Annotated in this window: 299 protein-coding genes, 7 tRNA genes, 2 pseudogenes and 1 riboswitch; of the genes and pseudogenes, 139 read left to right on the top strand and 169 right to left on the bottom strand. The window is 59.8% G+C overall.

What is annotated here, in order from left to right; translation table 11 throughout:
• Window positions 1–196: hypothetical protein (locus QRN48_RS21070; RefSeq protein WP_285352943.1), on the top strand; the 196-nt coding region annotated here is incomplete at its 5' end.
• A 533-nt stretch (window positions 197–729) separates the two neighbouring features.
• On the opposite strand, the gene acs is transcribed toward QRN48_RS21070, so the two are convergent.
• On the bottom strand, window positions 730–2,685 hold the full coding sequence (gene acs, locus QRN48_RS21065; RefSeq protein WP_037013748.1) for an acetate--CoA ligase: 1,956 nt from the start codon (window positions 2,683–2,685) through the stop codon (window positions 730–732).
• 441 nt (window positions 2,686–3,126) lie between these two features.
• On the opposite strand from acs, the gene QRN48_RS21060 reads away from it, so the two are divergent.
• Window positions 3,127–3,393: a DUF2790 domain-containing protein gene (locus QRN48_RS21060; protein WP_037013749.1), complete on the top strand. Its 267-nt coding sequence runs from the start codon at window positions 3,127–3,129 to the stop codon at window positions 3,391–3,393.
• 309 nt (window positions 3,394–3,702) lie between these two features.
• Here QRN48_RS21060 and QRN48_RS21055 read toward each other — a convergent pair whose 3' ends face one another.
• A complete protein-coding gene (locus QRN48_RS21055; RefSeq protein ID WP_285352940.1) occupies window positions 3,703–5,259 on the bottom strand; it encodes a sigma-54-dependent transcriptional regulator in 1,557 nt (518 codons plus the stop codon).
• 271 nt (window positions 5,260–5,530) lie between these two features.
• Between QRN48_RS21055 and phhA the strand changes: the two genes are divergently transcribed.
• The 5 genes from phhA to QRN48_RS21030 all read left to right on the top strand — a co-directional run bounded on the left by phhA (window position 5,531) and on the right by QRN48_RS21030 (window position 9,793).
• On the top strand, window positions 5,531–6,319 hold the full coding sequence (gene phhA, locus QRN48_RS21050) for a phenylalanine 4-monooxygenase (RefSeq protein WP_285352938.1): 789 nt from the start codon (window positions 5,531–5,533) through the stop codon (window positions 6,317–6,319).
• A 44-nt stretch (window positions 6,320–6,363) separates the two neighbouring features.
• Entirely contained in the window at window positions 6,364–6,720 is a 357-nt protein-coding gene (locus tag QRN48_RS21045) for a 4a-hydroxytetrahydrobiopterin dehydratase (protein ID WP_037013752.1), read from the top strand.
• Window positions 6,721–7,917, top strand: a complete 1,197-nt coding sequence (locus QRN48_RS21040) for an amino acid aminotransferase (RefSeq protein WP_285352935.1) — start codon at window positions 6,721–6,723, stop codon at window positions 7,915–7,917.
• A gap of 276 nt (window positions 7,918–8,193) precedes the next feature.
• Complete coding sequence (locus QRN48_RS21035; protein ID WP_162835406.1) at window positions 8,194–8,331, top strand: hypothetical protein; 138 nt, start codon at window positions 8,194–8,196, stop codon at window positions 8,329–8,331.
• 247 nt (window positions 8,332–8,578) lie between these two features.
• On the top strand, window positions 8,579–9,793 hold the full coding sequence (locus QRN48_RS21030; RefSeq protein ID WP_285352933.1) for an MFS transporter: 1,215 nt from the start codon (window positions 8,579–8,581) through the stop codon (window positions 9,791–9,793).
• A 192-nt stretch (window positions 9,794–9,985) separates the two neighbouring features.
• On the opposite strand, the gene arfB is transcribed toward QRN48_RS21030, so the two are convergent.
• Together arfB and QRN48_RS21020 are read right to left on the bottom strand one after the other, a co-directional pair.
• The gene (gene arfB / locus QRN48_RS21025) at window positions 9,986–10,399 is read right to left on the bottom strand and encodes an alternative ribosome rescue aminoacyl-tRNA hydrolase ArfB (protein WP_285352931.1); all 414 of its coding nucleotides are present in this window, start codon (window positions 10,397–10,399) and stop codon (window positions 9,986–9,988) included.
• A gap of 51 nt (window positions 10,400–10,450) precedes the next feature.
• Window positions 10,451–11,875 carry an amino acid permease gene (locus QRN48_RS21020; RefSeq protein ID WP_285352929.1) on the bottom strand — a complete coding sequence of 475 codons (1,425 nt, stop codon included), beginning with the start codon at window positions 11,873–11,875 and terminating at the stop codon, window positions 10,451–10,453.
• A gap of 486 nt (window positions 11,876–12,361) precedes the next feature.
• Between QRN48_RS21020 and QRN48_RS21015 the strand changes: the two genes are divergently transcribed.
• Together QRN48_RS21015 and QRN48_RS21010 are read left to right on the top strand one after the other, a co-directional pair.
• Window positions 12,362–12,499, top strand: coding sequence for a hypothetical protein (locus tag QRN48_RS21015; RefSeq protein WP_037013761.1), 138 nt, complete (start codon window positions 12,362–12,364; stop codon window positions 12,497–12,499).
• Between the two features lie 69 nt (window positions 12,500–12,568).
• Entirely contained in the window at window positions 12,569–13,537 is a 969-nt protein-coding gene (locus QRN48_RS21010; protein WP_285352927.1) for a CgnE/CgnB domain-containing protein, read from the top strand.
• A gap of 83 nt (window positions 13,538–13,620) precedes the next feature.
• Here the strand turns inward: QRN48_RS21010 and rluB are convergent, their stop codons facing one another.
• The 6 genes from rluB to QRN48_RS20980 all read right to left on the bottom strand — a co-directional run bounded on the left by rluB (window position 13,621) and on the right by QRN48_RS20980 (window position 18,577).
• Window positions 13,621–14,868 carry a 23S rRNA pseudouridine(2605) synthase RluB gene (gene rluB, locus QRN48_RS21005; protein ID WP_191944810.1) on the bottom strand — a complete coding sequence of 416 codons (1,248 nt, stop codon included), beginning with the start codon at window positions 14,866–14,868 and terminating at the stop codon, window positions 13,621–13,623.
• A 210-nt stretch (window positions 14,869–15,078) separates the two neighbouring features.
• On the bottom strand, window positions 15,079–15,267 hold the full coding sequence (locus QRN48_RS21000) for a DUF1289 domain-containing protein (RefSeq protein ID WP_037013767.1): 189 nt from the start codon (window positions 15,265–15,267) through the stop codon (window positions 15,079–15,081).
• 154 nt (window positions 15,268–15,421) lie between these two features.
• On the bottom strand, window positions 15,422–16,225 hold the full coding sequence (scpB, locus tag QRN48_RS20995; protein WP_285352924.1) for an SMC-Scp complex subunit ScpB: 804 nt from the start codon (window positions 16,223–16,225) through the stop codon (window positions 15,422–15,424).
• Window positions 16,226–16,243: 18 nt separating this feature from the next.
• Window positions 16,244–17,074, bottom strand: coding sequence for a segregation/condensation protein A (locus QRN48_RS20990; protein WP_497295925.1), 831 nt, complete (start codon window positions 17,072–17,074; stop codon window positions 16,244–16,246).
• Window positions 17,071–17,703 carry an L-threonylcarbamoyladenylate synthase gene (locus QRN48_RS20985; RefSeq protein WP_037013773.1) on the bottom strand — a complete coding sequence of 211 codons (633 nt, stop codon included), beginning with the start codon at window positions 17,701–17,703 and terminating at the stop codon, window positions 17,071–17,073. Before QRN48_RS20985 ends, QRN48_RS20990 begins: the two co-directional genes overlap by 4 nt.
• 13 nt (window positions 17,704–17,716) lie before the next feature.
• A complete protein-coding gene (locus tag QRN48_RS20980) occupies window positions 17,717–18,577 on the bottom strand; it encodes a PHP domain-containing protein (RefSeq protein ID WP_285352921.1) in 861 nt (286 codons plus the stop codon).
• Window positions 18,578–18,642: 65 nt separating this feature from the next.
• On the opposite strand from QRN48_RS20980, the gene QRN48_RS20975 reads away from it, so the two are divergent.
• From QRN48_RS20975 to QRN48_RS20950, 6 genes are all read left to right on the top strand, one after another.
• A complete protein-coding gene (locus QRN48_RS20975; RefSeq protein WP_191944812.1) occupies window positions 18,643–19,251 on the top strand; it encodes a septation protein A in 609 nt (202 codons plus the stop codon).
• A gap of 1 nt (window position 19,252) precedes the next feature.
• On the top strand, window positions 19,253–19,552 hold the full coding sequence (locus QRN48_RS20970) for a YciI family protein (RefSeq protein ID WP_037013777.1): 300 nt from the start codon (window positions 19,253–19,255) through the stop codon (window positions 19,550–19,552).
• A 152-nt stretch (window positions 19,553–19,704) separates the two neighbouring features.
• Window positions 19,705–20,124, top strand: coding sequence for an SH3 domain-containing protein (locus QRN48_RS20965; protein WP_285352918.1), 420 nt, complete (start codon window positions 19,705–19,707; stop codon window positions 20,122–20,124).
• 7 nt (window positions 20,125–20,131) lie between these two features.
• Entirely contained in the window at window positions 20,132–20,809 is a 678-nt protein-coding gene (locus QRN48_RS20960; protein ID WP_191944813.1) for a response regulator transcription factor, read from the top strand.
• A 245-nt stretch (window positions 20,810–21,054) separates the two neighbouring features.
• A complete protein-coding gene (locus QRN48_RS20955; RefSeq protein WP_191944814.1) occupies window positions 21,055–21,498 on the top strand; it encodes a Spy/CpxP family protein refolding chaperone in 444 nt (147 codons plus the stop codon).
• Between the two features lie 93 nt (window positions 21,499–21,591).
• Complete coding sequence (locus QRN48_RS20950) at window positions 21,592–22,932, top strand: sensor histidine kinase (protein WP_285352915.1); 1,341 nt, start codon at window positions 21,592–21,594, stop codon at window positions 22,930–22,932.
• Between the two features lie 148 nt (window positions 22,933–23,080).
• Here QRN48_RS20950 and QRN48_RS20945 read toward each other — a convergent pair whose 3' ends face one another.
• Window positions 23,081–23,641, bottom strand: a complete 561-nt coding sequence (locus QRN48_RS20945; protein WP_285352913.1) for an NAD(P)H nitroreductase — start codon at window positions 23,639–23,641, stop codon at window positions 23,081–23,083.
• Between the two features lie 174 nt (window positions 23,642–23,815).
• Between QRN48_RS20945 and QRN48_RS20940 the strand changes: the two genes are divergently transcribed.
• Both QRN48_RS20940 and QRN48_RS20935 read left to right on the top strand, forming a co-directional pair.
• On the top strand, window positions 23,816–25,270 hold the full coding sequence (locus QRN48_RS20940; RefSeq protein ID WP_285352972.1) for a TrkH family potassium uptake protein: 1,455 nt from the start codon (window positions 23,816–23,818) through the stop codon (window positions 25,268–25,270).
• Between the two features lie 66 nt (window positions 25,271–25,336).
• Entirely contained in the window at window positions 25,337–25,648 is a 312-nt protein-coding gene (locus QRN48_RS20935) for an Mpo1-like protein (protein WP_037013788.1), read from the top strand.
• Between the two features lie 56 nt (window positions 25,649–25,704).
• On the opposite strand, the gene QRN48_RS20930 is transcribed toward QRN48_RS20935, so the two are convergent.
• From QRN48_RS20930 to recQ, 5 genes are all read right to left on the bottom strand, one after another.
• Window positions 25,705–26,523, bottom strand: a complete 819-nt coding sequence (locus QRN48_RS20930) for a UDP-2,3-diacylglucosamine diphosphatase (RefSeq protein ID WP_191944818.1) — start codon at window positions 26,521–26,523, stop codon at window positions 25,705–25,707.
• A 144-nt stretch (window positions 26,524–26,667) separates the two neighbouring features.
• Window positions 26,668–26,964, bottom strand: coding sequence for an Rdx family protein (locus tag QRN48_RS20925; RefSeq protein WP_285352910.1), 297 nt, complete (start codon window positions 26,962–26,964; stop codon window positions 26,668–26,670).
• A gap of 3 nt (window positions 26,965–26,967) precedes the next feature.
• Window positions 26,968–29,364 (bottom strand): FimV/HubP family polar landmark protein, encoded by a 2,397-nt coding sequence (locus QRN48_RS20920; protein ID WP_285352908.1) that lies wholly within the window; start codon window positions 29,362–29,364, stop codon window positions 26,968–26,970.
• Between the two features lie 145 nt (window positions 29,365–29,509).
• Window positions 29,510–29,944, bottom strand: coding sequence for a MarR family transcriptional regulator (locus QRN48_RS20915; protein WP_037013795.1), 435 nt, complete (start codon window positions 29,942–29,944; stop codon window positions 29,510–29,512).
• 160 nt (window positions 29,945–30,104) lie between these two features.
• Window positions 30,105–32,231 carry a DNA helicase RecQ gene (gene recQ / locus QRN48_RS20910; RefSeq protein ID WP_285352905.1) on the bottom strand — a complete coding sequence of 709 codons (2,127 nt, stop codon included), beginning with the start codon at window positions 32,229–32,231 and terminating at the stop codon, window positions 30,105–30,107.
• Window positions 32,232–32,441: 210 nt separating this feature from the next.
• Here recQ and QRN48_RS20905 point away from each other — a divergent pair, with 210 nt between their 5' ends.
• Window positions 32,442–33,029: a UPF0149 family protein gene (locus QRN48_RS20905; RefSeq protein ID WP_037017255.1), complete on the top strand. Its 588-nt coding sequence runs from the start codon at window positions 32,442–32,444 to the stop codon at window positions 33,027–33,029.
• 45 nt (window positions 33,030–33,074) lie between these two features.
• On the opposite strand, the gene pap is transcribed toward QRN48_RS20905, so the two are convergent.
• Window positions 33,075–34,577: a polyphosphate:AMP phosphotransferase gene (gene pap / locus QRN48_RS20900; RefSeq protein ID WP_191944823.1), complete on the bottom strand. Its 1,503-nt coding sequence runs from the start codon at window positions 34,575–34,577 to the stop codon at window positions 33,075–33,077.
• Window positions 34,578–34,742: 165 nt separating this feature from the next.
• Window positions 34,743–39,101, bottom strand: a complete 4,359-nt coding sequence (locus QRN48_RS20895; protein ID WP_191944824.1) for a dermonecrotic toxin domain-containing protein — start codon at window positions 39,099–39,101, stop codon at window positions 34,743–34,745.
• A 137-nt stretch (window positions 39,102–39,238) separates the two neighbouring features.
• Between QRN48_RS20895 and mnmC the strand changes: the two genes are divergently transcribed.
• The 8 genes from mnmC to QRN48_RS20855 all read left to right on the top strand — a co-directional run bounded on the left by mnmC (window position 39,239) and on the right by QRN48_RS20855 (window position 50,925).
• Window positions 39,239–41,242: a bifunctional tRNA (5-methylaminomethyl-2-thiouridine)(34)-methyltransferase MnmC2/FAD-dependent 5-carboxymethylaminomethyl-2-thiouridine(34) oxidoreductase MnmC1 gene (mnmC, locus tag QRN48_RS20890; RefSeq protein WP_285352900.1), complete on the top strand. Its 2,004-nt coding sequence runs from the start codon at window positions 39,239–39,241 to the stop codon at window positions 41,240–41,242.
• A 141-nt stretch (window positions 41,243–41,383) separates the two neighbouring features.
• Window positions 41,384–42,052 carry an ABC transporter ATP-binding protein gene (locus tag QRN48_RS20885; RefSeq protein WP_037013803.1) on the top strand — a complete coding sequence of 223 codons (669 nt, stop codon included), beginning with the start codon at window positions 41,384–41,386 and terminating at the stop codon, window positions 42,050–42,052.
• 1 nt (window position 42,053) lies between these two features.
• Window positions 42,054–44,534: an ABC transporter permease gene (locus tag QRN48_RS20880; RefSeq protein ID WP_285352897.1), complete on the top strand. Its 2,481-nt coding sequence runs from the start codon at window positions 42,054–42,056 to the stop codon at window positions 44,532–44,534.
• Window positions 44,524–45,624: a lipocalin-like domain-containing protein gene (locus tag QRN48_RS20875; RefSeq protein WP_285352895.1), complete on the top strand. Its 1,101-nt coding sequence runs from the start codon at window positions 44,524–44,526 to the stop codon at window positions 45,622–45,624. Before QRN48_RS20880 ends, QRN48_RS20875 begins: the two co-directional genes overlap by 11 nt.
• Window positions 45,625–45,790: 166 nt before the next feature.
• Window positions 45,791–47,563, top strand: coding sequence for an N-acetylglutaminylglutamine amidotransferase (locus QRN48_RS20870; protein WP_285352893.1), 1,773 nt, complete (start codon window positions 45,791–45,793; stop codon window positions 47,561–47,563).
• A 3-nt stretch (window positions 47,564–47,566) separates the two neighbouring features.
• A complete protein-coding gene (gene ngg / locus QRN48_RS20865) occupies window positions 47,567–49,315 on the top strand; it encodes an N-acetylglutaminylglutamine synthetase (RefSeq protein ID WP_285352891.1) in 1,749 nt (582 codons plus the stop codon).
• 120 nt (window positions 49,316–49,435) lie between these two features.
• Window positions 49,436–50,620, top strand: a complete 1,185-nt coding sequence (locus tag QRN48_RS20860; protein ID WP_037013810.1) for an osmoprotectant NAGGN system M42 family peptidase — start codon at window positions 49,436–49,438, stop codon at window positions 50,618–50,620.
• A gap of 74 nt (window positions 50,621–50,694) precedes the next feature.
• Window positions 50,695–50,925, top strand: a complete 231-nt coding sequence (locus tag QRN48_RS20855) for a YheU family protein (protein WP_285352887.1) — start codon at window positions 50,695–50,697, stop codon at window positions 50,923–50,925.
• A 40-nt stretch (window positions 50,926–50,965) separates the two neighbouring features.
• Here the strand turns inward: QRN48_RS20855 and csrA are convergent, their stop codons facing one another.
• From csrA to QRN48_RS20840, 3 genes are all read right to left on the bottom strand, one after another.
• Complete coding sequence (gene csrA, locus QRN48_RS20850; RefSeq protein ID WP_037013814.1) at window positions 50,966–51,163, bottom strand: carbon storage regulator CsrA; 198 nt, start codon at window positions 51,161–51,163, stop codon at window positions 50,966–50,968.
• A gap of 197 nt (window positions 51,164–51,360) precedes the next feature.
• A complete protein-coding gene (locus QRN48_RS20845; RefSeq protein WP_285352885.1) occupies window positions 51,361–51,693 on the bottom strand; it encodes a YnfA family protein in 333 nt (110 codons plus the stop codon).
• Window positions 51,694–51,788: 95 nt separating this feature from the next.
• A complete protein-coding gene (locus tag QRN48_RS20840; protein WP_191944831.1) occupies window positions 51,789–52,601 on the bottom strand; it encodes an SDR family oxidoreductase in 813 nt (270 codons plus the stop codon).
• A gap of 319 nt (window positions 52,602–52,920) precedes the next feature.
• Here QRN48_RS20840 and QRN48_RS20835 point away from each other — a divergent pair, with 319 nt between their 5' ends.
• Window positions 52,921–53,079 (top strand): DUF3309 family protein, encoded by a 159-nt coding sequence (locus QRN48_RS20835; RefSeq protein WP_092410703.1) that lies wholly within the window; start codon window positions 52,921–52,923, stop codon window positions 53,077–53,079.
• A 273-nt stretch (window positions 53,080–53,352) separates the two neighbouring features.
• Here QRN48_RS20835 and QRN48_RS20830 read toward each other — a convergent pair whose 3' ends face one another.
• The 4 genes from QRN48_RS20830 to QRN48_RS20815 all read right to left on the bottom strand — a co-directional run bounded on the left by QRN48_RS20830 (window position 53,353) and on the right by QRN48_RS20815 (window position 56,838).
• Complete coding sequence (locus QRN48_RS20830) at window positions 53,353–53,610, bottom strand: hypothetical protein (protein ID WP_194734045.1); 258 nt, start codon at window positions 53,608–53,610, stop codon at window positions 53,353–53,355.
• A 184-nt stretch (window positions 53,611–53,794) separates the two neighbouring features.
• The gene (locus QRN48_RS20825) at window positions 53,795–55,453 is read right to left on the bottom strand and encodes a cation acetate symporter (RefSeq protein ID WP_037013820.1); all 1,659 of its coding nucleotides are present in this window, start codon (window positions 55,451–55,453) and stop codon (window positions 53,795–53,797) included.
• Window positions 55,450–55,761, bottom strand: coding sequence for a DUF485 domain-containing protein (locus tag QRN48_RS20820; protein ID WP_037013822.1), 312 nt, complete (start codon window positions 55,759–55,761; stop codon window positions 55,450–55,452). Before QRN48_RS20820 ends, QRN48_RS20825 begins: the two co-directional genes overlap by 4 nt.
• Before the next feature lie 219 nt (window positions 55,762–55,980).
• Window positions 55,981–56,838, bottom strand: coding sequence for a glycine betaine ABC transporter substrate-binding protein (locus QRN48_RS20815; RefSeq protein WP_037013824.1), 858 nt, complete (start codon window positions 56,836–56,838; stop codon window positions 55,981–55,983).
• Window positions 56,839–57,199: 361 nt separating this feature from the next.
• On the opposite strand from QRN48_RS20815, the gene QRN48_RS20810 reads away from it, so the two are divergent.
• Entirely contained in the window at window positions 57,200–58,804 is a 1,605-nt protein-coding gene (locus tag QRN48_RS20810; RefSeq protein WP_285352877.1) for a glycoside hydrolase family 17 protein, read from the top strand.
• Between the two features lie 609 nt (window positions 58,805–59,413).
• Here the strand turns inward: QRN48_RS20810 and QRN48_RS20805 are convergent.
• Window positions 59,414–59,779 carry a hypothetical protein gene (locus QRN48_RS20805; protein WP_191944833.1) on the bottom strand — a complete coding sequence of 122 codons (366 nt, stop codon included), beginning with the start codon at window positions 59,777–59,779 and terminating at the stop codon, window positions 59,414–59,416.
• A 221-nt stretch (window positions 59,780–60,000) separates the two neighbouring features.
• Here QRN48_RS20805 and mlaY point away from each other — a divergent pair, with 221 nt between their 5' ends.
• From mlaY to QRN48_RS20790, 3 genes are all read left to right on the top strand, one after another.
• Entirely contained in the window at window positions 60,001–61,299 is a 1,299-nt protein-coding gene (gene mlaY / locus QRN48_RS20800) for a lipid asymmetry maintenance lipase MlaY (protein WP_037013825.1), read from the top strand.
• A 61-nt stretch (window positions 61,300–61,360) separates the two neighbouring features.
• On the top strand, window positions 61,361–62,095 hold the full coding sequence (locus tag QRN48_RS20795; protein ID WP_420806908.1) for an MlaA family lipoprotein: 735 nt from the start codon (window positions 61,361–61,363) through the stop codon (window positions 62,093–62,095).
• Between the two features lie 312 nt (window positions 62,096–62,407).
• Window positions 62,408–63,262 carry a pirin family protein gene (locus QRN48_RS20790; RefSeq protein ID WP_037013827.1) on the top strand — a complete coding sequence of 285 codons (855 nt, stop codon included), beginning with the start codon at window positions 62,408–62,410 and terminating at the stop codon, window positions 63,260–63,262.
• A 104-nt stretch (window positions 63,263–63,366) separates the two neighbouring features.
• Here QRN48_RS20790 and QRN48_RS20785 read toward each other — a convergent pair whose 3' ends face one another.
• Window positions 63,367–64,596 (bottom strand): patatin-like phospholipase family protein, encoded by a 1,230-nt coding sequence (locus QRN48_RS20785; RefSeq protein WP_285352871.1) that lies wholly within the window; start codon window positions 64,594–64,596, stop codon window positions 63,367–63,369.
• Between the two features lie 18 nt (window positions 64,597–64,614).
• Window positions 64,615–65,547, bottom strand: a complete 933-nt coding sequence (locus QRN48_RS20780; RefSeq protein WP_037013829.1) for a lipid A biosynthesis lauroyl acyltransferase — start codon at window positions 65,545–65,547, stop codon at window positions 64,615–64,617.
• Between the two features lie 143 nt (window positions 65,548–65,690).
• Between QRN48_RS20780 and minC the strand changes: the two genes are divergently transcribed.
• The 7 genes from minC to QRN48_RS20745 all read left to right on the top strand — a co-directional run bounded on the left by minC (window position 65,691) and on the right by QRN48_RS20745 (window position 73,369).
• Window positions 65,691–66,437, top strand: a complete 747-nt coding sequence (gene minC / locus QRN48_RS20775; RefSeq protein ID WP_037017265.1) for a septum site-determining protein MinC — start codon at window positions 65,691–65,693, stop codon at window positions 66,435–66,437.
• A gap of 198 nt (window positions 66,438–66,635) precedes the next feature.
• Complete coding sequence (minD, locus tag QRN48_RS20770; RefSeq protein WP_037013830.1) at window positions 66,636–67,448, top strand: septum site-determining protein MinD; 813 nt, start codon at window positions 66,636–66,638, stop codon at window positions 67,446–67,448.
• On the top strand, window positions 67,448–67,702 hold the full coding sequence (minE, locus tag QRN48_RS20765; protein WP_037013831.1) for a cell division topological specificity factor MinE: 255 nt from the start codon (window positions 67,448–67,450) through the stop codon (window positions 67,700–67,702). Before minD ends, minE begins: the two co-directional genes overlap by 1 nt.
• A 155-nt stretch (window positions 67,703–67,857) precedes the next feature.
• Window positions 67,858–68,493: an RluA family pseudouridine synthase gene (locus QRN48_RS20760; RefSeq protein WP_037013834.1), complete on the top strand. Its 636-nt coding sequence runs from the start codon at window positions 67,858–67,860 to the stop codon at window positions 68,491–68,493.
• 422 nt (window positions 68,494–68,915) lie between these two features.
• Window positions 68,916–69,314, top strand: coding sequence for a hypothetical protein (locus QRN48_RS20755; protein ID WP_285352866.1), 399 nt, complete (start codon window positions 68,916–68,918; stop codon window positions 69,312–69,314).
• Window positions 69,315–69,688: 374 nt separating this feature from the next.
• Window positions 69,689–70,978, top strand: a complete 1,290-nt coding sequence (locus QRN48_RS20750) for a M18 family aminopeptidase (protein WP_285352864.1) — start codon at window positions 69,689–69,691, stop codon at window positions 70,976–70,978.
• Window positions 70,979–71,179: 201 nt separating this feature from the next.
• Complete coding sequence (locus QRN48_RS20745; RefSeq protein ID WP_285352862.1) at window positions 71,180–73,369, top strand: mechanosensitive ion channel family protein; 2,190 nt, start codon at window positions 71,180–71,182, stop codon at window positions 73,367–73,369.
• A gap of 3 nt (window positions 73,370–73,372) precedes the next feature.
• On the opposite strand, the gene QRN48_RS20740 is transcribed toward QRN48_RS20745, so the two are convergent.
• Window positions 73,373–74,092 (bottom strand): UTRA domain-containing protein, encoded by a 720-nt coding sequence (locus tag QRN48_RS20740; protein ID WP_191944840.1) that lies wholly within the window; start codon window positions 74,090–74,092, stop codon window positions 73,373–73,375.
• 360 nt (window positions 74,093–74,452) lie between these two features.
• Between QRN48_RS20740 and QRN48_RS20735 the strand changes: the two genes are divergently transcribed.
• The 9 genes from QRN48_RS20735 to QRN48_RS20695 all read left to right on the top strand — a co-directional run bounded on the left by QRN48_RS20735 (window position 74,453) and on the right by QRN48_RS20695 (window position 91,715).
• Window positions 74,453–75,520: an ABC transporter substrate-binding protein gene (locus QRN48_RS20735; protein WP_191944841.1), complete on the top strand. Its 1,068-nt coding sequence runs from the start codon at window positions 74,453–74,455 to the stop codon at window positions 75,518–75,520.
• Between the two features lie 146 nt (window positions 75,521–75,666).
• Entirely contained in the window at window positions 75,667–76,473 is an 807-nt protein-coding gene (locus QRN48_RS20730) for an alkaline phosphatase family protein (protein ID WP_191944842.1), read from the top strand.
• Window positions 76,470–77,312, top strand: a complete 843-nt coding sequence (locus QRN48_RS20725) for an ABC transporter permease (protein ID WP_191944843.1) — start codon at window positions 76,470–76,472, stop codon at window positions 77,310–77,312. Before QRN48_RS20730 ends, QRN48_RS20725 begins: the two co-directional genes overlap by 4 nt.
• Window positions 77,299–78,096, top strand: coding sequence for an ABC transporter permease (locus QRN48_RS20720; protein ID WP_191944844.1), 798 nt, complete (start codon window positions 77,299–77,301; stop codon window positions 78,094–78,096). The genes QRN48_RS20725 and QRN48_RS20720 overlap by 14 nt, the downstream gene beginning before the upstream one ends.
• A gap of 1 nt (window position 78,097) precedes the next feature.
• Window positions 78,098–79,087 carry an ABC transporter ATP-binding protein gene (locus tag QRN48_RS20715; protein WP_285352857.1) on the top strand — a complete coding sequence of 330 codons (990 nt, stop codon included), beginning with the start codon at window positions 78,098–78,100 and terminating at the stop codon, window positions 79,085–79,087.
• Between the two features lie 140 nt (window positions 79,088–79,227).
• Complete coding sequence (locus tag QRN48_RS20710) at window positions 79,228–79,881, top strand: HAD family hydrolase (RefSeq protein WP_285352855.1); 654 nt, start codon at window positions 79,228–79,230, stop codon at window positions 79,879–79,881.
• 174 nt (window positions 79,882–80,055) lie between these two features.
• Window positions 80,056–85,359 carry an RCC1 domain-containing protein gene (locus QRN48_RS20705; RefSeq protein WP_191944847.1) on the top strand — a complete coding sequence of 1,768 codons (5,304 nt, stop codon included), beginning with the start codon at window positions 80,056–80,058 and terminating at the stop codon, window positions 85,357–85,359.
• Between the two features lie 287 nt (window positions 85,360–85,646).
• Window positions 85,647–87,080, top strand: coding sequence for a hypothetical protein (locus tag QRN48_RS20700; RefSeq protein ID WP_285352853.1), 1,434 nt, complete (start codon window positions 85,647–85,649; stop codon window positions 87,078–87,080).
• A gap of 102 nt (window positions 87,081–87,182) precedes the next feature.
• Window positions 87,183–91,715 carry an immunoglobulin-like domain-containing protein gene (locus QRN48_RS20695; RefSeq protein WP_285352851.1) on the top strand — a complete coding sequence of 1,511 codons (4,533 nt, stop codon included), beginning with the start codon at window positions 87,183–87,185 and terminating at the stop codon, window positions 91,713–91,715.
• Window positions 91,716–91,766: 51 nt separating this feature from the next.
• Here the strand turns inward: QRN48_RS20695 and QRN48_RS20690 are convergent, their stop codons facing one another.
• The 4 genes from QRN48_RS20690 to QRN48_RS20675 form a co-directional block, all read right to left on the bottom strand.
• On the bottom strand, window positions 91,767–93,965 hold the full coding sequence (locus QRN48_RS20690; RefSeq protein WP_502944656.1) for an autotransporter outer membrane beta-barrel domain-containing protein: 2,199 nt from the start codon (window positions 93,963–93,965) through the stop codon (window positions 91,767–91,769).
• Between the two features lie 1,297 nt (window positions 93,966–95,262).
• Window positions 95,263–97,089: a hypothetical protein gene (locus QRN48_RS20685; RefSeq protein ID WP_285352847.1), complete on the bottom strand. Its 1,827-nt coding sequence runs from the start codon at window positions 97,087–97,089 to the stop codon at window positions 95,263–95,265.
• 252 nt (window positions 97,090–97,341) lie between these two features.
• A complete protein-coding gene (locus QRN48_RS20680; RefSeq protein ID WP_285352845.1) occupies window positions 97,342–98,607 on the bottom strand; it encodes a hypothetical protein in 1,266 nt (421 codons plus the stop codon).
• Between the two features lie 250 nt (window positions 98,608–98,857).
• Window positions 98,858–99,820 carry an NAD(P)H-quinone oxidoreductase gene (locus tag QRN48_RS20675; protein WP_285352843.1) on the bottom strand — a complete coding sequence of 321 codons (963 nt, stop codon included), beginning with the start codon at window positions 99,818–99,820 and terminating at the stop codon, window positions 98,858–98,860.
• Between the two features lie 145 nt (window positions 99,821–99,965).
• On the opposite strand from QRN48_RS20675, the gene QRN48_RS20670 reads away from it, so the two are divergent.
• The 3 genes from QRN48_RS20670 (at window position 99,966) to QRN48_RS20660 (ending at window position 105,159) form a co-directional block, all read left to right on the top strand.
• On the top strand, window positions 99,966–102,047 hold the full coding sequence (locus tag QRN48_RS20670; protein WP_191944852.1) for a carboxy terminal-processing peptidase: 2,082 nt from the start codon (window positions 99,966–99,968) through the stop codon (window positions 102,045–102,047).
• Between the two features lie 121 nt (window positions 102,048–102,168).
• Window positions 102,169–103,959 carry a bifunctional diguanylate cyclase/phosphodiesterase gene (locus QRN48_RS20665; RefSeq protein WP_191944853.1) on the top strand — a complete coding sequence of 597 codons (1,791 nt, stop codon included), beginning with the start codon at window positions 102,169–102,171 and terminating at the stop codon, window positions 103,957–103,959.
• A 741-nt stretch (window positions 103,960–104,700) separates the two neighbouring features.
• Window positions 104,701–105,159, top strand: a complete 459-nt coding sequence (locus QRN48_RS20660; RefSeq protein WP_285352840.1) for an REP-associated tyrosine transposase — start codon at window positions 104,701–104,703, stop codon at window positions 105,157–105,159.
• A gap of 415 nt (window positions 105,160–105,574) precedes the next feature.
• Here the strand turns inward: QRN48_RS20660 and QRN48_RS20655 are convergent, their stop codons facing one another.
• From QRN48_RS20655 to QRN48_RS20635, 5 genes are all read right to left on the bottom strand, one after another.
• Entirely contained in the window at window positions 105,575–105,949 is a 375-nt protein-coding gene (locus tag QRN48_RS20655) for a hypothetical protein (protein WP_191944855.1), read from the bottom strand.
• Window positions 105,946–106,314 (bottom strand): helix-turn-helix domain-containing protein, encoded by a 369-nt coding sequence (locus tag QRN48_RS20650; protein WP_285352837.1) that lies wholly within the window; start codon window positions 106,312–106,314, stop codon window positions 105,946–105,948. Before QRN48_RS20650 ends, QRN48_RS20655 begins: the two co-directional genes overlap by 4 nt.
• A 141-nt stretch (window positions 106,315–106,455) precedes the next feature.
• Window positions 106,456–106,905, bottom strand: a complete 450-nt coding sequence (locus QRN48_RS20645) for a YkvA family protein (protein ID WP_037013883.1) — start codon at window positions 106,903–106,905, stop codon at window positions 106,456–106,458.
• A 414-nt stretch (window positions 106,906–107,319) separates the two neighbouring features.
• Complete coding sequence (bamJ, locus tag QRN48_RS20640) at window positions 107,320–108,108, bottom strand: BamJ family beta-barrel-assembly machinery protein (protein ID WP_037013885.1); 789 nt, start codon at window positions 108,106–108,108, stop codon at window positions 107,320–107,322.
• A gap of 192 nt (window positions 108,109–108,300) precedes the next feature.
• Entirely contained in the window at window positions 108,301–112,107 is a 3,807-nt protein-coding gene (locus QRN48_RS20635; RefSeq protein WP_285352834.1) for a bifunctional nitrate reductase/sulfite reductase flavoprotein subunit alpha, read from the bottom strand.
• A 609-nt stretch (window positions 112,108–112,716) separates the two neighbouring features.
• On the opposite strand from QRN48_RS20635, the gene nirB reads away from it, so the two are divergent.
• Complete coding sequence (gene nirB, locus QRN48_RS20630; protein ID WP_285352831.1) at window positions 112,717–115,278, top strand: nitrite reductase large subunit NirB; 2,562 nt, start codon at window positions 112,717–112,719, stop codon at window positions 115,276–115,278.
• Window positions 115,275–115,652, top strand: a complete 378-nt coding sequence (nirD, locus tag QRN48_RS20625; RefSeq protein ID WP_285352829.1) for a nitrite reductase small subunit NirD — start codon at window positions 115,275–115,277, stop codon at window positions 115,650–115,652. The genes nirB and nirD overlap by 4 nt, the downstream gene beginning before the upstream one ends.
• Before the next feature lie 362 nt (window positions 115,653–116,014).
• Here nirD and QRN48_RS20620 read toward each other — a convergent pair.
• Both QRN48_RS20620 and QRN48_RS20615 read right to left on the bottom strand, forming a co-directional pair.
• Window positions 116,015–116,091: transfer RNA gene (locus QRN48_RS20620), tRNA-Asp, on the bottom strand.
• A gap of 19 nt (window positions 116,092–116,110) precedes the next feature.
• A tRNA-Val gene (locus tag QRN48_RS20615) sits at window positions 116,111–116,186 on the bottom strand.
• 159 nt (window positions 116,187–116,345) lie between these two features.
• Between QRN48_RS20615 and rdgC the strand changes: the two genes are divergently transcribed.
• Together rdgC and QRN48_RS20605 are read left to right on the top strand one after the other, a co-directional pair.
• Complete coding sequence (rdgC, locus tag QRN48_RS20610) at window positions 116,346–117,266, top strand: recombination-associated protein RdgC (RefSeq protein ID WP_037013889.1); 921 nt, start codon at window positions 116,346–116,348, stop codon at window positions 117,264–117,266.
• 144 nt (window positions 117,267–117,410) lie between these two features.
• Window positions 117,411–118,373 (top strand): bile acid:sodium symporter family protein, encoded by a 963-nt coding sequence (locus tag QRN48_RS20605; protein ID WP_037013892.1) that lies wholly within the window; start codon window positions 117,411–117,413, stop codon window positions 118,371–118,373.
• A gap of 277 nt (window positions 118,374–118,650) precedes the next feature.
• On the opposite strand, the gene QRN48_RS20600 is transcribed toward QRN48_RS20605, so the two are convergent.
• Both QRN48_RS20600 and QRN48_RS20595 read right to left on the bottom strand, forming a co-directional pair.
• Entirely contained in the window at window positions 118,651–120,522 is a 1,872-nt protein-coding gene (locus QRN48_RS20600) for an MFS transporter (RefSeq protein ID WP_285352826.1), read from the bottom strand.
• A 148-nt stretch (window positions 120,523–120,670) separates the two neighbouring features.
• Window positions 120,671–121,816 (bottom strand): TDT family transporter, encoded by a 1,146-nt coding sequence (locus QRN48_RS20595; protein ID WP_285352823.1) that lies wholly within the window; start codon window positions 121,814–121,816, stop codon window positions 120,671–120,673.
• Between the two features lie 238 nt (window positions 121,817–122,054).
• Between QRN48_RS20595 and QRN48_RS20590 the strand changes: the two genes are divergently transcribed.
• Window positions 122,055–125,528, top strand: coding sequence for a hybrid sensor histidine kinase/response regulator (locus tag QRN48_RS20590; RefSeq protein WP_285352821.1), 3,474 nt, complete (start codon window positions 122,055–122,057; stop codon window positions 125,526–125,528).
• 252 nt (window positions 125,529–125,780) lie between these two features.
• Here the strand turns inward: QRN48_RS20590 and QRN48_RS20585 are convergent, their stop codons facing one another.
• The 5 genes from QRN48_RS20585 to cysK form a co-directional block, all read right to left on the bottom strand.
• Window positions 125,781–126,635, bottom strand: coding sequence for a DMT family transporter (locus QRN48_RS20585; RefSeq protein ID WP_285352819.1), 855 nt, complete (start codon window positions 126,633–126,635; stop codon window positions 125,781–125,783).
• Between the two features lie 400 nt (window positions 126,636–127,035).
• Window positions 127,036–128,445, bottom strand: coding sequence for an alginate export family protein (locus QRN48_RS20580; RefSeq protein ID WP_502944652.1), 1,410 nt, complete (start codon window positions 128,443–128,445; stop codon window positions 127,036–127,038).
• Window positions 128,446–128,448: 3 nt separating this feature from the next.
• Entirely contained in the window at window positions 128,449–129,366 is a 918-nt protein-coding gene (locus QRN48_RS20575; RefSeq protein WP_502944651.1) for a glyoxalase, read from the bottom strand.
• Between the two features lie 920 nt (window positions 129,367–130,286).
• Window positions 130,287–131,225: an aspartyl/asparaginyl beta-hydroxylase domain-containing protein gene (locus QRN48_RS20570; protein WP_285352817.1), complete on the bottom strand. Its 939-nt coding sequence runs from the start codon at window positions 131,223–131,225 to the stop codon at window positions 130,287–130,289.
• Window positions 131,226–131,383: 158 nt separating this feature from the next.
• Window positions 131,384–132,358, bottom strand: a complete 975-nt coding sequence (cysK, locus tag QRN48_RS20565; RefSeq protein WP_037013912.1) for a cysteine synthase A — start codon at window positions 132,356–132,358, stop codon at window positions 131,384–131,386.
• 126 nt (window positions 132,359–132,484) lie between these two features.
• Here cysK and QRN48_RS20560 point away from each other — a divergent pair, with 126 nt between their 5' ends.
• Window positions 132,485–133,558 carry an AsmA family protein gene (locus QRN48_RS20560; RefSeq protein WP_285352815.1) on the top strand — a complete coding sequence of 358 codons (1,074 nt, stop codon included), beginning with the start codon at window positions 132,485–132,487 and terminating at the stop codon, window positions 133,556–133,558.
• A 72-nt stretch (window positions 133,559–133,630) separates the two neighbouring features.
• Here QRN48_RS20560 and QRN48_RS20555 read toward each other — a convergent pair whose 3' ends face one another.
• Both QRN48_RS20555 and QRN48_RS20550 read right to left on the bottom strand, forming a co-directional pair.
• Window positions 133,631–134,146, bottom strand: a complete 516-nt coding sequence (locus tag QRN48_RS20555; RefSeq protein WP_285352813.1) for a DUF2442 domain-containing protein — start codon at window positions 134,144–134,146, stop codon at window positions 133,631–133,633.
• Window positions 134,143–134,373 (bottom strand): DUF4160 domain-containing protein, encoded by a 231-nt coding sequence (locus QRN48_RS20550; protein WP_191944868.1) that lies wholly within the window; start codon window positions 134,371–134,373, stop codon window positions 134,143–134,145. Before QRN48_RS20550 ends, QRN48_RS20555 begins: the two co-directional genes overlap by 4 nt.
• 205 nt (window positions 134,374–134,578) lie before the next feature.
• Between QRN48_RS20550 and QRN48_RS20545 the strand changes: the two genes are divergently transcribed.
• Both QRN48_RS20545 and QRN48_RS20540 read left to right on the top strand, forming a co-directional pair.
• Window positions 134,579–135,424 (top strand): AAA family ATPase, encoded by an 846-nt coding sequence (locus tag QRN48_RS20545; protein ID WP_025261175.1) that lies wholly within the window; start codon window positions 134,579–134,581, stop codon window positions 135,422–135,424.
• Between the two features lie 46 nt (window positions 135,425–135,470).
• On the top strand, window positions 135,471–136,649 hold the full coding sequence (locus QRN48_RS20540) for a vWA domain-containing protein (protein ID WP_191944869.1): 1,179 nt from the start codon (window positions 135,471–135,473) through the stop codon (window positions 136,647–136,649).
• A 164-nt stretch (window positions 136,650–136,813) separates the two neighbouring features.
• Here the strand turns inward: QRN48_RS20540 and QRN48_RS20535 are convergent, their stop codons facing one another.
• The 6 genes from QRN48_RS20535 to QRN48_RS20510 all read right to left on the bottom strand — a co-directional run bounded on the left by QRN48_RS20535 (window position 136,814) and on the right by QRN48_RS20510 (window position 141,548).
• Complete coding sequence (locus QRN48_RS20535; protein ID WP_285352808.1) at window positions 136,814–137,734, bottom strand: 5-oxoprolinase subunit C family protein; 921 nt, start codon at window positions 137,732–137,734, stop codon at window positions 136,814–136,816.
• Complete coding sequence (locus QRN48_RS20530; RefSeq protein WP_285352806.1) at window positions 137,731–138,435, bottom strand: 5-oxoprolinase subunit B family protein; 705 nt, start codon at window positions 138,433–138,435, stop codon at window positions 137,731–137,733. The genes QRN48_RS20535 and QRN48_RS20530 overlap by 4 nt, the downstream gene beginning before the upstream one ends.
• Complete coding sequence (locus QRN48_RS20525) at window positions 138,432–139,196, bottom strand: 5-oxoprolinase subunit PxpA (RefSeq protein ID WP_285352803.1); 765 nt, start codon at window positions 139,194–139,196, stop codon at window positions 138,432–138,434. Before QRN48_RS20525 ends, QRN48_RS20530 begins: the two co-directional genes overlap by 4 nt.
• A 484-nt stretch (window positions 139,197–139,680) precedes the next feature.
• Entirely contained in the window at window positions 139,681–140,205 is a 525-nt protein-coding gene (locus tag QRN48_RS20520) for a DUF2937 family protein (protein ID WP_191944873.1), read from the bottom strand.
• A 14-nt stretch (window positions 140,206–140,219) separates the two neighbouring features.
• Window positions 140,220–140,993 carry a class II glutamine amidotransferase gene (locus QRN48_RS20515; protein WP_285352800.1) on the bottom strand — a complete coding sequence of 258 codons (774 nt, stop codon included), beginning with the start codon at window positions 140,991–140,993 and terminating at the stop codon, window positions 140,220–140,222.
• A 51-nt stretch (window positions 140,994–141,044) separates the two neighbouring features.
• Window positions 141,045–141,548, bottom strand: coding sequence for an MFS transporter (locus tag QRN48_RS20510; protein WP_285352798.1), 504 nt, complete (start codon window positions 141,546–141,548; stop codon window positions 141,045–141,047).
• A gap of 152 nt (window positions 141,549–141,700) precedes the next feature.
• On the opposite strand from QRN48_RS20510, the gene QRN48_RS20505 reads away from it, so the two are divergent.
• Together QRN48_RS20505 and QRN48_RS20500 are read left to right on the top strand one after the other, a co-directional pair.
• Entirely contained in the window at window positions 141,701–143,758 is a 2,058-nt protein-coding gene (locus QRN48_RS20505) for a S9 family peptidase (RefSeq protein WP_285352796.1), read from the top strand.
• Between the two features lie 114 nt (window positions 143,759–143,872).
• Window positions 143,873–144,340 (top strand): cyclic nucleotide-binding domain-containing protein, encoded by a 468-nt coding sequence (locus QRN48_RS20500; RefSeq protein ID WP_285352795.1) that lies wholly within the window; start codon window positions 143,873–143,875, stop codon window positions 144,338–144,340.
• 107 nt (window positions 144,341–144,447) lie between these two features.
• Here the strand turns inward: QRN48_RS20500 and QRN48_RS20495 are convergent, their stop codons facing one another.
• Window positions 144,448–144,735: a hypothetical protein gene (locus tag QRN48_RS20495; protein WP_037013946.1), complete on the bottom strand. Its 288-nt coding sequence runs from the start codon at window positions 144,733–144,735 to the stop codon at window positions 144,448–144,450.
• Between the two features lie 113 nt (window positions 144,736–144,848).
• Here QRN48_RS20495 and QRN48_RS20490 point away from each other — a divergent pair, with 113 nt between their 5' ends.
• From QRN48_RS20490 to QRN48_RS20475, 4 genes are all read left to right on the top strand, one after another.
• Window positions 144,849–145,535 (top strand): spermidine synthase, encoded by a 687-nt coding sequence (locus tag QRN48_RS20490; RefSeq protein WP_285352792.1) that lies wholly within the window; start codon window positions 144,849–144,851, stop codon window positions 145,533–145,535.
• Between the two features lie 68 nt (window positions 145,536–145,603).
• A complete protein-coding gene (locus QRN48_RS20485) occupies window positions 145,604–145,975 on the top strand; it encodes a YajD family HNH nuclease (protein ID WP_037013952.1) in 372 nt (123 codons plus the stop codon).
• Window positions 145,976–146,192: 217 nt separating this feature from the next.
• Window positions 146,193–146,681, top strand: coding sequence for an RNA methyltransferase (locus tag QRN48_RS20480; RefSeq protein ID WP_037013955.1), 489 nt, complete (start codon window positions 146,193–146,195; stop codon window positions 146,679–146,681).
• An 86-nt stretch (window positions 146,682–146,767) separates the two neighbouring features.
• Window positions 146,768–147,139, top strand: coding sequence for a YgaP family membrane protein (locus QRN48_RS20475; RefSeq protein ID WP_285352789.1), 372 nt, complete (start codon window positions 146,768–146,770; stop codon window positions 147,137–147,139).
• Between the two features lie 175 nt (window positions 147,140–147,314).
• Here the strand turns inward: QRN48_RS20475 and QRN48_RS20470 are convergent, their stop codons facing one another.
• The gene (locus QRN48_RS20470; RefSeq protein WP_037013961.1) at window positions 147,315–147,764 is read right to left on the bottom strand and encodes a YcgN family cysteine cluster protein; all 450 of its coding nucleotides are present in this window, start codon (window positions 147,762–147,764) and stop codon (window positions 147,315–147,317) included.
• Window positions 147,765–148,063: 299 nt separating this feature from the next.
• On the opposite strand from QRN48_RS20470, the gene QRN48_RS20465 reads away from it, so the two are divergent.
• Entirely contained in the window at window positions 148,064–148,657 is a 594-nt protein-coding gene (locus QRN48_RS20465; RefSeq protein WP_285352785.1) for a nitroreductase family protein, read from the top strand.
• 133 nt (window positions 148,658–148,790) lie between these two features.
• On the opposite strand, the gene QRN48_RS20460 is transcribed toward QRN48_RS20465, so the two are convergent.
• From QRN48_RS20460 to QRN48_RS20430, 7 genes are all read right to left on the bottom strand, one after another.
• Window positions 148,791–149,723, bottom strand: coding sequence for a D-2-hydroxyacid dehydrogenase (locus QRN48_RS20460; RefSeq protein WP_191944880.1), 933 nt, complete (start codon window positions 149,721–149,723; stop codon window positions 148,791–148,793).
• A gap of 129 nt (window positions 149,724–149,852) precedes the next feature.
• Complete coding sequence (locus tag QRN48_RS20455; RefSeq protein WP_285352781.1) at window positions 149,853–150,146, bottom strand: YcgL domain-containing protein; 294 nt, start codon at window positions 150,144–150,146, stop codon at window positions 149,853–149,855.
• Entirely contained in the window at window positions 150,143–151,276 is a 1,134-nt protein-coding gene (gene rnd / locus QRN48_RS20450; protein WP_037013971.1) for a ribonuclease D, read from the bottom strand. Before rnd ends, QRN48_RS20455 begins: the two co-directional genes overlap by 4 nt.
• A 133-nt stretch (window positions 151,277–151,409) precedes the next feature.
• Window positions 151,410–152,069: a class I SAM-dependent methyltransferase gene (locus QRN48_RS20445; protein ID WP_502944649.1), complete on the bottom strand. Its 660-nt coding sequence runs from the start codon at window positions 152,067–152,069 to the stop codon at window positions 151,410–151,412.
• Window positions 152,062–153,711: a phosphoethanolamine transferase gene (locus QRN48_RS20440; protein WP_285352964.1), complete on the bottom strand. Its 1,650-nt coding sequence runs from the start codon at window positions 153,709–153,711 to the stop codon at window positions 152,062–152,064. The genes QRN48_RS20445 and QRN48_RS20440 overlap by 8 nt, the downstream gene beginning before the upstream one ends.
• A 195-nt stretch (window positions 153,712–153,906) precedes the next feature.
• Window positions 153,907–155,544, bottom strand: coding sequence for a GMC family oxidoreductase (locus QRN48_RS20435; RefSeq protein WP_285352778.1), 1,638 nt, complete (start codon window positions 155,542–155,544; stop codon window positions 153,907–153,909).
• A 128-nt stretch (window positions 155,545–155,672) separates the two neighbouring features.
• A complete protein-coding gene (locus QRN48_RS20430; RefSeq protein ID WP_037013985.1) occupies window positions 155,673–157,361 on the bottom strand; it encodes an NAD-dependent malic enzyme in 1,689 nt (562 codons plus the stop codon).
• A 354-nt stretch (window positions 157,362–157,715) separates the two neighbouring features.
• Here QRN48_RS20430 and QRN48_RS20425 point away from each other — a divergent pair, with 354 nt between their 5' ends.
• Window positions 157,716–157,988: a DUF6555 family protein gene (locus QRN48_RS20425; RefSeq protein ID WP_285352775.1), complete on the top strand. Its 273-nt coding sequence runs from the start codon at window positions 157,716–157,718 to the stop codon at window positions 157,986–157,988.
• Window positions 157,989–158,103: 115 nt separating this feature from the next.
• Here the strand turns inward: QRN48_RS20425 and QRN48_RS20420 are convergent.
• The 5 genes from QRN48_RS20420 to dapA all read right to left on the bottom strand — a co-directional run bounded on the left by QRN48_RS20420 (window position 158,104) and on the right by dapA (window position 161,831).
• Window positions 158,104–158,193: transfer RNA gene (locus tag QRN48_RS20420), tRNA-Ser, on the bottom strand.
• Between the two features lie 104 nt (window positions 158,194–158,297).
• Window positions 158,298–159,011: a phosphoribosylaminoimidazolesuccinocarboxamide synthase gene (gene purC, locus QRN48_RS20415; RefSeq protein WP_285352774.1), complete on the bottom strand. Its 714-nt coding sequence runs from the start codon at window positions 159,009–159,011 to the stop codon at window positions 158,298–158,300.
• Between the two features lie 49 nt (window positions 159,012–159,060).
• Window positions 159,061–159,819 carry an MBL fold metallo-hydrolase gene (locus QRN48_RS20410; protein WP_285352772.1) on the bottom strand — a complete coding sequence of 253 codons (759 nt, stop codon included), beginning with the start codon at window positions 159,817–159,819 and terminating at the stop codon, window positions 159,061–159,063.
• Window positions 159,820–160,935, bottom strand: coding sequence for an NlpB/DapX family lipoprotein (bamC, locus tag QRN48_RS20405; protein ID WP_037013999.1), 1,116 nt, complete (start codon window positions 160,933–160,935; stop codon window positions 159,820–159,822).
• 17 nt (window positions 160,936–160,952) lie between these two features.
• The gene (gene dapA, locus QRN48_RS20400) at window positions 160,953–161,831 is read right to left on the bottom strand and encodes a 4-hydroxy-tetrahydrodipicolinate synthase (protein ID WP_191944886.1); all 879 of its coding nucleotides are present in this window, start codon (window positions 161,829–161,831) and stop codon (window positions 160,953–160,955) included.
• A gap of 312 nt (window positions 161,832–162,143) precedes the next feature.
• Here dapA and QRN48_RS20395 point away from each other — a divergent pair, with 312 nt between their 5' ends.
• Together QRN48_RS20395 and QRN48_RS20390 are read left to right on the top strand one after the other, a co-directional pair.
• Window positions 162,144–162,707, top strand: a complete 564-nt coding sequence (locus QRN48_RS20395; protein ID WP_037014004.1) for a glycine cleavage system transcriptional repressor — start codon at window positions 162,144–162,146, stop codon at window positions 162,705–162,707.
• Between the two features lie 10 nt (window positions 162,708–162,717).
• Window positions 162,718–163,191 (top strand): peroxiredoxin, encoded by a 474-nt coding sequence (locus QRN48_RS20390; RefSeq protein WP_037014007.1) that lies wholly within the window; start codon window positions 162,718–162,720, stop codon window positions 163,189–163,191.
• A 113-nt stretch (window positions 163,192–163,304) separates the two neighbouring features.
• Here QRN48_RS20390 and QRN48_RS20385 read toward each other — a convergent pair whose 3' ends face one another.
• Both QRN48_RS20385 and QRN48_RS20380 read right to left on the bottom strand, forming a co-directional pair.
• Window positions 163,305–164,375, bottom strand: coding sequence for an AI-2E family transporter (locus tag QRN48_RS20385; protein WP_285352766.1), 1,071 nt, complete (start codon window positions 164,373–164,375; stop codon window positions 163,305–163,307).
• A 34-nt stretch (window positions 164,376–164,409) separates the two neighbouring features.
• On the bottom strand, window positions 164,410–164,661 hold the full coding sequence (locus QRN48_RS20380; protein WP_191944889.1) for a sulfurtransferase TusA family protein: 252 nt from the start codon (window positions 164,659–164,661) through the stop codon (window positions 164,410–164,412).
• A gap of 146 nt (window positions 164,662–164,807) precedes the next feature.
• On the opposite strand from QRN48_RS20380, the gene QRN48_RS20375 reads away from it, so the two are divergent.
• Complete coding sequence (locus QRN48_RS20375; protein ID WP_037014015.1) at window positions 164,808–166,244, top strand: M48 family metalloprotease; 1,437 nt, start codon at window positions 164,808–164,810, stop codon at window positions 166,242–166,244.
• 178 nt (window positions 166,245–166,422) lie between these two features.
• On the opposite strand, the gene nadA is transcribed toward QRN48_RS20375, so the two are convergent.
• The gene (gene nadA, locus QRN48_RS20370; RefSeq protein ID WP_285352762.1) at window positions 166,423–167,481 is read right to left on the bottom strand and encodes a quinolinate synthase NadA; all 1,059 of its coding nucleotides are present in this window, start codon (window positions 167,479–167,481) and stop codon (window positions 166,423–166,425) included.
• A gap of 39 nt (window positions 167,482–167,520) precedes the next feature.
• On the opposite strand from nadA, the gene QRN48_RS20365 reads away from it, so the two are divergent.
• The 5 genes from QRN48_RS20365 to QRN48_RS20345 all read left to right on the top strand — a co-directional run bounded on the left by QRN48_RS20365 (window position 167,521) and on the right by QRN48_RS20345 (window position 171,789).
• Entirely contained in the window at window positions 167,521–167,688 is a 168-nt protein-coding gene (locus QRN48_RS20365; RefSeq protein ID WP_285352761.1) for a hypothetical protein, read from the top strand.
• Window positions 167,689–167,715: 27 nt separating this feature from the next.
• Window positions 167,716–169,575 carry an ABC transporter ATP-binding protein gene (locus tag QRN48_RS20360; protein ID WP_037014019.1) on the top strand — a complete coding sequence of 620 codons (1,860 nt, stop codon included), beginning with the start codon at window positions 167,716–167,718 and terminating at the stop codon, window positions 169,573–169,575.
• 147 nt (window positions 169,576–169,722) lie between these two features.
• Window positions 169,723–170,325: a TetR/AcrR family transcriptional regulator gene (locus QRN48_RS20355; RefSeq protein ID WP_037014022.1), complete on the top strand. Its 603-nt coding sequence runs from the start codon at window positions 169,723–169,725 to the stop codon at window positions 170,323–170,325.
• 452 nt (window positions 170,326–170,777) lie between these two features.
• Window positions 170,778–171,467, top strand: coding sequence for a type 1 glutamine amidotransferase domain-containing protein (locus QRN48_RS20350; RefSeq protein ID WP_191944892.1), 690 nt, complete (start codon window positions 170,778–170,780; stop codon window positions 171,465–171,467).
• Between the two features lie 76 nt (window positions 171,468–171,543).
• Window positions 171,544–171,789 (top strand): hypothetical protein, encoded by a 246-nt coding sequence (locus tag QRN48_RS20345; protein ID WP_191944893.1) that lies wholly within the window; start codon window positions 171,544–171,546, stop codon window positions 171,787–171,789.
• Between the two features lie 524 nt (window positions 171,790–172,313).
• Here the strand turns inward: QRN48_RS20345 and QRN48_RS20340 are convergent.
• From QRN48_RS20340 to QRN48_RS20320, 5 genes are all read right to left on the bottom strand, one after another.
• Window positions 172,314–173,711 carry an NAD-dependent succinate-semialdehyde dehydrogenase gene (locus QRN48_RS20340; protein WP_285352962.1) on the bottom strand — a complete coding sequence of 466 codons (1,398 nt, stop codon included), beginning with the start codon at window positions 173,709–173,711 and terminating at the stop codon, window positions 172,314–172,316.
• 106 nt (window positions 173,712–173,817) lie between these two features.
• Window positions 173,818–174,627: a helix-turn-helix transcriptional regulator gene (locus QRN48_RS20335; RefSeq protein ID WP_285352756.1), complete on the bottom strand. Its 810-nt coding sequence runs from the start codon at window positions 174,625–174,627 to the stop codon at window positions 173,818–173,820.
• A 53-nt stretch (window positions 174,628–174,680) separates the two neighbouring features.
• Window positions 174,681–176,708, bottom strand: a complete 2,028-nt coding sequence (locus QRN48_RS20330) for an FIST N-terminal domain-containing protein (RefSeq protein WP_285352753.1) — start codon at window positions 176,706–176,708, stop codon at window positions 174,681–174,683.
• Between the two features lie 278 nt (window positions 176,709–176,986).
• Window positions 176,987–177,679 (bottom strand): type 1 glutamine amidotransferase domain-containing protein, encoded by a 693-nt coding sequence (locus QRN48_RS20325; protein WP_037014040.1) that lies wholly within the window; start codon window positions 177,677–177,679, stop codon window positions 176,987–176,989.
• Between the two features lie 176 nt (window positions 177,680–177,855).
• A complete protein-coding gene (locus QRN48_RS20320) occupies window positions 177,856–178,221 on the bottom strand; it encodes a hypothetical protein (RefSeq protein ID WP_191944896.1) in 366 nt (121 codons plus the stop codon).
• 206 nt (window positions 178,222–178,427) lie between these two features.
• On the opposite strand from QRN48_RS20320, the gene QRN48_RS20315 reads away from it, so the two are divergent.
• The 4 genes from QRN48_RS20315 (at window position 178,428) to QRN48_RS20300 (ending at window position 183,299) form a co-directional block, all read left to right on the top strand.
• Window positions 178,428–178,931 (top strand): sigma-70 family RNA polymerase sigma factor, encoded by a 504-nt coding sequence (locus QRN48_RS20315; RefSeq protein ID WP_285352749.1) that lies wholly within the window; start codon window positions 178,428–178,430, stop codon window positions 178,929–178,931.
• Entirely contained in the window at window positions 178,928–179,905 is a 978-nt protein-coding gene (locus QRN48_RS20310) for a FecR domain-containing protein (RefSeq protein ID WP_285352747.1), read from the top strand. The genes QRN48_RS20315 and QRN48_RS20310 overlap by 4 nt, the downstream gene beginning before the upstream one ends.
• Window positions 179,906–180,122: 217 nt before the next feature.
• Entirely contained in the window at window positions 180,123–182,471 is a 2,349-nt protein-coding gene (gene fecA, locus QRN48_RS20305) for a TonB-dependent Fe(3+) dicitrate receptor FecA (protein ID WP_191944899.1), read from the top strand.
• Between the two features lie 201 nt (window positions 182,472–182,672).
• Entirely contained in the window at window positions 182,673–183,299 is a 627-nt protein-coding gene (locus QRN48_RS20300; RefSeq protein ID WP_285352743.1) for a glutathione S-transferase family protein, read from the top strand.
• A 234-nt stretch (window positions 183,300–183,533) separates the two neighbouring features.
• Here the strand turns inward: QRN48_RS20300 and QRN48_RS20295 are convergent.
• From QRN48_RS20295 to QRN48_RS20215, 17 genes are all read right to left on the bottom strand, one after another.
• Window positions 183,534–183,609 (bottom strand) — tRNA-Lys (locus tag QRN48_RS20295).
• Window positions 183,610–183,672: 63 nt separating this feature from the next.
• Window positions 183,673–184,347: a 7-cyano-7-deazaguanine synthase QueC gene (gene queC / locus QRN48_RS20290; protein WP_285352741.1), complete on the bottom strand. Its 675-nt coding sequence runs from the start codon at window positions 184,345–184,347 to the stop codon at window positions 183,673–183,675.
• Between the two features lie 15 nt (window positions 184,348–184,362).
• On the bottom strand, window positions 184,363–185,010 hold the full coding sequence (gene queE, locus QRN48_RS20285; protein WP_037014060.1) for a 7-carboxy-7-deazaguanine synthase QueE: 648 nt from the start codon (window positions 185,008–185,010) through the stop codon (window positions 184,363–184,365).
• A gap of 179 nt (window positions 185,011–185,189) precedes the next feature.
• Window positions 185,190–186,008 (bottom strand): tol-pal system protein YbgF, encoded by an 819-nt coding sequence (ybgF, locus tag QRN48_RS20280; RefSeq protein WP_037014062.1) that lies wholly within the window; start codon window positions 186,006–186,008, stop codon window positions 185,190–185,192.
• Window positions 186,009–186,014: 6 nt separating this feature from the next.
• Window positions 186,015–186,518: a peptidoglycan-associated lipoprotein Pal gene (pal, locus tag QRN48_RS20275; protein WP_037014065.1), complete on the bottom strand. Its 504-nt coding sequence runs from the start codon at window positions 186,516–186,518 to the stop codon at window positions 186,015–186,017.
• Window positions 186,519–186,571: 53 nt separating this feature from the next.
• Window positions 186,572–187,852, bottom strand: coding sequence for a Tol-Pal system beta propeller repeat protein TolB (tolB, locus tag QRN48_RS20270; RefSeq protein WP_191944987.1), 1,281 nt, complete (start codon window positions 187,850–187,852; stop codon window positions 186,572–186,574).
• Between the two features lie 17 nt (window positions 187,853–187,869).
• On the bottom strand, window positions 187,870–188,961 hold the full coding sequence (gene tolA, locus QRN48_RS20265) for a cell envelope integrity protein TolA (RefSeq protein ID WP_191944902.1): 1,092 nt from the start codon (window positions 188,959–188,961) through the stop codon (window positions 187,870–187,872).
• Complete coding sequence (tolR, locus tag QRN48_RS20260) at window positions 188,961–189,425, bottom strand: protein TolR (protein ID WP_037014073.1); 465 nt, start codon at window positions 189,423–189,425, stop codon at window positions 188,961–188,963. Before tolR ends, tolA begins: the two co-directional genes overlap by 1 nt.
• A 14-nt stretch (window positions 189,426–189,439) precedes the next feature.
• Window positions 189,440–190,135, bottom strand: a complete 696-nt coding sequence (tolQ, locus tag QRN48_RS20255; RefSeq protein ID WP_037014076.1) for a protein TolQ — start codon at window positions 190,133–190,135, stop codon at window positions 189,440–189,442.
• Window positions 190,125–190,595 carry a tol-pal system-associated acyl-CoA thioesterase gene (gene ybgC, locus QRN48_RS20250; protein ID WP_037014078.1) on the bottom strand — a complete coding sequence of 157 codons (471 nt, stop codon included), beginning with the start codon at window positions 190,593–190,595 and terminating at the stop codon, window positions 190,125–190,127. The genes tolQ and ybgC overlap by 11 nt, the downstream gene beginning before the upstream one ends.
• Window positions 190,596–190,731: 136 nt before the next feature.
• Window positions 190,732–191,787 (bottom strand): Holliday junction branch migration DNA helicase RuvB, encoded by a 1,056-nt coding sequence (gene ruvB / locus QRN48_RS20245; RefSeq protein ID WP_037014080.1) that lies wholly within the window; start codon window positions 191,785–191,787, stop codon window positions 190,732–190,734.
• Entirely contained in the window at window positions 191,788–192,396 is a 609-nt protein-coding gene (gene ruvA / locus QRN48_RS20240) for a Holliday junction branch migration protein RuvA (RefSeq protein ID WP_037014085.1), read from the bottom strand.
• Between the two features lie 61 nt (window positions 192,397–192,457).
• Window positions 192,458–192,982, bottom strand: a complete 525-nt coding sequence (gene ruvC, locus QRN48_RS20235) for a crossover junction endodeoxyribonuclease RuvC (protein ID WP_191944903.1) — start codon at window positions 192,980–192,982, stop codon at window positions 192,458–192,460.
• 125 nt (window positions 192,983–193,107) lie between these two features.
• Entirely contained in the window at window positions 193,108–193,854 is a 747-nt protein-coding gene (locus QRN48_RS20230) for a YebC/PmpR family DNA-binding transcriptional regulator (RefSeq protein ID WP_037014095.1), read from the bottom strand.
• A gap of 130 nt (window positions 193,855–193,984) precedes the next feature.
• A complete protein-coding gene (gene aspS / locus QRN48_RS20225) occupies window positions 193,985–195,760 on the bottom strand; it encodes an aspartate--tRNA ligase (protein ID WP_037014097.1) in 1,776 nt (591 codons plus the stop codon).
• Between the two features lie 263 nt (window positions 195,761–196,023).
• Complete coding sequence (locus QRN48_RS20220) at window positions 196,024–196,371, bottom strand: ribbon-helix-helix domain-containing protein (RefSeq protein ID WP_285352732.1); 348 nt, start codon at window positions 196,369–196,371, stop codon at window positions 196,024–196,026.
• A 404-nt stretch (window positions 196,372–196,775) separates the two neighbouring features.
• The gene (locus QRN48_RS20215; protein WP_037014103.1) at window positions 196,776–197,249 is read right to left on the bottom strand and encodes a Dps family protein; all 474 of its coding nucleotides are present in this window, start codon (window positions 197,247–197,249) and stop codon (window positions 196,776–196,778) included.
• A gap of 448 nt (window positions 197,250–197,697) precedes the next feature.
• Here QRN48_RS20215 and QRN48_RS25455 point away from each other — a divergent pair.
• Both QRN48_RS25455 and QRN48_RS25450 read left to right on the top strand, forming a co-directional pair.
• Window positions 197,698–198,021: pseudogene (locus QRN48_RS25455) on the top strand (cold shock domain-containing protein membrane protein); the annotation flags it as partial.
• Between the two features lie 60 nt (window positions 198,022–198,081).
• Window positions 198,082–198,303, top strand: coding sequence for a cold shock domain-containing protein (locus tag QRN48_RS25450; RefSeq protein WP_004667445.1), 222 nt, complete (start codon window positions 198,082–198,084; stop codon window positions 198,301–198,303).
• Window positions 198,304–198,363: 60 nt separating this feature from the next.
• Here the strand turns inward: QRN48_RS25450 and QRN48_RS20205 are convergent, their stop codons facing one another.
• Together QRN48_RS20205 and QRN48_RS20200 are read right to left on the bottom strand one after the other, a co-directional pair.
• Window positions 198,364–198,570, bottom strand: coding sequence for a SlyX family protein (locus QRN48_RS20205; protein ID WP_037014110.1), 207 nt, complete (start codon window positions 198,568–198,570; stop codon window positions 198,364–198,366).
• 2 nt (window positions 198,571–198,572) lie between these two features.
• Window positions 198,573–198,998, bottom strand: a complete 426-nt coding sequence (locus tag QRN48_RS20200) for an HIT domain-containing protein (protein ID WP_037014113.1) — start codon at window positions 198,996–198,998, stop codon at window positions 198,573–198,575.
• A 980-nt stretch (window positions 198,999–199,978) separates the two neighbouring features.
• Between QRN48_RS20200 and QRN48_RS20195 the strand changes: the two genes are divergently transcribed.
• The 3 genes from QRN48_RS20195 to QRN48_RS20185 all read left to right on the top strand — a co-directional run bounded on the left by QRN48_RS20195 (window position 199,979) and on the right by QRN48_RS20185 (window position 204,229).
• Window positions 199,979–201,301, top strand: coding sequence for an OprD family porin (locus QRN48_RS20195; RefSeq protein ID WP_285352726.1), 1,323 nt, complete (start codon window positions 199,979–199,981; stop codon window positions 201,299–201,301).
• Window positions 201,302–201,474: 173 nt separating this feature from the next.
• A complete protein-coding gene (locus tag QRN48_RS20190) occupies window positions 201,475–203,190 on the top strand; it encodes a proline--tRNA ligase (protein WP_285352724.1) in 1,716 nt (571 codons plus the stop codon).
• Window positions 203,191–203,272: 82 nt separating this feature from the next.
• Window positions 203,273–204,229, top strand: coding sequence for a hypothetical protein (locus QRN48_RS20185; RefSeq protein WP_285352722.1), 957 nt, complete (start codon window positions 203,273–203,275; stop codon window positions 204,227–204,229).
• A 2-nt stretch (window positions 204,230–204,231) separates the two neighbouring features.
• Here the strand turns inward: QRN48_RS20185 and dinB are convergent, their stop codons facing one another.
• Window positions 204,232–205,290 (bottom strand): DNA polymerase IV, encoded by a 1,059-nt coding sequence (dinB, locus tag QRN48_RS20180; protein WP_285352720.1) that lies wholly within the window; start codon window positions 205,288–205,290, stop codon window positions 204,232–204,234.
• Window positions 205,291–205,536: 246 nt separating this feature from the next.
• Here dinB and QRN48_RS20175 point away from each other — a divergent pair.
• The 4 genes from QRN48_RS20175 to QRN48_RS20160 all read left to right on the top strand — a co-directional run bounded on the left by QRN48_RS20175 (window position 205,537) and on the right by QRN48_RS20160 (window position 210,218).
• Window positions 205,537–205,613 (top strand) — tRNA-Met (locus tag QRN48_RS20175).
• Between the two features lie 263 nt (window positions 205,614–205,876).
• Window positions 205,877–205,953 (top strand) — tRNA-Met (locus QRN48_RS20170).
• Between the two features lie 330 nt (window positions 205,954–206,283).
• On the top strand, window positions 206,284–208,926 hold the full coding sequence (mprF, locus tag QRN48_RS20165) for a bifunctional lysylphosphatidylglycerol flippase/synthetase MprF (protein WP_285352717.1): 2,643 nt from the start codon (window positions 206,284–206,286) through the stop codon (window positions 208,924–208,926).
• A complete protein-coding gene (locus QRN48_RS20160; protein ID WP_191944912.1) occupies window positions 208,926–210,218 on the top strand; it encodes a virulence factor family protein in 1,293 nt (430 codons plus the stop codon). The genes mprF and QRN48_RS20160 overlap by 1 nt, the downstream gene beginning before the upstream one ends.
• Before the next feature lie 308 nt (window positions 210,219–210,526).
• Here QRN48_RS20160 and QRN48_RS20155 read toward each other — a convergent pair whose 3' ends face one another.
• A complete protein-coding gene (locus tag QRN48_RS20155; RefSeq protein WP_191944913.1) occupies window positions 210,527–212,425 on the bottom strand; it encodes a potassium transporter Kup in 1,899 nt (632 codons plus the stop codon).
• A 269-nt stretch (window positions 212,426–212,694) separates the two neighbouring features.
• On the opposite strand from QRN48_RS20155, the gene rimO reads away from it, so the two are divergent.
• Both rimO and QRN48_RS20145 read left to right on the top strand, forming a co-directional pair.
• A complete protein-coding gene (gene rimO, locus QRN48_RS20150) occupies window positions 212,695–214,032 on the top strand; it encodes a 30S ribosomal protein S12 methylthiotransferase RimO (protein ID WP_037014136.1) in 1,338 nt (445 codons plus the stop codon).
• Window positions 214,033–214,150: 118 nt separating this feature from the next.
• Complete coding sequence (locus QRN48_RS20145) at window positions 214,151–214,606, top strand: GNAT family N-acetyltransferase (RefSeq protein ID WP_191944914.1); 456 nt, start codon at window positions 214,151–214,153, stop codon at window positions 214,604–214,606.
• Window positions 214,607–214,750: 144 nt separating this feature from the next.
• Here the strand turns inward: QRN48_RS20145 and QRN48_RS20140 are convergent, their stop codons facing one another.
• Window positions 214,751–215,746, bottom strand: coding sequence for an alpha/beta fold hydrolase (locus QRN48_RS20140; protein WP_285352713.1), 996 nt, complete (start codon window positions 215,744–215,746; stop codon window positions 214,751–214,753).
• Window positions 215,747–215,908: 162 nt separating this feature from the next.
• Here QRN48_RS20140 and QRN48_RS20135 point away from each other — a divergent pair, with 162 nt between their 5' ends.
• From QRN48_RS20135 to tsaA, 3 genes are all read left to right on the top strand, one after another.
• On the top strand, window positions 215,909–216,619 hold the full coding sequence (locus QRN48_RS20135) for an rRNA pseudouridine synthase (protein ID WP_191944916.1): 711 nt from the start codon (window positions 215,909–215,911) through the stop codon (window positions 216,617–216,619).
• 71 nt (window positions 216,620–216,690) lie between these two features.
• Entirely contained in the window at window positions 216,691–217,152 is a 462-nt protein-coding gene (locus QRN48_RS20130) for a YehS family protein (protein ID WP_037014146.1), read from the top strand.
• 17 nt (window positions 217,153–217,169) lie between these two features.
• Window positions 217,170–217,874, top strand: a complete 705-nt coding sequence (gene tsaA / locus QRN48_RS20125; protein WP_285352709.1) for a tRNA (N6-threonylcarbamoyladenosine(37)-N6)-methyltransferase TrmO — start codon at window positions 217,170–217,172, stop codon at window positions 217,872–217,874.
• Window positions 217,875–218,037: 163 nt separating this feature from the next.
• Here tsaA and fpr read toward each other — a convergent pair whose 3' ends face one another.
• Complete coding sequence (gene fpr / locus QRN48_RS20120) at window positions 218,038–218,817, bottom strand: ferredoxin-NADP reductase (protein WP_037014152.1); 780 nt, start codon at window positions 218,815–218,817, stop codon at window positions 218,038–218,040.
• A gap of 122 nt (window positions 218,818–218,939) precedes the next feature.
• On the opposite strand from fpr, the gene QRN48_RS20115 reads away from it, so the two are divergent.
• The gene (locus QRN48_RS20115) at window positions 218,940–219,866 is read left to right on the top strand and encodes a LysR family transcriptional regulator (RefSeq protein ID WP_065989779.1); all 927 of its coding nucleotides are present in this window, start codon (window positions 218,940–218,942) and stop codon (window positions 219,864–219,866) included.
• A gap of 27 nt (window positions 219,867–219,893) precedes the next feature.
• On the opposite strand, the gene QRN48_RS20110 is transcribed toward QRN48_RS20115, so the two are convergent.
• Window positions 219,894–220,262 (bottom strand): diacylglycerol kinase, encoded by a 369-nt coding sequence (locus QRN48_RS20110; protein WP_037014158.1) that lies wholly within the window; start codon window positions 220,260–220,262, stop codon window positions 219,894–219,896.
• 104 nt (window positions 220,263–220,366) lie between these two features.
• The gene (gene erdR / locus QRN48_RS20105) at window positions 220,367–221,014 is read right to left on the bottom strand and encodes a response regulator transcription factor ErdR (protein WP_037014161.1); all 648 of its coding nucleotides are present in this window, start codon (window positions 221,012–221,014) and stop codon (window positions 220,367–220,369) included.
• Between the two features lie 229 nt (window positions 221,015–221,243).
• Between erdR and QRN48_RS20100 the strand changes: the two genes are divergently transcribed.
• Window positions 221,244–222,128: a DMT family transporter gene (locus QRN48_RS20100; RefSeq protein WP_191944918.1), complete on the top strand. Its 885-nt coding sequence runs from the start codon at window positions 221,244–221,246 to the stop codon at window positions 222,126–222,128.
• Between the two features lie 59 nt (window positions 222,129–222,187).
• On the opposite strand, the gene QRN48_RS20095 is transcribed toward QRN48_RS20100, so the two are convergent.
• Complete coding sequence (locus QRN48_RS20095) at window positions 222,188–222,919, bottom strand: tRNA-uridine aminocarboxypropyltransferase (RefSeq protein ID WP_037014166.1); 732 nt, start codon at window positions 222,917–222,919, stop codon at window positions 222,188–222,190.
• A 221-nt stretch (window positions 222,920–223,140) separates the two neighbouring features.
• On the opposite strand from QRN48_RS20095, the gene QRN48_RS20090 reads away from it, so the two are divergent.
• The gene (locus QRN48_RS20090) at window positions 223,141–223,566 is read left to right on the top strand and encodes a quorum-sensing-regulated virulence factor family protein (RefSeq protein WP_191944920.1); all 426 of its coding nucleotides are present in this window, start codon (window positions 223,141–223,143) and stop codon (window positions 223,564–223,566) included.
• Window positions 223,567–223,930: 364 nt separating this feature from the next.
• Window positions 223,931–225,046: an LOG family protein gene (locus QRN48_RS20085; protein ID WP_285352699.1), complete on the top strand. Its 1,116-nt coding sequence runs from the start codon at window positions 223,931–223,933 to the stop codon at window positions 225,044–225,046.
• 60 nt (window positions 225,047–225,106) lie between these two features.
• Here the strand turns inward: QRN48_RS20085 and recX are convergent, their stop codons facing one another.
• The 3 genes from recX to QRN48_RS20070 form a co-directional block, all read right to left on the bottom strand.
• A complete protein-coding gene (gene recX, locus QRN48_RS20080) occupies window positions 225,107–225,574 on the bottom strand; it encodes a recombination regulator RecX (RefSeq protein WP_037014172.1) in 468 nt (155 codons plus the stop codon).
• 8 nt (window positions 225,575–225,582) lie between these two features.
• Window positions 225,583–226,647 (bottom strand): recombinase RecA, encoded by a 1,065-nt coding sequence (gene recA, locus QRN48_RS20075; protein WP_037014175.1) that lies wholly within the window; start codon window positions 226,645–226,647, stop codon window positions 225,583–225,585.
• 85 nt (window positions 226,648–226,732) lie between these two features.
• Window positions 226,733–227,233, bottom strand: a complete 501-nt coding sequence (locus tag QRN48_RS20070) for a CinA family protein (RefSeq protein WP_285352693.1) — start codon at window positions 227,231–227,233, stop codon at window positions 226,733–226,735.
• A 495-nt stretch (window positions 227,234–227,728) separates the two neighbouring features.
• On the opposite strand from QRN48_RS20070, the gene mutS reads away from it, so the two are divergent.
• Together mutS and fdxA are read left to right on the top strand one after the other, a co-directional pair.
• Entirely contained in the window at window positions 227,729–230,296 is a 2,568-nt protein-coding gene (gene mutS, locus QRN48_RS20065) for a DNA mismatch repair protein MutS (protein WP_285352957.1), read from the top strand.
• Window positions 230,297–230,532: 236 nt separating this feature from the next.
• Window positions 230,533–230,856, top strand: coding sequence for a ferredoxin FdxA (gene fdxA, locus QRN48_RS20060; protein WP_037014184.1), 324 nt, complete (start codon window positions 230,533–230,535; stop codon window positions 230,854–230,856).
• A 555-nt stretch (window positions 230,857–231,411) separates the two neighbouring features.
• On the opposite strand, the gene rpoS is transcribed toward fdxA, so the two are convergent.
• The 8 genes from rpoS to QRN48_RS20020 all read right to left on the bottom strand — a co-directional run bounded on the left by rpoS (window position 231,412) and on the right by QRN48_RS20020 (window position 238,692).
• Window positions 231,412–232,416, bottom strand: coding sequence for an RNA polymerase sigma factor RpoS (gene rpoS / locus QRN48_RS20055; RefSeq protein ID WP_037014187.1), 1,005 nt, complete (start codon window positions 232,414–232,416; stop codon window positions 231,412–231,414).
• Window positions 232,417–232,519: 103 nt separating this feature from the next.
• A complete protein-coding gene (locus QRN48_RS20050; RefSeq protein WP_191944924.1) occupies window positions 232,520–233,413 on the bottom strand; it encodes a peptidoglycan DD-metalloendopeptidase family protein in 894 nt (297 codons plus the stop codon).
• 178 nt (window positions 233,414–233,591) lie between these two features.
• Window positions 233,592–234,227: a protein-L-isoaspartate(D-aspartate) O-methyltransferase gene (locus tag QRN48_RS20045; RefSeq protein ID WP_191944989.1), complete on the bottom strand. Its 636-nt coding sequence runs from the start codon at window positions 234,225–234,227 to the stop codon at window positions 233,592–233,594.
• A 41-nt stretch (window positions 234,228–234,268) separates the two neighbouring features.
• Window positions 234,269–235,018, bottom strand: coding sequence for a 5'/3'-nucleotidase SurE (gene surE, locus QRN48_RS20040; protein ID WP_285352686.1), 750 nt, complete (start codon window positions 235,016–235,018; stop codon window positions 234,269–234,271).
• Window positions 235,006–236,064 carry a tRNA pseudouridine(13) synthase TruD gene (gene truD / locus QRN48_RS20035; protein WP_285352683.1) on the bottom strand — a complete coding sequence of 353 codons (1,059 nt, stop codon included), beginning with the start codon at window positions 236,062–236,064 and terminating at the stop codon, window positions 235,006–235,008. Before truD ends, surE begins: the two co-directional genes overlap by 13 nt.
• Window positions 236,061–236,534, bottom strand: a complete 474-nt coding sequence (gene ispF / locus QRN48_RS20030; protein ID WP_191944927.1) for a 2-C-methyl-D-erythritol 2,4-cyclodiphosphate synthase — start codon at window positions 236,532–236,534, stop codon at window positions 236,061–236,063. The genes truD and ispF overlap by 4 nt, the downstream gene beginning before the upstream one ends.
• Before the next feature lie 104 nt (window positions 236,535–236,638).
• A complete protein-coding gene (fghA, locus tag QRN48_RS20025) occupies window positions 236,639–237,484 on the bottom strand; it encodes an S-formylglutathione hydrolase (RefSeq protein WP_191944928.1) in 846 nt (281 codons plus the stop codon).
• Window positions 237,485–237,579: 95 nt separating this feature from the next.
• Window positions 237,580–238,692, bottom strand: a complete 1,113-nt coding sequence (locus tag QRN48_RS20020) for an S-(hydroxymethyl)glutathione dehydrogenase/class III alcohol dehydrogenase (protein WP_191944929.1) — start codon at window positions 238,690–238,692, stop codon at window positions 237,580–237,582.
• A 103-nt stretch (window positions 238,693–238,795) separates the two neighbouring features.
• Between QRN48_RS20020 and QRN48_RS20015 the strand changes: the two genes are divergently transcribed.
• Window positions 238,796–239,707 carry a LysR substrate-binding domain-containing protein gene (locus QRN48_RS20015; protein WP_037014209.1) on the top strand — a complete coding sequence of 304 codons (912 nt, stop codon included), beginning with the start codon at window positions 238,796–238,798 and terminating at the stop codon, window positions 239,705–239,707.
• A gap of 124 nt (window positions 239,708–239,831) precedes the next feature.
• Here the strand turns inward: QRN48_RS20015 and ispD are convergent, their stop codons facing one another.
• The 23 genes from ispD to rpsB all read right to left on the bottom strand — a co-directional run bounded on the left by ispD (window position 239,832) and on the right by rpsB (window position 266,016).
• A complete protein-coding gene (gene ispD, locus QRN48_RS20010; protein WP_285352676.1) occupies window positions 239,832–240,542 on the bottom strand; it encodes a 2-C-methyl-D-erythritol 4-phosphate cytidylyltransferase in 711 nt (236 codons plus the stop codon).
• A 10-nt stretch (window positions 240,543–240,552) separates the two neighbouring features.
• A complete protein-coding gene (ftsB, locus tag QRN48_RS20005) occupies window positions 240,553–240,831 on the bottom strand; it encodes a cell division protein FtsB (RefSeq protein WP_037014212.1) in 279 nt (92 codons plus the stop codon).
• Window positions 240,832–240,989: 158 nt separating this feature from the next.
• Window positions 240,990–242,276 (bottom strand): phosphopyruvate hydratase, encoded by a 1,287-nt coding sequence (gene eno, locus QRN48_RS20000; RefSeq protein WP_191944931.1) that lies wholly within the window; start codon window positions 242,274–242,276, stop codon window positions 240,990–240,992.
• 171 nt (window positions 242,277–242,447) lie between these two features.
• On the bottom strand, window positions 242,448–243,293 hold the full coding sequence (gene kdsA / locus QRN48_RS19995; protein WP_285352667.1) for a 3-deoxy-8-phosphooctulonate synthase: 846 nt from the start codon (window positions 243,291–243,293) through the stop codon (window positions 242,448–242,450).
• Between the two features lie 15 nt (window positions 243,294–243,308).
• Complete coding sequence (pyrG, locus tag QRN48_RS19990) at window positions 243,309–244,940, bottom strand: CTP synthase (protein WP_037014220.1); 1,632 nt, start codon at window positions 244,938–244,940, stop codon at window positions 243,309–243,311.
• Window positions 244,941–245,211: 271 nt separating this feature from the next.
• Window positions 245,212–246,549, bottom strand: coding sequence for a tRNA lysidine(34) synthetase TilS (gene tilS / locus QRN48_RS19985; protein ID WP_285352663.1), 1,338 nt, complete (start codon window positions 246,547–246,549; stop codon window positions 245,212–245,214).
• Window positions 246,550–246,629: 80 nt separating this feature from the next.
• Window positions 246,630–247,577: an acetyl-CoA carboxylase carboxyl transferase subunit alpha gene (gene accA, locus QRN48_RS19980; RefSeq protein WP_037014224.1), complete on the bottom strand. Its 948-nt coding sequence runs from the start codon at window positions 247,575–247,577 to the stop codon at window positions 246,630–246,632.
• A 127-nt stretch (window positions 247,578–247,704) separates the two neighbouring features.
• A complete protein-coding gene (dnaE, locus tag QRN48_RS19975) occupies window positions 247,705–251,226 on the bottom strand; it encodes a DNA polymerase III subunit alpha (RefSeq protein WP_285352659.1) in 3,522 nt (1,173 codons plus the stop codon).
• 71 nt (window positions 251,227–251,297) lie between these two features.
• Complete coding sequence (gene rnhB, locus QRN48_RS19970) at window positions 251,298–251,939, bottom strand: ribonuclease HII (protein ID WP_037014227.1); 642 nt, start codon at window positions 251,937–251,939, stop codon at window positions 251,298–251,300.
• An 11-nt stretch (window positions 251,940–251,950) separates the two neighbouring features.
• On the bottom strand, window positions 251,951–253,087 hold the full coding sequence (lpxB, locus tag QRN48_RS19965) for a lipid-A-disaccharide synthase (RefSeq protein ID WP_502944645.1): 1,137 nt from the start codon (window positions 253,085–253,087) through the stop codon (window positions 251,951–251,953).
• 2 nt (window positions 253,088–253,089) lie between these two features.
• On the bottom strand, window positions 253,090–253,866 hold the full coding sequence (gene lpxA / locus QRN48_RS19960) for an acyl-ACP--UDP-N-acetylglucosamine O-acyltransferase (RefSeq protein WP_191944935.1): 777 nt from the start codon (window positions 253,864–253,866) through the stop codon (window positions 253,090–253,092).
• A complete protein-coding gene (gene fabZ / locus QRN48_RS19955) occupies window positions 253,863–254,303 on the bottom strand; it encodes a 3-hydroxyacyl-ACP dehydratase FabZ (RefSeq protein ID WP_037014232.1) in 441 nt (146 codons plus the stop codon). The genes lpxA and fabZ overlap by 4 nt, the downstream gene beginning before the upstream one ends.
• A 112-nt stretch (window positions 254,304–254,415) precedes the next feature.
• Entirely contained in the window at window positions 254,416–255,471 is a 1,056-nt protein-coding gene (lpxD, locus tag QRN48_RS19950; protein WP_037014233.1) for a UDP-3-O-(3-hydroxymyristoyl)glucosamine N-acyltransferase, read from the bottom strand.
• 4 nt (window positions 255,472–255,475) lie between these two features.
• Window positions 255,476–255,979 (bottom strand): OmpH/Skp family outer membrane protein, encoded by a 504-nt coding sequence (locus QRN48_RS19945; RefSeq protein ID WP_037014235.1) that lies wholly within the window; start codon window positions 255,977–255,979, stop codon window positions 255,476–255,478.
• Window positions 255,980–256,025: 46 nt separating this feature from the next.
• Window positions 256,026–258,413 (bottom strand): outer membrane protein assembly factor BamA, encoded by a 2,388-nt coding sequence (gene bamA / locus QRN48_RS19940; protein WP_285352653.1) that lies wholly within the window; start codon window positions 258,411–258,413, stop codon window positions 256,026–256,028.
• 75 nt (window positions 258,414–258,488) lie between these two features.
• The gene (gene rseP / locus QRN48_RS19935) at window positions 258,489–259,841 is read right to left on the bottom strand and encodes an RIP metalloprotease RseP (RefSeq protein WP_285352651.1); all 1,353 of its coding nucleotides are present in this window, start codon (window positions 259,839–259,841) and stop codon (window positions 258,489–258,491) included.
• An 87-nt stretch (window positions 259,842–259,928) separates the two neighbouring features.
• Window positions 259,929–261,119 (bottom strand): 1-deoxy-D-xylulose-5-phosphate reductoisomerase, encoded by a 1,191-nt coding sequence (gene ispC / locus QRN48_RS19930; protein ID WP_037014243.1) that lies wholly within the window; start codon window positions 261,117–261,119, stop codon window positions 259,929–259,931.
• Entirely contained in the window at window positions 261,116–261,934 is an 819-nt protein-coding gene (locus tag QRN48_RS19925; protein ID WP_037014246.1) for a phosphatidate cytidylyltransferase, read from the bottom strand. The genes ispC and QRN48_RS19925 overlap by 4 nt, the downstream gene beginning before the upstream one ends.
• Window positions 261,934–262,689 carry a polyprenyl diphosphate synthase gene (uppS, locus tag QRN48_RS19920; protein ID WP_037014249.1) on the bottom strand — a complete coding sequence of 252 codons (756 nt, stop codon included), beginning with the start codon at window positions 262,687–262,689 and terminating at the stop codon, window positions 261,934–261,936. Before uppS ends, QRN48_RS19925 begins: the two co-directional genes overlap by 1 nt.
• A 16-nt stretch (window positions 262,690–262,705) precedes the next feature.
• Entirely contained in the window at window positions 262,706–263,263 is a 558-nt protein-coding gene (gene frr / locus QRN48_RS19915; protein WP_037014252.1) for a ribosome recycling factor, read from the bottom strand.
• Window positions 263,260–264,003, bottom strand: a complete 744-nt coding sequence (gene pyrH / locus QRN48_RS19910; RefSeq protein ID WP_037014256.1) for a UMP kinase — start codon at window positions 264,001–264,003, stop codon at window positions 263,260–263,262. Before pyrH ends, frr begins: the two co-directional genes overlap by 4 nt.
• Window positions 264,004–264,224: 221 nt before the next feature.
• Entirely contained in the window at window positions 264,225–265,088 is an 864-nt protein-coding gene (gene tsf / locus QRN48_RS19905) for a translation elongation factor Ts (RefSeq protein WP_037014259.1), read from the bottom strand.
• 187 nt (window positions 265,089–265,275) lie between these two features.
• A complete protein-coding gene (gene rpsB / locus QRN48_RS19900) occupies window positions 265,276–266,016 on the bottom strand; it encodes a 30S ribosomal protein S2 (RefSeq protein ID WP_037014262.1) in 741 nt (246 codons plus the stop codon).
• Between the two features lie 339 nt (window positions 266,017–266,355).
• On the opposite strand from rpsB, the gene map reads away from it, so the two are divergent.
• The 3 genes from map (at window position 266,356) to dapC (ending at window position 271,208) form a co-directional block, all read left to right on the top strand.
• Complete coding sequence (gene map, locus QRN48_RS19895) at window positions 266,356–267,138, top strand: type I methionyl aminopeptidase (RefSeq protein ID WP_037014265.1); 783 nt, start codon at window positions 266,356–266,358, stop codon at window positions 267,136–267,138.
• A 77-nt stretch (window positions 267,139–267,215) separates the two neighbouring features.
• Window positions 267,216–269,915: a [protein-PII] uridylyltransferase gene (locus QRN48_RS19890; protein WP_191944940.1), complete on the top strand. Its 2,700-nt coding sequence runs from the start codon at window positions 267,216–267,218 to the stop codon at window positions 269,913–269,915.
• A 96-nt stretch (window positions 269,916–270,011) separates the two neighbouring features.
• Window positions 270,012–271,208, top strand: coding sequence for a succinyldiaminopimelate transaminase (dapC, locus tag QRN48_RS19885; protein WP_285352641.1), 1,197 nt, complete (start codon window positions 270,012–270,014; stop codon window positions 271,206–271,208).
• A gap of 47 nt (window positions 271,209–271,255) precedes the next feature.
• On the opposite strand, the gene QRN48_RS19880 is transcribed toward dapC, so the two are convergent.
• Window positions 271,256–272,902, bottom strand: coding sequence for a Na+/H+ antiporter (locus tag QRN48_RS19880; protein WP_285352639.1), 1,647 nt, complete (start codon window positions 272,900–272,902; stop codon window positions 271,256–271,258).
• A gap of 250 nt (window positions 272,903–273,152) precedes the next feature.
• On the opposite strand from QRN48_RS19880, the gene QRN48_RS19875 reads away from it, so the two are divergent.
• The 6 genes from QRN48_RS19875 (at window position 273,153) to QRN48_RS19850 (ending at window position 278,296) form a co-directional block, all read left to right on the top strand.
• Entirely contained in the window at window positions 273,153–273,515 is a 363-nt protein-coding gene (locus QRN48_RS19875) for an ArsC family reductase (RefSeq protein WP_037014277.1), read from the top strand.
• A 31-nt stretch (window positions 273,516–273,546) separates the two neighbouring features.
• The gene (gene dapD / locus QRN48_RS19870; protein ID WP_191943065.1) at window positions 273,547–274,581 is read left to right on the top strand and encodes a 2,3,4,5-tetrahydropyridine-2,6-dicarboxylate N-succinyltransferase; all 1,035 of its coding nucleotides are present in this window, start codon (window positions 273,547–273,549) and stop codon (window positions 274,579–274,581) included.
• A gap of 63 nt (window positions 274,582–274,644) precedes the next feature.
• Window positions 274,645–275,850: an aminotransferase class V-fold PLP-dependent enzyme gene (locus QRN48_RS19865; RefSeq protein WP_285352636.1), complete on the top strand. Its 1,206-nt coding sequence runs from the start codon at window positions 274,645–274,647 to the stop codon at window positions 275,848–275,850.
• Complete coding sequence (locus tag QRN48_RS19860) at window positions 275,847–276,251, top strand: SufE family protein (RefSeq protein ID WP_285352634.1); 405 nt, start codon at window positions 275,847–275,849, stop codon at window positions 276,249–276,251. Before QRN48_RS19865 ends, QRN48_RS19860 begins: the two co-directional genes overlap by 4 nt.
• A gap of 169 nt (window positions 276,252–276,420) precedes the next feature.
• Entirely contained in the window at window positions 276,421–277,563 is a 1,143-nt protein-coding gene (locus tag QRN48_RS19855; RefSeq protein ID WP_285352632.1) for an OpgC domain-containing protein, read from the top strand.
• Window positions 277,564–277,675: 112 nt separating this feature from the next.
• On the top strand, window positions 277,676–278,296 hold the full coding sequence (locus QRN48_RS19850) for a hypothetical protein (RefSeq protein WP_285352630.1): 621 nt from the start codon (window positions 277,676–277,678) through the stop codon (window positions 278,294–278,296).
• 48 nt (window positions 278,297–278,344) lie between these two features.
• Here QRN48_RS19850 and QRN48_RS19845 read toward each other — a convergent pair whose 3' ends face one another.
• Window positions 278,345–278,884: a hypothetical protein gene (locus QRN48_RS19845; protein ID WP_285352628.1), complete on the bottom strand. Its 540-nt coding sequence runs from the start codon at window positions 278,882–278,884 to the stop codon at window positions 278,345–278,347.
• Window positions 278,787–279,281, bottom strand: a complete 495-nt coding sequence (locus QRN48_RS19840) for a hypothetical protein (RefSeq protein ID WP_285352626.1) — start codon at window positions 279,279–279,281, stop codon at window positions 278,787–278,789. The genes QRN48_RS19845 and QRN48_RS19840 overlap by 98 nt, the downstream gene beginning before the upstream one ends.
• A gap of 347 nt (window positions 279,282–279,628) precedes the next feature.
• Between QRN48_RS19840 and QRN48_RS19835 the strand changes: the two genes are divergently transcribed.
• The 3 genes from QRN48_RS19835 (at window position 279,629) to QRN48_RS19825 (ending at window position 284,231) form a co-directional block, all read left to right on the top strand.
• Window positions 279,629–282,751, top strand: coding sequence for a transglycosylase domain-containing protein (locus QRN48_RS19835; RefSeq protein WP_285352624.1), 3,123 nt, complete (start codon window positions 279,629–279,631; stop codon window positions 282,749–282,751).
• Window positions 282,752–282,861: 110 nt separating this feature from the next.
• Window positions 282,862–283,464: a PadR family transcriptional regulator gene (locus QRN48_RS19830; RefSeq protein WP_191943060.1), complete on the top strand. Its 603-nt coding sequence runs from the start codon at window positions 282,862–282,864 to the stop codon at window positions 283,462–283,464.
• Complete coding sequence (locus QRN48_RS19825; protein ID WP_191943059.1) at window positions 283,461–284,231, top strand: siderophore-interacting protein; 771 nt, start codon at window positions 283,461–283,463, stop codon at window positions 284,229–284,231. The genes QRN48_RS19830 and QRN48_RS19825 overlap by 4 nt, the downstream gene beginning before the upstream one ends.
• 341 nt (window positions 284,232–284,572) lie before the next feature.
• Here the strand turns inward: QRN48_RS19825 and QRN48_RS19820 are convergent, their stop codons facing one another.
• Window positions 284,573–285,235 (bottom strand): Pr6Pr family membrane protein, encoded by a 663-nt coding sequence (locus tag QRN48_RS19820; RefSeq protein ID WP_285352619.1) that lies wholly within the window; start codon window positions 285,233–285,235, stop codon window positions 284,573–284,575.
• Window positions 285,236–285,268: 33 nt separating this feature from the next.
• Entirely contained in the window at window positions 285,269–285,496 is a 228-nt protein-coding gene (locus tag QRN48_RS19815) for a VF530 family protein (protein ID WP_037014308.1), read from the bottom strand.
• A 181-nt stretch (window positions 285,497–285,677) separates the two neighbouring features.
• Between QRN48_RS19815 and QRN48_RS19810 the strand changes: the two genes are divergently transcribed.
• The 3 genes from QRN48_RS19810 (at window position 285,678) to QRN48_RS19800 (ending at window position 292,135) form a co-directional block, all read left to right on the top strand.
• Window positions 285,678–287,708 (top strand): TonB-dependent receptor, encoded by a 2,031-nt coding sequence (locus tag QRN48_RS19810; protein ID WP_285352617.1) that lies wholly within the window; start codon window positions 285,678–285,680, stop codon window positions 287,706–287,708.
• A 470-nt stretch (window positions 287,709–288,178) separates the two neighbouring features.
• Window positions 288,179–289,549, top strand: a complete 1,371-nt coding sequence (locus QRN48_RS19805) for a carbohydrate porin (RefSeq protein ID WP_502944643.1) — start codon at window positions 288,179–288,181, stop codon at window positions 289,547–289,549.
• Window positions 289,550–289,708: 159 nt separating this feature from the next.
• Window positions 289,709–292,135 carry a glucose/quinate/shikimate family membrane-bound PQQ-dependent dehydrogenase gene (locus QRN48_RS19800; RefSeq protein WP_285352615.1) on the top strand — a complete coding sequence of 809 codons (2,427 nt, stop codon included), beginning with the start codon at window positions 289,709–289,711 and terminating at the stop codon, window positions 292,133–292,135.
• Window positions 292,136–292,229: 94 nt separating this feature from the next.
• On the opposite strand, the gene QRN48_RS19795 is transcribed toward QRN48_RS19800, so the two are convergent.
• From QRN48_RS19795 to QRN48_RS19780, 4 genes are read right to left on the bottom strand one after another with little or no spacing between them, the layout of a single operon-like run.
• Entirely contained in the window at window positions 292,230–292,661 is a 432-nt protein-coding gene (locus QRN48_RS19795; RefSeq protein ID WP_285352612.1) for a group I truncated hemoglobin, read from the bottom strand.
• Entirely contained in the window at window positions 292,661–293,566 is a 906-nt protein-coding gene (locus QRN48_RS19790; RefSeq protein WP_191943053.1) for a DUF3034 family protein, read from the bottom strand. The genes QRN48_RS19795 and QRN48_RS19790 overlap by 1 nt, the downstream gene beginning before the upstream one ends.
• Before the next feature lie 16 nt (window positions 293,567–293,582).
• Window positions 293,583–295,934 carry a bifunctional diguanylate cyclase/phosphodiesterase gene (locus QRN48_RS19785; protein ID WP_285352609.1) on the bottom strand — a complete coding sequence of 784 codons (2,352 nt, stop codon included), beginning with the start codon at window positions 295,932–295,934 and terminating at the stop codon, window positions 293,583–293,585.
• Window positions 295,931–296,602 carry a methylamine utilization protein gene (locus tag QRN48_RS19780; protein ID WP_191943051.1) on the bottom strand — a complete coding sequence of 224 codons (672 nt, stop codon included), beginning with the start codon at window positions 296,600–296,602 and terminating at the stop codon, window positions 295,931–295,933. Before QRN48_RS19780 ends, QRN48_RS19785 begins: the two co-directional genes overlap by 4 nt.
• A 258-nt stretch (window positions 296,603–296,860) precedes the next feature.
• Here QRN48_RS19780 and lon point away from each other — a divergent pair, with 258 nt between their 5' ends.
• The 4 genes from lon to cmoB all read left to right on the top strand — a co-directional run bounded on the left by lon (window position 296,861) and on the right by cmoB (window position 301,761).
• A complete protein-coding gene (gene lon, locus QRN48_RS19775) occupies window positions 296,861–299,278 on the top strand; it encodes an endopeptidase La (RefSeq protein WP_037014328.1) in 2,418 nt (805 codons plus the stop codon).
• Window positions 299,279–299,574: 296 nt separating this feature from the next.
• Complete coding sequence (locus QRN48_RS19770) at window positions 299,575–299,967, top strand: protease inhibitor I42 family protein (RefSeq protein ID WP_037014330.1); 393 nt, start codon at window positions 299,575–299,577, stop codon at window positions 299,965–299,967.
• A gap of 91 nt (window positions 299,968–300,058) precedes the next feature.
• Window positions 300,059–300,802, top strand: a complete 744-nt coding sequence (gene cmoA / locus QRN48_RS19765) for a carboxy-S-adenosyl-L-methionine synthase CmoA (RefSeq protein WP_285352605.1) — start codon at window positions 300,059–300,061, stop codon at window positions 300,800–300,802.
• The gene (gene cmoB / locus QRN48_RS19760; protein WP_285352603.1) at window positions 300,799–301,761 is read left to right on the top strand and encodes a tRNA 5-methoxyuridine(34)/uridine 5-oxyacetic acid(34) synthase CmoB; all 963 of its coding nucleotides are present in this window, start codon (window positions 300,799–300,801) and stop codon (window positions 301,759–301,761) included. The genes cmoA and cmoB overlap by 4 nt, the downstream gene beginning before the upstream one ends.
• Window positions 301,762–301,883: 122 nt before the next feature.
• Here the strand turns inward: cmoB and pdxJ are convergent, their stop codons facing one another.
• The 11 genes from pdxJ to rpoE form a co-directional block, all read right to left on the bottom strand.
• Complete coding sequence (pdxJ, locus tag QRN48_RS19755) at window positions 301,884–302,630, bottom strand: pyridoxine 5'-phosphate synthase (protein ID WP_285352601.1); 747 nt, start codon at window positions 302,628–302,630, stop codon at window positions 301,884–301,886.
• 104 nt (window positions 302,631–302,734) lie between these two features.
• Window positions 302,735–303,424, bottom strand: a complete 690-nt coding sequence (recO, locus tag QRN48_RS19750; protein WP_037014341.1) for a DNA repair protein RecO — start codon at window positions 303,422–303,424, stop codon at window positions 302,735–302,737.
• A gap of 212 nt (window positions 303,425–303,636) precedes the next feature.
• Entirely contained in the window at window positions 303,637–304,539 is a 903-nt protein-coding gene (gene era / locus QRN48_RS19745; protein WP_037014344.1) for a GTPase Era, read from the bottom strand.
• Window positions 304,532–305,221, bottom strand: coding sequence for a ribonuclease III (rnc, locus tag QRN48_RS19740; protein WP_037014347.1), 690 nt, complete (start codon window positions 305,219–305,221; stop codon window positions 304,532–304,534). The genes era and rnc overlap by 8 nt, the downstream gene beginning before the upstream one ends.
• Window positions 305,218–305,595, bottom strand: coding sequence for a DUF4845 domain-containing protein (locus tag QRN48_RS19735; RefSeq protein ID WP_191943046.1), 378 nt, complete (start codon window positions 305,593–305,595; stop codon window positions 305,218–305,220). The genes rnc and QRN48_RS19735 overlap by 4 nt, the downstream gene beginning before the upstream one ends.
• 100 nt (window positions 305,596–305,695) lie before the next feature.
• On the bottom strand, window positions 305,696–306,550 hold the full coding sequence (lepB, locus tag QRN48_RS19730; RefSeq protein ID WP_037014354.1) for a signal peptidase I: 855 nt from the start codon (window positions 306,548–306,550) through the stop codon (window positions 305,696–305,698).
• Window positions 306,551–306,559: 9 nt separating this feature from the next.
• Window positions 306,560–308,356 carry a translation elongation factor 4 gene (lepA, locus tag QRN48_RS19725; RefSeq protein WP_037014357.1) on the bottom strand — a complete coding sequence of 599 codons (1,797 nt, stop codon included), beginning with the start codon at window positions 308,354–308,356 and terminating at the stop codon, window positions 306,560–306,562.
• A gap of 170 nt (window positions 308,357–308,526) precedes the next feature.
• On the bottom strand, window positions 308,527–309,963 hold the full coding sequence (locus QRN48_RS19720; protein WP_502944641.1) for a DegQ family serine endoprotease: 1,437 nt from the start codon (window positions 309,961–309,963) through the stop codon (window positions 308,527–308,529).
• A gap of 292 nt (window positions 309,964–310,255) precedes the next feature.
• Entirely contained in the window at window positions 310,256–311,218 is a 963-nt protein-coding gene (locus QRN48_RS19715; RefSeq protein WP_285352597.1) for a MucB/RseB C-terminal domain-containing protein, read from the bottom strand.
• An 8-nt stretch (window positions 311,219–311,226) separates the two neighbouring features.
• Window positions 311,227–311,817: a sigma-E factor negative regulatory protein gene (locus tag QRN48_RS19710; RefSeq protein WP_037014366.1), complete on the bottom strand. Its 591-nt coding sequence runs from the start codon at window positions 311,815–311,817 to the stop codon at window positions 311,227–311,229.
• A 33-nt stretch (window positions 311,818–311,850) separates the two neighbouring features.
• Window positions 311,851–312,432 (bottom strand): RNA polymerase sigma factor RpoE/AlgU, encoded by a 582-nt coding sequence (rpoE, locus tag QRN48_RS19705; protein WP_037014368.1) that lies wholly within the window; start codon window positions 312,430–312,432, stop codon window positions 311,851–311,853.
• 492 nt (window positions 312,433–312,924) lie between these two features.
• Between rpoE and nadB the strand changes: the two genes are divergently transcribed.
• Window positions 312,925–314,538, top strand: coding sequence for an L-aspartate oxidase (gene nadB / locus QRN48_RS19700; RefSeq protein ID WP_285352593.1), 1,614 nt, complete (start codon window positions 312,925–312,927; stop codon window positions 314,536–314,538).
• Here the strand turns inward: nadB and QRN48_RS19695 are convergent.
• Both QRN48_RS19695 and QRN48_RS19690 read right to left on the bottom strand, forming a co-directional pair.
• A complete protein-coding gene (locus tag QRN48_RS19695) occupies window positions 314,465–314,974 on the bottom strand; it encodes a protein YgfX (RefSeq protein WP_285352592.1) in 510 nt (169 codons plus the stop codon). The genes nadB and QRN48_RS19695 overlap by 74 nt on opposite strands.
• Complete coding sequence (locus tag QRN48_RS19690) at window positions 314,958–315,212, bottom strand: FAD assembly factor SdhE (RefSeq protein WP_037014374.1); 255 nt, start codon at window positions 315,210–315,212, stop codon at window positions 314,958–314,960. Before QRN48_RS19690 ends, QRN48_RS19695 begins: the two co-directional genes overlap by 17 nt.
• Window positions 315,213–315,355: 143 nt before the next feature.
• On the opposite strand from QRN48_RS19690, the gene ygfZ reads away from it, so the two are divergent.
• Window positions 315,356–316,297: a CAF17-like 4Fe-4S cluster assembly/insertion protein YgfZ gene (gene ygfZ, locus QRN48_RS19685; protein ID WP_285352589.1), complete on the top strand. Its 942-nt coding sequence runs from the start codon at window positions 315,356–315,358 to the stop codon at window positions 316,295–316,297.
• A 95-nt stretch (window positions 316,298–316,392) separates the two neighbouring features.
• Window positions 316,393–317,214, top strand: a complete 822-nt coding sequence (locus QRN48_RS19680) for an HDOD domain-containing protein (protein ID WP_037014379.1) — start codon at window positions 316,393–316,395, stop codon at window positions 317,212–317,214.
• A gap of 34 nt (window positions 317,215–317,248) precedes the next feature.
• On the opposite strand, the pseudogene QRN48_RS19675 reads toward QRN48_RS19680, so the two are convergent.
• The 3 genes and pseudogenes from QRN48_RS19675 to QRN48_RS19665 all read right to left on the bottom strand — a co-directional run.
• Window positions 317,249–318,643: pseudogene (locus tag QRN48_RS19675) on the bottom strand (sensor histidine kinase); the annotation flags it as partial.
• A complete protein-coding gene (gene tctD, locus QRN48_RS19670; protein ID WP_037014380.1) occupies window positions 318,636–319,307 on the bottom strand; it encodes a two-component system response regulator TctD in 672 nt (223 codons plus the stop codon). The pseudogene QRN48_RS19675 and the gene tctD, both read right to left, overlap by 8 nt.
• A complete protein-coding gene (locus tag QRN48_RS19665) occupies window positions 319,267–319,677 on the bottom strand; it encodes a hypothetical protein (protein WP_285352585.1) in 411 nt (136 codons plus the stop codon). Before QRN48_RS19665 ends, tctD begins: the two co-directional genes overlap by 41 nt.
• 98 nt (window positions 319,678–319,775) lie before the next feature.
• Here QRN48_RS19665 and QRN48_RS19660 point away from each other — a divergent pair, with 98 nt between their 5' ends.
• From QRN48_RS19660 to QRN48_RS19645, 4 genes are all read left to right on the top strand, one after another.
• Window positions 319,776–320,756, top strand: coding sequence for a Bug family tripartite tricarboxylate transporter substrate binding protein (locus tag QRN48_RS19660; protein ID WP_037014384.1), 981 nt, complete (start codon window positions 319,776–319,778; stop codon window positions 320,754–320,756).
• 75 nt (window positions 320,757–320,831) lie between these two features.
• Window positions 320,832–321,290: a tripartite tricarboxylate transporter TctB family protein gene (locus QRN48_RS19655; protein WP_191943040.1), complete on the top strand. Its 459-nt coding sequence runs from the start codon at window positions 320,832–320,834 to the stop codon at window positions 321,288–321,290.
• A gap of 1 nt (window position 321,291) precedes the next feature.
• Window positions 321,292–322,806, top strand: coding sequence for a tripartite tricarboxylate transporter permease (locus QRN48_RS19650; protein WP_191943039.1), 1,515 nt, complete (start codon window positions 321,292–321,294; stop codon window positions 322,804–322,806).
• The gene (locus QRN48_RS19645) at window positions 322,799–323,830 is read left to right on the top strand and encodes an AbrB family transcriptional regulator (RefSeq protein ID WP_191943038.1); all 1,032 of its coding nucleotides are present in this window, start codon (window positions 322,799–322,801) and stop codon (window positions 323,828–323,830) included. Before QRN48_RS19650 ends, QRN48_RS19645 begins: the two co-directional genes overlap by 8 nt.
• Window positions 323,831–323,957: 127 nt before the next feature.
• Here QRN48_RS19645 and ung read toward each other — a convergent pair whose 3' ends face one another.
• On the bottom strand, window positions 323,958–324,653 hold the full coding sequence (gene ung / locus QRN48_RS19640) for a uracil-DNA glycosylase (RefSeq protein WP_191943037.1): 696 nt from the start codon (window positions 324,651–324,653) through the stop codon (window positions 323,958–323,960).
• 171 nt (window positions 324,654–324,824) lie between these two features.
• Here ung and dspII point away from each other — a divergent pair, with 171 nt between their 5' ends.
• Entirely contained in the window at window positions 324,825–325,937 is a 1,113-nt protein-coding gene (gene dspII, locus QRN48_RS19635; RefSeq protein WP_285352579.1) for an enoyl-CoA hydratase/isomerase DspII, read from the top strand.
• A gap of 821 nt (window positions 325,938–326,758) precedes the next feature.
• On the opposite strand, the gene QRN48_RS19630 is transcribed toward dspII, so the two are convergent.
• Together QRN48_RS19630 and QRN48_RS19625 are read right to left on the bottom strand one after the other, a co-directional pair.
• Window positions 326,759–327,346, bottom strand: coding sequence for a hypothetical protein (locus QRN48_RS19630; RefSeq protein WP_285352578.1), 588 nt, complete (start codon window positions 327,344–327,346; stop codon window positions 326,759–326,761).
• A 189-nt stretch (window positions 327,347–327,535) separates the two neighbouring features.
• Complete coding sequence (locus tag QRN48_RS19625) at window positions 327,536–327,976, bottom strand: DUF3757 domain-containing protein (protein WP_285352576.1); 441 nt, start codon at window positions 327,974–327,976, stop codon at window positions 327,536–327,538.
• Window positions 327,977–328,330: 354 nt separating this feature from the next.
• A riboswitch (guanidine-I (ykkC/yxkD leader) is annotated at window positions 328,331–328,431 on the top strand.
• A gap of 57 nt (window positions 328,432–328,488) precedes the next feature.
• On the opposite strand from QRN48_RS19625, the gene QRN48_RS19620 reads away from it, so the two are divergent.
• The 11 genes from QRN48_RS19620 to QRN48_RS19570 all read left to right on the top strand — a co-directional run bounded on the left by QRN48_RS19620 (window position 328,489) and on the right by QRN48_RS19570 (window position 342,151).
• On the top strand, window positions 328,489–329,556 hold the full coding sequence (locus QRN48_RS19620) for a putative urea ABC transporter substrate-binding protein (RefSeq protein WP_191943034.1): 1,068 nt from the start codon (window positions 328,489–328,491) through the stop codon (window positions 329,554–329,556).
• A gap of 17 nt (window positions 329,557–329,573) precedes the next feature.
• Window positions 329,574–330,389, top strand: a complete 816-nt coding sequence (locus QRN48_RS19615) for an ABC transporter permease (RefSeq protein ID WP_037014401.1) — start codon at window positions 329,574–329,576, stop codon at window positions 330,387–330,389.
• Window positions 330,386–331,150, top strand: coding sequence for an ABC transporter ATP-binding protein (locus QRN48_RS19610; protein WP_285352572.1), 765 nt, complete (start codon window positions 330,386–330,388; stop codon window positions 331,148–331,150). Before QRN48_RS19615 ends, QRN48_RS19610 begins: the two co-directional genes overlap by 4 nt.
• Before the next feature lie 12 nt (window positions 331,151–331,162).
• A complete protein-coding gene (locus tag QRN48_RS19605; protein WP_191943032.1) occupies window positions 331,163–331,888 on the top strand; it encodes an urea amidolyase associated protein UAAP1 in 726 nt (241 codons plus the stop codon).
• Window positions 331,889–331,898: 10 nt separating this feature from the next.
• On the top strand, window positions 331,899–332,522 hold the full coding sequence (locus tag QRN48_RS19600) for an urea amidolyase associated protein UAAP2 (RefSeq protein WP_285352570.1): 624 nt from the start codon (window positions 331,899–331,901) through the stop codon (window positions 332,520–332,522).
• Window positions 332,523–332,639: 117 nt separating this feature from the next.
• On the top strand, window positions 332,640–336,266 hold the full coding sequence (gene uca, locus QRN48_RS19595; RefSeq protein ID WP_285352568.1) for an urea carboxylase: 3,627 nt from the start codon (window positions 332,640–332,642) through the stop codon (window positions 336,264–336,266).
• Between the two features lie 119 nt (window positions 336,267–336,385).
• A complete protein-coding gene (locus QRN48_RS19590) occupies window positions 336,386–339,721 on the top strand; it encodes a dermonecrotic toxin domain-containing protein (protein WP_285352566.1) in 3,336 nt (1,111 codons plus the stop codon).
• Window positions 339,722–339,875: 154 nt separating this feature from the next.
• Entirely contained in the window at window positions 339,876–340,094 is a 219-nt protein-coding gene (locus QRN48_RS19585) for a cysteine-rich CWC family protein (protein WP_191943111.1), read from the top strand.
• A complete protein-coding gene (locus QRN48_RS19580; RefSeq protein WP_191943028.1) occupies window positions 340,084–340,776 on the top strand; it encodes a pseudouridine synthase in 693 nt (230 codons plus the stop codon). The genes QRN48_RS19585 and QRN48_RS19580 overlap by 11 nt, the downstream gene beginning before the upstream one ends.
• A gap of 266 nt (window positions 340,777–341,042) precedes the next feature.
• Window positions 341,043–341,116, top strand: a tRNA-Gly gene (locus QRN48_RS19575).
• A 225-nt stretch (window positions 341,117–341,341) separates the two neighbouring features.
• Window positions 341,342–342,151, top strand: a complete 810-nt coding sequence (locus QRN48_RS19570) for an EAL domain-containing protein (protein ID WP_285352560.1) — start codon at window positions 341,342–341,344, stop codon at window positions 342,149–342,151.
• A gap of 108 nt (window positions 342,152–342,259) precedes the next feature.
• On the opposite strand, the gene QRN48_RS19565 is transcribed toward QRN48_RS19570, so the two are convergent.
• Together QRN48_RS19565 and QRN48_RS19560 are read right to left on the bottom strand one after the other, a co-directional pair.
• Window positions 342,260–342,736, bottom strand: coding sequence for a PA2171 family ribosome-binding persister protein (locus QRN48_RS19565; protein ID WP_191943026.1), 477 nt, complete (start codon window positions 342,734–342,736; stop codon window positions 342,260–342,262).
• A gap of 266 nt (window positions 342,737–343,002) precedes the next feature.
• Window positions 343,003–343,200 (bottom strand): SPOR domain-containing protein, encoded by a 198-nt coding sequence (locus QRN48_RS19560; RefSeq protein WP_285352558.1) that lies wholly within the window; start codon window positions 343,198–343,200, stop codon window positions 343,003–343,005.
• Window positions 343,201–343,415: 215 nt separating this feature from the next.
• Between QRN48_RS19560 and QRN48_RS19555 the strand changes: the two genes are divergently transcribed.
• Window positions 343,416–344,444, top strand: a complete 1,029-nt coding sequence (locus QRN48_RS19555) for a DUF4917 family protein (protein ID WP_285352945.1) — start codon at window positions 343,416–343,418, stop codon at window positions 344,442–344,444.
• A gap of 76 nt (window positions 344,445–344,520) precedes the next feature.
• On the opposite strand, the gene QRN48_RS19550 is transcribed toward QRN48_RS19555, so the two are convergent.
• Window positions 344,521–344,748 (bottom strand): hypothetical protein, encoded by a 228-nt coding sequence (locus QRN48_RS19550; protein WP_285352556.1) that lies wholly within the window; start codon window positions 344,746–344,748, stop codon window positions 344,521–344,523.
• Between the two features lie 348 nt (window positions 344,749–345,096).
• Here QRN48_RS19550 and QRN48_RS19545 point away from each other — a divergent pair, with 348 nt between their 5' ends.
• Window positions 345,097–345,996 (top strand): DMT family transporter, encoded by a 900-nt coding sequence (locus QRN48_RS19545; protein WP_037014432.1) that lies wholly within the window; start codon window positions 345,097–345,099, stop codon window positions 345,994–345,996.
• Here QRN48_RS19545 and QRN48_RS19540 read toward each other — a convergent pair.
• A complete protein-coding gene (locus QRN48_RS19540; protein WP_285352553.1) occupies window positions 345,993–347,210 on the bottom strand; it encodes a class I SAM-dependent methyltransferase in 1,218 nt (405 codons plus the stop codon). The genes QRN48_RS19545 and QRN48_RS19540 overlap by 4 nt on opposite strands.
• Window positions 347,211–347,666 lie beyond the last annotated feature (456 nt).

Here is a 347,666-nt window from a genome sequence, read left to right as displayed (position 1 = left end):
ATGCCGCTCGGCCCACTGCGCGAAACCTGCGTTCAGCCTGCACCCAAGTCGCGATGTGTGTTGTTTGAGCTTTTTGCGTAGGGAAATCAAGAGCAGATCAAGAGCAGATCAAGAGCAGATCAACGGCAGATCAACGGCGGATCGATGGCAGATCAAGGATGAACCGGCATGGGCAGATCAAGGACTTTCCGACTGAAGTCGGTGCCTGCGCTATTCAAACTGGATGAACGCAGCCCCCCTGTAGGAGCCGGCTTGCTGGCGAACGCGGTGGGTCTGGTATGTAGATGGCGGCTGGATAAATGCTTTCGCCAGCAAGCCGGCTCCTACAGAAGCTTGCATTCAGCCAGCAAGACCAACGCAGCAGTGGGACCGGCTTTAGCCAGAGGGAACCAGCACAGCAGTGGGACCGGCTTTAGCCGGGAAGCTGTTGCTGTTGCTGTTGATCTTCTACGCGATAGTCCAGACACCGCCAAACGCGACTTGGGTGCAGGCTGAATGGAGGTCTCGTGGAGTGGGCCGAGCGGCATGGATGCCGCGAGAGCCGCCCCCCGCCATGGATGGCGGATGGCGGCGGGCCCACGGGCGGGACCAGAGTGAAGGAACCCCGACGAAGGAGGGGCCAAACCAGGAGCACAAGCCCTTGGTTACTTGGGGCTTTATCAAGTAACTCGCCGAAGGCGAAATAGTCGGCCGTTAGGCCGACGCTGTTGATCTAACGAGGCATAACCGTCAGGCGACGTTCATGGTCTTGTGGGTCTCCACCAGATGCGCAACCACACCCGGATCGGCCAGCGTGGAAATATCGCCTAGCGCGTCGTACTCCCCGGTCGCAATCTTGCGCAGAATCCGGCGCATGATTTTGCCGGAACGCGTCTTCGGCAAACCCGGCGCCCATTGAATGACATCCGGCGAAGCAATCGGACCGATTTCCTTGCGCACCCAGTTGCGCAGCTCGATACGCAGCGCCTCGTCCGGCACTTCCCCGCCATTGAGCGTGACGTAGACGTAGATGCCCTGCCCTTTCAAGTCGTGCGGCACGCCCACTACCGCCGCTTCGGCAACTTTAGGGTGAGCAACCATGGCACTTTCGATCTCGGCGGTGCCCATGCGGTGACCGGACACGTTAAGCACGTCGTCGACGCGACCGGTGATCCAGTAATAGCCGTCTTCATCGCGACGGGCGCCGTCACCGGTGAAGTACATGCCACGGAACGTCTTGAAGTAAGTGTCGACGAAACGGTCGTGATCGCCGTACAGACTGCGCGACTGACCCGGCCAGGAGTCAAGAATCACCAGATTGCCTTCGGCCGCGCCTTCGATCAGATTGCCGAGGTTATCCACCAGCGCCGGAATCACGCCAAAGAACGGACGCGTAGCCGAGCCCGGCTTGAGGGCAATGGCCCCCGGCAACGGGCTGATAAGGATGCCGCCGGTTTCGGTTTGCCACCAGGTGTCGACGATCGGGCAATTCTTGTTGCCAACGGTGTTGTAGTACCAGTTCCAGGCTTCCGGGTTGATCGGCTCGCCCACCGAACCCAGCAGGCGCAGGCTCGAGCCGTCTGCGCCATCCACAGCCTTGGTGCCTTCGGCCATCATTGCGCGGATGGCGGTTGGCGCGGTGTAGAGAATATTGACCTTGTGCTTGTCGACTATTTTCGACACGCGGGTGATGTCCGGGTAGTTCGGAACGCCCTCGAACAGCAGCGTGGTCGCGCCATTGGCCAGCGGCCCGTAGACGATGTAGCTGTGGCCGGTGACCCAGCCGACGTCAGCGGTGCACCAGTAAACTTCACCCGGGCGGTAGTCGAACACGCGCTCATGGGTCAGGGCGGCATACAACAGATAGCCTGCAGTGGTGTGCAACACGCCCTTGGGCTTGCCGGTGGAGCCGGAGGTGTAAAGGATGAACAGCGACTCTTCAGCGCCCATTTCCTTCGGCGCGCAAGTGCTGGAGGCCACGTCCAGCAGCGAGTGGTACCAGATGTCGCGGTGACGGTTCCATTCGATATCGCCACCGGTGCGCTTGCACACGATGACCTTCTGCACGCTGGCAGTTTCCGGGTTGGTCAGCGCCCGGTCGACGTTGGCCTTCATCGCGGTTTTCTTGCCGCCACGCAGGCCTTCGTCAGCGGTGATCACCACTTTCGATTTGCAGTCGATGATGCGACCGGCCAGTGCTTCAGGCGAGAAGCCGCCGAACACCACCGAATGAATCGCACCGATGCGCGCGCAGGCCAGCATGGCGACCACGGCTTCGGGGATCATTGGCATATAGATGGTCACCACGTCGCCGCGATGGACATCCTGGCCGCGCAATGCGTTGGCGAATTTGCAGACTTCTTCATGCAGTTCGCGGTAGGTAATGTTGCGGCTCTCGGAAGGGTCGTCGCCTTCCCAGATGATGGCGATCGAATCACCGCGCTCGGCCAGATGGCGGTCGAGACAGTTGTAGGAAACGTTCAAAGTGCCGTCGGCGAACCATTTGATATCGACGCGGTGGTCGTCGAAGGAGGTCTGTTTGACGGTAGTAAAAGGCTTGATCCAGTCAAGGCGTTGGGCTTGCTCGCGCCAGAAGCCATCGGGATTGACCACCGACTGCTGGTACATCGCCTTGTAGGTCGCCTCGTCAGTCAGCGTCGTGGCTGCCACTTCAGGGCGGACGGGGTACAGGGAAGCCGCACTCATCTTTCTTACCTCGGTGGAAATGTTGTTGTTTTATGGCCCTGTTGTATCTGCCGATGGCCTGAATGGCCATTCGACGATGGTCTTACCGACCCCGAGCATAGCCCCGAACGCACCCCAAGTGCCCGCTTTCAGACAAAGCTTCATGCCGGGCAGGTCCTGAAGCGTAGCGCAGCCTGTGCTGATGAGCCGGAATGATGATTATTGCCGATTTGCTCAACAGTCTTTATCAGAATGGTTTCTATATGAATCCCCGACAGGGGCATAGAATTCGTTCCGCCAACACGGCAAACGATTGATTGGCAACAGTTCCCCCCACTGGGCTGTCAATCAAACCACCCGATTATTATTCGCTTCACTCAGAGCCTTATAAAGGATCTGTGCGCCCTGCCGACCGCACTTTCTGCGCCGCTGGGCAACGAAGCAACTTAGAGGAATAAAGTAATGAAAGCTGCACTGGTTGTAATGGCTCTTTGTGGTTTCAGCGCCATGGCAATGGCAGAAGAATCTGGCGCAAAAGTAGCCGCTCAACAACAGCGCGTCGAGGAATACAAATACGGCACCAAACTTGATATTGCCAAAGTCATATCGGTGGACGAAGTACCCAACGTCTGCAGGGTGGTGCCGCAGCATATGACTTACGACGACTCGCACGGCAAACGCCATGTGCTTGAGTATCAGGTCATGGGCAATGGTTGCAGCAACGGCTGATCAGCAGGTGGTCACGCACGGCTGAGCGCCGCCTACTTATAGGCGCGCTTGCCCGCGAAAAGAGGTGTGCCAGCTTGAATATGCAATGCCAGACAATCGATTCGCGGGCAAACGCGCTCCTACAGGTGTTTATCGATAAATCACTGGCAATGGCCTATTCCGTACTGCGTCGATGATTAGCCAAGTAGACAGCGCGCCATCTAGGTGTAGGAGCGCGCTTGCCCGCGAAAAGAGTTAGCCCGTTTAAACATGCAATGCCAGACAATCGATTCGCGGGCAAGCGCGCTCCTGCAGGTGTTTATCAATGAGTCACTGTCGCTGGCCAATTCCGTACTGCTTTAACTTGTTGGCGACCGTTGTATGGGAAACACCCAATCGCTTCCCCAATAGGCGACTGCTTGGGTGCGCTGCATATAACTGTTCGAGCACCGCCTTCTCGAACCGTCCCACCATATCGTCCAATCCGCCTTCAAGTGAGAAATCTCCCAGGGGCTGCCTAACGCCGTAATCGGGCAGACGAATATGCTCAGGCTTTACCCACTTACCGTCACACAATGAAACAGCCTGGAACAATACGTTTTCCAGTTGCCGCACATTGCCAGGCCAGTGGTATTGGCTAAGGCGCGCCATTGCATCCGGCGCCAGTCTGGGTAACGCGCACCCGATCTGCCGGCTGGCCTGATCAACGAAGTGTTCCACCAGCGGCGCGAGGCCATCCAGGCATTCCCTCAAAGGCGGAATGTGCAGCGAGAGGACGTTCAACCGGTGGTAAAGGTCCTGACGAAACTCGCCTCGGGCGCAGAGTTCCGACAGGTCCACTTGGGTCGCGCAGATGATCCGCACGTCCAGGTACACCTCTTCATCGCTGCCTACACGCCGAAAGCAACCCTCCTGCAAATAGCGCAGCAATTTTGCCTGCAATCGCGCGCTCATTTCCGCTACGCCGTCGAGAAACAAGGTCCCGCCCGACGTCAGTTCCAGCAAACCCAGCTTGCCTTCCGCGCGCGCCCCTTCGAATGCGCCGGGGCCGTAGCCAAACAGCTCTGTCTCGGCCATGGACTCGGAAAAACCGGCGCAATTGAGCGCCATCATGGGCGACTGACCGCGCGGGCTCGCCAAGTGGCAGGCCCGCGCAAGCAGCTCCTTCCCTGTACCGGTTTCGCCCTCGATCAACAATGGCGCGTCCAGCGGTGCCATGCGACGCGCTTCCCTGACCACCGCCGCCATCACCCTGGAGCTCTGAAAGATGCTGTCGAAGCCCCGCAGTTCCTGCTTGCGGACGTTATAGATGTGCTCGCCAACGCGGTCTGCACGGTGCAGCGTCAGCACCGCGCCGGCCATGGCTTCGCTGTCCTCATGCTCTGATTGCAAAGGGGCGATGTCCGCGAGAAAGATGTCGCCTTTCACCTTCACGCGCAGACCGTTAATGCGCGAGCGATTGGCGCGCACCAACTGCGGCAGATCAAAATCTTCGGCGTAACGTGAAAGCGGAATGCCTGGAACCTCATCGACCCGCACGCCGAGCAACTGAGCGGCGGCGCGGTTCGCGGCCACGATCGAGCCGCCCATGTCGATGGACAACACAGGGAATTCCAACGCTCCCAGCAAGGCATTCAGCTCCATGTGCCGACGCTCGCTGGGCATCAATCCCACGCGCTTGACGCCGAACACGCCGGCAACGGTCTCGAATTTGGGCACTAGCGCCTGAAACTGCAGATTGATCAGATTCGGGCAGCGCAGATAAATGGCATCGCCATGCTCGCCTCCTACTTCACCGCCGGAGACGTTCACGCCGTAGGCCACCAGCAGTTCAAGAATGTCCCGCAGGATGCCAACTCGGTTCTGGCAATGGACTTTGATACGCATAAGTTCTCGTCGACGTGGCAGCGATTACGGATGCAGAAGAGTTTACCGTCAAGAATACGTGACAGCACAAGCCGTATGGGACGCGATAATCCCCGCCATTCCTCCACAAACGCTCTAGCTGTCACGATTTCTTTACGTTTTGGCAAACCATCTAAAGCCCTTTCATCTAAGCCCTGCGACATCCAACCCGGAGAATCGGCTATCTATAGAGCGCTGCGTCAACGCGCGACCGCTTTGCTCCATATAAGAACAAGCCATTCAGGAGAGCCGCATGAGTACGCATTACGTCGCCCGCGAGCCGGACGCCACCGGGTTTATTAACTACCCCGAGGCCGAGCACCAGGTCTGGAACACGCTGATCACGCGGCAACTGAAGGTTGTCGAAGGGCGCGCCTGCCAGGAGTATCTGGATGGAATCGATCAGCTCGCGTTGCCCCATGACCGGATCCCACAACTGGGCGAGATCAATCGTGTTCTCGGTGCCACTACGGGCTGGCAAGTCGAGCGCGTACCCGCGTTGATCCCCTTTCAGACATTCTTCGAACTGCTGGCGAGCAAGCGATTTCCCGTCGCGACCTTCATTCGTAGCCAGGAAGAGCTCGACTACCTGCAAGAGCCCGACATCTTTCATGAGGTTTTCGGACACTGCCCGTTGCTGACCAACCCCTGGTTTGCAGAATTTACCCACACTTACGGCAAGCTCGGTCTGGCAGCCAGCAAAGAGCAGCGGGTGTATCTTGCCCGCCTCTACTGGATGACCATCGAGTTTGGACTGGTCGACACACCGCAGGGGCGCAAAATCTATGGTGGTGGCATCCTTTCCTCGCCCAAGGAAACGGTGTACAGCGTGTCATCAACCCCCGAGCATCAGCCGTTCGACCCCATTGAAGCCATGCGTACGCCTTACCGAATCGACATTTTGCAGCCGCTTTATTTTGTGCTGCCTGACCTCAAGCGTCTCTTCGACCTCGCGCAGGAAGACATCATGGGCATGACCCGTACGGCCTGCGAAAAAGGCCTGCACGCACCGAAGTTTCCCGCCAAGACAAAAGCCGCCTGAACCCCGGGCCGCCTGAACCCGATCCCCGATAAAGGAACCTCTCCATGACCGCTCTCAACCAATCCCAGTGCGAAGCCTGCCGCGCCGATGCCCCTCAAGTCAGCGAGGCCGAGCTGCCCGACCTGCTAAGACAGATCCCAGACTGGAACATCGAGGTGCGTGACGGCGTCATGCAGCTGGAAAAAGTCTTTCTGTTCAAGAATTTCAAATTTGCGCTGGCGTTTACCAACGCGGTCGGCGAAATTGCCGAGGCCGAAGGTCACCACCCAGGTCTGCTGACCGAATGGGGCAAGGTGACCGTGACCTGGTGGAGCCACTCGATCAAGGGGCTGCACCGCAATGACTTCATCATGGCCTCCCGCACAGACGAGGTGGCCAAAGGCGCCGAGGGCCGTAAGTAAATGCATTTCTCACAGATTCAGCGCGTACCGGACGATCCCATCCTGGGCCTGATCCAGGCTTATGCCAGAGACCCGAACCCGAACAAGTTCGATCTGGGCGTTGGGGTCTATAAAGACGCGCAGGGCCTGACGACCATTCCGCGCGCAGTGAAACTCGCCGAGCAGCGCCTGGTGGACTCGCAGCCCACCAAAAGTTACATCGGCGGGCATGGCGAACCGCGTTTCGGCACGCTGATCTGTGAGCTGGTCATGGGAGGCGATTCGCTCCTGATAGCGAGCAAACGTGTCGGCGCCACGCAAACACCCGGCGGTACCGGCGCGCTGCGATTGAGCGCAGATTTCATTGCCAATTGCCTCCCCGGCAAAGGCGTCTGGCTGAGCGATCCCACCTGGCCGATCCACGAAACCATCTATGCCGCTGCCGGCCTGAAGGTCAGTCACTATCCTTACGTAGGCAGCGACAACACACTCAACGTGCCAGCCATGCTGGAGACGCTGAACACCATCCCCGAAGGCGACGTCGTGCTGCTGCATGCGTGTTGCCACAACCCTACGGGTTTTGACCTCTCCCAGGATGACTGGCATGCGGTGCTTGAGATCGTCAAACAACGCAACCTGCTGCCGTTGATTGACTTCGCGTACCAGGGCTTTGGCGATGGTCTGGAGGAAGACGCATGGGCGGTGAGGCTGTTTGCCGAGGCGCTGCCCGAGCTGCTGATCACCAGCTCGTGCTCGAAGAATTTCGGCCTTTATCGTGAGCGCACGGGCGCGTTGCTGGTCTGCGCCGACACCCCGGAAAAGCTGCTTGATGTACGCAGCCAACTGTCAGCCACGGCCCGTAATCTGTGGTCCAACCCGCCGGATCATGGCGCTGCGGTGGTCGCCGAAATCCTGGGTGATCCCGAGTTGAAAGCGCTGTGGGCCGAAGAGGTCGAAGCCATGCGCAGCCGTATAGCACAGCTGCGCGTGGGCCTTGTCGACGCGCTGACCCCGCTGGGCCTGGGCGAACGCTTCGCTCACATTGCCGTGCAACGCGGAATGTTTTCCTACACCGGCATGAACGACCACCAAGTGGATCGCCTGCGCAACGAGCATAGCGTGTACATGGTGGCGGCCGGGCGAGCCAACATTGCAGGCATCGACGCAAAGCGGCTGGACGAACTGGCGGCGGCGTTTGCTGCGGTGTGTCAGGACTGAGACGGCAGCGTGCCGCGCACACTGGCCTACGATCAACCAGAATCTGTGTGCGCAACGGCATGCGGGGCCAGGCATCCAGGACCAAGCGTTCGCGGGCCCGCGGGCTCTTCACTGCTCCGTCCGCATCCGGAAGACGTGTTGTAGCTGCGCGTCTTCACTACATGACCGGCGGCCCGCATTTAAAAGTCTGATTGTCATTTGTACTGCTGTATCCTCCCTGAGCGTTTTAGGACGCGCTGTTCAATTCAGCGGCAACAACTTGTGAGGAGCGACGATATGCATGAAATCCCCAACTTCCCCTTCCCAAGCCAGACCCAGCAAAGCGCAGCAGCTCGCCAGGAACTCGGTCAGCCGATCGAAATGAAGGCAGGCAGCAAAAGCAGTGACCGCAACAAAGCCCAAAGCCCGCGCTAAAGGCTGATTTTTCAGCCCCTATGGAAGAGCGTCTTCAAGGCGTATTTCCATAAGGGCTGAATCATTCGCGCCGTGATTCACCCCTGCTCACTTGCGAGTCGTCCCGACTCCAGATCGTCCCGGTTCACTCTGCTAATAGACATCCACCCCTCGCCATTGATGTGCCCTCGCGGGAACTCAAGCGTCTACGCTTCAATCAGATTTAACCCTCGCCTTTCCTTTCAGTCGTAACCGTGGATCTATGCCCATGCCAGACGCTTCGAGCGCTGTCCCTCAACGTCCTATGGCCGTCACGCTGCAGGTTGTTTCCATCGTCCTGTTCACCTTCATCGGGTACCTGAATATCGGCATCCCGCTTGCCGTATTGCCAGGCTATGTCCACACCGACCTCGGCTTCGGCGCGGTGGCCGCCGGACTGGTCATCAGTGTCCAATACCTTGCGACGCTCCTCAGCCGTCCGTATGCCGGTCGCATCATCGACACCCGCGGCCCGAAAAAAGCGGTGATCATCGGCCTGTTCGGCTGCGGCTTGAGTGGTGTGTTCATGCTCCTCGCCGACTGGCTCGACGCATGGCCAATGGTCAGCCTGATCAGCCTGTTCATCGGTCGTCTAGTGCTTGGCAGTGCAGAAAGCCTGGTCGGATCGGGGTCCATCGGTTGGGGCATTGGCAGAGTGGGCGCTGCCAATACCGCAAAAGTGATTTCCTGGAATGGCATCGCCAGCTACGGCGCGCTGGCCATTGGTGCTCCGCTGGGCGTGCTGCTGGTCAACGCGCTGGGGCTGTGGAGCATGGGGGTCAGCATCATGCTGCTGGCCGCGCTGGGCATTTCCCTGGCCTGGAAGAAAACCCCTGCACCGCTAGTCCACGGCGAACGGCTGCCGTTCCTGCATGTGCTCGGCCGTGTGCTGCCCCATGGCACGGGGTTGGCGCTGGGCTCCATCGGTTTTGGCACCATCGCGACGTTCATTACGCTGTATTACGCCAGCCATTCGTGGCCCAACGCGGTGCTGTGCCTAAGTCTGTTCGGTGCCTGCTTTATCGGGGCGCGGTTGCTGTTCGGCAACCTGATCAACCGCATCGGCGGCTTCCGCGTTGCGATTGTCTGCCTATCGGTAGAGACACTGGGCCTGCTGTTGCTGTGGCTGGCGCCCAACCCGAACCTGGCCCTGGCGGGTGCTGCACTGACTGGTTTCGGGTTTTCTCTGGTGTTCCCGGCCCTGGGCGTGGAAGCGGTCAATCTGGTGCCGCCGGCGAGTCGCGGCGCGGCGGTGGGTGCGTATTCGCTGTTTATCGACCTGTCGCTGGGCATCACCGGCCCCGTGGCGGGCGCTGTCGCCGCGGGATTCGGCTTTGCGTCAATCTTCCTGTTTGCGGCCCTCGCTGCGGTGAGTGGACTTGGACTGAGCGTGTATCTGTACAAACAGGCCAATGCGATGCGCGAAAAACCTGCCGCAGTTTGACGCCCCCATTGCTGCTGGAGCCTGGTTGCCAACGACCGCGTGACGCCAGGCCAGCAGGGACGCACTGGCACATTACGGTTCGCCAGCAAGCCGGCTCCTACGACTGCAAAACTGCCCAGGTCGCCGTTTATTCCAGACAGGCTGCAAGATAATGCAGCAGAAGGCGGCGACCGCCTGATACAGCCCCACCGGTCAAAAATCGACCTTGCCTCGCCCTGCCTTGATCGACCCGCGTTTGGTTTTCGACTCCAGCCGGCGCGTCTTCGAGCCCAGGGTGGGCTTGGTCGGTCGGCGCTTCTTCTCGACCTTGCCGGCGCTGATAATGAGCTCGCTCAACCGTTCCAGCGCATCGGCTCGGTTCTGTTCCTGGGTCCGGTGCTGTTGCGCCTTGATGACGACGACGCCCTCGCTGGTGATACGACTGTCACGCAGCGCCAGCAGACGTTCCTTGTAGAACGGCGGCAGCGACGAGGCATTGATGTCGAACCGCAGGTGCACGGCGCTGGAGACTTTGTTGACGTTCTGACCACCCGCACCCTGAGCACGGATGGCGGTCAGCTCGACGTCGCTGTCCGGCAAGTGGATGTTGTTGGAAATGATCAGCATGAAAACCCTGGGTCCTGAAAAACCGCTGCCAGGCGGGCAGCGGCTTTCGCATTATTTGATGATCGAGGTGCGCTGGGCCATCGACTCGCTCCGGGCCAGGCGTTTGTTCTTGACCACGTAAAACGCCCACATCACCGCCACCCATACCGGAATGGCGTAGACCGAGACACGGATGCCCGGAATCAACAGCATGATGACCAAGATCAGTGCCACGAACGCCAGGCAGAGGTAGTTCCCAAAGGGGTACCACAGCGCTTTGAACAGGGGGCGCTGACCGATGCGGGTCAGGTGCTGACGGAATTTGAGGTGGGAATAGCTGATCATTGCCCAATTGATCACCAGGGTGGCGACCACCAGCGACATGAGCAACTCCAGCGCGCCCTGCGGCATCAGGTAGTTGAGCAGGACCGCAATCAGCGTCACAGCCGCCGAGACCAGGATCGCCCGCACCGGAACACCCCGACCGTCAACCCGCGCCAGCGATTGCGGCGCATCGCCCTGCTCGGCCATGCCAAACAGCATGCGAGCATTGCAATAGGTGCCGCTGTTGTACACCGACAGGGCTGCCGTCAAAACCACAAAGTTGAGGATGTGCGCCGCTGTGGTGCTGCCGAGCATCGAGAACACATGCACAAAAGGGCTGCCGCTGTAGGCGTCGCCGGAAGCATTGAGGTCTACAAGCAACGCGTCCCAGGGTGTCAGCGACAGCAGCACTACCAGAGAGCCAATGTAAAAAATCAGGATCCGGTAGATGACCTGATTGATTGCCTTCGGAATGATGGTCCGCGGCTGATCGGCTTCCGCTGCGGTAAAGCCGAGCATTTCCAGGCCGCCGAAGGAGAACATGATAAACGCCAGCGCCATCACCAATCCGCTCACGCCGTGGGGGAAGAAACCGCCCCGGTCCCACAGGTTGCTGACGGAGGCCTGCGGGCCGCCCTCGCCGCTCACCAGCAGATAACTGCCCAGCGCAATCATCCCCAGAATGGCCACCACCTTGATGATCGCGAACCAGAACTCGGCCTCGCCAAACACCTTCACGTTGGCAAGATTAATGACGTTGATCATCACGAAGAAGACCGCAGCCGAAGCCCACGCAGGGATCTCCGGCCACCAGTACTGGACGTATTTGCCCACGGCGGTCAGTTCGGACATGCCGACCAGAATGTAAAGGACCCAGCAATTCCAGCCAGACAGAAACCCGGCAAACCCGCCCCAGTAGGTGTGCGCAAAGTGGCTGAACGACCCCGCCACCGGCTCTTCGACAATCATCTCGCCCAGCTGGCGCATGATCATGAACGCGATGAAGCCGCACACGGCGTAGCCAAGGATCATCGACGGGCCGGCAGATTTCAGGACCCCTGCCGAACCCAGGAACAGGCCCGTACCGATCGCGCCACCGAGGGCGATCAGCTGGATATGGCGGTTTTTCAGACCCCGCTTCAAGTCGCCCGAATGGGACATGTGTTCACTCATTGTCTAGCCACCTTGGCGTTCTGGTCTGTGACGGAATCGAACCCGTCGCGCTCATGACGCGGCGGAGGGAAACGGGGTGGATAACCCCGAGCGGGTGGCGTCCAGACGCCAATGGATCACAGAAAAAACGGGCGCGCATTGTACACCGCTCACATGGCGTTTGGCGGCGAAAGAATTCCCGGCAGGCGGACTGGCTTCAGCCGGGAAGTTGCCGCCACCAATCTGGGCGACACAATTCTGTCGCAAAAATAATTCATCAAAATCGAAAGCTCCCTAACGTTGTTTTCGCTGCAAGTTTCGAAAAATTCGGCGAAATGCCAGTATTTACGACCCATTTTTTACTTTGCAACAGGCTGACTATTGCACTAGTTTTTTCAGTGCTTGCTGGCCACGAAGGTCAGTGTGCTTCCATGGCGAGGACGCGTGACTTCCGCGGTACGGTCCTCGCTGCATTCGGCAAGTACGTCATTCTCAGGAGATTCATCTATGCAAACAGTTGAACTGGCTCTCGAAGAAGAACTGCAATTGGACGATTGGTTTGAAGCACCGACTCATGATGCCGCTGTGGAGATGATGCAAGCCGACGCCGTGGTGGCGTTTGGCACCGCCATGTGGCCGTTCTAAAACAGCCGAAGGGCGAACGCGGCCGACGCGTTCGCCCTCTTGTTTTGAGCATTCGCAGCGGAGCGCACTATGGATAACAGCAGCGCAATCGAACATTTCCTGTATTACCTGCAACACCACCCCGCCGTTACCGGCATGACCACTCCCCAGGTACTTTTGGCCCACACCCCGGAATACCGCCGCATCATCGATGGCATTATTGAAAGCTCGACGGCGCGGGATTGCTTTCGGTTCAACACCCTGCCGCTGGACTCCTCCCCGGTCGGTGAACTGGCAGAGGCCATCACCGATTGCGACCTTTTCGTCCTGTTCTACGACGCCTCAACTCTGCCCAATCCTCGGGCGGAGGGGCCGCTATTCATACGCCAGTTGCAGGAAGTGATGTCGGCCCAGTGGAAGAAATCCTTGCTGTTCAAAGATTACGGCGACTATTTCTACGATGCTTTCAGCATTGAGCCCGAGCGCATCGCGCAGCTGAATGCGGCGCTGATCGACACCATGAACCAAGGCGAGACCCTCAGCTTCAGCGACGATCACGGCTCGTACTTCGAGGCCCCGCTGCGCGAGCTGAAGAAGTGGACCAATATCAACGGCGTTGGCAACTACGACCTGGCACCCGGCGAGATTGCCACCCACAGCGAATCCATCAACGGTCATGTGCGGTTTCTTGGCACGTTTCTCAGCACCATCCCTTTTGCGCGCAAATACGGGATTATCGAATCACCACTGGAATTGTGGATCGAGAACTCCGTTGTGACCCGCATCGCCACCGACGTACCGGGGCTGGAGCACGACTTCAATAAATATCTGGACGCCAATCCCTCGAACCGGCGTATCGAGGAGTTGGGGATCGGCACCAACGAAGGCGTCAGTCAGCTGTACGCGCGCAACGCAGGTTTCGAAGAGCGCCATTGCGGGTTGCATCTGGGCTTGGGCGGCGGCGCCAAGGGCAGTCACCACATGGACCTGATCTTCAACAGCGGATCACTGGCCGTGGACAAGCGCGTGGTGTTCGACGGGACCGCTTACGTCGTCTGAATCATAAGCGCGCATAAAAAAACGCCAGTCTCTCGACTGGCGTTTTTCGCGGCGCAGACCGCTGTCAGTGTTTCACTGCCGCATTACTCAGGCTTGCGGCGGCCGAAGCCCGGGCGTTGGCCGGAGCCACTTGGCGGACCGCGGCGTTTGCCGGACGGGGTCTTGTCATCCACCAGGCCGATGCCGGGACGCGAAGGCTTTGGCTTTGCAGGCCGCTTGTTCATGTCGCTCGGGCGCTCGGCGACCGGCGTGCCACGACCGCTGTCGGAGCGAGGACTCTCGCCTCGGGCATTACCGCCACGAGCATTGTCACCACGACCGCCAATGGCGGGACGCGGCGTACGTGCCGGGCGACCGCTCTCGGCCGGCTTGCGCGCAGGACGCTCGCCGTCGGCCAGACGCGGTTCGCGAGCAGGACGGTCAGCCGACACCGCGTCCTTGGCCGGGCGCAGCTGACGCACGCGCTCGCCTTTGCCCAACGGACGCGACGACTGACGCTGCAGACGCTCCAGCTTGTCTTTGGTCTTGGCCGTCATTTGCGGCATGGCGACAGGCTTCAGGCCCACTTCAGCGCTGAGAATGTCGACTTCCTGTTGGCTCATCTCGCGCCAGCGACCCATCGGCAGGTCGGAGTTCAGGAACACCGGACCGAAACGCACGCGCTTCAAGCGGCTGACCACCAGACCCTGGGATTCCCACAATCGACGCACTTCGCGGTTACGGCCTTCCATGACCACGCAGTGGTACCAATGGTTGAAGCCTTCGCCACCCGGCGCCTGCTGAATGTCGGTGAAGCGCGCCGGACCGTCTTCCAGCACCACGCCGGCCTTCAGGCGCGCCAGCATGTCGTCGTCAACCTCGCCGCGCACGCGCACAGCGTACTCGCGGTCCATTTCGAACGAAGGGTGCATCAGGCGGTTGGCCAGCTCACCGTCAGTGGTGAACATCAGCAAACCGGTGGTGTTGATGTCCAGACGACCGATGTTGATCCAGCGGCCCTCTTTCGGGCGCGGCAGGCGATCAAAAACGGTCGGACGGCCTTCAGGGTCGTCACGGGTGCAGATCTCGCCGTCCGGCTTGTTGTACATGATGACGCGGCGAACGGTTTCGGCGGCTTCTTCGCGCTTGATGACGCGACCGTCGACCGTGATGGCGTCATGCAGGTCAACGCGTTGGCCGAGGGTGGCCTGTACGCCGTTGACCTTGATGCGGCCTTCGCCGATCCAGGCTTCTACGTCGCGGCGCGAGCCAACGCCGATGCGCGCGAGGACCTTCTGCAGTTTTTCGCCTGCTGGGCCGATTTCTTTGTCCTGCTTGTCTTGTTCACTCATCTGGGCACCTCCCGGTGTGTCGAATCAGGCCATGCGCGAGTGGGTAAGGCCTGTTGCCCGGCTCCGTGCAGAGCGCTCCGAGTGAGCGCAAAGCTAAACCCGGATCGGGCTGAAAACTGAATCCCCTGGCGCGTGGAGATCGCCAAAAGGTCGCGAATCATACGCGCATGCCGCGCGTTGCGCATCAGAGACTAGATGAAAAAAACAGCCTCACTTCTTTTTCCGCCGACCGGCACCCTTGAGCTTGATCAGCCGCTGAGCCGATTCGGCCAGTACCGAGCGCTTCTCGTCTTTTTCCATCTTTTTCCACGACTTGATCTCGCGTTTGCTGCGGCCACAGCCGAGGCATATCTCTTCGTCGAACTTGCAGAGGCTGATGCAGGGATTCTTGGTACTCATGGGCTCGCCTGAATGAGGAATCGGAGTGGAACCGGCTTCGACTGGTCGGGTCGTTCAGCTCATGGCCGAGTGCCTGACACACCGGGTTTGCCAACAAGCCGGCGCCTACGCAATGCGCTTCGTCAGGCGCAAAGATGTAGCTGCGCCAGCCTCATCAGCTCGGTTGCTGCCGAGGATCTTCATCGTCCTGCGGCGGTTCTTCCAATTCAGACTCTTTATTGGCCTCATCGAGCAATAAATCGTCGAAGTCGATTTTCAGGCCCTGCTCCATGGAATCGAGCTCAGCCAGCAGGCTGCGGAAACTGGTCTCATCGCGAGGTGCTTCGGGTTCGGCGTCGGGGTCCGTTTCAAGACTCGCGTCCGCCAGCGCTTGCAAATGCGCCGGCACCGGCGCGTCGTCGAATTCGAGCACAGGCTCGGTTTCCATCTCGCGCAGGTCGGCCAGCGGCGGAAGTTCGTCGAGGTTTTTCAGGTTGAAATGGTCAAGAAATGCTTTGGTAGTGGCAAACATCGCCGGTTTGCCCGGCACGTCGCGGTACCCGACGATCCTGATCCATTCGCGCTCCATCAGCGTCTTCACGATATTGCTGTTGACCGCAACGCCGCGCACGTCTTCGATCTCCCCGCGGGTGATCGGCTGGCGATAAGCGATCAGCGCCATGGTTTCGAGCAGTGCCCGGGAGTACCGCTGCGGCCTTTCTTCCCACAAACGCCCCACCCAGGGTGCGTACTTCTCGCGGATCTGCAAGCGGTAGCCGGTGGCAACCTCTTTCAATTCAAAGGCGCGGTTGTCGCAGGACTTGCCCAGCAGCGTCAGGGCCTTTTTGAACACCGCAGGCTCGGGCCGCTCGCCTTCTTCGAACAGCTCGTAGAGACGTTCCAGTGACTGCGGCTTGCCCGAGGCGAGCAGAAATGCTTCGAGCAAGGGTGCCAGATCGCGAGGTTCGTTGAGGTTCATGGGTTCAGTTCTTGCCCTTTATTCGGCTCGCGCCCGCACATGAATGACCGTAAAGGGTTCGTTCTGGACCAGTTCCACCAGCTGCTCCTTGACCAGTTCAAGCACGGCCATGAACGTCACCACTACGCCAAGCCGTCCTTCTTCCGCTGTGAACAGCTCGGCAAACGGCACAAAGCCTGCGCCTTTCAAGCGCTCCAGCACATCACTCATACGCTCGCGCGTCGACAACGCCTCGCGGCTGACCTGATGACTCTCGAACATGTCGCCCCGACGCAGTACATCCGCCATCGACATCAACAGCTCTTCGAGGGCAACGTCCGGCAATAACCTGCGCACACGCGCTTCAGGCGCTTCCAGCCGTGGCACGACTACATCGCGCCCTACTCGGGACAGGTTATCGATGCCCTCGGCGGCGGCCTTGAACCGCTCGTATTCCTGCAGGCGACGAATCAGCTCGGCGCGCGGGTCGCCTTCCTCCTCTTCGGCCATCTCCGAGCGTGGCAGCAGCATGCGCGATTTGATCTCGGCGAGCATGGCGGCCATGACCAGGTACTCGGCGGCGAGCTCCAGGCGCACGGTTTTCATCAGCTCGACATAGCCCATGTATTGGCGGGTGATTTCCGCCACCGGGATGTCGAGGATGTTGATGTTCTGTTTGCGGATCAGATAAAGCAGCAGGTCGAGCGGGCCTTCGAAGGCTTCGAGAAAAACTTCCAGCGCATCGGGCGGAATGTACAGGTCGACCGGCATTTGCGTGACGGCCTGACCGTAAACCAGCGCAAACGGCAGCTCTTGCTGGGCGTGGGCCTGAGGGTCGGTGCGAGCCTCAAGCGTTTGCGCGTCGGTCACTCGGCGTCGACCCCGAACGGCGTCGGATCGCCGCAGCCCACCCGGACCACTTTCGGATCGCCTTCGGTCAGGTTGACGACCGTGGAGGCAGAAATGCCACCCTCGCCGGCATCAATGATCAGATCCACCTGATGCTCAAGGACGCCGCGCATTTCGTGGGGATCGCTCATCGGAATGGTCTCGCCGGGCATGATCAGGCTCACGCTCATCAGCGGCTCGCCCAGTTCCTGCAACAGCGCCTGAGCGATGGGATGACCGGGCACGCGCAGGCCAATGGTGCGGCGCTTGGGATGCAGGACCAGACGAGGTACGTCACGGGTAGCGCCAAGAATGAACGTGTACGGCCCGGGCGTATGCGCCTTGAGCAGGCGGAAGGCCGCCGTGTCGACCTTGGCAAAGGTGCCTAGCTGCGACAGATCGCAGCACATCAGTGTGAAGTTGTGCTTGTCGTCCAGTTGACGAAGACGGCGGATACGGTCAACCGCGGCCTTGTCCTCCATTCGACAACCCAGTGCATAAGACGAATCGGTGGGATAGACCACCAGACCGCCCGCCCGGATGATCTCCACGGCTTGCTTGATCAAACGCGTTTGAGGGTTCTCCGGGTGGACCTGGAAAAATTGACTCACGGTATCTTCCTGTTCAGACGGCAGTAGGCTGGTCATGTTTGAACCGACACCAAAGGGGCGGCAGGTCTTCGGGCAATGGGCGATATACGCCGATTTCGGACCAGGCGCCAGGGGCATGAAAATCACTGCCGGCACTGACCAGCAGACCGAACTCACGGGCCAGGATAGCCAGACTGCCGACCTGATCGGCGGGCTGCAGGCCGTTGACCACTTCTATTGCATGGCCGCCCGCCTGAATGAACTCGGCGACCAGCTTGCGACGCTTGCTGCGGGTGAAATCATAATGCGAAGGGTGCGCCAGACTGACCCAGGCGCCGGCAGAGCGCAGGGTCGCTACTGTCTGCTCAAGAGTCGGCCAGTGTTGTTTGACGTCGCCCAGCTTGCCGGCACCCAGCCATTTGCGGAACGCCTCGGCGCGGTCCTTGACGAAACCCTGGTTCACCAGAAAGTCGGCAAAATGCGGCCGGGCCGGGGCGTTGCCACTGTCACCCAGTGCCTGTTGCACTGCGCGGGCACCTTCCAGCGCGCCGGGCATACCTTTCATCGCCAACTTGCGGCTTATTTCTTCGGCCCGCAGCCAGCGGCCCGTGTGTAATTGCTCGATGGCGTCGCGCAATTGCGGAGCGTTTACATCAAAGGCATAGCCCAGCACATGAATGGTGGCGCCCCCCCAGGTGCAGGACAACTCGATGCCATCGACAAGCTGCATACCGAGCGCAAGCGCCGCAGTCCGGGCCTCGGCGAGCCCTTCAAGGGTATCGTGATCGGTCAGCGCGAGCACTTTTACGCCGTGCTCATGGGCACGCGCGACGAGTACCGCGGGCGCGAGGGCGCCATCGGAAGCGGTGCTGTGGCAGTGCAGGTCGACGTTCATAGGGGCGCTTTCGCAGTCATTGATGTTTGTTATTATGCCGCCACATCCAGCTTCTGGCTCTTACTGTGAAACAATTCATCGACTTCATCCCGCTTATCCTGTTCTTCATCGTCTATAAAATCAGCCCGCAAGCCGTCGATGTCCTTGGCCACAGCTTCATGGTAGGCGGGATTTACAGCGCTACCGCGATGCTGATTGCCAGCTCGCTCGTGGTCTACGGCGTCCTTTATGTCCGTCAGGGCAAACTGGAAAAAAGCCAATGGCTGACACTGATCGCCTGCCTGGTGTTCGGCAGCCTCACTCTGGCTTTCCACAGCGAAACATTCCTGAAGTGGAAGGCGCCGGTGGTCAACTGGGTCTTCGCGCTGATCTTCGCCGGCAGCCATTTTGTCGGCGACCGTCTGTTGATTCAACGCATCATGGGCCACGCCCTGACCCTGCCTCAGGCGGTATGGACCAAGCTGAACATCGCCTGGATCGTGTTCTTCCTGTTTTGTGGCGCGGCCAATCTCTATGTTGCATTTACCTATCAAGAATTCTGGGTCGACTTCAAGGTGTTCGGCAGCCTGGGCATGACCTTGCTGTTCCTTGTCGGCCAGGGCATTTTCCTGGCCCGCCACATCCATGACGCCGACCCGTCCACCCAGCCTTCAAACAAAAAAAGAGAGGACTGACATGCTTTACGCAATCATGGCAACCGACGTCGCCAACTCGCTGGAAAAACGTTTAGGCGCGCGCCCTGCTCACCTTGAGCGCCTCAATGCGATGAAGGCCGAAGGCCGCATCGTCCTCGCAGGCCCCATGCCAGCGGTGGACAGCAATGATCCGGGTACCGCAGGCTTCACCGGTAGCCTGATCGTTGCCGAGTTCGAATCGCTTGCTGCGGCCAAGTCGTGGGCAGACGCCGATCCCTACGTCGCTGCGGGCGTCTACGCCGACGTGGTGGTCAAACCGTTCAAGCAAGTCCTGCCCTGACTCCCTGCAGGTGCGCCCGGCTATCCACCTGCCGGGCTGCCTTCGTTTCCCGCCCGATTGATCGCTCATCATCAGCACTCCCCTGCCGATACGCTGCCTGATACTCATAAAAACGGTGCGCCAGTCCGGTGCCGCGAGAACCAGGAGTTCAGATGCGTCTACGTCCGTGGTGTGTGTTGATGGCCGCATTGGCCGCTTCGGCGATCAGTGTTGCCGCGCAATCCGATGACACCAGCGATCCGGCCAGCCATGCGCTGCCGCTACCCGGTGTGGCCGCTCAGCTGACCGAGCTACGTCAGCGTCTGAGTGAAAGCGAAAAGCAGCGCGATGACTTGAACCGGCAATTGCAGAGCGCCGATAGCGAACGCGAAAGTATCCAGCTCGGACGCCTGCGCCAGGAGAACCAAAGGCTTAGACTGCAGCTCAAAGAAGCACAGTCGGTGACCCCGCCAAGGGTGTTGACCGAACAACAACAATGGTTTGTCGCGGGGGGCGGCGTTGCTATGTCAGCCCTCCTGTGCGGTATCTTTGCCAGCGGCTGGCGTAGACGTCGTCGGCAATGGCTAAATTGAGTGAGTCATGAGCGAGCTGTTACTTATTGATGATGACCAGGAGCTGTGTGAGCTTCTGAGCAGTTGGTTGAGTCAGGAAGGGTTCGTCGTGCGCGCCTGCCACGACGGCCAGAGCGCCCGCAAGGCGCTCGCCGAATCGGCACCTGCTGCGGTGGTGCTGGATGTGATGCTGCCCGATGGCAGTGGTCTGGAACTGCTCAAGCAGCTGCGCACCGATCACCCTGATCTTCCGGTGCTGATGCTCTCCGCTCGCGGCGAACCGCTGGACCGCATTCTGGGTCTGGAGCTGGGTGCCGACGATTATCTGGCCAAACCCTGCGATCCACGTGAACTCACCGCGCGTTTGCGCGCGGTGTTGCGGCGCAGCCATCCGACGGCGGTGTCCACGCAGATCGAGCTGGGCGATTTGTGCTTCAGTCCCGCGCGCGGCGTGGTCACGATCGACGAGCAGGAGTTCACCTTGACCGTCTCTGAAGCGCGCTTGCTTGAGGCCTTGCTCGGCCAGCCTGGCGAACCGCTGGAGAAGCAGGAGCTCGCACAACTGGCACTGGGCCGCAAGCTCACTTTGTACGACCGCAGCCTGGACATGCACGTTAGTAACCTGCGCAAAAAGATCGGCCCGCATGCCGACGGACGCCCACGCATCGTAGCCCTGCGCAGTCGGGGTTATTACTACGCGGTGTGAGGCTTCACCCTTGTAGGAGCGCGCTTGCCCGCGAACGCTATCTGCCTGATTGGTTGATGGCGTCTGACACACCGCAATCGCGGGCAAGCGCGCTCCTACAGCGACCGCGACGCCCATCTTCTGTGTCAGCCATCCATACAAACCTCTTTACCCAAGCTTTACCGACGCCTGACCTCGCTTGACCTTGATCTCCCTAAACTGGCCTCAACCGGCACAGAGCCGAAATCGAGACAAGGAGATTCACCATGCGCAAGACTTTGATGGCTTTGATGTTCGCCGCAGCCCTGCCTACCGTTGCTATGGCCATGCCTCCAGAAGGCGGCCCGATGGGTGGCCCTGGCGGCCCAGGCTTCGACGGTCCCGGCATGCATCACCGCAAAGGCCCAATGGACAAGCTGAACCTGACCCCCGACCAACGTCAGCAAGTCGACAGGCTAATGGGCGCTCAATGGCATGGCCGCAACGAGATCACCCAGAAGTACCTGGCCAAGCTATCGGCCGCTGACCAGAAGGCGATGAAGGATGAACAGGACGCTGCCCGCGCTAAAACCCAGTCCGATGTCCGTGCGTTGCTGACACCTGAGCAACAGAAGACCTTCGATCAGATGCAGAAGGATGAAGCTCAGCGCCGCGCGGACCGCGCCGAGTTCGAAGCCTGGAAAGCGCAGAAAGCGCAAAAAACCCAGTAAGGGCCAGCGGCACGGCATTACACTTCCCCCAACCCGACACGCTCCCCGGCGTGTCGGGTTTTCTGTTTAATGACCCGGGTTCGAGGGCAGCACGTGCGTTCATTGTTTTGGCGAATCCTCGCGAGCTTCTGGCTCGCCATTGCGTTGGTAGCAGGCCTGTCGATTTTGATGGGGCATGTGCTCAATCAGGACGCGTGGATTCTCAGCCGTCATCCCGGGTTGCATAACCTGCCGCAGAAATGGGTTGAACTGTATGAGGGGCAAGGCGAAAAGTCCGCGCAGGACTTTTTGCAAGACCTCAAGCGCAAATACCACATTGACGTTCAGGTGCTGAACGACAGCGGCGAGGCAGTCATCCCCGGCACTTTTCCGCCCCGCGCGGCCGCGTTCGAAGAACGCCAGAACGACGACACACGCCCTCTGCCGTGGCGTCGTCTGACCACCGAATACACCAGCGCCAAGACTGGCGAAACTTACCTGCTGATTTACCGCATCCCGCACCCCGAGTTGGACGCATGGCACCGCGAGAGCCTGCTCTGGCCGCTCAGTGCGCTCGGCATTGCCCTGGTGGTGCTGACCTTGTTCAGTCTGCTGGTGACGCTGTCCATTACGCGCCCGCTGAGTCGCCTGCGCGGCGCCGTGCATGATCTGGGTCAGACCACGTATCAGCAGAACAGCCTCGCGCAACTGGCCAATCGACGTGACGAGTTTGGTGTGCTGGCAAATGACTTCAACCGCATGGGCGCCCGCTTGCAAAGCCAGATCAGCAGTCAGCGTCAATTGCTTCGCGATGTCTCTCATGAACTGCGCTCGCCACTGGCGCGGCTGCGGATTGCTCTCGCGCTGGCCGAACGCGCCGAATCGGTCGAGCGCGACAAACTGTGGCCACGCCTGACCCGTGAGTGCGACCGGCTGGAGGAGTTGATCAGCGAGATTCTGGCGCTGGCGCGGCTGGATGCCGACATGGGCAGTGCGACGCCTGTCGATGTGCCGGGGCTGTTGCTGCATCTGCAGGCGGAAACGGAGATGAGCAGCGCCGAGCAGACGGTCTCTGTGTCGGTGCAGCCCGATGTGCAACTGCTGGGATGGCCGAGTGTGCTGGAGCGGGCGCTGGATAATCTGTTGCGCAACGCGTTGCGGTTCAATCCCGTAGGGCAGCCTATCGAGTTGAGCGCGAGCATTGAAGGGGATGAGTTGCGCCTGAGCGTGCGCGACCATGGCCCCGGCGCTAATCCCGAGCACCTGGCGCAGTTGGGCGAGCCGTTTTATCGCGCGCCGAACCAGACCGCGCCAGGGTATGGGCTAGGGCTGGCGATCGCCAAACGAGCGGCTGAAAAGCATGGGGGCAGTTTGCTCCTTGGCAACCACCCTCAGGGCGGATTTGTAGCCAGCATCGTGGTGCCACGCGAGCTGACCGCTGCGCAGTCCCGCTGAATGGATGCTGTGATTAGTAGGACCGGCTTCAGCCGGGAAGAGGCCGGAACATACATCCCGAGTTTTCGGCGTTACGCATACCGCCTTCCCGGCTGAAGCCAGTCCTACAGTGGCGTCCGTCGTCAACATCGGGATAACGTGGGTTTCCTTACCCTTGCCAGGCGCTGACAAATTCGTTGACGTCCGGCTTTTGCGCTTCACGCGGCGGGTTTTGCGGGGTGCCCAGGTAAAGAAAGCCGACGACTTCTTCGTTGGCCGTCAGCCCCAGGCCTTCTGCGACATGGCGCGAGTAGGACAAGTCGCCAGACCGCCAGACGCCGCCGATGCCCAATGCGTAGGCCGCCAGCAGGATGCCGTGGGCGGCGCAGCCGGCGGTGATGACCTGCTCATTCTTAGGGACTTTGAAATGATCGGTCAGGCTGGCGATGACCACGACCACCAAGGGCGCGCGCAACGGGCCATTGCGGGCCTTGTCCAGCGCCTTGGCATCTGCGTCGCCGCCTTTCTCGATAAGGGCCTGGACCAGGAGCTCCCCCATGCGGTTGCGTGCCTCGCCCTCCACCGTAAGGAAGCGATAAGGCCGGATAACGCCGTGATCAGGTGCACGCAGGGCAGCGCTGAACAGGATCTCACGTTGCTCGGCGTTCGGGCCGGGCTCGATCAAGCGGGGCACGGACACGCGATTAAGCAATACGTCGAGCGCTTCCATTAAGTCGTCTCCAGAAAAAATGACGGGCCATTGTAGTGCCCTCGGTGCAGTCTTGAACTTCAATAACGATTAACCAGGGCAATTACTTACAACACTCACAGAAATGCCTCGGTTTACACAGGCGAGCCGGTGAGTAAAATGGCCGCCCTCTCACTTCCTGATCCGAGCGACTGCATGGCGTTGCCGACTCTCCGCATCATCGGTTTCATTATTGGCATCTTCCTCATCACCCTGGCCATCGCCATGGTCGTGCCCATGATCACTCTGATGATTTTCCACCGCACGGCCGACATGCCGTCGTTCCTCTGGTCGAGCCTGATCACCTTCGTCTCCGGGCTGGCGCTGGTGGGCCAGGGCCGGCCCGAGCATGTGCACCTGCGGCCCCGGGACATGTACCTGCTGACCGTCAGCAGTTGGGTCATCGTCTGCGTGTTCGCCGCGCTGCCGTTCCTGTTGACCCAACACATCAGCTACACCGACTCCTTTTTCGAAAGCATGTCGGGCATCACCGCGACCGGCTCCACGGTTCTGAGCGGGCTGGACACCATGTCGCCCGGCATCCTGATCTGGCGCTCGTTGCTTCACTGGCTGGGCGGTATCGGCTTTATCGGCATGGCCGTGGCGATCCTGCCGCTGTTGCGCATCGGCGGGATGCGCCTGTTTCAGACCGAATCCTCGGACCGTTCCGAGAAGGTCATGCCGCGCTCGCACATGGTGGCCAAATTCATCGTGCTCGTGTACCTCGGCATTACCGTACTTGGCACGTTGGCGTTCTGGTGGGCCGGCATGAACCTGTTCGACGCCATCAACCACGCGATGTCGGCGATATCGACTGGAGGTTTCTCCACTTCGGATCAGTCACTGGCGAAATGGCCGCAACCCGCCGTGCATTGGGTGGCGATTGTGGTGATGATCCTCGGCGCCCTGCCCTTCACCCTGTACGTTGCGACCTTGCGCGGCAACCGCGGGGCACTGCTCAAGGATCAGCAAGTGCAGGGCTTCATCTTGCTGCTGTTGGTGACGTGGCTGGTGATGGGCGCCTGGTACTGGGCGACGACCGATCTGCCGTGGTACGACGCCTTGCGTCATGTCGCACTCAACGTGACCTCGGTCGTGACGACCACCGGCTTCGCGCTGGGGGACTACAGCCTGTGGGGCAATTTCGCGCTGATGCTGTTTTTCTATCTGGGATTCATCGGGGGCTGTTCGGGGTCAACGGCGGGCGGCGTGAAAGTGTTCCGCTTCCAGGTCGCGTACATCCTCCTGCGCGCCAACCTGCACCAGTTGATCCATCCGCGCGCGGTGATCAAGCAGAAGTACAACGGCCACCGCCTTGACGATGAAATCGTGCGTTCCATCCTGACCTTCTCGTTTTTCTTCACCTTCACGATCTGCCTGATCGCGCTGATGCTGTCGCTGCTGGGGCTCGACTGGATGACCGCCTTGACCGGCGCCGCCAGCACCGTGTCCGGCGTGGGCCCGGGGCTGGGGGAAACCATCGGGCCGGCGGGTAACTTCTCGACGCTGCCGGATGCCGCCAAATGGATCCTGTCACTGGGCATGCTGCTGGGACGCCTTGAAATCATTACCGTGCTGGTCCTGTGCATCCCGGCGTTCTGGCGGCACTAAGCGGCCGATGCAGGTCGTGCAACCTGGGCTAAACTCTGCTGATCACTCGTATCAGAGCCTACCCCTATGGAAGCGGTTAAGACGTTTACCCGGTTTTCTGATTTCTATCCGTACTACCTGCAGGAGCATCGCGACAGTACGTGTCGGCGTCTGCATTTCATTGGCACCAGCCTGGTTGTTCTGATCCTGGCGTTCGCCGTGCTGAGCGCCAACTGGCTGTTGCTGTGGGCATTGCCGCTGGCGGGCTATACCTTCGCATGGGTCGGCCACTTCTTCTTCGAGAAAAACCGCCCCGCCACGTTCAAGCATCCGTTTTACAGCCTGCTCGGCGACTTCGTCATGTACAAGGACATGCTCACCGGCAAGGTGTCGTTCTGACAGCCGCTCGGCTCAAGGCGATTTAACCTCAAACCGACTTGAGCTCAGCGCCTGGCTCATACAGCCTCGCCCACCGCCTGCGGCACTTCGGTGCTTTTGGCTTTGAGGTGGGCATCGGCCAGCCTGAACAGCTCAATCGTGCCATCCCAGTGTTCGATCAAGGCGGTGCAAGACTCCACCCAGTCACCACAGTTGAGATATTCCACACCGCCCACCTGACGAATTTCGGCGTGATGGATATGCCCGCACACCACACCGTCCAGACCGCGCTTGACGCATTCATGGGCGATGGCCTCTTCGAAGTCGCTGATGAAACTCACCGCCGTTTTGACCTTGTGCTTCAAGTAGGCCGACAGCGACCAGTAGCCATAGCCGTACTTCGCACGCCAGTGGTTCAGCCAGCGATTGAGGGTCAGGGTGAACTCGTAGGCCGAGTCGCCAAGAAACGCCAGCCAGCGGTGATAGCGGGTGATGACATCGAACTGGTCACCGTGGATGACCAACAGACGACGGCCGTCAGCAGTCAGGTGTACGGCTTCGTCGACCAGCTGGATGTTGCCCAGAATGAGCTTTGAATAGCGCCGCAGGAATTCGTCGTGGTTGCCGGTGACGTAGATGACCTCGGTGCCGCGCTTGCTCATGGTCAGCAGACGGCGAATGACGTTGGTGTGCGCCTGCGGCCAGTACATGCCGCCACGCATCTTCCAGCCGTCGATGATGTCGCCGACCAGATAAACCTTGTCGGCATGGTATTGCTTGAGGAACCCGCTGAGGTGTTCGGCCTGGCAGTCGCGTGTGCCCAGATGCACGTCCGATATCCATAAAGTCCGGACACGTTGCTTTCGGCTGGGTTTCACGCTCTCGGCAATGCTCATGGATCACCTCCACTTGGATTTCTTCAAGCGTGGACGCGGTCGGTGAAATGAACATGACGGCAGTGTTTAGCTTTGATGACACGAAAGATCGGGTAACACGTTTACCGACAGACGCAGAGGTGTAGCGCCGGTTCCGATTCGCTTTCAGGTATCCAGACCAGTGTGACGGTCGTTATGCCCCAGATCGCGGTCGGGATCGATCTGGTCACGCACGCGCTGCTTGAGCACCTTGGCCTCGGGGAAGCCACCATCGGTCTTGCGCTCCCAGATCTGCACGTCATCGCAGGTGATACGGAACACGCCTCCCGTCCCTGGCACCAGCGATACCTTTCCCAGATCGTCGGTAAACGTGCTCAACAACTCTTGCGCCAGCCAGGCGGCGCGCAGTAGCCACTGACACTGCGTGCAATAGGTGATGGTGATCTCAGGTTTGGTGGGCATCGATCAGCCCAACCCGGCGAGCAGGTCACGGGCAGTTTGCTGCGGGCCGTCGTCGGAGCCTTCAATGACTTCCTGCAACAGACGGCGCGCCTCCTCGATATTACCCTCATCGATCAGCACCTGCGCCTCGTTGATCTTGCTCAACGGCTCCTCTTCAAGGCTCAGCAGATCAAAGCCGCCCTCCTCGATCATGAAGCTGTCGAGAAAGGCATCATCCAGCAGGTCGTTGCTGCTCTGTGAAGCCACTTCAGGACCCGGTTCAAACTGCACGTCCATCTCCAAGGGCGACTGCTCCTCGGCAAAATCACTCAAAAATTGCTCATCCGGCATCTCGAAGACTTCGGGCAGCTGCGTCAGATCGGACGAAAAAGAAGTGTCCAGCTCAGGTTCGGCTTGCGGCACAGGCGCGGGCTTGCGCGCGGCAGGTGCACTGTCGAACGGGTCCACAAGGTCCCAGTCGGCGTCCATGGAGAGGTCGTCCAGGTTAAGCTGGAAATCGTCCGACAGGTCTACGGGGTTCAGCGATGCCGCAGCATTTTCGTCCAGCTGCGCAGACTGGACGGGGCTCGTCTCTGCGAGGTCGTGTATTGGTTCGCTGGACAGCGACGGGTCAGATAGAAATTCGCCGACTGACTCGTCCGGCGCTTGCGACACCAGCGTAGCCACACCGACCGCCGCAGCAGGCACGATCGCTGAGGTCGCTGCCTGCGTGGTGAACGTCGCCGGTTGAGCCTGCGGCGCAGGTACGGCAGGCTGGCGAACCAACTTCGGGTAACGGCTGCGGATGTCGTTGAGTTTCTGCGCCTCGACACCCTGGCTCAGCAGAATCTGTTCTTCTTCGTCATACCCTTCGACATCGCCCTGCTCGCCCAACAGCTCGAGGATCCGCAGGCGGACGTCAGTGCGCTCGGGTTGCCGGTCCAGTGCGTCACGCAAGATGGCCAGTGCTTCGGCAAAACGACCGTAGGCGATGTAGATACTTGCGCCATCAAGAGCATCAGTGGCGGCGCCGGCCAGACGCTGGCCGGCCGGGGCCGAAGATGCCGGGCGCGGAGCCGTTACGGCAGGCACTTCAAAAACCGGAGTGACCGTAGCGCCGGCCCGGACGATCGGCTCGGGCGCCACGGGCTCAAGGGCCTGCTGATTCTTGATTTTGTTGCGCCGCACCGACCAGGCCAGCGCCAGGAGCAGCAACAGCACCAGAAGGCCCGCCAGGATCGATGTCCAGGGAAGCTCATCGTCCACGTCGGCGACCGGCGTTGGTGCTGGAGCAGGAACCGGGGTCGCGACCGGGGCCGGAGCCGTCGCAGCAGTGGCGGGCACAGCAGCAGGTGCAGGTGCAGGTGCAGCAGGCGCAGCTGCCACAGAAGGCGCGGGTTGCGCCGACTGGGCCTTGAGCTCGGCCAACTGAGTCTGCAGCTCGATGATCTGCTTGTCCTTGTCGACTTCTTCAACAGAGGCCGTTTGCACTTGCTGCTTGAGGTCATCCAGCGTCTTGTTCAACTGCTCGTTGTCCGACGCTGCGTTTGTTGACGGGTCGTTCTGCGATCCAGGGCCAGGGGTCGGCGTGGTGGACGTCGGCGTGGTAGGTGTCGACGCTGTGCCGGCTGGATTTGAGGCCGCAGCGGCACTCGGCTTCGGCTCGGAAGCGCTGTCAGGCAGCAACAGGCTCTGGCCTACCTTCAACTGGCTGCGTTCGCCATTGGGAAATGTTTGCGGGTTGAGCGCCAGAATGCCTTTGACCAGGTCTGCGGAAGACGTCTTGCTGCCCGGGGCCTGGACTTGGCGAGCGATCCCGGCCAGCGTGTCGCCGGAAACAACCGTGTAATGCTTGCCCTGTCGAGCCTGAGGCGGCGCCACCGGAAGCCGTGACTCATCAGCCTTGGCGCCCGCTGCAGGAGATTGGGCTCGGCTGCGCGTCGCGGCAACCCCCGACGCCGAGGTGGGCGGGTCGAGCAGCACGGTGTACTCATGCAGCTGATCGCCGTTGGGCCGCACCAGCCTGACCAGGAAATTCAGATACGGTTCGGTGACTGCCTTGTGCGACTCAATGTGAATGACGCTGCGGTTGCCGCGGATTACCGGAGTGAAACGCAGGTCATTGAGAAAGAACACGCGTTCTACGCCAGCCTTGGCAAACGCTTCGGGCGGCGCCAGACCGACGACGATCTCCTCGGGACTCATTCCACCCGCCTCGATCAGTTCGATGTCGGCATTGAAAGGTTGCCCAAGGGCAGAATGCAGGCTGATCTCGCCCAGTCCCAGCGCAGCGGCCACGGAGCTGTGCAGCAACGCGACCGAGGCAAGGCCGATGCCGAGCAAACCCGAACGAAGACCCGACTGAACACGAGGGGCTTTACCCGCTTCGCGACGACTACCGGCCTGAAAACTCTTCAGCATGCGAACCCTTTTGAAGACGAGGCAGGCTTCCCTGCACATTCCGTACGTGCCCGGACACGTTTTCCGGGCACTATCAGTATGGGTGCAAATAGAACAGGATGTTTCGCCCGCTTCAATGTATTTGTCGCGGAGCGTCGGGCGGTTTTCAGGATTTTTCGAGGTTGGCGAGGATTTTTGAATGGACGCGCATGCACATCCGCAGTTCTTCCTCGTCAATGCCGGCAAACAACTCGTGGCGCAAGGCAGTGGCAATGGTTTCGATTTGCTCGATCAGAGGTCGGGCGGTGTCGCAGAGGACGATCTTTTTCGCCCTGCGATCTTCCAGCACAGCCTGCCGCAGGACCAGACCCTGATTTTCCAGGCTGTCCAGCAGGCGCGCCAGGGTCGGTCCTTCAACCCCGACACTTTGCGCCAGCTCGCGCTGGGTAGGCGGGGCTTTAAAGCGCGCCAGGTGCAACAGAACCAGCCAGCGCGCCTGGGACAGTCCCAGATCAGCCAGGCGGCGATCCAGCTCTGCACGCCAGCCTCGGGACATATGGGCCAGCTGCATGCCAAAGCGATGTTCTTCGGTTAACGGCATAGGTAACTCGATGGTTAAAGGCGAATCCTAATTAATAGGCAGCTAACCATGGAGCCGGGGATGAGGCAAGCGCCCCGCTGTGGTGATTCGTCGCACAGGCGGCGCGGCGTCAATCCAGCGTGCAGGCCGCTGAAAGCTGCACGTGTCCGCCACCGCGCTGCTAAACCTCGAATTCGGATTGCAGTGCTGCGCGCACGCAATACAGCACGCCCTCAGGGACGCGACCGGTGAACAGCTCGGCAATGGCAGCCACCGGGGGTAGCTCGCCTTCGCCGTCCAGGAACGCATCCTGAACTTCAGTCAGCAGATCTTCGGGGAGGTCCAGCGCCTGATCCAGTGACAGCTGCTGTTTGCCGATGGCTTCGGCGAGCATCGTGTAGACGTTTTTTTCCGAACATTGCAGCTGGCCGGCGATCTGCATCGGCGTCATGCCCGCACGCGCAAGGCTGATGAGCTCATGCCGAACATCGGCCACCACCCGTGGTGCCGGTGCCGCGCCGCCGAGGACTTCAAGGAATGCCTCACCGTACCGCTCCAGCTTGCGCGCGCCAACACCGCTGACCCGGCCCATTTCGGCCATGGTTCCGGGTTGGCTGCGCAGCATTTCGAGCAAGGTCGAGTCAGGGAAAATGACGTACGGTGGCACGCCGTGTTCTTCGGCCAGTTTGCGCCGCAGCGCGCGCAGCGCTTCCCACTGCTCGCGTTCTTCGCCACGCACCAGTTGGCTCGCGGGGCTGCCGGAAGCTTTGGCGGTGGTCTGCGGCTTCAGGTCACGGCGCAGCTGCAAGGTGACTTCGCCACGCAAGAGCGGACGGCAGGTATCGCTCAGGCGCAGGCCACCGTAGCCTTCCAGATCGATGTCGGCCAGGCCGCGCGCCACGAGCTGTCGGAACAATGAACGCCATTCCCCTTCGCTGCGGCTCTTGCCTACACCAAAGACCGCCAACTTCTGATGACCGAAGCTCTGGACCTTGTCGTTCTCCTTGCCGAGCAGTACATCAACCAGGTGCCCAACGCCATAACGCTGGCCGGTGCGATAGATCGCCGACAGCGCCTGTCGTGCAGGTTCGGTGGCGTCCCAAGTCTCTACGCCATCGACGCAGTTGTCGCAGTGCCCGCAGGGGTTGGGCATGATTTCGTCGAAGTAGGCAAGCAGCGACTGACGGCGGCAGCGGGTTTCTTCGCACAGCGCCAGCATCGCGTCGAGCTTGTGCTGCTCGACGCGCTTGTGCCGCTCGTCGCCCTCGGAGTTCTGCAGCATCTGCTTGAGCATCAGCACGTCTTGCAGACCGTATGCCATCCATGCATCTGCCGGCAGACCGTCGCGCCCTGCCCGGCCCGTCTCCTGGTAATAAGCTTCCAGCGACTTGGGTAAATCCATGTGCGCGACGAATCGCACGTTCGGCTTGTCGATGCCCATGCCGAAGGCGATCGTCGCGACCATGATCAGCCCTTCTTCATTCAGGAAGCGGCGCTGGTTGCCGGAACGGGTCTCAATCGGCAAGCCGGCGTGGTAAGGCAACGCCGGATAACCGTTGTCGCTCAGAAAGGCGGCGGTCTCCTCGACCTTCTTGCGCGACAGGCAATAAACGATGCCTGCATCGCTGCGACGCTCGGACAAAAACGCGAGCAGCTGTTTGCGCGGCTGCTCTTTGGGAACGATGCGGTAAAAGATGTTCGGGCGGTCGAAACTGGAGAGGAAGCGCTCGGCGTTTTGCAGGTGCAACCGCTCGACGATCTCTTCGCGAGTCCGCTTGTCCGCCGTTGCGGTCAGCGCGATGCGCGGCACGTCCGGGAACAGCTCCGCCAGTTGCCCCAGTTGCAGGTACTCGGGGCGGAAATCATGCCCCCACTGCGAAACACAGTGGGCTTCGTCGATGGCGAACAGGGCGATTTCGAGATTTTGCAGAAACGACAGCATGCGCGGCTGAACCAGACGCTCCGGCGCCAGATACAGCATCTTGATTTCACCCAGACGGATGCGGTTGGCAAGCTCGCGCTGCTGCTCGGCGCTCAGCGTGGAGTTGAGGGCCGCAGCCGACACACCCAGCTCTTCAAGCGTTGCCACTTGGTCGTCCATCAACGCAATGAGCGGCGAAACCACCACGGCAAGACCATTGCGCAGCAGGCCCGGCACCTGGAAACACAGGGATTTGCCGCCGCCCGTAGGCATGAGCACCAGAGCATCACCGCCACTGGCCACGCGCTCGATAATGGCACCCTGGCGACCGCGGAAGCTGTCGTAGCCGAAGATGTCTTTAAGTACGCGTTGTGCCTGGTCGAGCATAAATACCCCGGATGGTGCCGCAACAGCGGTCGAGAATCGCTGTGGAAATCGCAAAGCGCGGCAGTATACCGGAGCGCCCCGACAGATTGGACAGTGGCGACACCACCGGTCGAAATTAAGCGCAATACCGATTCCAGTGCCCTCGCCGCTGGCGCCGAGCGCCCTCAGGGCCTAGAATTCAGCATCGTTTATTTCCAGGGTAGTCCGTCAATGTCCTTCGCTGAGCAATTACACCGCCTGCAAGCCTTCCTCGATGCCGATGAGCTGCATGACGAAGCGCTGGACTATGTAGCCGCTCATGGCTACCTGACCGCGTTGTCCATCTGTGCCGAAACCGTGCCGGACCGTGAGTGGATCGACGCTCTTTTCGCCGAGCCCCCTCATTACGCCGACGAGGCGCAACACCAGGAAATCGAAGCCACACTGATCCAGCTAAAGGCCCACATCGCTCGCCAGCTGGCATCGGACGAAGAGTTTGAGCTGCCTTGCGACCTGGACTTGGGTGATGACCCGGACGACTCCGAATTGCGTGGCTGGTGCATTGGTTTCATGGAAGGCGTGTTCCTGCGCGAATCTGCCTGGTTCGAGAACGATGAAGAGGAAGTCAGCGAGATGCTGCTGCCGATCATGGTCGGTTCCGGCCTGTTCGACGAACAGCCGGAGTTTGCCGATATCGCCGCCGACGCCAATCTGATGGACGACATGATCGTGCAGATTCCAGAGGCACTGACCGCCCTTTACCTGTTGCTGCAAGCTCCAGACGAAAAGCCGGCGATCCTCAAGCCTCGCCATCACTAAGTCGCAGTTGCGTACGAGTCAAAGCGGCTCGTACGCGTCCCCCTCCTATTTGTGCTTCTTGTCACTCTTCGCGAACGCTGATTCCAGCGCCTCGTTGACCGTGCGCAGCACTTTTACCCTCGCCCATCGCTTGTCGTTGGCCTCAACCAGCGTCCACGGGGCAATTTCGGTGCTGGTGCGATCTACCATGTCTCCCACCGCCTCTCGGTAAAGCGGCCACTTGCTGCGGTTGCGCCAGTCGTCCTCGGTGATCTTGTGGCGTTTGAAGGGCACCTTCTCCCGCGCTTGAAAACGCTCCAGCTGAGTCTTGTCGTCGATCGCCAGCCAGAACTTCACCACAACAACGCCGAAGTCGGTGAGCTGTTCCTCAAAGTCGTTGATCTCGCTATAAGCCCTCAACCAGTCCGCCTCCGAGCAAAATCCTTCGACGCGCTCGACCAGCACCCGCCCATACCATGAACGGTCAAACACAGTAAATTTCCCGCGCGCCGGAATCTGCCGCCAGAAGCGCCACAGATAAGGCTGAGCGAGTTCGTCCTGGCTGGGCGCGGCGATCGGCACGATGTGGTACTGGCGCGGATCAAGGGCGGCGGCGACGCGTTTGATCGCACCACCCTTGCCTGCGGCGTCGTTGCCTTCAAAAACCGTAACAAGCGCATGACGGCGCATGCGTTTGTCACGCATGAGCCCGGACAATCGCGCCTGCTCGGCAATCAGCTGTTCTTCGTAATCATCCTTTTCGAGCGCCAGCGTCATGTCGAGGTTGTCGAGCAGGCTTAGCTCATCGCTGTTGTTCGGCAAAGGCCCCAGGCCCACCAGATTGGTTTGCCCTTCGGGCGTTCTCAAGGCGTTCTGCAGACCTTCAAGCAAAAGCCGGCCCACTGTCAGACTGCGGTAGTTGGGGTCCACGCCTTCAATGACATGCCAGGGTGCGTAGTCACGGCTGGTTCGACGCAGCACACGCTCGCCAAAGCGTACGAACCGGTCGTAGGTCTTCGACTGCTGCCAGTCCAGCGGGCTGATGCGCCAGCTGTGCAAGGGGTCGTCTTTCAATGTCTTGAGGCGCAGCTTCATCTGCCGCTTGGAAAGGTGGAACCAGAATTTGAAAATCACCGCGCCCTCATCGACCAGCATCTTTTCCAGTCGCTCGGCGGCATTGATGGCTTGATCGAGCACCGGATCCTTGAACCGTTTATGGACCCTGCCCTGAATCATCTGGCTGTACCAGTTACCGAAAAACACGCCGATCCGCCCTTTGGGAGGCAACTGGCGCCAGTAGCGCCAGACCGGAGGATGGGCCAGTTCTTCATCGGTTTGCTGATCGAAGGTGCGGACCTCGATGTAGCGCGGATCCATCCATTCGTTGAGCAACTTTACCGTTTCGCCCTTGCCTGCGCCCTCGATGCCGTTGATCAGCACGATGATCGGGCGCTTGCCCTGCTCATGCAGTTCGTACTGGGCCTCCAGCAGCGCTTCTCGCAGAGACGGGACTTCGCTGTCGTAGGTTTCATCGTCGATGGTGTGGCCGATTTCAGCAGATTCGAACATGCAGGGCTCCCTTCAGGATCGCTCAGGACTGGCAGGCACGGCGCAAGGCAGGCCGGGCCGATGCAGGTATGACCGTTAATCAGGGCCATCGGTCAATGCGGCCAACATAATCGGTGTCAGACAACGTCAGTTGACCGCATGCGCTTCCTGCCTTGCCCGGCGCAATTACCAGCCGGCGCGGTAAAGGTCCGTCAGTTGACGGAGCATCAACGCTTCTGCGGCCTCGCGTTCTGCAATCAGTGCCAGGCCTTGCCGATGATAGTCGTCGGGGTCAGCCGGCGGACGTTCTTCCAGCGCGGCCATGCGACGGCGCACTGAAGCGGTGGCTGCGGCCAGCCCTGACTCGTGATCGGCGCGTAGCCGCGCGTTCCACTGCTGATCGCTGACTGCAAATTGCAGGAACGCCGGGCCGCGCTCCGCCTCCAGGACTCGCCGACGGGCGTCCAGCAAGACCCAGCGGTCAACCGCCGCCAGACGCGCCCAGACCATGCGATGAGGTTGGCCGGGCAGGCCGAGGTCATCGGCCAGACCGATTCGGTAAGCCAATCGGACTTCTGCATGATCCACTCCCACCCCCAGGCTCTCGCGCCGGGCGATCTCCGCGTCGGCGAGTGACTGCACTTCATGCAGGCGGAAGAGCTGACGCATGACGCCGAGTAACGCATCCGTGCGCCTGGCTTCGGCCACGCCGCGCAAAGACTCGCGGCTGTATACCGCGACCTGGATGTCGCTGAATATCAACCGCGCACCGTCCTGGCAGGTCTGGTTGGCGCCGAACAAACGGTCGTTGGCCATCACTTCAAGCTGCCCGCGCAACGCAGCATCCTGCGCGGCCGCTTCCAGAACGCTGAGCACGTCGGCGGCAAGCTCGGCATGGAACTGAGAGAAATCCGGGGTCTCTCTCAGTCGCTGCAACAGCACCAGCACATGTGGCGCGTCGCCGTCCGCCGCCACCTGTGCCCACGCTTCCTGCAAGCGCCGGTTCAGCACATCCTCGCCGGGACGTAACCACTGTTGCACCGAGGGGGCGGCAGCGGAGCGACCCGAATGGGCACGGTGGGCGTGAGACGCGCTTTCGTCGTCGGATGTCTCAGACTCGCGGTCGGACTCGCTGTCAGTCAGGGCACCTTCCACGGGGATCTCACGGATGTCGTCGGGGAAATCGAAATCGAGGCGGTAGCGATGCCCATATCCCGTGTCGTTGCGCCAGTAATCCTCCAGCGTCTGGCGCGAAAAAGGATTGTTGTAGCCATAGATGACGGTATGCCGCTCATGATCCCGCGGGTTTTCGACGATCTCGGAGGCGATCTCGGTGATGTGGTTATCACTGATGTCCAGCTCGGCGAGGGCCAGCGAACGAGTCCAGTCCGGCCACTGCGTCAAGCCTGTATTGTTGATCCACAGGGTCGACAGGCGAAAGCGGCTGGTATCGCTGAATTCACCCAGATAGGTCCCCGCCAAACTGAGCGAGTGCAGCGCCGGAATATCCATCAATCTGTCCATCGCCGGCTGACTGATCGGCCACGGCATATTCTCCAGCGTCAGATGCTCAAGAAATTGCAGTTGCAGCAAACCCTGCGGGACCTCGGTGAAACTGCCGCGCACATTGAGGTGAGTCATGTTCGGGAAGTGCGCCACAAAAGCATTCACGGCGGCCGTGTCAGCCTGTACATGATTGAGTTCCACCCGAGTGATATCCGCGTAGAAATGATGCAACGGCGGCAGCTCCGGAAGGGAGGTATGTTCCAGGGTTAGCCAGCGAGAGCCCCGAGGCGCAGCATCGTGGCTGAAGCGCCAGGCCCTGCTCAGCACCTGGGCTACCTGGCGGCGAGCCGCACGTTCACCGTCATTGAGCAAGACGCTCATGTCATCGGCTTCCGCCCACGCGATCAGACTTGCGTGCAGTTGCTCGTAGGCCAAAGCCCGCGCATTTGTGGCTGCCAGGAGTGACGGCAGCGGCCGCCCGCGTTGCGCCATCTCCTCTACCTGCTGCGCCATATCCGTGCTTTCCGGATAGAGGTCCGTCATTGCCTGAAGCAGTTGCTGCCGAACGGCGCCGTCACTCGCCGGCAAGCCCGGTCCGCGGCCGCTGAGCGGATAACCGAGGCGGCCCCCCGGCAAGCGCTGCGGCGGTCTGAACGCCGTCGGCAGGGTCCACTCCCCCAATTGCTCGAACGCCCACTTCGGCTGCGAGTGAACCCAATTGAAAATTCGCCGCTTGAGCGCGCGGACCTCGGCGCCAGTGCCAGAATCGTCTAAACCCATTACCTGCCGAATGTCTTCCGGAAGTGCCTGAAGCAGCGCGGAAAACAGGCTGGTATCGGGTTGCGGCCCTGCAACGCCGTCCAGGTGAAATCCATTGGCTCCTTTGATGAGCGATCGTCGCCTCGCTGCATGCTCTGCCCCGATGCGATCGAGCACCGGTCCGGTGGCGACGCCCTCGCGGATCTCGATGCGCAGGTCGGCAGGCCACCCGGGGAATGTCGCAAGGCTGCGCAGCGTCAGGCGTTGCACATCGTTGCCGGGAGTGTCGCGGGGGGCGAAAAAACCTTCAAGCGCGCGGCTCATCCGGGTCTGACGCAGGTGCAGGCGGACCTTGCCGGCGACCTCCAGCGGGATGCGTCGAGTACTCGACATTGCCAGTCGCTGTTCCGCGCTCGTTTCGGCGACTAACGCCTCGGCCGACGCCAGGGTGAGGGAAGGAAAATCCCGCCTGAGCAGCATGATCATGGGCTCACTGGACTGTTCGCTGGCAGCGTACGCCTCCTCGAAATTCTGGGCAGAAACTGCCGGGTTCCGACGCAAACGAAGCCGCTTTGCCGTGTCGAGCAGTGCCGCCGGCGCGGGCTGTTCGTCAATGTGCAAGGCCGCCAATTGCTCACCGTCCATGCCACTCACCGCCATGACCCGGGCAACGTTTTTGCCTTCAAGCTCTGCCAGGTCCGGGTGCAGGCGCCGTAGCGCAACGGCCGGGTCAGCGAGGCGCAAGCGGCCGACCGGGTCGCGCGCAAGCACGCTACGCTTGATGAAATACGGCGGTTGCAGGATCGCAGCGTCGGCAGTCATGGCGTGTGTCGCGCCGCCCGCCGCCCCCATCGCGCCCATGAGCACCAGATTCTCGGCAACATTCCCCAGATGCTCCAGGGCCTGGTCCATGTCGCCATGGCGCCACGCATCAACGCCCTCGAAGGTCTCGTCGAGCAGTTGCGCGCCTGCCACGAGCAGCATCGTTTCGCCCAGAACCGGCACAAACAGCGCGGCAAGGTTCGCCGCATCAATGCCGAAGCTCAGCCATTCAGCCCGGCGCTGCTCGCGGGTCTTGCGGTCTTCGTCGTCTGTGGGCACAGCCAGAACGCGCGCGTCATCTTTGATCCGCAGTAACGTATCAAGGTAAAACACGCCACCCAACGAGCCGCCCAGGCTGATCGCCTCCAGGTCCAGCTCAGCCTTCTCGTCCACCTCGGCAACGCTGATGAACTGCCGATGGAAGCCTGTGCCACGGGCGACGCTGTGCAGGACATGGGGCGCCAGACGCTCGCGCAATCGTTGAAAAAAAACGGCTTTGCTGCGCTCGGGAATGAACCTGTCGACGTAGTGCTGGTAGGCCTCGTCACGCAGTCTGGTCCGCAACACCTGCGTGAGCTGATCCAGCGACGCGAAAGACTGGACAACGTTATCGGACTCGCCAGGTAAATAGGCGATCCATCGGGCGTCGCCTTTGGGTTTGAACAGCAATGCGTTGCGCAATTTGCAGCCAAGGATGTGCAGGGTAAAAAACTCATCGGTGGGCCTGTTCACATCGATCTTCAGCAGCGCTTGATATTGCGCTTCATCAATCATCCCTTTGAGACGCCCAATGTGACACTCGACCCTCAGCGCCAGCCGCGCGTGCTCGATAATGCGCGCTTTGATGTCCTCGCTGTCCAGACTGCCGGGCACGTCCGGCCGCGCGACAGGGTGCAGCACGTGATGCAGATGCCGTTGATATTGGCCACCGAGATCAAGGCGACGGCACAGCTCGATGAAGCGCGCGGGCTGCACATTCAAGGGATGGACGTCACCGTCCCGCTGCGCCGGCATCGCATTTTCACTTTCACTTTCACTTTCTCTGCCAATGCGGCTGCTGGCGAGAATGGCCGACGTGGTTTCGCGTTCGGCCTCCTGCGCTTCGGGCGCCTCGAAATTCTGTAACGCGGCGGCCAGCAGCGAGCAAGTGCCCGAACCCAGCGGCGAAGCGCGGCCCGTCAGCCAGTGGTGTTTAAACCTGGCGTGCAGGAACACGTCGTGATCGACATCAAAGCCTGGCCCGAACGCGGCGTCCAGTGCCTGCTGCAGCAAAGGCCGGGCAAACGATGGCAGATCCTGGATACGTCGCAAAATGGTGCTGAGATCATCCCGTGCTGCCTGGGCGCGGGTCATGTCCAGGCGCAACGCGTCGCGCATCAGTGTCGGGGCCTGTATGAACCATTGCGGCAGGGTGCTCTGAATGAATGAGGATGTGAGGGCCAGACTGGCGGTGTTCATCGTACGTCCTTGTTTTATAGCTGCTGAAAAAGGTGCATACATAAACAGGGATCGACCCGCAAAGTGGCATACATATGTAGTGCACCGCGCAAGGGGCCCTGGAGTAAACTCGCTGCCTTGCCTGCCCAGAGCCAAACATGACCGCCACCGACCACGCCCAGATCGACTGGGACGAACACGGCAATCCGCATTCCCGTGTATTCGCCGACGTGTATTTCTCGACCGAGTCGGGTCTGGATGAGACCCGTCACGTGTTCCTGACGCAGAACGAACTCGCCGAGCGTTTCGCCGCATTGCCTGCGCAGGGCCGTCTGGTGATCGGGGAAACCGGGTTCGGTACCGGGCTAAATTTTCTTTGCGCCTGGCAGCTGTTCAACGCCAGCGCGGTAGCGGACGCGCGGCTGCATTTTGTCAGCGTCGAGAAGTATCCGCTGAGCCGTGCGGACCTGGAGCGCGCGCTCCGGTTGTGGCCTGAACTGCAGGGCTTTGCAGATCAATTGCTCGGCCAGTATGTGGCCGTCCATCAAGGCTTCCAGCGGTTCGTGTTCGAGGCAGGTCGCGTCACGCTGACCCTGTTGATTGGCGACGCGCTGGAGATGCTGCCGCAGCTGGATGGCGAAATCGATGCATGGTTTCTGGACGGTTTTGCACCTGCGAAAAACCCGGAAATGTGGACGCCCGAACTGTTTGCCGAGCTGGCTCGACTGGCCGCGCCGGGCTCGACCATTGCCACATTTACCAGCACCGGCTGGGTGCGTCGCGCACTCAACGCTGCGGGTTTCAAAATGAAACGGATGCCGGGTATCGGCCATAAATGGGAGGTACTTAAAGGCCACTTCGTTGGCCAGCCCGAGGACGCCCGCCACACCGAAGCCGTTATGACATCCCGGGTAAAACCGTGGTTTGCCCGGCCGCGATTACCCGACGGCCCTCGCACGGCATTGGTCATTGGCGCGGGCCTGGCCGGCTGCGCCACGGCGTCTAGCCTGTCAGCGCGCGGCTGGCAGGTCAGTCTGATGGAGCGTCACGGGGACCTTGCCCAAGAGGCGTCCGGCAACCCGCAGGGCGTGCTGTATCTGAAGCTGTCTGCCCACGGCACGCCGTTGTCGCAACTGATCCTGAGCGGGTTTGGCCACACCCGACGGTTGCTCGAGCGCCTTGAACGAGGTGTGGACTGGGACGACTGCGGGGTGCTGCAGCTGGCATTCGATGAAAAGGAGCGCGAACGACAGGCGCAGTTGGCAGCGGCATTCCCGGACGATCTGCTGCATGTGCTCGACCCCGCCACCGCGCAGAGTCGCGCGGGGGTGGCGTTGGAGAGCGGCGGCCTTTTCTACCCGCAAGGCGGTTGGGTGCATCCGCCCGCGCTGTGCCGCCATCAGGTGAACATGAACAAGGTTCAAGTGCTGGCCCACCGCGAGGTCATTGAACTGCGCCGTGACGAAGGCCAATGGCAGGCATGGGACGGCGAACGCCTGCTCGCCTCTGCTTGTGTTGTCGTGCTGGCGGGAGCGGCTGAAATCAAGCGCTTTCCGGCCAGCGCGGAACTCCCGCTCAAACGCATTCGTGGCCAGATCACACGGTTGGCCGAGACCCCTGCAAGCCAGGCGTTGGCCACCGTGGTCTGCGCAGAAGGCTACGTCGCCCCGGCGCGCGGCGGCGAACACACGCTGGGCGCGAGCTTCGCCTTCAATAGCGACGACCTCACACCCAGCGTTGCCGAGCACCTCGGCAATATTGCGTTGCTGCGGGAAATCTCCGAAGACCTGAGCCAGCGCCTGAAGGTAGACACTCTGCCTCCCGAGAATCTGCAAGGCCGCGCGGCGTTTCGCTGCACCAGCCCCGATTACCTGCCCATCGTCGGCCCGCTAGCGGATCGGGCGGCGTTTCTTGAGGCCTATGCGGTGCTGCGCAAGGATGCGCGTCAGACGCCGGACACCGAATGCCCATGGCTTGAAGGCCTGTATGTCAACAGCGGGCACGGCTCTCGCGGCTTGATCACTGCTCCGCTGTCCGGCGAGTTGATTGCCGCCTGGCTGGACAACGAACCACTGCCCCTGCCGCGAAGCGTCGCCGAAGCCTGTCACCCCAACCGGTTTGTGCTGCGCGGCTTGATTCGAGGCAAACAGGAAACCCGGTAGGGAGGTGTCAAAGGGGCTCGACGGCCTCCAGCCATTATCCGACGCAACTTCTCCCGCCAGCCGACGATCCATTGTCCAGTCCGTTACGCGGGCACCGCTCAACCGTTATCCTCCAGCCATCCCTCCATCAGGTGCGTGTCGATGCTGCAAGTCCAGGGTGTGTTCAAGAGCTACACCACCGCTCAGGGTCCTTTGGCCGTGTTGCGTGGCGCGGATTTGCAGCTGGATCAGGGCGGCAGCCTGGCGCTGATGGGCGAGTCCGGCAGCGGCAAGAGCACCTTGCTGCACCTGGTGGCCGGACTGGATCAGGTGGACAAGGGCAGCATCGAGGTTGCAGGACGGCGACTGGACCAGATGAACGAAGCACAGCTCGCCAACTGGCGGCGTACGGAGATCGGCCTGGTGTTTCAGCAGTTCAACCTGATCGGCAGCCTGAAGGTGGAAGACAACCTTGCCTTTCAGGCGCGGCTGGCGGGTCGCCATAATCCCGAATGGCAGGCCGAACTCACCGAACGGCTGGGCCTGGGTGCATTGCTCAAGCGTTATCCCGAACAGCTGTCCGGCGGGCAGCAGCAACGCGTTGCCATTGGCCGGGCACTTGCTTCACGCCCGGGCCTTTTGCTGGCCGACGAGCCCACAGGCAACCTCGACGAAGCCACCAGCGACGAAGTGCTGCAGTTATTGCTGGACCTGCTTCGCGACAGCACTACCAGCTTGCTGATGGTGACCCACAGTCCGAGGGTGGCGGCACGTCTGCAGCGCCAGGCGGTATTGCATCTGGGTCGTCTGGTCCGCGAAGGCGAGCGCTGAAATGCCCGTCTTCTACTGGACACTCAAAGCCCTGCTTAGCCACTGGCGGCGTCATCCCGTGCAGTTTTTCAGCGTGCTCACCGGCCTCTGGCTGGCGACCAGCCTGCTCACCGGGGTCCAGGCACTCAACAGCCAGGCCCGGGAGAGCTACGCCAAGGCCAGCCAGATGATCGGTGGCGAGCCGCAGCAGATTTTGGTCTCGCCCAACGGCGCCAATTTTTCTCAAGACCTTTTTGTCAGCCTGCGCCGCGCTGGTTGGCCGGTATCGCCGGCGCTGCGCGGCCGGGTCACCCTGAAGGAAGCGCCGGAGCAACGCCTGACCGTACTCGGCATCGAGCCGGTGTCGCTTCCGGTCAACACCGCCCTGGCGGGGCAGTCTCTGGATACCGGGCAGATCGTCGACTTCTTCACTCCGCCCGGCACCACCTGGGTCTCGCCGCAAACCCTCGCCGCCCTTGGCCTCCATGAAGGGCAGGAGGCGCTGACCGATTCCGGCCGATCACTGCCGCCACTGCGCGCCAAGGTCGACATGGCCCCGGGCGTCCTGCTCATGGACATCGGCTTTGCCCAGCAACTGCTCAATCAGCCCAATCAGATCTCACGACTGGTACTGCCCAAAGACTTTGCCGACAACGCTCCTGCCTTGCCTGCGCAACTCGACGGTGAGCTTGTCCTGCGCAAAAGTGGCGAAGACAACGATCTGGGCAGGCTCACCGAGAGCTTCCACCTGAACCTTGATGCACTGGGGTTTCTGTCGTTCGTGGTTGGCCTGTTCATCGTGCACGCGGCCATCGGGCTCGCGCTGGAGCAGCGTCGCGGACTGCTGCGTAACCTGCGCGCCTGCGGCGTCAGCGCACGCGGGTTGATGGTGAGCCTGGTCGTCGAGCTTGGCGCCCTGGCCTTGCTCGGCGGCATCGCGGGCGTTGTCAGCGGCTACTGGCTGGCGAGTGCGTTATTGCCTGACGTGGCCGCGAGCCTGCGCGGGCTGTATGGCGCTGAAGTCGCCGGGCATCTGAACCTGAGCATCTGGTGGTGGCTCAGCGGTCTGGGCGTCAGCCTGCTTGGCGCGTTTCTGGCCGGGGCCAGCAGCCTGTTGCGCGCCGCGCGTTTGCCGTTGCTCGCCCTGGCCAACGCGCAGGCGTGGCAGGAGACCCACGCCAAGTGGCTACGACGGCAGGGCTGGATCGCTGGCATTTCAGCGCTCGTTGCATTACTGGCCGGACTCTTCGGTGACAGCCTGGCGCTGGGCTTCGTGTTGATGGCCAGTCTCTTGCTGGGCGCGGCGCTAGGCTTGCCGGTCTTGCTCAATCTGTTACTCGACGCGCTTCTGGGCAAGAGCCGCTCGGTGTTGGGGCAGTGGTTTCTCGCTGACTGTCGCCAGCAGTTACCGGCACTGAGCCTGGCGCTGATGGCGCTGTTGCTGGCGATGGCAGCGAACATTGGCGCGGGCAGCATGACGTCGGGGTTCCGGCAAACATTCACCCACTGGCTCGAGCAGCGTTTAAGTGCCGAGCTGTACATCAATCCTCAAAATCCTGCACAGGCCGCACCGTTGCAGCAATGGCTGAGCCAGCAACCGCTGACCTCTGCGGTATTGCCCAACTGGCAAGTGTCGCTACAGCTGAACGGCTGGCCCGCCGAGCTGTTTGGCGTGATCGATCATCCACATTACCGGCAGCACTGGCCGCTGCTGGAATCGGCCAGCGGCGACGCATGGCAGCAGCTGGCTCAGGAAGACACCCTGATGCTCAGCGAACAATTGGCGAGGCGACTGGAAGTCAACGTCGGCGATAACGTGACCCTCCCAGCGCCGGACGGCCCCTGGACCGTGCGCATCGTGGGTATCTACGCCGATTACGGCAATCCCAAAGGCCACCTGCTGGTCAACGCCGATCATTTGCTCAGGCATTGGCCACAACTGACGCCCAACCGTTTCAACCTGCGCATCGATCCGCGCGCCATCCCGCAGCTGCTGCGCGTACTGCACAACAAATTCACCATCGACGACAACCGTATCGTCGATCAGATCCAGCTCAAGGCCTGGTCGCAGCAGGTGTTCGAACGCACATTCGCCGCTACTGCGGCACTGAACAGCCTGACGCTGATGGTCGCCGGCGTTGCGCTGTTCATCAGTCTGCTGACCCAAAGCCAAAGCCGGCTCGCGCAGCTTGCGCCGTTGTGGGCACTGGGGGTAACGCGACGACAACTGATGCTGCTCAATCTGGCGCAAACCTGGTTGCTGGCCGTACTCACGCTGATTCTGGCAATTCCTCTGGGGCTGCTGTTGGCGTGGTGCCTGGACGCCGTGATCAACGTTCAGGCATTCGGCTGGCGGTTGCCGCTGCAGGTGTTCCCCATGCAGCTCCTGCGCCTGACGCTGCTGGCAATGCTGGCCACCTTACTGGCCTCGGCCTGGCCGCTTTATCGTCTGTACCGCACCCGCCCCGCTGATCTGCTGAGGACGTTCGCCAATGAAGCCTAAGGTCCCTGCCCTGGCCATCATCGGCCTTCTCGCTGGCCTGCTGCTGACCGGGTGCGACGACAAGCCGACGGAAGAGAAAGGCTTCGCCGGCCTGGCCGACGACGCTGCCGATTATGCCCAGGTAACGCCGGGCAAGCCGTTCGTATTCCCCAACGATCACGGCCCTCACAATGATTTCCGCATCGAGTGGTGGTACGTCACCGCGAACCTGACGGACTCCGAAGGCCAGTCGTTCGGCGTGCAGTGGACGCTGTTTCGCAACGCACTGCCGCGCCCCAAGGGTTTGCAGGCAGATGTCTCGGGGTGGAGCAATCGCAACCTGTGGATGGGCCATGCTGCAGTGACGTCCGAGGATGAACATTTTGCAGCGGAGCGCTACGCCCGTGGCGGTGTTCAGCAGGCAGGCGTGACCCTGGCGCCCTTTGCTGCATGGATCGACAACTGGTCCTTCACCAGTCAGTCCGCGACCGATGACCCGCTGGCAGACATGCAGTTGCAGGCCAGCGGCCCGCAGTTCAACTATCAGCTGCACCTCAAAGCCACCCAGGCGCTGGTGCTGCAGGGTAATCAAGGTTTCAGCCAGAAGTCGGAACAGGGTCAAGCTTCGTATTACTACAGTCAGCCTTTTTTCCAGGCAGACGGCACCATCGACATCGACGGCAAAACCTATCAGGTGTCGGGCCCCGCGTGGCTGGATCGCGAGTGGAGCAGTCAGCCGCTGACGGACAACCAGACGGGGTGGGACTGGTTCTCGCTGCATCTGGCCGATGGCACTGAAGTCATGCTCTATCGCATGCGGCAAAAAACAGGTGAGCCCTACCTCACCGGCACATGGATCAAAAAGGACGGCAGCGTAGAGCCGTTGGCTGCGACGGATATTCAATTGGTACCCGAAGAAACCACAGACGTTGAGGGACGCGACATGCCCACGCGCTGGTCCGTGAAAATCCGCTCGAAGGCGCTGGAAGTAGAGGTCGAAGCGCTCAATCCCAACGCCTGGATGAACCTGCAGATCCCGTACTGGGAGGGTCCGGTCAGCTTGAGCGGCACCCACAAGGGCGTCGGCTATCTGGAAATGACGGGGTACTGATGCCGCACCTTCAAACGGGTCTTGCCGACACCTGAACCGCCAACGCGAGCCCGCGCGCGCCGCTGCTTATAACTGATCGTTCTAAAACTCTGGCATTTTCTGTCGGTCAGTCTTTGGGTAGCCGACTTCCCGGCTGCGCTCCCCAACGGAAAACCGGTAAGGACTTATGTGCGGATTAGCTGGCGAACTACGCTTTGACAACCAACCTGCGGATCTCGCCGCAGTAGAACGTATCACCCATCATCTCGCGGCTCGCGGCCCGGATGCATGGGGGTTTCACAGCCAGGGGCCGATTGCCCTTGGCCACCGTCGATTGAAAATCATGGACCTGTCGGACGGCTCGGCGCAGCCGATGATCGACAGCCACCTGGGCCTGTCAATGGCGTTCAACGGCGCCATTTACAATTTCCCCGAGCTGCGTGCCGAGCTCGAAAGCCTCGGCTATCAGTTTCATTCCGGTGGCGACACAGAGGTTTTGCTCAAGGGCTACCATGCCTGGGGCGCTGACCTGCTGCCCAAGCTTAATGGCATGTTTGCGTTCGCTATCTGGGAGCGCGACAAACGCAGTCTGTTCATCGCCCGAGACCGTCTCGGGGTGAAGCCGCTTTACCTCTCGCGCACAGACAAGCGCCTGCGTTTCGCCTCGGCACTGCCCGCGTTATTGAAAGGCGGCGACATCAGTCCGATGCTCGATCCGGTGGCTCTCAACCATTACCTGAACTTCCATGCCGTGGTGCCTGCGCCGCGTACCTTGCTGGCGGGCATCGAAAAGCTGCCACCTGCGTCGTGGATGCGCGTCAGCGCCGAAGGCAAGGTTGAGCAGCAGGTCTGGTGGACGCTGCCCTACGGCCCGCGTCCTGACGAGATGAATCTGACCCTTGAAGACTGGCGCGACCGGGTTCTCGACAGCACCCGCGAAGCGGTCGCCATTCGGCAGCGCGCGGCGGTGGACGTTGGCGTGCTGCTTTCGGGGGGCGTCGATTCAAGCATGCTGGTCGGGCTCCTGCGCGAAGTCGGCGTAAAAGACCTGTCCACGTTCTCGATCGGGTTTCAGGATGCCGGCGGCGAGCGCGGGGATGAGTTTCAGTATTCGGATCTGATTGCCAGGCACTACGGCACGCAACATCATCAACTGCGTATTCAGGAAAGCGAAATCATCGAGCAACTGCCCGCGGCGTTCCGCGCCATGAGCGAGCCGATGGTGAGCCACGACTGCATCGCGTTCTACCTGCTGTCTCGCGAAGTCGCCAAGCATTGCAAGGTGGTCCAGAGCGGACAAGGTGCGGACGAATTGTTCGCGGGCTATCACTGGTACCCGCAAGTGGACGGCGCCAGCGATCCCTATGGCGCTTACCGGGACGCTTTCTTTGACCGCAGTTACGCTGAATACAAGGACACCGTTGCGCCGCAATGGCTGACCGACAGCGACGCGGCGGGCGACTTCGTTCGCGAGCACTTCGCCATGCCTGGCGCCGATGCTGCAGTGGACAAAGCGCTGCGGCTGGACAGCACGGTGATGCTGGTGGATGACCCGGTCAAACGGGTCGACAACATGACCATGGCCTGGGGCCTTGAAGCACGTACACCGTTTCTTGATTACCGACTGGTCGAGTTATCAGCGCGCGTTCCCGGCCGTTTCAAGTTGCCCGACGGTGGCAAGCAAGTGCTGAAGGAAGCCGCGCGTCTGGTCATCCCGTCAGAAGTGATCGATCGCAAGAAAGGTTACTTCCCGGTACCCGGCCTCAAGCACCTGGAAGGCAACACGTTGAACTGGGTCCGCGACTTGCTGCTCGATCCGAGCCAGGATCGCGGCCTGTTCAACCCGGTCATGCTGGATAAACTGCTGACTGATCCGCAAGGTCAACTGACGCCACTGCGCGGCTCCAAGCTGTGGCAGCTTGCTGCGCTGAATCTGTGGCTCAGCGAACAAGGACTCTGACCGATGAAAGCCAACGCTTCGATCTACAATCAGCGCTTGCTGCGTGGCCAGCCGCCGTCTTACGAGCGCCTGCAGGCGCGGCTTGCAGAAGATGGCAGCCGGCCCGATACGGAGCCTCTGGCGCTGCACTGCGGCTGGGGGCGTCTGCTGATCGGTCACACCTACCCGGACCCTGCAACCCTGGCCAATGATTTGCTGACCGAGAAACAGGGCGAACGCGACATCGCGCTGTACGTCGCGGCCCCGCAGCAAGTGCTGGCACAGTCGCCGCAGCAGCTGTTTCTCGACCCTTCGGACACGCTGCGCCTGTGGTTCAGCGATTATCGTCCGGCGCAGCGTGTCTTCAGGGGCTTCAGGATTCGCCGGGCACAGAACCAGGAGGACTGGACCGCGATCAACAACCTGTATACCGCCCGCGGCATGCTGCCCATAGACCCTGCTTTGCTGACCCCGCGTCACCATGGCGGGCCGGTGTACTGGATCGCCGAAGACGAGACCACCAAGGCTGTCATTGGCAGCGTTATGGGTCTCAATCACCAAAAAGCCTTTAACGATCCCGAGCATGGCAGCAGCCTGTGGTGCCTGGCGGTGGACCCGCAATGCACCCGGCCCGGCGTCGGCGAGGTGCTGGTAAGGCATTTGGTCGAGCATTTCCAGAGCCGTGGTCTCGCGTACCTGGACTTGTCGGTGCTGCATGACAACGAGCAAGCCAAAAGTCTCTACGCCAAGCTGGGCTTTCGTAACCTGCCGACGTTCGCCATCAAGCGCAAAAACGGCATCAACGAGAAGCTCTTTCTGGGTCCGGGCCCGCAGGCGAACTTCAACCCTTACGCTCGCATCATCGTGGAAGAAGCTCATCGTCGTGGCATTGAAGTCCAGGTAGACGACGCTGAAGCTGGTTTATTTACGCTGATTCACGGCAGCCGCCGAGTGCGCTGCCGTGAGTCGCTCAGCGACCTCACCACCGCCGTCAGCATGACGTTGTGCCAGGACAAGCGCATGACCCAGAAGGTGCTGAAAGCAGCGGGTCTGCAAGTACCTGTGCAACGTCTGGCGGGAAATGGCGACGACAATCTGGCCTTCCTTGAAGAACACCAGCGTGTGGTGGTCAAACCGGTCGACGGCGAGCAGGGCCAGGGTGTGGCAGTGGATCTGCGCACTATCGAGGACGTCCAGGCTGCAGTCGAACGTGCCCGCCAGTTCGACAGCCGCGTGCTGCTGGAAAGCTTCCACGAAGGCCTTGATCTGCGCATCGTGGTGATCGGGTTTGACGTCGTGGCGGCGGCGATTCGTCGTCCTGCCGAGGTGATGGGCGATGGCCGCCATACCGTTGGTCAATTGATCGAAGCGCAAAGCCGGCGTCGCTCCGCGGCCACCGGTGGCGAGAGTAAGATCCCCATGGACGACGAAACCCGACGCACCGTGCAAGAGGCGGGCTTCAGCTTCGACAGTGTCCTGCCCGCTGACCAGCGACTGGCCGTGCGCCGTACTGCGAATCTGCACACCGGCGGGTGCCTGGAAGACGTGACTGCCATCCTGCATCCGGTGCTCAAGGACGCTGCAGTACGCGCCGCACGTGCGCTCGACATCCCGGTGGTGGGTCTGGACCTGATGGTGCCGGCCGCCGATCAACCGGACTATGTATTTATCGAAGCTAACGAGCGTTGCGGTCTGGCCAACCATGAACCCCAGCCGACCGCCGAGCGTTTCGTTGATCTATTGTTTCCCCACAGCCAGCCTGCACATGGCTAGGGCGCATCGTCGGCAACAGTAAGGTTCGCCCGGGAGCGGTCGGCATACGATCCGTCGTTATCAGACCGCTCTGCGGGTGACTCCGTTTTCGATGAGTCCGCGCCACACATTGAGGTCCCTATGACGACTGCGAACATCCTTGAACCGGATCTGAATTATCTGCAGAAAGTCCTGCTGGAAATGCTCGCGATTCCGAGCCCAACCGGCTTTACCGATACGATCGTGCGCTACGTGGCCGAGCGTCTTGAAGAACTGGGCATTCCGTTCGAATTGACCCGCCGCGGTACCATTCGCGCCACGTTGAAAGGCAAACAGAACAGCCCCGACCGAGCCGTGTCCGCGCACCTGGACACCATTGGCGCCAGTGTGCGCGAGGTCAAGGACAACGGGCGTCTGGGCCTGGCGGCCGTCGGCTGCTGGTCCAGCCGATTTGCCGAGGGCAGCCGAGTCAGCGTATTCACCGACAACGGCGTTATCAGGGGCAGCGTGTTGCCGCTGATGGCCTCCGGGCATGCGTTTAACACCGCCGTCGACACCATGCCCATCAGTTGGGACCATGTCGAGGTGCGCCTTGACGCGTACTGCGCCACCCGCGCGGACTGCGAATCGGTGGGCATCAACATTGGCGATTTCGTGGCGTTCGATCCACTGCCCGAGTTCACCGACAGCGGCCATATCAGTGCCCGGCACCTGGATGACAAAGCTGGCGTGGCCGCACTGCTGGCAGCGCTCAAGGCCATTGTCGACAGCGGCGTCGAGCCATTGATCGATTGTCACCCGCTGTTCACCATTACCGAAGAGACCGGCAGTGGCGCTGCGGGCAGCCTGCCGTGGGACGTCAGTGAATTCGTCGGCATCGACATTGCGCCTGTCGCCCCGGGTCAGCACTCCAGCGAGCATGCTGTCAGCGTCGCGATGCAGGATTCCGGTGGCCCTTATGACTATCACCTGTCTCGGCATCTGCTGCGCCTGGGCGAGCAGAACGAGTTGAGCGTGCGCCGTGACCTGTTTCGCTATTACTACAGCGACGCGCATTCGGCGATCACTGCCGGCTACGACACGCGGACTGCCCTGCTGGCGTTCGGCTGCGACGCAACCCATGGTTATGAGCGCACGCACATTGACAGCCTGAGCACGCTAAGCCGCCTGCTCACGGCTTACATCATGAGCCCGCCGGTGTTCGCCAGCGACGCGCACCCTTCCAACGCGTCGCTGGAAAACTTCAGCCATCAACTGGAACATGACGCGCAAATGGAAAGCGACACGCGGGTGCCTTCAGTGGATACATTGGTCGGGCAGCGCTGATCCACGGCCATAGCCTGCCAGCGCGGGGCGCGTTAGCATCTGCGCCCCGCGACTTTCTGATTGCCGAGAAACCCATGCTGATCCCCTACGACCAACTCGAAGCCGACACGCTTACCCGTCTGATCGAAGACTTCGTGACCCGCGATGGCACCGACAACGGTGATGAAACGCCCCTCGAAACCCGGGTGCTGCGCGTGCGGCATGCGCTCAGTAAAGGTCAGGCGGTGATTTTTTTCGACATGGACACCCAACAGTGCCAACTGATGCTCAAGCATGACGTGCCTAAAGAGTATTTCGAGGAGTAACCCCGCTTAGCCTGTCTCGTGGCTCTCCAGGGCTCGCGCGTCAGTTCCCCGGTGTTCGGTTGGCTCGCTGCTGTAAGCGTGACGCAATTCTTCGCAACACCTCGGCCCGGTGAATCTTCACCTGAGAGGGGGCTTCAATGCCCAGGCGGACTTCGTTGCCGCTGATGCCCAGAATCTTGATGGTAATGCCCTCGTCGATGGCGAAGGTCTCTCCGACTTCCTGCGTCAATACCAGCATACGTCCTACTCCCTTGGCTGAACCGAGGGGGCAGATTGACGCTCCGCTCATGGCGCAGCAATGCGCCGAAGCGAAATCAGTAACGTCCTTCAACCAGATGGGTACATGACCGACGGACATTTCCTACGCCAGGCCATAAACGATTGGCGGACGGACAACCGCGAGGCAGGCTGAGGTGATTCAACTCTCGCGGGTACTCAACTCGCCGACCAGCGAGGGCCTAGCAGAAGGACGGTAGCACCGATGACGCAAAGGCCGAGGCCAAGCCAGTCCGACCCCAATGGGCGGACGCGCTCGACAATGCCGAGCCAGGCGATGGAGGTAACAACGTAAATACCACCGTAGGCCGCATAGGCGCGCCCCGCGTAGGTGGCCTCGACCCTAGTCAGGAGCACTGCAAAAAGGGTCAGGCTGATTAGCGCAGGGATCGCCCACAACGCGCTCTTGCCCTGTCGTAACCACATCCAGAAGGCATAACACCCGGCGATTTCAAACAGGGCTGCAAGGAAGAACCACAGGTAATTGAGCACGGTGAGCCTCGTTCAGGACAGCCAAAAACAGGGGCAACCCTATCAGAAATCAACCCCCGGAATCGCTCGACCCGCCACCGTTTCAATTGTCTGGCTCATCTGCCTGAGTTGGCTTTAGCGCGCATTTTCTCCGCCATGCTGGCCATCTCGTCATAGAGCAACTGCGGATTCTTCTGCTTGAGTTGCCAGGCCATTCGTCCTTGCTCATGGGGCAGAATCATGAACTCACCGCTGGCCACCTGCAGATAGATGTAGTTGGCGATGTCAGCTGCGCTGATCGGTGAGCTCTCCAATAACTTGCCAACCTGGGCCTTCATCGCTGGCGTCGGGCCGCGAAAAGAATCCAGCAAGTTGGTCTGAAAGAACGAAGGACATACCACATGCACACCGATCTCCTGCTGGCGCAACTCGATCAGCAGGCTTTCAGACAATGCAACCACGCCAGCCTTGGCAACGTTGTAATTGCTCATGGCGGGCCCTTGCATCAACGCCGCCATGGAAGCAATGTTGATGATCTTGCCTTTACTCTGTTCCAGTAGCGGCAAGAACGCTTTGCAGCCTTTGACCACGCCCATCAGGTTGATCGCGATTTGCCAATCCCAATCCTCCAGCGACAACTCGCCGAAGAAGCCGCCGGATGCCACGCCCGCGTTGTTGACGATCACATCGATCCCGCCAAGCTTCTGTTCGCAGGCCTGCGCGAAAGCGGTGAGTTGACTGTAGTCGCGGACGTCACACCGTTGAATGAACCCCTCCCCGCCCGCTTCGCGCACCAGGCGCAGAGTTTCCTGCAACCCCCCGTCGCTGACATCGGACAACGCCAGTTGCCAGCCTTCGCGTGCCCAGCGCAGGGCGATTTCGCGGCCCAGCCCGGACCCTGCGCCGGTGATCATGATGCGGTTATGCATAGCGAACGCCTTGTGGGTGATGAAGAAGTACGCAGAGTGTAAACAGACGGATTGTCTGACAAACCCTTAATCCACTCGCTGAATATGGGAGGCAAACCTGTATTTTGAGGGTGTTTTTCACGCTTTTGGGTGAATTCCGTAAATAAGCGCGTTTAGTGACACGTACGGGCACTTTAAAAATGTTTATTTTTATTTCCGGGCATTAGAACCTTTTGATTAACCGGACAGTCGGATTCATCAAGCAGCACAATGATCAGCCTCATGGGGTGACAGAGTGGACTGCATAGCCATCTTCCAAGAACACTAGAAGGAACTCGTCATGGGCATCGGCACAATTCTGATCATTATCCTGATCCTGCTGTTAATCGGCGGACTTCCAGTATTCCCGCACTCCCGGAGCTGGGGCTATGGCCCGTCGGGCATTATCGGTACGATCCTGGTGATCCTGCTGATTCTGGTATTACTGGGCAGGATATAACGGGTAAACAGTTGTGATAAAAAACCGCGCTTCGGCGCGGTTTTTTTATGGGTAAAAGTTAACTCTTGCGCGGCAGCCGGAGGGTATAAGTACCACTGAGTAACATTGGAGTAGACCTGCACCTTGCCTTCTAAAACCGGACGTACTCACTCGCACCTGTGAAGCTCGAATGGACTGAGCGCAGTGCAACGGGATTCATAACGGGCTGGCGGAGGGATGTAGAAGGCGTTGCGGGGGGAAGCTAGGGCGTGGCGCCCTAGCAGCGTGCAGCTGTCACTTTTTCTTCTTTGCAGGCTTGTCTGCCTTTTCTGCTTTTTCTGCCTTATCCGACTTTTTTGCCTTCTCCGGCTTGCTGTCTGCCTTCTTTGCGGCTTTTTTAGGTTCGGCTTCTTTCTTTTTGTCTTTCTTCTCTGAGGACTTGGAAAGCGCTGAAGCAGCGGCTGATTTCTTCGCCGGTGACGCCTTCTTATCTTTCAGGTCTTTGCTGGCTTTCGAAGCTTCGCTTTTACTTTTCTTTTCGTCTTTAGCCACGTTAACCACCTCTCGGAGAGTGCCGGTATTGGCACAAGGCCTGTGGGAGTATCCACACGCTAATCATTAGGCGAAGCGGCCCGCAACCGGTTCAATCTTTTTCAAGCCTGCGGCTAAAAAGAACAGTTACACGAACGAAAACGCCCCGAAAATCGGGGCGTTTTTGAAGCGAGCCTACGTCAGATCAGTGCGACACCGCACCGCTGGCGCCCAGGCCCGTTTGGGAACGCACGAACTGAGGGAAGAACAACGCACGCTCACCCTCTGCTGCTTTCGACTTGTCAGTGATCGAGAAGAACCAGATCCCGATGAATGCAATCGCAATCGAGAACAGCGCCGGGTACTCGTAAGGGAAGATCGCCTTCTCGTGGTGAAGAATCTGCACCCAGATGGTCGGGCCGAGAATCATCAACACCACCGCACTGATCAAGCCCATCCAGCCGCCGATCATGGCACCGCGGGTGGTCAGGTTTTTCCAGTACATCGAAAGCAACAACACGGGGAAGTTACAGCTTGCTGCAATCGAGAACGCCAGGCCAACCATGAAGGCAATGTTCTGGCTTTCAAACGCGATGCCCAACAGGATCGCCACAACCGCCAACGCAACGGTGGTGTACTTCGACACACGGATTTCATCTTTCTCGTTGGCTTTGCCTGCCTTGATGACGCTGGCGTACAGGTCATGGGACACCGCCGAAGCACCCGCCAGGGTCAGACCCGCTACCACCGCCAGGATGGTCGCGAATGCCACCGCCGAGATAAAGCCCAGGAACAGACTGCCACCGACCGCATCGGCCAGGTGAACGGCTGCCATGTTGTTACCACCCAACAGCGCGCCGGCCGCGTCTTTGAAAGCCGGGTTGGTGCTCACCAGCAAGATCGCGCCGAAGCCGATGATGAAGGTCAGGATGTAGAAGTAGCCGATGAAGCCGGTTGCGTAAAGAACCGATTTACGGGCTTCTTTTGCATCACTCACGGTGAAGAAGCGCATCAGGATGTGAGGCAGACCCGCAGTACCGAACATCAGCGCCAGGCCCAGGGAGAACGCCGAAATCGGATCTTTCACCAGACCGCCCGGGCTCATGATCGCTTCACCTTTGGGGTGAACTTTCACGGCTTCGGAGAACAGCACGTTAAAGTCGAAGTTGACGTGTTTCATCACCATCAGCGCCATGAACGACGCACCGGACAGCAACATCACTGCCTTGATGATCTGCACCCAGGTGGTGGCCAGCATGCCGCCGAACAGCACGTACAGGCACATCAGGATACCGACGAGCACCACCGCCACCGCATAATCCAGACCGAACAGCAGCTGGATCAACTTGCCGGCGCCGACCATCTGCGCGATCAGGTAAAACGCCACCACCACCAGCGAACCGCAGGCGGACAGGGTGCGGATTTCCTTCTGCTTCAACCGATACGACGCTACGTCAGCGAAGGTGTACTTGCCCAGGTTACGCAGGCGCTCGGCGATCAGGAACAGGATGATCGGCCAGCCGACGAGGAAGCCGATGGAGTAGATCAGACCGTCGTAGCCGGAGGTGTACACCAGCGCGGAGATCCCCAGGAAGGACGCCGCCGACATGTAGTCACCGGCGATGGCCAGGCCGTTCTGAAAACCGGTGATCTTGCCGCCTGCCGAGTAGTAGTCCGACGCAGTCTTGTTCTTTTTCGACGCCCAGTAAGTGATGTAGAGCGTGAACCCTACGAAGACCACGAACATGACGATCGCCGACACGTTCAACGGTTGCTTCTGCACCGCACCGGTCAGCGCGTCGGCTGCCCAGAGGGTCGGTGCGAAAGCAGCAAGGCCGAAGGCCGCAAGCAGGCGCCGGATCATTGCTGTGCCTCCTTCAGAATCGCGTTGTTCAAATCATCGAATTCACCGTTGGCCCGGCGAACGTAGATCGCGGTGAGCACAAACGCGGACACGATCAGCCCGACGCCGATCGGCATTCCCCAGGTGATGGTCGAGGTAGCGCTGAGCTTGGCTCCCAGAATATGGGGGCCGTACGCAATCAGAAGGATAAAGGCGGCATAGAGCCCAAGCATGATTGCCGAGAGAATCCAGGCGAATCGTTCCCTTTTCGAGACCAGCTCCTTGAAGCGCGGGCTGTTCTGAATCGAGAGGTAAATGCTGTCGTTCATTGTTTTTGTCCTCGCAGCACAGATGGATGTCACGGTTTGCACTTTAGTCCGCTCTGCGAAGCACTCCAGACGACCTTAGTATTAGAACGACATTAGTTGAAATGCGCGCGATTGCCTGTTTTGTCCACCGCCGGTGCCGGGTCATGGTGGGCTCAATAAAAAACCGCCTGGTGATTGCTCACCAGGCGGTTCGATAACTCGTTAAATCTTGGTGACCGATTACTTACCGGTCCACTCCTTGACCCGGTCCGGGTGCTTGGCGACCCAGGCCTTGGCGGCGGCGTCAGGTTTGGCGCCGTCCTGGATCGCGAGCATGACTTCGCCGATCTCGTCCTTGTCGGTCCACTGGAATTTCTTCAGGAAATCCGCCACGTCCGGGGCCTTCTTGGCCAGTTCCAGGCTGCCGATGTTGTCGACGGTTTCAGCTGCGCCGTAGACGCCCTTCGGGTCTTCGAGGAACTTCAACTTCCATTTCGCGAACATCCAGTGCGGCACCCACCCCGTCACCGCGATGGACTCCTTCTTGTTCTCGGCACGGGTCAACTCGGCGATCATGCCGGCACCAGAACTCGCCTGCAGTTTGTAACCGTCCAGACCGTAATCCTTGATGGCCTGATCGGTCTTGATCATCACGCCAGAACCGGCGTCGATGCCGACGATCTTTTTCTTGAAGGACTCGTCGGTTTTGAGATCCGCTACCGAGTTGGCCTTGACGTATTCGGGCACGATCAGGCCAATTTTCGCGTCTTTGAAGTTCGGGCCGTAGTCAGTGACCTTGTCTTTGTTTTTGGTCCAGTACTCGCCGTGGGTCACGGGCAGCCAGGCAGACAGCATCATGTCCAGTTTGCCGGTGGCGACACCCTGCCACATGATCCCGGCCGCGACGGCCTGCAGCTTCACCGGATAACCCAGCTTTTGCTTGATCACTTCGGCGGCCACGTTAGTGGTAGCGACACTGTCGGACCAGCCATCGACATAGCCGATGCTCAATTCGGGTTTGGCGTCGGCCAAGGCCAGCGTGGAACTGATGGCCAGTGCCAGCGCGGCACCGACGCCCAGGATTTTTCGCATCGTCATATTCACTTCCCCGGTAGTCCAGAACCCGACGGCGGTCGGGCATCGTTAACGTTCTTATAACGTCGCACTCGTGCCCCTGTTCAGGGCGAGTCACGCGTTTCACGCTTCCACCACGTGCCTGCGCAGGCGCAACCGCTGCCAGGCCGATTGATCATCAACCCCCGCACACCTTGCGCCTTTCCTGCCAGCGACGCCCACTCACCCGTTAAACGACATCACCAGGCCATCAACGACAGAGAGGTCGCAAAGAGGCCGACAATTCGTCCGGAACTTGCATGCCTGGCGAAAGTGCTGCCCGGATGAGGTATGCCGGTGCGTCATCTTGCTACTATGCCGGCCTTCGCCTCACTTCGGCCCCATCATGTCCGTTACCTCACGCTCGCCGTTGTTCCTGTATCTGTTTTCCTGTGTGATCGCCTTGTCGGGCCTGTGCGGCTATTGGTACTGGCTGGGCAAGCCGGTGATCCTTCCCGACGCGGCCACACCAACGCACAAGCTGCAATGTGCGTCCTATACCCCTTTCGACAAGGACCAATCGCCGTTCGACCAGCCGTTCACCCTGCGACCGGCGCGCATGGACGCAGACCTCGCCCTGCTGGCGACGCGCTTCGATTGCATCCGCACTTATTCAATGACGGGGCTGGAGGCGATCCCGGACATCGCGCGCAAGTACGGCCTCAAAGTCATGCTTGGCGCGTGGGTCAATGGCAACCCGGTCGACACCGCCAAGGAAGTCAACGCGCTGATCAAGGCGGCGAACGCTCACCCGGATGTGGTGACGGCGGTGATCGTGGGTAACGAAAGCCTGCTGCGCAAGGAAGTGACCGGCGCACAGCTCGCCACGCTGATTCGCCAGGTGAAAGCGCAGGTCAAACAGCCGGTGACCTACGCCGACGTCTGGGAATACTGGCTGCAATACCCGGAAGTTGCGCCCGCCGTGGATTTCCTGACCATTCACCTGCTGCCCTACTGGGAGGATGACCCTACCGGCATCAACAAGGCGCTGGCTCATGTTGCGCAGATCCGCGAAGCCTTCGGCCAGAAATTCGCGCCCAAGGACATTCTCATCGGTGAGACCGGTTGGCCCAGCGAAGGCCGCCAGCGAGAGACCGCACTGCCCAGCCGAGTCAACGAGGCGGTATTCATTCGCAGCTTTGTCGCCATGGCCGAGCAAAACGGCTGGCATTACAACCTGATTGAGGCATTCGATCAGCCATGGAAGCGTCAGTCGGAAGGTGCGGTGGGCGGGTACTGGGGTTTGTTCGATGCTGACCGTCAGGACAAAGGGGTGCTGGCCGGGCCGGTTTCCAATCTACCGTTGTGGCCGTACTGGCTGATCGCGAGTGGGGTCATCGCCCTGCTGACGCTGGCGTGGGCTGGCCGCGTGACGCAGCCACGCAATGCACTGCTGCTTCCATTGCTTGCGGTGTTCGCAGGTTGCTGCATAGGCACGTGGGGTGAGCTGGCTCGGGTGACCAGTCGCTTCGCCGGTGAGTACCTCTGGGCAACGGCGCTGGTGGCGCTGAACCTCGTGGTGCTGGCCCATGCCGCGCTGGCGTTGTCAGCCAGGGCGGGCTGGCGCGAGCGTGCCTTCTTCTGGCTGGACGCGCGCGCCGGAGGGTGGTTGTACGCCAGCGGTTTTGCAGCCGCCGTGATGATGTTGGCAATGGTGTTCGATCCACGGTACCGCAGCTTTCCGACGGCAACGCTGTGGCTGCCCGCCCTGGTCTATCTAATTCGGCCGGTCGCCGCGCCGCGCAGGGAAATCAGCCTGCTGATGTTCATCGTCGCCGCCGGGATCGTGCCTCAGTTGTTCCGCGAAGGGCTGAGCAATCCACAGGCGTGGGCATGGGCGGCTGTCAGTCTGACCATGGCGCTGGCACTCTGGCGCAGCGTGCGGATCAGCACTGCGGTGGCGGTGCAGGCGCCGAGCGAAGCGGTGGGTATAAGCACGGGCGCTGTGTAACCGAGTGTGCGGTGTGGCGGATACATTGTGTTACCGCTGCGCGACGTCAGGGTTGCCAAGCGGGTAACACGGAAACAGAAATCCGTTACATCTGACAACCGCATCATCATTGGATTTCTTAACTTACTGTTTTTAAACACATTTCAAAAGTTGGCACGCAGCCTGCTATATCTCCTGCATAACAAGAACAAAATGTGAAAACCCAATAAAAATAAGATGAATCGGCTCTGACATAACAAGAACAACGGCACAGAGACGCAGCCAACAGATTTTTTTGGAGTAGACATGCTTTACCGAGGCCCAGGCCTCGCAGCCCGACAGAGAATAATAAAACTACCCTCAGGTAGCGGCCAGTACGGGTTGGATGACCTCTCGCAGAAGAGGAATCAAAGCAGATCAGCGCTCAAAAAAATACGTTTGCTCTTGTATCCCGAATGGGGATCACTGAAGACGCTGTAGAGGGACCGGTTGCCAATAACAACAACAGACCGCCCTAGAACAATAAGAAAGAGCACGTGCAACGATTTAAAGGGGAGCCTCGGCTCCCCTTTATGCTGTCTGGCGTTTGGCTCTTGGCTTTTGGTTCTTGAACCCGGGCCCGTTGTGAAGTCAGGGCTGTTGACGACGTACCAGTCGCAACCCGGCAATCACCACTGCAAAGACCGCCAGACTGGCCGTGTACAGCACCAGCGCAAGTATTCCCAGAAGCAGCCCAACGACGGCGAGCGCTCGTCCAACCTGACGCGGAACAAAGAACGCAACCCCTGCCGCCGCCAGGGCGCCCCACCCGAACACACCGAAATGGATCAACAGGCCCAGCCTGGAGCGGACCTGGCACTGCCATTTCGACGCCTCGTCCACGCAGATCCCCACCCACTGCACGTCTTCCATCAGGCCGTAACGCAGGCCGTAGCTGGCGGCGAGCCACAGCAACAGAACGAATAAAAGCACCACCAACGGCAAACGACGCGACACGACAGACTCCAGAAAATAACCGACGGCGCGCAGCATAGCCGCAGCGACCCGGGCAAAACCACAAGGTGGTAAAAAAGCACGAGCAGACAGGCCAGAACTGCCATAACCTGTATCGTCGCGAAGGGTCATGCGAGAGTCACTCGCCGTCACGGCACTTTGGCACTACACCTGTGTCATAGCCTGCGTATTTCAACAGCACTTCTTTCCCAAGGGATTTAGTCATGCTTCGTTTTCTGCGCCTCGCCGCCCTTTCTGGCGGCCTGTTTTTGAGTGCGTCCGTGATGGCGGTCGATATCGATCCGTCCAGCTATGGCTACCCTTTGACCAATCCGTTCGAAGCGACTATCGCCACGACCCCACCGGATTTGCGTGCCAAGGTGCCTGAAGATGCCGACATCGATCAGGACGATTACAGCCTCACCATGCGCCCGGAGCGTGAGTTCACACTGCCGGACAATTTCTGGGCTGTGAAAAAACTGCGTTACCGCCTCGCCAAACAAGACCACCCTGCACCGCTGATCTTCCTGATTGCCGGCACAGGCGCGCCGTACAACAGCACCCTTAATGAATACCTGAAGAAGCTCTACTACGGAGCAGGCTACAACGTCGTTCAGCTGTCATCGCCCACCAGCTATGACTTCATGAGCGCTGCCTCACGTTTTGCCACCCCCGGCGTGACCAAGGAAGACGCCGAAGACCTCTATCGCGTCATGCAGGCGGTGCGTGCTCAGCAGACCAAATTGCAGGTGACCGAGTACTACCTCACCGGTTACAGCCTCGGCGCGCTTGATGCGGCATTCGTCAGCAAACTCGACGAGACCCGCCGCAGTTTCAACTTCAAGAAAGTGCTGTTGATCAACCCGCCAGTGAACCTCTACACGTCGATCACCAACCTCGACAAGATGGTTCAGACCGACGTCAAGGGCATCACCAACAGCACGACCTTTTATGAGCTGGTGCTGCAAAAGCTGACCCGTTACTTCCGTGAGAAGGGTTACATCGACCTCAACGATGCACTGCTCTATGACTTCCAGCAGTCCAAGCAGCACCTCTCCAACGAACAAATGGCCATGTTGATCGGTACATCGTTCCGCTTCTCGGCGGCCGACATTGCGTTCACCTCGGACCTGATCAACCGCCGCGGCCTGATCACTCCACCGAAAACGCCGATCAGTGAAGGCACCAGCCTGACACCGTTCCTCAAGCGCGCGCTGCAGTGCGATTTCGACTGCTACGTCACCGAGCAGGTGATCCCGATGTGGCGAGCTCGCACTGACGGCGGCAGCCTGTTGCAACTGGTCGATCAAGTCAGCCTGTACGCGCTGAAGGATTACCTGGCGAGCAGCAAGAAGATCGCTGTGATGCACAACGCCGACGACGTGATCCTCGGCCCGGGCGACCTCGGTTTCCTGCGCACGACCTTTGGCGATCGCTTGACCGTTTACCCTTACGGCGGTCACTGCGGCAACATGAACTATCGCGTCAACAGCGACGCCATGCTGGAGTTTTTCCGTGGCTAAACGTCTATTGCTTATCGCCGCCTTCCTCTGCGCTGGCGCCGTCCACGCGGCCGACGCGCCGATCGTTTCCCAGGCAGCCCCGGTCCAGCGGATCGATAACCCGGATGGCTTCACCGAGCCGTTGAAGTCGCTGAAATTCAACCCGGGTCTTGATGCTCAAGAGTTCGAGCGCTCGTCGCTCAACGCGCTGAACGTCTACGATCCGCTTGAATCGTGGAACCGTCGGGTCTATCACTTCAACTACCGCTTCGACGAGTGGGTGTTTCTGCCAGTGGTCAACGGTTACAAATACGTGACCCCAAGCTTCGTGCGCACCGGCGTCAGCAACTTTTTCAGCAACCTGGGCGACGTCCCCAACCTGCTGAACAGCCTGCTGCAGTTCAAGGGCAAGCGCTCGATGGAAACCACCGGCCGCCTGATCGTCAACACCACGCTGGGCATTGCCGGGCTGTGGGACCCGGCCACCATGATGGGTTTGAAGAAGCAGAGCGAAGACTTCGGCCAGACCCTGGGCTTCTATGGCGTGCCGGCAGGCCCGTACCTGGTCCTGCCTATCCTGGGCCCGTCGAACCTGCGTGACACCGGTGGTCTGGTGTTCGACTTCACCGCCGAATCGCAGATCAACTTCCTCAACGTGGCGCAGGTCAGCGAAGACCACCCTGAGCTGTACCTGCTGCGCGCCATCGACCGTCGCTACACCACCAGCTTCAGATACGGGCAGATGGATTCGCCGTTCGAGTACGAGAAAGTGCGTTACGTGTACACCGAAGCCCGCAAGCTGCAGGTTTCCGAGTAACTTGATCTGAACGCTGCCGGCGCTGCTGGCAGCAATCCCTGTAGGACTGGCTTCAGCCGGGAAGAGGCCCGTCGGCACGCCATCAAATTCGTGGTGTTAATGCCGGCGTCTTCCCGGCTAAAGCCAGTCCTACACGTGCGGTCCGGCATGTGGAGATATGTCGGATTTTCGGGCCTCTTCGTGAGCAAGCTCACTGTCACACGTCGCTCAAACCCATCACCAAACCCGATCATTCCCCCGCAAAAACCTCACCCATTCATCGCTTCGACTGGCCTACCATAGGTGCCATTCCAATCTGCCGGAGTGAGCCCCATGACTCAATTTCGTAAAGTGCTGTCAATCCAGGCGGGCCAACCGACCTCGGACGGCGCTGGCGTCAAGCTGACCCGCGTCTTCGGCGGGCCGGGCATCGAATCCTTCGATCCGTTCCTGATGCTTGACGAGTTCGGTTCTGAAAACCCCGACGAATACATTGCCGGCTTCCCGCCGCACCCTCACCGCGGTTTCGAGACCGTGACGTACATGCTCGAAGGCCGCATGCGGCACGAGGACCACATGGGCAATGTGGGTCTGCTGCAAGGCGGCGGCGTGCAGTGGATGACGGCGGCGCGTGGGGTCATTCACAGTGAAATGCCCGAACAGGAAGAAGGCGCCATGCGCGGCTTCCAGCTCTGGCTCAACCTGCCGGCTAAATCTAAGATGGGTGACGCCGGCTACGATGACATTCAGCCCGAGCGCATTCCGCGGATCACGACTCGGGACGGCGTTCAGGTGGTGGTCATTGCTGGCCAGTTCGACGACGGCCAGACCTCCCAGCCCGGCGCAGTGCAGCGCCCGGACACCGAGCCGCAGTATTTTGATTTCCATATGCCCGCCGGCAGCCACATCACGCCGCGCATCGCCGACGGTCACCGTGTGCTGTTGTATGTGTACGAAGGTGAGGTAGAAATCGCTGGCCAAACGCAAAAGCTGGGTCAGAGCCGTCTGGCGCGGCTGTCGGAAAGCGGTGAGATTCACCTGAGTGCTGACGCAGCCGCCCGCGTCCTGTTGATCGCAGGCAAACCGCTGGGCGAGCCGATCGTGCAATACGGTCCGTTCGTGATGAACAGCCGCGAAGAAATCGAGCAGGCGCTGCGCGATTTCAGGGACGACAAACTGACGGCCTGATCGCCACAAACTGTGTAGGAGCGCGCTTGCCCACGAACGGGGTATATCTGCAATGGACACGCAGGTAACGCCAGATTCTGCGGCAGATCGTACAGCTCGATCCTTCAATCCAGCCGCAAAAACCGCATCAGTTCATCCTTCTGGGCCAGCGCATCGCGGCGGCCCAGTTCGATCAGTTCGCTGCAATAGCCCGATTCGAACAGCAAATAGCTGAGCACCCCCGCCCCGCTGGTCTTGGTCGCGCCCGGGCCGCGCAGGAACGTGCGCAGTGCTGGCGGTAATTCACGACGGTGGCGGGCGGCAATTTCATCAATCGGCTGGCTGGGGGAAATCACCAGCACCTCAACCGGTGCCAGCGAATGGCCTGACGTTGATGACGTTGGCGGTGCAGGCGCGCCGGGGGCCGGCAACATGCGGCTCACCAGATTCAGACGCTCCAGTAGTTCAATGTCGCTTTCCAGGCTATCAATGAACGTGCTGTTGAGCATGTGACCGCTGATCTGTGCCAGGCTTGGCTGCGTGCCACTGACCGCACGCTGAACAGGCGGATTCGCACCCGGGCCGCGCGGGTTGCCGCTGACACCCACCACCAGCACGCGGTTTGCGCCAAGGTGCAGTGCCGGACTGATGGGCGCTGACTGCCGCACCGCCCCGTCGCCGAAATATTCCTGGCCCAGCTTCACGGGGGCGAACAGCAAGGGTATCGCCGAGCTCGCGAGCAGATGATCAACGGTCAACCGCGTCGGCAAACCAATCCGGCGGTGGCGCAGCCAGGAATCGATTGTGCCCTTGCCCTGATAAAACGTAACGGCCTGCCCCGACTCGTAGCCAAACGCCGTGATCGCCACGGCGCGCAGGTGCCGGGCATTGATGGCTTCCTCGATGCCGTCGAGGTTGAGCCGTGCGGTCAGCAGGTCTTTGAGTGGCGAACTGTTGAGCAGCGCCACCGGCACCTGCTTTCGACCGAGGCCCAACAAGCTCCGAGCAAAGAATCGCGCTGCCTGCCGAATCACACCTGCCCAGTCGCTGCGCAGCACTTGATGGCTGCGAAAGCCTTGCCAGAAGTCGGTCAGTTCGTGGATGGCGGTGCGAAATTCGGCGGCGCCACTGGCGAGCTTTACCGCATTGATTGCTCCGGCGGAGGTGCCGACGATCACCGGAAAAGGATTCTTCGCTCCTACCGGCAGCAAGTCGGCGATGCCGGCCAGCACCCCGACCTGATACGCCGCGCGGGCACCGCCGCCGGACAGAATCAGCCCGGTAACAGGCTCGACGCCAGGGTGTACGGCCGAGGCATTGTGCGTGGCTAGTTGTTCGGTGGCGCTGGTCGTCATGGGTATCGGCTCTTGGTGTCAGCCACGCTTTTTATACAGCTTCGGCTCACCCGGCGGGCGACTCTTGAAGCGCCGGTGTGCCCACAAATACTGCTCGGGGCAGTCGGTGACGGCACGCTCCACCCATTGATTGATGCGAATGCAATCCGCCTCGTCGCTCTCCCCGGGGAAATCGCTGAGCGGCGGATGAATCACCAACTTGTAGCCGCTGCCATCGGCCAGGCGCTCCTGGGTGAACGGTACGACCAGCGCATGTCCGAGCTTGGCAAACTTGCTGGTGGCCGGGACGGTGGCGGCCTGGATGCCGAACAGCGGCACGAAGATGCTTTGCTTGGCGCCGTAATCCTGATCCGGTGCGTACCAGATGGCGCGGCCTTTGCGCAGTTGCTTGATCATCCCGCGCACGTCTTCGCGCTCGACGGCGATGGAATCCAGGTTATGGCGTTCGCGACCGCGCCGCTGAACGTAATCGAACAGCGCGTTTTTGTGCTCCCGGTACATGCCGTCGATGGTGTGCTGTTGACCGAGCAGCGCCGCGCCGATTTCCAGTGTCGTGAAGTGCAGCGCCATGAGAATCACGCCGTGCCCGTCCAGCTGCGCCTGCTTCAGGTGATGCAGGCCTTCGATGTGCGCGAGCCGGGCGAGACGCGGCTGGCTCCACCACCAGCTCATGGCCATTTCAAAAAATGCGATCCCGGTTGAAGCAAAGTTCTCTTTGAGGAGGCGCTTGCGCTCGGCCTTTGAATACTGCGGGAAACACAGCTCAAGGTTGCGCGCGGCGATGATCCGGCGGTCGGTTGCCTGGTAGTACATGACCCAGCCCAACGCTCGCCCGATCACCAGCAACACGCGAAACGGCAATTGCACGATCAGCCAGAGCAAGCCCAGCCCCAGCCAGAGCAGCCAGAAGCGGGGATGAAGAAAATGAGCTCGAAAACGCGGGCGATCCATTACAGCTTCCGTCAAGACAAAGGCGGGCATTCTACATCGGTTCGTACCGATCGTGGCCGCCAACGGTTGCGCCTCCCTTGCGGCTGGCGGGCGTTATCGTTATAAGTCTCGGCACTTTTAGCGACAAGCCGCTGTATGCCGACATGAGCCAAATCGAATTGCAAGACAAGGACCCCGTGTTCCAGTTGAAGGGCAGCATGCTGGCCATCACTGTGCTGGAACTGGCCCGCAACAACCTCGAAGCGCTGGATCGTCAGTTGGCGGCGAAAGTCGCCCAGGCACCGAATTTTTTCAGCAATACACCGCTGGTGCTCGCGCTCGACAAGCTGCCGCCCGACGAAGGCGCGATAGATCTGCCCGCGATGATGCGCATCTGCCGCCAACACGGCCTGCGCACCCTGGCCATTCGCGCCAATCGCATCGAAGACATCGCCGCCGCCATCTCAATCGACCTGCCGGTGCTGCCGCCTTCAGGCGCACGCGAACGACCGCTCGATCCGATCGAGGGTGAGGTCAAAAAGAAGCCGGAAGTCATCGAAAAGCCGCCGGAGCCGCTGATCAAGCCGACCAAGATCATCACCGCGCCCGTGCGCGGTGGTCAGCAGATCTATGCGCAGGGGTCGGACCTTGTGGTGATTTCCTCGGTCAGCCCCGGCGCCGAGCTGCTTGCCGACGGCAACATTCACGTCTACGGCCCGATGCGCGGCCGTGCGCTGGCAGGGATCAAGGGCGACACCAAGGCCCGCATTTTCTGCCAGCAGATGGTTGCCGAACTGATCTCCATTGCCGGCCAGTACAAGGTGTCCGAAGACCTGCGCAGGGATCCGCTGTGGGGCGCCGGTGTGCAAATCAGTCTGGCCGGGGACGTGTTGAACATCACCCGTCTTTAACGGATACTGCGCCATTTTCAAAGCCACTCTGATTCGTCGCGAAAACGACGCGAAGGCACCAGTAGGTTCGGGTCATTTTTTTGTTTTCCCGAACACGAACCTTTCTCGGTTCTTTCACTGCCCTCGCCCGCTTTGGCCGCGTCGTCACGAGGGGCTCTTCAGGGACTCAATGTCCTTTTCCTCTAGGGGTGATACACCTTGGCCAAGATTCTCGTGGTTACATCCGGCAAGGGTGGTGTGGGCAAGACCACCACCAGCGCCGCCATCGGTACCGGTCTCGCACTGCGCGGCCACAAAACAGTTATCGTCGACTTCGACGTCGGCCTGCGTAACCTCGACCTGATCATGGGCTGTGAGCGCCGTGTCGTTTATGACTTCGTCAACGTGGTCAACGGCGAAGCCAACCTGCAGCAGGCGCTGATCAAGGACAAGAAGATCGAAGGTCTTTACGTCCTGGCCGCCAGCCAGACCCGTGACAAGGACGCGCTGACCAAGGAAGGCGTTGAAAAAGTCCTGATGGAACTCAAGGAAACCTTCGAGTACGTCGTGTGCGACTCCCCTGCCGGTATCGAGACGGGCGCGCATCTGGCCATGTATTTCGCCGATGAGGCCATCGTCGTCACCAACCCGGAAGTGTCTTCGGTACGTGACTCGGACCGCATGCTGGGCCTGCTGGCCAGCAAGTCCCGCCGCGCCGAGCGTGGTGAAGACCCGATCAAGGAGCACCTGCTCCTGACCCGTTACAACCCTGAGCGCGTGAGCAAGGGCGAGATGCTGGGCGTTGAAGACGTCAAGGAAATCCTCGCCGTCACCCTGCTGGGCGTGATCCCGGAGTCCCAGGCCGTGCTCAAGGCGTCCAACCAGGGCGTGCCGGTCATCCTCGATGACCAGAGCGACGCCGGCCAGGCGTACAGCGATGCCGTTGACCGTCTGTTGGGCAAGGACCGTGAGCACCGCTTCCTGGACGTACAGAAAAAAGGATTTTTCGAACGCCTGTTCGGGGGTAACTGATGAGCATTTTTGACTTCTTTCGTGCCAACAAAAAGCCCAGCACCGCGTCGGTAGCGAAAGAGCGTCTACAGATCATCGTGGCGCACGAACGCGGCCAACGCAGCACCCCGGATTACCTGCCGGCCTTGCAGAAGGAACTGGTCGAGGTGATCCGCAAGTACGTCAACATCGGCAACGATGACGTGCATGTCGCCCTTGAAAACGACGGCAGCTGCTCGATTCTGGAACTTAACATCACCCTGCCTGATCGTTGATCGAAAAGGCAGTCGCCACGGCGGCTCGGTTGCCTGAATCCCTTTGCGGAATCAGGTGAGCGAGCCGCCGTTGGCGTTTACTGAAGACCCGTTTTTTTTGCACCGCGATCACCGCCGTGACCGTGCTGCAACCGTTTGAGTGATGAGGCTGTTCAATGCCGCTGTCCAACGTTCATATCCTCCATCAGGACGACGCTGTCCTGGTGGTGAACAAGCCTACCCTGCTGCTTTCGGTCCCTGGTCGTGCTGACGACAACAAGGACTGTCTGATTACCCGTCTGCAGGAAAATGGCTACCCCGAGGCGCGAATCGTCCACCGGCTGGATTGGGAAACGTCCGGCATCATTTTGCTGGCTCGTGACGCCGACACCCACCGTGAGCTGTCGCGGCAGTTTCATGACCGTGAGACGGAGAAGGCGTACACGGCGTTGGCTTGGGGTCAGCCAGAACTGGACAGCGGGAGTATTGATTTGCCGCTGCGTTACGATCCGCCGACCAAACCTCGGCATGTGGTGGATCATGAGTTCGGCAAGCACGCGCTGACGTTCTGGAAGGTGCTGGAGCGGTATGACACTCATTGTCGGGTGGAGCTGACGCCGATTACGGGTCGGTCGCATCAGTTGCGGGTGCATATGTTGTCGATCGGGCATCCGTTGCTGGGCGACGGGTTGTATGCGCATCCCGAGGCGCTGGCGGCGTATCCGCGGTTGTGCCTGCATGCGAGCATGTTGGCGTTTACCCATCCGGGGACGGGCGAGCGGGTTCGCTTTGAGTGTCCGGCGCCGTTTTGATCGTAGTTGTCTGCAACAGCGTAAAGATCCAGAGCATCTGCCTAACGGCAGATCATTTCGCCTTCGGCGAGTTGTCTGCAACAGCGCAAAGATCAAGAACATCTGCCTAACGGCAGATCATTTCGCCTTCGGCGAGTTACTTGGAAAAGCACCCCAAGTAACCAAGGGTGCTTGCTCTCGGTTTGGCCCGACTTCGTCGGGTTCCCTCACTCCGACGATGCTCCGTGGGTCCGCGCCGAACGGACATCCATGTCCTGACGGCGCTCTCGCCGCATCCATGCGGCTCAACCCACTGCGCATCGCCTGCGCTCGGCCTGCACCAAAGTCGCGTTTTGCGGTGTCTGGACTTTTTGTGTAGGAAGATCAAAAGCACAGCAACGGCAACGGCAACGGCAACGGCCACGGCCACGGTGGATTTCGATTTGTACACTGAATCTGTAGGAGCCGGCTTGCTGGCGAATGCATTTATCCAGCCGCCATCTACATACCAGACTCACCGCGTTCGCCAGCAAGCCGGCTCCTACAGGGGGACTGCGTTCACCCAATATGACCTGCACCAAAGTCGCGTTTTGCGGCGTTTGGACTTTTTGTGTAGGAAGATCAAAAGCACAGCAACAGCAACGGCAACGGCAACGGTGGATTTCGATTTGGACACTGGATCTGAAGGAGCCGGCTTGCTGGCGAATGCATTTATTCAGCCGCCATCTGCATACCAGACTCACCGCGTTCGCCAGCAAGCCGGCTCCTACAGGGGATTGCATTCATTCAGTAAGGCCAGCGTACGCAACGGCTCCAGCCGGGAAGCTTTTGATCTGCTCTAAATGCGCTTTTGATCTTCATACACAAATGTTCAGCCACCGCCAATCGCGACTTGGGTGCAGGCTGAACGCAGGTTTCGCGCAGTGGGCCGAGCCGCATGGATCCGGCGAGAGCGCCGTCAGGACATGGATGTCCGTTCGGCGCGGGCCCACGGAGCGAGACCGGAGTGAAGGTACTCCGACGAAGGAGGAGCCCAACCAGGAGCACAAGCCCATGGTTACTTGGGGCTTTATCAAGTAACTCGCCGAAGGCGAAACAGTTTGCCGTTAGGCAGACGCTTTTGATCTTAAGGATCTGGATCTGGATCTTGATCTTGATCTCGATCAAACCACCCATTGGCCTGTAAACTCCCGTCCATTGCTGTCTGGAGTAACTTATGCGCGAAGAGCTGAACCAAGGCCTCATCGATTTCCTGAAGGCCTCCCCCACCCCCTTTCATGCCACCGCCAGCCTGGTTCAACGCCTCGAAGGCGCCGGCTATCAGCGCCTCGACGAACGAGAGCCCTGGTACACCGAAACCGGCGGCCGCTATTACGTCACCCGCAATGACTCATCCATCGTCGCATTCAAGCTGGGTCGCCTGTCGCCACTGACCGGCGGCATCCGCCTGGTGGGGGCCCACACCGACAGCCCATGCCTGCGCGTCAAGCCTCAACCCGAACTGCAACGCCAAGGTTTCTGGCAACTGGGCGTCGAAGTCTATGGCGGCGCCCTGCTCGCCCCCTGGTTTGACCGCGACCTCTCTCTCGCCGGCCGCGTCACCTTCCGCCGTGACGGCAAAGTCGAGAGCCAGCTCATCGACTTCAAACTGCCCATCGCGATCATTCCCAACCTCGCGATCCACTTGAACCGCACCGCCAATGAAGGCTGGGCGATCAACGCGCAGAACGAACTGCCGCCGATCCTCGCCCAGGTCGCTGGCGACGAACGCGCTGACTTCCGTGCCCTGCTGACTGATCAACTGGCCCGCGAGCATGGGCTGAACGCCGACGTTGTGCTCGACTACGAGCTCAGCTTCTACGACACCCAAAGCGCTGCGGTCATCGGCCTTAATGGTGACTTCATCGCCGGCGCCCGGCTGGATAACCTGCTGTCTTGCTTCGCCGGCTTGCAGGCGCTGCTCAACGCAGACGGCGACGAAACCTGTCTGTTGATTTGCACCGACCACGAAGAAGTCGGCTCGACTTCCGCCTGCGGCGCTGACGGCCCGATGCTGGAACAAGTGCTGCAACGCCTGCTCCCGGATGGCGACGACTATGTGCGCACGGTTCAGAAATCCCTGCTGATTTCGGCCGACAATGCCCACGGCGTACACCCCAACTACGCCGAGAAACACGACGCCAACCATGGCCCGAAACTCAATGCCGGGCCGGTGATCAAGGTCAACAGCAACCAGCGTTACGCGACCAACAGCGAAACCGCGGGCTTTTTCCGCCACCTGTGCATGGCTGAAGAGGTGCCGGTGCAGAGCTTTGTGGTGCGCAGCGACATGGCCTGTGGTTCAACCATCGGTCCGATCACCGCCGGTCACCTCGGTGTGAGGACGGTCGACATCGGCCTGCCGACCTTTGCCATGCACTCGATCCGTGAGCTGGCTGGCAGTCAGGACCTTGCGCACCTGGTCAAGGTGCTGTCGGCGTTTTACGCCAGCGCCGAATTGCCTTAACCGCAGACCCGGTCTGACGCAGGCCGTGCCGTGTCCTTCACACGTCACGGAAACGGCCTGCACATCGCGCTTGGCCGGACTTCACAATTGCCCCTCGCCACACCCCTCATCCACTCGTAAACTCAACCGGCTCTGCTTGACCCCGTCACGGCCCATTGCCGCGCGTCTTCAAGCGCCTGTCGATTCGAGGTCTGCTCTCCGGTGACTGCTCCCGCCCAACTGTCCTTTTTGCCGCGCCTGCTCCTGCTCTGCCTGTTGGCGCTATTTCCTTTTGCGCTGGCGCAGGCTGCCGGTTTGCCGAGTCTGCTGGGGGGTGGCGACAAGGCTCAGCCCCAAGCGCAAGAACCGTTGGGGCAGTCGCTGGATGAAGTCATCACTTCGCTGGAAAACGAACAACAGCGCAGCAAACTGCTGGACGACCTGAAAAAACTCCGCGACGCCACCAAAAAAGCGCAGCCAACCGTTGAACAGGGCGTGCTTGGGCTAATCGGCAGTTCGTTCGCCGGGCTGGAAAAGCAGTTCACCGGCGCCGACAGCCCGCTCAGTCGCTGGGGGGATGAGGCCGCTCTGGCGCAAGATGAGTTCATGGCGCTGATGCTGCCCGCCAATCAGTGGTGGCCAATCATCTGGGGCTTTGCCGTCGTGCTGGCCATATGGGGCCTGCTGGCGGCGGCATTGATCTGGCTGGGCCACAAGGTGCGTCTGCGTTTCGGCCTGTCTGCGGAGCTGCCGCAACACCCGCGCCCTTCCGACATGCTGCGATTTGCCCTGCGCAAGCTCGGACCCTGGCTGGTGGCGCTGGTGATCACGGTTTACCTCAGCTACTCACTGCCGCCGTCACTTGGCCGCGACCTGGCCATGGTGCTCGCTTACGCGCTGGTCATCGGCACGCTGTTCTCTGCAGTCTGCGTGATTGCGTTTTCGCTGCTGGACGGCCCACACCGGCATCAGGCGCTGTACATTCTGCGTCATCAGGCTTTCCGGCCTTTGTGGTGGATCGGCAGTTTTGCTGCGTTCGGTGAAGCGCTCAGCGATCCGCGTCTGGTGGCCAGCCTCGGGGTGCATCTGGCGCACACCGCAGCAACGCTGGCGAATGTCATGGCGGCGCTGTCGACCGGCTTGTTCATCGTGCGTTTTCGCCGCCCGATTGCCCATTTGATTCGTAACCAGCCACTGGCCCGCCGCCTCAAACGTCGCGCACTGAGCGACAGCATCGAGGTCCTGGGCAGCTTCTGGTACCTGCCGGCACTGGTCCTGGTGGGCGTATCGCTGTTTGCCACGTTCTTTTCTGCCGGCGACACCAGCACGGCATTACGTCAGGCGCTGATCTGTACCGTACTGCTGGTGCTGTGCATGGTGATCAACGGATTAGTGCGGCGGCACTCGCTGCGGCCAAGCCACAGTCACAAGCGGCATGCGCTGTATTCGGATCGCCTGAAAAACTTCTTCTACACCGTCGCGCACCTGTTCATCTGGCTGGTGTTCATCGAGTTGGGCCTGCGTGTGTGGGGGCTTTCGCTGATTCGCTTCGCTGAAGGCGATGGCCACGACATCAGCATCCGGCTCATCGGCCTGGCCGCCACGCTGATGTTTGCCTGGCTGGTCTGGATCCTGGCGGACACGGCCATTCACCATGCCCTGACCCGCTCGCGCAAAGGCCTGGCCAACACCCGCGCACAGACCATGATGCCGCTGATCCGCAACGTCCTGTTCGTCACCATCTTCATCATCGCGCTGATTGTCGCGCTGGCGAACATGGGCATGAACGTGACGCCGCTGCTGGCCGGTGCCGGCGTGATCGGCCTGGCCATCGGTTTCGGCGCGCAATCACTGGTGGCTGACCTGATCACCGGGCTGTTCATCATCATCGAAGACTCCCTGGCCATCGACGACTATGTCGATGTCGGCGGGCACCTGGGGACGGTGGAAGGGTTGACCATCCGCACGGTCCGGCTGCGCGACATCGACGGAATCGTGCACACCATCCCGTTCAGCGAAATCAAAAGCATCCAGAACTACTCTCGCGAGTTCGGCTACGCCATTTTCCGCATTGCGATTCCGTCGAACATGAACATCGACGACGCATTGAAGATGATCCGCGACGTCGGCCAGAAGATGCGCACCGACCCCCTGCAACGACGCAATATCTGGTCGCCGCTGGAGATTCAGGGCGTTGAGAGTTTCGAATCCGGGAATGCCATCCTGCGCGCGCGTTTCAAGACCGCGCCGATCAAGCAATGGGAGGTGTCGCGGGCGTTCAACCTGTCGCTCAAGCGTTACCTGGACGAAGCCGGAATGGATCTGGCGACGCCGCGCCTGAACGTGCAGGTCAGCACCAGCGGCGGCAGCGTGAGCAAGGTGCGCGGAAAGCAGGATGACGCAGCGTTGTAAATGTCAGGTGTCTCCCACCACCGCACTGACATGAATGGCATCGTGGCGCCAGTACTCCAGATCGCAATCAATCAAACGACCACGCTGATCGTGATTGACCCGGGCGATGCGCAGGCCCGGGCTGCCGATGGACACCTTGAGTGCCCCGGCGGCTTCCACCGGTAACGCGGTCGGCACCATCTCGAAACGCACCTGGCCGTAGTGAATCTCGTAGTGGCTGGCATAAAGCTCGGTCAGGGACTGATTCAAATCCAGCTCAAGGATCTGCGGAAAGTAATCCGGGTTGAGGTAGTGCTCGACGTACAGCACCAGCCGCTCATCAATGCGACGGGTTCGGCAGATCTTGATCACGCTGGACAGCGCCGGCAGTTGCAGCAGGCCGCAGATCACTGCCGGGGCGGGCTGCAGTCTTGCCGAAATCACCTGAGTCGCCGGCACACGGCCTTGGGCCTGAACCATCGCGTGAAAGTGGCTGCGGCGCATCAAGTCGTAGGCCAGCCGCGGCGGTGAGATGAACCAGCCACGCCGCTCTTCGCGGTAAATCAGCCCCTGAGCTTCAAGCTGCACCAATGCCTCACGCAAGGTAATCCGCGTGGTATTGAAGACCTCACTCAACTTGCGCTCGGCGGGCAACTTGCTGCCCGGCGGCAGCAGACCGTGTTCGATCTGTTCTTGCAGCGCATTGCAGATGGTCGTCACCGCTCGGGGCATTTCTTCGCGCATTGCGTTACCTATCTGGACTAGACCAGCGCTATTTAGGGGCAGGCTTGCCGGCTGTCTGGCCCGTTTCGGTGCTCCCGAGCCTAGGCAGCGTAGATGACCGTTGCGTGACATTCCAGCCGGTGGAACGCTCTCGCATGGACTGACCCTGCGTCATTTGCCTTTGCAGAACAGAGGGTTGTGCATGGTCTACGCTGTTTGCACAGCAATGACCGGGCCAGTCGCCGGCCCCGGCAAGTGCCGGCCTGGACACGAAAGCGTCATGTAACTCGCCTAACTTGGCTCAGGTATTGCTGACCTAGACCAACCATCCGCAACGAACACTTCTATGAGTCCGTCGAGAAGTGCACAAAGGAGCTTCGAATGAAACACCTTTTGCTGGCATCACTCCTGGGTTCGGCCATCGCGCTGAGCACTTCGGCCATGGCCGCCGACACTGACCTCAAGACGCTCGAAGCCGCCGCCAAAACCGAAGGCGCGGTCAACAGCGTGGGCATGCCCGATGACTGGGCGAACTGGAAAGGCACCTGGACCGACCTGACCGCCAAGTACGGTCTGGTGCACATGGACACCGACATGAGTTCGGCGCAGGAAGTGGCCAAGTTCGATGCGGAAAAAGACAACGCCAGCGCCGACATCGGCGACGTCGGTGCGGCGTTCGGCCCCATTGCGGTGGCCAAAGGCGTGACCCAGCCGTACAAGCCGACCACATGGGATCAGGTGCCGGACTGGGCCAAGGACAAGGAAGGCCACTGGGCACTGGCCTACACCGGGACCATCGCTTTCATCGTCAACAAGAAGCTGCTGCATGGCTCGGACGTGCCGACCAAGTGGGCTGACCTGAAGGACGGTAAATACAAAGTCACCATCGGCGACGTCAGCACCGCAGCCCAGGCTGCCAACGGTGTACTGGCCGCGGCTATTGCCATGAAAGGCGATGAAACCAACGTCGCGCCGGGCCTGCAGCTGTTCACCGAACTGGCCAAACAGAAGCGCCTGGGCATCAACAACCCGTCGATCCAGTCAATGGAAAAAGGCGAAGTGGAAGTGGGCGTGGTCTGGGATTTCAACGGCCTGAGCTACAAAGCCAAGATGACCAATCCTGACGACTACGTGGTGTTGATCCCGTCCGACGGTTCGGTGATCTCGGGCTACACCACCATCATCAACAAATACGCCAAGCACCCGAACGCTGCCAAGCTGGCCCGCGAATACATCTTTAGCGATGCCGGCCAGATCAACCTGGCCAACGGCAACGCGCGTCCGATCCGCGCCGAGCACCTCAAGCTGCCAGCAGAGGTGCAAGCCAAGCTGCTGCCCAACGAGCAGTACAAGAACGTGACGCCGATCAAGGACCCTGCGGCGTGGGAGAAAACCTCGAAGGCTCTGCCGCAACAGTGGAACGAGCAAGTCATCGTCGAGATGCAGTAACCCTTCACTGCTAACGCAGACCCTTGTAGGAGTGAGCTTGCTCGCGATATCGGTGTGTCAGTCAACCTGTCTGTCGCAGGCATACCTCGATCGCGAGCAAGCTCACTCCTACAGTCATGTTCGGCGATCCACCTTGCGGAGATGTCATGAAACACAACGTCATCCTCATCCTGCTGGACGGCCTGAGTTACAGCGTGGCGCACCACGCGATGGGGCATTTGCTGGCCTATCGCAACGCAGGACGTGCGGCGCTGTACAAACTTGAGTGCGAGCTGCCGTCTCTTTCACGTCCACTGTATGAGTGCATTCTCACCGGCGTTGCGCCCATCGACAGCGGCATCGTCCACAATCAGGTTTCCCGGCTTTCGAACCAGCGCAGCGTGTTTCATTACGCCGCCGACGCCGGCCTGGCCACCGCCGCTGCGGCGTACCACTGGGTCAGCGAGCTGTATAACCGCAGCCCGTTCATTGCCGCACGCGACCGCCACACCGACGACGCCGAACTGCCGATCCAGCATGGGCACTTCTACTACGTCGACCATTACCCTGATTCCCACCTGTTCGACGACGCCGAGCATCTTCGCACCGCGTACGCGCCGAACTTTCTGTTCGTCCACCCGATGAACATTGACGACGCCGGCCACAAGCACGGGCTCGACACTGCGCAGTACCGCAACAGCGCGCGGTCCGCCGACATCATCCTCGCCGAGTATCTGCAGCGCTGGCTGGATGCGGGTTATCAGGTGCTGGTAACCGCCGATCACGGCATGAACAACGACCGCTCCCACAACGGCGTGCTTGCGGAAGAGCGGGAGGTGCCGCTGTTCGTCATTGGCGATGCCTTCAGCCTCGACCCGGACGCCCAACCGAAGCAGCTGGAAATTTGCGGCATCGTCTGCGAGTTGCTCGGCGTGCCCCATGACAAGCCCGTGTGCAACGAGGTGCTCAAGTGAATTCACACAGTCGGGGCAAATGGCTGGGGCTTTTGTGCCTGGTGCCATTTGCGGTGTTCTTCATCGCCTTCCAGATCGCGCCGCTGGCGTGGGTGGCGATCAACAGCCTGCAATCAGACGCCGGCTGGGGCATCGACAACTTCATCAAGGCGTTCAATTCGCGCTTTTACCGCCAGGCCATGCAGTACAGCCTGGAGATCAGCTTCTGGTCGAGCCTGATCGGCATCATCATCGCAATTCTCGGCAGTTATTCCCTGCGCAAGGTGCCGTCGCGGCTGAGGGATTTTGTCAGCGCCTTCGCCAACATGACCAGCAACTTTTCCGGGGTGCCGCTCGCGTTCGCCTTCATCATCCTGCTCGGTTTCAACGGCGCGCTGACGCTGATTCTCAAGCAGGCCGGGATCATCGATGACTTCAACCTGTATTCGAAAACCGGCCTGATCATTCTCTACACCTACTTCCAGATCCCCCTTGGCGTGCTGCTGCTCTACCCCGCCTTCGATGCGCTGCGGGAAGACTGGCGCGAGTCGGCGGCGCTGCTGGGTGCCAGCGGCTGGGACTTCTGGCGGCACATCGGGATTCCGGTGCTGACCCCTGCGCTGCTCGGCACCTTCGTGATCCTGCTGGCCAACGCGCTGGGGGCCTACGCCACGGTCTATGCGCTGACCACCGGCAACTTTAACGTGCTGCCGATCCGCATCGCGGCGATGGTGGCGGGTGACATCACGCTGGATCCGAACATGGCCAGCGCCCTGGCAATGATTCTGGTGGGGATGATGACGCTGGTGACGGTGGTGCATCAGTGGCTGTTGAAGAGGAGCTACCATGTCTCGCGCTGAACGCCGCCCGCCGGGGCTCTACCACCGCGTCGTGGTGTACCTGCTGTTTCTGATTCTGCTGGCGCCGCTGCTGGGCACCTTTGTGTATTCGATCGCCACCAGTTGGTCGGCGACGATTCTGCCCGACGGCCTGACTTACAAATGGTACGTCGCGCTGTGGAGCGATCCGCGTTTTCTGCGCGCTTTCGGCCAATCGCTGCTGGTGTGCGTCGGTGCGCTGGTGCTCTCGGTGGTGCTGATTCTGCCGCTGCTGTTCGTGGTGCATTACCACTTCCCCAGGCTCGACGCGCTGATGAACATCCTCATCCTGCTGCCCTTCGCCGTGCCGCCGGTGGTGTCGTCGGTTGGACTGTTGCAGCTGTACGGCTCGGGACCGCTGGCGATGGTGGGCACGCCGTGGATTCTGATCGGCTGCTACTTCACCGTTGCCTTGCCGTTCATGTACCGGGCGATCACCAATAACCTCCAAGCGATCAATCTGGTGGACCTGATGGACGCCGCTCAACTGCTGGGGGCCAACACGTTTCAGGCGGCGTTTCTGGTCGTGCTGCCGAACCTGCGCAAGGGCCTGATGATCGCGCTGCTGTTGTCGTTTTCGTTCCTGTTCGGCGAGTTCGTGTTCGCCAACCTGCTGGTCGGCACCCGCTACGAGACGCTGCAGGTGTACCTCAACAACATGCGCAACAGCAGCGGGCACTTCAACAGCGCGCTGGTGATTTCCTACTTCTTTTTCGTACTGCTGCTGACGTGGGCGGCCAACCGACTGAACAAGGACAAAGACTGATATGAGCTTCGTCAGTGTCGAAAACCTGCAAAAGACGTACGGCAGTACAGCGGTCTTCAGCGACATCAATTGCGCGATCAACAAAGGCGAGTTCGTCACCCTGCTCGGCCCGTCCGGCTGCGGCAAATCCACCTTGCTGCGCTGCATCGCCGGGCTGACCCCAGTGACCAGTGGCAGGATCTTTCTGGACGGCAAGGACCTTGTGCCGGTAGCGCCGCAAAAACGCGGCATCGGCATGGTCTTTCAGAGCTACGCGCTGTTTCCCAACATGAACGTGGAACAGAACGTCGCCTTTGGCCTGCGCATGCAGAAAGTCAGCTCCGATGAAATGAAGCAGCGCGTGGCGGAGGTGCTGAAGCTGGTGGAGCTGAACGAGTTCGCCAGCCGCTATCCGCATCAGCTCTCGGGCGGGCAGTGTCAGCGTGTGGCACTGGCGCGTTCGCTGGTGACCCGCCCTCGCCTGCTGTTGCTCGACGAGCCGTTGTCAGCCCTTGATGCGCGCATCCGCAAGCACCTGCGTGAGCAGATTCGCGCCATCCAGCAAGAGCTGGGGCTGACGACAATTTTCGTGACCCACGATCAGGAAGAAGCACTGACCATGTCGGACCGGATTTTCCTGATGAATCAGGGCCGGATCGTGCAGAGCGGCGACGCCGAAACCCTGTACACCTCGCCGGTCGATGCCTTCGCTGCAGGCTTCATCGGCAACTACAACTTGCTGGAGGCCGACGCCGCCAGCCGCCTGATGCTGCGCCCGATCAACAGCCGCGTGGCGATTCGCCCGGAAGCCATTCAGTTGACCCTGACCGGTTCGCTGGAAGGCGAAGTGCGCAGCCACAGCCTGTTGGGAAATGTGATCCGCTATCGCGTCGAAGCCCGCGGCGTGGAACTGGTCGTCGACGTGCTCAATCGCTCGGCCAGCGACTTGCACCCGAACGGCCAGCGCGTCACCCTGCACATCGAAGACTCGGCGTTGTGCGAAGTCGCATAAAGCCGACGCCACACTGTAGGAGCCGGCTTGCTGGCGAACGCGTCGGATCAGGCGGCATCTAAGGTGCTGACCCACCGCAATCGCGGGCAAGCGCGCTCCTACAAAGGACTGCGCAAGTATCAAGAAAGAGGGCAGCTTCAATGGCTTTAGCAATTTTCGATCTGGACGAAACCCTGATCCACGGTGACTGTTCCAGCCTGTGGAGCGAGCAGATGGGGCGGTTGGGCTGGGTCGATCCCGAGTGGTTCATGAAAAAGGATCACGAACTGATGGAGGCCTACGGCAAGGGCGACTTGGCCATGGAAGATTACATGGCGTTCAGCCTGGACCCGATGATCGGACGCACGCCAGAAGAAGTGGAGTTTTTGGTGGGGCCCTGGGTGGAAGATTACATCGAGCCGATCATTTTCAGCGACGCCACCAAAGCCATCGCCGAGCACCGCGCCGCCGGAGATCGGATTCTGATCATCTCGGCGTCGGGCGTGCATCTGGTCAAGGCCATTGCCGAACGCATCGGCGTGGAGGAAGTGCTGGCGATTGATCTGGAAGTCGCACACGGCGTGTACAGCGGCAAGACCCTTGGGGTGCTGACCTATCGCGAAGGCAAGATCACGCGCTTGATGGAGTGGCTTGATCAGGAAGGCGAAAATCTTGAAGGCGCGAGTTTCTATTCAGATTCCCGCAATGACCTGCCGCTGCTGCAGAAAGTCGATTTCCCCCACGCGGTGAACCCGGACCCGGCATTGCGAGAAGTGGCGGAGACAGCGGGTTGGCCGATTCATGAGTGGAAATAAGGCGTGAGTTCAGGGCTTTGCTGACTTGCAACCTGGTGCCTGACTGAGGCATGGGCATGAGCCCTGCCCGGCATCCGACCAATGGAAGCCAAACCTGTCATTTGTGACAGTAGCCATACACACCACGACAGCGCCAAATGACTCCTGCGCCCAAAATGACAGGAGTCAACCGCCATGGCTAACAAACCTCGCTCGCAATACTTCCCCGTCCCAGCACACCTTTCGCAGACCATAACAGCACTGGCGGCCAACCCGGCCGCTCGCGCCAATGCCCGCGCCGCCAATGCGCTGCTGGTCCCGCCGGAAGTCCCCGCCGCCAACGGGCAGCTGCCAAGCCCTCCAGCATTACCCAACCTTGAAGTCTGGGGCATCAACGAAGGTGCTGCCGTCACCACGCACGAGCAGGGGCTGAAGATTTATATAGAGCAGTGGTTGAACATGAAAATAGGCGACACCGTAAAGCTTTACCTCAACACTTTATTGGTGGCCACAGACACAATCCTGAGCGACGCCCAGCTTTGTGAACGGCTGAGCATGTTTATCGACGACCAGCACCTCACTGCTGGCGCTCACACCGTTTATTACACAATCAAGGCCTTCGGTCAGGAAGCCCAGCCGTCTGCTGTAACGAATATCTACGTCAAACTCAATCCGCCGGGTGGCCCAGACGATGATTCCGGTCAAGGGCATTGCGCACTGATCCTGACCCTGCCGCAGCCAATCATGGACAATGGCGTTGATAAGGACGCCGCCGAAGCAGGAGTCGTGGTCACTATCAAGCCCTATCCCGACATGGCTTTGTGTGACCACATCAAGTTGTCGTGGGGGGGGAAGTTTGTTGATCACTACGTAAAGGAAGATGAGGTAGGCAATCCCATCGAGATTACGGTGGACGAAACAACCATCCTGGCGGCCGGTGATTCAGGGTCTAACAAGCTCGCGGTCGCCTTCATGGTCTATGACGTCGTCCAGAACCCCTCGGCAGACTGGAGCGCCGAAGTCCGCGTTTTGGTCGATACCGGCAATGCCCGACTGGACTCGCCCACCGTCGATCAGGCTTTCAACAGCGAGCTGGATCTGGAGGAGTTAGAAAATGAGGACGCTCTCGTAGAGGTGTATGCGGCGGTGGACAAGGGACTTGTCATAGGCGACACCATCTTGGTCAAGATGGTCGGTACAACAACAGATGGCGACGAGTTGATCTGGACTGCCGACCCCATCATCGTCGACAGACTTCCCCATGTCTATAAAGCCTTCACACCAAACGCCCTCGTCCGCAAACTCGCCAAGACCCAGGCCGTGTTCAGTTACGAAGTAGAACGCGCTGGAGTTTCCAATCTGAAATCCAAAGGCCTGTTCGTCAACATCGTTGGCGAACCTGTACGGCTCGCCGCGCCGATAGCTGTTGACCAGAACGAGGGCGCTCTCAACCCTGACCTGGACGGCGCGCACGTTCAGGTCCCATGGGACGATGCCTTTGAATATGGATCTTATGTCTACCTGCACTGGAGTGGGACTTATCCCGACAAAAGACCTTATGACCCCGCACTTGACCCACACCCTGTCAGCAGAAACGACGTTGCGGAAAAAGAGCCCATTGTCTTTACCGTAGAGGGCAAGCACCTTAAAGAAATTGAAGGCGGAACCCTTGAACTGTTCTACGTCCTGTCCAAGGATATCGGCGGCATTTCGGTGGACCGAGAATCCGCACATGCCAGCATATTGACAGTGGGAGAACCGCGTGGCGAATTGCCCGCCCCTGTCGTTCCGGGGGTTGAGGAGGAGGTTCTACCGCCGGACCACGCAGACACAACGCTTAAGGTGATGCCTTACAACAGGATGCAGATAGGTGACCAGATCTTCATAACGTGGGCTGGCAGCGTAGTAAGCCCCCCCTATACCGATGACCTTCCGGTGAATAAATACAATCTCGGAAAGACCGTCTCCTTCGATATCGACGACGAACTTGTCGCAGGCAACGAAGGCGGCACTGTCGACGCCTCCTACTTGATCGAGCGCGCGGATGGGACTACGAGTTACTCCGATACGCTGCATTTCAGCGTAGGCGAACCGGTGGTACTCGATCCGCCCGTCATCTCCAGCGTCGAAGACTCCAAAGGCACCAACATCCCAGAAGGCGGATCTACATCTGATACAACCGTAACCCTCAAGGGTAAAGCTGCAGCTGATCAAACGCTGCAGATCTTTGATGAAGACAGTGTCGTCGGCGACGCGGTGAAAGTTAGCGACCTGGGCAGTTGGCAGACGACCCTCAGCGACCTGGCGAGTGCAGCGCACGCTATCAAGGCCGTGGGGCAGTACGGCTCCAACCCGGTGTCTGCGGTGTACGACTTCACCGTGACCGAAATCAGCATGCTGGTACCACCTCAAGTCCCGGCCGTCATTGATGCAGAGTTATCGACAGCAGACATCCCGAACGGAGCAATGCTCGTGGTGCCACATTGGGACGGCATGGCTGCAGGCGATCAGGTAGACGTGACCTGGCGGGACGATGAGGGCAACACACTCACTTGGTTTGATGACATCACAAGAACAGAAGTAGATCAAGATAGAGTATTTACGGCGGCCTTGGCGGATGTCAAAAAAAGCCTGGACAGCAACGTCACGCTGACCTACGAGGTGACCTACTTTGCGGATGGGAGTACCCGGGAATCCGAGCCGCTGGAGTTTGCAGTCACCGGTCCCGCAGGCCCCGACTTGCCAGCGCCGGAGATTCTCGAAGCCGAGGGCTATGTTCTTGACCCCAATAACGTCTTTGGCGGGGCTGATGTAAAAATCGGTGCCAACGCTCAACTGAAAAAAGATGACTGGGTACGTCTGGCATGGGAAGGGCAGCGAGGGGCTGGCAGTGCAAAGATCGACAAACAGGTACTGGCGGACGGTGAACTGCTGATCAAGGTTGGATACGACACCGTAAAAGCCAACGACGGCCACAGTATTGAGCTGAGTTACATCGTGACCCGCGCCAGCGACGGTGTGGATAGCCCCTCGCCCTCCGCGATCTATCAGGTAAAAAGTGCGGCTGGAGATGGCACCCTAAAAGTCATGGGTGCGCGCTTCAACCGTGGCAGTTATCGGGCGTCGGCAACCCCGCGGATGATCAGCGCGTTTCACACAGATACACATGCGCCTGTCGCGACGCAGTGGCGCTATGAGGGGGAGACTGAGTGGAGTACTGCGTCATCTCAATGGCGCGATACGCGACCAGAGTTACAGCTACATGCGCGCGCGGCTGGCAATGTGGTCACGCTCAGGCATGTAAATATTGTGGGCAGCGGTGCCGACCAGGTAGTAACGGGCGAAGCGGCACTGGCTGCGCAACGCGATGACGGATCGGTGGTGGCGTGGGGTAATGCTGCTAACGGGGGTGAATCCCCGGCCTCAAATGTGCGTGACATCGTCGAGATGTGTGCGAACAGCGCTGCATACGCGACGTTTCGCCCTGGGGACGGCAGTTTTCAGCAACTCATGTTGACCTGGGGCGATGCCGACGCGGGAGGTGCCTACTGGAGATGGGCGTGGCTGGTCGACCCCAGCACCGAAGTGCTAAGCAATCTGTGCAGCAGCAGCATGGCGTTCGCCGGCATCTCACCGTATAGCCACGGTGTACTTGCCTTCGGGGGAGGCGATGCTGCTGTGGTCCCGCCTGACATCGCCGAGCGCACGGACATCGGTCGTATCATCGGCGCAGGCAACGCTTTCGCCGGGATCACGACGGGCAACAAGGTAATGGCATGGGGCGATGCCGCCGCCGGGGGGCTGGTCCCCCCAACCATCGCCGCATACTCCGACGTGGTCGACGTGATCGGTAACTACTATGCCTTCGCGGCGTTGCGTTCCACTGGCCAAGTAGTGGCTTGGGGCGACGAGAGGGACGGCGGCATGGTGCCTGGCAGTATTGCTGCGTTAACCAACGTCGCGACGCTGGGAGCAAGCACGGCCAGATGCTTCTCGCTCATTACAAAGGAAGGGAGCGTCAAGGCGTGGGGCGACTCGACTTACGGCGGCGATGTACCCCCAGAGATCGCCAGCTTGACTGACATCGTAGAAGTCACTGCCACTTGGCGGGCCTTTGCAGCTCGTCGTGCTGACGGGTCAGTGGTCGCATGGGGCGAAGCTGACAATGGCGGCTCGGTTCCGCAACCTATCAGTCAGCTTAAAGACATTGTTCAAGTGGTGGGTAGTGCGTTTGCGTTCGCCGCACTGCGCCGCACTGGCGAGGTGGTAGCCTGGGGCGACACCACCGTTGGCGCTGACCTCACAAGCGTGGCCGCGCAACTCACCGATGTACGCGCCATTTATGCAAACAGCCAAAGCTTCGCGGCATTGACCGCCGACAGCAGAGTGGTGACCTGGGGTCAACCCTTGGGCGGCGGCGACAGCAGCGCTGTCAGCGATTTGTTGAACGGTTATGTGTCCTACCTCGTCGGTCCGACAACTTCAACCCGAACGTTGAAAGCCCGTCCCTTGGATGATCAGCACAAAGCTGCCCCACTCACTACCAGCTCGACACCGCAACCTTTAGGTGCCTGGGCCACGCCTCTTGTGTCGGGTGCAGAGGAGGGTCTGCTGGAGCCTGGCGAGGACCCAGCCAGGCTCATCCCCATAACCGTGCCTCTTGGCAATCTGAAGTGGAAGGACAGAGTTGATCTGTACATCGGCGACAAGCTGGTTGACGGCACCTATGTCCCCTCGAAACCGCGTCCGGAAGGCATTAGTTTTGAAGTACCTGCCAGCGAATTCCTCACCTACCTGGGTGCGACAGTCGCGGTGTATTACTGCGTCACTCTGGCGGACACCCAGGATCCACAACCATCGGATGAAGTGGTACTGACTATCAGCAGCGGTTTCAAGCAAGACGCGTCGATTGATTTGGGCGCGTTGGGCTACATCATCGCCGAAACCGGGCTGCCCAGTGTTCTGCCCGAGTCGGCGCGCATAACCCGTGAAGCTCATTGGGGTGTTGCACCGTACACCTACAGGAGCAGCAACGAGGCCATTGCAATCGTCGATGACCATGGGACGGTGACCGCATTGCGTAACGGCGAATGCAGGATCACGTCAACGGATGTCAGCACCCAGACCCAGTCGTATGCGCTATCGATTTCGGGCATCAGCGTGGTGCATTTCCTGACCGGTAACGTGGACTGGAGCGGTATGGGGACGGTGTGCGCGGAGGCGGAACTGACACCCATCACGCTCAAGCAGTTCAAGGCCTTGTGGCAGCAATACTCGGACCATCAGCCCGTAGGGACGAATCTTGGCTGGCTCGATTACCCCTTCTGGACGAGCGACCCCATTGGCGCCGGTACCTACGGCACGTATGACCTCAGCGGTGCAGACGTCGAGAGCAATGCAAGCAGTGCCGAGCAGTCGTCGCGGTATCAAGCGGTCGGTGTTTCCTCCAATGCAGCACAGGCGGCGCGATTTGCAAATCGGGCGCCAGCCACGAAGTAAAAGTGTCGTTCTTTGGCCCCCTCTGTCCGTATAGCCCAGGGGGCCTTCAAGGAGCTCCAGCCGTCATGAAGACTTCCACTGCTTTGCTCGTTTTGTTCATAACACTCTGCCTGGGCTGTACAGGGCGCCCCCCGGAAAGTACTGCTTATTTGACGCGAGCATCGGCTCCAAGGGCAGGTGTAATAGGTGGCCCCCAGGCGGCACAGTTGCTTAATGCCCGCTACACCAATACTGCCTCGACTTGCGCCTTGACCAAGCCCGCCTGGCAGTGCAACGGCGTGATTGTCATGTCTGCAGCAAGACCTGTCGGACAGTTGTTCTGGCAGCATTCTGCTGAAGCTGCCACGTTGGGGGCCGAGGGCCTGATTTACCTGCGCAGCGACCTGAGCATTCGCCAATTGCCCCAGCCCAATGGCGCGGTATTCGACGACCACTTCACCGCCGTGGGCAACGGCAAAACGCTCGAGGTTCTCTGCGCCTACCCGCTGGCCGTAACTGTGGAGGCGAGCCGTAGCGGCTACGGCTGCGGCCTGCCCGCGCTGCCGTCTCGCAAGAGCGCCGACGTCAGCTCGTGCACGGGAGCAGGCGTAACGGACGCTGCGACCTGGTTAACGTACTTTCAGCAACAGGGTAGCCAGCCGGCCCGCCAATGCTCGCTCAGCAGCGTGGACCCTTCGCAATTCGCCGCCAGTTTGCAGGCGCATGAAGGGCTGGGTGCTGAACTCAACAGCGCACCCAACCAGGTGCAGGTGAGCAACTGGGATCAAGCCGCTCCCCTCGCCGCTCCGGTGCAAGGCTTGTTTTACGACATCCACCAAACCGGCTCGTTGAGTGCGGCACAAAAAGATCAACGCGACTTTTTCGACGCAACCGGCCAGTGGCTGCCGGTGTTTCGTCTGGACCTGAATGACGCCTCGGGCAAGGTGTTCGGCTTCAATCTTCAGGACCAGCTTTACGTGGGCTATGCCGTGGTCGCGCGGATGAATGCGCGCTACGCCGACACGCGTTCCGAATGCCCCGGGGCACAACCGGCTTACCACTGCAATGGCGTGCTGTTTCGCTCCAACGCCGCGACGACGGCGTTTCACGCCTGGGACCCGAGCCCCCGCTCCCATGCTAACAACGGGGTGTCGTTTTCGTATGCCCGAAGCGACATCAAGATCGACCAGTTGGTGTTTGATCGCGCCTACGGATTCACCTTCAAAGAGTGGGCTGCGCCCACGGCTTACTCCCCTACTCTGCGCTGTGCCTATCCGTACGACGCCGCTACAAGCGCCATGGCCGACACCTGCACCGGACGAGGAGAATGCGAAGCGCTGGGCATCGTCAGTGTTGAATCGTGGGTGGCCCAGTACCTGAGTACCCCGATGCGGGGTTGCGCCTTCGGGCCGGGTGCGGCGCAGTTTCAGCTGCACAGCGCGGTACGCCAGCAAGTGCCGAGCAACACGCTATGGAACGAAATCATGGTCGCCGCATGGACAGACGGTATTCCTGACCAGCTGCCTCTGGAGTCCTTCTATTACCAGACAGAAGCAGCACGCCCGCAGGCCCAGTTCATTCAAAACGACTATTTCACGGGAACGCAACGCTTTCTGCCCATCGTGCGGATGGACCTGACGGCGCCAAACGGCGCGATGTTCAGCTATGCCCCGGCAGATCAGCTCGCTCCGGGAAGCCCCGCAACGCGCTCATTTCGCGGTTTTTATGAGGAATCGCAATGACTAGTCTCGACTTTTAATCCTGCAGACACCCAGCGAAGCACTGACAGCGGCCCAGCAGACAGCTGCCCCCCGTTCAAGGACCATCACAGCAAGGAGCTCGTCATGAAACGCAGATTACGTACTCTGTTCCCGCCACTTGACCGCAGTTACCGGGTTGGTGACCTAAGCCCACTCTTGATTGGCGGAATGATCGAGCCGGTCGCAGGCGGAGATGGCGGCATCAACAGAGATGTATTGTGTCAATCGCTGACTGACCCGGTATGCCAGCCGTCGCGTCTACTAATTGGGATAGATCCTTGGTGGAAGATGCTTGAGGGCGACCATCTTGATGTTTATTGGGACACAGAGCTGATAGCTACCCATGACGTAGTGCCAGAAGACATTAATGAGCGGATTCTGCTCCCGGTGCCTGGCGAGCTCATCAAAGACGGCTGGGCCGAAAAGGTATTTTATCGGCTGACACGCGAGGTGACAGAGGCGGCCGAGGAATCTTCATCAAAACGCATCAAAGTCAAGCGCGAACTGCCCGGGGGATTTGACCACAACCCTGCCTTGCCAGGCCACTCCGAACTGAAAGCACCTGAGCCACCTGCCGACATTATCGAGAATGGCGTCGATCAACAGTGGGCGCGGGACGGCTTCACGCTGACTATCCAGACTTATCCGGGTCGTATGGCCCGCGACACCATCGGACTGGCATGGGGTGACGTCGTCGTCTCGCATGTGGTCAGCGAAGCTGAGGCTGACAGCAACGATCCTATCCAGATCCCCATTGATCAGACCATCATTCTCGCGGCAGGGGACAGCGAAAACCTGGTCGTGGACTACGAGGTGTATGACGAGGTGTATAACTTCGCCAAGCCTCGTTCAATGCAGACAAGCGTCTCGGTAGAAGCCGGAGCCTGGCGGCTGGACGCGCCGATTATTGGCGAAGGCTCCCCTACCATTGACTTGGGGGATCTGGAAAGCCGCAACGTGATCGTACACATACTGGCCCGCGAGGATAACTTCACATGGGATGATGAAGTGGAGATGACCTGGCTCGGCACTGACAAAAACGGGGAACAACTGACGTTCAATGCATCCTTCATCATCGACAGCCTTCCGGAAATATACGACGTCGAAGTGCCCAATGCCGTAGTCCGTGCCACCCTGGGTGGTTCGGGCCAGGCTACGTATGTTCTCAAAAAAGCGAACGGTGACCCTTGGTTGTCTTCGAAACGAGCCACAGTAAGGATTGTCGGCGAAGCACCGCTTCCGGCGCCGAGCATCTTCGAGTTGATAGGCGACACGTTGGCGCCGGACCTGGAGCGGGCTCACGTTGAGATTCCGGATTACGGCATGGAGGCCGGCGACTTCATCGTGCTGAGCTGGCTTGGCACTAAAGCGAACGGTTCGATTTACCTGCACGAAGACACACATAACGTCACCGGCAATGAGGCTGGCGCCCACGAGAGCCTGTATATCCCCGTCATGGGCGAACACATCAGCATCCTCAAGAACGGGACACTTGATGTCAGCTATAACGTGAGCAACGACGCCTGGCTGACGGCCAGTACACGGCGTTCGGAGCATCTGCTGGTCAAGGTCAGTGAACGCTATGCGCAACTTCCCGCCCCTTCAATCGTTGAGGCTCCAGACGCGGTACTGGACCCCGAACTGCACCCTGATAGCGTCACGCTTCGTGTTGGGTACGACGGCACTGAGGCCGGAGACCTATTGACCTGGTACTGGCAAGGCATCTCCGAAGAAGGCAGTGGCACGGATTCGTTCCCCATCACGACAGGCTCAGCGGGCGACACGCTGGACTTCACCATTGCGAGGTCTCTGATCGAGCCCAATATCAATAACGAGGTGCAGGTCTTTTATACCCTCAAGTTGGGCAGCACCGGTGAGTATCAATATTCGGCTGTACTGAACCTGACCATCGGCAAACTGATCGGCGACCTGCCCCCGCCCGCTGTGCAGGACGCCAGCGCCGGCGTGCTCGACCCTATGAAAGTGCCGGATGGCGCCAAGGTGACGGTGAAATACGGCAGCATGGAACAGCAAGACGTCATCACGCTGGTCTGGCTCGGCAGCCCCAACGGAGGCACGCCTCCGGACCAGGAAGCGCACGGCAGCGACAGTGGTGAAATCGTGTTCACCGTACCGCCAGAAGTCATCGGTGCAAACATCGGCCGCGAAGTGTTCGTTTCGTATCGCGTCAAACGCTACACGGCTGAAAAAAACTCGGAGACCCTGCGTCTGTCCGTTCTGTTCGGCGACCCTGACAACGACCTGCCCCACCCTACGATTACCCAGGCCGACAGCCAGGCGATGACGCTGAACCTGGCGACGTTCGCCGGCAATGCGACCGTTACAGTGGCCAAATGGCCTTTCAGCGAGACGGGGCAGCGAGTCTGGCTAAGGCTTGAGGGTGAAAACAGCACCGGGGGCTTCTCCTCGATCCCGCTTCTGGAGGGCGCTGAACTGACCAGCAATCAGGCCCTGATCGGCTTGTCCGAACCGGCGTCACGCAACGAACTCGAAAAGTTGGGCCAGGACACTCGCCTCACGGTGATCTGCAATGTGGCCTTTGATGGCGTCGACAGTGAAAGCGTAGCGGTGGCGTTTCCAGAGGCCGTTTACGATTTCAAGCTGCACTATGACTGGCTGACGCCTGTGATCGTCAATGTCAGAGATCTCGACGGTGAGGTCGAGAATGACGAAACGACCTATTATTCGAAGGTCACGGCCAGCGGGACTTCGACCGTATTGGCTGAGCTCGAGATTCTTGATGGCGCGAGCCCGATGGACACAACGCGCGCCAGCGAGGCCGGAAACTGGACAATAGAGCTTCCCCGTCTGCAGGCGAAATCGTATAGCCTCACGGCTAAAGCGCTGGACGACAGTAGCCTGATTTCGCGGCCACGTACCTTCAAAGTGCTCCCGAACCTCACCCCCATCATCGAGCAGGTTAAAGACTCAAGGGGCCTGGTAAGCAATGGTGGTACCACCGTCGACGTCGCGTTGACCGTCTCCGGACAAGCGAGTCCAGACGAGCAAGTGGAACTGTTCGACAACGACGTATCAAAGGGCAAGCTGCACACTGATGGAGACGGCATGTGGACGGTGACCTTGTCGCCGCTCAGCATTGGATCGCATGAATTCAGGGCCAAGGCGCATTACGGCACGGAGCCTCAGTCGGAACTATGGAAAATCAAGATCGAGACGGCCATGGCCCCTACCATTGCCAGCGTTACCGACTCAAAGAATGTTGAGGTTCCGCCGGAAGGTTTTACGGTCGACGTCAATGTCGCGCTAAGCGGCAGCGCCAATGCAAATCTCCAGGTGGAGGTATTCGACGCTAACCGGTCGCTCGGCATGCCTACCGCCACGCCAGCAGCCACTTGGAGCCTGCCGGTGGCAGGCCTCAGCCTGGGCAGGCACGTGATGAAAGCCCGGGCCTGTTACGGTGAGAACCTGGAGTCTGACGAGCGCGGCTTTACGGTCACGGCTGATGTGGCCCCTTCGATTACCAGCGTGGTTGACCCCGCTGGCACCGCCGTACCACCCGGCCAGTCGACCTTTGCCAACACGGTCACGGCCTCGGGTCAGGCATCCATTGGGCAGCAGGTGCAAGTCCTTGATGGAGACACACCCAAAGGGAATGCGACTGCTGACGGCAATGGCCGCTGGGGGCGAGAGGTCAGCGCGTTGGCCACAGGCTTTCACACCCTCAAGGCCAGGGCGCTTTACGGCGCAGGCGGCAGAGACTCGACGCCGTGGAGCTTCAATGTGCTGCAGGCTACGGTGCCTCAACTCATCCACGTCAAGGATCCAAACGGAGAGGTGGGGCAAAATGGATCAACGGTGTACATCGCCCTAACTGTGACAGGCACGGCGGCAGCCGGCCAACAGGTAGATATACTTGATAACAACGCGTCCAAAGGCAGTACCTCCGTGACTGCTGCGGGTGAGTGGAGCTTGAGCGTTAGTGGATTGGTGTTGGGCAACCATTCCATCAAGGCCAAGGGGCTTTACGGGGAAAGACCTGATTCGAATGTTCGAAACTTCCGGGTGGAATCGCCGGTGCCGGACTTTGTGTTGAATACCTCACAAGTCAGTTTGTCCGGAGGCTTCTGGGGACTGGTTGGCTACCCCGGGCATGCCCCTCTCAGCTGGCCCGCTAACACTCGATATCAAAGGGTTCCAAGCAGTGGGGTAGCGCCATATAGCTACTCCTCCAGCGATACTTCGAAGGCGATGGTCAGCGCCGACGGCTGGGTGACCTCCGTCAGCAACGGCTCGTCGGTCATTACCGTGCGGGATGCCCAAGGACGCTCAGGGAACTACACCGTGGTGGTGTCCAATGTCAGGCTGGGTTACGGACTTGGAAACGACACGTTCAAAGGAGCCCAAGGCACCGCGTCAAGCAGAGGTCTGAGGATTCCGTCACTTGGGGAATTGCGAAGCATATACGCGATGTACGGAAACAGATGGCCCATGGGTAACGGCCACTACTGGTCGACTGACGGCGCCGGGTTGTGGAAGAACTACGTCAAGAACCTGGTAACCGGGGAAGAGCTTGCGTTTTCGGTCAAGCACGAAAATTTTGGTAGCTACGCTTACATAGTTGCAATTGCGCCCTAGTTGCGTCGCGCCTGAATAATCCCCCGCCGAGCACGGCGGGGGATTTCTGGTCTACCAGCTATACCGCACCCCAACATTCGCCCCAAACGGCTGCTCGATGTTCTCGCCATTTGAATAGTCGAAATCAGCATGCAGTTGCAGGCTGTCTGACATCGCCACTGCCACACCAGCTCCCAGCTCTCCACGCGAACCGGACAGGTCGTTGTTGAACACGTTGTTGTTGACCTGAACTTCGTTGTTTTTTGCAAACTCCTGAGCCGCTGCCACGCGCAGATAGGGCTGCACAATGCTGCCGTTATCCAGCGCGAAGTTGCGCCCCGTCGTGACGCCCACTTTGCCCAACAGGGAACGCGTCCGATCACCTTCTGCCTGCATGCCGTTGTTCAGACCGTAATCCTTGCCACTGATCACGACACCCGACACCTGGGCGAACGGTTCCACGAAATACCCGTCGTCCAGCTTGATGTGCCGCCCGAATTCAAGCGATGCGCCCACACCCTGGGTGGTGTAATCGCCTTTGGCACGCGCCCCGTCGCTCATGCTGACCTTTGAATCGTTACGGAAACGGTTCGCCTTCAGTACACCGTCAAAGTAGTAGCCGCTGTCCTGGTCCATCCATGTGGTGTACGCACCGACATAGGTGCTCTTTACGGTACCGGAGGTGCCTCGGTCCAGGTTCAGATCAGACTTGCTGTAGCCCGCCAGAACGCCGACCAGCCACTGGCCGTCGCCGATCGGCAACGTCGCATCGGCCCCCAGGGAAACACCCTGCTGATTCTGTTGATAACCCACGCCGGAAGCATCGGAGACGTTGTATTTGTTGCCGTAGGTGCGGACCCATCCACCGGCTTTCCCGCCGTTGAACCGCAGCTCGCCCATGCGGCTGCGCAACGAGGTCAGCTCGCCATACCAGACGGTGGGTGCGGTGTTGAACAGCGCCAGTACCGAGCGCGCGCCAGGGGTAACCGTCGTCGGGCGCGACGGATCGAGGAACCAGTCGGTGCCGCCCAGGCCGTCGCCAGCGGAAGTCAGTTCGTAGGAATAGGTCCCGACGTCAACGGCGCGGCCGTCTGCCAGTGCAAAGGCAGCGTTGCCACCGGCGCTGTGCACCAGCGTCAAAGGGCCAGGGGCGACAGGGTCCACGCCCGAACCCGCGACACGCAAGGTATGGTTGCCCGTCGCAGAGCCGGTGATGTTCAGCATGTCGTGCTGATTGGTGGCGTAATCGGCATCCATCACGAAGGTGCCGTTGCCGGACAGCGTGCCGACGTTGAGCTGATAGAACGCGTTGGGCGCGCCAAACCTCACCGTACTGTCATTCATCGAAAGCGAGCTGACGGTATTGGTCCCGACCATATCCCAAGTGGATGATTCTGCGAGGGTGGCGCTGTCAACGTTGATCAGGTTGCCGGTGAACACCGAACTACGGGTCAGCAAAACCACGCCAGCACTGGAGGTGATGTCGCCGGACATCGAGCTGGCATCCAGGCTTACATCACTGCTGTTCACATCGCCTCTCAGCGTTGAGCCGCCCAGCAATCTCAGGACACCTGCCCCGCCGGTCGATGTGACATTGCCGACCATAGAGCTGGCGTCGAGGCTGACGGTGTCGCTGCTTACATCACCTTCCAGCACAGAGCCCGCCGCCAGGGACACCACGCCCGCGTTACCGGTCGAGGTCACGTTGCCCATTATCGAGCTCGCGTCCAGAGTGACCTGGTTGCTGTTAACGTTGCCTTTCACCAATGAGCGCCGGACCAGATTGACGACGCCTGCCCCGCTGGCCGAAGTGACATCGCCGGTAATTGAACTGGCGTCAAGGCTAACGTTGTCACCGATGACCTGACCTTCTACGCTCGAACCTTCGGTAAGGGATACAACGCCGGCGTTGCTGGTAGCCGTGATGTCACCTTTCAATGAACTGGCGTTCAGGCTCACGTTACCGCTGCTTACATTTCCCTGAAGCGCTGAGCCCTCCGCCAGCGATACCACGCCCGCGCCGCTCATCGAGGTGACGTCGCCGATCATCTGACTGCCACTCAGGCTCACGTTGTCGCTGCTGATATCACCCGCCAGCAACGAGCCGCCAGCCAAGGTGACGATGCCGGCGCTGCCCATAGAGGTGATGTTGCCCTTCATCTGACTGGCGGCCAGGCTTGCATTGTCACTGGTTACGTTACCTTCCAGCACCGAGCCGTTAGCCAGCGAAACCACACCGGCGCTGCTGGCCGAGGTCACATTTCCGGTCATGGAACTCGCACTCAGATTGACCGTATCAATACCGGTGACATTTCCTGTCAGCGCCGAGCCTTTGTTCAACGCCAGAGTGCCGCTGCTGGTGGCATCCGCCGAAACGTCGCCGATCAACCGGCCCTGATCAAAGGTCATGTTGGCAATGCTGCCGTTGGAGAGGGCAAAGTTGCCGGTGACTTCACTGCTCTGCAGCAGCACAGTCGCCGTCGCCCCGTTGGTAACTTCCAGCGCGTTGCCGTTGCCACCCGTGAGGATTGTGCCATTAAGCAGATTAAGGTTGGCGACCAGACCGCCGCCCTGGCCATTGACCAGAATCGCGGCACCGTTGGTGCCTTCTATATGTGATCCCTCGATAGTGACCGTACCCTCGCGCACATTGGCCGTATCCACCCGATAGACGAGGCCGTTCAAGCCGCCGGTGACGGTACTGCTGCGCAGGGAAATGTCCGAGCCGAAACCGCGGAGCCCGTAGCTGTTTGCCCCGGTCCCGGTGATGACGGCGCCCGTAGCGTCCAGCCTGGTGCGAGAGGAAAGCGTCGCGCCGCCTGTTCCACCGCTGATGGTGCCGCCATTGATCAGGAACGCGCTGCCGGGCAGGCCCTGAGACTGCGCGCCGTTGAGACCGAGGCCTGCCTCGCTGGTGATGATGGCGTTCGTCAGGACCGCCTGGCTGTTGCCGAGCACCAAGGCCGTCGAATTGCCGGCGGCATTAACGCTGGCACCGTTGACGTTCGCCAAGGCGCCCGCCTCGCCGAGATTGATGCCTGTGGTCGAACTGCCCTCATTGAAATTGACCACAGCGCCTGCACCACCACCGGAAATCGTCAGGGCTTGGGCGCCGCTGCCCACCGTCAGCGACGAACCGGTCGCCAACGTCCAGGCTTCGGCCGCGTCGCCCTGGTTCACCACCGCAGATTCGTCAGGGGACAATGTGCGCCCCTGGGCGGCGGTGCTGATGCACAGCGCGAGTGAAATAAAGGTTGAGGGGTTCATATAACGGGAGGGTGTAAAACGCGACGCAGCCATGTCCAGCTCCTTGGGAATATCGCCATTCCCACGGAGTACAGAAAAGCTCCGCAGGACAAAGGCGCGAAGACTACATTCTTCAAATTGTTATTCGTGTAGGAAGTTTCCTAACGTATTGAGCGTAGTTTCTTACAATTGCTAATTACTACCGCTCATCGTAAAAACGCAGCAGTAAGCCTGAAAATAAACAAGGCCGTTTAGCGCGGCCTTGTCTTTTAACGTCCCAACTAAAGAGTCTATCCATTCATCCCAAGTTGAGCTTACCCGCTTAGCAACCGCAGCCACCTGCGCCGAATGCACGGCGACTATTGGGCGGACACTCGCCCCCTGGCAGCGTGCCCGATGCCCTGATCAGCGTCTCACCCTGCATCGGCGGTGTGGTATCAGACATATAGGTCAGCTTGATCGAACCGTTCCGGCCCGTTGGCAGGACATAATCATCAAACGGCCCCTGCAGGAATTCGAACCCATTGGAAGCCTCGGTTGCGGTGATTGTCCGGTCGAATTCCAGTGGCGCGTTTACCGGGGCGGTCCCCGCTTTGTCGGTGTAGCACTGCCACGTAAAGTTAAGGGTTTCGCCGCCCTGGAGCAGACCGGTGTTGCCAGGAATACGCACACTGACCAACCGCTCAGGGCCCACGTGGGTGTTGCAGTTGAGGATGGGGCTACCGTCCGAAGCCTCGGCCGCTTCGGGAAACTCGGGATTGGCGAGTTTGATCGGCAGGGCTGCGCTGACGTCTACCGGTGTCGGAACGCAGGACTCGACGTTGCCGGGAGGAGTGGCACGCCCAACGGTATAGAACACCGGCACCTGCGTGCTGCTTGGCAGATCCTTGATCGCGTCCCAATCCAGAGTGAACTCATAGTCCTCACCCGGGTTCCCCGTTACGGGATTGAACCTGCCGACCACGTTTGTGATGCCACCCCAGTACAGAACCATCTCCTCGTCCGTGCCGATAGGGTCATACAACTTGAGCGTTACCGTAACGGGGTCGCCGACGTCGTCAGCCGTCAGCACGTTATCGACTGTAGAAGTCGAGCCCTTTACCGTCACTCTGGGCAGAGCGCTGTTGACCGGATCCGGCCGGTCCGGGTTTACGGGCCCAGGGACGAAGAAATCCACATTGATAGTGGCGAGGCGCGAAGCGAACGACTTGTCGCCACGCTCGACGACGTACCCAATCGGAGTCGGCAGCACTGCGGTCGCTGTGCCATAGGCAGGCTTCAGTATGGTCTCGTAGGGCACATTGAGGAAGATTGTCGCAAAAGGGTCCGTGATCCTGTGAGTGACCTTGAGTGCCGCAGTGCCCCAGGTGAGTACCACAAGGTCATTCTCGAGCGCGTTCGGGTACGGATCAATTTCAACCAAACCGGCATTTACCCGGTCAATGTCGACAAGCTGCAGCGTGTCGTCATCCGCGATTTTGGGCACGCGGGGTGCAGGCAGTGGCTCAGTTGGAAGCGGATTCAGAAAGAGGCCGACTGTCGCGTTATCAGCGTGAGCGCCTTTGTTACCCACCTTGTCGACCAGTCGGTAGGAGATATAGATGAGGCCATCCAGCAAATCGGAAAAGGCATCAATCGGCAATTTTACCCGCCGGTTCGCATCAATCGCACCGGAGTACGCCGGCGTAGTCGGGCTCGTTCCTACTTCATGAACATAAGCGTCCAGGCTATCGCCCAGCTTCTCGTCTTGATAGATCGGGATGGCCAGATCCAGACCGCCGTGGTCATCCAGGTAATCCTGTGTGATGCCGTCGCTGATGACGAGAGGGTCTGGAAACGTCGCCGACGTTGGCGACTGACCATCGTTGGGGGGCGTTTTATCGATGATGAATTGGGTGATATCCGATTCTGCGGTATTGGACGCCTCGGTAAGGACGGTGTAGCGCAAGTCGAAGGCGCCTTCGAAAGCAAAGTAGGATTTCTCCAACGTCACCGGCATTGGGAAGCCACCACTTATCGGACCTGGAACCGGGATCGGGGCCTGGGCATTCTGCCATGTACCCGAGGTTGACAGTTTCCACTGGAACTGAAGAGTGTCTGTCTCGTCCTGACCTGCGCTGTCAGGCCACAGGGGTATCAGGATAGTCATGTCCGCTTCCTGCTCCTCCCGAGGCACCAGGCCGGCGAAGGCAGGATCGCCGTTCCACCAGGTCGGCGGAATTGGCTTCTCCAGGTTCGCCCTTCCAGACAAGCGTCTTTTGATGGCCTGATGTTGCTGATTGACGGAGCGTGCCAGTGCACTGGCAAGCACACGGGTCTGTTTGCTTGATAAGTTGCTCATCTCTTTTCTCCTTGAGTTGACTCGCGCCTGTCCCGCTTGGCGCGTCCTGGGTTTCCAGCGTTACAGCCCTTTGCCACCACGCCCGAGCCTCTGCAACATGCGGGCGATGAATTGATTGAACCGGCGACAGGCGTTGCACCCGCCCTCCCTGCGCGAGCCAGACTGCGCAGTCTGCGTTACGGGGCCGCAGATCTCCCCGCTGGGCCATTGGCGATTAATCTTCACCAGCCCCGGGTAGGAGGCGCCCGACTGCCCGCTGACCTTCGTCAACCGGTAAGTGCCCAGGGCCGATCCTTCGATGATGGGTTCGATGTGGGGAATGAAAGGCTCGACCAAAACGTCCATGTAACCGTCAGTCAGGTTCTGTGCGCTGACTTTCCGGGCAAACACGCCCTCGGTGCCGGCAATCGGATCGGCGCCGTTGAGCGTCCGATAGCCCTGCCAGTAAAGTGTGATCTGGTCCTGGTACTCGAACAGGCTACGAACGAAAGCGATGCGCACCACGATCCCGTTCCAGGGCGCTTCGTCGCAATTGATGTAGCCCTCGATATCGGCCTGCGGGAACTCCGGCTCGGGCAGATCGCCCCCTGGCAATGGCTTGAGTGCGACGGTGGCAGGCGTTTCGCGGGAAAACGAGTCGGTCTCGTTGCCGGCTCGGTCTCGCACCTTGTACGTCGCGTAAAAATTGCCATCCCGATCCGGCGCCCGCACGGCGCTGCCGGGGAGGACGATGCGGATATCGTCCATGCCAATCTGCGCCTGGGTAACCGTCGCACTGGCCACAACCGATGTCGTTGGCGGGTTGTCCTGTGACCAGTAAAGGTCGACGACATCGCCTTCTTTGGCGTCCAGGTACACAGGGCTCGGCAGGCGCAGCTCTACCTGATCGCTATGACCGACCAGGTACGCTTCGTTGATCACCCCGCTCACCAGATCATCGGGTAACAACAAGGGCATCAACTGCTGGTTGTAGCTCGGCGGGCGGGTGTCGATGGTGACGGTACGGCGCTCGGAAAATGCGGCGTTATTCGCGCTAGTGGTGACCGTGTACCAGACCTGGTACTGGCCGTCCGGCTGCAGAATGTTTTTAGCCACCTTCAGGGAGACAGGAAACTTTGCGGAATCGACCGGTCCTGGAAAGTCAGCAGTGGCCACAGGTGTATCACTGCTCACACCGCTCCAGAACAGGTCCAGTCGGTCGGTGTCCCCGGGCGTAGCCGGGAACGGCCAAAGCGGCACCAGGACCTCTAGATCAGTGACCTGGGTACCGGTGGAAACCAGGCCCTCAGGATCGTTTTGATCAATGATTGCCGGCACTTCAGGCACCGCCAAGAGTGCCTTTGATGCATCCCCTGTTCGCCGCGTTACCGGCTGCGTTTTCCGATCCCTGGCCATCCTGTCCTCACCTCGTCCGATGAAGCGTTCTCAGCCGATACCCGCCGACCGAGCTTACGCAACAAGGCTTATTGAGAACCGAATGGGCCAGCCTGACTACTGTCAGAAATGACAGTTTGAGCCACCGCCGGTCGGCTGACGACGCACAGCTGTCCCGAACCGAATCGGAGCAAAAGGCGGGTCACACCAGACTGTCGTCGATCACCAGCACGACCTTGCCAGACACCTGATTGGTCGCAAGCTCCGCATAAGCCGCTTCGGCTTCGCTGATCGGGAAGCTGCGCGCCAGTTGCGGCTTCAAGCGGCCTTCAGTGAACAGCGGCATGACGTGCTGCCCCAGATCGCTTAGCAGGTCAGCCTTAAACTGGTCATCGCGGCTGCGCAGGGTCGAGCCGAGGATGTGAATGCGCTTGCCCAGCACCTGGGCGAAATCCAGTTCGGACTTGCGCCCGCCCATCAAACCAATCAGCACGAGGCGACCGTCCACACCCAGCACTTTCAGGTTCAGGGCAGCATAGTTCGCGCCGACCGGGTCGAGGATCACCTGGAACGGCGCGAAGTCGTTCAACGCATCGAGGTTTTCGGTGCGCAGGACACCGCCCTGTGCGCCGAGCGCTTCGCAATACGCCAGCCGCTCTGCCGAACCGACTGTCACCCACACCGGATTGCCGAAGGCTTTACACAGCTGAATGGCAGCTGAACCAACGCCACTTGCACCGGCGTGCAGCAACACTTTTTCGCCGGGCTTGAGGCCGGCCAGTTGGAACAGGTTCAGCCAAGCGGTGGCATAGACTTCAGGAATGCCCGCCGCTTCGTGCAGTGAAATGCCCTCGGGCACCGGCAGTACATGCCGTGCGTCGACAACCAGCTCTTCAGCCATTGCACCGCCTGCAACCAGCGCGCACACGCGGCCGCCGACCTCCCAGGCAGTGCCCGGCCCCACTTCGGCGATTACCCCTGAGCACTCCATTCCGAGGATTTCCGTGACACCCGGCGGCGGCGGGTAATGCCCCGAACGTTGCAGCAAATCGGCACGATTGAGTCCGGCTGCGGCCACCTTGATGCGGACTTGTCCTACATCCAGCGTCGGCGAGGGTTGTTCAACCCATTCCACCCGACCTTCAACGCCTTGCAATGCTTTCACGGTGCCTCCATAGTGAGTCTTGACTGAGCCCGATGTGCCTCACGGCCATTGGGCTTTTTGCATTATGCGACCGTGTTCTGACCGAACCGGCGACCTCCAAAGACGGCCTAATATGCGTTATCAATTGTCCCCGCGTCGAATCAGCATGAAGCATTTTTTACCCAGCACTACCCTTGCACTCCTCATTGGCCTGACAGTTCTGCCAATGTCGGCCAGTTCGTTTGCCGCCAACAGCTGGGACAATCTTCAACCTGATCGCGATGAAGTCATCGCCAGTCTGAATGTCGTGGAGCTGCTCAAGCGCCACCACTACAGCAAGCCGCCGCTGGACGACAAGCGCTCCGAAATCATCTATCAGAGCTACCTGAAACTCCTCGATCCTGCGCGCAGCTACTTCCTCGCCAGCGACATCGCCGAGTTCGACAAGTGGCGTTTCCAGTTCGACGACTTCCTCAAGAGCGGCGACCTGGCACCGGGCTTCACCATTTACAAACGTTATCTGGACCGCATCAAGTCGCGTCTGGATTTCGCCCTGGCGCAACTGAACAAGGGCGTCGACAAGATCGACCTCAACACTCAGGAAACCTTGCTGGTTGATCGCAAGGACGCGCCTTGGGCCAAGAACGAAGCCGAACTCGACGACCTGTGGCGCAAACGCGTCAAGGACGAAGTTCTGCGCCTGAAGATTGCGGGTAAAGATCCGGCCAAGATTCAGGAGACCCTGACCAAGCGTTACAAGAACCAGCTCGCGCGCGTGGGTCAGACCCGCAGCGAGGACGTGTTCCAGGCCTACCTGAATACATTCGCGATGTCCTACGATCCGCACACCAATTACCTGTCGCCTGACAGCGCGGAAAACTTCGACATCAACATGAGCCTGTCGCTGGAAGGCATCGGCGCAGTGCTGCAGAGCGACAACGACAACGTCAAGATTGTCCGTTTGGTCCCGGCCGGCCCCGCCGCCAAGACCAAGCAAGTGGCGACCGCCGACAAGATCATCGGCGTCGCCCAGGGCGACAAAGAGATGGTCGACGTGATCGGCTGGCGTCTGGATGAAGTGGTCAAACTGATTCGCGGTCCGAAGGGGTCGGTCGTGCGCCTGGAAATCGTCCCGGCGAGCAACGCGCCAAGTGACCAGACCACCAAGATCGTGTCGATCACCCGTGAAGCGGTGAAGCTCGAAGAGCAGGCGGCGAAGAAGTCGGTGCTGCACCTGAATCAGGACGGCAAGGACTACAAGCTGGGCGTCATCGAGATCCCTGCTTTCTATCTGGACTTCAAGGCCTACCGCGCCGGCGATCCCGAGTACAAGAGCACCACGCGCGACGTCAAGAAGCTGCTGACCGAATTGCAGTCGGAGAAAGTCGACGGCGTGGTCATCGATCTGCGCAACAACGGTGGCGGCTCGCTGCAGGAAGCCACCGAGCTGACCAGCCTGTTTATCGATAAAGGCCCGACCGTTCTGGTGCGCAACGCCGACGGCAAGGTTGACGTGCTGGAAGACGAAAACAGCGGCGCGTTCTACAAAGGCCCGATGGCATTGCTGGTCAACCGCCTCTCGGCTTCGGCTTCGGAGATTTTCGCCGGCGCCATGCAGGACTACCATCGCGCGTTGATCATCGGCGGCCAGACCTTCGGCAAGGGCACCGTGCAGACGATCCAGCCGCTCAATCACGGCGAGCTGAAACTGACGCTGGCGAAGTTCTACCGGGTTTCCGGTCAGAGCACCCAACACCAGGGCGTGTTGCCGGACATCGCGTATCCGTCGATCATCGACACTAAGGAAATCGGCGAAAGCGCACTGCCTGAAGCCATGACCTACGACACCATCAAACCGGCGATCAAGCCTGCGGTGGATCCGTTCAAGCCGTTCCTGGCCCAGCTGCAATCGCGCCACGACGTTCGCTCTGCCAAAGACGCCGAGTTCGTCTTCATCGAAGAAAAACTCGCGCTGGCCAAGAAGCTGATGAGCGAGAAGACCGTCAGCCTCAATGAAGCCGAGCGCCGCAAGGAGCACGCCGATATCGAGAGCAAGCAGTTGGCGATGGAGAACGTGCGTCGCAAGGCCAAAGGCGAAGAGCCGCTGAAGGAACTCAAGAAGGAAGACGAAGACGCGCTGCCTTCGGATGACGACAAGACCAAACCGGAAGATGACGCCTACTTGGCCGAAACCGGGCGCATCTTGCTGGACTACCTGGGTCTGAGCGGTTCGGTGGCCAAAAAGTAAGACCGGCATGAAACATGATGAAATGATGGCAAATAGTCATCAAACAGTCATGAAGCTGTCGTGAAATAGCGGGGCTCGGCGCCACAGGCGTCCAGCCCCTTTTTCTTGCCCCGAGATTGCCATGACTGTGACTGAACAGCTGAGCGCGCTGAGTTCGATCCTGACTCAGCGCGACTTGCACAGCCTGTTCCAACCGATTGTGTCGCTATCGGATCGACGCATCCTCGGCTACGAAGCCCTGACGCGCGGCCCTTCCAACAGCGCCCTCCACTCTCCTCTCAATCTGTTTGCCGTAGCCCGCCAGGCCGGTCGCCTTAGCGAGCTGGAACTGGCCTGTCGCGAATCGGCGTGTCGGCGCTTCAGCCAGCAGAAACTGGACGGCAAGCTGTTCCTCAACATCTCGCCGGAATCCCTGCTCGAAGCCTCGCACCCTCCCGGGCGCACCTTGCAGCTGTTGCAACGTTACGGCATCCCGCCCAGCCGGGTGGTCATCGAGCTGACGGAGCAGACGCCGACCGACGACTTCGGCCTGCTGTACAACGCGCTCTACCACTACCGGGACATGGGCTTTTCCATTGCCCTTGACGATTTGGGCGCCGGGTATTCCAGCCTACGGCTGTGGTCTGAGCTGCGCCCGGATTACGTCAAGATCGACCGGCATTTCATCGACGGCATTCACCAGGACGCCGTCAAACGCGAATTCGTCGGCTCAATGCTGCAGATGGCCAAGGCGTCGCGGGCGCTGGTTATCGCCGAAGGGATTGAACTGCAGGAAGAGCTGGCCGTACTGATCGAGATGGGCGTCGAGTTGGTTCAGGGGTATTTGCTGTGCCGTCCGCAGGAGTTTCCGCCCCGGGATGCGCGCGCGTTGCTCCCTAAAACCGATCCTGCCGCTGCGACGTTGAGCGAGGAGACCAGCGACCTGACGGCGCTGCTGAATGAGTTGCCCGCCGTGGTACAAACGACTCCCACCGCCACTGTGCTGGAGGCGTTTCGCAAGCAGGCCAACCTTAATTCACTGGCGGTGCTGGATGAGCACAATCAGCCGATCGGCATTGTGCATCGCCATTCTTTGTCGGACGTGTTGCTCCAGCCTTTTGCCACTGAGCTGTATGCGCGCAAGCCCATCAGCCGGTTGATGAGTGACGATTTTCTTGCCGTCGAGCTGAGTCAGTCGCTGCAGCAAGTCAGCCGACTGATCACCAGCCGCGCGCGGCAACGCATCGAAGAAGATTTCGTCATCATGCAGAACGGCACGTACCTGGGGCTGGGCCGGGTGATTGACGTGCTCAAGCTGATCACGGAATTGAAGATTCAGCAGGCGCGCTACGCCAACCCGCTGACCCTGTTGCCGGGGAACGTGCCCATTCAGCAGTGCCTGACCCGGCTGCTGCAACAGGGGCGCGAGTCGATGATTTGCTACGTGGACATCGACAGCTTCAAGCCCTTCAACGACATCTATGGCTACGGGCGCGGCGACGAAGTGTTGCTGTGTCTGGCGCAGTGCCTGAACGACCGTATCGACCCCAGCCGCGACTTCGTCGGACATATCGGCGGTGATGACTTTCTGCTGGTGCTGGGCTCGGAAGACTGGCGCAAGCGCTTGAACCTGTTGCTTGAAGACTTCCAGAACCAATGCCGGCGCTTCTACCGCGCCGAGCACCTTGAAGCCGGCTGCTTCGTGGCGCTGAACCGCCAGGGCCAGCGTCAGGAATTCCCCTTGCTGTCGCTGTCGATTGGCGTGGTGCATCTGCATCCCGAGGTGTGTACCACACTCGACGCCAGCCAGCTCGCCGAACTGGCCTCCCAGGCCAAGCATCACGCCAAGGAAGTCATCGGCGCGAGCGTGCACGTGATTGATACGTTGGAGGCGGAGGTCATTGCAGCGATGAATCGGGCGATAACGGGGTGAACACGTGGTTCGCCAGCAAGCCGGCTCCTACGGATTTTTGCCTGATCCTGATGATGTGTTTGAGACCACGATCCACTGTTGCGGCCGACGCGGGTGTGTGCCGGAAGCCCAACCTACTGTAGGAACCGGCTGCTGTCTCCCACTGTAGGAGCCGGCTTGCTGGCGAACGCGCCATGTCAGCCACATTGATGGCGACAGGTAAACCGGGTTCGCCAGCAAGCCGGCTCCTACGGATTTTTACCTGATCCTAATGATGTGTTTGAGGCCACGATCCACTGTTGCGGCCAACGCGTGTGAGTGTGTGCCGAATGCCCAACCTGCTGCAGAAGCCAACTTGCTGCCTCTGTAGTAGCCGGCTTGCTGGCGAACGCGCCATGTCAGCCACATTGATGGCGGCGGTTGAACCGGGTTCGCCAGCAAGCCGGCTCCTACGGATTTTTGCCTGATCCTGATGATGTGTTTGAAAACCACGGACCGCCGTTGCGGCTAACGTAGGTGTGTGCCGGATGCCCAACCTGCTGCAGAAGCCGACTTGCTGTCTCCCACTGTAGGAGCCGGCTTGCTGGCGAACGCGCCGGAGCAGCATTGACACATCATCTGACACTACGCAGTTCCCCTGTAAACCGGCCATGCGACGGGAACCAACTGCACCCGCGTCATACTTTGAACCGCAATCCAAACGCAGAGCAAACTGCGCCGCACTAGCCTTCCGGCACTTTCGCCAGACAGGACGGCTTCACCATGCAGAAGACCTACCACGCAGGACGGTTGCGTAATGGACGCTATTCCCAGCCGGGGCAGATCTACCTCATTACAGTGGTCACTCACCAACGGCAATGCTTCTTCCAAGATTGGCAGATGGGCCGTTTGCTCGTACATCAAATGCGTGATGCGCACAGGCAAGGCCTTGCGAAATCCTTGGCGTGGGTGGTGATGCCGGACCATTTGCATTGGCTGGTGGAGCTTGAAAACTCCACTCTGGAGGACTTGGTTCTGGCGGTGAAATCACACACAGCACGAAATGTGAACAAGTCTCTGGGCCGATCAGGCCGATTCTGGCAGCGGGGCTTTCACGACCGGGCCATTCGTTACGAAGAAGACCTAGAGACCGTGGCTCGCTACGTTATCGCCAACCCCATCCGCGCCGGGCTCGTAAGGCGGGTGCATGACTATCCGCTGTGGGACGCCATATGGGTTTGATCCAATGAACTTGTCTGCATGCCGTCATCCCTACCCCGATGTAAGGATGACATATCCCACTGTAGGAGGCGGCTTGCTGGCGAACGTGCCGCGTCAGTCACATTGATGGCGGCAGGCAAACCGGGTTCGCCAGCAAGCCGGCTCCTACAGAATGCCGTTGGCAGTAAAACGCGCGGCAGCCTTCAATATGCGGTAGCGAAGCGTGGCAGCTGCGATCAGCATCTCAGCTCAAGCCGGGTCCTACGGATCCGTGCATGGCGCGGATTGGTATGACGCAGGCTCGCTGCTGGGCGCGACGCGGATTGTGTACCTGACACAGAACCCACTGTAGGAGCCGGCTTGCTGGCGAAGGCGCCGTGCCAGTCACATTTAAGGCGGCGGGCAAACCAGGTCCGCCAGCAAGTCGGTCAAAACCCTATTCTGGCTTAGCCGGTTGCGGGTAATCGAACTCGAAGACCCGGGCCACTTCGGAGGCGTGCCAGGAGGCGGCGGCGATGCCGTCGGAAGGACCGGAGAACCGGCCAAGGCGTTCGACGCATTCAAAGAACCCGGTGCGCGGCAGACGACTCGCGCCCTGACTGATCACCAGTGCGCTGCGCAGTGGCTGCTCGGCACGCGCGTCGATGGCGGCCAGGTGCTCCAAGGCTGCGGTCAGGGTTTGCATGGCGGGGGTGGGCAGTTGCAAGCGTTCGAGCAGCGCGCGGTAGGTGACCAGATGACGCTGGCGACGCGCCAGGTCCAGTTCCGCCAGCAGGGCATCCCAATGCTGCCGACTGATGCGCACGCTCATGCCTCACCCCGCCAACCCGCGACACCGAGTTCCCATGCCAGGCTGCGACGAATCGCAGCGTCCGGCTGACGGGTACCATTCTCGATGAGGTCCAGGTAGGAGGGGCTAATGCCCACGGCGCGGGCCAATTGCGCCACTTCGAGCCCTTTGGCTTCGCGCAACGCGCCTAGCTGATCGAATGAAGGGAGGTCTGCCACGCCGGGGGCCGGATTCGCCGCCCCCACAGGCTCGGGCGCAGCGCCTACAGAGGATGAAGATGCCTGCAATGGCGAAACTCCCGCCGCGCGTAACAGGGCCTGGTACTGGGCCCAAGGCAGCACGGCATATTCCGGCTCTCCATCCCGCGAAATAACCTGAATATCCATACCACCCCCTGTATGACCAAAAAATGCTTGGTGCAGTCTTTTTCTAAGTATGGGCGGCATCTTAACAGCGGCGGGCGATGACTTGGGTAGCGCAATCAATCCAGGGATGGCGAGGCTGCATCAATGGTCGGCCAAACCCCGTCAGACCTTCTTTTCTTGCTCAAGCAGCACAGGCGTCGCTGGCAAACGCTCGACCACCGCTAGCTTGTCCGGGTGTTGCTGCTCGCGCCAGGCACGAAACGCGCTGAGCTCCGCTTCAAGGTGCTTCATCACCCAAGCGAGCACGGCGATGTCATCAAGCATACCCAAGCCGGGAATCCAGTCCGGGATCGCATCCAGCGGGCTGAGGAAATACATCAGGCCTGCCACGACCGAAAGAATGGCCTTGCCGCTGATCGCCCGGTACTCACCTCGCCAGTAGGCCAGGCACAAGGCTTGAAGCAGTTTCAGATCGTCCTTCAGTTTGCCTAGCCGACCACCTTCGCTGGCGGCTTTACCCGCGACGGCAAACAGCAATGCGGGCAAACGCCCTGCTGCCATCAGGCGTCTGGCCATGGGCAGGTAACGAATGAGATTCCACGGTGCTTTCATATCCACTCCATCATTACCGATAAAAATCGGGCTTAGGGTCTGCTTTACCATCTGCAGAAATGCACTGCCTGTAGCCGGCGGAACAGCCAAAGGTTATCCACACAAATTGTGGATAACCTTGTGAACAGCGCTGTATTTCCAAGGCCAAGCCCCCGTTTTATAGGGCCTCGACTTAGATAGCGCGTTTTTTACTCACATAAAAGCTGCGCAAAGTTGTTGACTTAGCCCAGTTATGGACATTGGTGCCGGTGTGTTCCGAGCCGCTCAGCCTCCGACAAATCCCGGCTTCAGGCGCTACAACCTTCGCACATGGGACTCCGCTTCCCCTTACCCGGTTCGATCAAATCCACCCGGAAACAAAAATGCCCCGTCAAGACGGGGCATTTTTTAAGCAGCGATTAAACGATGAATCGCTTACTTCTTGGCGGCTGGCTTGGCCGGTTCGGCTGCCGGAGCAGCTTCTTCCTCTTCATCAGCGCCGGCAGCAGCATCGTTGGCACCTGCTGCTGCAGGGTCCTTGATACCGAGCAGTTCAAGGTCAAAGACCAGAACCGAGTTCGCCGGGATCGTCGGGCTTGGGCTTTGAGCGCCATAGGCCAGTTCGCTAGGGATGTAGAGTTTGACCTTCTCGCCTACGTGCATCAGCTGCAGGCCTTCGACCCAACCCGGGATCACACCGCTGACCGGCAGATCAATCGGGCTGCCGCGCTCGACGGAACTGTCAAAGACTTTGCCGTCAGTCAGCTTGCCTTCGTAGTGAACGGTGACGACATCAGTCGGCTTGGGTACAGGACCGTCGGCTTTCTTGATGATTTCGTACTGCAGACCGGAAGCAGTGGTGGTGACTTCCTTACGCTTGCCGTTTTCCTCGAGGAACTTCTTGCCGGCAGCTGCCGACTCTTCGCTCATCTTGGCCATGCGCTCTTCGGCACGCTTCTGCAGGTCGCCGAAGGCTGCAACCAGCTCTTCGTCTTTGAGCTTCTGCTCTTTCTTGCCAACGGCGTCTTCGATACCCAGCGCTACCGCTTTGGAATCCAGATCGTCCATGCCTTCCTGAGCCAGGCTTTTGCCCATGTTCAGGCCGATGCCGTAGGAGGCTTTCTGGGCCGGGGTTTTCAGCTCGACGGTGCTGGCTTGCTTGTCACAACCCGCGAGTACCAGACCGACCAGGGCAATCGCCGCTGCCAACCGATGCTGTTTCATTCTGTTTCCTTGTTCATGCGCCAATAGGGCAAACGAGTAAAGCCGCGAGCTTATCAGGCTGCCGCGATCAATGGCTACCGGCATGAGAGGGAGAAAAGGCAGATAAGTTCAGGTATCCAAAGGTTTTCTTGTTTGATCGAGAAATCCGTTCAGTTGCGGTTCAGCGGCCCGTCCTACGACATCTGAACGCCCTTAATAAACGTCGCGGACATAGCGCTGCTGCTCGGTCAGCGAGCGCAATTGCTCGGCCGCTTTTTCGAGACTCATGCCACCCTGCTCGCTGATAACCCGACGCAGCGTTTGATCCACATCCCGCGCCATACGCGAGGCGTCGCCGCAGATGTACAAGTGCGCGCCCTCCTCCAGCCAGCGCCAGAGTTCGGCACCCTGCTCATAAATGCGCTGCTGGACGTAAATCTTCTCCGCCTGATCCCGCGAGAACGCCAGGCTTAGCCTGGTCAACAGGCCATCCGCCTGCATGGCTTGCAGCTCATCGCGGTAGTAAAAGTCAGTCGCCTGATGTTGTTCCCCAAAAAACAGCCAGTTATTCCCTCGATCACCCCGCGCGCGCCGTTCCTGTAAAAACGCCCGGAACGGCGCCACGCCTGTACCCGGACCGATCATGATGATCGGTACATCGCCATCAAGGGGCAGACGAAAATGCCGCGTAGGCTGCAGGAAAACAGGCACCTCGCAGTCATCCGCGCGATCAGCGAGAAAGGTCGACGACACACCCTTTCGCTGGCCGTAGCGCACGGCAGAAACGGTCAAGTGCACCTCATCCGGGTGTGCTTTGGCGCTGGACGCAATGGAATAAAGCCGCGGTTGCAGAGGCTTGAGATGGTCCAGCAACTCCTGCGCAGAGCAGCTGACGGGGAACTCGCGCAACACATCGGCCAACTGCCGGCCCCACAGCCAGTCCTTCAGCTCGCTTTTGAACGGTTCGGTAAGGAGGGTCTTCAGGTCGTTGCTGCCGTTGCGCTCGGCGATGAAGCGCAGCGTTTCCACGCCGGGCCGTGCGATTTCGACACGCTCGGCCAGCGCCCGACGCAGCGGCACATCAGTGTCCTGCGTAGCCCGCACCGGTTGCTCGGCATTCAGCCTTGTGAGCTCCAGCAGCTCATTCACCAATTCCGGGCAATTACGCGGCCAGACCCCCAAGGCATCCCCGGCCTCATAGCGAATACCCGAACCCTCCAGGCACAGCGCCAATTGCCGCGTGTCTTTGGCCGCACCGTTGGCGTTCAGTCGCCGATTCAGCACCAATCGAGCGCTATACGGCCGTTCCCGTGAAGGATGATCGCCAAGCGCCACGCCATGGTCGCCCACCGGTAACGTAGGAAGATTCAGCGACAACGCCTGTTGCAGCCCCGCGAACCAGCGAGTCGCGTGGGTGCGATAGTCGCCGTCGCAATCGATTCTGGGGATCAGCGACGAAGCGCCCAAGTGTTGCAGTCGCCGATCAAGGTTCTTGCCGTGCTCACAGAAGCTGTCATAACTGGAATCGCCCAGCGCCAGCACGGCGTAGCGCAGCGCTGTCAGCGGCAGGTCCCGCGTGGCCAGGGCCTGCCAGAACCGTTGCCCGTTGTCGGGGGATTCGCCGTCGCCAAATGTGCTGCTGATAAGCGCGACGTTCTGCACGTCGTCCAGCCGGGCCATGGGGAAACTGTCCATGGCTGACACTTGAACAGCAACGCCTGCGTTACGCAGATGGTCGCCGAATTGCCTGGCCAACGCTTCGGCATTCCCAGTCTGCGACGCCCACAACAGCGTCAAGAACGGCGCATCTCCGAGTGCGTCCTGCACAGCGGTCTCGGTAGAAGGCTCATCGAGAAAGCGGTGGCCAATCAGCTCCACCTTGCGCAGAGCCACCGCGCAATATTTGAATCCGGGTTGTCGTGAAACAGGGTCCACGGCATCGTGGGTCACCGCATTGATCGCAAGGTTGTCGCCGTACACGTCGTTCCAGTGAAAAGGCGCGAAACAGTTACCCGGCAGTACCCGCTCGCTGATCATCGCAGGCAGCACCGCGAGCCCTCGTGCCGAACGAATCTCAACGCCGTCCCCCTCGCGAATGCCCAGTGATTTAGCATCGTCGGGATGCACCTCAATGAAAGGCCGCGCGTTGAGCGCATTCAGTGTCGGTACTTTCCCGGTCTTCGTCAGCGTGTGCCATTGGTGCTGCAGGCGACCGGTGTTCAGCACGATGGGAAATTCATCATCAGGCCGTTCAGCGGGCGGCATGTGTGGCCGTGGGAAAAATACCGCTTTGCCCGTCTGCGTCGGAAATATCGGGCCTGTAGGGCGGGGCGCCGTCGTGGCGCCGGTCAGAGTGTCTCGAAAGCCAAGGTAGCGAATCGGGTTGCGCGTGCTTTCGTTGTCAGGTCCGCAGGGCCATTGCAGCGGCTGGTCACGCAGCCGGGCATAGCTGCCGCCACGAATGTCGTAACCGGTGGCCGGATTCCATGCCTGTTTTATTTCCTCGAACACGTCCTCAGCGCTGGCGTAAGTGAAGGCCTCGGCAAAGCCCATCTCACAGGCGACCCTGGCGATGATTTGCCAATCCGGCAGTGCCTGCCCCGGCGCATCGACCGCCTTGCGGGTCAGATTCAGATTGCGCTCGGAGTTGATCATCACCCCTTCCGCTTCGGCCCAAAGCGCCCCCGGCAAGAGGATGTCCGCGTAACGGTTGGTTTCGGTGTCGAGAAAGGCGTCCTGGGTAATCACCAGTTCGGCCGCCTTCAAGGCGTCAATGACCGTTTTACGATTGGCGACGCTGGCCACGGGATTGGTGCAGATGATCCAGCAGGCCTTGATCACGCCGTCACGCATCTGCTCGAACAGGTCAATAGTGCCGCCGCCGGGTTGATGGGGCACGCTGCCCCGGGGAATGTGCCAAAGGTCTTCGATAAAGCTGCGATCAGCATCAACCAGCACCGAGCGCTGCCCTGGCAGGCCCGGCCCCATGTAGCCCATTTCCCTTCCGCCCATGGCATTCGGCTGGCCGGTCAGGGAAAACGGACCGCTGCCGGGACGGCAAATCGCACCGGTCGCCAGATGCAGGTTGCACACGGCGTTGGTGTTCCAGGTGCCATAGATGCTCTGATTCAGCCCCATGGTCCAGCAACTCATCCACTCGGCCGCGGAACCGATCATGCGCGCCGCTTCACGAATGTCGTCCTCCGGCAGCCCGGTGGTCTGCGCGACGCTGGCAGGCGTGTAGTCGGCCAGAAACCCGCTCATGGCGTCCCAGCCCTGGGTGTGGGAGGCGATGAAGTCGGCGTCGGTGTCGCCGTTTTCCACCAGCAAGTGCAGCAAACCGTTGAGCAGCGCCAGGTCGGTGCCGGGTTTGATTTGCAGGAACAGGCTGGCCTTATCGGCCGTGGCGCTGCGCCGCGGGTCGACGACGATCAGCTTGGCCCCCGCTTTGACCCGGTCCATCATGCGCAGAAAAAGGATGGGGTGACAGTCGGCCATGTTCGCGCCGATGACGAAAAACAGGTCGGCTTTGTCGAAGTCATCGTAGGACCCCGGCGGCCCATCAGCGCCCAACGACAGCTTGTAGCCGCTGCCCGCGCTGGCCATGCACAGCCGCGAATTGGACTCGATGTTGGGGGTGCGCACGAAGCCTTTCGCAAGCTTGTTCGCCAGGTATTGCGCCTCTAGGGACATCTGCCCGGACACGTAAAACGCCAGCGCGCCAGGTCCGTCACGGTCCAGAATCCCGCGCAGTCTGCGGGCGGTTTCGCTGATGGCTACGTCCATGTCGGCACGCACCGGATCCTGATTGCGCTGATGGCGCACGTAGGCTGAGTCCATTCGCCCCGAGTCGGCGATGGCCTGGCCGCAGGTGGTGCCTTTGGTGCACAGCCGACCGAAGTTGCTCGGGTGGGCTTTATCACCCACTACCTTAATCACCCGGTTGTGCTCGACCTGCATGACGATGCCGCAGCCGACGCCGCAATAAGGACACACGCTCTTGATGTGGTTGATCGCCATATTCGGTTTCCTGAAAGCAAAAAAAGACGCCCTGTTCTCACCCGTCGAAAAACGGAGAGCACACGGCGCCTTTGTCGTGAATATGGCAATCGGCGTTGATTGCCTTTAGGCAGGGCTTTGCAAACGGCAGGCCAGCGTCGCTGGAAGACCTGCTGGCCGTATCTTGCGCCGGTACCCGATGAATTCCAGCAGGCGGCGCCGGCTTCACGATGGGGCGGCTTCAGCGAAATCGCACTGTTGTTGTGCCACTTTGGGCTGACTCAAACCCAGCTTTCGGGCGACAGGCTGCAGGCGCGCTTGGCCGCGACGTGGCGCGCTGTGGCCAGAATGAAAGGCAGAGCGCGTCCATACAGGCGTGACTTGCTCACTGAAGGCTGCTGGCACAGCCATTGCTACGTCCCTACCACGTCCAGCCTGAACACGCGGTTGGCAGCCCGGTCGGTCAATGCGGATCGCCAGCCTCCCAAGGCGTTGGGCTCACAAAGTTGCTGTCGACACTGTGGTCGAGTGGCAACAGATAAAAGAACAGGCAAAGGCGCCTGGAACCGAGAGGTTCCGGGCGCCTTTTTTTTGCTTCGAAAACCTGATTGGCCTTGGCCGGGACTCGATATGAACACCACAGTCGCCCCACTCAACGATGTCCAAACCCTGATCGTCGTCGGCAACGGCATGGTGGGTCACCACTGCGTCGAACAGCTGATCGCCGCTGGCGCCCTCCAGCGCTATCACATTCACGTGTTCGGCGAAGAGGGCCAACGGGCCTACGACCGCGTGCATTTGTCCGAATACTTTGGCGGCCGTGATGCCGAATCGTTGGCGATGAGTGACGCAGCTTTATATGAGCAGGCCGGCCTGACGTTGCACCTGGGCGTTCCGGTGCTGGAAATCGACAGGGCCCGGCGCCAGGTGGTCACCGCCACGGGCAGCTTCGGTTACGACAAGCTCGTGCTGGCAACCGGCTCGTACCCTTTTGTGCCGCCCATCGAAGGCGCCGAAGGCCACTCACGGCTGGTGTATCGCACGCTGGACGACCTTGACACCATCCGCGCCGCCGCGAGCCAGGCGAGACGCGGGGTGGTGGTCGGCGGAGGATTGCTCGGACTGGAAGCGGCCAACGCACTGAAGTCGCTGGGGCTGGAGGCCCATGTGGTGGAATTTGCCCCGCGCCTGATGCCCGTGCAACTTGATGACCACGGCGGCGCAGCGCTAAAGGCACGGATCGAAGCGCTCGGCGTCGGCGTGCACCTGTCTCGCGCCACGCAATCGATCAGCGCCGGAGAGGAATACCGCTACCGCATGAATTTCGCCGGAGATGAGTTTCTTGAAACCGACTTGATTGTGTTCTCCGCCGGCATCCGCCCGCAGGACGCCCTCGCCCGCCAATGCGACCTGGCGTTGGGCCCGCGCGGTGGCATTGCGATCGACGAGCACTGCCGCACCAGCGACGCCCATATCTATGCCATCGGCGAGTGCGCCGCCTGGAACGGCAGCGTCTTCGGCCTCGTCGCGCCCGGTTACCAGATGGCGCGCAACGTCGCCGCACAGCTGTGTGATCTGGACGCCGAGCCGTTCTTCGGTGCGGACATGTCGACCAAACTTAAATTGCTCGGCGTTGACGTGGGCTCCATCGGTGACGCGCATGGCGCACTGACAGGCGCGCGCAGCTATCGGTTCATCGATGAGGCCACCGGCACTTACCGTCGCCTGGTGGTCTCTGCCGACGGCAAGCAAGTGCTTGGCGCGGTGCTGGTCGGCGACAACAGCTACTACGACACCCTGCTGCAATACGCGCAGAACGGCATCAAACTGCCCGCCGATCCGTCGAGCCTGATCCTGCCGCACAGCGATGGCGCGCCCACCCTCGGCGCTGATGCCCTGCCTGCCTCTGCCACCATTTGCTCGTGCCACAACGTCAGCAAAGCCTCGATCTGCTCGGCCATCGACGGCGGCTGCACCGACCTCGCCGGCCTCAAGGCCTGCACCAAGGCGGCCACCGGTTGCGGTGGCTGTGCGGCCCTGCTTAAAAGTGTCTTCGAACATGAGCTGATCGCGCGCGGCGTCGCCGTGGATAAAAGCCTGTGCGAGCACTTCGCCTTCACTCGCCAGGAGCTCTACGCGCTCGCCCGCGTGGAAAGCATCGAGAGCTTTGACGACATGCTCGCGCGGCACGGGCAGGGTCATCTGGGCTGCGATATCTGCAAGCCCGTCGTAGGTTCTATCCTTGCGTCGTGCTGGAACCGGCCGATCATGGACCCTTCGCTGGTGCCGCTTCAGGACACCAATGACACCTTCATGGCCAACATGCAGAAGAACGGCACGTACTCGGTGGTGCCGCGCATCCCTGCGGGCGAGATCACCCCGGACGGTTTGATCGCCATTGGAGCCGTTGCCAAGAAGTACGACCTGTACACCAAGATCACCGGCGGCCAGCGCATTGACCTGTTCGGCGCGCAGCTGCATGAGCTGCCAGACATCTGGGCGGAGCTGATCGCTGCCGGGTTCGAGACCGGTCATGCCTACGGCAAATCGACGCGCACGGTGAAATCCTGTGTGGGCAGCACCTGGTGCCGCTACGGCGTCCAGGACAGCGTGCAAATGGCCCTCAGCATCGAGGACCGTTACAAAGGCCTGCGCTCGCCACACAAGCTGAAGTTTGCGGTGTCCGGTTGCACCCGGGAATGCGCCGAAGCGCAGAGCAAGGACATCGGTGTGATCGCGACCGAGAACGGCTGGAACCTGTACGTGTGTGGCAACGGCGGCATGCGTCCGCGCCACGCCGAATTGTTCGCCACCGATCTGGACGACGAAACGCTGATTCGCTACATCGACCGCGTCTTGATGTTTTACATCCGCACCGCCGACAAGCTGCAGCGCACTTCGGTCTGGCGCGAGTCGCTGGAAGGCGGTCTGGATTACCTGAAGTCGGTGGTGATCGATGACAGCCTGGGGCTGGCCGCCGAGCTGGAGGCGCAGATGCAATTGGTGGTCGACCGCTACGAATGCGAATGGGCGAACGCGCTCAAAAGCCCGGAAAAACTCAAGCGCTTCCGCACCTTCGTCAACGACAAGGCTGCGGACCCGGACATCCATTTCGTCAAGGAACGCAGCCAGCGCCGGCCTGCCCGTGCTGGCGAAATCAACCTGATTGCCGCTGAGGAGATTGCACGATGAGCCCTGTCAACGCGTTAGTCATGGACATGCCCAAAGTCCAGGTTTGGCGCGCGGTGTGCGCGCGCGAGGATCTGGTATTGAATTCCGGAGTGGTGGCGCTGGTGGGCCACACGCAGGTAGCGCTGTTTTATGTGGCCGCCATTGGTGGCGCACCGCATTTGTTTGCCGTGGACAATCGCGATCCGGCGACCGGGGTGAACGTGATTGGGCGGGGACTGATTGGCAGCCTGGGCGGGGATCTGGTGATCGCTTCACCTTTATATAAGCAGCATTACCGACTTGAAGACGGCACGTGTCTTGAAGACGGGACGTTGCGGCTTAAGACCTGGCCGGTTCGGCTGGTGGGGGATGTTGTGGAGATTGATGTGGGATGACAGTCCCGCCTTGCCGACCGAGATCGAAAGCAGATCAAGAATGGATCAACAGCTTCCCGGCTGAAGCCGGTCCCACAGTCGGGGTCACCGCGACCCGCGATGGATGCACGCTCTGCTTCTTGTGGGACCGGCTCTGGATGCACTCTGCTTTTCGTGGGACCGGCTTTAGCCGGGAAGAGGCCAGTTCAGGGGCAGATGTTTGATCGTCGCTTGATCGTTGCCTGATCGTTGCCTGATCATTAATGCAGCCCCGCGACGCTCTGCGTCCTGTAGACGCTCAACAAATCCCAAGCACAAAAAAAGCGACCCTAAGGTCGCTCTCTTTGTCGTTACGAGGAGTTCAAGGGCCTCGTAACTCAATATGGCGCAGCGGACGGGACTCGAACCCGCGACCCCCGGCGTGACAGGCCGGTATTCTAACCGACTGAACTACCGCTGCGCGTAACACTTGAAACGAATGGTGGGTGATGACGGGATCGAACCGCCGACATTCTGCTTGTAAGGCAGACGCTCTCCCAGCTGAGCTAATCACCCTTCGCTTCGGTGTGGCGCGCATTCTACGGAGCGATCAAAAAGCTGGCAAGCACTTTTTTAAATAATTTTTATAACCCTTCCAAAGGCTTACATGAGGGTTGGCCGCAGGGTCGCAGGAGCGAATAATGCCCCCCTTTGTTTAAAGGAGAGCTGTACCCCATGTGGTTCAAAAACCTGCTTGTCTATCGCCTGACCCAGGACCTGCCATTTGACGCCGAGGCGCTGGAAACCGCGTTGGCGACCAAGCCTGCACGTGCCTGTGCCAGCCAGGAGTTGACCACTTACGGTTTCATCGCCCCGTTCGGCAAGGGCGAGGACGCGCCATTGGTGCACGTCAGCGGTGATTTCATGCTGATTTCGGCGCGCAAGGAAGAGCGCATTTTGCCCGGCAGCGTGGTCAACGACGCGTTGAAAGAGAAAGTCGAAGAGATCGAGACCGAGCAGATGCGCAAGGTCTACAAGAAGGAGCGTGACCAGCTCAAGGACGAAATCATCCAGGCCTTCCTGCCGCGCGCCTTCATTCGTCGTTCGGCCACCTTCGCCGCCATTGCCCCCAAGCAAGGCGTGATTCTGGTCAATGCTTCCAGCCCCAAGCGCGCCGAAGACCTGCTGTCGACGCTGCGTGAAGTGGTGGGCTCGCTGCCGGTACGCCCTGTCACCGTCAAAACCGCGCCCACTGCGGTGATGACCGAATGGGTCAAGACCAGCCAGACCGCCGAGCACTTCTTTGTGCTGGACGAGTGCGAACTGCGCGACACCCACGAAGACGGCGGCGTTGTGAAATGCAAACGTCAGGACCTGACCAGCGACGAAATCCAGTTGCACCTGAGCACCGGCAAAGTCGTCACCCAACTTTCGCTCGCATGGCAGGACAAGTTGTCTTTCGTGCTGGACGACAAGCTGGGCATCAAGCGCCTGAAGTTCGAAGACTTGCTGCAGGATGAAGCCGAGCAAAACGGCGGCGACGATGCGCTGGGTCAACAGGACGCCAGCTTCACCTTGATGATGCTGACCTTTGGCGAGTTTTTGCCGGAGCTGATGGAAGCACTGGGCGGCGAAGAGATTCCCCAGGGGATCTGATTTTCACCTCTCTCTGCAGAAGCCGGCTTGCTGGCGAACGCATTAAGTCAGATCACTTAAATGTTGGTGATCCACCGCGTTCGCCAGCAAGCCTGCTCGTACAGTTTAGAAGTCCACCTCATACCAACAAGAAAGGAGCAGGTCATGCGCGCCCTGGCTGCGTTGAGTCGTTTTGTCGGTAATACTTTCGCGTACTGGGTGCTGCTGTTCGCCGTATTGGCGTTCGTGTTCCCGTCCTGGTTCATTGGCCTGAAGTCCTACATCGTGCCGTTGCTGGGGCTGGTCATGTTCGGCATGGGGCTGACCCTCAAGCTTGATGATTTTTCTGAAGTCGTACGCCATCCCTGGCGTGTGGCCCTTGGGGTGGTCGCGCATTTCGTGATCATGCCCGGTGTTGCCTGGCTGCTCTGCCAAGTGTTCCATTTGCCGCCGGAAATCGCGGTCGGCGTCATCCTGGTTGGCTGCTGCCCGAGCGGCACGTCATCCAACGTCATGACCTGGCTGGCGAAAGGGGATCTGGCGCTGTCGGTGGCGATTGCGGCGGTGACCACCCTCCTCGCCCCCTTGCTGACACCGGCATTGATCTGGCTGCTGGCGTCGGCGTGGTTGCCGGTGTCCTTCATGGAAATGTTCTGGTCGATCCTGCAACTGGTCATGTTGCCCATCGTACTGGGGGTCATTGCTCAACGACTGCTGGGCGCGAAGGTGCAATTTGCCGTTGACGTGCTGCCACTGGTGTCGGTGGTCAGCATCGTCATGATCGTCTGCGCGGTGGTGGCGGCAAGTCAGGCGAAGATCGCCGAATCAGGCCTGTTGATCATGGCCGTGGTGATCCTGCACAACAGCTTCGGCTTTTTGCTGGGTTACTTCACCGGCAAGCTGTTCAAACTGCCGCTAGCCCAGCGCAAGTCGCTGTCGCTTGAAGTCGGCATGCAGAACTCCGGGCTCGGTGCCGCCCTGGCTGCTGCGCACTTTTCACCTTTGGCGGCGGTGCCCAGTGCGCTGTTTAGCGTTTGGCACAACATTTCCGGGGCGCTGCTTTCGACGTACTTCAGGAAGATGACGCCGGATGCGGTGGTTGAGGAAGACAAGCCGATTGTAGGGTGACCCAGATCAGTTCCCGGTTCTGCGTCGAACACCGGTGCCGGTTGTACACCGGTCCGACGGCAAACGCAGAACCCGCAGGAGCCGCCGGGGTGGCGCTCCACCTTGCTGGCGAACCCGATCTGTCAACGAGATTAACGCTGTCTGACACACCGCTTTTCGCCAGCAAGCCGGCTCCTACGGTTCAACGTCAGCTGTCGCCAGCGAGCCGGCTCCAGTTCAGGGCCAGCCAGCGAATTAAGGCGTCAGCTGGCGCATCCCGCGAAGGTTGGTGCGCCTGCTAACGCACCGCCCCCCGCAATTCCGCCACCCGCTCACGCACCAGCGACGGTTGCGACGCCTCACCGCTCAACGCCGGTCCTGCCACCAGCGTCACCCGCGACCACAGCCTGCGCAGCACGCCCTTGTTCGGATCGCGGCTGAAGAAGCTGCCCCACAATCCTTGCAGCGCCAATGGAATCACTGGCACGTCGGTCTCTTGCAGAATGCGGGTCATGCCGCTTTTGAATGTGTCGATCTCGCCATCAGTGGTGAGCTTGCCCTCCGGAAAAATGCACACCAACTCGCCGTCGTTGAGGTAATGGGCAATGCGCTGGAATGCGCTGTCGAACACCGCCTTGTCTTCCTTGATGCCGGCAATCGGAATGGCGCCCGCCGTGCGAAAAACGAAGTTGAGCACGGGTAGGTTGAAGATTTTGTAGTACATAACGAAGCGGATCGGGCGGCGCACGGACCCGGCAATCAGTAACGCATCGACAAACGACACATGGTTGCAGACCAGCAACGCTGCGCCCTCGTCAGGGATCAAATCAAGGTTGCGGTGCTCGACGCGGTACATGGAATGGCTCAACAGCCAGATCATGAAACGCATGGTGAACTCGGGCACGATCTTGAAGATGTAGGCGTTGACCGCGATGTTCATCAGCGAAATCACGAGAAACAGCTGCGGAATCGACAGCTTCGCGACGCTCAGCAGGAGGATCGAGACAATCGCCGAGACCACCATAAACAACGCGTTGAGGATGTTATTGGAAGCGATCACCCGCGAGCGCTCTTTTTCCGGGGTTCGCGACTGGATCAGCGCGTACAGCGGCACGATATAAAAGCCTCCAAAAACACCGATACCGAGGATGTCCAGCAGCACCCACCATGCCTGCCCGTAACCCAGAATCGCCAGCCAGTTGTTGGCCTGCACGTTCTGCGGGAAATTTCCGGAGTGCCACCACAGCAACAAGCCAAACACGGTCAGGCCCATGGAGCCAAACGGCACCAGACCGATTTCCACTTTGCGCCCGGACAGTCGCTCGCAGAGCATTGAGCCTGCGGCGATGCCGATGGAGAACACCGTGAGAATCAGGGTGACGACCGTCTCGTCGCCGTAGAGGAAATCCTTGGCGTAGGCCGGAATCTGCGTCAGATAAATCGCACCGACGAACCAGAACCACGAGTTGCCGACGATGGAACGCGACACCGCCTTGGTCTGCCCCAGGCCCAGCTTCAGCGTGGCCCAGGATTCACTGAAAATATTCCAGTTCAGGCGCATCTCCGGCGAAGCCGCAGCCGCAGGTGGAATGCCCCGGCTGGCGAGACACCCCAGACACGCCACCGACACCATGGCCGCCGCGACAACGGGTGCATAGTCAGTCGCCGACATCATGACCCCGGCACCGATGGTGCCCGCCAGAATCGCCAGAAACGTGCCCATCTCCACCAGCCCGTTGCCGCCGACCAATTCGTTGTCATGCAAATGCTGCGGCAGGATCGAGTACTTCACCGGGCCGAACAGCGCCGAGTGGGTGCCCATGGCGAACAGCGCCGCGAGCATCAGCGACAGGTGATTGAAGAGAAACCCCGCGGCGGCCACCAGCATGATCCCGATCTCGAGCACCTTGATCATGCGGATCAGTTTGTCTTTGGGGTATTTCTCGCCGAACTGCCCCGCCAGCGCAGAAAACAGGAAGAACGGCAGGATAAACAGCAGCGCACACAGGTTGACGTAGATGGAGCGGTCGCCGTCGATGCTCAGCTTGTAGAGAATGGCGAGAATCAGCGACTGTTTGAAGATGTTGTCATTGAACGCGCCGAGGGACTGGGTCACGAAGAACGGCAGAAAGCGCCGTTTACCCAACAAACTGAACTGCGACTGACTCATCTTCCCTGTCCTGAGTGGCGCCGCGAACGGCTTTCGGATTGGAACGCTGGATGTCGGTTCCGGGCCACATTGAAGACGTAACCGGCGGCAAAGTCGAGCACGCGCTCGAACGTATCCCTCGTTGGAGCGCTGCGCCCGTTAACCCGCTTTACCCTGCCCTGGCCGCGATGCAGGGCGAAACAAACAGCTCGCCCCTGTAAGCACCGCGCACGGTGCGGTTCATGATGACGAGCCACAGGACTGCCAGCGCAGCGACCAACGCGCAGCCCAGGACTGAAAAGAACGCCAGATGAAGCACCGCCCCCAGCTTGAGCGTGGTCAATGCGAACACGCCCAGCGGAAAGGTAAAACCCCACCAACCCAGATTGAACGGAATGCCGTCGCGCAGATAACGCGCGGTGATCAGCAGCGCCATCAGGCACCACCACACGCCGACGCCCCACAAAATCACCCCGCCCAGCAGCCCTAAACCGGAGGCAATCTCGCCGACGCCGGATAACCCGTTGGCAGTGAACACAGCAGGCGAGTCGGCGCCCAGAACAAGCAGGCCAAAGGCGCCGGTGCTGATGGGCCCCAATGCAAGCCAACTGGATGCGGCCATGCTTTCATGGGGCAATTTGTGCAGGGCCATGCGCAGCAAGAGGATGGTCAGGACGCTGAACGCGACCGGCACCGACATCGCCCACAGCACGTAACTGGTAATGAGCACGCTGAACTGGCTGTGGCTCTCGGCCAGATGAGGCGCCAGCAGCCCGCCGCTGACGGCCGCCACTTCACAGGCCACCAGGGGCAAAAGCCAGACGGCGGTCATCTGGTCGATGCGGTGTTCCTGGCGGGTGAACATCAAGAACGGGATCAGCACGCCGCAAGCCAGCGACATGGCGACGTCCAGCCACCACAAAAGCTCGGCCAACGGCAGCACTGCATTGCCCCAGCGTGGCAGGCCGAAGGTGAACAGCCCATTGATGAGGGTCGCCAGGCCCATGGGGATCGTGCCGAAGAACATCGACACCGTGGAGTGGCCGAATACCCGCCGCGCCTCGTCGAAATACAGGATCCAGCGGGCGAGGTAGAGCGCACTGAAAGTCAGGAACAGCACGATGTTAAGCAGCCACAATCCCTCGGCTATTACGCGCAATCCGGGAAGGTTCACCGGAAGCTGGGTCAGCACCGCTGAAAGAATCCCGGTGCCCATGGTTGCGGCGAACCAGTTGGGGGTGAACTGGCGAATGACTTCCCGGGGGTGGCTCAGTTGGCTGAACGGCCTGCGCGGGATAAAAAAGGTATGGCTCATGGCTCGCTCCTGTCCTCGTGTGAGGTGATCTCCATCTTAGGGCTCGCGCTGTTATCTACTAAGCGGGTAATTTAGCTATACCTCATAGATTTAACAGATATACGAACAGTAAGGTCCCTGCGGCAACGCACCGCTCAGACCTTGGTCGTAACAGACGAACCTTACCGGGCATGCGAGACTGTCCGGCCGGCGATGGATCGCCGTTGAACCCGCTTGCCGCTTGTCTCTGGAGTTCCTCATGTCGCTGTCCAGCGGGCTGATCGCTGCCGTCGCCCTGGCCTATATGGCCATCATGTTTGCCATCGCCTTTTACGGGGACCGTCGCAGTGCGCCGCTGCCCCCGCGACTGCGCGCCTGGGTGTACAGCCTTTCGCTGGCGGTCTACTGCACCAGCTGGACGTTTTTCGGCTCGGTTGGCCAGGCCGCAGAACAGCTGTGGTCGTTCCTGCCCATCTACCTCGGGCCGATTCTGCTGTTGCTGCTCGCACCCTGGGTGCTGCAGAAGATGGTGCTGATCAGCAAGCAGGAAAACATCACCTCCATCGCTGACTTCATTGCTGCCCGTTATGGCAAGTCACAGACGCTGGCCGTGGTGGTTGCGCTGATCTGCCTGATCGGCGTTCTTCCTTATATTGCGCTGCAACTCAAAGGCATCGTGCTGGGGGTGAACATCCTCATCGGTGCCGGCGCCGACGCGACGGGCACGCGTGCGCAAGACACCGCATTGATCGTTTCCCTGGTGCTCGCGCTGTTCACCATCGTCTTCGGCACCCGCAACCTCGACGCCACCGAACACCACCGGGGCATGGTCCTGGCGATTGCGTTCGAGTCGCTGGTCAAGCTGTTCGCTTTCATGGCCGTTGGTGCGTTCATCACGTTCGGGCTTTACGACGGGGTGGACGATCTGTTCAATCAGGCGATGCTCGCGCCACGGCTTGAGGCGTACTGGAAGGAAACGGTCAATTGGCCCTCGATGGTGGTGCAGACCGGCGTCGCCATGATGGCGATCATCTGCCTGCCCCGGCAGTTTCACGTCACGGTGGTGGAGAACATCGAACCCCAGGACCTGCGCCTGGCCAAGTGGGTTTTCCCCGCTTATCTGCTGCTGGCCGCGGTGTTTGTGGTGCCGATTGCGCTGGCCGGGCAAATGCTGCTGCCTGCCTCGGTGCTGCCGGACTCGTTCGTCATCAGCGTACCGCTGGCCCATGCGCATCCGGCGTTGGCGATGCTGGCGTTCATTGGCGGTGCCTCTGCGGCCACCGGCATGGTGATTGTCGCCAGCGTCGCGCTGTCGACCATGGTGTCCAACGACATGCTGCTGCCCTGGCTGCTGCGGCGCAAAACCGCCGAGCGCCCGTTCGAAGCGTTCCGTTACTGGATGCTGTCGGTGCGCAGGGTCAGCATCGTGGTCATCCTGCTGCTCGCCTACGTCAGCTACCGCTTGCTGGGATCGACCGCCAGCCTGGCAACCATCGGCCAGATCGCCTTCGCCGCCATCACTCAGTTGATGCCGGCGATGATCGGCGCGCTTTACTGGAAACCGGCCAACCGACGGGGCGTGTTCGCCGGGCTGGCTGCCGGCGTGTTCATCTGGTTTTACACGCTGGTGCTGCCGATCATCGCTCACAGCATGGGTTGGCCGCTGCACAGCTTTCCCCTGCTGGCGTGGCTGCACAGCAATCCGTTCAATCTGCCGATCAGCCCACTGACTCAAGGTGTGGTGCTGTCGATGCTGGGCAATCTGGTGCTGTTCGTCTGGGTTTCATTGCTGTCGCGGACACGGGTGTCCGAGCACTGGCAGGCGGGACGGTTTATTGGCCAGGAACTTCAAGCGCGGCCCAACAATCGCTCGCTGCTGGCGGTGCAGATAGAGGATCTGCTCAAGCTTTCTGCGCGTTTCGTGGGCGAAGAACGCGCGCAGCAAAGCTTCATCCGCTTCGCCTATCGCCAGGGCAAGGGATTCAACCCCAATCAAAACGCTACGGGCGAGTGGATCGCCCACACCGAACGCCTCTTGGCCGGCGTGCTGGGCACTTCGTCGACACGGGCGGTAGTGAAGGCCGCGATCGAAGGCCGCGACATGCAACTTGAGGACGTGGTACGCATCGCCGATGAAGCGTCCGAAGTGCTGCAGTTCAATCGTGCCCTGTTGCAAGGCGCCATTGAAAACATCACCCAGGGCATCAGCGTGGTGGATCAGTCCCTGCGCCTGGTGGCCTGGAACGCGCGCTATCTGGAGCTGTTCAATTACCCGGAGGGTTTGATCAGCGTGGGCCGGCCCATAGCCGACATCATCCGCTACAACGCCGAGCGCGGTTTGCTCGGGCCCGGAGAGGCGGAGGTGCATGTCGCCCGGCGTTTGCACTGGATGCGTCAGGGTCGCGCGCACACCTCCGAGCGCTTGTTTCCGAATGGCCAGGTGATTGAGCTGATCGGCAACCCGATGCCTGGCGGCGGGTTCGTGATGAGTTTTACCGACATCACAGCGTTTCGCGAGGCCGAGCACGCGCTCAAGGGTGCCAACGAGAGTCTTGAGCAGCGCGTCGCCGAACGCACGCGTGAGCTGTCGCAGCTGAACGCCGCGCTGACGGAGGCCAAGGCCCACGCCGAGGCGGCGAATCAGTCGAAAACGCGCTTTCTTGCCGCGGTCAGCCACGACCTGATGCAACCCATGAATGCTGCCCGGTTGTTTTCGGCAGCCCTGCTGCACAACGACGACAACGTGCCTGCGGAGGCGAAGCAGCTGATCCATCATCTGGACAGCTCGCTGCGCTCGGCCGAAGACCTGATCAGTGACCTGCTGGACATTTCGCGGCTGGAGAATGGCAAGTTCACACCCACTATCACGCCGTTTGCGCTCAACACTGTATTTGAAACCCTGGGAGCGGAATTCACCGCCCTCGCTCAGGAGCAGGGTTTGGACTTCCGCGTCCGAAGCAGCGCGCTGAGAGTGACCAGCGACGCCAAGCTGTTGCGTCGGGTGCTGCAAAATTTCCTGACCAATGCCTTTCGTTACGCCAAGGGGCCGATTTTGTTGGGGGTCCGGCGCCGGCACGGGCAATTGAGCCTGGAGGTCTGGGACCGTGGGCCGGGCATTCCCGAAGACAAGCGGCAGGTGATTTTCGAGGAGTTCAAGCGCCTGGACAGTCACCAGACCCGTGCCGAGAAAGGTCTGGGGCTGGGTCTGGCGATCGCCGATGGCTTGTGTCGGGTGCTTGGTCATTCGCTGGAGGTACGCTCGTGGCCGGGCAAGGGCAGCGTGTTCAGTGTGACTGTGCCGCTGGCCGCCGCTCAGCCATTGGTGCACGCCGCGCCGCCCGAATCCCTCGGCACTGCGCTCAACGGTACGCAGATTCTGTGCGTCGACAATGAGGACAGCATTCTGATCGGTATGAACAGTCTGCTCAGCCGCTGGGGCTGCCAGGTCTGGACCGCCCGTAATCGCGAGGAGTGCCAGGCGTTGCTCGATGAGGGCATCCGTCCGCACCTAGCGCTGGTGGACTTCCATCTGGATCACGGCGAAGTCGGCACCGAACTGATGGCCTGGCTGCGCACGCAACTGGGCGAGCCGGTGCCGGGTGTCGTGATCAGCGCTGATGGGCGCCCGGAGCTGATTGCCCAGGTGCATGCCGCCGGCCTGGAATATCTCGCCAAACCGGTAAAGCCTGCGGCGCTGCGGGCTTTGTTGAGCCGGCATGTGCGGTTGGGGTGAGCCTTGGTTCTCGGTGTCGCCTGAAGCACCGCATTTTGTCTGACTCACCGCCTGCGCAGTTTTGCTGCCGCTGCGCGCCAGATCGCGGGCAAGCGCGCTCCTACAAATGGCCGGCGTGCCGAGAGATTGCGTCAGGACGCGCCTCCGCGTTCCATGCGCCATGCCGAGACAGCGTGCCGTAACGCGATCAGTGTAGGAGCGCGCTTGCCCGCGAAGTCTTTGACTCTGGGCGACGGCTACGGGCCGTCGTCGCTACTTGACCTTCCTGAACACAAACACCAGCCCAACGACGATCAACACCATGCCCAGCAGGCTCATAAGTGCGAGGCGGTTGCCGAAGATCAGGTAGTCCATGATCGCGGTTACGCCGGGCACTAGATAAAACAGACTGGTGACGTTGACCAGATTGCCCTGAGCGATCAGTCGGTAAAGCAGAAAAGTCGCCAGCACCGACACCACCAGCCCCATATACAGCACGGGCACATAGAAGCCGACGCTGTGCTCGAAATGGAACGGCTGAAACGGCACAAACGCCGCGCACACCAGCGTCCCGGCGAGGTACTGCACCGGCAGGGTCCCAAGCGGATTGTCGGTGATGCGCTTTTGCATGATCGAGCCGCCCGTCATGCTCAACATCCCCAGCACACCGAATGCCATGCCAGCGAGCGAGCCGCCGTCACCGATGCCTTGCCAGACCACCAACACCAGGCCCGCCAGCCCCAGGGTCAGGCCGAACGTGCGGGATACGGAACGGCTGCGCTCCACCAGCACCGCCGTCAGGATCGGCTGTACGCCCATGATCGTCGCCATCACGCCCGGCGCGACTTTCATGTCCAGCGCCAGCAGATAGCAAATCTGGTAAGCGCCCAGCAGCACCGCGCCGGTCATCAATGCGAAGCGCATCGAAGCCCGAGTGGCCGGCAGTTTGTAACCCAGGGCAGGAATCAGAATAGCCAGGGCCACCAGCGCCAGCAAAAAACGGAACAGCAAAAACGCGAACGGCGAGGCGTGAGTCAGCCCCCACTTGGAGACAATTGCCCCACTGCTCCACAGCAGGACAAACAGCGTGGTCGTGGCCATCGAGGCCAAAGCTTTATGAGCGAACATGATTCACCTGTGATTCAGACAAAATCGGACCCGGCATCACCGGATTCACGGATGTTTTGCGAGCGTTTGCAGGCTGGGTGGGCAGCGATGAGGCAGCCCGTCAGCCGAGCACAACGACCCCTGGCGGCGCAACGGCGCACACGACAGGGCTGTTCACAGGGGAAGGTGGGGGGTAACGCGTGATGAAAGCGATTTGCAGGCAACCGCACGGTTCCACAACAGCGCAAGCTGTGGCGGATAAGGCGAACCGAGGGGTGCTGGAAGCAGGCATCAAACTCATCTTCTGAAAAGGAAATAACTCAGCGTTGCCAAGTGCCACGGCAACGAGGCCGACTATAACCAGCCATCGCTGCCGTGCGCAATGTCATGGCGCGACGTCGTTCACAGGCTTGATGCGAAGTTACCAGGACAGCTTTAACTCCACACCGAGGTAGTTGCTGTCGTGCCCGCCGGCATCACGCACTGACTGGCCCACATCATAGTGAACCGCCTCGATGGCGCCGCTCAGGTTACCGGTGAAGGCATAGTCGGTGCGCACTTGCCCATAGGCACCCGTCCAGCGACTGCCCTGCCCTGCAGTGCCGGCCACCGCAATGTTGGGTTGCACGTATACGGCGTCTTCGGTGGTTTCTCGCCATTGCAGCCCGAGCGCCGTCTGAATGCTCAGCTTGGCGATGGGCTTTACCGTGATCGACGGTTTTACGTGCAGGATGTTGGCATAACCCGTATAGCCACCCAGCGAAAAGTAGTAACCGTTGGGAAACAGCGGGTTGAAGGTGCCCAATGTGCCGTCGCCGCTGTTGCGATCGCCCGAAGCCGCATCCATCTGCAGACCCAGACGCGGCGTCCAGTTCACATCCGCGAAGGTATAACCGACGCGACTGCCGGCCGCCCAGGCGCGAATGCTTTTGGCGCCGACCGAACCGGTCTGCCCCATCGCCTCCAGGTCCCAATCGTAGCCATCGGCCGCTCCGCCCAGGCGTGCGTCGAAAATGTTCCGATGCTCTGCACCGCTGGCGTCCAGGTAGTTGGCGTCGTCGCGCTCATACAGGCCGACGTACGCCGACAGCTCGTTGCTGCCGCCCACCAGGCGTTCCGCGCGCAGCATGTGGAAGCGGAATTCGTGGTTCGAGCGGTCATCGAAGTGGCGCTCGTCCTGGTACTGCACCGGTCGGCTGGCGATGGCGATGAAACGCCACAGCCCTGTCTCCCAGTCCGCCCACAACGCATCGAACGACTGGCGCACGTTTGGCCCGTCACGGGACGAAATAAAGCGTTGCAAGTCGAAGGCGAAATCCTGCCGCCCCACACGCGCCTTGAACGTGTTGTCTCCGAGCTTTTTGGTGTACTCCAGAAACGCCAGGCGCAGGTCGACACGGTTCTGGTCGGCCCCGCCAAGGGAGGTTTTATCGTAGGCGCGCACGTCTTCCAGTTGCGTGAAGACGCGCCAGTTTTCGTTGAAGTGCAGATCGGCATGCACCTGAAAACGCTGCAACCGGTAGGCATCCCTGGCCACATTGCGCGTCCCGAATGCGCTGGCGTCGTTCATCTCGAAGCGTTCGCGCAGGGTGGCGCCCAATGACAAGTAGGTCTGTGGATTGCGGGCGGACAACGGGATGTACTTGAAGCTGTCCAGCGGCGCAGTCCTGAGGGTCGGATTGGCCAGGACCGACCAATCCTCCTGCCAGCGATTGGTTTTGATCACCGGCCTGGACTCGATCGTCTCCGCACTGACCTGGCTGCTGAACAGTGGCAGGGCCATGGCCAGGCACACACCGCTCAGGCCTGATGCGTATCGCACACTCGCCATCGGTCAACCGGCCGCGGCGATCTGATGGATTTCTGCGACATAACCGCCCGGAAACTCAACGATGGCCGCTGTGCGACCCGCGCTGGTGAAAGGCTCGACGATCACGTTGACGCCCGCTGCCCTGGCTTTAGCGAGGGTATCTTGCAGGCTGCTGACTTCGTAGCCGGTGTTGTCATGGCCGAACGGATACGGGAGATGACCGTCTGTTGCCAGCACCACCATCTTGCCAAAGGCAGACTCGATACGAATGCGGTGATAGGTGGCATCAGTGCGCCCGATTTCAGCGCCTGAGGCCTTCTTGTCATCGCTTACGACCTTGCCGTGGGAAAACGCCAGAAACGCTTTCACAAATGCAGCGGCGCGGTCGTTGGACACGTACACACGGTTTTCAGGAACGGTTTGAAACGGCGCGTAATTAGGCACCTTGGTGTGCCAGTAAAGCTGCATGTTCACGCCGCCCGGCCATTGCACCACCGCGTCGCGGCCGATGGGGTCCGGGAAATCGGACACGATCACATCGGCGCCGGCCTGACGTGCTTCCTTGATCGCCACGTCCATGTCCTTGACTAGATAGCCATTGCGCTCGTCGCCGAAGGGGCGCGGAATCGGCGTTTTGAAGCCGAACAGCGACACTGTGCCGACTGGCGTCTGGATCAGCTGGGACGTGGTGCTGCTGGGCACTGGCAGGACGTTGACCACGACCTGAGGCGTGCTCTGGCCGCCAAATGTGGCCGTGAAGCTCTGGACGAAGCGATCCACGTCTGCAGGGGCCACGTAAACGTGCGTGGTGTCGTATTGGGGTGCCACGGCCACTGCAGCCGATTGGGCAAAGGCGACGGTAGGGGCAACCACCGCCGCCATCGGACCGGCAAGGCCGAACAGCGTGGCGGAAAGCATCAGGAATCTGGCGCGCATGGACATCGTCTCCGGGGAAAAAGGCTGAACACAGGGTCCGCCGATGCGCGCCCGGAGGATTGAATGGACGTGCTATTTGCCGGATATGCCCTTGCGACCGTGTCGCCGGCACCACTTTCACGGGTATGCGCGGACGAGTTCAACGTTTACTGCTGCAACGTCTGAGCCGGCGCCTTCGCCAGCAAGCCGGCTCCTACAGTGGGATTGCGTGCATCCAGCGGATTCGCGTTCAATCGGGGGCATGCATGCCAGTGGTATTTGCGTGCATCCAGCGGGCTCGCATTCGATCGAGCGGGCATGCATGCATGCCCGTGGAAATTGCGCGCATTCAGCGGGTTGCATGTCGATCGAGCGGGCTTGCACCACATTCGTAGGAGCCGGCTTGCTGGCGAAGGCGGCGTGTCAGGCGAGGACGATGTCGGATGGGCCGACGTCTTCGCGGGCAAGCGCGCTCCTACAATGGAATGGCGTGCATCCAGTGAGGACGACTTCAGCGGGGGACGGTTTTCACCGAACCTATAGGAGCCGGCTTGCTGGCGAAGGCGGTGTGTCAGGCGAGGACGATGTCGGGTGGGCCGACCTCTTCGCGGGCAAGCGCGCTCCTACAATGGATGGCGTGCATCCAGCGGGTTCGTGTTCAATTGGGGGCATGCATGCCAGTGGAAATTGCGTGCATTCGGCGGGGTTGCATTTCGATCGCGCGGGCTTGCACCACATTCGTAGGAGCCGGCTTGCTGGGGAAGGCGGTGTGTCAGGCGAGGACGATGTCGGGTGGGCCGGCGTCTTCGCGGGCAAGCGCGCTCCTGCAATGGCAATGCGTGCATTCAGACAGGATTGCAGCATTTGCGCTCCGGCACTGACGCGAAATCCGGGCGCAAAAAAACGCCGTGCCACGGAGTGGGACGGCGCTCTGTGCGGGCGTATTGTCAGCCGAACAGCCAGTAACCCAGCAGCGTCAACACGACAACCGCCAACACCGGCCGCAAGATCCGGTAAGCCTTGGGGTTGGCGCGTTTGAATTGCTTCACCTTGCCGCTGAAGCTGTTGCTGAACCGTTTAGAGAACGCATACGCCTGGTTGATCCCGCCAACGCGTTCGTCATCGGTGTTCTGCGGCGCAGTGGCGCGCCCCAGAAACGCGCTGACGCGGCGGTTGACGGCGGCCATGAAACGGTTGCTCAACGGCCGCTCAATGTCGCAGAACAGAATCACGCGCGTGACATCGGTCTCGTTCTTGACCCAGTGAACGTAAGTCTCATCGAACATCACGTCTTCACCGTCGCGCCAGGCATAGACCTGGCCGTCAACGTAAATCCGGCAATCGTCAGAATTCGGCGTCGACAACCCCAAGTGATAACGCAAAGACCCGGCGAACGGGTCACGGTGCGGATTCAGGTGGCTGCCACCCGGCAACAGGGCGAACATTGCGCCTTTGACGTTGGGAATACGGCTGACCAGTTCGACGGTCTTGGGGCACAACGCCTCGGCAGACGGCAGCGGTTTGTCGTACCACTTCAGGTAAAAACGCTTCCAGCCCTTTTTGAAGAACGAGCCGAAACCGGCATCGTTGTCCTTGGCGGCGGCGCGGATATAGCCTTCGTCAAACAAGTGCATGGCTTCGCCACGGATGGTTTCCCAGTTATCGCGCAGCACGTCCAGTTCGGGAAATTTGCTGCGGTCCAGATATGGCTTGGACGGGACGCTGGAGAACAGATACATCAAGGCGTTATAGGGTGCGAACAGCGCGGAGTGATTCACGAACTGGCGCAATACCGGCAACCGCGCCTTGCCGCGCAGATGCACGTACAGCGTGCTGCCTACAAACAGCAGCAGAATCGCCGCTTTGACAGCAAAAGAAAGGGTCATGAAGCTCTCCTTGGAACAGGGCCGGACTGCGCGGCCCGAAGCATACGCTGCTGAAACCGCCGCGAGATGACCTATGACAATCTGGCGGCGGGTTTCGAATGGCGGCCATCATAATCCTTAGTCCGCCGGGTAAAAAGGCGAAGCAGCTCTGCGGACGACTATTGCGTCAGCTCCTGGTCAGTAAACAGGTCGCTGAAGAGCATGCTGGACAGGTAGCGCTCTCCCGAGTCCGGCAGCACCACCACGATCGTCTTGCCCTGCATCTCAGGTTTCTCTGCCAGCCGAACCGCCGCCTGCATGGCTGCGCCGCAGGAAATGCCGCACAGAATTCCCTCCTCCTGCATCAACCGCCGCGCCATGGCCTTGGCCTCGTCATCACTGACCAGCTCGACACGGTCGACAATCGAGAGATCAAGGTTTTTCGGGATGAAGCCTGCGCCGATACCCTGGATCTTGTGCGGGCTTGGCTTGATCTCCTCACCGGCCAGTGCCTGAGTGATGATCGGCGAACCCATTGGTTCCACCGCCACCGAAATAATCGGTTTGCCCATGGTGTGCTTGATGTAGCGCGAAATGCCGGTGATCGTCCCGCCGGTGCCAACGCCTGCGACCAGTACGTCGATGGCGCCGTCGGTGTCGTTCCAGATCTCCGGCCCGGTGGTCTTCTCATGGATGGCGGGGTTGGCGGGGTTCTCGAACTGTGCCGGCATGAAGTACAGGTCGGGATCGCTGGCCACCATTTCCTCGGCCTTGGCGATGGAGCCTTTCATGCCCAGCGCCGGCTCGGTCAGCACCAGCTCGGCACCCAAAGCCTTGAGCACCTTGCGCCGCTCTATACTCATTGATGCCGGCATGGTCAGGGTCAGTTTGTAACCGCGCGCCGCTGCGACGAACGCAAGGCCAATGCCGGTGTTGCCGGAGGTGGGTTCGACGATGGTCATGCCAGGCTTGAGTTTGCCGCTGCTTTCGGCGTCCCAGATCATGTTCGCGCCGATCCGGCATTTGACGGAATATCCCGGATTACGCCCTTCGATCTTGGCCAGGATGGTGACCCCGCGCGGCGCGATGCGGTTGATCTGCACCAGTGGCGTGTTGCCGATGGAGTGGGCGTTATCTGCGTAAATACGGCTCATGACCGGGTCCTTGTGCAGGTTTGGAAAAACCCAAAGCCTATGCCCTGCCCCGGTGCGACGTCCAGTCGTAGCGAACCGATCACATCGCCAGTAGTCAACACAGCTACTTCATTGGAGGGTAAAGCCATGAAACGTCGTTACAGCTGGCCGTTATGGACAATCGTCGGCCTGGTGGTGGTGATCGTTGCCGCGCATATCGCGCTGCCGTATGTGGTGCGCAATTACCTCAACGACAAGCTTGCGGACATGGGCGACTATCGCGGTCAGGTCACCGACGTGGACCTGGCGCTGTGGCGCGGCGCGTACCGGATCAATGGTCTGAAAATCGTCAAGGTCGACGGCAAGGTGCCGGTACCGCTGCTCGATGCGCCAGTCATCGACCTCGCCGTCAGTTGGCACTCGCTGTGGTACGACCATGCCGTGGTGGCCGAGGTCGCGTTTATGGGCCCGGAGCTGAACTTCGTTGACGGCGGCCCGGACAAGAAACAGTCCCAGACCGGTGCAGGCACCAACTGGCAGGCTCAGCTCGACAAGCTGTTGCCGATTACTCTCAATGAATTGCGCATTCAGGACGGCAAAATCACCTTCAGCAACTTCAACTCGACGCCGAAGGTGAAAATCGACGCCGACAACATCAACGCCAGCGTCTTTAACCTGACCAATGTCGAAGACAAGGCCGGCAAACGCGATGCCCGCTTTGAAGGCAAAGCCATGCTGATGGGCCATGCGCCTCTGGAAAGCACCGCCACCTTCGACCCGTTCAGCTTTGAAGATTTCGACTTCAAGCTGCGCGCGACCGGCGTGCAGCTCAAGCGCATGAACGACTTTGCATCGGCCTATGGCAAGTTCGACTTCAACGCAGGTGACGGCGATGTGGTGATTGAGGCGCAAGCCAATAACGGCCAGCTCAGCGGCTACATCAAGCCACTGCTGCGCAACGTGGACATCTTCAATTGGCAGCAAGACGTGGAAAACCAGAACAAGGGCTTCTTTCGATCCATCTGGGAAGCCGTGGTCGGCGGCAGCGAAACGGTGCTCAAGAATCAGGGCAAAAACCAGTTTGCGACCCGCGTCGAACTCAGCGGCAGCGTTCACAACCAGAACATCAGTGCGTTTGAAGCGTTCTTGCAGATCCTGCGCAACGCATTCGTGAAAGCCTTCAACACCCGTTACGACAGTGGCAAGAGCGAGGCTCAATAAGCACTGCCCTTGAGCGCCGGATGGCTGTCGGTGAGCAGCCGATGTCCGGCGCAACAGTACCGCGATTGCCACCTACTCCTGGCTTTTGTCACACTTTGGTTTGGCGACGCTGTAGGCCTCGCGCGCTTCGGCCAGCATCACTCCGTTTTGGGTCGGGTTCTGCAACGCGTCCCATCCGATACACGCCAGTGCAAGGGTGCGCGGTGCTGCTTCACTCCCGTTGGTGTAACGGCTGATGCTGCGAGTACTGACACCCAGCGCCTCGGCCGCCAATGCCAGGGGCAACCCGGTGCGTGCGCGCCAGCCGATGAAAATCCGCGTGTTCTCGTCAGTGGCCGCCTGTGCCTTTGCATCCAGGTAGAGGGTATCGGCACCGATCTGGATGTCAGGCCCGGACCACTCGACGGTCCAACCGTCGTCGCCGATCTGCGCCTGCTTGAAAATGTTCGGATCCCTGAGCGGTTGCAGCCCCGGAAATGCGGCGATATCGCTGCTCAGGTCCAGGACGTATTTCATATCGTTGATAAAGGTCAGCGCGAGCGTGCAGTCAGCCAGCGCCTCGACGGTTTTCAATCGTGGGCGTTTCATGGATGCCATCGTTTCCACTCCTCCAGCAATTCTGTTTGGTGGGCCCTGATCCATTCGAGCGCCTCCCTGAGCACTGCGGCCGGCGCATGGCCGCGCATGGGTTCAACCAACTGCAGGCAAATCAACACATCCAGCCCGCCACCGGTGAGGTGAACATGCGGCGGCAGGTGATCCTTCTCCCGCAGTTGAATCCTGTATTTGTCCCTGAATCTATATTTGGTCGACATGGATCGCAAGGTATCGCTATTTTGGCGATACCACAACCGACGTTACAATTTTGGATCGGTCAGATCGTGACGCCCCATTCAGGGACTGAATAGAGCGTCTGCGTTCACAGTGGCGCGAGACGCGCGGTATAGTCGGTGCACTGTTTGCGCCCTGATTGACGAGGTTTGGGCCACGCCCTGTTCGCTTTGTTCGAGGATTTACCCGATGAAATTCGAAGGCACCCACGCCTACGTTGCCACCGACGACTTGAAGCTCGCGGTCAACGCCGCGATCACACTGGAGCGCCCACTGCTGGTAAAGGGTGAGCCCGGTACAGGCAAAACCATGCTGGCCGAACAACTGGCCGAGTCCTTCGGCGCACGGCTGATTACCTGGCACATCAAGTCCACCACCAAGGCGCATCAGGGGCTGTATGAGTACGATGCCGTCAGCCGCCTGCGCGACTCGCAACTGGGCGTCGACAAAGTCCATGACGTGCGCAACTACCTCAAGAAGGGCAAGCTCTGGGAGGCTTTTGAATCCGAAGAGCGGGTGATTCTGCTGATCGATGAGATCGACAAGGCAGACATCGAATTCCCCAATGACCTGCTGCAAGAACTCGACAAGATGGAGTTCTACGTTTACGAAATCGACGAGACGATTAAGGCGAAAAAGCGCCCGATCATCATCATTACGTCCAACAACGAAAAAGAGCTGCCGGACGCTTTCCTGCGCCGTTGCTTCTTTCATTACATCGCGTTCCCCGATCGCACCACCCTGCAGAAGATCGTCGACGTGCATTACCCGGACATCAAGAAGGACCTGGTCAGTGAAGCGCTGGACGTGTTCTTCGACGTGCGCAAGGTCCCGGGCCTGAAGAAAAAACCCTCGACTTCCGAACTGGTGGACTGGCTCAAATTGCTGATGGCCGACAACATCGGCGAAGCGGTGCTGCGCGAACGCGACCCCACCAAAGCCATCCCGCCGCTGGCCGGCGCCCTGGTCAAGAACGAGCAGGACGTGCAGCTGCTGGAGCGCCTGGCGTTCATGAGTCGTCGCGGCAATCGCTGAGCCTTTTCCGGCCAAGCTTATTTAGATCAAGGGCGGGACGCCGATTATGTTGCTCAACCTGTTCAACGAGATGCGCGCGGCCAAGGTGCCGGTGTCGCTGCGCGAACTGCTCGACCTGATCAACGCGCTGAAGCAGCGCGTGACGTTCGCCGACATGGACGAGTTCTACTACCTGTCGCGTACGATTCTGGTCAAGGACGAGCGTCATTTCGACAAGTTCGACCGGGCTTTTGGCACCTACTTCAACGGCCTGGAAAAGCTCGATGACCACCTGCAGGCACTGATCCCCGAGGACTGGCTGCGCAAGGAATTCGAGCGCTCGCTGAGCGATGAAGAGCGCGCGCAGATCCAGTCCCTGGGCGGTCTGGACAAGCTGATCGAGGCGTTCAAGCAGCGTCTGGAAGAGCAAAAGGAACGCCACGCCGGCGGCAACAAATGGATCGGCACCGGCGGCACCAGCCCGTTTGGCTCGGGCGGGTATAACCCCGAGGGGATTCGGGTGGGCGATGCGGGCCAGCGGCAGGGCAAGGCGGTAAAGGTCTGGGACCAGCGTGAGTACAAGAACCTCGATGATGGGGTGGAACTGGGCACGCGCAACATCAAAGTGGCTCTGCGGCGTCTGCGCAAGTTCGCGCGTCAGGGGGCGGCCGACGAGCTGGACATCGACGGCACGATTGATCACACCGCACGCGATGCCGGCCTGCTGAACATCCAGATGCGGCCGGAACGCCGTAACACCATCAAGCTGTTGCTGCTGTTTGACATCGGCGGTTCGATGGACGCGCATGTGAAGGTCTGCGAAGAGCTGTTCTCTGCGTGCAAGACCGAGTTTAAGCACATGGAGTACTTCTACTTCCATAACTTCGTGTACGAGACGGTTTGGAAGAATAACCTGCGCCGCACCTCCGAGCGTACCGCGACCCAGGACCTGCTGCATAAATACGGCGCCGACTACAAAGTCATCTTCATCGGTGACGCAGCCATGGCGCCCTACGAAATCACCCAACCGGGCGGCAGCGTCGAGCACTGGAACGAAGAAGCGGGTTATGTGTGGATGCAGCGGTTCATGGCCAAGTTCAAGAAGGTCATCTGGATAAACCCCTATCCCAAAGACGCCTGGGCCTACACCACCTCCACCAATATCGTGCGGGACTTGATCGAAGATCAGATGTACCCGCTGACGCTGCGCGGGCTGGAGGAAGGGATGCGGTATTTGGCGAAATAAAGGCTGCGGGGCGCTCGCGCATCGACTGTAGGAGCCGGCACGCTAGCGCTTGCGCATCAACTGTAGGAGCCGGCTTGCTGGTGAAGACATCCGGTCACGGTGGGGCTCCGTTAACGATCCACCCTGTTCGCCAGCGAGCCGACTGCTGTAACGTTTTCCTGCGTTTAGCGCTGCAGCGTCCTCATAAAACCCAGCTGCTCCCGATGCGCCACGTCCTGCACCACCGCTTTCATCCGCACCACACTCCCCGGCAACTGCTGCGCCAGCCGGGCCAGGGACAGCGGGGTCAGTGCGCCGAGTCTCGGGTAGCCGCCGATGGTCTGGCGGTCGTTGAGCAGGATGATCGGCTGGCCGTCCGGTGGTACCTGGATGGCGCCAAGCGGGATGCCTTCTGAGATCATCGGATTGCCCTGATAAACCAGCTCCGGACCCAACAGGCGCGCGCCCATGCGGTCGGCGCGGCTGTCGAGGGTCCAGTCGCTGTTGAACGCGTCAAACAGGCTTACACCGCTGAATTGGCCGATCTGGGCACCCATCACCACGTCCAGCGGACGCCAGCAGCTGATGTCCGGAATCCGATGCGCGGGCAACGCATGTAGCTCGAACGACGCTCCCGAATAGGTCAGTCGGTCGCCCTCGGCCAACGCTTTGCCGTTTCCCTCCAGCCCGCCCAGACCTTCACGTGAGACTGTGGCGCAACTGCCCAGCACGTTGACGGCAGTAAAGCCTCCGGGCGCGGCGAGGTAGGCACGCGCTCCGCTGACCGGCCGGATCAAGCGAAGTTGCTGGCCTTTGCGAATGAAAAAACTGCGCCACGGTGCAATCGGGCGGTCGTCCAGCATGGCACCGAGGTCTGCACCGGCCAGCGCCAGGCAGCAATCAGCCTCGGCCACCAGTGTCAAACCGCCCAGCGTCACCTCGATAACGGCGGCGTCCAGCGGATTATTGAGCAGCCTGTTGGCCCACGACATCGACACCCAATCCAGCGCACCACCCTGAGTGACGCCCAAATGCCGCACCCCAAACCGTCCGGCGTCCTGTAACAGGCACAACGGCGTGCTGCTTTTTACCGTCAACACGCTCATGCCAGACCCTCCAGCGGCGTATCGTCGCCACCCAGACCTAGGAACTCGGCGTGATCCACGGGGGCAAAACGCACGGTATCGCCGGGTTGCATCAGGCTGTAGCCATCAATCTCCCGGTCGAAGAGTTTCGCCGGCGTACGCCCCAGGATGTTCCAGCCGCCGGGCGACTCCAGCGGGTACGCCGCTGTCTGTCGCTCAGCAATACCCACGCTTCCCGCCGCCACCCGCTTGCGCGGTGTTTTGATGCGGGGCGCGGCGAGGGCTTCTTCCACCAGCCCCATGAAGGCGAAGCCCGGCGCAAAGCCGAGCGCGAACACCTGATACTCGCGCTGGCTGTGGCGGCGGATGACCTCGTCCACCGCCAGCCCGCTGCGCTTCGACAACAGACTTAATTCAGGCCCCACGCTGAGGTCGTACCAGACCGGCAACACATGCTGCCGACCGCTTTGGGCGGCGTCAGGTGCGAGATCGGTCAGCGCATCGGTGATGAGTGCCCGGGCCTGCGTCGGACTCAGCGCCAACAGATCGTAATGAACCATCAATGTGGTGTAGGACGGCACCAGATCGATCAACTGCGCACCAAAACCCTCGCGCAACCGCAACGTCGCAGCGAGCATCCACCGCATGTTGCTCTCGTCGATGGCGTCGAACAGACGCACCATCAGGCAATCGATGGCGACGGCTTCGATGCGCACGTTCATTGGCTGACCGGGCCGCTTTGCGCAGCGTCCAGCGCCTGACGAATACGCTGAACGGCATCGATGGAGCTGGCGTTGTCGCCGTGCACACACAGCGTGTGGGGCTGGAGGCGCAGTTCGCTGCCATCGCTGGCGGTCAACGCTTCGCCCCGGGACAACGTCATGGCCTGCGCAATGATGACATCCGCGTCGTGGTGCACAGCGCCCGACAGGTTACGCGAGACCAGACGGCCTGCGTTGTCATAGGCGCGATCGGCAAATGCTTCAAACCACAGCGTCACCCCGAGCTCATCAGCCACGGCTTGCGCTGCCGAGTTGTCGCGCATCGCCAGCAACATCAGTGGCAATTGCGGGTTGTACCGGGCAATGGCTTCGATGACGGCTCGCAGTTGGGACGGGTTGGCCGTCATGTCGTTGTACATCGCGCCGTGGGGTTTGACGTAGCTGACGTGGCTGCCCTGCGCTCGACATACACCCTCAAGGGCGCCGATCTGGTAATGCAGCAGGTCTTGAATTTCCTGTGCGGAACAGGCCATCGAACGGCGGCCGAACCCTACAAGGTCGGGATAAGCCGGGTGGGCACCAATGGTGACGTTGTTGGCCAGCGCCAGTGCTACGGTTTTGCGCATGACGCTCGGGTCCCCGGCGTGGAAGCCGCAGGCGATGTTGGCGCAATCGATGTAAGGCATGACCTCGGCATCCAGACCCATGGTCCAGGCGCCGTAGCTTTCGCCGATATCACAATTCAATAACAGGCGGCTCAAGGGCGTGACTCCTGTGCGAAAAAGCGGGAAAGCTCGAGTGTACGCGCAGGGTTGTCAGGTTGGCAGCGCGGGACACGGGGCTGTGCATTGGGGGCATTCTTCGGCGGGAATGGCCGAAGCGTCCAACTAATAAAAGCGCGAGGGGATGATAAGAAAAAGTGAACGGTGCCCGGCCTCTCCGCTGACCGGGACTCCCCCTTCCCGGCTGAAGCCGGTCCCACTGGGTGCGTGGCGTGTCAGGAGGTCCAAAGGGTACGCGTGGTCTTCAGTGGGATCGGCTTCAGCCGGTCCCACTGGGTGTGTGGCGTGTCAGGAAGTCCGATGGGTACGCGTGGTCTTCAGTTGGATCGCCTCAGCCGGTCCCACTGGGTGCGTGGCGTGTCAGGAGGTCCAATGGGTACGCTTGGTCTTCAGTGGGACCGGCTTCAGCCGGGAAGGCGTCAGCGAGATCACTGCCCAATCAAGCGAGTGCCGGCCATCCGCCTCAGCGCCATTCGCGGCTGACCGGGCGCACGTGATGGCGACCAACGAACAGCCAGTCGATGAACACCACGATGCTCTCGATCACCAGCGAGAACAGCAAGGCGCCCAGCAGCCCCCAGCCGATGACTTCCGGGGACAGCAAGACCTGCCAGGTGTAACCGTTCCAGGTTTCGTTGCGGATGGCGGTATCCGCATCGGTCAACACATGCCAGGCGCGGGCATACCATGGGCCTTGCAGCGCGAGCCACTCACGGTCAAGGGCCTGATTACGAGTGAGCAGGTTATTTATATTGTCGGCATCGGCACGAAATACCGGGTCTTCGCTGGTGCGGTAATGCTGGATCAGCGCCTGTACATCGCCGTTGAAGAATCGCAGCGCCGTCTCGTTATAGCCGCGCAGGCTTTGTTGCGCTTCGAGCATGTGCGCTTCGACACGCTTGCCGTAATCACTGATAAATCCCGGAACCTGCACACCTACCAGCAACCCCAGTGTGAACAGCACCAGTCGCACATAACTACGCAGCATAGATCCCTCTCGTTTCAGGCCGCGCCTTCGGCAACGCATTCGCCGCGGCGCCAAAGACTCCAGTGACCGGGCTCGTAGCGATTCCAGGTCTCGTTTTCGGTCAGTGGCTCGGTAGCAATCACCGTCACCACGTCGTCAGGCGTGGTTTCCGCCTGGAAATCGACGATGACGTCGACGTCTTTCAAGCGAGCCGGCCCGAACGGTGCACGACGGGTGATATGCACCAGCTTGGTTGAACAGTAGCAAAACAGCCAGTCGCCATCACTGAGCAGCGCATTGAAGACGCCTTTGCTGCGGTATTCGTCGCAGGCCTGGACCAGCGTCGGTAGCAACTGTTCGATCTCGACCGGCTCGGGAAAGGCTTCGCGGACCCTGTTGAGCAGATCGCAGAACGCCGCTTCGCTGTCGGTATCACCCACCGGGCGGTAGAACGTCGCTGCGGGATGGAAGTCCGCGAGCTGACCGTTGTGGGCGAAACACCAGTTGCGCCCCCACAGCTCACGCACGAAAGGATGGGTATTGGACAGGCAGACCTTGCCGACGTTGGCCTGGCGGATGTGGCCGATGACCACTTCGCTTTTGATGGGATAACGCTGCACCAGCTGCGCGACTTCCGACTCGCTGCTCGCAGCGGGGTCCTGGAACAGGCGCAGACCGCGGCCTTCGTAGAAACCGATGCCCCAACCGTCGCGGTGCGGACCGGTACGACCGCCGCGCTGCATTAGCCCGGTGAAACTGAACACGATGTCGGTGGGTACGTTGGCGCTCATGCCCAGGAGTTCACACATGCTCAAGCCTCGATGGGTTGAAACGCGCGCCTGCGAGCGGGTCGGTCAGGATCACAGTTTGGGTTCGACGCGATAACGACCGCTGGCGGGCGCCGGAGCATCAGGCGCTGGCGGTTGACCGGCGAAGCGCCCTGCCGGTGGTTCTGCGTAGGGCTCGTCATGCTCCTTATGCTCCGCTGCAGCCTGTGCGGCGGCCGCTTCGGCATGGGCGAGACGGGCTTTTTTCTTGCGCAGAAACGGCAGGCGGATCAAGGCAAAAACGAGGTAAAGGCCCAGCGCGACGGCGCCATAGGTGGCCAGGTCAAGCACGGCGCGCCAGACGTTGTTGCCGACCTTCAGCGCCAGGTCCAGCACGCTGATCGCCAGCGCCGGGGCGTATTGATCCCTGGCGGGATCAACAAACGTCGGGCAGAACAACAGCACCGCGCCGATCACCCGCAGCGGCTCGCGCAGGTAGCGCCACATCCAGCCGGTCAGCTTGAACCACACCCACAGACAGCCCAACGCGGCGAACGCGTAGAGGCCCCAGGCAATCAGATAGTCGTTGTCGGTCATGACGTCCGTGGTAAGGCAGGTAAAGAGGCGCTTATGATAACGGCTTTTCACCAGCCCGGCTTCCCCGGCTTCAGTTATCGGTCTGCTGGCTGTGCAACGCCAGGCAGCGCGACCGGTCCCTTACAGATGAGCCCAACGTGAGAGAGCCCAGCATGCCTTCCGCCCCTGACTTTTCCAGTGCCCCTATTGCCCGCAAGGCCGAGGGCAGCGATCCCTATGCATGGCTGCAAAACCGCGACACCGATGAAGTGCTCGATTACCTGAAGGCCGAAAACGCCTGGCAGGAGCAGCAACTCGCCGATTTGCAGCCGTTGCGCGAGACCCTGTTTCAAGAGATCAAGGACCGCATTCTCGAAACCGACCTGTCTCTGCCCTCCCCTTGGGGTCCGTATCTCTACTACACGCGCACCACCGAAGGCGACGAATACGCCCGTCACTATCGATGCCCGCGTCCGGCAGACGACGCCCTGACGATCGACGAAAGCGCCGAAGAGTTGCTGCTTGATCCCAACGCGCTGGCGGGCGGCGGCTTCTTTTCCCTCGGCGCGTTCAGCATCAGTCCTGACCATCAGCGTCTGGCGTACAGCCTCGACACCAGCGGCGAGGAGGTTTATCAGCTGTTCGTCAAGGAGTTGAGCAACGGCGTGGTCAGCACGCTGCCGTTTGAAGATTGCGATGGCAGCATGACCTGGGCCAATGACAGCCAGACCCTGTTCTTTGGTGAACTGGACGACACGCATCGTCCGCACAAGCTTTATCGCCACACGCTGGGCGACACCGGCGCGCAGCTGATTTTCACCGAGCCCGATGGACGCTTCTTCCTGCACTGCTATCGCAGCAGCTCGGAGCGGCAACTGATTCTGGGGCTGGACAGTAAAACCACCAGCGAAGCCTGGGTGCTGGATGCTGACACACCCGACCAGGCTTTTGCGTGCATCGCGCCGCGCAGCGAGGGTCACGAGTATTCGGTAGACCATGGCCTGATCGAAGGTCAATGGAGCTGGGTGATCCGCAGCAACCAGGACGGCATCAACTTCGCGCTCTATCACGCGCCCGAACAAGCCCATGGCATACCCGAGCGTGGCGACTGGCAGAACCTGATTGCCCACAGCGAGACGGTCATGCTTGACGGCTTCAGCCTCAACGCCAAAGGCCTGACCCTCAGCCTGCGCGAGGGTGGGTTGCCGATCGTCGAGGTTCACCCGCAAAGTTTGCCGGCGTATCGCGTACAACTCCCGGATGCTGCATACAACCTGTATGTCCAGGACACTCTTGAATTTGACAGCGACAGGATTCGCTTGCGCTATCAGTCACTGAATCGCCCCCCGCAAGTGTGGCAGCTGTCACTGGCCACCGGGGATCAGGTTGTACTCAAGGAGACGCCGGTACTGGGCGTGTTTGATGCCGATGCCTACGTCAGCCAGCGGTTGTGGGCCACCGCGCCCGACGGTGCGCAAGTGCCGATCAGCCTGGTGGTCAAACGTGAACTGGCCGGTCAGACCGTTCCGCTTTACCTGTACGGTTACGGGGCGTATGGCGCGAGCCTGGACCCATGGTTTTCTCATGCGCGTCTGAGCCTGCTTGATCGCGGTATCGCCTTTGCCATCGCACATGTGCGCGGGGGCGGTGAGCTGGGCGAGGCCTGGTACCGCGATGGCAAACAGGAGAACAAACAGAACACGTTCAGCGACTTCATTGCCTGCGCAGAGCACCTGGTGGCGAAGAGGCTGACGACAGCCGAGCAATTAGTGATCAGTGGCGGCAGCGCCGGTGGTCTGTTGATCGGCGCCGTCGTGAACCAGCGTCCCGAGCTGTTCAAGGCGGCCATCGCCGAGGTGCCATTCGTCGACGTGCTGAATACGATGCTCGACCCCGAGTTGCCGCTGACCGTCACCGAGTATGACGAATGGGGCAATCCGCAGGAGCTGGAGGTCCATGCGCGGATCAAGGCTTACGCGCCCTACGAAAACGTCGCGCCGCAGGATTATCCCGCCATGCTGGTCATCGCTGGCTATAACGACAGCCGAGTGCAGTATTGGGAAGCCGCCAAATGGGTAGCGAAACTGCGCGACCTGAAAACCGACGATCATCCGCTCCTGCTCAAGACCGAGCTGGGTGCAGGGCACGGTGGCATGAGCGGGCGTTACCAGGGATTGCGTGACGTGGCCCTTGAATACGGATTTATCCTCAAAGTGCTGCAAATGGCCTGACAACACCTGCGCCTGCAGGCTGTCACATGGGAGGCCCCGGCACATCACACCGGGGCACCTGGCGGCCGGCCAGCGCTTCAAGCAATTTTTCAACACACCCAACAAGAACTCGCCATGTCTACATCACTGAACCACGAAATACGCGACATGCTGATGGACTGCGGTCTGTTTGTCGCCCTGACACCGGCTGAATTTACTGCAGCGGCAGGCTATTTCAGCATCAGCAGCATTGAGAAGGGCGACGCGATCTTCAACGAAGGCGACGCGGGCACCTTCATGTGCATCATTCACTCCGGCACGGTCTCGGTGCGCAAGCTCAACGGTGAGGGAATGGCTGTGGAGACTGCCATTCTGCGCAGCGGCCGGGCGTTTGGCGAGATGGCCGTGCTGGACGGAGAGCGCCGCTCGGCGACCTGCGTTGCCGCGTCTTCGTGCTACCTGCTGAACCTGGGCAAGGACTCTCTGGACAAGATGCTCAATGAAGCGCCGAAGGCAGCGGCCAAGATCATCCGCGCCATCGCCGTGGCGATGTCGAAACGGCTTCGCATGATGGATGGGCAAGTCGTGGCGCAGCAGGACTGAACAGGTTGCATTGACCTTCAGGACGGGACACACGGAGACAGTCGAATGTCTGCACAGCCGGTTTGCCAGCAAGCCGGCTCCCGCAGGACGATGCTGTCAAATTTGGTTCAAGGATTGGGCTTGGTCGCCGGCTGCAGTCCTGGCAATGGTTCGTCTTCTTTCGGCGGGCCAGGCTGGGGAATCTTCGGCAATAACGGCGGGTTGCCTTGCCCGCCTGCGTGGGGAACGCCGGGCGGTGCGACTTGCGGATAGGGAGTCGGTGTTGCAGTGCCGGGAGAACCGGCGGACGCAGCAATCGGCTCCGGCGTATTCAGGACAGGCTGCAAGGTCTCGGCAAATGCCTGCGATGCGCCGAGCACAGTGATGAAAATCGTCAGTAGAATGGAGCACTTCATCGTTGGCCTCCCCTGCCAATCTATCGCTTCCCGCTCAGGCTACTCCTGCGCAAGGCATTGCGCTCTGACAAATTGCGCTGCAGGCGGTTTGCCCCTTTTTGAACGAGTTATCCATGAAACGTTTTGTTCTGCTCGACACCACTCCGATCCCAGATAACGGCGGCGCCTTGTGCCTGTTCGAGTACGGCGAAGATTTCGTGATCAAGATTCAGGGCGGTGACGGCGGCCAACTGATGAACACCCGCATGCATGGCTCTGAAGACGCGCTGGCTGAAATCCCCTGCAAGAAGGTGGCGTCGCGTACCCACCCGCGAGTGCTGATCGGCGGGCTTGGGATGGGTTTCACCCTGGCCTCGGCGCTCAAGCATCTGGGCAAGAACGGCGAAGTGGTGGTCGCCGAGCTGGTGCCCGGCGTGGTCGAGTGGAATCGCGGGGCGCTGGGCGAAAAGTCGGGCAATCCGTTGCAGGACCCGCGCGCCAGAGTAGTGGTTCAAGACGTTGCTCAGGTACTCAAGGCCGAGCCTCAGGGCTTTGACGCGATCATGCTGGATGTCGATAACGGCCCGGAAGGCCTCACGCAGAAGTCCAACAGCTGGTTGTATTCCGTCGGCGGACTTGCCGCCTGCGCCAGTGCCTTGCGGCCCAAGGGGGTGCTGGCGGTGTGGTCGGCCAGCGCTGACGCCGCCTTCAGCGACAAACTGCGCAAAGCGGGTTTCAAGGCCGAAGAGGTCAAGGTGTATGCCCACGGCAACAAGGGCACCCGCCACACCATCTGGATCGCCGAAAAACTCAAGGGCTGATTTTACGGCGACACGCTAGACTGGCCGCAAAGCCTCCATTGCCAACAGAACATGAAACAGGTGACGCCATGAGTTCGGCCAACACGCCAACCAATACCTCCAAGCTGGACCGCATCCTCGCCGACGCCCAGCGCGACCGCGAAATGGGCTATCGCGACAAGGCTCTGCGCATGTACCCGCATGTGTGCGGCCGCTGCGCTCGAGAATTCGCGGGCAAACGCCTGAGTGAGCTGACGGTCCACCACCGCGATCACAACCACGACAACAATCCCCAGGACGGTTCCAACTGGGAGCTGCTGTGCTTGTATTGCCACGACAACGAGCACTCGCGTTACACCGATCAGCAGTATTTTTCAGAAAGCTCCACGAGCAGCCCGAAAACCGCCAAAGCGACCCACAACCCCTTCGCCGCACTGGCGGGGTTGATGAAGAAGGACTAGCAAGGCAGCCGCAAGTTTTAAGCTGCAAGCTGCAAGCTGCAAGCAAGGGCAAGGGCAACGGCGGCGCTCATGAAGTTACCGATTGCCCGGCTTGGGGCTTGGGGCTTGGGGCTTGGGGCTTGGGGCTTGTGGCTTGAGGCTTGAGGCTTGAGGCTTGAGGCTTGCCGCGGCTTCTTCCCCTATAATCCCGCGCTTTCTCTTATGAGCACCCTCCCCCGTGGCCAACAAACGCTATGCCTGCATCGGCTTGTTCAATCCCAAATCCCCGGAAAACGTTGGTTCGGTGATGCGCGCAGCAGGCTGCTACGGCGTCGCGTCGGTGTTTTACACCGGCAAGCGCTACGAGCGTGCGCGTGATTTTGTGACCGACACCAAGAAAATCCATCAGGACATCCCGCTGATCGGCATCGATGATCTGAGAAAAATCATTCCGCTGGGCTGTGTGCCGGTGGCCGTGGAATTAGTCGACGGCGCACGCGCGCTTCCCGAATACACCCACCCGGACCGCGCTATTTACATTTTTGGCCCGGAAGACGGCTCGCTCGATAAGGAAATCCGCGATTGGTGCGAGGACGTGGTGTACATCCCCACCACGGGGTGCATGAACCTGGCCGCGACGGTCAACGTCGTGCTCTACGACCGCATGGCGAAGGGCAACAACACCCGCTCCGGCCCCCAGTTCGGCAGGGAAACAGATCGCACTTGATCCATGCGCGAAGACGAAACGCATTGAACAGTTTGCGCTTGTGACAGTCAGCTTTAAGGACCCTATCCCTTCACGGAGAACACATCATGAGCGACACCCCGATCGTTGAACGCATCGAACGACCTTTGCACGACTACCCGGAGCAGAACGTACAGGGCTGGGAGCGCATTGGCTCGCTGGCGGGTGGTGTATTGATGATGGGCAAAGGCCTGCGCCGCGGCGGCATCTTCGGTCTGGTTCAGTTGGCCATTGGCGGCGCCGTATTGGCTCGCGGCATTACCGGCCACTGCTCGGCCAAGGCATTGGTTGACAAAAGCCGCAGTGAAATGGACGTCGCCCGCTCGCGCATCAAGCAGGCCGGCGCTGAGCTGAGCAAGCTGAAGACCAAAGCCGAAGTGGCCGTTGAAGACGCTGTCGACACCGGTGTTGACGCGTTGAAAGGCCCGAAAGGCGTCTGATTGACGTGGCTGCGCCGGCTGCTTCTTCTCCAGAGGCACCGGCGCAATGCCTGTCTGCGGCGGCCAGCAACGGCTTGGCCTGCTGAAGGCGAGATGCGCGCCTCATGATTTCCCCCACTACTGTCGATCCCGCAGCAGTTTTCGCGGAAGCAGACTTACACTCGAAGCATGGGCTTCATCCCGCGCGAAAAATCAGATGGTCCTCCCAGTCGTCCTCGGGCACGGTGCCTTCGGCGAGCATGCGTCCGGATTGCGAGATGCGCTGCTTGTGCACTTGTTCTCGGTCGCCGCAGACCAGATGGTGCCAGAGCGGGAGGTCTTTGCCCTCGCTCACCAGGCGGTAACCGCAGGTCGGTGGAAGCCACTTGAATTCATCCGCCTGGCCAGGCGTGAGCTGGATGCAGTCCGGGACCTGCGCCCGACGGTTGGGGTAGTCGGTGCAGGCGCAGGTGTTGAGGTCCAGCAGCTTGCAGGCGATGCGCGTGTAATAGACGCTGCCGTCGTCCTCGTCTTCGAGCTTTTGCAGGCAGCACAGACCGCAGCCGTCACACAGCGACTCCCACTCGACTGCGTCGAGTTGCGCGAGGGTTTTGCGTATCCAGAAGGGTTCTACTTTGGCGGCCATGGTTCTCGCGCAACAGCGCTCGGGCGGTAAAAGGGCCGCCAGTCTAGAGGCACGCAGCGGTTGGGCCAAGCATTGGCGACTGCCGGTCAAAGAGCCGCTTTGCCCATGCCAAGCCGATGCGCAACGCAGCGGGGTTGTCAGCCCCCGCGCGGCGCAGTAGCTTTAGCCCCACGCAGGCGAATCAACCATCGTCCGCGCCTTCGAAAGCCCTCCCATGATGCCTGCCGGCCACGGCCCATCTGAATGATCTCGTTGCCATTGCTACCCGGGCAGCGTGCTTCCCTATCAGGATCAACTTCATGAGCGCCAATCCACGTGTCCCTGACCATGCCATCGACCCGCAATTCATCGAGCGCTGGTCGCCACGCGCTTTCAGCGGCGAAAGCATTCCCGAAGAAACGCTGCTGAGCTTTTTCGAAGCAGCGCGCTGGGCGCCTTCGGCCTACAACTCCCAGCCCTGGCGGTTTCTTTACGCCCGCCGCGATACGCCGAACTGGGAGCGCTTCCTCGGCCTGTTGAATGAATTCAATCGCGGCTGGGCGCAACAGGCCTCGGCTCTGGTAATCATTATTTCGAAGACGAGCTTCACCGCCCCCGGCGCGACCGAAGAGACACCGGCGCTGTGGCACACCTTCGACACGGGTTCGGCGTGGGGATATCTGGCGCTGCAAGCGAGTCTCAGCGGCTGGCACACCCATGGGATGGCCGGTTTCGATCAAGAACTGGCTCGCCAGGAGCTGAAGATTCCTGAGAATTACGCGGTGCATGCCGCCGTGGCGATCGGCAAGCTGGGCGATAAATCGACGCTTGCCGAGTACCTTCAGGCCCGCGAAATGCCGAGCCCGCGTCGGCCGCTGGCTGAATTGGCAGCTGAGGGGGATTTCAGTTTGTAGGGAAAGGACGGAGCGAAGGATCGCGCTGCTTTTGTGGGACCGGCTTTAGCCGGGAAGGCGTCGGGAGCCACGCCTCAAAATGGATGGCGTACACATCGGCCTCTTCCCGGCTGAAGCCGGTCCTACAAAGTGCTCAATAACCCTTGGCGAAGTCCACTTCTCCGCGCAGCGCCTCTCCCGCTGCGTAGGCTCTGAAGTTGTCGACAAACAGTTGGGTCATGGCCGGTGGCGAAGTGGGCGCGGAGCTGTGCCCTGTCAGCAACAGGCCCCATGCGGTCCAGAACGGGTGACGCTGGGGCAGCGGCTCCTGACGGCAGACGTCGATGACCGCCCCGGCCAGGTGCCCAATTTTCAGCGCCTCAACCAGATCAGCATCGACCACCGCCGTGCCACGACCAACGTTGATAAACAACGCCGAGGGCTTGAAGCAGGCAAACAGTTTCGCGTTGTAAAGGTCATGGGTGTGCGGCGTGTTGGGCAGCAGGTTGATGACAAAGTCAGCCTCTGCCACAAGACGCGGCAGATCCTCCAGCGCAGCCACTTCAACGAACGGCGCCTGAACCCGCGCGCTGGAAGCGATGCCATACAGCTCGACACCAAACGGCACAAGGAACTGCGCCACCTGCATGCCGATGTCGCCCGTTCCGACGATCAACGCCTTGCGTCCGGCCAGGCTCTGGGCCATGCGGTTGTCCCACTTGCGCTCAACCTGGCTGACCAGTCGCGCCAGGACCTCGCGTTCATGCACCAGCATGTAGGTCAGCACGAACTCGGCCATCACCTGACCGAAAATACCCACAGCACGGGTCAGCTGATAATCACGGTACAGACCGTCAGCCAGCAGCGGCGTGACGCCCGCCCAGGTGGACTGCAGCCATTTGGGTTTGTGGCCCTGACGCAACAGGTTGGCCAGCAAGTCGGGCTGGCCAAGCCAGACAGGTGCCTCTGCGGCCATTTTCGACAGTTCAGCGGAATGACCGCTGCTCAGCACTTCGATGTCCGGGGCAGTCTTGCGAAGGAGTTCGGTGTAGACGGGGTAATCGTGTTCGGCGATCAGAACGCGCATGGATTCAAAACTCGATAAACAGGGCATGCGGCCGTACAGCGTCCGCAGCCGGGCATGAGTGTCCCGACTGGCCTGACGCGTGCAACGGCCCGGTGTACCCCTGCGATGAATTGCAGGGTCAGTTAAGCGTTACATAGGGTCGTTGCGGCGCAACAGCTCTTCCGGCAAGTGCTCGATGTACTCGTCTTCGGCCGGTGGCATCTGCAGGTGGTAGCCCTGCTTTTCCAGATTGGCGAGCACGGCGTGGATGTCCTCGCGGGCCAGTGCGCGCTCAGGAGACAGCACCAGGTCGAAGGCATGGTGCGGCTTGCCGAATGCCGTCAGCAACTCCTCCGGAACGCGCTCCAGGGCGTCGCTCTTGAGGACATACAGGTACATTTCGTTCCTGCGCGGGCTGCGATAGATAGAGCAAATACGTTTCAAGGCTGTTCTCCGACGTTGGCCAGGCTGTCGAGCAGCATCTGGCCCATCAATTCGCGGCGCCAGCCACGCAACGAATCGGGCAGTTTATAAGGGCCGTCCGGGTAACCGGTCTTGAGCAAGGCCTCGAGGGTCTTTTTGCGCAGCATCAATTCCGGCGCCATGTCCAGGCGTTCGGCTTGCTGCTGGCCAATGGCGCGCAGGCTTTTGAGTACGTTGGACGCTTCGATCGGCAGCGGCTCGGGTAGCGCCGGGGGCCATTGATCCGGCGAGACACTGCCGGCTTTCTTGATCAGGTCGAGCAGGAACTCGCCGTCCTGGCGCACGGTTTTGGGGTGCATGTCATCGATTTTCGCCAGCGCGGCAAGATTGTCCGGCTGGGACTTGGCCAGCGGCCACAGCGAGTGCTCGCGCAGCACGCGGTTGCGCGGCTGATTGCGCAAGCGCGCCTGCTGCTCGCGCCAGGCGCACAATTCGCGCAGCACCGCGAGTTGCGCACGCGACAGCTTCCACGCCAGCTTGGCGTCGCGATACGCGTCGTAGGGATCGGTCTCACGACGAAGATTGGCCACCAGCTCGGCGCCGTCCTCCAGCACCCATGCATACTTTTCGTCGGACAGACGGGGGCGCAGGAGGTTGTAGACTTCGGCCAGATGCACGGCGTCTTCTGCCGCATAGCTGATCTGGGTATCCGACAGCGGGCGCTGCAGCCAGTCGGAACGCGTTTCGCCTTTCGGCAAATCGATGTTCAGGACTTCCTGCACCAGGCGCGAATAACCCATGGAGAAACCCAGGTTCAGGTAGGCCGCCGCCAGCTGCGTATCAAACAACGGCACGGGCAGGCTACCCGTCAGGCGCAGCAGCACCTCAAGGTCTTCACTGCAGGCGTGAACGACTTTGATGACGTCGGGGTTTTCCAGCAACGCGGCCAGAGGTTTCCAGTCGCTGATCAACAACGGGTCGATCAGGTAAGCGCGTGAACCGTCGCCAATCTGCAACAGCGCGGCGATGGGATAGAAGGTGTCGACACGCATGAACTCGGTGTCGAGCGCCACATAAGGCAGGGTCTGCCACTGTGCGCAATGGTCGGCGAGGCTATCGTCGTCGCGAATCCAGTGAATATCGATGGCCACACGGCTCTCCCTCGAAGAATGGCGCGCAGTATATATCGCTACATGCGGTTACCGGGCATCCGTCCTGCAAGTCTCGATCAACTTCATGTTCGACGAACCTGAATCAGGCTAGCCAGACCGGTCGCCCATCGGATCATTCACCGGCCTTGCGCAGCACGTACACACGCCACATGGCGTAGCCAGGCAAAAAGTCACGGTGACCGACGATCCTGAACCCGGCGTGAGAAAACTCGGCTTCAATGTCGCTGCGGCACACCACAAACCGATTGCGCGGCGCGAACGTACCCGGCGCGAGCTGCCCCAGCTGACGTTTGCGGCGCCAGGCCTTCACGTTACCGTCCACCCACAGCGCAACAATGGCGGTGTCACGGGTCACTCGATGAAACTCGTCGAGCACCGCGCCGCGTTTTTCACTGTCGCCCAGATGATGAAACAGCCGCATGCAAAAGATACAGTCCACTGCGTTTGCTGACAGGCCGATGGAGAAAGCCGAACTTTGAAACGTACGGATGCGCTTGCGCACCTCATTTGCGGTCTGCGCCTCGGCGTGCGCCAGCATGTCTGTAGAGGGATCGGCGGCGAGTATGACCCGGTTGGCGTGCTCGGCCAGCACCGGCCAGAAGCGCCCGGAACCCGACGGCACGTCCAGCACCAGTCCGGGCTCACCGGCATCGCGCAACGCCATCCGCACCAATTGCGCATCGCGCCATGAGCTCAGACGTCGACGAAGCGTGTGGGGATGTTCAGGCACGGAATGTTCCATGCCGGGCTTGTTGCGCGCGGACTCATTCATTGGCCAGTACCCCGTCCGTATAAATCCCCCGACAGCCCGCAAACATATCCAGCGCCGGGTTATAGACGCTCGTGCGCACCTGCAACAGGCCCAACATTGAGTGAAAAAGATTGTCCTGACTGAGCGGTGCATTCCGTTCTTTTTGCAGACAATGGGTGTCCACGGCGAAGGACTGCTGATAGTTATCGGAAAACCAGGCGAGCATCGGCACGTGTTTCTGTTGATCAGGCGCCAGCATATAAGGCGTGCCGTGCAAGAACAGGTTGTACTCGCCCAGCGACTCGCCATGATCGGAGAGATAAACCATGGCCGTGTCTACTTTGTTTTGGTTATTGCGCAATATATCAATCAGCGACGCCAGCACATGATCGGTGTACAGCAGCGTATTGTCATAACCGTTGACGATACTTTCGCGCGAACAGTTGTTAAGCGCGTTGCTCTCGCAGACCGGCGTAAACTTTTCAAACGCCTTGGGATAACGCTTGAAATATTCAGGGCCGTGGCTGCCCATCTGATGAAGTACCAGCACGGTGTCCTTGTCCAGCGAGTCAATGAAATGTTGCAAGCCCTGCAACAGAATCTCGTCCCGGCATTCATTGTTGGCGCACAGCACCGGGTCCTTCAAGTTACTCACGTCCTGCAGCGTTACCCGATCACACGTGCCTTTGCAGCCTGACTGGTTGTCGCGCCAGATGACGTCCAGCCCGGCGCGCTTCAGGACGTCCAGCATCCCTTCCTCGTTGCGCGCAGTGCTGGCGTTGTAATCCTTGCGGCCCATGTTGGAAAACATACAGGGCACCGACACTGCTGTTTCCGTGCCGCAGGAATGCACGTCGGTAAAGGTGAGCAGGCCATTTTCCTTGCTCAACTGAGGGGTAGTATCGCGGTTGTACCCCAGGATCCCGAAGTTCTCCGCTCGCGCGCTTTCGCCCACGACCAGCACCGTCAGCGACTTACGCGTGTGCTGCTGCCAGTCGCCGGCAAGTTTGGCATCCTGTCCGATGCTCACAAACGGCCGTTGCGCAGATTTGACCTGCTCGCTCAAATACCCCACAGAGGCCGCCAGGTAATTGCTCGGCACCACCATCAGGCGCAGTTCATGATGATTACGAAACAGCGACGACAGCCCCTGATAGTTCAACAGCGCTACGCCGCCGATGGCGATCGCGCACACCACAGACACCAGCGCCTTGCTGAGCAACTCACGGGGCCAACGGCGGTAGACGACAGGCGTTTTGAGCAGGATGAGTGAAGGCACCACACCCAGAAAAAACAAATAAGCCAGCAACTTTAAAGACAGCAGATCGCGCACTTCCGTGACATTGGTTTCAGCGAAGTTTCTGAACATCCCCGCGTCAATCATCACACCGTACTGGCTCATGAAATAAGCCACGCCGGCACTGACAAAAAACACCAAAATCAATGCAGGTTTTAATACGCGCTTGAATGCCAACAGCGTGAAAAAAATATTGAAAACGCAGAACACCATCAGCGCAAAAGCACCGCGCAGCAACAGGCCTTTCCCGTCGGAGTCTGTAATTGCAAATAGATGCTGCCAGAGCGTAAGGTTAAACCCGGCCAGTAAAAAAGCGCTGGCAAGCAAAGTGACACGCTCAGGGCGAACTGCTTTTACGTTCAGCATAAAAGTCTGCTTGGTTGGAAATGAGAATATAAAAGCGGAAGGAACCCCGCCGATGCCGCGAACTTTAGGCATCGGGCCATCAATTTTTTGTGAAAAGGATGAGAACGATTGGTGGGGTGGGATTGTCGCGCTCTCCAGCTATTTCGCTGGAAAGCGCAGCGTCAGATTCAGCGCGTATCCACGTAATTATGAGGATCAAAAAGGGGACAGGGATCGCGCCCCACCCCTCAATCCATCCTCAATGATCATCTGCGCCGCCTTCTCGGCGATCATCACAGTCGGCGAGCAGGTGTTGCCGGAGGTGATGCTGGGCATGATTGAGGCATCGACGACGCGCAGACCCACAACGCCGTGCACGCGCAAGCGTTCGTCAACCACTGCGTCACGGCCCTGCCCCATCTTGCAGGTGCCGACGGGGTGAAAGATCGTGGTGCCGATAACGCTGGCTGCCTGGCGCAGCTCTTCCTCGGTTTGCAAGTCTGCGCCAGGCAAGTATTCGACCGGCTCGAAGCGGGCGAGCGCGGGCGCCGCGGCAATGCGACGGGTCAGGCGAATCGCATCGGCAGCGACCTTGAGGTCGGTGTCGTGGCTCAGGTAATTGGGGCGAATGATGGGCGTGGCATCGGCCAGCGCTGAGCGAATCTCCACGCTGCCACGGCTCTGCGGACGCAAATCGCAGACCGATGCGGTGAACGCCGGAAAACCGTGCAGCGGCTCGCCGAAGCGCTCAAGAGACAACGGCTGGACGTGATATTCAAGATTGGCGGTTGACTGCTCCGGCCCTGAACGCGCGAACGCGCCCAATTGACTCGGCGCCATGGCCAACGGGCCGCTGCGATTGACGGCGTAGCGCAGCCCCATATTCATCTTGCCCCACAGGCTACCCGCCATTTTATTCAGCGTCTGGCCGTTGCTGACTTTGTAGATCAGGCGCAGCTGCAGATGATCCTGCAAATTGGCGCCGACGCCGGGCAGCTCGTGCCGCACACCAATTCCAAGCTTCTCCAGCAACCCTCGCGGCCCGATGCCTGAGCGCTGTAGCACCATGGGCGACCCGATTGCCCCGCAGCAGAGAATGATTTCGCGCCGGGCGTGAAGCATTTTCTCTTGCCCGTTTACGCGAGCCAGCACCGCGCTGGCTCGACTGTTTTCAAGCACCACGCGCGATACTTCTGCCCCGGTGATCACTGTCAGGTTGGGTCGCTTCAATACCGGCCGCAGAAAGGCTTTGGACGCATTCCAGCGCACTCCGCGCCGTTGATTGACCTGAAAATAGCTGCATCCCTCATTGTCGCCGCTATTGAAATCGGGAATAGACGGGATGCCGGTCTGAGCCGCCGCCTCACGAAAGGCGTCCAGCAATTTCCAGGACAGACGCTGTTGTTCGACTCGCCATTCGCCTTGCCCGCCATGAAGTTCCGAGTCTCCTGCATAGTGATCTTCGGAGCGTTTGAAGAACGGCAACACTTCTTTCCAGCTCCAGCCTTTGTTGCCCTGCTCTGCCCAATCGTCGTAGTCGCGGGACTGACCGCGCATGTAGATCATGCCGTTGATGGACGAACAACCGCCCAACACCTTGCCGCGAGGATAGTTGAGGGCACGACCTCCGAGTCCAGGCTCCGCTTCGGTCTTGAAACACCAGTCAGTGCGCGGATTGCCGATGCAATACAGATACCCCACCGGTATATGAATCCAGGCGTAATTGTCCTGGCCGCCGGCTTCGAGAAGCAGCACCCGGTGCGCGGGATTTTGAGAAAGCCTGTTGGCCAAGAGGCACCCCGCCGGGCCTGCGCCGACGATGATGTAGTCGTAGAGACTCACGTCCGTTTGCATGCGGCCTCGCTTGTGTTGTTATTTTTATCCGAGGTTCATCCTGATGTTTTTCGCCACAAAACTAAAGACCGCCGCATGTGTCCATGGGCGGTCTTTATTTTGAAGCTCTGGCCGTCAGCGGCGGTGCGTTACACCGCGCTGCGACGGTAGCTGCGGTAGTTGGGCATCCAGAAGTTGCGCTCTATGGCTTCAACGAGCATTTCTTCGGTGGTCTCCAGCGCAAAACCCTCAGCCTGAGCCTGCAACGCAACGGCGAGGGCGATCTTCTTGCTCACCTGTTGAATCTCCTTGAGCGGCGGCAATACCGCATCACCTTTGCCCGTCACCATCGGCGAGCACTCTGCCAACGCATTGGAAGCCGCCATCAGCATTTTGTCCGTGATGCGCGTCGCCTTCGACGCCACGACCCCAAGGCCGATGCCCGGGAAGATGTAGGAGTTATTGCACTGAGCGATATGGAACGTGCGATCACCCACGGTGACAGGGGCAAAGGGGCTGCCCGTTGCGACCAGCGCGTCGCCATTGGTCCAGGTCAGAACTTCCTGTGGAGTGACTTCCACTTTAGAGGTTGGGTTGGACAACGGCATGACCAGCGGCTTGGCACAGTGCTTATGCATCTCTCGGATCACTTGCTCGGTGAACAGACCACGTTGGCCCGACACACCGATCAGCACCGTAGGCTTGCCGTTGGCGACGACGTCCAGCAATTCGGGCGAGCCTTCGCCGCTAGACCAACCCTCAACATCGCCAGACTTCTGCGCGAGGTTCTTCTGGAAGTCCAGCAGGTTGTCCATGCTGTCCGTGAGCAGCCCGAAGCGATCAACCATCATCACGCGTTTGCGCGCTTCGGCTTCGCTCAAGCCCTCGATCACCATCGCCGCGATGATGTGCTCGGCAATCCCGCAACCCGCCGACCCCGCGCCCAGGAACACGACCCGCTGCTGGCCGAGGGTTTCGTTCTTCGCCTTGCACGCCGCCAGCAATGTGCCCACGGCAACCGATGCCGTCCCCTGAATGTCGTCGTTAAAGCAGCACAGCTCGTCGCGGTACTTTTCCAGCAGCGGCATGGCGTTGGTCTGGGCGAAATCCTCGAACTGCAGCAGCACGTCCGGCCAGCGGCTCTGCACGGCCTCGATGAACAGCGCAATGAAGTCTTCGTACTCTTTGCCGGTCACGCGCTCATGGCGCCAGCCCATGTACATCGGGTCGTCCAGCAATTCTTTGTTGTTGGTGCCCACGTCGAGCACGATCGGCAAGGTGTAAGCCGGGCTGATGCCACCGCATGCGGTGTACAGCGACAATTTGCCGATCGGAATGCCCATGCCACCAATGCCCTGATCGCCCAGCCCAAGGATGCGCTCGCTGTCCGTGACCACGATGATTTTGATGCGATCTTTGGTCGCGCTGCGCAGGATGTCATCGATGCGATCGCGTTCAGGGTAAGAAATGAACAGCCCGCGGTGGGTGCGGTAGATTTTCGAGAATTCCTGACACGCCTGACCTACCGTCGGGGTGTAGATAATGGGCAGCATCTCGTCGAGGTGCGAATCCAGCAAGCGGAAGAACAGCGTTTCGTTGTTGTCCTGAATGGAGCGCAGATAAATATGTTTATCCAGGTCACTCGCGCACTGCTGGTACTGGCTGTAAACGCGGGTGACCTGCTCTTCGATGGTTTCTACGTTCTGTGGCAGAAGGCCAACCAGATTGAAATCGATGCGTTCCTGCGGCGTGAATGCACTGCCCTTGTTGAGCAGCGGCATCTCCAGCAAGGAAGGGCCGGCGTAGGAAATGTATAAAGGTCGCGAGGTCTTGGTCATTTGCAGTGATCGCCTTTTCTCTGTTTGCTCTATCAATACGTAGTCGAAACGACGCCCGGAGGTCGGATACCACACGACGCTCGATACGGGACTCCGCCCGAAGAAATAGGGGGTGAAAACAGGGTGCCTATCTTACTCGCCTGAAATCGATTGCGACATTTTGTCGCCTGTTGATTGCGCCATGATGGCCGGATTTCATCAAACCAATCAGCAACGCCCTACCGAGTGGAAACTGATCAGGCTTGCACGGTCACGCGAGAGACCACGGCATAGCGTTGCGCTCAAGTCAGGTGCCGGTGTTCAGTTAAGGTCACGCCGGGACCGCAGCAAAATACATCGCGCATTGAACTGGCGATGAGCCATCGCAGTCACATTGATATCAAACCGGAGATATTAATGTCAGGCCAGCGCATCTTTCGCATCCACTACCGCTTTCTGGGGGAGCACCGTGTATTTCTCCAACCCGATTCAAAGTTGAATGAAGCAGATGCCTGGTACTACGCCTGCCTGCATGCGGGGGTTGGCGTGTTGCACAACGTGTCGAAGACAAGAGAAGAGCTGAGCGCCCTGATCGCTCATGGACGTCGGTATGGATTGACGGCGGTGCGCTGGGCGGAATGGGCTTAGGTTGGATGCCGATGGCGCTTCTGACAGCGCCAGCGACTGAAGCGAAGTGAAACTTGCTCCTTTTTTTGCGCAAAAAAAAGCCCCAGAAGCATGGCTTCTGGGGCTTTTCAAATAATGGCGGAGAGATAGGGATTTGAACCCTAGGTACTGTCGCCAGTACAACGGATTTCGAATCCGTCCCGTTCGGCCACTCCGGCATCTCTCCAACGGCGCGCATCATAACAGGTCGTTTAAAGAACGCGAATCCTTTTTAAGGATTTTTTCGCGTTCTTTCAGGTGCTTGCAGCATTTTGCGGGCGCAGCAACGGATCAGAGCGGTACGCCGAGACGCTGAGCGACTTCTTCGTACGCTTCAATGACATCGCCCAAGCCCTGACGGAAGCGGTCCTTGTCCATTTTCTTGCGGGTTACTTTGTCCCACAGGCGGCAGCCGTCAGGGCTGAACTCGTCGCCAAGCACGATCGAGCCATCGCTGAACACGCCGAACTCAAGCTTGAAGTCGACCAACAGCAGGCCGGCATCGTCAAACAGCCTGGTCAGGACTTCGTTGACTTTGAGGGACAGCTCTTTCATGCGAACCAATTGCTCGGCGGTGCCCCAACCGAACGCCACGACGTGGGAATCATTGATGAACGGATCGCCCTTGGCGTCGTCCTTCAAAAACAATTCGAACGTGTAAGGGTTCAGCTTCATGCCCTCCTCCACGCCCAGGCGCTTGACCAGGCTGCCGGCGGCGTAGTTACGAACGACGCACTCGACCGGGATCATGTCGAGCTTTTTGACCAGCACTTCGTTGTCGGCCAGCAGTTTGTCGAACTGGGTCGGAATGCCAGCAGCTTCGAGCTTCTGCATGATGAAGGCGTTGAACTTGTTGTTCACCATGCCTTTGCGGTCGAGCTGTTCGATGCGCTTGCCGTCGAACGCCGAGGTGTCGTTGCGGAACACAAGGATCAAGCGGTCAGCGTCATCGGTCTTGTAAACCGACTTGGCTTTGCCGCGGTAGAGTTCTTCACGTTTTTCCATGATGGGCTCCGCTTGCTGAATGATGTGGGCGAATCGCCCGTTTGGGACGTCAGGCGATTTCACGCCAGTCGAGCCCGGAATCCTGATCGGCCAATTGTAGCCAGTCTGCGTCGCAGCCAAGGGTGTCGACGAAGCATTGCCGGGCCAGATGCGGCAGGTTGTTCTTGCTGCTCAGATGGGCCAGCACCAGGTGTTGCAAGTCCTGCCACCCAAGCTCATTCACCAGGCTGGCGGCCTGATGGTTGTTCAGATGGCCCCGGTCCCCGCCTACACGCTGCTTGAGGAAGTACGGGTACTGACCACGGGCAAGCAGATCGCGACAGTGATTGGATTCGACCATCAGCGCATCCAGCCCGCGATAGCTGTCCAGCACTACCGGGCAATACGAACCCAGATCGGTCAGCAAGCCGAAGCGACGGCGCCCGTCGTTAAAGACGAATTGGGTGGGCTCCAGCGCGTCATGAGCCACGGACACCACGTCAATGCTTAAGCCCCCGATGCGCAGGTCCTGCCCACCGGCCAGCCGCAAACCTGCTTCAACCGGCTTGCGCATGCCGCGCAGCGTGCCATCACTGAGGTACACGGGTACATCGTAGCGCCGAGACAGCAAGCCCACGCCATGCACATGATCGGCATGTTCATGGGTCACTAGAATGGCACTGAGCTGTTTGCCGCTGACGCCCAGCCGGTCGAGCCGTCGCTCGGTTTCCCTTAGAGAGAAACCGCAGTCGACCAACACGTAGGTGTCGTTGCTCGCAACCAGTGTACCGTTACCGCGACTGCCGCTACCCAGAACTGCGAAGCGCACTTAACCCAGGTTGTCCTGAATGACGCTCAGCACGCGGCGCGCGATATCCGTCGGGGCTACGGTGTTGATGTTCTTCTCGACCGTTACCTGAACGTTTTCGCCAACCTTACTCAGGCGAACCTGATAACGCTCGGCGCGGGCTTCTTTCTCTTCTTTCGACTCTTCGCTGCCGAACACGCGGCTGAGGAAGCCCGGCTTGTTCTCAGGCTTGTCGGCTTTTTCCGCCAGGTTGATGTAGTACAGACCCAGGCTGCGGTTGATATCCTCAACACGCCAGTCACCCTGATTCAGGGCGCGACCGACGCTTGACCACGCGCGATCCAGGTCTGCACCCAGGTTCAGCACCGGGTTGCCGCTGCCGTCTTCACTGAGGGAAACGCGGCTAGGGGTATCGAAATCACGGGCGGCAAGCAGCGAGACTGACCCGCCCTTCTCGGCCGTGCGGGTCAGGCTGGCGAGCATGTCGTCAGTGAGCACCGAGTCCAGGCCGACGTTGGTGCTGCGTGACGGGAAGGCTGGATCGTCGTTGCTGCCCGCCGGGCGTTGCACGCTGACCACGTAAATTTCACTGGTGTTGCGCTGCACACCCGGCTCGATACGCACACGAACGCGGCTTTCGGTGTTGGCGGCATCGCCACTGGCCCCCATGCGCTTGGCAACCGACGCGGACAATTCATCCATGCGCTGCCAAGTGGTGTTGAATTCACCGGTCTGCGGACGATCTTCGGCGATGCGGAAACCGTTGTCTTCGAAGTACTGATGGGCCACTGGCCAGACTTCGGCAGGGGCGCGCTGGGCCAGAATCCAGCGGTTGTCGCCGCTCTTCTGCAACGTGTAGTCGCCGGAGTCCTGAACGGTGGACAACGGCTGCGGACGCGGCACGTTAAATGCGCCCTTCTGGGTGTCGTCGGCTACGTTGCGCGGGATAGGCAGCAGTGGGTCCAGACGTTTGACTTCCTGAACGCCCTCGGGCAGCTGCATTGGCGGCTTCTGGGTGGCTTCAAGGTAATCGCTGCTGCGATCACGGAAATAACCGTCCTGACCAAAAAGCCAGCTGCAACCGCTGGTGCTGGAGATAATCAAGGCTAGTGCGGAAAGTCCGGCCAGTCGCTTCATTGCGTAGTGCTTCCTCATTAGACCAATACACCGGACTGGCGCAGGGCCTGACGCAGCGGCTCGTGGCAGGACTCGCTGAGCCAGGTGAGTGGCAGACGGATTCCGTCTGGCATCAAACCCATCTCATGCAAGGCCCACTTCACGGGAATAGGGTTCGATTCGATGAACAGTGTCTTGTTGAGCGGCATCAGCTTTTCATGGATGGCGCGGGCGGCGTCGGCATCGCCAGCCATGGCGGCCTTGCACAAATCAGCCATGGCACGCGGAGCAACGTTGGCGGTGACAGAGATATTGCCTTTGCCACCCAGCAGCATCAGTTCCACCGCCGTTGCGTCGTCGCCGGAGTACACCAGGAAGTCACTGCTGACACCGGCGAGAATGTCGCGGGCGCGCTGCAGGTCACCCGTGGCTTCCTTGATGGCAATGATGTTTTTGACTTTCGACAGGCGGATAACGGTCTCGGCTGACATGTCGCAGGCTGTACGGCCAGGCACGTTATACAGAATTTGCGGGATATCGACGGCTTCAGCAATGTGCTTGAAATGCTGATACAAGCCTTCCTGGGTCGGCTTGTTGTAATACGGGGTGACCAGCAGGCAGGCATCGGCACCGGCGTTCTTGGCGTTGGTGGTCAGTTCGACCGCCTCGCGGGTGGAGTTCGCGCCCGTACCGGCGATGACCGGAATGCGGCCGGCAACCTGCTGAACAACACGGCGGATGACTTCGATGTGTTCGTTGACGTCGAGCGTCGCGGACTCACCTGTGGTGCCGACGGCAACAATGGCGTTGGTGCCTTCTTGCAGGTGAAAGTCCACCAGTTTGCTCAAGCTGTCCCAATCGAGACGACCTTGTGCATCCATGGGTGTGACCAGTGCCACCATACTGCCCGCAATCATGCAAACCGCTCCTGCCGGAAAAAGAGAGCGGTAATGGTACTGGCGCCATGATCCTTGCACAAGGCGAGCATTCCCCTCGGCGACGGTTTTCGCTACCCTTCGGTCTTTGATCGGTACGGGTCATCTGCCCGGCTCGTTCGACTGCTCGATTTTGTTGCCAATCACCCCACCCAGCGTCGTTATCGCGCGCCATGACAGGCTCATGGCAGCGACTGGCGGTCGTGGGCCGGGGCAACCTGCAACGTCTTCGTTCGTCGAGCCCGCCGGCACAGGCCCGCTGCGTACCGACCGCTCATCGTTTAGGAATGCTGCATGTCATCCATCCCCACAGTTCGCGAACAATTCCTTGTCATCAGTGCCCTTGGCGCCAACCCAATGGAGCTGACCAACGTGCTGTGCCGCGCCAGTAACGAAAGCCGTTGCTCGGTCGTCAGCTCGCGCCTTACCCGTCATGGTGAATGCAGCGCTCTGATCCTGCAGATCTCCGGCAGCTGGGACGCTCTGGCGCGCCTGGAAACCGGGCTGCCAAATCTGGCCAAGAAGCATGCCTTCACCGTCAACGTAGTGCGCAGTGCCTCCCTGGAAAATCGTCCGGAGGCACTGCCTTATGTGGCCTACGTCAGCTCGGCCTATCGTCCTGACATCATCAATGAGTTGTGCCAGTTCTTCATCGACCACAATGTCGAACTGGAAAATCTGATCTGCGACACCTATCAGGCACCGCAGACCGGCGGCACCATGCTCAACGCGACGTTCACCGTGACGTTGCCGGCCGGCACCCAGATCAGCTGGCTGCGTGACCAGTTCCTGGACTTCGCCGACGCACTCAACCTCGATGCGCTGATCGAACCATGGCGCCCTCAAGCACCGATGTAAGGATTCCCGAATGGCTGTAGAACTCGATCAACCGGTCGCCGACTTCCAGGTGCAGGCCACCAGTGAGCAGGCGGTCACCCTGTCGGGGCTGAAAGGCCAGCAGGTTGTCCTGTATTTCTATCCAAAAGACAGCACGCCCGGCTGCACGACCCAGGGCCAGGGCTTTCGCGATCATCACGCCGACTTCCTGGCCGCCAACACGGTGGTGTTCGGCGTCTCGCGGGACGGGCTGAAATCCCACGAGAACTTCAAGGCCAAGCAGGCGTTCCCGTTCGAGCTGATTTCCGACAAGGATGAGTCGCTGTGCCAGCTGTTCGACGTGATCAAGTTGAAAAAGCTGTACGGGAAGGAATACCTGGGTGTGGACCGCAGCACGTTCCTGATCGACAAGGACGGTGTGCTGCGCCAGGAATGGCGCGGCGTGAAGGTGCCGGGGCATGTTGCAGCAGTGCTTGAAGCTGCTCAGGCACTCGCCAAGGCCTGAGCGCCATGATGTGGGAGTGAGCTCGCTCGCGATCGGATTCGTTTAGTCATCGTCTATTGACCCTGACAACGCCGATCGCGGGCAAGCGCGCTCCTACAAAAGCAAGGCAAAACCTACAACAAAGGCGCCACCGTCGGCTCATTCCGAGGCCAGGCATCCAGCACGGCCTTGAACAGGGTCGCCAGCGGGATCGCAAAGAAAATCCCCCAGAACCCCCACAGCCCGCCGAACAGCAGTACTGCGCAGATGATCGCCACCGGGTGCAGGCTCACGGTCTGCGAAAACAGCAATGGCACCAGCACATTGCCATCCAGCGTCTGGATGATGCCGTAGACCGCCATCAGGTAGATGAACTGATCGCTCCAGCCCCATTGGAACAGCGCGATGAACGCCACCGGCACGGTCACAACTACCGCGCCCACATAGGGCACTACCACCGAGATACCCACCAGCATGGCCAGCAGCGCCGAGTAATTGAGGCCCATGGTGACGAAGGCGACATAGGTGACGATGCCGCAGATGAAGATCTCGATGACCTTGCCACGAATGTAGTTGGCGATCTGTCGATTCATCTCCACCGCTACCCGAGTGATCAGCGTACGTTCGCGAGGCAGATACCCCCTCGCCCACTGGCTGATCATCCGGCGGTCCTTGAGGAAGAAAAACACCAGGATCGGTACCAGTACCAGATAGATCATCATGTTGACCAGCAGCGGCAAGCTGGAGAGGGAAAACGTCAGCGCCCACTGACCGAATTTTCCGACTTCACCACGCGCCACTTCGATCGCCTGTAGCACCTGCTCATCAGACACGAGATGAGGATAGCGCTCCGGGAGGAGTAACAGCAGCGATTGCCACTTGGCGAGCATCCCGGGCAGCTCGTTGAACAGTGTGATCAGTTGATGCCAAAGCAACGGCACCAACACCAGCAGAAACAAGGCCAGCGCCCCCATGAACAAGGCGAAAACCAGCCCCACCGCGCCGCCTTCAGGGACGCGCAGGCGCTCGAGCAGATTCACAAGACCTTGCATCAGAAACGCCAGTACCAGCCCGGCCAGCACCGGGGCGAGCATGCCGCCGAGGGTGAGAACAGCGGTAAACCCTAGAATCAACAGCACCGCCAGCACTACCGCTTCTTCGTCGGAGAAGTAGCGCTGCATCCAGTCGCGAAGCACTTTGAACATCAAATATCCTATGGGTGCGGGAGGTCAGAAGCGCTCACGCTTTACGTAGCCAATACCGGTAAACACCGTCAGCGTTTTCCTCATGCAAAAGCACATGCCCAGCCAGTTTTGCGAAGGTGTTGAAGTCGCGCTGTGAGCCAGCATCCGTGGCCGTCACTTTTAGCACCGCACCGCTGGCCAGCCGATTGAGTTCCATCTTGGCTTTAAGCAAAGGAAGCGGACAGTTAAGACCGCTGGCGTCGAGCTCTGCATCGCAGACCGCGGGTTGTCCTACAGCGTCAGACATCACTTCTCTCCGGCTAGACACATCCGCGTTTGCATAAAGGCAAAACGGCGGAAGAACATTCTTACAAGTTTTCCAGAATACCCCACTCTGGTCAGCAAGCCATCGAGCCAGCTACAGTGGCGCCTTTCTGCCCCAGAGTTTCGTGCATGAATTTTTTGCGCCCCACGCTGCTGACACTCGCCTGCCTGCTGGCGGCTCCGAGCTTTGCGGAAGACGATCTGCCGTCCCTCGGCGACGCGAGTTCATCCATCGTTTCTCCGCAGCAAGAGCATGACCTGGGGCGCGCGTGGCTCGGGTTGCTGCGTTCTGAAGTCGCGCAGCTGTCCGATCCATTGCTCAAGGATTTTGTCGAATCCTCGGTCTACCGCCTTGCCGAAACCAGTCAGGTGCAGGATCGCCGACTCGAGTTCATCCTGATCAACACCCCGGAGATCAACGCCTTTGCGGCGCCGGGCGGGATTATCGGGGTCAACGGCGGGCTGTTTCTGCACGCTGAAACAGAGGGCGAATACGCAGCCGTACTCGCCCACGAACTGGCTCACCTTTCACAACGGCACTTCGCCAGGGGCGTGCAGGCGCAGCAGCGGATGCAGGTTCCGGTGATGGCGGCGATGCTGGCGGGTATCGTCATGGCCGCCGCCGGGGCGGGGGATGCCGGTATTGCTGCGATTGCCGGCACTCAGGCAGCTGCCATTCAGGAGCAGGCGCGGTTCTCGCGGCAGAACGAATCGGAAGCCGATCGCATCGGCATTCTCAATCTGGAAAAGGCAGGGTACGACCCGCGCAACATGCCCACCATGTTCGAACGTCTGGCGCGTCAGTACCGTTATGACGCGAAGCCTCCGGAATTCCTGATGAGCCACCCGGTCACCGAATCGCGTATCGCCGACACCCGCAACCGCGCCGAACAAGCCAAGCCCGGCGGCAAGGAGGACAGCCCGGCGTACCAGTTGATGCGCGCGCGAACGGTGCTGATCTACGAAGAAACTCCCGGCATGGCCGCCAAGCGTTTCCGTGCGCAACTGGCCGAGAACCCGAAAAACGACGCCGCTCGCTACGGCCTGGCGCTCGCGCAGACCAAGGCGGGTCAGTTGAACGAAGGCCGTGAGACGTTGAAGCCGCTGCTCGACAAGGCGCCGGACAACATCGTCTACAACCTCGCTGCCGTTAACCTCGACATCTCCAATAACCGCCTGCCCGACGCTCAGCAGCGAGTGGACCGGATGCTGAATCTGTACCCCGATAATTACCCGCTCAATCAAGCGAAGGTCGATGTCCTGCTCAAGCAGTCCAAAGCCCCGGAAGCGTTGAAGTCGCTGGAGATTCTGCTTAAGAGTCGACCAGATGACCCCGACATCTGGAACCAGGTGGCCGACACCCGTGGCCTGTCCGGCAACACCATTGGCCTGCATCAGGCTCGCGCGGAATACTTCGCGTTGATGGGCGACTTCAAGCAGGCGATTCAGCAGCTCGAATTCGCCAAACGGCGTGCCAACAACAACTTCCAGCTGGCCTCAAGGATCGATGCGCGCCAGCAGGAAATCATCGCTCAGGAACGTGCCGTGAAGGACATGATGAACTGAGGCGAGTTGTGGTCAGCTACAAGCGGTAAGCCCTAAGCTGCAAGATAGAATGCATCGAATCCGCTTGTCGCTTGTAGGACTGGCTTCAGCCGGGAAAGGCCAGGAGGACATTTGGGATTTGCTATCTAGCGAGTGACGCCTTCCCGACTGAAGCCGGTCCTACTTTGAACACGCCGTGTCAGGCATTTCCCGTGTTCCTCATGCGCGCCGCCTGAGTAAAGTCGAGCATGCGCTGCAACGGCCGAACGGCGTGGGGGATAACTGCCGGGTCGACGAATATCTCGTTGGTGCATTCGCGCAAACACTCAAGCGTACGCGCCAATGTGTTCATCGCCATCCAGGGGCAATGCGCGCAGCTGCGGCAGGCGGCGCCGTTGCCCGCCGTCGGTGCTTCGATGAATGTCTTGTCCGGGCACAGCTGCTGCATCTTGTAAAAGATGCCGCGATCGGTGGCAACGATGAACATTGAATTGGGCAACGTTTGCGCCGCCTTGATCAACTGGCTGGTAGACCCCACCGCGTCGGCGAGATCAATGACGGACTCAGGTGACTCGGGATGCACCAGAACCGCTGCATCGGGGTACAACGCCTTCATGTCTTCCAACTGGCGGGACTTGAACTCCTCGTGAACAATGCAGGCGCCGTCCCACAACAACATGTCGGCACCGGTCTGACGCTGAATGTAACGACCCAGGTGCTTGTCAGGTGCCCAGATTATTTTTTCACCGTTGTCCATGAGGCTTTCGACGATTTCCAGCGCGCAGCTGGAGGTCACCACCCAGTCGGCCCGCGCTTTCACGGCGGCTGAGGTATTGGCGTAGACCACCACGGTACGGTCGGGGTGCTGATCGCAGAACGCGGAAAAATCCTCGACGGGGCAGCCCAAATCCAGGGAGCACGTGGCGTCCAGCGTTGCCATCAGAACGCGTTTCTCGGGGGTAAGAATTTTCGCGGTTTCCCCCATGAAGCGCACGCCGGCGACCAGAACAGTTTTCGCCGGATGGTTTTTGCCGAACCGCGCCATCTCCAGAGAGTCGGAAACACAACCCCCTGTTTCTTCGGCCAACGCTTGAATGACCGGATCGCAGTAATAGTGAGCCACCAGCACAGCGTCCCGCGCCTTGAGCTCGGCCGCAATCAACTGGCGGTACCGGGCCTCTTCTTCCTCGCTCAGGGTTCTGGGCTGCCTGGCGTCCAGATGCGCCTGGACCAGGAGGCGTTCGGAGATGTGTGTCATGGGCAATAACCTGAATGCGCATGCGGACGGAAGGTCCGCATGATTGAAATCGGCAGGAAAAGTAGCACGGCATCCGTTGAGCGATCACTTAACAGCAGGCCGTTGAATGAAGCGTTCGAAATCGCAGGAGCGTCATTTATTAAAGACACAAAGCTCGCCGCATTGCCTGCGAAACCCGCAAGCCAGCCAATCGATGGCAGAATCTGATTCACTGGACAGTTTTTGGAGACCTTCATGCTGGGCGTATTTGAACGACGGCTCGACCCCTTCCCCCCCGATGAAGCACCGCCGCCGCCGGTGGGGCTGGCCCGTTTTCTGTGGGCCTGCACCCGCGGCGCCCGGGGTTACATTCTCATGTTCGCGGTGCTCAGTGCGTGCGTTTCGCTTTATGAGGCCTGGCTGTTTTCGTTTCTCGGGCAGGTCGTCGACCTTCTTTCGACGTGGAAAGCCGGAGGCGTCGCTGCCGAACAGGAAAGTCGAGCGCTGTGGGGCATTGGCATTGTGCTGGTCGTCAGCATTGGCCTGGTTGCATTGCGCACCATGGTTCAGCATCAGGTGCTGGCGATCAACCTGCCGCTGCGGCTGCGCTGGGACTTTCACCGCTTGATGCTGCGGCAGAGCCTGTCGTTCTTCTCCGATGAGTTTTCCGGCCGGGTCACCACCAAGGTGATGCAGACTGCGCTGGCGGTGCGGGAAGTACTCTTCACTCTGATTGAAATCGCGCCCGGTATCGGTGTGTATTTCCTGGCGATCATCGCCCTGGCAGGCGGCTTTGCCCTGAAGCTCATGCTGCCGTTCATTGCCTGGATCGTCCTGTTCGGGCTGGCGATGCTGTACTTCGTGCCGCGCCTGGGCAAAGTCGGCCAGGAGCAGGCCAACGCCCGCTCTTCGATGACGGGGCGAATCTCGGATGCCTACACCAACATCACCACCGTGAAACTGTTTTCCCACTCCAAGCGTGAGGCGCATTTTGCGCGCGCAGCCATGGAGGACTTCAAGCAAACCGGCTTCCGCCAGATGCGCCTCGTCAGCCAGTTCGAGATCGTCAATCAGGCGCTGGTGGTAGCGCTGATTCTCGGCGCCGGCGGTTATGCGTTGTGGCTGTGGCACCAAGGTGACGTAGGGACCGGCGCCGTGGCGGCCATCACCGCCATGGCGTTGCGCATCAACGGCATGTCCCACTGGATCATGTGGCAAATGACCTCGCTGTTCGAGAGCATCGGCACGGTGCAGGACGGCATGGCGACCTTGACCCAGGGGCCGAAGGTGCAAGACGCGCCTGATGCAAGCGTGCTGGTGACTACCGGTGGTGCGGTCACTTTCGATAACGTCAGCTTCAACTACAACGGCGAGCGTCAGGTGCTGGACGGCCTGAGCCTGGCTATCCGTCCGGGCGAGAAGATTGGTCTGGTGGGCCGTTCCGGCGCGGGCAAATCCACGCTCATCAACTTGCTGCTGCGTTTCTATGACGTGGACAGCGGGGAGATCCGCATCGATGGCCAGAACATCAAACAGGTCACGCAAGACAGCCTGCGCAGCGCTATCGGCATGGTCACGCAGGACACGTCGCTGCTGCATCGCTCGATTCGCGACAACATTGCCTATGGCCGCCCCGACGCGACCGACGAAGAAATCCGCGCTGCCGCAGCCAACGCTCAGGCCGACGGATTCATCAGTCAGCTCAGCGACAAGCAGGGTCACAGTGGTTACGACACCTTGGTGGGTGAGCGCGGTATCAAGCTTTCGGGAGGCCAGCGCCAGCGTGTCGCCATTGCCCGCGTGATGCTGAAGAACGCGCCGATCCTGCTACTTGATGAAGCCACAAGCGCGCTGGACTCCGAAGTCGAAGTGGCGATTCAGGAAAGCCTGGACGAGATGATGAAGGGCAAAACCGTGATCGCGATCGCCCACCGGTTGTCGACCATCGCAGCCATGGACCGACTGATCGTAATGGACGATGGGCGCATCATCGAGCAGGGCACACACACCGAGTTACTGGCCAGAAACGGCACCTACGCCCGGCTTTGGCACCATCAGAGCGGCGGGTTTCTGGGTGAGGATCAGGGAGTAGCCGAGGGCGCGGATCACATCTAGCCCCTTTTGATCCAGCGTCCGCCCTCTCGGCACGACGGCTTTTCGACGGAGCCGTCGGCCACCTCTTGCAACTGCCGCATGCGCTGACCTGCGCGTCCATCAGATTCCGCTAGTAGACCGACTTACTAGGATGTATTCTCCGACGCTATGACTACTCTCACTGCACGCGGTTCATCTGATGTCCGTCAAGGAATCCTCGACGTCGGCCAGCGTCTCATGGCCGCCAAAGGGTATTCCGCTGTCGGTCTGAACGAGCTTCTGGCCACTGCCGGCGTACCGAAAGGCTCCTTCTACCATTACTTCGGTTCGAAGGACGCCTTTGGCGAGGCATTGCTTGAAAACTACTTCGACGATTACCTCGCGGACATCGACCGCATTCTCGGCGAGCCCGGTTTGACCATGGGCGAGCGCTTGATGAATTACTGGCGGGTCTGGCAGAACACCCAGTCGTTCGAGAACTGCCAGGGCAAATGCCTTGCTGTGAAGCTCGGCGTGGAAGTGGCCGATCTTTCGGAATCGATGCGCGCCGTTCTCAAGCGCGGGACTTCCGGGATCACTGACCGCTTGGGCAGCGCGATTGAGGCCGGCGTTGCCGACGGCTCACTGCCCGCCTGCGAGCATCCCTATGCCGTTGCGCAAAGTCTCTACCAGCTTTGGGTCGGCGCCAGCGTAATGGTCAAGATTGAGAAGAGCCTCGCCCCGTTCGAGACCGCCATGGCCTCGACGCGCGCAATATTGCGGCTTGCCTGAACAGGCACCGCTAGCCTGGATATCCATTCTCCGATCTCGACTTTTCTTCATCTGAGCCCAGACCGTGTCCTGCTCTAGCGCCGGTCTTTGCTCGCCTGTAACCAACCTTCTCCCACGATCCCTGACCAGCATAAAAATATTTTGAAATATCTATAGACGACTGGTCTACTCAGAGTTAAGGTGTACCCACATTGACCCGCTACGAGACTGACGTGATGAAGATCAGGACAACGCTTACTGCGCTTGCAACCTCACTCACATCGCTGGCGGATGCAGGCGTCCCTTCAGCTCACCCCGGTGCATCGCTTACTGCCAAGACAGTGGGTGATCAAAGCGGCTAACCAAGCTCTTTTTTGCCCACTTCTTAGACGACTGGTCTATTAACGTTCCACTTACTGTTCCACAACTTTGACTGCGCAGCAGTCTTCAACTCAGCTAAAAAGGAATACACGATGAAAGTGCTTATGGTTCTGACCTCTCACGACACCCTTGGCAACACTGGTCGTCCGACCGGTTTCTGGCTTGAAGAACTGGCCGCGCCCTATTACGCGTTCAGCGACATCAATGCCGAGATCGTTCTGGCTTCACCAAAAGGTGGCCAGCCTCCGCTGGACCCGAAAAGCAACGAGCCTGACTTCCAAACCGACCTGACGCGTCGATTCGAAAAAGACGAGAAAGCCACCGCCCAACTCGCCAACACCGTGCGCCTGGACAGCGTGTCCCAGGCAGATTTTGACGCTGTGTTTTATCCGGGTGGCCATGGCCCATTGTGGGATCTGGCTGAAGACCAAAACTCCATTCAATTGATCGAGTCGTTCATCGCGGCACATAAACCGGTCGCAGTCGTATGCCACGCGCCTGGTGTCCTGCGTCATGTGAAAAACGCCGACGGCACGCCGCTGGTCGATGGCAAGAAAGTCACCGGTTTTGCCAACAGCGAAGAAGAAGCCGTCGGCCTGACTGATGTCGTACCTTTTCTGGTCGAAGATGTTCTCAAATCGCTGGGCGGCGTCTACTCGAAAGGCCCGGACTGGGGCTCTTACGTGCTGACTGACGGCCTGCTCATCACCGGGCAGAACCCGGCATCTTCAGGCCCGGCGGCAGACGTCCTGATCAAGGCACTGCAAAACAAATCAGCCTGATGCACAGCCAATGGCGAGAGGTGTGCGCACCGCTCCCTTCCAACACCTCTAGCGAGATCAACGCCATGAACTGGTAATGAACGGATTCATCCAAGCCCAGGCCCGACTTTATGTCGGGCTTTGTCGTTTGATCGCGGCCTTGACAGCCTCTGGTAAATCACAGGAACCCGAACATACTTCAAGGGAACAGGCGCGGCACAGCGCCGCTCTGGCGTTGAAACGATCATCGCCCGCCCCTTCTATTACTGTGCAAACACCTTTTAATGCCGGTCAGCGACCGACAGATGCTTCGCCTGACAAGCTCCTGTTTACTGCTGGTTAAACACTTCAACGTCATAACGCATTCAACCTGACAGTACTCGGACCCACGCGCGCAGACCATGGTCTGCGATAGCGATCTTGTGATGGCGGACAACGCGGGAGCAGATATCGAGGACGTCTGAACCCAAGAGACGGATACCTGGGGCAAGCCGTTGCAATCTGGCTGGAAGTATCCACGCCGGCCAACTGTTTACTCAGGGTTCCGCCAAGCGTTACGGTCTAACGCCCACAAAGAGCGCCGACAAACATGGGCGTAGCAAGACCAGCACGCCATCAGCGCAGCGTAGGACTCACCGCCTGACGGGTCTCGCGACAAGCTGTGTCGCCGCGCTTCAGGATCTGATTGAGGCCTATGCAGACGCCGCGCCCATCGAACTGATAGGCCTGACCCCGCTGACCTGCACGCCGTCAGCTGAATCAGGCGCGGCCGAATGGCAGGCATAAATAAACCGTCGCACGTGCGACGGCTTTTTGCAGCGTGGGCGGTTACAGAGCTCCACCCACGCTGATATCGCTCACTGGATATCAGTCAACGCTTTTGGCCCAGACAGCCTGCGCGTTAGTGAACTCGCGCAGGCCGAAGTGCGAGAGTTCGCGGCCATAGCCGCTCTTCTTGACGCCGCCCACCGGGATACGCGCATTGGTGGCCGGGAAACCATTGATGAACACGCCACCGGTCTCCAGACGACGGGCGATGCGCTGGGCCCGCGCGATGTCCTGGGTCCACAGGCTGCCGCCCAAACCATAATCGCTGGTGTTGGCCAGCACGATCGCGTCTTCGGCATTCGCAGCGACAGTGATGGCTGCCACCGGGCCAAATGTTTCTTCATCAAAGGCCGCCATGCCTGGCGCCACATCGCCCAGCACGGTAGGCGCATAAAAGTTGCCCGGGCCGTCAATCTTGTGCCCGCCCAGCAGCAAGGTTGCGCCAGCGGCGAGGGTGCGTTGAACCTGGCCATCAAGCTCGTCACGCAAATCGGCACGGGCCATAGGGCCGACATTATTTGCGCTGTCGAGCGGGTCACCGACCTTCAGTTGCTCAACCGCCGCGACGAATTTGCGCGTGAATTGCTCGGCTATTGGCGCTTCAAGGATAAAGCGTTTGGCGGCCAGGCAGACCTGACCGGCATTCTGAAAGCGTGCTTCGACGGCCGCTTTCACTGCCAGGTCAATGTTGGCGTCGGCCAGAACGATGAACGCATCCGAACCGCCCAGTTCCAACAGGCTTTTCTTGAGCGCCTTGCCGGCAGTGGCCGCCACCGCCGAACCAGCGCGCATGCTGCCGGTCAAGGTCACAGCCGCGATGCGTGGGTCTTCAATCGTGCGGGCGACCGTTTCGTTATCGGCAATGAGGTTGGTGAACAACCCTTTAGGGAAGCCAGCGGATTCATAGGCCTCTTGCAACGCATAAGCCGAGCCCATCACGTTCGGTGCATGCTTGAGCATGAAGCCGTTGCCCGACAGCATGATCGGCCCGGAAGCGCGAATCACCTGCCACAGCGGGAAATTCCAGGGCATCACCGCCAGCACAGTGCCAATCGGCAAAAACGAAACGTGGACCTCATCCTCGCCCTCTACCTTGACCGGCTCGTCGGCGAGAATCGCTGGGCCGTTATCGGCAATCCACTCGATCGTGGCGGCGCATTTCTCCACCTCCCCTCGTGCGGCGCCCAGGGTCTTGCCCATCTCGGCGGTGATCAACGCAGCAAAGGACTCCGAGCGCTCGCGCAGCGTGGCGGCCAGACGGCGATAAGCCAATACTCGCTCGGCCATCGGCGTGGCGCGCCAGAGGCGAAAAGCCGCACCGTTGGCATCAAGCAATTGCTCGACTTCGCTCTGCGTCTGGAAAGGATAGGTGGCGATCAGCTCGCCGGTAGCGGGGTTGCGCGACGTGGCGACATTTGGCGTAGAGATCGAGCTCAAATCAGACATGGTCATTACCTCGTTTGGCGGTCGGTGCAGCACTTTTGCGCTGCGATGACCGCCACTCTAGGTAAGCCCGGAAAGGCCAGGAAGGCGTGTTGTTATCCTATGACCGTGAGTCATAGGCAGTGTGGCGCGGGATGTAGGTCACCAGCGACAAGTCCGGTCGCCCCTCGGGTGTCAGGGCGACGTAGGTGAAATCGATGTAGCCGCTGATGGGATGCAACAGGCGCTTGCGGCCTTCTTCGAATCCTTTGACTTCGGTGTCCTGCCACCACTCCTGAAACTCGGGGCTGAGGGCCGAGAGCTCTTCAACCAGACTGTCGAACGGTGCCTTGTCCAGAGCCAGCGCGCGTGAAGCCCGAAACGCACTGATCATGCCTCGGGCCATCTGTTCCCAGTCAAGGATGATGGTCCGGTACGGGATATACAAAAACAACAGACGCAACGTGTTGCGCTCATGAGGCTGCAGCGAGCCGTAATCCACGAACAGCTCGGCGATGGCGTCGTTCCACGCGAGGATATCCAGGCGAGCGTTGCGAACATAGGCGGGGATGGGATTGACCGCGCGCACCAGCATTTCCAGGCCGGCAGTCACCCCTCCCCCGGTTGGCGCGGTCGGCACCTCAAGCGCAGAGAGCGCATACAGGTGAGCGGACTCCACACGATCCAGCTTGAGCACCTTGGAGATCCGTTGCAGCGCATCCGGCGAAGGCTGAATGTCCCGGCCCTGTTCGAGCCAGGTGTACCAGCTGACACTCACGCCAGCCAGGGCCGCGACTTCCTCGCGACGCAATCCCGGGGTCCGACGCGGTCCTTCAGGCAAACCGAAATCTTTCGGATCAAGCCGCGCGCGGCGGCTGGAGAGAAACTTGCCGAACTCGCGTCGCTGTTCAATGGACGGTCTTTTTGCCATAACTCACTCGTGGTCCCGGTTTTTGTCGATTACCGACAAGCAGGCATCGTGGGTCAAGGTCTGGCGTGGGTCAAGCCGGTCAATGTGTCAGCGATGGCCTTGGTCCGCCGAGCAGTGCCTTCGGTGGCCTGACTGGAGTGTTCCAGCGTGTCGAGCATTTCGCGCAAGGCACTCACGCCGGTGGACTGGTCCTCGATCTGCTGCGCCACGCGCTGGATCTCGCTTGAGAGCAAATCGATATCAACGCCGATTTCTGCGGCGTTCTTGCGCGTGATTTCCGCCAGCTTGCGCACCTCGTCCGCCACGACCGCAAAGCCGCGACCCAAATCACCCGCCCGTGCTGCCTCAATGGCTGCGTTGAGGGCAAGAAGATTGGTCTGGCCGGCGATCTGCTGGATCACTTGTACGATCGATTGAATACGCAGGCTTGACCCGGCCAGCGCACGCGCGCCGACCACCGCTTCGTCCGCCTGGCTGGCCAGTGCTTCAACCGTGCTGCCGGCATTCGCCGACACCGCGTTCTGTTGGTCTATGGTGCCTGCCAGATCATCCATCGACAGGTGTAACTCGCCAGAATAGTGCTTGATCTGGGTGGACATCTCTTCCTGCTGCTGCCCGGCTTGAGCCAGGACGCGACCCAGTGCAGCAAGGCCTTCGAAAACCGGCAACACCTTGGTGTCCAACCCACGGGTATCCAGCGCATTGTTGAAATCGTTCAGCTTGAAGGACTCGATCTGCTTCACGATAACGTGGTTCAGGCCGACCATTTTCTTCAACTGGCGGCGCAGGAAAAACGCCTTGAACTCGCCATAGTGCGCAATGAAGCGATCGACATACTCGTCCGCGAAAGACGCGCCTTTCGCCACTCTGAAGAAGAAGATCGCCGTGAGCGTCTGGTTGAGGTTCAGGCCCAGAATTTCACCGAACGTCGAGAATCCCACCAGAGGCACATCCCCAAACAATCCGGCCATGCTGCCCAGATCCTTGCCGTTGTTCGCCCTGCGCAAGATGCAGTCATTGAGGATGGCGGCGACGGGTTGTCCACCCTTGCCCCTGAGGAACTGCTCATAATCGACGCGCGTGGCTTCGCGCAACGGGGTGCGTTTGACCATCACCAATTCTTCGCCAGGTGCCACGTCGCAGAACAGTTGAATGATTTGCTGCGCATGGTCGATCCGCGCAATGGAACGCACAAACAACTCATCGCCCACCCGAATGGCAAACGAGTAATCCGCGAGGTTCTTTTCCAGCGCCTGGGCATCACAACTGAATGCATTACACAGGGCCTGCACCATGCTCATGATGTTGCCCTGGCTGTCGATCACCTGATTGATCGTACGATCTTCAACGGACGCGGTCAGAACGCTCAGCGTCAGCCCGGCAGGCTTGAAGTTTTGGCTTTTGAACACGCCGAACCGAATATCGGGGGCGGTCTTGATGAAGACTATTTGCGCATGGTTCTGGTAGCTGCGCTTGCCGTCGTGAATGAGCGTCTTCTTGAAATCCGATTTGCCCCCGGCCGAGCCGCCTACAAAGAGGCAGGGAAAACGACCGGACTCATACAGCGCTTCCATGAAGAACGATTCGGATGCCGACAGCCCGTCGAACACCACATAGGCGAGGGTGTCGCGATGATCGATGCTTGTGGTCACCTGAGCGCGCCGGATGTTGCCTACCAGCTTTTCAATGCGCTCGCGCATCTCCATTCGCTTGCCGCCGCTGCGTATGTCTTCGCATTCCAGCGGCACCATCACCACCTCGGCCGAGGCAATCACGCTTCGTTCGAACAGCTGCAAGACGATGCGATCCCAGCGATCTCCGGTGGCGCAGTACAGGCTGCCAGAACTGTTGCACAGCTCGCCCGAGGTGGTGCACAGGCTGAGAGTGCTGTCGGGGAAGCGTTGCTTGATGCGCGCGGCGATCTGGTCGATGTCCAAATGCGGCGAGACAAAACCTGTCACCAGAACGGGAATTGAACGCACCCCTGCCAGGACACGGTCGAGTTCGCCTGCCGTGCAGTTAAGGCTGATCGCTCCCTGGCCGCTGGCTCGGGATCGATTGAAGAGGTTGAATGGGTTCATCGCTGGCTCACTAGAAAGGATTGCGGTGCGTAGGCATGGCGTACGCAACGCTTTTTTCTGTATCGGCTGTGGCAAAGCCGACTTGAAGCGAGGGCGCGGGCACTGGTCGGGTGAATAACCGGGGGGATGTTCGGGGCGGTACGGCGAGTGGGATGCGGCGGCGGGTGGTGTCGATGGGCTTCGCGTTCAGGTGCAAGCGTTGTTAACGCAGAGGCCAGGACGCCGCTCGCTGCGCACATTCTGCCTGGCCTGCACAGGGGCAGGCCAGGCAGGCTGGATCAGTCCGCCTGTTCCTGGGCCAGGCGCTTGAGCAGTGCCTCAGCCGCGGCTTCGGACGAAGCCGGGTTCTGACCGGTGATCAAATGGCCGTCTTCCACCACATAGCTGGCCCAATCTGCAGCTTTGGAATAAAGGGCACCTTTTTCCTTGAGCATGTCTTCGACCAGAAACGGCACGACCTCGGTCAGGCCGGCGGCTTGCTCCTCAGAGTTGGTAAAGCCTGTGACCTTCTTCCCATGCACCACTGGATGGCCGTCAGGTGTGCAGACGTTCTTAAATACCCCAGGCGCGTGGCAAACGGCAGCAATCGGCTTATTGGCAGCGTAGAAAGCTTCGATCAGCACTTTGGAATCCAGATCTTCGGCCAGATCCCACAGCGGGCCGTGGCCACCCGGGTAAAACACAGCATCGAAATTGTAGGGATCGATTTCGCCCAGCGGCAGCGTATTTGCCAGGGCCGCCTGCGCATTGCTGTCTGCCTTGAAGCGGCGCGTGGCTTCGGTCTGGGCATCGGGCTCGTCGCTTTTTGGGTCCAGCGGCGGCTGTCCGCCCTTTGGCGACGCCAAGGTGACCTGGGCGTTTGCGTCTATGAAGGTGTAATACGGCGCCGCGAATTCTTCGAGCCAAAACCCGGTTTTTTTACCGGTGTCGCCGAGCTGATCGTGCGATGTAAGAATCATAAGAACGTTCATGCGAGCCTAGTCTCCCTGCGATATGGCGCAGCACAGAGTCGCGCCGCGTTATTGTCAGAGACCTTGTCGAGGCAGATGTTCAAGTTGATTGACGCAGCCCGGCTCTGTCCCTGCGTTCGGCGCTTATGTTACGACTGCTCGGGCAGGTCGGCATGTCGGGGTTGGACCCATCGCCTCTACGCGCCATGAATCCTGGCCAGACGCACACGCCAGTCTCCACCGTCATGACGCAGACACGCCTCTTCGGAATCAAAACGCACGCATCGGACGAGACTCTGAGCCTCCACGTCAATCTTGCTCAACGCCGCGGCGGTCAGTTCACGCATTCGTGCGTCCTGCCCTCTGGCGATCGCTTGTTCCTTGTTTGCCTCAGTATCGAAAACCCATATAACCCGCAGGCTTTGCTGGAACTGCGCATGGTCAACCGCGTGAGTGAGCCATTCGAAGCCAGGGATTTCAGCCGCGGCAGTCTCGCAGGCTTCTGTCAGCGTGGCGGCGAGGCGACGCTCAACACGCGCTATGTCACGTTTGCTTGACGACATGAAAGCTCCAAAAGGGGATGACGCTCGTGGAAGGCCAGTGCCTTGATTCAGTGATCGCGTAACCTATCAGCATGCGTGTAGCAAGCGAGAGGCAAATGCGCGCACAGGATGAGAGACGGACCTTATTTGAATGATAAATATTCTCATACGCAGCAGAGTCTGACAGAATCAATGCCCCGCACGAATCCTCCGGATCGCTCTTCCCGATGTCTCTCGTCCACCCTGCCCTTGCACACACCGTAGACGGCCTGTTCCGGGCGCATAACGCCTGGTTGACGGGTTGGTTGAGGCGCAAGCTCGGCTGCCCCCACAGCGCAGCTGATTTGGCGCAGGACACGTTCATCAAAGTCCTGGTCTCCCGCAGTGCACAGCAAATTGAAGAGCCGAGAGCGTTCCTGACCACGGTAGCGCGGCGGGTGCTGTGCAATTACTACCGGCGTCAGGACCTTGAACGCGCCTATTACCAGACGCTTGCAGAACTGCCTGAAGGCGTTATGCCGTCTGAGGAAGAAAAGGCAATCATTCTTGAAACCCTTGTGGAACTCGATCAGCTACTGGACGGGCTTCCTGTTTCCGTGAGGCGCGCTTTTCTGATGTCCCAAGTCGATGGTTTGAGCCACGGCGATATCGCCAGTGCGCTTGGCATTTCCATCGCAACGGTCAAACGCCATATCAATAAGGCTGCGTTGCGCTGCTATTTCGCCCTATGAACCCCAACGGCGATTCCCTCAATAAGTCCGATATCCCGCCTGAAGTAGCGCAGCAGGCCATCGACTGGCTGCTGGAGACGCAAGAAGGGCCTTTAAGCGCTGCTCGCCAGAAGGCTTGGCAGGTCTGGCTTAATGGCAACGCCGAGCATCAGCGGGCATGGGCGCATATACAGCGGGTCAATCAACGCCTGAGCGGTCTTTCCTCACCGCTCGCACATGCGGCGCTGGGTGCGCCCAACTCCAAGGGGCGACGCCATGCCCTCAAACTGCTGTTGCTGCTGGGGGCGGGCTCCGTCGCGGGTCTGAGCCTGCGTGACCAGATTGCGCTGCAGCCCCTGCTCGCGGACTACAACAGTGGCGTGGGCGAACAGCGGAACGTATCCCTGGGGGATGGCAGCCGGATTCAGCTGAATACTGCCAGCGCCGTGGATGTGGAATTCAACGCACAGCAGCGTCGGATACGGTTGCTGTCCGGAGAAATTCTCATGACCGATTCGGTGGACCCTCGCCCGCTGAGCCTCCTGACTGCCGAAGGCAACATCAACGTCGCGACCGCCTCCAGTCGTATCAATCTGCGTCAGTTCAAGGGCCGCACGCAAGTGGCGGTGTTCGCTGGAACAGTTGAGCTGCAAGTCGCTGATCAGGCGAGACCTGGCCTTATCTTGCAAGCGCAGCAACAGGTGACGTTTAGCCGCACTGCCTGGGGAAGCGTACAACCGCTGGATCCCGGCAGCGGAGCCTGGACCCACGGCATGCTTGTCGCGTCGAGCATGAAGCTGGTCGACTTCCTTGACGAGTTGGCGCGTTACCGCCGTGGCCGTCTGAACTGCGATGTGAACGTGGCCAACCTGCTGATCTCCGGCACTTACCCAGTGGCTGACAGCGAACGCATTCTCGACACGCTGGAAACCGTCTTGCCTGTGCATGTGCAGCGTTTTACTCGCTATTGGGTCAACGTGCAGGCGCGGGGTTAAGTCCCCGCTCGTCGTTCAGCGAGACGCCAGGCGTCCGCGCCGCAGGTTGAGCGGAGCATGGCGACTCGCAGCTCGACGCGATTCCTCAGCGCGGGAGAGGCAGTTTCCCGCGGCGGAACCGCGCTACGCAAAGAATTTTGAAAATCCGTGAGCCGTATCGCGTCCTTCGCGTGACAGGCAGGTAAGCACTCTAATCTTCCCGCCAAAGGAATCCTGCATGTCAGCCCGCCCCACACAGCCCTCCCCTTTGGGACGCACGTTGCGCCACATCATTTTTAGCGCAAGCTTTTCGCTGGGTAGCCTCTCGATAGCCCATGCCGCCGAGACGGGGCCCAAAGCCTATGACATCGCCCCGAGTGAACTGGAAACGGCGTTGAATCAGTTTGGTCGGGAATCAGGCGTCCTGATCTCGTATGGCTCACAGGTCGCCAGCGGCCTGAGGAGTCGCGGCCTCCAAGGTCAATACACACCCGGGCAAGGTCTGGCCGCGTTGCTTGAAGGCACGGGTCTTCAAGCCGTTGCCGATGGGAATAATGGCTTTACCGTGCAAGCTGCCAGTGCACCTGCCGCACCGATCGAGTTGGGGGTATCAACGGTTGTCGGCGACTGGCTGGGTGAAGCGCAGCAGATCAATGTTTTCGAACACCCTGGCGCACGAGACGTCGTTCGCCGCGAGGAATTCGAGCGCGCAGGTGCCACCTCGGCACGTGATGTGTTGAACCGCGTGCCCGGCGTCAACGCTCCGGAAAACAACGGCACCGGCAGCCATGACATGGCACTGAATTTCGGTATTCGCGGCCTCAATCCGCGCCTGGCGACGCGCTCGACCGTCTTGATGGATGGCATCCCGGTACCCTTCGCGCCGTACGGCCAGCCTCAGTTGTCGTTCGCGCCGATCAGCATGGGCAACATGGATGCAGTGGACGTCGTGCGCGGCGGCGGCGCGGTGCGCTACGGCCCCCAAAACGTGGGCGGCATCGTTAACTTCGTGACCCGAGCCATCCCCGACGAAGCCACGCTCAAGGGCGGCGTTCAGACCGAGACCAGTCCAGGCTCCAGCCATGACGGCTTCAAAACCACCGGTAACCTGTTGGCCGGGGGGACTGCTGATAACGGTATGGGCGGGGCGATTCTCTATTCCGGCGTTCGCGGCGGCGACTGGCGCGAGCACAGCGACACGCAAATTGATGACCTGATTCTCAAGGGTAAATACCAGATTGATGAGGCCAACAGCCTGAACGCGATGGCTCAGTACTACGATGGCGAGGCCCAGATGCCGGGCGGCCTCAGCGTCGCGGACTACGATGCCGATCCGTATCAATCGACGCGTCTGAAAGACAAGTTCTGGGGCCGACGCACACTGCTCAACGTTGGTTATCGCTATGAGCAGGACGCGCGGGTCTTTACCGCCAACACATTCTTCACCAAGACGCTGCGCAGCGGTTATCTGGACCAAGGCAGCTTTGTGTCTCTGTCGCCCCGAGAATATTGGGTGCGTGGTCTGGAAACCCGTCTATCCCAAGGTTTTGCGCTGGGGGACTCTTCGCATGAGGTCGGCATCGGCTATCGCTACGTGAACGAAGCAGGTCATGAGATGCGCTATCGTGAGCCGGTAAATGGTGACTTGCCCACAACTGCCAGCCGCAACGACCGTGACACCCGTGGCGCGACCGAGGCTCATGCATTTTATATTGACGACCGAATCGACATCGGCAAATGGACCGTCACCCCAGGCATTCGCTACGAGATGATCGACACTGCTCAAAACAACAACCTGAGCGGTGTCAAATACCAGGGCGACTACAACACAGCACTCCCTGCACTGAACGTGCTTTACCATCTGACCGACAGCTGGAATCTGTACGCCAATACCGAGGGCTCGTTCGGAAGCGTGCAATACAGCCAGATGCCCAACCGCGTAACCGGCGGCGAAGTGAAGCCGGAGAAGGCGCGGACATGGGAGCTCGGCACCCGCTATGACAACGGTAACCTGCGGGCCGAGATCGGGACGTTCCTGATCAACTTCGACAACCAGTACGACAGCAACCAGACAAACGACACCATTATCGCGCGCGGCGAGACACGCCATCAGGGGATCGAATCGAGCATCAACTACGCTCTGGACGCCTTGACGCCTGCCTTGGCGGGTTACGACATCTATGCAACCTATGCCTTCGTCGACGCTACGATCCGAGAAGATGGCCCCAACAAAGGCAACCGTGTGCCGTTTTCGTCAAAGCACAAGGGCACGATGGGAGTGAGTTACACAGGGGGCCCATGGAAGTTGAACCTGGACGGCTCGTTTCAGAGCAGTCAGTTTGCCGACAATGCCAACACTTCGGACGAAAGCGCTGACGGCAGTACCGGGCGCATTCCCGGCTACATGGTGTTCAGCAGCCGCGCCGGCTACGACTTCGGCCCTCAGCTGTCTGATTTGAATGTTGCAGTTGGCATCAAAAATATGCTCAACCGCCAGTACTACACTCGCTCGTTCGACGATAACAACCGAGGCAAATACGTTGGGGAGCCCCGTACGGTTTACGTACAGACTTCAGTTGCGTTTTGACCTTTCGGCAGATCAACCCCACGGGTCCTGCAGCGGCATTGCCGGTTTGGATTCCTCATCCAGGCTGGCACTGTCAGAGCCAGCATGCACGCTGTCTGTCAACGCAAGGTCTTGCTATCGCGCGTACCGAGGACAATCGTTTAGAACCCCCGTGCGCCTGAGCAGTCTTCCCTAGGTACTCACCGTCTCAAGGGAGACCTCATGATCATCGTTCACCATCTCAACAATTCCCGCTCGCAGCGTATTTTATGGCTACTGGAGGAGCTGGCGCTGCCCTACGAGATCAAGCACTACCAGCGAGACGCCAACACCAACCTCGCTCCGGCTGAACTGAAAGCCATTAACCCGCTGGGCAAATCACCGGTTATTGAGGATGGCCCTCATGTGCTGATCGAGTCCGGCGCTATCGTCGATTACCTGATCCGACGCCACGGCAATGGCCAGCTGCAACCCGACCCAAGCACTGCGACGTACGACGAGTACGTGCAATGGCTGCACTTCGCAGAGGGTTCGGCCATGCTGCCGTTGATGCTCAACCTATATGTTGGGCGCCTCGGGGATGCCGGCAAGCCGCTGCAACCGCGGATCGAATCCGAGCTGGCCAATTATCTGGGCTATCTGGAAGCTGCATTGAGCCTTACGCCATACCTGGTGGGTGAGGAACTGAGCGGCGCGGACATCCAAATGAGCTTCATTGGCGAATTCGCCAAATCCCAAGGGATGCTGCAGCACTACCCTAACCTGGAGGCGTGGATCGAACGGTTCCAGGCGCGTCCGGCCTATATCAAGGCGATCGAAAAGGGCGGTGAATACAAGTTCGCGGGATGAGCTCCACACGGTCGGCTCTGTCACGACGTCGCTAGCACTTCTGCAGAGGTATTCATCCTGGGTCAGCTCGATCATCTGGATTTGCTCGACTGACGCAGGGTGTCAACGTCAACCTCTGGTGCTGTTTGATGCTCGGCGAAAGCTGGAACTGCTCTATGAACCTTCGCCCACTTTATTTCAGGCAAAAAAAAATCTGGAAATCCGCATTTTCATGGGCCTTCCAGATTTTCGAAATGGTGGGTCGTGTGGGATTCGAACCTACGACCAATTGGTTAAAAGCCAACTGCTCTACCAACTGAGCTAACGACCCGCTTCGTTGTGGCGCGTATATTACTGATATTTCACAGTAATTCAACACCCGAGTGAAAATATTTTAAAAATAACGCGTAGGGTCCGTGACGCCAGCGGCCGTGAAGCCCTCCGCACGCAGGCGGCAGCTGTCACATTTTCCGCAGGCACGGCCTTGCTCGTCGGCCTGATAGCAGGAAACCGTCAGTGCATAATCCACACCCAGACGGGTCCCGGCTTTTACGATGTCGGCTTTACTCAGCATCTGCAAAGGCGCACGAATGGTGAAGCCCTGCCCCTCAACGCCTGCCTTGGTCGCAAGGTTGGCCATACGCTCGAAGGCTTCCACAAACTCGGGGCGACAATCAGGGTATCCCGAGTAATCCACGGCGTTGACCCCGATGAAGATGTCTCGGGCTCCCAGTACCTCTGCCCACCCAAGCGCCAGCGACAGGAAAACGGTATTGCGCGCCGGCACGTAAGTCACCGGGATGCCCTCACCCGCCGTCTCCGGCACGGCAATGCTGCTGTCAGTCAATGCCGAACCGCCGATGCCATTCAGATCCAGGCCAATGACTTTATGTTCGATGACGCCCATATCCGATGCCACGCGCTCGGCCGCCTGCAGCTCGGCGCGATGACGTTGCCCGTAATCGAAACTCATGGTGTAGCAGTCGAAACCATCAGCTTTCGCCATCGCGACCACAGTGGCCGAATCCAGCCCACCGGACAGCAGTATGACCGCTCTTTTGTCACTCATTGATTGTTCACTCATTCAGCGCCCCGGCTCGTCGTTCCAGAGGATCTTGTGCAACTGCAGCTGCAGACGCACCGGAAGGTTGTCGGCCACGATCCAGTCGGCCAGGTCTGTGACGTTGAGATCGCGGTGGACCGGGGAAAACAATACCTCGCCGGCCCGCCGCTCAAGTCCGTACTGGATAATCTTCGATACCGCCCAGTCATAATCTTCCCGCGAGCAGATCACGAATTTGACCTGGTCGTTAGGCGTGAGTAATTCGATATTTTCGTATCGGTTACGCGCTACTTCTTTGGAACCAGGGGTCTTCAAGTCAACGACGCGGCTTACGCGCGTATCAACTTTTGAGATGTCCAGCGCGCCACTGGTTTCCAGCGAAACCTCGTAACCGGCATCGCAAAGGCGTTGCAGCAGAGGGATGGCGTTCGGCTGAGCGAGGGGCTCGCCACCGGTAACGCAGACGTAACGCGGGCGATAGCTGGCAACTTGCTCCATCAGCGAATCGAGGGTCTGCACGGTTCCGCCGCTAAAGGCGTACTCGCTGTCGCAATAACCGCAGCGCAAAGGGCAGCCAGTCAGACGCACGAAAACCGTGGGCAAGCCTGCTGTGCGCGTCTCGCCCTGCAGCGAATAGAAAACTTCGGTGATGCGTAATGTGTCTTGCATAGGGGCCACGGGCGTAACGGCTAAACAGGCCATCCGCCTCCGTCAGGCACTTCGGCACACCCTGCACACGCAGAATCCGCTGAAGCGTAATCAATACCGGAATTTCGGGGGCGGAATTCTAACGAAAAAAGCCGCGCAACGCGCGGCTTTCTTGAATCAGCGGTCAGATTGCGCTGCAATCAGAGACGCTGCAGGTCCCGCTGGGCCAACTGAGCGGCCGAAGTACCCGGATACTGGGCAACGACCTGCTGAAGGATACCCTTCACCTTGTCGGTGTGACCCAGGCGGCGTTCTACGTCTGCCAGCTTGTACAAGGAGTCAGGCACCTTGGCATGCTTGGGGTAAAGCTGACTGACCTTGGCGAACGCCTGACCGGCGCCCTGAAGGTCGCCCTTGGCCAGGTTTACTTCACCCAGCCAATACTGGGCGTTGCCCGCGTACTGGCTGTTTGGGTATTTGCGCAGGAATGCGGCAAACGCCTGGCTGGCTTTGTCAAAATCCTTCGCCTTGATCAGGTCGAAAGCAGCGTCGTAGTAGAGCTTTTCTTTCGCCGGGTCGCCGGGTTCACTGCTGGCCTGAGAAGCTTGGGCGGCAGGAGTCGAAGGTGCTCCGCCGGCATTGGCACCGCCGTCGGATGTGGAATTATTGGCAGCTGGTGCAGCAGGTGCGCCGCCAGCTCCTATACGAGAGTCGAGATCCTTGTAACGGTCCAGCGCTTCTTGCTTCATTTGCTGGATGTCGTTCTGCTGGACTTCAACCATTCCGCGTAACCGCGAAATCTCGTCCTGCATTTGCTGCAACTGCATGAACAGCTGACCTTGCGCCGAAGGTGCAGTCGTAGCCGCACCTCCGGCGTAGGCGCCAGCCGTACCATAACCCGACGGCGGATAACTGCTACCAGCAGAGCCAGAGTTGTCATCGACCACAGGAACCGCACCCATCGCTGCAAGAGGAAGGGTGAGAGCCAAAACGGTTAGAGCACGGCGGCACGTTCGCATGTCAAATTACTTACGCAGTTCGACGCGACGGTTTTGAGCCCACGATTGCTCGTCGTTACCGGTAGCAACTGGACGCTCTTCACCGTAGGAAACGATTTCCAGCTGAGCTGGCGAAACGCCCTGCAGAACCAGGTAGCGTTGAACGGCTTTCGCACGACGCTCGCCCAGTGCCAGGTTGTATTCGCGAGTACCGCGTTCGTCAGTGTTACCTTCCAGAACTACGCGAGCGCCGTTGGCTTTCAGGTCTTTGGCGTGAACGTCCAGAGCGCGCATGGCTTCTGGTTTCAGGTCAGAGCTGTCGTATTCGAAGTAGAAAGTGGTGATAGCGCGCAGAGCAGCTTCTTCGCTCAGGCTGCCATCAACAGCGCCAGAGTTAGCGCCGTAACCAGCGTTAGGATCTACAGCAGCGCCGCCAGCACCGGCATTGTCGCCGCCTTTGGACGAGCAACCTACAGCTACGGCCATGGCAAGAGCCAGCGCAGCAAATTTACCAAACTTCAGCATTTCCATCGTAAAACTCCTAATGAACCCCAAGTGTGTTAAGTACAACGTAAAGCGCCGCGTCAGTTCAGGTAAGGGGACCAGGAAGGTTCTCTGACTTCGCCTTGAGCGGTAGGAAGCGGGAGCCTTACGCGTCCATTAATGGACACGAGCATCAAGACTCCCCGGCCCTGCTGGCGGGTGGCGTAGATTACCATGGTGCCGTTAGGCGCAACAGTAGGCGACTCATCAAGGTTGCTGTCTGTGAGGATTTTTACGCTACCGCGCTGCAAATCCTGAGCCGCCACCTTGAAGTTAGTGAAGCCATCTTGACGATGGATCATCACAAGCGTCTTTTCATCCGCCGATAACTTTGGGTTGGCATTGTAGTTACCGATGAAAGTAACGCGCTCTGCCCCCCCGCCATTAATACTGGTTTTATAGATCTGAGGCTTGCCGCCACGATCAGAAGTGAAATAAAGCGTGGATCCGTCTTTACCGAAGAACGGCTCGGTATCAATAGAGGAATCATTGGTAACTCGCGACAATTGACGCGACGCCAGATTCATAACGTAGATTTCCGGGTTGCCATCCTTCGACAACACCATCGCCAATTTGCTGCCGTCTGGAGACCAGGCAGGTGCGCCGTTCAGACCTTCGAAATTGGTGATCTGTTCGCGACGACCGGTATCGATGTGCTGAACAAAAATGCGCGGACGCTTCTGTTCGAACGATACATAGGCGATGCGCTTGCCATCCGGCGCAAAGCGTGGCGACAGGATCGGCTCACGCGATTGCAGCAACGTGACTGCCCGCGCCCCATCGTAGTCGGAGCGCTGCAGCGTATAGCGAGTGTTATCCGTCGAGAAACGCTCGGCAGTGACGTACAGCATACGAGTAGAAAACGCGCCTTTGATGCCGGTCAGCTTTTCAAACGACTGGTCGGCGATGTAGTGAGACATATCGCGCAGTTGATCAGCGGTGCCCGAAACGTTACCTGTCAGCACCTGTTGCTCGGTGGCGACATTGAACAGCGCATATTGAACCTGCAGACGACCGCCCGCAGGAACGATGCTGCCGACCATCACGTACTGAGCACCCAGCGCCTTCCAGTCACGGAAGATGACTTCGCTGGCCTGGCTCGGCTGGCTGATCATGTTTTCCTTTGGAATCGGCGAGTAGTAGCCCGAGTTCTGCAGGTCGTTGCCAATGATCTTGGCCATGTCTTCAGGCAGGACGCTCCCACCCTGCAGACCGAACGGCACAACGGCGATAGGCGTCGCACGATCACTGCCGCTTGTTACCAGAATGTTCTTTTCGTCAGCTGCGGCAAATCCCGCTGCGCAACAAAGAACGACAAGCATTCCTCGAAGAAGGTTAATCACAAGGCTAGGTCCTCAGGTGTGAATGTCATCTTGAATGAACGGTAAGGCGCGAAGTCCGAAGGCTTCATCCCCTGCATCTCTGTCAAACGACCAATGTTCTTGACCGCTGCTACAGCTGAACTGTCGAAAGGACCGTCGCCACTGGACTTTGCCACAGTCACCGAAGTGACAGTGCCGTCCGGCAACATGCCGATCTGCAAGACCACGGTCATGCCCTTGCGCGCAGAAGGCGGACGTGCCCAGCCTTCAGCTGCCCGGGAGCGAATCAAGTCATCGAAGCTACCAGCCACCTCGTCGCCACGCTCATCGGCCAGCGCCTGTTGGCGCTCCGGCTTGTCAGAAAGCAAGTCGGCCAGTGCTTGCGCCTTCTTGTCTTCCGCAGATTTGCGAGCGGCATCCTGGGCTTTCTTTTTGGCGTCTTCGGTCGCTTTCTTCTTGGCGTCCTCAGCCGCTTTTTTCTTCGCGTCTTCCGCAGCCTTTTTCTTGGCGTCGTCTGCAGCCTGCTTCTTCGCGTCCTCGGCAGCCTGCTTCTTGGCTTCCTCGGCGGCCGCGCGTTTGGCGTCTTCTTCGGCTTTCTTCTTCGCGTCGTCTTCAGCTTTCTTCTTGGCTATATCAGCCAATTGTTTCTCTTCAGCGACTTTCTTTGCGTCATCCGCTTTTTTGGCTTCGGCTTTCTTGGCATCATCGGCCGCTTTTTTGGCGTCGTCAGCCTTTTTGGCGTCGTCGGCTTTCTTCGCTTCCTCGGCCTTTTGTTCTTCGGCTTTTTGAGCAGCGTCGGCTTTCTTTTGTTCCGCCGCCTTCACCGCCTCCTGCTCAACTTTTTTCTGTTCCATCTGTTCGACTTCAGTCTGTCGCGCAGCGGACTTCTTTGCCTCACCGGCCAGCTTCTGGTTGGTCTGGGTAGTGGCCTGACTTTTTGATTTCAACTGATAGAGCGTTGCCTGAACGATCGGCTTGGCTTCGGGAAGCTCAGGCGTCATTGCAAAGCTGACGAACAACAAACCAAAAATCAGGACGTGCAGCCCTACCGCCCAGACGGACGGCCAGAAGTAGCTTTCCGAGGCGGACGGCTCTCGAATCGGCTGCATCAGGGGGCCTCGGTAATCAAACCAACATTCCCGACCCCGGCCTTCTGCAACCCGCCCATCGTGCCCATGACGGCGCCGTAGTCGACGGTCTTGTCACCGCGGATGAAGACCTGGGTCTGCTTGCCCGCATCGCGACCGGCCGCAATGATTTTGGTCACGGCGCTGGTCAACTGGGGCAAGGTCATGGCCTTGTCCATCTGCTTGTCGGTATCGACTTCGCTGCCAAGGTTCCAGTAGTAAGTCTTGTCGGCCTTGATCGAAATCGTCAGGACCTGATTGTTGTTGTCCTGCGGCAAAGCCTCACTGGAGACCTTGGGCAGATCAACTTTCACGCCCTGGTTGATCATCGGAGCCGTGACCATGAAGATGACCAGCAGCACCAGCATCACGTCGATGTAGGGGACCACGTTCATTTCGGCGACCGGCTTGCGCTTGTTGCGTCGGCCGCGAGCGATTAAAGCCATTGGGTAATACCTGCTTATTCTTCGCTGGTGTGCACTTTACGGTGCAGGATCGCCTGGAACTCGTCGGCGAATGTGTAGTAACGACCGATCAGGTTCTCACCACGAGCAGCGAAACGGTTGTAGGCGATGACCGCAGGAATCGCTGCGAACAGACCGATCGCGGTCGCGATCAGGGCTTCGGCGATGCCCGGTGCAACCGTAGCCAGCGTGGCCTGTTGCGCAGTGGCCAGACCGCGGAAGGAGTTCATGATCCCCCAGACGGTGCCGAACAGACCGATATACGGGCTGGTTGAACCGACGGTCGCCAGGAATGGCAGGCTTTGCTCAAGCTTCTCTTCTTCGCGGGAAATCGCAACACGCATGGCGCGCGCAACACCTTCCATGACCGCATCCGGGTCTACCCCGGCCTGCTGACGCAGACGCGAGAATTCCTTGAAGCCTGCGCGGAAGATTTGCTCTACGCCGGAATCCGGATCAGGGTTGCTGCCCGCCTGACGATAGAGCTTGGACAGATCGATGCCTGACCAAAAGCGCTCCTCGAAGCTGTCCAGCGCCCGACGCCCTGCGCGCAGCATGGCGCTGCGCTGAAAGATCATGATCCACGAGGTGACCGAGGCGGCCACCAGGATCAGCATTACCAACTGCACAACCACGCTGGCATTGCTGACCAAACTCCACATGGAGGAATGGTCGACGACGTTAGCTTCCACGCTGTATCTCCTGCTCTGAATGTGTCCCCGCGCCGCCCTGCCCGGCAAAGGCCGTACGCAGAGCTTCGGGAATGGCCCGGGGTTTTAAACTGTCGGCGCGCACACACGCCACCAAAAACTGCCCCTCGCAGAGCAGTACATCATCCGCAGCCCGCCTGACCTGTTGCATGAAGCGCAGGCTGGCGCGGTTCAATTCGATTACTTCGGCGCTGATCAGCAGCTCATCGTCCAGCCGCGCAGGCTTGTGGTAACGAGCCTCGCTGGAATGCACGACAAATAACAGGTTCTCGATACCCGCCATTGCGGATTGGGCAAACCCCAACTCCCGCAGTCGCTCGGTTCGAGCCCGCTCCATGAATTTCAGGTAATTGACGTAGTAAACGATGCCGCCGGCATCGGTGTCCTCGTAATAAACGCGACAACGATGTGCGAACGACTGAGCCCCGTTTTGCGCGCGCATACTCTAGTGCTTACTCCTCAGGTTGCCAATCCGGCCAGGCAACTGTTTTCGCCGTTTTTGCCGCCAGCAGCACATCACATTTCGGTGACTGCCCGTCTGACCATGAAACACCCGAATAGATCGGTCGATTGTCGAGTTATTCGTCAGGGTCTTCGGCGGGTTCGTCCATGACCGCCCTCTCGCCCATTTTCGATGGAATATTGAGGCCAAAATGCAGATAGGCGTGTCGAGTGACCATGCGACCCCGCGGTGTGCGCATCATATAGCCTTGCTGGATCAAATAGGGTTCCAGCACGTCCTCAATTGTGTGACGCTCTTCGCTAATGGCCGCTGCAAGGTTATCGACGCCAACCGGACCGCCGTCGAATTTTTCGATCATTGTCAGCAGCAGACGTCGGTCCTGATGATCGAAACCACGCTCATCGACGTCCAGCAGGTTCAGCGCAAGGTCTGCAATCGCCTTGGTGATCTCGCCCTTCGCACGCACTTCCGCGAAATCACGCACACGCCTCAGCAGCCGGTTGGCGATACGCGGCGTGCCCCGTGCCCGACGGGCGATTTCAAATGCGCCTTCGTCCTCGATGTAGAGCCCGAGAATTTTTGCCGAGCGCGACACGATGGTCGCCAGATCCGCAGTGCTATAGAACTCAAGACGCTGCACGATACCGAAACGGTCACGCAGCGGATTGGTGAGCATGCCGGCGCGGGTAGTTGCACCGACCAGCGTAAAGGGCGGCAGATCGAGCTTGATGGAGCGTGCAGCGGGCCCCTCACCGATCATGATATCCAGCTGAAAGTCTTCCATCGCCGGATACAGGACCTCTTCCACGATGGGTGAAAGCCGGTGGATCTCGTCGATGAACAGCACATCGTGCGGCTCGAGATTGGTGAGAATGGCAGCGAGGTCGCCAGGTCGCTCAAGCACCGGGCCCGACGTGCTCTTGATCGACACCGACATTTCCTGCGCGATGATATTGGCCAGGGTGGTTTTACCCAGGCCCGGTGGACCGAAGATGAGCGTGTGATCGAGCGCTTCATTGCGGCCGCGAGCAGCCTGAATGAAGAGCTCCATCTGTTCGCGCACGGTAGGCTGGCCGATGTAGTCGGCCAGGCTCAGCGGCCGGATCGCGCGATCCAGTTGCTCGTCACGGTCGCGTCCGGTGGCCGCGATCAACCGATCAGCATCTATCACTTACAGCATCCCCTTCAATGCGCGGCGAATGAGGTCTTCGCTGCTGAGATTCTTGTCCTTTATCGCAGTCACGGCCTTGCTCGCCTCCTGGGGTTTGTACCCCAGGGAGATCAACGCGCTGACGGCATCCGACTCGGCAGTCGCCACCGGAACAGGCGCACCCGGGCCGTCCGATACCAGTGCAAACGTACCCGGCAAGGCGTCCCAGGCCTTGAAGCGATCCTTGAGTTCTACCAGCAAACGCTCGGCAGTCTTCTTGCCTACGCCCGGCACGCGGGTCAGTGCCGAGGTATCCTGCGCCTGAACGCAACGCACCAGCTCATCCACCTCAAGCGTCGACATCAAGGCCAACGCCAGCTTGGGGCCGACGCCGTTGAGGCGTATCAACTCGCGGAACATCTCGCGGTCACGTTTCTCGTAGAACCCGAACAGCAGGTGAGCGTCTTCCCGTACCACCAGGTGAATATGCAGCGTCACGGTCTCGCCCAGATGCGGCAGGCGATAAAGCGTGGTCATGGGCACTTCGACTTCATAACCCACACCGTTGACATCCAGTACCAGATGCGGCGGTTGCTTCTCGACCAACGTACCGCGTAGACGTCCAATCACGAATCAAATCCTTTCCAGATGCCCGTCGCTGCGACGGACCGGGCTAGCGCAAATAATTTCATCAGAGCCGCAAGCGGCCGCCACGACTGCGCGCAGTATTGAGGCCGTGGGGAATGAGGCTTGATCGGGTATGGGCGTGGCACATGGCAATTGCGAGCGCGTCCGACGCATCCACCTGGGGTTTGGTGGTGAGCTTGAGCAGGTGCATGACCATCAACATCACCTGATCCTTGTTCGCACCGCCTGTTCCCGAGACAGCCTGCTTGACCTGAGTTGCGGTGTACTCGGCAATCTCCAGGCCTTCTTCGGCACCCGCCACAATCGCAGCGCCGCGTGCCTGACCCAGTTTCAGGGCAGAATCGGGGTTACGCGCCATGAACACCTTTTCAATGCCCATCGTCACCGGCCCGTAGGTCTGGATGACCTCGCGCACGCCGCGATACACAATCTGCAGCCGCTCGTGAAGCAAACCGGTGCCCGTTCGGATGCATCCCGACGCCACGTACTCGCAGCCGCGCCCCGTATCACGCACTACGCCAAAGCCGGTTATTCGCGAACCGGGATCGATACCTAAAATAAGAGTCATAACGCCTGCAGCTTGAGAGGTGACGCGAACCGTTGGATGCAGCATAAAGGCAGAAGCCGGAGGCCGATAGCGATGATGATCAACGCTTCGTGCGCTCCGGCCTCAAGTTCCGACTCGGCTGAAGATCAGCTGAGCTGCTCCAGCACCTCGTCCGGGATTTCAGCGTTGGAGTAGACATTCTGTACGTCATCGAGGTCTTCAAGCATATCGATCAGCTTGAGGACCTTCTCCGCCATGTCTAGATCAAGCACCGCACTGGTGGTGGGCTGCATGACGATCTCGGCGTCGGCGGGCGTGAACCCGGCGGCTTCCAGCGCGTTGCGTACAGCGTAGAAACTGGAGAACGATGTAAACACGTCGATGGAGCCGTCTTCATGACTTACCACGTCATCGGCGTCCGCTTCCATCGCCGCTTCGATGAGTGCGTCTTCGTTCACACCCGGCGCGAAGGAAATCTGCCCCTTGCGCTCGAACAGATACGAAACCGAACCGTCAGTGCCCAGGTTGCCGCCGCACTTGCTGAACGCATGACGCACGGCAGCCGCGGTCCGGTTGCGGTTATCGGTCATGGTTTCGACCATGACTGCAACGCCACCCGGGCCGTAGCCCTCGTAACCCAACTCGACCATGTCATCGGCGTCGGCAGCGCCGGCCCCGCGCGCAATGGCGCGGTCGATGATGTCCCGGCTCATGTTCGCGCCAAGGGCCTTGTCCTGCGCCAGACGCAAGCGCGGATTCGACGCCGGATCACCGCCGCCCTGACGAGCAGCGACCGTCAACTCGCGAATCCATTTAGTGAATATCTTGCCTTTCTTGGCGTCCTGACGCTCTTTGCGGTGCTTGATGTTCGCCCACTTGGAATGACCAGCCATAACACGCTCCAAACCTTGAAACACGCACGCCCGCGCAGATCACTCACACGCAGACGCTTCACTCGAATCCTGCCCGATATGGGCGAGCGCCGGAGGACCGAATGGTCGGTCCGCCGGACTCTTGTCTTAATTACTCGGCTTTCGGTGTCTCGCGCAGACGGATGTGCAACTCACGCAGCGCCTTGGCATCAACCACACCCGGCGCCTGGGTCATTACGTCCGCAGCACTCTGGGTTTTCGGGAAGGCAATGACTTCACGGATGGACTGAGCACCGGTCATCAACATGACCAGACGATCCAGACCGAACGCCAAACCGCCATGTGGCGGCGCGCCATACTTCAGAGCGTCGAGCAGGAAGCCGAACTTCTCCTGCTGCTCGTCTTCGGAAATACCCAGCAGACGGAACACGGCCTGTTGCATTTCCTTGCGGTGAATACGGATCGAACCACCGCCCAGTTCCGTGCCGTTCAGGACCATGTCGTACGCACGGGACAGTGCGGTGCCCGGGTTGGCTTCGAGCTCTTCAGGCGAGCACTTCGGAGCAGTGAACGGGTGATGCAGCGCCGAGAAGCTGCCGTCGTCATTCTCTTCGAACATCGGGAAGTCAACGACCCACATCGGTGCCCACTCACACGTAAGCAGATTGAGGTCGTGGCCCAGCTTGATGCGCAATGCACCCAGCGCTTCGCTGACGATTTTGAATTTGTCGGCGCCGAAGAACACGATGTCGCCATCAACCGCACCCACGCGATCAAGGATCACGTTGAGGTTGGCTTCAGGGATGTTCTTGACGATCGGGGACTGCAGGCCCTCGACGCCCTTGGCGCGCTCGTTGACCTTGATGTAGGCCAGGCCTTTGGCGCCGTAGATGCCAACGAACTTGGTGTACTCGTCGATCTTGCTGCGCGGCATGCTTGCGCCGCCGGGAACACGCAGGGCCGTGACGCGGCACTTCGGATCATTGGCAGGACCGCTGAACACTTTGAAGTCGACTGCCTGAAGCTGATCGGCAACGTCAACAAGCTCCAGCGGGTTACGCAGGTCCGGCTTGTCGGAGCCGTAACGGCGCATGGCCTCTTCGAAGGTCATGTGCGGGAAATCATCGAACTCCAGATCCAGCACTTCCTTGAAGAGCTTGCGGATCATGTCCTCGGTAATGCCCATGATGTCGGCTTCATTGAGGAAGCTGGTTTCGATGTCGATCTGAGTGAATTCAGGTTGACGGTCGGCACGCAGGTCTTCGTCGCGGAAGCACTTGGCGATCTGGTAGTAACGGTCGAAACCGGCAACCATCAGCAGTTGTTTGAACAGCTGCGGCGATTGCGGCAGTGCAAAGAAGCTGCCCGCATGCGTACGGCTTGGCACCAGGTAGTCGCGAGCGCCTTCGGGCGTGGCGCGAGTCAGGATTGGCGTTTCGACGTCAAGGAAGCCATTGCCGTCGAGGAAGCCGCGGATGCTGGAAGTGATGCGCGAGCGCAGACGAAGCTTTTCAGCCATTTCCGGGCGACGCAGGTCGATGAAGCGATAACGCAGGCGGGTCTCTTCACCGACGTCCGAATACTCGTTGAGCGGGAACGGCGGGGTTTCCGACTCGTTGAGCACTTCAAGCTCATAGCCCAGCACTTCGATTGCGCCCGACGCCATGTTCGGGTTAACGGCGCCGGCAGGACGCGCACGTACCTTACCGGTCAGCTTGACAACGTATTCGCTGCGAACACGGTCGGCGATGGCGAAGGTGTCAGCACGATCAGGATCGAAAACTACCTGGGCCAGGCCCTCACGATCGCGGATGTCGAGGAAAATCACCCCGCCATGGTCGCGACGGCGATGGACCCATCCGCAAAGGGTAATTTCCTGACCTTCCAGGCTCTCGTTCAGTTGGCCGCAATAATGGCTGCGCATCATGATCGTGTGTTCACTTCTCGTAATTCGGAATTCGATGGAGCTTTCGCCCGTCGCCGGTGCGAGGGTGCGCAAGCTTTGGCATGCAGTCCGACCCGGCGGCCGGTTCCTGCCTTCCACAGTAAGGCGGGGGATTATATAGGGATAATCATCACTGTGCAGCCGCGCAGCCCGATACCGGCAAAGAAGATGCAGGCGCCCAGAGGCAACTTCGCAGTGACCGCCAGAGAATGCGGGCCCGACGCAGCAGGCCCGCGAAAATCAGGTCAGGTCGGGGACGGTGTTAACCTCAGCCCCTCGGCACTCAGTATGTGAGCCACGCACACCACACGGATCAAGCCGCTGAAGTTCTTCACGCCGCCGTAACGCAGGTGAACCTCGCGGTCGACATAGGACAGCACCGCGTTTATGGAGCAGTCGTTGAATCGTGCCATTTCGGAAAGGATGTTCCAGTACACCTCTTCAAGGCGCAGACAGGTGGCCAACCCATTGAGCCTCACCGACCTGGCATGCGGTTGGGCGAGGCTCATGTTGAAGTTGTCGATAAAAGGGTCTCCCCTGGCATTTACACATCGAGGCAGCTCCCACCTCTCATGATCAGTATTCCGATTCATGCGGATCCCCTATTTTGCGATCACGGATATAGGCGTCGGCACCTCTTCGCAATCATATGAAAGAAGTGCCTATCAAGCCGTATTCCGCGAGGCGCAACCAGCAGAAGGAGCACTCTGAACCCGTAGGAGATTGCCACGGTGAAAGGGGGATTTCCGAAAGCTGAAAAAGCTCAGAACATTTATCTGTCCCGAGGTATTAGATATATATTTTTCTGACTTCTTTTGCCCCATTTGCCCAGCGAGCAACCGCGGGCACACGCGTGAAGCAAGTTCACTGAGCAGCGCGTAAGGTCAGGGGGAGCCCAGGATTAATGGACGTCGAAGCGCCAGGGGAAATGCGGAAGGGGGGAGGGAGAAATTAAACACGCAGGGCGAGCATCGTTTTCGATGCTCGCCCTGGCCCATTACTGTGTTTCGAGCATCGAACGCAGCATCCAGGCCGTTTTCTCGTGCACCTGCATGCGCTGGGTCAGCAAATCCGCAGTCGGCTCGTCGCTGACCTTGTCCAGCAGCGGGAAGATCCCCCGCGCGGTCCGGGTGACGGCTTCCTGACCCTGAACAAGCGATCGAATCATGTCTTCCGCAGCCGGTACGCCTTCTTCTTCTTTGATAGAAGACAAGCGCGCATACGTTGAGTAAGTGCCCGGTGCCGGGAAGCCCAGTGCGCGGATACGCTCGGCAATCTGATCGACCGCCAGCGCCAACTCGTTGTACTGCTCCTCGAACATCAGGTGAAGCGTACGAAAGGCCGGACCTGTAACGTTCCAGTGAAAGTTATGGGTTTTCAGATACAACACGTAGGTGTCTGCCAGCAGGCGGGAAAGACCGTCCACGATGGACTTGCGATCTTCTTCGCTGATGCCGATATCGATTGCCATGTTCAGACCTCTTCTATGATGGTGTGTTTTAACGACTGCCGACCACTCTATCAAGACCATCGGCCCGACGCAGCCATCTGTCGGGATTAGTTCGGCCGTAGCAACCCACGACCAAACGCCTCTCCTTTATTAGCGACTTTAAATTGCCGTGAAAGTGCTTACGCGACGGCGGTGTGGTAGCGCCGGCGACTGCTCTGGGACGAGCATGACAACCTATCCAGGAAAAACTGACACCACCGGCCCGCAAGCCACCGTTGAGAACGCTAACCGCTTGATTTGAGTAGCTCTCGCCTTTGCTGTTAAATACAGCCGTGTTGCCACCAAAGTGCCGTCAGGCGGTGGCGCATAGGCAGGACCGACAATCGTGCATCACGCCTCACTTTTTCCCGAAGCGTACCGAACGTCACCCGCTATTTCCTTGCGATCCATCTTAATGTGAGTCATCAAAATGTTGAAAATAGTCCACCTGCTAACAGGCGCAGCTGCCCTGCTGCTGTCTTTCATACCCAGTCTGCGCAGTGAAGCGCTGTCTTCGTACCTGTCCCAACCGGATGCGCTGTGCCTGGCGCTCTTCGGCCTCATCAATCTGGTCCTGGCCCCGGTGATTCCCTACTGGAACAAAGGCCCACGTCATCAATTACAAAATCTTGTCAGCGGTTTGCTCGTTATTGCCGTAGTGCTTCAAATCCTCACCCTGCTCGTGCCCCTTGAAACCATCGCCGGCCAACCGGCCGTTCTCGTGAGCCTGCTGGCGGTGGTCATTGCGGTGGCGCTGCACCTGGCGGTCAGCTTTTACCGCTCCTCCCCTACCCCGATCGCTCAGTCTCAGGATCTGGGAAATCGGGATACCGGCACGGTGAAGTGGTTCAACACCTCGAAAGGATTCGGCTTCATCTCCCGTGACTCGGGTGATGATATTTTCGTTCACTTTCGTGCCATTAGAGGTGAAGGTCATCGCGTTCTGGTCGAAGGCCAACGGGTCGAGTTTTCGGTCATGAACCGCGACAAGGGACTGCAAGCAGAAGACGTCATCGCCGCACTGCCGCGCCGCTGACATCTCCATAAAAAAACCGCGCTTCAAGGCGCGGTTTTTTCATGGCTGCAATTCCTGCCTTTAATAATGGGGAGGGGGCGAATCTTCGGCAAAGCCATCGCCCTGCCCTCCCATTTCCTCCTGGCGCTTGATCAGAGCAGTGATCTGCAATTCCAGGCGGTCAATACTGCGCTGCTGGGCCACCAACACGTCGTTGAGGGCCTGGATGGTGTCGTCCTGAAATGCCAGACGGCTCTCCAGTTCCATCACTCGGGAATCGAGCTCCATGGTTAGTCCTCTTTGAAAATGAACGTTTCGGTCAAGACCGGCTTAAGCTGCGAGACGATCCGCCCGACCTCATCCGTTGAATAAGGTCGGGCCGGATGCCTGCCCCAGACAGGGGCCGGCCAGGCTGCATCGCCGACGCGTCTGACGATGACGTGCATGTGCAGCTGGCTGACCACATTGCCCAGTGCAGCGACATTCATCTTGTCCGCAGCGAAGGTACGACTCAGCACGGCAGACAGGTAGGTCGTTTCCGTCCATAACTGCGCCTGCTCTGCCTCCTCCAGTTGAAAGACTTCACTGATGTCAGAACGCTTTGGGACGAGGATGAACCACGGGTAATTCGAGTCGTTGGACAGCAGCAATGTGCACAGCGGAAAGTCACCTATAGGCAGGGTGTCTTGCCGCAGGCGCGAATCTAGAACGAACACGTGAATACTCCTGATCGCTGGATGAATTTGCCGGCTCGGCTGGCTGACCAGAACCTGACATGGACTGAGGGGCAGGATACCCGTGAAGCGCAGACGAATCACTGGGCGGGGGTTAGCAGCATTCTGCAGATTCAGTGTTGATCCATGAGCAGCGCCACCACTCGCACCAAGCCTGCGCGAAAAACTCTCCAACGCACTCGAATGAGGCGCCTGTCTACATGGATGCCCGGGAGTGGAGTATGCATTCGATTTCGTCGCAGCCCTTACGGGCCGGGCTTCTCAACTGAACCCCGATGCCATCTCCCGCTGGCCGCTGCATCACCGCCATGGCATTTAACCGTCAGAAGAGCCAAAGCCATGCAGCGCGGCTTTGCAATGCACCAAAAAGACTCAGCTACCCGCCATTACTGGGGCGCTTATCCGGGATTTACCCACTTACACGCAGTAACAGGTAACGCCAGTGACATCTGTACACGCTAGCCTCGTAAAAACCCCAACAACTACGCAGGCTATCTAAAAATATTTTATTCAACAGATACAAATGGTTACGTTGTTAACCGCATGTAATTAGGGCGGCTTCTACATTTTTTTCATGTTCGTGGAAATTTTGTGCACGGTTGTTGCTTTGTCACACACAGCCTTAACGCCAGCATGCTGTAACAGGATGCGGGGGCGACACGGATGCAGCGACGCTTTAAGGGGAAGCCATCAGGGATGGGGCGAGGTATTTGAGAACGATTCTCGCCTTGCCACGCATCCTCTAGTTGCACGATCCACGGACTAAGGAAGCTGTTCAATCGCGACACGAACAGCACTGGCTGCGACAGCCCGTAAAAAAACCGAAAGGAAAGGCTCGTAAGTATCGCCAATAATGTCAGCGTGCTATAGATTTCGCCGACACCAAAAAGAAAGAAGCCGGCCAGATAAAAAAACAGGTGGACGGCAGTACTCTTCTTAAAAACCAAAGGAGCAAAGTCACGATGAGAGTGATGAAGTGGAGCGCAATCGCACTGGCCGTTACTGCAGCCAGCACCCAATTGGCATCGGCTGCGGCATTCGTAAGCGATCAGTCCGAAGCAACTGGTTTTGTAGAGGGGAGCAAGCTGGACCTTAAAGCTCGTAACTACTATTTCAATCGTGACAAAAAGAACGGTGCGGTGGACGACAAGGACTGGACCCAGGGTTTCTGGGCCAACTACAGCTCCGGTTACACCGTAGGGCTGATCGGTGTTGGTGTCGACGCATTCGGCTATGCCGGCTTCAAGCTCGATGGTTCGGACAAGTACTCCGGTTCTGGCAACCTGGTGACTGATAGCCAAGGCAAAAACGAAGACAGCTTCGGCAAAGCGGGAGGCGCTGTTAAATTCCGCATTTCGAAGACTGAGCTGAAAATCGGCGACATGCAGCCGCAGAACCCGGTTTTTGCAGTTGGCGGTTCGCGCCTTCTGCCACAAACCGCAACTGGCGTGACTCTGCAGAGCAGTGAGATCAAGGGTCTTGATGTAGAAGCAGGTCGCTTTACTTCAGGCACCAGCCAGGACGAAACTAATCGCAATGGCGATATCTGGGCTACCTATGCCGGCGTAACCTCCAAATCCGCTACTTACGGCGGCGGCAAATACTCGATCACCGACAACCTGGGTGTTGGGTTCTACTACAACAAACTGGAAGACGTGTGGAACCAGTACTACGGTAACGTGAACTACGCGCTGCCGATCAGTGATGACCAGTCGCTGGCTTTTGACTTCAACTACTACAACACCCAGGACACCGGCAGCAAGAAAGCAGGCGATATCAGCAACAACGCTTACTCCCTTTCCGCAGCCTATTCGTTCCTGGCCGCTCATACCCTGACCCTGGCTTTCCAGAAAGTTAACGGTGACACGCCGTTCGACTACATCGGTATCGGTGACAACAACCGCGGTGGCGATTCGATCTTCCTGGCGAACTCGATTCAGTACTCCGACTTCAACGCCCCAGGCGAAAAATCCTGGCAAGCACGCTACGACCTCAACATGGCGACCTACGGGGCGCCAGGCTTGAGTTTCATGGCTCGCTACGTGACCGGTACTGACATTGATGGCACTCATACTCCATCTAACAGCACCTACACCGGCCTGTATGGCGAAGACGGCAGCCACCACGAAACCAACGTCGAGGCCAAGTACGTTGTTCAGACTGGCCCGGCGAAAGACCTGTCGTTCCGTATTCGTCAAGCATGGCACCGCGCCAATGCCGACGAAGGCGAAGGCGATATCAACGAGTTCCGTCTGATCGTCGACTACCCGATTTCGGTCCTGTAATCGCATTGTCTGACACTCGTTAATGAAAAGCCCGGCCCCCGCGCCGGGCTTTTTAATGGGCGTCTGTATGACATTCCCTCCATCCGCGACGCCCGCCCGGCCTGTACTCAGCGGTACCACCACCGTACAATCCCGAATCATTTCCCAGTCACAGCAACCGACAACGGCCGACCATGCGTACCAGTCAATATTTGCTCGCCACACAGAAAGAAACGCCATCCGACGCGGTCGTGATCAGCCATCAGCTGATGCTGCGTGCCGGCATGATTCGCAAACTGGCTTCGGGTCTCTACACCTGGCTCCCCATGGGCCTGCGAGTACTGCGCAAGGTCGAGGCGGTGGTGCGTGAAGAAATGAACGCAGCGGGCGCGCTTGAGGTGTTGATGCCCGGCATTCAGCCAGCGGAGCTCTGGCAGGAATCGGGCCGTTGGGAACAGTACGGTCCGGAGCTGTTGCGACTGAAAGACCGTCACGATCGAGATTTTTGCGCGGGCCCGACCCACGAAGAGGTCATCACCGATCTGGCCCGCAATGAACTCAATAGCTATAAACAGCTGCCGATCAACATGTATCAGATCCAGACCAAGTTCCGCGACGAAATCCGTCCGCGTTTTGGCCTGATGCGTGGCCGTGAATTCATCATGAAGGACGCCTACTCCTTTCATGCGACACAGGATTCTCTTCAGGAAACCTACGATCGTATGCATCAGGCGTACTGCAACGTGTTCACCCGTCTGGGCCTGAATTTCCGCCCTGTGGTTGCGGACAACGGATCCATCGGTGGCGCGGGCTCCCATGAATTCCACGTCCTCGCCGAGTCGGGTGAAGATGACATCGTGTTCAGCGACACCTCCGACTACGCCGCCAACATTGAAAAAGCACAAGCCATTCCACGTGAAGCGAGCCGCCCTGCCGCCGCCGAGCAGATGCGCCTGGTAGATACCCCCGACGCGAAGACCATCGCGGCGCTGGTCGAGCAGTACAACCTGCCAATCGAAAAGACCGTGAAGACCCTCGTGGTTCATGCCGCTGAAGAAGGGAAGCTGATCGCCCTGATCATCCGAGGCGATCACGAACTCAACGAGATCAAGGCCTCCAACCTTGAGCAAGTGGCCAGCCCGCTGGTCATGGCTTCCGAAGCTGAACTGCGTGATGCCATTGGCGCCGGCGCAGGTTCGCTCGGGCCGTTGAATCTGCCGTTGCCGTGCATCATTGACCGCTCTGTCGAGCTGATGAGCGACTTTGCCATTGGCGCGAACATAGATGACAAACACTACTTCGGCGTCAACTGGGAGCGCGACCTGCCGGTTCCGACCGTGGCTGACCTGCGCAACGTTGTCGCCGGCGACCCAAGCCCCGACGGCCAAGGCACAGTGATCATCAAACGCGGCATTGAAGTCGGGCACATTTTCCAGCTCGGTACCAAATACAGCGATGCGATGAAGTGCCAGGTACTCGGCGAAAACGGCAAGCCGGTTACCTTGACCATGGGCTGCTACGGCATTGGAGTTTCACGCGTAGTGGCTGCGGCCATCGAGCAGAACAACGACGCCAACGGCATCATCTGGAGCGACGCTCTGGCTCCTTTCCAGATCGCCCTCGTGCCACTGCGCTATGAGACCGAAGCAGTCAAAGAGGCCACAGACAAGTTGTATGCCGAACTGACCGCTGCGGGCTTCGAAGTGCTGCTGGACGACCGCGACAAGAAGACCAGTCCGGGCATCAAATTTGCCGACATGGAACTGATCGGCATCCCGCACCGCATCGTAGTCAGCGACCGCGGGCTTGCCGAGGGCAACCTCGAGTACAAGAGCCGCACCGAAGCCGAAGCTCAGGCGTTGACTGTTGCCGATGTGCTGTCTTTCATCAAGGATCGGATCAAGCGCTGACCGGAACGCGCGCCTGCGATCCCGCAGGCGCGCCGTCATTCGCCACGCTTCTGCTATGCGCCTATCTGCACCCAGAGATCTCATGTTCAAGCGAAATCCATCACGTCTCGCAGGCGCTGTCTTGTGCACCAGCCTGTTTCTCGGCGGCTGCGCCAATCATCTGTCTCAACGAAGTGAGCATGAAGAACGTGTCGAGCGCAAATTGCTCGAGCACAGCTTTCAGGTCGACATCGGTGAACCCAAAACGCTTGAGTTACCCCAGCGACGGATACGCATCCACGAGCTGAAAACTTTCGACATCACCGAATTTGAAGTGACGCGGCATTACGACCGATACACGCCCTATCAGCCCTGGCGGGAGGTCTACGAAATTCCGCTCGGAGCAGTGGCGATCGTGGCCGGGGTGGGCGCAAACGTGGTTAACGTGCTGACGTTTGGCAGTCTCCCGGATAGCGTGACCAAAGACTGGCTCAGCTACGGTGTTGCCGGCATCAACCCCTTCATGAATGCACCGTCTCACGGTCGTGCCCAGCAAAACCTGGCGGGCATTGATGAAGTCCAGCGCGACCACCGCGTCGAGCATTCGAGCCTGCCGTGGAGCGATGCGCCGGTCGACGTCACCGCAGGCAAGCAAACGCATGAAATGACCACGGACCGCAATGGCGTGCTGCGGGTCAATCTGCTCGACAGCCCGTTCGCCGAACAGGATCTCAGCCATGTGACGCAGCTGGCGATCCGCGTGCAGGATGACCAGAGCAACGTCCAGGCAAACGCCAACTTGCCGCTCAGCCGAACACTGCGCGGGAAGCTCCTTGAGGCCCACGATTTGATCTACGACGATCTGGAAGACGATGAGGTCAGCCAGTGGGTCCATCGCGTCAAGCGTCTGTCGGAGCTGGGACTTGAAGAGCAAGCCAGTGAGCTGGAGCAGTCGTTGATTGAAATGACGCGCAACGATCCGCAGTTGCAGCACCAGTTTCTCAGATCGTTAGCCAAAGACGCCGGTCGACTGGTCGCGGTGCCACCTAGCGCCGAATAGCTTCAGCTAAACAGTTCCAGTTGCTCGTGAGCTGCGCGAAGGTCGTGCAGGCGCACGCCGATTCCCAACAGTCGGACCGGCTTGCCACCGCGGGCGAACGCCTGGGTCAGCAGATGTTCGTAGCTGCCAAGGTCTCGCCCTGCTCCGGCCTGCTCCAGCGTGGTTTGGGTAAAGTCGTGGAATTTGACCTTCACGAAGGGCTTGCCCGGGCGGTAGAGGCTGTCGATGCGCGCGATGCGTTCGTTGAGGGTGGCCAGCAGCGTCGGCAACATCGCCAGGCAACTGGCGAGGTCCGGCAGGTCAGTGTCGTAGGTGTTTTCCACACTGACAGACTGGCGTCGGTTGTCATTTTGGACAGGCCGATCATCGATCCCATGGGCCAGGTTCCACAGCCGCTCGCCAAAAGAGCCGAACTCCCTCACCAACGATAACTTGCTCCAATCACGCAAATCCGTACAGGTGACAATCCCGAGGCGACCCAGCTTGTCGGCTGTCACCTTGCCCACCCCGTGCAGCTTGGAAACAGGCAGCTGGGAGACGAAGTCTTCGACCTGGTCGGGGGTGATGACAAACAATCCATTGGGCTTCTTCCAGTCACTGGCGATCTTGGCCAAAAACTTGTTTGGAGCAACGCCAGCGGAAACGGTGATGTGCAGCTGATTGGAGACCCGCCGTCGAATGTCCTGCGCGATGCGTGTGGCACTGCCCGCGAAGTGCTCGCACTCCGTGACGTCCAGATACGCCTCGTCCAGCGACAGCGGTTCGATCAAATCGGTGTAATCCCGGAAGATCGTTTGAATTTCCTTGGACGCTTCTTTATAGGCATCCATCCTCGGCTTGACGATGGTCAGGTCCGGGCACAGCGTGAGCGCGTGCCGAGAAGACATCGCGGAACGGATGCCGTAGGCCCGGGCTTCGTAGTTGCAGGTGGCGATAACGCCTCGACGATCGGCGGACCCTCCCACAGCCAGCGGCTTGCCTGCCAGACGCGGGTCATCGCGCATTTCAATGGCGGCATAGAAGCAGTCACAGTCGATATGGATGATTTTGCGCTGCGGCATCACACACGGTCGTAGGAAAACGGTCGTGCAGTATCTCATCCACAGGACGGGTCTTACACTGCCAAAGCTTATCTCCCCGCCAAAGGTGCCTCCCAGTCGTCTGATGGAGAGTGGGCAACGACTTACACGGCAGACCCCTCCGCCGCCTAGAACTAACGCCTTCCGCTAACCGTTTGAAGAAAAAGCCTTTTTTTCTGCCTATTGCTTGACAGCTTGTCGATCCTCTGTAGAATGCCGCCACACAGACGCGGGATGGAGCAGTCTGGTAGCTCGTCGGGCTCATAACCCGAAGGTCGTCGGTTCAAATCCGGCTCCCGCAACCAAACATCAAAAAAGGCTACTCGAAAGAGTGGCCTTTTTTGTGGGCGTCATTTGGCCAGTTCATCTCACCCGGCCTTGTTGGCCTTGTTGGCCTTCGTAAACAGATGAGCGTAACCGAGCCGCCGACCATCATGCGCGATTCCATATAAAAGCCTTGTGCGACCGATGCTTAGACGTCATGGACCCGTCGACGTGGTTATTTTGTCGATATGTGGTGTTAAAGGTTGACACATCTTCGTTCGGCTGTAGAATGCCGCCACACAGACGCGGGATGGAGCAGTCTGGTAGCTCGTCGGGCTCATAACCCGAAGGTCGTCGGTTCAAATCCGGCTCCCGCAACCAACATCTAAAAAGGCTACTCGAAAGAGTGGCCTTTTTTTTGCCTCGCTGAAAGGTGACGAACAGCAGGCAGTAATCCTTGTCACATCCCACAGCCGGGATGCGTTCGGCCAAGACGTCTTGTTACTGTATGTTGCCGGGAGCAATAGTTTTGATCTCCCCTGCCGATACGCTGGCCAGCGACTGAACCTAGACTGAACGGTCACCGATGCGTGTCCGTGGTATTCGCCCGTTAGACGTTGAAGCGCTAACATCCTGAATTATTTTTCGCGTAGGGATTGGTAACTTGGCTGTATACCTCCATCCTGTCGCGCACGATCCAAGGAGTGATTGATGCGCGCCAACCCGTCCGACACAAATGAAGCTGTGACGGAGAATCCTCCGGCTCACCCTAAACGGCTGCGTCCACGTGAATGGGTCAGCAAGCATCGCCAGCCCATCGGCTTAGGCGTCACCATTATCCTGTTCGCCATTGCCTTGATTGCCTGTCGGCACATGTTGATGGAGCTGGATATCTACGCCCTGCAGGACTCTCTGCTTAGCGTGCCCCTGCCCTCTTTGGCTGGCGCAGTGGTTGCCACCGCCATCGGCTTTGTGATTCTGCTGGGCTACGAGTGGTCCGCCAGTCGCTACGCCAATGTCCAGTTGCCCGCCAAATCGTTGGTTATGGGCGGGTTCTGCGCGTTTGCCATCGGTAACGCCGTCGGCCTGTCGATGCTTTCCGGCGGCTCGGTGCGTTATCGCCTTTATTCGCGTCTGGGGCTCGGTGCGGGCGAAGTCGCCCACATGACGCTGTTCGCCAGCCTTTCACTGGGCTGTGCGCTACCGCCTCTGGCTGCATTGGCAACGTTGAGCGATTTGCCTGCCGCGTCGCTGGCATTGCACCTGTCGGTTCCAGTCCTGGCGATCAGTGCAGTGGCGATATTGGCTATCAGTGCGATTCTGGGATACGCGGTCTACCGGCGACGTTTGCCGGAGCAAACCATCCCGCATAACTTGCTGGTCCGTGCCGGACGTCGAACCTTGCGCCTGCCAGGCGTACGCTTGACGCTGATGCAGTTGGTCATCACCGCGCTCGACGTCGCAGCCGCAGCCGCTGTGCTCTACCTTTTACTGCCCTCCGCACCTCCGTTTGGCGCATTTCTGCTGGTTTATCTCCTGGCGCTGGCGGCCGGAGTGCTCAGCCATGTGCCCGGTGGCGTCGGCGTCTTTGAAGCCATCCTGCTCGCGGCGTTTGCCGACGAACTTGGCGCTGCACCGCTGGCCGCCGCACTGTTGCTGTACCGGCTGATCTATGTGGTATTGCCGCTGTTGATCGCCTGTCTGGTGCTGCTCTATAGCGAGGCCAAGCGACTGCTGTTCGCGCAACAGGCCATGCGCGTCGCTTCGGGGCTCGGCGCCCCGATTCTGGCGCTGCTGGTGTTTCTCTCTGGCGTGGTCTTGCTGTTTTCAGGGTCGACGCCCGAGATCGACACCCGCCTCGAGAGCCTGGGCTTCCTGATTCCGCACCGGCTGATCGACGCATCCCACTTCGGTGCAAGTCTGATTGGCGTCCTTTGCCTGTTGCTCGCGCAGGGCTTGCGCCGCCGGCTTTCCGCAGCGTGGATGCTGACCACCATCCTGCTGTTCGTCGGGTCCATCCTGTCGATCCTCAAAGGTTTCGATTGGGAGGAAGCAAGCCTGCTGCTGATGACCGCGTGCCTGCTGGCAATCTTCCGCCGCTCGTTCTACCGGCCGAGTCGCTTGCTGGAATTGCCATTCTCGCCGCTGTATCTGGTGGCCAGCGTGTGCGTACTGGGTGCGTCGGTCTGGTTGCTGCTTTTCGCTTACCAGGACGTGCCGTACAGCCACCAGTTGTGGTGGCAGTTCACGCTGGACGCCGATGCGCCGCGCGGTCTGCGCTCGGCACTGGGCAGTGCGGTGTTGCTGTTGATTGTTTCGCTGACGTGGCTGCTGCGCACGGCGCGTCCGGTGATCAATCTGCCGGATGAGGCGCAACTGGCCAAAGCCGCCGAGATCATCAAGGCCTCCAGCCAGCCCGATGGCGGCCTGGTTCTGACCGGTGACAAAGCCGTGCTCATGCACCCGGACGGCAATGCCTTTCTGATGTACGCCCACCGTGGCCGCAGCCTTGTCGCGCTGTATGACCCAATCGGCCCAACCCAACAACGCGCCGAACTGATCTGGCAATTCCGCGATTTGTGCGACGTTCACCACGCCCGTCCGGTGTTTTATCAGGTGCGTGCAGAGAACTTGCCGTTCTATATGGACATTGGATTGACCGCGATCAAGCTGGGCGAAGAAGCCCGGGTGGACTTGCTCAAGTTCGACATCGAAGCCAAGGGCAAGGAGATGAAAGACCTGCGTTACACCTGGAACAGAGGTGGCCGCGATGGTCTGTCGCTGGAAATCTACGAAGTGGGTCAGGCGCCCATGGAGGAGCTCAAGGTCATCTCCGACGCCTGGCTTACCGGCAAGAACGTCCGTGAGAAAGGTTTCTCGCTGGGCCGATTCAGCCTTGAATACCTGAAGCATTTCCGCATCGCCATTGTCCATTTCCAAGGCAAACCGGTGGCGTTTTCCAACCTGCTGGAGACCTCGCGCAACGACCTGGCGAGTCTGGATCTCATGCGTTCGCACCCGGAAGCCCCCAAGCTGACCATGGAATTCATGATGGTCGGGCTCATCCTTCATTACAAAAAAGAAGGCTACGCCCGTTTCAGCCTGGGCATGGTGCCGTTGTCCGGGCTGCAACCTCGACGTGGCGCACCGCTGACCCAGCGTCTGGGCTCGATGGTCTTCAGTCGTGGCGAACAGCTTTACAACTTCCAGGGGCTGCGTCGCTTTAAAGACAAATTCCAGCCTGACTGGGAACCCCGATATATGGCCGTGCCGGCAGGACTTGATCCGCTCGTGGCACTGGCGGATACCGCTGCCCTGATTGCGGGCGGCCTGACTGGATTGGTGAAACGCTGATGATTCGACGCTACTTGCGCTTTTTGCTCGCAGCCCTTTTGATTGTTGTGCTGGGAGCTGTGGCTTACTGGCTGTGGAACCGCCCTGCCGCGCAACCGACTCTTGAACACATCACCCTTGATGATGGCTCGGCGCTGATCCGCGTGGTGCCTTCGACGAAGGTAAAGACGCAGGTGGCGCTGGCGGTGACCGGCGAGGAGTCCATGACCGAGAAGCAGTTGCTCGCGCTGAGCTACGACGCTTCGGCCCGGGTGATACAGGTCACTCTGCCTAAAGATGATTGCCAACTGCAGGCTAAAACCTTCAACGCCGCGCTGCAGAAGCTCGACGGCGCCCCTGACCTGGTCGCAGGCATCGGGCCGGGCGCTTCGCTGGCATGGCGCTGGCTGGCGGGCCAGAGCAACGACAATGCCCAAGCCATTTCAGTGGGATTTGTCCGCGATCAGCCGGGCTGCACCGAACCTGTGCCGAAGGCTGCGGCCCACGGCAAGTGGACAGTCGCCTGGAACGACGGCCCGGACGATGAAAGCGCTACGCTGGTACGCGATGCGCCCAATACCGAAACCAGCATCAGCGATTACGACATCAAGTACCCACAAGTGCTGAACAACGAAGTGCGCCGTCGATTGATCGGTGGCGATGACAGCGGTGGGTTAAACATCCCGGTCGTCGAGGTGCCCTCGTCACAACCTTCCGACACCGTGACGCTGTTCCTTTCCGGCGATGGTGGCTGGCGTGACCTCGACAAGGAGGTCGCCGGTGACATGGCGAAGATGGGAGGCTACCCGGTCGTTGGCATCGACACCCTTCGCTACTACTGGGAACACAAATCGCCTGAGCAGACGGCCGCCGATCTGACCGAACTGATGGCGCATTACCGGCAGAAGTGGGGAGCCAAGCATTTTGTGCTGGCGGGTTACTCGTTCGGGGCTGACGTATTGCCTGCGATCTATAACCGCTTGCCCGAGGAAGACAAGGCACGGGTAGACGGCATCATCCTGCTTGCATTCGCCCGCACGGGGAGCTTTGAGATTGCCGTCGAAGGCTGGCTCGGTGCGGCTGGCAAAGAGGCCGCCACAGGCCCCGAAATGGCCAAGCTGCCTGGCGACAAGGTGTTGTGTGTCTACGGGATCGAAGAAAAGGACGAGAGCGGCTGTACGGAAGCCACCGCACCTGGCGAGAAGATGCAGCTGCCGGGCGGCCATCACTTCGATGAGGACTACCCTGCCCTGGCCAAGCGCCTGAGTGCGGTTATCGACAAGTGGAAAGGCAAAGAGCCCGCTGCCGAATAACCAAACGAGCATACAAAAATCCCCGCTCTCTTGCGATTGCGGGGATTTTTTATTTAAGCGACTCGCTGAAGTCAGGCCAAGCGCTGCAGGACCGGCTTCAGCCGGGAAAAGGCCCGCTTGCACACCACCAGTCTCTCGCAGCATGACGCCCTGCGTCTTCCCGGCTAAAGCCGGTCCCACAAAGCAAGCGCGGTGTTTCAGTGGGACCGGCTTCAGCCGGGAAGAAGCCCGTTTGCACACCAGCAATCTTGCGGCGTAACACCCGACGCCTGCCCGGCTAGAGGCGGTCCCACAAGGGCGAGGCTGCTTTACATCTCTACCTGCGTCCCCAGCTCGATCACCCGGTTAAACGGCAGCTTGAAGAACCGCAGGTTGCCGTTGGCATTCTTCAACATGAACGCAAACAGGCCCTCGCGCCAGCGCGCCATGCCCACCAGTTTCGAGGACACCACGGTTTCGCGGCTGAGGAAATATGTTGTACGCATCGGGCTGAAGTCCAGCTCCGCCAAATGGCACAGGCCCAGTGCTGCCGGAACGTCTGGCTCATCAATGAAACCAAAGTGCAGGATCACCCGATAAAACCCTTCGCCAAACGCCTCAACCTCGAATCGTTGGGCCGCTGGCACACGTGGAGTGTCCTCGTAGACGACGGTCAGCAATACTACTTGCTCGTGCAACACCTGGTTATGCAGCAGGTTATGCAACAGCGCATGGGGTACCGCATCCGGACGTGCGGTGAGAAACACCGCCGTACCCTGAACACGATGAGGCGGTTGCACACGGATACTGCTGATGAAGATCGGAAGCGGCAGGCCACCTTCGTCGATGCGTTCCACCAGCAGCTGTTTGCCGCGTTTCCAGGTGGTCATCAGGATGAACAGCGCGATGCCTGCCAGAAACGGAAATGCCCCGCCCTGCACGACCTTGGGCACATTGGCCGCGAAGAACATGCCATCGACGAACAGGCAACCCAGCAGGATAGGCACGGCCAGCAACGGCGGCCATTTCCAGGCCAGCAACATGACCGAGGCCACCAGAATCGTCGTGCACAGCATCGTGCCGGTCACTGCCACGCCGTAGGCCGAAGCCAGTGCGCCGGAGGACTCAAAACCCAGCACCAGCAGAATGACCCCGACCATCAGCGCCCAATTCACTGCACCAATGTAGATCTGGCCCTGGGCATCACTTGAGGTGTGCTGGATGTACATGCGCGGGATGTAACCCAGCTGGATGGCCTGCAACGTCATCGAGAACGCACCGGAGATCACCGCCTGCGAGGCAATAATGGTCGCCAGTGTCGACAAGGCGATCAGAGGCAACAGCGCCCAGCTCGGCGCCAGCAGATAGAACGGGTTACGCACTGCTTCAGGGTCCCCGATCACCAAAGCGCCCTGGCCGAAGTAGTTCAGCACCAACGCAGGCAACACCAGCGCGAACCAGGCGCGCGAAATTGGCTTGCGACCGAAGTGGCCCATGTCCGCGTACAGCGCCTCGGCGCCGGTCAGCGCGAGGACGACCGCGCCGAGTACCGAAACGCCGATGCCGGGATGGTCGATGAAAAAGCGCACAGCCCACATCGGATTGACGGCGTGCAGCACTTCCGGCTGCTGCAGGATCCCGTGTACCCCGAGCACGCCCAGGGTCACGAACCACAACACCATGATCGGTCCGAACAGCACGCCAATGCGTGCCGTGCCGTGGCGCTGAATCAGAAACAGCGCCACCAGCACAACGAGCGCGATCGGCACCACCCAGTGATCGAGGCCGTCAAATGCCAGCTCCATGCCCTCTACTGCAGAGAGCACGGAAATGGCCGGCGTGATCATGCTGTCGCCATAGAAAAGCGCCGCGCCGAACAGCCCGAACACGATCATGCTCGCCTGCAGCTTCGGATACCTGGCCGACGCACGTCGTGCCAGCGCCGTGAGCGCCATGATGCCGCCCTCCCCGTCGTTGTCGGCGCGCAGCACCAAGGCCATGTACTTGAAGGAGACCACCCAGATGAGCGCCCAGAAGATCAACGAAAGAATGCCCAGCACACTGTCGTGGCCGGCTTGCACGCCGTAACCTCCGACGAAGACTTCTTTAATGGTGTACAACGGGCTGGTACCGATGTCGCCATAGGCCACACCCACCGCGCCCACCAGCAGACTCAACGGCTTGGCCGAAGAATGCCCGGCTTCTGCCTGACTCGTTGCATGAACCATTTACCACTCCTGAACCCTGACTCGAGCACTGCGATCCGGTGCTGTCGGATTGACCCGCAGCGCACCGGTAAATTCCGATGCGCCCGGCCGACGAGGCTTGCCAGGCGCAACGCCGCGAAGCATAGCGCAGCACTCGTCGTAATTCTCGGTTTAACGCTGGTCAATCCTTCGACTCGCCGCTAGAATTGCGCACTTTTTGATCAGAGGCGCACCCAGCGCCCAGTCAATGCCACGGCCGTTCGCCGGGCATCCTACGCCGAGGTTAGTCAATGTCCACCGTCACCACGTCTGCCGCCCCCAAGGTCGGCTTTGTCAGCCTGGGTTGCCCGAAGGCTCTGGTCGATTCCGAGCGCATCCTGACTCAGCTGCGCATGGAAGGCTATCAGGTCGTCCCGACCTACCAGGACGCCGACGTGGTCGTGGTCAATACCTGTGGTTTCATCGACAGCGCCAAGGCTGAATCGCTGGAAACCATTGGCGAGGCGCTGGCTGAAAACGGCAAGGTGATCGTCACCGGCTGCATGGGCGTGGACGAAAGCGTGATTCGCAGCGTCCACCCGAGCGTGCTGGCCGTTACCGGCCCGCAGCAGTATGAGCAAGTGGTCAATGCGGTGCATGATGCGGCCCCACCGAAGCTGGATCACAACCCATTGATTGATCTGGTGCCGCCGCAAGGGGTCAAGTTGACCCCACGTCACTACGCGTACCTGAAGATCTCCGAAGGCTGCAACCACAGCTGCAGCTTCTGCATCATCCCGTCCATGCGCGGCAAACTGGTCAGCCGCCCGATTGGCGACGTCCTCGACGAGGCGCAGCGTCTGGTCAAGGCCGGCGTCAAAGAGCTGCTGGTGATCTCTCAGGACACCAGCGCCTACGGCGTAGACGTCAAATACCGCACCGGTTTCTGGGACGGCCAGCCTGTCAGAACACGCATGACCGAGCTGTGCCAGGCGCTGAGCTCCCTGGGCGTCTGGGTGCGCCTGCATTACGTGTATCCGTACCCGCACGTTGACGAGATCATTCCACTGATGGCGGCGGGCAAAATCCTGCCCTACCTGGACATCCCGTTCCAGCACGCCAGCCCGAAAATCCTCAAGCTGATGAAGCGTCCGGCCTTCGAAGACAAAACCCTGGCGCGCATCAAGAACTGGCGCGAGCAGTGCCCGGACCTGATCATCCGCTCGACCTTCATCGTCGGCTTCCCGGGCGAGACCGAAGAAGACTTCCAGTACCTGCTGGACTGGCTGACCGAAGCCCAGCTTGACCGCGTTGGCTGCTTCCAGTACTCCCCTGTCGAAGGCGCGCCGGCAAACCTGCTGGATGCGCCGATCGTGCCGGACGACATCAAGCAGGATCGCTGGGACCGCTTCATGGCGCACCAGCAGGCCATCAGTGCGGCACGTCTGCAGATGAAAATCGGCAAAGAGATCGAAGTGCTGATCGACGAAGTGGACGAGCAAGGCTTCGTCGGTCGTTCGTTCTTCGACGCGCCGGAAATCGACGGCAACGTCTTTGTCGAAAGCGACCGTGACTTCAAGCCGGGCGACAAAGTCATGTGCCGTGTAGTGGATGCCGATGAGTACGACTTGTGGGCTGAGCCCATCTAAGTCGCGACGCGGTCGAACAGCCGCTGCACCATCACAGCCCTGCCCGTAAAACGGCGGGGTTTGTTTTTTCTGGTTATCGTCCCCACATGAAGTCGATACCCAGGGAGCAGCAGCAACCATGACCCACCCGTCGGTCATCTACTTACCCAGGCAGCAGGATTTCGCCGAGCTCACCCGAGTCTGGGAGGCCTCGGTACGGGCAACTCACGACTTTTTGCCGGATGACTACATCGCACTGCTTCGGCACCTTCTGGAAACGCAATATCTGGGCGCCGTTAATCTTTTCTGCACCCGTGATTCGCATCTGCGTATCACCGGATTCGCCGGCACTACGCCAGGCAAGCTCGAGATGCTGTTCATCCATCCCGACTTCCGTGGCATGGGCTTGGGCAAGAAGCTGCTGGACTATGCCATCGAGCATTTCCAGATCACCGAACTGGACGTCAACGAACAGAATCCGCAGGCACTGGGGTTCTATCAGCGACAGGGCTTCGAGGAAGTGGGCCGGGCGGAGGTGGACGGGCTGGGCCGCCCCTACCCGATGTTGAGAATGCGGTTGAAAGCGGGTTCGTGATACTGAACCGGCCCCGAGCGATGTGGCAACTGCAGGAGCCGGCTTGCTGGCGAACCCGGAACGTCGCCGCCCTGGGCATCGTCTGACCCAACCATTCGCTAACGAGCCGGTTTCTACTGACTGCGTGTGCCTGCCAGGTTTGCCTCAGCGCTTCAGGCTTTCCACCAGCACCTTGTTGAACTGTTGCGGGTCCTGAATCTGCGGCGCATGCCCCAACCCTGCAAACTCCACCAGCGTCGCCTGCGGTATGCGTTTGGCGGCGGCCTTGCCAAGCTCCGGGTAGTTGCCCAGCGATTTGCGCAGTGCCTCCGGCGCTGCGTCTTTGGCGATGGCGGTATTGTCCTTCTGCCCAATCAACAACACGGTGGGCATCTTCAGCTTTTCAAAGTCGTAAAACACCGGCTGATTGAAGATCATGCCGTAGGTCTGCGCAGACGCCCGAGCGACCTCCTCCTTGCCCTTGCCATTGAACATGCCCGCCTGCATGTCGACCCAGTGATCGAATTCGGGCCGCCATTCATTGGCGTAATAGGTCGACTGCTGGTATTTGCGAATGCTGTCGGCACTGGTCTTGAGCTCACGTGCGTACCAGTCGTCGAAGCTGCGATCCGGCACCCCTTTGGCTTTCCAGTCCTCCAGGCCGATGGGGTTGACCAGCAGCAACTGGTCCACTTGCTCGGGATACATCAGCGCAAAGCGGGTTGCCAACATGCCACCCATTGAATGCCCAACCACCGTGACGTGATCGATCCCCAACTGGGTCAGCAGCGCTTTGGTGTTCTGCGCCAGTTGCTCGAAGGTGTATTGGTAGTCCGCCGGTTTGCTGGAGCGGCAGAAACCGATCTGATCCGGCGCGACGACCCGGTATCCTGCGGCGCTCAGCGCCTTGATGGTCCCCTCCCACGTGGCACCGCAGAAGTTCTTGCCATGCAGCAATACGACGCTGCGACCATTGGCAGTGCCGGTCGGCTTGACGTCCATATAGCCCATCTGCACTGACGTGCCTTGGGATTCAAAACGAAAATTCTGCGCCGGGAACGGATATTGGAAACCTTCCAGCTGCGGGCCGTAAGACGGGGTCTGCGCGGCGAGCAGTGGCAAGCTGACGGTCATCAACAGCGCGGGTAGCCATTTGGTCATGAATTTGCTCCGAACGGTGTAGGAATAGAGAACAGACCTGCGTCGCTGCCGAAAAAATCCATCCAGTGGGGCCCCATTCGCTCGCCAATTTCAATGCAGCCGCGATTAACGGCGCCTGCACGGGTACAATAGGCGCCTTTCCATTTTGTTACGGCTTTTCTCATGACTGACCCCATTCGCCTTTCCAAACGCCTGATCGAGCTCGTCGGTTGCTCTCGTCGCGAAGCCGAGCTGTTCATTGAAGGCGGCTGGGTCACGGTGGACGGCGTTGTCGTCGACGAACCCCAGTTCAAGGTCGAAAACCAGACAGTGGTGCTCAATGCAGAGGCGAAGGCCGATACGCCCGAAGCCGTGACCCTGCTGTTCAACGCCCCTGCCGGCATGGCTCCGGAAACCGCGCTGACGCTGATCACCCCCGCCACGTTGTCGGCCGATCACAGCATTGGCAGGCGCCCGCTCAAGGGCCACTTCCTGCGCCTGGAAGCGATTTCCACGCTGCAAGCCAACGCCAGCGGGCTGATGGTGTTCAGTCAGGACTGGAAAATCCTGCGCAAGCTCACCGACGACCGCAGCAAGATCGAGCAGGAGTACGTCGTCGAGATCGCTGGCGACATGGTTGCCCATGGTCTCAACCGCCTGAACCACGGCATGACCTACAAGGGCAAGGAACTCCCCAAGGTCAAAGCCAGCTGGCAGAACGAAAACCGTCTGCGCTTCGCCATGAAGAACCCGCAGCCCGGCGTCATTGCCCAGCTGTGCGAAGCGGTCGGGCTGAAAGTTGTTTCGGTACGGCGCATCCGTATCGGTGGCGTTTCCATCGGCAAAGTGCCTGAAGGCCAATGGCGCTACATGACCGAAAAAGAAAAATTCTGAATCCCTTTTCCCGAGCGCCGCATCAGGTCCCGCGCGCGCTCATCTGCGAATCTCCAGGAAAACCACGCACCATGATGAACAACGATGTACTGCGCAGCATCCGCTACATGCTCGATATCAACGACGCCAAAGTGGTCGATATCATCAAGCTCGGCGGGTTTGACGCGAACAAGGCCGATGTCACGGCCTACATGAAGAAAGATGAAGAAGAAGGCTTCCTGCCTTGCAGCGATGAAGTCATGGCGCATTTCCTTGACGGCCTGGTGTTTTTCAAGCGCGGCAAGGACGAGAGCCGGCCCGCACTGCCGGTCGAACTGCCGATCACCAACAACATTGTCCTCAAAAAGCTGCGCGTGGCCTTCGAGTTGAAGGAAGACGACATGCACGCAATCCTCAAAGCGGCCGAGTTCCCGGTGTCCAAGCCTGAACTCAGCGCATTGTTCCGCAAGGCGGGCCACAATAACTACCGTCCATGCGGCGACCAGCTGCTGCGCAATTTCCTGCGTGGTCTGACCCTGCGCGTACGCGGTTAAGCGCTGCAGGGCTATCGATGACTCAGGCCTACAGCGTCGCGCCGATCGGCTTCATGCGCTCATGCTTCAAAGAGAAGTTCGCAATCCCCAGGCAGCCCCAACTTGCACCCGCTGCGCGGGGCGTGCTGGAACTGATCGCGCCATTTGATCAGGGCGACGCTGTCCAGGGGCTGGAACAGGTCAGCCATGTCTGGCTGCTGTTCCTGTTTCATCAGGCGCTGGAAGCCACGCCGCGACTCAAAGTGCGGCCGCCACGCCTGGGCGGCAATCAGTCGATGGGGGTGTTCGCCACGCGTGCTACCCACCGGCCCAATGGCATCGGGCAATCGGTGGTCAAGCTGGACAAGGTCGAGCCGGGGCGCTTGTGGTTGTCGGGCATCGACCTGCTTGAGGGCACGCCGGTACTGGACATCAAACCCTACGTGCCCTACGCCGACATCATCGCCGATGCACGTAACAGCATGGCCGCCGCAGCGCCGGCGCGGGTTCCGGTGCAGTGGGAGGATGCTGCGCTGATTCAGGCGCAGGAGCATGCCCTGCGCCTTGACGAGCCGTTGACCGAGCTGATCGAGCAGTGCCTGGCACAAGACCCCCGACCGGCGTACCAGACGCCCACGCCCGAACGAGTCTACGGCGCGCAGTTCTGGGACCTGGACGTGCGCTGGCACTATCCACAGTCAGGCCTTATACGGGTGCTGGAAGTGGTCCCTGCCGTTAGCTGACAACCAATCGTCCGCCACAAAAAAACCGCCTGGTCCGTGACCTCCAGGCGGTTTTTTTCAGACCCCAAAACGCGGGTGCCTGTACTGACCTATTCGCCGATGACGCCACCTGCGCATTGCAGCACGGGTGATTCATCGGCGATTGGGTCGTATCTGAACGGTGTTACTTCTCGACGAACGCGCGCTCGATCAAGTAGTCACCCGGCTCACGCATGCGCGGCGAAACGGTCAGGCCGAAGCTGTTCAGCACTTCGCTGGTTTCATCGAGCATGCTCGGACTGCCGCACAACATGGCGCGGTCATCCTGCGGATTGATCGGCGGCAGACCGATGTCGCTGAACAGCTTGCCGCTGCGCATCAGGTCAGTCAGACGGCCTTCGTTCTCGAATGGCTCGCGGGTGACCGTTGGGTAATAGATCAGCTTGTCGCGCAGCATGTCACCGAAAAATTCGTTCTGCGGCAAATGCTCGGTGATGAACTCGCGGTACGCCACTTCGTTAACGTAACGCACGCCGTGGCACAGGATGACCTTCTCGAATCGCTCGTAGGTTTCGGGGTCCTGGATCACGCTCATGAACGGCGCCAGCCCGGTGCCCGTGCTGAGCAGGTAAAGGTGTTTGCCCGGCTTCAGGTCGTCCAGCACCAGCGTACCCGTAGGCTTCTTGCTGATGATGATCTCATCGCCTTCCTTCAGGTGCTGCAGCTGCGAGGTCAGGGGGCCGTCTGGCACCTTGATGCTGAAGAACTCCAGATGCTCTTCCCAGTTCGGGCTGGCAATGGAGTAGGCACGCATGAGCGGGCGCCCGTTGGGCTGCTGAAGACCGATCATCACGAACTGACCGTTCTCGAAGCGCAGGCCAGGATCACGGGTGCACTTGAAACTGAAAAGCGTGTCGTTCCAGTGATGAACGCTGAGAACACGCTCGTGATTCATGTTGCTCATGGTACGTGGGAGCTCCTGATAAATGACGTGCGCGGGTCAATGCGCCATTGCGCGACATTCTAGTGGCAGACACAATATCTGTTAACTGAATTATCAAGATATAGGTTATCGGTTATATAGATATGCGATTTACTCTACGTCAGCTCCAGGTCTTCGTGGCCGTCGCCCAGCAGGAAAGCGTCTCGCGCGCGGCGGTCTTGCTGTCCTTGTCGCAATCAGCGGCGAGCACTTCCATCACTGAACTGGAACGCCAGTCCAGTTGCCAGCTCTTCGACCGCGCAGGCAAGCGACTGAGCCTGAACGCCACAGGCCGGCAGCTGCTGCCTCAAGCCGTCGCGCTGCTGGACCAGGCCAAGGAGATTGAAGACTTGCTCAACGGCAAGTCCGGTTTCGGTTCACTGGCGGTGGGCGCCACGCTGACCATCGGCAATTACCTGGCGACCCTGCTGATCGGCAGCTTCATGCAGCGCCATCCGGAGAGCCAGGTGAAGCTGCACGTCCAGAACACCGCAAACATTGTTCAGCAGGTCGCGCATTACGAGATTGATCTGGGGCTGATCGAAGGCGACTGCAGCCACCCTGACATTGAAGTGCAGACCTGGGTTGAAGATGAACTGGTGGTGTTTTGCGCGCCCCAACATCCGCTGGCGAAAAAAGGCCGTGCGTCTCTGGAAGAGCTGACACGCGAGGCGTGGATCTTGCGTGAGCAAGGTTCCGGGACACGCCTGACGTTCGACCAGGCCATGCGTCATCATTTGAACAGCCTCAATGTGCGGCTGGAGCTGGAACACACGGAAGCCATCAAACGCGCCGTTGAGTCAGGCCTGGGAATTGGCTGCATCTCACGCCTGGCGCTGCGTGACGCTTTCCGTCGGGGCAGTCTGGTCGCGGTTGAAACGCCGGAGCTCGATCTGGTGCGCCAGTTCTACTTCATCTGGCACAAACAGAAGTATCAGACGTCCGCTATCCGCGAATTCCTCGACCTCTGTCGGTCGTTCACCGCCGGGGTCAACCGCAGCGATGAAATCGTCCTGCCGAGCATCGCCTAAGGCGCAGCTCGGCAATAAAAGCGATTGTCAGCCCAGCAGAATCAAGCCCCAGACCACCGCAATCATGGTCAGCGCCACGAACTGGGCAGCGCTGCCCATATCCTTTGCGTTCTTGGACAACGGATGCCGATCCAGAGAGATGCGGTCGATGGCGGCTTCAATGGCCGAGTTCAGCAGTTCGACAATCAGCGCCAACAGGCACACGGCGATCAAGATCGCGCGCTCGCCACGGCTGACGTGAAACACGAATGACAGCGGGATCAACACGACGTTGAGCAACACCAACTGGCGAAACGCAGCTTCGCCCTTGAATGCGGCAGTCAAGCCGTCAAGGGAGTAGCCCGATGCGTTGAGAATACGTTTAAGGCCGGTCTGACCTTTAAATGGCGACGTCATAGGAAAACTACTGATGGATGAAAGCGGTGGAGGCTAGTGCGGCGACGGTCAAAAAAGTGTGAAGGTCGACCGCGCCAGCCGGGGCCTGGAGCGAATCAGGTGATTCAGCTCTGCGGTATGGATTCCAATTGTTGCAACAACAACGCTGCCTGGGTTCGCGTGCGCACATTGAGCTTGCGAAAGATCGCCGTGACATGCGCCTTGATCGTCGCTTCCGAGACGCTCAACTCATAGGCGATTTGCTTGTTCAGCAGCCCCTCGCAGACCATCGTCAGTACGCGAAACTGCTGCGGCGTCAAACTGGCAAGCCCTTCGCTGGCGGCCTTGGCTTCGGGCGACACGCTGACGCTTTCATTGACCTGCGGCGGCCACCAGACGTCCCCGTCGAGCACCGTACGCACGGCTTTCTGAATGACTTCGAGGGAGCTGGACTTGGGGATGAAGCCGCTGGCTCCAAACTCGCGCGACTTGACCACGACGGCTGCTTCTTCCTGGGCGGACACCATCACGACCGGCACTTGCGGGTATTGACCACGCAGCAGCACAAGGCCCGAAAAGCCGTAGGCGCCGGGCATATTCAAGTCCAGCAGGACCAGATCCCAGTCGGACTTTTCGGTCAGTCGCGCTTCCAGGTCAGCAATGCTCTCGGCCTCGACCAACCTTGCATCAGGTCCGAGCCCCAGGCTCAGGGCCTGATGCAGTGCACTGCGAAACAACGGATGGTCGTCGGCAATCAGGATTTCGTAGGGCATTTAATGATCCTGCAAGTGGCTGAGCGCCGACGTTTGAACACCCAAGGTGGCATCCGCCCTGCCTCAATGACACACCAGCGCGATATACATCTGCACTGATCGGGGCGGCCCGCGGCATATCGACACAGGGACTGCGGCTGGGCGGCGCCAAGGATGCCCAGCGAAGTCGGGGTGGTCAAGCCTGACGCTTTGCGGCACAGTCTGCGCCCCCGACCTGACGAGTGCCATCATGCCAAACCATGCCCTGAGAGCGGACCTGCTCATGCTCCTTACTGCATTGATCTGGGGCACCGGTTTTGTCGCCCAGACTGCGGGAATGGACCATATCGGCCCGTATCTGTTTTCCGGTCTGCGGTTCGCGCTGGGTTCGCTATGCCTGGTGCCATTGATTCTGCGTAACGCCAGCACTGCCCGCGTGCCTGAGCCACTGCTCAATCGCGGAATGCTGCGCGCGGGCATCATCATGGGGCTGGCACTGGCACTCGGGATCAATCTGCAGCAAGTCGGGTTGCTGTTTACCAGCGTGACCAACTCCGGCTTCATCACTGGCCTGTATGTGATCGTCGTTCCGCTGCTGGGCTTGCTGCTCGGCCATAAGACCGGGCTCGGCACCTGGCTCGGGTGTCTGCTGGCGGTGGTGGGCATGTGCCTGCTCAGCATTGGCGATAACTTTCATGTCGCTTCGGGGGATTGGCTGCAGCTGATCGGCGCGTTCGTGTGGGGCGGGCATGTGATATTGGTCAGTCTGTTCGCCAGCCGCCACGACCCGATCCGTCTCGCCTTCCTGCAATTCGCCACCTGCTCGGTGGTCAGTCTGCTGCTGGCGGTGCTCTTCGAGCCGATTGCTCTCAACGCAATTATCGACGCAGGCCCTGCCCTGCTTTACGGCGGCATCGTCGCGGTCGGTGTCGGCTACACGCTGCAGGTGGTGGCGCAAAAGCACGCCATTGCCTCCCATGCGGCCATCATCCTGTCGCTGGAAGCCGTGTTTGCTGCCATCGCTGGCGCCTGGATTCTTGGGGAGGCCCTGCAACTGCGCGGCTACATCGGTTGTGGATTGATGCTCGCCGGGATGCTGCTGGCGCAGTTGTGGCCGAAGAAAGCCCTCGCCTGACTCATGCTGCCATCTCGAACCGTTCTAAGGCGGCTTGCTGGCAAGGGCATTACTGATGGTTATTCAAGGTAGCCTTTCAACTCTTGGTGAGCATCGCTTAGCAGGTCGAGGGGCAACTGATTCTTGGCACCTAAATAGTGCTGACTGAACACATCGAAGTAGCAGCTTAGGGCCGACCCCGCTTCAGTATCGCCGGCCAGATCGAAACACAATGCGGCCACTTCAGCGGTACAAAGATGTTCGCTACGCGTCGAGCGTCTTAGCTTGTACCGCGAAAGCTTTTCGGGAATCAGGCTCAGAATGGGGATGGAGTCAAAGTAAGCGCTTTTACGGAAGATCTTCCGTGCTTCTGTCCACGTAGCATCAATCAACACGAACAGCGGCCGCTTGTTTGGGTCAACGGTCACGGTGTCAGTTACCCGCTCGGCCGCTACGTATTCTCCCGGAAACACAAGATAGGGTTGCCATTGCGGGTCGTTAAGCAATGCAATCAGCTTTTCATCGACCTCAGTGCGTGACCACACAAACGCATGGTTATCCTGAACCACGTCTGCGATCAGCCAACCCGTGTTGCTGGGTTTGAACACTTCCTTTTTCGTCATGATCAGGCAAACCCCCGACCGCGTTTCGACCTTTGGACGCCATCTGCACAGGCAATGGCTTTCAATCACGCGACAGTAATGGCACCTGGGCGCACGTGATCCGCGAGCCAGGTAGGGCTTGGTACTCTCCTCCTCCCGCTCATCTCTCAGACAGGCGACCGAATTCTTGTGAAAAATAGTCTGGGTCATTGACGGGGAAGAAGGCAGTGACACGAGGGGCATCCGGCAGGTCGAAAAGTCGCGGCATTCTATCAGACGCAGTCCGGCGCGCCGTGTTCTCTGGTGTCTGCCCAGGCTCATCCCTATACTGACGGGCCCTGAGAGCCGCCACGCCAGCAGTGAACGCCTCGGAATGTCGCCGGTCCAACGGCCAGCCTCTGCACCACCCGTCCACGCACCAGGAGAATTCAATGCTGCGCCTCATCGCCCCCACTCTCACGCTTTTGCTCCTCGCTCCACTGTGCGCCAATGCGGCGTCCAAGCAGGATTACGAACTGAGCCAGATGCTTGATAAAGTCGCGAAGGAAAGCAGTGTCGGCACGCCACGCGCTATCAACGAAGACATTCTCGATGAAGGCTACACCGTCGAAGGCAAGATGCTCATCAACCACTTGAGCGTTCAGTCCGGTCAGGCCGCGCAAATGCGTGAAAACCTCGATGATGTCCGCGGTCAATTGGGCGGCAGCGTCTGCCGCAACGCCGGCTATCGCCAGCTGATGGCCAAGGGCGCGATCCTGCGGTACCAGTTCACTGAATACAAGACCAACAAACTCATCACTACTCAGGAAATCAAAGCGGCCGATTGCGCTGCCAAACCACCTGCCAAGAAAAAGTGATGTAACTCGTTCTCCGGTCTGCGTGCTTCGAGTTTGCTCAGCACGCAGGTCTCAGCCCTTCCTGCTTTACTGCGCTGTCACTCCCTCTTCCATCGCTCCGCCTCTCCTCGCAACAGACCCGGCCGCATAGCTTTCGTCTGCCTGGCCCGTCACGCCCCAACACACTCTTTGCAAAAGAAAGGGTTGCCTGTCGTCGGCCTTGCCATCAGAGTTTTCTTTTTGCCACCCATGGATCAGGCCAGAATCAGGCGCCGCATAGTGGCAGGTGCCACATCCTTCGGATGCGTTACGTCCGACGACGCACGAAGCGTCGCGATCCCGCCCGATGGCGTCGATCAATTATTCTGCATCAGGAGAAAGCGTAATGCCTTACGTACCTAGCGACGCGTTGTCTCAGCACTTCAAGAACAACGGAATCGACCTTGCTCTCAAGGTAGAAGAACTCCTCGGTTCGGTCGCCCCGGACAGCCCGAATCTTGCGCTCTACCGCGACATGACCCTGACCGTGTTGCGCATGGCTCAGGATGATCTAAGCCGGTGGAATGCCAAAATCACCCTGCAAGCCTTGCGCGAACTGGAGAACGCCTTTCGCGTGCTTGAGCGCTTCAAAGGCCGTCGCAAGGTCACAGTATTTGGATCTGCACGCACGCCTCTTGAGCATCCCGTGTACGCCTTGGCCCGCGAACTGGGCAAGCAATTGGCCGCCGCGGACCTGATGGTTATCACCGGTGCCGGTGGCGGGGTTATGGCCGCGGCACACGAAGGCGCAGGCCTGGATCACAGCCTGGGGTTCAACATCACGCTGCCGTTCGAGCAACATGCTAATGCCACCGTCGATGGCACAGGCAACCTGCTGCCGTTCCACTTCTTCTTCACACGCAAGCTCTTTTTCGTCAAAGAGGCTGACGCGCTGGTGCTCTGCCCGGGCGGCTTCGGCACCCTGGATGAAGCACTGGAGGTGCTGACGCTGATCCAGACCGGCAAAAGCCCTCTCGTTCCGATTGTGCTGCTGGATGCGCCGGGCGGGACGTTTTGGGAGGGCGCGCTCGGTTTCATCAAGAACGAGCTTGAAGCCAACAAGTACATCCTTCCTGCCGACATGAATTTGATGAAGCTGGTGTATAGCGCTGAGGAAGCTGTCGCCGAAATCGATCAGTTCTACAGCAACTTCCATTCAAGCCGCTGGCTCAAGAATACGTTCGTCATCCGCATGCACCACGCCCTGAATGAACCTGCACTCAGGGGCTTGCATGAGAAGTTTTCAGATTTGAGCGTGGGTGATGGCTTTCAGCAATACGGACATCAGGATGAATATGATGAGGCGCAATTTAGCCAACTCACCCGTCTGGCGTTCCAATTCAACGGCCGCAACCATGGCCGCTTGCGCGAGCTGGTGGACTTCGTAAACCTGAAAGAGAACTGGGCTGGGCTTGGGCACTCCCAATCAGCCCTGGATGCCAGGTCTGTTCAATCCGTTTGAGGCTAGATGCATAAAGGCGCACCCAGGTGCGCCTTTATGTGTGTGTGTGTGTGCTGATCATTAATCGTCGCTGCTTTTCCCGCTTAGCAAACGGCCAATCAGTTCAGGCGGGTAACCGCGATAACTCAGAAAGCGCATTTGCTGCCCACGTTCTCGGGTGTCCTTCGGCAGCTGCCCGCTGAACTTGCGCTGCCACAGCTCTTCCAGCTTTTCGCGCCAGTCGATGCCGCACTCGCGCAGCGCCTGTTCGATATCGGCGCGCTGCAATCCACGTTGACCCAGTTCTTCACGAATACGCAAAGGGCCGTGGCCCGAACGGGCACGGTAGGAAACAAAACTTTCAAGGTATCGGGATTCAGACAGCAGCCCTTCTTCCGTCAGACGGTCAAGAGCAGCTTCAATCAATTCAGGAGGGGCGCCGCGCTGACGCAACTTGCGCGTCAGCTCGACTCGACCATGCTCGCGGCGCGCGAGCAGGTCCATTGCGGTCCGCCTTACAGCGACGGGTGTATCAAGCACAGCTGGCATAACGGGGATCAGATATCCGCGTCAGCTTCGACTTCAGCCACATCGTCTGTCGCTACGCGGGACGATTGGGCTTTTACATCAGGGGCCGCAGTCAGCAGCTTCTCGCGAATCTGCCTTTCGAGGGTGGTGCCGATTTCAGGGTTGTCCGCCAGGAACTTCGCAGAGTTCGCTTTACCCTGACCGATCTTGCTGCCCTGATAGCTGTACCAGGCACCGGACTTCTCCAGCAGACCGTGCAGCACGCCGAGGTCGATGATCTCGCCGTTACGGTAGATGCCCTTGCCGTAGAGAATCTGGAACTCAGCCTGACGGAATGGCGGAGCGACTTTGTTCTTGACCACTTTGACGCGGGTTTCGCTGCCGACGACTTCGTCGCCTTCCTTGACCGCGCCCGTACGGCGGATGTCCAGACGAACCGACGCATAGAACTTCAGAGCATTACCACCGGTGGTGGTTTCCGGGCTGCCGAACATCACGCCGATCTTCATACGGATCTGGTTGATGAAGATTACGAGGCAGTTGGCAGTCTTGATGTTACCGGTGATCTTGCGCAGTGCCTGGGACATCAATCGGGCTTGCAGGCCGACGTGCATGTCGCCCATTTCGCCTTCGATTTCAGCCTTGGGCACCAATGCTGCCACGGAGTCGACGACGATGACGTCGATCGCGTTGGAGCGCACCAGCATGTCAGTGATTTCAAGGGCCTGTTCGCCGGTGTCCGGCTGAGAGACCAGAAGGTCATCAACGTTCACACCCAGCTTGCCGGCGTATTCCGGGTCAAGGGCGTGCTCGGCGTCGACGAATGCGCAGGTAGCGCCCATTTTCTGGGCCTCTGCGATGACCGACAGCGTCAGCGTTGTTTTACCCGAAGACTCCGGGCCGTAGATTTCAACGATCCGGCCTTTTGGCAGGCCGCCGATACCGAGCGCGATATCGAGACCCAAAGAGCCGGTGGAGATAGCAGGAATAGCCTGGCGGTCATGGTCACCCATGCGCATTACGGCACCTTTGCCGAACTGACGCTCGATCTGACCCAAGGCCGCAGCCAAGGCTTTCTTCTTGTTGTCGTCCATTGAATCCTCTCGTAATAGGTTAGGCCTTGACGGCCGATATAACTGTATAAGTAGCCAGTATTATTCCACAGGGTCAGACGCGCGCCTACCCCTGATTTGGTATTTCTCCACGGGAGAGGCGCAGCAGGCCCTCTAACGCGGCACTCACCGTTTGTCGGCGGACCGCGTCGCGGTCACCTGCAAATAGAAAGCGCTCGCAGATCAATCGTTCCGCCGCTGCCCAGCAGATCCACACGGTGCCAACGGGTTTTTCCTCTGAACCGCCGTCCGGCCCGGCAACGCCGCTGACAGCGACCGAAAACTGCGCGCCGCTGTTAGCCTGCGCGCCTCTGGCCATGGCCTCGACCACCTCGCGGCTGACGGCCCCGACTTGCGCGAACAACGTTTGCGGGACCGCCAGTTGTTGCGTCTTCTGTCGGTTGGAATAGGTCACATACCCCGCCTCGAACCAGGCCGAGCTGCCGGGGATGCGGGTGATGGCTTCGGCAATGCCGCCGCCGGTGCAAGACTCGGCCGTACTGACCTGAGCGCCGGCAGCCAGTAGCTGCTGGCCTAACGTAGCGGCCAAGTGAGTAATGTCATCCACGGGGAGTTCTCCATGTCGGTGCGGGCAAAGAAGACACGCTACACGAGCAGGTTCGATGCGCAAGGCAGAATGCGACCTGACCCCTGCTCCGCCCGCAAGACACTATTTGCGCTCCGGTTTTTCGGAGCAGGGTTTCTTCACGGTCTCCACGATGGTCTCCCGTGGACGCTGCCTGGCTTCCTCCAGTGGTATGAAGCGACCGTTGGTTGAATCTCGTCCTCGTTTGCGTTGCATAGAGCAATCCTTGTTCATATTGCCGCCTCCAATCGGGCGGTGCCTCGACATCCTAGACAGCTAAACGGACCTCGTGGGGGTTCAGAAACGCGCCGTGACGAATCACCCGGACCTGCGGCCCGCAAACGTGCGTGGTAATCTTGCCGCCATCGCAAAAGCAATCGGAACCGACAGCGAACCACGTAGGTGGAATCCGCGTCGTCGCCCGAAACCTGCCTCAATCTCCTACAGAATTTTCCTAACCCACTGATGAATAAAGCAATTTCCGACCTCACCTCGCACACCCCCATGATGCAGCAGTACTGGCGGCTGAAAAATCAGCATCCTGATCAGCTGATGTTCTATCGCATGGGTGACTTCTACGAAATTTTCTACGAAGACGCCAAGAAGGCAGCCAAGCTGCTCGACATCACATTGACGGCGCGCGGTCAGTCAGCCGGGCAAAGCATTCCCATGTGCGGCATTCCGTATCACGCAGCAGAAGGCTATCTGGCCAAACTGGTGAAGCTGGGGGAGTCGGTCGTCATCTGCGAACAGATCGGTGACCCGGCGACCAGCAAAGGGCCGGTCGACCGGCAAGTGGTGCGCATCATCACGCCGGGTACCGTCAGCGACGAGGCTTTGCTGGACGAACGTCGTGACAACCTGATTGCGGCTGTGCTGGGTGACGAGCGCCTGTTCGGGCTTGCCGTGCTGGACATCACCAGTGGCAACTTCACCGTGCTGGAAATCAAGGGCTGGGAAAACCTGCTGGCCGAGCTTGAGCGGATCAATCCGGTCGAGCTGCTGATTCCCGATGACTGGCCTCAGGGCCTGCCAGCCGAAAAGCGTCGCGGTGCACGGCGTCGCGCACCATGGGACTTCGAGCGCGATTCGGCACACAAAAGCCTGTGTCAGCAATTTTCGACTCAGGACTTGAAAGGCTTCGGCTGCGAGAACCTGACCCTGGCCATCGGCGCGGCCGGCTGCCTGTTGGGTTATGCCAAAGAAACCCAGCGCACAGCGTTGCCACACCTGCGCAGCCTGCGCCATGAGCGCCTGGATGACACGGTCATTCTCGATGGCGCCAGCCGCCGCAATCTGGAACTGGACACCAACCTGGCGGGCGGACGTGACAACACCCTGCAGTCGGTCATGGATCGCTGTCAGACCGCCATGGCAACGCGGTTGCTGACCCGTTGGCTGAACCGGCCGTTGCGCGATTTAACGACCCTTCAGGCGCGACAGGAGTCTATCGGCTGCTTCCTCGAGCGCTACCGCTTCGAGAACCTGCAACCGCAGCTGAAGGAGATCGGCGACATTGAGCGCATTCTCGCGCGTATCGGCCTGCGCAATGCCCGTCCCCGTGACTTGGCGAGGCTGCGTGATGCCCTTGGCGCCCTTCCCGAGCTGCAATTGGCGCTGGCGGAGCTTGAAGCACCTCACATCCAGCAGCTGGCGAAAACCGCGGGCACCTATCCAGAGCTCGCGGACCTGCTGCAACGCGCGATCATTGATAACCCGCCGGCAGTCATCCGCGATGGCGGTGTACTCAAAACCGGCTACGACGGCGAACTGGATGAGCTGCTGTCGTTGAGTGAAAACGCCGGTCAGTTCCTGATTGACCTCGAAGCCCGTGAAAAAGCGCGCACCGGACTGGCCAATCTGAAGGTGGGCTACAACCGCGTACACGGCTACTTTATCGAGCTGCCGAGCAAACAGGCGGAACAGGCGCCAGCCGATTACATCCGCCGGCAAACGCTCAAGGGTGCCGAGCGTTTTATCACGCCAGAGCTCAAGGAGTTCGAAGACAAGGCGCTGTCAGCCAAGAGCCGCGCACTGGCCCGGGAAAAAATGCTCTACGAGGCGCTGCTGGAGGACTTGATCAGCCACCTCGCGCCGCTTCAGGACACCGCAGCGGCGCTGGCAGAGCTGGATGTGCTGAGCAATCTGGCCGAACGCGCGCTCAATCTGGACCTCAATCGTCCGCGCTTCACTGACGAACCGTGCATGTGTATCGAGCAAGGTCGTCACCCTGTCGTGGAGCAGGTGCTGTCCTCGCCGTTCGTGGCCAATGACCTGGACCTGGACGACAACACCCGCATGCTGGTGATCACCGGTCCTAACATGGGCGGTAAATCCACTTACATGCGCCAGACCGCCTTGATCGTACTGCTCGCACACATCGGCAGCTTCGTACCGGCGGCGAGCTGTGAGTTGTCGCTGGTGGACCGTATCTTCACGCGCATTGGTTCGAGCGACGACCTGGCGGGTGGACGCTCCACGTTCATGGTTGAAATGAGCGAAACGGCGAATATCCTGCACAACGCCACCGACAAGAGTCTGGTGCTGATGGATGAAGTCGGACGCGGCACCAGCACCTTTGACGGGCTCTCGCTGGCATGGGCAGCGGCAGAATGCCTTGCGCAGCTTCGTGCCTATACGCTGTTCGCCACGCATTACTTCGAGCTGACGGTCCTGCCGGAAAGCGAGCCGCTGGTGGCCAACGTGCACTTGAATGCGACCGAGCACAACGAGCGCATTGTGTTCCTGCATCGCGTACTGCCGGGCCCTGCCAGCCAGAGCTACGGCCTTGCGGTTGCGCAGCTGGCCGGCGTTCCGGGCCGGGTGATTACGCGAGCCAAGGAGCATCTGTTGCGTCTCGAAACCACCAGCCTGCCCCACGAAAAACCCAAGGCCAAGCCAGGCAAGCCTCCGCTTCCCATGCAGAGCGACATGTTTGCGAGTCTGCCGCACCCTGTGCTGGACGAGTTGTCGAACCTGAAGATCGACGACTTGACTCCACGTCAGGCGCTTGAGTTGTTGTATTCGATGAAGACACGCATCTAACGTGATCCGTAACAAGCTGTTAGAATCCCGCGCGGTTCGGGACCCTGTGAGCTTTTAGCCTGGCTTCACAGCGCACTGGCCGCGTTTGAACGCAGCGAACCAAGGTCGGACAACGCCGCAGCATACCGTGGCTGCCGCGTTGCTCGAAAAGCTGAGTTTTACGGCCGGGGGACTTCCCGTACCTGGCAAGCCGGACTGAACGGCCTTGCTGCCGCCGCCTGAGGAGAGAATTAGAAATGACCTTCGTCGTCACCGACAACTGCATCAAGTGCAAGTACACCGACTGCGTAGAAGTCTGTCCGGTGGACTGCTTTTACGAAGGCCCGAACTTCCTGGTGATCCACCCGGACGAGTGCATCGATTGCGCGCTGTGCGAGCCTGAATGCCCCGCCAATGCGATTTTCTCGGAAGACGAGATTCCGGCAGGGATGGAGAACTTCATCCAGCTCAACGCCGAACTGGCAGACGTCTGGCCCAACATCACGGAGCGTAAAGATGCGCTCCCCGATGCTGCGGAGTGGGATGGCAAGACTGGCAAGATCGCTGACCTGGAACGCTAGAGCGTTGCAACGTAAAAAGGCCCTTCGGGGCCTTTTTTGCATGAGCTCGAAAAGCTGTCGTCACTTTTCTGCAGACGAAAAAAGGGGCGGTATGACCCGCCCACATTTTTTCCATAATCCCTTTAATCCTTGCTCATCATCCTGATGAATCGCGTCCTGCGATGTCCTTGAGCAGTCATCCTTGACCGCTTGTACCCATCCGTTGGCACAGGGCTGATATTAGTCATTTCCCCGGATGGAGCAACAGCCGAAATTTTTCAGGAAAATTCCACGCCCCTGTTACAAACGAAATAATAGCCTTTTAAATCAATGACTTGATCGCTTACCTTCATCTGATGGGGACATGCTGAACCCAAGCTGAGGCGATGACTCACGCCACGTGTAAGTAACTGCTTACAACCTCAGTAAGCATCGCAGACATCGCTGCCGTCGTGACGCGCGGGGTACCAGAGCCACTCCGATGGGAACCTACCCTTAAGCCCATTCAGCGGCCCAAAAAAAAGCCCCGACGCGTCGAGGCTTTTCAGTGTGCGGCGTGACCGGCGAATCGATCGCCTATTGAAAGAGTGACTCACTGGATAGCCCGTTCTTCTCCAGAATCTCACGGAGACGCTTTAGCCCCTCTACTTGAATCTGGCGCACGCGCTCGCGGGTCAGCCCGATTTCCAGGCCTACATCCTCGAGCGTGCTGCTTTCGTGGCCGCGTAGCCCGAAGCGACGAATCACCACTTCACGCTGTTTGTCCGTGAGCTCAGAGAGCCATTGATCAATGCTCTGGGACAAATCATCGTCCTGAAGCAGTTCGCACGGGTCGGTAGGACGATCGTCGGTCAGGGTGTCGAGCAGCGTCTTGTCCGAGTCAGGCCCCAGCGATACATCCACCGAAGACACGCGCTCGTTGAGACCGAGCATGCGTTTGACTTCCCCGACCGGCTTTTCAAGCAGGTTGGCGATTTCTTCAGGGGAGGGCTCGTGGTCAAGCTTTTGCGTCAATTCCCGCGCCGCACGCAGGTAGACGTTGAGCTCTTTGACGACATGAATGGGCAGACGGATGGTTCGCGTCTGATTCATGATCGCCCGTTCGATGGTTTGACGGATCCACCAGGTGGCGTACGTCGAGAAACGAAACCCGCGCTCGGGGTCGAATTTTTCGACTGCGCGAATCAGGCCAAGATTGCCCTCTTCGATCAAGTCCAGCAGTGACAGACCACGGTTGACGTAACGCCTGGCGATTTTCACAACCAGACGCAAGTTGCTTTCAATCATGCGCTTGCGCCCGGCCGGATCGCCGCTTTGCGACAGGCGCGCAAAGTGGACTTCTTCTTCCGGGGAAAGCAGGGGGGAGAAGCCGATTTCATTGAGGTACAGCTGCGTAGCGTCCAGCGCCCGCGTGTAGTCAATGTATTTATGCTGTTTGAGTGCTGCAGAGTTTTTGGGCTTTGCACGAACAGAAGGCGCAGCTGGCTTCTCATCCGTTACAGAATCCAGAACGATTCCGGGCTCCATCAGGAGAACTTCGTCGTCTATGTCAAACTCCGGCGCTTCTTTGCTGAGAGCCATTGTTATAGTCCTTTGGTGAGTTCGACCTCAAGCTCCAGTGACGCCTTCTTCCATGGCAGCACTTGAGCCTGTCCCCTCTACGCAGGAACAGGCTGACAACCGATCAGCGACGTGGCAAGAATTCCAGTGGATCTACAGGTTTGCCCTGGCGGCGAATCTCGAAATGCAGTTTCACCCGGTCTGTTCCCGTGGATCCCATCTCGGCAATACTTTGCCCTGCCTTGACCTGCTGCCCCTCCCGAACCAAAAGCCTACGGTTATGTCCGTATGCGCTGACGTAGGTGTCGCTGTGTTTGATGATGATCAGCTCGCCGTAGCCCCTTAATCCACTCCCGGCGTATACCACTGACCCATCAGACGCGGCCAAAACAGGCTGTCCCAAATCTCCAGCGATATCAATTCCTTTATTCAAACTACCGTTTGAAGAGAACTTGCTGATCAAAACACCGCTCGTTGGCCACGTCCAGCCGCTCGGCGAACGGGCGCCAGCGACCACGGTGGTATTGACCGGCGTGGTCGTCGAGTTGCTCGCAGGGGGTGGCGTGGTCGCGGAAACAGCGCCCACCGGCCTTGATATAACCGTGGTCTTGAGCGACCCGGAAGGCGATGCCGAACTGCTCGTCGTGGTCTGCGGAACACTGGCCGGACCGGTCGCAACCGCTGTGGAGGGTGAGCTGGCACGGCCGTCGAAACGAATCGTCTGCCCCACATGGATAGTGAACGGCTCGGGAATATTGTTGCGCGCAGCCAGCGCTTTCCAGTCCCATCCGTAACGGAATGCAATGGAAAAGAGAGTATCGCCACGCTTCACGACGTACTGGCCCGTGGTGACAGGCTGGCGCGTCGGCACGGTGGACTTGCCGTTGCGATCAACGACGCGCACGCCTCCCGATGGCGTGCTGGAGCAGCCGACCAGAAGGATACTCAGGGCAACTCCAATCACCAGACGCTGAAAACTTGTTGAAGAACTACGCTGCCGAATGACTGTGAGACTCACCCGCCACTCCCTTTACCGGTGACTGAAAAAAGACGCCGCCCTGTGCCGTGTAGCGACCAGACAGCCATGGATAATGGTGTGCAACAAGGCGACCGTCGTTGACCGAAGCGTCGCCGCAAAACGCCAGCCTGTAGACCGGCGGCGCCTTGGGGAATTCATTGACCGCGCAAAATAGCCTTCAGGCGAGCGGCCCGTTGAGCAGCGGCACGAATCGAACAGCGCCGAGCACATGCCGGGAGAAGCCGTTTTCCTCGCGAATGATCAGCATCAGCTGCTGGACCTCGCCGGCACCCACTGGAATGACTAGGCGTCCACCCGGGGCCAATTGGTCCAGTAACGCTTGAGGTATGTCAGTGGCCACTGCGGTCACGATGATGCCGTTATAAGGTGCGAGCGCCGGCCAACCTTCCCAGCCGTCGCCCCAGCGGAACACCATGTTGCGCAGGTTCAGTTCGACAAGACGTTCCTTGGCCCGATCCTGCAACACCTTGATGCGCTCGACGGAAAAAACCCGTTCGACCAGTTGCGCCAGCACAGCGGTCTGATAACCCGAGCCCGTACCGATTTCGAGCACCTTGTCCAGCGGGCCCGCCGCCAGCAGCAGCTCGCTCATGCGCGCCACCATATAAGGCTGCGAAATCGTCTGGTTATTGCCGATTGGCAGCGCGGTGTCTTCGTAGGCACGGTGCGCCAGCGCTTCGTCGACAAACAGATGACGAGGCGTTTTGCGAATGACATCCAGTACCTGGGTGTTGGCGATGCCTTCTTCGCACAACCGTTGAATCAGACGCTCGCGGGTACGCTGGGATGTCATCCCCACGCCACGTCGTAACAGATCATCTTGCTCACGCGACATCAGGCCATTCCCTCCAGCCATGCGTTCAGGCTGTTGAAACCGTCCTGATAGGTACGATCCAGCTGCAACGGAGTGATCGACACATAACCCTGCATGACGGCATGGAAATCAGTGCCCGGGCCACCGTCTTCGGCATCTCCGGCGGCAGCGATCCAGTAACCGGCCTTGCCGCGCGGGTCGACCACGCGCACGGGCGCCGCGGCTCGGGTGCGATGGCCAAGGCGGGTCAACTGGATGCCACGCACATGGGCCAGCGGCAGGTTCGGGATATTCACATTCAATACGGTACGTGGTGGAAGATCGAGGCGTTCATGGGCTTCGACCAAAAGCCGGGCAAAGTGCGCGGCGGTTGCCAGGTTATCGACCTGACGGGATAAAAATGAAAAGGCAAATGAGGGTCGCTGCAGAAAACGTCCTTCAAGCGCAGCAGCCACGGTGCCCGAATACAGCACATCGTCGCCCAGGTTGGCGCCCAGGTTGATCCCCGATACCACCATGTCAGGCTCATCGGGCAGCAGGCCGTTCAGCCCCAGGTGCACGCAGTCGGTCGGGGTACCGTTGAGACTGATAAAGCCGTTGTCGAGGGTGTGCGGGTGCAGTGGCCGATCGAGCGTCAGCGAACTGCTCGCGCCGCTTTTGTCTTGATCGGGCGCAATGACCACGCAGTCGGCATATCCCGCCAGCGCGCCATGAAGCGCGGCAAGGCCGGGTGCCGTGACCCCATCATCATTTGAAATCAGAATACGCATGAGCTGTCCGTCTGCCCTGCTGTCGCCAGATCAACGAGTTCACGCACCAAAGCAGTGGCGAAGCACCCGGCCGGCAGGACGAATTCCAGTTGCAGAATGTCAGGCTCGGGATAATGCCACGTCAGCCGCCCGATGGGCAGTCGCAGGATACGACGCTCGTGCTCCATTCCCGCTTTTATCAACCAGTTACACAGTGACGCCTCGCGCGCGGCGACAGTGTTTTCAAGCTCGGCGGTAGCGCCGCTGGCCGGAGATTCACCTTCGCCCCACTGCGGCCCGGTGGGGTGCAGGTCCAGGATCGCCAACCGCGGATCGCTGCACTCTGCCTCGCCTGCAGGGAAGAAACTGCGGCTGTCGGTGAACGCCAGCAAATCGCCCACCTGCCCACGTTGCCAACTGCCATCGGCGACTCGGGCGGCGAGCACCTGGTTGAACACATAGCTGCGGGCGGTGGACAGCAGTCGCGAGCGCACATTGCGCTGCTCGGGCAACGCCTGACGTTCGGCATAGTGGCGGGCTTCGCCAAGGTTGCCGCCTTCATGGCCGAAACGCTGGGCGCCAAAGTAATTGGGGATGCCGTGCTGCCTGATCGATTCCAGGCGTTCATCAAGCCGAACCGTATCAGCCTGCAATTGCGTCAGACGCAGCGTAAATCCGTTGGCTGCATGGGCGCCGCGCTGCAACTTGCGTTTGTGACGCTTGCTGTCGAGGATTTTCAGCGAGTCGTTTTCTGCCGCCGACATATCCGGGTCAGCCTTGCCCGGAAGTTGAATGCTGAACCACTGGCGGGTCAATGCCTGACGGTCCTTTAAACCGGCATAGCTGACGGTGCGCAGCGGCACGCCAGCCGCTTTGGCCAGGCGCCGGGCCGCTTCCTCGGTATTCAAGCCGCGTTTCTCGACCCACAGCCACAAGTGCTCGCCATCCCCGGACAGCGGGATGTCCAGCACTTCATCAACCTGGAAGTCTTCGGCCGTCGCCTTCAGCACGGCAGTACCCAGCGCATCGCCGTAAGCTCTCGGGCCCAGCAGTTCAAGCTCTGTCATGCGCTGATCAACAGCGCGACGGCGTGGACGGCGATGCCTTCTTCACGCCCGGTAAAACCGAGCTTTTCAGTGGTGGTGGCTTTGACATTGACCTGGTCGATGTCGACCTGCAGGTCTTCGGCGATCAACGCACGCATGCGCTCGATGTGAGGGGCCATCTTCGGTGCCTGAGCGACGATGGTGGCGTCTACGTTGCCCACCTTCCAGCCTTTGCCCTGCACTTGCTTCAAGACGTGGCGAAGCAGCGCTCGGCTGTCAGCGCCCTTGAATTGCGGGTCGGTATCGGGGAAGTGCTTGCCGATGTCGCCCAGCGCAGCAGCGCCCAACAGGGCGTCGCTCAGCGCGTGCAGCAAGACGTCGCCGTCGGAATGAGCGAGCAGGCCCGCCGCGTGCGCAATTCGCACGCCGCCCAAGGTAATGAAATCGCCTTCAGCGAAACGGTGCACATCATAGCCGTGGCCAATACGCATAAAAAACGCCCTGGAAAAGTCAGGGCGTGATTCTACCTACTTTGGCTGCGGTTGGGGTCGGGCCGCGCTCAATTGCGTGTGCCGCTGCGATTGAACGCGGTGTTTCAGTCCGCCAGAGCCCGTGCGTGATAGCGCAAGTGATCTTCGATGAAACTGGCAATGAAGTAATAGCTGTGGTCATACCCAGGCTGCATGCGCAATTCCATAGGATGACCGGCGGCCTTCGCGGCCTGAACCAACGAGTCCGGCTTGAGCTGATTGTCGAGGAAGTCGTCGCGATCACCCTGTTCCACCAGCAACGGCAAGCGCTCGGTGGCCTCGGCGATGAGCACGGTGGCATCCCATTCACGCCAGCGTGAACGGTCTTCGCCCAGGTAACGCGAAAAGGCTTTTTGCCCCCACGGACAGTCCATCGGGTTGCAGATGGGCGAGAACGCCGAGACGGACTGATAACGGCCAGGATTGCGCAATGCGCTGATCAGGGCGCCATGTCCGCCCATGGAATGACCACTGATGCTGCGCTTCTGCGAAGCTGGAAAGTGCGCCTCGATCAACGCCGGTAACTCGCTGACCACGTAATCGTACATGCGGTAATGCCGTGCCCATGGCTGTTCGGTGGCATTCAGGTAGAAGCCCGCGCCCAGGCCGAAGTCGTAGGCGTTATCCGGGTCATCCGGCACGTCAGCGCCGCGCGGGCTGGTGTCAGGTGCAACAATGATCAAGCCGAGCTCAGCCGCCACCCGCAAGGCGCCGGCCTTCTGCATGAAGTTTTCGTCGGTGCAGGTCAGTCCTGACAGCCAGTAAACCACCGGCAACTTGCCACTCTGCTCTGCCTGGGGAGGCAGATACACCGCGAACGTCATGTCACAACCGAGCACATCGGAATGATGTTTGTAACGCTTGTGCCAGCCGCCGAAGCTTTTCTGGCACGAGATATTTTCCAGGCTCATGGGGGATCTCCGAGCGGCAAGCTGCAAGCCTCAAGCGGCAAGGGGCTGATTCACCTCCCCTGGCGGGCCAGAAGCTCGTAGCTTGCCGCTGCTCCTCAGAAATGAATGACCGTACGAATGCTTTTGCCTTCGTGCATGAGGTCGAAGGCTTCGTTGATTCGGTCCAGGCCCATGGTATGGGTGATGAACGTGTCCAGAGGGATTTCACCGGACTGCGCTTTCTCGACGTAGCTTGGCAATTCGGTGCGGCCCTTGACGCCACCGAATGCAGAACCGCGCCAGACGCGACCGGTCACCAACTGGAAGGGACGGGTTGAGATTTCCTGGCCCGCTCCAGCCACGCCGATGATCACTGACTCGCCCCAGCCCTTGTGGCACGACTCCAGCGCAGCGCGCATCAGACCGACGTTACCTACGCACTCGAAGCTGTAATCAACGCCGCCATCGGTCATTTCGACGATGACTTCCTGAATCGGCTTGTCGTGGTCTTTGGGATTGACGAACTCGGTGGCACCCAACTCACGGGCCACGTCGAATTTCGACGGGTTGATGTCCACCGCGATGATGCGCGAAGCCTTGGCCATCTTCGCGCCGATGATCGCCGCCAGGCCAATACCGCCCAGACCAAAGACGGCAACGGTGGCGCCCTCCTCGACCTTGGCCGTGTTCAGCACGGCGCCAATGCCAGTCGTGACGCCGCAACCCAGCAGGCAGACTTTCTCCAAAGGCGCTTCCTTGGGGATTTTTGCCAGCGCAATTTCGGGCACGACGGTGTACTCGGAGAATGTCGAGCAACCCATGTAGTGGTAGATCGGCTGACCGTTGTAGCTGAAGCGCGTGGTGCCGTCGGGCATCAGCCCTTTGCCCTGAGTGGCCCGGACCTTCTGGCACAGGTTGGTTTTGCCGGATTTGCAGAATTTGCACTCACGGCACTCAGCGGTGTACAGCGGAATGACGTGGTCGCCCACAGCCAGTGAGGTCACGCCTTCGCCGATGGCTTCAACCACGCCGCCGCCTTCGTGCCCAAGGATGCACGGGAAGACGCCTTCGGAATCAGCACCGGACAGGGTGTAGGCATCGGTATGGCAAACGCCGGATGCGACGGTACGAATCAACACTTCGCCGGCTTTCGGGGCCTCAACGTCCACTTCGACAATCTGCAGTGGTTCATTGGGCGCGAACGCGACGGCAGCACGTGACTTGATCATCAGGATCTCCAGCTAAATAAAAACGAGCCCAGAGTGTATTACAGTGCCAGCTGATGAATAATCCGCCTGAAAGCAAAACATTAATGCAGTGCAGGGACAATCGATGCAGGCAAATCGCTGGGAAGGTCTGGATGAGTTTGTTGCCGTCGCCGAGTGTGGACAGTTCACTGCCGCCGCTGAACGGCTGGGCGTGTCGTCTTCGCACATCAGTCGCCAGATCGCCCGGCTTGAAGAACGCTTGCAGACGCGGCTGCTGTATCGCAGCACACGCAAAGTGGCGCTTACCGAAGCGGGACAAACGTTTCTGCATCACTGTCAGCGGCTGCAGGACGGGCGCGAGGAAGCGCTGCGTGCGGTGACGGACCTGACCAGCGAGCCCAAGGGACTCTTGCGCATGACCTGCGCCGTTGCGTATGGCGAGCGGTTCATCGCGCCGCTGGTAACACGCTTCATGGCGGACTACCCGCAACTGCGCGTGGACATCGAACTGACCAACAACACGCTGGATCTGGTCCATGAGGGTCTGGACCTGGCGATCCGTCTGGGTCGCTTGCAGGAATCCAGACTGGTTGCCGCGCGACTCGCCCCGCGCAAAATGTATTTGTGCGCCTCGCCCTCCTACATCGAGCGGTACGGTCGCCCCCACAGCGTCTCGGAGCTGAGCAGGCACAATTGTCTGATCGGTAGCTCTGACACCTGGCTGCTGCAGCAGAACGGAAGGGAATTTTCTCAGCGGGTACAAGGCAATTGGCGCTGCAACAGCGGGCAGGCGGTACTGGATGCTGCGCTGCGCGGAGCGGGCCTTTGCCAGCTCCCGGATTACTACGTGCTGGAGCATCTAAAACGCGGCTCGCTGGTGTCATTACTGGAAGCTCATCAGCCACCTAACACCGCTGTCTGGGCGCTTTATCCGCAGCAACGGCATCTGTCGCCCAAGGTGCGAAAGCTGGTGGATTATCTGAAGGCGGGCCTGGCGTCGCGGGATGAGTACAGTAATCATGCCGATCCTTTGTAGGAGCGCGCTTGCCCGCGAATGCAGAGTGTCAGGCTGTAACAACGGCGCGGACATATCGCGTCCGCGGGCAAGCGCTCCTACGCATGCAAAATCAGCGGATGTACCCGCCTTTATCGCAAACGGATCAGCCGTTGAATTCCACGCGCCGCTGGCGTAGCCATTCGAGGTCTTCCGGGCGGGTGACCTTGATATTGTCCGCGCGTCCTTCGATGAGGCGCGGCGATTGCCCCGCCCACTCGATGGCCGATGCTTCATCGGTGATCGCGACATTCGACACCAGACTGTCCGCCAGTGCCCGGTGCAAGGCGCCCAGGCGAAACATCTGTGGCGTATAGGCCTGCCAGATCAGGCTGCGATCCACGGTTTCGGTCACGCGGCCATTGGCGTCGGCGCGCTTGAGGGTGTCTTTGGCGGGCACCGCCAGAAGCCCACCCACCGGATCATCCGCGAGTTCAGCCAGCAGGTTGTCGAGGTCCGCACGCGTCAGGTTAGGGCGTGCCGCATCGTGGACCAGGACCCAGTCATTGTCATCGGCGCCATTGGCGTGCAGGTGCAGCAGCGCATTGAGCACCGAATCCGCACGCTCTTTGCCGCCAGCGACTTGCTGGATACGGGAATCCAGCGCGCACGGCAATGTGGGCCAATAGGGGTCGTCCACAGCCAGGCTGACCACCAGGCCCTTGAGCCGGGGATGATCGAGAAAGCAAAGCAGGCTGTGTTCAAGAATCGTGAGGCCGCCCAGTTGCAGGTACTGCTTGGGACGGTCTGCCGCCATGCGTGCGCCAATGCCCGCGGCGGGAATAACTGCCCAGAAGGCAGGAAGGGATTGAGTCATCGCGACAACGTCACTGAGCCAACTGGTAAAGGGTTTCGCCGTCTTTGACCATGCCCAGTTCATGACGGGCACGCTCTTCGACCGTTTCCAGGCCTTTTTTCAGCTCCAGCACTTCCGCGTCCAGCACTCGGTTGCGCTCCAGAAGGGCATCGTTTTCAGCGTGTTGATCAGCGATTTGCTGGGTCAGACTGGCCACCTGCGCAAGACTGCCGTTACCTACCCATAGGCGATACTGCAGGCCAGCGAGCATCAAAAGCAGCACGAGAAACAACCAGTTAGGACTGCGCATTGTGAATATCTGTTACCCGGCGAAGAAGACAGCAAAACCGACCATTTCAAATGCCCATAAGCCCGGTGGTCACCGGGCTTATGGATCAGGACGACAAGAGGAGTCACCTTTTAGCGACTCCTCCTACAACGCCTGCTGCCTTTTTAACATCTTTGCAATCAACCGCGAAACTCGCCGCGACCACGGTACACCGCCTTGGCGCCCAACTGCTCTTCAATACGCAGCAACTGGTTGTACTTGGCGATACGGTCGGAACGGCTCAACGAACCGGTTTTGATCTGGCCCGCCGCGGTGCCCACAGCCAGGTCGGCAATGGTGGAGTCTTCGGTTTCACCCGAACGGTGCGAGATCACGGCGGTGTAACCGGCTGCCTTGGCCATCTGGATGGCTTCCAGTGTTTCAGTCAGTGTGCCGATCTGGTTGAACTTGATCAGGATCGAGTTACCGATTTTCTTCTCGATGCCTTCTTTCAGGATCTTGGTGTTGGTCACGAACAAGTCGTCGCCCACCAGTTGGATCTTGTCGCCGATTTTGTCGGTCAGAACCTTCCAGCCATCCCAGTCCGACTCGTCCAGACCGTCTTCGATGGAGATGATCGGGTGCTTGCTGACCAGGTCAGCGAGGTAGTCGGCGAAACCGGCCGAATCGTACTCGCCTTCTTCGCTCAATACGTACTTGCCGTTCTTGTAGAACTCGCTCGCCGCGCAGTCCAGCGCCAGGGTCACATCCGTGCCCAGCTTGTAGCCCGCATTGGCGACCGCTTCGGCAATGGCATCGAGTGCGTCGGCATTGGATTTGAGGTTTGGCGCAAAGCCGCCCTCGTCACCGACCGCCGTGTTCAGGCCGCGCGCCTTCAGCACTGCTTTGAGGTGGTGGAAAATCTCGGTGCCCCAACGCAGCCCTTCGGAGAAGGTCTTGGCGCCGACGGGCTGAACCATGAATTCCTGGATGTCGATGTTGTTATCAGCGTGCTCGCCACCGTTGATGATGTTCATCATCGGGACCGGCATTGAGTAGACGCCCGGCGTGCCGTTCAGATTGGCAATGTGAGCGTACAGCGGCAGGTCCTGATCCTGAGCGGCTGCCTTGGCGGCCGCCAGAGACACGGCGAGGATCGCGTTGGCGCCCAGGCTGGCCTTGTTTTCGGTGCCGTCGAGCTGAATCATCGCGTGATCCAGCGCCTTCTGATCAACCGGGTCCTTGCCCAGCAGCAGGTCACGGATCGGGCCATTGATGTTGGCCACAGCTTTCAGAACGCCCTTGCCCATGTAACGGCTCTTGTCGCCATCACGCAGCTCAAGCGCTTCACGCGAGCCGGTGGAAGCACCGGACGGCGCGCATGCACTGCCGATGATGCCGTTGTCGAGGAGCACGTCTGCTTCCACGGTGGGATTGCCACGGGAGTCGAGAACTTCACGACCTTTGATGTCGACGATTTTTGCCATTGTTGTTAACACTCCAAGATTGACGAAAACGACGCAGCTGGGAAAACGATTCGGCGTCTCAGGGCTCTAGGACAACGGGCAGGCCCGGAAACGACAATTTTCCCGACCCTTTGGTCGGGAAAACAACGAACGGCACTCTACCGGAGGGCTCGGCGCCGGTGAAGCGGGTTTTTAAGCCGTTTCGATCGTCGGGAAGCTTTTGACGAGTTCGTCGAGCGCCTTGAGCTGGGCCAGGAACGGTTCCAGCTTGTCCAGACGCAGGGCGCAGGGACCGTCGCATTTGGCGTTGTCCGGATCCGGATGAGCTTCCAGGAACAGACCGGCCAGGCCCTGGCTCATTCCGGCCTTGGCCAGATCAGTCACCTGAGCGCGACGACCACCGGCGGAGTCGGAGCGACCGCCCGGCATTTGCAAAGCGTGTGTCACGTCGAAGAACACCGGGTATTCGAACGATTTCATGATGCCGAAACCGAGCATGTCGACCACCAGGTTGTTGTAACCGAAGCTCGAACCGCGCTCACACAAAATCAACTGGTCGTTACCCGCCTCGACGCATTTGGCCAGGATGTGTTTCGTCTCGTGGGGCGCGAGGAACTGGGCTTTCTTGATGTTGATCACGGCGCCGGTCTTGGCCATGGCTACCACCAGATCGGTCTGGCGGGACAGGAAAGCCGGCAGCTGGATGATGTCGCAGACCTCAGCGACCGCAGCCGCCTGATCAGGCTCGTGCACGTCAGTGATGATCGGCACGCCGAACGCTTGCTTGATGTCCTGGAAGATCCGCATGCCTTCTTCAAGCCCCGGACCGCGATAGGAGGTCACGGACGAACGGTTGGCCTTGTCGAAGCTGGCCTTGAACACATAGGGAATGCCGAGCTTCTCGGTCACGCGCACGTATTCTTCACAGACCTGCATGGCCATGTCGCGGGATTCAAGAACGTTCATGCCGCCGAACAGAACCATCGGTTTGTCGTTGGCGATGTCGATCGAGCCGACGCGGATGATTTTCTGTGCCATGTAATGAATTCCCTATCAGCCGTTCTTCTGGTGTTGAGCAAGCGCTGCCTTGACGAAACCACTGAACAACGGGTGGCCATCGCGAGGCGTGGAGGTGAACTCTGGGTGGAACTGGCACGCCACAAACCATGGATGGTCAGCGGACTCGACCACTTCAACCAGTGCGCCATCACCGGAGCGACCGGAGATTTTCAGACCCGCCTCGACCAGTTGCGGCAGCAGCTTGTTGTTGACTTCATAACGGTGACGATGGCGCTCGACGATGACGTCGTTGGCGTAGCAATCGTGGACCAGAGAGCCTGGCTCAAGCAGGCACTCCTGGGCGCCCAGGCGCATGGTCCCGCCCAGATCGGACGTCTCGGTGCGCGTTTCGACAGCTCCGGTAGCGTCTTCCCATTCGGTAATCAGACCCACTACAGGGTGCTGGCTGGCGCGATCAAACTCGGTGGAGTTGGCGTCTTTCCAGCCCAGCACGTTACGTGCGAACTCGATGACTGCCACCTGCATGCCCAGGCAGATGCCCAGATACGGAACCTTGTTTTCGCGAGCGAACTGCACAGCTGTGATCTTGCCCTCGACGCCGCGCAGACCGAAGCCGCCCGGGACAAGAATCGCGTCAACACCTTCGAGCAGGCCGGTGCCCTGATTTTCGATGTCTTCGGAGTCGATGTAACGCAGGTTGACCTTGGTACGGTTGCTGATGCCGGCGTGGCTCATGGCTTCGATCAACGACTTGTAGGCGTCGAGCAGCTCCATGTACTTGCCGACCATCGCGATGGTGACTTCGTGTTCCGGGTTGAGCTTGGCGTCAACAACCTTTTCCCATTCGGACAGGTCGGCGCTGCCGCACTGCAGACCGAAGCGCTCGACGACGAAATCGTCAAGGCCCTGGGAGTGCAGGATGCCCGGAATCTTGTAGATGGTGTCGGCGTCTTCGAGGGCGATGACCGCGCGCTCTTCGACGTTGGTGAACTGGGCGATCTTGCGGCGCGACGAGATGTCAATCGGGTGGTCGGAGCGGCAGACCAGCACGTCTGGCTGCAGGCCGATCGAACGGAGTTCCTTGACCGAATGCTGAGTCGGTTTGGTCTTGGTTTCGCCAGCGGTGGCGATGTACGGAACCAGCGTCAGGTGCATGAGCATGGCGCGCTTGGCGCCCACTTCGAAACGCAGTTGACGGATCGCTTCGAGGAACGGTTGCGACTCGATGTCGCCCACGGTACCGCCGATTTCGACCATAGCGACGTCGGCATCGCCGGCACCCTTGATGATGCGACGCTTGATTTCGTCGGTGATGTGCGGAATCACCTGAATGGTCGCGCCCAGATAATCACCACGGCGCTCTTTGCGCAGGACGTGTTCGTAAACACGGCCGGTGGTGAAGTTGTTGTTCTGGGTCATGGTGGTGCGAATGAAACGCTCGTAGTGACCCAGGTCCAGGTCCGTTTCGGCGCCGTCGTGGGTAACGAACACCTCGCCGTGCTGGAACGGGCTCATGGTGCCGGGGTCGACGTTGATGTAGGGGTCCAGCTTGAGCATGGTGACCTTAAGTCCCCTCGCCTCCAGGATGGCCGCCAATGAAGCCGAGGCAATGCCTTTCCCCAATGAAGAAACAACACCGCCCGTGACGAAGATGTAGCGCGTCATGAAAAACCCTAGAAGTCTGCGTTAAAGCGGTCAGAGCCGCCGGGGAAAGCGAAGGAAGGCCGAAGCCCCCGACAACCTGCTGCATCACTGTGCGTTTTCGAATTTGTCACGCCCACATCAGCGAACGACCTTGAAAAGGTCTGTCCGTGGCTCGCCACATTTTTGAGAATCGCCCAGTAAAGACTGGCTGGTAATCGGCAACTTGCATCGTTCCGGAAGGATCGACATAAGCTGTATCAAGAAGGGAGCGTAGTCTACCGGAAACGCCCTTTCAGCTCAAACTTTGGTCATTCGTCGGGGGCAACCAGTGCAATCGCCAGTCGCCACGGGGGCTTGCGTCCAGTCCAGGGAGGTTCGCCACGGCCAATAACTGCTCGCCGCGGTACAGCAGCGGCAATCGGCCGCGCAGAAAAACCGGTACGCCCTTTTCATTGAGCAACCGTTTGAGGTCGCGCCGACCTCGGTCGGGCACGTCGAACGTTTCGCCGCCCTGGCGGTAATGCACGTGCAACCCGCCTGGGGGGGCTGCACCGAGGATCTGCACCAGGCCATTGCCCGGCAGCGTGAGCGGTTGCGAGGCCAGGGACCAGTGTTGTGAACCGGCGACGTTTTTCAGCCAGATTCCCGACAGCCACCACACACGCCCTTCGGCCCGGTGGACCTGCCCGTCCGCCAGCCGCCAGATGGGCCGACCATCAGGGCCGGCATCGCGCAGAGAATCCCAGCCGGCCCAGTGGTCGGTGTCCGGCAGTCGAGTCAGCGGGGCCAGCCAGTGGCGCAATGCGTTGCGTTGCCGGGCGGGTGACAACGCTTCGAGGGGCGCTAGCTCAAGGGACGGCATACCGAGCCAGGGCCAGGGGCACGGCGTCTCGGCGGGAGCAAGGTCCTGCAGCGCCAGTTCGTCCAGCAACTGCTGGGCTTCGGCCAGATGCGCGGCGCTGCGGGCCATGCTCGCGATCGCTTGAGGCCAGCGGGCTGTCACCAGGGGAAGCACATGACTGCGCAGATAGTTGCGCGAAAAGCGGCTGTCCTTGTTACTCGGGTCTTCGATCCAGCTCAGGCCCTGTTCGTGGGCATACGCCTCAAGGGTCGCGCGGGCTTCGTCCAGCAGGGGCCGAAACAGATGCCCAGCGCCCAAAGGACGCTGCGCCGGCATGGCAGCCAGCCCGCGCACTCCCGCGCCACGCAGCAGGCGGAACAGCAGCGTCTCTGCCTGATCGTCACGGTGCTGGGCCGTGAGCAGTACTTCGCCCGCCCCAAGCGTTGAGTTGAACGCGGCGTAGCGAGCGTCACGAGCAGCTTGTTCGAGACTCGCGCCAGGACGCACCTGGACGTCGATGACCTGCATCGGCACGCCCAGAATCTGACACATCTGCCGGCAATGCACCGGCCACGACGCAGCCACCGCTTGCAGGCCATGATTGACGTGAACAGCGGTCAGAGGAGGAAACGCGTGAGCCCTGGCCAATTCGGCCAGCAGGTGAAGCAGAACAGTGGAATCGAGCCCACCCGAGAATGCGACGCGCCAGCCGCCTGCAGCGCGCCAGGGTTCAAGGCGCGACAGCAGACGTCTGGAAAGTGCGAGTTTGATACTGTCCGGTTTGCTCATGCTGGTTAACCCTGCTTAAAGCGCGCCGGACCGGGAGACGTCACCGGGTTCGGTGACGCTCGTCGTGGAGAACGGTCCGGTTAAAGGCCATAGCTCATCAGGCGGTCGTAACGACGGGCCAGCAGCGCCTCGTTATCGAACTTCTGGAGCATGCTCAGTTGGCTGCTCAATTCTTCGCGGATCAATGCTGCGGCAGCGGCCGGATCGCGGTGCGCGCCACCCAGGGGCTCGCTGATCACCTTGTCGACAATGCCCAGGCCTTTCAAGCGCTCGGCAGTGATGCCCATGGCTTCAGCCGCATCGGGGGCCTTTTCGGCGGTTTTCCACAGAATGGACGCACAACCTTCCGGCGAGATCACCGCGTACGTCGAATACTGCAGCATGTTCAGCTGGTCACAGACACCGATCGCCAGTGCGCCGCCCGAGCCGCCTTCGCCGATGACCGTGGCGATGATCGGCGTCTTCAGCCGCGCCATGACACGCAGGTTCCAGGCAATGGCTTCGCTCTGGTTACGCTCTTCAGCGTCGATGCCGGGATAGGCGCCGGGGGTGTCGATGAACGTCAGGATCGGCATCTTGAAGCGCTCGGCCATTTCCATCAGACGGCAGGCTTTGCGATAGCCTTCAGGACGCGGCATGCCGAAGTTGCGGCGAACCTTCTCACGGACTTCGCGGCCCTTTTGATGACCGATGACCATGACCGGCTGCTCGTCCAGACGGGCAATGCCGCCCACGATGGCGGCGTCGTCGGAGAAGTGACGATCGCCGTGGAGCTCGTCGAACTCGGTGAAGATGTGTTGAATGTAGTCCAGCGTGTACGGACGACGCGGATGACGCGCCATGCGCGCGATCTGCCAACTGGTCAGGTTGCCGAAAATGCTTTCGGTGAGCGTATTGCTCTTCTCTTGCAGTCGAGAGATTTCGTCGCCGATGTTCAGCGAGTTGTCATTGCCTACCAGACGCAGCTCTTCAATCTTGGCTTGCAGGTCAGCAATCGGCTGTTCGAAATCCAGAAAATTCGGGTTCATAGGCATCCGTCTTGGGTCGACGGCCAAGAGGCCGGCCGGTTGATCCGATAAGCGCCCTACCTTAATGGAGCGGGCGCCTTTCGGTCGAGTTTAAAGTGTCGAGTCGCAAATGTTGAGCTGATCGGTGTCAGCGATACTGCAGGAAGACGTTCTCTCGTCCGAACTGGTCACGCAACGCCTGAATCAGGCTGTCCGCAGGGTCAATTCGCCACGCTTCGCCGAACTGCAGCACTGCCTTGGCTTCCTGCCCGGTGTAGTCGAGGGTGATCGGGCACGCGCCCCGGTGCTTCTTGCACAGTTCGCCCAGCCAGCGCAGCCGGTCGCCCTTCAGCGCCTCGGCGCGCAGGTTCAGGCGCAGACTTTCCGCCAGCCCGGTACGTGCCTCCTCAAGGCTCATCACCCGTTTGGCCCGCAACCGCAGGCCACCTGAGAAATCATCCGTGCTGACCTCGCCTTCCACCACAACCATAGCGTCGGTTTGCAGCAAAGACTGGGCCGCCTGGAATGAATCGGCGAACAGCGAGGCTTCAATGCGCCCTGAACGGTCGTCCAGCGTGATGAAGCCCATCTTGTCGCCCTTTTTATTTTTCATTACCCGGAGCGCGATGATCAGGCCAGCGATGGTCTGGGTCTCGCGCGAAGGCTTGAGGTCGACGATGCGCTGCCGTGCGAACCGGCGAATTTCGCCTTCGTATTCATCGATCGGATGCCCCGTCAAGTAAAGCCCCAGGGTTTCCTTCTCGCCACGCAGCCGCTCCTTGAGGGTGACTTCCTTGGCGCTGCGATGATTCGCGTACACGTCAGCGTCCGCCTCGACGAACAGACCACCAAACAGATCGGCGTGACCGCTGTCGTGACTGCGCGCGGTCTGTTCGGCGGCTTGAATCGCCCCTTCCAGCGCTGCCAGCAGCACACCACGATTGCGGTCGATGTTGGCCTGATACTGTTTGGGCTCGTCGTAGAAGAACGGCCCGAGGCGATCAAGCGCACCACTGCGAATCAGGCCGTCCAGCGTGCGCTTGTTCACGCGCTTGAGGTCGATACGGGCGCAAAAATCGAACAGGTCCTTGAACGGCCCTTCCTGACGCGCTTCGGTGATCGCTTCCACCGGACCTTCGCCGACCCCCTTGATGGCGCCGAGGCCGTAAACGATGCGGCCGTCGTCGTTCACGGTGAACTTGAACTCCGAGTTGTTCACGTCTGGCGCATCCAGGCGCAGCTTCATGATCCGCACTTCTTCGATCAAGGTCACGACCTTGTCGGTGTTGTGCATGTCCGCAGAAAGCACGGCCGCCATGAAGGGCGCCGGGTAATGGCGCTTCAGCCAGGCGGTCTGGTATGACACCAGCCCGTAGGCGGCCGAGTGCGACTTGTTGAAGCCATAACCAGCGAACTTCTCTACCAGGTCGAAAATGTTACCGGCGAGGTCGGGATCAATGTTGTTGGTCTTGCAGCCTTCAATGAAACCGCCGCGTTGCTTGGCCATTTCTTCGGGCTTTTTCTTACCCATCGCACGCCGCAGCATGTCGGCGCCGCCGAGGGTGTAGCCGGCCATGACCTGAGCAATCTGCATCACCTGTTCCTGGTACAGGATGATGCCGTAAGTCGGCGCAAGCACCGGCTTGAGACCTTCGTACTGGTAATCGACGTGGGGGTAGGACAGCTCCGCGCGCCCGTGCTTGCGGTTGATGAAGTCGTCGACCATGCCGGACTGCAACGGACCGGGACGGAACAGGGCCACCAGTGCGATCAAGTCTTCGAGGCAGTCGGGCTTGAGCTTTTTGATCAGCTCTTTCATGCCTCGCGACTCCAGCTGGAAGACAGCCGTTGTCTCGGCTTTCTGCAGCAGCTCGTAAGTCGGCATGTCATCCAGGGGGATGAATGCGATATCGAGGGGTTCTTCACCGACCTTGGCGCGGTCGCGATTGATGGTCTTCAGCGCCCAGTCGATGATCGTCAGCGTACGCAGGCCCAGGAAGTCGAACTTCACCAGACCGGCCGCCTCCACGTCGTCCTTGTCAAACTGAGTGACCAGACCGCCGCCTTCTTCATCGCAGTAGACCGCAGAGAAGTCCGTCAGCTTGGTCGGCGCGATGACCACACCGCCCGCGTGCTTGCCGACGTTACGCACAACGCCTTCGAGCTTGCGGGCCATTTCCCAGATTTCTGCCGCTTCCTCGTCGGTCTTGAGGAAGTCGCGCAGGATCTCTTCCTGTTCGTAGGCCTTTTCCAGGGTCATGCCGACTTCGAACGGAATCATCTTGGACAGACGATCCGCCAGGCCGTAGGACTTGCCCTGCACCCGCGCCACGTCACGGACCACCGCCTTGGCGGCCATGGACCCGAAGGTGATGATCTGACTGACCGCATTGCGGCCGTACTTCTCGGCCACGTATTCAATGACCCGGTCGCGACCGTCCATGCAGAAGTCGACGTCGAAGTCGGGCATGGAGACCCGCTCGGGGTTAAGGAAACGTTCGAAGAGCAGGTCGTATTCCAGCGGGTCAAGATCGGTGATCTTCTGTACGTAGGCCACCAGCGAACCGGCACCCGAACCACGACCAGGTCCCACCGGGACGCCGTTGCTCTTGGCCCACTGGATGAAGTCCATAACGATCAGGAAGTACCCGGGGAAGCCCATCTGGATGATGATATCCAGTTCGAAATTCAATCGGTCGACGTAGACCTGCCGCTTGGCCTCGTAGTCTGGTGTGGTGTCCTTCGGCCAGAGCACGGCAAGACGCTCCTCTAGGCCTTCGAAGGACACTTTGCGGAAGTACTCGTCGATGGTCATGCCATCGGGAATCGGGAAATTGGGCAGGAAGTGCGTGCCCAGCTTGACCTCGATGTTGCAGCGTTTGGCGATCTCGACGGTGTTGGCCAGCGCGTCCGGCAGATCGCTGAACAGCTCGGCCATCTCCTCTGCGCTTTTCAGGTACTGCTGATCGCTGTAGTTGTGCGAGCGGCGCGGATCGTCCAGCGCGCGGCCTTCGCCGATGCAGACGCGGGTTTCGTGGGCCTCGAAATCTTCCTGCTTGATGAAGCGCACGTCGTTGCTGGCCACCAGCGGCACGCCGTGGCGCTCGGCCAATGCGACCGCTGCGTGCACGTGTTCTTCATCGTTGATACGGTTGGTACGCTGAACCTCGATGTAGAAACGGTCCGGGAACACCGTCATCCATTCCTTCAGCAACTCGTCGGCTTCAGACGGGTTGCCGCCGAGCAGGGCCATGCCAATCTCGCCCTCCTTCGCTGCAGACAGGGCAATCAGACCCTCGCTGGCTTCGGCCACCCACTCGCGCTCGATCACCACCAGACCGTTGCGCTGACCGTGCATGAACCCCCGGGAAATCACCTCGGTGAGGTTCAGGTAGCCCTTTGGGTTCATCACCAGCAGGCTGAGGCGGCTCAGCGGTGCATCGCGGTCGCGACCTGCCAGCCAGATGTCTGCGCCGCAAATGGGCTTGATACCGGCGCCCATGGCGGCTTTGTAGAACTTGACCAGCGAGCACATGTTGTTCTGGTCGGTCACTGCGACGGCCGGCATATTCATGGCCGCGAGCGCTTTGACCAGCGGTTTTACACGGACCAGACCATCAACGAGGGAGTATTCGGTGTGCAGGCGTAGGTGAACGAAAGAAGCCGGCATGGGTGATCCTATGGTGCAGAAAAAACGAAGGCCGGATTGTACCGGCCATTCATGAAAACATCAGCCGGCGATCAACCGAGCGGCAGCGACATGAAGCCGGTGGAGATGATCATGTCCCGCGCGGCCCAGGCTTCGCGAACCGGTCCAAAGGAGCGCCGGTGAATGGGCGTGGGGCCCAGGCGCGCCAGCGCTTCAAGGTGCACCGCCGTCGGATAGCCCTTGTGGCCGCCAATGCCGTAGCCCGGATAGAGCAATTCCATGCGCGCCATTTCCCGGTCGCGGCTGACCTTGGCCAGAATCGAGGCCGCGGCGATGGCCGGCACGTGGGCATCGCCCTGTATCACTGGCGCGCTGGGCACTGACAACTGCGGGCAACGGTTGCCATCGATCAGCGCCAGTTTCGGCGTAATGATCAACCCTTCGACGGCGCGCTTCATCGCCAGCATCGTGGCGTGAAGAATGTTCAACTCGTCGATCTCTTCGACTTCGGCGCGCGCGATGTGCCAGCACAAGGCCTTCTCGCAAATTTCGTCGAAGAGTTTTTCGCGTTTGGCTTCGGTGAGTTTTTTTGAATCGTTCAGCCCAAGGATCGGGCGCTTGGGGTCGAGGATCACCGCGGCAGTGACGACGGCACCGCACAGCGGGCCGCGGCCGACCTCGTCGACACCGGCGACCAGGTCCTCGACCAGATTGAAATCCAGACCCATTTGCATAGATAGCTTGCTCATCGTGAAGGCGTTGCGCCAATCAGGCTCAGCACCGCATCGGCGGCCTGATTGGAAGCATCGCGACGCAAGGTTCGGTGAATCTCGTCAAAGCCGGCAGTCTGCTCGTTGCCGTTGTCCAGCAACGGCAGCAGCGTCTGCGCCAAGGCTTCGGCGGTCGCGGCGTCCTGCAAAAGCTCCGGGACCAGCATGCGCTGGGCGAGTAGATTAGGCAGTGACACGTACGGACTTTTCACCATCCGCTTGAGTATCCAGTAAGTCAGCGGCGCCAGTCGGTAGGCAACCACCATTGGTCGTTTGTACAGCAGCGCTTCGAGGGTCGCGGTACCGGATGCAATCAACACGGCGTCACATGCGGCCAGTGCCACGTGGGACTGCCCATCGAGCAACGTGAGCGGTAGATTGCGGCCTTGCAACATTTGCTCGATCTGTTCACGGCGCTGAGGGCTGGCACAGGGCAGCACGAAACGGATCTGGGGACGCGCAGCCAGCAGGCGCTCGGCCGCGTCAAAAAACAGGGCGCCCAGGCGGCCGACTTCACCACCGCGACTGCCCGGCATGAGCGCGACCACTGGCCCATCATCCAACCCGAGTTGGGTACGCGCGGCCACACGGTCCGCCTGCAATGGAATGGTGTCGGCCAGAGGGTGCCCCACAAAGCGAACCGGAACACCCTTCTCCTCATAGAAGTGGGCTTCAAACGGCAGCAGCGTCAGCATCAGGTCGCAGCCTTCGCGGATCTTCAGGACACGCTTCTGTCGCCAGGCCCATACGGAGGGGCTGACGTAATGAACGGTCTTGATACCCGCCTGACGCAACTTGAGTTCGATATTAAGAGTGAAATCAGGGGCATCGATACCGATGAACACGTCAGGCTTTTCGTCGATGAGCGTCTGGACCAGCAGCTTGCGTCGGGCGAGGAGCTCTTTCAGACGGCCCAGCACCTCCACCAGCCCCATGACCGACAGGCGCTCCATCGGAAAGCAGGATGCCATGCCTTCTGCTTCCATGAGCGGACCACCGACACCCATGAATTCGACATCGGGATGACGCGCCTTGATCGCACGCATCAAGCCCGAACCGAGGATGTCACCGGAGGCTTCACCGGCGACCAGCGCTATACGCAACCGAGCCATGATCAGCGGGTGATGCCGCGAGTCGAGGACTGAATGGATTTGAGGAACAGCTCGACCTCGGGGAATTGCGCGGCCGGTTCCGTCAATTCGACGATTGCTTGCTCGACCGTGAGGCCCTGACGGTAGACGGTCTTGTACGCGCGGCGCAGTGCGTGGATCGACTCTTCGGAGAAACCCCTGCGGCGCATGCCTTCAAAGTTCATGCTGCGGGCCTGCGCAGGATTGCCGAACACCGTGACGAACGCCGGAACGTCCTTGCCAATGGCGGTGCCCATGCCCGAGAAGCTGTGCGCGCCAATGTGGCAATACTGATGGACCAGGGTAAACCCGGACAGAATTGCCCAGTCATCCACGTGCACATGGCCGGCCAACGCCGTGTTGTTGACCAAAATGCAGTGATTGCCAATGACGCTGTCGTGACCGATGTGCGCATACGCCATGATCAGGTTGTGATCACCCAGCGTGGTTTCCGCGCGGTCTTGAACGGTGCCGCGATGAATCGTCACGCCTTCCCGGATGACGTTGTGGTCACCGATCACCAGGCGTGTCGCTTCACCCTTGTACTTCAGATCAGGCGTGTCCTCACCCACCGAGGAAAACTGGTAGATGTGGTTGTGTTTGCCGATTTTGGTCGGGCCGCGCAGGATCACATGCGGACCGATCACTGTACCCTCGCCGATTTCCACACCAGGTCCGACGATCGACCACGGGCCGACCTCTACATCGTCGGCCAGTACGGCCGTCGGATCGATGATTGCGCGAGAGTCAATCAAACTCATAGTTTACGTTCCGCACAGATGATTTCGGCCGAGCACACCGGCTTCCCATCCACCGATGCCTGGCATTCGAACTTCCAGATCTGACGCTTGCAGCTGAGGAACTTCGCTTCGAGGATCAACTGGTCGCCCGGCAATACTGGCTGACGAAAGCGCAGCTTGTCGGAACCGACGAAGTAATACAGGGTGCCATCGGCAGGCTTCACATCCAGCATCTTGAAGCCCAGGATGCCCGCTGCCTGAGCCATGGCCTCAATAATCAGCACGCCTGGCATGATGGGGTGCTGAGGAAAGTGACCGTTGAAGAAGGGCTCGTTGATGCTGACATTCTTGTAGGCACGAATGCTTTTGGTCTCGACATCCAGCTCCACCACACGGTCCACGAGCAGGAACGGGTAACGGTGTGGCAGATATTCGCGGATTTCGTTGATGTCCATCATTTCGAAAGGAAGCCTGTAGTAAAGATTGGGAGGGCGCGACTGACGCGCCTCACTCCTCTAGCAAATCAAGGAGGCAGTTTATCGGCTGTGCACGCTTGATAAGGAAAAAGTATCAGCCATCAGATGAAGCTTTACCGCCTGAGGTCACTGCCTCGACAATCTTTTCCAGCTGTTGAAGACGCCGCGCCATGTCATCGAGATGACGCATGCGTGCCGCGCTTTTGCGCCACTCTGCCGCCGGCTGCATCGCCGTGCCGGAGGAATACGCGCCGGGCTCGGTGATGGAACGCGTCACCATGGTCATGCCAGTGACAAACACCCCGTCGCAGATTTCAATGTGTCCGACCAGGCCGACCCCACCGGCGAGCATGCAATGCTTGCCGATCTTGGCACTGCCGGAAATGCCGACGCACGCGGCCATTGCCGTGTGATCCCCAATCTGCACGTTGTGAGCGATCTGGATCTGGTTATCCAGCTTCACGCCATTGCCGATACGGGTGTCGTCCATCGCGCCACGGTCAATTGCGGTATTGACGCCGATCTCGACATCGTCACCAATGGTCACGCCGCCGATCTGCGCGATCTTCTGCCAGACGCCCTTCTCATTGGCAAACCCAAAACCTTCGCCACCCAGCACTGCCCCGGATTGAATGACCACGCGTTGGCCGACACGTACATCGTGGTAAAGCGTAACGCGAGGTGCAAGCCAGCCGCCCTCTCCAATCACACTGCGCGCACCGATGTAGCAGTGCGCGCCGATGGTCACGCCCGCCGCGATCCGCGCACCGCTTTCGATCACCGCGTAGGCACCCACGCTGGCCGCCGGATCAACGAAGGCGTCTTCGGCAACCACGGCAGTCGGGTGTACACCCACAGGCGCTTTTGGCTTGGGATCAAACAAATGGGAGATGCGCGCATACGCCAGATAGGGATCAGGCACCAGTAGCGCATCGGCGGTGTAGCCTTCGGCATCTGCGGGCTTGAGCAGCACGGCAGCGGCGTGGGTCGTCGCGAGGAATTTTCGATACTGGGGATTGGCCAAAAAGCTGACCTGATCAGGACCGGCTTCCTGCAAGGTCGCCAGTCCTGTGATGTGCTTGTCCGCGGGGCCACGCAGGGTGGCGCCGAGGAACTCGGCCAATTGGCCGAGTGTGATAGTCGCGGTCATGAAGTTACTTCAGCTGATTCATGCGCTCGATAACCTGGCGCGTGACGTCGTATTGCGGCTTGACGTCAATCACGGCACCGCGTTCGAACACCAGGTCAAATCCACCTTTCTTGATGACTTCTTCCACCGCCTGGTCCAGCTTCGGCTTGAGTTGCTTGAGCATGTCGCGGTCAGCAACGGCTTTGGCTTCGTTCAATTCCTTGGACTGGAACTGGAAGTCCCGAGCCTTTTGCTTGAAGTCCAGTTCCAGACGCTCACGCTCAGGCTGGGCCATTTTGTCGCCACCGGCGACCAGACGATCCTGAATGCCTTTGGCGCTGCTTTCCAGAGCCTTCAGCTTGGTCAACTGAGGACCGAATTTCTTCTCCGCATCCACTGCGTACCGTTTGGCTGCATCGGATTCGAGCAGGGCCATCTGGTAGTTCAGTACTGCGATTTTCATGTCAGCAAATGCCGGGCCTGCGATCAGAACCGTTGCCAGCAATGCCAATTGGGTCAACTTACGCACGATGTAACTCCTACAGAATCCGTTGTCGTTAGCAGTGATCAGACCCTTAGAAGGTCTGACCGAGAGAGAATTGGAAGACCTGGGTTTCGGTGCTGTCGTCCGGTTTCTTGACCGGCATCGCCAGGGCGAAACTCAACGGACCCAACGCAGTGACCCACGTCACGCCGACACCGACGGAGCTGGCCAGGCCGGAAAGATCAGGGCCGTTGCATTCGACCTTTTGATTATCGGTGGTTAGCCTCTTTGAACCGCAATTGGTATCAAACGTGTTACCCACGTCCCAGAAAATCGAGGTACGCAGCGAACGCTGGTCCTTGATAAACGGTAGCGGGAACAGGATTTCAGCACCGCCAGTGATCAGGACGTTACCCCCGAACGGCAGCGGATCCTGGTCCGGGTCAGCAATCGTTCCTGGCTTACCTCCTTTCGAAGGATCACGACTTGGTGTACTGCGCGGACCGAGCGTGCTGTCTTTGAAGCCACGCACCGAGTTGAAGCCACCCGCATAGTAGTTCTCATAGAACGGCAGACCGGAGGTCGAACCATAACCATCGCCATAACCCAGTTCCGAGTGCAGACGCAGGGTGTAGTTGTTTGTGATCGGGTGGAACAACTGACCGCGGTAATCAATTTTAAAGAACGACAGGTCGCTGCCCGGAATCGTGGTTTCCAGGGTCAGGCTCTGCGAGCTGCCACGGGTTGGCAACGTGCCTTTGTTCAGCGTCGACTCGGACCAGCCCACCGAGGCCTTGAAGTTGGTGAAGCTGTCGCCTTCTTTCTCGATGAAGTCGAAGATTTCGTCAACGGTGTACTTACCGGTGCTCAGCTCGTCCTTCTGTACCGACAGGCCGAAGTTCAGACGAGAGGTTTCGCTGATCGGGTAGCCCATGTTGATGCCGGCACCCAGACTGTCGACCGAGTAGCTGGCCACGTCGACGTCGAGGTCGTCGTAGTCGGTCTTGCGGTAGAACGCGCTGTAGCCAAGGCTCACACCGTCCGGCGTGAAGTACGGATCGACGTAGCTGAAGTTGTAGCGGGTCTGGTATTCACTTTTGGTCAGGCCGATGCTGACCTTGTTACCGGTACCCAGGAAGTTGTTCTGGCTGATCGAGCCACCCAGGATCAGACCGGCGCTCTGCGCGAAGCCGACACTGGCGGTAATCGAACCGGACGCCTGTTCTTCAACGGCATAGTTCACGTCAACCTGGTCGTCGGTGCCAGGCACTGCAGGGGTTTCGACGTTAACTTCCTTGAAGAAGCCCAGACGATCAAGACGGGTCTTGGACTGGTCGATCAGGTAAGTAGAAGCCCAACCGCCTTCCATCTGACGCATTTCACGGCGCAGCACTTCGTCCGCGGTCTTGGTGTTACCACGGAAGTTGATGCGGTTGACGTAGGCACGCTTGCCCGGATCGACCACGAAGGTGATATCGACGGTATGGTCTTCATCGTTAGGCGTTGGAACACCGTTCACGTTGGCGAAGGTGTAGCCCTCGTTGCCCAGGCGACGGGTGATCAGCTCCGAGGTGGTGGTCATCACCTTGCGGGAGAACACCTGGCCCGGCTTGACCAGCAGCAGCGACTTGACCTGATCTTCAGGCACCTTGAGGTCGCCGCTCAGCTTGACCGACTTGACGCTGTACTTCTCGCCTTCATGGATATTGACGGTGATGTACACGCTTTTCTTGTCGGGCGTGATCGAGACCTGAGTCGAGGCGATATCCATGTTGATATAGCCGCGGTCGAGGTAATACGAACGCAGACGCTCGAGGTCGCCGGAGAGCTTCTCGCGGGCGTACTTGTCGTCGTTCTTGAAGAAGGAAAGCCAGTTGGTGGTCTTAAGTTCGAACAGATCGACCAGATCGTCCTCAGGGAAGACCGAGTTGCCCACCACGTTGATGTGCTGGATAGCGGCAACCGCACCTTCGTTGATGTTGATCTTCAGACCCACACGGTTGCGCGGCTGAGGTACGACTTCAGTGGCAACTTCTGCGGAGTAGCGGCCCTGAGCCACATACTGACGCTGCAGCTCGTTACGAACGCCTTCCAGCGTCGCGCGCTGGAAGATTTCGCCTTCGGCCAGACCGGACTGCTTCAGACCTTTCATCAGGTCTTCAGTGGTGATCGCCTTGTTGCCCTCGATCTCGATACTCGACACCGACGGACGCTCCACCACCGTAATGACCAGGACGTTACCGTCTCGGCCCAGCTGGATGTCCTGGAAGAACCCGGTTTTGAACAGCGCACGAGTTGCGTCGACAAGACGCGCATCATCGGCCTGTTCACCCACGTTCAACGGCAGCGCACCAAACACGCTGCCGGCGGAAACCCGCTGCAGCCCGTTGACACGGATATCGGAGATAGTGAAGGACTCGGCGTGAACTTCGGCGATCATCAGTACGGCAAGAACCGCAGTTAGCAGCAGACGTTTCATGAAGTCCTTTCTTATTCCAACTGGCAATAAACAAACTGCCGCAAAATGCGGCAGATTCACAATTCGGCGTAGCTTTTACAGTCGTCCCAGATCGTTGACCAGTGCGAGCAACATCACTCCAACCACCAGACTGATACCGATCTGGACACCCCAGCCCTGCACCTTTTCCGACAGTGGCCGACCACGCGCCCACTCGATCAGATAAAACAGCAAGTGCCCCCCATCCAGCACTGGTATGGGCAGCAAATTGAGAACGCCCAGGCTTATGCTCAGATAAGCCAGGAAATTCAGGAAGTCGCCTACGCCTGACTGGGCCGAAGCGCCCGCCACTTTAGCAATGGTTATCGGTCCGCTCAAGTTTTTTACCGACAGCTCGCCGAACAACATTTTCTTCAGCGAATCGAGGGTCAGCACGCTCATGGTCCAGGTTCGCCGCGCGCCTTCTGCGACGGCGGCTACAGGGCCATAGCTGACCTCACGCAACATCTCCGGCGGCCAATCCACGCCCTTGACCCCTGCGCCCAGGTAGCCGATGGCCGCAGTACCTTCGCCATGAGTTACAAGGTCAACCGGCACATCAAGCTGCGCCCCGTCCCGCTCTACACGCACGGAAATTCGCGTATCGGGATGGACACGAACCCAATCCACAACCTTTTGCCATTCGTCGACAGACTCACCGTTAAGCGCCAGCAGACGATCGCCTGTTTTTAGCCCGGCGATCTGGGCAGGCCCCTTCGGATCAAGCTCGGCCAGTACAGGTGGCAAGGCTGGACGCCACGGGCGAATGCCCAGCGACCGAATCGGGTCAGGCTCTGCCGCACCCTTGAGCCAGTCATTAAGAACCAGCGAACGGGGGCTTTCCACTTCGGAGCCCTGCTCGCGAACCTTCAACGCGATAGTGCCGGTTTCTCCGAGCCGACGGACGAGCTGCAGGTTTACGCCTGCCCATCCCGTTACCGCCTCGCCGTCAACCGACACGATTTCCTGGCCGGCACTCAGCCCGGCCTTTTGCGCAATGCTGCCCGGCTCGACATCGCCGACCACAGGCCTGACCTGCTGGCTACCCAGCATCGCGAGTACCCAGAAAAACACAATCGCCAACAGGAAATTGGCGACCGGCCCGGCGATCACAATGGCGATACGCTGATAAACCGACTTGCGGTTGAAGGACTGATCAACCAGCTCGGGCGGGACATCACCCTCTCGCTCGTCGAGCATTTTGACGTAGCCGCCGAGCGGGATCGCCGCGACGACGTATTCCGTACCCTTGCGGTCAGTCCAGCGCAACAGGGGCATGCCGAAGCCTACCGAAAAACGTAGCACCTTCACGCCGCATCGGCGAGCCACCCAGAAGTGACCAAATTCATGAAACGTTACCAGCACGCCCAAGGCAATCAGGGTGCCGACAATCATATATAGCGCGCTCATCGCTGCTCTCCGGGTACCGATCTAGCGGTGCGTTGAAGCCTACATTGCGTGCGAATGAAGAATGCCCTTGCTGCCTGATTCGATTGATCAGCGGCCATTGCGACTCAGCCACTGCGCGGCCAGCCCTCGGGCTCGTGTGTCGATCTCGAAGACGGTTTCCAGCTCAGACACTGCCACCACCGGTTCGCGGGTCAAAACATCGTCGATCATACTCGCGATTTCGGGGTAGCGAATGCGCCCATCCAGAAACGCAGCCACTGCAATTTCATTTGCGGCATTGAGCACAGCGGGTGCGCTGTCGCCAGCCTCGGCAGCTTGCCGTGCCAGACGCAGACATGGGAAGCGCACTTCGTCCGGTGCCTCGAAGTCCAGACGCGCGATGCCGAACAAGTCCAATGGCGCGACGCCGGAATCAATGCGCTCGGGCCATGCCAGCGCATGGGCAATCGGGGTCCGCATGTCGGGGTTTCCCAACTGCGCCAACACCGAGCCATCAACGTAATCCACCATTGAGTGGATAACGCTTTGGGGATGAATGACCACTTCGATATGCGCGGGCGTGGTGTCGAAGAGCCAACAGGCTTCGATCAGCTCCAGCCCCTTGTTCATCATGCTGGCGGAATCGACGGATATTTTGCGACCCATGGACCAGTTGGGGTGAGCGCACGCCTGATCCGGCGACACATGCTCCAGCTGGGCGAGCGGAGTCTGCCGGAAAGGCCCACCGGATGCGGTCAGCAAGATGCGCCTGACGCCGACCTTGGCAAGCCCGGTTTCGTAATCACGCGGCAGGCACTGGAAAATCGCATTGTGCTCGCTGTCCAGCGGCAGCAACACAGTGCCGCTGCGTCGCACAGCCTGCATGAACAGAGCACCGGACATGACCAGCGCTTCCTTGTTCGCCAGCAGGACCTTCTTGCCCGCCTCGACTGCGGCGAGGGTCGGACGTAGCCCGGCGGCGCCAACGATGGCGGCCAGCACAGTGTCCACCAGAGGGTGTGCAGAGACCTCGCAAAGCCCGCCCTCCCCCACCAGAACGCGGGTATCGAGGCCGGCTGCGCTCAGATCATCCTGCAATTGCCGTGCGGCAGCAGTCGTGGGGACCACAGCGAATTGTGGGGTATGACGAACACACAGCGCCAAAAGCTCGGCCATCCGCGTAAAACCGGTCAGCGCAAACACCTGGTAGCGCGACGGATGGCGGGCGATGACATCAAGGGTGCTTAATCCGACCGAGCCGGTAGCACCCAGCACGGTTATGAGCTGGGGCGTACTCACATCACGCCCCAGTCTTTGGCAGCCCAGAGCAGCAGTGCGAAGACTGGAATGGCAGCGGTCAGACTGTCTATGCGGTCAAGCACGCCGCCGTGGCCCGGCAGCAGGTTGCTGCTGTCCTTCACCCCGGATTTACGCTTGAACATGCTTTCAGTAAGGTCGCCGACCACCGATATCAGCACAACGATTGTTGCGCACACGAGCGCAAAGACGATCTCGCCCAAGGTCCAACCACGCGAAAAGCCGACCACCGCAGTGATCAGCAGACACGCTGCCAAACCGCCATAAAGACCTTCCCAGCTTTTACCCGGACTGACTTTCGGCGCCAGCTTGCGCTTGCCGAACGCCTTGCCGGAAAAGTAGGCGCCAATGTCGGCACCCCACACCAGAATCATCACCGACAGGATCAGCCAGTTACCCATTGGCAATTGCTTGATCAGCACCAGACCTTGCCACGCCGGCAGGAGAATCAGCAGACCGATCACTAGCTTGCAGACTGCACTGGACCAATGTTCACTGGATTCGGGGTAGGTCAGCACAAGCCATGTTGCTACCAGCCACCAGATCAGCGCAGCCACCAGCAGCCACGGGGCGAGATCGGGCAGCAGGTACAGCAAGAACAACAGGACGCCGACTACTACCGCGTACAGCACGCGCGCCGACTGCGCTTCAAAACCTGAAAGCCGCGCCCATTCCCAGGCGCCAAGCATGACGACCGCGCCGATGAACAACGCAAAGCTGCCGCCTTCGAGCAAAAAGAAACCGCACAAGGCCAGCGGGGCGAGGATCAGCGCGGTGATGATTCGTTGTTTTAGCATTAAGCGCGGGCTCCAGCTTCTACCTGCTCGCTGGTTTTCCCGAAGCGGCGTTGGCGAGAAGCGAAATCGGCCAGCGCAGTGCGCATGGCTTCGTGTTTGAAGTCCGGCCAGAACAGGTCGGAGAAATACAGCTCGGCGTAGGCCAGCTGCCAGAGCAGGAAATTGCTGATGCGGTGCTCGCCACCCGTACGGATGCACAGGTCAGGCAGCGGGAGATCGCCGGTGGCCAGGCATGTCTGCAATAACTCTGGCGTGATGTCGTCCGGCCGCAGATGCCCGGCCTGAACTTCGCGAGCCAGGCGCTGGGCAGCCTGGGCGATATCCCACTGACCGCCGTAGTTGGCGGCGATCTGCAGGACAAAGCGGTTGTTTTCGGCCGTACGCTGCTCGGCTTCCCGGATGGCGGACTGAAGCTCGGGATGAAAGCGCGAACGATCGCCTATGATGCGCAGGCTGATGCCGTTCTCGTTCAGACGCTTGGTCTCGCGACGCAGCGCTGTGAAAAACAGCTCCATCAGCGCACCGACTTCATCGGCGGGTCGCTGCCAGTTCTCACTGGAAAACGCAAACAGCGTCAGCACCTCGACCTTGGCCTCGGCGCAGACTTCGATGACCGCGCGAACAGCGTCAACGCCAGCCTTGTGCCCTGCTACCCCGGGCAGCAGGCGCTTCTTGGCCCAGCGATTGTTACCATCCATGATGATCGCGACATGACGCGGCACCGATGCCGGCGCAGCCAACTTTGTCTTATCCATGAAAGCTTCCCGGCCTTTAAACGGCCATCAGGTCCGCTTCTTTTGACTTGGTCGCGGCGTCGATATCAGCCTCGGCCTTATCCGTCAGCTTCTGGATATCGGCGGAAGCGCGACGCTCCTCGTCTTCGCTGATTTCCTTGTCCTTGACCAGCTTCTTCAACTCACCCAACGCATCGCGACGGATGTTGCGCACGGCGACCCGGGCGTCTTCTGCGGCGCTGCGAGCCTGCTTGGTGAAACCTTTACGGGTTTCTTCCGTCAGCGCAGGCATGGAAATCAGCAACATCTCGCCGAGGTTGGTCGGGTTGAGGTTCAGACCCGCGCTCTGAATCGCCTTGTCGACAGCCGAGAGCATGTTGCGCTCGAACGCCACGACCTGCAGCGTACGGGAGTCTTTGACGGTCACGTTGGCAACGCCGCTCAACGGCGTGTCGGAACCGTAGTACGGCACCATGACGCTGCCCAGAATGCTTGGGTGCGCCTTGCCTGTACGGATCTGGCCGAATGCATGAGCCAGAGACTCAAGGGATTTTTGCATGCGCGCTTGAGCGTCTTTCTTGATTTCGTTGATCATTGTTCGCCTTCCTCGATCAAAGTACCTTCCGCGCCGCCATGCACGATGTTCAGCAGGGCGCCGGGCTTGTTCATATTGAAGACACGCAGTGGCATCTTGTGGTCACGACACAGACAGATGGCTGTCAGATCCATTACACCCAGCTTGCGATCCAGCACTTCGTCGTAAGTCAGACGATCGAACTTCTCGGCATGCGGGTCCTTGAATGGATCGGCAGTGTACACACCATCGACCTTGGTTGCTTTCAGCACGACGTCAGCGTCGATCTCGATCGCGCGCAGGCACGCCGCCGAATCGGTGGTGAAGAACGGATTGCCGGTACCGGCGGCGAAGATCACCACTTCTTTTGCGTTCAGGTGACGCATCGCCTTGCGACGATCGTAGTGATCGGTCACGCCCACCATGGAGATGGCAGACATAACGATGGCCGAGATATTGGCGCGCTCAAGGGCATCGCGCATCGCCAATGCGTTCATCACCGTTGCAAGCATGCCCATGTGGTCACCGGTAACCCGGTCCATCCCGGCTGCGCTGAGCGCGGCGCCGCGAAACAGGTTGCCGCCGCCGATCACCAGACCGACCTGTACGCCGATACCAACCAGCTGACCAACCTCCAGCGCCATGCGATCCAGCACCTTGGGATCAATGCCGAACTCTTCCGACCCCATGAGGGCCTCGCCGCTGAGCTTGAGTAGAATGCGTTTATAGCGAGCTTGATAGCCACTGCCCTGCTGAGCCATTGCGAATCTCTCCTGCGGCGTTTAAAAAAAATCGTTCGAATTGCGGGCCGCTTCCGACCTGCGTCAACTCTAGGTTACTGCTTCAGGGAATTGCAGCTCGTCGGCCCGAATCCCTGCAAAAACAAATTCTGTACAGCAATTGCAATTCCGCCTGCCGCTTTGACAAAGAGGCTGCGCGCGTTAGCGGGCAGCCTCTTCGGGGCGACAGTTGGAGAACTGTCTTATTGCTTGCTTGCGGCTACTTGAGCAGCGACTTCTTCAGCGAAGTTGTCGACTGGCTTCTCGATGCCTTCGCCTACTTTGAAGTAGGTGAAAGAAACGATTTCAGCGCCGGCTTTCTTCGCCAGTTCACCGACCTTGACTTCCGGGTTCTTGACGAAAGGCTGCTCGACCAGGCTGGCTTCAGCCAGGAACTTGGCGATACGACCGCCAACCATCTTCTCGGCGATTTCAGCAGGCTTGCCTTTCAGCTTGTCTTCGTTCAGTTGCAGGAAGACGTTCTTCTCGCGCTCGATCGCTTCTGGCGAAACGTCCGATGGCAGCAGGAACTCAGGGTTGGTAGCCGCGACGTGCATGGCGATGTCTTTCGCCAGCTCGGCGTTGCCGCCCTTGAGCACTACAACCACGCCAATCTTGTTGCCGTGCAGGTACGAACCCAGTACGTCGCCTTCGATACGGGCCAGACGACGGATGTTGACGTTCTCGCCAACCTTGCCGACCAGAACCAGACGATCAGCTTCTTGCGCTTCAACCAGAGGCTCAACGGTGGTCAGCTTGTCGGCAAACGCTTTCTCGACGCTCTTGGCGACGAATGCCTTGAAGTCGTCCTGCAGAGCCAGGAAATCGGTCTGGGAGTTGACTTCGATCAGGACCGCGGCTTTGCCGTCGTCCTTGATGGCGATTGCGCCTTCAGCAGCAACGTTGCCTGCTTTTTTGGCTGCCTTGATTGCGCCCGAAGCACGCATATCGTCGATGGCTTTTTCGATGTCGCCGCCAGCCTTGGTCAAGGCCTTTTTGCAATCCATCATGCCTTCGCCGGTACGCTCGCGCAGTTCTTTGACCAACGCTGCAGTAATCTCTGCCATTTCAAAATCCTCTTGGACGGGTCTTCAACCATTCCACCCGCGTTGCGGGCGCTCAAATTCTTGAAAAACCATGGTGACTGCTGCGCATGACAATAAGGTCGATGGCAACGTCAGATGGTTTTCGAGGTGGCAAAAAGGGGGCCAAGCCCCCTTTTTGCTTACTGAGTCAACGCCAGGCGTTAGCTACTCAGCCTTCAACAGTTGCCGCTGGAGCTTCTTCAGCGTAAACGTCGGTGCCGCCAGCATTGTTGTTGCGACCACGGATCACAGCGTCAGCCATCGAACCCATGTACAGCTGGATGGCGCGGATTGCGTCATCGTTGCCCGGGATGATGTAGTCAACGCCTTCAGGGCTGCTGTTGGTGTCGACAACGCCGATGACCGGGATACCCAGCTTGTTGGCTTCGGTGATCGCGATGCGCTCGTGATCAACGTCGATAACGAACAGAGCGTCTGGCAGACCGCCCATGTCCTTGATACCACCCAGGCTGCGATCCAGCTTTTCCAGATCGCGAGTGCGCATCAGCGCCTCTTTCTTGGTCAGCTTGGTGAACGTGCCGTCTTCTGCCTGGATTTCAAGATCACGCAGACGCTTGATGGAAGCGCGGATGGTCTTGAAGTTGGTCAGCATGCCGCCCAACCAGCGGTGATCGACGTACGGCGAACCGCAACGTGCTGCTTCTTCAGCAACTATCTTGCCAGCGGAACGCTTGGTGCCGACGAACAGGATCTTGTTTTTGCCCTGGGCCAGGCGCTCAACGAAAGTCAGTGCTTCGTTGAACATAGGCAGGGTTTTTTCAAGGTTGATAATGTGGATTTTGTTACGCGCGCCGAAAATGTATTTACCCATTTTCGGGTTCCAGTAACGGGTCTGGTGACCGAAGTGCACACCGGCCTTCAGCATATCGCGCATGTTGACTTGGGACATGATAGTTCCTTGATAAGTCGGGTTAGGCCTCCACGTATCCCAATGACCAACCAGCGGCTTGAGCCGAAGGCACCCAGGTCATCGTGTCGACACGTGTGTGGGTTAGTGCTCGCGGGGCAGACCCCGTAAAGCGGCGCATTTTATATCACAAAAGTCTGGATAACGAAACTCGAAATAAGAGGCCGTTTTGCCGATGCTTTTGCCCTCCGACGAACGCAGTGGATGTCGCCGCCTGCCTCAATGGGGGACGCGATGATAACCCGCCTGACGACGGTCTGGTAGAATCACGTTTTTTCCGTATCAAGCCGTGGCCTTGCCGCGCCGAGAGAGCTTCCTTTAATGACCGTGACACTGAAAACCCCTGAAGACATCGAAAAGATGCGAATCGCCGGCCGCCTGGCTGCCGAGGTGCTGGAAATGATCGGCGCCCACGTAAAGCCCGGTGTGACGACTGACGAGCTGGACCGCCTCTGCCACGACTACATCGTCAACGAGCAAAAAGCCATTCCCGCACCGCTCAATTACAAGGGTTTCCCGAAATCCATCTGCACGTCGATCAATCACGTCGTCTGCCACGGCATTCCCAACGAGAAGCCGCTGAAAGAAGGCGACGTGCTGAACATAGACGTGACGGTCATCAAAGATGGCTACCACGGCGACACCAGCAAAATGTTTCATGTCGGCAAAGTGCCTGAATGGGCCGAGCGCCTGTCGCGCGTCACGCAGGAATGCCTTTATAAAGGCATTGAGGTGGTCAAACCCGGCGCACGCCTTGGCGACATCGGCGAAGTGATCCAGAAGCACGCCGAAAAAAGCGGCTTTTCTGTGGTGCGCGAATACTGTGGCCACGGTATCGGCAAGGTTTTCCATGAAGAGCCGCAGATTCTGCATTACGGCAAGGCGGGCGACGGCATGGAGCTCAAAGAGGGCATGACCTTCACCATCGAGCCGATGATCAACCAGGGTAAAGCGGACACTCGATTGCTGGGCGACGGCTGGACAGCCATCACCAAGGACCGCAAGCTCTCGGCGCAATGGGAGCACACCATTCTGGTGACTGCGACCGGCTATGAGATCTTCACCCTGCGCAGCGATGACACCATCGCCCGCACTTCGGCCTGATCGCGCCCGATTAAAGGCACGGTCGATCAATGTCGGTACAGCCGCACGATCGGTATAGATAGAAGGAAAGCAGTTCGATGCCGCAGGTGGACCCGGATTTGTTTGATCGCGGCCAGTTTCAGGCCGAGCTGGCACTGAAGGCCAGCCCAATACCCGCCTTCAAAAAAGCCATCCGTCAGGCGCGTGAGGTGCTGGACGGTCGCTTCAAGTCTGGCCGCGAGATCCGCAGGCTGATCGAGGACCGGGCCTGGTTCGTCGACAACATCCTGCAACAGGCCTGGGATCAGTTCGACTGGAGCGAAGACGCCGACATTGCTCTATTGGCAGTGGGCGGGTACGGCCGAGGCGAACTGCACCCCTACTCCGACATCGACCTGCTGATCCTGCTGGACAGCGCCGATCATGAAGTTTTCCGCGATTCCATCGAGCGTTTTCTGACGCTGCTGTGGGATATCGGCCTGGAGGTCGGTCAAAGCGTCCGCTCGGTGGATGAATGCGTCACCGAGGCGCGGGCCGATCTGACAGTCATTACCAACCTGATGGAAAGCCGCACGATTGCAGGCCCGGAACGACTCCGCCAGCGCATGCTTGCCGTGACCAGCACCCGCGAGATGTGGCCGAGCAAAGAGTTCTTCCTGGCCAAACGCGCCGAGCAGAAGAACCGCCATCACAAGTATTTCGACACCGAATACAACCTTGAGCCCAACGTTAAAGGCTCGCCGGGTGGCCTGCGCGACATCCAGACCATTCTCTGGGTCGCGCGTCGCCAGTACGGCACGCTGAACCTGCACGCACTGGCCGATGAAGGCTTTCTGCTGGAGAGTGAAAACGCGTTGCTGGCGTCATCCCAGGAGTTTCTCTGGAAGGTTCGCTATGCCCTGCACATGCTGGCAGGGCGTTCGGAAGACCGTCTTTTGTTCGATTACCAGACCGGCATCGCGCGCTTGCTGGGTTACGAAGACAGTGATGCCAAGCTGGCCATTGAACGCTTCATGCAGAAGTATTACCGGGTGGTCATGAGCATCGCGCAGCTTAGCGATCTGATCATTCAGCACTTCGAAGAAGTGATTCTGGCGGACGATGAAGGCACGGTGACCGAGACGATCAACTCGCGTTTCCAGCTGCATGACGGCTACATCGAGGCAACCCATCCGAACGTTTTCATTCGCACGCCATTTGCGATGCTCGAGATTTTCGTGCTGATGGCTCAGCGCCCGGAAATAAAAGGCGTGCGAGCTGACACCATTCGCTTGCTGCGCGAACACCGTTACTTGATCAATGACGAATTCCGCAACGATATCCGCAACACCAGTCTGTTCATCGAGTTGTTCAAGTGCGAGATCGGCATTCATCGCAATCTGCGGCGGATGAACCGGTACGGCATCCTGGGTCTTTACCTGCCGGAGTTCGGCCACATCGTCGGGCAGATGCAACACGACCTGTTCCACATCTATACCGTTGATGCCCACACGCTGAACCTGATCAAGCACCTGCGTAAGCTTCAGTACACGCAAGTCTCCGAAAAATTCCCGCTGGCCAGCAAGCTCATGGCCCGCCTGCCAAAGCCCGAGCTGATCTATCTGGCCGGTTTGTATCACGACATCGGCAAGGGTCGCGGCGGCGATCATTCGGAACTCGGCGCGGTTGATGCCGAGGCGTTTGGCGTTCGCCATCGTTTGCCGCAGTGGGACACCCAGTTGATCGTCTGGCTGGTGCAAAACCACCTCGTCATGTCGACCACCGCCCAGCGCAAAGACTTGTCCGACCCACAGGTAATTCACGATTTCGCCCAGTTTGTGGGCGATGAAGTGCACCTGGACTACCTGTATGTGCTGACCATCGCCGACATTAACGCGACCAATCCGACGTTGTGGAACTCCTGGCGGGCCAGCCTGTTGCGGCAGCTGTACACCGAGACCAAGCGCGCACTCAAGCGCGGGCTCGAGAACCCTGTCGATCGCGAAGAGCAGATTCGTCGCACACAGAGCGCTGCGCTGGATATTCTGGTGCGCAGCGGCACCGATCCGGATGATGTAGAACAACTGTGGTCGCAGTTGGGCGATGACTATTTCCTGCGTCATACCGCCGGCGACGTGGCCTGGCACAGTGATGCGATCTTGCAGCAGCCAGCCGATGGCGGGCCGCTGGTCCTGATCAAGGAAACCACCCAGCGCGAATTCGAGGGCGGCACGCAGATCTTCATCTATGCGCCGGATCAGCATGACTTCTTCGCCGTGACGGTGGCGGCGATGGACCAGTTGAACCTGAACATCCACGACGCCCGGGTCATCACCTCTACCAGCCAGTTCACACTTGACACCTACATCGTGCTGGACAGTGAAGGCGGATCGATTGGCGAAAATCCGGAGCGTATCAAGGCGATTCGTGAGGGCCTCGCCGAGGCACTGCGCAACCCTGATGACTACCCGACCATCATCAAACGCCGCGTTCCGCGCCAGCTCAAGCACTTTGCCTTTGCGCCGGTGGTGACGATTTCCAATGACGCGCAGCGTCCTGTCACGGTGCTTGAACTCAGTGCTCCGGACCGTCCGGGGCTGCTGGCGAGGCTGGGCAAGATTTTCCTGGAGTTCGATCTGTCCTTGCAGAACGCCAAGATCGCAACGCTGGGCGAGCGCGTGGAGGACGTGTTCTTCCTGACCGACGAGAATCACCAGCCGCTGTCCGATCCGCAGCTGTGCAAACGGCTGCAGGACGAGATCATTGAGCAGCTCAGCGTCAACCCGGAGCCCGGAAGCGAACTGCGCATCAGCATTTGAACGGGCCCGCACGGCCCGGCCTGACGACTTGATTCAACGGAGCTTTGCCACTTCAGCAACGAAGTGCGGGCGCCCAGCCTTGAGAACGAATTGCACATGAATAACGCTCTGCAGCAGCTTCAGCCCTACCCTTTCGAGAAACTCCGCGCACTGCTCGGTGCCGTCACGCCCAATCCGGACAAGCGTCCCATCGCCCTGTCGATTGGCGAACCCAAGCATAAATCGCCGGAGTTTGTGGCCAAGGCGCTGGCCGATAATCTGGATCAAATGGCGGTCTACCCAACGACAGCGGGTATCCCCGCGCTGCGTGAAACCATCGCCCAGTGGTGCGAACGTCGCTTCAACGTGCCTGCCGGCTGGCTGGATGCAACCCGTCACGTGCTGCCGGTCAACGGCACCCGCGAGGCGCTGTTTGCGTTCACCCAGACCGTCGTTAACCGTAGCGACAATGGCCTGGTGGTCAGCCCCAACCCGTTTTATCAGATCTATGAAGGCGCGGCGTTTCTGGCGGGTGCCACCCCACACTATCTGCCGTGCCTCGCCGAGTACGGTTTCAACCCGGATTTCGATGCCGTCAGCGCCGATGTCTGGGACCGTTGTCAGATCCTGTTCCTGTGCTCGCCGGGCAACCCGACCGGTGCGCTGATCCCGCTGGAAACCTTGAAGAAGCTCATTGCTCTGGCCGACAAGCACGACTTCGTGATCGCCGCCGACGAGTGTTACAGCGAACTGTATTTTGACGAAGCAACGCCGCCGGCAGGTTTGCTCACCGCATGCGCCGAGCTGGGTCGGGAGGATTTCAAGCGCTGCGTGGTGTTCCACAGCCTGTCCAAGCGCTCGAATCTGCCGGGGCTGCGTTCCGGTTTCGTGGCGGGCGACGCCGATATCCTCAAGGCGTTTTTGCTCTATCGCACCTACCATGGCTGCGCAATGCCGGTGCAGACGCAACTGGCGAGCATTGCCGCCTGGAGCGATGAAGAACACGTGCGCGCGAATCGTACGCTGTACCGTGAGAAGTTCGACGCCGTGCTGGAGATTCTGAGCCCGGTCATGGACGTGCAACGTCCGGACGGCGGGTTCTACCTATGGCCCAGCGTCGGCCCTGACGATGCGGCCTTCTGCCGGGATCTCTACGTCACTGAACACGTGACGGTCGTGCCCGGTTCATATTTGTCCCGCGAGGTGGACGGCTTCAACCCCGGCGCGGGGCGCGTACGCATGGCACTGGTTGCGCCGCTGGCAGAATGCATCGAGGCGGCGCAGCGGATTCGGGACTTCATCAAGAGCCGCTAAGCATCAGGCACCGGGCCTTTTTCTGTCAGGCCCGGTGCGCGCTTGCCTTAATGGGCCACGCCTAGATTGGCCTCGTTGAGATCAAGTTCGGCTAAAACCCTGCGCAGGACGTCGTCGCCAATCTGGTGATGGCGATGCAGGCTGTAGAGTTCCAGACGCTGCGCTCGTAGCGCATTCAAGCGCATGCGCTTTTCCAGCAGGTCCATTTGAAACGCCAGCGCCTGCGCTTCGGCGGTGTCGTTGAAAATCTCCAGACGGTGACGGTATTCGGACATGATCCGCGCCTTCACTTCCATGGCGAGTACCGCCTGCGCCGCATCGGTCGAATCCGTCGCGGCCGGGATCGCTTCGTTTTCCAGCGTCTGAATCGCCGCCTGCGCCGTGCGCTTCCAGGCATCGCGCACTTCGCGATTGAGGCGCAAGTCCGGCTCGCTGGCCATTCCACGCAGCAGCAGCGGCAGACCAATGCTGGCCGATACCAGCGACAGCAGGATGACCCCGGCCGCGATGAAAATCAGTAAATCGCGTTCGGGAAATGCCATCCCGGCACTGATGAGCATCGGTACCGATAACGTCCCTGCCAGCGTTACCGCTCCCCGAACCCCGCCCACGGTCAACAGCAACGAGGCGCGGGTGGACAGGTCGAGCGTGCCATCACCTCTGCCCCGCCAGCGGCGAATCTGGATCATCAGACGCCAGACACTCTGCACCCAGATGTAACGCAGCACAGCCAGCACGATGAAGATCGCCAGCACATCAAGGCAGCGCCACAACAGGGTGGGCCACAGCGTGGCTTGATGTTGCGTGACGGCGGTGATGATGTCAGGCAGCTGTAGGCCCAACAGTAAAAAGATCAGACCGTTGAAGGCAAATTCGAGGAGCGTCCACACACTGCGATTGAGCAATCGCGTGCTGGTCTGGCGTGGCAGCAAATCGACCCAACTCTGCATCATCCCGGCGGCCACCGCTGACAGAATGCCGGACAGTTCAAGACGTTCAGCCAGCACATAGGCCGCGAATGGCAGCAGCAACATGAACACCACGTGGGTCGCCGGATCGTCCCAGCCCCGGGTGATCATCCAGCTGCGCATGCGCCCCACCACCCAACTGAGCGCGACGCCCACAGCCAGACCGCCGCATGCGACCAGCACGAAATTCAGGCTCGCATCGGTCAGGGAAAACACGCCGGTAATGGCGGCCGCCAGCGCGAACTTGAAGGTGACCAGGCCGGTCGCGTCATTCATCAGCGCCTCGCCCTGCAGCATGCGCATGATCGGCGCGGGCAGGCGATCCTGAGCGATGGCCGAAACCGCCACGGCGTCAGTCGGCGACAGCACCGCAGCCAGCGCGAACGCCACCGGCAAGGGAATGGACGGCAACAGCCAGTGAATGAAGTAACCGGCACCGACCACGGTGAAGATCACCAGCCCGATGGCCAGGGTGAGGATCGCGCCACGGTAGCGCCACAGGTCGCGTTTGGGCATGCGCCAGCCATCGGAAAACAACAAGGGCGGCAGGAACAGAAAGAGAAACAATTCGGGGTCCAGCGCCACGTGCAACCCCAGCGTCGGCCAGGCGAGCAAAGCGCCCGCGGCGATCTGCACCAGCGGTAACGGCAGTGGTATCAACCGCGCCAGCAATCGCGACAGCCCTACCAGCGTCAGCAGGATCAAGACGGTATAGGCTGTTTGCATTGCGGGTTTCTCCAGGCTTTTGACACATGACTGACAACGGCAACAGACCCGACGCAGTGCTCAAAGTGCCCCTTTTTACCGACCCACCCCTACTCGGCGCACGCGTGCGGAGATGCCCAGCCGTCCTCGCCGCACTTTGCACCTGGCGGCGCCCCTCGGCAGACAAAGCGTCGGCCGGCCACGCTTAGCAGGCGCGTACGTGGCATAATCCTCCACCGTTTTTTTCAACCGTCCCGAAAGGAGCAGGCCCATGGCCAAGGAAACCCACACGTTGCACCTGTTTGGGATCAAGGCGTGCGACACGATGAAAAAGGCCCGCACCTGGCTTGACGAAAAACCGGTGAACTACGATTTCCACGATTACAAAACCCAAGGCATTGACCGCGAGCACCTGACCCGCTGGTGCAACGAGCACGGCTGGCAGACGGTCCTCAACCGCGCCGGCACGACCTTCCGCAAACTGGACGAGGCGCAGAAAGCCGACCTCGACCAGGACAAGGCCATCGAGCTGATGCTCGCTCAGCCTTCGATGATCAAACGGCCGGTGCTGGACCTTGGCGACAAAACCCTGATTGGCTTCAAACCCGAACTGTACGCTGCGGCTATCGCCTGATTGAGATAGCCCTAAATAACGAGGTATCTGCATGTCCACTTCTCTGTTCAGCCTGGCCTTTGGCGTTGGCACACAAAACCGCCAAGGCACCTGGCTGGAAGTTTTCTACGCCCTGCCGCTGCTAAACCCGTCGGCTGAAATCGTCGCCGCCGTTGCGCCGATTCTGGGTTACACCGGTGGCAACCAGGCCATCACTTTCAATACCGATCTGTCCTCGCGTCTGGCCAATGCCCTCAAAGGTATCGACGATACCCAGGCCGCCTTGCTGACCCGGCTGGCCGAAAGCCACAAGCCGCTGGTTGCCACGCTGCTGGCGGAAGACGCCGCGCTGACGTCCACGCCTGAGGCCTACCTCAAGCTGCATCTGCTGTCGCATCGACTGGTCAAGCCCCACGGTCTGAGCCTGGCGGGCGTGTTCCCGCTGTTGCCGAACGTCGCCTGGACCAGCCAGGGCGCCATCGATCTCGCTGAACTGGCCGAGCGCCAGTTGGAAGCCCGCCTTAAAGGCCATCTGTTGGAAGTATTCTCGGTCGACAAATTCCCGAAGATGACCGACTACGTGGTGCCGGCCGGCGTGCGCATTGCCGATACCGCGCGCGTGCGTCTGGGTGCCTACATCGGCGAAGGCACCACCGTCATGCACGAAGGTTTCGTCAATTTCAACGGCGGCACTGAAGGCCCTGGCATGATCGAAGGCCGTGTTTCTGCGGGCGTTTTCGTCGGCAAGGGTTCTGACCTGGGCGGCGGCTGCTCGACCATGGGCACCTTGTCGGGTGGCGGCAATATCGTCATCAAGGTCGGTGAAGGCTGCCTGATCGGCGCGAACGCCGGTATCGGTATTCCGTTGGGCGATCGCAACACCGTGGAGGCCGGGCTGTACATCACGGCTGGCACCAAAGTTGCGCTGCTCGATGAAAAGAACGAGCTGGTCAAAGTGCTCAAGGCGCGTGACCTGGCCGGGCAACCGGACCTGCTGTTCCGTCGCAACTCGCAAACCGGCGCGGTGGAATGCAAATCCCACAAGTCGGCCATCGAGCTGAACGAAGCGCTGCACGCTCACAACTGACCGATGCTGCGTGCGGGTTCGGTGCTCAGCAGGACCGAACCCGCCCCAACGAGCGTGACTGATATGCCCCTCATTTCCCCCTGGCGCGCTGATTTTCCGGCTATCGCTGCCCTGCAGCGTCAAGGCCAGACTTATCTCGACAGCGCGGCTACCGCACAAAAACCCCAAGCCCTCATTGATGCCATGGTGGGTTACTACGCCCACGGTGCCGCAAATGTGCATCGCGCTCAGCACCAGCCCGGGGCGATGGCAACCCAGGCGTTCGAGGGTACTAGGGGCAAGGTGGCCACATGGCTGAATGCCGGATCGGCGGGTCAGATCGTATTCACCCACGGCGCGACCTCCGCGTTCAACCTTCTGGCGTATGGGCTGGAGCATCTTTTCGAGGCGGGTGATGAAATCGTCGTCAGCGCTCTCGAGCATCACGCCAACCTGTTGCCGTGGCAGCAGCTGGCGTTGCGTCGCGGCCTCAAGCTGGTGGTGCTGCCCCTCACAGACAGCGGAGTGATCGACATTGATGTCGCTGCCGGGCTGATCACCTCACGGACCCGCTTGCTGGCAGTGAGCCAATTGTCCAACGTGCTCGGCACCTGGCAGCCGATCGAACCCCTCGTGGCGCTGGCCAGGGCCAACGGCGCGTTGAGTGTGATCGACGGTGCGCAAGGTGTCGTCCATGGCCGGCACGACGTTCAGCAGATCGGTTGCGACTTCTATGTGTTTTCAGGCCACAAGCTCTACGGCCCGGACGGCGTCGGCGTGCTGTTTGGCCGCAACGAAGCGCTGGCGCAACTGAAGCATTGGCAGTTCGGCGGCGAGATGGTCCTGCACACTGGCTACCAGACGGCGACGTTTCGCCCTGCACCGTTGGGCTTTGAAGCCGGTACGCCGGCCATCGGCGCGGTCATTGGCCTGGGCGCGACGCTGGATTACCTCAACGCCCTCACCCCCTCAGCCGTCGAGGCGTTTGAAGCGCACCTGCATGAGCGGCTTCGCGCCGGGTTGATGCGCCGCGATGGCGTGCGGTTGCTGGGTGATCCTCAAGTGGCACTGGCAAGCTTCGTCGTCGAGGGCGTGCACAACGCCGACCTTGCGCACCTGCTGACCGAGCAAGGCATCGCCGTGCGCGCCGGGCACCACTGCGCCATCCCGCTGATCAGCGGGCTGGAACTGTCCGGGGCAACTCGCGTATCACTGGCGCTGTACAACGATTCCGACGACCTGGAGCGATTTCTCACCGCACTGGATCAAGCGCTGGAGCTTTTGCGATGACGTTGCCAAGCGACGCACAAACCGCGCTGGAGACCTTCAACACGTCGCTGAGCTGGGAGCAAAGAGCGCGCTTGCTGATGCAATGGGGCGAGCGTCTACCGGCCATGCGCGACGAAGAGAAAACCGACGCGCATCGGGTGGACGGCTGCGAGAGCAAAGTCTGGCTGGCCGGCGAGCTGAGTGACGGCCACTGGCACTTCCGGGCCGCCAGCGACGCACGCTTGATCCGCGGTCTGGTGGCGCTGCTGCTGGCGCGCGTCAACGGCCTGCCTGCGCATGCGTTGCAGGAAGTAGACCTGACTGACTGGTTTACCCAGCTGGGATTGAGTCGCCAGCTGTCGCCCTCTCGCAGCAACGGGCTGAACGCAGTGCTGCAGAAAATGCGGCACATGGCAGGGTAGATTTCCGACGCAACCACCCCACCCTGTCGAGACATTCTGCAACATCCATCCTTTGCATTTACCTGGCAAACCCGCCACCCTGCGCGCCGCCGATCAGCCCCTGCTGCCGGCGTGGAACCACGGCCATGATTGGCCTCTCTTCTTAAAACACCTCTGCAAGGCAACCGTCATGACGAACGGACGCGACCACCGGATCGATTTCTTTCGCGGGCTGGCGCTGATCTTCATTTTTTGGGATCACGTGCCGGATAACCCCTTCGCGCAATTGACGCTGCGCAATTTTGGGTTCAGTGACGCCGCCGAGGTGTTTGTGTTTCTCGCAGGCTACGCCGCCGTCCTAGCCTACGGTCGTGTGGCGCAACGCGACGGTTACGTCGTGGCCTGCCTGCGCATTTTGCGGCGCACCTGGGCGCTGTACGTTGCGCACATCTTCTTGCTGACCCTGCTGATGGGCATCGTCTTTGTCGCTAATAACCACGTCGAGACCCGGGACATGGTGCGCGAGATGGGCCTTGAGTATTTCGTGGGCAATCCGCAGCAGGCGCTGGCCGACGAATTGTTGCTGCGCTTCAAACCCAACCTGACGGACCCGCTGCCGCTTTACATTTTGCTGATGGGGGCACTGCCGCTGATTCTGCCGATCATGCTGCGTAGCGTGGCGCTGGCCATCGGCCTCTCCGTCACGCTGTACATGATGGTGCCACTGCTCGGCTGGAATCTTCGCGCCTACGAAGGCGGAGGCTACTGGTACTTCAACCCGGTGGCGTGGCAGCTCATATTCGTACTCGGCGGCGCATTCGCCGTACACACCCAGCGTGAGACGGCCGCGACGGTGCCCGCTCGTCTGCTCTGGCAACAGCCTCTGTTTCTCGTCGCAGCCGCTTACCTGCTGGTGACTGGATTCATCACATTCCTGTGGAAGTTTCCTGACGTACATGACGCGCTCCTGCCTGCCGTGCTCACCGACTTGATCTACCCGATCAGCAAGACCGACCTCTCTCCGCTGCGGCTGCTGCACTTCATCGCACTCGTCTACGTAGTCGCGAAATTACGGCCCGCGTCGGTGACTTGGCTGGACAACTGGCCCGTCCAGCAGACGTGTCGGATGGGACGGTACTCCCTGGAGATCTTCTGCCTGGGCGTGCTCCTCGCCCCGCTCGCCGACATGGCCAACGCCCTGGCCGATGACGGCTGGCAAATGCGTGTGATCACCGCGCTGCTGGGCGTGGGACTGATGCTGCTGTTATCGAACTGGCTGGAATTGAACAAGCGCCTGGGGAGCCCGAAAGGGGTGCAGGTGGCGAAGGTTTGAGAACGGCTTCTCACGGGGATTGATCTTCGGAAATTTCCTACTGCTTTATCAGGCAAAGCTTTTTCGCAGACTGCCGTTACGCGAGAGAGTGGATAAATCAGTGGAGGAAAAAATGGACATACAGACTCTGATGCAGCACGTGACTTTGGCACCCGCCAGAAACTCGATACCGCTAAAGCAGGCAGACGAAACACCGGGCAGCCAGGACAGCCCGCCACGCGCCGTTGCCGTGGAGGAGGAACAACCGTGGCTTGCCGAGCCGAATATGAAGGGGATAGAAAGTATGGCCGCCTACCTAGCTGTCAAACAGGTGGAGGCCAGTCTTGCGCTTGAGCTCGCCAAGGTTGCCTATACCTCATTTAAAAATGAGCTTTCCAAACTAAGGCCCGAACTGGCTGGGAAAGACTTCAGCTTCGGTCTGGACGTTACTGGAAGCATTCAAATAATTGACACCCACGGAAGTTTGTCCGGCGAAGAAAAGACATGGCTGGCTGAGCGACTTAATCATCGCGGCTTGAAAGGTCACCTGACAGACCATTTCGAGGCTTCTGTACTGTTGACAAAATATGACAAAACGGGATTTACCGCCGGCTACAAGCTGGAAGTTAAAGACCTGGCCCGCCTGATTGACTATGGACGAATACTGGAAAGCGACAACATGCAGCAAACGTGGAAAAATCAAATCTCTGAGAGAGGCGAAAAAAGGACGCCTTTTATCTCAGAGCGCATCTGAAATAAGGACATATGCTTGGCTGGTCAGTGACCAGCCAAGTCTCAATCATCAGGCTGGACCAGGAACGCTTTTGATTAACCGCTGCTTGCAGATATGACCAAACAGCCGAAAATCTTTATTAGCTTCTACGTTCCCTTGAGCGCCCAGTAAGAAGTTTGAGAATATATAAACCCCAACATAGTAATAACTCCTCCACGTGTTAACGCCATGATCGTACCTGACATAATCCTGGGCCTCGTGCCCTCCAGCACAGCGATCAAAGTTGACGACTTTTGTGGCGACGCCGTGCTCGTCACTCGTCACGTGCTCAACCACCGGCCGGATTCTGGATGCCTTAAGGCTAAGCACGAACCGTCCGACAGCACCTTTTAGCGGCGCCCCGACAGAGTCAGTGAATCTTGCAGTCAAAATTCCTTGGGCATAGCCCTGAGTCTCAATCCATGAAGGTTCGGTATGGCCCGAAGGAATTCTTTTAACGCCGAGTTCGTCGCTAAATTTGAATTCCTTCAATACAGGGATAAGACCCGATTGCCAAATGGTAAGGCCGTCCAGAAAAAGAGACATCTTGCCGGTGAGAAACTTTGACAAGCACCTCAGTTCCAGGCATCAAGCTGGAGAATTTTTCTTCAGATTCAGGTTTTTCCAACCACCTAACACCATCGAAGTACTCTAGAATCCAAAAGGAAGCGCCCGACGTCTCTGGCACGCCAGTCACGATTACATCCTGCCCTCTTACAGAGGTAAAACTGTAGTAGTGAACGGCGGTTTTGCTTTTCAGCACCGCCTTCAAAACATGCGTTTGATCCGCTAATACCGTGAGAACTATCTCTCCGTCTTCATGAACCTCGGAAATTTTTTCTGCCAACCCCGCGGTATAAGATTCAATGGTTGAGGCCGACTGCGCGCCAGCAGGCGCAGTGAACGTACAGACGCAAGATACAAAAATTAAGTTTAACAGGCCATTCAAAAGTAATTTTCTGCTCATAGCTTTGTCCTCTTTTAGAAAGTTTTTTGCGCCACCCATTCAGGCGTGACAAGAGGAAGTAACTATCTCAATAGATACAGGTCAACTGACGAACCCAAAAACAAGAGCTTTCCTACAATGGAGTCTTTCCCGTAAGGGGGCTTATTGGGGAGATGATCAATCACCGTCCGGGCGCGGGAGGTCCAAGCTAAATCTGACGCGACCTAGGAACGTATTTGGCGGCCGGGATGCTTCAAATCCCTTTCCTCAAAGAACCGACGGAGCGTCAACCACAAACCCTTCCCCGCCCTTAACCAGCGTCTACGCTTCTACCAAGTGCGACGTGCAGGTTTGACCGGGCTGACGATATGGGCGCTTTTTGGCATTCCGATACGAAAAAGGCTGCGGTGAAGGCTGACAGTCAGGGGAACGGATCAGTGCCAGGCAATGCCCGCCCCCGCCGCTACGTGTGGCGGTTCTTGCTGGTGGCGGTGCTTGGGGCGGCGGTGATTCTGGGCTTTGTGGTGTCGACGGAGGTGCGCAGCTCGCGATTGCAGGCGCGCGGGTTCAGCCAACTTGCTGAAGGCTTGAGTTACCGCGTCGAGACTGGGCCAAGTGCGGCGATTGTTTACCCCGGCGACGGGCCTTTTGACAAACGTCTCGGCTACTCGGCGCTGGACGAGTTTCTGCCGCGCCTGCTCAAGCGCGATTATCTGATCAGTGCCCAGGCGCGATTCTCTCCCGATTTATTGGCCTACGTTAAACGCGGCTTTTTCGTGCCGTATGAGGAAAAAATCCAATCAGGCCTGACGATTTACGATTGCCGCGCCGAACCGCTTTATCAGTACACCTACCCCCAGCAGCTGTACCCCACCTTCGCCGCAATTCCGCCGGTGCTGGTCAACAGCCTGTTGTTCATCGAGAACCGCGACCTGCTGGATGACCGCCGTCCGCTGGCGAACCCGGCCGTGGATTGGCCAAGGTTTCTGAAAGCAGCGCTGTCTCAGGTTGCCAAAGTGGTAGGCCTGCCTGGGCAATCGGCGGGGGGCAGCACGCTGGCGACGCAGCTGGAAAAATACCGGCACTCGCCGGACGGCCTGACATTGTCGGGCAGTGAAAAGATCCGTCAGATGATCTCAGCCAGCGTTCGCGCTTATCAACCCGGGCAGCAGACCCTTGAAGCACGGCAGCGGGTGGTGCGCGATTATCTCAACAGCGTGCCGCTGTCGGCCGTGCCCGGTCATGGCGAAGTGCACGGCATGGCGGAAGGCTTGCGGGTCTGGTACGGCGCTGATTTTGATCGCACCAACCAACTGTTGGCCACGAGTGCAGCAGACGAAAAAACCCTTGCGGCACAAGGACTGGCGCTGCGCGAAGTCTTGTCTCTGGTGATAGCACAGCGCAGGCCTTCGCATTTTCTGGCAAAGGGGCGCAGCGAGCTGGCGGAATTGACTGACAGCCATCTGCGCGTACTCGCACAAAACAACGTGATTAACCCGCCGCTGGCCAACGCCGCGCTGGCGGCGAAAGTGACCTATCGCGACTGGATGCAGCAACCTACCGTGCAACCTGTGGAGAGCAATAAAGGCATCACGGTTGCGCGCACGCGCTTGTCCAACCTGCTCAATCGATCACTGTACGACCTCGACCGGCTCGACCTCTCGGCGACCAGCACCTTGCAAAACGACCTGCAGGTCAGCGTCGGCCAATACCTGCGAGGGCTTGCCGATCCGGCGGTCGCTGGCCAGTTGGGTTTGATCGGCGAACATTTGTTGACGCCTGCCAGCACCCAGGCGGTGCGCTACAGCTTTACCTTGTTCGAGCGCGATCCGGATGGCTCGCGGGTTCGGGTGCAAACCGACAGCACCGACCAGCCGTTTGATATCAACGAGGGCAGTAAACTGGAGTTGGGCTCGACCGCCAAGATGCGGGTGATGACGACGTATTTGCAGGTCATTGCCGAACTGCATGACCGGTACGCCGATCAGTCCGTCAGCGCACTGCGAAAAGTGCCGGTCGAGGCGTCCGACCAGCTCAGCCGCTGGGCGCTGGAGTACCTGGTTCAGAACAGCGACCGGGATCTCTCGAAGATGCTTGCCGCCGCCCTGGACCGCCAATATTCGGCCAGTCCCGCCGAGAGCTTTTTTACCGGGGGCGGCCTGCATCATTTCAACAACTTTCGCCGGGAAGACAACGCGCGCAATCCGACACTTCGCGAAGCGTTGCGCGAGTCGATCAACCTACCGTTCATACGCCTGATGCGCGATCTGGTGCGCTACACCACGTATCAGGGGCCCAACAACAGCGCCGTGCTGCTCAAGGACGACAGCGATCCCAGGCGTCAGGAGTATCTGGCCGAGTTCGCCGATCGTGAGGGCAAATCGTTCCTGCTGCGCTTCTGGAAACGCTACAAGAATAAATCCACTCAGGAACGGCTCGATACGTTTCTCGACGGCGTGCATCCTGCCGCGAGCCGACTTGCCGCCGTGCATCGTTATTTGCTGCCGGAGGCGACGCAAAGCGCTTTCAATGCATTTATTCGGGCGCACATGGCGGGTGAGAAAAGCAAAACGATGCTGACCGAAAAGCGTCTGGACGAACTGTATTACGCGTATGGCCCCGGCAAGTTCGACCTGCCCGATCAGGGCTACGTGGCACGCGTCCACCCGCTGGATCTGTGGCTTGTGGGTTATCTGCTGCAAAACCCGGACGCCAAGTTCAAGGATGCCGTGGCCGCCAGCCGCTTCGAGCGTCAGGAAGTCTACAGCTGGCTGTTCAAGAGCCAGCACAAGCGTGCGCGCGACAGTCGTATCCGGACCATGCTGGAGATCGAAGCGTTTCTGGACATCCACCAGCGCTGGCAGCAAGTGGGTTATCCGTTTGATCATCTGGTGCCCTCGCTGGCCACCGCGATCGGCAGCTCTGGCGATCGGCCCGCTGCACTGGCCGAACTCATCGGCATCATCCAGAACGACGGCATCCGCCTGCCGGTGTTGCGGATCGACAGCCTGCACTTCGCCGCCAACACGCCATACGAGACGCGGCTGATCAACAACCCCGACATGGGCAAACGGGTTATGCCGTCGGAGGTCGCCGCCGCGATGCGCGAGGCGCTTTCGCAAGTGGTCGATGCCGGCACCGCCAGACGCGTTTCCGGCAGCTTTAGAACACTGGACGGCGGCGTGCTGGCCATGGGCGGCAAAACCGGCACCGGCGACAACCGCATCGAAAGTGTCGGCACCGGCGGGAGGATCCTGGCATCCAAGGCCATCAACCGGACCGCCACTTTCGTGTTTTTCATCGGCGATAACCATTACGGCACGCTGACCGCTTACGTGCCGGGACGCGCTGCCGAGAGCTTCAAGTTCACCTCCGCACTTCCGGTGCAAGTCCTCAAGGGCATGGCGCCGATCCTCAATCCCTACCTGCAGCCGGGCACCTTCACGCAATGCAAAGCGCCAGGCACCTCCCAGGTCGCCTCACGCTTGTAATCCCTTCTCTGTGTACGCGGAACCGGCTGTGCCGTTCGTCTTATCGCGTCTTGCAGAAATATTAAGATATATCTTAAGGTATATCTAACGAGTAACCAGAGGCACCAAAAATGAAAGACCATCCACATGATCATCCCCACCACCGTCCTCATCCGGGCCCGCATTTTGGCGAGTCGGGTGATGCCCGCGACGGTTTTGAAAAGCGCACCGGTCGTGAACGCGGGGGCCGGGGGCCACGGGTATTTGCGCCAGGCGATTTGAAACTGATGCTGCTGGCGTTGATTGCCGATCAGCCCTGCCACGGCTACGACTTGATTCGTCAGATAGAAGCGTTGTTCGACGGCGCCTACAGCCCCAGCCCGGGCGTGATTTATCCGACCCTGACCTTTCTGGAAGAAAGCGAGCTGATCCAGGGCGATGCCGACGGCGGCAAGAAACGCTATCGCATCACCCCTGCCGGTCAGCAATTCCTGACCGAACAAGCTGTCGCGCTGGATGGCGTGAAAATGCGCATCGAGGTCAGCAAGCGCTCGCTACGCGGGCACGACCGCCCGCCGGAAATCCATGAGGCGGTGCACAACCTGCGTCACGCGCTGCAAATGCACCATGGCCGTTGGAACCCGGAAGAGATTCTGCGCGTACGTGATCTGCTCAACGACACGGCGAAAGCCATCGTCGATGCTCAACAAGCTGTTTCGGAGAAATCGGAATGAATGCACCGCACGGAATTCATCGTGTCAGTCATGAGATCAAACGCCGCAAGCTGCAAGTGCTCAGGGTGACGGACATCACCCCGCGCATGCGTCGGGTCACCCTGCATGGGCCGGAGCTGGTCGGATTCATCAGCTTGGGGACCGATGATCACGTCAAATTGTTGTTCGCCACCACGCCCGAAGAACAAGTCGCGCTGGACAGTGAAGCGCCGCTGCAAAACGGCGAAGGTCCGCGTCCGGCGATGCGCGACTACACGCCTCGACGATACGATCCGCAAACCGGCGAACTGGACATCGATTTCGTCCTGCATGGCGACGGTCCGGCAGCAACCTGGGCGGCACAGGCCGAAGCCGGGCAGACGCTGAATATTGCCGGCCCTCGCGGCTCAATGATCGTGCCCGACATGTTCGACAGTTATCTGCTGATCGGCGACGAAACCGCCCTGCCCGCCATCGGTCGACGGCTGGAAGCGTTACCGGCCAATCGCAAGGCGCTGGTGGTGGTTGAAATAGACAACGCGGCCGAGCGTCAGACGCTGCACAGCCAGGCGCAGGTGGAAGTGATCTGGGTGGTGCGCGGCGAGCAGGACTTGCTTGAAGTCACGCGCCAGCTAAATCTGCCGGCAGGCGATCTCTATGCCTGGGTCGCAACTGAATCCTCCCTCTCGCGCAAGCTTCGGCGCGTGCTGCTCGATGAACTCAAGCTGGACGAAGCGACGATCAAAGCCGCCGGCTACTGGCGCGCAGACGGTACGGACGAGGAATGATGTGCCGGTAAGAGGAAATGCCGGGGATAACGATGACGGCCTGTAGGAGCGCGCTTGCCTGCGAAAAGGCCGGGATTTCCGCTAAAACTGCCGCATCTTTGCCTGACCCGCCGGGTTCGCCAGCAAGCCGGCTCCTACAGTTTGATCTAGGCATAATCCGAGAACATGGGCAAACGCATCAAACTGTAGGAGCGCGCTTGCCCGCGAAGAGGCCGGCATATTCGCTACAAATGCCGCATATGCGCCTGATCCGTAGCATTCGCCCGCACGCCGGCTCCTATAGTCGTCTTGTGGTCTGGAGACAGCAATACTCTCCGCCGTGATCGGGTCAGCTATCAGGCCTACGAATGCGCTTTGCGCCCAAATGCCCTGTCGATCAGGAAGACGATGAGCCCGATGCCCATAAACCCCGCCAGCACGCCCAGCGCATTGGTCATTGCTTTGACGAAGCCCAGGGTGCCGATGTCCAGAAATGGATAAAGGTAATCGCCAAAAGCGTTCCCGCGCAGCAGCAAATAGCCGAAGTAGACGATGGGATACAGCGTCCACAGCAACACATGGCGCACGCTTACCGTGCCTTTGGGCAAGAAGAACAACCAATAGGCCACAAACAGCGCCGGCATGATGTCGTGCAGTAACTCGTCAGCGATCCACTGCCACCCTTGCGGCGTCCACAAATGGCGCAGCAGCAGGTTATACGCCAGGCTCACCAATACGATGCTTGTGGTGATCCCGGCGCATACGGCCGGGGATCGAAAAAACCGATACCCGGCCGAGTCTCGCTCACTGATCGCGCAACTCAGTGCCACCGCCACCAGCGTGTTCGTCACCACCGTGAAGAAGCTGCAAAAGCGCACCAGCCCGCCGAGAAGGCTGGCGCCGTCGACCCATCGCCCCCACAGAATCAGGTACAGCTGCACCGCGAGCCCGAACCAGCCGAGGCAAGCGGCGATGGTTACGAAGCCGCGCCGGCCTTTAAACGTATCCAACGGTGCACTGGGCATTTCAATCAGATCCCGGATGACCGGCGAATGGCATCACGGTCGCTTGGTGCGCGCGAGTTTGATGTACAACGCTTCGACCTTCTCACGCGCCCAAGGCGTCTTGCGCAAGAACGTCAGGCTGGATTTGATACTCGGATCGCTTTTAAAGCAGCGAATGTCAATCCGCTCGGCAAGGCCGGTCCACTCGTAATGCTCGACCAGCGCAATGAGAATCTGCTCCAGGGTTACGCCGTGCAGGGGATTGTTATCGGGTGTGGTCATGACAGGCCTGTGGACGCGGATTGACGGGACGGTTAAGCGAGCTGCGCACCATAACGGACGCGATGAAAGGTGTGAAGGGCTGTAGGGGGCAGTCAACGTGTTGCAGCAAAAAGATTGCTTTTATTTTGTTACGTTATAACAATTACATGCTCTGCATTTTAAATCCTCAAGGAAGTGCTGCATGTCCCGTCAAACCCAAGCCCGACCGTGGCGCTTGAAGCCCCTCGCGGCTGCATTGCTGTTTACCTCGCCGGCCTACGCGATAGAACTTGAACAGCAAACCATCACCGCCAATCCGCTGGGCAGCGATCAATTGGCCTCGCCCAGCACAGTGCTGACCGGCGACGCGCTGACCCTGCAGCAAAAAGGCAGCCTGGGCGAGACGTTGAACAAGCAGCCCGGCGTCTCCTCTTCTTACTTCGGGCCGGGTGCGAGCCGCCCGATTATCAGGGGGCTGGATGGTGACCGGATTCGTCTGTTGCGCAACGGTGTTGGCGCGCTGGACGCTTCATCGCTTTCCTACGATCACGCCGTACCACTGGACCCGGTCAATGTTGAGCGCATCGAGATCGTTCGCGGGCCCGCCGCGTTGCTCTACGGCGGCAGCGCCATCGGCGGCGTGGTCAACACCTTCGATAATCGCATCCCCATCGAAGCCATCGAGGGCATCCACGGTGCGGGCGAACTGCGCTACGGCGGGGCCGACACCACGCGCAGCAGCGCCGGGAAGCTGGAAGCGGGCAACGGCACTTTCGCCTTGCACCTGGATACCAATGCCCGTGAGTTCAATGACCTGAAGATTCCGGGCTTCGCCCGCACCGCTGACGAGCGCGCACGCAACCCGGAAGATGGCGACAAAAAGCACCGCCTCGGCAACAGCGATGGGCGACAGGACGGCGGCGCCGTCGGCGGTTCGTACACGTGGGACGATGGTTACGCAGGGCTTTCCTACAGCAACTACGATTCCAATTATGGTTCGCCCGCCGAGCAGGGCGTGCGCATCCGCATGCAGCAGGATCACTACGCGTTCGCCTCCGAAATGCGCAATCTCTCGGGGCCGTTCACCTCGGTCAAGCTCGACGCCGGCTACACCGACTACAAGCACATGGAGATCGAAGACGGCGAAGTCGGCACCACGTTCAAGAACAAGGGTTACGAGGCACGCGTCGAAGCGCGGCACCAACCGATTGGCCCGCTTGAAGGGATCGTCGGCGCCCAGGTCACGCGCAGTGAGTTTTCGGCGCTGGGCGAAGAAGCCTTCGTGCCGCAGACCGACACCGACAGCGGCGCCCTCTTCATCCTGGAAGAACTCCAGGCAACAGAGCGCCTGAAGCTAAGCCTGGGCGGCCGGATCGAGCACACCACGGTGGATCCTGACGACAAAGGCAACGATCGCTTCGCCAACGCCAAAGGCTCGAACAGCTTCACGGCGGGCAGTGTCTCGTCCGGGGCGGTCTATACGCTGACGCCCATCTGGTCGCTCGCAGCCACGCTCGGCTATACCGAACGCGCGCCGACGTTTTACGAGCTCTACGCCAATGGCGCCCACGTCGCCACCGGCACGTACGAAGTCGGTGATGCTGGCTTGTCGAAAGAGAAAGCCGTCTCCAGTGACCTGGCGCTGCGCTTTGACAACGGCACGCACAAAGGCAGTTTTGGCGTGTTCTATAGCCGGTTCTCCAACTACATCGGCTTGTTGGGCAGCGGTCGTACATTGAACGACGACGGCGAAGACGATGCCGACGGCATCCCCGAATACACCTACTCGGGGGTGCGTGCCCGGTTTGCCGGGTTTGAAGCACAAGACCACTGGAAACTGGGGGAAAGCCGTTACGGCAGCCTGGCGTTGGAGCTGTCCGGCGATTACACCCGCGCTACGAACCTCGATACCGGAGAAGCCCTGCCGCGCATTGCCCCGCTGCGATTGAACAGCGGATTGCTGTGGGAGCTGGACAGGTGGCAAGCGCGTATCGATGTCGAACACGCTGCCTCTCAGGGGCGTGTGCCCGATAACGAAACGGGTACCGACGGCTACACCACACTCGGCGCCAGCGCGGGTTATACCTTCAACGTTGGCGGGAGTCAGTGGCTGGCATTCGTCACGGGCGAGAACCTGACCAATCAAACCGTGCGCTACGCCAGCTCGATCCTGCGTGACATTGCACCGGCTCAGGGCCGCAGCGTTGAAGTAGGCCTGCGCACGACCTTCTGATCGCTGCGCTGATATGCTCTGCGCGCATGTGCCATGCGCAAACCAGGCGTTCGGTGGCTGGTCAAACCCAGCCCACCGAACGGCACTGATATTTAACGCGTCATCGCGCGGACCCAAGGTCCGCTTCTGCCCTCCAGGCCGTCCACGTCCTACACCGCCGTCTTCCGCTCTTAAACGCCGATTAATGCCCTGCAGACAAGAATCCGCACATTCAAAACACACTGCAAAATCGGCAACCTCATACCCCACCAAAGAGATAGCGCTGCCTGACGCTGGCCGTACTGTTACGCCAATGGCAACGATCCATGTCGCAAATTCGACTTTTTAAAAAATCGTTAGCGTCCTATCATCGCCGCCCTAAACGCTGAACCGTTTAACTCGTCGTTGTTGAAGCCCCGCAACAGGCTCCTGCAAGCGTTGCGAGCGGCTTGCCGATTGCTCACGAATAACTCAAAAAGACCTTACGCCTTATGTCCAGCCATCCTGACTATTCGACCTCCCCATCCTCTCGTGCCCTCCGCCGTGCCAGCGCCCTCGGTTTTGCGATGCTCGGAATCGCGACCAGCGCGGGTGCCGCGTCTGCGTTCGACAGCGCTTCGCCATGGATGCTTGGGGATTGGGGCGGCAAGCGCGGTGAGCTGTCTGAACAGGGTTACGACTTCAAAATCGATTCGGTCGTCGAGGTCGGGTCCAACCTGCACGGCGGTTACAACCATGACAAGGCAACCCGTTACAGCGACCAGTTCGCCCTGGGTGCCCACATGGACCTGCAGAAGATTCTGGGCTGGCAGGACGCCGAGTTTCAGCTGACCCTGACCAACCGCAACGGCGACAACATCAGCAACGACCGGGTCGGTGACCCGCGCAGCGGCACCATTTCGTCCTCTCAGGAAGTCTGGGGCCGAGGCAGCGTCACTCGCCTGACCGATCTCTGGTATCAGCAGCAATTCCTCGATCAAGCCCTCAGCGTGAAAGTCGGCCGATTCAACGAGGGCGAGGATTTCAACACCTTCCCGTGCGACTTTCAGAACCTGGCGCTGTGCGGTTCTCAGGTGGGCAACTGGGGCGGCGGCATCTGGTACAACTGGCCGATCAGCCAATGGGCGATGCGCGTCAAATACCAGCTCAACCCGGAACTGTTTGTACAGATCGGAGCGTTCGAACAAAACCCGTCGAACCTGGAAAACGACAACGCCTTCAAGCTCAGCGGCAGTGGCACCCAAGGCGCGGTACTGCCCGTCGAAGTGGTGTGGTCGCCGAAGGTCAATGGCCTGCCGGGCGAGTACCGTGCCGGCTATTACTACAGCACCGCCGACAGCAGCGATGTCTACAAAGACAGCAACGGCCGCTATGCCGCATTGAGCGGTGACGACTACGCGCCCTCCTCCAGCAAACACGGCATGTGGCTGACTCTGCGCCAGCAAGTCACCCGCCAGGCCAGCGACGACAGCCGCGGTTTGAGCCTGTTCGCCAACGGCACGCTGCATGACAAGAAAACCAACATGATCGACAACTTCGTTGCCCTTGGCGCGACGTACAAGGGCCCGTTCGATGCACGCCCCGAGGATGACATCGGCGTGGGCATCAGCCGCATCCACGTCAACCCGGCGTATCGCAAGAACCTCAACCTGCGCAATCAGGCCGAGGGCCTGTATGACTACAACGATCCTGCGTTCCTGCCGGTTCAGGACACCGAATACAACGCCGAGGTGTACTACGGCGTGCACGTTGCCAAGTGGCTCACCGTGCGCCCGAACCTGCAGTTCATTCGTCATCCCGGTGGCGTGAATCAGGTCGATGACGCACTGGTCGCCGGACTGAAGGTGCAGTCTTCCTTCTGATCCCCCGGGCTTCAGTCATCCAGGCTCTGATCGGCCTGCCTCGCTCGGCGGCCGATCACGCTTCACCCCATCAAGACACTGGCACAAGGGCAAGGCCGACACCGCTGCGCCCCTGAGCCAACACGCGTTAACCACCACATCGTTACGGAGTAAGACACTATGAGCACTGAGGGTGCTTTGGGTAAGGGTCGCCTGCTGCCGAGTTTGCTCGGGCTGGTGATTCTGATAATGGGCCTGATCCTGCTGGTCGGGGGCGTCAAACTGCTCACGCTCGGCGGGTCGCTTTATTACGTGCTGGCGGGCGTCGGTTTTGCCATCACCGGCGTTCTGCTAATGATGGGGCGCCGCGCGGCGTTCGGTCTGTACGCACTGGTGCTGTTCGCCAGCACCGTCTGGGCCCTGTGGGAAGTGGGCCTGGATTGGTGGCAACTGGTGCCGCGTCTGGCGCTCTGGTTTGCACTGGGCATCGTGATGCTGCTGCCCTGGTTCCGCCGTCCGGTCATGCGTGGCCAGACAGGCGATGCCGGCACCCGCGCGCTGAGTGCTGCGGTCATCATCGCCGGCATCGCCGCGCTGGCCAGCCAGTTCACCCACCCCGGTGAAATCAAGGGTGAGCTGGACCGCGAAACCGCTGGCACCACCAGCGCTGCCCCGGCCATGCCGGACGGTGACTGGCAGTCCTACGGCCGCACGGCGTTCGGCGATCGCTACTCGCCGCTGTCGCAGATCACCCCGGACAACGTCAGCAAGCTGGTCCCGGCGTGGACTTACCGCACCGGCGACATTCCCGGCCCTAACGATCCGGGCGAAACCACGGCCGAAAACACCCCGCTGAAAGTCAACGGCATGCTGTATGTCTGCACGCCGCACAGCCAGGTGATTGCGCTGGATCCGGACTCCGGCAAGGAAATCTGGCGTTTCGATCCGAAGATCAGCAGCGGTAAAGCAGCCGACTTCAAGGGTTGGGCGCACATGACCTGCCGTGGTGTGTCGTATCACGATGACGCCGCCTACGCCGCAGCCACTGATGCTGGCGCACCTGCGCAAAGCCCGGTCTCTGCAGCGCCTGCCAGCACAGCCAATGCCTGCCCGCGCCGTATCTTCCTGCCGACCGCCGACACCCGTTTGATCGCGCTGAACGCCGACACCGGCAAGATGTGCGAAGACTTCGGCGACCACGGCTCGATCGACCTAAGCGCCAACATCGGCACGTACGCACCGGGCGGTTACTACTCCACGTCGCCACCGGCGGTGACCAAAGATCTCGTGGTCATTGGCGGGCACGTTACCGACAACGTCTCCGTTGACGAACCTTCGGGCGTCATCCGCGCGTTTGACGTGCACACCGGCCGTCTGGTCTGGAACTGGGACAGCGGCAACCCGGACGACACCACGCCGCTTGCCGAGGGCAAGACTTACACCCGCAACTCGCCCAACATGTGGTCGATGTTCAGTGTCGATGAGAAGCTGGGCATGCTCTACCTGCCAATGGGCAACCAGATGCCTGACCAGTGGGGCGGCAACCGCACCGAGGCGTCGGAGAAATTCAGTGCCGGCCTGGTCGCGCTGGACATCGCCACTGGTCACGTGAAATGGAATTTCCAGTTCACTCATCATGACCTGTGGGACATGGACGTCGGCGGTCAGCCAACGCTCATGGACATGAAAACCGCTGACGGCGTGAAGCCGGCCGTGCTGGCGTCGACCAAGCAAGGCAGCATCTATGTGCTGGACCGCAGCAACGGTCAGCCCATCGTGCCGATCAACGAAATCCCTGTTCCGCAGGGCGCGGTGGCGGGCGATCACACTTCGGCGACCCAACCCAAATCCGACCTGAACTTCATGCCGCCACCGCTGAAAGAGCGCGACATGTGGGGCGTCACGCCGTTTGACCAGATGCTGTGCCGAATCGATTTCAAATCGCTGCGCTACGAAGGCCCGTTCACACCGCCTTCGCTGCAAGGCTCGCTGGTCTATCCAGGCAACTTCGGCGTGTTTGACTGGGGCGGCATTTCGGTCGACCCAGTGCGCCAGATCGCATTCGTCAACCCGAGCTACATGGCATTCCGTTCCAAACTGGTGCCGGCAGCCGAAGTCGAAGGCGGCCCGGGCCGCAAGAGCGAAACCGAAGGCGTGCAACCGAACAAAGGCGCACCGTACGGTGTGATTCTTGAAGCGCTGCTGTCGCCGATGGGCCTGCCGTGCCAGGCACCGGCCTGGGGTTACGTGGCGGCGGTCGATCTGACCACCCACCAGACCATCTGGAAACACAAAAACGGCACCGTGCGCGACAGCTCGCCGGTTCCGATCCCGCTGACCATGGGCGTGCCAAGCCTGGGCGGTACGTTCATCACCGCCAGCGGCGTGTCGTTCCTCAGCGCAACGCTGGACCAGTACCTGCGCGCCTACGACGTACGTAATGGCAAGCAGCTGTGGGAAGGCCGTCTCCCTGCAGGCGCTCAGACCACGCCGATGACGTACACCGGCAAGGACGGCAAGCAATACGTGCTGGTCGTTGCCGGCGGTCATGGCTCACTGGGCACCAAGCAGGGCGATTACGTCATCGCCTACAAGCTGCCGGACTGATTGCTCCTCCGCCGTAACGCGAAAGGCGGTCATCGAAAGATGACCGCCTTTTTTTATGACTGCCAAATCCATTCAGGACCCGTGCAGCGAATGGCTACTTCTCGATCACCTCACCGCGCTGTGGGGCCAGCCGGGCGATAAAGCGATTTTGCGTCGTGACGGGAATGTGCTGCTCATTCATCGAATCGATCAGGTTTTCGACCAGCGCATTGAAATCACTGCGGCTCAGGTGCATGCCTTTGTGCGCCTCAGCCAGGCTGTCGCCGGTGTACGTGCAAGGCCCGCCCGCATCAGCGCAAAACTTCTCCACCAGCTTGTCGCGCACCCGGACGATGTCGACCTTGGCGAAGTACTTGTAGATACGGTCATCTTTTGCCACACGGAGCAGCATGCCTTCGACGATTTTCTGGATGCCCGCACGCTGACCGAGGTCCTGATAAATGCTGTCATCCTTGGGTGGCTGTTGGGCACAGCCGGCCAGTAACGAGAGACTGAACGCGAGGATGAGCCACAACGACCGCCCCATCAGAAGCTCCCCTGCAGCGAAAGGTACGTGCCGTTCTGGTTGTCCAGCGTGGCGATTTCGCCGAGCTTCGCGTACGCCAGCACCACCGAGACGTGTTTGTTGGGGAACCAGCCGACAAAGAAATCCGCCCAGTCGCTTTCCCCGGCGAACGATAGATTGTCGGGCTTCTCGCGGTAGTCCATGCCCACGGCCCAATGGGGATTGAACAAGATGGCGGCGCCGCCTTCTTTCAGCACGCTGCGGGTGTCACGCCCGTCGCCACCGAAGCCCATCAAGCCGGTTTCGTTGGCGCGGCTGTAACGCAGACCGGCGTTGACCACCACGTTATAGCCGAAGGCTGCGCCCATAAACAAACGGCTTGCAGTCAGGTAACCCTCGACGTCCGAATCGCGCTTGGCGCCTACCAGACTGGGGATGAGAAAGTCATTCTGGTGCTTGTATTCCAGCCCAGCCGACACCTGCGGCAGCTGATCGTAGATGAGGTCGCCGAACAGACGCACCTTCACGCCAAAGATGTCCTGGGTGAGATTGTCTTCGGGAAGGCTCAGCTTGCTCACCAGAGAGCCCAAGTCAAAGCGCTGGTGAGCGTAGGAAATCTCTATGCGATTGCCATACGACGCGGCAGCACCGACGACGTCCAGCGTGTAATCCGGCAAATCGACGTGGGTGGCGAACGCGCTGCCGCCCCATTCGCCCTGCTCGCCATACCCGGCCAGTACGGCCCACGGAATGATCCCGCCGCCCGCGCCGCCTTCAATGCTGCTGGCACCGCCGGTGGCTATCAGACGGCCTTGATCGGCGTCGGCTGCGGGTGCCGTCAGCGTTGCGCCGCCCCCGACCAGGCTGGCCAACAACAAAGGATTCAAATACGCCGAGAGGCGACGCGCCTTTAGTCCGTGAACCATCGTGACTCCATGAGCATCAGTGCATCGTCATGCGAGGTGGAAGCTGTGAGCGTGCGATCCACGCTTCGAAGGCGACCGCATTCAGCGGTCGGCTGATCAGATAGCCCTGTGCGGTGTCGCACTGCCAGTGCTCCAGCAAGCGCAGGCTGTGTTCGTACTCGACGCCTTCGGCCACCACCTTCAGGCCCAGGTTGTGGCTCATCTCGATGGTCGAACGCACAATGACGGCGTCTTCACTGGTTTCATCCAGATCGCGCACAAATGACTGGTCGATTTTCAGTTCCTGTACCGGCAGCCGCTTGAGGTGCGCCAGCGAGGAATAACCGGTCCCGAAATCATCCACCGACAGGCTGATGCCGAATTCGCGCAACCGGTTCAAAACCTTCAGCGATTGCTCGGGCTCGCGCATGATCGCGCTCTCGGTAATTTCAAAAATCAGTTGTTCCGCCGGGACACGGTGCAGCTTGAGCAGCGCCGAGACGCGGTCAGCCAGATTGCTGTCAACCAGATCGTCGGCCGAGATGTTGACCGACAGCTGCAACACCAAGCCACGCCGGGCCCATTCAGCCAGCTGGCGCAGCGCTTCCTCGATGACCCAATTGGTAAGCAATTGAATGCTGCCGGTACGCTCTGCGAGCACGATGAATTCCGCCGGCGAGACAGAACCGAACTGCGGGTGCTGCCAGCGCAACAACGCTTCGGCCTGAGTCACCCGGCCGTTGCGGATATCCAGCTTGGGTTGGTAATGCAGAGCCAGTTCGCCATTGCGCGGCGCTTGGCGCAAGTCGCGGATCAGGCTGATCTGTCGCTGATGGGCGACGTCCCGGCCTTCTACGTAGACCTGCAGACGACCCGGCAGCTGCGACGCATCCTGACGCGCAATGGACGCTCGCCTGAGCAGTTCAGCGGCCGAGTCGCCATCGGCCGGGTAAGCGGCGATGCCAATGCAGGCATCCATCGCGATGTCTTGCTCGCCAATGCGCTGGGGCTTGACCAGCAATCGCTGCAATCGGTCAGCCACCGCGACGGCACTGTCGGTTTCAGCGTTGTGCACCAGCAGCAAAAATTCGTTATCGGACAACCGCGCCACCGTGTCCCCGGGGCGCAGCGGTAATTTGAGTTGCTCGCTGATCAGGCGCAGCAACTGCTCGACGCCTTCCAGGCCGATACTGCTGCTGATGCCACGAAAGTTGTCAATTCCCAGATAGAGCAGAGCGACCGGCCGCTGAGAACTCACCGCACTGCCCAGGCGTTCCATGACCAGCGCGCGATTGGGCAGACCAGTCAGCGGGTCGTGCAAGGCGTTGTGCGCCAGCTGCACCTCGCGCTCGGCGATGCCGCTTTGCATCAGGTTGATCGCGCCGGCGAGCAAGCCCAGTTCGTCGCTGCGCTCCATCACCACCGGGGTGGTGTAATCCCCTTCGCCGATACGTCGGGCGGCGTTGGCGAGGGCACTTACTGGCCGCGACAGGCTGCGCGCCAGCAACAACGTGCCGAGCAGCGAACCGGCCAAGGCCACGACGGTGATCCAGAACAGCGTCTTGTCCAGCGGCGCAAAGGCTTGCATGGCCTGGTCAAGCGGGCTTTGCAACAGGGCTACAACTTCGCCATCGCTGTCGCTGACACTGCCCAGCCGCAGCGTCTTGCTCAAGAAGCTCTGGTTCTGATGCTCGGTCATCTGCGCTTCGTCGCCGGGCGGATTCATCATCACGCTGCGCAGGCTGTCGAACAGCGGGTCGGGCTGGGTGCTGATCATTTGCCCGGGCTGCTGGTGCACGATCGACAGAAAAGACACCTGCAAACCGCTTAAAGAACGCAGCTCCTGTGCCAGATCGCCGTCCATGCTGAACCCCATCACCACACGGGCAATCGGCAGCGGTGCCATCACGGTGCTTTCCACCAGCAAATGCGGCTGGCCTTGCAACGGCACAATCAGCATCGATTGATTCTTGCCCTTGAGATCGCGCAATGCCTGGATGTAGGGGAAGGGAGAACCCTCGGGAATCTGCGCCACAGTGCTGGCCATTACCGTGCCGTCCATGCCCAGCAAAAACATGTCGCTGGCGTTGATTCTGGCGCCGTGGTTAAGCAGCACCGAGCGAATGGTGGCTGAATCCGCCGAGGCCACCGCGTAGCGAAAGCCAAAATCGGTCGACAGCAATTGCACGGCATCGCGCAGCCGCTTGCCGCGCATTTCCAGCAAGCCTTCAAATACCCGGGTGCCCACTTCCAGCTGAGCCTGCGCCTGTTTGCGCACGGCATCCTGAGTCGCAGCCTTGACCGCCAGAAACACGGCGAAGACCACGATCAACAGCAGCATGATCAACACGCTGGCAATCCGCGCCTGGAAGCTGAGGCGCACCTTCATTCGTGGGCTGCTTTATGAAACGCATCGCCAAACGCGCTGGACGGTGGCGCGGCAGGTGCGACGTCAGCATTGGGCTGCACGGCTATGCTGAAACGCTGCTTAAGCCCTCCAGCCGGGATATCGATATCCCCGCCGGAAACGGGCTGCATGTCCGGCGCTTGCGGGTGCCAAAGGGTGACCGCGTAATGACCGGCCGGCACTTGGTCGAGGGTCAGCGTGCCCTTGGCATCGCTGACCCCGAACCAGCCATCATCGGTGACGTACACATAGCCGAGCATCCAGTCATGGACATTGCAGCCGAGCACCACCACGCCTGGCTTGTCGAACAGCACAGGGTCCGAAGGCGTGCCGCCATAAAGCCGCAGCTCGAAGCGCTTGGGTGTCGAGAATGAATACACTTGATGGCGAATTTGGTCGCTGTTGGGGAAGCGGATCTGGGTACCGCTGCGTACCGCCAGCACACGCGGTGCAAACTGCTGATTGCGTTGGTCCATGTCGGCCTTCAGCTCGCCGGCAGCCGGTTGGGCACCGCCACGCAGGGTCAGTACTGCGTCGGCAAGTGGTTTACCCTGGGCATCGACAAACTCGGCCGTCAAGGTTGCCGCACTGGCAAAGGTGCCCTGCAGAGCGGTCACAATCAGCAACAATGAAACAGCAAGTCGGCGCATAACGGGTGTTCCAGAACGGCGTGGCCGGCAGAGCCAGCTTAGGCAATGATTTTCAGCGTAGCGCCTGGATCGGCAGTCTGCGATTTCAGACGAGCATTCTGTGGAAGCACACGGCCATTACCCCACCAGATCTCCGACCCGGCAGTGCGCTCCACAGGGTTTGATATCCACCCTTCAGTCATTGCTATCGACCGTTGCTATTGAAACCTGAGTCCATTCGCCCCATCTAAGGCTCATCTCCATTTATGCAGGTGCCCCATGAGCGACCAGCAATCCGACGACAACCAGCCGCATCCGGACGACGATCACGAGCACGAAGTGTTCGGTTCGGACAGAAAGAGCCTCGCCCTGCCCGGCCAGAACCTGCCCGATCAGGTCTACATCATCCCGATTCACAACCGCCCTTTCTTCCCCGCGCAAGTGCTGCCGGTGATCGTCAATGAAGAGCCGTGGGCCGAGACCCTGGAGCTGGTGAGCAAGTCTGATCATCACTCGCTGGCCCTGTTTTTCATGGACACCCCGCCTGACGATCCGCGTCATTTCGATACCAAGGCGTTGCCGGAATACGGCACGCTGGTCAAGGTGCACCACGCCAGCCGTGAAAACGGCAAGCTGCAGTTCGTTGCCCAGGGGCTGAGCCGCGTGCGTATCAAGACCTGGCTCAAGCACCACCGTCCGCCGTTTCTGGTGGAGGTCGAATACCCGCACCAGCCCAATGAGCCGACCGACGAGGTCAAGGCCTACGGCATGGCGCTGATCAACGCGATCAAGGAGCTGCTGCCGCTCAACCCGCTGTACAGCGAGGAGCTGAAGAACTACCTCAACCGCTTCAGCCCAAACGATCCGTCGCCGCTGACCGACTTTGCCGCCGCCCTGACCTCCGCCACCGGCGTCGAGTTGCAGCAGGTGCTTGATTGCGTGCCCGTGCTCAAGCGCATGGAAAAAGTCCTGCCGATGCTGCGCAAGGAAGTGGAAGTTGCGCGCCTGCAGAAAGAGATTTCCGCCGAGGTGAACCGCAAGATCGGTGAGCATCAGCGCGAGTTCTTCCTCAAGGAACAGCTCAAGGTCATCCAGCAAGAGCTGGGCCTGACCAAGGACGATCGCAGCGCCGACATCGAACAGTTCGAGGAGCGCCTGGTAGGCAAGACCTTGCCGCCACAGGCCCGCAAGCGCATCGACGAAGAGATCAACAAGCTCTCTGTGCTGGAAACCGGCTCGCCGGAATACGCGGTCACCCGCAACTATCTGGACTGGGCAAGCTCGGTACCCTGGGGCGTGTACGGCGAAGACAAGCTCGATTTGAAGCACGCGCGCAAAGTCCTCGATCAGCATCACGCGGGTCTCGACGACATCAAGAGCCGCATTCTCGAGTTCCTCGCCGTCGGCGCCTACAAGGGCGAAATCTCCGGGTCCATCGTGCTGCTGGTCGGCCCGCCAGGCGTGGGTAAAACCAGCGTGGGCAAGTCGATCGCCGAATCCCTCGGACGGCCGTTCTACCGTTTCAGCGTCGGCGGCATGCGTGACGAGGCCGAGATCAAGGGCCATCGCCGCACCTACATCGGCGCTCAGCCGGGCAAACTGGTGCAGGCGTTGAAGGACATGGAAGTGATGAACCCGGTCATCATGCTCGACGAGATCGACAAGATGGGCCAGAGCTTCCAGGGCGACCCGGCTTCCGCGTTGCTTGAGACGCTGGACCCGGAACAGAACGTCGAATTCCTCGACCACTACCTTGATCTGCGCCTGGACCTGTCGAAGGTGCTGTTCATCTGCACCGCGAACACGCTGGACTCGATCCCCGGCCCGTTGCTGGACCGTATGGAAGTGATTCGTCTGTCGGGTTACATCACCGAAGAAAAGCTGGCCATTGCCAAGCGCCATCTGTGGCCCAAGCAGTTGGCCAAGGCGGGTGTCTCGAAAACCAGCCTGACCATCAGCGACAGCGCACTGCGCGCGGTCATTGAGGGGTATGCCCGCGAAGCCGGTGTGCGACAGCTGGAGAAACAGCTGGGCAAAATTGTGCGCAAGGCTGTGGTCAACTTGCTGGACAACCCGGACACCGTGGTCAAGATCGGCCCGAAAGAGCTGGAAGCTTCGCTGGGCATGGCCGTTTTCCGCAACGAGCAAGTGCTGTCGGGTACTGGCGTCATCACCGGGCTGGCCTGGACCAGCATGGGCGGCGCGACACTGCCGATCGAGGCGACGCGCATACACACGCTCAATCGTGGCTTCAAACTCACCGGGCAGCTGGGTGACGTGATGAAGGAATCCGCGGAAATCGCCTACAGCTACGTCAGCTCCAACCTGTCCAAGTTCGGCGGCGACAAAACCTTCTTCGACGAAGCATTCGTGCACCTGCACGTTCCCGAAGGCGCGACGCCGAAAGACGGCCCAAGCGCAGGCGTGACCATGGCCAGCGCATTGCTGTCGCTGGCGCGCAACCAGGCGCCGAAAAAGGGCGTGGCCATGACCGGCGAACTGACGCTGACCGGGCATGTCCTGCCTATCGGCGGCGTGCGGGAAAAAGTCATCGCTGCCCGCCGGCAGAAGATTTACGAGCTGATCCTGCCTGAAGCCAACCGCGGCAACTTCGAGGAGTTGCCCGATTACCTCAAGGAAGGCATCACCGCGCATTTCGCCAAACGCTTTGCCGACGTCGCGAAGATATTGTTCTAAAGCGCTTCACCCGCAGCTGCACGCCCGCGCAGCTGCAATACCGGCCAATGCAACGCCAGGGTGGTGCAAAAGCTGTAGGAGCGCGATTGCCCGCGAAGAGGCCGGCTCATTCGGCGCCTGTTCGTCGGACGTGACGACGTCTTCGCGGGCAAGCGCGCGCCTGCAATTCGGTCCAGACGCGAGCCCGGAATTCGACATGGTCGCCGGTTAGCCTGGTATCCACCCACCCCAAGTGTCTGCCGGGTTTCAACATCTTCGGTTATGCTCCCCTCACGTTGCCTACGACCGGAGCCTTTATGACCCCTGCCCGCCTGCTCGTCCCCCTCAGCCTTTGCTTCCTCGCTGCCTGCGCGCAGACGCCGAAACACATCGTGTCCCTGGACAACCAGACAGACTGCCCGCTCACCCTGCAAACCGGCCAGACGTTGATACTCATGCTGCCCAGCAATCCTACGACCGGGTATCGCTGGCTGATGCAGAATCCCGCTCCATCCATACTCAACAGCCTTGGGCCTGAAGTGTTCAATGCCTCCAGAGAGGTCGGGCTGGTGGGCGAAGGCGGTCAGTCGGTGTGGCGTTACCGTGCGGCCAATCCAGGCGAGGGGCATCTCATGATGACGTACCAGCAGCCGTGGGCACCTGAGGTGCGTCCTGAGCGTACCTTCGACTGCGTCATCACGGTGAAATAGGCTGGATTGACGTTGACGACAAGATGAGGTTTCGGCAAGGCGGGACAATTGGCTAAAATGCCGCACTTTTCGCCTGTCCCCCGGAATTGCCGTGAGCCCAGAACCCGATCGTCTATTCGCCCAGCCGCTGCCGCAGGTGCCCGACTTCGCCTTCAACGAAGACGTGGTGCGGGTATTCCCGGACATGATCAAGCGCTCGGTGCCCGGCTACCCGACCATCGTTGAAAACCTTGGCGTGCTCGCGGCGCAGTTTGCGCAGCCCAACAGCGTGCTGTATGACCTGGGCAGCTCTCTGGGCGCGGTCACCCAGGCGCTGCGCCGGCATGTGCGCACCGAAGGCTGCCGGGTGATTGCCATCGACAACTCATCGGCCATGGTCGAGCGCTGCCGGGAATACCTCAACGCGCAAGATTCGATGTATCAGGAATTGTTGCCGGTGGAGGTCATTGAGGGGGACATCCTGGGCCTTGAGTTTCAGCCGGCCTCCGTCGTCGCGCTGAACTTCACCCTGCAATTCATCGCTCCCGAGCAACGCCTCGCGTTGCTGACCCGAATTCACCGGTCATTGCTGCCAGGGGGCGCGTTGATCCTGTCGGAGAAGCTGCGCTTTGATGACGACCAGGAGCACGCGCTGCTTGCTGACCTGCACGTTGCCTTCAAACGCGCGAACGGCTACAGCGAACTGGAAATTGCGCAAAAGCGCAGCGCCATCGAAAACGTGATGAAGCCCGACAGCCTTGAGCAACACCGCGAGCGTCTGCTGGCCGCCGGCTTCACTAAAGTCATTCCCTGGTTCCAGTGCCTTAACTTTGCCTCATTGATTGCCTTGCCATGATCGATCTCGCCCCTCTCGTCCGCCGTTTGGCGGGCACTCCCCTGTATGCCTGGGCCCAAGGGCTGCAGGCGCAACTCGATGCGAAAATGGAAAAGGGTCACGGCGACCTGGAGCGCTGGCAAGGTGCGCTGAATGCCCTGCCGGACCTGAAACCCAGCCGCGTCGAGCTCAAGGACGATTTCGTGCTTGAAGCCGACGACTGTGATGAGGTCACTCGGACGCAGACCCGCGCCGCCCTCATGGGCCTGTCGCCGTGGCGCAAAGGTCCGTTCGAGGTGTTCGGCGTTCATGTCGACACCGAGTGGCGCTCAGACTGGAAATGGTCGCGGGTCTCGCCCCACCTTGATCTGAAAGGCAAGCGCGTTCTGGACGTCGGCTGCGGCAATGGCTATTACCAATGGCGAATGCTGGGGGCCGGCGCCGACAGCGTCATAGGCGTGGACCCCAACTGGCTGTTCTTTTGCCAGTTTCAGGCCATGCAGCGCTACCTGCCGGGCCTGCCGGCGTGGCACTTGCCGTTCACACTGGAAGACTTGCCTGCGCGGCTTGAAGGGTTCGACACGGTGTTTTCGATGGGCGTGCTCTACCACCGAAAATCACCGATCGATCACCTGCTTGCGCTGAAAGACTGCCTGGTCAAAGGCGGGGAATTGGTGCTGGAAACCATGGTGGTGGAAGGCGATGCAAATCAGGTGCTGGTGCCTGAAGACCGCTACTCGCAGATGCGCAACGTCTGGTTCCTGCCTTCTGTACCGGCGCTGGAACTGTGGCTGCGCCGCGCAGGCTTCGTTGACGTGCGTTGCGTTGATGTCAGCACGACGACCGTTGAAGAACAACGCGGCACCGAGTGGATGCGCTTCCAGTCGCTGAGTGACTTCCTTGATCCGGCGGACCACAGCAAAACCGTGGAAGGCTTGCCTGCGCCGAGACGCGCGGTGATCGTCGGGCGCAAGCCGTAACCGCGGTAGTTGCCACGAGATTAAATGTAGGAGCGCGCTTGACCGCGATTGCGGTGGATCAGGTCAGGTTTTATCCACTGACGAAATGCAGCTGCGGGCAGGCGCGCTTCTCCAGGCCCGCCTCAGCCCTTGGCTGCCGCCGCCAGAATCAGCGCTTTCATCTCAGACACCGCCCCTTTGAAGCCAACAAACAGCGCATGTGCCACCAGTGCGTGCCCGATGTTCAACTCGTTGATGCCCTTGATCGCCGCCACGGCTTCAACGTTATGGTAGTGAAGACCGTGGCCGGCATTGACAATAAGTCCCTGCGCCACGCCGAAGGCAACACCGTCGGCGATGCGCTTGAGTTCTTCAGCGACGGCCTGCGGTGTGACTGCATCGGCATAACGGCCGGTGTGCAGTTCGATGGCTGGCGCGCCGACACGCGCCGACGCCGCGATCTGGCGCTCGTCCGCATCGATGAACAACGACACTTCGCTGCCAATGGCAGAAAGCCGCTCGACGGCGGCCATGATGCGCGCTTCCTGGCCGGCTACATCCAGCCCGCCCTCGGTGGTCAACTCCTGGCGGGTCTCCGGCACCAGACAGATATGCGCAGGACGAATGCGCTCGGCGAAAGCCATCATCTCTTCGGTGACGCCCATCTCGAAATTCATGCGAGTTTGCAGCACGTCGTTGAGCAGAAGGACGTCGCGCTCCTGAATATGACGGCGGTCTTCGCGCAGGTGCACGGTGATGCCGTCGGCGCCTGCCTCTTCGGCGTCCAGTGCAGCCTTGACCGGATCGGGATAACGCGTACCTCGCGCCTGACGGAGGGTAGCAACGTGGTCGATGTTCACGCCAAGCAGAATTCGGGTGCTGTGGGTCACGGGGTTCTCCTGATAGTGGAACTGAACTGGGCTGACCATTAACGCTGTTTGCGCCGGCAGACGAGGATTTTCTAGGTTTGCGGGGCGGGACGCTAGCGTCGCCGCTAGAGTTTGCGGAACAATTCGCGGCTGACCAGAGGGCGCCCGCCCAAATGCACAGCCAGCGCCTGACGCATCAGCCGTTTGGCCGCCGACAACGCACCCGGCGAACTCCAGTCCGCTTCCGACATGGCCTGCAGCTCGACGCCTTGAAACAATCCCGGCTGGAACAGATACACCCGCTCGAGACCTGCGTCCACTTGCAGACGGTACATGCCGTCGCTGACCAGAGGGTCCCCATTGATGTCGGCGTCGAGGGCGAAGCCGTAACCCAGGTCATCCAGAAGCCGCCACTCGAATGACCGCAGCAACGGCTCCAGCGCACGCCCTTCGGCCAGGGCGATGAGGGTCGCTGCGTAATGCTCGAACACGCCAGGATGCGGATCTTCGGCGGGCAACAGGCGAATCAGGAGTTCATTGAGATAAAGGCCGCTGAACAGCGCCTCGCCTTCAAGCCACGCAGCGATGCCCGCGCTTTCCATCCGCCCTACGTTCTTGAGCTCTCCGCGGCCGCGAAACTCGACTTCCAGCGGCACGAACGGCCGGGCCATTGTCCCCGCCTTGCCCCGCGCGCTGCGCAGCACCGCACGCAATCGACCCTGTGGGGTGATGAAATCCACCAGCGCACTGTTTTCGCGGTAAGCGCGGCTGTGCAGGACATACGCGAGCTGGCCGACGGGAGGGGTCTGTGACATTGCTATCTCAATCGAGGAACGCAGCTGAACAAGCAATCAGAAGCGACTGTGGGAGCGAGCCTGCCCATGAAGACCCGGGCGCAGTTGCTGGATCTCCAGCGTTGCAATGGCGTCTTCGCAAGCAAGCTCACTCCCACAGGGGTGCATGTGCCGCACAATAGCGCGGGATCTGGCCGGCAGGGCATCTCCCCCAGAACGGCCATGCCGCAGTGTTACAAGTCGCCGTAGCCCAGGGAGCGCAACGCACGCTCGTCATCGGACCAGCCGCCTTTGACCTTGACCCACAGATTGAGCATGACTTTGGAGTCGAAGAGCACCTCCATGTCGCGGCGCGCGTCTGAACCGATGCGCTTGATCCGCTCGCCCTTGTCGCCAATGATGATTTTCTTCTGCCCGTCACGCTCGACCAGAATCAGCGCGTGGATGTGCAAGGTCTTGCCCTGCTGCTTGAACTGCTCGATCTCGACCGTAATCTGATACGGCAGCTCGGCACCGAGCTGACGCATGATCTTCTCGCGCACCAGCTCCGCCGCCAGGAAACGGCTGCTGCGGTCGGTGATCTGGTCCTCCGGGAAAAAGTGCTCGTTCTCGGGAAGGTGATCGGCGATGACCTTCTCCAGCGCCTCAAGGTTGTGCCCCTGCTGCGCCGAAATCGGGATGATCTGCGCGTTGGGTAGCTGCTCCTGGAGCCAGGACAGATGCGGCATCAGCGTGCCTTTGTCTTCGATGCGGTCCGTCTTGTTCAGCGCAACGATCAAGGGCCCGGTCACGTATTGAACGCGTTCAAGGACCATCTGGTCTTCTTCGGTCCACTTGGTCCGATCGACCACGAAGATCACCACGTCGACGTCTTTCAATGCTGCCGACGCCGTTTTGTTCATGTAGCGGTTAAGCGCTTTGTCGCTGTTCTTGTGCATGCCGGGCGTGTCGACGTAAACCGCCTGCACGTTGCCTTCGGTCTTGATGCCCAGCATGTTGTGCCGGGTCGTCTGCGGCTTGCGCGAGGTGATCGCCAGCTTCTGGCCAAGGATGTGGTTAAGCAGCGTCGACTTGCCCACGTTTGGCCGGCCAACAATGGCGACATAGCCACAGCGTGTTGCAGGTGAATCAGTCATTGCCGTTCTCCACACCCAGGGCGATAAGGGCTGCGGCCGCTGCTACCTGTTCGGCAATGCGACGGCTAACGCCTTGTCCCCGGCTTTTTTCATTCAATAAAGAGATCTCGCATTCGACGAAGAAAATTCGGCAATGCGGCTCGCCCTGGATATCCACCACTTCATAGCGCGGCAGATCGCAGGCGCGTGACTGCAGAAATTCCTGCAGCCGTGTCTTCGGGTCTTTGTTGGTGTCGACCAAGGTCAGGGTTTCGAACTCGCTGGCCAGCCAGGCGAGCACGCGATCCCTGGCCATGTCCATGCCGGCATCCAGATAGATCGCACCGATCAGCGCTTCAAGCGCATCGGCGAGGATCGATTCGCGGCGAAAACCGCCGCTCTTCAGCTCACCCGAGCCCAGGCGCAGGTATTCGCCCAGATCGAAGCCGCGGGCCAGCAGCGCCAGGGTTTCACCCTTCACCAGGCGCGCACGCAAGCGGGACAACTGACCTTCGCGGGCCTGCGGAAAACGCTCGAACAGCGCCTCGCCAGCGACGAAATTGAGGATGGCGTCACCGAGGAATTCCAGGCGCTCATTGTTGCGGCCGGCAAAACTGCGGTGGGTCAATGCCAGGATCATCAACTCCTGGTCTTTGAAGGTGTAGCCGAGCTGACGCTCCAGGCGACTCAACGAAACGCTCACGGTTTACCCACGCTGAATTCGTGGTCGAACTTGACCACCAGATCCAGGTTCTGGATCAGCGGCTCACGTTTTTCGTATTTCAGATGGGCGAGGAACCTGTTGTTCTCCGTCGTCACAGTTAACGCCTTGTTCAAATCCAAATCCCGAATGTTATTAACCTGCATGCCTTTGGCCACGTATGCGTAAAGCTCCCCGCTGCTGCTGACGTCTGCGGTGCGGTCAGTGCCGGCGCTCTCGATGATTTTCTTCATCGTCATGTAGTCCATGTAATGCGGCACGATCTTGGCGGCCGCACTCGCAGCAAAGCCCAGAATGGCCAGCAGTACCAGCCAGCCAATGAAGGACAGGCCTTTTTGATGATCGGCAGACGTCATGATTGCCTTCAAGAGTAGCCCTTCCCCGTCACCTGCAAGATCCGCCACGCAACATGGCCCTGAATGACATACGGCGCTGCCAGTGGTAGCGCCGCATCGATTACTTGATCAGACCGACTCGCGAGAAGTTCGGAAAGTGGCTGAGCTTGGGTTCAGGCCAGCTCATCCATACCGCGAAGGCCTTCCCCACGATGTTCTTGTCAGGGACCATCCCCAGCTCGTCCTTGGGAATATTGGGGTCGTCCCAGTAACGGCTGTCGTTGGAGTTGTCGCGGTTGTCGCCCATCATGAAATAGTGAGCGGCCGGAACCGTCCATTCATGATCCGGCGGGGCGCGATAACGGGTCATCTCCTGACGGATCTGATGTTCCACCTCGCCAAGCTTCTCGTTGTACAGTTCAGCACTGCCCAGCGTTCCCGGCTCCGAACCGATCAACTGCTTGGCCACCAACTGCCCATTAACGTAGAGCTGTTTGTCGTTGGTGTAGCGAATCACGTCCCCCGGCAGACCGACTACACGCTTGATGTAGTTGACGTTGGGATCGCTCGGGTAGCGGAACACCATCACGTCGCCGCGCTGCGGATCACCCACAGGGATGACCTTGAGGTCGATCACCGGGAGGCGGATGCCATACGAAAACTTGTTGACCAGAATGAAGTCGCCCACGTCCAGCGTTGGCTTCATCGAACCCGAAGGGATCTGGAACGGCTCAACCAGAAACGAACGCAGCACCAGAACGATGAACAACACCGGGAAGAACGACTTGCCGTACTCGACGAGAAACGGCTCCTTGTTCAACCGCTCGACGACCGCGACATCAGGCTGGCTCACGCTGCCCTGATAGTTCGCTATCGCGTTGCGGCGACGCGGGGCCAATATGATCAGATCGAACAGGGCCAGCAAACCGCAGACAAACACGGCGACGACCAGCAACAGCGGGAAATTTAGTGACATAGGGCCTGACTATTCCAACCTGAGCACTGCAAGGAAAGCTTCTTGTGGAATTTCCACATTGCCGACCTGCTTCATGCGTTTCTTACCGGCCTTCTGCTTTTCAAGCAGCTTGCGCTTACGGCTGACGTCGCCGCCATAACATTTGGCCAGTACGTTCTTTCTGAGCGCCTTGACAGTGGTGCGCGCGATAATCTGACCGCCAATAGCGGCCTGAATTGCCACGTCGAACATCTGACGAGGAATCAGTTCTTTCATCTTCTCGGTCAGCGCGCGGCCCTTATAGGCTGCGTTGTCACGGTGCACGATCAGCGCCAGGGCGTCGACCTTGTCGCCGTTGATCATCACATCCAGACGAACCAGATTGGCCGACTGGTAGCGATCAAAATGATAGTCCAGCGACGCGTAACCACGGCTGGTGGACTTCAGACGGTCGAAGAAATCCAGTACCACTTCGTTCATCGGCAGATCGTAGGTGACTTGCACCTGCGTACCGAGGAACAACATGTCGTGCTGAACGCCGCGCTTCTCGATACACAACGTAATGACGTTGCCCAGGTGCTCTTGAGGCACAAGGATATTCGCCCGCACGATCGGCTCGCGCATGTCTTCGATGGTCGAGAGGTCTGGCAGTTTCGACGGGTTGTCGACGTAAATGGTTTCACCGGTCTTCAACAGCAGCTCGAAGATTACGGTCGGTGCGGTGGTGATCAGGTCCAGGTCGTACTCGCGCTCCAGGCGCTCCTGAATGATCTCCATGTGCAGCATGCCCAGGAAGCCGCAGCGGAAACCGAAGCCCAGTGCGTCGGAGCTTTCCGGCAGGTATTGCAGCGACGAGTCATTCAGGGTCAGCTTCTGCAACGCGTCGCGGAAGTCTTCGAAGTCATCGGAGCTGACCGGGAACAGACCGGCGTAGACCTGCGGCTGGATTCGCTTGAAGCCGGGCAACACCGGGACGTCCGGAGTAGTGCTGAGGGTCAGGGTGTCACCCACAGGCGCGCCGTGAATGTCCTTGATGCCGGCAATGATGAAACCTACTTCACCGGCTTTCAGATCAACGGTGGCCGTGTGCTTGGGGTTGAACACACCCACGCTGTCGACCAGGTGCATCTTGCCGGTCGACTTGACCAGGATCTTGTCGCCCTTCTTGACCCGACCATGACGTACTCGCACCAGCGAGACAACGCCCAGGTAGTTGTCAAACCAGGAGTCGATGATCAGGGCTTGCAGCGGGTCTTCGATGTTGCCGGTCGGCGCGGGAATGGTGTGAACGAGACGTTCGAGCACTTCGTCCACGCCCAGCCCTGTCTTGGCGCTACAGGCCACCGCGTCGGTAGCGTCAATGCCGATGATCTTTTCGATTTCTTCCTTGACGCGATCGGGATCGGCCTGTGGCAGGTCGATCTTGTTCAGGACCGGCATCACCTCCAGGCCCTGCTCAATGGCGGTATAGCAGTTGGCGACGGACTGGGCCTCGACGCCCTGACCCGCATCAACCACCAGCAACGCACCCTCACATGCCGCCAGCGAGCGGCTGACTTCATACGTGAAGTCAACGTGACCAGGGGTGTCGATGAAGTTGAGCTGGTAGGTGATCCCGTCCTTCGCCTTGTAGTACAGAGTGACGCTGTGGGCTTTGATCGTGATTCCGCGCTCGCGCTCCAGGTCCATGGAGTCCAGCACCTGGGCTTCCATCTCGCGCTCGGACAGGCCGCCGCACATCTGGATGAACCGGTCAGCCAGCGTCGACTTGCCATGGTCAATGTGGGCGATGATGGAGAAATTGCGGATATGACTCAAATCACTCACGGATCAACACTCGAAATAGGTTGCAGGCAGACTGCCCGCCAAAAATAGCCGGGAATTGTACCTGAAGGAACGTTCAGGCGTCACGTTCACACGCAGAGGCCAGGCGGCGTGCAGTTTCGGGCATAAAAAAAGGAGCGGATCAACCGCTCCTTCTTGTTCATCGTGACCTGTTATTCGGCCAGCTTGAACGTGATGAATGTCGCGCGGCCCTGACGCAGAACGCGCATGGACACCGAGCGATTCTTCGGCAGCCCTTTCGCCACTTCAGTGAACTGCTTCGACGAAGTGATGGCCTGGTTGTTCAGGTGGGTGATGACATCACCTGCCTGCAACCCGATCAAGGAAGCTGGACCGTCCTGAACATCCTTGATGACAACGCCGCCTTTGAGGTCCAGCGATTTCATCTGCTCGGCGGTCAGGTCCACGACCGAAACGCCCAGTCGATTGCTGCTGCGCTCGACACCGGCATCTGCCGCGCCCATCTCCTCACCCTCTGCAGGCAACGCGCCGACAGTCACAGTGAGTTTCTGCCGTTTGCCGTCGCGGATCACCTCAAGCTCGGCCTTGCTGCCGTCTTTCAGATTACCGATAAGGTGTGGCAGATCCGCAGACATGATGATCGGAGTGCCATTGGCGCTCAGGATCACGTCACCCACCTGCAAGCCGCCTTTGGCCGCCGGCCCGTCGTCAAGCACCTGGGCAACCAGAGCACCCGCCGGTTTGTCCAGACCGAAGGATTCGGCCAGGTCTTTGTTCACTTCCTGAATCACGACCCCAAGCCAGCCGCGATTGACCTTGCCGCTCGCCTTGAGCTGGTTGGCAACGTCCATGGCTACGTCGATAGGGATCGCGAACGACAGGCCCATAAAGCCGCCTGACCGCGTGAAGATCTGTGAGTTGATGCCCACCACTTCACCCGTCATGTTGAACAGCGGCCCGCCCGAGTTACCCGGGTTGATCGCTACGTCGGTCTGAATGAAGGGGACGTACGTGTCGTTGGGCAGACTGCGGCCCTTGGCACTGACAATGCCCTTGGTCACTGAGTGATCGAAGCCGAATGGCGAGCCGATGGCCAGAACCCATTCGCCCACCTTCAGCTTGTCGGAGTTACCCAGCTTGACGGTGGGCAAGTCTTTGCCATCGATTTTCAGGACGGCCACATCAGTGCGCGGGTCAGTACCGATCAGTTTGGCCTTCATCTCGCTGCGATCGGAAAGCCGCACGAGAATCTCGTCGGCACCATCGATAACGTGATTGTTGGTGAGAATGAAGCCATCAGCTGAAATGATGAAGCCTGAGCCCAGCGACTGCGCTTCACGCTGACGATCGCCTTTGCCACCGCCAGGCGCACGAGAGCCCGGTGGCGTGCTGCGTTCAAGGAATTCGCGCAGCATCGGTGGCAGGCCTTCAAGGTCAGGCATTTGACCCTGTGCGACGGCACGATCCGGCAACTTCTGCCGGGTACTGATGTTGACGACGGCAGGGGAAGCCTGCTCCACGAGCGTGGTGAAGTCCGGCAAGGCTTCGGCCTGGGCGGTGATGGCCTGCCCCAGCATCAGCACAGCGGCCATCCAGGCCAGATAAGGTTTCAAACGTGGTATCGACATATGGCTCCCGTGTACAACGAGCATGATTAAGCGGTACGAGCCCATGGGCTCGCGAAGCAGTCGTGTGCAGCATATCTCCGCACCGCCTGCATCTGTTCCAGTTGCCTGGGCCCTAAAACAACAAAGGCCACAGCTGGGAAGCTGTGACCTATAGAAAAAAACACGTCTGATTGCAACTGACAAACCCCACTACACATTTCAGAAGGGCCGGCAGAGCCCGGATCTAAAGGCCGCAGACGGGGCACGCCCCAAATGAAACCTTTTTCACAGTGGGCACCGGCGGCCGGCATCATCAGTTTGTGCTGGTGGCTGCCGCTGCATCGTCGCGCATTGACAACGCGATACGCTCGGCTGTGCCAATTGGAATCTCTCCGACCACGGTCACCATCGCCTCGCCCTTCTGGGTCGTGACCTTTCGAGACACGGCAACAGTGGGACCAAGCTGCGTACGGATGTCAGTAACCGCCGCACCGCTGACCGGCTCAACGAACACCGAGAAACGCGCCAGCCCATCGTCGTACATCAAACTCGTCACCTGATTCTTTGTATCTGGATCCTTGCGGCTTGCAGAACTGCTCAAGTCAAAGCCCGGCGGTAGCCAATCGGATCGCCAGCCGACCTTCTGCCTCGCGTTATCCATTTTTGCGGTGACTGTCTGCACCGCATTGCAATCGGCACTGGGCGTCAGCATCTGCTCGGTGGGGGGCTGCGACGCACTGAAGTCGGTGAACTGAAAGCGTTCAAGCAACTGCCCCTTTTCGCTTAGCAGGAGAGATTTCAGTGGCAAGCCGGTTTCGCTGTCCAGATGCAACTCGATCCCGTAGCGGTGCTGGTCTTTGGGAGTCAGCGTCACCACATTCGCGTTGCGTCCGGCGACGCGTGAAGTGCCCGCTGCCTTGATGTCATACCATGATGACAATCTGGCCGCGTCAAAGGCACGCGCAGGAGAATCGGGAACACTGGATACGCCGGCCTCAAGGGTACCGCTCACGCACTGGGTGACCCCATTGACGCGCAGGACTTCCTGAGGTGAGCCATCGAGTTGGAGAAGATGCTCACGAACCTTGCCATCGGCAACCCGTTGCCAGATTCGGTGAGTGGAAAAACTACCGTTACGCTCGTAAACGAAGGTGCCGGTGTAGCTTTGCTGATGCTCGGCTTGCGCAAGACGGTTCAACCGGTCTTGCGCATCGTCGGCATGTGCCGGGAGAGCCAGCCATCCAAGCAGAAGCGGCACTAGAGGGATGGCGCGCATGGTCCTCCTTAACGGTCTTCCAGACTTGCAGCACGAGCGTAAGGCAATGCGCCTTCTGCGCCTTTCATTGCAGCCTGCTGAGCGTGCTGACGCAGATAACCTGGCAAACGCTGGTCATGCCAACCGGCCTGATTCTGCAACACACCGTTGGCCATGGGACCCGGAGACTGTTCGCCCTCGGTGTAGCCTGCCAGCACCGCCGGACCTTTGGCCTGCGGCATTGCAATGTTGGTCGACTGCGGCGATTGCTGCGCCAACTGTGCGCCTGCAATCTCGTCCTGATTGTAAAGACGTACGCCCGCGAGAACGGCAACGGTCACCGACGCTGCGACGGCGAGGCGTCCCAATGTGCGCCAGGGACCACGACCCGCCTTGAGTGGGCTGACTTCGTCGGCAATGGTAGCCGCAACAGCGGCGGACATATCCAGATGAGGGATAAGCAGCTCTTTGTGCATCGCTGCACGTGCGATCTGATAACGGGACCAGGTTGCACGGACTTCGGCATCTTCAATAGCGCTAAGCACGCGACGCAGTTCCAATTCGTCCGCTTCGTTATCCATCACCGCGGACAGCGATTCCTGCAGGGCTTCACGACTCATGGCGGTTCCTCTCTTGTGGCTATCGCCGCTGTCTCAGGTTTCCTGCAACAGAGGTTGCAAGGCTTTATCGATGGCTTCCCGAGCGCGGAAAATGCGAGAGCGCACGGTACCAACCGGACATTGCATGACACTGGCAATGTCTTCGTAACTCAGACCGTCGAACTCACGCAATGTTAAAGCTGTACGCAAATCTTCTGGCAGTAGCTGGATGGTCCGGTGGACAGTGCCCTCGATCTCATCCCGCAACAATGCACGTTCCGGGGACTCGATGTCCTTGAGGCCGTGATCGCCATCATAGAACTCCGCGTCTTCGGACCTGACATCGCTGTCCGGCGGACGCCGGCCGCGCGATACCAGATAATTCTTCGCCGTGTTAATGGCGATGCGGTACAGCCAGGTATAAAACGCACTGTCGCCGCGGAAGTTTCCAAGGGCGCGGTAGGCTTTGATGAACGCCTCTTGCGCAACGTCTTGGGCTTCGTGGGTGTCGTGGACAAATCTCACGATCAACCCAAGAATCTTGTGCTGATATTTCACCACTAGCAGATCAAACGCTCGCTTGTCGCCGCGCTGTACGCGTTCAACCAGCTGCTGATCTTCTTCCTGGGTTAGCATGAACACTCCTCATAAAGCTTAAAGGAGCATCGCATCGGCTCTTTCGCAGGCTTGCAAACATAGACTCGGGCTTTTAGCAAAAGTTCTCCCCCCTTCAAGCAAGTTTCCGGCGAACATCTGCAACCCGCGCGGAAAACGCCGCTCGAACCAGGTCGGCTGCGTAAATAATCTTGTCGTCGAATGCGTTCGTATTGGCTGACAACCGCCACCGCGCAACGCCGACGTGTTCCTTTATGGGCAACCCACTATTGAACGTGTGGCGCTCTGAAAAGTTCCCCCCGCTCACTATCGGGCGTAAGACACTCATTCTTTCGTTGTAGGACCCAATCCATATGGAGCAGTAGGAAAGGTTACCTCCTTCAAACGATGTGCAGGATGCCGCGGGTAGCGCACAATTCGCTCCCACTGTGAATCACGCTTGCCATAAAGCGGGGCCATTGTGCCGTTCCACCCTTGCTTATACTAGTGGCCATTTAGACTCTGGAATCAGAAATGAGTCAGCATTTCCAGCATGATGTATTGGTAATAGGCTCCGGCGCGGCCGGATTGAGTCTCGCGTTGACGCTGCCCGACCATCTGCGCATAGCGGTCCTGAGCAAAGGCGATCTGGCCAACGGCTCGACATTCTGGGCTCAAGGTGGCGTTGCGGCGGTGCTGGACACTGCCGACACCGTGGCGTCCCACGTGGAGGATACCCTCAATGCCGGTGGCGGCCTGTGCAATGAGGACGCGGTACGGTTCACCGTCGAACACAGCCGCGAGGCGATCCAGTGGCTGATTGACCTCGGCGTTCCGTTTACCCGGGATGACCCGCCCGTTGCAGACGGCGGGTTCGAGTTCCATCTCACCCGCGAGGGCGGGCACAGCCACCGCCGGATCATTCATGCCGCAGACGCCACGGGCGCGGCAATTTTCCGCACCTTGCTGGCGCAAGCCCAGACACGCCCCAATATCGAACTGCTGGAACAGCGCGTCGCTGTTGACCTGATCACCGAGCCGAAGCTGGGCCTTGAGGGCACTCGCTGTCTAGGCGCTTACGTGCTGGATCGATCGACCGGCGAAGTCGACACGCACAGCGCACGCTTTACAGTACTGGCCTGCGGCGGGGCGGCGAAGGTTTATTTGTACACCAGCAACCCTGATGGCGCCTGCGGGGACGGTATCGCCATGGCCTGGCGCTCGGGCTGCCGGGTAGGCAATCTGGAGTTCAACCAGTTCCACCCTACATGCCTGTACCACCCGCAAGCCAAAAGCTTTCTGATTACCGAGGCCCTGCGTGGCGAGGGTGCTTATCTAAAGCTGCCAAACGGCGAGCGCTTCATGCAGCGCTTTGATCCAAGGGCCGAGTTGGCGCCACGTGACATTGTGGCCCGGGCCATCGATTACGAAATGAAACGCCTGGGGGCTGATTGCGTATTCCTGGACATTAGCCACCAGCCCGAAGCCTTCATCAAAAGTCACTTTCCCACCGTGTATGAGCGCTGCCTGACCTTCGGTATCGACATTACGCGCCAGCCGATTCCCGTCGTCCCGGCCGCGCATTACACCTGTGGGGGCGTTCTGGTCGATCAGCACGGGAGCACCGATGTGCCGGGGTTGTATGCAATTGGCGAAACCAGCTTTACCGGGCTGCATGGCGCCAACCGCATGGCCAGCAACTCGCTGCTCGAGTGCTTCGTGTATGCCCGCTCGGCAGCGGCCGACATTGTGACGCAACTGCAAGATGTCGCTCATCCGGGCGCTCTTCCGGCGTGGGATTCGAGCCAGGTAACCGATTCGGACGAAGATGTGATCATCGCGCACAACTGGGATGAGCTGCGCCGGTTCATGTGGGATTACGTGGGTATCGTGCGCACCAACAAACGCCTCCAGCGCGCCCGGCACCGGGTGCGCCTGTTATTGGACGAAATTGACGAGTTCTACAGCAACTACAAAGTCAGCCGCGACCTGATCGAATTGCGCAACCTGGCGCAGGTGGCAGAGCTGATGATCGACTCGGCAATGGCACGCAAGGAGAGCCGTGGTCTGCACTTCACGCTGGATTACCCCGACCTGCTGCCCGAGGCGCGGGACACTGTTCTGGTGCCGCCCACCTTCGCCGGCTGAACTTCAACCGAAGACGCAGGCGCCGATGAGCTTGCGCTGTCATCGCGTCCGCCGGAATACACAGGCTGCGCGTCCATAAACGGCTTGGCCAGGGGCTGGTGACTCGCCTGAAACGCAGCAACGCGATGTGCGCAAGCGCGAGGCTGTCGGGGCGTAATTGCACCGGTTCCCACCCGCCCTCCTCGCTCCACAGCGACCAACCGCCGCTGTCCCGACGCAGGCCGGTAAAAGAGGTGCCTTGGTTCAGAAGAATCAGCGGGCGCAGACAGCGAGAAGCGTGCAATGCACTCAACAGCACGCCAATGGCCTTGGCCCACAGGGGAATCGACAAGAGGGTGATGGAGGTCAGCGCAAGGACTTGCGCCGACAGATAGGCCGCCAGCAGCCCCCGAGAGGGCTGCCAGCGGCATTCGAAGTGATTACTTCGGCTGGACACGGTCCAGGATCATCCGAACCATGCGTTGCAGCTCGGGATCTTCCGATTCGGCGCGCTGCATGAACCAGCCAAACATGTCCTGGTCTTCACAGGTCAGCAGGCGTACATAGAGGTCGCGATCAAGCTGGTTGAGCGTCGGATAGACTTCTTTGACGAATGGCACCAGCAATACGTCCAGCTCCAGCATGCCGCGACGGCTGTGCCAAAAGAGGCGATTGAGTTCTACATCTTCGACCATGGAGGGCTCCTCGAATTTGCCGGCGAGTATACAGGCGCATCGTCCTGGGGCGTACTTGCAGTTAGTCGCAGCTTTTTGCGTATACCCAATAACGGCAGGCGGCACTATGATGGTGCCCCAGACTTCTACCCCTGCGATGACTCATGGCCGTTCCAGCATTTTTCTGCCCCCTGTCCCATGAAGGTGTGCTCGCCGTTCGCGGCGCGGATGCCGGCAAATTCCTGCAAGGTCAACTGACTTGCAACATCGATTATCTGAGCGAAGCCAAGGCGACTCTTGGAGCCCGCTGCACGCAAAAAGGCCGGATGCAGTCCAGCTTCCGCATCCTGCTTCAAGGCGACGGCGTGCTGCTGGCGATGGCCAGCGAGCTGATTGACGCGCAATTGCTGGACCTGAAGAAGTACGCGGTGTTCTCCAAGTCGAAGCTGACCGATGAAAGCGCCTCTTGGGTGCGATTCGGCTTGCAGGACGCTGACAGCGCCCTGGTCAGCCTGGGACTGGACCTCGCACAAGCGACTGATTCGGTCGCTCGCGCCAATGAGCTCATCGCCATCCGCGTTTCCCCTGCCCGCGCCGAGCTGTGGGTACGTGTTGAACAGGGCGATGACGTACGTACGCGCCTGGCCGGGCACTTGCCTGAAGCATCGCTCAATGACTGGCTGTTGGGGCAGATTCACGCGGGTATCGGCCAGGTGTTTGGTCAGACGCGCGAAGAATTCATCCCGCAGATGATCAACCTTCAAGCCGTGGGTGGCGTCAGTTTCAAAAAAGGGTGCTACACCGGCCAGGAAATCGTTGCCCGCATGCAATACCTGGGCAAACTGAAACGCCGGCTGTATCGACTGACCATGGCTGCCGGTGAGCTGCCGGAGCCGGGCACCGCGTTGTTTTCACCGGTGCATTCGAGTGCCGTGGGCAACGTTGTGGTCGCGGCCCGGTCTGATGTCGGGATCGAGCTGCTCGCCGTCTTGCAAGCTGATGCTGCAGAGGATGGCAATCTCCATCTTGGCGCGGCAGACGGCGAGCCCCTGCACATGAGCGACTTGCCATACACGCTCGACTCCAAGCTCGAAACACAGCGTTGAGCGAGTTCGCATTACCTTAGACGTCAGCGTAGTTACCAGCGCCGGGCCACAGAGTGGCCGGCTGCTGGCCGGAATGCAGTTCCCAGAGAACCAATATGAGTAGCATGGCTGACGAAGTGCAGAGGGATCTGATCAAGGCGATCGACAAGGATGCTCTGTTTCTGCCAACCCTCCCCGAAGTTGCGCTGAAGATCCGCCTCGCGGCAGAGGACTCGGAAATCTCCATCGCTGCGCTGAGTAAGGTCATCGGCAGTGACACGGCACTGTCGGCAAGGCTGATCAAGGTCGTTAACAGCCCGCTGCTACGGCCCAACTTTGAAGTCAGCGACGTGCTCACTGCGGTTCGACGGCTGGGCGTGAACTACAGCTGCAACCTGGCGATCGGGCTGGTTGTGGAGCAAATGTTTCACGCCAAATCCGACGTCATCGAAACCAAAATGCGCGACATCTGGAAACTCAGCATGCAGGTTGCCGGAGTGAGCAATGTTCTCAGCTACCGCAGCCTGCGCCTGAAGGCCGACAAAGCCACGCTGGCCGGGCTTGTCCATCTCATCGGTGTGCTGCCGATCCTGACTTACGCCGAGGACAACTTCGAGCTGCTTTCTGACCCGATCAGCCTCAACCACGTTATTGAACGCATCCATCCGGTGATCGGCGAGCGACTGCTACGTTCGTGGGATTTCCCGGAAGAGCTCGCAATCGTGCCGCGCCAGTTCCAGAATTTCAGCCGGGTTTCGGACAGGGCCGATTACGTGGATCTGGTACAGGTCGCCACCGTCCATATCCATGAGATGAACGGCACGCCTTATCCGAACATGCTGTTTCAATCGTTGCCGGCGGTGGCGCAATTGGGCCTGAACATGGCCGACGGCAGGCTCATCAACGAGATGAACGAGGCGATGACCCTGCTGTACTGACCGTCGCAGGTTGCCCGACCAGGCCGGAATCCGGCACCACGAAACTCACCCGCACTTTCAAGCCCCGCTGCGCACCGTCATGCAGCGTGATCCGCGCCAGATGCGCCCTGCAGATTTCTCCGACGATGGCCAATCCCAGACCCGAACCCTTGCTTTGCTGGTTGCGCCGGTAGAAGCGTTCGAATACTCGCTCGCGCTCATGATGCGGAATGCCGGGCCCGTCATCCTCGACCTCCAGCGTGCACGGCGCATGGACGCGCAAAATGACGTTGCCGCCCGCCGGTGTGTGGGCCAGGGCGTTATCCACCAGATTACTCAACAGTTCGTTGAGCAGCGTCGGCTCCCCGCGCAGCCACACCGGTTCGTCGGCTTCCAGCGCCAGCGCCACGCCCTGAGCATGGGCCAGCGGCGCCATGGCCATGCCCAATTCGCGCGCCAACTGGCTGAGGTCAAGCAATTCCGCACCGCCTTCGGCAATCGCGCGGGCACCGTTTTCGATGCGCGCCAGTGACAACAGCTGGTTGGCCAGATGGGTCAGTTTATCGGTGCCGGAAGCTGCGCTTTCCAGCGTGGTGCGCCACGCCGCGGGTTGCTGGTCACGCAAGCCCAGCTCCAGCCGTGCTTTCAAGGCGGCCAGTGGCGTGCGTAATTCATGGGCAGCATCGGCAATGAACTGCGCCTGGCGTTCGAACTGCATGCGCAGCCTTTCGGTGAAGTGGTTCAACGAGCTGACCAGTGGGCGCAGCTCATGCTGCACCTCCACCAGCGGCAGCGAACGCAGGTCGTCGGGCTGACGTTCTTCCACTGCGGTGCGCAAGCGGTCCAGCGGCCGCAGCGCTGCGCTGACGGTGAACCAGACCAGCAACAAGGCGCCGCTGCCGAGCATGCCCAGGCGCAGCAGGGTATCGGCCATCAGCGCCTGGGCCATGTCCACCCGCGCCTCTTCGGTTTCGGCCACGCGGATTTCTGCCATGCCGTTCATGTTGGGCTCACTCACCGCCTTGAGCAGGCTCACCACGCGTATGTCCTGCCCCTGATAGCGCGCGCTGTAGAACTTGGCGAGCGCCGGATAAGCGTCGGTGCGCGGTGTACCCGGCGGCGGTGGCGGGATGTTTTCGTAGCCGGAGATGAGCTTCTGATTGATGTCGTTGACCTGGTAGTAAATACGCCCTGCGCTGTCGTAGGCGAACGTGTCCAGGGCCACATAAGGCACGTCCGCACTGAGGGTGCCATCGTGCTCCGACAGCCCGGCGGCAATGGTCCGCGCCGAGGCGAGCAACGTGCGATCGTAGGCCGTGTCAGCGGCTTCGCGACCGTTCCAGTAGGCGCTCATGCCGCTGGCGATCATCAACACCACCAGCAGTAACCCCAGATTCCACAGGAGTCGCCAGCGCAGGCTGTTTTCCGCTGCAGGAAACGGATTAAGCATCCCGGCTTTCCAGCAGATAGCCCAACCCGCGGAACGTGACGATGGCGATCGGGTGCCCGTCGAGCTTCTTGCGCAAGCGATGTACATAGATCTCGATGGCGTCGGCGCTGGCCTCCTCGTCCAGGCCGAACACTTGCGCTGCCAACTGCTCCTTGCTCATGACGCGGCCCGGGCGGGCGATCAACGCCTCCAGCACCGACTGCTCGCGGGAGGTCAGCGTGAGGAGTTCTTCGCCGAGGGTGAAGCGGCGGGTATCGAGGTCATAGACCAGCTCGCCGCAGCGCTGCTGACGCTCGCCGCCGAGTACGCTGCGCCGCAAAAGGGCTTTGACTCGCGCCTCAAGCTCCGACAGTTCAAACGGCTTGGCCAGGTAATCGTCGGCGCCAAGATTCAGACCGTGGACCCTGTCCTTGACGTCGCTGCGCGCGGTCAGCATCAGCACCGGTATGTTCTTGCCCCGAGCACGCAGGCGCGCCAACACCTCGAACCCGTCCATCCGCGGCAGGCCGACATCAAGGACCACCACCGCGTAGTCTTCGCTGCTCAACGCGAGATCGGCTGCAACACCGTCGTGCAGAACGTCAACGGTCAGGCCGCTGCTCTTGAGCGCCAGCGCGACACTTTCAGCCAGTTGCAGATGATCTTCGACGAGCAGGACACGCATCGATTTCTCCCGGATTGAGCATGATGACAGCGGAGTTTACAGGCGCGCCGTCTTCTGTGAAGGCCCGGATTGCTGTAATCGAGCCGCCACCCGGCGTGTCACGGATCAGCTGAAAGCTACATGAAAGGTAGTTGAAAGGTTGGTGAAAGCTTTGCTGATTAGGATCGGGCAACGACTTGTGACCATTGCGCCCCGCTTCATGACGCTGATGCCAGGATCGTGACGAAAAACGCCTCGATGCGTTTTCAACAATAAAAACAATATCGGAGTCACCAGTGATGCCATCACTGCAATCCCAGGCCATTGCGCCTTCTGAATCCCGTTCTGTTTTTGAATCGCCCCGCCGCCCACCCGCGCGGTGCTTTGTCACGTCCGCTTCGCGTCATTCCAGCCGTGTGCGATGGAGTGTCATTGCCGCCTGATCCATTGCCTGACCCACTAAAACAACAACTCCCCTGGAGACCGACCATGACCCTATCGTTGCGCCACCTTAGCGTTGCCGCCAGCTGCATGCTGATGGCCACCCAACTGTGGGCCGCCGAGCCCAATCGTCCTGAATGCATCGCGCCGGCTTCGCCCGGTGGCGGCTTCGACCTCACCTGCAAACTGGTGCAAAGCGCGCTGATCAACGAAAAAATCCTTTCCAAACCCATGCGCGTGACTTACATGCCGGGCGGCGTCGGTGCGGTGGCGTATAACGCAGTGGTCGCTCAACGGCCGGCCGATGCCGGTACTTTGGTCGCGTGGTCCAGCGGATCGCTGCTTAACCTTGCCCAAGGCAAGTTCGGGCGTTTTGACGAAAACGCCGTGCGCTGGCTCGCTGCCGTTGGCACCAGCTACGGCGCCATCGCGGTCAAGGCCGATTCGCCGTACAAAAACCTCGACGATCTGGTCAAGGCGCTGAAAGCCGACCCGGGCAAAGTCGTCATCGGCTCTGGCGGCACCGTCGGCAGCCAGGACTGGATGCAAACCGCATTGATCGCCAAGGCGGCCGGCATCAACCCGCGTGAACTGCGTTACGTCGCTCTCGAAGGCGGCGGTGAAATCGCTACCGCCCTGCTCGGCGGCCATATCCAGGTGGGCTCCACGGATATTTCCGACTCCATGCCACACATCCTCAGCGGCGACATGCGCCTGCTCGCGGTGTTCTCCGAGCAGCGTCTGGACGAACCGGAAATGAAAAACATCCCGACGGCCAAGGAACAGGGTTACGACATCGTCTGGCCCGTGGTGCGCGGCTTCTACCTGGGGCCAAAAGTCTCGGACGAAGACTACAACTGGTGGAAAGCGGCATTCGACAAGCTGCTGGCCTCGGAAGACTTCGCCAAGCTGCGCGATCAGCGTGAGCTGTTCCCGTTTGCCATGACCGGTGAAGAGCTCGACAAATACGTGAAGACCCGCGTTGCCGAATACAAAACCCTGGCCAAGGAATTCGGGCTGATTCAGTGATTGAACCGCATCGACAGGTTCTCGATTGACTGAGGGTTACGCCGCCTGCGCGGCGGCGTGATCCGGGAGTTTTCCATGGTTTTACAACGCATTTTCTCATTGGTCCTGTTGCTGGTGTGTATTGGCCTGGCAATGATGGCCTGGCCTTATCAGGCCCCGTTTTCCTACGAGCCCGTCGGCCCACGCGCGTTTCCGCTGCTGATGCTTGGGCTGATGGGCATTTCGCTGCTGTACATGACGATCCGTCCGACACCCATCGTGCACTCCGAAGAAGAGCCGGCGCTGGACCGCCCGACGCTAATCAAAATCGGCATCTGCACGGTGCTGCTGCTGGTGTTCGCGGGCTTGTTCGAGCCATTGGGTTTTGTGCTCAGCAGCATCCTGATCGGCATCCCCATGGCACGTTTGTACGGCGGCCGCTGGCTGGCGAGTGTGGTGATCATCACGTTCATGAGCATCGCGCTGTACGTGCTGTTCGACAAAGTGATGGATGTGCCCCTGCCCCTCGGCCTGCTCGACGTTCTGGAGAAATAATATGGACACGCTTGGCTATCTCGGCCAGGGCTTCGGCGTCGCGCTGACCCCCTACAACCTGGTCACTGCCCTTTCCGGCACCCTGATTGGCACCGTCGTCGGCCTGTTGCCGGGTCTGGGACCGATCAATGGCGTCGCGTTGTTGATCCCCATTGCCTTTGCCCTGGGTCTGCCGCCGGAGTCGGCACTGATCCTCTTGGCGGCGGTGTATCTGGGCTGTGAATACGGCGGTCGCATCAGCTCCATCTTGCTGAACATTCCCGGTGAAGCCTCCACCGTCATGACTGCACTGGACGGCTACCCCATGGCACGCCAGGGCATGGCCGGCGTGGCGCTTTCCCTGTCGGCATGGAGCTCGTTCATCGGCGCACTGATCGCCACCTGCGGCATGGTCATGTTCGCCCCGCTGCTGGCGAAATGGGCGATTGCCTTCGGTCCGGCGGAGTACTTCGTACTGATGGTGTTCGCCATCGTCTGCCTGGGCGGCATGGCGGGCGATCGGCCGCTGAAAACCTTCGTCGCCGCGCTGATCGGGCTGTTTCTGTCGACCATCGGCATTGACGCCAACAGCGGCGTGTACCGTTTTACAGGCGACAACATCCACTTGGCTGACGGTATTCAATTCGTCGTGCTGGTGCTTGGGCTGTTTTCGGTCAGTGAAATCCTGCTGTTGCTGGAAAAAACCCATCGCGGTCAGGAGGCAGTCAAAGCCACCGGACGCATGATGTTCAACTTCAAAGAGGCCAGCTCTGTCTTTGCCGTCAACATTCGTTGCGGTCTGATGGGCTTCATCATGGGCGTACTGCCTGGTGCAGGGGCGACGCTCGCCAGCGCCGTGACGTATATGGCCGAGAAACGCATCGCAGGAGCAAGCGGCAAATTCGGCCAGGGCGACATGCGCGGTCTCGCAGCGCCGGAAACCGCCATTGGCGCAACCGCCTGTGGCGCACTTGTGCCGATGCTGACTCTGGGCGTCCCGGGTTCAGGCACCACGGCAGTGATGATTGGCGCTTTGTCGCTGTACAACATCACGCCGGGTCCGTTGTTGTTCCAACAGCAGCCGGACATCGTCTGGGGTCTGATCGCTTCGTTGTTCGTCGCCAACATCATGCTGGTGATCCTCAACATTCCAATGATCCGCATCTTCACCCGCATCCTGGCCGTGCCGAACTGGGCACTGGTGCCGGTGATCGCGATCATCACCGGTATCGGCGTCTATGCGGTTCACGCCACCACCTTCGACCTGTTCTTGATGGTCGGCATCGGCATCTTCGGCTACATCCTGCGCAAGCTGGATTTCCCGCTGTCGCCAATCCTGCTGGGTTTCATCCTTGGCGGACTGATGGAGCAAAACCTGCGTCGCGCGTTGTCGATTTCCAATGGCGGGCTGGACATCCTCTGGTCGAGCCCGATCACTCTGGGGATGTGGATCGTGACGGCCTTCATGCTGGTGTTTCCGCTGATTCGCATCTGGCGCAAGCGCTCCAAACAGCGCCGCACCTTGGCCGATGTCTGATCGGCCATTCCGCACGTGGTGGGGCACACCGCTGGTCGGCCTGCTGGGGGGATTTCTCGCCAGCCAGGTCGGCTGGCCGCTGCCCTGGATGGTCGGCTCGCTGCTGGCGATCATTCTGGTGCGCTGCCTCACCCCCTGGCAGCTGGCTGAAATACCCGGCGGCCGCAAATGCGGCCAATGGGTGGTCGGCATCGGGATCGGCCTGCATTTCACCCCCGTCGTCATCGAACAAGTCCTTTCCCACTTTGGCCTGATTTTCATCGGCGCACTGGTGACCAGCGTGTCGAGCGTGGTCGGGGTGTGGCTCATGCTGCGCACTGGTGAAGACCGGGCCACCGCGTTCTTTTCCAGCATGCCCGGCGGCTCAGGCGAGATGGTCAACCTCGGCGCACGCAACGGCGCCATTCTCAGCAAAGTCGCCGCAGGCCAAAGCCTGCGGGTGCTGGCGGTGGTGCTGAGTATTCCAGCGATCTTCAAATACCTGATGGGCGATGGTGGTCCGGTTTCCCACGCAGCGGTGGTGGATTGGACATGGATGATGCTGCTGTTTCCGTTGGGCGCGCTGGTGGCCTGGGGCTGGCAAAAGCTCAAGCAACCCAACCCATGGCTATTCGGGCCGTTATTGATCAGCGCGGTCATCAGCGTCACTTTCGATCTGCACATCGGCTTGCCCCAGGGTGGCAGCCAACTGGGGCAGTGGCTGATCGGCAGTGGCCTGGGCTGCCACTTCAACCGCGCGTTCTTTCGCCGAGCGCCGTCCTTCATTGGCCGCACGCTGGTGGGAACGGCCCTGACGATGAGCATCGCGGCGTTGTGCGCGCTTGGGTTGAGCACCCTGACACACCTGGATTTGCGCTCATTGACCTTGGGAATGATGCCCGGCGGGATTGCCGAAATGAGCCTGACCGCAGAGGTGCTGCAGCTGTCGGTGCCGCTGGTGACGGCGATGCAGGTGATGAGACTGCTGTTTGTGCTGTTTCTGGCGGAGCCGCTGTTTCGGTATTGGGATCGACGGGTGGGTTGACGCTGTCGTGCGCACGCTCACTCGCATCCAATACGACCAGACCGCAGATGTACCTGCTGACATAGGGATTGTGGGAGCGTCCCTCTTGGCAAATCCCGGTGTCAGCCCCCACCCTGCTCTCATCTCGCTAGACAACCGCCGGCAGTCGCCAATCAATGGGCGCCAGGCCGTTCTGCTCCAGAAACTTGTTCGACAGACCGAAATGCCCGCAGCCCAGGAAGCCCTTGTATGCCGAGAGCGGCGACGGATGAACCGAGGTCAGGATCAGGTGCTTGGACGCATCGATGAGCTTCTTTTTGCTCTGCGCATGCGAGCCCCATAGCAGGAACACCAGGTGTGGCTGATGGGCGCTGACGGTTTCGATCACCTTGTCGGTGAAATGCTGCCAGCCCTTCCCGGCATGGGAGGCGGCATTGGCTCGTTCGACAGTTAGCGTGGTGTTCAGCAGCAATACCCCTTGATCGGCCCAGGATTGCAGATAGCCGTGATTGGGGATGTCGATGTTCAGGTCGCGCTTGAGTTCTTTGTAGATATTGACCAGTGAAGGCGGCGTCGGTACACCGGGCTGCACCGAGAAGCACAAGCCGTGGGCCTGATTGGGGCCGTGGTAAGGGTCCTGACCCAGGATGACCACCTTCACGTCATTGAGCGGGGTTGAGTTCAGCGCATTGAAAATCAGCGGACCCGGCGGATAAATCTCCTTGCCGGCCGCATGTTCCTGACGCAGAAATTCGCGTAGTTCGCCCATGTAAGGCTTCTCGAACTCGTCGCGCAGGGCCTGTTTCCAGCTGGCCTCCAGTTTGATGCGGTCGTCTTGTGTCATGGTGTGATCCGGCAGAAACAATTCACAACTTTAGGGATTGTCGCCGAAGATTTCCAGCGCGTTGCCATCGCATCTCCCTACACTCGTGCACGGCTACCGCCGTGCAACTTCCTGACGCGGGAAGGACTCACAATTCACGATAGATCCCCGTACCACTGACAAGAGGTCACGATGAATCTGCAATTTGAAGAGCTCACCGCAACGGACGGCGCCCGTCTGGGTATCGTTACGCTGGATGCGGAAAAATCCCTGAACGCCTTGTCGTTGCCGATGATTCTGGCACTGCAGGAGCGCTTGAACGACTGGGCCAGTGATCCGCAGATTGTCTGCGTGCTGCTGCGTGGCAATGGCCAGAAAGCCTTCTGCGCCGGGGGCGATGTACGCGCGCTGGTGGAGGCCGGGCGTAACCAGGCAGGTACGGTCCCGCCATTGGCGGCGCAGTTTTTCGCGGCAGAGTATCGGCTCGATTACACCTTGCACACGTTCCCCAAGCCACTCATTTGCTGGGGGCATGGTTATGTGCTGGGCGGTGGCATGGGCCTGTTGCAAGGCGCGAATATCCGCGTCGTTACGCCGAGCAGCCGTCTGGCGATGCCGGAGATCAGCATCGGCCTGTTTCCCGACGTCGGCGCCAGCTGGTTCCTGTCGAGACTGCCCGGCAAGCTGGGGCTGTTTCTGGGGTTGACCGGCGCGCACATCAACGGACGCGATGCGCTGGATCTGGGCTTGGCTGACCGCTTCCTCAAGGAGGATCAACAGGATGAAATGATTGATCGGTTGCTGCAGCTCAATTGGCAGGAGCAGACGAAGGTGCAGCTGACGAGTCTGTTTCGAGCCCTGCAACTGGAAGCGGCGGATCAATTGCCTGCCGCACAGTGGCTGCCTCGTCGGCAAATCATTGATGAGGTGCTGGATGTTGCCGACGCGCCAAGTGCCTGGAATGCGCTGAAACATCACTTGAATGCAGAAGACCCGCTACTGGCAAAGGCTGCGAAAACGCTGACGGAGGGCTGCCCGCTGACCGCTCATCTCGTGTGGGAGCAGATCGAACGCGCTCGACACCTGTCGCTGGCCGAGGTGCTGCAGATGGAATACGCCATGAGCCTCAACTGCTGTCGGCACCCCGAGTTCGCCGAGGGGGTACGTGCGCGTCTGATAGACAAGGATCAGACGCCGCACTGGCATTGGCAAGACGTCGCGGCCATTCCGTTGGCCGTGGTGGACGCGCATTTCGAGAAAGCATGGGAAGGACGACATCCGCTGGCGGACTTGTCGGAGTATTGAGCCTGTTAGTCACGAAACACACGTGAGGGTGTCCGCACTGGCCTCTTCCCGGCTGAAGCCGGTCCCACTCATGGCAGGCATGCATAACCCTGCGAAATGGAGTGCGTGCCCCTGTGGGACCGGCTTTAGCCGGAAATACATCGGGTGTTACACCGCAAACGTGGAGGGTGTCCGCGCTGGCCTTTTCCCGGCTGAAGCCGGTACCACAAACGGCAGGCATGCATAACCCTGCGAAGTGGAGTGCGTACCTCTGTGGGACCGGCTTTAGCCGGGAATACGTCGGGTGTTACACCGCAAATATGAGGGTGTCCGCGCTGGCCTTTTCCCGGCTGAAGCCGGTCCCACAGACGGCAGGCATGCATAACCCTGCGAAGTGGAGTGCGTACCTCTGTGGGACCGGCTTTAGCCGGGAATACATCGGGGGTTACACCGCAAATATGAGGGCGTCCGCACTGGCCTCTTCCCGGCTGAAGCCGGTCCCACGCATGGCAGGCATGCATAACCCTGCGAAATGGAGTGCGTACCCCTGTGGGACCGGCTTTAGCCGGGAATACATCGGGTGTTACACCGCAAATATGAGGGCGTCCGCACTGGCCTCTTCCCGGCTGAAGCCGGTCCCACGCATGGCAGGCATGCATAACCCTGCGAAATGGAGTGCGTACCACTGTGGGACCGGCTTTAGCCGGGAAAGCGTCTGGTGTTACACCGCAAAAAGGAGGGTGTCCGCACTGGCCCCTTCCCAGCTGAAGCCGGTCCCACTCATGGCAGGTATGCACATGTCCATAAAAAACGGCGCCCTTTGGGGCGCCGTTTTGCATGACTCAGCGATTGCCACCGCCGGGGCCGCCATGTCCGCCCCGACCAAACCCGCCATCCTGACGGAAGTTGCCGCCCGAGCCGCCCGGACGTCCTGGCCGCGGTCCGCCGCCCCCGCCGCCGGGATTGCCGTGCCATCCGCCGCCGGGGCCGGGACCATTACCGCCGCCGGGCCTTGGCCCCTGGGGTGGAGGGCGATAGCCAGAGCCTCCTCCGTGATACCCACCGCCGTTATAACCCCCCCCACCGTGGTAGCCACCACCTCCCCCATTCCAGTTGCCGCCGCCATAGCCAGGGCGACCGCCGTAGCCGGGACGTCCCCCGCCGTAGCCAGGCCCGTAGTAACGCGGCGGCGGCGCGTAATAGCGTGGCGCCGAATAATAACGGGGTGCGGAGTAGTAGCGAGGAGCCGAGTAGTACACCCCGGAGCCGTAATAGGCGGGCGCCACCGGACGGTAACTGTCGTAAACGTAGCTGCTGCTATAGCCAGTGCTGTAGATCGGCTGCGTGTACGTTTCTGATTCGTAGTAGCCTCCGTAACAACCTGCAAGGGACAGTGTCATCAAAACGGTAAGCAAGAGTCTTCGATACATGGCGGCCTCCCGGACCGCGGTAGAGCTCGAACCAGCGGCGCTGGTCGGCGTTCCCGAAACTGCCGAGAACGTAAGCTCAGACTGCAAAAAGGGCAACTGGTGCCCTTCCTGCCGACTAATCAGACGAAGCGCATCACCGTCCTGAGAATAGTTAGCCGTAGAACAAAGTTACAATCAAACAGTAATTATTTATTTGTATTCCACAAATGCGCAAGCATCTTTGCTCTTGTCGCTACATGTGAACTGGACCAGACCGAATGGACCCTCTTCGCGTTTCCACGCAGCAATGTTTTCCAGCTTCACAGTGATGTCAGTCGGTTGACCGGGACGATAGCGCAGATCGACGCGATCTCCGTTTGCACTGACATAAGCGCATTTACTAAGTACTCCGACCGTTTTGGTACTACCGTCGCCGGCGTAGAAAACTGCGTTGTCAAACGCTGTGAGAGCGGCAGGTCGGGCAGCGGATATAACGCCCAGCCACTCTCCACCGTTTGTGTTGGTGGGCGCAGTGTAGACGCCACCCTGATGGCGAACATCAGCAGGCAAAGGGCATGCCTCAAAGCTGGTTGCCATTGCATTGCCTGAGAGAGCAACCAGAAAAACAGAACAAACTAATTTGACGTTCATAAGCGGGCATCCTGATGATTTTAAAGTTCCAATAAACCCAGTCTTTTAAAACTGTTTTCATATCACTCGCCGGGTCGACTCAAATCTTATCGGCACCTCAAACTTAAACAACGGGCAAACTTGTAGGACTCTTCCGATATTAAAATCGAAAACGCGCTACACATTTGGTCACGATTTATCTCCAGAAACGCACCGTTATCGATCACGACGCACCAAGCCAAGGCGTGCCCGGCGCTGCAGAGTCCTACTGTTGGCGTGGAGAGAGGCTAAACAAGCGGGCGACAGCAACTTGGCACAACTCTCGCTTGGTAGACCGTGTGCAAGAGTTATCTCAGGTACGCGGCACCACAATTTGCAATAGCCGACTAGGGTTCCGGCTCGCTGAAGCGAGTGGCTGGTCCGAGAGTTGGCGACCTCCAGTAGAGGTTACACGGCGGGATAAAAGCCCGGGAGACAGGACACCAGTGGTGTCGCCGTGCTCCTGACCGCCCTTTTCGCTACTGGAGATACCCATGCAAACATCCCGTCTGTTCAGCTTGCTTACCGCAGGCGTCTTCGCAGCATTGAGCCTGTCGGCCACCGCTGCCCCGAAAAAAGACTTCGACGTCTGCTGGACCATTTATGCCGGCTGGATGCCATGGGAATACGCAGGGACCCAAGGCATCGTCGACAAGTGGGCCAAGAAGTACGGCATCAACATCAAGGTCACCCAGCTCAACGATTACGTCGAATCGATCAATCAATACACCGCAGGCCAATTCGATGGCTGCACCATGACCAACATGGACGCCCTCACCATCCCCGCAGCCGGCGGCGTCGAAAGCACTGCGCTGGTGGTCAGCGACTTCTCCAATGGCAACGACGGCATCGTGCTCAAGGGTGACGGCAAAAAAGTCGCGGATCTCAAAGGCATGGACGTCAATCTGGTTGAGCTGTCGGTGTCGCATTACCTGCTGGCACGCGCGCTGGATTCGGTGGACCTGACCGAGAAAGATTTGAAAGTCGTCAACACCTCCGATGCCGATATCGCCGCCGCTTTCAATACCAGTGAAGTCAAAGCCGTCACCACCTGGAACCCAATGCTGTCCGAGATCAAGGCCAAACCGGGTGTCACGGAAGTCTTCGATTCCAGCAAGATCCCCGGCGAAATCATGGACATGATGGTGATCAATACCCAGACCCTGAAAGACAATCCGGCGCTCGGCAAGGCCCTGACCGGAGCGTGGTTCGAAGTGGTGGCCTTGATGAACGCCAAAAACGCCGAATCCAAAGCGGCTCTGGAGCACATGGCCCAGGCGTCGGGCACCGATCTGGCCGGTTTTCAGTCGCAACTGAACACCACCAAGCTGTTCGCCACGCCGCAAGAGGCGCTCGAGTTCGCCACCAGCAAGCAACTGCCGATGACCATGCGCAAGGTCGCTGACTTCTCCTTCGACCACGGCCTGCTTGGCGAAGGAGCCAAAGACGCCAGCGCGGTCGGCATGACCTTCGCCAACAGCGTGACCGAAGGTGACAAAGCCAACCTGAAGCTGCATTTCGACCCGAGCTACGTGCAGATGGCTGCCGACGGCAAGTTGTAAAACCAAAGGTCTTTGTTATGCGCCTGATAAACCGCCGCCCGGATCGCGCCAGTCGATTGATTCTGGTGCTTCTGCCGTTTGCCCTGCTGCTGTTTGCCTACTTCACAGGCTCGGCAACACGGCTGACGGAAAACCCCAACGACAAGCTGCTGCCCAGCGCCGTGCAAATGACCGATGCGATCAAGCGCGTGGCGTTCGTGCCGGATCAACGCACTGGCGAGTACATCCTCTGGCAGGACACCGGCGCCAGCCTGAAGCGACTGGCCATCGGCCTTGCGATAAGCGCGGCGGTCGGGCTGTGTCTGGGCATTGCCTCTGGGGTATTGCCGTTGTTCAGCGCGCCGCTGTCGCCGCTGCTGACGGTGCTGTCGATGGTTCCGCCGCTGGCGATTCTGCCCATCCTGTTCATCGTCTTCGGCCTGGGCGAGCTGTCGAAGGTCATGCTGATCGTTATCGGCATCACGCCGGTCCTGGCCCGGGACCTGGAGCAGCGCGCCCGGGAAATTCCGGTCGAGCTGCTGATCAAGGCGCAGACCCTGGGCGCCTCGACCTGGACGCTGATCCTGCGGGTGGTGTTGCCGCAACTGCTGCCGCGCCTGTTGATCTCGCTGCGGCTGGTGCTGGGTTCGGCGTGGCTGTTTCTGATTGCAGCCGAGGCCATCGCGTCCACCGATGGTCTGGGTTACCGGATTTTCCTGGTGCGACGCTACTTGGCCATGGACATGATCCTGCCCTACGTGGTGTGGATCACCCTCCTCGCCTGGTTGATGGACTGGGGCCTGAAAGCGCTCACCCGCAAGGCTTTCCCGTGGTACGAGGGGGCACGCGCATGAGCTTTATTTCGGTCAAGAATGTCTGGCAGCAATACGGCGATCAGGTCGTGCTCGAAGGGCTGAACCTGAGCATCGCCGAAGGCGAATTCTGCACGCTGGTGGGCGCTTCGGGCTGCGGCAAATCCACTTTCCTGCGCCTGCTGCTGGGCCAGGAAGTGGCAAGCAAAGGCACGATTTTGCTCGACGGTACACCGCTGGCGAAGGAGCCGGATGCCACTCGGGGCGTGGTCTTTCAGCGCTATTCGGTGTTCCCGCACTTGTCGGTGCTGGACAACGTGGCGCTGGGCCTTGAACTGCCGCGCTCGGCGTGGCTCGGGCGGCTGTTCGGCGCCGCCAAGAAGGACGCACGGGAGCAGGCGGCGGCGTTGCTGCACAAAGTCGGTCTCGGCCATGCGCTGGATAAATACCCCTCCCAGCTGTCCGGCGGCATGCAGCAACGCCTGGCCATTGCCCAGGCATTGATCATGAAACCCCGGATTCTGCTGCTGGATGAACCCTTCGGCGCACTCGATCCGGGCATCCGCAAAGACATGCACGCGTTGCTGCTGGAGCTGTGGCGCGAGACGAAGCTGACGGTGTTCATGGTCACTCACGACCTGTCCGAAGGCTTCAACCTCGGCACACGCCTTCTGGTGTTCGACAAGGTTCGAGTCGACCCGCACGCCCCCGGCGCCTATGGCGCGCGCATCACGTATGACATCCCCCTGAACAGCGATCGCCGCGCCGCACGCGTGGCCATCGATTCGCTGAAAACGGCTTGAAGGACAACTCCCATGACCGATTCATCTCTGCTGTTTCCCGTGTTCGCTGAGGAGGTTTTGCCCGGCGGCGGCCACCTGTCGTTCGTGCTCAAGCGCGGCGAACTGTTGCGCCTGACCGACCTGAACGGTAACGCCAACATCAGCCTGACGATGTTCAACGCCCATGAAAAAACCGAACGGCTGAACCTCCCCGACAGCCTCAAATGCCAACACACCGCCAAGCTCACGGCGGGCCATTGCCTGTATTCGGACATGGGCCGCGTCTTGGCTGCGATCACGGCCGACACCTGCGGCTGGAGCGACAGCATCGGCGGCGTGCTGTGCGCCGAAGAGGTCACCGAGAAATACGGCCAGGGCCGCTATCAGGAACTGCGCAACGGCTTCTTTCGCAACGGTGCGGACAACCTGCTGGTGGAGATGGGCAAATGGGGCCTGGGCCTTTCCGATCTGCTCATGACGCTGAACCTGTTCAGCCGCGTCAACGTCGACGATCACGGCGCACTGGCCTTCGTCCCGGGCAACTCCAAATCCGGCGACACCATCGAGCTCTACGCGCCGATGGACACGCTGATCGTGATGACCGCCCTGCAACACCCCATGGACCCCAACCCTGAATACGCGCCGCAGCCGGTCAAGCTGAGCTGGATGAAGGCCGACCCCAGCGTTGCCGAGCACTGCCGCACCTCCCGGGAAGAAAACGTTCGCGGGTTCATCAACACCGATCGCCTGTTTGCCTGAGGAGGCCTGTATGACCCACACCACGACCTCTGCCCCTGCTTCCATTACGTACATCGCGGCCGGCGAGCCTTCGGTGACCGAACTCAAAGCCGGGCAAACCCTGCGACTGCTGGATCTGGAGGGCAATCAGGCGGTGGACACGCTGTTTTACAGCCTGGCCAACCCGCGTGAACGTTACGACGTGCAGCGCACGTTGCGTCGACAGAACAACGTGTACCTGAGCAAGGGCAGCGTTCTCTATTCCAACCTTGGCAAACCGATGCTGACCATCGTCGAAGACACCTGTGGCCGCCACGACACCCTCGGCGGCGCCTGCGCCCAAGAGAGCAATACGGTGCGTTACGCGCTTGAGAAGCGCCACATGCACAGCTGCCGCGACAACTACCTGCGCGCCTGCATTCACGACGGCCGACTCGGCAAGCGTGACATCAGCCCCAACATCAACTTCTTCATGAACGTGCCCGTTACCGCGGACGGCGGGCTGACCTTTGAAGACGGGATCTCAGGCGCCGGCAAATACGTCGAACTGCGCGCCGAGATGGACGTGATTGTGCTGATTTCCAATTGCCCGCAACTGAATAACCCGTGCAACGGCTACAACCCGACCCCGGCCGAGCTGCTGGTCTGGGACTGACCGCTGACCGCGTGCTCGAGACTTCGGCGCGGGGGACGGCCTTCGCGCAACATGTACAACAGCGGGACGGCCCGCTACCCGATAGGGCTCAATGATTCACGCCCTGGGGTCAATGCCATGTTCGACAAACTGCTGATCGCCAACCGCGGCGCCATCGCCTGCCGCATCCTTCGCACGCTGCGTGATTTGCACGTTGGCAGTGTCGCGGTATACGCCGAAGCGGACGCCGCCAGTCTGCACCTCGTTCACGCCGATGAAGCCCACAGCCTGGGCGACGGCGGCGCCGCCGGGACCTATCTCGCGGTAGACAAGATCCTCGCCGTTGCCCAAGCCACGGGCGCCAAAGCCATCCACCCGGGTTATGGTTTTCTGTCTGAAAACGCAGCCTTCGCTCAAGCCTGTGAAGACGCCGGCATCGCCTTCGTCGGCCCGACGCCGGAGCAGTTGCGGGTCTTCGGCCTTAAGCACACCGCCCGCGCGCTGGCCAGACAGCATGGCGTGCCGATGCTAGAAGGCACCGAACTGCTGGACCATGTTGACGCCGCGCTGAGCGCTGCCGCCGTCATCGGTTACCCGGTCATGCTGAAAAGCACAGCGGGCGGCGGCGGCATCGGCATGCGTGTGTGTCGCAACGCCGGTGAACTGGGCGAATCGTTCGAGGCCGTCAAGCGTCTGGGCCAGAACAACTTCAGCGACGCCGGCGTGTTCATCGAGAAATACATTCAGCGCGCCCGCCATCTTGAAGTGCAGGTATTTGGCGATGGGCATGGCGAGGTGATCGCCCTCGGCGTGCGCGACTGCTCGGTGCAGCGGCGCAATCAGAAAGTCCTCGAAGAAACACCCGCGCCGAACCTGCCCGCCGGCATGGCCGATGAGCTGTGCAGCGCAGCCATCAAACTGGCCAAAGCGGTCAACTACCGCAGCGCAGGGACCGTTGAGTTCGTCTTCGACAGTGACGATCAGCGCTTCTATTTTCTGGAGGTGAATACCCGTCTTCAGGTCGAGCACGGCGTCACCGAGCAAGTGTGGGGCGTGGACCTGGTGAGTTGGATGATTCAACTCGCTGCCGGGGAGCTGCCACCGCTGAACGCGCTCGTTGCCGGCCTGAAACCTCGAGGACATGCCATTCAGGCGCGGCTGTACGCCGAAGACCCGGGCCGGGATTTTCAGCCCAGCCCGGGCTTGCTGACCTCGGTGACCTTCCCCGCCGCGGATGGCCAAAACCTGCGCATCGATACCTGGGTCGAAGCGGGCTGTGAGATCCCGGCGTTCTTCGACCCGATGATCGCCAAGGTCATCAGTTGGGCGCCGGATCGGGCATCGGCAAGCGAGGGACTGGCCCAAGCCTTGGGCGAGACGCGTCTTTACGGCATCGAGACCAATCGAGATTACTTGCGTCAGATCATCGCCGACGAGCCGTTCGCCAGTGGCCAGCCATGGACGCGCTGCCTGGAGGGCCTCGTCTACCGCGCCGATACGCTCGAAGTGCTGAGCGGCGGCACCCAGACCACCGTGCAGGATTATCCGGGGCGTCTGGGTTACTGGGCCGTGGGCGTGCCGCCGTCCGGCCCGATGGACAGCCGCTCGCTGCGCCTGGGCAACGAACTGCTGGGCAATCCCGAGGGCTGCGCCGCACTGGAAATCACCATGAGCGGTCCGACGCTGCGGTTCAACACCGATGCAGTCATCGCCGTCACCGGTGCGGTCATTCCGTTGACTCTGGACGGCCAGGCGCAACCGATGAATCAGGCGCTGTTCGTGCCTGCCGGATCGACACTGAACCTGGGCACCATCGCGGGCGCAGGCGCGCGCAGCTACCTGTGTGTGCGTGGCGGGCTTGATGTGCCTGATTATCTGGGCAGCAAAAGTACTTTCACGCTGGGCCAATTTGGCGGACATGGCGGGCGGGCACTGCGCGCAGGCGATGTGCTGCATGTCGCGCCGTTGAAGGAGCGCACTGCAGGCGCACGGTTGGCGCCAGCGCTCATCGCCGAGCTGGGTGCAGTCCGTGATATCCGGGTGATCTATGGGCCACACGGCGCCCCGGAGTATTTCACCGAGGGCTACATCGAGACCTTCTTCGAGACGAACTGGGAGGTCCATTTCAACTCCAGCCGAACGGGCGTCCGACTGATCGGGCCAAAACCGCAGTGGGTGCGAGCCGATGGCGGTGAGGCGGGCCTGCACCCCTCGAACATCCATGACAACCCGTATGCCATCGGCGCGGTGGATTTCACCGGGGACATGCCGGTCATCCTCGGCCCCGATGGCCCGAGCCTGGGCGGGTTCGTCTGTCCGGTGACCATTATCGAAGCGGATCTGTGGCAGCTAGGGCAGCTCAAGGCCGGCGATAAAGTGCGGTTTCATCCGGTGAGCGTCATTGAGGCGCGAGAGGCGTTCTGTAGGAGCGCGCTTGCCCGCAAAGAGGCCGGTACATCCGATGAATATGTAGCGCCTGAGCCATCGCATTCGCGGGCAAGCGCGCTCCTACAATCACCCATCGTTCTTGATATAGGTGAAAACGACACCCGCCTCGTCGCTCGTCTTTCAGGGGACACCCACCTGCTGCTCGAAATCGGCGCGCCGGAGCTGGACCTTGTATTGCGTTTCCGGGGCCATGCGTTGATGCAGGCGCTCGAAGGCAAGCAGCTCGCAGGCGTGATCGACCTGACCCCTGGCATCCGCTCACTGCAAGTGCATTACCAGCCCGAGCAATTGCCGTTGAACACGCTGCTTGAGGTGGTCGCCGGTGAGTGGGATGGGGTCTGTGCCAGCAAGAATCTGCAGGTGCCGTCGCGCATCGTTCATCTGCCGTTGTCCTGGGATGACCCGGCCTGCCAACTGGCCATCGAAAAGTACATGACCACCGTGCGCAAAGACGCGCCATGGTGCCCGAGCAACCTTGAATTCATCCGCCGCATCAACGACCTGCCAAACCTTGATGAGGTACACCGCACAGTGTTTGAAGCCCGGTATCTGGTCATGGGCCTGGGCGACGTGTACCTCGGCGCGCCGGTTGCCACGCCGCTCGATCCGCGTCATCGCCTGGTCACCACCAAATACAATCCGGCACGCACCTGGACCGCCGAGAACTCGGTCGGCATCGGCGGCGCTTACATGTGCGTCTACGGCATGGAAGGCCCGGGTGGCTACCAGTTTGTTGGCCGCACATTGCAAATGTGGAATCGCTACCGTGCGGTGGCGGCGTTTGACGGCAAGCCGTGGTTGCTGCGCTTTTTTGACCAGATCCGTTTTTACCCGGTCAGCGCGGACGATCTGCTGAACATTCGCCGTGATTTTCCGTTGGGCCGATACCCGTTGCAGATCGAGCACAGCACACTTGATCTCACCGAATACCAGGCGTTTCTGGCAACTGAGGAACAGAGCATCGCGGCCTTCCGTAGCCAACAGCAGCGTGCGTTCAACGCCGAACGCGAGCGCTGGATTGCCAACGGCCAGGCCTCTTTCGAAAGCGATGAGGGCGTGGCTGAATCCAGCGAAGAAGCCCCGTTGCTTGAAGGTCAGACCAGTATCGACAGCCACATCGCCGGCAACCTGTGGCAGGTGCAGGTCAGCGTCGGTCAACGTGTGGCCGCAGGAGACACGCTGGTGATCCTGGAGTCGATGAAGATGGAGATTCCGATCCTGGCCCCCCATGCCGGGATTATCACCGACGTGCATGTGCAGCCGGGTTCAGCGGTGCGCGCAGGCCAGCGGGTGGTGGTGCTGGAAAACGACGGCTGACGCTCTCGCAGGAGATGGCGCTTAAACACATTGCGCAGGTGCATGCGCCATAGATAGATACCACCCTTGAAACCCGGCATCGCGCCATAGTGGTCAACCTTCCACATGGCGCGATACTGATGAACGACCGCAACCCTTCGCGCCTTCCGGGTGCCCTTGACCTACGTTCCAACGACGATCCATTTCAGGCTCGCGCTTTAAGCGTTTCGCCCTTCGACGATCACATCGCTTTGCCTCGCGCCGCTGACGCGCTGGGCGAGCCGGCTGTGAACGAACCGTCCCTGCTCAATCACAACGCACTGAGACGCCAGGCGACAAGCCCGGTGGCCAGGTTGCTCTACGGTTCGGTGTGGGTGCTGAAAGCCTGGCAGCTTGACCTAGAGTTTCCGCCCGCGGTCGGTAGCCATCTGGACCAGAGATTGAGCGAAACGCTTACCGCACGGTTCGGCCATGTGCTCGACATCGACGCGTCGCACATCCATTTCAGCACCGACCTGGAGCCCGCGGTGGAGACGGACGGCCGGGAGTGCTTCGAGCAGCGGCTGTCACTGCGCAGTCTGGGCCGGGAAATACTGAACCCGCCTGCGTTTCTGGCACTACGGCGCTGCGCCGAACCGGACCGCGCAGTGTCGCCACAGGCGCCAGGGCTGACCATCACCCACTTCTTCACGTTGCTGATTGAGGCCCGATGGGTGCAGGAATATGAGCAGATGCAGCACACGTTTTGGCTGCGTCATGGCGCGACGTGGGAAATGCTCGCCAAGCTGACGTTTCTTGAGGGGCTGGAGCGTTTGCACTCGCGCAAACGCCTCAACCGGGAGGGTTACAGGCTGGCACTGGACGCGATGGGGCTCGCACACTTTCCGCAAGCCCTGGCCGAGCTTCAGTCCGGCCAGCCCCGGCGTGTAGTCGTGCGCTGCCTGACGCTGGACGGCGTGATCATCCCGGGCATTTTCCATCTGAGATCCAGCACTACTGGGCATTGTTACCTCCACCTGCCTGGCCCCCATTCGCAGTGCCATGAATACATCAGCGACGACGCCCCGTGGCGGCCGGAACAGCTCCTGACCGCGCTCAACGCGTCCAGCTGGCATCGGCTGCACCTGAACCTGAGCACTGCACCCGGCAGCCTCGCGCTGGGTGAGCCGACCACTGACGTGTTTGCGCAACTGCGACTCGCGCAGGCAGATTTTTCAGTCAGGCGCATCACGGAGGATTCGGGCTTCGAGCTGACCCATGAGCGCTTCGATGACCGCTTTGATGGCCGCATCGATGACGATCACGCGTTGCTCATCGAACCGGCGATGGCGGTGATCAGCATGCTGGATCACTGGCAAGGCCACGAGCCATTTCCCGGGCGGATACCCACACCGCAGCGAGTGGCTGATCGGCTCATGGGCAAGTGGCTCAAGCAAAACGGTCTGCGTACGCCTGCGCAAGACGTGTTCATCCGCTACGTGCCAGGCCCTGCGACAAGGCCGTGGGGCAACCCGCGAATTGCTGCTGCCAATGTGATGCACATCCCTGACGGCCAGCCAACCAGCTTGAGCCAGGCGTTGATGAGCAACTTCAGGGCGACGCACCCTCGCGGTTACGAGGATGACGGCCGCTGGGTCGTTTACGCTGACCCAGACGGTCAGGGTCAGGCGTCAGTGGATGGCGAACTGGAAGTCAGCGCGGTCAGCGCCGAGACCTACATCGCCAGCATCGACTTTCTCGACGTCATGAAGTGCAAGCTCGACCAATTCTGGCACCAGCAACGTGCTGCCATCGAGCGATCGCTATGGTCGACCTTCGTCAGCCAGGCGCTGATCAGCTTGAAGCGTGGCGAAATCTGCCAGGACGATTTCGGTCGAATCGTCAGCGCCATGGAGCAGGTGCAGCAGGTAGGCGCGCCAGGCACTACGCGGTGGACCGCCTTGGGCTTCTACCTGGGGACTGGACTGCCTTTCAGTTCGGAATGCCCCGCCTGCGCAGGTTTGCTGCTGTTGAATGACACCGGACGCGACGGAGGTGTGCTCTATCAGGCCGGTCAGCAGCAACCGTTCGTGCCGTTCAGGGATCGCGAGCATCTGGTCAGTCATCTGGTACGGGCCGCCGCTGACCCGCATTGGCGCGAAGCCCTGATCAACTATGTCCCCAACCGTCTGCGCGCAAAGCTCGGTCACATTCTCGAAGTGTGGGGCGGCGTTCAGCCCCCGGCTTCGGCCGTTTCGATTTTGCGCCCCTGGGCGGATTGTCTTTACCGACCGAACCTTCACGCGGCGCAGCAGCACCTTTTTTGCGAACAGGAGGTGCCTGGTTCTCCTGTCGCATTCATGTGGCAGACACTGTGGCGCAACAGCCAGACCGATGCAGAAGACAGCATCGTGACCGACCGTGAGCTGGCCATCAGTGCCTGGACCCAGCACGCCAACCGCCTGCAATTACTGCTGGCGCCATTGGCGCTGCTGCGTACAGCGGCTGGGGTCACGGCGCTGACAGTCAGCGCCGCCAGCATCGCTTTGAATGTCCAGGCAGCTGGTTTACCGGGTGACCGGGAGCGGGAACGTCGCAACCTCACCTTTGCAATTCTGTCGTTGGGTTTGTTGCAAATGGGCCCGGCCACGCCGCGATTGTTGAGAGCCTTCAACCTGCTCCGCTCGCCCGCTCGAACACTGGGACGGTCCGTGCCATCCGTACCGCTGCGTGATTTCGGATCCTGGCTTCGTCGGACCACGCATCAGCGCAAAACGATAATAAAGCCTTTCTTCAACGGCACCGGACTGATGAAGACCTGGAGCGTACCGGGCAACGCGATGTTCAACACCTCGGCGGTGCAAGCGTGGAAACTGGGGCGCAAGTTTCTGTTGTGGACATCGGACCGGGCCCAGGCCCGAACGCTGGTGGTCAGCAGCCACGGCTATTACCTGCCCTGGACACGCACGACGGCGATCCCCAATGGCACGGAACTGCGAACCTACGCCCCTCATGGTCATGAATTGGTGGACCCAATGCTGCACAGGATCGCGAGCCAGTCCGTCCGGCCTTACGCGACGCTCGACGGCACCCAGACGCTGGCCGCCCCCGGAGTGGGCCCCTTTTCCGGCCTGCTTGCCCGGGACACGCTGATAGCGGGAACAACGCTGCAAGGGCATATCAAAAACTACTCACTGGCGAAGTTTCAGAGCGAACGCTACGAAAGTTACCGGGATATCAGCCAGATCGTACGCAACAGCCATCAACCGCCACTTCAGTCGCCTCTGGCACCGGCGCCTATGGACGTGTTGACCGTTCGCAATCGCTTCGGCGTTGCCAATCCGACTCTGCAAGACTTGTTCGGTGAACTGAGTCGACACGGCATCCATTACGACAGGATCCTGCTCGTCCACTGCCGCTGCCCTGCGGTTGGCTCATTGCTGGGTCGCTCTCCGTCGTTTGTTGCGCCGCAGGGCCAGGCACCTGTCACGCCCTGACGCCTCGCAAGGCAGATGCTCGTGGCGCAGGTGAATGCGGCACGCTAGCATTGGCGGGCTGATGTTCGCGTCGAACCATGACTGGACGAAAATGAAAGCGCTGCCGGCCGCCAAGCGATGCGGTCATTCCCTGATGCATCCCAATGACTATTTTATGAACACTTCGCCCATCGATCCGAACACCTGCCCCGTCTGCGGCGCGAGCAATCGCTGTACCCTGGCCAACCCCCGCACCGTCGGTCAGGCGTGCTGGTGCTTTACGGCTGCAATCGACCCCGCAGCCCTGGAGGCATTGCCCGAAGAGGCACGCGGTCAGGCATGCCTTTGCCCCCAGTGTGCAGGCGTGGACGCCGCGAGTCGCAATGCGTCTTGACCGTTTCCTCGGCAACCAGACGAACCTCAACCGCAACGACGTGCGTTTGATGCTCCTCGCGGGCCGCGTGTCCGTTGATGGCTCGCCGATCAAAGAGCCGATGCATGATGTACGGATTTTCAGTCAGGTGCGTGTGGATGACAAAATCCTTCAGCACGGTAAGCCGGCCCGGTACTGGATGCTGCACAAACCCCAAGGCTGCGTCAGTGCAACCACCGACCCGCAGCACCCCACCGTGCTTGATCTGCTCGACGCGCCTGACAAACACGATCTGCACATTGCCGGTCGTCTGGACTTCAATACCTCAGGGTTGATGCTCCTCACCAATGACGGCCAGTGGTCGCGGCGTCTTACCCAGCCGACCAACAAGCTGGCGAAGGTGTATTACGTCGAGACCGAGGCGCCTATTGATGCGGGCTATGTTGATAAATTCGCTGAAGGGTTTTACTTCGCCTTTGAGGACCTGACCACTCAACCGGCTGAACTGACTGTTCTCGACAGTCATCGTGCCCGGTTAAGCATCGTCGAGGGGCGTTACCATCAGGTCAAACGCATGTTCGGGTTTTTCAACAACAAGGTGACTCGGCTGCATCGCGAGAGCATGGGGCCACTCGTACTCGATCCGATGCTGGCGCCTGGCGAATCCCGAACGCTGAGCGCCGACGAAATTGGCATGATCTGAAACTTGGCCGGCTGCGGCTGAGCGCAAGCCAGCGCCGAAAGGTCTGCGTGTTCGCGGCAGGCGCATCAGCGGCGATGGCGATGGCGATGGGTGTACAGGAAGGAGTGGCGCACCGTGCAGATAATCGCTCGGCGGGGGCAGTGATGGCTGTCTTGGGCGAGAACCCTGGAACAGATGTGAAGCTTTTTGCTGCGGCGGCATTTAACGCTTCAATTAACAGGCTGCATCTGGTACAAAGTCAGCCGCCTAAAGGCGTCAAGCCAAAAGCGGGTATAGTTTAGTGGTAAAACGAAAGCTTCCCAAGCTTTAGTTGAGGGTTCGATTCCCTCTACCCGCTCCATCTCCCCCAGTGTTTCCGGGCATCTGCGCCCCCTCCTGCGTATAACGCGCAATGCCTGTCTCATGTTGTTCAGGTCAAATCATCCCTACTCTCCCTCATAAACGACACCGCTCCCGCCCCCTTTTTGCTGAAATTCGCGCCGAAGATTTCGCGCAAGCTGCCGATACAGAGACCAGTCCATCCAACTTCTACATCGACAGACGAAATCTCAAGGCACACACGATCATGCAACACATACCCCTCGTACCCTTCACATCCATCGGCTGCGCTGAATGTCGAAATCTGGAAGCGCTGGGATTCGACTTCACCATGGCGTTCCAGCCTATATTCAACGTCACCACCGGCGCGCCCTTCGCCTACGAGGCACTGGTGCGAGGCGTCAACGGCGAGTCTGCCGGGTTCATTCTGGGTCAGGTCAACGACGGCAACCGTTACCGTTTTGACCAGGCTTGCCGGGTCAGGGCCATCGAGCTGGCTGCCCAGCTTGGCCTCCCCGCAATTGCGGACTGCAAACTGAGTATTAACTTCCTACCCAAAGCGGTGTATCGCGCCGAGACCTGTATTCGGGCAACGCTGGAGGCGTCACGCACGTTTGATTTTCCGGTGGACCGACTCATGTTCGAGGTCACCGAAGGTGAGCGTGTGGAGGATCCGCAGCATCTCAAATCCATTTTCGAGGAATACGCGCGGCAAGGCTTTACCACTGCTGTCGATGATTTCGGCTCAGGGTATTCCGGCCTCAATATGCTCGCGATGTTTCAGCCCCATGTGCTGAAGATCGACATGGCGCTCACTCGAAACATTGGCGAGGATGCCGTGCGTCGCGCGATCGTTGAGGGGATCATGCTGCTGTCGAAGCGACTGGGTATCACTGTGATTGCCGAGGGCATCGAGACCTGCGAAGAGCGCGACGCCTTGCTGGATCTGGGCGTCGAGTTGATGCAAGGCTACCTGTTCGCCAGGCCGATGATTGGGCAACTTCAGCCAATGCCGTTGGAGCTGATACGTCGTCCGGACGTTGTGCGGGTGGCGTGATTCACCGAGGCAGCGCCCAAGTAGCGTGAAGCGGCCGCGAAGTCACGGCACAAAAAAGCCCGGAATGCTCCGGGCTCTTCTGAAGGGCTATTTCTAACGGAATAGTGCTTAAGCCGCGATGCCTGGCGCCGCCATGGACTTCTTGTACTCGGCCTTCATGGCTTCCATTTGCGCACCGATTTCCTCCAGCTTTTCCTTGCCAAGCAGTTTTTCCGCTTGCGGGAACATCTCTTCCTCTTCTTCTTCGATGTGGTGTTCCAGCAACTCTTTTACTACCTTCACCCGACCGGAGAATTCCGGGGTGGCTGGGTCAGTCTGCTTCAAGTCAGGCAGGACCAGTGCGTCGACGGTGCGGTGCTCTTCCTTGGCTTCGTAGTACATGATGTCCTGTTCTTTACCGCCTGCTTCTTTGAACGCTGGATAAAGAATCTCTTCTTCGATCTTGGTATGGATGGTGATTTCCATTTCCAGCTTGGCGAGCAAATCAGTACGCTTTTTCACACCGCGCTCGGTGGACTCGCTCAACTGAGTCAGGATGGCTTTCACACGCTCGTGGTCGGCTTTCAGAAGTTCGATGGCGTTCATGATGTTTCCTCTTGATCACGGTAGGCGAGTCGATCTAGGTGTCGACCCTGCAGGTTCATCATAGGAATTGCATCGAGCGTGCCGAAGCGGCAGAAAAAATAACTAGTTTTAAATCAGATAGTTATGTGCAGCACAATGCAGCCATGTCGTGCAGACTGCATGAATGTTCGCAAACGGATAGTGCAGATCAACAGGTACTTGCCGCTCCAGAGGCCTTGTGATGCATCAAGGCCCCTGCAACGGTTAAACGGATGGGCCGGAGCAAGCTAATGAGCTGGCTGGTCGGTGTTCAACGCCGTTCGTTCTTTACGGGCCGGCAGTGAGGCCGCGTAGGCCATGGCCTCTTCTCGGGTCTCGAACGACCCCAGCCGGTCGCTGTGGGTGCATACCCGCCAGGGGCCATTATTCACGTTGATCACATCGTAGCCATTGAAGTGCGTCTTGCTGAGCATTGCGCTGTGCATGGTCACCTCCCCTCATTCAAGAGAGTGTTGTGGGTTGTCCGATAAAACCTTACACCCAACACTCACTCTATAAACGTTACCGAGACCAATGGCGCGCGGCTCTGAATGGTGCAACGGCGGGGATATCGCGTTGACAACGCCCAGCCGGGTTTCTATAAGACCCCTCCGTTCTGGCGTCTGGTCAGTACCTGCTCACCTGAAAGCGAAGCGAGATGATGGAATTCACGGATTTTGATGCCGAACTGGCGGACTGGAACACCCTGCAGGCCGCTAACCCCTATCCGGGGCTGCTGCTGGGCAACGGTGCCAGTCTTGCCGTGTGGAAGAATTTTGCCTACGACTCATTGTTCGAGCTGGCGCAGACCACGCGCAACAAACCCCTGAGCGCAACTGAACTCGCGCTGTTCAAGTCGATGGAGACGGAGAACTTCGAGCCCGTGCTCAGCGGGTTGAAAGTCGCCATGCGAGTCAATGCTGCGCTGACCATTGGCTCCTCATCTCCGCGCAACCGCTACTTTGCAATCAAGGAAGCGCTGATTCACGGGATCCGTTCGGCACACATCCCTTGGCGATTGATGGAAGCCTCCAGCATCGCGAGGATCAGCGAAGCGCTGAGCCAGTACCAGACGGTCTATTCCACCAATTACGATCTGCTGGCCTACTGGGCTGCCATGCACGGCGCTCAACCGTTTGATGATTTGTTCGACGACGATGCGGTGTTCAACCTGCACCGCACCGAGAGCCATGCGACGCGCATTCTGTACCTGCACGGCGGCATGCATTTGGTGAAAAACTTTGACGGCACGGCGCGCAAGCTGATGTCCTCGGAGAGCACGCTGCTGGGCAGCTTCGCCATTAATGCGCTGGAGGATGTACCGCTGTTCGTCTGTGAAGGGCGCAGCGAAGACAAGATGAAGATCATCCGCGGTTCGGATTATCTATCGTTTTGCCACACCCAGCTTGCGCAGCATGAAGGCGCGCTGTGCATGTTCGGCCACTCTCTGGGCAAGCAGGATCGACATATCCTGAACGCCGTGCTGCAAGCCCGTCCCGAACGCGTCGCCATTTCAATCCTGCCGCGCAGCGACGCGTTCATTCAGCACCAGAAACGCCGCTACAGCGAATTGTTCGAGGGACAGAACATCGAGCTGACGTTCTTCAACGCCTCAACTCACCCGCTGGGCGATCCGAAGCTGGCGGTGCCAGTGGCCAGGTTGAAGGAAGCGCTGGAATTGAAACGCTGAAGATCGACGAGGCGGCGGTCCAATAGGGGCGTTGTGTTGACGAGGCCGCCGCTTCCAATCTTCCCAGCCCCGGCGATTACTCGTTACCTTCCGACAACGCCCCGACCACAACGGCGCCCCCTTGCGCATGCTTGACGCTGGTCGCCACCGACTCGGTCGTCAAGCGCATATCGCTGAGCGCGGCCAGGCGGTCACTGCTGGTGGTGTGCACGACACTGCCCGACCATTGCGCCGCGACGGTCGCCATCCAGGCAAAAAGGAACACCACGACACCTTGCAAGGCCCATTTTCCGATATCCGACATGATGCTTCTCCTGGCTGAATTCGACGGCACCAATTTGACCTTCAAACTGTTGCAGCAACATTGCATTCAACTTCTGCACCAACATGAAGAGGGAATTTGGTCGCGGCAGGAAAATCCTCGAAAACGGCATTTCCCCCACTGCCCCCTTCCCGGCTAAAGCCGGTCCCACTGAGTGCACACAGTCGGAATGTGGGACCGGCTTTAGCCGGGAAGAGGCCGGTTTGAGCGCCGCACAGTCTTGGTACGAAGTGTACGGATGATTCCGAGCGCATCTGTAAAGGATCAGTGCGCGGATTCTGTGGCTGAATATGCCTGCGTTTCGCACAACAAGAACAAGGCACGACCCTTATGTCCTCTCGTGAAAATACCGGCATGCTCCTCGGACTGATCGGTGTGGTGATCTTCAGCCTGACTCTGCCCATGACGCGCATCGTGGTGCAGGAAATCCACCCTTTGCTCAACGGCCTTGGCCGCGCCCTGTTCGCTGCGGTGCCAGCGGCGGCGTTGCTGCTCTGGCGACGGGAGCGGTGGCCGAGCCGCGCGCAGTTCAAGGCACTGATGGTCGTCGCGCTCGGGGTGATTGTCGGCTTTCCGGTGCTCTCGGCCTGGGCGATGAAAACCCTGCCCGCCTCCCACGGCGCACTGGTCAACGGTTTGCAACCATTGCTGGTCGCCATCTACGCCGCATGGCTGTCTCACGAACGCCCATCCAAAGCCTTTTGGGCGTGCGCGGCCATGGGCAGTGTTCTGGTGCTGGGTTACGCGTTGATCAGCGGCGCGGGCAACTTGCAGGCCGGCGATCTTTTGATGGTGGGCGCAGTGGCGATTGGCGGGCTGGGTTATGCCGAAGGTGGGCGCCTCGCGAAGGAGATGGGCGGCTGGCAGGTCATTTGCTGGGCACTGGTCATTTCAATCCCGGTGTTGATCGTGCCCGTCGCTTATCTGGCATGGCAGCATCAGGGGCCGATTTCCGCAGGTACATGGTGGGCCTTCGGCTACGTATCGCTGTTTTCGCAATTCATCGGCTTCTTCGCCTGGTATGCGGGACTTGCCATGGGCGGCATCGCCAGGGTGAGCCAGATCCAGCTGGTTCAGCTGTTTTTCACCATGGCCTTCTCGGCGCTGTTTTTCGGAGAGCACATAGACCCGACGACCTGGATCTTCGCTGCGGGTGTCGTGGTCACACTGGCCATCGGGCGCAAAACGGCTGTGATTGCGCCCAAGCCCGTTGCCGCTGCGAGAATCTAACCCAGCAGGCCATCAGCCTGGAGCAAGCGCTCCAGGCACTGCTCCTGAATCCCGTAAAACACCTTGAGCTCCTGAATCTTCGCCAGCAGCTCGGCAGGGTCAGTCGCCGTGGCGCGTTTGACCGCCAGAATCATTTTGTTCTTGTTGGTGTGTTCCAGAGAAATGAACTCAAAGACCTTGGTCTCGTAGCCGCACGCTTCCAGCAGCAAGGCGCGCAAGGCATCGGTGACCATCTCGGCCTGCTGCCCCATGTGCAGACCGTATTGCAGCATCGGCTTGAGCAACGTTGGGCTCTGGATCTGCAGGCGTATCTGCTTGTGACAGCACGGCGAACACATGATGATCGAGGCGCCCGAACGGATGCCCGTGTGAATCGCGTAGTCGGTGGCGATGTCGCAGGCGTGCAAGGCGATCATCACGTCCAACTGGCTGGGCGCTACCGAACGCACGTCGCCACATTTGAACACCAGCCCCGGATGCTCCAGTCGGGTGGCGGCGTTGTTGCAGAGCGTGACCATGTCCTCGCGCAGTTCGACACCGGTGACGTTGCCTTCAACCTGAAGGGTGTTGCGCAGGTAATCGTGAATGGCAAACGTGAGGTAGCCCTTGCCCGAGCCGAAATCCGCGACAGTGACCGGCGTATCCAGCTTGATCGGCGACGTCGCCAGTGCGTGCGAGAACACCTCGATGAATTTGTTGATCTGTTTCCACTTGCGTGACATCGCCGGGATCAACTCATGCTGCTTGTTCGTCACCCCCAGGTCAGTTAGAAACGGCCGGTTCAGCTCCAGATAGCGCTTCTTCTCCCGGTCATGCTCGGCAGTCGGGGCTTCGCGCTGCTGCTGAGCCTTGTTGCGAAACAGCGTGCTCTTGCCCTTCTTGCTGAACTCCAGCTGCACTTCGTCGGTGAGCGACAGCAGATGGGCATTTTTGAAGGATTCCGGCAGCAGACTGGCGATCAGCGCCTGCGCTTCGGCGAGGGGGTGATTCTTGGTGATGTCGCGGGTCTTGTAGCGATAGACGAAGGACAGGCAGGGCTGATCCTTCACGGTGACGGGCTTGATGATGATCCGCTGCAGCTCCGCTTCGCTACCCACGTATTTGGCGAGCACCAGTTTGATCAGCGAATTTTGCGTCAGGCAGGTGTCGAGCAAGCTCAAAAACTGAGCGCAGTGATCCTGAGCAGGAACGGCGGCAGGTGCGGTAGCGGACATCGGAAAGCGCCTCGGGAGCGAAAATGCGAGGCGCTATTTTAGGCGGGTCGTTGTGCGATGGTGGAATTTATTGGATCAACCGACCTGCGGCGCATTTCTGCTGCGCTGGCACACCGCTTGCGCTCAGCCACGCAGCCTCCTTGTAGGAGCCGGCTTGCTGGCGAACGCGTCTGTACAGACACCGCAGCATTGACTGCCCAACCGGGTTCGCCAGCAAGCCGGCTCCTACGGAGGACTGTAACGCCAGAGATCTACGGAGGACCGTACCGCCACAGAGCTCAGCCCAATACCACCAGACGGTTCGGCAATTCGTTGCGCGCTTCGGTCACGGGCACTCCCCCTGTAGGAGCCGGCTTGCTGGCGAACGTGTCCGTTCAGACACCGCAGCATTGGCTGCCCAAACGGGTTCGCCAGCAAGCCGGCTCCTACGGAGGACTGTAACGCCAGAGATATACG

This window comes from Pseudomonas sp. ME-P-057 (assembly GCF_030208975.1).
GTDB lineage: Bacteria > Pseudomonadota > Gammaproteobacteria > Pseudomonadales > Pseudomonadaceae > Aquipseudomonas > Aquipseudomonas lutea.
Note: the sequence above shows the minus strand (reverse complement) of the source record. Positions and strands in the feature narration are given on the sequence as shown.

Bases quoted from the DNA above. Each gene is read 5' to 3' on its own strand.
- QRN48_RS20350 (WP_191944892.1), top strand. From the start codon at position 170,778: ATGAAAGTGCTTATGGTTCTGACCTCTCACGACACCCTTGGCAACACT.
- accA (WP_037014224.1), bottom strand. From the start codon at position 247,577: ATGAACCCGAATTTTCTGGATTTCGAACAGCCGATTGCTGACCTGCAA.
- QRN48_RS20560 (WP_285352815.1), top strand. From the start codon at position 132,485: ATGAAACGTCGTTACAGCTGGCCGTTATGGACAATCGTCGGCCTGGTG.
- arfB (WP_285352931.1), bottom strand. From the start codon at position 10,399: ATGCTGATCATTTCCAACAACATCCACTTGCCGGACAGCGACGTCGAG.
- QRN48_RS20155 (WP_191944913.1), bottom strand. From the start codon at position 212,425: ATGGTTCATGCAACGAGTCAGGCAGAAGCCGGGCATTCTTCGGCCAAG.
- QRN48_RS20520 (WP_191944873.1), bottom strand. From the start codon at position 140,205: ATGCTGCGTAGTTATGTGCGACTGGTGCTGTTCACACTGGGGTTGCTG.
- QRN48_RS20355 (WP_037014022.1), top strand. From the start codon at position 169,723: ATGACTACTCTCACTGCACGCGGTTCATCTGATGTCCGTCAAGGAATC.
- QRN48_RS20335 (WP_285352756.1), bottom strand. From the start codon at position 174,627: ATGGCAAAAAGACCGTCCATTGAACAGCGACGCGAGTTCGGCAAGTTT.
- ybgF (WP_037014062.1), bottom strand. From the start codon at position 186,008: ATGCGAACGTGCCGCCGTGCTCTAACCGTTTTGGCTCTCACCCTTCCT.
- nirB (WP_285352831.1), top strand. From the start codon at position 112,717: ATGAACACCACAGTCGCCCCACTCAACGATGTCCAAACCCTGATCGTC.
- eno (WP_191944931.1), bottom strand. From the start codon at position 242,276: ATGGCAAAAATCGTCGACATCAAAGGTCGTGAAGTTCTCGACTCCCGT.
- QRN48_RS19805 (WP_502944643.1), top strand. From the start codon at position 288,179: ATGTCCAGCCATCCTGACTATTCGACCTCCCCATCCTCTCGTGCCCTC.
- QRN48_RS20485 (WP_037013952.1), top strand. From the start codon at position 145,604: ATGAGTTCGGCCAACACGCCAACCAATACCTCCAAGCTGGACCGCATC.
- QRN48_RS20660 (WP_285352840.1), top strand. From the start codon at position 104,701: ATGCAGAAGACCTACCACGCAGGACGGTTGCGTAATGGACGCTATTCC.
- uppS (WP_037014249.1), bottom strand. From the start codon at position 262,689: ATGGATAAGACAAAGTTGGCTGCGCCGGCATCGGTGCCGCGTCATGTC.
- QRN48_RS20735 (WP_191944841.1), top strand. From the start codon at position 74,453: ATGAAACACCTTTTGCTGGCATCACTCCTGGGTTCGGCCATCGCGCTG.
- QRN48_RS20320 (WP_191944896.1), bottom strand. From the start codon at position 178,221: ATGTCGTCAAGCAAACGTGACATAGCGCGTGTTGAGCGTCGCCTCGCC.
- pyrH (WP_037014256.1), bottom strand. From the start codon at position 264,003: ATGGCTCAGCAGGGCAGTGGCTATCAAGCTCGCTATAAACGCATTCTA.
- QRN48_RS20925 (WP_285352910.1), bottom strand. From the start codon at position 26,964: ATGCCCACCAAACCTGAGATCACCATCACCTATTGCACGCAGTGTCAG.
- QRN48_RS19620 (WP_191943034.1), top strand. From the start codon at position 328,489: ATGCAAACATCCCGTCTGTTCAGCTTGCTTACCGCAGGCGTCTTCGCA.
- QRN48_RS20345 (WP_191944893.1), top strand. From the start codon at position 171,544: ATGAACGGATTCATCCAAGCCCAGGCCCGACTTTATGTCGGGCTTTGT.
- QRN48_RS20500 (WP_285352795.1), top strand. From the start codon at position 143,873: ATGTCTACATCACTGAACCACGAAATACGCGACATGCTGATGGACTGC.
- QRN48_RS19540 (WP_285352553.1), bottom strand. From the start codon at position 347,210: ATGTCCGCTACCGCACCTGCCGCCGTTCCTGCTCAGGATCACTGCGCT.
- tolR (WP_037014073.1), bottom strand. From the start codon at position 189,425: ATGGCTTTAATCGCTCGCGGCCGACGCAACAAGCGCAAGCCGGTCGCC.
- cmoB (WP_285352603.1), top strand. From the start codon at position 300,799: ATGATCGATCTCGCCCCTCTCGTCCGCCGTTTGGCGGGCACTCCCCTG.
- QRN48_RS20705 (WP_191944847.1), top strand. From the start codon at position 80,056: ATGGCTAACAAACCTCGCTCGCAATACTTCCCCGTCCCAGCACACCTT.
- QRN48_RS20440 (WP_285352964.1), bottom strand. From the start codon at position 153,711: ATGCTGAACGTAAAAGCAGTTCGCCCTGAGCGTGTCACTTTGCTTGCC.
- QRN48_RS19825 (WP_191943059.1), top strand. From the start codon at position 283,461: ATGAATGCACCGCACGGAATTCATCGTGTCAGTCATGAGATCAAACGC.
- ygfZ (WP_285352589.1), top strand. From the start codon at position 315,356: ATGGCCGTTCCAGCATTTTTCTGCCCCCTGTCCCATGAAGGTGTGCTC.
- era (WP_037014344.1), bottom strand. From the start codon at position 304,539: ATGACTGATTCACCTGCAACACGCTGTGGCTATGTCGCCATTGTTGGC.
- QRN48_RS19585 (WP_191943111.1), top strand. From the start codon at position 339,876: ATGAACACTTCGCCCATCGATCCGAACACCTGCCCCGTCTGCGGCGCG.
- tolB (WP_191944987.1), bottom strand. From the start codon at position 187,852: ATGCTTGTCGTTCTTTGTTGCGCAGCGGGATTTGCCGCAGCTGACGAA.
- QRN48_RS20860 (WP_037013810.1), top strand. From the start codon at position 49,436: ATGACGACTGCGAACATCCTTGAACCGGATCTGAATTATCTGCAGAAA.
- lpxB (WP_502944645.1), bottom strand. From the start codon at position 253,087: ATGGCTCGGTTGCGTATAGCGCTGGTCGCCGGTGAAGCCTCCGGTGAC.
- csrA (WP_037013814.1), bottom strand. From the start codon at position 51,163: ATGCTGGTATTGACGCAGGAAGTCGGAGAGACCTTCGCCATCGACGAG.
- bamC (WP_037013999.1), bottom strand. From the start codon at position 160,935: ATGAAGCGACTGGCCGGACTTTCCGCACTAGCCTTGATTATCTCCAGC.
- QRN48_RS20555 (WP_285352813.1), bottom strand. From the start codon at position 134,146: ATGAAACGCCCACGATTGAAAACCGTCGAGGCGCTGGCTGACTGCACG.
- QRN48_RS20690 (WP_502944656.1), bottom strand. From the start codon at position 93,965: ATGACCGGAAATGTGACCTCGGCCAGCAGCGCCGGTGTGGTTTCGCTG.
- erdR (WP_037014161.1), bottom strand. From the start codon at position 221,014: ATGCCCTACGAAATCCTGATTGCCGACGACCATCCGTTGTTTCGCAGT.
- QRN48_RS19580 (WP_191943028.1), top strand. From the start codon at position 340,084: ATGCGTCTTGACCGTTTCCTCGGCAACCAGACGAACCTCAACCGCAAC.
- QRN48_RS19815 (WP_037014308.1), bottom strand. From the start codon at position 285,496: ATGACCACACCCGATAACAATCCCCTGCACGGCGTAACCCTGGAGCAG.
- acs (WP_037013748.1), bottom strand. From the start codon at position 2,685: ATGAGTGCGGCTTCCCTGTACCCCGTCCGCCCTGAAGTGGCAGCCACG.
- QRN48_RS20600 (WP_285352826.1), bottom strand. From the start codon at position 120,522: ATGAGTCAGTCGCAGTTCAGTTTGTTGGGTAAACGGCGCTTTCTGCCG.
- QRN48_RS20535 (WP_285352808.1), bottom strand. From the start codon at position 137,734: ATGAGCGTGTTGACGGTAAAAAGCAGCACGCCGTTGTGCCTGTTACAG.
- QRN48_RS20645 (WP_037013883.1), bottom strand. From the start codon at position 106,905: ATGAAAGCACCGTGGAATCTCATTCGTTACCTGCCCATGGCCAGACGC.
- QRN48_RS20965 (WP_285352918.1), top strand. From the start codon at position 19,705: ATGCGTCTACGTCCGTGGTGTGTGTTGATGGCCGCATTGGCCGCTTCG.
- purC (WP_285352774.1), bottom strand. From the start codon at position 159,011: ATGGAAAAACGTGAAGAACTCTACCGCGGCAAAGCCAAGTCGGTTTAC.
- QRN48_RS19735 (WP_191943046.1), bottom strand. From the start codon at position 305,595: ATGACGTCTGCCGATCATCAAAAAGGCCTGTCCTTCATTGGCTGGCTG.
- dapC (WP_285352641.1), top strand. From the start codon at position 270,012: ATGAATAACGCTCTGCAGCAGCTTCAGCCCTACCCTTTCGAGAAACTC.
- nadB (WP_285352593.1), top strand. From the start codon at position 312,925: ATGAGTCAGCATTTCCAGCATGATGTATTGGTAATAGGCTCCGGCGCG.
- QRN48_RS19690 (WP_037014374.1), bottom strand. From the start codon at position 315,212: ATGGTCGAAGATGTAGAACTCAATCGCCTCTTTTGGCACAGCCGTCGC.
- QRN48_RS19660 (WP_037014384.1), top strand. From the start codon at position 319,776: ATGACCCTATCGTTGCGCCACCTTAGCGTTGCCGCCAGCTGCATGCTG.
- QRN48_RS20810 (WP_285352877.1), top strand. From the start codon at position 57,200: ATGTCCGTTACCTCACGCTCGCCGTTGTTCCTGTATCTGTTTTCCTGT.
- QRN48_RS20110 (WP_037014158.1), bottom strand. From the start codon at position 220,262: ATGACGTCGCCATTTAAAGGTCAGACCGGCCTTAAACGTATTCTCAAC.
- QRN48_RS20490 (WP_285352792.1), top strand. From the start codon at position 144,849: ATGAAACGTTTTGTTCTGCTCGACACCACTCCGATCCCAGATAACGGC.
- phhA (WP_285352938.1), top strand. From the start codon at position 5,531: ATGAGTACGCATTACGTCGCCCGCGAGCCGGACGCCACCGGGTTTATT.
- QRN48_RS20895 (WP_191944824.1), bottom strand. From the start codon at position 39,101: ATGAACACCGCCAGTCTGGCCCTCACATCCTCATTCATTCAGAGCACC.
- QRN48_RS20575 (WP_502944651.1), bottom strand. From the start codon at position 129,366: ATGTCCATGCGCGCCAGATTCCTGATGCTTTCCGCCACGCTGTTCGGC.
- QRN48_RS19770 (WP_037014330.1), top strand. From the start codon at position 299,575: ATGACCCCTGCCCGCCTGCTCGTCCCCCTCAGCCTTTGCTTCCTCGCT.
- QRN48_RS20785 (WP_285352871.1), bottom strand. From the start codon at position 64,596: ATGACGACCAGCGCCACCGAACAACTAGCCACGCACAATGCCTCGGCC.
- minE (WP_037013831.1), top strand. From the start codon at position 67,448: ATGAGCATTTTTGACTTCTTTCGTGCCAACAAAAAGCCCAGCACCGCG.
- QRN48_RS20875 (WP_285352895.1), top strand. From the start codon at position 44,524: ATGAAGCCTAAGGTCCCTGCCCTGGCCATCATCGGCCTTCTCGCTGGC.
- QRN48_RS20685 (WP_285352847.1), bottom strand. From the start codon at position 97,089: ATGACTATCCTGATACCCCTGTGGCCTGACAGCGCAGGTCAGGACGAG.
- frr (WP_037014252.1), bottom strand. From the start codon at position 263,263: ATGATCAACGAAATCAAGAAAGACGCTCAAGCGCGCATGCAAAAATCC.
- dapA (WP_191944886.1), bottom strand. From the start codon at position 161,831: ATGATTGCGGGCAGTATGGTGGCACTGGTCACACCCATGGATGCACAA.
- QRN48_RS19560 (WP_285352558.1), bottom strand. From the start codon at position 343,200: ATGCACAGCGCAATGCTCAGCAAGACGCACTTCAATGGCTACGATGTG.
- QRN48_RS20090 (WP_191944920.1), top strand. From the start codon at position 223,141: ATGCTGCGCCTCATCGCCCCCACTCTCACGCTTTTGCTCCTCGCTCCA.
- QRN48_RS20945 (WP_285352913.1), bottom strand. From the start codon at position 23,641: ATGGAAGCGCTCGACGTATTGCTTAATCGCGTGTCCGTGCCCCGCTTG.
- rdgC (WP_037013889.1), top strand. From the start codon at position 116,346: ATGTGGTTCAAAAACCTGCTTGTCTATCGCCTGACCCAGGACCTGCCA.
- QRN48_RS20695 (WP_285352851.1), top strand. From the start codon at position 87,183: ATGAAACGCAGATTACGTACTCTGTTCCCGCCACTTGACCGCAGTTAC.
- QRN48_RS20185 (WP_285352722.1), top strand. From the start codon at position 203,273: ATGTTCAAGCGAAATCCATCACGTCTCGCAGGCGCTGTCTTGTGCACC.
- pap (WP_191944823.1), bottom strand. From the start codon at position 34,577: ATGTTCGAATCTGCTGAAATCGGCCACACCATCGACGATGAAACCTAC.
- QRN48_RS20015 (WP_037014209.1), top strand. From the start codon at position 238,796: ATGCAGGCAAATCGCTGGGAAGGTCTGGATGAGTTTGTTGCCGTCGCC.
- QRN48_RS20470 (WP_037013961.1), bottom strand. From the start codon at position 147,764: ATGGCCGCCAAAGTAGAACCCTTCTGGATACGCAAAACCCTCGCGCAA.
- dapD (WP_191943065.1), top strand. From the start codon at position 273,547: ATGTCCACTTCTCTGTTCAGCCTGGCCTTTGGCGTTGGCACACAAAAC.
- QRN48_RS21015 (WP_037013761.1), top strand. From the start codon at position 12,362: ATGCAAACAGTTGAACTGGCTCTCGAAGAAGAACTGCAATTGGACGAT.
- recO (WP_037014341.1), bottom strand. From the start codon at position 303,424: ATGTCACAGACCCCTCCCGTCGGCCAGCTCGCGTATGTCCTGCACAGC.
- mnmC (WP_285352900.1), top strand. From the start codon at position 39,239: ATGACCGCCACCGACCACGCCCAGATCGACTGGGACGAACACGGCAAT.
- QRN48_RS19795 (WP_285352612.1), bottom strand. From the start codon at position 292,661: ATGGGGCGGTCGTTGTGGCTCATCCTCGCGTTCAGTCTCTCGTTACTG.
- QRN48_RS20870 (WP_285352893.1), top strand. From the start codon at position 45,791: ATGTGCGGATTAGCTGGCGAACTACGCTTTGACAACCAACCTGCGGAT.
- QRN48_RS20655 (WP_191944855.1), bottom strand. From the start codon at position 105,949: ATGAGCGTGCGCATCAGTCGGCAGCATTGGGATGCCCTGCTGGCGGAA.
- QRN48_RS19830 (WP_191943060.1), top strand. From the start codon at position 282,862: ATGAAAGACCATCCACATGATCATCCCCACCACCGTCCTCATCCGGGC.
- QRN48_RS20395 (WP_037014004.1), top strand. From the start codon at position 162,144: ATGTCATCCATCCCCACAGTTCGCGAACAATTCCTTGTCATCAGTGCC.
- QRN48_RS19790 (WP_191943053.1), bottom strand. From the start codon at position 293,566: ATGGTTCACGGACTAAAGGCGCGTCGCCTCTCGGCGTATTTGAATCCT.
- QRN48_RS20205 (WP_037014110.1), bottom strand. From the start codon at position 198,570: ATGGAGCTCGATTCCCGAGTGATGGAACTGGAGAGCCGTCTGGCATTT.
- nirD (WP_285352829.1), top strand. From the start codon at position 115,275: ATGAGCCCTGTCAACGCGTTAGTCATGGACATGCCCAAAGTCCAGGTT.
- QRN48_RS20815 (WP_037013824.1), bottom strand. From the start codon at position 56,838: ATGACGATGCGAAAAATCCTGGGCGTCGGTGCCGCGCTGGCACTGGCC.
- lpxA (WP_191944935.1), bottom strand. From the start codon at position 253,866: ATGAGTTTGATTGACTCTCGCGCAATCATCGATCCGACGGCCGTACTG.
- QRN48_RS20605 (WP_037013892.1), top strand. From the start codon at position 117,411: ATGCGCGCCCTGGCTGCGTTGAGTCGTTTTGTCGGTAATACTTTCGCG.
- QRN48_RS19715 (WP_285352597.1), bottom strand. From the start codon at position 311,218: ATGCGCGCCATCCCTCTAGTGCCGCTTCTGCTTGGATGGCTGGCTCTC.
- tsf (WP_037014259.1), bottom strand. From the start codon at position 265,088: ATGGCAGAGATTACTGCAGCGTTGGTCAAAGAACTGCGCGAGCGTACC.
- QRN48_RS20980 (WP_285352921.1), bottom strand. From the start codon at position 18,577: ATGAACGTCGACCTGCACTGCCACAGCACCGCTTCCGATGGCGCCCTC.
- ftsB (WP_037014212.1), bottom strand. From the start codon at position 240,831: ATGCGCAGTCCTAACTGGTTGTTTCTCGTGCTGCTTTTGATGCTCGCT.
- mlaY (WP_037013825.1), top strand. From the start codon at position 60,001: ATGCTTCGTTTTCTGCGCCTCGCCGCCCTTTCTGGCGGCCTGTTTTTG.
- QRN48_RS21010 (WP_285352927.1), top strand. From the start codon at position 12,569: ATGGATAACAGCAGCGCAATCGAACATTTCCTGTATTACCTGCAACAC.
- QRN48_RS20505 (WP_285352796.1), top strand. From the start codon at position 141,701: ATGCCTTCCGCCCCTGACTTTTCCAGTGCCCCTATTGCCCGCAAGGCC.
- surE (WP_285352686.1), bottom strand. From the start codon at position 235,018: ATGCGTATTCTGATTTCAAATGATGATGGGGTCACGGCACCCGGCCTT.
- QRN48_RS20790 (WP_037013827.1), top strand. From the start codon at position 62,408: ATGACTCAATTTCGTAAAGTGCTGTCAATCCAGGCGGGCCAACCGACC.
- QRN48_RS20880 (WP_285352897.1), top strand. From the start codon at position 42,054: ATGCCCGTCTTCTACTGGACACTCAAAGCCCTGCTTAGCCACTGGCGG.
- bamA (WP_285352653.1), bottom strand. From the start codon at position 258,413: ATGAAACGTCTGCTGCTAACTGCGGTTCTTGCCGTACTGATGATCGCC.
- kdsA (WP_285352667.1), bottom strand. From the start codon at position 243,293: ATGGCACAGAAAATCATCCGCGTCGGCTCGATCGACATCGCCAACGAC.
- QRN48_RS20905 (WP_037017255.1), top strand. From the start codon at position 32,442: ATGTCCTTCGCTGAGCAATTACACCGCCTGCAAGCCTTCCTCGATGCC.
- QRN48_RS19680 (WP_037014379.1), top strand. From the start codon at position 316,393: ATGAGTAGCATGGCTGACGAAGTGCAGAGGGATCTGATCAAGGCGATC.
- mprF (WP_285352717.1), top strand. From the start codon at position 206,284: ATGCGCGCCAACCCGTCCGACACAAATGAAGCTGTGACGGAGAATCCT.
- QRN48_RS20230 (WP_037014095.1), bottom strand. From the start codon at position 193,854: ATGGCTGGTCATTCCAAGTGGGCGAACATCAAGCACCGCAAAGAGCGT.
- fabZ (WP_037014232.1), bottom strand. From the start codon at position 254,303: ATGATGGACATCAACGAAATCCGCGAATATCTGCCACACCGTTACCCG.
- QRN48_RS20915 (WP_037013795.1), bottom strand. From the start codon at position 29,944: ATGCCGTTAACCGAAGAACATCGCTTTGGCATGCAGCTGGCCCATATG.
- fghA (WP_191944928.1), bottom strand. From the start codon at position 237,484: ATGAGCCTGGAAAATATCTCGTGCCAGAAAAGCTTCGGCGGCTGGCAC.
- ybgC (WP_037014078.1), bottom strand. From the start codon at position 190,595: ATGCGCGCGCAAAACGGGGCTCAGTCGTTCGCACATCGTTGTCGCGTT.
- QRN48_RS20115 (WP_065989779.1), top strand. From the start codon at position 218,940: ATGCGATTTACTCTACGTCAGCTCCAGGTCTTCGTGGCCGTCGCCCAG.
- rpoS (WP_037014187.1), bottom strand. From the start codon at position 232,416: ATGGCTCTCAGCAAAGAAGCGCCGGAGTTTGACATAGACGACGAAGTT.
- QRN48_RS19710 (WP_037014366.1), bottom strand. From the start codon at position 311,817: ATGAGTCGTGAAGCCCTGCAGGAATCGCTGTCCGCGGTGATGGATAAC.
- QRN48_RS20670 (WP_191944852.1), top strand. From the start codon at position 99,966: ATGAAGCATTTTTTACCCAGCACTACCCTTGCACTCCTCATTGGCCTG.
- QRN48_RS20220 (WP_285352732.1), bottom strand. From the start codon at position 196,371: ATGAATCGGAATACTGATCATGAGAGGTGGGAGCTGCCTCGATGTGTA.
- QRN48_RS20385 (WP_285352766.1), bottom strand. From the start codon at position 164,375: ATGTTCAAAGTGCTTCGCGACTGGATGCAGCGCTACTTCTCCGACGAA.
- QRN48_RS21035 (WP_162835406.1), top strand. From the start codon at position 8,194: ATGCATGAAATCCCCAACTTCCCCTTCCCAAGCCAGACCCAGCAAAGC.
- ngg (WP_285352891.1), top strand. From the start codon at position 47,567: ATGAAAGCCAACGCTTCGATCTACAATCAGCGCTTGCTGCGTGGCCAG.
- QRN48_RS20445 (WP_502944649.1), bottom strand. From the start codon at position 152,069: ATGAATGAGTCCGCGCGCAACAAGCCCGGCATGGAACATTCCGTGCCT.
- QRN48_RS20885 (WP_037013803.1), top strand. From the start codon at position 41,384: ATGCTGCAAGTCCAGGGTGTGTTCAAGAGCTACACCACCGCTCAGGGT.
- fecA (WP_191944899.1), top strand. From the start codon at position 180,123: ATGTCAGCCCGCCCCACACAGCCCTCCCCTTTGGGACGCACGTTGCGC.
- nadA (WP_285352762.1), bottom strand. From the start codon at position 167,481: ATGACACACATCTCCGAACGCCTCCTGGTCCAGGCGCATCTGGACGCC.
- QRN48_RS20540 (WP_191944869.1), top strand. From the start codon at position 135,471: ATGTTGCTCAACCTGTTCAACGAGATGCGCGCGGCCAAGGTGCCGGTG.
- aspS (WP_037014097.1), bottom strand. From the start codon at position 195,760: ATGATGCGCAGCCATTATTGCGGCCAACTGAACGAGAGCCTGGAAGGT.
- QRN48_RS19835 (WP_285352624.1), top strand. From the start codon at position 279,629: ATGGGCGCTTTTTGGCATTCCGATACGAAAAAGGCTGCGGTGAAGGCT.
- QRN48_RS20590 (WP_285352821.1), top strand. From the start codon at position 122,055: ATGTCGCTGTCCAGCGGGCTGATCGCTGCCGTCGCCCTGGCCTATATG.
- pal (WP_037014065.1), bottom strand. From the start codon at position 186,518: ATGGAAATGCTGAAGTTTGGTAAATTTGCTGCGCTGGCTCTTGCCATG.
- lpxD (WP_037014233.1), bottom strand. From the start codon at position 255,471: ATGACCGCGACTATCACACTCGGCCAATTGGCCGAGTTCCTCGGCGCC.
- QRN48_RS20425 (WP_285352775.1), top strand. From the start codon at position 157,716: ATGAGCCATCGCAGTCACATTGATATCAAACCGGAGATATTAATGTCA.
- QRN48_RS20515 (WP_285352800.1), bottom strand. From the start codon at position 140,993: ATGTGTGAACTCCTGGGCATGAGCGCCAACGTACCCACCGACATCGTG.
- pyrG (WP_037014220.1), bottom strand. From the start codon at position 244,940: ATGACGCGCTACATCTTCGTCACGGGCGGTGTTGTTTCTTCATTGGGG.
- QRN48_RS20955 (WP_191944814.1), top strand. From the start codon at position 21,055: ATGCGCAAGACTTTGATGGCTTTGATGTTCGCCGCAGCCCTGCCTACC.
- lepB (WP_037014354.1), bottom strand. From the start codon at position 306,550: ATGTCACTAAATTTCCCGCTGTTGCTGGTCGTCGCCGTGTTTGTCTGC.
- QRN48_RS20715 (WP_285352857.1), top strand. From the start codon at position 78,098: ATGAGCTTCGTCAGTGTCGAAAACCTGCAAAAGACGTACGGCAGTACA.
- QRN48_RS19570 (WP_285352560.1), top strand. From the start codon at position 341,342: ATGCAACACATACCCCTCGTACCCTTCACATCCATCGGCTGCGCTGAA.
- QRN48_RS20135 (WP_191944916.1), top strand. From the start codon at position 215,909: ATGACTGACCCCATTCGCCTTTCCAAACGCCTGATCGAGCTCGTCGGT.
- QRN48_RS20315 (WP_285352749.1), top strand. From the start codon at position 178,428: ATGTCTCTCGTCCACCCTGCCCTTGCACACACCGTAGACGGCCTGTTC.
- scpB (WP_285352924.1), bottom strand. From the start codon at position 16,225: ATGAACCTCAACGAACCTCGCGATCTGGCACCCTTGCTCGAAGCATTT.
- QRN48_RS19890 (WP_191944940.1), top strand. From the start codon at position 267,216: ATGCCGCAGGTGGACCCGGATTTGTTTGATCGCGGCCAGTTTCAGGCC.
- QRN48_RS20365 (WP_285352761.1), top strand. From the start codon at position 167,521: ATGATTGAAATCGGCAGGAAAAGTAGCACGGCATCCGTTGAGCGATCA.
- QRN48_RS19630 (WP_285352578.1), bottom strand. From the start codon at position 327,346: ATGTATCGAAGACTCTTGCTTACCGTTTTGATGACACTGTCCCTTGCA.
- tilS (WP_285352663.1), bottom strand. From the start codon at position 246,549: ATGAGCAAACCGGACAGTATCAAACTCGCACTTTCCAGACGTCTGCTG.
- QRN48_RS21030 (WP_285352933.1), top strand. From the start codon at position 8,579: ATGCCAGACGCTTCGAGCGCTGTCCCTCAACGTCCTATGGCCGTCACG.
- QRN48_RS20460 (WP_191944880.1), bottom strand. From the start codon at position 149,723: ATGCGCGTTCTGATCGCCGAACACGATTACCCCGTCTACACCGAACTC.
- QRN48_RS19650 (WP_191943039.1), top strand. From the start codon at position 321,292: ATGGACACGCTTGGCTATCTCGGCCAGGGCTTCGGCGTCGCGCTGACC.
- QRN48_RS20665 (WP_191944853.1), top strand. From the start codon at position 102,169: ATGACTGTGACTGAACAGCTGAGCGCGCTGAGTTCGATCCTGACTCAG.
- QRN48_RS20750 (WP_285352864.1), top strand. From the start codon at position 69,689: ATGCGCGAAGAGCTGAACCAAGGCCTCATCGATTTCCTGAAGGCCTCC.
- QRN48_RS20375 (WP_037014015.1), top strand. From the start codon at position 164,808: ATGAATTTTTTGCGCCCCACGCTGCTGACACTCGCCTGCCTGCTGGCG.
- QRN48_RS20130 (WP_037014146.1), top strand. From the start codon at position 216,691: ATGATGAACAACGATGTACTGCGCAGCATCCGCTACATGCTCGATATC.
- QRN48_RS19810 (WP_285352617.1), top strand. From the start codon at position 285,678: ATGTCCCGTCAAACCCAAGCCCGACCGTGGCGCTTGAAGCCCCTCGCG.
- ruvC (WP_191944903.1), bottom strand. From the start codon at position 192,982: ATGACTCTTATTTTAGGTATCGATCCCGGTTCGCGAATAACCGGCTTT.
- minC (WP_037017265.1), top strand. From the start codon at position 65,691: ATGAGCCAAATCGAATTGCAAGACAAGGACCCCGTGTTCCAGTTGAAG.
- QRN48_RS21045 (WP_037013752.1), top strand. From the start codon at position 6,364: ATGACCGCTCTCAACCAATCCCAGTGCGAAGCCTGCCGCGCCGATGCC.
- QRN48_RS21055 (WP_285352940.1), bottom strand. From the start codon at position 5,259: ATGCGTATCAAAGTCCATTGCCAGAACCGAGTTGGCATCCTGCGGGAC.
- QRN48_RS20190 (WP_285352724.1), top strand. From the start codon at position 201,475: ATGCGTACCAGTCAATATTTGCTCGCCACACAGAAAGAAACGCCATCC.
- tolA (WP_191944902.1), bottom strand. From the start codon at position 188,961: ATGCAGCCGATTCGAGAGCCGTCCGCCTCGGAAAGCTACTTCTGGCCG.
- QRN48_RS20465 (WP_285352785.1), top strand. From the start codon at position 148,064: ATGAGCGCCAATCCACGTGTCCCTGACCATGCCATCGACCCGCAATTC.
- QRN48_RS20215 (WP_037014103.1), bottom strand. From the start codon at position 197,249: ATGGCAATCGATATCGGCATCAGCGAAGAAGATCGCAAGTCCATCGTG.
- QRN48_RS20195 (WP_285352726.1), top strand. From the start codon at position 199,979: ATGAGAGTGATGAAGTGGAGCGCAATCGCACTGGCCGTTACTGCAGCC.
- QRN48_RS19855 (WP_285352632.1), top strand. From the start codon at position 276,421: ATGACGAACGGACGCGACCACCGGATCGATTTCTTTCGCGGGCTGGCG.
- QRN48_RS19565 (WP_191943026.1), bottom strand. From the start codon at position 342,736: ATGAACGCCATCGAACTTCTGAAAGCCGACCACGAGCGTGTGAAAGCC.
- fdxA (WP_037014184.1), top strand. From the start codon at position 230,533: ATGACCTTCGTCGTCACCGACAACTGCATCAAGTGCAAGTACACCGAC.
- QRN48_RS19925 (WP_037014246.1), bottom strand. From the start codon at position 261,934: ATGCTAAAACAACGAATCATCACCGCGCTGATCCTCGCCCCGCTGGCC.
- QRN48_RS20140 (WP_285352713.1), bottom strand. From the start codon at position 215,746: ATGACCAAATGGCTACCCGCGCTGTTGATGACCGTCAGCTTGCCACTG.
- QRN48_RS20390 (WP_037014007.1), top strand. From the start codon at position 162,718: ATGGCTGTAGAACTCGATCAACCGGTCGCCGACTTCCAGGTGCAGGCC.
- QRN48_RS20650 (WP_285352837.1), bottom strand. From the start codon at position 106,314: ATGGATATTCAGGTTATTTCGCGGGATGGAGAGCCGGAATATGCCGTG.
- QRN48_RS20085 (WP_285352699.1), top strand. From the start codon at position 223,931: ATGCCTTACGTACCTAGCGACGCGTTGTCTCAGCACTTCAAGAACAAC.
- QRN48_RS19605 (WP_191943032.1), top strand. From the start codon at position 331,163: ATGACCGATTCATCTCTGCTGTTTCCCGTGTTCGCTGAGGAGGTTTTG.
- fpr (WP_037014152.1), bottom strand. From the start codon at position 218,817: ATGAGCAACATGAATCACGAGCGTGTTCTCAGCGTTCATCACTGGAAC.
- QRN48_RS19840 (WP_285352626.1), bottom strand. From the start codon at position 279,281: ATGAGCAGAAAATTACTTTTGAATGGCCTGTTAAACTTAATTTTTGTA.
- QRN48_RS20360 (WP_037014019.1), top strand. From the start codon at position 167,716: ATGCTGGGCGTATTTGAACGACGGCTCGACCCCTTCCCCCCCGATGAA.
- QRN48_RS20145 (WP_191944914.1), top strand. From the start codon at position 214,151: ATGACCCACCCGTCGGTCATCTACTTACCCAGGCAGCAGGATTTCGCC.
- QRN48_RS19590 (WP_285352566.1), top strand. From the start codon at position 336,386: ATGAACGACCGCAACCCTTCGCGCCTTCCGGGTGCCCTTGACCTACGT.
- QRN48_RS19780 (WP_191943051.1), bottom strand. From the start codon at position 296,602: ATGCGCCGACTTGCTGTTTCATTGTTGCTGATTGTGACCGCTCTGCAG.
- QRN48_RS20570 (WP_285352817.1), bottom strand. From the start codon at position 131,225: ATGACCCTTTCTTTTGCTGTCAAAGCGGCGATTCTGCTGCTGTTTGTA.
- QRN48_RS20970 (WP_037013777.1), top strand. From the start codon at position 19,253: ATGCTTTACGCAATCATGGCAACCGACGTCGCCAACTCGCTGGAAAAA.
- tsaA (WP_285352709.1), top strand. From the start codon at position 217,170: ATGACTCAGGCCTACAGCGTCGCGCCGATCGGCTTCATGCGCTCATGC.
- QRN48_RS19865 (WP_285352636.1), top strand. From the start codon at position 274,645: ATGCCCCTCATTTCCCCCTGGCGCGCTGATTTTCCGGCTATCGCTGCC.
- QRN48_RS20840 (WP_191944831.1), bottom strand. From the start codon at position 52,601: ATGCATAACCGCATCATGATCACCGGCGCAGGGTCCGGGCTGGGCCGC.
- QRN48_RS20635 (WP_285352834.1), bottom strand. From the start codon at position 112,107: ATGGCGATCAACCACATCAAGAGCGTGTGTCCTTATTGCGGCGTCGGC.
- rluB (WP_191944810.1), bottom strand. From the start codon at position 14,868: ATGAGTGAACAAGACAAGCAGGACAAAGAAATCGGCCCAGCAGGCGAA.
- recQ (WP_285352905.1), bottom strand. From the start codon at position 32,231: ATGCTCGACCAGGCACAACGCGTACTTAAAGACATCTTCGGCTACGAC.
- QRN48_RS20310 (WP_285352747.1), top strand. From the start codon at position 178,928: ATGAACCCCAACGGCGATTCCCTCAATAAGTCCGATATCCCGCCTGAA.
- QRN48_RS19610 (WP_285352572.1), top strand. From the start codon at position 330,386: ATGAGCTTTATTTCGGTCAAGAATGTCTGGCAGCAATACGGCGATCAG.
- QRN48_RS20935 (WP_037013788.1), top strand. From the start codon at position 25,337: ATGGAAGCGGTTAAGACGTTTACCCGGTTTTCTGATTTCTATCCGTAC.
- queE (WP_037014060.1), bottom strand. From the start codon at position 185,010: ATGCAAGACACATTACGCATCACCGAAGTTTTCTATTCGCTGCAGGGC.
- QRN48_RS21020 (WP_285352929.1), bottom strand. From the start codon at position 11,875: ATGAGTGAACACATGTCCCATTCGGGCGACTTGAAGCGGGGTCTGAAA.
- ispF (WP_191944927.1), bottom strand. From the start codon at position 236,534: ATGCGTATTGGCCACGGCTATGATGTGCACCGTTTCGCTGAAGGCGAT.
- QRN48_RS20380 (WP_191944889.1), bottom strand. From the start codon at position 164,661: ATGTCTGACGCTGTAGGACAACCCGCGGTCTGCGATGCAGAGCTCGAC.
- QRN48_RS19785 (WP_285352609.1), bottom strand. From the start codon at position 295,934: ATGAAGGTGCGCCTCAGCTTCCAGGCGCGGATTGCCAGCGTGTTGATC.
- cysK (WP_037013912.1), bottom strand. From the start codon at position 132,358: ATGAGCCGTATTTACGCAGATAACGCCCACTCCATCGGCAACACGCCA.
- QRN48_RS20780 (WP_037013829.1), bottom strand. From the start codon at position 65,547: ATGGATCGCCCGCGTTTTCGAGCTCATTTTCTTCATCCCCGCTTCTGG.
- truD (WP_285352683.1), bottom strand. From the start codon at position 236,064: ATGACAGAGCTTGAACTGCTGGGCCCGAGAGCTTACGGCGATGCGCTG.
- QRN48_RS19655 (WP_191943040.1), top strand. From the start codon at position 320,832: ATGGTTTTACAACGCATTTTCTCATTGGTCCTGTTGCTGGTGTGTATT.
- ung (WP_191943037.1), bottom strand. From the start codon at position 324,653: ATGACACAAGACGACCGCATCAAACTGGAGGCCAGCTGGAAACAGGCC.
- rimO (WP_037014136.1), top strand. From the start codon at position 212,695: ATGTCCACCGTCACCACGTCTGCCGCCCCCAAGGTCGGCTTTGTCAGC.
- QRN48_RS20835 (WP_092410703.1), top strand. From the start codon at position 52,921: ATGGGCATCGGCACAATTCTGATCATTATCCTGATCCTGCTGTTAATC.
- QRN48_RS20545 (WP_025261175.1), top strand. From the start codon at position 134,579: ATGAAATTCGAAGGCACCCACGCCTACGTTGCCACCGACGACTTGAAG.
- QRN48_RS20045 (WP_191944989.1), bottom strand. From the start codon at position 234,227: ATGACATCCCAGCGTACCCGCGAGCGTCTGATTCAACGGTTGTGCGAA.
- bamJ (WP_037013885.1), bottom strand. From the start codon at position 108,108: ATGAAACAGCATCGGTTGGCAGCGGCGATTGCCCTGGTCGGTCTGGTA.
- rpsB (WP_037014262.1), bottom strand. From the start codon at position 266,016: ATGTCCCAAGTCAACATGCGCGATATGCTGAAGGCCGGTGTGCACTTC.
- QRN48_RS19875 (WP_037014277.1), top strand. From the start codon at position 273,153: ATGGCCAAGGAAACCCACACGTTGCACCTGTTTGGGATCAAGGCGTGC.
- QRN48_RS19860 (WP_285352634.1), top strand. From the start codon at position 275,847: ATGACGTTGCCAAGCGACGCACAAACCGCGCTGGAGACCTTCAACACG.
- dnaE (WP_285352659.1), bottom strand. From the start codon at position 251,226: ATGCCGGCTTCTTTCGTTCACCTACGCCTGCACACCGAATACTCCCTC.
- QRN48_RS19600 (WP_285352570.1), top strand. From the start codon at position 331,899: ATGACCCACACCACGACCTCTGCCCCTGCTTCCATTACGTACATCGCG.
- QRN48_RS20510 (WP_285352798.1), bottom strand. From the start codon at position 141,548: ATGACCGACAACGACTATCTGATTGCCTGGGGCCTCTACGCGTTCGCC.
- ispD (WP_285352676.1), bottom strand. From the start codon at position 240,542: ATGACTCAATCCCTTCCTGCCTTCTGGGCAGTTATTCCCGCCGCGGGC.
- QRN48_RS20700 (WP_285352853.1), top strand. From the start codon at position 85,647: ATGTCTGCAGCAAGACCTGTCGGACAGTTGTTCTGGCAGCATTCTGCT.
- QRN48_RS21040 (WP_285352935.1), top strand. From the start codon at position 6,721: ATGCATTTCTCACAGATTCAGCGCGTACCGGACGATCCCATCCTGGGC.
- QRN48_RS19545 (WP_037014432.1), top strand. From the start codon at position 345,097: ATGTCCTCTCGTGAAAATACCGGCATGCTCCTCGGACTGATCGGTGTG.
- QRN48_RS20100 (WP_191944918.1), top strand. From the start codon at position 221,244: ATGCCAAACCATGCCCTGAGAGCGGACCTGCTCATGCTCCTTACTGCA.
- QRN48_RS20435 (WP_285352778.1), bottom strand. From the start codon at position 155,544: ATGCAAACGGACGTGAGTCTCTACGACTACATCATCGTCGGCGCAGGC.
- QRN48_RS20430 (WP_037013985.1), bottom strand. From the start codon at position 157,361: ATGACCAAGACCTCGCGACCTTTATACATTTCCTACGCCGGCCCTTCC.
- QRN48_RS20495 (WP_037013946.1), bottom strand. From the start codon at position 144,735: ATGAAGTGCTCCATTCTACTGACGATTTTCATCACTGTGCTCGGCGCA.
- QRN48_RS20475 (WP_285352789.1), top strand. From the start codon at position 146,768: ATGAGCGACACCCCGATCGTTGAACGCATCGAACGACCTTTGCACGAC.
- QRN48_RS19720 (WP_502944641.1), bottom strand. From the start codon at position 309,963: ATGTCGATACCACGTTTGAAACCTTATCTGGCCTGGATGGCCGCTGTG.
- QRN48_RS20325 (WP_037014040.1), bottom strand. From the start codon at position 177,679: ATGAACGTTCTTATGATTCTTACATCGCACGATCAGCTCGGCGACACC.
- QRN48_RS20580 (WP_502944652.1), bottom strand. From the start codon at position 128,445: ATGGCGAGTGTGCGATACGCATCAGGCCTGAGCGGTGTGTGCCTGGCC.
- QRN48_RS19555 (WP_285352945.1), top strand. From the start codon at position 343,416: ATGGAATTCACGGATTTTGATGCCGAACTGGCGGACTGGAACACCCTG.
- dspII (WP_285352579.1), top strand. From the start codon at position 324,825: ATGAATCTGCAATTTGAAGAGCTCACCGCAACGGACGGCGCCCGTCTG.
- QRN48_RS20740 (WP_191944840.1), bottom strand. From the start codon at position 74,092: ATGCGCGAAGAAATGCCCCGAGCGGTGACGACCATCTGCAATGCGCTG.
- QRN48_RS20820 (WP_037013822.1), bottom strand. From the start codon at position 55,761: ATGAACGACAGCATTTACCTCTCGATTCAGAACAGCCCGCGCTTCAAG.
- QRN48_RS20940 (WP_285352972.1), top strand. From the start codon at position 23,816: ATGGCGTTGCCGACTCTCCGCATCATCGGTTTCATTATTGGCATCTTC.
- tctD (WP_037014380.1), bottom strand. From the start codon at position 319,307: ATGCGTGTCCTGCTCGTCGAAGATCATCTGCAACTGGCTGAAAGTGTC.
- rnhB (WP_037014227.1), bottom strand. From the start codon at position 251,939: ATGCAAATGGGTCTGGATTTCAATCTGGTCGAGGACCTGGTCGCCGGT.
- QRN48_RS20960 (WP_191944813.1), top strand. From the start codon at position 20,132: ATGAGCGAGCTGTTACTTATTGATGATGACCAGGAGCTGTGTGAGCTT.
- QRN48_RS21000 (WP_037013767.1), bottom strand. From the start codon at position 15,267: ATGAGTACCAAGAATCCCTGCATCAGCCTCTGCAAGTTCGACGAAGAG.
- QRN48_RS20530 (WP_285352806.1), bottom strand. From the start codon at position 138,435: ATGAACGTGCGCATCGAAGCCGTCGCCATCGATTGCCTGATGGTGCGT.
- QRN48_RS20020 (WP_191944929.1), bottom strand. From the start codon at position 238,692: ATGATCAAGTCACGTGCTGCCGTCGCGTTCGCGCCCAATGAACCACTG.
- QRN48_RS20160 (WP_191944912.1), top strand. From the start codon at position 208,926: ATGATTCGACGCTACTTGCGCTTTTTGCTCGCAGCCCTTTTGATTGTT.
- QRN48_RS19800 (WP_285352615.1), top strand. From the start codon at position 289,709: ATGAGCACTGAGGGTGCTTTGGGTAAGGGTCGCCTGCTGCCGAGTTTG.
- QRN48_RS20585 (WP_285352819.1), bottom strand. From the start codon at position 126,635: ATGTTCGCTCATAAAGCTTTGGCCTCGATGGCCACGACCACGCTGTTT.
- map (WP_037014265.1), top strand. From the start codon at position 266,356: ATGACCGTGACACTGAAAACCCCTGAAGACATCGAAAAGATGCGAATC.
- rpoE (WP_037014368.1), bottom strand. From the start codon at position 312,432: ATGCTAACCCAGGAAGAAGATCAGCAGCTGGTTGAACGCGTACAGCGC.
- QRN48_RS20920 (WP_285352908.1), bottom strand. From the start codon at position 29,364: ATGCTGAAGAGTTTTCAGGCCGGTAGTCGTCGCGAAGCGGGTAAAGCC.
- QRN48_RS20720 (WP_191944844.1), top strand. From the start codon at position 77,299: ATGTCTCGCGCTGAACGCCGCCCGCCGGGGCTCTACCACCGCGTCGTG.
- QRN48_RS19880 (WP_285352639.1), bottom strand. From the start codon at position 272,902: ATGCAAACAGCCTATACCGTCTTGATCCTGCTGACGCTGGTAGGGCTG.
- QRN48_RS19820 (WP_285352619.1), bottom strand. From the start codon at position 285,235: ATGCCCAGTGCACCGTTGGATACGTTTAAAGGCCGGCGCGGCTTCGTA.
- QRN48_RS19645 (WP_191943038.1), top strand. From the start codon at position 322,799: ATGTCTGATCGGCCATTCCGCACGTGGTGGGGCACACCGCTGGTCGGC.
- dinB (WP_285352720.1), bottom strand. From the start codon at position 205,290: ATGCCGCAGCGCAAAATCATCCATATCGACTGTGACTGCTTCTATGCC.
- recA (WP_037014175.1), bottom strand. From the start codon at position 226,647: ATGGACGACAACAAGAAGAAAGCCTTGGCTGCGGCCTTGGGTCAGATC.
- queC (WP_285352741.1), bottom strand. From the start codon at position 184,347: ATGAGTGACAAAAGAGCGGTCATACTGCTGTCCGGTGGGCTGGATTCG.
- QRN48_RS20330 (WP_285352753.1), bottom strand. From the start codon at position 176,708: ATGAACCCATTCAACCTCTTCAATCGATCCCGAGCCAGCGGCCAGGGA.
- QRN48_RS21060 (WP_037013749.1), top strand. From the start codon at position 3,127: ATGAAAGCTGCACTGGTTGTAATGGCTCTTTGTGGTTTCAGCGCCATG.
- QRN48_RS20550 (WP_191944868.1), bottom strand. From the start codon at position 134,373: ATGTCGACCAAATATAGATTCAGGGACAAATACAGGATTCAACTGCGG.
- lon (WP_037014328.1), top strand. From the start codon at position 296,861: ATGAGCGACCAGCAATCCGACGACAACCAGCCGCATCCGGACGACGAT.
- QRN48_RS20730 (WP_191944842.1), top strand. From the start codon at position 75,667: ATGAAACACAACGTCATCCTCATCCTGCTGGACGGCCTGAGTTACAGC.
- QRN48_RS20300 (WP_285352743.1), top strand. From the start codon at position 182,673: ATGATCATCGTTCACCATCTCAACAATTCCCGCTCGCAGCGTATTTTA.
- QRN48_RS19625 (WP_285352576.1), bottom strand. From the start codon at position 327,976: ATGAACGTCAAATTAGTTTGTTCTGTTTTTCTGGTTGCTCTCTCAGGC.
- recX (WP_037014172.1), bottom strand. From the start codon at position 225,574: ATGCCAGCTGTGCTTGATACACCCGTCGCTGTAAGGCGGACCGCAATG.
- QRN48_RS20595 (WP_285352823.1), bottom strand. From the start codon at position 121,816: ATGAGCCATACCTTTTTTATCCCGCGCAGGCCGTTCAGCCAACTGAGC.
- QRN48_RS20760 (WP_037013834.1), top strand. From the start codon at position 67,858: ATGCCGCTGTCCAACGTTCATATCCTCCATCAGGACGACGCTGTCCTG.
- QRN48_RS19550 (WP_285352556.1), bottom strand. From the start codon at position 344,748: ATGTCGGATATCGGAAAATGGGCCTTGCAAGGTGTCGTGGTGTTCCTT.
- QRN48_RS20095 (WP_037014166.1), bottom strand. From the start codon at position 222,919: ATGACCCAGACTATTTTTCACAAGAATTCGGTCGCCTGTCTGAGAGAT.
- QRN48_RS20710 (WP_285352855.1), top strand. From the start codon at position 79,228: ATGGCTTTAGCAATTTTCGATCTGGACGAAACCCTGATCCACGGTGAC.
- QRN48_RS20825 (WP_037013820.1), bottom strand. From the start codon at position 55,453: ATGATCCGGCGCCTGCTTGCGGCCTTCGGCCTTGCTGCTTTCGCACCG.
- QRN48_RS20855 (WP_285352887.1), top strand. From the start codon at position 50,695: ATGCTGATCCCCTACGACCAACTCGAAGCCGACACGCTTACCCGTCTG.
- QRN48_RS19615 (WP_037014401.1), top strand. From the start codon at position 329,574: ATGCGCCTGATAAACCGCCGCCCGGATCGCGCCAGTCGATTGATTCTG.
- rseP (WP_285352651.1), bottom strand. From the start codon at position 259,841: ATGAGCGCGCTATATATGATTGTCGGCACCCTGATTGCCTTGGGCGTG.
- QRN48_RS19850 (WP_285352630.1), top strand. From the start codon at position 277,676: ATGGACATACAGACTCTGATGCAGCACGTGACTTTGGCACCCGCCAGA.
- QRN48_RS20930 (WP_191944818.1), bottom strand. From the start codon at position 26,523: ATGAGCATTGCCGAGAGCGTGAAACCCAGCCGAAAGCAACGTGTCCGG.
- uca (WP_285352568.1), top strand. From the start codon at position 332,640: ATGTTCGACAAACTGCTGATCGCCAACCGCGGCGCCATCGCCTGCCGC.